At 72.4% G+C, this 449,713-nt stretch carries 400 protein-coding genes, 2 tRNA genes, 4 pseudogenes and 4 riboswitches; of the genes and pseudogenes, 194 read left to right on the forward strand and 212 right to left on the reverse strand.

Annotated elements, in window-relative coordinates; all coding sequences use genetic code 11:
• Nucleotides 1-268: 268 nt before the first annotated feature.
• The 6 genes from IF655_RS05445 (at nt 269) to IF655_RS05470 (ending at nt 5,713) form a co-directional block, all read left to right on the forward strand.
• Nucleotides 269-1,204 (forward strand): CAP domain-containing protein, encoded by a 936-nt coding sequence (locus IF655_RS05445; protein WP_199582383.1) that lies wholly within the window; start codon nt 269-271, stop codon nt 1,202-1,204.
• 129 nt (nt 1,205-1,333) lie between these two features.
• Nucleotides 1,334-2,164 carry a serine hydrolase gene (locus IF655_RS05450; protein WP_199582384.1) on the forward strand — a complete coding sequence of 277 codons (831 nt, stop codon included), beginning with the start codon at nt 1,334-1,336 and terminating at the stop codon, nt 2,162-2,164.
• A gap of 115 nt (nt 2,165-2,279) precedes the next feature.
• Nucleotides 2,280-3,356 carry an NAD(+)/NADH kinase gene (locus IF655_RS05455; protein ID WP_199582385.1) on the forward strand — a complete coding sequence of 359 codons (1,077 nt, stop codon included), beginning with the start codon at nt 2,280-2,282 and terminating at the stop codon, nt 3,354-3,356.
• Between the two features lie 106 nt (nt 3,357-3,462).
• The gene (locus IF655_RS05460; protein WP_199582386.1) at nt 3,463-3,618 is read left to right on the forward strand and encodes a DUF6131 family protein; all 156 of its coding nucleotides are present in this window, start codon (nt 3,463-3,465) and stop codon (nt 3,616-3,618) included.
• A 107-nt stretch (nt 3,619-3,725) separates the two neighbouring features.
• Nucleotides 3,726-4,976: a cytochrome P450 gene (locus IF655_RS05465; protein WP_199582387.1), complete on the forward strand. Its 1,251-nt coding sequence runs from the start codon at nt 3,726-3,728 to the stop codon at nt 4,974-4,976.
• A gap of 245 nt (nt 4,977-5,221) precedes the next feature.
• Nucleotides 5,222-5,713 (forward strand): peptidylprolyl isomerase, encoded by a 492-nt coding sequence (locus tag IF655_RS05470; RefSeq protein WP_199582388.1) that lies wholly within the window; start codon nt 5,222-5,224, stop codon nt 5,711-5,713.
• Between the two features lie 59 nt (nt 5,714-5,772).
• Here the strand turns inward: IF655_RS05470 and IF655_RS05475 are convergent, their stop codons facing one another.
• The 4 genes from IF655_RS05475 to IF655_RS05490 all read right to left on the reverse strand — a co-directional run bounded on the left by IF655_RS05475 (nt 5,773) and on the right by IF655_RS05490 (nt 9,617).
• The gene (locus tag IF655_RS05475) at nt 5,773-6,606 is read right to left on the reverse strand and encodes a bifunctional 2-polyprenyl-6-hydroxyphenol methylase/3-demethylubiquinol 3-O-methyltransferase UbiG (protein WP_199582389.1); all 834 of its coding nucleotides are present in this window, start codon (nt 6,604-6,606) and stop codon (nt 5,773-5,775) included.
• A gap of 167 nt (nt 6,607-6,773) precedes the next feature.
• A complete protein-coding gene (locus tag IF655_RS05480) occupies nt 6,774-7,376 on the reverse strand; it encodes a ScbR family autoregulator-binding transcription factor (RefSeq protein WP_199582390.1) in 603 nt (200 codons plus the stop codon).
• Nucleotides 7,377-7,429: 53 nt separating this feature from the next.
• Nucleotides 7,430-8,665 (reverse strand): cytochrome P450, encoded by a 1,236-nt coding sequence (locus IF655_RS05485; protein ID WP_199582391.1) that lies wholly within the window; start codon nt 8,663-8,665, stop codon nt 7,430-7,432.
• 268 nt (nt 8,666-8,933) lie between these two features.
• Entirely contained in the window at nt 8,934-9,617 is a 684-nt protein-coding gene (locus tag IF655_RS05490) for a ScbR family autoregulator-binding transcription factor (RefSeq protein ID WP_199582392.1), read from the reverse strand.
• Between the two features lie 385 nt (nt 9,618-10,002).
• Here IF655_RS05490 and IF655_RS05495 point away from each other — a divergent pair, with 385 nt between their 5' ends.
• The gene (locus IF655_RS05495; protein ID WP_242488567.1) at nt 10,003-11,913 is read left to right on the forward strand and encodes an acyl-CoA dehydrogenase; all 1,911 of its coding nucleotides are present in this window, start codon (nt 10,003-10,005) and stop codon (nt 11,911-11,913) included.
• A gap of 55 nt (nt 11,914-11,968) precedes the next feature.
• Here the strand turns inward: IF655_RS05495 and IF655_RS05500 are convergent, their stop codons facing one another.
• Nucleotides 11,969-12,934, reverse strand: a complete 966-nt coding sequence (locus IF655_RS05500) for a threo-3-hydroxy-L-aspartate ammonia-lyase (RefSeq protein WP_199582393.1) — start codon at nt 12,932-12,934, stop codon at nt 11,969-11,971.
• Between the two features lie 50 nt (nt 12,935-12,984).
• Nucleotides 12,985-13,632 carry a transcriptional regulator gene (locus IF655_RS05505; RefSeq protein ID WP_199582394.1) on the reverse strand — a complete coding sequence of 216 codons (648 nt, stop codon included), beginning with the start codon at nt 13,630-13,632 and terminating at the stop codon, nt 12,985-12,987.
• A 243-nt stretch (nt 13,633-13,875) separates the two neighbouring features.
• Between IF655_RS05505 and IF655_RS05510 the strand changes: the two genes are divergently transcribed.
• Together IF655_RS05510 and IF655_RS05515 are read left to right on the forward strand one after the other, a co-directional pair.
• A complete protein-coding gene (locus tag IF655_RS05510; RefSeq protein ID WP_206775499.1) occupies nt 13,876-14,148 on the forward strand; it encodes a DUF3761 domain-containing protein in 273 nt (90 codons plus the stop codon).
• A 138-nt stretch (nt 14,149-14,286) separates the two neighbouring features.
• Nucleotides 14,287-15,627 (forward strand): MFS transporter, encoded by a 1,341-nt coding sequence (locus tag IF655_RS05515; protein ID WP_199582395.1) that lies wholly within the window; start codon nt 14,287-14,289, stop codon nt 15,625-15,627.
• Here the strand turns inward: IF655_RS05515 and IF655_RS05520 are convergent.
• Both IF655_RS05520 and IF655_RS05525 read right to left on the reverse strand, forming a co-directional pair.
• A complete protein-coding gene (locus IF655_RS05520; RefSeq protein ID WP_199582396.1) occupies nt 15,622-16,089 on the reverse strand; it encodes a hypothetical protein in 468 nt (155 codons plus the stop codon). The two genes, IF655_RS05515 and IF655_RS05520, sit on opposite strands and share 6 nt — an antisense overlap.
• A gap of 129 nt (nt 16,090-16,218) precedes the next feature.
• Entirely contained in the window at nt 16,219-17,523 is a 1,305-nt protein-coding gene (locus tag IF655_RS05525; protein WP_199582397.1) for a DUF1479 domain-containing protein, read from the reverse strand.
• 144 nt (nt 17,524-17,667) lie between these two features.
• On the opposite strand from IF655_RS05525, the gene IF655_RS05530 reads away from it, so the two are divergent.
• Together IF655_RS05530 and IF655_RS05535 are read left to right on the forward strand one after the other, a co-directional pair.
• Nucleotides 17,668-18,807: an ROK family transcriptional regulator gene (locus IF655_RS05530; RefSeq protein ID WP_199582398.1), complete on the forward strand. Its 1,140-nt coding sequence runs from the start codon at nt 17,668-17,670 to the stop codon at nt 18,805-18,807.
• A gap of 58 nt (nt 18,808-18,865) precedes the next feature.
• A complete protein-coding gene (locus IF655_RS05535) occupies nt 18,866-19,864 on the forward strand; it encodes a phosphotransferase (protein WP_199582399.1) in 999 nt (332 codons plus the stop codon).
• 16 nt (nt 19,865-19,880) lie between these two features.
• Here the strand turns inward: IF655_RS05535 and IF655_RS05540 are convergent, their stop codons facing one another.
• From IF655_RS05540 to bla, 3 genes are all read right to left on the reverse strand, one after another.
• Nucleotides 19,881-20,057: a hypothetical protein gene (locus tag IF655_RS05540; RefSeq protein WP_199582400.1), complete on the reverse strand. Its 177-nt coding sequence runs from the start codon at nt 20,055-20,057 to the stop codon at nt 19,881-19,883.
• Nucleotides 20,058-20,253: 196 nt separating this feature from the next.
• Complete coding sequence (locus IF655_RS05545; RefSeq protein WP_199582401.1) at nt 20,254-21,171, reverse strand: hypothetical protein; 918 nt, start codon at nt 21,169-21,171, stop codon at nt 20,254-20,256.
• Nucleotides 21,172-21,474: 303 nt separating this feature from the next.
• Nucleotides 21,475-22,404 carry a class A beta-lactamase gene (gene bla / locus IF655_RS05550; RefSeq protein ID WP_199582402.1) on the reverse strand — a complete coding sequence of 310 codons (930 nt, stop codon included), beginning with the start codon at nt 22,402-22,404 and terminating at the stop codon, nt 21,475-21,477.
• Nucleotides 22,405-22,546: 142 nt separating this feature from the next.
• Between bla and IF655_RS05555 the strand changes: the two genes are divergently transcribed.
• Both IF655_RS05555 and IF655_RS05560 read left to right on the forward strand, forming a co-directional pair.
• On the forward strand, nt 22,547-23,470 hold the full coding sequence (locus IF655_RS05555) for a LysR family transcriptional regulator (protein ID WP_199582403.1): 924 nt from the start codon (nt 22,547-22,549) through the stop codon (nt 23,468-23,470).
• On the forward strand, nt 23,467-24,402 hold the full coding sequence (locus IF655_RS05560; protein ID WP_199582404.1) for a serine hydrolase: 936 nt from the start codon (nt 23,467-23,469) through the stop codon (nt 24,400-24,402). Before IF655_RS05555 ends, IF655_RS05560 begins: the two co-directional genes overlap by 4 nt.
• 20 nt (nt 24,403-24,422) lie before the next feature.
• Here the strand turns inward: IF655_RS05560 and IF655_RS05565 are convergent, their stop codons facing one another.
• From IF655_RS05565 to IF655_RS05575, 3 genes are all read right to left on the reverse strand, one after another.
• Nucleotides 24,423-25,028: a hypothetical protein gene (locus IF655_RS05565; protein ID WP_199582406.1), complete on the reverse strand. Its 606-nt coding sequence runs from the start codon at nt 25,026-25,028 to the stop codon at nt 24,423-24,425.
• A 197-nt stretch (nt 25,029-25,225) separates the two neighbouring features.
• Nucleotides 25,226-27,460, reverse strand: a complete 2,235-nt coding sequence (gene katG, locus IF655_RS05570; protein WP_199582409.1) for a catalase/peroxidase HPI — start codon at nt 27,458-27,460, stop codon at nt 25,226-25,228.
• A 33-nt stretch (nt 27,461-27,493) separates the two neighbouring features.
• A complete protein-coding gene (locus tag IF655_RS05575) occupies nt 27,494-27,931 on the reverse strand; it encodes a Fur family transcriptional regulator (RefSeq protein WP_199582411.1) in 438 nt (145 codons plus the stop codon).
• 427 nt (nt 27,932-28,358) lie between these two features.
• Between IF655_RS05575 and IF655_RS05580 the strand changes: the two genes are divergently transcribed.
• Both IF655_RS05580 and IF655_RS05585 read left to right on the forward strand, forming a co-directional pair.
• Nucleotides 28,359-29,528 carry an acyltransferase gene (locus IF655_RS05580; protein WP_199582413.1) on the forward strand — a complete coding sequence of 390 codons (1,170 nt, stop codon included), beginning with the start codon at nt 28,359-28,361 and terminating at the stop codon, nt 29,526-29,528.
• A 126-nt stretch (nt 29,529-29,654) separates the two neighbouring features.
• Nucleotides 29,655-30,386: a class I SAM-dependent methyltransferase gene (locus tag IF655_RS05585; protein WP_199583308.1), complete on the forward strand. Its 732-nt coding sequence runs from the start codon at nt 29,655-29,657 to the stop codon at nt 30,384-30,386.
• A gap of 79 nt (nt 30,387-30,465) precedes the next feature.
• Here the strand turns inward: IF655_RS05585 and IF655_RS05590 are convergent, their stop codons facing one another.
• From IF655_RS05590 to IF655_RS05600, 3 genes are all read right to left on the reverse strand, one after another.
• Nucleotides 30,466-30,702 (reverse strand): chaplin, encoded by a 237-nt coding sequence (locus IF655_RS05590; protein ID WP_199582415.1) that lies wholly within the window; start codon nt 30,700-30,702, stop codon nt 30,466-30,468.
• 348 nt (nt 30,703-31,050) lie between these two features.
• Nucleotides 31,051-33,591, reverse strand: a complete 2,541-nt coding sequence (locus IF655_RS05595) for a discoidin domain-containing protein (protein ID WP_199582417.1) — start codon at nt 33,589-33,591, stop codon at nt 31,051-31,053.
• A gap of 219 nt (nt 33,592-33,810) precedes the next feature.
• The gene (locus tag IF655_RS05600) at nt 33,811-34,902 is read right to left on the reverse strand and encodes a GNAT family N-acetyltransferase (protein ID WP_199582419.1); all 1,092 of its coding nucleotides are present in this window, start codon (nt 34,900-34,902) and stop codon (nt 33,811-33,813) included.
• A gap of 344 nt (nt 34,903-35,246) precedes the next feature.
• Here IF655_RS05600 and IF655_RS05605 point away from each other — a divergent pair, with 344 nt between their 5' ends.
• The 3 genes from IF655_RS05605 (at nt 35,247) to IF655_RS05615 (ending at nt 37,982) form a co-directional block, all read left to right on the forward strand.
• Nucleotides 35,247-36,461 carry a chitinase gene (locus tag IF655_RS05605; RefSeq protein WP_199582421.1) on the forward strand — a complete coding sequence of 405 codons (1,215 nt, stop codon included), beginning with the start codon at nt 35,247-35,249 and terminating at the stop codon, nt 36,459-36,461.
• A 128-nt stretch (nt 36,462-36,589) separates the two neighbouring features.
• Nucleotides 36,590-37,363 (forward strand): polysaccharide lyase family 7 protein, encoded by a 774-nt coding sequence (locus tag IF655_RS05610; RefSeq protein WP_199582422.1) that lies wholly within the window; start codon nt 36,590-36,592, stop codon nt 37,361-37,363.
• 163 nt (nt 37,364-37,526) lie between these two features.
• Nucleotides 37,527-37,982 (forward strand): hypothetical protein, encoded by a 456-nt coding sequence (locus IF655_RS05615; RefSeq protein WP_199582425.1) that lies wholly within the window; start codon nt 37,527-37,529, stop codon nt 37,980-37,982.
• 69 nt (nt 37,983-38,051) lie between these two features.
• On the opposite strand, the gene IF655_RS05620 is transcribed toward IF655_RS05615, so the two are convergent.
• The gene (locus tag IF655_RS05620; protein WP_199582427.1) at nt 38,052-41,426 is read right to left on the reverse strand and encodes a pyruvate carboxylase; all 3,375 of its coding nucleotides are present in this window, start codon (nt 41,424-41,426) and stop codon (nt 38,052-38,054) included.
• Between the two features lie 76 nt (nt 41,427-41,502).
• Nucleotides 41,503-42,363, reverse strand: coding sequence for a hypothetical protein (locus IF655_RS05625; protein WP_199583309.1), 861 nt, complete (start codon nt 42,361-42,363; stop codon nt 41,503-41,505).
• A gap of 478 nt (nt 42,364-42,841) precedes the next feature.
• Here IF655_RS05625 and IF655_RS05630 point away from each other — a divergent pair, with 478 nt between their 5' ends.
• The 7 genes from IF655_RS05630 to IF655_RS05660 all read left to right on the forward strand — a co-directional run bounded on the left by IF655_RS05630 (nt 42,842) and on the right by IF655_RS05660 (nt 49,712).
• Nucleotides 42,842-44,629 (forward strand): sensor histidine kinase KdpD, encoded by a 1,788-nt coding sequence (locus IF655_RS05630; protein WP_199582430.1) that lies wholly within the window; start codon nt 42,842-42,844, stop codon nt 44,627-44,629.
• On the forward strand, nt 44,626-45,033 hold the full coding sequence (locus tag IF655_RS05635; protein WP_199582433.1) for a roadblock/LC7 domain-containing protein: 408 nt from the start codon (nt 44,626-44,628) through the stop codon (nt 45,031-45,033). Before IF655_RS05630 ends, IF655_RS05635 begins: the two co-directional genes overlap by 4 nt.
• A complete protein-coding gene (locus tag IF655_RS05640) occupies nt 45,030-45,377 on the forward strand; it encodes a DUF742 domain-containing protein (RefSeq protein WP_199582435.1) in 348 nt (115 codons plus the stop codon). Before IF655_RS05635 ends, IF655_RS05640 begins: the two co-directional genes overlap by 4 nt.
• Entirely contained in the window at nt 45,358-45,975 is a 618-nt protein-coding gene (locus IF655_RS05645; protein WP_242488568.1) for an ATP/GTP-binding protein, read from the forward strand. The genes IF655_RS05640 and IF655_RS05645 overlap by 20 nt, the downstream gene beginning before the upstream one ends.
• Entirely contained in the window at nt 45,975-47,180 is a 1,206-nt protein-coding gene (locus IF655_RS05650; RefSeq protein WP_199582438.1) for a cytochrome P450, read from the forward strand. Before IF655_RS05645 ends, IF655_RS05650 begins: the two co-directional genes overlap by 1 nt.
• Before the next feature lie 102 nt (nt 47,181-47,282).
• Nucleotides 47,283-48,509, forward strand: a complete 1,227-nt coding sequence (locus tag IF655_RS05655; RefSeq protein WP_199582441.1) for a cytochrome P450 — start codon at nt 47,283-47,285, stop codon at nt 48,507-48,509.
• Nucleotides 48,510-48,722: 213 nt separating this feature from the next.
• The gene (locus IF655_RS05660; RefSeq protein WP_199582444.1) at nt 48,723-49,712 is read left to right on the forward strand and encodes an aldo/keto reductase; all 990 of its coding nucleotides are present in this window, start codon (nt 48,723-48,725) and stop codon (nt 49,710-49,712) included.
• 249 nt (nt 49,713-49,961) lie between these two features.
• Here the strand turns inward: IF655_RS05660 and IF655_RS05665 are convergent, their stop codons facing one another.
• From IF655_RS05665 to IF655_RS05690, 6 genes are all read right to left on the reverse strand, one after another.
• Nucleotides 49,962-50,327, reverse strand: a complete 366-nt coding sequence (locus tag IF655_RS05665; RefSeq protein ID WP_199582447.1) for a DUF6415 family natural product biosynthesis protein — start codon at nt 50,325-50,327, stop codon at nt 49,962-49,964.
• 577 nt (nt 50,328-50,904) lie between these two features.
• The gene (locus tag IF655_RS05670) at nt 50,905-52,086 is read right to left on the reverse strand and encodes a helix-turn-helix domain-containing protein (RefSeq protein WP_199582450.1); all 1,182 of its coding nucleotides are present in this window, start codon (nt 52,084-52,086) and stop codon (nt 50,905-50,907) included.
• Nucleotides 52,087-52,185: 99 nt separating this feature from the next.
• Nucleotides 52,186-52,824, reverse strand: a complete 639-nt coding sequence (locus tag IF655_RS05675) for an HAD family hydrolase (protein ID WP_199582453.1) — start codon at nt 52,822-52,824, stop codon at nt 52,186-52,188.
• 29 nt (nt 52,825-52,853) lie between these two features.
• The gene (locus IF655_RS05680; RefSeq protein WP_307814865.1) at nt 52,854-54,773 is read right to left on the reverse strand and encodes an ABC transporter ATP-binding protein; all 1,920 of its coding nucleotides are present in this window, start codon (nt 54,771-54,773) and stop codon (nt 52,854-52,856) included.
• A gap of 107 nt (nt 54,774-54,880) precedes the next feature.
• The gene (locus IF655_RS05685; RefSeq protein ID WP_199582458.1) at nt 54,881-55,606 is read right to left on the reverse strand and encodes a lasso peptide biosynthesis B2 protein; all 726 of its coding nucleotides are present in this window, start codon (nt 55,604-55,606) and stop codon (nt 54,881-54,883) included.
• On the reverse strand, nt 55,603-57,030 hold the full coding sequence (locus IF655_RS05690) for an asparagine synthase (protein ID WP_199582461.1): 1,428 nt from the start codon (nt 57,028-57,030) through the stop codon (nt 55,603-55,605). Before IF655_RS05690 ends, IF655_RS05685 begins: the two co-directional genes overlap by 4 nt.
• Before the next feature lie 962 nt (nt 57,031-57,992).
• On the opposite strand from IF655_RS05690, the gene IF655_RS05695 reads away from it, so the two are divergent.
• From IF655_RS05695 to IF655_RS05725, 7 genes are all read left to right on the forward strand, one after another.
• The gene (locus IF655_RS05695) at nt 57,993-59,420 is read left to right on the forward strand and encodes a transcriptional regulator (protein WP_242488570.1); all 1,428 of its coding nucleotides are present in this window, start codon (nt 57,993-57,995) and stop codon (nt 59,418-59,420) included.
• Nucleotides 59,421-59,508: 88 nt separating this feature from the next.
• A complete protein-coding gene (locus tag IF655_RS31610) occupies nt 59,509-60,519 on the forward strand; it encodes a flavoprotein (protein WP_199582464.1) in 1,011 nt (336 codons plus the stop codon).
• Nucleotides 60,520-61,684: 1,165 nt separating this feature from the next.
• The gene (locus tag IF655_RS05705) at nt 61,685-62,122 is read left to right on the forward strand and encodes a hypothetical protein (protein WP_199582466.1); all 438 of its coding nucleotides are present in this window, start codon (nt 61,685-61,687) and stop codon (nt 62,120-62,122) included.
• A 48-nt stretch (nt 62,123-62,170) separates the two neighbouring features.
• Nucleotides 62,171-62,362, forward strand: a complete 192-nt coding sequence (locus IF655_RS05710) for a hypothetical protein (RefSeq protein WP_199582469.1) — start codon at nt 62,171-62,173, stop codon at nt 62,360-62,362.
• Nucleotides 62,363-62,481: 119 nt separating this feature from the next.
• Nucleotides 62,482-63,567, forward strand: coding sequence for a hypothetical protein (locus tag IF655_RS05715; RefSeq protein ID WP_199582472.1), 1,086 nt, complete (start codon nt 62,482-62,484; stop codon nt 63,565-63,567).
• 103 nt (nt 63,568-63,670) lie between these two features.
• A complete protein-coding gene (locus IF655_RS05720) occupies nt 63,671-63,826 on the forward strand; it encodes a hypothetical protein (RefSeq protein ID WP_199583359.1) in 156 nt (51 codons plus the stop codon).
• A gap of 41 nt (nt 63,827-63,867) precedes the next feature.
• Nucleotides 63,868-64,188 (forward strand): hypothetical protein, encoded by a 321-nt coding sequence (locus tag IF655_RS05725; protein ID WP_199582475.1) that lies wholly within the window; start codon nt 63,868-63,870, stop codon nt 64,186-64,188.
• Nucleotides 64,189-64,228: 40 nt separating this feature from the next.
• Here IF655_RS05725 and IF655_RS05730 read toward each other — a convergent pair whose 3' ends face one another.
• Entirely contained in the window at nt 64,229-64,750 is a 522-nt protein-coding gene (locus IF655_RS05730) for a hypothetical protein (protein WP_199582478.1), read from the reverse strand.
• Nucleotides 64,751-64,909: 159 nt separating this feature from the next.
• Here IF655_RS05730 and IF655_RS05735 point away from each other — a divergent pair, with 159 nt between their 5' ends.
• Nucleotides 64,910-65,341, forward strand: coding sequence for a hypothetical protein (locus IF655_RS05735; protein WP_199582481.1), 432 nt, complete (start codon nt 64,910-64,912; stop codon nt 65,339-65,341).
• Nucleotides 65,342-65,412: 71 nt separating this feature from the next.
• On the opposite strand, the gene IF655_RS05740 is transcribed toward IF655_RS05735, so the two are convergent.
• The 3 genes from IF655_RS05740 to IF655_RS05750 all read right to left on the reverse strand — a co-directional run bounded on the left by IF655_RS05740 (nt 65,413) and on the right by IF655_RS05750 (nt 66,640).
• A complete protein-coding gene (locus tag IF655_RS05740; RefSeq protein ID WP_199582483.1) occupies nt 65,413-65,676 on the reverse strand; it encodes a hypothetical protein in 264 nt (87 codons plus the stop codon).
• Nucleotides 65,677-65,683: 7 nt separating this feature from the next.
• Complete coding sequence (locus IF655_RS05745) at nt 65,684-65,920, reverse strand: hypothetical protein (RefSeq protein ID WP_199582486.1); 237 nt, start codon at nt 65,918-65,920, stop codon at nt 65,684-65,686.
• A 129-nt stretch (nt 65,921-66,049) separates the two neighbouring features.
• Nucleotides 66,050-66,640: a hypothetical protein gene (locus IF655_RS05750; protein ID WP_199582489.1), complete on the reverse strand. Its 591-nt coding sequence runs from the start codon at nt 66,638-66,640 to the stop codon at nt 66,050-66,052.
• Between the two features lie 179 nt (nt 66,641-66,819).
• Between IF655_RS05750 and IF655_RS05755 the strand changes: the two genes are divergently transcribed.
• Together IF655_RS05755 and nhaA are read left to right on the forward strand one after the other, a co-directional pair.
• Nucleotides 66,820-67,959, forward strand: a complete 1,140-nt coding sequence (locus IF655_RS05755; protein WP_199582492.1) for a PP2C family protein-serine/threonine phosphatase — start codon at nt 66,820-66,822, stop codon at nt 67,957-67,959.
• The gene (gene nhaA, locus IF655_RS05760; protein ID WP_199583312.1) at nt 67,956-69,839 is read left to right on the forward strand and encodes a Na+/H+ antiporter NhaA; all 1,884 of its coding nucleotides are present in this window, start codon (nt 67,956-67,958) and stop codon (nt 69,837-69,839) included. Before IF655_RS05755 ends, nhaA begins: the two co-directional genes overlap by 4 nt.
• Before the next feature lie 12 nt (nt 69,840-69,851).
• Here nhaA and IF655_RS05765 read toward each other — a convergent pair whose 3' ends face one another.
• The 5 genes from IF655_RS05765 to IF655_RS05785 form a co-directional block, all read right to left on the reverse strand.
• On the reverse strand, nt 69,852-70,361 hold the full coding sequence (locus IF655_RS05765) for a hypothetical protein (RefSeq protein ID WP_199582495.1): 510 nt from the start codon (nt 70,359-70,361) through the stop codon (nt 69,852-69,854).
• A gap of 138 nt (nt 70,362-70,499) precedes the next feature.
• Nucleotides 70,500-71,753: a beta-ketoacyl synthase gene (locus tag IF655_RS05770; protein WP_199582498.1), complete on the reverse strand. Its 1,254-nt coding sequence runs from the start codon at nt 71,751-71,753 to the stop codon at nt 70,500-70,502.
• Nucleotides 71,754-71,879: 126 nt separating this feature from the next.
• On the reverse strand, nt 71,880-72,248 hold the full coding sequence (locus IF655_RS31425; protein ID WP_199582501.1) for a hypothetical protein: 369 nt from the start codon (nt 72,246-72,248) through the stop codon (nt 71,880-71,882).
• 53 nt (nt 72,249-72,301) lie between these two features.
• Nucleotides 72,302-74,425 (reverse strand): acetoacetate decarboxylase family protein, encoded by a 2,124-nt coding sequence (locus IF655_RS05780; protein ID WP_199582504.1) that lies wholly within the window; start codon nt 74,423-74,425, stop codon nt 72,302-72,304.
• A gap of 286 nt (nt 74,426-74,711) precedes the next feature.
• A complete protein-coding gene (locus IF655_RS05785) occupies nt 74,712-75,170 on the reverse strand; it encodes an NAD(P)H-dependent oxidoreductase (RefSeq protein WP_199582507.1) in 459 nt (152 codons plus the stop codon).
• A 110-nt stretch (nt 75,171-75,280) separates the two neighbouring features.
• On the opposite strand from IF655_RS05785, the gene IF655_RS05790 reads away from it, so the two are divergent.
• Complete coding sequence (locus tag IF655_RS05790; protein WP_199582510.1) at nt 75,281-75,922, forward strand: bifunctional 2-polyprenyl-6-hydroxyphenol methylase/3-demethylubiquinol 3-O-methyltransferase UbiG; 642 nt, start codon at nt 75,281-75,283, stop codon at nt 75,920-75,922.
• 76 nt (nt 75,923-75,998) lie between these two features.
• Here the strand turns inward: IF655_RS05790 and IF655_RS05795 are convergent, their stop codons facing one another.
• Complete coding sequence (locus IF655_RS05795; RefSeq protein WP_199583313.1) at nt 75,999-78,023, reverse strand: DUF1996 domain-containing protein; 2,025 nt, start codon at nt 78,021-78,023, stop codon at nt 75,999-76,001.
• A gap of 494 nt (nt 78,024-78,517) precedes the next feature.
• On the opposite strand from IF655_RS05795, the gene IF655_RS31045 reads away from it, so the two are divergent.
• From IF655_RS31045 to IF655_RS05820, 5 genes are all read left to right on the forward strand, one after another.
• Nucleotides 78,518-81,085, forward strand: coding sequence for an NlpC/P60 family protein (locus IF655_RS31045; RefSeq protein ID WP_242488573.1), 2,568 nt, complete (start codon nt 78,518-78,520; stop codon nt 81,083-81,085).
• Between the two features lie 214 nt (nt 81,086-81,299).
• Nucleotides 81,300-82,664, forward strand: coding sequence for an FAD-dependent oxidoreductase (locus tag IF655_RS05805; protein WP_199582512.1), 1,365 nt, complete (start codon nt 81,300-81,302; stop codon nt 82,662-82,664).
• 233 nt (nt 82,665-82,897) lie between these two features.
• Nucleotides 82,898-84,073, forward strand: coding sequence for a hypothetical protein (locus IF655_RS05810; RefSeq protein ID WP_199582515.1), 1,176 nt, complete (start codon nt 82,898-82,900; stop codon nt 84,071-84,073).
• 101 nt (nt 84,074-84,174) lie between these two features.
• Nucleotides 84,175-84,516: a DUF1232 domain-containing protein gene (locus tag IF655_RS05815; protein ID WP_199582518.1), complete on the forward strand. Its 342-nt coding sequence runs from the start codon at nt 84,175-84,177 to the stop codon at nt 84,514-84,516.
• A gap of 65 nt (nt 84,517-84,581) precedes the next feature.
• Nucleotides 84,582-87,323, forward strand: coding sequence for a SpoIIE family protein phosphatase/ATP-binding protein (locus IF655_RS05820; RefSeq protein ID WP_206775501.1), 2,742 nt, complete (start codon nt 84,582-84,584; stop codon nt 87,321-87,323).
• Between the two features lie 22 nt (nt 87,324-87,345).
• On the opposite strand, the gene IF655_RS05825 is transcribed toward IF655_RS05820, so the two are convergent.
• The gene (locus IF655_RS05825; RefSeq protein ID WP_199582521.1) at nt 87,346-87,837 is read right to left on the reverse strand and encodes a GNAT family N-acetyltransferase; all 492 of its coding nucleotides are present in this window, start codon (nt 87,835-87,837) and stop codon (nt 87,346-87,348) included.
• 59 nt (nt 87,838-87,896) lie between these two features.
• On the opposite strand from IF655_RS05825, the gene IF655_RS05830 reads away from it, so the two are divergent.
• Nucleotides 87,897-88,481: a TetR family transcriptional regulator gene (locus IF655_RS05830; protein ID WP_199582524.1), complete on the forward strand. Its 585-nt coding sequence runs from the start codon at nt 87,897-87,899 to the stop codon at nt 88,479-88,481.
• Between the two features lie 7 nt (nt 88,482-88,488).
• Here IF655_RS05830 and IF655_RS05835 read toward each other — a convergent pair whose 3' ends face one another.
• Nucleotides 88,489-90,330 carry a glycoside hydrolase family 15 protein gene (locus IF655_RS05835; protein ID WP_199582527.1) on the reverse strand — a complete coding sequence of 614 codons (1,842 nt, stop codon included), beginning with the start codon at nt 90,328-90,330 and terminating at the stop codon, nt 88,489-88,491.
• A gap of 236 nt (nt 90,331-90,566) precedes the next feature.
• Here IF655_RS05835 and IF655_RS05840 point away from each other — a divergent pair, with 236 nt between their 5' ends.
• Together IF655_RS05840 and IF655_RS05845 are read left to right on the forward strand one after the other, a co-directional pair.
• The gene (locus tag IF655_RS05840; RefSeq protein ID WP_199582530.1) at nt 90,567-90,773 is read left to right on the forward strand and encodes a hypothetical protein; all 207 of its coding nucleotides are present in this window, start codon (nt 90,567-90,569) and stop codon (nt 90,771-90,773) included.
• A 52-nt stretch (nt 90,774-90,825) separates the two neighbouring features.
• Nucleotides 90,826-91,314 (forward strand): BlaI/MecI/CopY family transcriptional regulator, encoded by a 489-nt coding sequence (locus tag IF655_RS05845; protein ID WP_199582533.1) that lies wholly within the window; start codon nt 90,826-90,828, stop codon nt 91,312-91,314.
• A 12-nt stretch (nt 91,315-91,326) separates the two neighbouring features.
• Here IF655_RS05845 and IF655_RS05850 read toward each other — a convergent pair whose 3' ends face one another.
• Both IF655_RS05850 and IF655_RS05855 read right to left on the reverse strand, forming a co-directional pair.
• Nucleotides 91,327-93,675, reverse strand: a complete 2,349-nt coding sequence (locus tag IF655_RS05850) for a glycoside hydrolase family 65 protein (RefSeq protein ID WP_199582535.1) — start codon at nt 93,673-93,675, stop codon at nt 91,327-91,329.
• Nucleotides 93,672-94,412 carry an HAD family phosphatase gene (locus tag IF655_RS05855; RefSeq protein ID WP_199582537.1) on the reverse strand — a complete coding sequence of 247 codons (741 nt, stop codon included), beginning with the start codon at nt 94,410-94,412 and terminating at the stop codon, nt 93,672-93,674. The genes IF655_RS05850 and IF655_RS05855 overlap by 4 nt, the downstream gene beginning before the upstream one ends.
• A gap of 444 nt (nt 94,413-94,856) precedes the next feature.
• On the opposite strand from IF655_RS05855, the gene IF655_RS05860 reads away from it, so the two are divergent.
• The 5 genes from IF655_RS05860 (at nt 94,857) to IF655_RS05880 (ending at nt 101,376) form a co-directional block, all read left to right on the forward strand.
• A complete protein-coding gene (locus IF655_RS05860) occupies nt 94,857-95,540 on the forward strand; it encodes a nucleoside/nucleotide kinase family protein (RefSeq protein ID WP_199582540.1) in 684 nt (227 codons plus the stop codon).
• A gap of 281 nt (nt 95,541-95,821) precedes the next feature.
• A complete protein-coding gene (locus IF655_RS05865) occupies nt 95,822-97,384 on the forward strand; it encodes a phospholipid carrier-dependent glycosyltransferase (RefSeq protein WP_242488592.1) in 1,563 nt (520 codons plus the stop codon).
• Nucleotides 97,385-97,492: 108 nt separating this feature from the next.
• Nucleotides 97,493-98,407, forward strand: coding sequence for a MurR/RpiR family transcriptional regulator (locus tag IF655_RS05870; protein ID WP_199582543.1), 915 nt, complete (start codon nt 97,493-97,495; stop codon nt 98,405-98,407).
• Nucleotides 98,408-98,555: 148 nt separating this feature from the next.
• Nucleotides 98,556-98,930, forward strand: a complete 375-nt coding sequence (locus IF655_RS05875; protein ID WP_199583317.1) for a hypothetical protein — start codon at nt 98,556-98,558, stop codon at nt 98,928-98,930.
• A gap of 103 nt (nt 98,931-99,033) precedes the next feature.
• The gene (locus IF655_RS05880) at nt 99,034-101,376 is read left to right on the forward strand and encodes a SpoIIE family protein phosphatase (protein ID WP_199583318.1); all 2,343 of its coding nucleotides are present in this window, start codon (nt 99,034-99,036) and stop codon (nt 101,374-101,376) included.
• Nucleotides 101,377-101,385: 9 nt separating this feature from the next.
• Here the strand turns inward: IF655_RS05880 and IF655_RS05885 are convergent, their stop codons facing one another.
• Both IF655_RS05885 and IF655_RS05890 read right to left on the reverse strand, forming a co-directional pair.
• Entirely contained in the window at nt 101,386-102,126 is a 741-nt protein-coding gene (locus tag IF655_RS05885; RefSeq protein WP_199582559.1) for a peptidoglycan-binding protein, read from the reverse strand.
• A gap of 100 nt (nt 102,127-102,226) precedes the next feature.
• Entirely contained in the window at nt 102,227-103,069 is an 843-nt protein-coding gene (locus tag IF655_RS05890) for a hypothetical protein (protein WP_199582562.1), read from the reverse strand.
• Nucleotides 103,070-103,269: 200 nt separating this feature from the next.
• On the opposite strand from IF655_RS05890, the gene IF655_RS05895 reads away from it, so the two are divergent.
• Nucleotides 103,270-103,989 carry a TetR family transcriptional regulator gene (locus IF655_RS05895; protein ID WP_199582565.1) on the forward strand — a complete coding sequence of 240 codons (720 nt, stop codon included), beginning with the start codon at nt 103,270-103,272 and terminating at the stop codon, nt 103,987-103,989.
• A 122-nt stretch (nt 103,990-104,111) separates the two neighbouring features.
• On the opposite strand, the gene IF655_RS05900 is transcribed toward IF655_RS05895, so the two are convergent.
• Nucleotides 104,112-104,309: a hypothetical protein gene (locus tag IF655_RS05900; protein ID WP_199582568.1), complete on the reverse strand. Its 198-nt coding sequence runs from the start codon at nt 104,307-104,309 to the stop codon at nt 104,112-104,114.
• Between IF655_RS05900 and IF655_RS05905 the strand changes: the two genes are divergently transcribed.
• Nucleotides 104,290-104,667, forward strand: coding sequence for a Zn-ribbon domain-containing OB-fold protein (locus IF655_RS05905; RefSeq protein ID WP_199582571.1), 378 nt, complete (start codon nt 104,290-104,292; stop codon nt 104,665-104,667). The genes IF655_RS05900 and IF655_RS05905 overlap by 20 nt on opposite strands.
• Before the next feature lie 54 nt (nt 104,668-104,721).
• Here the strand turns inward: IF655_RS05905 and IF655_RS05910 are convergent, their stop codons facing one another.
• The gene (locus IF655_RS05910; protein ID WP_199582574.1) at nt 104,722-105,108 is read right to left on the reverse strand and encodes a PPOX class F420-dependent oxidoreductase; all 387 of its coding nucleotides are present in this window, start codon (nt 105,106-105,108) and stop codon (nt 104,722-104,724) included.
• Nucleotides 105,109-105,281: 173 nt separating this feature from the next.
• Here IF655_RS05910 and IF655_RS05915 point away from each other — a divergent pair, with 173 nt between their 5' ends.
• Together IF655_RS05915 and IF655_RS05920 are read left to right on the forward strand one after the other, a co-directional pair.
• Nucleotides 105,282-106,112 carry an SAM-dependent methyltransferase gene (locus IF655_RS05915; RefSeq protein ID WP_199582577.1) on the forward strand — a complete coding sequence of 277 codons (831 nt, stop codon included), beginning with the start codon at nt 105,282-105,284 and terminating at the stop codon, nt 106,110-106,112.
• Between the two features lie 196 nt (nt 106,113-106,308).
• The gene (locus IF655_RS05920) at nt 106,309-107,685 is read left to right on the forward strand and encodes a S1 family peptidase (protein WP_199582579.1); all 1,377 of its coding nucleotides are present in this window, start codon (nt 106,309-106,311) and stop codon (nt 107,683-107,685) included.
• Between the two features lie 115 nt (nt 107,686-107,800).
• On the opposite strand, the gene IF655_RS05925 is transcribed toward IF655_RS05920, so the two are convergent.
• The 6 genes from IF655_RS05925 to IF655_RS05950 form a co-directional block, all read right to left on the reverse strand.
• Nucleotides 107,801-107,986 carry a hypothetical protein gene (locus IF655_RS05925; RefSeq protein ID WP_018548667.1) on the reverse strand — a complete coding sequence of 62 codons (186 nt, stop codon included), beginning with the start codon at nt 107,984-107,986 and terminating at the stop codon, nt 107,801-107,803.
• A gap of 131 nt (nt 107,987-108,117) precedes the next feature.
• Entirely contained in the window at nt 108,118-108,813 is a 696-nt protein-coding gene (locus IF655_RS05930; RefSeq protein ID WP_199582581.1) for a L,D-transpeptidase family protein, read from the reverse strand.
• Nucleotides 108,814-108,943: 130 nt separating this feature from the next.
• Nucleotides 108,944-109,732, reverse strand: coding sequence for an SDR family NAD(P)-dependent oxidoreductase (locus IF655_RS05935; protein ID WP_199582583.1), 789 nt, complete (start codon nt 109,730-109,732; stop codon nt 108,944-108,946).
• Nucleotides 109,733-109,847: 115 nt separating this feature from the next.
• Nucleotides 109,848-110,477, reverse strand: a complete 630-nt coding sequence (locus IF655_RS05940) for an MBL fold metallo-hydrolase (protein ID WP_199582585.1) — start codon at nt 110,475-110,477, stop codon at nt 109,848-109,850.
• Complete coding sequence (locus IF655_RS05945; protein ID WP_199582587.1) at nt 110,477-111,565, reverse strand: S-(hydroxymethyl)mycothiol dehydrogenase; 1,089 nt, start codon at nt 111,563-111,565, stop codon at nt 110,477-110,479. The genes IF655_RS05940 and IF655_RS05945 overlap by 1 nt, the downstream gene beginning before the upstream one ends.
• 108 nt (nt 111,566-111,673) lie before the next feature.
• Complete coding sequence (locus tag IF655_RS05950; protein WP_199582589.1) at nt 111,674-111,979, reverse strand: hypothetical protein; 306 nt, start codon at nt 111,977-111,979, stop codon at nt 111,674-111,676.
• 172 nt (nt 111,980-112,151) lie between these two features.
• Between IF655_RS05950 and IF655_RS05955 the strand changes: the two genes are divergently transcribed.
• Nucleotides 112,152-112,517, forward strand: coding sequence for a nuclear transport factor 2 family protein (locus IF655_RS05955; RefSeq protein WP_199582591.1), 366 nt, complete (start codon nt 112,152-112,154; stop codon nt 112,515-112,517).
• A 325-nt stretch (nt 112,518-112,842) separates the two neighbouring features.
• Here the strand turns inward: IF655_RS05955 and IF655_RS05960 are convergent, their stop codons facing one another.
• The gene (locus IF655_RS05960) at nt 112,843-113,874 is read right to left on the reverse strand and encodes an alcohol dehydrogenase (protein WP_199582594.1); all 1,032 of its coding nucleotides are present in this window, start codon (nt 113,872-113,874) and stop codon (nt 112,843-112,845) included.
• A gap of 182 nt (nt 113,875-114,056) precedes the next feature.
• On the opposite strand from IF655_RS05960, the gene IF655_RS05965 reads away from it, so the two are divergent.
• Together IF655_RS05965 and IF655_RS05970 are read left to right on the forward strand one after the other, a co-directional pair.
• Entirely contained in the window at nt 114,057-114,494 is a 438-nt protein-coding gene (locus tag IF655_RS05965; protein WP_018548657.1) for a MarR family winged helix-turn-helix transcriptional regulator, read from the forward strand.
• 120 nt (nt 114,495-114,614) lie between these two features.
• On the forward strand, nt 114,615-115,199 hold the full coding sequence (locus IF655_RS05970; protein ID WP_199582597.1) for a hydrolase: 585 nt from the start codon (nt 114,615-114,617) through the stop codon (nt 115,197-115,199).
• A gap of 75 nt (nt 115,200-115,274) precedes the next feature.
• Here the strand turns inward: IF655_RS05970 and IF655_RS05975 are convergent, their stop codons facing one another.
• Nucleotides 115,275-115,541 (reverse strand): hypothetical protein, encoded by a 267-nt coding sequence (locus IF655_RS05975; RefSeq protein ID WP_199582600.1) that lies wholly within the window; start codon nt 115,539-115,541, stop codon nt 115,275-115,277.
• Nucleotides 115,542-115,596: 55 nt separating this feature from the next.
• Nucleotides 115,597-118,023, reverse strand: coding sequence for a SpoIIE family protein phosphatase (locus tag IF655_RS05980; RefSeq protein WP_199582603.1), 2,427 nt, complete (start codon nt 118,021-118,023; stop codon nt 115,597-115,599).
• A gap of 218 nt (nt 118,024-118,241) precedes the next feature.
• On the opposite strand from IF655_RS05980, the gene lanKC reads away from it, so the two are divergent.
• The 4 genes from lanKC to IF655_RS06000 all read left to right on the forward strand — a co-directional run bounded on the left by lanKC (nt 118,242) and on the right by IF655_RS06000 (nt 124,818).
• Nucleotides 118,242-120,980, forward strand: a complete 2,739-nt coding sequence (gene lanKC / locus IF655_RS05985; protein WP_199582606.1) for a class III lanthionine synthetase LanKC — start codon at nt 118,242-118,244, stop codon at nt 120,978-120,980.
• Nucleotides 120,981-121,018: 38 nt separating this feature from the next.
• Entirely contained in the window at nt 121,019-121,132 is a 114-nt protein-coding gene (locus tag IF655_RS05990; protein WP_018548652.1) for a SapB/AmfS family lanthipeptide, read from the forward strand.
• A 190-nt stretch (nt 121,133-121,322) separates the two neighbouring features.
• Entirely contained in the window at nt 121,323-123,032 is a 1,710-nt protein-coding gene (locus IF655_RS05995; protein ID WP_199582609.1) for an ABC transporter ATP-binding protein, read from the forward strand.
• 28 nt (nt 123,033-123,060) lie between these two features.
• A complete protein-coding gene (locus tag IF655_RS06000) occupies nt 123,061-124,818 on the forward strand; it encodes an ABC transporter ATP-binding protein (RefSeq protein WP_199582612.1) in 1,758 nt (585 codons plus the stop codon).
• A gap of 19 nt (nt 124,819-124,837) precedes the next feature.
• Here the strand turns inward: IF655_RS06000 and IF655_RS06005 are convergent, their stop codons facing one another.
• Nucleotides 124,838-125,446 carry a response regulator transcription factor gene (locus IF655_RS06005; RefSeq protein ID WP_018548649.1) on the reverse strand — a complete coding sequence of 203 codons (609 nt, stop codon included), beginning with the start codon at nt 125,444-125,446 and terminating at the stop codon, nt 124,838-124,840.
• A gap of 337 nt (nt 125,447-125,783) precedes the next feature.
• On the opposite strand from IF655_RS06005, the gene IF655_RS06010 reads away from it, so the two are divergent.
• Nucleotides 125,784-127,922: a SpoIIE family protein phosphatase gene (locus tag IF655_RS06010; protein WP_374100180.1), complete on the forward strand. Its 2,139-nt coding sequence runs from the start codon at nt 125,784-125,786 to the stop codon at nt 127,920-127,922.
• A gap of 203 nt (nt 127,923-128,125) precedes the next feature.
• Here IF655_RS06010 and IF655_RS06015 read toward each other — a convergent pair whose 3' ends face one another.
• The gene (locus tag IF655_RS06015; RefSeq protein ID WP_199582618.1) at nt 128,126-129,520 is read right to left on the reverse strand and encodes a S1 family peptidase; all 1,395 of its coding nucleotides are present in this window, start codon (nt 129,518-129,520) and stop codon (nt 128,126-128,128) included.
• Between the two features lie 680 nt (nt 129,521-130,200).
• Here IF655_RS06015 and IF655_RS06020 point away from each other — a divergent pair.
• From IF655_RS06020 to IF655_RS06035, 4 genes are all read left to right on the forward strand, one after another.
• On the forward strand, nt 130,201-130,416 hold the full coding sequence (locus IF655_RS06020; protein WP_018548646.1) for a hypothetical protein: 216 nt from the start codon (nt 130,201-130,203) through the stop codon (nt 130,414-130,416).
• A gap of 132 nt (nt 130,417-130,548) precedes the next feature.
• On the forward strand, nt 130,549-131,355 hold the full coding sequence (locus tag IF655_RS06025; protein WP_199582621.1) for an HlyD family efflux transporter periplasmic adaptor subunit: 807 nt from the start codon (nt 130,549-130,551) through the stop codon (nt 131,353-131,355).
• Between the two features lie 113 nt (nt 131,356-131,468).
• Nucleotides 131,469-133,589 (forward strand): NHLP family bacteriocin export ABC transporter peptidase/permease/ATPase subunit, encoded by a 2,121-nt coding sequence (locus IF655_RS06030; protein ID WP_242488595.1) that lies wholly within the window; start codon nt 131,469-131,471, stop codon nt 133,587-133,589.
• Between the two features lies 1 nt (nt 133,590).
• Nucleotides 133,591-136,407, forward strand: a complete 2,817-nt coding sequence (locus tag IF655_RS06035) for an NHLP bacteriocin export ABC transporter permease/ATPase subunit (RefSeq protein ID WP_199582627.1) — start codon at nt 133,591-133,593, stop codon at nt 136,405-136,407.
• A 219-nt stretch (nt 136,408-136,626) separates the two neighbouring features.
• On the opposite strand, the gene IF655_RS06040 is transcribed toward IF655_RS06035, so the two are convergent.
• On the reverse strand, nt 136,627-137,049 hold the full coding sequence (locus IF655_RS06040; protein WP_199582630.1) for a subtilase-type protease inhibitor: 423 nt from the start codon (nt 137,047-137,049) through the stop codon (nt 136,627-136,629).
• Between the two features lie 474 nt (nt 137,050-137,523).
• Here IF655_RS06040 and IF655_RS06045 point away from each other — a divergent pair, with 474 nt between their 5' ends.
• From IF655_RS06045 to IF655_RS06060, 4 genes are all read left to right on the forward strand, one after another.
• On the forward strand, nt 137,524-139,107 hold the full coding sequence (locus IF655_RS06045; RefSeq protein ID WP_199582634.1) for a cytosine permease: 1,584 nt from the start codon (nt 137,524-137,526) through the stop codon (nt 139,105-139,107).
• Entirely contained in the window at nt 139,104-139,763 is a 660-nt protein-coding gene (locus IF655_RS06050) for a cyclase family protein (RefSeq protein WP_199582637.1), read from the forward strand. The genes IF655_RS06045 and IF655_RS06050 overlap by 4 nt, the downstream gene beginning before the upstream one ends.
• A gap of 117 nt (nt 139,764-139,880) precedes the next feature.
• On the forward strand, nt 139,881-140,819 hold the full coding sequence (locus tag IF655_RS06055; protein WP_199582641.1) for an ATP-binding cassette domain-containing protein: 939 nt from the start codon (nt 139,881-139,883) through the stop codon (nt 140,817-140,819).
• Nucleotides 140,816-141,577 carry an ABC transporter permease gene (locus IF655_RS06060; RefSeq protein WP_199582644.1) on the forward strand — a complete coding sequence of 254 codons (762 nt, stop codon included), beginning with the start codon at nt 140,816-140,818 and terminating at the stop codon, nt 141,575-141,577. The genes IF655_RS06055 and IF655_RS06060 overlap by 4 nt, the downstream gene beginning before the upstream one ends.
• Here the strand turns inward: IF655_RS06060 and IF655_RS06065 are convergent.
• Nucleotides 141,561-144,737, reverse strand: coding sequence for a BTAD domain-containing putative transcriptional regulator (locus IF655_RS06065; protein WP_199582647.1), 3,177 nt, complete (start codon nt 144,735-144,737; stop codon nt 141,561-141,563). The two genes, IF655_RS06060 and IF655_RS06065, sit on opposite strands and share 17 nt — an antisense overlap.
• A 172-nt stretch (nt 144,738-144,909) precedes the next feature.
• On the opposite strand from IF655_RS06065, the gene IF655_RS06070 reads away from it, so the two are divergent.
• Nucleotides 144,910-146,067 (forward strand): lactate 2-monooxygenase, encoded by a 1,158-nt coding sequence (locus IF655_RS06070; protein WP_199582650.1) that lies wholly within the window; start codon nt 144,910-144,912, stop codon nt 146,065-146,067.
• Nucleotides 146,068-146,236: 169 nt separating this feature from the next.
• Here the strand turns inward: IF655_RS06070 and IF655_RS06075 are convergent, their stop codons facing one another.
• From IF655_RS06075 to IF655_RS06085, 3 genes and pseudogenes are all read right to left on the reverse strand, one after another.
• Complete coding sequence (locus IF655_RS06075; RefSeq protein ID WP_199582653.1) at nt 146,237-147,892, reverse strand: RICIN domain-containing protein; 1,656 nt, start codon at nt 147,890-147,892, stop codon at nt 146,237-146,239.
• Nucleotides 147,893-148,339: 447 nt separating this feature from the next.
• The gene (locus tag IF655_RS06080; RefSeq protein ID WP_199582656.1) at nt 148,340-148,720 is read right to left on the reverse strand and encodes a toxin Doc; all 381 of its coding nucleotides are present in this window, start codon (nt 148,718-148,720) and stop codon (nt 148,340-148,342) included.
• Nucleotides 148,721-148,831: 111 nt separating this feature from the next.
• A pseudogene (locus IF655_RS06085) lies at nt 148,832-149,050 on the reverse strand (hypothetical protein); the annotation flags it as partial.
• Nucleotides 149,051-149,201: 151 nt separating this feature from the next.
• Here IF655_RS06085 and IF655_RS06090 point away from each other — a divergent pair.
• Both IF655_RS06090 and IF655_RS06095 read left to right on the forward strand, forming a co-directional pair.
• Nucleotides 149,202-150,893, forward strand: coding sequence for a multicopper oxidase family protein (locus tag IF655_RS06090; RefSeq protein WP_199582659.1), 1,692 nt, complete (start codon nt 149,202-149,204; stop codon nt 150,891-150,893).
• Between the two features lie 198 nt (nt 150,894-151,091).
• Entirely contained in the window at nt 151,092-153,518 is a 2,427-nt protein-coding gene (locus tag IF655_RS06095) for a SpoIIE family protein phosphatase (RefSeq protein ID WP_199582662.1), read from the forward strand.
• Nucleotides 153,519-153,522: 4 nt separating this feature from the next.
• On the opposite strand, the gene IF655_RS06100 is transcribed toward IF655_RS06095, so the two are convergent.
• A complete protein-coding gene (locus IF655_RS06100; protein ID WP_199582665.1) occupies nt 153,523-154,104 on the reverse strand; it encodes an RNA polymerase sigma factor in 582 nt (193 codons plus the stop codon).
• Between the two features lie 9 nt (nt 154,105-154,113).
• Here IF655_RS06100 and IF655_RS06105 point away from each other — a divergent pair, with 9 nt between their 5' ends.
• From IF655_RS06105 to IF655_RS06120, 4 genes are all read left to right on the forward strand, one after another.
• Nucleotides 154,114-155,496 carry a serine/threonine-protein kinase gene (locus IF655_RS06105; protein ID WP_199582668.1) on the forward strand — a complete coding sequence of 461 codons (1,383 nt, stop codon included), beginning with the start codon at nt 154,114-154,116 and terminating at the stop codon, nt 155,494-155,496.
• Between the two features lie 167 nt (nt 155,497-155,663).
• On the forward strand, nt 155,664-156,398 hold the full coding sequence (locus IF655_RS06110) for a DUF4232 domain-containing protein (RefSeq protein ID WP_199582671.1): 735 nt from the start codon (nt 155,664-155,666) through the stop codon (nt 156,396-156,398).
• Nucleotides 156,399-156,450: 52 nt separating this feature from the next.
• Entirely contained in the window at nt 156,451-157,743 is a 1,293-nt protein-coding gene (locus IF655_RS06115) for an arsenic transporter (protein ID WP_199582674.1), read from the forward strand.
• Between the two features lie 53 nt (nt 157,744-157,796).
• Nucleotides 157,797-158,279, forward strand: a complete 483-nt coding sequence (locus IF655_RS06120; RefSeq protein ID WP_199582676.1) for a universal stress protein — start codon at nt 157,797-157,799, stop codon at nt 158,277-158,279.
• 7 nt (nt 158,280-158,286) lie between these two features.
• Here the strand turns inward: IF655_RS06120 and IF655_RS06125 are convergent, their stop codons facing one another.
• Together IF655_RS06125 and IF655_RS06130 are read right to left on the reverse strand one after the other, a co-directional pair.
• Nucleotides 158,287-160,215 carry an RICIN domain-containing protein gene (locus IF655_RS06125; protein ID WP_199582678.1) on the reverse strand — a complete coding sequence of 643 codons (1,929 nt, stop codon included), beginning with the start codon at nt 160,213-160,215 and terminating at the stop codon, nt 158,287-158,289.
• 314 nt (nt 160,216-160,529) lie between these two features.
• Nucleotides 160,530-161,498 (reverse strand): aldo/keto reductase, encoded by a 969-nt coding sequence (locus IF655_RS06130; protein ID WP_199582681.1) that lies wholly within the window; start codon nt 161,496-161,498, stop codon nt 160,530-160,532.
• 152 nt (nt 161,499-161,650) lie between these two features.
• On the opposite strand from IF655_RS06130, the gene IF655_RS06135 reads away from it, so the two are divergent.
• Complete coding sequence (locus IF655_RS06135; protein ID WP_199582684.1) at nt 161,651-162,451, forward strand: endo alpha-1,4 polygalactosaminidase; 801 nt, start codon at nt 161,651-161,653, stop codon at nt 162,449-162,451.
• Nucleotides 162,452-162,476: 25 nt separating this feature from the next.
• Here the strand turns inward: IF655_RS06135 and IF655_RS06140 are convergent, their stop codons facing one another.
• From IF655_RS06140 to IF655_RS06150, 3 genes are read right to left on the reverse strand one after another with little or no spacing between them, the layout of a single operon-like run.
• Nucleotides 162,477-162,989, reverse strand: coding sequence for a flavoprotein (locus IF655_RS06140; RefSeq protein WP_199582687.1), 513 nt, complete (start codon nt 162,987-162,989; stop codon nt 162,477-162,479).
• Nucleotides 162,990-163,042: 53 nt separating this feature from the next.
• Entirely contained in the window at nt 163,043-163,267 is a 225-nt protein-coding gene (locus IF655_RS06145; RefSeq protein ID WP_199582689.1) for a ferredoxin, read from the reverse strand.
• A 12-nt stretch (nt 163,268-163,279) separates the two neighbouring features.
• On the reverse strand, nt 163,280-164,509 hold the full coding sequence (locus IF655_RS06150; RefSeq protein ID WP_199582692.1) for a cytochrome P450: 1,230 nt from the start codon (nt 164,507-164,509) through the stop codon (nt 163,280-163,282).
• Between the two features lie 349 nt (nt 164,510-164,858).
• Between IF655_RS06150 and IF655_RS06155 the strand changes: the two genes are divergently transcribed.
• Nucleotides 164,859-165,308, forward strand: a complete 450-nt coding sequence (locus IF655_RS06155; protein ID WP_199582695.1) for a nitroreductase family deazaflavin-dependent oxidoreductase — start codon at nt 164,859-164,861, stop codon at nt 165,306-165,308.
• A gap of 458 nt (nt 165,309-165,766) precedes the next feature.
• Here the strand turns inward: IF655_RS06155 and IF655_RS06160 are convergent, their stop codons facing one another.
• Nucleotides 165,767-166,753 (reverse strand): cation diffusion facilitator family transporter, encoded by a 987-nt coding sequence (locus IF655_RS06160; protein WP_199582698.1) that lies wholly within the window; start codon nt 166,751-166,753, stop codon nt 165,767-165,769.
• 146 nt (nt 166,754-166,899) lie between these two features.
• On the opposite strand from IF655_RS06160, the gene IF655_RS06165 reads away from it, so the two are divergent.
• Both IF655_RS06165 and IF655_RS06170 read left to right on the forward strand, forming a co-directional pair.
• Nucleotides 166,900-167,199, forward strand: coding sequence for a DUF4235 domain-containing protein (locus IF655_RS06165; protein ID WP_199582701.1), 300 nt, complete (start codon nt 166,900-166,902; stop codon nt 167,197-167,199).
• 172 nt (nt 167,200-167,371) lie between these two features.
• On the forward strand, nt 167,372-167,752 hold the full coding sequence (locus IF655_RS06170) for an anti-sigma factor antagonist (protein WP_199582703.1): 381 nt from the start codon (nt 167,372-167,374) through the stop codon (nt 167,750-167,752).
• 8 nt (nt 167,753-167,760) lie between these two features.
• On the opposite strand, the gene IF655_RS06175 is transcribed toward IF655_RS06170, so the two are convergent.
• Both IF655_RS06175 and IF655_RS06180 read right to left on the reverse strand, forming a co-directional pair.
• On the reverse strand, nt 167,761-168,246 hold the full coding sequence (locus IF655_RS06175) for a hypothetical protein (protein ID WP_199582705.1): 486 nt from the start codon (nt 168,244-168,246) through the stop codon (nt 167,761-167,763).
• A complete protein-coding gene (locus IF655_RS06180) occupies nt 168,239-169,192 on the reverse strand; it encodes a ribose-phosphate pyrophosphokinase (RefSeq protein WP_199582707.1) in 954 nt (317 codons plus the stop codon). Before IF655_RS06180 ends, IF655_RS06175 begins: the two co-directional genes overlap by 8 nt.
• Nucleotides 169,193-169,405: 213 nt before the next feature.
• On the opposite strand from IF655_RS06180, the gene IF655_RS06185 reads away from it, so the two are divergent.
• The 3 genes from IF655_RS06185 (at nt 169,406) to IF655_RS06195 (ending at nt 172,177) form a co-directional block, all read left to right on the forward strand.
• Nucleotides 169,406-170,035, forward strand: a complete 630-nt coding sequence (locus IF655_RS06185; RefSeq protein WP_199583320.1) for a DUF4230 domain-containing protein — start codon at nt 169,406-169,408, stop codon at nt 170,033-170,035.
• 85 nt (nt 170,036-170,120) lie between these two features.
• The gene (locus IF655_RS06190) at nt 170,121-170,819 is read left to right on the forward strand and encodes a VanZ family protein (protein WP_199582709.1); all 699 of its coding nucleotides are present in this window, start codon (nt 170,121-170,123) and stop codon (nt 170,817-170,819) included.
• 125 nt (nt 170,820-170,944) lie between these two features.
• The gene (locus tag IF655_RS06195; RefSeq protein WP_199582711.1) at nt 170,945-172,177 is read left to right on the forward strand and encodes a ricin-type beta-trefoil lectin domain protein; all 1,233 of its coding nucleotides are present in this window, start codon (nt 170,945-170,947) and stop codon (nt 172,175-172,177) included.
• Nucleotides 172,178-172,189: 12 nt separating this feature from the next.
• Here IF655_RS06195 and IF655_RS06200 read toward each other — a convergent pair whose 3' ends face one another.
• Complete coding sequence (locus tag IF655_RS06200) at nt 172,190-172,435, reverse strand: hypothetical protein (RefSeq protein ID WP_199582713.1); 246 nt, start codon at nt 172,433-172,435, stop codon at nt 172,190-172,192.
• A 154-nt stretch (nt 172,436-172,589) separates the two neighbouring features.
• Between IF655_RS06200 and IF655_RS06205 the strand changes: the two genes are divergently transcribed.
• Nucleotides 172,590-173,630, forward strand: coding sequence for a PHP domain-containing protein (locus IF655_RS06205; RefSeq protein ID WP_199582715.1), 1,041 nt, complete (start codon nt 172,590-172,592; stop codon nt 173,628-173,630).
• A 225-nt stretch (nt 173,631-173,855) separates the two neighbouring features.
• Here IF655_RS06205 and IF655_RS06210 read toward each other — a convergent pair whose 3' ends face one another.
• Complete coding sequence (locus IF655_RS06210) at nt 173,856-175,145, reverse strand: ROK family transcriptional regulator (RefSeq protein ID WP_199582717.1); 1,290 nt, start codon at nt 175,143-175,145, stop codon at nt 173,856-173,858.
• A 134-nt stretch (nt 175,146-175,279) separates the two neighbouring features.
• Nucleotides 175,280-178,456 (reverse strand): cytochrome P450, encoded by a 3,177-nt coding sequence (locus tag IF655_RS06215; RefSeq protein ID WP_199582726.1) that lies wholly within the window; start codon nt 178,454-178,456, stop codon nt 175,280-175,282.
• Nucleotides 178,457-178,664: 208 nt separating this feature from the next.
• Between IF655_RS06215 and IF655_RS06220 the strand changes: the two genes are divergently transcribed.
• The 4 genes from IF655_RS06220 (at nt 178,665) to IF655_RS06235 (ending at nt 182,617) form a co-directional block, all read left to right on the forward strand.
• Nucleotides 178,665-179,318: a helix-turn-helix transcriptional regulator gene (locus IF655_RS06220; RefSeq protein WP_199582734.1), complete on the forward strand. Its 654-nt coding sequence runs from the start codon at nt 178,665-178,667 to the stop codon at nt 179,316-179,318.
• Between the two features lie 135 nt (nt 179,319-179,453).
• Nucleotides 179,454-179,948: an FBP domain-containing protein gene (locus IF655_RS06225; protein ID WP_199582736.1), complete on the forward strand. Its 495-nt coding sequence runs from the start codon at nt 179,454-179,456 to the stop codon at nt 179,946-179,948.
• Nucleotides 179,949-180,021: 73 nt separating this feature from the next.
• Nucleotides 180,022-181,266: an aromatic acid exporter family protein gene (locus IF655_RS06230; RefSeq protein ID WP_199582737.1), complete on the forward strand. Its 1,245-nt coding sequence runs from the start codon at nt 180,022-180,024 to the stop codon at nt 181,264-181,266.
• Between the two features lie 91 nt (nt 181,267-181,357).
• Complete coding sequence (locus IF655_RS06235; RefSeq protein ID WP_199582739.1) at nt 181,358-182,617, forward strand: lactonase family protein; 1,260 nt, start codon at nt 181,358-181,360, stop codon at nt 182,615-182,617.
• Here the strand turns inward: IF655_RS06235 and IF655_RS06240 are convergent.
• Entirely contained in the window at nt 182,585-183,307 is a 723-nt protein-coding gene (locus tag IF655_RS06240; protein WP_199582741.1) for a DUF2470 domain-containing protein, read from the reverse strand. The two genes, IF655_RS06235 and IF655_RS06240, sit on opposite strands and share 33 nt — an antisense overlap.
• A gap of 208 nt (nt 183,308-183,515) precedes the next feature.
• The gene (locus IF655_RS06245) at nt 183,516-184,121 is read right to left on the reverse strand and encodes a TetR/AcrR family transcriptional regulator (protein WP_199582743.1); all 606 of its coding nucleotides are present in this window, start codon (nt 184,119-184,121) and stop codon (nt 183,516-183,518) included.
• A gap of 121 nt (nt 184,122-184,242) precedes the next feature.
• On the opposite strand from IF655_RS06245, the gene IF655_RS06250 reads away from it, so the two are divergent.
• Nucleotides 184,243-185,886, forward strand: a complete 1,644-nt coding sequence (locus IF655_RS06250; protein ID WP_199582750.1) for a cytochrome P450 — start codon at nt 184,243-184,245, stop codon at nt 185,884-185,886.
• Here the strand turns inward: IF655_RS06250 and IF655_RS06255 are convergent.
• Nucleotides 185,851-186,687 (reverse strand): pentapeptide repeat-containing protein, encoded by an 837-nt coding sequence (locus IF655_RS06255; RefSeq protein ID WP_199582752.1) that lies wholly within the window; start codon nt 186,685-186,687, stop codon nt 185,851-185,853. The genes IF655_RS06250 and IF655_RS06255 overlap by 36 nt on opposite strands.
• Before the next feature lie 114 nt (nt 186,688-186,801).
• On the opposite strand from IF655_RS06255, the gene IF655_RS06260 reads away from it, so the two are divergent.
• From IF655_RS06260 to IF655_RS06275, 4 genes are read left to right on the forward strand one after another with little or no spacing between them, the layout of a single operon-like run.
• Complete coding sequence (locus IF655_RS06260) at nt 186,802-187,557, forward strand: (Fe-S)-binding protein (protein ID WP_199582754.1); 756 nt, start codon at nt 186,802-186,804, stop codon at nt 187,555-187,557.
• Nucleotides 187,554-189,032, forward strand: a complete 1,479-nt coding sequence (locus tag IF655_RS06265; RefSeq protein ID WP_199582755.1) for a LutB/LldF family L-lactate oxidation iron-sulfur protein — start codon at nt 187,554-187,556, stop codon at nt 189,030-189,032. The genes IF655_RS06260 and IF655_RS06265 overlap by 4 nt, the downstream gene beginning before the upstream one ends.
• Nucleotides 189,029-189,730, forward strand: coding sequence for an LUD domain-containing protein (locus IF655_RS06270; protein WP_199582757.1), 702 nt, complete (start codon nt 189,029-189,031; stop codon nt 189,728-189,730). The genes IF655_RS06265 and IF655_RS06270 overlap by 4 nt, the downstream gene beginning before the upstream one ends.
• Nucleotides 189,727-190,881: a betaine/proline/choline family ABC transporter ATP-binding protein gene (locus IF655_RS06275; RefSeq protein ID WP_199582759.1), complete on the forward strand. Its 1,155-nt coding sequence runs from the start codon at nt 189,727-189,729 to the stop codon at nt 190,879-190,881. The genes IF655_RS06270 and IF655_RS06275 overlap by 4 nt, the downstream gene beginning before the upstream one ends.
• A gap of 25 nt (nt 190,882-190,906) precedes the next feature.
• Here the strand turns inward: IF655_RS06275 and IF655_RS06280 are convergent, their stop codons facing one another.
• From IF655_RS06280 to IF655_RS06295, 4 genes are all read right to left on the reverse strand, one after another.
• Nucleotides 190,907-191,857: an ABC transporter substrate-binding protein gene (locus IF655_RS06280; protein WP_199582761.1), complete on the reverse strand. Its 951-nt coding sequence runs from the start codon at nt 191,855-191,857 to the stop codon at nt 190,907-190,909.
• Nucleotides 191,854-192,525, reverse strand: a complete 672-nt coding sequence (locus tag IF655_RS06285) for an ABC transporter permease (protein ID WP_199582763.1) — start codon at nt 192,523-192,525, stop codon at nt 191,854-191,856. The genes IF655_RS06280 and IF655_RS06285 overlap by 4 nt, the downstream gene beginning before the upstream one ends.
• A gap of 28 nt (nt 192,526-192,553) precedes the next feature.
• Nucleotides 192,554-193,234 carry an ABC transporter permease gene (locus IF655_RS06290; protein WP_199582765.1) on the reverse strand — a complete coding sequence of 227 codons (681 nt, stop codon included), beginning with the start codon at nt 193,232-193,234 and terminating at the stop codon, nt 192,554-192,556.
• Between the two features lie 87 nt (nt 193,235-193,321).
• Nucleotides 193,322-193,750: a DoxX family protein gene (locus tag IF655_RS06295; protein ID WP_199582767.1), complete on the reverse strand. Its 429-nt coding sequence runs from the start codon at nt 193,748-193,750 to the stop codon at nt 193,322-193,324.
• 129 nt (nt 193,751-193,879) lie between these two features.
• On the opposite strand from IF655_RS06295, the gene IF655_RS06300 reads away from it, so the two are divergent.
• Nucleotides 193,880-196,240, forward strand: a complete 2,361-nt coding sequence (locus IF655_RS06300; protein WP_242488574.1) for an FdhF/YdeP family oxidoreductase — start codon at nt 193,880-193,882, stop codon at nt 196,238-196,240.
• Between the two features lie 131 nt (nt 196,241-196,371).
• Here IF655_RS06300 and IF655_RS06305 read toward each other — a convergent pair whose 3' ends face one another.
• Entirely contained in the window at nt 196,372-198,771 is a 2,400-nt protein-coding gene (locus tag IF655_RS06305) for a SpoIIE family protein phosphatase (protein ID WP_199582769.1), read from the reverse strand.
• 137 nt (nt 198,772-198,908) lie between these two features.
• Nucleotides 198,909-200,432, reverse strand: a complete 1,524-nt coding sequence (locus tag IF655_RS06310; RefSeq protein ID WP_199582771.1) for an alpha/beta fold hydrolase — start codon at nt 200,430-200,432, stop codon at nt 198,909-198,911.
• Between the two features lie 111 nt (nt 200,433-200,543).
• Here IF655_RS06310 and IF655_RS06315 point away from each other — a divergent pair, with 111 nt between their 5' ends.
• Nucleotides 200,544-201,479 carry a MerR family transcriptional regulator gene (locus tag IF655_RS06315; protein ID WP_199582773.1) on the forward strand — a complete coding sequence of 312 codons (936 nt, stop codon included), beginning with the start codon at nt 200,544-200,546 and terminating at the stop codon, nt 201,477-201,479.
• Between the two features lie 64 nt (nt 201,480-201,543).
• On the opposite strand, the gene IF655_RS06320 is transcribed toward IF655_RS06315, so the two are convergent.
• Nucleotides 201,544-202,458, reverse strand: a complete 915-nt coding sequence (locus IF655_RS06320; RefSeq protein WP_199582775.1) for a universal stress protein — start codon at nt 202,456-202,458, stop codon at nt 201,544-201,546.
• Between the two features lie 391 nt (nt 202,459-202,849).
• Between IF655_RS06320 and IF655_RS06325 the strand changes: the two genes are divergently transcribed.
• On the forward strand, nt 202,850-203,731 hold the full coding sequence (locus IF655_RS06325; protein ID WP_199582778.1) for a universal stress protein: 882 nt from the start codon (nt 202,850-202,852) through the stop codon (nt 203,729-203,731).
• Between the two features lie 64 nt (nt 203,732-203,795).
• Nucleotides 203,796-204,776, forward strand: a complete 981-nt coding sequence (locus IF655_RS06330; protein ID WP_199582780.1) for a nitroreductase — start codon at nt 203,796-203,798, stop codon at nt 204,774-204,776.
• 52 nt (nt 204,777-204,828) lie between these two features.
• On the opposite strand, the gene IF655_RS06335 is transcribed toward IF655_RS06330, so the two are convergent.
• A complete protein-coding gene (locus tag IF655_RS06335; RefSeq protein ID WP_199582782.1) occupies nt 204,829-205,677 on the reverse strand; it encodes a universal stress protein in 849 nt (282 codons plus the stop codon).
• A gap of 175 nt (nt 205,678-205,852) precedes the next feature.
• A complete protein-coding gene (locus tag IF655_RS06340; RefSeq protein ID WP_199582784.1) occupies nt 205,853-206,527 on the reverse strand; it encodes a CBS domain-containing protein in 675 nt (224 codons plus the stop codon).
• 165 nt (nt 206,528-206,692) lie between these two features.
• Between IF655_RS06340 and IF655_RS06345 the strand changes: the two genes are divergently transcribed.
• A complete protein-coding gene (locus IF655_RS06345) occupies nt 206,693-209,098 on the forward strand; it encodes a glycoside hydrolase family 65 protein (protein ID WP_199582786.1) in 2,406 nt (801 codons plus the stop codon).
• Nucleotides 209,099-209,110: 12 nt separating this feature from the next.
• On the opposite strand, the gene IF655_RS06350 is transcribed toward IF655_RS06345, so the two are convergent.
• From IF655_RS06350 to IF655_RS06365, 4 genes are all read right to left on the reverse strand, one after another.
• Entirely contained in the window at nt 209,111-209,620 is a 510-nt protein-coding gene (locus IF655_RS06350) for a universal stress protein (protein ID WP_307814866.1), read from the reverse strand.
• A 207-nt stretch (nt 209,621-209,827) separates the two neighbouring features.
• A complete protein-coding gene (locus IF655_RS06355) occupies nt 209,828-210,508 on the reverse strand; it encodes a sigma-70 family RNA polymerase sigma factor (protein WP_307814867.1) in 681 nt (226 codons plus the stop codon).
• Nucleotides 210,509-210,697: 189 nt separating this feature from the next.
• Nucleotides 210,698-211,501: a hypothetical protein gene (locus tag IF655_RS06360; protein WP_199582790.1), complete on the reverse strand. Its 804-nt coding sequence runs from the start codon at nt 211,499-211,501 to the stop codon at nt 210,698-210,700.
• Nucleotides 211,502-211,616: 115 nt separating this feature from the next.
• Nucleotides 211,617-212,363: a YcnI family protein gene (locus IF655_RS06365; RefSeq protein ID WP_199582792.1), complete on the reverse strand. Its 747-nt coding sequence runs from the start codon at nt 212,361-212,363 to the stop codon at nt 211,617-211,619.
• Nucleotides 212,364-212,608: 245 nt separating this feature from the next.
• Here IF655_RS06365 and IF655_RS06370 point away from each other — a divergent pair, with 245 nt between their 5' ends.
• The 3 genes from IF655_RS06370 (at nt 212,609) to metE (ending at nt 216,929) form a co-directional block, all read left to right on the forward strand.
• Nucleotides 212,609-213,700, forward strand: coding sequence for a hypothetical protein (locus tag IF655_RS06370; protein WP_242488575.1), 1,092 nt, complete (start codon nt 212,609-212,611; stop codon nt 213,698-213,700).
• A 109-nt stretch (nt 213,701-213,809) separates the two neighbouring features.
• Nucleotides 213,810-214,139, forward strand: coding sequence for a hypothetical protein (locus IF655_RS06375; protein WP_307814885.1), 330 nt, complete (start codon nt 213,810-213,812; stop codon nt 214,137-214,139).
• Between the two features lie 165 nt (nt 214,140-214,304).
• A riboswitch (cobalamin riboswitch) is annotated at nt 214,305-214,456 on the forward strand.
• A 160-nt stretch (nt 214,457-214,616) separates the two neighbouring features.
• On the forward strand, nt 214,617-216,929 hold the full coding sequence (metE, locus tag IF655_RS06380; RefSeq protein ID WP_199582794.1) for a 5-methyltetrahydropteroyltriglutamate--homocysteine S-methyltransferase: 2,313 nt from the start codon (nt 214,617-214,619) through the stop codon (nt 216,927-216,929).
• Between the two features lie 29 nt (nt 216,930-216,958).
• On the opposite strand, the gene IF655_RS06385 is transcribed toward metE, so the two are convergent.
• From IF655_RS06385 to IF655_RS06395, 3 genes are all read right to left on the reverse strand, one after another.
• Nucleotides 216,959-218,026, reverse strand: a complete 1,068-nt coding sequence (locus IF655_RS06385; RefSeq protein WP_199582796.1) for an enoyl-CoA hydratase/isomerase family protein — start codon at nt 218,024-218,026, stop codon at nt 216,959-216,961.
• Nucleotides 218,027-218,200: 174 nt separating this feature from the next.
• Nucleotides 218,201-218,833, reverse strand: a complete 633-nt coding sequence (locus tag IF655_RS06390) for a sulfite oxidase-like oxidoreductase (RefSeq protein ID WP_199582799.1) — start codon at nt 218,831-218,833, stop codon at nt 218,201-218,203.
• A gap of 190 nt (nt 218,834-219,023) precedes the next feature.
• A complete protein-coding gene (locus tag IF655_RS06395; RefSeq protein WP_199582801.1) occupies nt 219,024-219,443 on the reverse strand; it encodes a molybdopterin-binding protein in 420 nt (139 codons plus the stop codon).
• Nucleotides 219,444-219,647: 204 nt separating this feature from the next.
• On the opposite strand from IF655_RS06395, the gene IF655_RS31615 reads away from it, so the two are divergent.
• Nucleotides 219,648-220,745, forward strand: a complete 1,098-nt coding sequence (locus IF655_RS31615; protein WP_199582803.1) for a methyltransferase domain-containing protein — start codon at nt 219,648-219,650, stop codon at nt 220,743-220,745.
• A gap of 26 nt (nt 220,746-220,771) precedes the next feature.
• Here the strand turns inward: IF655_RS31615 and IF655_RS06405 are convergent, their stop codons facing one another.
• From IF655_RS06405 to IF655_RS06415, 3 genes are all read right to left on the reverse strand, one after another.
• The gene (locus IF655_RS06405) at nt 220,772-222,136 is read right to left on the reverse strand and encodes an NAD(P)/FAD-dependent oxidoreductase (protein ID WP_199582805.1); all 1,365 of its coding nucleotides are present in this window, start codon (nt 222,134-222,136) and stop codon (nt 220,772-220,774) included.
• A gap of 62 nt (nt 222,137-222,198) precedes the next feature.
• Nucleotides 222,199-223,101, reverse strand: a complete 903-nt coding sequence (locus tag IF655_RS06410; RefSeq protein WP_307814868.1) for a formate/nitrite transporter family protein — start codon at nt 223,099-223,101, stop codon at nt 222,199-222,201.
• A 320-nt stretch (nt 223,102-223,421) separates the two neighbouring features.
• Nucleotides 223,422-224,591 carry an NAD-dependent formate dehydrogenase gene (locus tag IF655_RS06415; RefSeq protein WP_199582809.1) on the reverse strand — a complete coding sequence of 390 codons (1,170 nt, stop codon included), beginning with the start codon at nt 224,589-224,591 and terminating at the stop codon, nt 223,422-223,424.
• A 597-nt stretch (nt 224,592-225,188) separates the two neighbouring features.
• Between IF655_RS06415 and IF655_RS06420 the strand changes: the two genes are divergently transcribed.
• Nucleotides 225,189-225,608, forward strand: coding sequence for a molybdopterin-binding protein (locus IF655_RS06420; RefSeq protein WP_199582810.1), 420 nt, complete (start codon nt 225,189-225,191; stop codon nt 225,606-225,608).
• Between the two features lie 139 nt (nt 225,609-225,747).
• Here the strand turns inward: IF655_RS06420 and selD are convergent, their stop codons facing one another.
• Nucleotides 225,748-226,764: a selenide, water dikinase SelD gene (selD, locus tag IF655_RS06425; RefSeq protein ID WP_199582812.1), complete on the reverse strand. Its 1,017-nt coding sequence runs from the start codon at nt 226,762-226,764 to the stop codon at nt 225,748-225,750.
• 155 nt (nt 226,765-226,919) lie between these two features.
• Between selD and IF655_RS06430 the strand changes: the two genes are divergently transcribed.
• A tRNA-Sec gene (locus tag IF655_RS06430) sits at nt 226,920-227,015 on the forward strand.
• 84 nt (nt 227,016-227,099) lie between these two features.
• On the opposite strand, the gene selB is transcribed toward IF655_RS06430, so the two are convergent.
• The 12 genes from selB to IF655_RS06495 all read right to left on the reverse strand — a co-directional run bounded on the left by selB (nt 227,100) and on the right by IF655_RS06495 (nt 242,687).
• Nucleotides 227,100-228,869: a selenocysteine-specific translation elongation factor gene (selB, locus tag IF655_RS06435; RefSeq protein ID WP_199582814.1), complete on the reverse strand. Its 1,770-nt coding sequence runs from the start codon at nt 228,867-228,869 to the stop codon at nt 227,100-227,102.
• 2 nt (nt 228,870-228,871) lie between these two features.
• Nucleotides 228,872-230,236 carry an L-seryl-tRNA(Sec) selenium transferase gene (gene selA / locus IF655_RS06440; RefSeq protein ID WP_199582816.1) on the reverse strand — a complete coding sequence of 455 codons (1,365 nt, stop codon included), beginning with the start codon at nt 230,234-230,236 and terminating at the stop codon, nt 228,872-228,874.
• Between the two features lie 120 nt (nt 230,237-230,356).
• A complete protein-coding gene (gene nrfD, locus IF655_RS06445) occupies nt 230,357-231,448 on the reverse strand; it encodes an NrfD/PsrC family molybdoenzyme membrane anchor subunit (RefSeq protein ID WP_199582818.1) in 1,092 nt (363 codons plus the stop codon).
• Nucleotides 231,445-232,530 carry a 4Fe-4S dicluster domain-containing protein gene (locus IF655_RS06450; RefSeq protein ID WP_242488576.1) on the reverse strand — a complete coding sequence of 362 codons (1,086 nt, stop codon included), beginning with the start codon at nt 232,528-232,530 and terminating at the stop codon, nt 231,445-231,447. Before IF655_RS06450 ends, nrfD (IF655_RS06445) begins: the two co-directional genes overlap by 4 nt.
• Nucleotides 232,530-235,868: a formate dehydrogenase gene (gene fdh / locus IF655_RS06455; protein ID WP_277952656.1), complete on the reverse strand. Its 3,339-nt coding sequence runs from the start codon at nt 235,866-235,868 to the stop codon at nt 232,530-232,532. The genes IF655_RS06450 and fdh (IF655_RS06455) overlap by 1 nt, the downstream gene beginning before the upstream one ends.
• A gap of 91 nt (nt 235,869-235,959) precedes the next feature.
• Nucleotides 235,960-237,162 carry a cysteine desulfurase family protein gene (locus tag IF655_RS06465; protein ID WP_199582824.1) on the reverse strand — a complete coding sequence of 401 codons (1,203 nt, stop codon included), beginning with the start codon at nt 237,160-237,162 and terminating at the stop codon, nt 235,960-235,962.
• A gap of 10 nt (nt 237,163-237,172) precedes the next feature.
• Nucleotides 237,173-238,378 (reverse strand): ferritin-like domain-containing protein, encoded by a 1,206-nt coding sequence (locus tag IF655_RS06470; RefSeq protein WP_199582826.1) that lies wholly within the window; start codon nt 238,376-238,378, stop codon nt 237,173-237,175.
• Nucleotides 238,375-239,229 carry a phosphate/phosphite/phosphonate ABC transporter substrate-binding protein gene (locus tag IF655_RS06475; protein WP_199582828.1) on the reverse strand — a complete coding sequence of 285 codons (855 nt, stop codon included), beginning with the start codon at nt 239,227-239,229 and terminating at the stop codon, nt 238,375-238,377. Before IF655_RS06475 ends, IF655_RS06470 begins: the two co-directional genes overlap by 4 nt.
• Nucleotides 239,229-240,377 (reverse strand): acyl-CoA dehydrogenase family protein, encoded by a 1,149-nt coding sequence (locus IF655_RS06480; RefSeq protein WP_199582830.1) that lies wholly within the window; start codon nt 240,375-240,377, stop codon nt 239,229-239,231. Before IF655_RS06480 ends, IF655_RS06475 begins: the two co-directional genes overlap by 1 nt.
• Nucleotides 240,378-240,522: 145 nt before the next feature.
• Complete coding sequence (locus tag IF655_RS06485) at nt 240,523-240,927, reverse strand: DUF6193 family natural product biosynthesis protein (protein ID WP_199582832.1); 405 nt, start codon at nt 240,925-240,927, stop codon at nt 240,523-240,525.
• A 33-nt stretch (nt 240,928-240,960) separates the two neighbouring features.
• Entirely contained in the window at nt 240,961-241,674 is a 714-nt protein-coding gene (locus tag IF655_RS06490; RefSeq protein ID WP_199582834.1) for a TIGR03943 family protein, read from the reverse strand.
• The gene (locus tag IF655_RS06495; RefSeq protein WP_199582836.1) at nt 241,671-242,687 is read right to left on the reverse strand and encodes a permease; all 1,017 of its coding nucleotides are present in this window, start codon (nt 242,685-242,687) and stop codon (nt 241,671-241,673) included. Before IF655_RS06495 ends, IF655_RS06490 begins: the two co-directional genes overlap by 4 nt.
• 68 nt (nt 242,688-242,755) lie before the next feature.
• Here IF655_RS06495 and IF655_RS06500 point away from each other — a divergent pair, with 68 nt between their 5' ends.
• From IF655_RS06500 to IF655_RS06530, 7 genes are all read left to right on the forward strand, one after another.
• Nucleotides 242,756-243,589, forward strand: coding sequence for a DUF2071 domain-containing protein (locus IF655_RS06500; protein WP_307814869.1), 834 nt, complete (start codon nt 242,756-242,758; stop codon nt 243,587-243,589).
• A 134-nt stretch (nt 243,590-243,723) separates the two neighbouring features.
• Entirely contained in the window at nt 243,724-244,314 is a 591-nt protein-coding gene (locus tag IF655_RS06505) for a toxin (protein WP_199582838.1), read from the forward strand.
• A complete protein-coding gene (locus IF655_RS06510; protein WP_199582840.1) occupies nt 244,311-245,549 on the forward strand; it encodes an MAB_1171c family putative transporter in 1,239 nt (412 codons plus the stop codon). The genes IF655_RS06505 and IF655_RS06510 overlap by 4 nt, the downstream gene beginning before the upstream one ends.
• Nucleotides 245,542-246,939 carry an NAD(P)/FAD-dependent oxidoreductase gene (locus IF655_RS06515; RefSeq protein ID WP_199582842.1) on the forward strand — a complete coding sequence of 466 codons (1,398 nt, stop codon included), beginning with the start codon at nt 245,542-245,544 and terminating at the stop codon, nt 246,937-246,939. Before IF655_RS06510 ends, IF655_RS06515 begins: the two co-directional genes overlap by 8 nt.
• A 422-nt stretch (nt 246,940-247,361) precedes the next feature.
• Nucleotides 247,362-248,381, forward strand: a complete 1,020-nt coding sequence (locus tag IF655_RS06520; protein WP_199582844.1) for a CDP-alcohol phosphatidyltransferase family protein — start codon at nt 247,362-247,364, stop codon at nt 248,379-248,381.
• A gap of 83 nt (nt 248,382-248,464) precedes the next feature.
• On the forward strand, nt 248,465-248,812 hold the full coding sequence (locus IF655_RS06525; protein ID WP_199582846.1) for a tetratricopeptide repeat protein: 348 nt from the start codon (nt 248,465-248,467) through the stop codon (nt 248,810-248,812).
• Between the two features lie 105 nt (nt 248,813-248,917).
• Nucleotides 248,918-249,562 (forward strand): peptide deformylase, encoded by a 645-nt coding sequence (locus IF655_RS06530; RefSeq protein ID WP_199582848.1) that lies wholly within the window; start codon nt 248,918-248,920, stop codon nt 249,560-249,562.
• 9 nt (nt 249,563-249,571) lie between these two features.
• On the opposite strand, the gene IF655_RS06535 is transcribed toward IF655_RS06530, so the two are convergent.
• Nucleotides 249,572-251,002 carry an NAD(P)/FAD-dependent oxidoreductase gene (locus tag IF655_RS06535; protein WP_199582850.1) on the reverse strand — a complete coding sequence of 477 codons (1,431 nt, stop codon included), beginning with the start codon at nt 251,000-251,002 and terminating at the stop codon, nt 249,572-249,574.
• Between the two features lie 191 nt (nt 251,003-251,193).
• Between IF655_RS06535 and trxA the strand changes: the two genes are divergently transcribed.
• Nucleotides 251,194-251,574, forward strand: coding sequence for a thioredoxin (trxA, locus tag IF655_RS06540; protein WP_199582852.1), 381 nt, complete (start codon nt 251,194-251,196; stop codon nt 251,572-251,574).
• Between the two features lie 48 nt (nt 251,575-251,622).
• Here the strand turns inward: trxA and IF655_RS06545 are convergent, their stop codons facing one another.
• The gene (locus IF655_RS06545) at nt 251,623-252,618 is read right to left on the reverse strand and encodes a LacI family DNA-binding transcriptional regulator (RefSeq protein ID WP_242488577.1); all 996 of its coding nucleotides are present in this window, start codon (nt 252,616-252,618) and stop codon (nt 251,623-251,625) included.
• A gap of 175 nt (nt 252,619-252,793) precedes the next feature.
• Between IF655_RS06545 and IF655_RS06550 the strand changes: the two genes are divergently transcribed.
• Nucleotides 252,794-253,471, forward strand: coding sequence for a TetR/AcrR family transcriptional regulator C-terminal domain-containing protein (locus IF655_RS06550; protein WP_199582856.1), 678 nt, complete (start codon nt 252,794-252,796; stop codon nt 253,469-253,471).
• 17 nt (nt 253,472-253,488) lie between these two features.
• Complete coding sequence (locus IF655_RS06555; RefSeq protein WP_199582858.1) at nt 253,489-254,640, forward strand: NAD(P)/FAD-dependent oxidoreductase; 1,152 nt, start codon at nt 253,489-253,491, stop codon at nt 254,638-254,640.
• Between the two features lie 40 nt (nt 254,641-254,680).
• Here the strand turns inward: IF655_RS06555 and IF655_RS06560 are convergent, their stop codons facing one another.
• The gene (locus IF655_RS06560) at nt 254,681-255,361 is read right to left on the reverse strand and encodes a TetR/AcrR family transcriptional regulator (RefSeq protein WP_199582859.1); all 681 of its coding nucleotides are present in this window, start codon (nt 255,359-255,361) and stop codon (nt 254,681-254,683) included.
• A gap of 105 nt (nt 255,362-255,466) precedes the next feature.
• On the opposite strand from IF655_RS06560, the gene IF655_RS06565 reads away from it, so the two are divergent.
• The 5 genes from IF655_RS06565 (at nt 255,467) to IF655_RS06585 (ending at nt 259,587) form a co-directional block, all read left to right on the forward strand.
• Nucleotides 255,467-256,030, forward strand: a complete 564-nt coding sequence (locus IF655_RS06565) for an NAD(P)H-dependent oxidoreductase (protein ID WP_199582862.1) — start codon at nt 255,467-255,469, stop codon at nt 256,028-256,030.
• Between the two features lie 169 nt (nt 256,031-256,199).
• Nucleotides 256,200-257,171: an alpha/beta hydrolase gene (locus tag IF655_RS06570; RefSeq protein WP_199582864.1), complete on the forward strand. Its 972-nt coding sequence runs from the start codon at nt 256,200-256,202 to the stop codon at nt 257,169-257,171.
• A gap of 41 nt (nt 257,172-257,212) precedes the next feature.
• Nucleotides 257,213-257,431 carry a hypothetical protein gene (locus tag IF655_RS06575; RefSeq protein ID WP_199582865.1) on the forward strand — a complete coding sequence of 73 codons (219 nt, stop codon included), beginning with the start codon at nt 257,213-257,215 and terminating at the stop codon, nt 257,429-257,431.
• Nucleotides 257,432-257,571: 140 nt separating this feature from the next.
• Nucleotides 257,572-259,056 carry a flotillin family protein gene (locus IF655_RS06580; protein WP_199582866.1) on the forward strand — a complete coding sequence of 495 codons (1,485 nt, stop codon included), beginning with the start codon at nt 257,572-257,574 and terminating at the stop codon, nt 259,054-259,056.
• 84 nt (nt 259,057-259,140) lie between these two features.
• A complete protein-coding gene (locus IF655_RS06585) occupies nt 259,141-259,587 on the forward strand; it encodes a type II toxin-antitoxin system PemK/MazF family toxin (protein WP_199582867.1) in 447 nt (148 codons plus the stop codon).
• Here the strand turns inward: IF655_RS06585 and IF655_RS06590 are convergent.
• Complete coding sequence (locus IF655_RS06590) at nt 259,572-260,438, reverse strand: TIGR02452 family protein (RefSeq protein WP_199582868.1); 867 nt, start codon at nt 260,436-260,438, stop codon at nt 259,572-259,574. The two genes, IF655_RS06585 and IF655_RS06590, sit on opposite strands and share 16 nt — an antisense overlap.
• A gap of 289 nt (nt 260,439-260,727) precedes the next feature.
• Between IF655_RS06590 and egtA the strand changes: the two genes are divergently transcribed.
• The 5 genes from egtA (at nt 260,728) to IF655_RS06615 (ending at nt 265,478) form a co-directional block, all read left to right on the forward strand.
• Entirely contained in the window at nt 260,728-262,041 is a 1,314-nt protein-coding gene (gene egtA, locus IF655_RS06595; protein ID WP_199582869.1) for an ergothioneine biosynthesis glutamate--cysteine ligase EgtA, read from the forward strand.
• Nucleotides 262,038-263,372, forward strand: coding sequence for an ergothioneine biosynthesis protein EgtB (gene egtB, locus IF655_RS06600; RefSeq protein ID WP_199582870.1), 1,335 nt, complete (start codon nt 262,038-262,040; stop codon nt 263,370-263,372). Before egtA ends, egtB begins: the two co-directional genes overlap by 4 nt.
• On the forward strand, nt 263,372-264,160 hold the full coding sequence (egtC, locus tag IF655_RS06605) for an ergothioneine biosynthesis protein EgtC (protein WP_199582871.1): 789 nt from the start codon (nt 263,372-263,374) through the stop codon (nt 264,158-264,160). The genes egtB and egtC overlap by 1 nt, the downstream gene beginning before the upstream one ends.
• Nucleotides 264,157-265,116, forward strand: a complete 960-nt coding sequence (gene egtD, locus IF655_RS06610) for an L-histidine N(alpha)-methyltransferase (protein ID WP_199582873.1) — start codon at nt 264,157-264,159, stop codon at nt 265,114-265,116. Before egtC ends, egtD begins: the two co-directional genes overlap by 4 nt.
• 146 nt (nt 265,117-265,262) lie before the next feature.
• Nucleotides 265,263-265,478 carry a dodecin gene (locus IF655_RS06615; protein WP_199582875.1) on the forward strand — a complete coding sequence of 72 codons (216 nt, stop codon included), beginning with the start codon at nt 265,263-265,265 and terminating at the stop codon, nt 265,476-265,478.
• A 44-nt stretch (nt 265,479-265,522) separates the two neighbouring features.
• Here IF655_RS06615 and IF655_RS06620 read toward each other — a convergent pair whose 3' ends face one another.
• A complete protein-coding gene (locus IF655_RS06620; protein ID WP_199582877.1) occupies nt 265,523-266,017 on the reverse strand; it encodes a hypothetical protein in 495 nt (164 codons plus the stop codon).
• A gap of 117 nt (nt 266,018-266,134) precedes the next feature.
• On the opposite strand from IF655_RS06620, the gene IF655_RS06625 reads away from it, so the two are divergent.
• The 3 genes from IF655_RS06625 to IF655_RS06635 all read left to right on the forward strand — a co-directional run bounded on the left by IF655_RS06625 (nt 266,135) and on the right by IF655_RS06635 (nt 269,498).
• A complete protein-coding gene (locus IF655_RS06625) occupies nt 266,135-266,326 on the forward strand; it encodes an antitoxin (protein ID WP_199582879.1) in 192 nt (63 codons plus the stop codon).
• A gap of 154 nt (nt 266,327-266,480) precedes the next feature.
• Nucleotides 266,481-269,126: an excinuclease ABC subunit UvrA gene (locus IF655_RS06630; RefSeq protein ID WP_199582881.1), complete on the forward strand. Its 2,646-nt coding sequence runs from the start codon at nt 266,481-266,483 to the stop codon at nt 269,124-269,126.
• A 126-nt stretch (nt 269,127-269,252) separates the two neighbouring features.
• Nucleotides 269,253-269,498, forward strand: a complete 246-nt coding sequence (locus tag IF655_RS06635; protein ID WP_199582883.1) for a hypothetical protein — start codon at nt 269,253-269,255, stop codon at nt 269,496-269,498.
• 175 nt (nt 269,499-269,673) lie between these two features.
• Here IF655_RS06635 and IF655_RS06640 read toward each other — a convergent pair whose 3' ends face one another.
• Genes IF655_RS06640 through IF655_RS06650 form a run of 3 tightly spaced genes read right to left on the reverse strand, consistent with a single transcriptional unit; the run spans nt 269,674 to nt 273,037 of the window.
• Entirely contained in the window at nt 269,674-270,420 is a 747-nt protein-coding gene (locus IF655_RS06640) for a succinate dehydrogenase/fumarate reductase iron-sulfur subunit (protein ID WP_199582885.1), read from the reverse strand.
• Nucleotides 270,417-272,363 (reverse strand): fumarate reductase/succinate dehydrogenase flavoprotein subunit, encoded by a 1,947-nt coding sequence (locus tag IF655_RS06645; RefSeq protein WP_199582887.1) that lies wholly within the window; start codon nt 272,361-272,363, stop codon nt 270,417-270,419. Before IF655_RS06645 ends, IF655_RS06640 begins: the two co-directional genes overlap by 4 nt.
• 2 nt (nt 272,364-272,365) lie before the next feature.
• Nucleotides 272,366-273,037, reverse strand: a complete 672-nt coding sequence (locus IF655_RS06650; RefSeq protein WP_199583327.1) for a succinate dehydrogenase — start codon at nt 273,035-273,037, stop codon at nt 272,366-272,368.
• 119 nt (nt 273,038-273,156) lie between these two features.
• On the opposite strand from IF655_RS06650, the gene IF655_RS06655 reads away from it, so the two are divergent.
• Nucleotides 273,157-274,041, forward strand: coding sequence for a LysR family transcriptional regulator (locus IF655_RS06655; protein ID WP_026249049.1), 885 nt, complete (start codon nt 273,157-273,159; stop codon nt 274,039-274,041).
• A 149-nt stretch (nt 274,042-274,190) separates the two neighbouring features.
• Here IF655_RS06655 and IF655_RS06660 read toward each other — a convergent pair whose 3' ends face one another.
• The 3 genes from IF655_RS06660 to IF655_RS06670 all read right to left on the reverse strand — a co-directional run bounded on the left by IF655_RS06660 (nt 274,191) and on the right by IF655_RS06670 (nt 278,367).
• Nucleotides 274,191-276,329, reverse strand: coding sequence for a bifunctional diguanylate cyclase/phosphodiesterase (locus IF655_RS06660; protein ID WP_199582889.1), 2,139 nt, complete (start codon nt 276,327-276,329; stop codon nt 274,191-274,193).
• Entirely contained in the window at nt 276,326-277,138 is an 813-nt protein-coding gene (locus tag IF655_RS06665) for an SAM-dependent methyltransferase (RefSeq protein ID WP_199582891.1), read from the reverse strand. The genes IF655_RS06660 and IF655_RS06665 overlap by 4 nt, the downstream gene beginning before the upstream one ends.
• A gap of 272 nt (nt 277,139-277,410) precedes the next feature.
• The gene (locus tag IF655_RS06670; RefSeq protein WP_199582893.1) at nt 277,411-278,367 is read right to left on the reverse strand and encodes an SCO0930 family lipoprotein; all 957 of its coding nucleotides are present in this window, start codon (nt 278,365-278,367) and stop codon (nt 277,411-277,413) included.
• Nucleotides 278,368-279,167: 800 nt separating this feature from the next.
• Between IF655_RS06670 and IF655_RS31430 the strand changes: the two genes are divergently transcribed.
• Nucleotides 279,168-279,296: a hypothetical protein gene (locus IF655_RS31430; protein ID WP_277952657.1), complete on the forward strand. Its 129-nt coding sequence runs from the start codon at nt 279,168-279,170 to the stop codon at nt 279,294-279,296.
• Nucleotides 279,297-279,327: 31 nt separating this feature from the next.
• Nucleotides 279,328-280,092, forward strand: coding sequence for a DUF4239 domain-containing protein (locus tag IF655_RS06675; RefSeq protein WP_199582895.1), 765 nt, complete (start codon nt 279,328-279,330; stop codon nt 280,090-280,092).
• A 90-nt stretch (nt 280,093-280,182) separates the two neighbouring features.
• On the opposite strand, the gene IF655_RS06680 is transcribed toward IF655_RS06675, so the two are convergent.
• Nucleotides 280,183-281,019, reverse strand: coding sequence for a hypothetical protein (locus IF655_RS06680; RefSeq protein WP_199582897.1), 837 nt, complete (start codon nt 281,017-281,019; stop codon nt 280,183-280,185).
• Nucleotides 281,020-281,353: 334 nt separating this feature from the next.
• On the opposite strand from IF655_RS06680, the gene IF655_RS06685 reads away from it, so the two are divergent.
• The gene (locus tag IF655_RS06685) at nt 281,354-282,046 is read left to right on the forward strand and encodes a class F sortase (RefSeq protein WP_199582899.1); all 693 of its coding nucleotides are present in this window, start codon (nt 281,354-281,356) and stop codon (nt 282,044-282,046) included.
• Nucleotides 282,047-282,077: 31 nt separating this feature from the next.
• Here IF655_RS06685 and IF655_RS06690 read toward each other — a convergent pair whose 3' ends face one another.
• A complete protein-coding gene (locus tag IF655_RS06690) occupies nt 282,078-282,911 on the reverse strand; it encodes a polysaccharide deacetylase family protein (RefSeq protein ID WP_199582901.1) in 834 nt (277 codons plus the stop codon).
• Between the two features lie 173 nt (nt 282,912-283,084).
• Between IF655_RS06690 and IF655_RS06695 the strand changes: the two genes are divergently transcribed.
• Complete coding sequence (locus IF655_RS06695; protein ID WP_199582903.1) at nt 283,085-283,555, forward strand: universal stress protein; 471 nt, start codon at nt 283,085-283,087, stop codon at nt 283,553-283,555.
• Between the two features lie 186 nt (nt 283,556-283,741).
• Nucleotides 283,742-285,175, forward strand: coding sequence for an amino acid permease (locus tag IF655_RS06700; RefSeq protein ID WP_199582905.1), 1,434 nt, complete (start codon nt 283,742-283,744; stop codon nt 285,173-285,175).
• A 7-nt stretch (nt 285,176-285,182) separates the two neighbouring features.
• Here IF655_RS06700 and IF655_RS06705 read toward each other — a convergent pair whose 3' ends face one another.
• Nucleotides 285,183-286,355, reverse strand: a complete 1,173-nt coding sequence (locus IF655_RS06705; RefSeq protein WP_199582907.1) for a CapA family protein — start codon at nt 286,353-286,355, stop codon at nt 285,183-285,185.
• Between the two features lie 254 nt (nt 286,356-286,609).
• Between IF655_RS06705 and IF655_RS06710 the strand changes: the two genes are divergently transcribed.
• The 3 genes from IF655_RS06710 (at nt 286,610) to IF655_RS06720 (ending at nt 288,400) form a co-directional block, all read left to right on the forward strand.
• Complete coding sequence (locus IF655_RS06710; protein ID WP_199582909.1) at nt 286,610-287,158, forward strand: sigma-70 family RNA polymerase sigma factor; 549 nt, start codon at nt 286,610-286,612, stop codon at nt 287,156-287,158.
• Nucleotides 287,159-287,296: 138 nt separating this feature from the next.
• Nucleotides 287,297-287,803, forward strand: a complete 507-nt coding sequence (locus IF655_RS06715; protein ID WP_199582911.1) for a hypothetical protein — start codon at nt 287,297-287,299, stop codon at nt 287,801-287,803.
• An 81-nt stretch (nt 287,804-287,884) separates the two neighbouring features.
• Complete coding sequence (locus IF655_RS06720; protein WP_199582913.1) at nt 287,885-288,400, forward strand: GNAT family N-acetyltransferase; 516 nt, start codon at nt 287,885-287,887, stop codon at nt 288,398-288,400.
• Between the two features lie 170 nt (nt 288,401-288,570).
• Here the strand turns inward: IF655_RS06720 and IF655_RS06725 are convergent, their stop codons facing one another.
• Entirely contained in the window at nt 288,571-288,999 is a 429-nt protein-coding gene (locus tag IF655_RS06725; RefSeq protein WP_199582915.1) for a hypothetical protein, read from the reverse strand.
• A 186-nt stretch (nt 289,000-289,185) separates the two neighbouring features.
• Between IF655_RS06725 and IF655_RS06730 the strand changes: the two genes are divergently transcribed.
• Together IF655_RS06730 and IF655_RS06735 are read left to right on the forward strand one after the other, a co-directional pair.
• A complete protein-coding gene (locus IF655_RS06730; RefSeq protein WP_199582917.1) occupies nt 289,186-289,545 on the forward strand; it encodes an antibiotic biosynthesis monooxygenase in 360 nt (119 codons plus the stop codon).
• Nucleotides 289,546-289,850: 305 nt separating this feature from the next.
• Nucleotides 289,851-290,507 (forward strand): zf-HC2 domain-containing protein, encoded by a 657-nt coding sequence (locus tag IF655_RS06735; RefSeq protein WP_199582919.1) that lies wholly within the window; start codon nt 289,851-289,853, stop codon nt 290,505-290,507.
• Between the two features lie 42 nt (nt 290,508-290,549).
• On the opposite strand, the gene IF655_RS06740 is transcribed toward IF655_RS06735, so the two are convergent.
• The gene (locus tag IF655_RS06740) at nt 290,550-291,413 is read right to left on the reverse strand and encodes an Fpg/Nei family DNA glycosylase (RefSeq protein ID WP_199582921.1); all 864 of its coding nucleotides are present in this window, start codon (nt 291,411-291,413) and stop codon (nt 290,550-290,552) included.
• A 70-nt stretch (nt 291,414-291,483) separates the two neighbouring features.
• Nucleotides 291,484-293,574 carry a SpoIIE family protein phosphatase gene (locus tag IF655_RS06745; protein ID WP_199582923.1) on the reverse strand — a complete coding sequence of 697 codons (2,091 nt, stop codon included), beginning with the start codon at nt 293,572-293,574 and terminating at the stop codon, nt 291,484-291,486.
• 140 nt (nt 293,575-293,714) lie between these two features.
• On the opposite strand from IF655_RS06745, the gene IF655_RS06750 reads away from it, so the two are divergent.
• Together IF655_RS06750 and IF655_RS06755 are read left to right on the forward strand one after the other, a co-directional pair.
• A complete protein-coding gene (locus IF655_RS06750) occupies nt 293,715-295,127 on the forward strand; it encodes a lipase maturation factor family protein (protein ID WP_199582925.1) in 1,413 nt (470 codons plus the stop codon).
• A gap of 107 nt (nt 295,128-295,234) precedes the next feature.
• Nucleotides 295,235-296,584: an amidase gene (locus IF655_RS06755; RefSeq protein WP_199582927.1), complete on the forward strand. Its 1,350-nt coding sequence runs from the start codon at nt 295,235-295,237 to the stop codon at nt 296,582-296,584.
• A 2-nt stretch (nt 296,585-296,586) separates the two neighbouring features.
• Here the strand turns inward: IF655_RS06755 and IF655_RS06760 are convergent, their stop codons facing one another.
• The 8 genes from IF655_RS06760 to IF655_RS06795 form a co-directional block, all read right to left on the reverse strand.
• Nucleotides 296,587-297,069 (reverse strand): GNAT family N-acetyltransferase, encoded by a 483-nt coding sequence (locus tag IF655_RS06760; protein ID WP_199582929.1) that lies wholly within the window; start codon nt 297,067-297,069, stop codon nt 296,587-296,589.
• Between the two features lie 52 nt (nt 297,070-297,121).
• Nucleotides 297,122-297,295, reverse strand: a complete 174-nt coding sequence (locus tag IF655_RS06765) for a hypothetical protein (protein WP_199582931.1) — start codon at nt 297,293-297,295, stop codon at nt 297,122-297,124.
• A 217-nt stretch (nt 297,296-297,512) separates the two neighbouring features.
• The gene (locus tag IF655_RS06770) at nt 297,513-299,030 is read right to left on the reverse strand and encodes an SDR family NAD(P)-dependent oxidoreductase (RefSeq protein ID WP_199582933.1); all 1,518 of its coding nucleotides are present in this window, start codon (nt 299,028-299,030) and stop codon (nt 297,513-297,515) included.
• 135 nt (nt 299,031-299,165) lie between these two features.
• Complete coding sequence (locus IF655_RS06775; RefSeq protein WP_199582934.1) at nt 299,166-300,500, reverse strand: wax ester/triacylglycerol synthase family O-acyltransferase; 1,335 nt, start codon at nt 300,498-300,500, stop codon at nt 299,166-299,168.
• A gap of 145 nt (nt 300,501-300,645) precedes the next feature.
• Nucleotides 300,646-303,003, reverse strand: a complete 2,358-nt coding sequence (locus IF655_RS06780) for a GH92 family glycosyl hydrolase (RefSeq protein WP_199582936.1) — start codon at nt 303,001-303,003, stop codon at nt 300,646-300,648.
• Between the two features lie 120 nt (nt 303,004-303,123).
• On the reverse strand, nt 303,124-304,344 hold the full coding sequence (glgC, locus tag IF655_RS06785; RefSeq protein WP_199582938.1) for a glucose-1-phosphate adenylyltransferase: 1,221 nt from the start codon (nt 304,342-304,344) through the stop codon (nt 303,124-303,126).
• 52 nt (nt 304,345-304,396) lie between these two features.
• A complete protein-coding gene (glgA, locus tag IF655_RS06790; RefSeq protein ID WP_199582939.1) occupies nt 304,397-305,548 on the reverse strand; it encodes a glycogen synthase in 1,152 nt (383 codons plus the stop codon).
• 39 nt (nt 305,549-305,587) lie between these two features.
• Complete coding sequence (locus IF655_RS06795) at nt 305,588-306,322, reverse strand: (2Fe-2S)-binding protein (protein WP_199582940.1); 735 nt, start codon at nt 306,320-306,322, stop codon at nt 305,588-305,590.
• Nucleotides 306,323-306,589: 267 nt separating this feature from the next.
• Between IF655_RS06795 and IF655_RS06800 the strand changes: the two genes are divergently transcribed.
• A complete protein-coding gene (locus IF655_RS06800; protein ID WP_199582941.1) occupies nt 306,590-307,603 on the forward strand; it encodes a DMT family transporter in 1,014 nt (337 codons plus the stop codon).
• A 56-nt stretch (nt 307,604-307,659) separates the two neighbouring features.
• Here the strand turns inward: IF655_RS06800 and IF655_RS06805 are convergent, their stop codons facing one another.
• Nucleotides 307,660-308,895, reverse strand: coding sequence for a transglycosylase family protein (locus IF655_RS06805; RefSeq protein ID WP_199582942.1), 1,236 nt, complete (start codon nt 308,893-308,895; stop codon nt 307,660-307,662).
• 332 nt (nt 308,896-309,227) lie between these two features.
• Between IF655_RS06805 and gndA the strand changes: the two genes are divergently transcribed.
• Entirely contained in the window at nt 309,228-310,667 is a 1,440-nt protein-coding gene (gndA, locus tag IF655_RS06810) for an NADP-dependent phosphogluconate dehydrogenase (protein ID WP_199582943.1), read from the forward strand.
• 620 nt (nt 310,668-311,287) lie between these two features.
• Here gndA and panD read toward each other — a convergent pair.
• The 7 genes from panD to IF655_RS06845 all read right to left on the reverse strand — a co-directional run bounded on the left by panD (nt 311,288) and on the right by IF655_RS06845 (nt 317,853).
• Nucleotides 311,288-311,707, reverse strand: a complete 420-nt coding sequence (gene panD, locus IF655_RS06815) for an aspartate 1-decarboxylase (RefSeq protein ID WP_199582950.1) — start codon at nt 311,705-311,707, stop codon at nt 311,288-311,290.
• Between the two features lie 119 nt (nt 311,708-311,826).
• Complete coding sequence (locus IF655_RS06820) at nt 311,827-313,035, reverse strand: phospholipase D-like domain-containing protein (protein ID WP_307814870.1); 1,209 nt, start codon at nt 313,033-313,035, stop codon at nt 311,827-311,829.
• Between the two features lie 197 nt (nt 313,036-313,232).
• Nucleotides 313,233-313,661: a hypothetical protein gene (locus tag IF655_RS06825; RefSeq protein WP_206775510.1), complete on the reverse strand. Its 429-nt coding sequence runs from the start codon at nt 313,659-313,661 to the stop codon at nt 313,233-313,235.
• Nucleotides 313,658-314,209, reverse strand: a complete 552-nt coding sequence (locus IF655_RS06830; RefSeq protein ID WP_307814871.1) for a hypothetical protein — start codon at nt 314,207-314,209, stop codon at nt 313,658-313,660. Before IF655_RS06830 ends, IF655_RS06825 begins: the two co-directional genes overlap by 4 nt.
• Entirely contained in the window at nt 314,169-315,752 is a 1,584-nt protein-coding gene (locus tag IF655_RS06835; protein ID WP_199582952.1) for a peptidoglycan-binding protein, read from the reverse strand. Before IF655_RS06835 ends, IF655_RS06830 begins: the two co-directional genes overlap by 41 nt.
• A gap of 11 nt (nt 315,753-315,763) precedes the next feature.
• Entirely contained in the window at nt 315,764-316,126 is a 363-nt protein-coding gene (locus tag IF655_RS06840; RefSeq protein ID WP_199583331.1) for a hypothetical protein, read from the reverse strand.
• Between the two features lie 110 nt (nt 316,127-316,236).
• Entirely contained in the window at nt 316,237-317,853 is a 1,617-nt protein-coding gene (locus tag IF655_RS06845) for a tannase/feruloyl esterase family alpha/beta hydrolase (RefSeq protein WP_307814872.1), read from the reverse strand.
• 287 nt (nt 317,854-318,140) lie between these two features.
• Here IF655_RS06845 and IF655_RS06850 point away from each other — a divergent pair, with 287 nt between their 5' ends.
• From IF655_RS06850 to fdh (IF655_RS06875), 5 genes are all read left to right on the forward strand, one after another.
• The gene (locus IF655_RS06850) at nt 318,141-319,697 is read left to right on the forward strand and encodes an FAD-dependent monooxygenase (protein WP_199583332.1); all 1,557 of its coding nucleotides are present in this window, start codon (nt 318,141-318,143) and stop codon (nt 319,695-319,697) included.
• Between the two features lie 49 nt (nt 319,698-319,746).
• Nucleotides 319,747-320,133: a DUF4440 domain-containing protein gene (locus IF655_RS06855; protein ID WP_199582964.1), complete on the forward strand. Its 387-nt coding sequence runs from the start codon at nt 319,747-319,749 to the stop codon at nt 320,131-320,133.
• 345 nt (nt 320,134-320,478) lie between these two features.
• Nucleotides 320,479-321,459, forward strand: coding sequence for a 4Fe-4S dicluster domain-containing protein (locus IF655_RS06860; RefSeq protein WP_199582966.1), 981 nt, complete (start codon nt 320,479-320,481; stop codon nt 321,457-321,459).
• A complete protein-coding gene (nrfD, locus tag IF655_RS06865; protein WP_242488578.1) occupies nt 321,456-322,424 on the forward strand; it encodes an NrfD/PsrC family molybdoenzyme membrane anchor subunit in 969 nt (322 codons plus the stop codon). The genes IF655_RS06860 and nrfD (IF655_RS06865) overlap by 4 nt, the downstream gene beginning before the upstream one ends.
• Before the next feature lie 67 nt (nt 322,425-322,491).
• On the forward strand, nt 322,492-325,761 hold the full coding sequence (fdh, locus tag IF655_RS06875) for a formate dehydrogenase (RefSeq protein ID WP_307814873.1): 3,270 nt from the start codon (nt 322,492-322,494) through the stop codon (nt 325,759-325,761).
• Nucleotides 325,762-325,765: 4 nt separating this feature from the next.
• Here fdh (IF655_RS06875) and IF655_RS06880 read toward each other — a convergent pair whose 3' ends face one another.
• Nucleotides 325,766-326,359 (reverse strand): rhodanese-like domain-containing protein, encoded by a 594-nt coding sequence (locus IF655_RS06880; protein WP_199582971.1) that lies wholly within the window; start codon nt 326,357-326,359, stop codon nt 325,766-325,768.
• A gap of 90 nt (nt 326,360-326,449) precedes the next feature.
• Between IF655_RS06880 and IF655_RS06885 the strand changes: the two genes are divergently transcribed.
• A complete protein-coding gene (locus IF655_RS06885; RefSeq protein ID WP_018549369.1) occupies nt 326,450-326,737 on the forward strand; it encodes a metal-sensitive transcriptional regulator in 288 nt (95 codons plus the stop codon).
• Nucleotides 326,738-326,794: 57 nt separating this feature from the next.
• Here the strand turns inward: IF655_RS06885 and IF655_RS06890 are convergent, their stop codons facing one another.
• Nucleotides 326,795-327,547, reverse strand: coding sequence for a sulfite exporter TauE/SafE family protein (locus IF655_RS06890; protein ID WP_199582973.1), 753 nt, complete (start codon nt 327,545-327,547; stop codon nt 326,795-326,797).
• Complete coding sequence (locus IF655_RS06895) at nt 327,544-329,007, reverse strand: rhodanese-like domain-containing protein (RefSeq protein WP_199582975.1); 1,464 nt, start codon at nt 329,005-329,007, stop codon at nt 327,544-327,546. Before IF655_RS06895 ends, IF655_RS06890 begins: the two co-directional genes overlap by 4 nt.
• Before the next feature lie 191 nt (nt 329,008-329,198).
• Here IF655_RS06895 and IF655_RS31435 point away from each other — a divergent pair, with 191 nt between their 5' ends.
• Nucleotides 329,199-329,327, forward strand: a complete 129-nt coding sequence (locus IF655_RS31435) for a hypothetical protein (protein WP_277952658.1) — start codon at nt 329,199-329,201, stop codon at nt 329,325-329,327.
• Between the two features lie 36 nt (nt 329,328-329,363).
• Here IF655_RS31435 and IF655_RS06900 read toward each other — a convergent pair whose 3' ends face one another.
• Nucleotides 329,364-330,176: a TetR/AcrR family transcriptional regulator gene (locus tag IF655_RS06900; RefSeq protein ID WP_199582977.1), complete on the reverse strand. Its 813-nt coding sequence runs from the start codon at nt 330,174-330,176 to the stop codon at nt 329,364-329,366.
• A 282-nt stretch (nt 330,177-330,458) separates the two neighbouring features.
• Here IF655_RS06900 and IF655_RS06905 point away from each other — a divergent pair, with 282 nt between their 5' ends.
• Both IF655_RS06905 and IF655_RS06910 read left to right on the forward strand, forming a co-directional pair.
• Nucleotides 330,459-332,171 carry an MFS transporter gene (locus IF655_RS06905; RefSeq protein ID WP_199582979.1) on the forward strand — a complete coding sequence of 571 codons (1,713 nt, stop codon included), beginning with the start codon at nt 330,459-330,461 and terminating at the stop codon, nt 332,169-332,171.
• A 208-nt stretch (nt 332,172-332,379) separates the two neighbouring features.
• Nucleotides 332,380-333,495 (forward strand): aminotransferase class V-fold PLP-dependent enzyme, encoded by a 1,116-nt coding sequence (locus IF655_RS06910; protein WP_199582981.1) that lies wholly within the window; start codon nt 332,380-332,382, stop codon nt 333,493-333,495.
• Nucleotides 333,496-334,045: 550 nt separating this feature from the next.
• On the opposite strand, the gene asnB is transcribed toward IF655_RS06910, so the two are convergent.
• Nucleotides 334,046-335,887, reverse strand: a complete 1,842-nt coding sequence (gene asnB, locus IF655_RS06915) for an asparagine synthase (glutamine-hydrolyzing) (RefSeq protein WP_199582983.1) — start codon at nt 335,885-335,887, stop codon at nt 334,046-334,048.
• Nucleotides 335,888-336,268: 381 nt separating this feature from the next.
• On the reverse strand, nt 336,269-337,759 hold the full coding sequence (locus tag IF655_RS06920) for a PLP-dependent aminotransferase family protein (protein WP_199582985.1): 1,491 nt from the start codon (nt 337,757-337,759) through the stop codon (nt 336,269-336,271).
• Between the two features lie 96 nt (nt 337,760-337,855).
• Between IF655_RS06920 and IF655_RS06925 the strand changes: the two genes are divergently transcribed.
• The 3 genes from IF655_RS06925 to IF655_RS06935 all read left to right on the forward strand — a co-directional run bounded on the left by IF655_RS06925 (nt 337,856) and on the right by IF655_RS06935 (nt 340,131).
• A complete protein-coding gene (locus tag IF655_RS06925; RefSeq protein ID WP_242488579.1) occupies nt 337,856-338,668 on the forward strand; it encodes a YitT family protein in 813 nt (270 codons plus the stop codon).
• Nucleotides 338,669-338,745: 77 nt separating this feature from the next.
• On the forward strand, nt 338,746-338,955 hold the full coding sequence (locus IF655_RS06930) for a DUF2945 domain-containing protein (protein WP_199582987.1): 210 nt from the start codon (nt 338,746-338,748) through the stop codon (nt 338,953-338,955).
• Nucleotides 338,956-339,048: 93 nt separating this feature from the next.
• Nucleotides 339,049-340,131, forward strand: a complete 1,083-nt coding sequence (locus tag IF655_RS06935) for a PucR family transcriptional regulator (RefSeq protein ID WP_374100170.1) — start codon at nt 339,049-339,051, stop codon at nt 340,129-340,131.
• Between the two features lie 69 nt (nt 340,132-340,200).
• Here IF655_RS06935 and IF655_RS06940 read toward each other — a convergent pair whose 3' ends face one another.
• From IF655_RS06940 to IF655_RS06965, 6 genes are all read right to left on the reverse strand, one after another.
• Nucleotides 340,201-341,724 carry a flotillin family protein gene (locus IF655_RS06940; protein WP_199582989.1) on the reverse strand — a complete coding sequence of 508 codons (1,524 nt, stop codon included), beginning with the start codon at nt 341,722-341,724 and terminating at the stop codon, nt 340,201-340,203.
• 133 nt (nt 341,725-341,857) lie between these two features.
• A complete protein-coding gene (locus tag IF655_RS06945) occupies nt 341,858-342,367 on the reverse strand; it encodes a hypothetical protein (RefSeq protein ID WP_199582991.1) in 510 nt (169 codons plus the stop codon).
• 163 nt (nt 342,368-342,530) lie between these two features.
• Complete coding sequence (locus tag IF655_RS06950; RefSeq protein ID WP_199582993.1) at nt 342,531-343,091, reverse strand: type 1 glutamine amidotransferase domain-containing protein; 561 nt, start codon at nt 343,089-343,091, stop codon at nt 342,531-342,533.
• 138 nt (nt 343,092-343,229) lie between these two features.
• The gene (locus tag IF655_RS06955; protein WP_199582995.1) at nt 343,230-343,739 is read right to left on the reverse strand and encodes a hypothetical protein; all 510 of its coding nucleotides are present in this window, start codon (nt 343,737-343,739) and stop codon (nt 343,230-343,232) included.
• Nucleotides 343,740-344,129: 390 nt separating this feature from the next.
• The gene (locus IF655_RS06960; RefSeq protein ID WP_199582997.1) at nt 344,130-344,552 is read right to left on the reverse strand and encodes an SRPBCC family protein; all 423 of its coding nucleotides are present in this window, start codon (nt 344,550-344,552) and stop codon (nt 344,130-344,132) included.
• Nucleotides 344,553-344,581: 29 nt separating this feature from the next.
• Nucleotides 344,582-345,592, reverse strand: a complete 1,011-nt coding sequence (locus IF655_RS06965) for an aldo/keto reductase (RefSeq protein WP_199582999.1) — start codon at nt 345,590-345,592, stop codon at nt 344,582-344,584.
• 164 nt (nt 345,593-345,756) lie between these two features.
• Between IF655_RS06965 and IF655_RS06970 the strand changes: the two genes are divergently transcribed.
• Nucleotides 345,757-346,695 carry a LysR family transcriptional regulator gene (locus IF655_RS06970; protein ID WP_199583001.1) on the forward strand — a complete coding sequence of 313 codons (939 nt, stop codon included), beginning with the start codon at nt 345,757-345,759 and terminating at the stop codon, nt 346,693-346,695.
• A 15-nt stretch (nt 346,696-346,710) separates the two neighbouring features.
• On the opposite strand, the gene IF655_RS06975 is transcribed toward IF655_RS06970, so the two are convergent.
• Nucleotides 346,711-347,892 (reverse strand): hypothetical protein, encoded by a 1,182-nt coding sequence (locus IF655_RS06975; RefSeq protein WP_199583003.1) that lies wholly within the window; start codon nt 347,890-347,892, stop codon nt 346,711-346,713.
• 154 nt (nt 347,893-348,046) lie between these two features.
• Between IF655_RS06975 and IF655_RS06980 the strand changes: the two genes are divergently transcribed.
• Nucleotides 348,047-348,223, forward strand: coding sequence for a hypothetical protein (locus IF655_RS06980; protein WP_199583005.1), 177 nt, complete (start codon nt 348,047-348,049; stop codon nt 348,221-348,223).
• A gap of 52 nt (nt 348,224-348,275) precedes the next feature.
• Here IF655_RS06980 and IF655_RS06985 read toward each other — a convergent pair whose 3' ends face one another.
• From IF655_RS06985 to IF655_RS07005, 5 genes are all read right to left on the reverse strand, one after another.
• Nucleotides 348,276-349,472 (reverse strand): sensor histidine kinase, encoded by a 1,197-nt coding sequence (locus IF655_RS06985; RefSeq protein WP_199583013.1) that lies wholly within the window; start codon nt 349,470-349,472, stop codon nt 348,276-348,278.
• A 25-nt stretch (nt 349,473-349,497) separates the two neighbouring features.
• Nucleotides 349,498-351,228, reverse strand: a complete 1,731-nt coding sequence (locus IF655_RS06990; RefSeq protein WP_199583015.1) for a cation acetate symporter — start codon at nt 351,226-351,228, stop codon at nt 349,498-349,500.
• A complete protein-coding gene (locus IF655_RS06995) occupies nt 351,225-351,563 on the reverse strand; it encodes an LPXTG cell wall anchor domain-containing protein (protein WP_199583017.1) in 339 nt (112 codons plus the stop codon). The genes IF655_RS06990 and IF655_RS06995 overlap by 4 nt, the downstream gene beginning before the upstream one ends.
• A 115-nt stretch (nt 351,564-351,678) precedes the next feature.
• Nucleotides 351,679-352,536, reverse strand: a complete 858-nt coding sequence (locus IF655_RS07000; RefSeq protein WP_242488580.1) for a LytTR family DNA-binding domain-containing protein — start codon at nt 352,534-352,536, stop codon at nt 351,679-351,681.
• Between the two features lie 137 nt (nt 352,537-352,673).
• The gene (locus tag IF655_RS07005) at nt 352,674-354,554 is read right to left on the reverse strand and encodes an ABC transporter ATP-binding protein (protein ID WP_199583336.1); all 1,881 of its coding nucleotides are present in this window, start codon (nt 354,552-354,554) and stop codon (nt 352,674-352,676) included.
• A gap of 116 nt (nt 354,555-354,670) precedes the next feature.
• Between IF655_RS07005 and IF655_RS07010 the strand changes: the two genes are divergently transcribed.
• The 8 genes from IF655_RS07010 (at nt 354,671) to IF655_RS07045 (ending at nt 364,416) form a co-directional block, all read left to right on the forward strand.
• Entirely contained in the window at nt 354,671-355,747 is a 1,077-nt protein-coding gene (locus IF655_RS07010) for a lysylphosphatidylglycerol synthase domain-containing protein (RefSeq protein ID WP_242488581.1), read from the forward strand.
• A 176-nt stretch (nt 355,748-355,923) separates the two neighbouring features.
• Nucleotides 355,924-356,688 (forward strand): crotonase/enoyl-CoA hydratase family protein, encoded by a 765-nt coding sequence (locus IF655_RS07015; RefSeq protein WP_199583021.1) that lies wholly within the window; start codon nt 355,924-355,926, stop codon nt 356,686-356,688.
• Between the two features lie 220 nt (nt 356,689-356,908).
• Entirely contained in the window at nt 356,909-357,994 is a 1,086-nt protein-coding gene (locus tag IF655_RS07020; RefSeq protein WP_199583338.1) for a mechanosensitive ion channel family protein, read from the forward strand.
• Between the two features lie 84 nt (nt 357,995-358,078).
• The gene (locus tag IF655_RS07025) at nt 358,079-358,525 is read left to right on the forward strand and encodes a DUF4186 domain-containing protein (protein ID WP_199583023.1); all 447 of its coding nucleotides are present in this window, start codon (nt 358,079-358,081) and stop codon (nt 358,523-358,525) included.
• Between the two features lie 89 nt (nt 358,526-358,614).
• Nucleotides 358,615-360,834 (forward strand): NADP-dependent isocitrate dehydrogenase, encoded by a 2,220-nt coding sequence (locus IF655_RS07030; RefSeq protein ID WP_199583025.1) that lies wholly within the window; start codon nt 358,615-358,617, stop codon nt 360,832-360,834.
• Between the two features lie 221 nt (nt 360,835-361,055).
• On the forward strand, nt 361,056-362,423 hold the full coding sequence (locus IF655_RS07035) for a bifunctional o-acetylhomoserine/o-acetylserine sulfhydrylase (RefSeq protein ID WP_199583027.1): 1,368 nt from the start codon (nt 361,056-361,058) through the stop codon (nt 362,421-362,423).
• Nucleotides 362,420-363,622 carry a homoserine O-acetyltransferase gene (locus IF655_RS07040; protein ID WP_199583339.1) on the forward strand — a complete coding sequence of 401 codons (1,203 nt, stop codon included), beginning with the start codon at nt 362,420-362,422 and terminating at the stop codon, nt 363,620-363,622. The genes IF655_RS07035 and IF655_RS07040 overlap by 4 nt, the downstream gene beginning before the upstream one ends.
• Nucleotides 363,619-364,416, forward strand: a complete 798-nt coding sequence (locus IF655_RS07045; RefSeq protein WP_199583029.1) for an N-formylglutamate amidohydrolase — start codon at nt 363,619-363,621, stop codon at nt 364,414-364,416. The genes IF655_RS07040 and IF655_RS07045 overlap by 4 nt, the downstream gene beginning before the upstream one ends.
• Nucleotides 364,417-364,459: 43 nt before the next feature.
• On the opposite strand, the gene IF655_RS07050 is transcribed toward IF655_RS07045, so the two are convergent.
• The 9 genes from IF655_RS07050 to IF655_RS31740 form a co-directional block, all read right to left on the reverse strand.
• Complete coding sequence (locus IF655_RS07050) at nt 364,460-365,836, reverse strand: NtaA/DmoA family FMN-dependent monooxygenase (RefSeq protein WP_199583039.1); 1,377 nt, start codon at nt 365,834-365,836, stop codon at nt 364,460-364,462.
• A 25-nt stretch (nt 365,837-365,861) separates the two neighbouring features.
• Nucleotides 365,862-367,070, reverse strand: a complete 1,209-nt coding sequence (locus IF655_RS07055; protein ID WP_199583041.1) for an LLM class flavin-dependent oxidoreductase — start codon at nt 367,068-367,070, stop codon at nt 365,862-365,864.
• 138 nt (nt 367,071-367,208) lie between these two features.
• Nucleotides 367,209-367,421, reverse strand: a complete 213-nt coding sequence (locus IF655_RS31735) for a putative leader peptide (protein WP_374100171.1) — start codon at nt 367,419-367,421, stop codon at nt 367,209-367,211.
• A 35-nt stretch (nt 367,422-367,456) separates the two neighbouring features.
• Entirely contained in the window at nt 367,457-368,479 is a 1,023-nt protein-coding gene (locus IF655_RS07060; RefSeq protein ID WP_199583042.1) for an ABC transporter substrate-binding protein, read from the reverse strand.
• 128 nt (nt 368,480-368,607) lie between these two features.
• Nucleotides 368,608-369,396, reverse strand: a complete 789-nt coding sequence (locus IF655_RS07065) for an amino acid ABC transporter ATP-binding protein (protein ID WP_199583044.1) — start codon at nt 369,394-369,396, stop codon at nt 368,608-368,610.
• Nucleotides 369,393-370,367 carry an amino acid ABC transporter permease gene (locus tag IF655_RS07070; RefSeq protein WP_199583046.1) on the reverse strand — a complete coding sequence of 325 codons (975 nt, stop codon included), beginning with the start codon at nt 370,365-370,367 and terminating at the stop codon, nt 369,393-369,395. The genes IF655_RS07065 and IF655_RS07070 overlap by 4 nt, the downstream gene beginning before the upstream one ends.
• A gap of 146 nt (nt 370,368-370,513) precedes the next feature.
• Nucleotides 370,514-370,660 (reverse strand): hypothetical protein, encoded by a 147-nt coding sequence (locus IF655_RS07075; protein WP_199583048.1) that lies wholly within the window; start codon nt 370,658-370,660, stop codon nt 370,514-370,516.
• Nucleotides 370,661-370,695: 35 nt separating this feature from the next.
• A riboswitch (SAM riboswitch) is annotated at nt 370,696-370,805 on the reverse strand.
• 77 nt (nt 370,806-370,882) lie between these two features.
• Complete coding sequence (locus tag IF655_RS07080) at nt 370,883-371,785, reverse strand: glutathione S-transferase C-terminal domain-containing protein (RefSeq protein ID WP_242488582.1); 903 nt, start codon at nt 371,783-371,785, stop codon at nt 370,883-370,885.
• A 122-nt stretch (nt 371,786-371,907) separates the two neighbouring features.
• A complete protein-coding gene (locus IF655_RS31740; RefSeq protein ID WP_374100172.1) occupies nt 371,908-371,997 on the reverse strand; it encodes a putative leader peptide in 90 nt (29 codons plus the stop codon).
• 303 nt (nt 371,998-372,300) lie between these two features.
• On the opposite strand from IF655_RS31740, the gene IF655_RS07085 reads away from it, so the two are divergent.
• On the forward strand, nt 372,301-372,846 hold the full coding sequence (locus IF655_RS07085; protein WP_199583049.1) for a nucleotidyltransferase family protein: 546 nt from the start codon (nt 372,301-372,303) through the stop codon (nt 372,844-372,846).
• Nucleotides 372,847-372,855: 9 nt separating this feature from the next.
• On the forward strand, nt 372,856-373,710 hold the full coding sequence (locus tag IF655_RS07090) for an alpha/beta fold hydrolase (RefSeq protein ID WP_199583051.1): 855 nt from the start codon (nt 372,856-372,858) through the stop codon (nt 373,708-373,710).
• An 18-nt stretch (nt 373,711-373,728) separates the two neighbouring features.
• Here IF655_RS07090 and IF655_RS07095 read toward each other — a convergent pair whose 3' ends face one another.
• From IF655_RS07095 to IF655_RS07135, 9 genes and pseudogenes are all read right to left on the reverse strand, one after another.
• Nucleotides 373,729-374,742, reverse strand: a complete 1,014-nt coding sequence (locus tag IF655_RS07095; protein ID WP_199583058.1) for an SDR family oxidoreductase — start codon at nt 374,740-374,742, stop codon at nt 373,729-373,731.
• Between the two features lie 90 nt (nt 374,743-374,832).
• A complete protein-coding gene (locus IF655_RS07100) occupies nt 374,833-375,276 on the reverse strand; it encodes a gas vesicle protein K (protein ID WP_199583060.1) in 444 nt (147 codons plus the stop codon).
• A complete protein-coding gene (locus IF655_RS07105; RefSeq protein ID WP_199583062.1) occupies nt 375,266-375,505 on the reverse strand; it encodes a gas vesicle protein in 240 nt (79 codons plus the stop codon). The genes IF655_RS07100 and IF655_RS07105 overlap by 11 nt, the downstream gene beginning before the upstream one ends.
• On the reverse strand, nt 375,502-376,317 hold the full coding sequence (locus tag IF655_RS07110; RefSeq protein WP_199583064.1) for a GvpL/GvpF family gas vesicle protein: 816 nt from the start codon (nt 376,315-376,317) through the stop codon (nt 375,502-375,504). The genes IF655_RS07105 and IF655_RS07110 overlap by 4 nt, the downstream gene beginning before the upstream one ends.
• A gap of 303 nt (nt 376,318-376,620) precedes the next feature.
• Nucleotides 376,621-376,942, reverse strand: a pseudogene (locus IF655_RS31055) (gas vesicle protein); the annotation flags it as partial.
• 60 nt (nt 376,943-377,002) lie between these two features.
• Nucleotides 377,003-377,254, reverse strand: a complete 252-nt coding sequence (locus IF655_RS07120) for a gas vesicle protein GvpG (protein ID WP_199583068.1) — start codon at nt 377,252-377,254, stop codon at nt 377,003-377,005.
• 17 nt (nt 377,255-377,271) lie between these two features.
• Nucleotides 377,272-377,985 (reverse strand): GvpL/GvpF family gas vesicle protein, encoded by a 714-nt coding sequence (locus IF655_RS07125; RefSeq protein ID WP_199583070.1) that lies wholly within the window; start codon nt 377,983-377,985, stop codon nt 377,272-377,274.
• A 3-nt stretch (nt 377,986-377,988) separates the two neighbouring features.
• Complete coding sequence (locus IF655_RS07130) at nt 377,989-378,459, reverse strand: gas vesicle structural protein GvpA (protein WP_199583072.1); 471 nt, start codon at nt 378,457-378,459, stop codon at nt 377,989-377,991.
• A 38-nt stretch (nt 378,460-378,497) separates the two neighbouring features.
• Complete coding sequence (locus tag IF655_RS07135) at nt 378,498-378,815, reverse strand: gas vesicle protein (protein WP_199583074.1); 318 nt, start codon at nt 378,813-378,815, stop codon at nt 378,498-378,500.
• A gap of 314 nt (nt 378,816-379,129) precedes the next feature.
• Here IF655_RS07135 and IF655_RS07140 point away from each other — a divergent pair, with 314 nt between their 5' ends.
• The gene (locus IF655_RS07140) at nt 379,130-379,999 is read left to right on the forward strand and encodes a histone protein (RefSeq protein WP_199583076.1); all 870 of its coding nucleotides are present in this window, start codon (nt 379,130-379,132) and stop codon (nt 379,997-379,999) included.
• A 3-nt stretch (nt 380,000-380,002) separates the two neighbouring features.
• The gene (locus IF655_RS07145) at nt 380,003-380,980 is read left to right on the forward strand and encodes an SRPBCC family protein (protein WP_199583078.1); all 978 of its coding nucleotides are present in this window, start codon (nt 380,003-380,005) and stop codon (nt 380,978-380,980) included.
• 3 nt (nt 380,981-380,983) lie between these two features.
• Here the strand turns inward: IF655_RS07145 and IF655_RS07150 are convergent, their stop codons facing one another.
• From IF655_RS07150 to IF655_RS07160, 3 genes are read right to left on the reverse strand one after another with little or no spacing between them, the layout of a single operon-like run.
• Entirely contained in the window at nt 380,984-381,631 is a 648-nt protein-coding gene (locus IF655_RS07150) for a DUF6221 family protein (protein WP_199583360.1), read from the reverse strand.
• A gap of 25 nt (nt 381,632-381,656) precedes the next feature.
• Nucleotides 381,657-382,571, reverse strand: coding sequence for an aminoglycoside phosphotransferase family protein (locus IF655_RS07155; protein ID WP_199583080.1), 915 nt, complete (start codon nt 382,569-382,571; stop codon nt 381,657-381,659).
• A gap of 50 nt (nt 382,572-382,621) precedes the next feature.
• Nucleotides 382,622-383,215 (reverse strand): TetR/AcrR family transcriptional regulator, encoded by a 594-nt coding sequence (locus IF655_RS07160; protein ID WP_199583082.1) that lies wholly within the window; start codon nt 383,213-383,215, stop codon nt 382,622-382,624.
• Nucleotides 383,216-383,256: 41 nt separating this feature from the next.
• Here IF655_RS07160 and IF655_RS07165 point away from each other — a divergent pair, with 41 nt between their 5' ends.
• On the forward strand, nt 383,257-383,850 hold the full coding sequence (locus tag IF655_RS07165; RefSeq protein ID WP_307814874.1) for a GNAT family protein: 594 nt from the start codon (nt 383,257-383,259) through the stop codon (nt 383,848-383,850).
• Nucleotides 383,843-384,334 carry a YbaK/EbsC family protein gene (locus IF655_RS07170; protein WP_307814875.1) on the forward strand — a complete coding sequence of 164 codons (492 nt, stop codon included), beginning with the start codon at nt 383,843-383,845 and terminating at the stop codon, nt 384,332-384,334. The genes IF655_RS07165 and IF655_RS07170 overlap by 8 nt, the downstream gene beginning before the upstream one ends.
• 4 nt (nt 384,335-384,338) lie before the next feature.
• Here the strand turns inward: IF655_RS07170 and IF655_RS07175 are convergent, their stop codons facing one another.
• Nucleotides 384,339-385,571, reverse strand: a complete 1,233-nt coding sequence (locus tag IF655_RS07175) for an MFS transporter (RefSeq protein ID WP_199583084.1) — start codon at nt 385,569-385,571, stop codon at nt 384,339-384,341.
• A gap of 108 nt (nt 385,572-385,679) precedes the next feature.
• On the opposite strand from IF655_RS07175, the gene IF655_RS07180 reads away from it, so the two are divergent.
• On the forward strand, nt 385,680-386,093 hold the full coding sequence (locus IF655_RS07180) for a cytidine deaminase (protein WP_242488583.1): 414 nt from the start codon (nt 385,680-385,682) through the stop codon (nt 386,091-386,093).
• Nucleotides 386,094-386,195: 102 nt separating this feature from the next.
• The gene (locus tag IF655_RS07185) at nt 386,196-387,050 is read left to right on the forward strand and encodes a hypothetical protein (RefSeq protein WP_199583087.1); all 855 of its coding nucleotides are present in this window, start codon (nt 386,196-386,198) and stop codon (nt 387,048-387,050) included.
• 7 nt (nt 387,051-387,057) lie between these two features.
• On the opposite strand, the gene eno is transcribed toward IF655_RS07185, so the two are convergent.
• Together eno and IF655_RS07195 are read right to left on the reverse strand one after the other, a co-directional pair.
• Nucleotides 387,058-388,332 (reverse strand): phosphopyruvate hydratase, encoded by a 1,275-nt coding sequence (eno, locus tag IF655_RS07190; protein WP_199583089.1) that lies wholly within the window; start codon nt 388,330-388,332, stop codon nt 387,058-387,060.
• 74 nt (nt 388,333-388,406) lie between these two features.
• Nucleotides 388,407-388,904, reverse strand: coding sequence for an inorganic diphosphatase (locus IF655_RS07195; protein ID WP_199583090.1), 498 nt, complete (start codon nt 388,902-388,904; stop codon nt 388,407-388,409).
• Between the two features lie 521 nt (nt 388,905-389,425).
• Between IF655_RS07195 and IF655_RS07200 the strand changes: the two genes are divergently transcribed.
• Nucleotides 389,426-389,770 carry a hypothetical protein gene (locus tag IF655_RS07200; protein ID WP_199583091.1) on the forward strand — a complete coding sequence of 115 codons (345 nt, stop codon included), beginning with the start codon at nt 389,426-389,428 and terminating at the stop codon, nt 389,768-389,770.
• Between the two features lie 170 nt (nt 389,771-389,940).
• A complete protein-coding gene (locus IF655_RS07205; protein WP_199583092.1) occupies nt 389,941-390,432 on the forward strand; it encodes an inorganic diphosphatase in 492 nt (163 codons plus the stop codon).
• 57 nt (nt 390,433-390,489) lie between these two features.
• Here IF655_RS07205 and IF655_RS07210 read toward each other — a convergent pair whose 3' ends face one another.
• Together IF655_RS07210 and IF655_RS07215 are read right to left on the reverse strand one after the other, a co-directional pair.
• A complete protein-coding gene (locus IF655_RS07210; protein WP_206775515.1) occupies nt 390,490-391,056 on the reverse strand; it encodes a hypothetical protein in 567 nt (188 codons plus the stop codon).
• The gene (locus IF655_RS07215) at nt 391,053-391,337 is read right to left on the reverse strand and encodes a DUF211 domain-containing protein (protein WP_199583093.1); all 285 of its coding nucleotides are present in this window, start codon (nt 391,335-391,337) and stop codon (nt 391,053-391,055) included. Before IF655_RS07215 ends, IF655_RS07210 begins: the two co-directional genes overlap by 4 nt.
• A 101-nt stretch (nt 391,338-391,438) precedes the next feature.
• Nucleotides 391,439-391,501: riboswitch (Fluoride riboswitch) on the reverse strand.
• 212 nt (nt 391,502-391,713) lie between these two features.
• Between IF655_RS07215 and IF655_RS07220 the strand changes: the two genes are divergently transcribed.
• Both IF655_RS07220 and IF655_RS07225 read left to right on the forward strand, forming a co-directional pair.
• Entirely contained in the window at nt 391,714-393,030 is a 1,317-nt protein-coding gene (locus tag IF655_RS07220) for a PP2C family protein-serine/threonine phosphatase (RefSeq protein ID WP_199583094.1), read from the forward strand.
• A 28-nt stretch (nt 393,031-393,058) separates the two neighbouring features.
• Nucleotides 393,059-393,136, forward strand: a riboswitch (Fluoride riboswitch).
• Nucleotides 393,137-393,269: 133 nt separating this feature from the next.
• Complete coding sequence (locus IF655_RS07225) at nt 393,270-393,476, forward strand: DUF2180 family protein (RefSeq protein WP_199583096.1); 207 nt, start codon at nt 393,270-393,272, stop codon at nt 393,474-393,476.
• Between the two features lie 171 nt (nt 393,477-393,647).
• Here the strand turns inward: IF655_RS07225 and IF655_RS07230 are convergent, their stop codons facing one another.
• Nucleotides 393,648-395,405 (reverse strand): ABC transporter ATP-binding protein, encoded by a 1,758-nt coding sequence (locus IF655_RS07230; RefSeq protein WP_199583098.1) that lies wholly within the window; start codon nt 395,403-395,405, stop codon nt 393,648-393,650.
• Nucleotides 395,402-397,066: an ABC transporter ATP-binding protein gene (locus IF655_RS07235; protein WP_199583099.1), complete on the reverse strand. Its 1,665-nt coding sequence runs from the start codon at nt 397,064-397,066 to the stop codon at nt 395,402-395,404. The genes IF655_RS07230 and IF655_RS07235 overlap by 4 nt, the downstream gene beginning before the upstream one ends.
• A gap of 113 nt (nt 397,067-397,179) precedes the next feature.
• Between IF655_RS07235 and IF655_RS07240 the strand changes: the two genes are divergently transcribed.
• From IF655_RS07240 to IF655_RS07275, 8 genes are all read left to right on the forward strand, one after another.
• Nucleotides 397,180-397,920: an AraC family transcriptional regulator gene (locus tag IF655_RS07240; RefSeq protein WP_199583101.1), complete on the forward strand. Its 741-nt coding sequence runs from the start codon at nt 397,180-397,182 to the stop codon at nt 397,918-397,920.
• A gap of 233 nt (nt 397,921-398,153) precedes the next feature.
• Nucleotides 398,154-399,257, forward strand: a complete 1,104-nt coding sequence (locus IF655_RS07245) for an iron ABC transporter permease (protein ID WP_199583103.1) — start codon at nt 398,154-398,156, stop codon at nt 399,255-399,257.
• 23 nt (nt 399,258-399,280) lie between these two features.
• Nucleotides 399,281-400,339, forward strand: coding sequence for an iron chelate uptake ABC transporter family permease subunit (locus IF655_RS07250; protein ID WP_199583344.1), 1,059 nt, complete (start codon nt 399,281-399,283; stop codon nt 400,337-400,339).
• Nucleotides 400,340-400,434: 95 nt separating this feature from the next.
• Complete coding sequence (locus tag IF655_RS07255; RefSeq protein ID WP_199583105.1) at nt 400,435-401,475, forward strand: ABC transporter substrate-binding protein; 1,041 nt, start codon at nt 400,435-400,437, stop codon at nt 401,473-401,475.
• Nucleotides 401,476-401,604: 129 nt separating this feature from the next.
• Complete coding sequence (locus IF655_RS07260) at nt 401,605-402,594, forward strand: ABC transporter substrate-binding protein (protein WP_199583107.1); 990 nt, start codon at nt 401,605-401,607, stop codon at nt 402,592-402,594.
• Between the two features lie 181 nt (nt 402,595-402,775).
• A complete protein-coding gene (locus IF655_RS07265) occupies nt 402,776-403,699 on the forward strand; it encodes an LLM class F420-dependent oxidoreductase (protein WP_199583109.1) in 924 nt (307 codons plus the stop codon).
• 301 nt (nt 403,700-404,000) lie between these two features.
• Nucleotides 404,001-404,825: a DUF1684 domain-containing protein gene (locus IF655_RS07270; protein WP_199583111.1), complete on the forward strand. Its 825-nt coding sequence runs from the start codon at nt 404,001-404,003 to the stop codon at nt 404,823-404,825.
• A gap of 44 nt (nt 404,826-404,869) precedes the next feature.
• On the forward strand, nt 404,870-405,964 hold the full coding sequence (locus IF655_RS07275; protein ID WP_199583113.1) for an alanine racemase: 1,095 nt from the start codon (nt 404,870-404,872) through the stop codon (nt 405,962-405,964).
• A gap of 92 nt (nt 405,965-406,056) precedes the next feature.
• Here the strand turns inward: IF655_RS07275 and IF655_RS07280 are convergent, their stop codons facing one another.
• The 5 genes from IF655_RS07280 to IF655_RS07300 form a co-directional block, all read right to left on the reverse strand.
• Nucleotides 406,057-407,076: a LacI family DNA-binding transcriptional regulator gene (locus tag IF655_RS07280; RefSeq protein ID WP_199583115.1), complete on the reverse strand. Its 1,020-nt coding sequence runs from the start codon at nt 407,074-407,076 to the stop codon at nt 406,057-406,059.
• Nucleotides 407,077-407,156: 80 nt separating this feature from the next.
• Nucleotides 407,157-408,242 carry a rhamnose ABC transporter substrate-binding protein gene (gene rhaS / locus IF655_RS07285; RefSeq protein WP_199583117.1) on the reverse strand — a complete coding sequence of 362 codons (1,086 nt, stop codon included), beginning with the start codon at nt 408,240-408,242 and terminating at the stop codon, nt 407,157-407,159.
• A 15-nt stretch (nt 408,243-408,257) separates the two neighbouring features.
• On the reverse strand, nt 408,258-409,265 hold the full coding sequence (locus IF655_RS07290) for an ABC transporter permease (protein ID WP_199583119.1): 1,008 nt from the start codon (nt 409,263-409,265) through the stop codon (nt 408,258-408,260).
• Nucleotides 409,258-410,316, reverse strand: coding sequence for an ABC transporter permease (locus IF655_RS07295; protein ID WP_199583121.1), 1,059 nt, complete (start codon nt 410,314-410,316; stop codon nt 409,258-409,260). Before IF655_RS07295 ends, IF655_RS07290 begins: the two co-directional genes overlap by 8 nt.
• Nucleotides 410,313-411,809 carry a sugar ABC transporter ATP-binding protein gene (locus IF655_RS07300; protein ID WP_199583123.1) on the reverse strand — a complete coding sequence of 499 codons (1,497 nt, stop codon included), beginning with the start codon at nt 411,807-411,809 and terminating at the stop codon, nt 410,313-410,315. Before IF655_RS07300 ends, IF655_RS07295 begins: the two co-directional genes overlap by 4 nt.
• Before the next feature lie 201 nt (nt 411,810-412,010).
• Here IF655_RS07300 and IF655_RS07305 point away from each other — a divergent pair, with 201 nt between their 5' ends.
• From IF655_RS07305 to IF655_RS07320, 4 genes are all read left to right on the forward strand, one after another.
• Nucleotides 412,011-415,226 (forward strand): alpha-L-rhamnosidase, encoded by a 3,216-nt coding sequence (locus IF655_RS07305; protein WP_199583125.1) that lies wholly within the window; start codon nt 412,011-412,013, stop codon nt 415,224-415,226.
• 34 nt (nt 415,227-415,260) lie between these two features.
• Nucleotides 415,261-416,460 carry an L-rhamnose isomerase gene (rhaI, locus tag IF655_RS07310; RefSeq protein ID WP_199583127.1) on the forward strand — a complete coding sequence of 400 codons (1,200 nt, stop codon included), beginning with the start codon at nt 415,261-415,263 and terminating at the stop codon, nt 416,458-416,460.
• Nucleotides 416,461-416,618: 158 nt separating this feature from the next.
• Complete coding sequence (locus IF655_RS07315) at nt 416,619-418,637, forward strand: bifunctional aldolase/short-chain dehydrogenase (RefSeq protein WP_199583129.1); 2,019 nt, start codon at nt 416,619-416,621, stop codon at nt 418,635-418,637.
• Between the two features lie 62 nt (nt 418,638-418,699).
• The gene (locus IF655_RS07320; RefSeq protein WP_206775572.1) at nt 418,700-420,103 is read left to right on the forward strand and encodes a rhamnulokinase family protein; all 1,404 of its coding nucleotides are present in this window, start codon (nt 418,700-418,702) and stop codon (nt 420,101-420,103) included.
• An 89-nt stretch (nt 420,104-420,192) separates the two neighbouring features.
• On the opposite strand, the gene IF655_RS07325 is transcribed toward IF655_RS07320, so the two are convergent.
• From IF655_RS07325 to IF655_RS07340, 4 genes are all read right to left on the reverse strand, one after another.
• Entirely contained in the window at nt 420,193-421,809 is a 1,617-nt protein-coding gene (locus IF655_RS07325) for a cation acetate symporter (RefSeq protein ID WP_199583133.1), read from the reverse strand.
• Nucleotides 421,806-422,240, reverse strand: a complete 435-nt coding sequence (locus tag IF655_RS07330) for a DUF485 domain-containing protein (RefSeq protein ID WP_199583135.1) — start codon at nt 422,238-422,240, stop codon at nt 421,806-421,808. The genes IF655_RS07325 and IF655_RS07330 overlap by 4 nt, the downstream gene beginning before the upstream one ends.
• Before the next feature lie 229 nt (nt 422,241-422,469).
• Entirely contained in the window at nt 422,470-424,197 is a 1,728-nt protein-coding gene (locus IF655_RS07335; protein WP_199583137.1) for a thiamine pyrophosphate-dependent enzyme, read from the reverse strand.
• Between the two features lie 94 nt (nt 424,198-424,291).
• Nucleotides 424,292-425,878: an FMN-binding glutamate synthase family protein gene (locus tag IF655_RS07340; RefSeq protein ID WP_199583139.1), complete on the reverse strand. Its 1,587-nt coding sequence runs from the start codon at nt 425,876-425,878 to the stop codon at nt 424,292-424,294.
• A 152-nt stretch (nt 425,879-426,030) separates the two neighbouring features.
• Here IF655_RS07340 and IF655_RS07345 point away from each other — a divergent pair, with 152 nt between their 5' ends.
• On the forward strand, nt 426,031-426,798 hold the full coding sequence (locus IF655_RS07345) for a metalloregulator ArsR/SmtB family transcription factor (RefSeq protein WP_199583345.1): 768 nt from the start codon (nt 426,031-426,033) through the stop codon (nt 426,796-426,798).
• 34 nt (nt 426,799-426,832) lie between these two features.
• On the opposite strand, the gene IF655_RS07350 is transcribed toward IF655_RS07345, so the two are convergent.
• On the reverse strand, nt 426,833-427,369 hold the full coding sequence (locus IF655_RS07350; RefSeq protein WP_199583141.1) for a hypothetical protein: 537 nt from the start codon (nt 427,367-427,369) through the stop codon (nt 426,833-426,835).
• 117 nt (nt 427,370-427,486) lie between these two features.
• The gene (locus IF655_RS07355) at nt 427,487-428,371 is read right to left on the reverse strand and encodes an SDR family NAD(P)-dependent oxidoreductase (protein ID WP_199583143.1); all 885 of its coding nucleotides are present in this window, start codon (nt 428,369-428,371) and stop codon (nt 427,487-427,489) included.
• 69 nt (nt 428,372-428,440) lie between these two features.
• Between IF655_RS07355 and IF655_RS07360 the strand changes: the two genes are divergently transcribed.
• Nucleotides 428,441-429,124 (forward strand): TetR/AcrR family transcriptional regulator, encoded by a 684-nt coding sequence (locus IF655_RS07360; RefSeq protein WP_199583145.1) that lies wholly within the window; start codon nt 428,441-428,443, stop codon nt 429,122-429,124.
• 52 nt (nt 429,125-429,176) lie between these two features.
• Here IF655_RS07360 and IF655_RS07365 read toward each other — a convergent pair whose 3' ends face one another.
• The 4 genes and pseudogenes from IF655_RS07365 to IF655_RS07380 form a co-directional block, all read right to left on the reverse strand.
• On the reverse strand, nt 429,177-429,578 hold the full coding sequence (locus IF655_RS07365; protein WP_018549471.1) for a hypothetical protein: 402 nt from the start codon (nt 429,576-429,578) through the stop codon (nt 429,177-429,179).
• Nucleotides 429,579-430,145: 567 nt separating this feature from the next.
• A complete protein-coding gene (locus IF655_RS07370; RefSeq protein ID WP_242488584.1) occupies nt 430,146-430,472 on the reverse strand; it encodes a hypothetical protein in 327 nt (108 codons plus the stop codon).
• 249 nt (nt 430,473-430,721) lie between these two features.
• Nucleotides 430,722-431,903 carry a phospholipase D-like domain-containing protein gene (locus tag IF655_RS07375; RefSeq protein WP_242488585.1) on the reverse strand — a complete coding sequence of 394 codons (1,182 nt, stop codon included), beginning with the start codon at nt 431,901-431,903 and terminating at the stop codon, nt 430,722-430,724.
• A 597-nt stretch (nt 431,904-432,500) separates the two neighbouring features.
• Nucleotides 432,501-432,916 (reverse strand): annotated as a pseudogene (locus IF655_RS07380) (ATP-binding protein).
• A 202-nt stretch (nt 432,917-433,118) separates the two neighbouring features.
• Between IF655_RS07380 and IF655_RS07385 the strand changes: the two are divergent.
• A pseudogene (locus IF655_RS07385) lies at nt 433,119-434,330 on the forward strand (helix-turn-helix domain-containing protein); the annotation flags it as partial.
• A gap of 746 nt (nt 434,331-435,076) precedes the next feature.
• Here the strand turns inward: IF655_RS07385 and IF655_RS07390 are convergent.
• The 4 genes from IF655_RS07390 to IF655_RS07405 all read right to left on the reverse strand — a co-directional run bounded on the left by IF655_RS07390 (nt 435,077) and on the right by IF655_RS07405 (nt 437,102).
• Nucleotides 435,077-435,610, reverse strand: coding sequence for a hypothetical protein (locus tag IF655_RS07390; protein WP_199583147.1), 534 nt, complete (start codon nt 435,608-435,610; stop codon nt 435,077-435,079).
• Nucleotides 435,611-435,680: 70 nt separating this feature from the next.
• Nucleotides 435,681-435,980, reverse strand: coding sequence for a hypothetical protein (locus IF655_RS07395; protein WP_199583149.1), 300 nt, complete (start codon nt 435,978-435,980; stop codon nt 435,681-435,683).
• A gap of 366 nt (nt 435,981-436,346) precedes the next feature.
• Nucleotides 436,347-436,420, reverse strand: a tRNA-Pro gene (locus IF655_RS07400).
• A gap of 160 nt (nt 436,421-436,580) precedes the next feature.
• The gene (locus IF655_RS07405; protein ID WP_199583151.1) at nt 436,581-437,102 is read right to left on the reverse strand and encodes a hypothetical protein; all 522 of its coding nucleotides are present in this window, start codon (nt 437,100-437,102) and stop codon (nt 436,581-436,583) included.
• Nucleotides 437,103-437,296: 194 nt separating this feature from the next.
• Between IF655_RS07405 and IF655_RS07410 the strand changes: the two genes are divergently transcribed.
• A complete protein-coding gene (locus tag IF655_RS07410) occupies nt 437,297-438,457 on the forward strand; it encodes a Gfo/Idh/MocA family protein (RefSeq protein ID WP_199583153.1) in 1,161 nt (386 codons plus the stop codon).
• Between the two features lie 125 nt (nt 438,458-438,582).
• Nucleotides 438,583-439,587 carry a Gfo/Idh/MocA family oxidoreductase gene (locus IF655_RS07415; protein WP_199583155.1) on the forward strand — a complete coding sequence of 335 codons (1,005 nt, stop codon included), beginning with the start codon at nt 438,583-438,585 and terminating at the stop codon, nt 439,585-439,587.
• Between the two features lie 58 nt (nt 439,588-439,645).
• On the opposite strand, the gene IF655_RS07420 is transcribed toward IF655_RS07415, so the two are convergent.
• Complete coding sequence (locus tag IF655_RS07420) at nt 439,646-440,203, reverse strand: TetR/AcrR family transcriptional regulator (RefSeq protein ID WP_199583157.1); 558 nt, start codon at nt 440,201-440,203, stop codon at nt 439,646-439,648.
• A gap of 139 nt (nt 440,204-440,342) precedes the next feature.
• Between IF655_RS07420 and IF655_RS07425 the strand changes: the two genes are divergently transcribed.
• Complete coding sequence (locus IF655_RS07425; RefSeq protein WP_199583159.1) at nt 440,343-441,389, forward strand: NAD-dependent epimerase/dehydratase family protein; 1,047 nt, start codon at nt 440,343-440,345, stop codon at nt 441,387-441,389.
• Here IF655_RS07425 and IF655_RS07430 read toward each other — a convergent pair.
• From IF655_RS07430 to IF655_RS07460, 7 genes are all read right to left on the reverse strand, one after another.
• Complete coding sequence (locus tag IF655_RS07430) at nt 441,377-441,616, reverse strand: hypothetical protein (protein ID WP_374100173.1); 240 nt, start codon at nt 441,614-441,616, stop codon at nt 441,377-441,379. The genes IF655_RS07425 and IF655_RS07430 overlap by 13 nt on opposite strands.
• Before the next feature lie 202 nt (nt 441,617-441,818).
• Nucleotides 441,819-442,700, reverse strand: a complete 882-nt coding sequence (locus IF655_RS07435; RefSeq protein WP_199583161.1) for an ATP-binding cassette domain-containing protein — start codon at nt 442,698-442,700, stop codon at nt 441,819-441,821.
• Nucleotides 442,701-442,705: 5 nt separating this feature from the next.
• The gene (locus IF655_RS07440; RefSeq protein ID WP_199583162.1) at nt 442,706-443,779 is read right to left on the reverse strand and encodes an ABC transporter permease; all 1,074 of its coding nucleotides are present in this window, start codon (nt 443,777-443,779) and stop codon (nt 442,706-442,708) included.
• Complete coding sequence (locus IF655_RS07445; RefSeq protein WP_199583164.1) at nt 443,779-444,798, reverse strand: sugar ABC transporter substrate-binding protein; 1,020 nt, start codon at nt 444,796-444,798, stop codon at nt 443,779-443,781. The genes IF655_RS07440 and IF655_RS07445 overlap by 1 nt, the downstream gene beginning before the upstream one ends.
• A gap of 98 nt (nt 444,799-444,896) precedes the next feature.
• Entirely contained in the window at nt 444,897-445,760 is an 864-nt protein-coding gene (locus tag IF655_RS07450) for an alpha/beta fold hydrolase (protein ID WP_199583166.1), read from the reverse strand.
• Nucleotides 445,761-445,919: 159 nt separating this feature from the next.
• Nucleotides 445,920-447,329, reverse strand: a complete 1,410-nt coding sequence (locus IF655_RS07455; RefSeq protein WP_199583168.1) for an amino acid permease — start codon at nt 447,327-447,329, stop codon at nt 445,920-445,922.
• A 340-nt stretch (nt 447,330-447,669) separates the two neighbouring features.
• Entirely contained in the window at nt 447,670-449,466 is a 1,797-nt protein-coding gene (locus tag IF655_RS07460; RefSeq protein ID WP_199583170.1) for an FAD-binding dehydrogenase, read from the reverse strand.
• Nucleotides 449,467-449,713 lie beyond the last annotated feature (247 nt).

Genomic DNA, 449,713 nt, shown 5'->3' on the forward strand with positions numbered 1-449,713 from the left:
CCCGGCCGGGTGGGGTTTTGCCCCCGGGGCCCCCCCCCGGGGGGCCCCCCGGGGGGGGGGCCCGGCCCGCGGGGGGGGGGGGGGCCCCCCCCCGGGGCGGGGGGGGGGCCCCACCCCTGCCTGTACGTACGGACCGCTTCTGTCCTACGAGGCGGGGTAGTACGAGCCGCTCTTTGCGCACGCTGTGAACGCCTCCTAAGAATGGCGTCTCGCAGAGCGTCTTCGCAGTTGAGAAGGCGAAGTCCGCGCAATGGCAGTGAGGTCGTACATGGCAAGGCACCGCAAGCAGCAGCAGTACCGGCGGATGGTGATAGCCGCCGTCGCCGTCGGCGCGGTGGGTGTGCCCTCCGCCGCCATGGCGTGCGTCAAGTGGGGCGACGACAGCGGGTCGCAGGCGGGCTCGGCGCCGTACCGCACGGCGTGGGACCGGCAGCAGGACACCGCGGACCACATCCCCCGGGGCTGGGACGCCGCCCGCCCCCAGGGCCACGAGAGCAGCCCGGCCCCCTCCTCGACGGAGTCGACGGACTCGACGGCGCCCGGGACCCCGGCGGCGACGCCCTCCGCCCGCGAGCACCGCGCGCACGCCGAGCACCGTCGCCCCGCTCCCGCCCGCACCCACAGCGCGGCGCCCCGCCCGAAGGCCACCACCTCCGCGCCCTCCTCGGCGCCGGTGAAGTCCGCCTCCCCGAAGGTCACTCCGAGCGCCGTGAAGACCGCGGTGGAGTCCGCCGCCGGTACCGCGTCCCCGAGCGCGCCCGAGCCCGCCGCCCCGAAGCCGGTGAGGACGACCGCCGCCGCCACCCCGGCCCCGTCCGCCACCGCCTCCGGTGCCGTCGCCCAGATCGTGCAGTTGGTCAACGCCGAGCGCGCGAAGGTGGGTTGCAGCGCCCTGACCGTCAACGCCGAGCTGAACAAGGCCGCGCAGGCGCACAGCGACGACATGGCGGCCCACCAGAACATGTCGCACACCGGCTCCGACGGCTCCGACCCGGGCTCCCGGATCACCGCCGCCGGATACCAGTGGAGCGCGTACGGCGAGAACGTCGCGTACGGCTACTCCACCCCGGCCGAGGTCATGGCGGGCTGGATGGCGAGCCCCGGCCACCGCGAGAACATCCTCAACTGCTCCTACAAGGAGATCGGCGTCGGTCTCGCGCAGCCCGGCAGCTACTGGACCCAGGACTTCGGCACCGCCCGGTAGGACCGTGTCGCCCTGGTCACATTTCACGCGAACCGGGTCCCGGGGTGGCAGCCGTCACGTCGGGGCCCGGGCGTTTCTGATTGGGTTCCCAGCACCGTGCCCCACCCCCCACCGCGAAGGGCGCTCCCCATGCTCCACCCGCTCACGCACCCGTTCCGCGCCAAAAGGGCGCGGCGCACCACGGCCACGGGCGCGCTCGCCGCGCTGACGGCCGCGCTGGTGACGGCCGGCGCGCTCCCGGCCGCCGCCGCGCCGGAACACGGCTCGGACTTCGCCAAGGCGGTACACGCCCGGGGCACGTCCCGTGTCGCCGCCGCCGTCCTCGACCTGGACGACGCGGATCACACGCCCGAGGTCCACGGCGACGCCGGTCCGTTCGACACGGCCAGCATCGTCAAGGTGGACATCCTCGCGTCCGCCCTCCTGCGCGCCCGGGACGCCGGTCACGGACTGAGCGCGGCGGAGCGCGTCCAGGCGAAGGCGATGATCGAGCACAGCGACAACGCGGCGGCGAACGCCCTGTGGCGGAGCATCGGGCTCGCCCCGGGTCTGGAGGCGGCCAACAAGCGCCTCGGGCTGACCGAGACGCAGGGCGGCTCCGGACCCCGCTGGGGACTGACCCGCACGACGCCGAGGGACCAGATCAGGCTGCTGCGCGCGGTGTTCGACCCCGATCGCACCACCCCGCTCGACGCCTCGTCCCGCGCCTACATCCGCTCGCTGATGGGGAACGTCGCCGACGAGCAGTCCTGGGGTGTGTCGGCGGCGGGTTCGCACGAGGCGCTGAAGAACGGCTGGCTCCAGCGGAACACCACCGGTCTGTGGGACGTCAACAGCGTCGGCCGGATCGAGAGGGGCGGACACCGCTACCTCGTCGCGGTCCTCTCGGACGGCAACACCTCCATGAAGGACGGCGTCGCCCTGGTGGAGCGCGCGGCCCGCGCCGCCGTCGCGGGCTGAACCTCCCACGACCGACCGACCGACCGCCGGGCACGGCGCGGCGTGGCGCGCCGCGCAGCCGTACCGATTCCCGGCGAGGATGGCCCCCTGGGCGAGCGGCCGGGAGGCGACGGACATGACGGTGAACCGGATCGGTCTGGTCGTCCATGCCGGACGCCCGGCGGCGCTGGCCGCGGCGGACGCCGTGCGCGAGTGGTGCGCCGGGCACGGGGTGGGGTGCGCCGACATCGACGTGTGGAGCGAGGGCGCGCGGCACAGCGCCCGTGAGGAGGTCGCCGCCGCGCACGACCCGGACCTGATCGTCACCCTGGGCGGCGACGGCACCTTCCTGCGCGGTGCCCGCCTGGCGACGGAGGACGACGCCCTGATCCTCGGGGTCGACCTCGGACGCGTGGGGTTCCTGACCGAGGTGCCCGCACCGGCGGTGCGCGCCGCCCTGGACGCCGTGCAGGAGAACCGGTTCGACGTCGAGAGCCGGATGCTGCTCACCCTGCGCGCCTCCTGCCGCCTGGAGGTGCCCAAGGACATGGAGCCGCTGGTGGGCCACGGACGCGGTCCGCTGCTGCCGCCGCCGAGGGTGCGCGGGGAGTGCGAGCAGAGCGACGACTGGGGTGTCGCGCTGAACGTCACCGCGCTGAACGACGTGGTCGTGGAGCGGCTGACCCGGGACCGCCAGGTGTCGGTGGGCGTGTACATCGCCGGGCAGCTCCTCGCGTCGTACTCCGCCGACGCGCTGATGGTGGCGACGCCGACCGGCTCGACGGCGTACAGCTTCGCGGCCGGGGGACCGGTCGTCTCGCCGCGCGCGGAGGGGCTGCTGTTCACGCCGGTCGCGCCGCACATGGCGTTCAACCGCTCGGTGCTGGCCGCCCCCGACGAGCCGATCGCGCTGCGGATCCTGGACCGCTCGGGTCCGGCGGCGGTGAGCATCGACGGGCAGGTGCGCGGGGTGCTCGACCCCGGCGACTGGATCGGGGTGTACGCCGCTTCCCGCAGGCTGCGGGTGGTGCGGCTCGGGCCGATGGACTTCTACGGGCGGCTGCGCGAGCGCATGAACCTGACCGACGCGCCCGCCGCGGTGGCCGACGGCGGCGCCGCTCCGCTGTGGCCGGTGCGCTCCCCGCCGCCGGGCGACCTCGCCCACCTCGCGATGCCCTCCCGTCCCGAGGACCGCACGCGACGGGAGTCCTGACGGCCGCTCGTGCGGACCGCCGGAGAATTCCCGGCCGGGCAGGAGAATGTGTGCGGTTCGGGGGCACCAGGAGAGACAGGAACTCCCTCACCGCAGGAGGCGGACCATGATCCTCGTCGGCGTCATCTTGCTCATCATCGGCTTTCTCACCGGGATCTCGATCCTGTGGACCATCGGCATCATCCTGGCGGTAGTGGGTGCGGTGCTGTGGATTCTGGGGGCCACCGGTCACGCGATCGCCGGTCGTCGTCACTACTGGTGACTCCCGGGCCGGACGTACCCGGCGTGCGGGCTCCGAGGGGCTGAGGCAGGCTACGGGGCAGAGTTCGCACCGCCCGGGCCGACCGGAAACTTCGGGAGTGATGCGTCATGCCCTTCGACTCCACGTCCGCGCCGGATGCCGCCCCCGCCTCTCCCCCGCCTCCGCCGCCGGTGCGACCGTGGACCGTCGAGGACCTGCCCGCGCTCGACCCCGACCCGTTCTTCGACCAACTGCTGCGCGACGAACCGATCACCCGCATCAGCCTGCCGTACGGCGACGGGTACGCCTGGCTGGTGACCCGGTACGAGGACGTCCGTACGGTCACCTCCGACCCCCGCTTCTCCCGCGCCGAGCTGGTCGGGCGCGCGGTGACCAGCATGGCGCCCCAGGCGGTCGCCTCCCAGACGGCGGGGCTCCAGTACATCGACCCGCCGCGGCACACGGTGCTGCGGCGGGTCGTCGCGCGTGCGTTCACCGCGCGGAGCATGGCGCGACTGCGGCCCGTGGCGGAGCGCATCGCCCACCGGGCGCTGGACGGCATGGAGCAGGCGGGACCGCCCGGCGACCTCATGGAGCATCTGTACACGCCGTTCCCGATCGCCGTGGTCTGCGCGTTCCTGGGCGCCGACGAGGACGACTGGCGCGCCTGGGCGGGTCACTCGGAGGCGCTGCTGTCCAAGGCGCCCGCCGGGCAGGACCGCAACAAACAGGCCCGCGCGACGACACGCGGGCGGGTGGTGGACCTGCTGCGCCGCCGCCGCGAGGAGCCGCGCGACGACCTCGCCGGGGTGCTGGCGGCTGCCGCCGCGAGTGGTGAGATCACCGACGACGAGGCGGTCTCGCTGGCCATGGCGGTCTACGTCAGCGGCGGTCACGCGGTGCGCAACAACAGCGGGTCGATGATGTACGCGCTGCTCACCCATGCGGAGCAGTTCGCGCGGCTGCGGCGCGAGCCGGAGCTGCTGCCGAGGGCGGTGGAGGAACTCTTCCGCTACGTCCCGCACCGCAACGGCGTGGGCATCCCCCGCGTCGCGACCGAGGACGTGGAGATCGGCGGCCATGTGATCCGCAAGGGCGAGGCGGTCTACAACGCCTATGTCGCCGCCAACCGCGACCCTGAGGTGTTCCCCGACCCGGACGCGCTCGACTTCGACCGCACCGGTCCAGGACACGTGGCCTTCGGTCACGGACCGCACTTCTGTCTGGCCGCGCTGATGGCCCGGATGGAGGCGGAGGTGCTGATCGCCTCCGTGATGGAACGCTTCCCCGCGCTGCGGCTGGCGGTCCCGCCCGGGGAGGTCGAGTTCCAGCGCGACGGGCTGATCCGGGGACCGAGGACGCTGCCGGTCGCTTGGTAGGTCAGTTGTTCGCCGGACCGCGAACGGGGGGCAACGGGTGACGGAGTTCACAGATGCGCACATACCAGGCACCAGGGTTGGTCAACGCCCCTCCCCCAGACGGTGATTGAGACTCAAACTCACCCGCACAAGTGATTGCAGTCGAGAATATTCCGGGATTTGTGCGCCAAGGATCACACTCCCGCAGGCACCCCGAACCAGGCGTCGGTGAACGCCGGACGCCGCACGACGGTAGGTTGATCTCCATGAGCGACAACGTTTACTTCGACATCAACATCGACGACCAGCCGGCCGGCCGGATCGTCTTCCGCCTCTACGACGACGTGGTCCCGAAGACCGCCAAGAACTTCCGCGAGCTGGCCACCGGCGAGCACGGCTTCGGCTACGCCGGTTCGCCGTTCCACCGCGTCATCCCGCAGTTCATGCTGCAGGGCGGCGACTTCACCCGGGGCAACGGCACCGGCGGCAAGAGCATCTACGGCGAGAAGTTCGCGGACGAGAACTTCTCCCGCAAGCACGACCGCCCGTACCTGCTGAGCATGGCGAACGCCGGTCCGAACACCAACGGCTCGCAGTTCTTCATCACCACGGTCGTCACCCCGTGGCTCGACGGCAAGCACGTCGTCTTCGGCGAGGTCGTCGAGGGCCAGGACATCGTGGACAAGGTCGAGTCCCTCGGCAGCGACAGCGGTGCCACCCGGGGCAAGATCACCGTCGCCGCCAGCGGCACGGTCTGACGGCACCCGCCGACCCACCCGCGCCGTGCCCCCCCTTTCGGGGGCACGGCGACGCCGGTTCACGGGGCGTGCCACACGAACACCTCGGTGTCCGGCCCCCGTTCCGAGAACCACCCCTGCGGCGACCACCCCCGCAAGAGCCCCCGCAACTCCCCCTCGAACGCGCCCAATCGACGCCCGAACAGATGCGGCGCCGACGAGGACAGCGAGAACACTCCGGCGACGACGTCGTCCTCGCCCCGCGTCAACTCCCCGGCACCCGGGACGACATGACGCTCGGGCCCCAGAAACCCGGCCCGCCGGAAGACCTCGCGCTCTCCGCCGGGCGTCCCACGCGGCAACACCCCACGCCCCGCGCGCCGTACGGGACCGAGGTACTCCTTCACCAGCCGCGAGATGCCCTCGTACGGAACACGCGGCCACCGTGTCTCCCCGCCGCCCTCCCCGTCCTTGACGTCCGCGACGTGCACCAGCGCGCCACCGGGCCGGAGCAGGTCCCGGACCGCCGCCGCGACCAGGGGCTGGTCCATCCAGTGGAACGACTGCCCGAAGACCGCCACGTCGAAGGTGCCGAGTCCGCCGGGCAGTTCCTCGGCCCGCGCCCGCACCCACACCGTCCTGTCGGCCGCGCCCGCCGCGCGGGACAGACGGCGCGCCTCCGCGATCACCCCCGGGTCGGGGTCCACGCCGACCGCCTCCGCGAACAGGTGCGCGAGGCGCAGGGTCAGCGTGCCGGGGCCGCACCCCACGTCCAGCAGGCGCCCGGTGCCGTCCAGGCGCAGCGCGCGGGCCAGCACGGGTGCCAGGTCCGGGGCGTAGGGCAGGCGCCCACGCGTGTAGTGCGCGGCCGCACCCGCGAACAGCGTCTCGTCCCACGTCCAGTCGTCGGCCACGGCTCACCTCACCGTGATCGTAGGCTAAGCTTGCTCATGAGCGAGGCGCCCAAGTGCGGGTGACGCGCTGTGCGTTGGTGGTCCAAGGAAAGACGTCCCGCTTCCTGCGGGGAGATGCAGGTGCAAGGCCTGCCCGGCGCTCCATCGAGAACCCCGTCCCTGGGAAGTCAGGGGCGGGGTTCTTTCGTGGGCGGGCGGGAGGACAGGCAGGGCAGGAGCAGGGTCCAGAAGCGGTCCATCCGTTCGCGGGAGAGCCAGTCGCGGTCCCGGCTGCCCAGCGCCTCGAACCCGGCGGTCGCGGCGACGACCGCGACCACGGCGCCCTCGGAGGAGACCCCGTCCGCCAGTTCGCCCGCCTCCTCGGCCCGGCCGACCGTCTCGCGCACCCATGCCTGCCACCAGTCGAGGAGCCCGGACCGGTGCCGCCGCGCGGGGTCGCCGCTGAGCCGGAAGCCCGCCGAGGTCACGGGGTCGGCGGCGAGGGTGACCGCGAGCTGCCGGGTTGCGGTGACGAGCGCCCCGAGCGCGCTGCCCTCGGAGCGCCCGCAGCGCCCGGCCAGTTCCCGCACCGTGCGCGCCGCGACCCGCTCGACCTCTCCGGCCAGCGCGTCCTTGTCCGGGAAGTGGAAGTGCAGGGCGCCCGTGCTCACCCCGGCCCGCGCGCTGATCGCGGGTAAGGAGGCACGGGCGTAACCGTCGGCGGCGAAGAGTTCCGCCGCCGCGCGGACGAGAGCCTGCCGGGTACGGACGGCGCGCTCCTGCTTGACCATGGCGCTCCCCCTTCAGAGCCCCGTTCCGGGAACGAGCCCGCGCCCCACGCCGGTCAGGCGTCCGCCGGCCGCAGCAGCACGGGCAGCGAACGGTATCCGTTGAGCATGAAGGTCGGCAGCGGCTGCAACTCCTCGGGCGCGCACGCCAGTCGTACGTCCGGGAAGAGCCCGAACAGCTTGGAGAGGGCGGAGGCAGCCTCTATCTCGCCGAGCGGGGCGCCGAGGCAGCGGTGCGGTCCGTGCCCGAAGCCGAGGACGTCGCGCTTGGTGCGCAGCACGTCGAAGCGGCTCGCGTCCGGTCCGTGCCGGTCGGTCTCGTGACCGCCCGCCGCGAAGTCGACGAGGATGCAGTCGCCCTTGCGGATGGTCACGCCGTCCAGGTCGATGTCCTCGACGGCGAACCGCAGCGGCGAGTACGCGCCGGGCGTGTGCACCCGCATCGCCTCGGAGACCACGTCCGCCCAGGTCGCCCGCCCCTCCCGGACGTGCTCCAGTTGCTCGGGGTGGGTGAGCAGGGCGCCGGCCGCGTTGGTGATGAGGGTGGCGGTGGTGTCCTGCCCCGCGGCGATGAACATGAAGAGGGAGCCGAGCAGTTCCTCCTCGGTGAGCCGGTCGCCGTCGTCCCGGGCGGCGATCAGCGAGCTGGTGAGGTCGTCCCCGGGCTGCTCCCGCTTGACCGCCACGAGCCCGGCGAGGAGCCCGAACGCCTGGAGCCGGGCGGCCTCCATCTCGGCGGCCGGGGTCGTGGAGCTGAACACGGTGCTGAGCGCGTCCGAGAGCGCGTCCGTCTCGGCGCCGCGCGGCACGCCGAACAGCTCGCAGATCACGCGCAGGGGCAGCACCTCGGCGTAGTCGGTGCGCAGGTCGACCGGGGTGCCGGGGGCCACGGCGGCGAGGGAGTCGAGGAGTTCGGCGGAGAGTTCCTCGACGCGGGGGCGCAGCGCCTCGGAGCGGCGCAGCGTGAAGGCGCCCGCGACGAGCCTGCGCAGCCGGGAGTGGTGCTCCCCGTAGGCGAAGAGCATGTTCTCGTTGGCCACCCAGGGGTACAGCGGCCAGTCCTCGGTGATCTTCCCCTCGATGAAGGCGGGCCAGTGCAGCCGGGCGCTGCGCGAGACGCGCGGGTCGGCCAGCAGCCGTTCCACGTACGTCTGCCGCACGACCGCCCAGGCGATCACGCCGCCGGGCAGTTCGACGGGGACGGCGGGACCCTGTCCGCGCAGATGGGCGGCTTCGCCCTGGTGGTCGCGCCCTGTGATGTCCAAGACGTAGGGGCAGGCGGTCGTCTCCATCGGTGTCCTCCCTGGTTCGGTCCTGCGCTCACGTGGTCGTGCTGCGGTGCCGGTCGGCGGGAGGCTCCCGGCGTCCGGGCGGGTCCGTGGGTCGAGGGGTGTACCGGCGTCCGGGGCGCCGGGGCACGGCCGTGCCGTCGTCCCGGCACCGGATACCGGATACCGGATACCGACCACCGGCTGCCGGTCGGGGCGGCTACCGGTCGGGGCGGTCCGGGCATCGGCCGGGCGGCGGTCCGGTCCCCGCCCTCCCCGGCGCCCCCGGCGCTCAGCCGGTGACGCCGGGCTCCTCGGCGTCCCGGCGCAGGGCGAGCGCCTCGGCGTGGACGCGCTCGCCCCGGTCCAGACCCATGTCGAGGCGGACCAGGACGGCGGGGACGGCGATGCTGGTCATCAGATGCCGGTAGAGGTCGACCACGCGTTCCATGAGGTCCGAGTGGTTGTTCATGATCTTGGAGAGCACCTGGGCGCCGGTGAAGGCGGCGACGAACGCCTTGGCGGCGGCCTCGACGTCGACGTGCGGCAGGAGTTCGCCGCTCGCCTTCGCGCGGGCCAGGAGCTTGGCGTTGTGGTCGATCCAGGACGCCATGGGCACCCGCCGGTCCAGACCGTCCTGGGGCGAGCCCTGGTCCACGGTGAGCCGGACGCTGCCGCGCACCAGCGGATCGCCCTGGCCGAGCAGATGGGCGAGGAGGAAGCCCGCGTCCAGACCTTCCTGGAGGACCAGTTCGCGCGGCGGGGTGTCCGGTACGGAGGTGAGCTGGTCGGTGAGGACGGCCTGGGCGAGCTGTTCCTTGGAGGCGAAGTGGAAGTAGAGGGCGCCCTTGGTGACGTTGGCGCGCTGGAGGATCTCGGAGATCGTCGCGGCTTCGTACCCCACGTCGGCGAACACGTCGGCGGCTGCCACCAGGATGTTGCGCCTTGTCCTGATCGCACGTTCCTGCAGCGCCACGGCACACCCTCCGCACTGGCTTCACGGCCCGGTCGGTGACGGAAAGAGACCGGCGGGTACGCATCCTGCCACCCGGCAACTCGCCCTTTCAAGCGTGCGCTCGCCCTCACGTACGAGCGCCGGGGCTCCTCACCGCCGGCCACGATAAGACGTGCCGCCCGGTATCACAACGCCTTCGGACCGACCCGGCGTGCCATGCGAGGGGTGCCGCATCCCCGTAAAACCCGTTCAGTTTCGGTCAGTTGTCGAACCCGAAGCGCCCACATTACGCAACCGTGCGGTGACCGATTGACAGAGTCTTTGCTTGATAAGCAAACCGGAAGGTCCGTATCTTCTGACACTGCGCATCCCTTCCTGCCGGATCTGCGACCACGGGAGCGGGCTCATGACTCTTCTGACACCTCAGGCAGAACTCCCCTCGGCACCCGGGAACGACGACGAGCACCACAAAGTCCCCCTCCCTTCGCCCCGTTCCGCGCCGTCCTCGGCGGCGGCGGTGGCGGAGCTGACCCGGCTCCTCTTCGACGGCGGTGCCCGCGAGCGCGGGCACGGACGCTGGCGCGAGCTGATCGCCCGCGACACCTTCCGGCACCGCCCGGGACTCGAAGCCGCCGAGCGCGCCGAACTCTCCTACGCCTGGCTGCGCCTGGTGAACGACACCGCCGGAGCCCCGGAGCGGCTCGCCGACGACCCGGCGGAACTCGCGGCCCTGCACGAGTGGGCGGCCATCGTGGACGGCGGCGGCGGACTGTGCACCGTGGCGAGCATCCACTACAACCTCTTCCTCGGCAGCCTGCTCGACCACGACGGCGGGCGCGACCTGTCCGACTTCACCTCGCTCCGCCGCGTCGGCACGTTCCTGTGCACCGAGCTGGAGCACGGCAACGACGCCTCGGCGCTGGAGACCACCGCCGAACTCGATCCCAAGACCGGCGGGTTCGTTCTGCACACCCCGCGTCCGGGTGCCCAGAAGTTCATGCCCAACACGAGTCTGACCGGCGGTCCCAAGAGCGCGGTGGTCGCCGCCCGGCTGCTGGTGGACGGGCGGGACGAGGGGGTCTTCCTCTTCCTGACCCCGCTCAGCGACGAGAACGGGCTGCGCCCCGGCGTCCAGGTGCGCAGGCTGCCGATGCGCACCGGCGCGCCCGTCGACCACTGCATGACCTCCTTCGACCACGTACCGCTGCCCCGCTCCGCCCTGCTGGAGTCCGCGCACGGCCGTCTGGACGCCGAGGGGACGCTGCACAGCGAACTCGGCAACCGGCGCAAGCGGTTCCTGCGCTCCATCGGCCGGGTCACCATGGGCAAGCTCTGCATGAGCGGCGCGGCGATCGGCGCCACCCGGGCGGCGCTCGCCATAGCCGTGCGTTACGGCGGACACCGGCAGGTCAGCGGTCCGCGCGCGGGCGAGCGCATTCCCGTGAACGCCCACCGCTCCCACCACGGTCCGCTGTTGAAGGGTCTGGCGACCTCCTACGCCATGACCTTCCTGCACCGCCGGGCGCTGGAGGGCTGGACCGCGCACCGCACGGACCCGGACACCGAACGGCAGGCGGAGGCCGAGCGGCTGGTGGCCGTGGCCAAGGGCTGGATCACCTGGAAGGCGCGGGAGGTCACCGTCGAGTGCCGTGAACGCTGCGGCGCCCAGGCGCTGTTCGCGGCGAACGGGCTCTCCGAGTTCCCGCAGTACATCGAGGGCACCGTCACCGCCGAGGGCGACAACACGGTGATCTGGGTGAAGGCTGCCGCCGAGCTGCTGTTCGCCGAGCAGCCGCCCGCGGGTCCGCTCCACTCCCCCGTCGACACGGCCCAGTTGACCGATCCGAGGCATCTGCGGGAGCTGCTGGCGCGGGCGGAGTCGATCTGGCGGGACCGGGCGCGGACCCGGCTGCGGCGGGGACCGTCCGGCGACCCCGTGGCCCGCTGGAACGGCGCCTCCTCAGCGGCTCTGGAGATGGTCTCGGCGCACGCCCGGCTGCGGGCGGCCGACGCCTTCCTGGACGCGGTGGACCGGGCGGCGGAGCCGGGGGCGCGGGCGCTGCTCGGGCGGCTGTGCCTGCTGTTCCTGCTCCAGGAGGCGAGCGCCCACAGCGGTGACCTGCTGGCGCACGGGCATCTCTCCGCGGAACAGGTCTGCGCTCTGCCCGAGCTGGTGGACGACGTGCTGCGCGAGCTGGCCCCGCACATGAGCGCCCTGGTGGAGGCGTTCGATCTGCCGGACGCCTTCCTGGACGGTGTGCCGCTCGCCAACTCGGGCGCGGTGTCGCTCGCGGACTACGCGCTGCCGCCCGAGTAGGCGGTACGGCGTCCTCGGGCGCGGTCCCTGGTGACCGCGCCCGCAACCGCCTTTGTCAGCCGACGAGTTCGGTGAACCGGCGGGTGTCGATGTTGCCGCCCGAGGCGATGACGCCGACGCGGCGCGGGAGGTCGTCGACGCGTCCGGAGAGCAGGGCGGCCAGACCGGTGGCACCGCTCGGCTCCAGCACGATCTTCAGCCGCTCGAAGGCGAACCGCATCGCCTCCACGATCTCCTCGTCGCTGACCAGCGCGATGGCGTCCACCAGCCGCTGGTTGAGGGCGAAGGTGATCTCGCCGGGCGAGGGTACGACCTGGCCGTCGGCGATGGAGCGGGGCACCGGGATGGTGACGCGTTCGCCGCTGTCGAGGGAGCGCTTGGTGTCGTCGCCCTCCTCCGGCTCGACCCCGATGATCCGGATCGCCGGGTGGAGGGACTTGGCGGCGGTGGCGCTGCCCGCGATGAGTCCGCCGCCGCCGACGGGAACCACGAGCGCGTCGAGTTCGCCGGTCTCCTCCAGGAGTTCGAGCGCGGCGGTGCCCTGTCCGGCGATGACGTCGGGGTGGTCGTAGGGCGGGATCAGGGCGAGTCCGCGCTCCTCGGCGAGGTCGGTGCCGAGCGCGTTGCGTTCCTGGGTGTAGCGGTCGTAGGTGACGACCTCGGCGCCGTAGCCCAGGGTCGCCTCCATCTTGGAGCGGGGGGCGTCCTCGGGCATCAGGATGACGGCGGTGGTGCCCAGTTCCCGGGCGGCAAGGGCGACGGCCTGCGCGTGGTTGCCGGAGGAGAACGCGGCGATGCCCTTGGCCAGTTGGTCCGGCGTGAGCCGGGCGGCGGCGTTGTAGGCGCCCCGGAACTTGAAGGCGCCGACCCGCTGGAAGTTCTCGCACTTGACGAACACCTCTGCGCCGACACGGTCGTTGAGGGTGCGCGAGGTGATGACGGGGGTGCGGTGGGCGATGCCTTCCAGCCGCGCGGCGGCGGCCCGGACGTCGTCGAGGGTGAGGGAGGGTACGGCGGCCATGGTGGGTCCCCTGGGGTGATCGGCGGTACGGGTGGACGTGAACGGGCCGGTCATCCGGCGTAGTTGTAGACGGTCGCCCGGGAGATCCCGAGCAGGTCCGCGATGCTCCGGGCGGCGTCCCGGGAGGCGAACCAGCCCTCGCGGTGGAGCCTGCGCACCAGGTCCCGCTTGGCTTCGCGGCTCAGGGATCTCGGAGTGCCCCCGTCGCGGGCGGCGTACGACTCGACGGCGGTGCGCAGTTCGCGGGCGGTGCGGTCGCCGAGCGACTCCGGTGGCTCGTCGGGGTGTTCGGTGCCGGTGGCGACGAGACGGCCGAGGGTGAGGGCGACCGGGGAGAGCACGGAGACGTCGAGGTTGAGGCAGAGCGCGGCGACGTAGTCACCGGCGGAGTTCCTGATGCCGATGGAGGTGCTCTTGGCGGGGCGGCCGTCGGGGAAGCGGTTGGGGTAGTTCTGGACGACGCCCGGGTAACGCGGGTCCGCGATGCGGGCGAGCCCCAACTCGGTCGCCGCGTCGCCCACTTGGCGCCCGGAGAGGTTGTTCTCTATCGCGCGGATCGCGTGGTCGGGGTCGCGCAGGTCGTGCAGCACCACTTCGCACAGCCCGGGAAACATCCGCCCGAGCGCGACGGCGATCTTCTCGGCTTCCCCGATCAGATGCTCGTCCGCGTCGCGCCCGTCGGCGTCGGGGTGCTCCATGAACGTCCTCCGCTCGCAGGGGAGTTGCCGGACCGCGTGAACAGCACGTCTGGACCGGATTTCCAGTTCTGGACAATACATCCGAGCCCCGCGCCGCACCACGGCTTTACGCGCACCCCCTCTCGCACCCGCCTCGCATCGCGCCCCCACCCCCTCATTCCTCGCCCAACTCGCAAAACATGTGAAGAAAGTGGTATACGATCTTCACGCGAGCAACACATCTGATCTCTAGGGGGGATTCCTTTGCGCGCACGCCTGGCCGCCACGGCCGTCGCCGTCGCTCTCGCCGGTGCCGTCTTCGGCGCACCGTCCGCGTCCGCCGCGACGGCGCTGCCGTCCAAGAACACGGCCCACCACTGTGTGCACCACACCACCGGGGTCTGCGGCTGGACGCACCACCAGAAGCCGAAGGACAAGTACGAGACGGCGAAGTGCAAGGACGCCTCGGTGTCGTACTCGGCGCACTCGCAGGGCACCTGCTCGCACCACCGCGGTGTGAAGTACTGGTTCAAGTAGGCCGGCCCCGGGGGTCGTCACGGGGGTGACGGCCCCTTGTGCGGGTGGGTCCGGTGACTCATGATCGGGCGGACCCGTGTCCCGGCGGGACGGCGGATGTGCCGTGCCTCCGGGACTTCGCCGTCTCCTGGAGCCGCCATGACACCCCCCACGGCCGTACCGTCCACGGACTCCCCCGGCAGCCGCCGTCTCGCCCTCGTCGGCGGATCGCTCGGCAATCTCGTCGAGTGGTACGACTGGTTCGTCTACGCCAGTTTCGCGATCTACTTCGCCGACTCCTTCTTCCCGGGCGACAACCCGACGACCCAACTCCTCAACACGGCGGGCATCTTCGCCGTCGGCTTCCTGATGCGCCCGGTCGGCGGATGGATCCTCGGACGGGCCGCCGACCGGCACGGCCGCAAGAGCGCGCTCACCCTGACCGTCACGATGATGTCGGTGGCCGCGCTGCTCATCGCCGTGGCCCCCACCTACGGCCAGGTCGGCTACTTCGGCGCCCTCGTCCTCCTGCTCGCCCGGCTGCTCCAGGGGCTCAGCATCGGCGGCGAGTACGCGGCCAGCGCCACCTATCTCACCGAGGCGTCCGCCCGGAACCGGCGCGGGCTCGGCTCCTCCTTCCAGTACGTGTCGATGACCTGCGGCCAACTGCTGGGTCTCGCCATCCTGATCGCGCTCCAACACACCCTGACCGACGAGCAGTTGAAGAGCTGGGGCTGGCGGCTTCCGTTCGTGATCGGCGCGGTGTTCGCCCTGGTGGTGTTCTGGCTGCGGCGGCGGCTGACGGAGACGGCGGCGTTCACCGAGGAGGCGGCCGGGCAGAGCGCGCAGACCGCGCGCGGCACGCTCACCGCGCTGTGGGAGCACCGGCGCGAGGCGGGCCTGGTCATGGCGCTCACCCTGGGCGGCACGGTGGCGTACTACACGTACACCACGTACCTCACCAAGTATCTGATCGGCAGCGCGGGTATGGCCAAGTCGACCGCCACGCTGGTGAGTTTCACCGCGCTCACCGTCTTCGCGCTGCTCCAGCCGCTGGCCGGGGCGCTCTCCGACCGGATCGGGCGCAGGCCGCTGCTGATCACCTTCGCGGTGGGCTGCACGGTGGGCACATACCCCATCATGACGGCGCTCGGCTCGGCGTCCTCCTTCTGGCCCGCGCTGGGGCTGTCCCTGCTGGCGCTGGTGATCGTCACCGGCTACACCTCGATCAACGCGGCGGTGAAGGCGGAGCTGTTCCCCACCCGCGTCCGCGCCCTCGGCGTCGCCCTCCCCTACGCCGTCGCCAACGCCCTCTTCGGCGGCACGGCGGAATACGTCGCCCTGTGGTTCAAGGACGCCGGGCACGAGCGCCTCTTCTTCTGGTACGTCTCCGGCTGCGCGCTGATCTCCCTGGTGACCTACGTCCTGATGCCGGACACCCGGGACGCGGCGCTGAGCAGGGCGGAGGCGCAGCCGGGAGAGAAGGTCCCCGCGCTATAGCTGATGGGTCCAGGCGATCACGAACACGACCGCCCCGGCGGACAGCAGCAGGGTGACGGGCAGCGCCCAGGCGCCGGTGCGCTCGCCCCGGACGAAGCGGGCACCGAGGCGGTCGTGCAGATACGCGATGAACCACAGCAGCCCCAGACCCCCGGCCACCACGGGCAGGCTGAGCAGGAAGTGCGCCAGCCACGCCCCGGCGCGCGTCGGACCGCCCCACGAGTGGTCGTACGGACCCCGGTCGACCAGCCCGTACAGCGCCCCGCGCGCGATGACCAGCAGTTCCATGCCGACCAGGACGAGGGAGACGGCGCCGAGCGGGATGCCCGTCCCGGCGTGCAGCAGTCGGCGTAAGCGGCGGGGGTCACGGTCCGTCAGCGCGGTGACGGAGCGGCGCACGCTGACCGGAAGGAGGGCGGCGGCGCGGAGGATGTCGGTGGCGACCGGCTTGATCGATGTCATGCCAGGACGCTAGGCCGCCGTGCCCCCGCGCCACCTCGTGCGGGGGCACGATCACGACCCCCGACGCACGCTCCGGGTCTCCCCCATGCCGCACTCCGGGTCTCCCCGATGCCGCCCTCGGGGTCTCCCCTACGGCGCCTCCTCGAAGCCCAGTCCCCGGCGCCCCGTCTCGTTCAGGGAGTCGGGGCCGAACCGGTCCGGCCAGGTGCGCTCGTAGTGCTCCTCGGGGAAGTCGGAGGGGCTGGAGCCGGTGAGGAAGGCGGCGCGGACCGAGTCGGCGTACTCCTCGTTGCGGGGGCACCAGGGCGCGGCGGGGATGTACATGACGTTGCCCCAGCCCTGCTGGTCCCGGACGGGCGCCACACTGTGGATCATGTCGCAGTGCCACCAGACGGAGTCCCCGGCGCGCACGTCCGGGATGCCGGAGAGGGCTTCGAGCAGCAGGGGGTGCCACTGCTCGCTCGCGGGGAAGACCTGGTTGACGGTGACCCCGCACATGTCGTCCTCGGGGACGTCCGCGAGCAGCGGGCGGAGCATCAGCAGGGCCATCGCCTCGGGGACCGGCACGGTGTGCAGGACGCCCTGGTCGTGGTCCATGTCGGACAGCGCGGTCCAGCCCTGGAAGGTGCGGAACGCCGAGCACATGGTGGAGCCGGGGTACTGCGGTCCCGCCGTGCGGTGGGCGGGGTCCCAGGGGTCGTACTCCTCGACCGTGCCGTCGAAGAGGTGGCGGAAGGCGCGCTGGTAGGCGCCGGTCATCCACAGGTCGAGGGTGCCGGGGTCGCAGTGGGCGCCGAGACCCGCGGAGTCGGCGCCCGGCGGACGGCGGCGGATGCGGTCGGGGTAGAGCGCGTCGCGGTCGGGGTCGAACCACTGGACCCCGTCGGAGGTGTGCTTCCAGAAGGAGTTGAGGAAGGACTGGACGCGGGCCATGCGTCCGCTCTGCCGCGCCTCCATCTGGGGCGGGGACCAGTAGACCGGGTAGATCTCGGGCCGGGAGCCGACGCTGCCGAAGAAGTCGTCGCCGGGACCGCGGTAGTTCTCGAAGAACCGGTTGCCCTCGACGTAGTCCACGATCCCGGCGTCCCAGGCGAGCGCCCGCTCGCGCGGGAAGTGACCGCGCACGACGAGACAGCCGCGCCGCTCGACCGCCGCGCGCTGCTCGGAGGTCACGGTGCCGTTCTCGATGTCGGCGTAGTCGATCACGGGCCAGACCGGCTCGCCCGCCGCGCGCGCCGCGCGGATCTCCGCGACCCGCTCGGCGACCCGCCGCTCGGCGACGGCGTAGACCTCCTCGACGGTCCGCCCCGACGCCTCGATCCGGGCGCGCAGCGCGGTCTTGATCGTGCGGATCGCGGCGGGCAGGTCCTCGGGCACGGTGTCCCAGTGCGGCAACTCCCCCGTGTGGGGCTGCTGTTCAGCGGCGAGCGTCATCGCCCGGCTCCTTCGGTACGGCTCTTCTCGGGTCACGTACGACGGCATGGAATCCGGTCGGATTATTTAGTCAGGACTCCTTACCAATCCCCACGGTAGACAGCGCACCGGCTTTAGGCAACAGCCCTTACTAGGATGCGGTCCATGACTCCCGCCAAGCCGTCCCTGGAGATGCTCCGCGCGCTCACCGACGAGAACGTGCTGCGCGCGCTGATGGCGCACCCACGCCTGACCAGGGCGGAGATCGCCGCCCTGACCGGCATCTCGAAGCCGACCATCTCCGACGGCGTGCAGCGCCTGGCGGGTGCCGGACTGCTCGTCGACACCGGCGAGCGGACCACGGGACGCGGGCGCGCGGGCTCCTACTACGCCCTCGCCCCCGGACTCGGCACCGCGCTGGTCGCGAGCATCACCCCGCACGGCGTGACCGCCGAGACCGTCGACGCCCTCGGCAACACCGTGGACCGCGCCCGCGCGGACCTCGGGCGCAACGCGGGCGAACGCCGGGCCGCCCGCGCCCTGGCCGAGGTCGCCGCGAAGCTCGCCGCCTCCGAGCGGGGCGCCCCGCGCACGGCGGTGGTCAGCGCCGCCGACCCGGTGGACCGGGCGAGCGGACGACTGGTCCGGCTGCCCGACGCCCCGTTCCTGGTGGGCGATCTGGACCCCGCCGCCGTCCTCGCCCCGCACGTCACCGGGTCCGTCCTGGTGGACAACGACATCAACTGGGCGGCTCGCGCCGAGCGCAGGGCGGGCGGCGCGGCGGGGGTGGACGACTTCGTGTACGTCCATCTCGGGGAGGGGCTCGGCTGCGCCGTCGTCACGGACGGCGCCGTACGGCGCGGTCACCGGGGGCTCGCGGGCGAGATCGCCCATGTGTGCGTGCCGGGTCCGGACGGTACGGCGATGCCGCTGACCGAGGTGTTCGCCGCGCTCGGACTGCGCCGGGACGACTCGACGGCCATCGACGCGGACGCGGTACGGGCGGCGGTCACCGGGGACGGCACGGCGGACGCGGCACGGGCGCGCGAGGCGCTCGCGCGGGCGGTCGGCGGCGTGCTGAGCGCGGCTGTCGCCCTGACCGATCCGGACCTGGTGGTCGTGGGCGGCGAGTGGGGGCGGCTGCCGGAGATGATCGACGCGATCCGCCGCCAGGTGACGGGCGGCCCGCGCCCCGTCCCCGTCACGGCGGCCACCGTGCCGGCACCTGAACTGACCGGCGCCCGCGAGCGGGCGGTGGAGGAGCTGCGGGACCTGATCGTACGGTCGGCGCATCCCGGTCAGTGATCGACTCCTTTCGCGAAAACCACTGGTCACCGCGGGACTTCGCTGCTGGGATGGCCGGATGCGACTGGACACTCCCACCGACGTGGACCGAGGCGCCTACCCGGACGCGGTGACCCCCTGGGACCGGGAGGACTGGCGGCGGGCGGCGCTCGACTGGATCGGTGAGCGGCTGGCCGGGCACGGACTGCGGGCGAGCGGGACGCCGAGCGCGCGCGTACGCCCGTGGTCGATATTGATGCGGGTGCCCGTGGACGGGGACGGCACCGTGTGGTTCAAGGCGAACCCGCCCGCGAGCTGCTTCGAAGCCCCGCTGACCGCTGCCCTCGCCGACCGGGTGCCGGACCGGGTGCTGCGACCGCTCGCCGTCGACGCCGGGCGCGGCTGGTCGCTGCTGCCGCACGAGGGCCCGCTGTTCCGCACCGTACTGGAGACCGAGCGCGTCGAACCCCGCGCGTGGGAGGACCTGCTCCAGCAGTACGCCACGACGCAGCGCGCCCTGGTCCCGCACACGGACGCGATCGAACGGCTCGGGGTGCAGCGCATCCGGACGACCGAACTGCCCGCCCTTTTCGACGCGTTGCTGGCCGCGAGCGCCTCGCTGGAGCCCGCGGACCGGGCCCGGCTCACCGCGCTGCGTCCCCGGCTGGTGGACTGGTGCGCCGAGTTGGCGGCCCTGGGCATCCCCGACTCGCTGGACCACGCGGATCTGCACGAGGGGCAGGTGTTCCGCCCGGAGCCGGGCCGCTACCTCTTCTTCGACTGGGGGGACGCGGTCGTCTCCCACCCCTTCAACAGCCTGCGCGTCCCGGGCCGTCAGGTCGAACAGCGGTACGGCGCCGGGGCACTGCCCCGGCTGCGCGACGCCTATCTGGAGCCGTGGACCGGCGACGGCCACACGGCGGCGGAGCTACGGCGCGCGGCGCGCGTCGCCTGGCGGCTGGGCGTGCTGGGGCGGGTCCGCTCCTGGGGCGGTGTCTTCCCCTCGGCCGCTCCGCTGACGGCGGTGCGGGGCGGTCGCGCGCTGCTGGAACTGCTGGAGGAGCCGCCGTTTCGCTGAGCGGGCGACGGTGCGGTCACGCCGTCGCGGAGCCGCCCGCGCGCATACGGTCCCGGCGGGCGTTGTTGTAGATGCGCAGCAGATGCTTGGCCACCGCGCAGGGGGCGGCGTCGGCATGGCACTGGCGGCACGTGCGCATGTGCTGGTCGTAGGAGAAACGCGCGTTCTCGAATGCTTCGTCGGCAGCAGACATGGCCATCTCCGGGCAGGGCGCGTCCTCGCGGACCGCGCCGGCTTGACTGACGGGTAACACCCGAAGTCAAGGTGATCATGTTACTGCCGGTATTGGGAAACTGATCAGTAACCCCGCGCTGACCTGCACACATGCCGTACACACGGAGGAGGGGGAGCCGTCCGCCGACGGCTCCCCCTCCCGCTGTGGCGCGCTGTCAGGAACGGCGCGTGCGGCTGACGTAGACCGTTCCGGCGCCGAGGGCCAGCACCAGGGCGGCGCCGCCCGCGACCATGCCGACCGACCCCGCGCCGGTCTCCGCCAGCGGCGGCTTGGCACCGCCGTTGGGCGACGCCTTCGGCGCGGCCGACGGGGAGCTGTTCAGCGGCGGGACGTGCGAGCTGGTCGACGGCGTGCCGGAGGGCTTCGGCGCCGGGGTGGTCGCCTTGTCCGACGGCGCGCTCGGCTTCGGGCTCGCGGAGGACTCCGGAGCCGAGGCGGACGGGCTGGGCGCGGAGGGCGAGGACGGCGACTGCGGGGTGGTGGACTCGCAGCGCTTGTCACCGCCGTTCCACGCGGCGATCAGGTGGTACGGGGTGAGCACGCCGGTCCGCACGTCGGGCAACTGGCCGTGGCCCGCGCCCTCCTTGCCGTCGTAGGCGGTGTCGTCGCCGTACAGGTCTATCTGGCCGAAGCAGGTGGGCGCCTTGACGCTGAGCTTCTGCCAGGTGCGGTCCGCGTCGTCCTGGCCCGCGACGTCCTTGCCGGTCAGGTAGACGGTGTCCTTGTCGACCATCTGCTGCTGACCGGAGGAGGCCCAGTTCGGACCCTCCGTGGTGTACTCCGCCAGCGAGACGGGGTACTTGCAGCCCTCGCCGACGCTCTGGCCGGGGGCCAGGCGGACCTCGACGGTGCCGGGGACGCTGTCCCACTGGTGGAAACCGCCCTGCGAGGTCCAGTCCGCGCCGACGGTCTTGCCGTCCGCGTCGACCAGGCGGTACTGGACGGTGGCGGACTGGCATCCGGCACCGTCGGAGGCGTGGGCCGAGCCCGCCCCGATCAGGGGGGCGGCTGCCGCCGCGAGGAAGGTGGCCGCGACCGCGGCGAGGGACCTGGCTGGTTGAGAGCGTGACAAGGTGAGCCTCTGTCCATTCGGCAGGTGTGGGAGGTGGCGGACGCGACACACCGGCGTCGGCGCACGGCGGCTCGCGTCGCTTCGCTCGCCCGAGGCCAAGCGAAGATAGCCAGAGTCTTGTCGGCTTTACAACTCCCGTCAATTTCCCACGAGTTCATCACCGCCGAAGCTCAACCGGACCGACTTCGCAGCTCAGCACGGATGGAAAATGTCGGCATCGGGACCGGTATCCGGGAGTTGGGACGGTCGACATGTCCCGTCATCCCCGGACACGGACACCGCCTGATCTCCCCTCTCGGAGGGTTACTCGCCGGGTGCGACCGTCTGCGCGAGGAGGCGGGCGGTGCGCTCGATCAGCGTCTCGTCCACGGGCGCGTCCCGCTCCGCCTTCGTGGTGAGCACGGCGAGCACGACGGGGGTGCCGCGCGTGGTCCAGGCGACACCGAGATCGTGGGCGCTGGCGTAGGAGCCGGTGCCGGTCTTGTCCGCCAGCGTCCAGCCCTCGGGCAGCCCCGCGCGGAACCGCTTGGCGCTGGTGGTGTTGCCCTTCAGCCAGGCGACGAGCTGCCGCCGGTCGGCGCCGGAGAGCGCGCGTCCCAGGGTCAGCCGCTCCAGGCTCCGTGCGAGGGCGGACGGGGTCGTGGTGTCGCGCGGGTCACCGGGGATCGCACTGTTCAGGTCGGTCTCCCAGCGGTCCAGCCTGCTCACCTCGTCGCCGAGGGAGCGGAAGAACCGGGTGAGTCCGGCCGGACCGCCGATGCGGCGCAGCATGAGGTTGCCCGCCGTGTTGTCGCTGTACCGGATGGCGAGCGCGCACGCCTCGCGCACCGGGATGCCCGTCTCCAGAAAGTCCCCGCTGTGCTCGGAGTTGGACAGGATGTCGGCGGGCGGGAAGTGGATCACCTCGTCGAGCCCGGAGCGGCCACCGCGGCCCGCGGGTCCGGAGTGGTCGCGCAGTACGGCCGCCGCCGCGAACGCCTTGAACAGCGAGCACATCGCGAACGGCTCCCCCGCGCGGTACGTCACGGTCCTGCCGGTGCGCGTGTTGCGGGCGTGGACACCGAGGCGTGCGTCGTACTCCCGCTCCAGCGCGCGCAGTCGGGCGCTCACGTCGTCGGGCGCGGAGTCGGCGGCGGCGCGTGCGGTCACCGTGGGGGTGAGCGCGGCGGCAGCGGCGAGGGCACCGCCCGCCCGGAGCAGACGGCGGCGGGGCAGGGGGGTGGTGCGGGGCATGGCGAGGTCCTCCCGGATCGTCCGTAGGAGTCGGCCGTCGGGCTTCGTGGATCACCGACGGGAGGACAGCGAAACAGCCGGACACCACCCATGTCCAAGAGGGAACTTTGAAGCCCGCATGTCTTTTTGATATGACGCCTGGATGGATCTCCTCGCGCACCTCGCGGCGTACGCGGCGACCGCCGACGAGTCGAGCTTCTCCCGGGCGGCCGACCGGCTCGGGATCGCCCAGCCGCTGCTGAGCCGCCGCATCAAGTCCCTGGAGGCGCACTTCGGGGGGCAGCTCTTCGACCGCTCGCGACGGCAGGTCACGGTCACGGACTTCGGCATGTCGCTGCTGCCGTACGCGCGGGACGTGCTGGAGCGTGCCGAGCGTCTGGAGGGCGCCGCTCGCTCGGCGCGGGCGGGGCGGGTGCGTGCGGTCGGGGTGCCGCCGGACTGCGCCCCGGTGGCGCTGGCCCGGGTGATCCGGGCGGGTGCCGAGCGCGGGTTGCCGCTCTCGGTGCGCGAACTCACACCGCAGGCAAGGGAGTTCGGGATAGCCGACGGCTCGCTCACCTATGCAGTCGCCCGGGTCGCCCCCGAACGGGCGGCGCTCCGGGTGCCGTTGGGGCTGGCATCGGCTCCGGGAGCGGAGCGGCGCGTGGTCCATCTGGAGGATCTGCGACCGCGCCGGAAGCCCGGTGCCGCGCGGACGGGCGCCCTCCCCCTCCTCACCCTGGCCGAGGACGAAGTGCCCGATTTCCGGGACCGGTTGACGCGTGCCGTGGCCCGTGCCGGGCTGCCGGAGCGGCTGGTCGCGAGCGCCGGTCCCGCCGCCACCGCGCTGGCCGAGACGCTGGCCGGGCGGGCGACGCTGCTGTGCGCGGAGCCGTTCGCGGCGCGGCACGGGGCGAGTTGGGCGCCGCTCGCGGACGCCTCGCTGCACCGGGGGTACGACCTGCGTGCGAGCGAGCGGGGCGGAGTGCCCGACTGGCTGGCGAGGGCACTGGCGTCCGTCGTGGGCGCGGTGCGGCGCGGCACGACCGACCAGCGGGCTGCCGCACAACTCGTGGGGGGCGGATGAACGCCGAGGAGCCGTACCGGCCCGTGTTCACCGCCTCGGACGGGCGCCTGCTGGACGTCGCGGAGTCCGTCGCCCGTGACTGGGACGCGCTCGGGGTGCGCGGCTCGTTCCTGGCCCGCGACCTCGACTCGGGCGAGCGGCTCGGCTTCGACGCCGACATCTCGCTGCCGCTCGCCTCGGTGGTGAAGGTGCCCCTCGCCCTGGTGGTCCTGGACCGGATCGCGGCCGGGGAACTCGACCCGGCGCACCCGGTGACGTACACCCCGGCCGCCGGTGCCGTCGGTCCCACCGGGCTCGCGGCTTTCCGGCATCCGGCGACGGTGGCCGTCGGTGATCTGCTGCTGCTGATGCTGTCGGTGAGCGACAACGCCGCCGCCGACCTGCTGTTCGACCTGGTGCCGGTCGCGGAGGTGGCCGCGCGGCTGCGGGAGTGGGGGTGCCCGGATCTGCGGGTGCGGCACCGGATGAGCCACATGTACGCGTGCGCGGCGGGCGCGTCCGGGAACGACTTCTCGCTCGCCCTGGAACTGGCGGTGCGCGACGAGCGGACCGGGCGGCACACCATCGAGACGCTCGATCCGGCGCGGGCGAACGCGGGAACGGCCTCCGCCCTCGTGGATCTGCTGGAGCGGGTGTGGCTCGACCGGATCTCCGTACCCGGCGCCACCGCCGAGCTGCGCCGTCTGATGGGGCATCAGGTCTTCACCCAGCGGATGGGCGGTGAACTGCGCGCGGATTCCCTGCGGTTCAGAGGGAAGACCGGCACGTTCCTGCATCTGCGGCACGAGATCGGGGTGGTGGAGGCGGACTCCGGTGCCCGGGTGGCGGTGGCGGCGCTGACCCGCGCGGACCGTCGGGCGGCCCTGGCGCCGGACGTCGACTGCGCGATCGGGGCGGCGGCACGGGAGGCGTTCGAGGCGCTGCGCGGCTGAACGGGACCCGGAAAGGGCGGTCAGCCCCTGCCCCCGCTGAGCTTGCGCCACTCCGGTCCGACGCGCTTCCACTCCTTGTCCCACTCGGAGAGCTGCCGCCGCACCAGCGAGCCGCGCAGCAGCCTGCCCCCGGCCCACACGGCCGTACCGCTGACCTGGGCGACGAGGAGACCGGTGAGGACGGTCTGGAGGGCCGCCTCGGCGACGGAGGCGGGCGGGGGCACGGTCCTGCCGGTGCCGTCGGTCCACACGGTGGTGGCGGTGCCCGCCGAGGTCCCGGGGCGTACCTTCGTGCGTCCCGTGTGCACCGAGCCGTCGGGGTCGGTCCAGCGGACGGTCGCCCACACGTGGTCGCCCTCGTAGCCGCTGCCCTCGGAGACGGTCCGCGCCGCGTCCGCGGTGAGGACGGCGGAGACGGTGTGCACCTGGGCGCGGCGGGCGGCGAGCGAGGCGTCCACGGTCTGTCCGGCCGCCCAGCCCGCGAGCGCACCGCCGAGGACGGCGAAGATCCAGGTGAGAAGGATGATCCAGCCCTCGGCCAGATCGCTGCGCCGCCGCAGCGGGTTGCGCCGCCAGCGCCACAGGCGGACCCGGGTGACCGGGGGCGTCCATGGAATGCGAGTCATCGGCCGCCGCCTCCTCTCGCCTGCTCACGGCCGCGTGGCGGAGTCCCGGCCCGAAGGCGTCTTCACCACCATCGTGCACCCGGGTCCGCGTGGGCGCAGTCGGGGACGGGAAAAGCCGCGTCGTCCCAGGTGGGAGCAGGCGAAGGCGCCCGGGTCCGACCCGTGGGGGCCGGTCCCGGGCGCCTGCGGGGTGCCGATCAGGCGAGGTCGAACCGGCCGAGGTTCATGACCTTGTGCCACGTGGCGACGAAGTCCTTGACGAACTTCTCCTTGGCGTCGTCGCTGGCGTACACCTCGGCGACGGCGCGCAGTTCGGCGTTGGAGCCGAAGACCAGGTCGGCACGGGTGCCGGTCCACTTGACCTGGCCGGTGGCCGCGTCGCGGCCCTCGAAGGTGGCCTGGTCGTCGCTCGTGGAGCTCCAGGTGGTGCCCAGGTCGAGCAGGTTGACGAAGAAGTCGTTCGTCAGCGTGCCCGGACGGTCGGTGAAGACACCGAGCTTGGAGCCCTGGTAGGTGGCGCCGAGGGCGCGCAGACCGCCGATGAGGACGGTCATCTCCGGGGCGCTCAGGGTGAGCAGGTTGGCCCGGTCGACCAGCATGTACTCGGCGCGGCCGGGGTTGCTGCCCTTGCCGACGTAGTTGCGGAAGCCGTCGGCGTAGGGCTTGAGCGCCTCGAAGGACTCGACGTCGGTCTGCTCCTGGGAGGCGTCGACGCGGCCCGGGGTGAAGGGCACCTCGACGGGGAACCCGCCGTCCTTGGCGGCCTGCTCCACCGCGGCGTCGCCGCCGAGGACGATCAGGTCGGCCAGGGAGACGTGCTTGTCACCGGCGGAGGCGTTGAACTCCTGCTGGACACCCTCCAGGGTGCGCAGCACCAGGGCGAGCTGGTCGGGGTCGTTGACCTCCCAGCCGCGCTGCGGCTCCAGGCGGACGCGGGCGCCGTCGGCGCCGCCGCGCTTGTCACTGCCGCGGAAGGTGGACGCGGAGGCCCAGGCGGCACCGACGAGCTGCTGCACGGTGAGACCGGTGTCGAGGATCTTGCCCTTGAGCGCGGTGGCGTCGGAGGCGTCGATCGGCTGTCCGACCGGCTCCGGCAGCGGGTCCTGCCACAGCAGCGTCTCCTCGGGGACCTCGGGGCCGAGGAGCAGGGACTTCGGGCCCATGTCGCGGTGGGTCAGCTTGTACCAGGCGCGGGCGAAGGCGTCCGCGAACTGCTCGGGGTTCTCGTAGAACCGGCGGGAGATCGGCTCGTAGATCGGGTCGAAGCGCAGCGACAGGTCCGTCGTGAGCATGTTCGGCGCGATCTTCTTGTCCGGGTCGAAGGCGCTGGGCACGGTGCCCTCACCGGCGCCGTCCTTCGGCTTCCACTGGTGGGCGCCGGCCGGGCTCTCGGTCAGCTCCCACTCGTAGCCGAACAGGGTGGCGAAGAAGTTCTCGTCCCAGGTGATCGGCGTGGAGTTCCAGGTGACCTCGAGGCCGGAGGTGATGGCGTCGGGACCCTTGCCGGTGCCGTAGCTGCTCTTCCAGCCGAGGCCCTGCTGCTCCATCGGGGCGTCCATCGGGTCGGGGCCGACGTCGCTCGCCGGGCCCGCGCCGTGGGTCTTGCCGAAGGTGTGGCCGCCCGCGATCAGGGCGACGGTCTCCTCGTCGTTCATCGCCATGCGGCTGAACGTCTCGCGGATGTCGCGCGCCGCGGCGATCGGGTCCGGATTGCCGTTGGGGCCCTCCGGGTTGACGTAGATCAGACCCATCTGGACGGCCGCCAGCGGCTTGTCCAGCTCACGGTCGCCGGTGTAGCGCTCGTCGCCGAGCCAGGTGGTCTCCGGACCCCAGTACACGTCGGCGTCCGGCTCCCAGGCGTCGACGCGACCGCCGCCGAAGCCGAAGGTCTTGAAGCCCATGGTCTCCAGCGCGACGTTGCCGGAGAGGATGATCAGGTCGGCCCAGGAGAGGTTCTTGCCATACTTCTTCTTCACCGGCCACAGCAGACGGCGGGCCTTGTCGAGGTTGGCGTTGTCCGGCCAACTGTTCAGCGGGGCGAAGCGCTGCTGGCCGCTGCCGCCGCCACCGCGTCCGTCGAGGGTGCGGTAGGTACCGGCGCTGTGCCAGGCCATGCGGATGATGAACGGGCCGTAGTGGCCGAAGTCGGCGGGCCACCAGTCCTGCGAGGTGGTCAGCACCTCGGCGATGTCCCGTTTCACCGCGGGCAGGTCCAGGTCCAGGAATGCCTCGGCGTAGTCGAATTCCTCGCCCAGCGGATTGGCGACGGGCGGGTTCTTGGCAAGGACCTTCAGGTTGAGCTGCTTGGGCCACCAGCGGTCATTGCCGCTGCCGAGGGCGGGGTGCAGGGAGGTCGCGCCGTGGGCCACCGGGCAGCCGCCGCTTCCCTCGTCCTTCGGGTCAGTGACGATCGCTTCATTGTTGTCGGGCATGTCAATCCTTCCGAAACGGACGGGACGCGGCACTCAGGCCGTACGACCGGTGGAACAGTCGGGACAGGTGCCCCAGTAGACGACCTCGGCCTCGTCGATGACGAAGCCCCGGTCGTCGGACGCGGTGAGACACGGTGCGTGACCCACCGCGCAGTCGACGTCGACGACGACGCCGCACGACCGGCAGACGGCGTGGTGGTGGTTGTCGCCGACGCGGCCCTCGAACCGGGCGGGACTCCCGGCCGGTTCGATGCGGCGTATGAGCCCTGCCGCGGTGAGCGCGTGCAGGGCGTCGTAGACGGCTTGCAGGGAGATGTGGCCCACGCGGTCGCGGACCTTGTCGGCGATGGCCTCGACACCGAGGTGGTCGCCGGCACGGACGGCGTCCAGCAGCGCGACGCGGGCCGCGGTCACACGCAGGCCAGCACCGCGCAGCTCCGCGGCGGGGGTCGGAGGCTGGGATGCGGTCATGGCACCGAACCTACCTCCACAAACACGAAAGATTCAAGAAAACGAGTCATCCAAGTCTGATTCGTGGTTTCCGACGAGCGCCACCGCCCTGTCCACGGCGAACGGCGTCCGGCCCCCGCATCATGGGTCCGCGCGGGTCCACGCGCCCGGACCCCCGGGAGCGGCGGGCCGGGAGGTCCCCCGCACGGAGTGACGCGCCTCACGTATCGAGTGTCGCCTCACGCGCCTCACCCTGCCCATCGGGACCGCTTTCCGAAACCGCCGCGCCCTCACTCGTTCGGGTGCGGCGGGCGGGCCATCCGTGGCATGGCGGCGGCTGTCTCGTTCGGCAGCAGTGTGATGTTCCCCGCGTGATGTGAATGAGGGGCACGGACGGGGCAACGCTCCCCTTCATGCCCCACGCGAACCTCCAGCGGCAGGTGATCGGATGAGCACGGCGACGACCCGGACGACCCGGACGCCGCCCGACCGGACCGGCTCGGCCACGGCCGCCGCCTCCCCCTCGGCCGCCCCCAGACCCTCCCTGCCCTCGCTCACCGGACTGCGGTGGATGGCGGCCCTGCTGGTCTTCGGGCTGCACGTGAACAACTTCGGCTACTTCGGCGGACAGCCGGGCCGCCTGGTGGCCTGGGCGTTCGGGCCGGGGGCGACGGGGGTGTCGTTCTTCTTCGTGCTCTCCGGTTTCGTCCTCATGTGGTCGGCGCGCCCCGGCGACCGGGCGCTCGGTTTCTGGCGGCGGCGCATCGCCCGCGTCTACCCGGTGCACCTGGTCACCCTCGTCGTCGCGTTCGTGATGGCGTACACGCTGAGCGGGCTGCCCCGCCCGCGTGTGAGGCAGGCGGCGGCCAACGTGCTGCTGGTGCACTCGTGGTGGCAGCCCTGGTGGCAGACGCTGAACCCGGTGAGCTGGTCGCTGGCCTGCGAGGCGTTCTTCTACGCCGCCTTCCCCGCGCTGTTCCTGGTGCTGCGGCGGCTGAGCGCGCGGGGCGCGGTGGTCCTCGGCGCGCTCGCGGTGCTGGCGGTGCTGGTGCTGGCGCGGGCCGACTCCCACCACTGGCTGCACCAGCCGCTGTACTCGCTGCCACTGGCCCGGCTGCCCGAGTTCGTGCTCGGCGCGGTCACCGCGCGGCTGGTGATGCTCGGGCGCTGGCGCGGACCCGGTCTCGAGGCGTCGCTGGCGCTGGCGCTGCTCGGCTACTTCCTCGTCCCGCAGATCCGGGGCGGCTACACCGGGACCGCCTGCACCCTGGCCGGTTTCGTCACCCTGATCCCTGCGGCGGCCCTCGCGGACCTGCGCGGTCTTCCCTCGCTGTGGCGGCGCCGCCGACTCGTCCGGCTCGGGGAGCTGTCCTTCGCGTTCTACATGATCCATCTGCTGGTGCTGCGCGCGGGCATCACCGTGCTCGGCGACAAACCGCGCTTCGGCCCGCTCGCCGGGCTCGGTGTCACCGCGGCCGCCTTCGCCCTGTCGCTGGGGCTGTCCTGGCTGCTCTACGAAGCGGTGGAACGCCCCGCGCGGCGCCTCCTCCTGCGCGGTCACCGCCCAGAGTCCCGGGCTCCCAGGGCCGACCCCGAGCCGGTCCCGTCCGACGCCTGACCAGCGGCGGAATACCCGCTGGCGGGCGGTCACCGGTCGCACTACCGTTCCGCCGGGCGGCGCGCCTCGGACGCCGCCCGGCCGAGGAAGGGCGGGGATCTGATGGACCGGAACGCCGGGCACGGGCTGGAGCGGAACATACGCACGACGGAGGACGTACTCAGGCTGCTCGACGGTCTGTTCGCGCCGGACGCCGACCGCTGGACGGACGGTGCTGCCTCCTGGTGGGACGCGTTCTACGGCGACCGGTCCCGGCCGGTGCCGTTCTTCCCCGCCAAGCCCGACGAGAACCTGGTCGTCCACCTGGACGAGGGTCTGATCGAGCCGTGCCGCGCGCTGGACCTGGGCTGCGGACCGGGACGCAACGCGCTGCACCTGGCGGCGCGCGGTTTCGAGGTGGACGCCGTCGACCTGTCCCCGACGGCCGTCGCCTGGGGCGAGGAGCGGGCCCGCGAGACCGGCGCGAAGGTGCGCTTCCACCGGGGCGACGCCTTCGAACTGACCCGGGAGAGGCTCGGCGGCCCGTACGGGCTGGTCTACGACTCCGGCTGCTTCCACCATCTGCCGCCGCACCGGCGCGTGAGTTATCTCCGGCTCCTGGACCGCGTCCTCGCGCCCGGCGGACACTTCGCGCTCACCTGTTTCGCCGCCGGGCACATGGGCTCGGAGGTGTCCGACGCGGAGCTGTACCGGGACGGCAGGCTGCACGGCGGGCTGGCGTACACGGCGGAGTCGCTGCGCTGGATCTTCCAGGACCTCACGGAGGTGGAGTTGCGGCCCATGCGGGAGCGGGGCGAGGACGCGGACGTGCTGGGTCTGCCGTTCCTGTGGACCGCGCTGTTCCGCCGCCCTGCCTGAGCGCTGTTGCGCCGCCCGGTCCGAGCGCGGACAAGCCGTGAGCCGGCTCCCCGGGCGGGGAGCCGGCTCGCGGTGGGCGTCAGGAGTTGACGCAGGCGTTGCCGAACGCGGGGTTCAGCAGACCGACGATGTCGATCGTGTTGCCGCACAGGTTGACCGGGATCTCGACCGGCACCTGGATGACGTTGCCGGAGGCGACGCCGGGGCTGCCGACCGCGGTACCGGTCACCGGGTCGGGGTCCGCGGCGTGGGCCGCCGTGGTGCCGACGAGGGCAAGGGAGCCCGCGAGAAGGGCCGTTGTGGCAATGCTACGCATACGCATGAGGTGCCTCACTGGTCGAGATCAGGACCCTTCCATCACAGCGGCAACTCCCCCGGCGCGCCCGCGCAGCTACTCCGTTAGGGACGGGGCGGTTAGGCGGCCGGACCAGGCGGTCCGGGGCGCCGGGAACGCCCGGACCCCCGGGCCGGGGACCGCCGGGACCGGGACGGCGACGGACGCCGTCCCGTGGGTGAAGTCGACCGGTCGGTACGGCTGTTGCCGCGAACGTCCGGCCTTCCCGGGGCCGCCCGGACCGGGGGCCGTCGGCGGGTCCGGCACGGGGCCGTCCGCGTACGCCACCCTAGGCGGCGTACGCGGACGGCGCAGTGCGGCGCGTGGCTGTTACGGGAACTTGGTCACCTTGGAGGGGACGGTGTCCGAGCCCGAGGTGGGCGCGCCGGTGTTGTTGACGACGTGGGCGTACTGCCCCTTGCCGCCGAGCGAGATCACCAGCAGGTCGTGCAGCTTGATCCCGGAGCCGGTCGGCACCTGGAAGCCGTGGGCCTGGACGATCGAGGGGTCGGAGGTGAAGTTGCAGTAACTCCCGAGCCCCCATGCCTCGTGCGTGGTGACCGAGTCGGCGACCTTGTAGGCGGCGTAGCCCACGATGCCGTCGTGGGTGACGGCGGCGGCGTTGGGCACGTCGTACGCCTTCTCGTTCTGGAAGAAGATCGTGCGCCCGCGCTCACCGGCCCAGTACACGTCGTACTTGTTGAAGTGCTCGACGAACAGCCCGGTGGCGAGTACGTCGTTGCCGTTGACGCGCAGCCCGTAGTCGGCGCGGTTGGTGTCCCAGCCGACGCCGCTGCCGTGGTCGGCGCGCCACAGCCAGGTGTGGTCGATGATGACGTTGTTGCTGTTGACCACGACCGAGTTGGTGGCGAGACCGGGGCCCGCGCCGCCGATGCGCACGAACACGTCCTGCATGGTGGTGGGGTTGGCGGAGTGGTCGGCGGTGGAGCCGGGGGTGCCGATCCGCAGCAGCGTGTCGGAGTTGACGGGACCCGCGTCGATGAGGAACCCGGCGAGCTTCACGCCGTCCACGTCGGCGACGTGCATCGCGTCGATGCCGTTGTCGGGGACGATGGTGGCGAGACCGAGCCCGAGGACCACGGTGTTGGCACGGTTGACCTCGATGGTCTGGTCGAGGTGGTAGACACCCGGCGTGAACAGGAGGTTGAGCCCCTGGGCGAGGGCCGCGTTGATGGTGGCGGCGGTCGCTCCGGGCTTGACGACGTAGAACTGGTCGAGCGGGATCGAGCTGCCCGCGTTGGCCGGCCAGGACACGCCCCGCGCGTTGGTGCGCTTGGCGGGGACGAACACCTTGTAGGTGCTGCCGTCGAGGTAGAGGAACGGCTTCTCGCGGGAGACGGGGGTGTTGTCCAGCGTGGTGTACGGACCGCTGTCGAAGTTGGTCGCGGGCGCGCCCTGGACGCCGGTGAAGGTCATGTTCCAGACGCCGTTGGTCCAGCCGCCCACCGAGCTGTCGCGGGTGTACCACTGCTGCTGGGAGTACGGGCCGACCGTGCCGTCGATCTTCGAGTCGGCGATGTAGCCGCCGGACGCCCAGCCGTAGCCGTTCGGGGCGAGGTTGAGCCCGCCCTGGACATGGATGCGGCGGAACGGCGCTGCCTGTGCGACGGCCCACCGGTCGTCACCGCTGACCGGGCGGATCGCGAGGTTCTCCGCCGAACGCCAGAAGTTCTGCGTGGCGTTGCCGTTGAACCAGCCCGCGTCCACGGTGATGTCGCCGTTGATCTGGGTGTCGTCGGGGTTCATCCCGAGACCGGAGATCGAGGTGTAGAAGCCGAGTTGGGCGTTGATGTTGTTGTAGGTGCCGGGCTTCAGCAGGAACTGGTAGCGGCCGGAGCCGAACTGGTTCGACTCCTGACGGGAGAAGACGTCGTCGAACTTCTGCTGGAGGTTCGGCGTCGAGGGGTCGACGACGATGACGTTGGGCCCGAGGTCGCCGCCGCCCTGGACCGGCGGGGTGCCGGTGGTGCCCGTGTGCACGGCGAACTCCCACAGCGAGTAGCCGTAGACCGTGCCGCGCGCGGTGCCGTAGACGCGGACGTAGCGCCCTGAACCGCTCACGGTGTAGGAGGCGTTGCCGCCGCTCGCGCCGGTGACGGACTTCAGCGTGCTCCAGTTCTGTCCGTCGGTGGAGGACTCGATGCGGAAGTCCTTGCCGTAGGCGGCCTCCCAGCGCAGGTCGACTCCGCACAGGTCCTTGACCGAGCCCAGGTCGACCTGGAGCCACTGCGGGTCGGACGCCTGGCTGGACCAGCGGGTGGCGTTGTTGCCGTCGACGGCGGCGGAGGCGGGGAAGTCCGCGCTCTCGGTGGAGGAGGAGGTGGCGGGCCTGCCCTGCGCGGCGTTGGCGGTGCCGCAGCCGGACTGGCTGCCGCCGGAGGTGCCGAACACCTGGAACTCCCAGAGGGAGTAGCCCCATTGGGTGGCCCGGTGGACGCCGAGCATCCGGACGTAGCGGCCCTGTCCGGAGACGTCGACGGTGTCGGTGCCCCCGTCGGAGCCGGTGACGGACTTCAGGTCGGTCCAGGTGGTGCCGTTGTCGGAGATCTGGAGCTTGTAGTCCTTGCCGTAGGCGGCTTCCCAGTTCAGGACCACGCTGGTGACGCTCGCGCTCGCGCCGAGGTCGACGCGCAGCCACTGGTCGTCGGTGGCGGCGGAGGACCAGCGGGTGGAGGTGTCGCCGTCCACGGCGGCGGCTGCCGGGGTTCCGGCGTTCTCCTCGGAGGAGGCGGTGGTCGTGCGTCCCTGTGAGAGGGGGGTCTCGGCCGCGCGGGCCGAGGGATGGGCGGCGGGCAGGGCGAGCAGTGCCGCCGTGACGGCGAACACTGCACCCAGGGATCTCAGTCTCATGCGGCGGCTCCTGCGGCTCGGGGGCCGGAACACCGGCCTCCCCACTTAGTTCATGTTTTGATTTAAGGGATGAACCAAACGGGCGGCAAGCCTTCGGAACTCAAATCCTTTACGCAACAGGGGCGTTCACACCCACGGGCCGTTCACACCACGAAACGACCGGCCGGACCACGCGGTGTGGTCCGGCCGGTCGTCAACTGCCTTGCCAAGTAAGTCGGTTCAGCGACGCGGGCGTCCCTGGGTGCGCAGTTCGCCCACCGTCCTGAGCAGCTTGTCCGCGGGTTCGCGCAGCCGGGGATGGGCCAGCACCGTGTTGCGCAGACCCCGCACCGGGCGGCGCCACATGCGCTGGGCGAGCGCGACCGGATGCGGCCGGGCGGCGAAGCCCTCGCCCACCCGCAGTTCGCGGGTCTTGAGCCAGTCCTTGTACTCCTTGTCGCCACGCCCGAGATCCACCAGGGTCACCCCGCCGCGCGCGGCGCCCTCGGCGGTGCGCAGGTGCATCATCAACCCGGGTGAGTAGTAGTGCAGTTCGGGGTCGTAGGCGGTGAACCAGGCGGCCAGGACGGTGCTGGAGCGGGGTCCGAAGTGGGCGGCCACCGGGCGGTCCCCGGCGTACAGCACGGACAGGACGCCGGTGAAATGCTCGGCGCGGACGTGGAAGAGATGGTCCGTCAGGTCCACGATCCACGGCCGGGAGAACCGGTCCATCCGGCCCGTGCGGCGGTACTGCGCGGACTTCCAGCGCATGAGGGTGCGCAGCGCCTTCGGGTCGCGCTCGTCGAAGACGAAGCGGACCTCGCCGATGTCCCGTCCGAGTCTGCGCTCCTTCTTGAGCGTGGTCTTGGCGAGCCCCGGGTAGGTGGCGCGCAGCCATTCGGCATAGGTGCCGTCGCCGGGCTTCACGTCGATCACCGGCGAGGCGAACGTGCCGGTGACGTACGGCGCGAACGGCCGCTGCTCCTGCACGAGATGGTCGAACTCGAAGAGGCTGAGCCCGCAGGCGCGCAGCAACTCGCCGGTGTCCCACGTGACTCCGGGCCGGTGCACGAGAGCCTGGCAGTCGGAGAGCCCGAGACCGATGGCGCGTCCGGTCCCGAGCGGACCGCGCTCGTACGGCAGGAAGCCGACCGGTTCGCCGCCCTCCCGCAGGACGGCGACGCGGACACCGCCGCGATGGCGGCCGACCCCGATGGCGAACTCGGGTGCCAGGAACGGGTTGGCGTACTCGGGCGACTCGTCCATCGCCCGGTGCCACGCCCCGCGCAGCGCCGAGGTCAGGTCGCCGGGTCTGTGGATGGTGATCTCCACCTCAGATCGACCGCCCTTCCGGCGCCGCCGCCCCGGGCGCCGCGTGGCGCACCCCACCCCAGTTGCCGCTCATCTTCTCGCCGTCCCCCCGCCCTGCGCCGACGCTCAAACGTCGCGAAACAGTACGCACCTGTCAAGGGTGCCTCAGTCGGCCGACACTCCGCCACGGTTCCGCGCAGATCGGCCGGTTCGCCAACTGCCTTACACAGAACGGACGTCAATCCTCCGCACGGGTAAAGACTTCGTTTGGTCCAGTCCAAGTGTGCGCATTGGACTAGACCAAGTCGGCGCCACGCCAAGAGGCTGGGGGCTTCCCCATCCCCCACCCCCCATGGAGGCACGTAGTGGGACGTCTTCGCGCTTGTCTGGGCGCGGCCGCCGCGGTCGGACTGGCCGCGGCCGGTACCACCGCTCTCGCCGCGGGCAGCGCCTCGGGTGCACCCAGCGCCCTCGACAACCGCTGGTACGCGGCGGCCCCGTACCTGATGCCGGAGGACAACGATCCGCCGGACGCGGCCGCGATCATGGACGCCACCGGGCTCAAGGCTTTCCAGTTGGCCTTCATCCTGGCGCCCAACGGCGGTGGCTGCACCCCGACCTGGGGCGGCACCTCGTCGCTCTCCTCCGACACCGCCGTCCAGTCGGTGATCAACACCATCCGGTCCAAGGGAGGTGACGTCTCCGTCTCGATCGGCGGCTACGGCGGCACCAAGCTGGGCCAGACCTGTTCCGACGCGGCGAGCACGGCGGCCGCGTACCAGCAGGTCATCACCAAGTACGGGCTGCACGCGATCGACTTCGACCTGGAGGAGCCGGAGTACGAGAACACCGCGGCCATCAAGAACGAGATCGGCGCCGCCAAGATCCTCCAGCAGAACAACCCCGGTCTATACGTCTCCGTGACCACTCCGGGCACGGCGGACGGCACCGGCTGGTTCGGCAAGCAGATGCTGCTGGAGGCGAAGTCGCAGGGGTTCACTCCTAACAACTTCTCCATCATGCCCTTCGACGGCGGCTTCAACGGCGCGACGAGCCAGACCGACGCGCTGACCAAGTTCAACGGCATCCTGCAGTCCACCTTCGGGTGGAACGAGGCCACGGCGTACGCGCACGAGGGCTTCTCCGGGATGAACGGGCGCAGTGACGCCGGGGAGTACTTCTCCCAGGCGGACTTCCAGACGGTGCTGGACTTCGCGACCAGCCACCACATGGACCGCTTCACCTTCTGGTCGCTGAACCGGGACCGCCAGTGCTCCCCCGCCGACAACGGCGGTCGCACCTCCGGGTCCTGCTCCAGCGTGGCCCAGAGCGCCTGGGAATTCGCCAAGTTCTCGGTGAAGTTCGCGGGCGCCACCCCGCCCGGCTCCACGCCGACCCCGACGCCCACTCCGCCGAACCCGGGCAACTCCTGCAAGGGCGCCTGGAGTTCGTCGGCCGTGTACGTCAGCGGGGACGAGGTCTCGTACAACGGGCACAACTGGAAGGCCAAGTGGTGGGCCCAGAACGAGACGCCCAACGGCTCGGACTGGGGACCGTGGCAGGACGAGGGTTCCTGCTGACCGTCGGCTGACCTCTTGACGGTGATGGTCCGAACCTTTACGTTCCGGGTCGTCAACGTCCATGGATGCGCCCGGAGTTCATATCCGTGAACTCCGGGCGCGTCCGGTCCGACGGGAGGACCCCCCACATGACCCGTCCCCGGCTTCTCGCGGCGGCGACCGCCACCGCACTCGCCCTCACGCTCGGCGCGTTCGGCGGCAGCGCCCAGGCGGCCGACCCCCACGTCGCGCCCGGCGGCAACTTCGACCTGTCCGTCTGGCAGCTCCAGGAGCCGGTCGGCTCCCCCGGCTCCCCCACCACGATCTCCTCGTCCCGGCTGCGCGGCGCGAACGGCTACCAGGACGCGTACTTCTACACCGACACCCGCGACGGCGCGATGACCTTCTGGGCGCCCGAGAAGGGCGTCACCACACCCAACTCCCACTACGCGCGCTCGGAGCTGCGCGAGATGAACCGCGACGGCAGCGCCGCCGACTGGGCGCTCGGCGGTACGCACCGGCTCAGCGCGACCCTGCGCGTGGTCTCGGTGACCAAGAACGTGTGCGTCGGCCAGATCCACCTGGGCTCGGGCGGCTCCTCCACCAAGCCGCTGGTCGAGCTGTACTACCGCGCGAACGGCGACATCGCGCTCGGCACCGAGGACTCCCCCTCCGGCGGCCAGACCACGCACCCGGTCGGCCATGTCTCCCTCGGCAAGACCTGGACCTACACCATCGCCGTGACCGGCGGGAACACCATCGAGCTGACCGTCAACGGCACCACCACCCGCTACGGCATCCCGTCCTCGTTCTCGCCGTACCGGCAGTACTTCAAGGCCGGGTCCTACAACCAGTCCTCCTCCGACAGCACGACCAACGGCGCGAAGGTCGGTTTCTACGGGCTGACCGTGTCCCACGGCTGATCCAGGGCCCTCCGGAGGTGATCCACCAGCCTCCGGAGGGCCGCTCCGTGACCCGGTTCACACCCGGACATACGGTGTGACCTGCGCAACTGGTGCATTTGAGCGAAGGGTCGTAGCGTCGGTGCGCACACGGTCGGACACGGCACTACAGGTGGGAGCGACCATGCGCGGATCACTGATGGGAACGGCGGTCACCCTGGCGGCGGGGGCACTGCTCACGGCGGCCATGACCACGGCCTCGGCCAGCCCCCCGGACGATTCCGCCGCGCACACGGCCGCTGCCCGGCCCGTCCTGGTCGACTGCATGTGGCAGCGCGATGTGCGTCCGACGGACTTCATCCTGGCCTGCGGCGACGGAAACAGCCGTCTGATGGACCTGCACTGGACGAAGTGGAACGACGGCAAGGCAAGCGCCGAGGGTGTGAACTGGGTCAACAACTGCGACCCGTACTGCGCCCGGGGCACCTTCCGGTCCTACCCGGTGACCGTGAAGCTCGACCGCCCGGCCGAGTGGAAGAAGGAGCCCGGGGTGCAGCACTTCACCAGGATGACCCTGACCTACAAGGACGCGCGCCCCGACGGGTTCAAGCAGGTCATGACGTACCCGCTCTGGGACTGAGGGCGGCGGGCTCCGGGAGCGGCGGCAGGGCTCCCGGAGCCTTCGGCAGGAGGGCGGCGACCGGCCGGGTCAGACGATCTCGGCCAGCAGGTCGCCGCCCTCCACCTGCTGGATGCGGTTGATGGCGAGCCGGGCGATCCGGCCGGCCTTCGGCGCGGTGATGGTGGCCTCCATCTTCATCGCCTCGATGGTGGCGAGGGTCGCCCCCGCCGCCACCTCGTCGCCCTCGGCCGCGGCGAGCGTCACCACTCCCGCGAAGGGCGCCGCCACATGGCCCGGGTTCGCCCGGTCCGCCTTCTCGGTCACCGGGACGTCGGAGGAGGCGGCGCGGTCGCGGACCCGGATGGGGCGCAACTGGCCGTTGAGCGAGGACATCACCGTGCGCATCCCGCGCTCGTCGGCCTCGCCGACCGCCTGCAGTTCGATCAGCAGCCGCACCCCGGGCTCCAGGTCGACGGCGTACTCCTTGGCGGGGCGCAGCCCGTAGAAGAAGGACTTGCTGTCCAGGACGCCGGTGTCGCCGTAGGTCTGGCGGTGGGTTTCGAACTCGCGGGTGGGCCCGGGGAACAGCAGCCGGTTGAGGGTGGGCCTGCGGTCCTTGGCCAGCCCCTCGCGGTCCTCGGCGGACAGCTCGGGCACCGGCTTGGGCTCGGCGCGCCCGCGCAGCGCCTTGGTCCGGAACGGCTCCGGCCAGCCGCCGGGCGGGGTGCCCAGCTCGCCGCGCAGGAAGCCGATCACCGAGTCGGGGATGTCGAAGCGGTCCGGGGTCTCCTCGAAGTCCTCCGGTGACACTCCGGCGCCGACCAGGTGCAGCGCGAGGTCGCCGACGACCTTGGAGGACGGGGTGACCTTGACCAGGCGGCCGAGGATGCGGTCGGCAGCGGCGTACATCGCCTCGATCTCCTCGAAGCGGTCCCCGAGACCGAGGGCGACCGCCTGGGTGCGCAGGTTGGAGAGCTGGCCGCCGGGGATCTCGTGGTGGTAGACGCGCCCGGTCGGGGAGGCGAGACCCGCCTCGAAGGGGGCGTAGATCTTGCGCACGCTCTCCCAGTACGGCTCCAGCTCCTCGACGGCGGCGAGGTCGAGCCCGGTGGGGCGCTCGGAGTGGTCCGTCGCGGCGACCAGCGCCGAGAGGGAGGGCTGCGAGGTGGTCCCGGCCATGGAGGCGACCGCGCCGTCCACCGCGTCGACGCCCGCCTGGATCGCGGCGAGATAGGTGGCGAGCTGACCGCCCGCGGTGTCGTGCGTGTGCAGATGCACGGGGAGACCGAACTCGCCGCGCAGCGCGGTGACCAGCTTCGTCGCGGCGGGCGCGCGCAGCAGACCCGCCATGTCCTTGATCGCCAGGACATGGGCGCCCGCCTCGACGATGCGCTCGGCGAGACGGAGGTAGTAGTCGAGGGTGTAGAGCCGCTCGGCGGGGTCGCTGAGGTCGGCGGTGTAGCAGAGGGCGACCTCGGCGACGGCGGTGCCGGTCTCGCGGACGGCCTCGATGGCGGGGCGCATCTGGTCCACGTCGTTGAGCGCGTCGAAGATGCGGAAGATGTCGATGCCGGTGGCGGCTGCCTCCTGCACGAAGGCGTCGGTGACCTCGGTGGGGTACGGCGTGTAGCCGACGGTGTTGCGACCGCGCAGCAGCATCTGGAGGCAGAGGTTGGGCATCGCCTCGCGCAGCGTGGCGAGCCGCTCCCAGGGGTCCTCGGCGAGGAAGCGCAGCGCCACGTCGTAGGTCGCGCCGCCCCAGCACTCCACGGAGAGCAGTTGCGGCAGGGTGTGCGCGACGACCGGGGCGGCGGCGAGGAGGTCCTTGGTGCGCACCCGGGTGGCGAGCAGCGACTGGTGGGCGTCGCGGAAGGTGGTGTCGGTGACGCCGAGGGTGCGCGACTCGCGCAGATGCCGGGCGAAGCCCTCGGGACCGAGGTCGACCAGCAACTGCCGCGAACCGGCGGGGGGTTCGCCCGCCGGGACCTCCGGCAGCTTGGTGACCGGGTCGGGCAGCTCCGGGCGCTCGCCGTGCGGCTTGTTGACGGTGACGTCGGCGAGGTAGGTGAGCAGCTTGCTGCCCCGGTCGGCGGAGTGACGTGCCGTCAGGAGCTGCGGGCGTTCCTCGATGAACGAGGTGGTGACCCGTCCGGCGCGGAAGTCGGGGTCGTCCAGGACCGCCTGCAGGAACGGGATGTTGGTGGCCACGCCCCGGATGCGGAACTCGGCCACCGCGCGCCGGGCGCGGCCGACGGCGGTCGGGAAGTCCCGCCCCCGGCAGGTGAGTTTGACCAGCATGGAGTCGAAGTGGGCGCTGATCTCCGTGCCCGCGTGGGTGGTTCCGCCGTCCAGCCGGATGCCGGAGCCGCCCGGCGAACGGTACGCGCTGATCCGTCCGGTGTCGGGGCGGAACCCGTTGGCGGGGTCCTCGGTGGTGATACGGCACTGGAGAGCGGCGCCGCGCAGGGTGATGCGGTCCTGGGAGAGTCCGAGGTCGGCGAGGGTCTCCCCGGCGGCGATGCGCAACTGGGCCTGGACAAGGTCGACATCGGTGACCTCCTCGGTCACCGTGTGCTCGACCTGGATGCGCGGGTTCATCTCGATGAAGACGTGGTTGCCGTCGCGGTCGAGCAGGAACTCCACGGTGCCCGCGTTGCGGTAGCCGATCTCGCGGGCGAAGCGGACGGCGTCGGCGCAGATGCGGTCGCGCAGTGCGGGGTCGAGGTTGGGCGCGGGGGCGAGTTCGATGACCTTCTGGTGGCGGCGCTGGACCGAACAGTCGCGCTCGTAGAGGTGGATGACGTTGCCCTCGCCGTCGGCGAGGATCTGCACCTCGATGTGGCGGGGGTCCACGACTGCCTTCTCCAGGAAGACGGTCGGGTCGCCGAAGGCGGAGGCGGCTTCCCGGGAGGCGGCCTCGATGGACTCGCGCAACTGGGCGGGGTCCTCGACCCGGCGCATGCCCCGCCCGCCGCCGCCCGCGACCGCCTTCACGAAGACCGGGAAGCCGATCTCGTCCGCGGCGCGCACCAGTTCGTCCACGTCGTTGGAGGGCGCGGAGGAGGCGAGGACGGGTACCCCGGCGGCGCGGGCGGCGGCGACCGCGCGCGCCTTGTTGCCGGTGAGTTCGAGGGTGGCGGCGTTCGGTCCGACGAAGGTGATGCCCGCCTCCTCGCAGGCGCGGGCCAGCTCGGGGTTCTCCGAGAGGAAGCCGTAGCCGGGGTAGACGGCGTCGGCTCCGGCCCGGCGGGCGGCGGCCACGATCTCGTCGACGGAGAGATAGGCGCGCACGGGGTGCCCCTGCTCCCCGATCTCGTACGCCTCGTCGGCCTTGAGCCGGTGCAGCGAGTTGCGGTCCTCGTGCGGGAACACGGCGACCGTGCGCGCGCCCTGCTCGAACGCCGCGCGGAACGCCCGGATCGCGATCTCTCCCCGGTTGGCGACCAGCACCTTGCGGAACATCTCGGATTCCCTTCAGCCTGCCGGCGACGTACACCATCGTGTCAGCCAAGCCCTGCCCCGGTATCTCGCGGAAACACTAGGGGGTGCCCGCCCGGGTCGAGGTGCGAAAACCGTCACATTGACGTGGCCCTGCCGACGTGACCGCGCGTGCGGGCGCGGGAGGGGGCGGCGCAGGGACCGCAGCGGGGGCGAGGGAGGTGTCGCGCCGTGCCGCCGGGGGCTCTGTGCGCCGTACGGTCAGGGATCGCAGGAGGTGACGCAGCCGGGCACCGTGGGTGTGCAGGACGCCCAGGACGACGGCGGCGCCCACGGCGATCAGGTGTTCGCGGCCCGCGAGGTTGGGGATGGCGATGGACTCCCACACCATCGATCCGCCTGTCAGAGTGAAAACCACGGGCGCCCGGCGGACCACCGCCAGATAGGTGAACAGGCCGACGACCGCCGCCGAGGGACCGGTGTCGAGGACCTGCCCCGCCTCGGGCGGCAGCCCGAGTCCCCACCAGCCGTCCGGGCCGAGCGCGATCATCGCGCGGGCGGTGAGGGTGCCGGCCAGGGTGGTGGCGTAGCTGATGAAGAGGGTGCGGGCGCGGCCGAGGACGAGTTCGGCGAGCGCGAAGGCGAGGAAGAGCTGGGTGATGCCCGCCCAGACCGGGAGGTCGAGCGCGGGGACGTAGAGCGAGACGGGGGTGCGCAGCAGGGACAGCCACAGGGGCAGGTCGGCGGTGACGCCGCCGAGGCGGCGCACCCAGGTGGCACCGGCGGGGTGCTGGGCGAGGTCGTGGAAGAAGATGACCCCGAAGGCGGCGACGAACGCCAGCAGGAGTCCCGGGAGCCCCCGGTGGGCGAGTCTGCGCACCGGGTCGACGACGATGGCGTGCCACTCGCCCCGCAGCACGCGTCCGGTGCCCCGGGCGCCCCGCGCTAGCGCGGGGCGGATCGCCGGGACGTGCCCGCCGGTGTTCGTGGGACGCGACGTCCTGTCGCTCCCGGCTGCCCCGACCCGCACGTCGCCCCCTCCCCCGGCCGTGCCCGGGTGCGGGACGGCGGTCACAGTTCAGCGAGCCGGAGCCCGGTCGTCAAGATCTTCGGCGGGGGCGGCTGCGTGACAAGAATCGGACGCCGGGGGCTCAACCTCGCGCGGTCCGGGGGCGTCCGGCGTTCCGTGCCGTATGCGGATACGGTCCCGGGCGCCCGGTTCACGGCCAACGCGCGGGTTTGCACGTCCACTTCATGGACTGCCGCTGCTTTCTTTCCACTTTGATCATCAACTCTCGTATAGTGACCGCCGGTTCACCGAGACAGTCGTTTTTCCGTCAGCCGACCCCGAGCACGCCCGCCGTTCGTTCCCCGTTCCCTCTTTGTTCCGTTTTCGCCATCTGCCATCTGCCATCTGCCGCGAGGACCACACCGGACCGATGACCGCGCCCACGCCATCAGGCGACCGTTCCCCCCTCCGCGCGCTCGCCGCCACGCTCGCCGCGACCGCCGCGCTCTCGGCGCTCGCGCTCGCCGCGGCGGTGGCGATCGCGCCGGACCCGGCGCGCAACGCGCTGTTGTGGTGCGGGATTCCAGCCGCGGTCCTGCTCTCGGCCGCCGTGACCGGGGCCGTGTACGGCGTCCACACCGGGCGCCTGCTGCGCCGCCGTCTGGAGGGCGCGGCCGGGGACATCGCCCGGCTCACCCAGCAGCGCGACCGGCAGACGGAGGACGCGCGCCGGGAACAGCAGCGGCTCATCAACGAACTCGCCGCTCAGCGGGTGGAGTTCAAGGAGGAGCGGCAGCGCCTTGAGCGGGAGGGCGCCGGTTCGCTCGACGAGCTGCGCTCCGAACTGGAGGGCGTCCGGGCGGAGTTGGATCAGGCGCGGCGCGAGCGGGCGGCGGCGGTCTCCGCGACCTCCAACGCGGCGGCGCGCATGCAGGCACTCGCCACCGCGACGCTGGCCGACCTGCGCGCGATGGAGGAACGGCACACCGGCGAGGACGTGCTCACCGATCTGCTCCACCTCGACCACCGCACGGCCCAGGCGGGGCGTCTCGCCGACTCCGTCGCCGTGCTCACCGGGGCGCGTTCGGGGCGTCGTTGGGCGCGGCCGATCGCGATGGAGTCCATCCTGCGCGGTGCGATGGGACGCATCGGCGGCTACCGGCGGGTGCGGGTGCACTCCACCAGCGACGCCGCCGTCGCCGGGCACGCGGCGGAGGGCGTGATGCACGCGCTGGCCGAACTCCTCGACAACGCGACCAACTTCTCGCCGCCGACCGCCGAGGTCCACGTGTACGTGGAGGAGGTCCCGGCCGGGGTCATCGTGTCCGTGGAGGACAGCGGTCTGGTGATGGGCGACGTGCAGTTGCGCCGCGCGGAGAAGGCGGTCACCGGTGACGTGTCCGGGCTCGGCGGTCTCACCGGCACCCGGCTCGGGCTCGCGGTGGTGGGGCGGCTGTCCCGCAAGCACGGCCTCAAGGTCTCCTTCCGGCCCTCGGCGCGCGGCGGCACGGGTGTGCTGATGCTGGTCCCGCAGGACATCCTGACGAGCCCGGTCCCGCCGGAGCGGGTGCCGCCTACGGCTCTTCCGGCGCCGGTCGACGCCGAGCCGGAGGAGTCGGACTCGCTCCCGCGCCGCCGCCGAGGACGCACCCTGGCGGAGGCCGAACGCTCCCGCGCGACCCGCTCCGCGAACCCGGACCCCGCCCCCGCCCCCGACCCGGACCAGGCCAGGACCCGCGCGGCCCGCTTCACGAGCTTCCGGAAGGCGGTGCGACCGGCTGGCGGCGCGGGGAAGGACGCCTCGGCCGAGCCGTCGGGCACGAGCGGGGCGACCACCGGCCCTGACACCGGCACCGGCACCGGCACCGGCACCGAGTCCAGCCCGCGCCCCGCCGACGCCCCCGCGACACCGGACGCTACCGCCCCCACCCCCGCCCGCGCGGAGCGCACCCCCGCTCACGACCACACCGACCACACCGGTGGACTCCCCCGCCGTACCCGCACCCGCGCCACCGCGGACGACACCCCCGGCGGCAGCGGCGACACCGGCAACACACCGGCCCACGGTCACCCGGCGGACACCCCGGGCGACACCCCCGCCGCCGGGCACGCCGACGCGGGCACCCCCCGTACCGAGACCCCCGGCGGCACCACATCCGCCGCCTCTTCCTCCTCGTCCGAGCACCACCCCACGCACCCGGAAGGCTCCACTTCATGACCGGCCCGACCACCGCCGACGACAAGCTGACCTGGCTCCTGGAGGGGCTCCTGGAGAGGACGCCGGGTGCGCGGCACGCGCTCGTGCTGTCCCGGGACGGGCTGAAGCTGTGCCGCTCGCCCGAGCTGTCCGTCGACCAGGCCGACCAGCTCGCCGCGATCGCCGCGGGCATCCAGTCCCTGTCGCAGGGCGCGTCCGTGGAGTTCGGGGACGGCAGCGGCGGGGTGCGCTCGGCGATGACCGAGTTCTACGGCGGTGTGCTGTTCATCGTCGAGGCGGGCTCGGGCGCCCACCTGGCGGTGATCACCAGCGACGACGCCGACCCGGGCGTCGTGGGGCACACCATGAGCGAGCTGGTGGAGCAGATCGGTGAGCACCTGACCGCTCCGCCCCGTTCCTCATGAGCCGTCCCGGCAGGGACGACGCCCCGGACCGTCTCTACACGATCACGCACGGCCGCGTCGGGCCCGCTCCCGACAACCCGTTCGACCTGGTCACGCTGGTCGTCGCCGAGTCGGCGGCCACGCCCGGTATGCAGTCGGAGCTGGTGGCGATCCTGCGGATGACCGAGTTCCCCACCTCGGTCGTCGAGATCGCCGCCGAGCTGCGGCTGCCCGTCGGCATCACCAAGGTGCTGCTCGGCGATCTGCTGGACCAGGGGCGCGTCAGCGCACGCCATCCGCACCGGCCGGCCATCACCGACCCCGACATCCTGGAGCAGGTGCTCGTTGGACTCCGCAACCTCTGACGCGCGCACCCCGTTGGGTGCCTCCGCCGACAACGGTCTGAAGATCGTCGTCGTGGGCGGCTTCGGCGTCGGCAAGACCACCCTGGTCCGCTCGGTCAGCGAGATCCGTCCCCTCAACACCGAGGAGACGATGACGCAGGCCGGTGCGTCGGTGGACGACATCGAGCAGGTGCGCGGCAAGTCCGCGACGACCGTCGCCTTCGACTTCGGCCGCATCACCCTGGACGCGCACAACGTGCTGTATCTGTTCGGGGCGCCGGGCCAGGAGCGGTTCTGGTTCCTGTGGGACCGGCTGTTCTCCGGCACCCTCGGCGCGGTGGTGCTGGTGGACACCCGGCGCATCGACGACTCCTGGTACGCCATCGACCGCCTCGAACACCACGGCACGCCGTTCATCGTGGCCTGCAACGACTTCGGTGGCCCGGTGCGCGCCTCCGAGCAGGTGCGCGCCGCCCTGGACCTCGACCCGGACGTCCCGCTGATCGACTGCGACGCCCGCGACCGCGAGTCGGCCAAGCGGGTCCTGATCACCCTGGTCGAGCATGTGCGCAGCCGATACGCCGTGGCTGCAGGGCCGTTGACCCCGGAGGCGGTGTGATGGCCGACGCCGTACCCCTCGGCGGACCCCGGTTCCAGACCGAACCCGCCCGTCTGTACCGGGAGATGCGCCGCGACCACGGCTCCGTGGTGCCGGTGCTGCTCGACGGCGACATTCCCGCCTGGCTGGTCGTCGGCTACCGCGAGCTGCATCAAGTCACCGGCGATCCGGTGCTGTTCAGCCGCGACTCCGAGCTGTGGAACCAGTGGGAGAACGTGCCGGAGGACTGGCCACTGCTGCCCATGATCGGGCACCGCCAGCCGTCGATCCTCTACACCGTCGGTGAACGGCACCGCCAGCGCGCGGCGATGGTGAGCAACGCGCTGGAGTCGGTGGACCCCTTCGAACTGCGCGGCCAGGCAGAGCGGTTCGCGGACGAGCTGATCGACGCGCTGTGCTCCTCGGGCGAGGCGGACCTGGTGGGCCAGTACGCCGGGCTGCTGCCCGTACGGGTGCTGGCGCATCTGTACGGCTTCCCGGACGACGAGGGTCCGGGGCTCGTCACCGCGCTCAACGACATGATCGACGGCCGGGAGCGGGCGCTGGCGGGTCAGGCCCATCTGGCGTCGTCCATGGCCCGGTTGGTGGCGGAGCGGGCCAAGGAGCCCGCCGACGACGTCGTCTCCGACATGCTCGCCGACGGCAGCGGGTTCACCGAGGAGGAGCTGGTCCAGGACCTGATGGTCATGATGGCGGCGGGTCACCAGCCGACCGCCGACTGGATCGGCAACTCGCTGCGGCTGATGCTGACCGACGACCGGTTCGCCGCCTCGCTGTTCGGCGGGCGCAACAGTGTCGCCGAGGCGATGAACGAGGTGCTCTGGGAGGACACCCCGACCCAGAACGTGGCCGGGCGCTGGGCCGCCCGCGACACCCATCTGGGCGGGCGCCGCATCCGGGCGGGCGATCTGCTGCTGCTCGGTCTCCAGGGCGCCAACTCCGATCCCCAGGTGCGCACCGACGCCTCGGCGCTGACCGGCGGCAACAACGCGCACTTCTCCTTCGGGCACGGCGAGCACCGCTGCCCGTTCCCGGCGCAGGAGATCGCCGAGGTGATCGCGCGCACAGGCATCGAGGTGGTCCTCGACCGGCTGCCGGACATCGACCTGGCGGTGCCCGCCGAGTCGCTGACCCGCCGTCCGTCGCCCTGGCTGCGGGGGCTGACCGAGCTGCCCGTCCGGTTCACGCCCGTACCCGCCCTCTGATTTCGCGTCACCCCGGCCGGAGTTCTCCGCTCCGGCCGGGTCCGGGGCCGTCCCCGGCGCGACGCGCAGTACTCCGACCACTGCCCTGGGAGGCATGTCCCGATGACGACCGGTACCGCGACGTCCCCGATCCCCCTCGATCCCTTCGTCACCGACCTGGACGGCGAGAGCGCGGCGCTGCGCGCGGCGGGTCCGCTCGCCGCCGTGGAGCTGCCCGGCGGGGTGCCGGTGTGGGCGGTCACGCACCACGCCGAGGCGAAGGCGCTGCTCACCGATCCGCGTCTGGTGAAGGACATCAACGTGTGGAGCGCCTGGCGGCGCGGCGAGATCCCGGCCGACTGGCCGCTGATCGGTCTGGCCAACCCGGGCCGTTCGATGCTCACCGTGGACGGCGCCGACCACCGCAGGATGCGCACCCTGGTCGCGCAGGCGCTCACCCCGCGCCGGGTGGAGCTGATGCGTGAGCGGATCGAGAAGCTGACCCAGGACCTGCTGGACGCGCTGCCCGCCGGTGACGGGACGGTGGACCTGAAATCGGCGTTCGCCTACCCGCTGCCGATGTTCGTGGTGGCCGACCTCATGGGCATCGACTCCGCCGAACTCCCGCGCCTGAAGGTGCTGTTCGAGAAGTTCTTCTCCACCCAGACCCCGCCCGCCGAGGTCCTCGCGACCCTCACCGAGCTGGCCGGGATCATGGCGGCGACCGTGGCGGCGAAGCGGGCGGAGCCGGGCGACGATCTCACCAGCGCGCTGATCCGCGCCTCGGCGGACGGCGACCACCTCACCGACGAGGAGATCGTCTCCACCCTCCAGCTCATGGTCGCCGCCGGTCACGAGACCACGATCTCCCTGATCGTCAACGCGGTGGTCAACCTCTCCACCCACCCCGACCAGCGCGCCCTGGTCCTGTCCGGCGAGGCCGACTGGTCGGCGGTCGTCGAGGAGACCCTGCGCTGGTCCACCCCGACCTCGCACGTGCTGATCCGCTTCGCCACCGAGGACGTACCGGTCGGCGACAAGGTCATCCCGGCCGGGGACGCGCTCATCGTGTCGTACGGCGCGATCGGCCGCGACGAGCAGGCGCACGGGCCGAGCGCCGCGGAGTTCGACATCACGCGCGAGACGCGGAACCGGCACATCTCCTTCGGCCACGGTCCGCACGTGTGCCCGGGCGCGGCGCTCTCCCGCCTGGAGGCGGGCGTGGCGCTGCCCGCGCTGTACGCCCGTTTCCCGCACCTGGACCTCGCGGTCCCGGCCGCCGAGCTGCGCAACAAGCCGGTGGTCACCCAGAACGACCTCTTCGAGCTGCCGGTGCGCCTGAACGGCTGACTCGCGCTTCTGCCCGGTCGGCTCGCCCTTCCGACCGGCTGACTTGCGCTGGAGCGCACTCCAGCACCTAGCGTCGTGACCACCCGGCGCGGTACGACCCGCCGCCCGCCCGGTGTCCCCTTCACGGGATGCCGGGCGGGCGGATCCGTCGCTAGATGGAGGAGGGGGTTCGTGCCGTACGGGTGGCCATGACGACTGCGGAAGGGCTGGACGATGCGCAAGCGCAACCTGCGGGACCTGTCGGTTTCGAGTATCGGTCTCGGATGTATGGGAATGTCCGCGTTCTACGGTACGGCCGACGAGAAGGAGGGCATCGCCACCATCCACCGCGCCCGGGAACTGGGCATCGACTTCCTCGACACCGCCCAGATGTACGGTCCGCTGACCAACGAGTCCCTGGTCGGCGAGGCGATCCGGGGACACCGCGACGCCTATGTGCTCGCGACGAAGTTCAACTACCGGATGGACGACGCCGTACCCGGCGACATGTCCTCCGTCGGTCCCCAGGACGGCTCGGCCGAGCACGTGCACAGCTCCGTGCGCGGCTCCCTGGAGCGCCTGGGCACCGACCACATCGACCTGTACTACCAGCACCGGGTCGACCCGAACGTCCCCATCGAGGAGACGGTCGGCGCGCTGGCGGAGCTGGTCGCGGACGGCACGATCGGGCACATCGGGCTGAGCGAGGCGAGCGCGGAGACGCTGCGCCGGGCCAACGCCGTCCACCCGATCACGGCCGTGCAGAGCGAGTACTCCCTGTGGTCCCGGGACGTGGAGGCGGAGGTGCTGCCGACCTGCCGCGAGCTGGGCATCGGCTTCGTCGCCTACTCCCCCCTCGGCCGCGGCTTCCTCGCCGGGCGCTTCTCCTCCCCCGACGAGCTGGACCCCAACGACTGGCGCCGCCAGAACCCCCGCTTCACCGACGCCCACCTCGCCGCGAACCTCCGCCTGGCCGCCAAGGTCAAGGAGATCGCCGAGGAGAAGAACGTCACCCCCGCCCAGCTCGCCCTCGCCTGGGTCCTCGCCCAAGGCGACTTCATCGTCCCCATCCCCGGCACCAAGCGCCGCTCCTACCTCGAACAGAACGCCGCCGCCGTCGACATCGACCTCACCCCCGAGGACCTCGCCCGCATCGACGCGGAACTCCCCAAGGTCTCGGGCGAACGCTACGACGAGGAGGGCATGCGCTCGGTGAACCGCTGACCGACCGCGGTCGGGGGTCCTGGCTTTCCGCTACCGGGAAGCGGGCGGCCAGGGCCTTCAGACCATCCAGGTATTCGTAAGGTGATCCAGCCAGACACGCTGGTCGTAAAGAAGCGGCCGTCATGGCGCCCCGTGCCGGCCGGGCAGCACGGTCGCCGTCAGGATCGACGGACGGGGGCCGCACAGAGGCAGTGCACGCGGCCGATCCATGCATCCAGTTCACATGGATCGCCGTGCTTGATCGGCTGATCACACAGCGGGCACATGCCCAGGCTGCTGAGCGCCGTCGAGGTGTTCGCACATGTGGACCACCGATGTGGCGAGACGCTTTACCCGCACGAACTCGCCTTGCAGCCCCGGTGCTTCCTGCTCGGAGAGCCGGTCTCGGGCTTCAGCGAGCGCTACCCGGACTGCCTCCGCAGCGGTGTCGTCGTCCGGCCGCTCGGCGGCCAGTTCCTCCAGACGCGGCATCAACTCTGCAAGCGCTGCCCGGAAGTCGGCCTCGAAGGATTGCACGACGCCGTAACGCGGCAGCGTCCTCTGGTCCAGGAACAGTGAGGCCCCGGCGCGCGTGATGCCCGTGATGAAGGGCCTTCTCGTCGTCGTGCCGTTCACCGGACGCGCTCCGCACGGTGGATCGGGCAGGCGCAGGGCGGAAGTGCGGAACTCCCGGGCACGGTCTTGCGACCGTAGGGGACGGCCACGGTGGCGCACGGCGCGGTAACGACCCCGTCACGCGTGACCGTGTAGACCTTGATGGTCATCGCCGGGCGGCGTGTACGTGCTCTACCCAAGGCGGTACGGTGCTTCATGTCGACGCTCCCTCGCTGTTTCGAGCGCTGGCCACCCCCGGGGCCGGTGACGCGGCCCGCCGGGTCTGGCTCGGCACTTGCGGAGCGCGGGCGGAAGGCCAGCGTGAGAGGTCGGCAGCAGCTACGTACCGGCCAGACACGGTCTGTGCCCTGGACGACAACCTCGTCCGCGTCGCGCAGGGGCCGACTCACGGCACCGCAGTCGAAGCACGCCTCACCGTGAAGGCGGACCACGCTCACGCGACGGTCGACGACCGTCGGGGGCGTGCGTGCTTCCTGCATTTCCCGTGTCCCCTCCGCCAAGTCCTGCGCTTGCAACAGATGGTGAGGGCCGAGGAAGGCTGGAAGTACCCCAGCGAGGGGTACCTAGGGGTACTTGGTCAGGACGCGGCGCACCACTCGGCGAAGTTCGAGAGGGACTCGGCGTCGGCGCGCTTCAACCGGCGGATCACGGCGACGTCCTGACGGACCCATGGATGCTCGCGGGTGTGCTGGGGGGCGATGCGGCGGGCGACCTTCAGGGACTCGAACGCGTGGTCCGGCTGCCCGGACCAGAGCTGTACGCGGGCCAGCTCGATGTAGAACCCGGACTGCCGTTCGGCCGGAAGGTCACCAGGCGGCTTCCACTCGTGGGCGACGTCCAGGGCGCGGGCCAGGTGGTCCCGGCCGAGGCTCACCGCCACTGACACCTCGTGGGCGCGCACCGAGTCCGGGCCGAACGCGGTCCCGCAGTAGACGCTCTCCGGCAGCCGGTCGGCCAGGACCCGCGCCTCCGCCATGTGGAGTTGCGCGGCTGCGGCGTCGGCCGCGCGCCCTGCGATGACGGCGGCCCGCATGTGCAGGGCCCCACGCGCCGCGACCTGCCGGGTGCCGTCCGGCGCTGGTGCCTTGTCGAGGGCCTGCTCCAGAGCGCGCAGCCCGGCCGCGTGTGCGCGGGCGGCGAAGTAGGTCTCGGTGCGTACGTACGCGACCGTCGCGGCGGTGAGCGGGTCGTCCGTTTCGGCAGCGGCCCAGCGCATGAGGTCGATGAGGCGGGCGCTCAGGTCGCGGGCGCCGAACTTGTAGGCGACGGCGTCGGCCGACCGGTAGGCGCGCACGAGGAGCTGCGCCAGCTCGGTGCGGTCGGCTCCGGACGCCGCGTGGTAGGCGCGGGCCAGCTCTGCCAGGAGGTCGGGCAGGCGACGGGCGATCCGCGTGTACTGCGCGGCCACACGCCAGCGGGCCGCCTCGCTCACCGCCGCGCCCAGCGCGCTCAGCGGGCGCACCGGTCCGTCCTCGGGCAGGTCGTACGTGGCGATGGCGGCCGACAGGTCGGGCAGCGCCGCGTGCACGGACGTGCGGGTCGGCTCGGCGTCATACCTGAGTACGGCCGCGTCCACGCCCATGGCGTCGGAAAACGCTTCCAGCATCTCCTCGCTGGGATTCCGTTCGCCTCGCTCGATCTTGCGCACCGCACCGAGGGAAGCTCCCGCCACGTCCGCGAGCTGCTGCTGGGTCATCCGCGCCAGCCGCCGCTGATAAGCGATCCGACGGCCTACCCCGGGATAGGGAAGTGTGGCCATACTTGCTCCAGTTCGGCTCATCCATGCCGAACGGTACTCGCAGACAGGCGCTGCGGGTACGCGAACGACTCCGCCATCTCTGGCGGGCCGTTTCGTTGTTCAGCGGGCGGCGATGTCGAGCAGGTCCATCAGGCTGTCGATACGCCAGTCCGCTGCCTTCGCCACGTCCCCGGAGGCCCACAGGTTGCCCCACGGGCCCCGGCGCAGATGCGCGGTCCGCAGCCCGGCCGCGGCCGCCGGAATCACGTCGTTGGCGGGGTGGTCGCCGACGTAGAGGGTGCGGACGGCGGGTGCCTCGGCGATGTCGAGGACGCGGTGGAAGAATTCCGGCTGGGGCTTGGCCACCCCCCACTCCCCCGACGTGGCAATGACGTCGGCAGGCAGATCGAGCCCGCGCAGGAGCTGCCCGACGCGCTCGGTCTGGTTCCCGGCGATGACGACACGCACCCCGGCCCGCCGGAGTCCGGAGAGAGCAGGCCGGACGTCGTCGTAGAGGTCACCCTCCTCCAGGCACTCACCTCGGCCAGCGGCCTCCCGAGCCACGTACTCGGCGGCTAGGTCGATACCCGGCCGGAGGAGCCGCAGCGCGTCGGCGTTGTCGCGTCCCTGGGCGACGACAGCTCCGACGAGGGCGGACAGGGTGTGGCGGGGTACGCCGAGCCAGTCGGCCCAGGATGCCCAGTAGCGGTCGTCCCGGGTGAGCGTCTCGCCGACGTCGAACACAACTGTGTCAATCACCCGGCCGAGCCTAGGGGACATCGGACTCCTCAACGGCGGGTGGGGCCGGGAGCCTCCGCGTCCGCATCGCCCTCCTGGAGATGGTGCAGTTCAGCGAACAGGCCGCCGCTGTTGAGGAGTTCCTGGTAGGTGCCCTCTTCGCTGATGCGGCCGTCCTTCATGACCACGATGCGGTCGGCGAGCCGGGCATTGGCCAGGCGGTGCGTGATGAACAGGGCCGCGCGGTCCGAGGCGAGTGCACGGAAGGTGTCGAACACCTGCCGCTCGCCTCGTGCGTCCAGGGCGGACGTGGGCTCGTCGAGGATGTGCACGACGGCATCGGCGTAGAAGGAACGGGCTAGGGCCACCCGCTGCCATTGGCCGCCGGACAAGTCGTGTCCGCCCCACCAGGAGCGAGCGAGTGAGGTGTCCAGGCCGTCTGGGAGCGTGTCCAGGACGTGGTCGGCTCCGCTGGCGTGGGCCGCGTCGAGCACGGCCTCGTCGTCGCCGGTGCGCGGAGCCCCGAGAGTGATGTTCTCGCGGGCGGTGAGGGGCCAGCGGGTGTACTCCTGTGGGGTCATGGCCACACGTCGCCACACATCGGAGGCCGGAACGTCTGCGAGGTTGACGCCGTCCCAGGCGACGTGTCCGGCGTCCGGCAGGTACAGGCCGGTGAGCAGGTGCACCAGAGTCGTCTTGCCCGAGCCGTTCTCACCTACTACGGCGACGATCTCACCGCGCTTGAGGTCGAAGTTGACCTGGTCGACGGCGACACGCTCGCTTCCCGGGTAGCGGAAGGTCAGGCCGCGCGCGCTGATGATGTGCGGGCCGTCATCCGGCAGCGGCCGACTGCCTCGGTGGGTGCGGTGCTGGTCGGCCTCGTCGAGGAAGGCGGCCCAGTCCTCCAGGTGCAGGCCGGTGCGGAAGATGCGGCGGGCGGCGCGGGTGAGCGTCGTCAGGGCGGCGGTCGCGGCGCGCAGCGCGAACAGTGCGGTTCCGGCGGCCGCGGCTTCGAGACGGCCGGTGGCGACGAGGGCGCCCAAGGCGGCGAAGGTGCCGCACAAGGTGAGCGCGGACACGGTTTCACCGAGGAGCTGAACTCGCAACCCCCGTACGGCTGCGGACAGGGCCTCGGTTTCGAGCCGGTCGGAGACCTGCCGGTAGCGGGTCGAGAGGAAACCTCCCATTCCGGCGGCGCGGATCTCGGCGGCGGTGTTCCGGTCGGTGCTGTAGCCGCGCAGGGTCGTGCGCAGGCGGCTGTCCGAGCGGGCGGCGGTTACCGCGGCGTGCTCCAGGCGGGCGGCGCGCAGTGATGCGTAGGCGCGTGGGATCGCGGTGGCCAGCAGGAGGAGCACGAGGACCGGGTTCAGGGTGGCGGTGACGGCAGCGATGGCGACGAGCTGGGCGACGACGGCGATGCTGCTCTGGAGGTCGAGCACGAGGTCCCGGGAGGACTCGGCGCCTCGGCCCGCAGCGTCGAGGCGGTCTTCGAAGCCCGGGTGCTCGTAGGCGATCAGCTCGACGGAGGCGGCGGCGTCCAGGACGCGGAGGTCGGCTTCGCGAAAGACGCGCGGGCTGAGGCGGGCGGCGGCCGCGCGGGCGGCGGTGTCGCACAGTGCGGCTCCGGCGAGTGCGGCCGTGACCCACACGGCCGGGGCGGCTGCCGCGTGGAAGGCGGGGCCGACCCGGGCGCTGCGGCCGTAGGCGGCGGCAGCGTCGAGGAGGGCCGCGATCAGGGTTGTGGTGGTCGTCAGGGCGACGGCGGAGAGTACGGCGGCGGCGGTCTGGGCTGCGAGCATGGCAAGCAGGGCTCGGCGGTCGGCGTGCCAGGCCAGGCGGAGTACGCGGGCGAGGACGGCCGGGAGTCGACGGGCCGTGGCGATCAGGTTCTGGTCGCGCGGTTGGTCTTCCACGAGGCGCATGAGCGGCGCGGGGCCAACGGCGGCGACGGGCAGTGGTTCTGCGGTCACCCGACTGGTGTAGGGGGACGGGCCGCTGCCCGGCATCGTGGTTTGCGCGGTCTTCGGGGGGTCGGTGCTGGTGAGGGCACGGAGGCGTCAACTCCGCGCCTACCGATTCACCCTTGAGAGCGAATGGGGGGTGCGGCCGCGACTGCGGTCCAGGGGCGGCGCGGGTCGTCCAAGTCCCGACCGGTCAGGCCGTGTGCCCCGGCCGGTGTCCATACCCAGGCGTGTGCCTCGTTCGGAGTGCGTCGGGCCCCGAGGACCCAGTGGGCGCGGCGGCCGCGCAGGGCGATGGTGAGGACAGTGGCCAGGCTGACCTCCATGCAGGCGATGCGGCCAGGCCACCAGACGGGACGGATCAGCGGGACGGCGGCCGCCGCCGACGCGGTCATGGCGGCCGGTGCGGGCGGCAGGAACCGGAGGCAGTCGAGCAGCCGCATCCGGGTGCGCAGTGGCAGCCGCATCATGGCGAGCGCCAAGGCCAGTCCGACCCGGGCCAGCGTCCGTACCGGCCAGCGGGGCTCGGCGCCGGGTGCGGCCGGTGTGGTGGCGGCGGGCATCGGCGGCGGCAGCTCGACCGTGCCGCGCCCGCTGCTGGCCAGCAGGCCAACGCACGTGAGTTGCTCGACGGTCGCCGTGACGATGGCATCGGCGTCGCCGGGTACCCCCTCGGCTCGCAGACGCTCGGTCAGCTCGGGCAGCGTTCCAGTCAGGGCAGCCGTCCAGACCCGCTGGGTGGCCGTGTTCATCCACTGCCACGTGCCGTCGCGGACGGCCAGGACGGCGAGGGAGCCGCCGCCGAGGTCGGCCCGGTGAACGCCGGGCGGTACGCGCATCATCGGATGCCTCCGGTGGTGTGCTGCGGGGCGAGGATGCGGGCGAGCCACCAGGAGGTGATGAGGAACGCCTCCAGCGCGGGCAGCGGCGGCCGTCCGATGCCCGCGATGGCCGAGTCCAGAGCAAGGTGTACGGCCGTCGGGTCGATCAGTCCGGCGTCCACCAGGAGGCTGGCGTCGACGAGCTGGTGCAGCTCCTCGCGGCGCTGCCGCAGCCCTGCGTAGAGCATGGGGGTGAAGTGGCCTTTGCTCTGGCGGCCGGTCAGCCAGCCCGGAAGGTCGGGCCGTGCCAGGCCGAGCAGCGGCTTGTACTGGTCGGGGCGGCGCCGCTCGCCCGCACCGATGCTCAGGCAGGCCCGTACGACTTCGTTGTCCATGAACGGCGCCACCTCGACCACACCGTGCTCGTCGAACAGGGCCTCCGTGTCGCGCATGGCCGCGCCGTTGTAGCGCAGTGCGCACCAGTCCTCCCACTCGCCCGCGTGGACATCGCCTTCGCGGCGGCCGGAGTCGGCGAGCATGTGCGCGACGGACTGCCGGGCGCCCGGGGTCAGCCATCGTGCCGCGGGGCCGACGGGGCACCACGTCCAGGCGCTCACCCGCTCGCCGAGCGGCTGGCCCAGCGCGACCGCTTCTGCCGCCCGCTGCATGGCGCGGGGACGGCCCTGTGCGTTCTGGCGGACGGCGCGCCACAGCGGGCCCGGAGCGCAGTTGACGCGGCGCGCCAGCGCGGTCACCGCCGCTTTCGCCCTACGCCTCTGCCCGTCCTGGATGAGCGCGGTCCACGCGGCCGTCGAGGACTCCATCACCACGTCCGCGCCGTGCCCGGTCAGGTGAAGCGCGGACACCCCGCGTGCCGGGGCAAGGTAGTCGCCGTCCAGTGCGTAGGACGCCACTGACAGGACCGGTGACGCCGGAGTGGCCTCGGGCCAGCGGGCGAAGTGCAGGCTCGACGGCCCGCCCGCGCTGACGTGGTGGTCGGCGCCCGTGTAGGCCGCGACCTTGCGGGCCATGCGGTCGTCCTCGGCATCGGCGTACGGTCCGCCGTAGGTGACGGCCACGACGCGGCTCACCTCGGCGGCCGCCATTACCACGGTGGACGAGTCAAGGCCACCGGACAGGTCCGCGCTCACGCGTTCGCCCGCCACCCTCGCGTACCCGTGCACCGCCGCCCACAGAGCAGCACCGACTTCCTCGGCGCCGCTATCCAGCGTCCGTCCGTCCGGCCGGGGGCGGACATCGACCGTGCGCGCTCCTCGTTCGTCCAGGATGAGGGCGTGGCCGCCGGGCACCCGCTCGATCCCCGACCACACGGACCGGTGCGGCCAGTGCTCCCCCGAGCCGACCGCAATCCGAGCTGCCAGCAACTCCAGGTCTGGGCCCCGGCCGAGTTGCTCCGCGAGCAGCGCTGCGTCTGTGGCCCACACCGACCCCAGCCCATCGGGCGCAAAGGCCAGGCCACGGCTCTCCGCAAGGTCGCCAGCGACCACAGTCCGGTCGCGTGCACCGTCGTGAACGACCATCCAGTACGAGCCGTCCATGCCGGTGATGGCCTCGGTTCGCCCGTAGGCCACCTCGGCAGCCACGCGACCGATCTCCGTGTCGTCGGCCCGACACACTCCGGCGACCACCGCCCGAACGCGTCCGGCCGTGACCTTCCGCACGCGCATCCCGGCAGGGTGCCACACCTGCGCCGTCCGCACAGCGTCTGCCGGGGGCTCCAGCGCCCCTCCGGCCAGCCACTGGGTATCCATCCCGTTCGCTCCCCTTCACAGCTCTCCGAAACAGGCGCCGGGGGCGGCGCGGCTCACGCCGCACCACCCCCGGGTTCAAGGTGCCGGTCGATCAGCCCTCGAAGTAGTTGTCCTTGTCGGAGTCGTTGAACGTCTGACGGCCGAGGGTGATCTCGTCGGCGTCGGCCGACGCCAGGACGGGCAGCTCGACGGTGGTCTGGTTCTCGTTCATGGGGATGCCTTCCTTCGTGTGGCAGCCGGTGCCGGTTGGCACGGCCGGTTCAGCGGTGGAGCAGCGGAGGCGACGGGCCGTCAGCCCTGCCACCACGACTGGGAGCCCTCGCGGTGCCCCGAGTAGTCGCGGCCGAGGGTCACCTCGTCGGCGTCCTCCGTGAGCAGCACGGGCGTGCCGCTGGACTGGTCCTGACCCATGGGTCCTCCTCGTGACTCGCCGGGCTGTCCCGGCTCCACAAGGACACCCGTTCGAGAGGCCACGCGGTAGTCGGTGCAGCCCGGCGAACAACGGCGCTCAACCGCCAGCCGGACACCGGGGCGTCCCTCGGTGCTTTACGGTGAAATACGCTCCGCCCTAGGCGAGTTGATGAGCCGTGCCTAACCTGAAGTGCTAGCCATGACCATGGCCAGGAGGCAACCGCATGGGCCGGCCCCCGCTCGACAAGCAGCCGAACACCTTGCTCGCGTACTGGATGGAGCAGTGCGGCATGTCCCGTAGCCGCCTGGCCCGCATGGTCACGCAACGCGGCGCCCAGCAGGGCATCACAGGACTCGCCACCGACGAGAGCCGAGTGCGGGCGTGGCTGAAGGGCTCGACCCCCAGAGACCCCGTACCGCGCTTGATCCGGGAGGTCCTGAGCGCCGCGTCCAACAGAGACCTCACCTACGCCGACCTCGGTCTGCCGGGTGAGTCAGGGCAGACCGGCATCCGCAGCCCGTGGACGCGCCCGGCTGCCATCGCCGCACTCAGCCAGATCATCCGGAGCGAACTCATGGTGCCCGAGCTGCCCGACACCCGCACAGAAGCCGACGCCGCCACCGTCCTCGCCGGACCTGACCTCCTCGACCCTCTCCAGGAGTGGGCCCTGTCGCATCCGGACGACACCACATCGCAGAGTCCACCCGGCAGGCATATCGGCATATCCGAGGTGGAGGGCATCCGGGCGATCACCGACAGCTTCCGCAGCCTCGACAACGCCCACGGCGGCGTACTGTCCCGCGCCGCTGTCCTTGCTCAGGCCAACTCCGTCGTCGGAATGCTCAAGAACAGCACCTACACAGAGACCGTGGGGCAAGCCCTGTGGTCGGCGGCCGCCGACCTTGCCGGTGTCGCCGGTTGGATGAGCTTCGACGCGGGTCGCCACAAGACCGCCCAGAAGACGTTCGTGTCCGCGCTGCACGCCGCCGTCGAAGCCGACGACAAGCGGATCGGCGCGCACATCCTTCAGTGCATGGCCCGGCAGATGTCCCACCTCGGCCACCCCGACGACGCCCTCGACCTGGTCGCCCTCGCGCAGTACGGGGCCCGGCGTCATCTCACACCCGCAACGACATCCATGCTCGCCGCCCTGGAGAGCCGCTTCCAGGCGATCCTCGGCCACACCGCCGAGAGCGAAGGAGCCGCCGGGCGCGCCATGGACGCCTTCGAGCACATGAACCCCGACGCGGAAGAGCCGCACATGGCCTTCTTCGACCTGCCCGAGCTGCACGCGACCCTCGGCATGGCCCACCAGATCGCAGCCAAGCACGTGGACGGCCGCGCACGCGTCAGCCACGTCCGCCGGTCAACGGACCTGGTGGTCGCTGCACTTGCCGATCGGCCCGACCGCCGCCAGCGCAGCAGGGCCTTTGACCACCTGGGGCTTGCTCGAACGTACCTCGCCGGAGGAGAGGTCGACGGGGCAGCCGAGGAAACGGAGCGGTGCCTGGTGATGCTCGGCACTGTGCAGTCCCGCCGCGTCACTGACCGACTCGGGGAGCTGTACTGCGAAGCAGAACCGTTCGCCGACACGCCTGCCGGACGCGGCTTGCGCGAGCGTATCCGCGAGGAGGTGCTCGCCTCCCGCTAGCAACGTAGGCGTTCGCTGGCAGACTTGGAGGCGGGCATGACCTCGGCGTGCGGCACAACGACGTGGCGCGGTGTGATCGCATAGAGGCATGACGATCGGTGTGCTGTACCTTTTGGCCCCGTGCGCCGGCCCCGCTCTCGACATCGCCTCCGTAATCCAGGACGCGCAGGGCCGCGGCTTCAATGTCTGTCTCGGCCTCTCCCCGACCGCCGCCCAGTGGCTCGCCCCTCATCTGGCCCACCTGGAGCAACTCGCAGGACATCCGGCGCGCAGCGACTACAAGATGCCCGCCGATCCGGACGTGTGGCCGCCCGCAGACGTGATCGCGGTCGCACCGGCCACCTTCAACACGATCAATGCCTGGGCGCTCGGCGTCACCCGCGACTTCGTCGTGGGCGTGGCCGCCGAGGCGACCGGCAGGGGCGTTCCCGTCGTGAGGATGCCCTGCGTGAGCACCGCCCGCGTACAGCGCCGTCAGTTCGAGCGGAGCATAAAGGAGTTGCGCGCGATGGGTGTGTGCGTGCTTTACGGCGATGGAGAGTTCGTGCCGAACGAACCGGGTCAGCAGGGCTCGTATCCGTGGTACCTGGTCCTCGACGGGACCCAGGACCTGGTGGGAGACCTGCGGGACAGCGATGCCAACGTCTCACAGAATGAGCGCGCACTGATCGTTCTGTCAAGCCGCTGGTCAGACCCGTTGACACGTGCCATGGCGCGGGATGCGTACGGCCTCCCCGATATCGGCCAGGTCCCACAGGGCGAGGGCCTGGCCGCGCGCGGGGTTGGGCCGCGTGCCGACAGGGGCGAGGGCGCGGCGGCGCGCCCAACCACGGAACTGCTTGGAGGTGAGGCCGAGGGAGTACGCGGCCTCGATGGTGGTGACGGGGAACCGGCCCTCACGTCCAGTGGGTATGGCGGTCACGAGGCCAGGTGCAGGGCGAACGACCGGAGGTGGACCGACCGCGCCTGTCAGAAGTCGCCTTCCAGCGCCGATACTTCCTCAGGATCTTCGACCCTTACGGGCCCGGTCCACTCGCGCTCGCTGAACAACACGGCGGGGTTCCAGTTCGCGTCGTACTGCGCCTTGAGCAAGCCCTGAATCTCATCGGCACGAGCCGCTCGGAGCGCCGACTCGATCACGAAGTGACGGGCCCAGTCGTAGTCTTCGCTCGTTCTGGCCTTGATCCAGGCGCTCTCGACGTAGCGCCTGCTCCCGTTGAAGTAGCCGGTCACTACGGGCGTCACGATCTTGAATCGGGCTAGATCTGCGTAGTCGATTCCCAGAGCCATCGCGCGCAGAGCACGCTGCGTAGCGTCAGCGATGACCGTAAGCTTCTTCAACCGCTTCAGGCCTCTACCGTGCGAACCATCCACCCGCGGCTCGTCGAAGATTTCAATTTCTGGTCCGAAGGTGAACACAGCGGTTCGAGGGCGCGTGAAGTGGCCAGCGTAGTGGAGCAGGAGTTCGTCGAAGGCGAGCGCGACGCCGGCCAAAGCGTGCGGGTAGTCTCCGGCGTCAGCGTGCGTCTGCGCCTCGCGCAGCAGGCGTGCGACATCAGGCTGCGTCAGTAGGTCGACCATGTCGATGGCGTCGAAGTCGACGCCGAAGACCTTCGGCGTGACCGTGATGAAGAAGTCCTCTACGGTCCGGTGGGCTTGCTCGATCTGGTGCGCGGAGGGGAACGTACCGTTGTGCTTAAGCGCCACGCGAGCGTCGTTGAGACGCTTCATGGCGTCCTTCTTCGGCAGGTCGAACTCGTCCTTGATCAGCGCCCAGTATGCGATGAAGTCCGGGGCCTTGGCCATGTCGATGCCCAGATGCTGAGTGATGACGCCGAGGTAGTTCTCGACGGCGTCGTGGAACGAGGTGATGGCGCGTGAGCGCAGCGGGGCGGGTTGCCGGCTCTGCTCGATGCCTTCGCGGTACAGGTACCGCACGTACGCGAGTCGCTGGACGGTGAAAGGGTCGAGGGGGCGCGCCATCAGAACTCCCACTTGCCGAACATGTACTTGAGGGGAAGCTTGCCATGCAGGAAGGACAACGGCCGCTGTTGCAGTGGAGTGCGAGAAGATCCGTAACTGCGCTGACACTAGTCCGTGTTGCCGGGCAGACTGGCGGCGTGGTAGATCCGATCAGTGCTGGAGCGTCTGCTCTCGCCAAGGCTGCGGGCAGCGCCGTCACGAAGCAGCTCACCTCAAAGACTGGGCTCCAACTCGGGAGCCGGGACGAGCGACGACTCGTATATGCCCGCTTCCAATCAGCGGTGACCGACGCCTACACGTACAGCGCTGGCGTGCACTACGAGATGCAGCTCTACATGCTCTACGTGGGCAAGCGGCGCACACCGCTGTTGTTCAGGCCCGGCGGGACCACCGCCGTACGTGATGCCCTGCGCGGCTTGCGCGCTCAGCAGGGCGAGCTTCTCCAGGCGTACCTAGAGCTTCGCCTCGTGTCCAACCCAGCGCCGCTCATCGCCGCTGACGAAGTGCTTGACCAAATGAATGCTCTGTACGAGTTGGGCCTCGGCGCCACCAACGATGAGGTGAACTCTGCCGTCAACCGCGTGGCATTGGCCCAACGCGAGTTCATCGACGTGTGCCGAGACGACCTCTGGTATCTGCCGCAGCGGTGGCAGGTGTACCGGCCGATGTGGTGGAAGGCTCGGAGGTGGCGGCGCCGATCTCTCCCGGCACCGGAGTAGGGGATAGCGCCTCGGACAAGATGTGAAAGTTATGCCACTGTCAGCTGCATGTCCGAGAAGAAGCACCTGTCCGAAGTTCAGAGGTTGCGGTCGCGTCCGTGCCACCTGTGCCGCGCTGAAGGGCGCCGCGGGACCGAGCACCCGAAGTGGACCGGGGAGGAAGACAGCACCGAGCCCGACCCCGTCGTCCTCGTCTGGTACGAGTGCGCCCACGTGCTGTGCAACAACAATTACTTCTGAGGGCGCATCGCGGGTACACGCCCGAAAGGAGGACGCATCAGGGGGTGTTAGACAAGACCGAGAGGAACTACGCGGGCCGCTAGGGATGCTTGTCCGTGCCGCGCCATAGGGTCTCGGACATGAGTGAAGAGCATGTCGAGCACCCGCAGAAGCCGGAGATGGACACAACCTCGTCCGGCATAGCTCCCTATGCCGACGGCCTGAAGCCGCAGAACGCCTTCGCACGTGTGCCCCAGACGGACGTCCGGGAGTTTACCCGGAAGGTGGCCAGCAATCAGCAGACGCTCCAGAAGCTGCGCGAGGGCGTGGTGAAGCAGATCCCTGACCTCAGCCAATTCGGGAAGAAGACGGCGGCCTTGGCGGCCACGTCCGCGCTGGCCCGGCGGGACATGGGTGAGCAGATTCGGCGGCTCGCTCGCGCCACGGTGCCGTTCACCGCCGCCGAGCAGGACTTCGCCCGCAACTTGGGGCGGGTTCTCGACGCGCACCGGCAGACCTGGTCCAGGAACCTCGGCAACCTGGTCAAGCAGGCGCTGGAGCTGATCCCGGCGAACCTGCGGAGTCTGGCGCTGGAGGATCTGCGTGAGGTCATGCGGATCAACGAGGAGGACGGTACCTCCCTCGCCTGGGCCCCCCGAGTCAGCATCGTCGAGGAGCTGATCGCGGCACCCGACATCGACGCCCGCAGCGCTGTTCTCGTGGCTCGCATTGCCGAGATCGCGAATGATGTCGACGCCTCGCTAGCGGTGGTCACGCTCCCGGAGCACCAGATACTCCGGTCCCTGGTGGCCGACTCGGTGTCTGCGCTGCGCGTCGGCCTGTACGGGCCGGCGCAGGCGGCGGCTACGACGGCGCTGGACACGCTGCTGTACGTACACGTGCTCGACTACTTGCAGCACGACCCGGAGAGGGGCAAGGCAGATACGCGCAAGCACTTCCAAGCTCTGGATGTAGAAGAGTGGAATGACGCTTCCGTGGCGGAAGTCGAGTTGGTGCTCGTTGGCGCCGGACTCCTCACCGCCTTCCGGTCCTGGAGGCGTGGCCGGGGGCGGCCTTCGTTCAACCGCAACGGCTCCATCCACCAGGCCGACGATGGCGCCTACTCCCCGGCCCATGCGGTGCGGGCCGTCCTAATGGCGCAGGCCCTGATGCGGTGGCTGGACGACTCGCTCAGCAAGCTGCACGGGATCACCACAGCCGCCTGATCAGGCACGAACGGAGTAGCCCGGCGCGCAGCGGGGACGGCGGCAGGCGAGCCTGGCGGCATGTCCTCCCGCAGCGTCGCCGTGTCCCCGCCCAACGATGCACGTGGACGGCCGGTCCCTCGGCACGGCGTTCAGCCTGCACGACCTGGCCGTCTTCCTTGAGCGGGCAGGTCTGGAGGGTTGGGACGAGCTGGACGTGGCGCAGCACGCCGAGCTGATCGAGTGGCAGGGCGGCGGCCCGGACGTATGGCAGCGGTGACCCAGCCGTGTTCTACGGCCTTGGGGCGCTGTTACTCCCCCATGGCGAACTTCGAAGAAGCCTTGGACCGGTTGGCCGAGGCAGAGACCGTGTACACGCTGTACCTGACGGGCATACAGGCTCACGCTGTCGTGCGAGCCCTGGAGCAGGCGCCACCGACAGATGAGGTGCGCGTCGTGCGGAACCGTCTGCGGAAGCAGCTCGATACGCAGGCGGGCGCGGGCACCTCCAGGGTGGTGGGCGATCCTCAGCGCACCCACATAAACGACGTCCTTCCGGACGCGGAAGCGTTGCTGGCCTTTCAGCCGCGTGCCGGGCGCGGCCCCCGCCGCAATGGCGGGAACGCCGGGGAACCCGGGTAGGACGCGCTCTCCTGGGCCTCCGCTCTCACCCCGGTAGAGGTCAGCGCACCACCTTGCCCCCGAGGACGTGCGCGATCTTCGGGGCGAGACGCTTGCTGTCGGCGCGGGCGGTGTCGGTGGTGGTGGGTAGGCTGACGGCCCATGTGTCGCCCGTGACGGCGATGCCGCCCATGGTCTGGGAGACGCCGCTCCACTCAGTGAGCGCGGGAGCGTTGGGGAACCAGTTGATCCCGGCGTCGCCGGGCGCGGGCTTCCCGGCCTTGTCGGTGACGGTGAAGTCGTAGGCGCTCCCGCCGACGTCGCTGACATACGCGGCCTCGGTGTCCTTGTGGAGCATCGACACAGTGAACCCGGCGTGGTCGAGGGCATCGGCCAGGTCCTGGGCCGTCTTGAAGTGGTGGCCAGCGCCCTCGGGCGCGGTGGGCGCGGTGGGCGCCGGACTGGTCGCCGCGGGCTTGGCGTCGGCGGTGACGGTCTTCTCCGGGCCGAGGAGTGCCCAGCCGGTGGCGCCGACGATGACTCCGAGGGTCCCGGCGATGGCGGCGGTGATGGTGGTCCGCATGTTCCCCCCAGTGATGGCGCGGTAGTTGCGGATCGTCCCATTGGCCTCACATACGATCAACTCGCGCGCAGATGTGCGACATTGTGGTGTGGCCGGGGGCACACCGGTTCTGGTCCGGAGGGCCAGGCAGCGCACCTGTCGCCCGGCAGCATCCGTGCCATGACTCCTGCGAGCGAAGTCCTCATGGCGATCTGCCGCGCCAGAACTCCAGGCGTGCGCTTTCCTTCCTGGACGGTGACCACGCACAGCGGCTATCTCGTGGGCCTCACCAGCGAGATCCCGTCCGTCCACGACCCGTGGAGCCTCGAACAGGCGGTGCGCGGTCAGGCGCTAGCCGCCTTGCTGGAGGCGGGCCTGGTCGAACTTGGTGCGGAGGAGGCCGTCCCCGAGTACGTCGGTCTCGGCCTGGTCTTCGGTGGGAGCCGGGCCGCGTGGCGCCGCTTGTCCGTCACCGAGGCGGGCCGGACTGCGGCAGGACCCGCACTCGGACCCACCTCCCTGATGCCGAGCTACGGCACCGCAAGGCGGTGGCTCGATGAAGAAGTAGCCGGAGCGGGGCTCGACTTCAGGCACTGCTGCGTCTTCAGGTGACGGAGCGGCAAGGTGTCGGCCGCCCAGGCACTGCTCGTGGACGGCCGGCGGTCGGGCTCTAGTCGTCGATGTCAGGCCAGTCGCTCTCGGCCCTCCTGCTCAGGCGAGATGCCTCCCTCCCAGGTAAGCATGAGCTGCCTGTACGGCCTCGGGTTGTCGGGGTCGAGGACGCGCTCCAGTTCGGCTCGATTGGCACGGCGGGCCTCCTTAGCCGCTTCGGCGGCCCGCCACTCGACGATCTCCTCGGCGGTGGCGTCGGTGATGATCAGCGAGTCCGTGTTGCTGGAGAACACCACGAGCCGCCCGTCCGGCTGCCGAATGATCCGCTGCCCCACTGGGTCCTCATCTCCTCGTCGGCTGACACGGCGCCGTCCACCATTCGACACCGATCTGGCTCCAGCCCTCGTCCGTCCGGGTGTTTTTCCGGGCGGCGCCCTCGATGACGTAGCCGTTCTCGGCGGGCTGGCGGCCCGCCTGCTCCTTGGGCAGGACGGGCACCATGCCGTTGATGTCGATCAGGTAGCGGCCGGGGTCGCCGGTCCGGGCGGTTGTACTCTGGATCGGCCGGGCCGAGATCAACCGGACCGACCTCGGCGGCGCCGTCGGGGCCGTGGACGTACATCGTCCAGCGTCCGTGGAGCACGGCAGCCTCGGCGCGGTGGAGCGCGGGCAGGTCGCGGTGAACCGGGTGCGGCTCGGGCATGGTGGTCACTCCTCGATGAGTCGGCCGCCGATGGGCTGGCCATCGCGGACCAGCAGGATGAGCGGGCGGCGCAGGTCTTCGTCCCGGAGACCACCGTCGTGGCGGCTGAGGTCGCCGAACTTGTCACGCAGGCCGCCCTCGTCGGGGTACCCCCAGGGATAGGCCACGTTGTCCGTAGCGCGGACACGCAGGGCGCCTTCCGCGTCGAGCACGACGTCGCCGGGCTTCCAGATCGGGTGGAGGGTGGTGATCGTATGGACTCGTCCCTCGGGGCCGGGCTGGGCGCTGCCGGTGGTGGCCGGGAACGCGGTAGCGGGTTCGGCGGGCGGCTCCTGGCAGTCGTCGTCGGTGGTGGCGACGTGGTAGCCGCGCCGCCCGCTGAGCGCGGTGGCGATGGTGGCGATGGTGGAGCCGAGCCACTTGTCCGCCCGGCCGCTGGTGTCGTCCGGCTGCGGCCAACGGCCCTTGGACTTGTCGGCGCGGATGCTGCCCGCCTTGATGCCGGTCAGCTCCTCGATGTCGCGGGCAGTGTAGAGCCGGGTGGGCTCCAGCTCGACGGCGTGCCTGTTGATGTGGTCGCGGACGAAGTCGGCCACGGCCTAGGCGTCGTACGCCTTGTGCCGTCCGTCGCGGCCGGTCGAGTCCGGGAACTCGGGGCGCTGGACCCAGTCGTTGGCGACGCCAACTTGCCCGTCGGCGGTCTGGCCAGGTGAGGGCCCCCTCGGGCGGCGGGTGACGACGTGCCGGGGGGCGGGTTGTGGCGCACCCTGGGGGAATGAGGTCGGGAGGGTGGGCCGTGGGGCCGCGGTGGTCGGTGCGTTCGGCGCATGCGCTGCCGCTGTTGCCGATCGCGCTGATCGTGGTGATCACGGTGGTGGATCTGCGGGTGCCGACGGACATACATCTGGGACCGGCACTCGTGATCGCTCCGGCGCTGACGCCGTCGCTGGCCGGACCCCGGACGACCGCGTTCGTGGGGGCGCTCGCGCTCGCCGCGCAGGTGCTCATCGGGTATCAGCACGGTGGGATCGGTACGACGAACCACATCGTGCAGCTCGTCACCCTGGCCGTGCTGTGCGTGATCCTCGTGGTCTACAGCGTCGTGCGCGAGCGGCGGAAGGCGCAGTTGGCGCAGGTCCGCAGTGTGGCCGAGGCGGCGCAGCACGTGCTGATGTGGCCGTTGCCCGAGCAGATCGGTCCGTTGCGGATCGCGTCGCTGTATCTCGCGGCCGAGGACGAGGCGCAGATAGGCGGGGACCTGTACGCGGTGACGCCGGGCGAGGGCGCGGTGCGGGTGCTGATCGGGGACGTACGGGGCAAGGGGCTTCCGGCGATCGGGGAGGCGGCGCTGCTGCTCGGCGCGTTCCGGGAGAGCGCGCACCGGCACATGCCGCTCGGGGAGCTGGCGACCGCGCTGGACCGCAGCATCACGCGGTACGCCGCCGAGCTGGACACCCCGGAGGAGGCGGGCGAGCGGTTCGCGACGGCGCTGCTGGTGGAGATCCCGGAGGGGGACTCGATCACGCTGATGACCAGTTGCGGCCACCCTCCCCCGCTGCTGCTGAGCCCCGGCCACCACGTCTCCGTCCCGAGCCTGCACCCCTCCCCGCCGCTCGGCGTCCACGGCGACACCGAGCACACGGTGGACGCGTTCGCCCTCGCCCCCGGCGACACCCTTCTCCTCTATACGGACGGTGTCATCGAGGCCCGCGACAGCCAGGGCCGCTTCTATCCCCTGGCCGACCGCGTCGCCCGCTGGACCGACGACACCCCGGAGGCCCTGATGCACCACCTGCGCCGCGACCTCCTCGCCCACGTCGGCGGGCGCCTCGGCGACGACGCGGCCCTGGTCGCCGTACACCGGGCGCCCGCCGATCACCACCGGCATCATCACGGGTGGGCACCGCACCGATGACCGCCGCCGCCCCCTCGGGGACCGGGCAGACCGCCTGTTCGAGGTCCCTGCACACCCCGCTGCGGGACTTCCTGCGCACCGAGACCGGCAGCGCGCTGGTGCTGGTGGTCGCCGTGCTCGCCGCGCTGGTGTGGTCCGGTTTCGCGCCGGGGGTCTACGAGAACGCCTGGACGACGCGGGTGGCGGTCAGCGCGGGCTCCGCCGGGCTCGGTCTGGACCTGCGCGGCTGGATCAACAGCGGTCTGATGGCGCTGTTCTTCTTCGTGGTCGGGCTGGAGGCGCGCCGCGAGTTCGACATGGGTGAGCTGCGCGAGCGCCGCCGGGTCGCGCTGCCCCTGGCCGCCGGGCTCACCGGGATGCTCGTCCCGGTGCTGATCTTCCTGGCGTTCGCCGCCGGGGACGGCGCCGGTCACGGGTGGGGCGCGGCAATGTCCACGGACACCGCGTTCGCCCTCGGGACACTCGCTCTGCTGGGCAGGCGTCTGCCGTCGGCGCTGCGCACCTTCCTGCTGACCGTGTCCGTGGTCGACGACTTCGTCGCCCTCGCGGTCATCGCCTTCGCCTACAGCGGCAGTATCTCCTGGCCCGCGCTCCTCGCCGCCGCGGCCGTCTTCGCGGTGGTGCTGCTCCTGCGCAGGGCGGGCGTCCGCAACGGCGTGGTGTACGCGGTGGCGGCGGCCTGTGTCTGGGTGGCGCTGCTGGAATCCGGCATCGATCCCGTCGTCACCGGGCTGGCGTTCGGGCTGCTCACCTACGCCTATCCCGCCTCGCGCAGCGAACTGGAGCGGGCCACCGGGCTGTTCCGGCTCTTCCGGGAGCAGCCCACCCCGGAGCTGGAGCGGAACCTGCGCCAGGGGCTGGCCGCCGCGATCTCGCCTAACGAGCGGCTCCAGCAGCTCTTCCACCCGTGGACGAGCTACGTCATCGTGCCCCTGTTCGCCCTGGCCAACGCCGGTATCCACGTGAGCTGGTCGGGGCTCGTGGACAGCCTCGGCTCACCGGTCACCCTCGGCATCCTGGTCGCCTACGTCGTGGGCAAGCCGCTGGGTGTCTTCGCGGCGGAGTTCGTCACCACGCGGGTGAGCCGCGGCAGGCTGCGTCCGCCGGTCGGCTGGGGTTCGGTGCTCGCGGGCGGTACGGCGGCCGGGGTCGGCTTCACCGTCTCCCTGCTGATCGCCACGCTCGCCTTCAGGGGCGAGGAGCTGACCCGTGCCAAGGTGGGCGTGCTCGCCACCGTGCCGGTCTCCCTCGTCCTGACCTGGGTGGTCACCGGTCTCGTCCACGCGCTGCCGCACCTCGGCCGCTCCCGGGCGCTGCTGGGGACGGCGGAGACCATCACCGACCTCGCCGTCCCCGTGGACCGGGACCGCGATCATGTGCGCGGTCCGCTGGACGCCCCGGTGACGGTGGTGGAGTACGGCGACTTCGAGTGCCCGTACTGCGGTCAGGCCGAGCCCGCCCTGCGCGACCTGGTCGCGGGCGACGGCGACGTCAGCTACGTATGGCGCCATCTGCCGCTCGACGACGTGCACCCGCACGCCCAGTTGGCCGCCGAGGCGACCGAGGCGGCTGCCCGGCAGGACGCCTTCTGGCCCATGCACGACGTCCTGCTCACGCACCAGGGCGCCCTGCGCGTCTCCGACCTGCTGCGCTACGCCGAGGAACTGAGCCTGGACACCGCCCGCTTCGAGCGGGACCTGCGCACCCACGCGGGAGCCGCCCGGGTGGCCGAGGACGTCGAGTCGGCCGACCTCAGCGGGGTCGCGGGGACACCGACCTTCTTCGTCAACGGGCGGCTGTACCGCGGTTCCTACGACCTGAGCGGTCTCGCCGAGGCCGTCCGCAGCGCGCGGGAACGCGCCGCGCTGACCACGGGCTGACCCCGGCGCCCCTCAGCGCACCTGCTTCAGGTCCGTGATCTTGCGTGTCGTCAGGTCCGACTGGACGTCGATCCGGGTGACCTCGGGGTGCTTGCCGTCGCTCCACGTCAGGGTGACGCGGGTGGTGGCGTGGCCCATGCCCGAACCGGCGTACGCGGCCTTCCACTTCACCGGGGTGTTCTGGGCGAAGAGGATGCCGTCGGCGTGGTTCCTCTGCTCCCAGGCGGTGACCTTCTTGCGGGTGGAGGCGGTGAGGTAGAAGCCGCGGAGCGCCTTGGCGTCGGCGGCGCTCGCCGGGTCCTCGCCGTCCCAGACGGCGTCGATGTAGGCGCCGTAGAAGTCGGCGACGCGCTGGGTGACGTTGCGGGGGTCGCCCTGGGCGGTCGTGACGGCGGCGGGGCGGGCGGATGCCGGGGCGGGCGTGTGGGAGGTACCCGCGAGGGCGGGGGTCACGGCGGCGAGGACCAGACCCGCGCCGAGGGCGACGGTGGTCAGCGGTGTCATGCGGTTGCGGATGGACATGTGACTGATTCACCCGTTTTCTACGAGACCGGGCCGTTCCCGGCCGTTGACGGACCGTAAGACCGCGATTGTCACGTCCTGGTTCCCGTATCCCGGCACTGTTCGCCCGATGTCCCCTGCCCGGCGCAGCCGCCGCGCTCAGTCGGCGGCCGTGAACGCCAGCACCGCGTTCTGGCCACCGAAGCCGAACGAGCTGCTGAGGGCCGCCCGCATGTCGTGCGCGCGGGGCGCCTTGGCGACGACGTCCAGGTCGATCGCCGGGTCCAGGGTGTGCAGGTTGGCGGTCGGCGGGATGAGCTGGTGGCGCAGGGTGAGGACCGTGCAGGCGGCTTCGATGGCGCCCGCGCCGCCGATGGCGTGGCCGATGGTGCCCTTGACGGCGGTGACGGGCGGCGGCTTGCGGAAGATCTGGTGCAGGGCGTTGTGTTCGGCGAGGTCGCCCTGGGGGGTGGAGGTGCCGTGGGCGTTGACGTGGTCGACGTCCTCGGGGGCGAGTCCCGCGTCCGCGAGGGCGCCCTGGATGGCGCGGGCGGCGCCGTCGCCGCCGGGGTGCGGGGCGGTGAAGTGGTGGGCGTCGCAGGAGGCGCCGAACCCCGAGACGTAGGCGGCGGGACGGCTCCCCCGGGCGCGGGCGTCCTCGGCGCGCTCCAGGACGAGGACGGCGGCGCCCTCGCCGAGGACGAATCCGTCGCGGTCGCGGTCGAAGGGGCGGGACGCCTCGTGCGGGGCGTCGCTACGGCGGGACAGCGCGCGCATCTGGGCGAAGCAGGCGGCGGTCATGGGCAGCCGGGCCGACTCGCTGCCCCCGGCGAGGACCAGGTCGCAGGCGCCGGACAGCAGCCAGTCGCGGGCGAGTCCGATCGCGCTCGTGCCGGAGGCGCAGGCGGTGCTGACGACCATGTTGGGTCCGGTGACCCCGAGGTCGAGGGCGATCTCGGCGGCGGCCATGTTGGGCACGCTGCGCGGCAGCGCGAGCGGGGAGACCCGGTCGGGCACCTGGTCCGCGAGCCGGTCGAACTCCGCCTGCCAGCCCTGCATGGAGCCGGTGCCCACCCCCATGACGACGCCGACCCGGGCGGCTTCCCAGCCGTCGGCGCCGAGCCCGGTGCCGACGCCGGTACCGAGCCCGGCGTCGGCCACGGCCTCGCGCGCGGCGAGCAGCGCGAAGGTGGTGAAGCGGTCGAGGCGGCGGCTGAGCCGGTGCCCGAGGAGCCCGGCCGCGTCCAGCTCGGGCACCCGGCAGGAGAACGCCACCGGCAGCCCGTCGAGCCCCGGGTCGGGGGCCGCCGTGGAGAGCCCGGCGCACAGCCCCTCCCACGCCGCGTCCCTGCCGATCCCGGCCGGCGTGACCAGTCCGAGTCCGGTGACGGCCACGGGGGGACGCCGGTTCATGTCACCTGATTTCACGAGCTGCATGTGCCGTGATTATGCGGACCTGTGGCGCCCTGCCCGCCGCGCCACACTCGTTCGGCCGAGGACCGCGCCCGCTACCACCCGTATGCGCGAACGCGGCGCCGCTCAGGCGATGCCGTCGTACGACCCTGGTACGGCGGCGGACGACCGTCCCGCCATACCGCTCGACCGTCCGGCGCGCCCGCTCGAACGTCCCGTGCGGTCGATCGGTACGGCGTCCAGACCGGGGTGTGCGGTGAGCAACGTGGCTGCCGCGGCGCGCAGTTGGCGGGCGGTGCGGCGGCAGGCGGCTGCCTGGCGGGTCAGGGCGGGGCGGGTGTGGGCCGGGGTGGCGGGGCAGGTGGCAAGCGACTTGGCGGTGGCGACGAGGCGGCGGGCGTAGCCGTCCATCAGCTCGGCGTCGGCGCGCAACCCGGCTGCCCGGTCGAGGAGTTCGGCCGCGCGCGGCGTCGTACGGGGGGACTCGGTCACCATGGCTGCTCCCGGTCGCGTGGGGTCGGTCGCGGTCTCGGTCTCTCGGGGCGGTCTCAGCGCGGCAGCACCGCCCCGGCACTGCGGTGGACCATGGACTGCGGGCAGGACAGCACGAACAGCGGCGGCGCTCCGTCGGCGCCGAGCTTGCGCAGTTGCCCGGACATGGGTTCGGCGGCGGAGGTGTCCAGGCGCAGCCGCACGCCCGCGCCGAGGTGCAGCCGGGGGCGCCCGCTGGTGCGGACCAGGGTGCGGACGGTGCTCTCGCCGCGCCTGCCGTAGAGCACCCAGTCGGCCTCGGGGCAGCGGACGCCCGGACCGAGCCGCCCCTCGACGGTGACGCCGATGTCCGGTGCGGTGAACCGGATATGACGACCCATCAGGTCGGCTTCGGCGGGGGCGAGCAGCGCGGGCAGCCCCCAGATCTCCCGCGCGACGACCTGCGCCTCCTCGCTGGTGACGGCGAGCGAGAGGACGTACCGGCCGGTGCGGCGCAGGTCGGCACGGCGCAGCAGGTCGGTGGCGAGGTCGAGGGGGCGGGGCCGCCACAGGTCGTCGACCAGCACCGACAGGACGATCTCGGTGTACGGGCCGATGGTGGAGCTGCGGTGTTCGTACAGGGACAGCACCGCGAGCGCCCGGCGCGCCGGGGTGCTCGGCCGCATCCAGGCGACGTGGGGCAGCAGCGCGCGTACGGCATCGGCGTCGGCCGGGAAGCACAGGTGGGCCGAGGAGGAGTCGTGGTAGCGCACCGGCATCGAGACCGGACCCCGGGTGGTGGCGAGGGACGTGGTGGGCAGGGTGAGGAAGGGGTGGCCGTCCGGCGGGTGGGCGCGGTTCTTGAGGCGGTACGCCTGGGTGCGCACGACGGGTCCCCGGTACGGCGCGAGCGCGCGGTCGATGTCGTCGCGTACGGCGGGGGCGGTGGTGCGCAGGTGCTCCAGGTAGCCGCGCAGTGTGTGGGAGCGGGGGAACTCCCTTGCCGTGCCGGTGAATTCGGCCTCGTAGCGGTTCGGGTGCGCCTCGGCGGCGCCGCCCCGGCCCTCGGGGGCGGGCACGATGTCGTGTTCGTCGGTGACGCGGGCGACCCAGGTGCGCGGGTCGGCGGGTTTGCCGCGGTGGGGCGGGGAGCCGACGGCGACGACGTGGGTGACCCGGTAGGTGGCGCAGAACTCGGGGTCCTGGGCGAGGTTGAGCAGCGCGGTGCCGCCCTCGCCGTGGCCGATCAGTGCGAGGTCGGCGCCGCGCGGGATGCCGTGGTCCTCGATGGCGGGCAGCAGGGCGCGGGTGTAGGGCGAGCCGGGCGTGAACTGCTCCTGCCAGGCGCCGAGCACGTCGGGCGGCGCGTCGTCGCGGGGGCGGCCGGGTGCGGTGCCGGGTGCCTGGACGACGTAGCGGACGACGCCGTCGGGGCCGCGCACGTTCTGGACGAGGACGCGTCCGGCGCAGGACAGGGTCTCGATGTTGCGCAGGAAGCCGAGGAAGGAGCCCTCGGTGGCGATGGTCTGCCGTTCCTGGCCGGTGAGCGCGGTGCCCTCGGCTGCCGCGTCGCCGGTTCCGCCCGCCGGTCCGCCCTCGGGGTCGCCCGCGCGGTCCGCCGGTTCGGCGTCCAGCAGGGCGCGCACGGGCGGCAGTTCGGTCATCAGGGCGGTGAGTCCGGCCAGGGAGCGCTGGGCGTCCGGGGTGCGGAACAGTCCGCGCAGGGCGCGTACGGCGTCGCGGTCGCGGTGTGCGGTGAGGGCGCGGCGGAGTCTGCGGACGCCGGGTTCGCGGGCGAGTTCGGGGTGGCCGGTGAGGAGGGCGGCGGTGCGCAGCCGCAGTGCGGTGACGGCCACCCTGGCGGCCAGGTTCTCCCCGCCGAGAGCGGAGGCGCCCGCGCCGAGCATCCGGGCCAGACCCCGGGCGTCGCGGGCGGGCGGGGCGCCCAGACCCCAGCGGTCCGTGAGGGCCCGCAGCAGCGCGGCGCGGGCGGCCGGGGAGAGTCGGGTGCGGCGGCGGCGCGGTCCTGCGGGGGCGGGCGCGCAGAGCGCGGCCGTGGTGCGCGCCGCCACCGCGCGTATGCCCTCGGCGGCGTCGAGCACCTCGCGCGCGGACCGCCGCAGCAGTTCCGCCGTCTCGCGTCCGTCGTCGTGCTGTCCGCCCTTGATGGGCCGTCCGGGTGCGTGGCCGTCCGCTGGCATCCGACGCTCCCTCGGTTCGACTGTGTACGACAGGCCCTGGAGACGGCCTCGGTTTCATCGTCGGCCAGCGTCTGCGTGCCCGCACTTCCGTCCGGGTCGCAGGTGAGACGGTGACGGGGGCGCCGAGGGCTCCGCCGGAAGACCCGCCGGGTCCGCGCGGAACCGGGCCCGCAGGGCGCTCGGGCGGGTCGGCCGAGGGGGCGCTCGGCCGGTGCGGGAGGCCCGCCGTATCCGCTCCGGTCGACCACTCGAACGGGTTAACCGGGGCGGTGGCGGGACCGTCCGGTCAGACCTCGGCGGACAGGGAGGCGGCCACGGTGGCGCCCAGTTCCCAGCAGGACTCCGTGTCGGTCTTCGCGGGGGTGCCGGTGACGGTCACGGTCTCGGCGACGCGGCGCCAGCCCAGTCCGGTGGTGATCGCGTCGAGACCGCGCAGGGCGCCGGTCACGTCGCTGCCGCCGTGCACCCAGGCGCCGAAGGGGCGTCCCCGGGTGGCGTCCAGGCAGGGGTAGTAGACCTGGTCGAAGAAATGCTTCAGGGCGCCGGACATGTAGCCGAGGTTGGCAGGCGTGCCGAGGAGGTAGCCGTCGGCCTCCAGCACGTCGGAGGCGGTCGCGGCGAGGGCGGCGCGCCGTACGACGCGGACGCCCTCGATCTCGGGCGTCTGCGCCCCGGAGAGCACCGCCTCGAACAGTTCCTGGCAGTTCGGCGAGGGGGTGTGGTGGACGATCAGCAAGGTGGGCACGCCTGGAAGCGTGCCCTGCGGGCACCGGGAGCCGCAAACGGGGTCGTTGTGGCGCACCGGCGGGGGTGCGACGATGCCGGGCAGTCGAACGGGATTCGGGAGGAGCCGTCTTGGCCGAGGAAGAACAGCGGGCACCCGCAGCCGTCGTGTTCGACGCGCTGGGTCTCGCCTATGAGGAGGCGTTCGCCACCTCCGCGTCCCATCTCGCCTCGCTGGGCTGGCTGGTGGAGCGGCTGAAACCCGGCAGCCGGGTGCTGGACGTGGGCAGCGGGACGGGAAAGCCGACGGCGCGAGTGCTGGCGGACGCGGGGCACCGGGTGCTCGGCATCGATGTCTCGCCGGTGATGGTGGAGTTGGCCCGGCGGCAGGTCCCGGAAGCCGAGTTCCGGCTCGCGGACATCCGTGAACTGCCGCTCCCCGTCGGGTCGTTCGACGCGGTGTGCGCGTACTTCTCACTGCTCCAGATGACGCGCGGCGAACAGCGGTCCGTGGTAGGCAAGTTGGCCGCCGCGCTCCGTCCGGGCGGGCTCGCCGTGCTGGCGACGGTGCCGGTCGACGTGGAGGGCGTGGACGTGACGTTCATGGGCCAGCCGGTGCGGGTGACGAGCTTCGCCGCCGAGGACTTCGCCCAACTGGCGGCGGATTCCGGGCTGTCGGTGCTGGCGGAGGAGAACGTGATGTTCACGCCCGCGCACCCGGACGGCGGACCCGAGCCGCAGGTGTTCCTGTACTGCCGCCGGGACGAGGGCTGAGACGACGGCAGCGGCGGTGCGGGGCTCCTCGCCCGCGCACCGCCGCTGCCCTGTCGCTACGGCTGTTCGCTCAGGGTCAGTAGCGCAGGCGCCGCGCCCGGAGGAACATCACCAGGCCGGAGCCCGCCAGCAGGACGCCGATCGCGGCGGGCCAGAGCTGCGCGCCGGTCTCCGCGAGGCTGCCGCCGGACGTCTGGGGCTCGGTGCCGGTGGCGGGCGGCGGCGTGGTCTGCGGGACGGCTGCAGCGCCCGTGCTCTCGGGAGCGGAGGCGGAGACGGTGGCCTCGGCGGTCCCGGTGTCCTTGCCGGTGGGGGCGGTGGTGCGCTCGGCGGGGGCCGTGGTGCGGTCCGCCTTCGGCGCCTGGGCCGGCTTGGTGGTCTCGGTCGGACCGGCGGTGCTGCCGGGCTCGTCCTGCTTGCCGCCCTTGCCGTGGCCGTCGTGCTTGGTGCCGCCGGTCGGGGTGACGGTCGCGTCGGTCCTGGGCGGCTCGGCCGGGCTGCTCGCGGTGGCGGAGTCGCCGGGCTTGCCGCCGTCGGACGGCGCGGCGGTGCCCTTGTCGTCGCCGTTCTTGCCGCCGTCGCCCTGGTCGCCGCCGTTGCCGCCGTCGCCCGGGTTCGCCGTCGCGCCGCCGTTGTCGCCGCCGTTGTCGCCGCCCTTGTCACCGCCGTCGTCACCGCGCGGACCGCATGTACGCCCGGAGTTGATGCAGTCGACCATCTGGTCCATCAGGCCCTCGTCGAAGACGTTGATGAAGTCGCCGTGGTCGGTGACGGGCTTGTGCTGCTGCTCGGGGAAGGAGTCCACCGCGTACAACGGCACGGTCTTCCCGCCGTCGTTCAGGCTCGGCGCGTCCACGTCGTAGACGATGCGCTGGACCAACTGCGGGATGGGCTCGAAGCCCTGGGGGCAGGCGCCGTCCTGGCCCTCGAAGGCCACGTGCGTACGGTGGTTGGCGCTGTCGGTGTTGCGGCCGTCCCAGCAGCTCTGGAAGCGGAAGGTGCGCACCACGTCCGAACCGGACGGGCACAGCGGGTACTTGTCCTTGAGCTGCCGGTCCTCGAACCCGGTGCAGCTCCAGGACGCGTTGGCGTTGGCGGGACCGTTGACGAAGGACTTGGCGTCACCGGTGATGATGCGCAGCAGCCTCGGCATCGCGGTGACCTTGCCGCGCGGGTTGCCCTCGAAGGTGATGGTCACCTGCTTGGGCGTGACGATCTCGCCCGCGTTGCCCTCGGTGCCGCCGCCCGGGGCGCCCGCGTCCTTCTCCTGCTTGCCGTTCTGCAGCCGCACCACCGGCCAGTAGTACGTGGACTTGTCGCCCTTGTCGACACAGGAGGTGTCGGCCTTGGCGAGGTCGTCGTCGCTGGCGAAGGCGGTGTTGGACTGGTTGCCGACGTAGTCGTGGAAGTGGTGGGCGCCGTTGGAGACACCGGGGGCCACGATGACGTTGTCGGAGTTGCGCAGACCGTTCGCGTTGACACCGCACTCGGAGGTGAAGGAGCCGGTGGAGGCGTCCGAACCCTTCGCCGGTTGCGGCACGTTGGGCTGTACGGACTTGATGTCGGCGTAGTCCGCCGCGACGGGTCCGTTGCCGCCCTGGCCGGGTGCCGCGCTCTGGCCGTTGTCGGCGGGGGGCTGGGTGTCGGCGGGAGGTGTGCTCTCGGCCGAGGCGCTGTCGCCGGGGGCGCTCTGGGCGGGGCGCAGGGTGCAGGCGGCGAGCGCGTCGAGACCCTCGGGACGGTCCCCGGTGCGACCGATGGCGTCGGCCACGCGATCCAGGGTCGCCTTCCGCTTGTCCTTCAGCGGGTTCATGATCGGGCCGTCGGCGGCGGCCGGGTCCTGGCGTATCTCCGGTGCCGACTGCTGGAGTTGCTGGTAGGCGGCGGCGATCTGCTGGTCCAGCGTGGCGAGTTCGCGGTCCACGTCGGCGCGGGCAGCCTCCGGCACCTTCGTCAACTGGGTACCCACGTCGGGGCAGTCGATCGTGGCCATCCCGGCGGACTTGACCTGTCCGGTCGCCTCCGTGCCCTGCCCGCCCCAGCCGCCTTCGGAGGCCGAGGCGTAGACGTTCGCCGCGACGAGCCCACCGCCGCCGAGCATCAGTGCCATGGCGGCGAAGGTCACGCGTCGTGCGCCGGTCGGGCGTCTGCGCCTGTTGGGTTCCAAGGTCGATCCCCTGCGTGTCGTGGTCGGTCGGGGCGTGCTCGGTCGGGGCATGAGGTGTCCCGGACCCCATACGCGGGGCGGTGCGGATGTGTTCAACGGGTCCGGGGATTCAGGACGAACTCATAAGAAAAAAGGGTCACATGAGGCGCGCCGCCCTCTCGGTGCGACGGCTCCCGGGGTGTGGGGCACCAGCTCGCCGGGGGTGCGCTCCACTTCCCCCTCGAACACTGCCGTGAACATCACAAATACGTATCGGACATTCCACCCGACGACCTTCACACGAGTGACACAAGTTGGTTAGGTTGACGCCAAGGCCGCCCGGCTCCCCACCCCGTGAGCCCTCCGCGGCGCCCGGAGCGGGGGTTTCGACCGACTCGCGGGCGCGCCGGCCCGATTGCCCCGCGGGGCGAGGAAGGAGCGCGTCTCGCATGGCATCGGAGAACCCCGAAGAGGTGCGGAAGCGGATCGACTCCCTCTACGCCCGTGCCGAGAACGACACCGGCAACTTCAACGCGACCCGCGCGATGGCGGCGGCCACCCGTAAGCGGGGGGTGCCGCTGGCCAAGCAGCGGGGCGGCGGGTCCGATCCCGCGCTGGACGCCCTCGCCCAGCAGTGGTTCGACGTGGCCCGCGCCAAGCTGGGCCCGACGGTCCCGGCCGCGCTGCCGCCGGACCGGATGCCGGAGATCACCTCGGGCGGCCGCACCGACTACGCCCCCGAACTCACCGCCCCCTCCCCGCCCGCGCTCGGCGCCGGACCCTCCGGGGGGCGCGCGACGCCGGAGCTGCCGGTCGGCGGTCCCACGCCCGCCCTCCCGGGCGCGCGGCCTCCGGCAGCCCTGGAGGCGGGGTCGCCCGCCGCTCAGCTCCCGCCCGCGCAGGCCGCTTTCCCCACCCCGACGCCGCCGGGCTTCGCCGGACCGGGCATGACCGAGACCAGCGGTCTGATCCCGCTGCCCGCCATGACCGCGGGACCGCCGGAGCCGATGGCGTACGGCGCGCCCGCCGGTGCCGCGCTCGCCGCGCCGCCCGCCGGTCCCGCCCCGGCCGTCGCCCAGGAAGCCGCCGTCCGCGCGTCCAGCGGACTGCCCGCCACGCCGCCCGGCACCGAGGCCAAGTCCGAGTACCAGGACAAGCTCGCCTCCGCCAACCAGCTCCTCACCCGGCACCCGGTGCCGCCGACGACGCCTTCCGCACGGCCCGAGCGACCGCCGGTCCAGGCTGCTCAGCCCGCTCAGCCCGCGTCCCAGGCTCAGCCGGGGGGCCAGGCGCAGGCCACGGGACAGTGGCAGCAGCCCCAGCAGTGGGCGTCCGCACCTCCCGCCGCCGCGCCCGTCACCGACACCGGTGCGTGGGCGGCGTACGCGGCCATCCCGGACGCGGTCACGGACACGGGGTCGCTCGCGTACTTCCCGCCGACGCCGTCGCCGACGCCTGCAACAACTCCGGGTGCGGGCGCGGTGCCCGCCGGAGCCACGGGGGCGTACCCGGTGGGGGACACGGGCGCGTTCCAGACTGGGAGTACGGGCAACTTCCCGGGGAGGCTCCAGGGGGGCAGCACGGGTGCGTACCCGGTCGTGGACCCGGCGACGGCTCAAGCGGGGAACACGGGCGGGTTCCCGACGGCACCCACCAGTGCGCCCCAGGCGGCAAACACGGGGTCGTTCCCCGGGGTTGGGGCGGCGATGCCCCAGCAGGGCGGTACGGGTGCCTACCCGGTCGTGGACCCGGCGACGGCTCAGGCGGGAAACACGGGCGGGTTCCCGACGGCTCCCACCAGCACGCCTCAGGCAGCAAACGCGGAAACCTTCCCGGGAGTTGGCGTCGCGATGCCCCAGCAGGGCGGCACGGGTGCCTACCCGGCAGCCGACACCGGCGCGATGCAAGCCGCCAACGCGGGAGCCTTCGCCGGAGTCGGCGCCGCCGGGGCGTATCCGGCGCAGGACGCAAGCACCGGGACTTTCCCGGGAGTTGCTCAAGGGATGCCTCAGCAGGGTGGCACGGGTACGTTCCCGTCGGCCGCGAGCGGCGCCGCTCAGGCCGGAAACACGGGCACGTTCCCGGGAGTTGCCGCCGCGATGCCGCAGCAGCCCCCCGCCGACTCCCCGCAGACCGCGAGCGCTCAAGCCTTCCCTGCCGCCGCCCCGGCGTCGCCCCAGCAGGTCGGCACCGGCACGGTTCCGGTGAACCCGGCGGTCGATGCGGGGATGCTCCAGGCGGGCGCCACGGGCCAGTTCGACACCGCCGCCCCCGCGACGCAGCAGGCGGGCGGCACGGGCGCGTTCCCCGCCGTTGACCCGGCGACCCTCCAGACTGGCGCGTACCAGGCGGCAACCGCAGGCGCGACGCCCATGCCCGACCCGGCGATGGCGCAGATGGGCGCCCCCGCGGCACCCCCGGCCGCACCCTCCGCCGCGTACCAGACCGGCTCGTTCACCTTCCCGCCCCCGCAGGCCCAGGCCACCGCCGCGGCCCCACCCGCGCCGCCCGCCGCCCCGCAGGCAGCCCCCCAGCCCGCTCCCACCATGCCCCCGGCAGCCGCCGCCCCCGCCTACCCCCAGCAGCCCCCCGCCCAGGCCACCACCGGCTTCCCCACCGCCGCACCCGCCACCCCCGCCGCCAGCGAGTCCGCGCACGCGGTCCGTGCCGCCAAGGCCATCGCGTTCGCGCGGGCGCAGCTCGGGAAGCCGTGTGTCTGGGGAGCGACCGGACCGGACTCGTACGACTGCTCCAGCCTGACGCAGGGCGCGTGGCGGGCGGCCGGGGTCGCGCTGCCGCGTGCCGCGGCGGAGCAGGCGCTCGGGGGCAGCCCGGTGACCCTGGCCGCGATCCAGCCCGGTGACCTCGTACTGTTCTTCGAGGACGACCGGCACGTGGGGCTCTGCGTCGGCAACGGCACGATGATCCACGCCCCCGGCCCCGGCGCCCTCATCCGCGAGGAGTCGATCTACGGCGCGGGCGAGGCGGCGATCCACCGCGTGATCCGCCCCGCCTGACCCACCCGGCCAGGACCACCAGTCATACCGACCTGGTCACACAGACCACCAGTCACACATGGGGTCAGAACCCACACCTGACCCCATAACCCGACCTATCGCCCCATAAGAAAGCCTTATGAGTCCATAGACCGGACCCGTGTACTAACTTAGGGCTGCCTTAGCTTAGGCTTCCTGATCGAGTCGCCTGTCCACGCTCGAAGGGAACCTGATCATGCCGCGCCCCCTGCGGGTAGCCATCGTCGGAGCCGGCCCCGCCGGGATCTACGCCGCCGACGCCCTGCTGAAGTCCGAGACGGCCGCCGACCCCGGCGTGTCCATCGACATCTTCGAGCGGATGCCCGCCCCGTTCGGCCTGATCCGGTACGGCGTCGCGCCGGACCACCCGCGCATCAAGGGCATCATCACGGCCCTGCACCAGGTGCTCGACAAGCCGCAGATCCGCCTCTTCGGCAACGTCGACTACCCGACCGACCTCAGCCTGGACGACCTGCGCGCCTTCTACGACGCGGTGATCTTCTCCACCGGCGCGATGGCCGACCGCGAGATGTCGATCCCCGGCATCGAGCTGGACGGCTCCTACGGCGCCGCCGACTTCGTGTCCTGGTACGACGGTCACCCGGACGTGCCCCGCACCTGGCCGCTGGAGGCCGAGAAGGTCGCCGTGCTCGGCGTCGGCAACGTCGCCCTGGACGTCGCCCGCGTCCTCGCCAAGACGGCGGACGAGCTGCTGCCGACGGAGATCCCGCAGAACGTCTACGACGGTCTGAAGGCCAACAAGGCCCTGGAGGTCCACGTCTTCGGCCGCCGTGGCCCGGCGCAGGCGAAGTTCAGCCCGATGGAGCTGCGCGAGCTGGACCACTCCCCGAACATCGAGGTCATCGTCAACCCCGAGGACATCGACTACGACGCGGGCTCCATCGAGACCCGGCGCGGCAACAAGCAGTCCGACATGGTCGCCAAGACCCTGGAGAACTGGGCGATCCGCGATGTCGGCGACCGCCCGCACAAGCTCTTCCTGCACTTCTTCGAGTCCCCGGCGGAGATCCTCGGCGAGGACGGCAAGGTCGTGGGCCTGCGCACCGAGCGCACCGCCCTCGACGGCACCGGCAACGTCAAGGGCACCGGCGAGTTCAAGGACTGGGACGTCACCGCGGTCTACCGCGCGGTCGGCTACCTCTCCGAGAAGCTGCCCAAGCTGCCCTGGGACCTGGAGACGGGCACCGTCCCGGACGAGGGCGGCCGCGTCATCGAGGAGAGCGGCAACCACCTGCAGTCCACGTACGTCACGGGCTGGATCCGGCGCGGTCCGGTCGGTCTCATCGGCCACACCAAGGGCGACGCCAACGAGACGGTCGCCAACCTGCTGGAGGACTACGCGGGCGGCCGTCTGCAGACCCCGGCGACGCCCGAGCCGGAGGCGGTGGAGGCGTTCCTGGCCGAGCGGGGCGTCCGCTTCACCACCTGGGAGGGCTGGTACAAGCTGGACGCCGCCGAGCGCGCCCTCGGTGAGCCGCAGGGCCGCGCCCGCGTGAAGCTCGTCGAGCGCGAGGACATGCTCCGCGAGAGCGGCGCCTGAGCCACGCGGGCGGCGACCCCGCCGCGCAGGACAGGTACGAACTGAAGACCGAGACCCCCGGGGACCGCGAGCCGGTTCCCGGGGGTCTCGGCGCGCCCTGCGGCGTTCTCCCACGTGGACGGCGCGGGCGGCGTCCGAACGGGCGACGCGCCGTCGAGGGGACCGGCCGCAGCCCGGCGCACCCGAACGGTGATACTGGAGGACGCACCCGCCTCCATCAGCAGAATTGGCCCATGTCGAACTCCGCCACCGACCGCGACACCGTTCCCGAGACCCTCTGGGCGGCGCGGGGCCGTCACACCGGCCCCGCCCCCGAGGAGGTCGTGCGCCGCACCCTGCGGCGGCGCAAGGAGAGCGGGGACATAGACGACTTCGCCGAACCGGCCGTCCCCGGGGACGGGGACACCGACGCCCCCGGACCGCACGTCTTCGAGGCCCGCTGGCGCGCCGGGGGCGCGGTCACCGTGCGGGCCCGGATGACCCTCCTGCCCCGTACGGGACGCCCGGAGGGGTGCGAGTGGCGGCTGGTCGCGGAGGCGGAGCGGCCGTGGGACGAGTCGTGGCCGTCGCCCGCCACGCTGTTCTGGCCCGAGGGCGGCGCCCCGCAGGACAGCGGCTGGGACCACCACCCCACCGTCGCGGGTGTGCGGTTCCGGCAGGTCAACCCGCTTCCGGCGGACGACAAGGAGATGCGGCGCAGGCTGCGGGAGGCGGCGAAGGACGCCTGGTGCGTCAACCTGGTCGTGCACGAGGCGATGACCCCGGACGAGCGTGGCCGCCTGCCGCTGGCCGGGCTCCTTCCGGCGGGTCTGCGGCACCGCGTCGTGGAGCACCGGGCGAGCCCGCAGCAGTTCCGCGGGGTGAACTGGGCGCTGAAGGACCTCGGGGTCCAGGTGCCGCGCGGCGGTGCCGTACTGCTGCCCCCGGACCCGGCGCCGAAGGACTACGGCAGCGGCGACTTCAGCGTGCGCAGCGTGTTCCTGGACGGCTCCGAGCCCACCGAACTGGTCGGGGCGCTGCGGCGTTTCGTGGGGCTCTCCCGGCCGCTGCCCCGGGGTCTCGGGGAGGCTCTGACGGAGCTGCGGGACCACTGGACGCTGATGACGCTCCAGGAGGAGCTGGAGCGCGAGCGGCAGCGGGTGACGCGGTACGCGGAGGCGCTGGAGGCGATGACCACGTCGCGGGACCTGTACCGGCAGGCCGCCGAGGAGGCTCACGAGGCGCTGGCCGCCTACCGTGAGCCGGCGCCCGCCGGGCTGCCCCAGCAGCGGGCGGACGCCCGGACGGGTTCGCCGTTGCAGCAGCTCACGCGGACGTTCGAGCGGCTGAGGTTCAGCCCGAAGGGCGCGAAGTCCGGGTCCGTCCCCGGGGCGTCGTCGGGCGGCGGCGAGGCGGACCGGCCGGAGTGAGCGGGCCGCGGGTGCCGTAGGGCGGCGCGCGGCGGGCAGAGGGAAGACGTACGGTCCCGGGCGGTTCGCGCCGCCCGGGGCGACAAGGGGAGGGAGACCGTATGGATTCCACCACGATCCTGCTGCTGGTGGCCGCCGTCGTGGCGGCCGGGGTGCTCGCCGTCGCGGTCGTGCTGCTGGTGCGGCTGGTGCGGACCCGGCGCGGGCTGCGGCGGGCGGGGCTGCCGACGGGACCGCGCTGGGTGTTCTGGGGCGCGGTCGTCTATCTGCTGCTGCCGACCGACCTGCTGCCCGATCCGGTCTATCTGGACGACATCGGCGTGCTGCTGCTCGCCCTGCGCTCCATGCGGCCCCCGCGCCCCCTTACGGAGGAACCCGTACAGGCTCCCGCCGCCGAGGTGAAGCGGGGGCGTCCGGACGGGTCGTCGGGGCGGTCCTGGTAGTGCGCCGACGATCACCGGCTGTGACGGTCTCGCCTGATGGGGCCGGGCAGTGTAGACATGGGCACATGGTGCGACTGCCCGGCCGGCCCGACACGCGGACGCCCCGTTCGTTCGGGCATCCGCGCGCGCCCTTCGGCGCGCACCGACCGGACGGTACGCCAGGGCCCGGCTCCCAGCCCGGCGTGCTGCGGGCGGCGGTGTCCGCGCGCAGTGTCGCGGGGCAGGTGTTCATCCTCCAGGTCGTGATCGTGCTGCTGCTTGTCGTCGCTGCCGTGGTGGCACAGGTGCTCCAGGTGCGGCACGACAGCGATCTGGAGGCGCGCAACCGTTCGCTCGCCGCCGCCGGGTCGTTCGCCAACGCTCCGGGCACGGCGGCGGCGCTGCGCGCCCCGGACCCGACGGCGGCGCTCCAGCCGAGCGCGGAAGCCGCGCGCAAGGTGTCCAACGTGGACTTCATCGTCGTGATGAACACCGACGGCATCCGCTACACGCATCCCAACCCGGACCGCATCGGCAAGAAGTTCGTCGGCACCATCGGACCCGCGCTCAACGGGGGCACGGTCGTCGAGCACCTGAACGGGACCATAGGCCCGCTGGTCCAGGTCGTGGTGCCGGTGCGGGACTCCGGCGGCAAGGTGATCGGGCTGGTGTCCGCGGGCATCACCACCGCGCACGTCGGCGGCGCGGCAGACCAGCAGGTGCCGCTGCTCCTCGCGGCGGCAGCGGCGGCGCTCGCGCTGGCAACGGCGGGCACCGCGCTGGTCAGCAGGCGGCTGCTGCGGCAGACGCACGGCCTCGGCCCCTACGAGATGACCCGGATGTACGAGCACCACGACGCGGTGCTGCACGCCGTCCGGGAGGGTGTGCTGATCGTCGGCGGCGACGGGCGGCTGCTGCTCGCCAACGACGAGGCGCACCGCCTCCTCGACCTGCCCGACGACGCCGAGATGCGCAGCGTCCTCGATCTGGGCCTGGACGACGAGACGGCCGGTCTCCTCGCCTCCGGGCGGGTCGCGACGGACGAGGTGCACCTGGTCAAGGACAAGCTGGTCGCGATCAACCAGCGCCCCACCGATCTGGAGGGCGGTCCGCCCGGCAGCGTCACCACGCTGCGCGACTCCACCGAGCTGCGCGCCCTGTCCGGCCGGGCGGAGGTCGCGCGCGAGCGGCTGAACATGCTGTACGACGCCGGGGTGGGCATCGGCACCAGCCTGGACGTGAGCCGTACGGCGCAGGAGCTGGCCGAGCTGGCGGTGCCCCGGTTCGCGGACTTCGTGACGGTGGACCTGTTCGAGGCGGTGCTGAACGGCGAGGAGCCCAAGCCGGGCACCGACATGCGCCGGGCGGCGTACAGCGGCATCCGCAAGGACGCCCCGCTGTATCCGCTGGGCGAGCACATCCGGTTCGTGCCGACCTCCCCGCAGGCGCGCAGTCTCGCCACGGGGCAGTCGGTGGTGGAGCCGGACCTGCGGGACGCGCCGGGCTGGCGCGCGCAGGACGTGGAGCGCACCGGGGAGATCGTGGAGTACGGCATCCACTCGCTGATCACGGTGCCGCTGAGGACGGGCAACCTGATCCTCGGGGTGGCCAACTTCTGGCGCTCGGAGAAGCCGCAGCCCTTCGACGCCGAGGACGTCACCCTCGCCGAGGAACTGGTGGCGCGGGCGGCGGTGTCCATCGACAACGCCCGCCGCTACACGCGCGAGCACAGCATGGCGGTCACGCTCCAGCGCAGCCTGCTGCCCCGCTCGCTGCCCGCGCAGGACGCCCTGGACATCGCCTACCGCTATCTGCCCGCGCAGTCCGGAGTGGGCGGCGACTGGTTCGACGTGCTGCCCCTGCCGGGCGCCCGGGTCGCGCTCGTGGTCGGTGACGTGGTCGGGCACGGACTGCACGCGGCGGCGACGATGGGACGGCTGCGCACGGCGGTGCACAACTTCTCCTCGCTCGACCTGCCGCCCGACGAACTCCTCGGTCTGCTGGACGAGCTGGTGGGCCGGATCGACCAGGACGAGACCCCGGCGGACGGCGCGGCAGCGGTGACCGGGGCGACCTGTCTGTACGCGGTGTACGACCCGGTGTCCCGGCGCTGCACCATCGCGCGCGCCGGTCATCTGCCGCCCGCGGTGGTCTACCCGGACGGCCGGGTGGAGTTCCCGGACGTGCCCGCCGGTCCCCCGCTGGGTCTGGGCGGGCTGCCGTTCGAGACGGCGGAGCTGGAGCTGCCCGAGGGCAGCCGTCTGGTGCTCTACACCGACGGTCTGGTGGAGGACCGGGACCGGGACATCGACGTGGGTCTCGACCTGCTGCGCGACGCGCTCGGTCACGCGCCGGACGCCTCGCCGGAGGAGACCTGCCAGGTCGTCCTCGACCGGCTGCCGCTGCGGCCCGCCGACGACGTGGCGCTCATCGTGGCCGAGACGCGGATCCTGGGCGAGGACCGCGTGGCCGAGTGGGAGGTGCCCGCCGATCCGGCGGCGGTCTCGGAGATCCGGGCGAAGGTGACCCGGCAGCTCGCGGACTGGAACCTGGAGGAGCTGACCTTCACCACGGAGCTGATCCTGAGCGAGCTGGTCACCAACGCCATCCGCTACGGACGCGGTCCCATCGGCGTACGGCTGCTGCTCGCCCGCTCGCTGATCTGCGAGGTCTCCGACGGTACGACGACCTCACCGCACCTGCGCTACGCGGCGAGCACCGACGAGGGCGGCCGGGGGCTGTTCCTGGTGGCGCAGATCGCGGACCGCTGGGGCACCCGGTACACCCCCACCGGCAAGATCATTTGGGCGGAGCAGCCGCTGCCGTGACCTCGGCTGGAGGCGCTTGCGTTCAGAGGCGGCGCTGCCAGGTCTGGCCGTTGAGGTCGTGGCCGAAGCTGTGGTGGGGGTCCTCGGCGGTCAGCTCGAAGCCGTGGCGCTGGTAGAGGCGGCGGGCGGAGCCGAGGACGTCGTTGGTCCACAGGGTGATCGCCTCGTACCCGGATGCGCGGGCGAAGTCCAGGCACTCGTCGATCAGCCGGGCGCCGACGCCGAGTCCGCGGGTCGCCGGGTCGACGAGGAGCAGGCGCAGCTTGGCGGTGCGGTCGTCCGCGCGCACGCAGAAGACACAGCCCGCCCGCTGTCCGTCCACCTCCGCGATCCACGCCGCCCGCGGTCCGGGTTCCTTGCCGTCGGCGTAGTCGGCGACGATCCGGCAGACCAGTGCCTCGAAGTCGGTGTCCCAGCCGAACTCCCGGTCGTAGAACTCCCCGTGGGCCATCACGACCCAGCCCAGGTCGCCGGGCCGGCCCAGGGGTCGTACGACCGCCGTACGCTCCGTCATCGCGTCCTCCCGGTACCCTTCCGCGTCACTGAAACGACTGTTTCAGTAGACTAGCTCCTGTGAGCCCCGCCGAGCCAGACCCCTCCCCCCGCCGCCGGGAACTCCTGGAGGCCGCCTACGCCTACGCGCTGCGCGGCGGTCTCGCGGAGCTGTCCCTGCGCCCGCTCGCGGAGGCGATCGGGTCCAGTCCGCGGGTGCTGCTCTACCTCTTCGGCAGCAAGGACGGGCTGATCCGCGCCCTGCTCGCGCGGGCGCGCGCCGACGAGCTGGCCGCGCTGCGGCGGATCATGGACATGCGGGAGTCGCCGGAGGCGCCCGGCGGGCTGCGGGTGGTCGCGCGGGAGCTGTGGCGGTGGCTGTCCGACGACGCCCACCGGGGGCTGCTGACCTTGTGGGTGGAGAGCTACGCCCGCTCCCTCACCGACCCGGACGGTCCGTGGGGCGGCTTCGCGCGGGCCACGGTCGAGGACTGGCTGACGCTGCTCGCGGACGCGCAGCCCGCCGCGCCGCGGGAGACCGGGGCGGCGCGCGCGGAGCGGACCCTGGTGCTCGCGGTGCTGCGGGGCGGGCTGCTGGACCTGCTGGCGACGGGCGACACCGAGCGGGTCACTGCGGCGGTCCACCACCAACTGGGCTCAATGTAGGGCTGGTTCACCCCAGCGCCCGGTCCAGGTTGAATGCCGCGCTGATCAGGGAGAGATGGGTGAACGCCTGCGGGAAATTGCCCTGTTGCTCTCCGGTGCGGCCGATCTCCTCGGCGTAGAGCCCGAGATGGTTGGCGTAGGTGAGCATCTTCTCGAAGGCGAGACGGGCTTCGTCCAGACGACCCGCGCGGACGAGTGCCTCGACGTACCAGAACGAGCAGATGGAGAAGGTGCCTTCGTCGCCGCGCAGACCGTCGGGGCTGGCGCCGGGGTCGTAGCGGTAGACGAGGGAGTCGGAGACCAGTTCCTCGGTGAGGACGTCCAGGGTGGAGAGCCACTTGGGGTCGGTGGGGGCGATGAACTTGGCGAGCGGCATCATCAGTACGGAGGCGTCCAGGACGTCGCTCGCCTCGTGCTGCACGAAGGCGTGGCGCCGCTCCGACCAGCCGCGGTCCATGATCCGACGGTAGACGGCGTCGCGGGCCTGGCGCCAGCGGCGGTGGTCGGCGGGCAGCCCGCGGCGGTTGGCGAGGCGGATGGCGCGCTCGATGGCGACCCAGCACATCAGCCGGGAGTACAGGAAGTTCTTGCGGCCGCCCCGGGTCTCCCACACGCCCTCGTCGGGCTGGTCCCAGTGGTCGCAGACCCAGTCGACCAGGTGGCACACGTCGTCCCACTGGGCGCTGGAGATGGGCTGGGCCCACTTGTCGTAGAGGTAGATGGAGTCCACCAGGGCGCCGTAGATGTCGAGTTGGAGCTGTCCGGCGGCGGCGTTGCCGACGCGGACCGGTGCGGAGCCGCGGTAGCCCTCCAGGTGGGGCAGTTCGCGCTCGGGCAACTGGGTGCGGCCGTCGATGCCGTACATGATCTGGAGCGGACCGCGTGCCGCGCCGTCGCCGGGGCTGATGTGGGTGGTCAGGAAGCGCATGAACGCCTCCGCCTCGCCGCTGAAGCCGAGCCGGAGCAGGGCGTACACGGCGAAGGCGGCGTCGCGCACCCAGACGTAGCGGTAGTCCCAGTTGCGCTCGCCGCCGAGTTGTTCGGGCAGGCTGGTGGTGGGGGCGGCGACGATGGCGCCGGTGGGGGCGTAGGTGAGCAGCTTGAGGGTCAGGGCGGAGCGGTGGACCATCTCGCGCCAGCGTCCCCGGTAGCGGGACTGGGCGAGCCAGCGGCGCCAGTAGGCGACGGTCGCGTTGAACTCCTGCTCCGCCTCGGCGTGGGCGCAGCCGCGCGGGGCGATCTCGTCGCCCGCCTGGTCGAGGGCGAACACGGCGGTCTCGCCCTCGCCGAGCTTGAAATCGCCCCGGGCGTCACGACCGTCGCACTCCAGCGGGACGGTGGTGGTGAGCGCGAGGGACAGCGCGGGCGACTCGAAGAGCATCCGCCCTTCGTCGTCGCGCACGGTGTGCGGGTCGGCGCCGTAGCCGAAGCGCGGGGCGACCAGGACGCGGAACGGGACGGTGCCGCGGACGCAGACCACGCGCCGTATCAGCCGGTGGCGGCTCTCCTCCGCCTGGTCGTCGCCGGTGACCGGCATGAAGTCCTGCACCTCCCCCACACCCTCCTCGGTGAAGAACCGGGTGATGAGCACATTGGTGTCGGGGAAGTAGAACTGCTTGGTCCGGGCGGGTACGGCCGCCGCCAGCGCGAACCGTCCGCCGCGCTCGGGGTCGAGCAGCGCCGCGAACACACTCGGCGCGTCGAAGGACGGGCAGCAGTACCAGTCGATGGTCCCGTCGCTGCCGACCAGCGCCACGCTCCGCAGATCCCCCACGAGCCCGTGCTCGGCGATGGGCAGGTGGCGGGCGCCGCCCCTGGAGATGTCCTGCTGAAAGGAGGTCCCGTCCATCGCCGCTGCCTCCCGGTGGGATACGGGGTGCTTCCAGCTTAGGGCGGGGTGGGAGGTGTTCGTGCGCTCCGGGGCGTGGGGATGTGTGGGGGGCGTCGGGGGCGGGCAGGCGGTCCGGCACCGGTCGCCGGGCGGTCTCCGGATGCGGGGTGTGGCCCGGCGGGCAATGGTGAAAGGGTGCCCCGTTCTGCGGGCACCGGAACGGATGCGCCCATCCGGACCGACGAGGAGGCATCATGTCCCGCTCAACATCCGAAGAGTCCCGGTCGTCCGACGAGTACTGCACCCCGGACGCCCTGCTCCACACCGCTCCCTCCCGGGACGTCTCGCCGGAGGACCTGGTGATGGCGGCGGGCAGGGACGTCACGCCGAAGAACCTGGACTGGGCCCGCCGCAAGCTGGAGAGCGAGGGCTCGGCGGCGGTCGAGAAGCTGCTGCCCTAGATCGGCTGCGGCGCGCGGGGCGGTGCCGCTCCGCGCGCCGCGGGTTTCGGCCATGACCGGCGACGGCAAGGTGATGCGGCGCTGCGCCGGGGCGCTGGAGAACGAGGTGCTGACCGCGCTCTGGGCCACCGACCGGCCGCTGACCCCTGCCGAGATCCAGGCGGGCATCGGCGGTCTCGCCTACAACACCGTGCACACCATCCTCAAGCGCCTCTACGACAAGGGTCTGGTCCTGCGCGACGCGGACGGCCGCCGAGGGGCGTACCGCCCCGCCAAACACCCCGCCCAACTGACCGCCGAGCTGCTGCGCCGCACCCTGGACCAGTGCCCCGACCCCATCGGCGCCCTCGCCCGCCTGATCCCCCTGCTGCGCCCGGAGGAGACCCGGGCGCTACGCGGCTTCCTGACGACCGACCCGGACGGCGGCACCGGACACGGGAGGACCGCCGTCCCCGACGGTGCCCCCGAGCCGGACGCGACCCGGACGCGACCCCCTGGCGAGAGCGGGTCCAGCCGGACCCGAGGCGCCCCCACCGCGTGAGCGCACCCCCCCTCACACGTCCCGCGGCTCCCGGTGCGGCGGCTGTTCCGGTGCCTGCCGCAGCGGTGCCGGAGGCAAGGGGCGCACCGCCGGTTCGCCGGTGTTCAGGGTGAACGGTTCGCCGTGGTGGCTGAGGACCAGTGGGGGTCCGTCGAGGAGGGAGTACGTCGCCTTGTCGGCGCTGATCTCGACCCGGAGGCGGCGTCCCCGGTACTGGAGGTGGAAGGCGAGGCGGCGCAGGTGTTCGGGGAGGCGGGGGGCGAAGCGCAGACCGGAGCGGCCGACGGGGCGCCGCATGCCGCCGAAGCCCGCGACCAGGGCCATCCAGGTACCGGCGAGCGAGGCGATGTGCAGTCCGTCGCGGGTGTTGTGCTCCAGGTCGTGCAGGTCCATCAGGGCCGCCTCGGTGGTGTAGGCGTAGGCGAGCCTGAGGTGTCCGGTCTGGGCGGCGATGACGGCCTGGCAGCAGGCGGACAGGGAGGAGTCGCGGACGGTCAGCGGCTCGTAGTAGGCGAAGTTCCGGGCGATCTGCTCGTCGTCGAAGCAGGTGTCGCAGGTGTACATCGCGAGGATCAGGTCGGCCTGTTTGACGACCTGCTTGCGGTAGAGGTCGAAGTACGGGAAGTGCAGCATCAGCGGGTACTGGTCGGGTCCGGTGCCCGCGAAGTCCCAGCGCTGGTAGCGGGTGAAGCCCGCGCTCTGCTCGTGGACGCCGAGTTCGTCGTTGTAGGGGATGTTCATCGCCTCGGCGGCGTCGCGCCAGGCCGCGCTCTCCTCCTCGTCGGCGCCGAGCCGCTGCGCCTCCTTGGGGTGCCGTTCGACCATGTCGGCCGCAGCGAGCAGGTTCTGACGGGCCATCAGGTTGGTGTACGCGTTGTCGTCCGAGATGGCGCTGTACTCGTCGGGTCCGGTCACGCCGTCGATGTGGAAGGCGCCGTGGTGGTCGTGATGCCCCAGGGAGCGCCACAACCGGGCGGTCTCCACGAGCAGTTCGACGCCGACCTCCCGCTCGAAGCGGACGTCGCCCGTCGCCTCGACGTACCGGACGACCGCGTCCGCGATGTCCGCGTTCACATGGAACGCGGCGGTGCCGGCCGGCCAGTACGCGGAGCCCTCCGAGCCCTCGATGGTGCGCCAGGGGAACGCGGCTCCGCCGAGCCCGAGTTGGGCGGCGCGTTCGCGCGCGGCGTCGAGGGTGTTGTGCCGCCAGCGCAGCGCTTCGGCGACGGCGCGCGGGGAGGTGTGGGTGAGCACGGGGAGCACGAACATCTCGGTGTCCCAGAAGGCGTGCCCGTCGTAGCCGGAGCCGGTGAGCCCCTTGGCGGGGATCGCGCGCTGCTCGGCGCGGGCGCCCGCCTGGAAGACGTGGAAGAGACCGAAGCGCACGGCCTGCTGGATCTCCTCGTCGCCGTCCACCTCGACGTCGGCGCGGGCCCAGAAGTCGTCCAGGCAGGCGCGCTGGTCGGCGAGGAGACCCTGCCAGCCGTCGTGCGAGGCGGCGGCGAGGGCGGCGTCCACCTGGTCGGCCATCGCGGGCAGCGAACGGGTGCCGGACCAGCCGTGCGCGACCAGTTTCTCCACCCGCAGGGTCTGCCCCGGCTCCAGGACGGAGGTGACGGTGAGCCGGGCGACGTCGGTGCCGCTCTCGCTGCGGCTGGTGGTGCGCCCGGGCCCGGAGACGACGTGGTCGGCGGCGACGGCGACCCGCAGTCCGCTGCGCTTGGTGCGGTGGACCAGGCGCAGCCGCTCGCCGGAGGCGAAGCCGTCCTCCTGCTCCAGCGGGGAGTGCGGGGTCATCGCGGCGCGCGGGTCGCCGTTGGGTCCCGGCAGGCTCTCGTTGGCGACCAGCTCGGACTGGATGACGACCCGGCTGCGGCGCCCGACGGCCTCCACCTCGTAGGCGATGGCGGCCACCGCGCGCTGGGTGAGCGAGACCAGACGGGTGGCGCGGACCCGGACCGTGGACCCGGCGGGCGAGGTCCACTCGCAGGTGCGCTCCAGGACCCCGCGCCGCATGTCGAGGACGCGCTCGTGGGAGACGAGACGCCCGTAGCGCAGGTCGAACGGCTCGTCGTCGACGAGCAGCCGCAGGATCTTGCCGTTGGTGATGTCGATGACGCTCTGCCCGGACTCCGGATAGCCGTATCCTGCCTCGGCGTACGGCAGCGGGTGCAGCTCGTGCACGCCGTTGAGATAGCTGCCCGGCAGACCGTGCGGCTCGCCCTCGTCGAGGTTGCCGCGCCAGCCGACATGGCCGTTGGACAGGGCGAAGACCGACTCGCTCTGGGCGAGGATGTCCAGGTCGAGCGCCGTCTCGCGGACGGTCCACGGTTCGACGGTGTAGGCGCGCTCCGTGATCACTGCTTTCCTCCCAGCTCGGCGAGGTCCTTCACGACGATATGCGCGCCGTGCGCGTAGAGCGCGTCGGCCTGTCCGGTCCGGTCGAGTCCGACGACGTATCCGAAGCCGCCCGCGCGCCCCGCGTCCATCCCGGCGAGCGCGTCCTCGAAGACGGCGGCGCGCCCTGGCTCGATGCCGAGGTCGTGGGCGGCGGCGAGGAAGGTGTCGGGGCGCGGCTTGCCCGGCAGATGCCGTTCGGCGGCGACGACCCCGTCGATCCGTACGTCGAAGAGGTCCTCGGCGCCGACCGCGCGCAGCACGTCCCGGCAGTTGGCGCTGGACGACACGATGGCGGTCGGCAGCCCCTGCGCCCTGACCGCCTCGATGTAGCGCAGCGTCCCGTCGTACGCCTCCACGCCCCCGCTGCGGATCTTCTCCAGCAGCAGTTCGTTCTTGCGGTTGCCGAGTCCGTTGACGGTGTCGGCGTCCGGCGGGTCGTCCGGGCTTCCCTCGGGCAGATGGATGTCCCGCGATTCCAGGAAGGCCCGCACGCCGTCCGCGCGGGGGCGTCCGTCCACGTACTCGTCGTAGTCGGCGACCGCGTCGAACGGCCGCCCCTGCTCCCCCTCGTAGCCGCGCAGATACGCGTCGAAGGTCTCCTTCCACGCGGCCGCGTGCACCACGGCCGTCTTCGTCACGACGCCATCGAGGTCGAACAGGCAGGCCAGGATGGTGTCGGGCAGTCCGAGCTGAGTCATAACAGCCAGCCTTCCCCGGAAGCGGGGGCGGATTCCCGGGGCCGCCCGGCGGTACGGCTGGGTGGGTACGCGGCGTACGGCCGGGTGGGGGTCGGCGGTACCGCCGGGTGGGGGGGTGCGGCACGGCGATGGGGCGGAGACCGGTACGCCGGGTGCCTACGACGGCGCGGTGCTGCCGAACAGGCGCTCCAGGACCGCACGCCCTCCCCGCGGCGCGCCTCGCCGCCGGACGCCGGCCCGCCCCGGGTCCGGACGGGCGCGCCCGCGCGCTTCCGCGCCACGGCAGCACAGCCCCACCACGCCCGCTCCGGCCACACCCGCTCCAGCCACCCCGGCACGCGGCACCGCCACCACACACCCCGCCCACGCCCCGTCCCACCCGGTCGCACTCTCAACCCGCGCCACCCGTTCCACCAGCGGAGCGCCGGTGGCACACTTCGCCCCATGCCGTCGATCTTCGAAGACCTTCTTGTCCGCGCGCGGAACCTCGTCAGGGACGGGGAGCGCGCGATCCTGGGTGTCGCGGGCGGGCCCGGCGCGGGCAAGACGACGCTCGCGGAGTCGCTGACGCGGGCGCTCAACGCCGACGGTCCGCCGTGGGTGGCGCATGTGCCGATGGACGGGTTCCATCTGGCCGACGCCGAGCTGGAGCGGCTGGGGCGGCGGGACCGCAAGGGCGCGCCGGACACCTTCGACGCGGGCGGGTACGCGGCGCTGCTGCGGCGGCTGCGGACCGAGACGGACGAGGTCGTGTACGCGCCCGGCTTCGAGCGCGTGCTGGAGCAGCCGCTCGCCGGTGCCATCCCCGTGCCGCCCAGCGCGCGGCTGGTGGTGACGGAGGGCAACTACCTTCTGCTGCGCGAGGGTTCATGGGCGCGGGTACGACCGCTGCTGGACGAGGTCTGGTACTGCGAGGTGGACGAGGCGGAGCGGGTACGGCGTCTGGTGGCCCGGCACGAGGAGTTCGGCAAGCCGCACACGGACGCGATGGCCTGGGTGCTGGGTCCTGACCAGCGCAACGCCGACCTGATCGCGACGACGCGCGACGCCGCCGACCTGATCGTGCCCTGCGCCGCGCTCCCCTCGCCGCAGGGGACGCCGTCCGTCCCCTCCCCGGCGTCGGGGTGAACCCCGGCCGCCCCGGGACCGTACCCCAGGGCACGGCGGAGGGTCCGCCGGTACGACTCACGGGGCGGTGGCGCCGCCGGACGCGGGTGACGCGGACCGTCGCCCCGGCGACCGGGGGCGCCGTCGCGGGGCGGGCGATGGCGAGCGAACAGCGGACGGCTCCTCGGGCGGAACGGGCTTCCGGGGAACCGGGAGCCGTCCTCTCCCCGGCGCGGTTCCGGCTGCCCCCGGGCACCCGCCGCCCGCTGCTCGTCGTGCTCGTCGCCCTGCTCCTTGGCCAGATGGCCGTCGCCATGGTGACCACCGCCGTCCAGCAGTCGCCCACCATCGACGAGCCGGTGTACGTCGCGACCGCCACCGACTACCTCCGCGAGCACCGCCTGCGCTACAACCCCGAACACCCCCCACTCGGCAAGCTGTTGATCGCCGCCGGGGTGGCGGTGGCCGACCCGCGCTACGACCCGTCCACGCCCGGCACCCAGGGCGACGTGGGCCGGCATCTGCTGTACGAGTCGGGCAACGACCCCGGGCGGCTGATGCTCTGGGCGCGGCTCCCGGTGATCGTGCTGACGCTGCTGACCGGTCTGGTGGTGTTCGCGTTCGCCCGTGACGTGGCGGGGACGCCGGGCGGGCTGGTGGCGCTCGCGCTGTACGCCTTCTCGCCCGACGTGATCGCGCACGGCGCGCTGGCCACGCTGGACCTGCCCGTGACGGGCTTCCTGGTGACCGCCGCGTGGCTGGCCTGGCGGGCGCGACGGCGCCCCCGGCGGTACGTCCCGCTCACGGGTCTGGCCCTCGGCGCGGCGCTCGCGACGAAGATGAGCGCGCTGCCCGCGATCCCGGTGCTGATGCTGCTCGCCGCTCTGTCCGTGTGGCACGCGCTGCCCGGCGCGGACCGGCGCCGCCGGGCGCTGCTCACTGCCGCAGGCGGGGTGACGGTGGCGGTGCTGGCGGTCGCCGTGGTGTGGGCGGTGTACGCGGCGGTCGATCCCCGCCTGCGCTTCTCCCCCGCCGAACCGGTGCCCGCGCTCGCCGGACTGCACGGCAGGCTGACCTCGCTGCTGCCGCTCCCGCCCGCCTACCGGGCCGGGATGCGCGTGCAGTTCGCCTTCGAGCACCACGCCTGGCAGGGCTTCCTGTTCGGGCGGCTGTACACCGGACCGCTCTGGTACTACCTCCCCGCCGCCCTCCTGGTGAAGACCCCGATCGCCCTGCTCGCGCTGGGCGCCGCCGGCGCCACAGCCGCCCTGACGCTTCGCCCGCTGCGCCCCGCCGCGCCGTATCTGCTGCTGCCCCCGGCGCTGCTGCTGGCCGTGGCGATGACGGGCGCGCGGGACTTCGGCACCCGGTACGCGCTGTTCGTGCCGGTGTTCCTGGCGGTGACGGCGGGCTGCGTGGCAGCGGGCTGCGTGACGGCGGTCCGGTACCGGTGGGCGGTGCCGCTGACCGGGCTGCTCGTCGCCTGGGCGGCGGTGACCTCGCTGCGGGTGTACCCGTACTACCTGCCGTACGCCAACGAGGCGTTCGGCGGTCCCGCGGCCACGCACCAAGTGCTGCACGACTCCAACGTGGACTGGGGTCAGGACCTCGGCAGGCTCGGGGACCGGTTGCGGGAGCGGTATCCGGGCGAGCGGGTGTGGCTGGTGTACAAGGGCGCCGGTGTGCCGTCGGCGTACGGCATCCACGCCGCCGATCCGCGCGCGGTGCCCCTGTCGCGGGTGCACGGGCTGCTCGCGGTGTCGGACTCGGCTGCCGCGAAGGCGCGCGGGGATCTCGCCCGGCTGATCCGGACCAGCCGTCCGGTGGATCAGGTGGGGTACTCGATCACGCTGTACCGGCGCTGAGATCCTCTACGGGCGCTGAGCCGGGCGCCCGTGGCCGCGACAACCCGGCGGGCGGCAGAGGGGGGTGGGCTATGTTGAGTGATCGTGGGAGAAAAAGTCGACGGGCCGGTGCCCTCTCCGCAGGCGGCACGCGCCCAGGCGTCAGCGATCACCTCGGGCGGCGACGTCTCCCGGGCCGACGCCTCCCCGACCTCCCGGCTGCGCGCGCTCTTCGACGGACCCCGGCTGTCCCCGGGGCAGCGGCGGATCGCGCAGTATCTGATCGAACACATCACCGAGGCGGCGTTCCTGTCGATCACCGAGCTGGCCGACCGGGTGGGGGTCAGCCAGCCGTCGGTGACCCGGTTCGCGGCGGCGGTCGGCTTCAGCGGCTATCCGGCGCTGCGCGAGCGGCTCCAGTCGATCGCGCTGAGCACGCTGCCGGGCCCGCACGAGGCGGACCGCGCGAACGAGCTGCAGTCCGCCGTGGACGCCGAGATCCAGAACCTGGAGAACCTGCGCCGCGACCTCGCCGACCCCGGCAAGGTGGTCCGGGTGGGTCGCGCGCTCTCCCGCTCCACCCCGCTGACCGTCCTCGGGCTGCGCATCTCCGCCTCGCTCGCGGAGTACTTCGGGTACGCGGCCCGGCGCATCCATCCCGACGTACGGCTGGTGACCCACGGCGGGAGCGTGGCGTACGACGCGCTGCTCCAGGCGCGGGAGGCGGGCGGGAGCTGGGTGCTGGCGTTCGGGATGCCCCGGCACGCACGGGAGACGCTCACCGCGCTCAGGGTGGCGCGCGAGGCGGGTCTGAAGGTCGCCCTGGTCACCGACCTGGCGCTCGGTCCGCTGCCCGACGAGGCGGACGTCACCTTCGCCACGGGCACCGGCTCCCGGCTGGTCTTCGACTCCTACGCGGCGCCCGGCGTGATGGCCGCCGCGCTGCTCCAGGCGATGACGGACGCGGACCCCGAGCGCACCCAGGCCCGGCTGGAGAAGTACGAGCGGGGCGCCGAGGAACGGCAGTTCTTCCTGCCGGAGTGAGCCGTGAGCCCGCATGTTCCCGTACCGGCGAAGACGCCCACACGACCAGGCGCGCATGAATGTTTTCATGCGTCTTGAAAACCCGACGGCATATATAAATACTGCTCCCGGCGCCCCCCACGCGGCACACCCGGAAGCGACGACGATCATGCCCATGACCACCACGCGCATCAGCCCCGACTGGCCATGCCAGGTCAAGACCCCGGGCAGCTACGACTGGGAGCGCTCGGCGGCCCGCTGGCTGCGCGAGCTGATCCCCGCCCGTTACGCCGGTTACCCGGCGCTCATCAGGCACCCCGTCCTGCTCGCCCGGCACGCCCGGCTCCAGGTCGAACAGGAGATCCGGGTCGCGCGCACCGCGCTGCAGACCGCCCGTACGGAGCTGCCCGTCCTCGGCCTGCCCGAATCGGTCATCGAGCACACCATCAAGCTCTACGCGGCCGAGCTGCTCCAGCTCCAGCACATCGCGCGCAGTGTGCGCGTGGTCTCCGAGGCGCTCGGCGGACGCGGCACCACCCGCTGAGCGCCGCGCAACCGTGTGAGCAGCACACGTACCGGCCGGACACGTGATCGAGCGGCCGCACCTGTGCCATGCTCAACGCGTGACGAGCGATCCAGCGCTTCCCGTGGAACCGGGTACCGGCGCCGACCCCACGGCGTTGGCCCAGGCCGTGGCACGGCAGCGCGCCGAACTGGAGCGGTTGCGGGACGAAGCCGCCACCACCGCGGTGATGGAGCGCGCCAAGGGTGCCCTGATGGCGGCGGACGGCCGGTCCGCCGACGCGGCCCACGACGAACTGCTGCGGCGTGCCCGAACGGGCAATCGCACCCTGCTGGAGGAGTGCTGGCTGACCCTGGGCGCCCTGGAGCGACCCCGGCGGGAAGCCGAGGGACAGCCCGACCGGGACGCGCGGCGCTCCGCGCCCGCCTCCGGCTCCGGCGACGTCGCGGACGTGCTCGGCGCGGTGGGCCGGGACCTGGTGCGGGTCGGCTCCCCGCAGGAGCTGGCCGGGTGCCTGCTGCGGCATCTGGCGCCCGAGGCGGGCGCCGACGCCGTGATGCTGTACGAGCGGCTGCCCGAGGGCGGCATCGAGCTGATGGGGCACGCCGGCATCGCCCCCACCTTCGCCGCGCAGTGGCACCGGATACCGCCCCTGACCAATGTGGCGCCGCTGGACGCGCTGGCGGCCGGTGAGCCGTGCTGGCTGGAGGACCTGGCCAGGGACCGGGAGCACTATCTGCTCGTCGACGACCCGCCGGACTGCTGGCGGTCCCGGGCGTGGCTGCCGGTGCCCGGCGGTCCGGCGTCGGGGGTCGTCCTCGGTGTCCTGCGCGGCGAGGAGCGGCCGTTCACCCCGCGCGAACGGCAGTTGCTGCGCGCCGTGGCCCGGCTGTGCGCGGGACGGCTGCGCGCCTTCGACTCCCGTCCGGACGGCCATGACGACAGTGCGCAGCCCGTGCAGAGCGTGCTCGACGCGCTGCCCGGTGCCGCGATCCTGCTGTGCCCGCTGCGCTCCCCCTCCGGAGAGGTGGAGGACTACCGCATCGAGGCGGCGGCGCCCGAGGCGGTGGACGTGTTCGGCCGCACCGGGCAGGACATGGTCGGCAGCCGCATCCTGGAGAGCTATCCGTCCGTCGCGGGCGAGGCGCTGTGGGACGGCTACCTCCAGGCGCTCACCACCAAGGTCCCCTTCGAGAGCGAGCCGTTCGCCTACCACGACACCGTGGACGGCGTGCCCGTGACCGCGACCTACTCGGTCAGGGCCGCCCCGCTGGACGGCGGTCTGCTGGTGACCTGGCTGCGGCACGACCCGGCGGAGCTGCAGGAGCAGCGGCTGGCCGACGTGCAGCGGCTGGGCAATCTGGGCTGGGCCGTCTGGAACCTGGCGACCGGCGAGACGGCCTGGTCCGCGCAGGCGTACGCCGTGCTGGGTCAGGACCCCGCCGCCGGTCCGGTGCCGCTGGAGCGGCTGCCCCGGCTGGTCGCGGCGGACGACGCGGACACCCTCACCCGGGCGATCACCGAACTCACCACCCGGGCCACGCCGTTCGACCTCCCCTTCCGCATCCACACCGAGCGCGGCGTACGGCACTTGCGGATCGTCGCGGAGGCGGTGGCGGATCCGGACGGCACCCCGGTGGAGGTGCACGGCTTCGTGCAGGACCTCACCGCGCAGCGCAGCGCCGAACTCGCCTTGGTGGAGAGCGAACGCGCGATGCTCCTCCAGCGCGGTGTCCTCCAGGCGGAGCGGGCGCTCGCGGGACGGCTCCAGCACGCCCTGCTGCCGCTGCCCCGCAAGCCGGTGAGCCTGGCCGGGCTGCGCGTCGAGATCGCCTATCTGCCCGCGCAGTCGGGCATCCAGGTCGGCGGCGACTGGTTCAGTGCGATCGAACTCCCCGACGACCAGGCGCTGTTCGTGGTGGGCGACGTGGCAGGGCACGGCATCGACGCGGTGGCGACGATGGCGCAGCTCAGGTTCACCGCCAAGGGCATGGTCAGCACGGGCTCCTCGCTGACCGGGGCGCTGTCCCGGCTCAACCAGTTGCTGCTGCACTCCCGGGAGGCGCTGACCACGGCGACCATGATCCTCGCCCGCTACGACCCCCGTACCCGCGTGCTCACCTGGACGCAGGCCGGGCATCCGCCGCCGCTGCTGGTGCGCGGCGCCGAGGTGCGCTACGTGCCGCGCCCCCGGGGCATCCTGCTGGGCGCGAGCGCGGCGCCGGTCTTCGAGTCGGCGGAGCTGCGCCTGGAACCGGGCGACCGGCTGCTGCTGTACACCGACGGTCTGGTGGAGCGGCCCGGCGAGAGCCTGGACACGGCTCTGTCGCGCCTGGCCGGCACGGTCCGCGCGCAGGGCAGGGAGGGCGCCGGTTCGCTGGACGCGCTGCTCGCCTCGCTGCTGGCGGACGAGCGGCGCGACGACGTGTGCGTGGTGGACATCAGGATGCCCCCGGCCGGGGAGTAGCCGGACCGCTCAGGTACGCGACTCCAGTGCGCGGCGGGTGTCGTCGCCGTAGACGCCGCGCTCGTCGCCGCTGATGCCGTACCAGAGCTGGAAGCGGGCGACGGCGGCGGCGAGCACGGCGTCGTAGCCGCCGGTCGCGGAGCCGTCCCGGAACACGTCGGGGATGCGCAGCAGGCGCTCGCGCAGCTCGGTGACCTCGGGTCCGGCATCGCCCTCGCGCAGGGTGCCGGGACCGTCGGGGTCGGCGGTGGCGGACGCGGCGGGGGCGACGGGCGCGGTCGGGGTGGCGGGCTCGGTGGTGGCCGGGGTGATGGTCACCGGGCGCGGGGCGGCGGAGTGCGGGGGCCGGGCGGCGGCGGTGGCGCTCTGCCGGGCGGGCAGCAGCAGGGCGCAGCCGAAGCCGATCAGCGCGGCGACGCCGAGGGCGAGCACCGCGACGGCACGGCGCACCGGCCGCTCCGGGCGTGCCGGGGACGCCGGGGACTCCTCGGGGACCGGGGGCAGCTCCTGGGTGTCGTCCTCGGCTCCGGCGGGCGCGAGCAGGGGCGACGGCGGTGACGGTGGCGGCGGTGTTGTGCCGGGTGGCTCGGGCGGGGGCGTACCGGCGGTCTCGCGCGGCGCCTCGCCGTCCCGCGGCAGCAGCTCGCGCATCAGCTCCGCGAGCGCGTCCTGACGGCGGGCCCGTACGACACGGACGGGCTCCACGATCCGCCCGGGGCGCGGCGGTTCGGGATCGGGGGGTGTCGGCACGCTGCTCTCCTTTCCGTCCCTCGGGTCCGGGAGTGCGCGGTCCCGACGGGGGATACGGAGCGCGGGGCACGGCCGTTCAGGGCGGGCGCCGCCCCGGAGGTCAGACCGGGCTCGACACGCCCTGGGCGAAGCGGTTCAGGGAGGACGTCAGCGTGGCCACGAAGGCTTCGCGGTCGTCCTCGGTGAGCGCGTCCAGCGAGAGGTAGGGGTTGAGGTCCTCCAGTTCGACCAGGAGCAGGTCACCGGCGAGGGTGCGGCAGGCGTCGACGCGCTGGATGCCGTGGCCGAGGGCGTTCCAGTCGATGAAGCGGCGCGCGAACTCGAGGTCGGCGGCGGTGGCCGCGTAGGGCTTCAGGTCCCAGCGGCGGCGGGGGTCGGGGGCGTAGAGGGCGTACTCGAAGTCGTCGTCCACGAAGTAGAAGGAGATCTCGTGGGTGAAGTCGACGTGCGGCTGCACCAGGACGCTGCCGTCGGCGACGGGCGCCTCGGCGACCCGGCTCGCGGGCACCACGCGCAGCCCGAGGGAGTCGGCACCGAGGCGCGGCTTGACCACGTAGCGGTCGGACCGCGGCAGCCGGTCCAGGTCCTCGGCGCGGTCGACGGTGGGGATGACCGGGTACCCCGCCGCCGTCAGCTCGATCAGATAGCCCTTGCCCGCCATGTCCGCCCTGCCGGTGAGCGGGTTGTACACCCGCGCTCCGGTCTCCAGCGCGTGCGCCCGGAACTTCTCGTACGCGGCCAGATAGCCGAGCACCGGTCCGGAGTTGCGGACCACCACCGCGTCGAAGTCGTCCATCAGGGCGGCCGCGTCCAGCGGGTGACACAGGGCCAGGTCGAAGTGGGCGCGCAGCCGGGAGGTGAGGAACACGTCCTCGTCGCCGTAGCGGCGCCCGCGGGCCGGGAACGCCAGATCGGTGACGTAGAGCAGGCGGGGGCGGCGCATGGGGGTTCTCCTCGGGCGGGCCGGTGGCGACAGGGCGGAGAAAGGTTACGCCGCAGACGGGGGGTGATGATCGGCGGGCCCTGGGGTGATCACGTGGAGATGCGCGCCCTCGCGCTGCCGTACAGCACTCGGTCCCCTCATGGGCGAGGTTGCGCTGCACCGAGTGCCACACATTGCCCAGGGGTGCTACTTTCCCGCTCATGAGCACCAGCAGCGCGGTCCCGGCCGCGAAGCCGCCGATGCGTGACGCCCTGGTCGACGCCGCCTTCCGGCTCTTCCTGGAGCGGGGGTACGACCGCACCACCGTGGACGACATCGTGGCGCTCGCCGGGGTCGGACGGCGCTCGTTCTTCCGCTACTTCCCCTCCAAGGAGGACGTGGTCTTCCCCGACCACGAGCGCTGCCTCGCCGACATGACCGCCTTCCTCGCGGCGGGCGAGGGCACCGGGGACCCGGTGGAGCGGGTGTGCGACGCGGCTCGGCTGGTGCTGCGGATGTACGCGGAGGACCCCGACTTCTCGGTGCGCCGTTACCGGCTGACCAAGCAGGTGCCGGGGCTGCGCGCGTACGAGCTGTCGGTGATGCGGCGCTACGAGCGGGCGCTCGCCGGACATCTGCGGGAGCGGTACGCGGGGCGCCCCGACGGCACGCTGCGCGCGGACGTGATCGCGGCGGCGGTGGTCGCGGCGCACAACAACGCCCTGCGCTCCTGGCTGCGTTCGGACGGCGCGGGCGACGCGGACGCTGCCGTGGACCACGCGCTGGGCTGTGTCCGGGCGGCGTTCACGGAACCGGCAGACGGCGCGGTGGTACGCGGTGCCCCCGCCGGGGGCGAGGACGTGGTGGTGGTCGTCGCCCGGCGCGACGCCCCGCTGTGGCGCGTGGTGCGGGAGTTCGAGGCGGCGCTGGGGCGCCCCTGACGGGGCAACCGCGCGGTCGCGGGCACAGATTGAGGGTACGGAGTGCCTTTACGACTGACACTGAGTGCCATACGCTGGCGGTGTGCACGGTGGCACGACGACCGGGCACACGTGTGCGCGGTTCACACCGCGCGTTCGGGATTTCCGGCCCAGCGCAGGGAGTTGACCAGCGTGTACCACCACTCAGCAAGCGCCGCGCACCCGGCGGGCGGCTCGACGGCGGGCGTACTCGAACCCCGGTCCGCCGCGACGGCGTCCGGCGCCGGGATCGTGCCCGCCCCGTCCGCCACCGCGACGCCCATGTCCACCGGGTCCGTCATACCCACGCGGTCCACCGAGGACAGGGACGCCCTCACCTTCCAGCGCTGCGCCTGGTGCGGCACGGCGATGTACCACCGGCTGCTGTGCCCGGTGTGTCAGGGCAGCGATCTGCGCACCGAGCGCAGCCAGGGCGCGGGCACGGTCCGCCACTCCACCGTGGTGCACCGCAACACCCCGATGGCGCGCAATGTGTCGCTGGTCGAGATGGCGGAGGGCTTCGTGGTGCGGGGCCGGGTCATGGGTCCGGCCGTCGGCATCCACAGCGGGGACCGGGTGCGGCTGTCCACGGCCAAGGACCCGGTGCGGGGCGAGCCGGTGTTCCAGCTCGTCGACGAGGCGTACCGGGCGTGGAGCTGAGCCGGGCGCGTACCGTGCGCGGCTGACCTCCTGAGCGGTCCGCTCCTCGCTCGCTCAGTCCTTGAGCGTGATCCGGATGCCGACCGTGCCCTCCACACCCCGGCGCAGCTTGCTGCCCAGCAGGGTGAGGCGGCCGACGATGCCGTACTTGCGGGCGATCAGCGAGCGGTAGCGGGCCGTGGTGTCCGCGTCGGTGATCTCGGCGGTGGCCGGAACCGGCTCTCCGGTCGCGTTGCCGCGCATGTCACAGGGACCCACCAGCACATCGGCGCGGCGGCGGATGCGCTTGACCTTCCAACTGTCGGCGGTCGTCCACACTCCGAGGGCGTCGCCGTCGCGCACCACCCAGACCGGAGTGGGCACGGGCGTGCCGTCCTTGCGGTAGCTGGTCACCAGCAGGTACTTGCCCGCGCCGAGCCGGGCCGGAAGCGTGTCGTCCATGTCCGCAGTCTAGGAGGCGCCCCCGCACCCGGCAGCACGACGGGGGCGGCGAAGGGCTGCGCGGCGGAATACGCCGGACCAGCGGCGGGGATCAACTCCTGCGTCTAGATTGCGTCTTGACCCGTGCACCGCTCAAGGCACCACTCCCCCGACGCCCCCAGGAGCTGACCCACGTGACCGACAACCCGGCCGCCGCCAACGACGTCGCCGAGTCGCTGCGCGCCCGTATCAACACCGGCCAGCCGCACACCGCCCGGATCTGGAACTACTGGCTGGGCGGCAAGGACAACTACGAGGTGGACCGCGCGGCGGGCGACCAGATCCGCCAACTCCACCCGGGCATCGGGGAGTACGCCCGCGCCGACCGGCTCTTCCTCGGCCGCGCGGTACGTCACCTCGTGCAGGAGGCGGGCATCCGGCAGTTCCTGGACATCGGCACCGGGCTGCCCACCGCCGACAACACGCACGAGGTCGCCCAGCGGCTCGCGCCGGACGCCCGCATCGTCTACGTCGACAACGACCCGCTGGTCCTCGCCCACGCCCGCGCCCTGCTCACCAGCACCCCCGAGGGCCGTACCGACTACCTCGACGAGGATCTGCGCAACATCGACGCGATCTTCGAACACGCCGCCAAGACACTGGACTTCAACGAGCCCGTGGCGCTGATCCTGCTCGGCGTGGTCATCTTCATCGGCGACGACGAGGACCCGTACGGACTGGTACGGCGGTTGACCGACCGGCTGCCCGCCGGGAGCCATCTCGTGCTCTCGCACACCGTCACCAGCCCCTCGATGCCGGACGTGGACGAGGCGGTCGCGTTCTGGAACGAGCACGGCACTCCCAAGCTCACCCAGCGCACGCCCGAGAACGTGACCCGTTTCTTCGACGGTCTCGAACTGCTGGAGCCGGGTGTCGTCTCCTGCTCGCGCTGGCGTCCTGAGCCGGGTGACGGGGCGGAACCGGAGGAGGTCGCGATGTTCGGCGGAGTGGCCCGCAAGAACTGACCGCGCCCACCCCAACTCGCCCTGCGCGTACGGGAGACGCACGGGAAAACGGAATCCGCGAAACCCGTCGGAAGATCGCCGCGGTCGCTGAACGCGCCCGCCCCGCCCCACGTACTCAGGGGCGGGCGCTCATCGACCGGAGAGCCCCGTGGTGCCCGGCAGGGGTATCGCGCGCTCGGGGTTTCGGGAGTCTGGCATGAGGCACGCACGACGGCGGGTCGTCCGGCGAGTGACACGGCTGGCGGCCGTCGGCGGACTCCTTCTGGGGGGCGCGATGGTGACACAGGCGGCCATGGCGAGCGAGACCCCGCGCTCCCCCGCGACCCCGCTGAGCACGGCGGGCACCGCCGGAGTGACGGGCACCGCGCTGACGGCGAAGCTGGGGACGGCACGCTCCGCGGGAAGCTGGATCGGCGCCGACGGACGGCCGGTCGTCGCGGTGACGGACGCCGGTGCCGCCGAGGAGGTACGCCAGGCGGGCGCCGAGCCCAAGATGGTGGGCCACAGCATGAACGAGCTGAAGTCGGCCGCGGCGACGCTGCGTTCGGCTCCGCGGGTGGCGGGCACCGCGTGGTCGGTGGACTACCGCACCAACCGGGTCGTGGTGCAGGCGGACAGCACGGTGTCGTCCGGCGACTGGACCCGGATGACCAAAGTCGCCTCGCGCATCGGGGACTTCGTCACCATGGAGCGATCGAAGGGCACGTTCACCACGCGGCTGAACGGCGCGCAGCCGATCCTCTCCACGAGCGGCCGCTGTTCGGCGGGGTTCAACGTGACCAACGGGCAACGGGACTTCATCCTCACGGCGGGCCACTGCGGACCCACCGGCTCCATCTGGTTCGCCGACAACCAGGCCGACCAGCAGCTCGGCGCGACGGTGAACAGCAACTTCCCCGGCGCCGACTTCTCCCTCGTGCAGTACGACTCCGGCAAAGCCGGTCCGGGTGCCGACGTGGTCGCGGTGGGCGGCGGCAAGGGCGTGCGGATCACCGGGGCGGGCGACGCCACGGTGGGGCAGCGGGTGTTCCGCAGCGGCAGCACCAGCGGGCTGCACGACGGCCAGGTGACCGCGCTCAACGCGACCGTGAACTACCCCGAGGGCACCGTCACCGGTCTGATCGAGACGAACGTGTGCGCCGAACCGGGCGACAGCGGCGGTCCGCTGTTCTCCGAGGGGGTGGCGCTGGGCGTCACCTCGGGCGGCAGCGGCGACTGCACGTCCGGCGGTACGACGTTCTTCCAGCCGCTGACCAAGGCGATGCAGGCGCTGAACGTGCGCCTGATCACCTCCGGCGGGAAGGCGGGGGCCGCGCAGAACCCGTCCTCCGCGCCGACTCCCACCCCGCAGAGCACCGTCGCCCCGAGTGCCGCCGCGCCCGGTTCCTCGGCTCCCGTGAGCGGTATCGCGCAGGGTCGTACGCTGCTGGCACGCCTCACGGACACCCGGAACGTGGCTCCCGGTCTGCTGATCATGGCCGGCAGTCTGATCGCCCTGATCGCGGCCCGCTACATCCGCTCGGAGCAGGAGCGGCGGGCTTACCAGCGGTACTACTCGGCGACCTGGGGGTGACGCGGGGCGGGCGCGGGGAAACAAGGGGTCGATCGACGAAATCGGTCACTGGACGCGCCCGTACGGTCACGAAGGGACGGCGAACGGGTACGGCGATGGTCGCGCGGCGGCCGGTTCAGGACGGGCGGCGCGGCTGCGGTGTCGCGGAGGCCCACTCCAGGACGAGGCGCTGGTACTCCGCGCGCTGCTCGGTGGTGAGTATCCCGCCCGAGCGGCGCCACAGGGCCCGGATCTCCTCGTTGACCTCCGCGGCCGACCGCTGGCAGGCGGTGTCAGCAGTGGTGGACATGGTGTGAAGCATATGCCGGTCTCCGTGAAGACGGCGTGAGCAAGTGTGCTCGATGCGGACATTTCGGACCGTGTTACTCATCACGTCAATGGGCCATGACGCGGCCGGAGTTCGGGGGCGCGGGGCGCCCCCGGTCCCGCGTCTCAGGTGCCCGGCTTGCGGCCGTACACGAACACGTCGTCGCCGTTCTTGAGCAGCGACCAGTACTTCTTGGCGTCCTTCGTGGTCATGTTCACACAGCCGTGGGAGCCCGGCGGGTTCCACATGCTCAGTCCGACGGAGTGGAACGCCTGACCGCCGTCGAAGAACTGGCTGTAGGGCATCGGCACGTCGTAGATGTTCGAGACGTGGTCGATGTCCCGCCAGTAGATCTTCTTCAGACCGGTGCGGGTCTCGTAGTGGTCGCGCCCGGTGCGCACGGGCACGGGACCGTAGACCAGCTTCTTGCCGTCCTGGATCCAGCTCAGTTGGAGCGTGAGGTTCACACAGGCGACGCGACCCTTGTTCACCGGGCACTTGCCCGCCTTGTTGGGGTTCTTCCCCACGGCCTTCTGCTTGTTCATGAGGTCCATCACTCCCCAGGTCACCGGGCCCGCGTAGCCGATGGTGGGGGTGATGCCGTGCTTGCTCTGGAAGGCGCGGATGGCCGAGCAGTCGGCGCTGGACTGCTTGCCGTCGACCGGCCGTCCGAGGAACTTCTCCACCTGCTTCTGGTACGGACCCGCCTTCGTGCTGCAGCTCGCGGCCTGCGCCGGTGCGGCGGTGACGACGAGCGCCAGCGGCGCCGCCAGCGCGGTGACGCCGAGCAGGGCGGCACCTCGTCTGCGTGTGTCCCCCATGTCCTGACCCCTTCCCCTCTTCCACTTCGGCTGCCCCGCGGCATCCGTCGCCTACTAGACCCGCGCCCGGGGCGGACGGTTGTGGTTCCGGTCATGCTGTGACGAAACGGTGAACTTCACCGTCTGTCGGTCATCGCCCGTGCAGCGCCGCGTGGAATCCGGTGTGCACGGCGGTGAGTCCGCCGTCCACCACGAGGGCGGTACCGGTGATCCAGGCGGCGTCGCGCGAGGCGAGGAACGCCACGGCAGCGGCGATGTCCTCCGGCTCCCCGATCCGCCCGAGCGGATAGAGCCCCCGCACCGCCGCCAGGTCCTCGTCGCGCCCCTCCCAGGCGGAGGTGCGCACCGTTCCCGGCACGACGAGGTTCACCCGCACCCCGCGCGCGGCCGCGTGCCCGGCGAGTGTCCGGGTGAGCGACGCCAGCCCCGCCTTGGCGGCGCTGTAGGCGTGACCCCCGAAGTCCTGCAGCCCGTTGACCGACCCGATGCTCACGACCGCTCCCCGCCCGGAGGCGGCCAGATGCGGCAACGCGGCCCGGCAGCACCGGTACACCCCGCTCAGCGTGACGTCGAGGTCCCCTTCCCACACCTCGTCGTCACCGTCCTCGAACAACTCCGGGTCCGGCGACGACCGAGCGGCACAGTTCACCAGGACGTCCAGCGCCCCGAACGCGTCCACGGCGTACGCGACAGCCGCCTCGACCGACCCCCGCTCCCCCACGTCGCACGCCAACGCCCGTACGTCCAGCCCCTTTTCCCGCAGTCCCGCCGCCGTCCGCTCCGCCTCCCCGGCGTCCCGGTCGGTGACGAGAACCCGCCCGCCCTCCTCGGCGATCCGCCGCGCGACCGCGGCCCCGATGCCCCGGGCGGCACCGGTGACGAGAACTCCGTGGTCCGCGAAGCGAGTGGGATGGGTCATGGGGCGACGGTAGGGCAGCGGGGCGCGACGCGACAGAGGTCGTACGCACGAAGAAGGGGCGGCCGGTTGCTCAACCGGTCGCCCCTGTCCGCGTGTTGGCGAAGATCAGCGGGGATCAGTGCCCGCGTTCGATCCACTCCTCCAGGTGGGGAGTCTCCGCGCCGATGGTCGTCGGCTCGCCGTGGCCGGTGAGGACCTTGGTCTCCGGGGGGAGGGTGAGGAGCTTGTCCCGGATGGAGTCGATGATCGTCGGGAAGTGGGAGTAGGAGCGACCGGTGGCGCCGGGACCGCCCTGGAAGAGGGTGTCGCCACTGAAGACGGTGCCGAGACCGGGGTCGTAGAGGCAGACGGCGCCGGGGGCGTGGCCCGGGGTGTGCAGGACGGTGAGGTCGGCTCCGGCGGCTTCCATGACCAGACCGTCGGCGAGGTGGGCGTCGGGGTCGCGGTCGGGGTGGGTGAGCTTCCACAGCGGCAGGTCGTCCGGGTGCAGCCAGATGACGGCGCCGGTGAGGTCCGCGAGGGCGGGAGCCGCGTTGACGTGGTCGTTGTGCGCGTGGGTGCAGATGATGGCGGTCAGCCGCCGGTCCCCGACCGCGCGGGCGATGGCCTCGGCGTCGTGGGCCGGGTCGATCACGATGGCTTCGTGGTCGTCACCGACGATCCAGACGTTGTTCTCGACGTCCCAGGTGCCGCCGTCGAGGGTGAACTGGCCCGAGGTGACGAGGCGTTCGATGCGGGCGGTCATCAGAGCACCACCACCGAACGCAGCACGTCGCCCTCGTGCATCCGCTCGAACGCCTTCTCCACCTCGTCGATCTGGATCGTCTCGGTGACGAACGCGTCCAGCGGCAGCCGCCCCTGGAGGTGCAGGTCGATGAGCATCGGGAAGTCGCGCGAGGGCAGACAGTCGCCGTACCAGGACGACTTGAGGGCACCGCCGCGGCCGAACACGTCCAGCAGCGGCAGTTCGAGCTTCATCTCGGGGGTGGGGACACCGACGAGGACGACGGTGCCCGCCAAGTCGCGGGCGTAGAACGCCTGCTGGTAGGTCTCGGGGCGGCCGACCGCCTCGATCACCACGTCGGCGCCGAAGCCGCCGGTCAGCGAGCGGATCGCCTCGACCGCGTCGGTCTCACGGGAGTTGACGGTGTCGGTGGCGCCGAGTTCGCGTGCCTTGGCCAGCTTGCGGTCGTCGATGTCGACGGCGATGATCTTCCCCGCCCCGGCAAGGCGCGCGCCCGCGACAGCCGCGTCACCCACGCCACCGCAGCCGATGACGGCGACGGAGTCGCCCCGGCCCACGTTGCCCGTGTTGATCGCGGCGCCGATGCCCGCCATCACACCGCAGCCGAGCAGTCCGGCGACCGCCGGGGAGACGGCCGGGTCCACCTTGGTGCACTGTCCGGCGGCGACGAGCGTCTTCTCCGCGAAGGCGCCGATGCCGAGCGCCGGGGTCAGCTCCTGACCGGTGGAGGCGAGCGTCATCTTCTGCTTGGCGTTGTGGGTGTTGAAGCAGTACCACGGGCGCCCGCGCAGACAGGCACGGCAATTGCCGCACACCGCGCGCCAATTGAGGACGACGAAGTCACCCGGCGCCACCTCGGTGACGCCCTCGCCGACCGACTCGACCACGCCCGCGGCCTCGTGGCCCAGCAGGAAGGGGAAGTCGTCGTTGATACCGCCCTGCTTGTAGTGCAGATCGGTGTGACAGACCCCGCAGGCCTGGATGCGTACGACAGCTTCGCCGGGCCCGGGATCGGGGATGACGATCGTCTCGACGCGCACCGGCTGGTCCTTCCCCGGTGCGACTACGCCGCGTACTTCCTGCGCCATGACCTGGCCCCTCTTCCCTTGTACGTGCCTTCGCCGCCGACCCTACGCCACGGACATACGTCGGACCGGGCCTTGAAGGGCCCGGTCCGGAGAGCGTCGGTCCTGCGGTCAGCCGCCGAGCGCGGGGAGGACGCCCAGCGCCGGTGCGGCCAGGTCGGTCACCTGGTGGAGTTCGTTCAGGCGGTTCATGTCGCTGAGCTGGTTCAGACCGCGGAGCTGCTCGCCGACGCCGGGGACCTCGGCGCGGTGCTCGGCGGGGATGTCGCTGACGGCGAGGTTGTCCAGCGTGGTCATCGGGTTGATCTGCCCGGTGCCCGCGGCGCTCGCGTCGGCCGCGCTCGCGAGCGGCGCGGCAAGTCCCGTGACGCCGACGGCGAGACCGACCGCGGCGACGATACGTCGTGTTGAGATCATGCCCTCTGCAACGCGCGCGCCCCGCCCCGGACACGGGCACCTGCCGCTCCTCACCCGACAGGTGGAGCGCGGCGTCTGCGCTTGCCGTGGCCGCCGGGGCGGGGGAGCCTCGAAAGGTGGACCCGTGCGGTCCCGCTCCCCGCCGGGCCGCCGTCGTCCGAAGGAGGCCACCATGGGCAGCACGAAAAACCCCGCGTTCACCACCGACACCCTGCGCGAGAGCATCGAGTCCGACACGGGGGACTCGCTTCTGAACCTGTACGAGGACGACGCGGAGATACGCGTCATCGACCGCGACGCCCAGCCGAGCCACCCCAAGGTGCTGCGCGGCCGGAACGAGATCCGGGAGATGCTCGCCGACATCTACAGCCGCGACATGATCCACCGGCTCGGCCAGTGCGTCATCGACGGCGACCACGCGGCGTTCACGGAGTCCTGCGAGTACGCCAACGGCGACCGGGTCTACGCCGAGTCGATGATCACCCTGCGGGACGGCAGGATCTCCGAGCAGATCCTGATCCAGGCATGGGACGAGTAGGCACGCGGGGCGCGCACGCCCAGGTCGGCTCCCGCCTGTCGTGGTCGTTCTCGGCCCGCGCGTCCTACGGCCCCCGCCCGCCCCGCGCAGTGACCGGGCCGGTCCCCGTCTCCGCGGCGCGGGCGTCTGCCGGTGTCCTGCGTTCCGCGCTGCGCACGGCGGGCCGGGCGGCCCGGTACGCCGCCCGGCACCGGCCGGGGCGGCGACGGCGGCACGGTTGAGACGATCCCCCGCATCGCCCCGAACCTCCGGACGGCACCCATGACCAGGCGCCGCCGCTCGGCCGGTCCGAGCCAAGTCCTCACCCCCCGCCGGAGGCACCCGCTCAGGCGCCCGCCGTCTCCAGCACCATCCGGAACCGCGCCTTCCCCGCCAGCATCTTCTGGTACGCCGACTCCACGTCGGCCAGCGGGACGACCTCGGTCATGGGGCGGATGCCGTGCAGGACGGCGAAGTTCATGGTGTCCTGCACTTCCTGGGAGGTGCCCGAGGGGTGGCCCCTGACCTCGCGGACGCCGCTGATGAGCTGGAGCGGGGAGATGTCCAGCGGCTCGGGGGACACCCCGATGATGACGAGTTCGCCGCGCGGGGTGAGACCGTCCACCGTGGCGGACATCGCGGCGGAGTTCCCGGCGGTGGCGAGGACGACCTTGGCGCCGCCGAGGTTCTGGAGTGCCTCGGCGACCGGCGTGCCCGACGTGCTGTCGATGTAGTGGTGCGCGCCCAACTCCTTGGCGAACCCCGCCTTTTCGGGTCCCCGGGCGATGGCCACGGTCTCGAAGCCCATCGCGGCGGCGAACTGCACGCCGAGGTGACCGAGCCCGCCGAGGCCGAGGACGGCGACCCGGTCGCCCGCGCGGGCGACGCTGCGCCGCAGCCCGTTGAAGGTGGTCACGCCCGCGCAGGCCATGGGTCCCGCGGCGGTGGCGTCGAGTCCGTCGGGGATGCGGGCCAGCGCGTCGACGGGCACGACCACCTTCTCCGCGAAGCCGCCGTCGTAGGCCCAGCCGGGCACCTTCAGGCGGACGCACGCGATGAAGTCGCCCCGGCGGCAGGGCGTGCAGTAGCCGCAACTGCCGCCGAACCAGCCGACCGCCACCCGGTCGCCGACGTTCCAGCCCCGGCCGAGGGTGCCCTCGCCCAGCTCCTCGATCCGCCCGGCGATCTCGTGTCCGGGGACCTCGGGGAAGGTGATGCCGGGCGCGGCGCCGTCCACGAACAGGGCGTCGCTGTGGCAGATCCCGCACGCCTCCACGGCGATCCGCACCTGGCCGGGTCCGGGATGCGGCACCTCCCGCTCCACCAGCTCGAACGTCCCGCCGGGGGCGGTGACCTGCGCGACTCGATACGTGCTCATGCGTGTCTCCGGGGTACGGCTCGGGAGTGGGGAGCCCTGCCGTTCCAGCAGACCAGTTCGCCCGGGATCACGCGCGCCGAGCGGAGTGCGGTCCGGCGTGGCGCACCCACCCGCGTTTTACACAGGTAAAACTGAACAGTCCGAGCTGGACAGTTCACCCTGCCGGTGTCTACGGTGACGGCATGGCCCACATCTCGGACTCCGCCGCCCTGGCCGCGCGCGAACTGCGCGTGATGTTCAGCAGGCTCCGGCGCCGTATCCGCGAGGTGGCGCGGGACTCCGATCTCACTCCGCCGCAGGAGTCGGCGCTCTCCCTGGTCGGCAAGCACGGCGCGGCGACCGCGAGCGCGCTGGCCGCCGCCGAGGGCGTACGGCCGCAGTCGATGGCGGCCACGCTGGCCGCGCTCGACCAGCACGGGCTGATCCGCCGGACACCGGACCCGGCAGACGGCCGCCGTCAGCTCGTCACGCTGACCGAGGCGGGGCAGGCGCGGGTGGAGGGCAACCGGCAGGTGCGCGAGGAGTGGCTGGCGCGCGCCCTGGAGGACCGGTTCTCCGAGGAGGAGCGGCAGACCGTGCTCACGGCGCTGACCCTGCTGGAACGGCTCTCGCGCCCGTGACGCCAAGCACCCCCACCGGGCCGTACCACCCGGCCCCGTTCCCGCTCGCCGGTCCGCCGGCGACGACCCCGCCGGACCGTTCGCGCGGTCGGCTCACCCCCCGAAAGGTCTGATCACCTCATGTCCGTCAGCACGCTCGACCCCCGTACCGCCCTCGTCGTGATCGACCTCCAGCGCGGCATCGTGGGCATGCAGACCCAGCCGTACGCCGCCGCCGACGTGGTGGCCCGTTCCGTGGAGCTGGCGGACGCCTTCCGCGCCCGCGAGCTGCCGGTGGTGCTGGTGCGGGTCTCCTTCGCCGCCGACGGCGCGGACGCGGTGCCCGGCCGCACCGAGCGGCAGCCGCGCGGCCTCGCCTTCCCCGAGGGCTGGGACGTCGTCGTGGACGAACTCTCCGGTCACGACGGCGACATCACGGTCACCAAGCACAACTGGAGCGCGCTGTTCGGCACCGACCTCGACGTGCAGCTCCGCCGCCGGGGCATCACGCAGATCGTGCTGACCGGCATCGCCACCAGCATCGGCGTGGAGTCCACCGCCCGGGACGCCTACGCGGCGGGTTACCACGTCACCCTGGCCACGGACGCGATGGCCGACTCGGACGCGGAGGCGCACACCAACAGCGTCGAGCGCGTCTTCCCGCGCCTGGGCGAGAGCGGCACCACGGCGGAGATCCTGGAGCTGCTGGCCAAGACCCACGCCTGACCGCACGGCGGTGTGCCCGGCCCCCGGTGATCCGCGCCGGGTGCCGGGCACGCGCGTACGACGGGCCGCGCCGGGTCAGTCCCCGGCCGCCGCCCGTTCGACCTCGGTCTCGACCTCGGCGCGCGGGCGGCCGGTCTCACGGGCGTACTCGCTGACCGCGGTCTGGGCGTCGCGGGCCAGGTCGCGCCAGGCGCGCAGGGCGGTCTCGTAGGTGCCGGACTGGGCGCCGGTCATCCCGCGCTCGGCGGGCGGGCCGTAGGTGTCGCGCAGGTCCGTCACGGTGGCGTGGGCGGCGTCGGCCGCACGCTGTTTCTGCACGAGTTCTTCGAAGGTGTGAGCCACACCAACCGACCCTAGGCTCACGCGGCGAACGCGCCACTCGAACGGGCCGGACCGCTCAGGTGTTCTCGTCCGTCACCAGGTCGGCCCACACCTGCTTGCCGCCGCTGACCGGCACGGTGCCCCACGCCGTCGAGACCGCCTCGACCAGCAGCACGCCCCGTCCGCCGGTGGCTTCCCAGCCGACGCTGGTGGGCTTGAGGGGGCCGCGCGGGGAGGCGTCGGCGACCGCGACGCGCAGGCGCCTGCCGACCAGACCGAGGTCGAGGCGGACCTGTCCCTCGGTGTGCACGAGGGCGTTGGTGACCAGCTCGGAGACGATGAGCAGCGCCGCGTCCAGGGTGTCCTCGGGCACGTCCCAGCCGCGCAGCACCCGCCGGGTGAAGCGGCGCGCGTGCCGGACCGCCTCGGGGACGCGCCACACGCTCCAGCTCTCGCGCAGCGGGCGTACGGCCATGCCGTCGTAGCGGGTGAGCAGCAGGGCCACGTCGTCGCCCCGGTGGGCGCCGCCGAGCAGGGCGTCGGCGGCGGCGCCGAGGTCGGCGGGGTCGACGGCGGCGAGGTCGTGGGCGAGCCGGGTCATGCCCCGGTCGAGGTCGGAGTCGGCGGACTCCACCAGTCCGTCGGTGGTGAGCGCGAGGACGGTGCCGGGTCTCAGCCGCAGCGGGGTCATCGGGAACTCGGCCTGCACCAGCACCCCGAGGGGCGGTCCGCCCTCGGCGTGCACGATCTCGGTGCTGCCGTCCGGGTGGCGCAGCACCGGTTGCGGATGTCCGGCGCGTACGCACAGCGCGGTGCCGCTCTCCATGTCGACGTCGACGTAGGCGCAGGTGGCGAAGAGGTCGCTCTCCATGTCGAGGAGCAGCCGGTTGGCGAGGGCGACGACCACGTCCGGGGGGTGGCCCTCGGCGGCGTAGGCGCGCAGGGCGGTGCGGAGCTGGCCCATGAGGGTGGCGGCGCCCGCGTTGTGCCCCTGGACGTCGCCGATGACGAGGGCGACGTGGTGGTCGGCGAGCGGGATCACGTCGTACCAGTCGCCGCCGACCTCCAGACCCGCGGTGGCGGGCAGGTAGCGGGCGACGGCTTCCGCGCCGGGGAGGCGGGGCAGGCGGCGGGGCAGCAGGGTGCGCTGGAGCATGCCGACGAGTTCGTGCTCGGCGTCGAAGGCGTGGGCGCGCAGCAGCGCCTGTCCGGTCAGACCCGCGCAGGCGGTGAGCAGGGCGCGTTCGTCGGGACCGAACTCGTGCGGCCGGTCCCAGCCGATCAGACAGACCCCGGCGGTGCGTCCCCCGGCGGGCAGCGGGAGTACGGCGAGACCGCCGGGTCCGACTCCGGCGAGGCCGGGCTCCAGGCGGGAGCCGGCGGGCCAGATGCGGGCGCGGCCCTTGCGCAGGGCGGCGGCGAGGGCGGGCATGGCGCGCACGGGGGCGTCGGGCCACTCGCCGCGCCATTCGGCGCGCCAGAGTTCGGGCCAGGCGGCGGGTTCGGGCGGGTCGAGGACGGTGACGACGAGGCGGTCGTTCTCCAGCTCGGCAAGGGCGATACGGTCGGCGCGCAGCGGTGCGCGCAGGGCGGCGACGACGGCCTGTCCGACGTCCTTGACGGTGCCCGCGGTGGCGAGGGCGGCGGCCAGGCGCTGGACGCGGGCCACGTCGGTGACGTCGGAGCGGAAGGCGGAGGCGTCGGCGACGGTGCCGACGAGCCGGGCGGGGTGTCCCCCGGCGCCGGGCAGCAGCCGCCCGCGCAGCCGCAGCCAGCGGGGCGCGCCGGAGGGCTGCAGGGCGCGGAACTCCAGTTCGCGGTCGCCGACGGGCATGTGGTCCGCCTCGACGACGGACATCAGCGCGGGCAGGTCCTCGGGCACCGTGCGACCGAGCAGCGTCTCGACCTTGCCGTCGAACGCCTCGCGGGAGAGCCCGAAGAGCCGCAGGATGTCGTCGCCGACCTCGACCCGGCCGGTGTCCATGGCGAGGCGGAACGCGTCACCGGCCAGTTCGCGCGGCGGGGCGGGCGGTACGGGCACCGGCGCGGTGACCGCCCCGGCGAGCAGCTCCAGGCAGGCCCGGTCGTCGGCGCCGAAGCCGCCGGGCTGTTCGGTGACGGCGACCAGGCAGCCGCTGCCGGGCGCGCCGAGCGGCAGCGCGGCGAGCGAGAAGTCGGCGTCCGGGGCGGGTGGTTCGCCCGGTCCCGACCAGATGGGCCGTCCGGTGCGGTGCGCCTGGGCGACGGGTGAGCCCGCCGTGGCCGGGCAGCCGTCGCGCAGTCCGTACCGCGTGCGCGGCAGCCCCGCGGACTCCACGAGCCGGAGTGTCGCGGGGTCGTCGCCGGGGGCGTAGATCACCGCGTACACGGCTCCCGCCAGGACCAGCGCCTGTTCCAGGACTCGGCGGGGCCGGTCGGCGGACGGCATGGCCATCAGCGTGGCGAGGACATGCTCGGCACGCTCGGTTCTCGATCTGCGTACCGCAGCACCCTCGCTCGCCACGTCGCCATTACAGCGCCTGTGGAGCGTCTGCGCAGCCCCCGTGCACGTCCCAAGTGGTACGAGCATTCCGCGCACAGCCGTCCGAACACATCTTTACCTGTGCGTTTCGCACGACGATCTCATGACTTGTACGACTGTCCGCGACCGTTCGACTCCTGAGAGTGTCTTCTCGTGCCGAACGGGACCACCGTATCGGCGAACGCAGGGGCGGGAGGGGCATGGACAAGCGGTACGAGGTGTACGCGCTCGCCGATGGACACTTCTACGACACGCCCGACCGGCTCTCGGCGGAGGCGGGCGAGCCGGCACCGCAGTACGCGGCGGCGCGGCGCCCGGTGCCGGACAACTGGCACGCGGCCCGCTCCGGGGACTGGCTGACGCTGACCCCGCTCGGCGAGGACGGCGCGCCGGAGCCGGGACCGGCCCAGGGCTGGAAGATCCACTCCTCGGCGACGGCCGCGAACGCCGGTCGGGTCGCGGAGATCGTGTGGGACTACTGCGTGCCGCGCCGCATCCCGTTCAAGTTCGTGCCCGGTCCGCATCTGCTGCACCTGCGCAACGCCAAGTACGCGGGCCGCGACACCAGCGGCAAGTTCGTCACCGTCTACCCGGCCGACGAGGAGCAACTGCACCGCATACTCACCGAGTTGGGTGAGCTGCTCGACGGTGTGGAGGGTCCGTACATCCTGACCGACCTGCGCTGGGGCGCGGGCCCGCTCTACGTCCGCTACGGCGCGTTCGCCCGCCGGTACGTCGTCGACGAGCGCGGCACGCTGGTGCTCGCGGTGGCCGACGGCGAGGGGGATCTCGTACCGGACCGGCGCGACCCCTCCTTCCAGGTGCCGGAGTGGGTCGCGCTGCCGGAGTTCCTGCGCCCGCATCTTCAGGCCCGCAACACCACGACGGTGGGCGAGCTGCCGTACCGGATCGAGAAGGCGCTGCACTTCTCCAACGGCGGTGGGGTGTACGCCGGTTCGGACGTACGGGACGGCAGCCGGGTGGTGCTGAAGGAAGCCCGGCCGCACGCGGGGCTCGCGGCCGACGGCGCGGACGCGGTGACCCGGCTCGAACGGGAGCGGGACGCGCTGGAGCTGGTCGCCGGGACCGGGGTGGTGCCCGAGGTGCGCGACTGGCTGACCCTCGGCGAACACCGGTTCCTGGTCATGGAGTTCCTGGAGGGCCGCCCGCTCAACTCCTTTTTCGCGGAGCGCCATCCCCTGCTGATACCCGATCCCGACCCGGCGAAGACCGCCGCGTACACGACCTGGGCGCTCAGGGTGCACGCGGCGGTGGAGCGCGCGGTCGCGGCGGTGCACGAGCGCGGGCTCGTCTTCAACGACCTGCACGTCTTCAACATCATGGTCGCGCCGGACGAGGAGACGGTCCACCTCATCGACTTCGAGGCGGCGGCACCGGCGGCGGAGAACGGCCGCCAGACGGTCGCCCACCCCGGCTTCTTCGCCCCGCCGGACCGCCGGGGCAAGGACGTGGACCGCTATGCGCTCGCCTGTCTGCGGATCGCCCTGTTCCTGCCGGTGACCTCGCTGTTCGTGGTGGACCGGGGCAAGGCGGCGCATCTGGCGGAGGTGATCGCGGAGCAGTTCCCCGACGTGCCGCGCGCCTTCCTGGACGAGGCGGTCGCCGAGATCACCCGCGACACCCGGGGCGGCGAGGCCCGTCCGGCCACCCCGCTGGTGCGGCCGGGCGACTGGCCGCACAGCCGGGACTCGATGGTCAAGGCGCTCCTCGCCTCCGCGACCCCGGAGCGCGCCGACCGGCTCTTCCCGGGCGACATCGCCCAGTTCGCCGACGGCGGCGGTCTCGGTCTGGCGCACGGCGCCGCCGGGGTGCTGTACGCCCTTGCCGCCTGCGGTGCCGACCGGTACGAGGAGGGCGAGCGCTGGCTGCTGAGGCACACCGCGCCTCCACCGCCCGGCACCCCGCTCGGTCTCTACGACGGACTCGCGGGCGTCGCCCTGGTCCTCGACCAACTGGGGTATCAGCAACCGGCGTTGGACCTGATCGACGGCATCCTGCGCGAGAACTGGCGCAACCTGTCCTCCGATCTGCACGGCGGTCTGGCCGGGCTCGGTCTGGTCCTCGGCCACCTCTCGGCCACCACCGGCGAGAAGGCGCTCGCGGAACACGCCGCCGAGGCAGCCGACATCCTGGTGCGACGGCTGGCCGAGCCGGTTACCGAGACACCCCGGCGGCGGGCGGGACTGATGCGCGGCGCGAGCGGTCCGGCGCTGTTCCTGCTGCGCCGGTACGAGGAGACCGGCGACCCCCGTGCGGCAGCGGCGGCGGCCGAGGCGCTCCGCCGCGACCTCGCCTGCTGCGTCGTCCAGAAGGCGAGCGGCGGCCTGGAGGTCGACGAGGGCTGGCGCACGCTGCCCTACCTCGGGGACGGCAGCGTCGGGATCGGACTGGTCCTGGACGACTATCTCGCCCACACGGGCGCCGACGGCTTCGCCGCCCAGGCCCGTGCGGCGGCACCGGGCACCCGGGAACAGACCCTTCTCGCCCACGCGGCGGGCGCGACCGAGGAGTTCGAGCGCGCCCGGGACGGCATCCTCGCCGCCGCGACCTCCCGCTTCTACGCCCAGCCAGGTCTCTTCCAGGGCCGCGCCGGCATGGTGCTGCATCTGGCGCGCAGTACGGCGCCGGGTGCCGACCGGGAGCGACTGGAGCGGCAGATCGACGGGCTCGGCTGGTTCGCGATGGCCTACCAGGGTCAACTCGCCTTCCCCGGGCACCAGATGATGCGGCTCTCGATGGACCTCGCCACCGGAACGGCAGGCTGTCTGCTCGCCCTCGCCTCGGCGCTCGACGCCGGTACGGACGCGGGCGACGGCTCGGACGAACGCTCGGGCGAGCGCTCGGGCGACCGCGCCCACCTGCCCTTCCTCCCGCCGCCGCAGGCGGCCCTCACACGCGGCTCCGACCCGGAGTCGTGACACAACCCCGTCCCCATGAATAGGGAGAGGACACCACCATGGCACTGCTCGACCTCCAGGTTCTCGAGTCCGACGACCACACCCTCACCGTCGCCAGCACGGTCAGCCTGCTGTCCTGCGTCTCGGCGGCCAGCGTTCTGCTCTGCCTGTGAGCTGACCGGACTGTGATCTGACCGGCACCACTCGGCTCCGGGCGACCTCTCCCCTCGCGGGGAGGGGGCGTCCGGGGCCTTCCCGTTCCCGGCGGCGGTCCGGTCGCCAACCCCTTTGTCGCCGGGGCACCTTGACCGCAGCACCCCGATCCGTCCCACCCGCACTCCGACCGAGGCGAGGCCGCAGCCGATGACGCCCAGTCCCGACGCCGACGCCACCCGCGCCCTGTCCCGCGCCGTACTCCGGCACGGCGCCCCGCGCGCCACCGCCCTGTTCGCCCTGAGCACCGCCGCGACCGCCGCCGGGCTGCTGCTGCCCGCCGCGCTGGGGCGCGCCCTGGACCTGCTGCTGGCCCGCGAGGACGCGACCCGCTGGGTGGTCTGGTGCGCGGGGCTCGTGCTGCTGTCGGCCGTGCTCGAGGGCTGCGCGGGCGTGGTGAGCGGCACCCTGGACGCGGGCTCGGCGGCGTGGCTGCGGCGCCGGGTCACCGGGCAGGTGCTGGCGCTGGGACCGCGCGCGGCGGCGCGGTTCGGCGGCGGGGACCTGGTGGCACGGCTCGTCGGCGGCGCCGCGCAGGCGGGTACCGGTCCGGCGGCGCTCGCCGCACTGCTGGCCGAACTCGCGCTGCCGCTCGGCGCGTTGGTCGCGCTCGGTCTCGTCGACTGGTTGCTCGCGGCGGTGTTCCTCACCGGCGCGCCGGTGCTCGCGCTGCTGCTGCGGGCGCTGGCCCGGGACACCTCGGCGTGTGCGGCCGAGTACCAGCGGGAGCAGGGTGTGATCGCGGCGGCGCTGACGGAGGCGGTCGGCGGTCACCGGACGATCCGCGCGGCGGGCGCCGAGGAGCGGGAGGCGGCGCGGGTGCTCGCCCCGCTCCCCCGGCTCTCCCGCGCGGGCCACGCCATGTGGCGGGTGCAGGGGCGCGCGGCGGCTCAAGCCCTCACCGTGGCGCCCCTGTTGAACCTGGGCGTGGTCGCGGTGGCCGGGCTGCTGCTCGCCCGGCACCGGCTCACGGTGGGCGAGGTGCTGGCGGCGTCGCGGTACGCGGCGCTGGCGACCGGCGTCGGCGTACTGGTCGGACGGCTCGCCGCGCTCAGCCGCGCCCGCGCGGGCACCGCACGGCTGGCCGAGGTGCCGCCCGCACCGGCGTCCCCGCACGGCACCCGGCAACTCCCGCGAGGTCCCGGCAGGTTGGAGCTGAGGGGGGTGACGGCCCGGCGCGGTGGACGTACCGTCCTCGACGGGGTCGACCTCACGGTGCCGGGCGGCACCACGCTCGCCGTCGTGGGGCGCTCCGGCACCGGCAAGTCGCTGCTCGCCGAGGTCGCCGGGCGGCTCGCGGACCCGGACGCGGGTGAGGTGCTGCTGGACGGCGTACCGCTGCGCGACCTCACCCACGACGCGCTGCGCCGCGCCGTCGCCTACGCCTTCGAACGCCCGGCGCTGTTCGGGACCACCGTCGAGGACGCCCTCGCCTTCGGCCTCGACCGGCCGCCCGCCCACCGGGTCCGCGAGGCCGCGCGCACGGCACGCGCCGACGCGTTCGTGCGCAGGCTGCCGAAGGGGTACGACACGCCGCTCGCGGACGCGCCCCGCTCCGGCGGCGAGTCCCAACGTCTGGGGCTGGCCCGCGCGTTCGCGCACGGCGGCCGGTTGCTGATCCTGGACGACGCCCTCTCCAGCCTGGACACCGTCACCGAACGCCAGATCTCCCGCTCCCTGCTGACCCCGGGCGGACCGACCCGCCTGCTGGTCGCCCACCGGGCGGCGACCGCGGCGGCGGCGGACGCGGTGGCGTGGCTGGACGGCGGGCGGCTGCGGGCGGTGGGACCGCACGCGGAGCTGTGGCGGGAAGCGGAGTACCGGGCGGTGTTCGGGGACGCCGAGACGGTGGCCAAGTAGCTCTTCGATACAAGGGAGTTGGGCTCCGATGACGCTGCGGCAGCGGGCGGTCCGGTACGCGCGGACGAAGGCGCGGGTGCTGGTGCGCCTCGGCGTCTGGTCCCTCCTGGAGGCGGGGCAGACGTTCCTGGCCGGGTACGCCCTCGCGCGCGCCCTGGACGCGGGGTTCCTCGCCGGGGACGTCCGCACCGGGCTGCTCTGGCTCGGCGCGGCGGGCGCGGCGGTGGTCGTGGGCGCGGTCGGCACCGGGCGGGTGTACGGCGTGGTGGCCGCGCTGGTCGAGCCGGTCCGGGACCGGCTGGTGACGAAGGTGGTCCGGCGCGGGGTCCGCGCGGCAGATCCGGGCGCGCTCTCGGGTCTGACCCAGCAGGTGGAGATCGCCCGGGACACCCTCGCCGGACTGGTCCTGGTCTCCCGCTCCTTCCTCTTCACGGCGGCGGGCGCCCTGATCGGTCTGTTCTCCCTGGACCCGCTGCTCCTGGCGGTGGTGGTGCCTCCGCTGCTGGCCGGGGTGGCTCTCTTCGCGGCGACGCTGCGTCCGCTGGCCCGCCGCCAGGAGGCGTTCCTGGTGGCCGACGAGGCGCTGGCCGAGGATCTGGGCGCGGTGGGACCGGGTCTGCGGGACATCACCGCGACCGGCGCCGAGTCCCGGGTCGCGCGGAGCCTCGACCGCCGTATCGGCGCCGAGTTGAGGACGGCGCGCTCCCTGGCCCGCTGGAGTCCGGCTCGCGTGGCCGCGCTCGCGCTGGGCGGCGAGGTGCCGCTGATCCTGCTCCTCGTGGCGGCGCCCTGGCTCCTGCGCCGGGGCGTGACGCCGGGCGCGCTCCTCGGGGCGCTCGCCTACGTCGGCCAGTCCCTGTATCCGGCCCTGCAGAACCTGGTCCACGGTCTGGGCACGAGCGGCGCCCGGCTGACGGTCGTACTGCGCCGCCTGCTCCCTTTGGAGCGGGAGCCGCACGCGCCGGTCAAGGAAGCATCCCCGGCCACCCAAGCGTCCCCGGCCACCGAAGCGCCATCGGACACGGAAGCACCGCCCGCCGCCGAACCGTCCCCGGAGCCGGCGGCGCCCGCCCTCGCCCTCTCCGGTCTCCGCTTCGCCTACGGTCCCGCGAGCGAACCGGTGCTCCACGGGCTGGACCTGGCGCTGCCACCCGGCACCCACCTCGCCGTCGTCGGTCCGAGCGGCACCGGCAAGTCCACGCTGACCGCCCTGATCGCCGGGCTGCTCGCGCCCGACGCGGGCACGACCCACGTCCACGGCCGCCCGGCGCCGGACGCGACCGCGCTGCGCACCCTCATCCCGCAGGAGGCGTACGTCCACGGCGGCACCCTCGCCGAGAACCTCACGCTGCACCGCCCGGACCCCGTGCCCGAGGACGAACTGCTGGCCGCCGCCGACGCGGTGGGGCTGACCCCCCTGCTGACCGCGCTCGGCGGTCCGGACGCCCGGGTCGACCCCACCGCCCTGTCCGCGGGTGAGCGCCAGCTCGTCGCGCTCACCCGCGCCTACCTCTCCCCCGCCCCGCTCGCGCTGCTGGACGAGGCGACCTGTCATCTGGACGCGGAGGCGGAGGAACGCGCGGAGCGGGCGTTCGCGGCGCGTCCGGGCGGCACCCTGGTGGTCGTCGCGCACCGGATGAACTCGGCGCGGCGGGCGGATCTCGTGCTGGTGCTGGACGGCGCGCGCACGGTGTGCGGGACGCACGCCGAGCTGCTCGCCTCCTCGCCGCTGTACCGGGACCTCATGGGCGACTGGGCCGGGGCGTCCGACGCGCGGGTGGGCTGAGCGGCGCCGGAAGCCGCCGTCACAGCCATCCCTCCCCCCGGGATATCCGGATCGCGTCGATCCGGTTCCGCGCCCCCGTCTTCCGGGTGATCGCGGCCATGTAGTTGCGGACCGTCCCGTGGGACAGGTGCAGGCTGCGGGCGATCTCGGCGATCGACGCGCCGCCCGCCGCGAGGTCCAGCACGCTCAGCTCCCGGCGTGTCAGCGGGATCTGCGTCGCCCGGAGGAAGCCGAAGCCCAGGGAGGCGTCGATGAAACGTTCCCGCGCGGCGACGTGCCGTATCGCGCGGACCAGGCGATCCGGGGAGCCCGCCTTGTCGACGAAGCCGAGCGCGCCCGCCTCGGCGGCGCGCTTGAGCAGACCGGGGCGATGGGCACTGGCGAGGACCACCAGGGCGGGTGGGCGTCCTCCCGTGCCCGGGGGACACAACTCGGCCAGTGGGGGCGCCGCGTTGCCGTCGCCGTACTCGAGGTCGGCCGCGCACACGTCCGGGGACAGTGTGCGCACCTGGTCGGAGGCGCCGCGCCACGGCGTGTCGTCCACATGGAGGCCGGGTTCCCGCCGCAGCCACTCCGCCAGGACCGCCCGTACCAGACACGCGTCGTGCACCAGAAGCACCCGGATCACTCCCGCCCCCTCGGTTTCGCTCTGTGTCGCTCTGTGCGGCCGTACTGTCACCCTCGGAAGTCGACCGCGTGCCCATTGTTGGGTGTGGCGGCCCAACTCGTGCACGGAGATCCAGCCATCAGGAGGCGCGGGGGCGCACACGCGGCGCCCGTGTGCCATCGCGTGCTCCACAACCACGGGCATGGGCCCCGCCCTCGCGGGGTACTCGGGCGGCCCACTGCCGACCGGGCCGGTCCGCAGGTCAGGAGGCGGCCCGGTGGCGGCATCCGCCGCGCGCGGGGCGTCCCCGGGCGGCCGCCCCGCTCCGCCCGGGCCGGGCGCGCGACCGTACGAGGAGGTGGTCGGGGTGTCCGACACACCGGGGCCCGCGTCCGTGTCCCCGGCCGCCGGACGACCGCTGCTGTCGGTCGCGCTCGCCTCGATGATGGAGGACGTCGGGGCGCACTCCGGTGCGGTCTATCTGCTGCGTCCCGACGCGCCAGTGCTGGAGATGGCGGTGATGGCGGGGCTGCCGCGCGCCTTCGCCGCGCCCTGGGAGCGGGTCGGGCTGAGCGCGCAGATCCCGGTGGCCCTGGCGGCCCGGGAGCGGCGCCTGGTGTGGGTGGGCGGCGCGGAGGAGATGGCGCGCCGGTTCCCGAGGATCGCGGTGGTGCTGCCGTACCCCTTCGCGCTCGCGGCGGTGCCGCTGGCGACGGCGGAGCGGGTGCTCGGCGTGGTGTTCGTGACCTGGCCCGGCACCCGCGCGGCGGAGCTGTCCGGCGAGGACCAGCACCGGCTGACGGAAGCCTGCGCGCGGCTCTCCGGGCAACTGGAGCGGGCCGCCGCCGAGTCCCGGCCGCCCGGACCCGAGCCCGATCTGCTCGCGGCGCCCGCGCCGGAGGCCGCCGCCGACCCGGACCCGGCGGAGGCGGCGCGGCTGCTGTCCCGGCTGCCGTACGGCCTGGTCTCGATGGATCTGCGGGGTCGCATCGGCTTCCTCAACGACGCCGCCGCCGAACTCCTCGGCCGCTCCGCCGGGGAGCTGCTGGGCACCCTGCCGTGGGTGTCGGTCCCGTGGCTGAACGATCCGGGGTACGAGGACCGCTACCGGGCGGCGCTGCTCAGTCAGCGGCCGACCTCGTTCGTGGCGCTGCGCCCGCCGGACCAGTGGCTGTCCTTCCGGCTGTATCCGAGCACGACCGGGCTGAGCGTGCGCATCACCCGTGTCAAGGTGCTCACGGAGCGGGCACGCGAGGCGGCGCGCTCGGGCACGCCCCCGCCCCGCCTGGTGACCATCTCCCAACTGCTCAGCCTGACCGGCGCGCTGACCGAGGCGGTGGCGGTACGGGACCTGGTGCGGCTGGTCGCGGACGAGCTGGGACCCGCCGTCGGCAGCCGGGCACTGGTGCTGCTCGGCTCGCAGGAGGGACGGCTGCGCGTGCTGGGCCACCAGGGCTACCGCGACGCGCGGGCGGTGGAGCACTACGACGGACTCCCGCTGAGCGCGCGCTCCCCGGGCACCCAGGCGCTGGACAGCGGCGTGCCCGCGTTCTTCGAGTCGGTGGAGCATCTGGAGCGGCTCTACCCCTCGGGGCGCGAGCTACGGGACGGCTTCGCGGCCTGGGCGTATCTGCCGCTGGTCGCCTCCGGGCGCCCGGTGGGCACGTGCGTGCTGGCGTACGCGGAACCGCATGTCTTCCGGGCCGAGGAGCGCGCGGTGCTGACCAGCCTCGGCGGACTGATCGCACAGGCCCTGGAGCGGGCCCTGCTGTACGACGCCAAGCACCGGCTCGCACACGGCCTCCAGTCGGCGCTGCTGCCGCACAGCCTGGCTCCGCCGCCGGGCATCGAGGCGGCGGCGCGCTATCTGCCCGCGACCCGGGGCATGGAGATCGGCGGCGACTTCTACGACCTGGTGCCGACCCGTCCGCTCGCGGCGGCGGTGATCGGCGACGTGCAGGGGCACAACGTGACGGCGGCGGCGCTGATGGGTCAGATCCGCACCGGGGTCCGGGCGTACACGGCGGTGGGGCAGGCGCCGGAGGAGGTCATGGACAGCATCAACCGGCTGCTGCTCGACCTCGGCGCCGACCTGTTCGCGAGCTGTCTGTATCTGCGGCTGGACCCGGCGCGCGGGCGGGCCGTGATGGCGCGGGCCGGGCATCCGCCGCCGCTGCTGCGCCGCCCGGACGGGCGGGTACGGGTGCTGGACCTGGCCGGGGGTCCGCTGCTCGGGATCGACGCGGGGGCGGTGTATCCGACGACCGAGGTGGCCCTGACGCCCGGTTCGGTGCTCGCGCTCTACACCGACGGTCTCGTGGAGTCACCGGGCGTGGACATCGAGGACGCGCTGGTGGAGCTGGGCGCGGTGTTCGCGGAGGCGGGCGCAGGACCGCTGGAGAGCGTCGCGGACGAGCTGGTGCGGCACGGGGCGTCGGGGCGCGAGCGGGTGGACGACGTGGCGGTGCTGCTGCTGCGGGCGAGCGGGGGCGGGTGACGGCACCCGGACCCGGACCTCGTGGCAGGACCGTAGCGGTCGCGGTGAAGGCGGCTGCCGAAGAGCCGGTCGCCGGAAAAGAGGTGGTCCGGCCCTCCCGCCGGAGGGCCGGACCGTCCCCGGCCGACCGGAACCGCGTGTGAACGGCCGGCCGGGGCGTCAGGTTCCGGCACCCGCGCGGGGTGCCGGAGGGGTGGAGCGGGTCAGTTGCCGCTGCTGTGGTGGTGGCGCGACTTGTGGTGCTGGGCGGTGCCGCTCTGGGCGGCGCCCTGGTCGCCCGCCGCCTGGTCACCGGCCGCGCCGTCACCGGCGCCCTGGTCGCCCGCCGCGGCGGACGGGTCCGCGGAACCGCCGACCTCGTCGCCACCCGCCTGGTCACCGGCGCCCGCTTCGTCGCCCGCGCCGGCCTGGTCGCCCGCGCCCTGGTCGTCGCCGGCCTGGTCGCCCGCGCCCGCCTGGCCGCCGTCGCCGAGGGTGGCGCCGGTGGCCGCGAGCGCGGTGGTGACCGGCTGGAAGAAGGTCTCGCCGCCGCTGGTGCAGTCGCCGCTGCCGCCGGAGGTCAGACCGACCGCGCCGCCGTCCTGGGTGAACAGCGAGCCGCCGGAGTCACCGGCCTCGGCGCACACGTTGGTCTGGATGAGACCGGTGACGGTGTCCACGCCGTTGGGGTCGGTCTCGCTCTGGAAGTTGACCGTGGCGTCCAGACCGGTCACCTGGCCGTTGTGCAGCCCGGTGGTGGAGCCCATGCGGAAGACGGTGGAGCCGACGGTGGCGTCCACGGCCTGGGTGATCGGGACGGTCTGACCGTTGCCCGCGTTGACCTCGCTGGGCGCCTGGGTCGCCGGGTCGTCGTACTTCACGAGGGAGAAGTCGCCGTCGCCGGGGAAGTTCGCCTGGTCCACCGTGGCGATGGGCTGCCCGGTCTGCGAGTCGGACCACTCCTTGGCGGCGACCCCGCAGTGACCGGCCGTCAGGAAGGCGGGGCTGCCGTCGGAGGCGGTGACGTTGAAGCCGAGCGAGCAGCGGACGTTGCCGCCCTCGGCCTGGGAGAAGATGGCGTCGCCGCCGGAGACGAAGGTCTTGAAGGTGCCGGAGGACTTTCTGAGGGTGGCCATGTTCGCGCCGAGGCCGTCCACGGTGGACTCCAGGCGGTCCCACTTGGCGCCGGTGACCGTGCTGTCGGCGCTGACGACGACCTTGTTGGTGCGCGGGTCCACGGCCCAGGCGGTGCCGGGGATGGTCGCCTTGGTCTTCAACGTCGCTGCGGCGGCCTTGAGTTCGGTGGTGCTGTTGTCGACCTCGCGGACGGCGGCACCGGCCTGCTGGGCGCGCGCCATGGCGCTCTGGTCGCCCCGGGCCACGTTGACGACGAGCTGCTGCTTGCCGTTCTCGTAGTACGCACCGGCGAACGCGGTGCCGAGCTGCTTCTGGAGCCGGGCGCTGAGCGTGGAGGCGTCGGTGGCCTTCAGCGTCTTGGCGGTGCCTGCGGCTGCGGTCGCGTCCTTGTCCTGGGACGCCATGGCGTTGGGCAGCAGGAGGGCCGCGGCTCCGAGCGCCGCCACACCGCCCACCGCTATCGCGGCCTTGCGCTTGGGCATTCGCTTGTGACTCAACCTTCTCGACCTCCAGTGGGGGACGGGGGTCTGCCGCTAGGGGCAGTGGAACGGGGGCGCCCGGACGGCTACAGGTACGGGCGGGGTGCGCGGAGCGTTCAACTCCGTTCGCCAACTTCCTTCCGGGCAAAGCGAATCGGCCACCGCGGTAGGGGTGTCCACGTCTCCTCCGAGGCCGTGGCGCAAGGGCGGCGGGTCCGGATCGTCACGCTGGGGACCCGTCAGGTGACGGTCCGTCCAGGAGGTGTACCGGAATCGTTGCTTCAGGGAATCTGCACACCGACTGCCCAAGCGGGTCACCGGCACGGCCGGATCTGCACATCCGCACGCTCCCGCAACGCGCCTTTGGAGAGGAGTGCCGGATTCGCCGCCGGAGGAACGCACGAGTCGGTACGCGGCGCGCGCCCGGCATGTGAAGGAGTGGCCACGACCCGGTGCGCACGCCGTCACCATCGCCCCCCATTACCGACAGAAACGCCTGGTGAGGGGCTTGTTCAGGTGGAACCGGGCGCTGCGTGCGTGCTTTGATCCATCGCACCGCGGGGACCGCTCAGGGGCTGCCGGAGACGGCCGCCCCCGGGTGCTCGCGGTACGGCGGTCCATCTGTCCCCCAGAGGGGGCCGCTCTCCCCCTTGTGAGATATCCATATGAAGGGAAGTTCCACCATGAACTCCACCCCCCAGGTTGAGACCGTCGAGATCTCGGACGCCGAGCTGGACAACGTCTCCGGCGGTCTGTCCGTGAACGCCCTCAACACCGTGACCGGTGCCGTCAACGGCATCGCCCCGGTTTCCGGCCTGGTGGACACCGCCATCGGCACCGTCGAGGGCGTCACCGGCCTGAACACCCAGCCGGTCACCAACCTGGTCGCCGGTCTCTGATCGCACCTGGTTTCACCGAAGTCCCGGAGCCGTCCGCCGGCTCCGGGACTCTCGGGCGTTCCCCGGCGGTTTCCGCGCAGGTCTCCGCCGCAGTCTCCGTGCCGTCGTCTCTCCTCGGGTGAGGGAAGTTCCGTGCAGTTCCGCCAACAGGCCCTCGCCAAGCTCCAGTCACCGGAGGAACTCGACCTCCCGGTGCGCCTCGCGCGCCCGCAGGGCTGGCTCGCGCTGGGTGTCACCGTCGTCGTGATGGCGGCGGCATCCGTGTGGACGGTGACCGGCTCGGTCACCTCCACGGTCGACGCCCCGGCCATCCTCACGCACGCGCAGGGCAGTTACCTGCTCCAGAGCCCCGTCGCCGGTCAGGTGACGGCCGTGCTCGCCAAGCAGGGCGAGCGGCTCCCCGCGAACGCGCCCGTCCTCAAGGTCCGTACGGCGCAGGGCGATTCCCTCATCCGCACGGTCGCCGCCGGACGGATCACCGCGCTCGCCGCGACGATCGGGCAGATCATCCAGACCGGCGCCAACGTCGCCGCCGTGGAGAAGGTCGCGCACACCGGCGACCCGCTGTACGCGACGGTCTACGTGCCCGCCGAGAACGCCGCCTCGATCCCGGCGCACGCGGAGGTCGACCTGACCGTCTCCTCCGTGCCCGCCGACCGCTACGGCGTCCTGCGCGGCCGGGTGAAGTCGGTGGACCGCACCGCCCAGTCGGCGCAGTCCATCGCCGCGTTCCTCGGCGACACGCAGCTCGGGCAGCAGTTCACCCGCAAGAGCCGCCCGGTCGCCGTGACCGTGAAGCTGGAGAAGTCGTCCTCGGCGAAGAGCGGTTACCGCTGGTCCTCCGCCGACGGACCGCCCTTCCGGCTCGACTCCATGACCCTGGCCACCGGTTCGGTCCATCTGGCCGACCAGCGCCCTCTCGATTGGCTGCTCCCGTGACCGTCCGGACGGGGCAGGACCCCGACACCCGTAGCCGCAGACGCGCCGCACCCCCGCGCCGCCCGGTCCCCAAGGGCCGCGGCGGCACGGTCCGTACGCCCACCGTGCTCCAGATGGAAGCCGTCGAGTGCGGCGCCGCCTCCCTGGCGATGGTGCTCGGCCACTACGGCCGCCATGTCCCCCTGGAGGAGCTGCGCATCGCGTGCGGTGTCTCCCGCGACGGCTCGCGCGCGAGCAACCTCCTGAAGGCGGCGCGCGGTTACGGGCTGACCGCCAAGGGCATGCAGATGGACCTGGCCGCCCTCGCCGAGGTGCGCGCACCGGCCGTGCTGTTCTGGGAGTTCAACCACTACGTCGTCTACGACGGCATGGGGCGCCGCTTCGGACGGCGCGGGGTGTACATCAACGACCCCGCCAAGGGGCGCCGTTTCGTGCCCATGGAGGAGTTCGACGGCAGCTTCACCGGTGTGGTGCTGGTCCTGGAGCCCGGCGAGGACTTCGCCAAGGGCGGGCGCAAGCCGGGCATCCTCGGCGCGATGCCCGCCCGGCTGCGCGGCACCGCGGGCACCCTGCCCGCCGCCGTCCTCGCGAGCCTGCTGCTGGTCGCGGTCGGCGCCGCGGTGCCCGCGCTGAGCCGCACCTACATCGACATGTTCCTCATCGGCGGACAGACCTCGCTGCTCGGCGTGCTGTTCGCCTCGATGGGCACCTGTGTCGCGCTGACCCTGGTGCTGACCTGGCTCCAGCAGACCAACCTGCTGCACGGCCGGATCATCTCCTCCACCCTCTCCAGCGCCCGCTTCCTGCGCCATCTGCTGCGGCTGCCGGTCACCTTCTTCTCCCAGCGCTCCCCCGCCGACCTGGTGCAGCGCCTGCAGTCCAACGACCAGGTCGCCGAGACCCTGGCCCGCGACCTCGCGGCGGCGGGCGTCGACGCGATCGTGGTCGTGCTCTACGCGGTGCTCCTCTACACCTACGACCCGCAGCTCACCTTCGTCGGCATCGGCGTGGCCCTGCTGAACATCGTGGCGATGCGGATGGTCGTACGCATGCGAGCGACCCGTACGGCGAAGCTGCGCGCGGACTCCGCACGGCTCACCAACACCTCGTACACCGGTCTTCAGTTGATCGAGACGATGAAGGCGACCGGCGGCGAGGACGGCTACTTCCGCAAGTGGGCCGGGCAGCACGCCGCCACGCTGGAGGAGCAGCAGAAGCTGGGGGTGCCGAGCGCGTGGCTCGGGGTGGTCGCGCCGACGCTGGCCACGCTCAACAGCGCGCTGATCCTGTGGATCGGCGGCGTCCGGGCGATCGAGGGGCACATCTCGGTGGGTCTGCTGGTCGCCTTCCAGGCACTGGTGGCCCGCTTCACCGCCCCGCTCACCCGGCTCAACGGCGTGGCGGGCCGCATTCAGGACTTCGCGGCGGACGTCGCCCGGCTGAAGGACGTGGAGAACTTCCAGGCCGACCCGCTCTACGACCGCCCCGGCGGCGCGGGCGAGTCCACACGCAGGCTGCGCGGGCACGTCCAACTGGAGAACGTCACCTTCGGCTACAGCCCGCTGGACAAGCCGCTGCTGACCGGCTTCGACCTGACGGTGGGCCCGGGTCAGCAGGTGGCGCTGGTCGGCGGCTCGGGCAGCGGCAAGTCCACGGTGTCCCGGCTGATCTCGGGGCTGTACTCCCCGTGGGACGGCGTGATCCGGATCGACGACACGCGCCTGGAGGACATCCCGCGCGGCGCGCTCGCCTCCTCGGTCTCCTTCGTGGACCAGGACGTGTTCCTCTTCGAGGGCTCGGTGCGCGACAACGTGGCGCTGTGGGACCGCTCGATCCCGGACGAGGCCGTGGTGGAGGCGCTGCGGGACGCGGCGCTGTACGACGTGGTGACGCGCAGGCCCGGCGGCATCCACAGCCGGGTCGAGCAGGACGGCCGCAACTTCTCCGGCGGGCAGCGCCAGCGCCTGGAGATCGCACGGGCGCTGGTCCGCCGCCCGAGCATCCTCGTCCTGGACGAGGTGACCAGCGCGCTCGACGCGGAGACGGAGCTGGTCGTGATGGACAACCTGCGCAGGCGCGGCTGTGCCTGTGTGGTGATCGCGCACCGGCTGAGCACGGTCCGCGACAGCGACGAGATCGTGGTGCTCCAGCACGGCACGGTGGTCGAACGCGGTCGCCACGAGGAGCTGGTGGCACGCGGCGGCGCCTACGCGGCGCTGGTCAGGGAGCGGTGAGATGACGCAGACGCACGAAGGGGACCTGGTCCTCGGCGCCCTCGGCGCGCTCGGCACCCGGGTGGACTGCGCGGGCTTCAACCGCCTGGACCTCGAAGGTCCGCAGGTGCTGTGGCTGGTGGCGTCCGGCGCGCTCGACCTGTTCGCGGTGGACGCCGCCCAGCAGGGCCACTGGCACCACCTGGGCCGCCTGGAGGCGGGCGCGCTGCTGCTCGGTCCGGTCGCCGGACCCCAGCACACCCTGGTCGCCCGCCCGGTGCGGGACTGCGTGGTGCACCGGGTGAACCTGCGCGAGCTGTACCAGAGCGCGCAGACCGAGACCTGGTCGTACGACGCGTACGGCAACCCGCAGTACGTGCCGCCCGCCACCAGCCCGCTGGAGTACGCGCTCGCGCTCGGCGTCGGACGCGGGCTCGCGGTGCTGTTCCAGGCGCCGCTCGCCGAGGACCGCTCGACCGCGCCCTCGGACGACGACGTGTTCTGGACGCAGGTCCCGCCGGGCAGCGTGCAGTACGGCTCCCTGTACGGCGCGGAGGCCGCCGCCGATCTGCTGATGGACCCGGCGCTGTGGCAGACCCTGGTGGACCAGCAGTACCGCCTGCTGACCGCGCTTGACCGGTGGATCGAGCAACTGGAGCGCACGCACGAGACGCGCGCGGCGGCCGGTATCAAGGCCGGTGAGGCGGTGCGCGCCGAGGCGGACCGGACGCTGCTCGCGTCCATCGGCAAGCGCTCGGCGCGCCGGACCACGGCGGCGGACGCGGACGCCGGGTACGCCGCCTGCAAGCTGGTCGCGGAGGCGGCCGGGATCGCGCTCGCCGAACCCGCGCACAGCGGCACCGAGAGCGAGCGCCTGGACCCGGTGGAGCGCGTCGCGCTCGCCTCCCGGGTGCGCACCCGCGCGGTCCGCCTGCACGGCCACTGGTGGCGGGAGAACGTGGGCCCGCTGGTGGGGCACCGGGCGCTGTCCGGGGCGCCGGTGGCGCTGCTGTGGCGGCGCGGCGGCTATGTCGCCGTCCAGCCCGCGACCGGGCGCGAGACGCCGGTGGAGAAGGCGAACGCGGAGGAGTTCGAGCCGCGCGCCGTGATGTTCTACCGCCCGCTGCCCGAGCGGCGCCTCGGTCCGCTCGGTCTGCTCCGCTTCAGCCTGCGCGGCACACGCGGCGATCTGACCAACCTGCTGCTCGCGGGTCTGGTGACGGTGGCGATCGGCGCGCTGGTGCCGGTGGCCACCGGCAAGGTGCTCGGCGAGTACGTCCCGCAGGCGCGGGAGAACCTGATCGCCCAGGTGTGTCTCGCGGTGATGCTGAGCGGGATCGTCTCGGCGGCGTTCACGCTGCTGGAGAACCTGACGATCCTGCGCCTGGAAGGACGTATCGAGGCGGCACTGCAACCGGCGGTGTGGGACCGGCTGCTGAGGCTCCCCACCCGGTTCTTCGCGAGCCGCTCCACCGGTGAACTGGCCAGCGCCGCCATGGGCATCAGCTCGATCCGGCGCCTGCTCGCGGGCGTGGGTCCGGTGGTGGCGCAGTCGGTGACGATCGGCGCGATGAACGTCGGGCTGCTGCTCTGGTACAGCGTGCCGATGGCGCTCGCGGCGATCGGGCTGCTGATCGTGATCGGCGCGGTGTTCCTCGGGCTCGGGCTGTGGCAGGTGCGCTGGCAGCGGCGCCTGGTGACGCTCGGCAACAAGCTGAACAACCAGGCGTTCCAGACCCTGCGCGGGCTGCCCAAGCTGCGGGTCGCGGCGGCGGAGAACTACGCGTACGCCGCATGGGCGCGGGAGTTCGCGCGCAGCCGGGAGCTCCAGCAGAAGGTCGGGCGGATCAAGAACCTCAGCTCGGTGCTCGGCGCGGTCTATCTGCCGGTCTGCACGCTGGTGATGTTCATGCTCCTCGCGGGTCCCGCCAGGGGCGCGATGTCGGCGGCGGCGTTCCTCACCTTCAGCACCTCGGTGACGATGGTGCTGACCTCGGTGACCCAGCTCACCGGCGCGTTCGTCTCGGCGGTCGCGGCGCTGCCGCTCTTCGAGGAGATCCGCCCGGTCCTGGACGCCACCCCCGAGGTGCGCTCGGCGAGCACCCGCCCGGGCGCGCTCACGGGCGCGCTGGAGGCGCGGCGGCTGTCCTTCCGGTACGCGGACGACGGTCCGCTGGTCCTGGACGACGTGTCCTTCGCGGTGCGCCCCGGCGAGTTCGTCGCGGTGGTGGGTCCCAGCGGCTGCGGCAAGTCGACCCTGCTGCGCCTGCTCATCGGCTTCGACAAGCCGGTCTCCGGCAGCGTGCTCTACGACGGTCAGGACCTCGCGGCGCTCGACCAGTCGGCGGTGCGCCGCCAGTGCGGGGTGGTCCTCCAGCACGCGCAGCCGTTCACCGGCTCGATCCTGGACGTCATCTGCGGCGCCGAGCCGTACACCCCGGAGGAGGCGATGGCGGCGGCCGAACTGGCGGGTCTCGCCGAGGACATCCAGCGGATGCCGATGGGGCTGCACACGATCGTCTCCGGCAGCGGAGCGGTCTCCGGCGGCCAGCGCCAGCGGCTGATGATCGCCCAGGCGCTGATCCGGCGCCCGCGCGTGCTGTTCTTCGACGAGGCGACCAGCGCGCTGGACAACGAGACCCAGCGCACGGTCATGGAGAGCACCCGCAAGCTCAACGCCACCCGGATCGTCATCGCCCACCGCCTCTCGACCGTCATGGACGCGGACCGGGTGGTGGTGATGGAGGACGGCAAGGTCGTCCAGCAGGGTCCGCCCGCCGACCTCCTCGCGGACACCGGGGGACGGCTGCACGAACTGGTGCGCAGGCAGATGGCGTAGGAGCCGGGGCGCCCCGGAAGACATCGGGAGGGAAAACGCCGTGTCCCGGCCGAGGCCCCCCACGGGCCCGGCCGGGACACGGTTGTGCTTCCGGAGACCGGCGGACGGCCCCACACCGTCCGCCTGCTCCGGCCACGGGATCACGGTCGCTCCGGCCAGGGGCCGCACTCCCCAGTCACGAGCCCGATCCGGCGTCCTGGAGTCCGCGCGATCCCGGTCCTAGAACGCGAAGACGCTGCTGTCCAGCGCGTCCTTCGCGCACGAATTGCCGAACGTGCGCTCGTAGGAGACCCGTTGGCCCTGCCACACGCCCTGCACGGTGACGGTGACCGGGTCGTAGAGCCGGGTGCACCACACGTCGTCGCGGGTCTTCAGGGCGGTGAAGTCGCCCTGGAGTCCGCGCAGTTCGGCACAGGCGCGGACGGGGTCCGGGTGCGTGCCGGACGGGGTCGGGGCGCAGCTCAGGGTGACGGCGCGCTCGGGGGCGAGCGTGGCGGCGCTGTCGCCGTGGCCGGTGGTGAGCACCAGCGCCGAGGGCGCGTAGAGCGAGGCCGGGGCGGCTGCGGCTGCCCCGGTCAGGGGGCCGCAGACGGCGGCGGCGGTGAGTCCCAGCGCCGCGGTCCAGCGCGCGGTGTTCCGCATTGTGTGCATCCTTCCGCTCGAACAGACGGGGGTGCCGGCCCGGTTCCGTTCGGGTGCCGGGGCGGCGGCCGCCACTCTGCCGAGTCCGCCGCCGGAACACACATCCCACCCATGACTTTCAGTAACCTTGCGTGTTGAATCAGTGGCGAGAAGTCACGGAATTCGAACACGTCGGCCGTGCAACGCCGCGGTTCTTGATCGCCGGACATGGCCGACTGGCCGAAAGACACCGCCTGCGCAATCGGCCTGAAACATTCCGGCCGTGGCCGCCCGGCCCCCCTTCACGTCCCGTTCGTGACACCTTCACGCTTCCTCGCGTTCGCCCGGGTTTCGGGCGGGCATCAGTGGCCGAACCCTCCATCGGCGGCACCGGAAGATGGACGAAACATCACCTGGTCCGTTTCCGCCGCCCGGCCGTACCGTCGGCAGATCCCGATCCGGACATCCGCCCATCACGCGGCGCAGGAGCCCTCGTTGACCTCACAGCCCTCCGCATCCCCGGCCACGCCGCCGCCCGCCCTCACCGAGGTCGAGCCCTACGGCGTCGAACGCATCCCCGACTCCGAGCGCACCGCGACTCCGCTCGACCTCTTCCGGGTCGCCTTCGGCGGCGCCAACACCTTCTCCACCTGTGTCCTCGGCGCGTTCCCGATCCTGTTCGGGCTCTCCTTCTGGCAGGGGCTCGCCGCGACGGTCCTCGGGGTGGTCGTGGGCGCCCTGATCCTGTGTCCGATGGCCGTGTTCGGTCCGGTGAACGGCACCAACAACGCGGTGGCGTCCTCCGCGCACCTCGGTGTGCACGGCCGGATCGTCGGCTCCTTCCTCTCCCTGCTCACCGCGATCGCGTTCTTCTCCATCTCGGTGTGGAGCTCGGGCGACGCCCTGGTGGGCGGCGCGCACCGGCTGTTCGGCCTGGAGCGCGGCACGCTGTCCTACGTCGTGGCGTACGCGCTGTTCGCCGGGCTCGTCCTCGCGGTGTGCGTCTACGGCTTCCGGTTCATGCTGTTCGTCAACAAGATCGCGGTGATGTCCGCGACCGTGCTGTTCCTGCTCGGCGCGATCGCCTTCGCCGGTGACTTCGACCCGTCGTACGCCGGTGTCTTCACGGCTCACGCGGACGCGGCGACGCAGTCGATGTTCTGGCCGTCGTTCATCGGCGCCGCCCTGATCGTGCTGTCCAACCCGGTGTCGTTCGGGGCGTTCCTCGGGGACTGGTCGCGTTACATCCCCGCGTCCACCCCGCACCGCAAGGTGATCGGCGCCGCTTTCCTCTCCCAACTGGCCACGCTGCTGCCCTTCGTGTTCGGTCTGGCGACCGCGAGCATCATCGCGACCAAGGCTCCGGCGTACGTGGACCCGAAGGCGCCGGACTTCGTGGGCGGTCTGCTGGCGATCTCCCCGAGCTGGTTCTTCCTGCCGGTGTGCCTGCTCGCCCTGATCGGCGGCATGTCGACCGGCACGACCTCCCTCTACGGCACGGGGCTTGACTTCTCCTCGGTCTTCCCGAAGCTGTCCCGGGTCCGGGCGACCCTGCTGGTCGGCGTCCTGTCCATCGCGTTCATCTTCGTCGGCCGCTTCGGTCTGGACCTCGTGCAGTCCATCTCCACCTTCGCCACGATGATCATCACCTGCACCACGCCGTGGATGGTCGTGATGATGCTCGGCTTCTGGACCCGGCGCGGCTGGTACGACCCGGACGCCCTCCAGGTCTTCAACCGCCGTCAGCGCGGCGGCCGTTACTGGTTCGCGCACGGCTGGAACTGGCGCGGGATGACCGCCTGGTGGGTCGCGGCGGTGCTCGGCGTGCTCTTCACCGACATCCCGGGCCAGTTCGTGGGACCGCTAGGCGATGTCGCGGGCGGTGTGGACATCAGCCTGCCGCTCTCGCTGGCGGTGGCCGCGCTGCTCTTCCTGGCCCTGCTGTGGCTGTTCCCCGAGCCCCGCGCGGTCTACGGTCCCGACGGCGCCCGGCTGGCCCGCACGGCGGACACCCCGGTGCCGCCGATCACGGGCGACGGGTCGGAGCCGGTGGGCGAGACGGTCGTGGCGACCCGATGACCGAGTGGCTGGACCTTTCGGTCCCCGTGGTCACCGGGATGCCCGTGTATCCCGGTGACCCGGAGGTCACGGTCTCCCCCGCGCTGCGCGCCCCCGCCGACGGTGTCAACGTCCTCTCCCTGCACCTGGGTTCGCAGTCCGGCACGCACGTGGACGCGCCGTACCACGTCGACGACGCGTGGCCACGGCTGGACGAGCTTCCCCTGTCCCGCTTCACGGGGCGCGCGGTGGTGGCCGACGTGCGCGGACTCGCGCCCCGCTCCCCCATCGCGCCGGAACTGCTGGCCCCGGCGCTGGAGTCCTTCGCTCCGGGCGCGGTCCTGCTGCTGGTCACGGGCTGGTCGGCGCACTGGGGCACGGACGCCTACCCGGACCATCCGTGGCTGACCCCGGCCGCCGCCGAGGCCGTGGTGGCGGCGGGGGTCCGCACGGTGGCGGTGGACGCCCTCAGCGTGGACCCGAGCGGCACGGACGCCGACCCGTCCCTCCCGGCCCACCGGGTGCTGTGCGGGGCGGGCGGGGTGATCGCGGAGAACCTCAGGCACCTCGACCGGCTGGTGGGCGCGGACGACGCCGAGGTGTTCCTCTTCCCGCTGCGCCTGCCGGGCTCGGACGGGGCACCGGTGCGCGCGGTGGCGCGGCTCGGCGGGGAGTGACGGCGCGGGCGACGAGGGTGCGAGCGACGACGGTGCGGGGCCCGTGGTGACACGGGCCCCGCACCCGTGTCAGGGGCGTGGCGGCGCCGTGTCAGGGGCGACCGCCACCTTGGCGTCATGCGAAATTCAGCGATCGCGGTCTCCGGACTGCGCAAGGCGTACGGCGGCAAATCCGTCCTCGACGGCGTCGGCTTCGACGTCCCGGCGGGCTCCGTCTTCTCCCTGCTCGGCCCGAACGGCGCGGGCAAGACGACGACCGTCAACATCCTCACCACCCTCCTGAAGCCCGACGCCGGGACGGTGCACGTCGCCGGGCACGACGTGACGACCGCGACCCGTCAGGTGCGCTCGGCCATCGGCGTGACCGGACAGTTCGCGGCGGTGGACGAGCTGCTGACCGGGCGGGAGAACCTGCGGCTGATGGCCGACCTCAAGCGGGTGCGCCCCGCCGACGAGGTGGTCGCGCGGCTGCTTGAGCGGTTCGATCTCACCGAATCCGCCGACGAGTTGGCGTCCGCCTACTCCGGCGGCATGCGCCGCAAGCTGGACCTGGCGATGACGCTGGTCGGCAACCCGCGGATCATCTTCCTGGACGAGCCGACCACGGGACTCGACCCGCGCAGCCGCCGCACGATGTGGGACATCGTGCGCGAGCTGGTGGCCGACGGCACCACCATCCTCCTCACCACCCAGTACCTGGAGGAGGCGGACCAGTTGGCCGACCGGATCGCGGTGCTCGACCACGGGCGCCTGGTCGCCCAGGGCTCCCCCGAGGAGCTGAAGCGCCAGATCCCCGGCACCCATGTCCGACTGCGCTTCGCCGGTCCCGCCGACCTCGACACGGCGTCCGGCGTGCTGCCCGGCGCCGTGCGCGACGACCAGGAACTCACCCTGCGGGTACCGAGCGACGGCGACTCCCGGTCGCTGCGCGCCCTGCTGGACCGCCTCGACGAACACCTGCTGGACGCCAAGGAGTTCTCCGTGCACACACCCGACCTCGACGACGTCTTCCTCGCCCTCACCGGCCGCGCGCACACGGAGGTGACCGCCAAGTGAGCACCTCCACCATGCCGCTCGCCGACGCGGCGGTCATGCTGCGCCGCAACTTCCGGCACACGCTGCGCAATCCGGTCACCGTGTTCCAGGCGGTCCTGTTCCCGCTCGTGATGATGGCGATGTTCGTCTACGTCTTCGGCGGCGCCTTCAAGGTCCGGGGCGAGTACATCGACTACGCGGTGCCGGGACTGATCGTCATGGCCCTCACCTACGGACTCGGTCCGACGGCCGCCGCCGTCAACGGCGACATGACCAAGGGCATCATCAACCGGTTCAAGGTCATGGACGTCTCGCACGGCGCCGTCCTCATCGGGCATGTCGTCTCCACGACCGTGCGCGGTCTGATCGCGGACGCGGTCATCATCGGCGTCGGCTTCGCCATGGGCTTCCGTCCGCACGCGAGCCTCCTCCAGTGGCTCGGCGCGATCGGCGTGATGCTGCTGCTCGGGTTCGCCGTGAGCTGGCTGACGGTCGCCCTGGGGCTTGCCGCGAAGACGGTGGAGTCGGCGGGGCTCGCCACCGTGCCACTGATCATGCTGCCGTTCCTCAGCAGCGCGTTCGTGCCCGCCGACACGATGGGCACGGGCGTACGGCAGTTCGCGGAGTACCAGCCCTTCACCCCGATCGTCGAGACGCTGCGCGGGCTGCTGACGGGCCACCCGTCCAGCGGCGACACCTGGGCGGCTCTCGCCTGGTGCGCCGGGTTCGCGGTGGTCGGCTACGTGTGGGCGGTCGCCACGTTCAAGAAGCGGGCGTGACCCGGGGCGCGGCGAGCACCGCCTCGGTCAGGCGCGGCCAGTCGGTCCGGGTCCCCTCCCGGACCGCCTCGGCGTACCGCGCGTCCCCGAGACGGTCGCGGGCCTCCCGCTCGATCCGGTCCGTGTCCGGGTTCGAGCGGTCCCGCAGACCGCCCACCTCCGCGCTCGCCGCGAGCAGCCGGGCCGCCTGCTCCGGCTCCCCCTGGCGCAGCGCGAGGTCCGCGACACCGACGAGCACCTGGGCGATCGCCAGCGCGTATCCCGACTCGGCCGCCGCCGCGCAGGCCGCCGTGCGGTGGGCGCGGGCGGCGTCCAGGTCGACGGCGAGGTGGCCGAGCAGGTCGTACCTGATCGCGCGGACGTGCGGCAGCTCGGCCTCGTCGCGCAACAGGGCGGTGGCGATGTCGAGTTGGGCGCGAGCCTCCTCGGCGTCGCCGTTCCAGCGGGCAAGTCCCGCCTTGGCGAAGGCCAGTTCGGCCAGCGCGTCCGGCCAGGTGACCCGCTCCGCCCACCGCTGCGCCTCCGCCACGGCGGCGGCGCTCGCCTCCCGGTCCCCGAGCAGCCAGCACAACTGGGCCTGCCGCGAGCGCATCCGGATGACGTCCTCGGCGGCGCCGACCTCGGTGACGACCGCGACCGCCTGCTCGTAGTGCGCGCAGGCGGCGGCGAACTCGCCGCGCATGGCGATGCGGTCGGCCAGCTCGGTCTGCGCGAACGAGATCCCGAACCGTTCCCCGAGCGCCCTGAACTCCGCGAGCGCCGCCTCCAGATGGGCGTCCGCGTCCCGCCCGCTCCACCCCAGCACGATCCGCATCTTGCCCATGTGCAGCCGGGCCAGGGCACGCACCCAGGGGTCCTCGTCCGCGAGCAGCGGCTCGAAGGCGGTCAGCGCCTGCCCGGGCTCCCGCAGCAGCCGCTCCAGCGCGCCGACCAGACCGAGTGCCGGGTGTCCGCCGCCGCCGAGCGTCCGGCTGATCCGGTACGCCTCGTGGATCCACTGGGCAGCCTGCTGCGCGTCGCTCCGTCCGGAGGTCGCGAACATCGAGTACAGGGCGTACACCGTGGCCCGGACCTCGTCCGCGACCTCGCCGGGCACCTCGGTGGCGGCGGTGATCAGCTCCATGCCCTCGGCGCGGTGTCCGCCGAGCCACCAGTACCAGCCCGCGCCCGCCGCCAGCCGCATCGCCGCCTGCGCGTCCCCCGCCGCGAGCGCGCCGCGCATCGCCGCCGCGATGTCGTCGTGCTCCGCCTCCAGCCTGGCCAGCCAGTGGAGTTGGCTCGCGCGGCGCAGGTGCGGCTCGGCGGTCCCGGTGAGTTCGGTGAGGTGGGCGAGGTGCGCCCGGCGGGCGAGGTCCGCCTCCCCCGCCTCCGCGAGGCGGTGACCGGCGTACTCCTTGATGGTGCCGGTCATGCGGTAGCGCGGGGCGCCGTCGCCCTCGGCGCGCAGCAGCGACTTCTCGGTGAGCGCGGTGAGCAGCTCGAAGACCTCCTCGCGGGCGACCTCCTCCCGTGCGAACTCCCCGCCCGCGCAGACCCGTTCGGCCGCCTCCAGGCTCGCCCCGGCGGAGAACACCGCGAGCCTGCGCAGTACGGCGCGTTCGGCGTCGGAGAGCAGCTCCCAGCTCCAGTCGACGGCCGCGCGCAGGGTCTTGTGCCGGGGCAGGGCGGTGCGGCTGCCGCCGGTCAGCAGGCGGAAGCGGTCGTCGAGACCGCCCGCGAGCTGCTCGACGGACATGGTGCGCAGCCGCGCGGCGGCCAGTTCGATGGCCAGCGGCAGTCCGTCCAGCGCCCGGCAGACCCGCACCATGGTCGCCAGCGTGCCGGTGTCGCCCGCGAGGTCCCGGCGCACCGCGAGGGCCCGGTCCCGCAGCAGCCGTACGGCGGGCGCGGACGCGATCTCGGCCGGGGCGGCGTCCGCCGACGGCAGCGCCAGCGGCTCGACGGGCCACAGCGCCTCGCCGGTGATGCCGAGCGGCTCCCGGCTGGTCGCCAGGACGCGCAGGCGCCGGCACTCCCCGAGGACCCGGTGGGCGAACACCGCCGCGGACTCGACGACGTGTTCGCAGTTGTCCAGGATCAGCAGCGCCTCGCGGTCGCGGATCGCGGCGACGAGACGGTCCACCGGCTCCGCGTGCGGGGCGCCGCCGAGCAGGGTGTCGCGCAGACCGAGCCCGGACAGGGTCGCCTGTGCCACGTCGCCGTCGGCGCCGATCCCGGCCAGCTCCACCAGCCAGGCACCGTCCGGGAGTTCACCGAGCAGCGTGCGCGCGGTCTCGGTGGCGAGCCGGGTCTTGCCCGCGCCGCCGGGCCCGATCACGGTGGTGAGCCGGTGTTCCGTGACGAGCCCGCGCACCGCCTCGACGTCGTCGCCCCGGCCCACGAACGTGGTCAGCTCGGCCCGCAGGTTGGTCTTCCGGCTCTCCTCCGGACGCGCCAGCTCGCCGCGCAGCAAGGAGACATGGAGCGCGGACAGGTCCGGCGAGGGATCGGTGCCCAGCTCCTCGGACAGGGCTTCCCGCGCACGCTGGTACACCAGCAGCGCCTCGCTGTCCCGCCCGGCCGCGACGAGGGCGCGCATCAGCGCGGCGACGAGCCGTTCGCGCAGCGGATGCGCGGCCACCAGACCCGTCAGCTCCGTGACCGTCTCCGCCCCGCGCCCGAGCGCGAGATCCGCCTCGGCCCGTTCCTCGGTGGCGCTCAGCCGCAGCCCCTCCAACCGGACCACGACGACGTCGAACGCCTCACTCCCGCCGAGCCCCACGTCCTGCAGGGCGGCGCCCCGCCACAGCCCGAGCGCCTCCCGCAGCAGCCGCACCCGCCCGAACGCGTCCCGCCCCCGCGCCTCCTCGACCAGCCGCTCGAACCGCAGGGCGTCCACGGCGTCCGGCTCGATCCGCAGCCGGTATCCCTCCGTACGCCCCTCGATCGCGCCGTCCGGCAGCAGTTTCCGCAGCCGGGACACCAGGCGCTGCAACGCGTTCGCGGCGTCGGCGGGCGGGTGTTCGCCCCAGATCCAGTCCACGAGCGACGCCTTCGGGACCGTCTGCCCCGCCCTGAGCGCCAGCGCGGCCAGCAGCCCCCGCAGCCGCGCCCCCGGCACCTCGACCGCACCGGCGTCGTCCGCGCGCACCGTCAACGGCCCCAGCATCCCGATCTGCACCCGCCGATTTTGCCACGGGGATGAGCGGGCGTCGCCGGGCCGGTGCCGCCCACAACTCCCCCGTGCTTTCCGGGTCTCGTCCCGGCTCCTGACCGGCGGCTCGCCTCCGCCTAGGATCAACGCCGGTCCTGCCGGGGCCGGATGGACGTATCGGAGCGGAGGGAGCCGGATCATGGTCGGACAGTGGGCGGATTTCCAGTACGAGATCTACTTGAACGGGATGACCGGTGCCGTGCCCCGGCTCCCCACCGATCTGACCCGACTGGAGGAGCTGGCCGAGCACCGGCTCGGACCGGGTCCCGTGGGGTACGTCGCGGGGAACGCCGGGGACGGCGGCACGGCACGGGCCAACCGGGACGCGCTGGAGCGGCGCAGGATCGTGCCCCGGATGCTGCGGGACGTACGCGAACGAGACCTGTCCGTCGAGGTGTTGGGGCGCACGCTGCCCGCGCCGCTGGCCCTCGCTCCCGTCGGGGTGCTGTCGATCATGCACCCGGAGGCGGAGTCCGGGGCTGCCCGTGCCGCCGCCGCGCGGGGCGTGCCGTACATCCTGTCGTCGGCGTCGAGCACACCGATGGAGGAGGTCGCGGAGGCGATGGGGGACGCCGAGCGCTGGTTCCAGTTGTACTGGGGCAGCGACCGTGAGGTGACGGCCAGTTTCCTCGCCCGCGCGAAGGCGTCCGGGTACTCGGTGCTTGTGGTCACGCTGGACACCCCGCTGCTGTCCTGGCGCCCGCGCGATCTGGACCGGGCGTATCTGCCGTTCCTGCACGGCGTCGGCACCGCCAACTACTTCACCGACCCGGCGTTCCGGGCGGGGCTCGCCAAGCCGGTCCACGAGGACCCGAACGCGGCGGTGCTGCACTTCCTCGGGCTGTTCGGGGACGCCGGGCACACCTGGCCGGACCTTGGGTTCCTGCGCGAGCACTGGGACGGACCGATCGTGCTGAAGGGCGTCCTGCACCCGGACGACGCCCGCCTCGCCGCCGACGCCGGGATGGACGGGGTGGTGGTCTCCAACCACGGCGGCCGCCAGGTCGCCGGTTCCGTCGCCGCGGCCGACGCGCTGCCCCGGATCGCCGAAGCCGTCGGCGACCGGCTCACCGTGCTGTTCGACAGCGGCATACGCACCGGCGACGACGTGTTCAAGGCGCTCGCCCTGGGCGCGCGTGCGGTGCTCCTCGGCCGCCCCTACGTCTACGGGCTCGGCCTCGACGGACAGGCGGGCGTGGACCACGTGATCCGCTGCCTGCTCGCGGAACTGGACCTCACGCTGGCCCTCTCCGGCCACGCCTCCGTGTCCACCCTCGGCCCGGACGCGCTGGGCTGAGCCGAGGGCGGAGTACGGCTCCTCGGCCGACCGAGGGCACGGCAACCCCCTAGGGGCGCGAGGCTGCGTCGATATGCGGCTACCGCCGCGTGAGCGCGACCAGCCACACCATTCCGGCACCCACCAACGGCAAGAACCCCCATGTCCCCCGGCCAAAGCGCCGCAGGCCCTACGCTCCTTGGCGCGGTGGTTCCGAAGCCCCCGATATGGACAGCGAGTCGGGGCTCGCCGACGGGGTGTCCGTCAGCCAGCGCTGGCCGGAGGAGCGGTCGCGGAAGGCGGCCACGATGTCGGAGCCGGGCCGGGTGTCCGCCGCCGCGAGGGCGAGGGTACGGTCCCAGCGGGGCAGCAGCTCGCCGCGCACCGTGAGGTCGTAGCGCACGTCGTCCGCGCGGTCCGTACCGGCGTCGGTGCAGGTGCCGAGGATGACCACGCCGGGGTCGGCGTGCGAGTCCAGGCAGAGCTGGGGGTCGGCGGCGCTGTGCAGCAGCCCGTCGGCGTCGTAGGTCCAGCGCTGGACGGTGTCGCCGGAGCAGAGCGCCAGCGTGGTGGCGGCACCGGCGCGGGGCTCGCCCTTGACGCTGAGGCAGAGGTCGGCGCCGACGTTGCGCAGCCGGAAGGGGTGCCCGGCCGTGGGGACAGCCACGGCGGTGGGCGTGCCGACGGGCGCGGAGGGTGACGTGCCGTCGGACGGCTGCGCGGTGCGGGGGTCGGCGGCGGGCTTGGCGCCGGTGGAGGCGACCTGCGAGGTGCCGTCCCTGCCGCCGGGCCAGGCGCCGACGGCGAGCACGGTCACGAGGATTCCGGCGGAGGCGACGCCGACGCCGGTGAGCACCAGCTTGGGCGAGAGGGCTCCGGCGACGCGGGCGAGCGGACCCTCCCCGCCCCGGCGGCGCCCCGTTCCCTCGCCGCCGCCCCCGACGGCTGCCCCGCGCTTGCCGCCGCGCCTGCGACCGCCGGGGCGGCGGGCGGTGCCGGACGTCGCGGCGGACCCGGAGCGGCCGGGGCGGGAGTCGAGGTAGCGGCGGGCGCCCCAGCCGAGGACCGCCTCGGCGAGCAGGGCGCCGGGCGCGGTGTCGACCTGGCCGAGCTGTTCGGCGGCGTGCCGGCAGTAGGCGCAGGAGGCGAGGTGCCTGCGCACGTCGGGCAGCAGGTCGCCGCCCCGGCGGATCGGCACGTCGAAGAGGCGGTTGTAGTGGCGGCACTCGGCGCTGGGGGCGAGTTCGCGGTGGGCGCGCACGCAGCCCTCGCGGAAGCGCTCCCTGGCCTGTTCCAGCGCGGCGCGGGCGCTCGCCTCGTCGAGTCCGAGGAGTACCGCCGGGACGGCGACCGGCTCCGCCTCGACGGCGGTGTGCCACAGCAGTGCCTGTTCCAGCGGGGCCAGCGCGTGGAAGGAGCGCTCGGCCAGGGCGCGGTTCTCCGGCGTCAGGGACTTGGCCGCGCGCATCCCGCGTCCGCCCGCGGGCTTGCCGAGTCCGGGCAGGGCGTCGGTGATCCGGTCGGCGGCGGCCCAGTCCACGATGGTGTCGCGGACGGTGAGGAGCAGCCGGGGGCGCAGCGCCACGGCGGGTTCGCCGAAGCGGAGCCGGTCGAGGACCTGGTGGAAGGCTGCCGCGGTGACCATGTGGGCGAGGGGTCCGGACGTCGCCAGGCAGATGACGGCGTAGTCGGTGGCGGGCTGCCAGTGACGGGCCATCAGCAGGGCGGCGGAGCGGGACGCCTCCGCGTCGGAACCGGCGCGCAGGGGCGCGGCGAGCGACTCGTCGGACTCGCCCGGGTCGCCGCCGTGCGGGTACGGGGGCCGGGGAGGTCGGGGCGTGGTCACTTGAGCGGTTTCCTTTGGCGCGTGCGGTGCGTGGGAGCCGGGAGCGAGCCTCCGGGGTGCGCACGGGGAGCGGGAAGTCACCGGCGTCGCCCCGCTCCGGTTCCTCAACTGCCGAAGCGGTCCCGGACCTTACCCCCCGCGCGGGTGTGTCAACCCTCGCACAACTTCTGCACAAGCAACAAGGCGCCCGTCCCACATCACCGGTTTTGAAAGGAAGTCTTCGAAACCCTGAGCGGGTGTGTTGTCTCGCGCCCCGTGTGAAACACGCGCACCCACCGCCCCGCCGCGCACGGTGCCGCGGGGCGGCAGGGCGGTGTGGACTGGGTCCCGGTCCTTCTCGGAAGGCCCCCGGCGGAACGGCGGTTCCGCGCACGGGGCAGGCCGGCCGGTCCGTTCCCACCGCCCCGGTCGGCGGTCACGACGGCTTCCCCCGTCCGCCGGGCGGTGTCAGATCCGCCAGGAACGGAACCGGTCGGCCGCACCGTGCACATCGGCCGCGCCGGAGCGCAGGTCGCGTACGAGTCCGGTGAGGGCGCCGGGCGGCGGGTCGATCCGCGCGCCGCTGACGGCCAGATAGGCGACGGCGGTGGCGCACGCGAAGCGGGCGTTGGCAAAGGGCAGGGGACGGAGCACGGCGAGGGTGTGCAGCAGGGCGGCGGCGCGCCAGGCGGCGTCGGATTCCACCCCGGGTCCCGGGGGCTCCACCCGATGCCGGGCCACGGCGGCGACCAGGACGGACAGGTCCCCCACCGCCGCCGCCCCGGGCAGCACCTCCTCGTACCGCCGCAGCAGCCAGGGGACGTCGATGTGGATGACGGGCGACGGCATCGTTCAGGCGGCCTCGCCGTCGGCGGAGGAGGCGGGAGCGGCTGCGGACGCGGCGGCGGGAGCGGACGTGGGCGCGGGTGCCGGTGCCGGTGCCGGGGCGCTGCGCACGGGCGGCGGTTCGTCGTCCGGGAAGGCTGCCGCGAACTCCCCCGCGTGGGCGGCGAAGAAGCTGCGGAACGTCTCCGCGCCCTCCTGGAGCGCCCGGTGCCGGGCGATACCCGCGGCGGCCGCCTCGCGGACGAGGGCCTTCATCGACGTACCGCGCTCCTTGGCGATCTGGCGCAGGTCGGCCAGTTCGTGCTCGCTGAACTCCACATTCAGAGCTGGCATGACCTCACGGTACAGCGCGGGTACTTACCCGTAAATTCCGCCAGTTGAAGCACCTTTTCCGCCGGTACCGAGGACTTCGCGGGCCCGACACCAGCGGACGCGCCGCCGCAGATCCATCACATATCAGCACAAAAAGTGTCTTATTTCCTTCATGCATACACCTTCGCGGCGTACCCTGCTCCGAGCCCCGTTCGCTGCCGCCGGCGCGGGTCTCCTGGCTGCCTGCACGGACTCCGGCTCCGGCCCACGGCCGGGACCGGGACCGGGCGGCGCGTCGGCGGCCGAGAAGGACTTCGTCCCCCCGGGACCCGAGGGATATGTCGACCCGTCGGGTCCGGAGGTCCGTGCCGCCGAGCGCAGACGCGGCTCGGGCCGGGTGCGCATGGTCGCGCTGACCGCCAAGGAGACCACGCTGGACCTCGGCGGTCGCAGCGTGCGGTCGTGGGCGTACGACGACCAGCTCCCGGGGCCGCTGGTGCGCGCCACCGCGGGGGACGTGCTGAGCTTCACCTTCGCCAACCGCCTGCCGGAGTTCTCCACCCTGCACTTCCACGGCATCCGGCTGCGCTGCGACATGGACGGCGTGCCGGGTCTGACCCAGCGCGCCGTCGCCTCCGGCACCGATTTCACCTACCGGTTCACCGCCCCCGAACCGGGGACGTACTTCATCCATTCGCACGTCGGGATGCAGCCGGACCGCGCGCTGTACGCGCCGCTCATCATCGACGATCCGCGCGAGCCGCTCTCCTACGACCAGGAGTGGATCGTCGTCCTGGACGACTGGCTCGACGGGGTGAACGGCTCCACCCCCGACAAGGTGCTCCGCCAGTTGATCCCGGACTCGGCGACGCTCGACAGCATGAGCATGGACATGGGGATGGGCCCGCAGCACCCGTCCGCGCACCCCTCCACGCACCCCTCCACGCACCCCTCCGCGCATCCCTCGGCCCACGCCTCCGCCCGCTCCTCCGCGCACCCCGGCGCCACCCATGTGGACAACGGTCCCGACCGCAGGCTGCACCATTCCTACAGCCGCCTGCTGCACAGCATGGGCGGCAGCGTGGACTTCCCCGTCTACCTCGTCAACGGCCGCCGCCCGGGCGAGCCCACCAGCTTCCGGTGCCGCCCCGGCGAGCGCATCCGGCTGCGCATCATCAACGCGGGCTCCGAGACCGCCTTCCGGGTCGCGCTCGGCGGTCACACCATGACGATCACGCACACCGACGGCTACCCGGTCCAGCACTGCGACACCGACGCGCTGCTGGTGGGCATGGCCGAGCGGTACGACGTGCTGGTCACCGCGAAGGACGGCGTCTTCCCGCTGGTGGCGAAGGCGGAGGGCAAGAACGGACAGGCGATCGCCGTCCTGCGCACCGACAAGAGCAGAACCGTTCCTCTCCCCGATGTGCACCCCGACGAGCTGGACGGCAACATCATCCTCGCGAACCGGCTGCGCCCCGCCGACTCGGCGGCACTGCCCGAGCGCGAACCCGACCGCCAGTTCCGGATCAGGGCGACGGGCAACATGGGCAAGTACGACTGGAGCTTCGACCACAAGCCGTACGACGTGCGCCAGCGCCACCCCGTGAAGTCCGGGGAGCGGGTGCGGGTCACCCTCATCAACGCCACGGACATGTGGCACCCCATGCATCTGCACGGCCACACCTTCGCGATGACCGGGCTCGACGCGGTGGGCGCCCGCAAGGACACGGCGATCGTCCTGCCGCACCGCAAGCTGGTCTTCGACTTCGACGCCGACAACCCCGGGCTGTGGATGCTGCACTGCCACAACCAGTACCACTCGGAGAGCGGCATGATGACGATCCTCGGCTACCGCACCTGAGCGGGGCGCGAAGGTGCCGGTGGAGCCGACGTGCGACGAGGCGGCGCCGCGGCGGGGCCGCTCGCCCCGGCGGCGCCGCCGGGCGACCCGCGCCCCGCTCGGTCCCGCACAGCAGGCGGGGGTTCGCCGACAGGGCCTAGGCTGGGTCACGGAGGTGCGCCTGTCGACTCTGCGCGCACGCGCTTGGGAGTGGCGACGATGAGCCGGGGCTATCCGTTCGACGAGGCGGCGACGGCCCGGGCCGTGATCGCCGACGACGGAACACTGCTGGAGTGGAACGAGGGCGCCCGGCGTCTGCTCGGCCACTCCGCCGACGCTGTCCTGGGCCGCCCCGCCGCCCGCCTGCTCGCGAACGACGACGGCACCGGACCGCTCCCCTCGGGCGGTCACTGGGACGGCACGCTCGACCTGCGCCACAGCGACGGCCGTACGGTCCCCGTCCGGCTGCTCGCCCGGCACCGCCCGGCCGACGGCACCCACGACGGCGACTGGCTCGTGCTCGCCCCGCCGCCCGGCACCGCCCCGCCCCTGGCCGACGACCCGCTGGCCGAGGCGGGGCTGCTCCAGTCCCCCTGCGCCGTCGCCGTCTACGACGGCCAACTGCGGCTGTGCCGGATGAACGACGCGATGGCGCGGATCACCGGGCTGCCCGAGGAGCGGGTGCGCGGGCTGCGGATCACCGAGACGGGCGGGCTGCCCCAGCCCGAGGAGCTGGAGCACAGCCTGCGCCAGGTGCTCTCCACCGGGCAGCGACTGGACGTCCGCGTCCACACCTGCGCCACCGACGGCGGACCGGCGCGGACCTGGCTGGCCCGGATGGCGCCGGTCACCGATGCGGACGGCCGGGTGCGGGGCGTCGTCGTCGCCACGCACGACGTCACCGAGAGCGACCGGGCCCGGCAGCGGCTGCGCCTGGTGAACGAGGCGAGCGTCAGTGTCGGCACCTCCCTGGACGTGATCCGTACGGCGCGGGAGCTGGCGGACGTGTGCGTGCCGGTGCTCGCGGACTTCGTCACCATCGACCTGCTGGACCCCGCCGAGCACGGCGGCGAGCCCCCGCGCCGGGTGGTGCCGCCCGTACCGCTGCGCCGGGCCGCCCACCGGTCGGTCCTGGAGGGCGAGCCGGAGGCGGTGGCGGAGCCGGGCGGCTCCGAGGTGTACCCGGAGTTCTCGCCGCAGGCGACCGCGCTGCTGACCGGCCGTACCGTCTCCGCCGCGGTGGCAGCGGGCGATCTGGACAAGTGGCTGGCCTGGAGCGCGGAGCGGGGCGAGCGGGTACGGCAGTTCGGCATCCACGCCACGCTGGCGGTGCCCATCCACGCCCGGGGCACGACGCTCGGGGTGGTGGTGCTCGCCCGGCACCGGCGCCGCGATCCGTTCACGGCGGACGACGTGCTGCTGGCCGAGGAGATCACCGCGCGCGCCGCCGTCTGCCTCGACAACGCCCGCCGCTACTCCCGCGAGCGCGACACCGCCCTGGCCCTCCAGCGCAGCCTGCTGCCCCGGCGGCTGCCGCCCACCGCCGCTCTGGAGGCGACCTCCCGCTATCTCCCGGCCGCCCGGGCCGGGGTCGGCGGCGACTGGTTCGACGTGATCCCGCTGTCCGGGACGCGGGTCGCGATGGTCGTCGGGGACGTGGTGGGCCACGGGGTGCAGGCGTCGGCGGCGATGGGGCGGCTGCGCACCGCCGTGCGCACCCTCGCCGACCTCGACCTGGCGCCGGACGAGCTGCTCACCCACCTGGACGACCTGGTGGTCCGGCTCTACGAGGAGTCGGGCGGCGACGGCGGCGGCGAGGTGGGCGCGACCTGTCTCTACGCGGTCTACGACCCGGTGTCCCGGCGCTGTTCGCTGGCCCGCGCGGGCCATCCCCCGCCCGTGGTCCTGGAGCCGGGCAAGCCGCCCCGCGAACTCGACCTGCCCTCCGGCACCCCGCTGGGCCTCGGCGGACTCCCCTTCGAGTCGGCCGAGGTGGAGCTGCCCGAGGGCACGGTGATCGCCCTGTACACCGACGGTCTGGTCGCCTCGCGCGACAGCGCCGGGGACCGGGGCAGGCAACTGCTGTTCGAGGTGCTCGGCGACGAGACCCGGCGCCCGGGCGAGCGCTGCGGCCACGCGCTGGACGCCACCTGCGACCGGGTCCTGGACGCCCTGCTGCCGCGCGGCGACGCGGCGGACGACGTGGCGCTGCTGCTGGCCCGTACCCACGCCCTGCCCGCCGACCAGGTGGCCGCCTGGGACGTGCCGGACGACCCGGCGCTGGTGGCGCCGGTGCGCAGGGAGGTCGGGGAGCAACTGGAGCGCTGGTCGCTGACCGAGGCGGCGTTCACGGCGGAGCTGGTGGTGAGCGAGCTGGTCACCAACGCGATCCGCTACGGCTCACAGCCGGTGCGGCTGCGGCTCATCCACGACGCGGGGCGGCTGATCTGCGAGGTGTCCGACGCCAGCCACACCGCCCCGCACCTCAGGCGCGCCAAGACCTTCGACGAGGGCGGCCGGGGTCTGCTCCTGGTCGCGCAGCTCACCCAGCGGTGGGGCAGCAGGCACACCGCCGAGGGCAAGACCATCTGGGCGGAGCTGAACCTCCCGGCGGACGAGCGGCGCCCGGAGCGGGACGGTCAGTAGCCGCTCAGTAGCCGCTGAGCCAGGGCCGTACCCGCTTGCGCGCCTCGTGCAGGCGGGACTTGAGGGTGCCGAGCGGGATACCGGCCCGTTCGGCGGCTTCGGCGTAGTCCAGATGGCAGATGTCCCGGTAGACGAGCGGCGCGACCAGATGCGGATACTCGCGCTCCAGCCGGTCGAGCGCCTCCAGGAGGTCGACCCGGGAACCCGCGATGACGCTGGTGGTGCGGGGGTCGACGGGTTCGGGGCGCGCGGGCGGGGCGGGCCGTTCGGCGGCGCGGCGGCGCAGCTCGCGGTACTTCTGGCGGCAGCAGTTGGCGACGACCGTGTAGAGCCAGGTGCTGAAGCGGCTGCGCCCCTCGAAGCCCGTGATGTGCCGGGCCACCTGGAGCAGCACGTCCTGCGCCGCCTCCTCGGCGTCCTCCCGGCACGGCAGGAAGCGCCCGCAGCGGCGCACCACCTCGGGTCGCAGCTCGGCCAGGAGCCGGTCGAGCGCGACCGTGTCCCCGGCGGCGGCCAGCCGGGCGAGGTCCTCGGCCGTCGGCTCGTCCCCCACCGCTGCCCCCTCGAAGTCGATCAGTCCAGGCATGATAGTCGTATGCATCCCCCGGAGCGGATCGGCCGTCACCGCATGGAACGGGTCCTGGGCACCGGTGCCTTCGCCACGGTGTGGCTCGCCCACGACGACGAGCTGGACGCCCCGGTGGCGGTCAAGGTGCTCGCCGACAACTGGGCGCACCGGCTCGACGTGCGCGAGCGGTTCCTGTCCGAGGCGAAACTGCTGCGCCGAGCCTCCTCCAGCCGTCTGGTGCAGGTCTACGACATCGGTGAACTCCCGGACGGCAGACCGTACTTCGTCATGGAGTACGCCGACGGCGGCACGCTCGCCGACCTGCTGACGGAGGGTCCGCGCCCGGTCGCGGAGGCGCTCGGGCTGACCGCGCAGGCGGCGCGCGGGGCGGCCGCGCTGCACGAGGCGGGGATCGTGCACCGCGACATCAAGCCGACCAACGTGCTGCTGCACACCGCCCCCGACGGCGAGCGGCGGCTGCTGCTGGCGGACCTGGGGCTGGCCAAGAGCCTCGCGCAGGCGTCGGTGCTCACGCTGGCGGCGGGTTCGGCGGGCTATCAGCCGCCGGAGCAGGCCGAGCCGGGGGCGGGCATCGACGCGCGCGCCGATGTCTACAGCCTGGGCGCGGTGGGCTACGAGCTGGTCACCGGCACCGTGCCGGGACCGCCGGGCCGTGTGGTGCCGCCGGGGCGGCTGCGTCCGGGGCTCGGCGCGGACGTGGAGCGGGCGCTGCTGCGGGCTCTGGAGCCGGACCGGGAGCGGCGCTGGCCGGACGCGGCGGCGTTCGCGGACGAGCTGGAGCGGCTGGCGGACGGCGGCGGGCGCGGACGGCGGCGGTGGCCGCGCCGGGTGCGGGCGGGGTACGCCGTGGTGGCCGGGGCGGTGGCGCTGGGGGTGGCCGCCGGGGCGGTGGCGCTGGTGCTGCACCGGCCCGCCGCCGGGGACGCCGGTCCGGTGCGGGTGCGGGACGCCTCGGGGCGGATCAGCGTCCAGGTGCCCGCCGGGTGGGCGCGCGAGGTCCGTGACTCGGGCTGGAACCCGGCGGCGATCGGGCTGCCGTCCGGGCAGGAGCCGGGGCTGGTGGTGGCGGGCGATCTGGAGCGCTGGCCGGATCTGGGCGCGGCGGTGGACGGCGTGTTCGTCGGCGTGGCCGGGGGCGGGGACGTGGCGGCGCGGGTGGGCGCGCTCACCCACGCGGGCTGCCGGGACGCGGGCGACCGGTCCTTCACCGGGGGCGCGTGGCGCGGCACGGTGCACACCTGGGGGCACTGCCCGGACGGCGGCTCGGTCACCGAGTCGGCGCTGCGCCCGGCGGACGGCGCGGACGAGCCGCAGGTGTACGTCCAGGTGCGCCGCGAGGGCGGCGGGGACGCCACCGACGCCGTCCTGCGCTCGCTGCGGGTGGGCTGACCTGGTACGACGGCCCGACGGGGCACGAAAGGAGCGAGGGCGGGAAAATATTCTTCGCGCGCTCCGAACTTTTCCCTCGGACCGCGCATCGGAGTGTGGTGACGGCGCACCCGGCGCCGGAGGCACGCGTACGGCGCGTGCCGCGACTACCAGGAGTGTCGAGCGACATGGCGAACTCATCTCCCTCCGCGCGGCGCGGGGCCCTCATCGCGGGGTCGGTCGCCGTACTGGGTCTGCTGACCGCCTGCGGCGGTGGTCAGGGCGTGCGTGCCGAGCCGGTCAAGACGGAGTCGGGCACGGCGGCGCCCGCGACCGAGCGGTCCCCGGGCGCCTCCCCGCCCGCGTCGGCCGCGACGGCGAGCCCGTCGGGCAAGCACGCGTCCTCGACCGCCGAGCCGAAGGAGTCGCGGCGCGGCGACGGCACGAAGGACGACGACGGCACCAAGGGCGACGCGACGAAGCCGGGCGCCAAGCCCGCCGCGAGTTCCCGCTGCCACACCTCCGAGCTGCGCGCCTCGGTCGGCCGCAACGACCCCGGGGCGGGGCAGGAGAACTTCCCCGTCGTGCTCACCAACAAGTCGTCCCGCACCTGCACGGTGCACGGCTATCCGGGCGCGGCGTTCGTCGACGCCTCGGGCAAGCAGCTCGGTCCCGACCCGAAGCGCTCCTCGGGTTCCGCGGTGACGGTCACGCTGCGGCCGGGGGCGAGCGCCTGGGCGGGGCTGACCTTCTCCAACCCGGAGATCAGCGGCGCCGACTCCGCGCGGCCCGCCGCGCTGGTGGTCACCCCGCCGGACGAGCGGGACCCGCTGAAGGTGGCGTGGTCGGCCGGGACGGTGCCGGTCGGCGGCAACTCCTCCTCCGTCTTCCTGAGCGTGTTCCGGCCGGGCACCCAGCCCTGACCGGCACGGCGTGCGGGTGCGGCGCCCGGTGTCCCGCCCGTGATCTGTTTTCATGGGCGGGCACCGACCCCGTCCGCCCCGGAGGAACACCCTGAACACCCCGCTCGCCGAGGCCCTGTCCGCCGTCCTGCTCGTGGCGGTGCTCGCCTGGGCGGTCGTCCGGCCCTTCGGCCGCTCGGAGGCCGTCCTCGCGGTGCCCGCCGCCGGGCTCGCCATCGCCCTCGGGGTCATCCCGCCGGAGCACGCCCGCGAGGAGGTGGCCCGGCTCGGCCCGGTCGTCGGGTTCCTCGCGGCGGTGCTGGTGCTGGCCCACTTCTGCGACGTGGAGGGGCTGTTCCGGGCGTGCGGGGCGTGGATGGCGCGCTGGTCGCGGGGGCGCCCGGTGCGGCTGCTCACGGCGGTGTTCGCGCTCGCCTCGGTGATCACGGCGGTGCTCAGCCTGGACGCGACGATCGTGCTGCTGACCCCGGTGGTGTTCGCGACGGCGGCGCGCACCGGCGTACGGCCGAAACCGCAGGTGTACGCCTGTACCCATCTGTCCAACACCGCCTCGCTGCTGCTGCCGGTGTCCAATCTGACGAACCTGCTGGCCTTCGCGGCGAGCGGGCTGAGCTTCACCCGGTTCGCGGCGCTGATGGCGCTGCCGTGGCTGGCGGCGATCGGGGTGGAGTACGTGGTGTTCCGGCGGTTCTTCGCCGGGGATCTGGCGGTCTCGGCGCCGGGTGCGAAGGAGACCGGCGAGGAGCCGCCGCTGCCGTTGTTCGCGCTGGTGACGGTGGGCTGCACGCTGGCCGGGTTCGTGGTGGCGTCGGGGTTCGGCGTGGACCCGGCGTGGGTCGCGGCGGCGGGCGCGCTGGTGCTGGCGGGGCGGGCGCTGATCCGGCGGCAGGCGACTCCGCTGACGGTCGTGCGGGCGGCGGCGCCCTCCTTCCTGTTGTTCGTGCTCGCGCTCGGCGTGGTGGTGCGCGCGGTGGTGGACAACGGGCTCGCGGACGCCCTGAAGCACGTACTGCCGGGCGGCACCGGGCTGCTCGCGCTGCTGGGGACCGCCGCGCTGGCCGCCGTCCTGGCGAACCTGATCAACAACCTGCCCGCCGTCCTGGTCCTGCTGCCGCTGGCGGCTCCGGCGGGCGCGGGCGCCGTCCTCGCGGTGCTGCTCGGGGTGAACATCGGTCCGAACCTCACCTACGCCGGTTCGCTCGCGACCCTGCTGTGGCGGCGGATCGTGCACCAGCACGACCACGGCGTGGACCTCGGGGAGTTCACCCGGCTGGGTCTGATCGCCGTGCCCTCGGCGCTGGCCGTGTCGGTGGTGGCACTGTGGGGTGCGCTGAGCGTGTTCTGAAGCCGCGGCGGTCCGTGAGCGCGACCGCCGTACGTCGAGAGGGGCCCGACCGGATGCGTGTGATCGCCTGGCTCGTCGAGGGCACCTGGCCCGCCTGTGTGGACGCCGTACGGGAGCACACCCCGGCCGGTGCCGAGGTGGTGCTGCTGCATGTGAGCGGGCCCGAGGTGCCCGGGGTGGCGCACGGGGCGTTCGCGGGGCTGCTCGGGCGGGGGCGCCGGGGCGATCCGGGCGATCTGATGGAGGCACTGAACGACGGTTCGGCGGCGGAGCTGCTCGCGGCGGCGGCCGAACGCCTCGGTCGCCCCTGTGTCCGCGAGGAGCGCTCGGGGCGGGTCGAGCGGGAGGTCGTCGCAGCCGCCGAGGGCGCCGACCTGCTGGTCCTCGCCCGCGACGGCGACCGCACCCGGCTCGGCCCGCACAGCCTCGGCCCGGCCGCCCGCTTCACCGTGGACCACGCGCCCTGCCCGGTCCTGCTGGTCTGGCCGGACCGGGCGCCGTCCCTTGGGACCCTGCCGCCCCCGCCCCCGCACTGACGGCTCGTCAGCGGCGGCGACCCCCGTAGGTGCCGCCGTACGAGCCGCCGTACGAGTCCCCGTAGGACCCGCCGTAGGAGCCGTAGGACCCGCCGTGGTCGCGGTCGCCGTAGTGGCCGTCCCGGAAGCAGGCGTCCTGGTGGTCGGCGCAGCGGTAGGAGACGGGGAAGCCCTCGCGGGTGGGACCGGGCTGCTCGGTGGGGGTCGCGGCGGGCGTGGGCGTCGCGCTCCGCGTCGGAGCCGGTACGGCGGTCCGCCCGGGTGTGGCGGGGGCGCTGCTCGTGCCCTTGGCGGGCGGGGTGGTGCCGTCCCAGCCGACGCTCTGCATCTGGGGGTCGGGGTGGCTCGTGTCCATGACCCAGTGCTGCGCCCCGGTGTCCTCTCGGTTCTTGACGACCAGTGCGCCCGAGCCGTCGGTCGCGGCCGGGGTGAGGGCGAGGTCCTGGTCCCAGCGCGGAACGAGAACGCCCTGGAGGGTGAAGTCGTAGCGGAGGTTCTTCGCGGTGCGTCCGGTGGCCGAGCAGGGGGCGAGGCGGACCGAGTAGCCGAGGTGGGAGTCGAGGCAGAGGTCGGGGGCGGCGTCGCTGCGCAGCAGACCGCTGGTCTCGTACGTCCAGCGCTGGGACGGCGTGGAGGAGCAGGAGGCGAGTTCGGTCTCGGCGCCCTTGACCGCCTTGCCGACGACGCCGACGCAGTCGCCGGACGCCACGTTGTGCAGCCTGCCGTGCAGGGCGCCCTCGCGGGTGCTCGCCCCGGCCCACGAAGGACCCGGCGTGGGCGGGGTGTCCGGTGCCTCGGAGGGGGTGGCGCCGTGGGCGCGGGCGGAGTCGTCGCCGGAGCCGAACGCGGACCACAGCACCAGCGGGAGGACGACCAGACCGCCGACGGTGGCGACGGCCATGCCGAGGTTGCGGCGCCGGGCGCGGCGGGCTGCCCGGTGCGCGGAGCGGAGGGTCGGTCCCGAGGCGGTGGTGGTCCGGTGCGCGGGCGGGAGACCCGGGAAGGGGGCGAGCGACGGTTCGAAGTCCTCGCCGCCCGTGAGCGCGGGGACGGCGGGGGTCTCCTCGGCGCGGTGCGCGCGGGCTTCGCGGTACTCGGCGGCGCCCCAGCCGAGGACGGACTCCGCGAGCGCGAGCCCGAGCCCCTGCTTGAAGCGGGCGAGCTGCTCGGCGGTCTCCATGCAGTGGCGGCAGCCCTCCAGATGGGCCCGCAGATCGGGGTCCATGTCCAGGGCGCCGCGCCGGAAGGTCACGTCCAGCATCCGCAGATAGCGCCCGCACTCGGGATCGGCGGCCAGCTCGCGGTGGGTCTGGAGGCACTCCTCGCGCAGCCGCTCACGGGCGCGGCGCAGTTCGATGAGGGTGTTCTCCTCGTCCAGACCGAGGAGTTCGGCGGGGACGGAGAGGGGTTCGCCCTCGACCTCGGCGTGCCAGAGCACGGCGCGGTAGGACTGGGGCAGCCGCTGGAACGCCCGGGACAGCAGGCGCCTGCCGGAGGAGGGGAGCAGTCGGGCGGCGGCGCGCTCGGTACTGCCGGGACCCGGGAGCAGCGCGGGATGCAGCAGGTCCTGGCGGCCGTCGCCGTCCCACTCGGCGGCGACGCGGCGCACGGTGACCAGCAGATGGGGACGCCAGGCGGCGGAAGGACCGGCCTGGCGCAGGGTCTCGCCGAAGAGCCGGGTGAAGGCGGCGGTCGTGAGCATCCCGGCAGCGCGCGGTCCGGCGGTGCACAGCCGGGCGTAGGCGTAGCCCGCTGCCCAGTGCCGGTCGAGGAGTTCGCCGACGGGGTGCAGCGCGGGCGCCGCTCCGGTCCAGTTCTTCAGTTCGGCGCTCAGCTCCCGGTCCGATACCGGAGCCCGCCCGCCGTGTTCGCCGTAATCGACAAAATCCCGGGACTGGGGGAAATCAGGGAAATTCTCCGGTCCTTCGCCTTTCACTACCGCATTCCTCCAGACCCGACACGGAATCGGCCCATACCGACGGCAGGACCCCGGACGCGACAGCCCCAACGCCCGCCTGGGGAAGCTCGTTTGAGACAGGGGGGACGCACCGGAGCGGACCGGCGCTCGCGGCGGAAAAACAATTGTCCGCGCGCCGGCAGCGCACACTTTCGCACAGGCCGGCGGCGCGGAACAAGAGATCTCCCGTTCACGGGCACGGAAAACAGAACGGGCGGCAAGGAAGTTGATCATTGACCAGGATTCAATCCCCGGAATCCTGTTGATCACTCAAGGAAAATAGACGGCGGAAATCAGTGCCCGCTGACGGCGCGCGGGGTGTACGGGCGCTCCAGTTCCTCGATCTCCTCCTCGGTCAGCTCCAGCCGTACGGCGGCCACCGCGTCCTCCAGATGCCCCGGCCGGGACACCCCGACGATGGGCGCCGCCACCGTGTCCTGGTGCAGCAGCCACGCCAGCGCCACCTGGGCGCGCGGCACGCCCCGCGCCTCGGCGACCCCGGTCACCGCCTCGACGATCTCGCGGTCGCTCTCCAGATACAGCCGTCCGCCGAAGTCGTCGTTCGCGCTGCGCCCGGTGACCGTGCCCCAGTCGCGGGTGAGCCGCCCGCGTGCCAGCGGGCTCCACGGCAGCACGCCGACCCCCTGGTCCGCGCAGAGCGGCAGCATCTCCCGCTCCTCCTCGCGGTAGAGCAGGTTGTAGTGGTTCTGCATGGACACGAACCGGGTCCAGCCGTTCAGCTCGGCGGTGTACTGCGCCTTGGCGAACTCCCACGCGTACATCGAACTCGCCCCGAGATAGCGGACCTTGCCCGCCTTCACCAGGTCGTGCAGAGCCTCCATCGTCTCCTCGATCGGAGTCTCGTGGTCGTAGCGGTGGATCTGGTAGAGGTCGACGTAGTCGGTGCCGAGCCTGCGCAGGCTGTGGTCGATCTCCGACAGGATCGCCTTGCGGGACAGACCGCCGCCGTTGGGTCCGGGGCGCATCCGTCCATGCACCTTGGTGGCGAGCACGATCTCGTCGCGGTGCCCGTAGTCCCGCAGTGCCTGGCCGACGATCTCCTCGCTGGTGCCGTCGGAGTACACGTTGGCGGTGTCGAAGAAGTTGATCCCCGCCTCCAGCGCCTGCCGGATCAGCGGCCGGGCCGCCTCCTCGTCGAGCGTCCACTCGTGGACGCCCCGGTCGGGCTCGCCGTAGGTCATGCAGCCCAGACAGATCCGCGAGACGTCCAGGCCCGTGGAACCCAGCTTCACATACCGCATCGTTGCCGCTCCTGCCGTCGGGGAGGTGCTGTCATTCGCGAGGGTACGTCGGCCCGCCGAGGGCGAGTTGACGCACGCGGCGGGCGACCGGTTGGATCACGACAGTGCCGTACGGCGGCCCCGCCGCCCCAGCCGAGAACCGAGGAGCGCACGTGGCCCGCCAGGCTGTCCCGCGTGCCGCCGCCGCGCTGCTCGCCCTCGCCGTCGCCCTGACCGGCTGCGCATCGGGGCACGACGGGGACGGGGTGGAACCGCCGCCGCGCCACGCCGGGTTCGACTACCAGATCGGTGGCGCCTACCCGCCGCCCGCCGGGGTCCGGATCGTCACCCGCGACCGCGCCGACTCCCCCGCCCCCGGCCGCTACAACGTCTGTTACGTCAACGCCTTCCAGGCCCAGCCAGGCGAGCGCGCCGACTGGCCCGCCGACCTGCTGCTGCGCGACGCTGACGGCCACGCGGTGATCGACGAGGACTGGGACGAGCCCCTCCTCGACCTGCGCACCCCCGCCAAGCGCGAACGGGTCGCCCGCCGGGTGAACGCCTGGATCGACGGCTGCGCCCGCAAGGGCTACGACGCCGTCGAGCCCGACAACTACGACAGCTACACCCGCTCCCGCCATCTGCTCTCCGCCGCCGACGCGGTGGCGTACATGCGCCTGCTGACCCGGCACGCGCACACCCGCCGCCTGGCTGTCGGCCAGAAGAACACGGCGGAACTGACCGGGCGCCGTGAAGCCGCCGGGCTGGACTTCGCGGTGGCGGAGGAGTGCGGGCAGTACGACGAGTGCGGGGTGTACGCGAAGGCGTACGACGACCGGGTGCTGGACGTCGAGTACACCGACGCGGGGCTGCGCAAGGCGCTGGCGCGCTGGGGCTCCCGGCTGAGCATCGTCCGCCGCGACCTGGAGGTCTCCACGCCCGGCGATCCGGGGTACGTCCGCCGGACCCGCTGATTCGGCGTGCGCCGGACCCGTCGATTCAGCGGGGCGGCTCCAGCAGGTCGAGGGCGGACTCCCAGGGGAAGCCGCCGTCCCCGCCGCCCTCCCCGAACCGCACGCCGAGCCCGGTCAGCCGCGCCACGCTCTCCCCGTAGGCGGGATGGGCGGCCAGCGCCTCACCGACCCGGGGAAGCACCGCGATCGGCACGCCGAGACCGAGCGCCTCGCACAGCGTGCCGACCGCGAGGGTGTCGGCGATCCCGGCGGACCACTTGTTGACGGTGTTGAAGGTCGCGGGCGCCACCACCACCGCGTCCGGCGGCGGGAAGGGGCGCGGGTCGCGCGGGGTGCGCCAGGCGGACCGCACGGTACGGCCGGTCAGCTTCTCGGCGGCGGCCAGGTCGAAGAAGCCGTTGGTCGCCGCCGGGGTGGCGATGACGCCGACCTCCCAGCCCCGGTCCCGCGCGGCCGTGATCAGGGTGTTGACCCCGTCGGCGATCCCGGCCGCGCAGACGACGACGTAGAGGAACGGCTTGCCGGTGCGGTCGGTCATCCGGGCACCCTACCGGGAGCGCCGGAGAGCCGGACCCGCACCGGCGGGCGTGCTCAGTCGTCCGTGACGGCCGCCGCCCGGGGCGCGTCCTCCGTGACGGTGATGGCGCCGACGGGGCAGGCGCGCGCCGCCTCCCGCACCATCGGGTTGTCGGTGGCGTCCTCGCGGCCCGGGATCAGCGCGCTGTAGCCGTCGTCGTCCTGGGTGAAGACCGCCGGGGCGGCCAGCGCGCACTGTCCCGCGCCGATACAGAGATCCGTGTCGATGTCGATGTGCATGGGCTGAGCCTCTTACCAGTTCACGGGGAGTTCCAGCATCCCCTGGATCGTGTCGCCGGGTTTGAAGGGGATCTCCTCGGCCGGGACGGCAAGGCGCAGCCCGGGCAGTCGGGTGAGCAGGGAGCCGAGGGCGATCTCCAGTTCGGCGCGGGCGAGGTTCTGTCCGAGGCACTGGTGGATGCCGAAGCCGAAGGCCACATGGTGGCGGGCGGAGCGGTTCCAGTCCAGGCTGTCGGGGTCCTCGTACACGGCGGCGTCGCGGTTGATCACCGAGGTGGAGAAGAGCACGCCCTCGCCTGCCCGGATCGTCTCCCCCTCGACCTCGATGTCCTCCAGGGCGACCCGCACCAGACCGTCCGCGATGGACAGCATCCGCATCAGCTCCTCGACCGCGCCGGGCAGCAGCGAGGGGTCGGCGCGCAGCTCGGCCAGCTTCTCGGGGTGCCGCAGCAGGGTGAAGGTGCCCAGCGAGATCATGTTGGCGGTCGTCTCGTGCCCGGCGACGAGCAGGATGAGCCCGAGCGAGACGGTTTCCGCGCGGTCCAGGGCACCCTCGCTCAGCTGCTGGTGCACGAGGTCGTCGAGCACGCCGTCGCCGGGCTCGGACTGGGCTGCCTTGCGGTCGACCAGAGCGCCGAGATACTTCTCCAGCTCCACGCGGGCGGCCTGGGTGTCCTCGGCCGTCGGACCGCGCAGCAGCCTGCGGGACTGCGCCTCGAAGAACTCGTGGTCGTCGTACGGCACCCCGAGCAGGCCGCAGATCACCATGGACGGCACGGGGAGCGCGAAGGCGGAGACCAGCTCGGCGGGCGGTCCCTGCTCGATCATCGCGTCGAGGAGGTCGTCCACGATGCGCTGGATGCTCGGTCGCAGCGCGGCGGCGCGCTTGACGGTGAACGACGGGATCATCATCCGCCGCTGGACCTTGTGCTCGGGGTCGTCCAGACCGAGCAGCGCGACCCGCCGGTCCCGCACCCCGGCGAAGCGCGCCGAGGGAATGGGGAAGCCGGGCCTGGTGCGGTCGCTGGACAGCCGGGGGTCGGCAAGGAGGGCGCGGGCCGCGGTGTGCCCGGTGACGGCCCAGACCTCGCGGCCGTCGAACAGCGTGACCCGGGACAGCGGTCGCGCCTCGCGCAACGGGCCGTACCCGGTGGGCGGGTGGTAGGGACAGGAGCGGTCCTGCGGGAAGGCGACGGGGGCGGCCGGGGTGGCCGGCTCGGTGATGTCCGTCAGTTCCGTCATGGAAAGACCTCGCAGACGAAGAGGTGCGTCGTGCCGATCTTCATTAGATGCCTGGGGCACCCATGGGGCGACGACAAGTTCGGCCAGATCGGTGACCCCGCGGATCTGGCCGAAGAGCGTGGCCGTCATGGGTGCGGAAGCACCGGTTCCGGCCGTTCCGGATCGCACTTCGCTTCTTCTCGGCCAGGTTACTCGGTTGCTTTCGGCCACTTTCAGTCTCGCGGATTCGGGGGTGTTCCGGCCACCGCTGCGCGGTACGGATGATTGTGGCGCCCGCCGGTGTTACGGCAGGTCGCAGGAGCAAGCCGTCCGAGCAATACGCCGTCTGACCGAGAAAGAGGACGAGGCAATGCCGCTTGAGGGCGAGTACGAGCCCAGCCCGACCCAGTGGGTGCGCGACCAGGTCGAGCTGTACGAGGGGTCCGGCGGGACCAAGGGGACGACGCTGCGGGACACCGGGCTTCCGGTGATCGTCCTGACCACGCGGGGCGCGCGCAGCGGCAAGATCCGCAAGACGCCGCTGATGCGGGTGGAGCACGACGGCAAGTACGCCGCGGTCGCCTCCGTCGGCGGCGCGCCCAAACACCCCGTCTGGTACTTCAACGTCAAGTCCGACCCGGCGGTCGAACTCCAGGACGGCCCGGTCAAGCAGGACATGCGCGCCCGCGAGGTGACCGGCGCGGAAAAGGCCGAATGGTGGGACCGCGCGGTCGCCGCCTTCCCGCCGTACGCCGAGTACCAGGAGAAGACGGACCGGGAGATCCCGGTGTTCGTACTGGAGCCGGTGGACGCCCGCTGAGCGGGCGCGCTCTCTTTTTTTCGAGGGGTACGGGGCGCGGGCCGAGTCGCGAGGCTGAGGGGGCTCGGTCCGCGCGGCGGTATGGGACGGCCCCGGAGGTTGGTGCGGGCCAGGCCCGTTGGTCGGTGTGCGCCAGACCATGAAGCCGGCGCGGGTCAGACTCCGAGGTCGGTGCCCGATCCGCCCGGCCGGGTACGGTCCGGGAGGCGGGTGCAGGCCGAGCCCCCGAGGCCGGTGCGGGATAGCCCGCGAAGCCGGTGCGGGCCACGCCGCGAGTCGGTGCGGGCTCGGTCCGCACGGCGGCCCCTGGCCGGGAAGCTGGTGCGGGCCCGGCCCGGAGCGGTCCTGTGGGCCGGGGCCGTGAGGGCCGGGGGCGAACTCGCGAGCCCCGCGCGGGAGCGGGACCGGTTTTTTTGGGGCGGGGCGCATGAACCGGTTCCGGGACGGGCACTCGCCGGTCAGGCCCCGCCGCGTTCCCCCGTCGCGGCGGGGCTCTCCCGTGTTCCGGTGGCTCCGTCGCGGTCGGTGACGTCGAGGAAGATCCGGTCGGTGTCGGGGAAGATCTGCGCGACGGACCGCTTGATCCGTACGGCGACCTCCTCGACCCGCTCGCTGTCCAGCCCCGGCACGAGGTCCACCCGCGCGGCCACCATCGTGGAGTCGATGCCGGTCTTCATCGTGAACAGCGCCTCGACGCTGTCGATCTCCGGCTGCGCGCACAGCAGCGCGCGGATGCGGGCGGTCAGTTCGGGGTCGGCTGCCTCGCCGATGAGCTGGTCGCGCGCCTCGCGACCGAGGCGGTAGGCGATGTAGACGAGCAGCGCGCCGATCACCATGGAAGCGGCGGCTTCCCAGACGACCTGCCCGGTCACCATGTGCAGCGCCATGCCGACGGCGGCGAGGGTGACACCGAGCACCGCCGTGCCGTCCTCGGCGATCACCGTGCGCAGGGCGGGGTCGCTCAGATCGGCGGAGCCGCCGCCCTTGCGGCGGGCCTGGTACACCGCGCGGAGCAGGGAGAGTCCCTCCGCGACGAAGGCGACGCCGAGCACGATCAGTCCCGCGACGTATCCGCTGAACTTCTCCTCCGCGCCCGAGCGCAGCGCCTCGACGCCCTGGAAGAAGGAGAAGCAGCCGCCCATCACGAAGATCCCGACGGCCGCGAGCAGGGACCAGAAGTACCGTTCCTTGCCGTACCCGAAGGGGTGACGCGGATCGGCCGGACGGCGGCTGCGGCGCAGCGCGGCCAGCAGGAAGACTTCGTTCAGGCTGTCGGCGACCGAGTGGGCCGCCTCCGAGAGGAGCGCGGGCGAGCCGGCGAGTACTCCGCCGACCGCCTTGGCCACCGCGATCACCAGGTTGGCGGCGAGTGCCACCAGCACGGTGAGCCGGGTGTGCCGGTCGGCCTTTGCCTGCTTGTTCCGCTTCGAGGATGTCCCGCTCATCCGTCACCGAATGCCCCGCGCCGGGCGGTTCATACGGCGCCGAACGGGCGGAGTGCCGGAAGTGGGAGAAGTCGGCGGGAGGGGCGAACGGGTGGCGCGTCCCGCTTGGCCGACAAGAGCGCCGTGCCGCGAGGAAGGAGTACGGCATGGCGAAGAACAGGACCAGGCTTCCCCTCCACTACCAGCCCGTCGGCTTCCTGCTGAGCTGGGCGGGCGGCGCGCTGGCGGGGCTGGCGTTCCGCAAGGTGTGGACGGTCGTCCGGCACGAGGAGCACGCGCCCGACCCGCTCGACCCGGAGCGCGGCTGGGGCGAGATCCTGCTCGCGGCGGCGGTGCAGGGCGCGATCTTCGCGGTGGCGCGCAGCGTGGTGGACCGTACCCGGGCGAAGGCGGTCGCCCGCTCGACGGGAAGCTGGCCGCAGCCGCGCCCGGCGAAACAGCACTGAGCGACACGATCAAGCCACGCAATCGCTTACGTATGCACAGCTCGATCATGTTCGAACGACATGCGTCAAAGCTGAAGACATATGTCAATCGAACATGCTCAAATTCCTACTGTCGAAGGCGAGTAGGCGGGCGCGGAGTGCGTCACGGGCGCGGGTGGGAGGTGATGTCGTCGTGCGACAGGACCCCACCCCGCCCACGCGGCATCTGCGTGTGCACGAGGACCGGGGTCACACGGTTCTGGAGTTACGCGGCGAGATCGACATCGCCACGGCTGCCGAGATCGCCCCGCTGCTCGACCGTCTCACCGGCCGCCCCGGCGTCCGGCTCGTCCTCGACCTGCGCCCCGTGGAGTTCTTCGACTGCTCCGGGCTCCGCCTGGTCCACCGTGCCCGCGGCCGCCTGCTGGAACGCGGCGGCCGTCTCCACGTAATCTGCACCCACCCCCTGACCCTCCGCGTCTTCCGCGTCACCGGTCTGACCCGCCTCCTGCCCCCGCACCCCACCCTGGAGTCGGTGATCAACGAGTCGAACGGCGACCCGGAGCCCCGCTGAGCGGGGAGTCACCGCGAGGGCGCGGTCGCCCGCCCGCGGACCTGGGCGGCCCAGTCCTCCGCCAGGGACCTCGGGATCTTCGTGGTCAGAACCCCGTCGCCGGTGAGCGCGAGCCCCCGGTGGTACGACCCGCCGCCGCAGCCGTCGCTCCGCAGGGTGAGCGGCACCGTGGCGGAGGCGTCGATGACGGGCCGGGCGGCGCCCGCCGCAGTGACCCGCAGCCGGACGGGACCGGCGTCCGGGTCCACGTCCTCCGGCAGCCGGAGGTTCACCCGGGTGATCTCCTCCTCCCGCAGCCGCGACCGCACGCACTCGCCCCGCGCGCACAGCTCCGCCACGGCCCCGGTGAGATCCCCGTGCCCCGCCTGGCGGAACATGACGCCGACGCCCGCCACCGTGCCCCAGCCCGCGCACGCCTCCCCCCGCGCACATCCCGTCGCCGCCACGAGCAGCACCAGCACACCGAGGACGCGCAGCATGCCCCGCTCACCCACTCTTCGGTTCCTCGAACAGCGCGCTCACCGATTCGCCGTTGTGGATGCGGCGGACGGCTTCGGCCAGGGCCGGGGCGATGGAGAGGACGTGGAGTTTGGCGGGGTGGTCGTCGAGGGGGACCGGGACGGTGTTGGTGCAGACGATCTCCAGGACGTCCGGCTGCTCGCTGAGCCGCTTCAGCGCACCGGCGGCGAACAGCCCGTGCGTGCAGGCGACCCGGATCGAACGCGCCCCCGACTCCCGCAGTTTTCCGAGGAGTTCGAGCACCGTGCTGCCCTTGGCGATCTCGTCGTCCAGGACGATGACGTCGCGCCCGGCGACCTCGCCGATGACGGAGCTGATGCTCACCCGGTCGTCCGCGAACCGCTGTTTGGCGCCCGCCGCCACCTGCGCCCCGATCATCCGCGCGAACGCCGCCGCCTCCTTGGCGTTGCCGAGGTCCGGGGAGACGACGGTGGTCCGCGAGAGGTCGTACCGCGAGAAGTGGGCGGCCAGTTCGCGCAGCGCGTGCAGATGGTCCACCGGGACGGAGAAGAAGCCGTGCACCTGCGGGGCGTGCAGGGTCATCGCCAGTACCCGGCTCGCCCCCGCCGCCACCAGCAGGTCCGCGACGAGACGGCCACCGAGCGAGATGCGGGGCGCGTCCTTCTTGTCGGAGCGGGCGTAGGAGTAGTGCGGCATCACGACGGTGATCCGCGCCGCCGAGGCACCCCGCGCCGCGTCGCACATCAGCAGCAGCTCGACCAGATGCTCCTGCACCGGCTTGACCAGCGGCTGGATCAGGAACACGTCCCGTTCCCGGCAGTTGGCCTGGAGCTGCACCTCCAGACAGTCGTTGGCGAAGCGGCTCACCCGGGTCGGGCTGAGCGGCACCCCGAGATGCGCGCAGACCTCCTCGGCCAGCCGGGGGTGGGCACTGCCACTGAAGACGGCGATGTCTCGCACGATCCGCTCCTCGCATGATCCGTACGGGCTGCGCCGCACATGCTAGCGGCGCCCCGGCCCCCTCCCGCGCCGACGCGGAGTACGCCCTCCTGGCCGTCTGGTCAACTCACCGGTCTGTGAAGGGATTTGACGGGCATCCGTTCGGGGGAAGGAGGACCCGTGGACAAGACCAGTTCCGTCAGGACCAGTTCCGTCAGAGACCTGCCCCGGCGCATGCCGCTGTGGGCCAAAGTGGTGACCGCGATCGTCGTCGTACTGGTGCTGCTGGTGGCGGGGATACGGCTGGCCGTACTCCCGGGCATCAAGGACCTGTTCGGCACCGACACGCACGACCGTTCGGGCCCGGCGCTCCTGAAGTCCATCCAGGACATGAGCCGTTACGACGCCGCCTCCGGCAACTTCCAGGTGGTGGTGGACCTGGAGAAGGACGCCAAGTTCCTCCCCGACGCGCTCCGGGGCACCCGCACGCTGTACGTCGGCGCGGGCACCGTGGACTCCTATGTGGACCTCGGGCGGCTCGGCAAGGACGACGTGAGCGTGAACAAGGACCGCACCTCGGCCACCCTCCACCTGCCGCACGCCCAGCTCGGCAAGCCCGCCCTGGACCCGGACCGCTCCTACGCCGTCTCCAAGCAGCGCGGACTGCTCGACCGGCTCGGCGACTTCTTCTCGGACAACCCCAACGGCGAGCAGGCGGTGCAGAAACTCGCTGTGAAGCACATCGGTGAGGCGGCGAAGGACAGCGAACTGACCGCGCGCGCCGAGACCAACACCACCGACATGCTCCAGGGTCTGCTGCGCTCCCTCGGCTTCGAGAAGGTACGCGTCACCTACGGCTCCTGAACACAACCCCCGCACGCGAGCACCCACGCACCCGCACCCGTACAGCCCCTGAACGCAACCCCCGCATCCCCGCCTGGAGGACCGCATGGCCCGTACCGCCCCCCGCCTGCCCGCCGCGCTGCGCCTGCAGAAGCGAGGTGAGCGGCCGGAACGGAAGGCGAAGGCCGGCCGGGCGAGCGCTCCCGCGAAGTCCGGCAGGGCAAGCGCTCCCGCGAAGTCCGGCACTCCTGCCGCCGGGACCCGCCGGACGGGACTGCTCGCCAAGGTCCGCCGGACCGGCGCCCCCGAGAAGGCGGCGCCGCCCCCGGGTCCCAGGCCGCTGCCGCTCCCCCTGCGGCTACCGATCATGCTGCTGGCCTTCGTCTTCATGGTGGCGTTCGCCATCCTCCTCGCCCGGGTCACCCTGGAGCCGTCCCCCGCCTCGGTAGCGCTGACCCACAGCAATCTGCACCCCGGGCGCTCCCTGCGGGCGTACCTCGACTACGCCTCCGTACGCGACGTGATCCGGCAGCTCGGCGGGAACATCCTGCTCGGCGTGCCGTTCGGCGTGCTGGTGCCGGTGCTCGCCCCGCGTGCCCGGGGTGTCGTCCAGGTCCTCGCGCTCACGGCGCTGGTGATGCTGATGGTCGAGCTGACGCAGGGCGCGCTGATCACCGGGCGTGCCTTCGACATCGACGACGTCATCCTCAACACGACCGGATCGCTGCTGGGTTGGGCGCTGCTCGGTCGCAGGCTCGGTCGTGCGGTGCACGCGCGGCGGGTGCGCGAGCCCGCCGACGCCTGACGCCGGACTCCCCCGCACACGCTTCCCGGCTCCTCCGATTTCTGGTCCGTACCAAAGTATTGACGTGTCATCAGTTCACTCCTTGAATCGAGGTGCAGGAGACCCCCCACGTGAAACGGAGAGTCATGGCCACCCCACGCCTGCTCCGCAGATGCCTGTTCGCGGCCCTCTCGGCCGCGCTGATCGGCACGGCGGCCGTCGCCCCCGCGCACGCCAGTACGGCGGCGCCCACCGCGGCGGCCGTCACCACGTTCTCCGACACCTTCGACGGACCCGCGGGCTCCGCGGTCAACTCCTCGAAGTGGACGCAGGAGACCGGTGACAACGTCAACAACCACGAACGGCAGTACTACACCTCGGGCACCAACAACGCGGCCCTGGACGGCCAGGGCCATCTGGTGATCACCGCCAAGAAGGAGAACCCGGCGGGCTACCAGTGCTGGTACGGCACCTGCCAGTACACCTCGGCCCGGCTGAACACCTCGGGCAAGTTCAACGCGCAGTACGGCCATGTCGAGGCGCGGATGAAGATCCCGCGCGGGCAGGGCATGTGGCCCGCGTTCTGGATGCTCGGCACCCCGGTGAACTGGCCGGACTCCGGTGAGATCGACGTGATGGAGAACGTCGGCTTCGAGCCCTCCACGGTGCACGGCACGATCCACGGCCCCGGCTACTCCGGCTCGGGCGGCATCGGCGCGGGCTACTCGCTGCCGAACGGCCAGGCATTCGCGGACGCCTTCCACACCTTCGCGGTCGACTGGGCGCCCGACTCGATCACCTGGTCCGTGGACGGCAACGTCTACCAGCGGCGCACCCCGGCCGACCTGGGCGGCAAGACCTGGGTGTTCAACAAGCCGTTCTTCCTGATCCTGAACCTCGCGGTCGGCGGCTACTGGCCGGGCGACCCCGACGGCTCGACGCAGTTCCCGGCGCAGCTCGTGGTGGACTCGGTGTCGGTGACGACCGCCGACGGCGCCGCGGGCAAGGCCATCCGGGGTCTTGCGGGCAAGTGCGTGGACGTGGCCGCCGCGAACTCCGCGAACGGCACCCCGGTCCAGCTCTACGACTGCAACGGCACCGCCGCGCAGCAGTGGACGGTCGGCTCGGACGGCACGATCCGGGCGCTCGGCAAGTGCCTGGACGTCGTGAGCAACGGCACCGCGGACGGCTCGAAGGTCCAGCTCTGGGACTGCACGGGCGGCGCCAACCAGAAGTGGGTGGTGTCGTCGGCCAACGACATCGTCAATCCGCAGGCCAACAAGTGTCTGGACGTGACCGACAACAACTCTGCCAACGGCACCCGGCTGCAGATCTGGACCTGCGGCGGAGGCGCCAACCAGAAGTGGACGGTCGGCTGAGCCGGCCGGGGCTCAGCGCAGCCTCCAGGTGAACTTGTCGCCGCCGACCCAGCGGATCACATCCGGATCGTCCAGGTCGTGGATGACGATCCCCCGGGCGGCGGCGACCTCCAGCACCTCGGTGATGGACGTGACCTCGCCGATCACCTCACCGTCGATCTCCATGATCCGGAAGGGCGGCTGCCCCGGCTTGCCGGGGCACACCCCGAGCACCAGGACCCGCGGCTTCGACATGTACGGAGCTGATTGTTCGGTCATGTTCTAGAGCCTAGAACGCCACGGACCGGGACGACTCGTCCAGGTGAGCCGTACCGGCGGCGCCCGCCGTGCGCCGGGGGCGGGGCTGGGGAACGCTGGAGGTCCCCGTACGGGCGGGGTGCCCGCAAGCCAGAGGTCACGCCGGAGGTGACGCATGGATCCCGTCGCGGCCCTGGACCGGATCGCCTTCCTGCTGGAGCGCTCGCTGGCGCCCACCTACCGGGTGAAGGCGTTCCGCACCGCCTCCCGGGTCCTCTCTGCGCTGCCCGAGGAGGAGGTCGCCGGGCGGGTGTCGGCCGGGTCGCTGGAGTCGCTCAAGGGGATCGGCCCGAAGACCGCCCAGGTGGTGCGCGAGGCGCTGGCCGGTGAGGTGCCCGGTTATCTGAGCGCGCTGGAGGAGGAGGCGGGGGCACCGCTCACCGACGGCGCGGGCGAGGGACTGCGGGAGTTGCTGCGCGGCGACTGCCACACCCACTCCGACTGGTCGGACGGCGGCAGCACGATCGAGGAGATGGGTCTGGCGGCGGCCGCGCTCGGCCACGAGTGGACCGCGCTGACCGACCACTCCCCCCGGCTCACCGTGGCCCGCGGGCTGTCCCCCGAGCGGCTGCGCGAACAGTTGGACGTGATCGAGGGGCTGAACGCCCGCTGGGCGCCGTTCCGGCTGCTCACCGGCATCGAGTGCGACATCCTGGACGACGGCTCGCTGGACCAGGAGCCCGAGCTGCTCGACCGCCTGGACGTGGTGGTCGTCTCGGTCCACTCCAAGCTGCGGATGGACGCCCGCGCGATGACCCGGCGCATGGTGAAGGCGGTGCGGAACCCGCACGCCGACGTCCTCGGCCACTGCACAGGGCGGCTGCTCGCCGGGAAGAAGCGCCCCGAGTCCACGTTCGACGCCGCCGAGGTGTTCGCCGCCTGCGCCGAGTCGGGCACCGCCGTGGAGATCAACAGCCGCCCCGAACGCCTCGACCCGCCCAGGCGGCTGCTGCGGGAGGCGGTGGCGGCGGGCACCCTGTTCTCCGTCGACACCGACGCCCACGCGCCCGGCCAGCTCGACTGGCAGATCCTGGGCTGCGCCCGCGCCGAGGAGTGCGAAGTGCCGCCGGAGCGGGTGGTGACCACCTGGACGGCCGACGAACTGCTCGGCTGGACCCGCGAGCGCCGGGTCCCCGAGCGGGCGGCACCGCGCTGACCAGGGGATTCAGACGTGACGGGGGTCACCGTCCCGGCAGGAACGACCGGGCGGCGCGGACCGTTGTAGAGGGTGTGGGACGCGGTCGACCGACCGGCCGCAGCGCCCACCCGCCCCGGCCGTGCGTCCCCCCGTCACGGCCGGGGCCCTTCTTTTTCAGGCTTTTACGGCATCTTTTGCAGGATTTCCCGGCGCTTTGCCCCGGTTCACAGTCTTTCGCCGCGCTCAGCGCGGCGCCCGCTCCTCCAGTGCCGTCTGCCAGGCGGGCAGCCGGTCGCCGGGGGCGGGTTCCGCGCGGCGACCGCCGCGGGCGAAGAAGTCGGCCAGCGGCAGGATCGCCGCGCCCACGGTCACCGCGTCCGGACCGAGGCGGCCCAGCTCGATGGTCACCCGGTCGGCGGGGTGGCGCAGCGCGTAGGTGGCGGCGTGGCGGCGTACGGCGGGCAGGAAGCGGGTGCCGAGCTGGAGCCCTGCCCAGCCGCCGATCAGGATGCGCTCGGGCTGGAAGAGGTTGATCAGATCGGAGAGCCCGGCGCCCAGGTACTCGGCGGTCTCCTCAAGGACCGCGAGGGCCACCGGGTCGGGCTCGGCGCCGTCGGCCGGGTAGGCGGCGGCGAGCATCGCGGTGAGCGCGGTCTCCTCGTCGGTGCCCTCCGGCGGGCGCCCGCCCTCCTCGCGCCAGCGGGCCAGCAGCGACTCCGCGCCCGCGTACGCCTCCAGACACCCCGGCGCCCCGCACCGGCACCGGCGCCCGCGCACCCGTACGGTCAGATGCCCCCACTCCACCGCCCGCCCCTGCTCCACGTCGGGGGCGACCAGACAGGCGCCGACACCGGAGCCGAAGAGGACGACCAGGGCGTTGCGGGCGCCGCGTCCCGCACCGAACCACATCTCGGCCTGGCCGAGCGTCTTGGCGCCGTTGTCGATGAAGTACGGCACGTCGTCCGGGAGTTGAGAGGTCGCCCGGAGCAGCCGCTCCAGCGGGACACCGTCCCAGCCGATGGTCTGCCCGTGCACCACGGCGCCCTGGTCGGCGGTGTGCTCGATGATGCCGGGGACGCCGACCCCGACGCCGAGCAGCCGTGCGGGTACGGCCGCCTCGGAGGCGAGGACCTCGGCGATGCCGTCGCGGATGTGGCCGACGATCACGTCGACGTCGTAGCTCTGCGGTGCCAACGGGTGTTCCACGCGGGCGAGTTCGGTGAGGGCGAGGTCGAACAGCTCGACACGGACGCGGGTCTCGCCCACGTCGACGCCGATCATCTGTCCGCTGTGCGGGGCGACGCGGAGCAGGGTGCGCGGTCGGCCGCCGTCGGAGTCGACGCTGCCCGCCTCCTCGACCAGACCGTCCGTGACGAGGTCCGCGACCACGTTGCTCACCGAGCCGGAGCTGAGTCCGGTGGCCGGACCGAGTTCGAAGCGGCTCAACGGGCCGTCGAAGTACAGCCGTTGGAGCACGGCCGTGCGGTTGCCCCGCCTCAGATCGCGTACCGTGCGCCCGTTCCGCCCCGCCATGTGGCCCCTTCCGAACCGTGCCCGACCTGCAACATACCTCTCCTGGCAGGCCGGGCACGATGTCGGGGCGCCCTTATCTCATGCTGTGAGCTAAGGCGTGGAGTGGTGAGCCACGGCGCGCGGGGGGCTCGGGATCACCCGGCGGCGTACACGTCCTCGACGTAACGCCCGTCCGCCACCAGCGAGTCGAGCCAGCGGACGGCGTCGTCCTCGTCGGTGCCGGGGACGTGCTCCCGGTACAGGGTGCGGAACGCCTCCCGTACGCCGGGAGCCATCCGGGAGCCGTCGCCGCAGACGTACACCCGGGCTCCTGCGGTGAGGAGGTCCCAGACCTCGTCCGCCTCGGCGGCGATGCGGTGCTGGACGAAGAGGGCGCCGTTCTCGGGGGCGGCGCTGAAGGCGGGGCGCAGCGAGACGGCTCCGGCTGCCTCGGCGGCGCGCAGTTCCTCGGCGTGGAGGTAGTCCGCGTCGGGGGCGTCGCAGCCGAAGTACAGCAGCGCGGTGGGCAGTTCGGCGCCCCGGGCGCGGGCGGCGGCGCGGTCCGCGACGGTGCCCCGGAAGGGGGCGAGACCGGTTCCGGCGCCGATCATCACGACCGGGGTCGAGTCGTCGACGCGGAACACCTCGCGGCAGGGCTGGACGCGGGCGTACACCGTGTCGCCGGGCTTGAGGGCGGCCAGGTGGTTCGAACCGGTGCCCCGGTAGCGGCCGTTGCCGGAGCGGGCGGGGGCGTCGAGCACGGAGACCATGAGGTCGGCGTGGCGCGGGTCGGCCGCAGGGGATGAGGAGACCGAGTAGTGGCGCGGGCGCAGCGGGGTGAGCAGGTCGAGCAGCAGGGGCCAGCCGAGGGCGCCGCGCAGGGCGGGGTGGTCCTCGGTGATCTCCAGCAGGGTGCGCGGGTCGTCGCCGGGCAGGGCGGCGAGTGCGGCGCGCTCGGGCGGGCAGGGGTTCGCCTCGGCGAGCAGGTCGAGCTGGCGGCGGTTGGGACGCTCCTGCAACTCGACGTGGTGGGTGAGGAGTTCGCGTACCGTCAGCGGGCGGTCGACGGCGAGGCCGTCGCGGCGCGGGCGGGTGGCGCGGATGTCGAGGACCGTCTCCGGGTCGACGCCGAGGGCACGGGCGGCGCGGTCCACGAGGTCCGGGTCGTTCGCGGGGAGCACGGTCAGATGGTCGGCGGTGCGGTAGGTGACGCCCTCGGGGAGGGCGACGCGCAGGAACCGCTTGACGCGCGGGTGACCGGGCGCGGTGAGGTCGTGCGCCTCGGTGACGGTCATCGGGACCAGTCCGTGGCGCTCGGCGGCGGCGTCGAGGGGACCGCCGGTCAGGGCGCGGACCTCGTAGGCGGTCTCCGGTTCGCCGTCGCTGGAGCCGAGGGCGTCGGGGTCGCCGTACTCCCGGAGCAGCGCGGTGCGCAGTCCGGCGGTGAAGTCGCGGACGGTGCCGGTGAGGTCGCCGGAGGCGTCGGCGGCGGCGCGCTCGGTGAGCCGGGTGGCGCCGAGTTCGGCGAGGCGGGTGTCGATCCTGGTGGGGACGTGCTGGTAGGTGGCGGCCCAGTTGCGGTCGCCGACGCCGAGGACGGCGTAGGTCACGCCGGTGAGGTCGTGGTCGCCGTCGAGCCAGGCGTGGAAGGCGGTGGCGTCGTCGGTGGGGCGGCCGTTGTAGGAGGCGGCGGTGATCACCACCGGGCGGTCGGTGGGCAGCCCGTCGGCGAAGGCGTCGAGCGGGGCGACCTCGGTGGCGCAGCCGACGGCGGCTGCCTCGTCCGCGAGCTGGGCGGCGAACTCGCGGCAGGTGCCGTAGTTGCTGCCGTGCAGGAAGAGCGCGGCGGTACCGGGGCGGACCCGGACCGGGAGGGTGTCGGTGGCGCTGTCCTGGGCGGCGGTGGCCGGGGCGGCGCCGGGGAGCGGGGCGTGGGCGCGGTCGGCGGGGGTGCGCGGGGTCAGGGCGAGCGTGAAGCCCTCGGGCTTGAGGGTCAGCGTCTCCTTGATGTCGAGCGCGTAGTCGGCGTGGTCGTGCAGCCGGTAGCGGTGGACCAGCATGGCGAGCAGCATGGTGGCCTCGTGCAGCGCGAACTGCCGTCCGATGCAGGCGCGTTCACCGGTGCCGAAGGGCTTGAAGGCGTGCACCGGGCGAGCCGCCTCGGCCTCGGCGGTGAACCGCTCGGGGTCGAACAGCTCGGGGTTGTCGCCCCACACGTCCTGGCGGTGCAGCATCGGGACGAGCACGCTGACGGCCTGCCCGGCGCGCAGCGGGATGCGCCCGCCGAGCAGGGTGTCCTCGCGCGCCTCGCGGCTGAAGGCGGCGGCGGTGGGCCACAGGCGCAGCGCCTCGTTGAGCACCTGGCGGGTGTAGGTGAGCCGGCCGACCTCGTCGTACGTCGGCTCGGGGTCGGCGGCGTCGCCCCACAGCGCGTCCGCCTCGCGCTGGACGAGCCGCAGCGCGGTGGGGTGCTTGGCCAGGTAGTAGAGGGCGAAGGACATGGCGCCGGAGGTGGTCTCGTGCCCGGCGATCAGGAAGGTGATGACCTGGTTGCGGATGTTGGCGGTGTCCAGGGTGGTGCCGTCGGCGGGGTGCTCCGCGGTGAGCATGAGACCGAGGAGGTCCTGGGCGTCGCTCTGGTCGGTGCCGGTGCGGGCGGCGATCACCTCGTCGACGACGCCCGCGAGATAGTCGGCGTCCGCCTTGAAGGCGGCGTCGGCCGCCGTGTAGTCGCCGCCCGGGACGCGGGCGAGGCGGGTCATGCTCCACTCCAGGCAGCGCACCATCGCCTCGACGAAGGGGTGCGGCTCGTCCCGGTCGAAGGAGCCGAAGTCGTAGTCGAACCCGGCCAGGCCGATGGTGTCCAGCGTCATCCGGGTCATGTCGTCGGGGACGTTCACCGGGCGTCCGGCACCGGCGGCGCGGTCCCAGGACTCGATCAGGCGGCGGGCGACCTTGAGCATGACCGGGTGGTAGGCGCGCATGGAGCCGAGCGCGAAGGCGGGCATGAGGATGTCGTGCGCCTTGGCCCAGTTCGGCTCGTCGTTGTAGGCGGTGAACAGTCCGTCGGCGGCGAAGGCGCGCACGTTCTCCAGGGCGGGTCCGATGTGCTTGGCGAACCGGTCCTCGTCGGCCAGCTCGGCGACGAGGTCGGCGTCGGCGACGAACAGCGCGTCCCGCCCGTGCAGGCGGCGCACCAGCGCCGGACCGTGGGTGCGCATCAGGCCCATGACCTGCTGGATCGGGGTGCGACCAGGACCGGTGGCGCTGATGTCCACGACGGGGACGCCGGGCTGGTCTGCGGGCTCGGGAAGCGGTGCGGTGGGGGGCATGGCGCGGCAACTGCCTTTCGCGGGGCGGGAGTCCTGTGGTCCAGACTGGCCCTCCGGCAGGGACGGGCCATGCCATGGCACTACACGTTCGTGTAGCCGAAAGTCGTCGCAGGCACTTGCGCAAGGGGTTCTCGTGAGACCCGTAAGTTGCCGCTGACCTGTGCTTTCGTCTTGGATGGGACTGGCTTTGCACAGCGGGAGGCACCGGATGGACCTGGGGCGGACGGACGGCGTGGTGTGGCGCAACCGTGCCCTCACCCTCTTCGACCGGGTGCCGATGCCGGTCGCCGTCTGTGATGTGTACGGCGTGGTGATGCTGGCGAACCCGGCGATGGCCGCCGAGTGCGGTACGACCCCGGGGCAGCTTCGCGGCCGGGACGTGCTGAGCGTGTTCCGTCCCCGGGAGACCGGGCAGGTGGAGCGGATCGCCCAGGCGCTGCGGCTGCGGCACCGCTCGCGCTACGAGGTCTCGGTGAGCTGGAGCGCGCCGGGCGGCGCGGAGCGGTTCGGGGAACTGACGGCGGACCCGGTGAGCGACAGCGTGGACGCGACCCCGGCACTGCTGGTGATGCTGCGGGTGCGCGGGGAGCGGGGCGTACGGCGGGGTCCGGAGCCCGCGCGGGTCACGGAGACCGAGGGACGGGTCCTGGCGCTGCTCGCCGGGGGCGCCACGACGGACCGCGCCGCCCGTGAGCTGGGTCTGAGCCGGGACGGGGTCGCCTACCATCTGCGCCGCCTGTCGGCCCGCTGGGGCGCGACCAACCGCACGGAGCTGATCGCCCGCGCCTACGCCCTGGGGGTGCTGGTGCCGGGGGTGTGGCCGCCGGAGGCGCGCGGGAGCGCGCCGGACCAGGACCGGTGAGCGGCGTCCACGGGGTCGCCATGGGGTCGGTCGCCAAAACCATTCGCCACTCCCCCGCCACCTACATATGCTCACCCTGCACCTAGACCCCCTAGGTTCCGTGCCGCAGCCGTATCGCCGTATCCGGAGGACCCCATGCGACCGCTCACCGAGCAGGACATCCGCGCCTCGTTCGTCAACTGCTCCAAGGGCGAGGCCAAACGGCTGACGGTCCCGCGCGACCTGGCCGAACGCCCCTGGGACGACCTCGACTTCCTCGGCTGGCGCGATCCGGGGGCGCCCGACCGCAGCTATCTGGTCGTGGAGCGGGGGGACGGCGTCGCCGGGGTGGCCCTGCGCTTCCCGCCCGCGCGCCAGGGGTTCCTGCACCGCAGCATGTGCTCGGTGTGCCTGACGACCCATCGCGGCGGCGGGGTGTCCCTGATGACGGCCCGCAAGGCGGGTCCTGCCGGGCGCGAGGGCAACTCGGCGGGCGTGTACATGTGCGCCGACCTGGCGTGCTCGCTGTACGTGCGCGGTCTGAAGGTGCCGGACTCCGGCAGCCGGTTCGAGGAGAGCCTGACCGTGCGGGAACAGATCGACCGGGCGAACGCCAACCTGGCGGCGTTCGTGGACAAGTTGTACACGTGAGTCACACACGTCACACGAACGGTCCTCTTTCGGCCCCGTTCACCGCCCGCCCGGAACGGGAACAGGGCAGGGGATGCCAGACGTACGGAAATGGACAGCCGGGCTGCGGCGCCTGATCGCGCGCCGCCGCGAACCGGTGGTCGTGCAGACCTTGCGGTCGGCCTTCGCGGCGACGATCGCCTATGTCGTCGCGCTCCGGCTCAGCCCGGAACCCGCCCCGCTGACCTCGCCCCTGACCGCGCTCCTTGTCGTCCAGGTCACCTTCTACGCCACGCTCACCAACGGCATCCGCCGGGTGAACGCGGTGGTCGCGGGGGTCGTGGTCGCCATCATCTTCAGCCTGCTGGTCGGGCTGACCTGGTGGAGCCTCGCCCTGCTGATCGTGTCCGCGCTGACGGTGGGCCATCTGGTGCGCGTGCACGAGTACGTGGTCGAGGTGGCGATCAGCGCCATGCTGGTGCTCGGGGTCACCACCGTCGGCTTCACGGCGTGGGCGCGGATCGTGGAGACGCTGATCGGCGCGATCACGGGCATGGCCTGCAATCTGCTGCTGCCGCCGCCGGTGTGGGTGGACGAGGCGGGCCGCTCGATCGACGGGCTGGCCCGCAGGCTGCGGCAGTTGATGCTCCGGATGGGTGAGGAGGCCGCGGGCGCCGTCCCCTGGGAGCAGGCGGCCGAGCGGCTGCACGAGGCGCGCCGGATGGACCACGACATCGTCGAGGTGGACGCCTCGCTGCGGCAGGCGGAGGACAGTCTGCGGCTCAACCCGCGTGTCAAGGAGGGGCTGCTGCACCGGGTGGTGCTGCGCACCGGACTGGACACGCTGGAGATCTGCACGGTCGTGCTGCGCGTGCTGGCCCGTTCCTTCACCGACCTGGCGAAGGCGCGGGGCGGCCGTGAGCTGTTCCCGCCGCCGGTCGGGGCGGCCGTGCAGCAGGTGCTGTCCGAGGTCGCGGACGCGGTGGTCAGCTTCGCGGTGCTGGTCACCACGGACCTCAGCGCGAACGCCGAGTCTGCGGAGGCCCGGCTCACCGCCGAGCTGCACACGGCGGCGGCCACCCGCGACCGGCTCGCGGAGCTGATCAAGGAGGAGGTCCGCTCGGACTGGGCCAACTGGCAGCTCATGGGCGCGGTGCTGGCCGAGGTGAGCCGGATCATCGACGAGATGGACACCGAGCACCGCAGCCGCCGTCTCCTTGAGGAGCTGGACCGGGTGGCCCGGCAGCAGCGGGCGCGGCTGCCCCGGATGAACCGGCTGCGCGAACGGCTCGGCGTCCAGGAGGATCTGTGGCGCAACCGCACGGGAGCCGGGCGCTGACCCGGTCCGCCTTGCTTTCCCGGGGCGCGCCGCGCCAAGGTGGCCATGACGTACGGGACGTGAGAGCACCGAGGGGCGGCTGAGGCGCGGGATGTACGGCACGGACGACGCCGGGGACGGGAACACGGACGCACGGGCGCGCGGAAGCTGGAACAGGCGCCGGTTCGTCGGCGCCCTGGCGGGCGCGGCGGCGGTGGTGACGGTGCCCTCCCCCGCGCCCCCGGAGGAGCCCGGCGCGGACGGCACCGCGGCGGGCGGAACCTCGTCGGAGGCGGGCGGCGGGAAGCAGGCTCCCGAGAGCCGCCCGGCGCACCGCGCCGACTCCGGACCCCACCCCCTCTACCTCGGCACCTACACCTCCGGCGAGAACGGCGGCAAGGGCATCGGCAAGGCGTCGTACGACCCGGAGACCGGCGCGATCACCGGGGCGGGCGTCCTCGCGGCGGTCCCCGACCCGTCGTTCCTGGCCGTGCACCCGGACGGCCGCACGCTGTACGCGGTGGACGAGCGCGACGACGGCGCGGTGACCGCCGTACGGCTCGCGGACGGGACGGTCCTCGGCAGCCGGAGCACGGGCGGTTCGGCGCCCTGCCATGTGTCGGTGCATCCGGGCGGGCGCTGGCTGCTGAGCGCGAACTACGGCTCGGGCAGCGTCGCCGTGCACCCCCTGGACGCCTCGGGCGCGCCCGGTGAGCGCACCGCACTGGTCACCCATACGGCGCCGCCGCCGGGACCGGGTCAACAGGGCCCGCACGCGCACCAGTTCCTCACCGCGCCGGACGGGGAGCACGTCCTCGCGGTCGACCTCGGCACCGACACGGTCTACACGTACCGCCTCGACACGGCGCACGGCACGCTCACCGAGGTGTCCCGCGCGACCGCCCGGCCGGGCGCGGGTCCGCGTCATCTGACCTTCCACCCGGGCGGGCGGTACGCCTATCTGGCCAACGAGGTGGACGACACGGTCGCCGTCTGCGCGTACGACGCCGCGAGCGGCCGTCTGACGATCGGTGAACCGCAGTCCAGCGGCTCACGCGACGGAGTGACCAACTATCCGGCGGAGTTCGTGGTGAGCGCCGACGGCGCGTACGCGTTCCTCGCCAACCGGGGTGACAACACCGTCGCCCGGTACGCCGTCGAGGACGACGGCGCCCGGCTGCGGCTGCTGGGCACGGTGCCCGTCGAGGGCGACTTCCCCCGGCAGATCGCGCTGTCCCCCGACGGCGGGCTGCTGTTCGCGGCGAACCAGCGCTCCGGCACGGTCAGCGTGTTCCGTGTGGACGGCGGGGAACTGCGGCTCGCGGGCGAGCCGTTCGCGTCACCGGTCGCCGTCTGCGCGGTGCCGCTGTAGGGCACGCGGGCAGGCGGCGGCGGCTTGGGTGAGCAGGGCGTGCATCCGCTCGGTGAGCTGCGAGACGTCGTCGGCGGGGGTGTGGAACGCCAGGCGTACGTCGCCGTGGGCGCGGGTGCGCTCGATGCGCAGGGTGAGCCCGTGCCGGTCCACGGCGACGGGGACGACCCGGGTCGCGGCGTGCAGGCTCTCGGGACGCACCAGGCGGGTCAGCCGCTCCACCGCGTCCGGGTGGGCGTCCGCCAGATGGGTGAGCAACTGCGCCTCGGCGAGGGCCAGCGGGTCCGGCCGGGCGGCGGCGAACTCCTCCAGCCCGACGACCTGGGCGCCCGACGGCAGCCGGAGCACCACCCGGGTGGGCCGGAACTGCAGCGAACCGGCGTCCTGCGAGAGCCAGCCGGCGATCCAGAGCCGGGCCCGGATGCGCTGGCGCACCGGCACCGGGGCGACGTCCGCGAACTCCAGCACGGCGCTGGGCTCACCGCGCGGCGCGCACAGCGCCGCCGTGTGCAGCGCGCTGTCCTCGGGCACGTCGAGCAGCACCCCGCCGTCCTCGGTCACGGAGTGCGCGCCGACGTACTCCTCCCGGGCGCCCTCGGCGGTCACCGCGCACGACCACGCGGCCGCGAGGACCGACCTCGCCCGCTCCGCCGCTCCGGGTCCGGCCGCCCAGTCCTGCGTGTCACCCATCCCGAGTCCTCCTTAGGTAAGCCTTGCCTAACTTATCGAAGATCCGGGCGCACGCCAACCACGCCGCGCCGAACGGGTGACCAAAGAATTCCCCGGAGAGCGCCAACCGGTCGCCGTCGCGCCGGACTTCGGCGGTCGTACAGGAGTCGCGAAATACCGTGCGGGAGCTGCGAGACGACCGGCGGAAGCTATGCGATGACGGCGGGGGCTACGCGATGACGCCGAGCAGCGCCCGGGCGCACAGCTCGCGGACCTCGTCGCGGTCCGGAGTGCCCTCGCGCAGCCACTCCAGACAGACTGCGGTGGTGAAGGCGAGCCAGCCGCGCACCGCGAGCCGGGCGGACACGGACTCCTCGAAGCCCGGCCCGAACTCCGGGTCGGCGGCGAGCGCGGCGAGGATCTGCCGTTCCTGGGCGGCGAGCGCCCGCTGGTAGACCCGGCGTACTGCCTGGTCACCGGCCGCGTCGGCGCGGTGGAAGGCGCGGAAGCCGTGGGCGTGGGTCTCGACGTAGGTCAGATAGGTGTCGAGCCCTGCGGCGAGCTGCTCGCGCACCGGCACGCCAGGCACCGGCGCGGTCATGCGCAGCATCCGCTCGCTCTCGCGCTCGACGACCGCCGCGAAGAAGTCCCGCTTGTTCGGGAAGTAGTGGTAGAGCAGCCCGCGCGAGACCCCGGCGATCCCGGCGACCCGCTCGATCCACACGTCGTCGTACGGACTCTCGGAGAACAACCGGGCGCCGACCGAGAGCAGTTGCTCGCGGCGCTCCTGGGTGCTGAGTCTGCGCCGGGCGCGTTCCCCCTCGTTCGCGGCCATGCGGCCACCTTACTTGACGCGGATTCAACAAGCGGACCAGACTGAACCGGGTTATTGAACTCGCGTACAACACGCAGGGATCGCAGGCACAACCGTCCGCTGGATCAAGGGAGATCGCGCCATGGCGGAGACGACGGAGAGCGGGCTGCCGGAGGAGAACGGGCTGCCGAAGGGGTTCCGCAGCGCCGAGTACGGCTGGCCGGAGCTGGACCGCATCCCGCATCCGGCGCGCCGGCTGCCGCTGGTCGGTGACGTGGTGGGGGTGGACCGGCGCCGCCCGCTCCAGGACTCGATGCGCTTCGGGCGCGAACTGGGACCGATCTTCCGGCGGCGGGCGTTCGGCAGGGAGTTCGTGTTCGTGGGGGGCGCGCGGCTCGCCGCCGATCTCGCCGACGAGTCGCGTTTCGCCAAGCACGTCGGTCTCGGGGTCGCCAATCTGCGTCCGGTCGTCGGGGACGGGCTGTTCACGGCGTACAACCACGAGCCCAACTGGCAGCTCGCGCACGACGTCCTGGCCCCCGGCTTCAGCCGCGAGGCGATGGAGACCTACCACGGCATGATGCTGTCGGTCGCCGGGCGGCTCACCGCCCACTGGGACGGCGAGCTGGCGGCCGGACGCACCGTGGACGTGCCCGGGGACATGACCAAGCTGACCCTGGAGACCATCGCGCGCACCGGCTTCGGGCACGACTTCGGCTCCTTCGAGCGGGACCGCCCGCACCCCTTCGTCCGGGCGATGGTCGGCACCCTCACCTACGCCCAGCGCCTGAACAGCGTGCCCGGACCGCTGGCACCGCTGCTGCTGCGCAGCGCCGCCCGGCGCAACGCCTCCGACATCGCCCATCTCAACCGCACGGTGGACGCGCTGGTGGCGGCGCGGCGCGGCTCCGGCTCCAGCTCCGGCAGTGGCGGCTCCGGCAGTGGCGGCTCCGGCGGGGGCAGCGGGGACCTCCTCGACCGGATGCTGGAGACCTCCCACCCCGTCACCGGGGAGCGGCTCTCGGCGGAGAACGTCCGCAAGCAGGTCATCACCTTCCTGGTCGCGGGGCACGAGACGACCTCGGGCGCGCTCTCCTTCGCCCTCTACTACCTCGCCCGGCACCCGGAGATCGCCGCCCGCGCCCGCGCCGAGGTGGACCGCGTCTGGGGCGACACCCCCGAGCCGGGCTACGACCAGGTCGCCAAGCTGCGCTACGTGCGCCGGGTCCTGGACGAGTCGCTGCGGCTGTGGCCGACCGCGCCCGCCTACGCCCGTGAGGCCACCCGGGACACCGTGCTGGCCGGGGAGCACCCGATGCGCCGGGGCGCGTGGGCGCTGGTCCTGCTGCCGCTGCTGCACCGCGACCCCGAGGTGTGGGGCGAGGACGCCGAGCGCTTCGACCCGGACCGTTTCGACGCCAAGGCGGTTCGCGGTCGGGCGCCGCACACCTTCAAGCCGTTCGGCACCGGCGCGCGGGCCTGCATCGGCCGCCAGTTCGCGCTGCACGAGGCGACGCTCGTGCTCGGTCTGCTGCTGCGCCGCTACGAGCTGCGGGCCGATCCCGGCTACCGGCTGGAGGTCACCGAACGGCTGACGCTGATGCCGGAGGGGCTGCGGCTGGGGCTGGAGCGGCGGGGACCGGTGGCGGCGGGCGTCTCGGTGGGACGTGCGGAGGGGGCGGGTTGCGGGTCCGAGTCCGTCGCGTCGGGGGCTGGTTCCGGGGCGAGGTCCGCCGCGGCGGGCTCCGGTTCAGCCGGTTGTCCAGTGCACCGGGCGGACCAGTGACCCCGGCAGCCGCGTCCCCGGGCCGCCCTTGGCCGCGTTGAGCTGCGGCTGGGTGACGAAGAGGGCGCCGGTGAGGTCGGCGTCGGTCAGATCGGCGTCGCGCAGGTCGGCGCCGATCAGATCCGCGCCCCGCAGATCGGCGCCGGTGAGGTCGGCCGCTATCAGACAGGCACCGCGCAGAGTGACCCCGCGCAGATCGGCGTCCTTGAGTCGGGCGCCGATCAGATTGGCACCCCGGCCGTCCTTGCCCTTCTTCCGGCCGACTCCGTGCCTGGCCGACTCGCTGACGCGCAGCAGGAGTTGAGCCACCGCGTGCCAGTGGGCGTCGAGATCGAGCGCGGCCAGCGCCTCGGCGTCCTCCCCCGCCAACTCCTCGGTCCGCTCCCGTGCTTGCCGCAGCTCGGCGTGCAACGGCCGGGCGGCGTCGAGGTCCAGTGCCTCGGCGAGGTACCAGAGCAGCTCGTGCAGTCGGCGGACCACGGGGAACACGTCGAACATCAGCCGCGCCTCCGCCCGTTCGGCGCCGCGCCAGTCCCGCCCGCCGAAGGTGACCTGGGAGACGCGCTGTCCCGCGCCGAAGCAGTCGTAGACCGTGCAGCCGGTGAAGCCCCGCTCGCGCAGCCCGGCGTGGATCCCGCAGCCGTGGTCCGTGCGCAGGTGGGGGCACGGTTTCCCGGCGGGCTTGTCCAGGGCGAAGCCGGAGGAGGCGGCGAACGGCAGCGCGACACAGCACAGCGCGAAGCAGCGCGCGCAGTCGGCGCGCAGGGCGGAGCGGTCGGTCGTACGTTCGTGATCCGGCATGGCGGCAGTGTACTGACCTGCTGACCTGCGGGGCTTTTCGTTTTTCGCGGGGCCCGACTGGCTAGGCTGCCAGGGTCCGCCCGCCGAGAGGGAGCCGAGCCCCGAGGAGCCGCGATGCGTGTCGCCCTGTTCCTGACCTGTGTCAACGACACGCTCTATCCGGACACCGGGCGCGCCGTGGTGAGACTGCTGACCAGACTCGGTGTCGACGTGGACTTCCCCGTGGCGCAGACCTGTTGCGGCCAGGCGCACTACAACACCGGCTACCGGCACGAGACCGAACCGCTGGCCCGGCACTACGCCGAGGTCTTCGGGGAGTACGACGCGATCGTGACCCCCTCCGGCTCCTGTGCGGCGATGGTGCGCGAGCTGTATCCGCGCCTGGGCGAGCGGGCGAGCGCCGAGGGGCGCGGCGGCGGACTCACGGCCACGCTCGCCCCGGTGATCCCGAAGACGTACGAGCTGACGGAGTTCCTGGTGGACGTGCTGGGGGTGACCGACGTGGGCGCCTGGTATCCGCACACGGTGACCTATCACCCCACCTGTCACGGTCTGCGCTCGCTCGGTCTCGGTGACCGTCCGCGCAGGCTTCTCCAGGCTGTCGAGGGGCTGGAGTTGATCGAGCTGCCGGGCGCCGACGAGTGCTGCGGGTTCGGCGGCACCTTCTCGGTCAAGAACGCGGACGTGTCGGCGGCGATGGGCGCGGACAAGGTGCGCAACGCCGAGTCGACCGGCGCCGAGGTGCTGTGCGCGGCCGACAACTCCTGCCTGATGCACCTCGGCGGCACGCTGAGCCGGTCGGGTTCGGAGCTGCGCCCGGTGCACCTCGCGGAGATCCTGGCGAGCACGGAGGAGGACCCGTCCGTATGAACACGACGTCCCTCGGCATGCCCGCCTTCCCCAAGGCGGCACGCGAAGCGCTCAACAACCGCACCCTGCGCGGGAATCTGCGGCACGCCACCCACACCATCCGCGCCAAGCGGGCCAGGGCCGTCGCGGAGGTGTCCGACTGGGCGGAGCTGCGCGAGGCGGGCGAGCGGATCAAGGACCATACGCTGCGCCATCTCGACGGCTATCTGGAGCAGTTGGAGGAGTCGGTCACGGCGGCGGGCGGCACCGTGCACTGGGCGGCGGACGCGACAGAGGCGAACCGGATCGTCACCGAACTCGTGCGCGCCACGGGCGAGTCGGAGGTCGTGAAGGTCAAGTCCATGGCCACGCAGGAGATCGAGCTGAACGAGGCTCTGGAGGCGGCGGGCATCCATGCCTACGAGACCGATCTCGCCGAGCTGATCGTGCAGTTGGGCGAGGACCGCCCCTCGCACATCCTGGTCCCGGCGATCCACCGCAACCGGAGCGAGATCCGCGACATCTTCCGCACGAGGATGGCGAGTTGGGGGCGCCCCGCGCCCGAGGGTCTGTCCGACGATCCGGCGGAACTGGCGGAGGCGGCCCGGCTGCATCTGCGGGAGAAGTTCCTGCGGGCCAAGGTGGGCGTCTCCGGCGCCAACTTCATGGTCGCGGAGACCGGCACGCTGGTGGTCGTGGAGTCCGAGGGCAACGGCCGGATGTGCCTGACCCTGCCGGAGACGCTGATCTCGGTCGTGGGCATCGAGAAGGTCGTCCCCACCTGGCGCGACCTGGAGGTGTTCCTCCAGCTCCTCCCCCGCTCCTCCACCGCCGAGCGCATGAACCCGTACACCAGCATGTGGACCGGCACCACCGACGGCGACGGACCCCGCGCCTTCCATCTGGTCCTGCTGGACAACGGCCGCACCGACACCCTCGCCGACGAGGTGGGACGCCAGGCGCTGCGCTGCATCCGCTGCTCGGCCTGCCTCAATGTGTGCCCGGTGTACGAGCGCGCGGGCGGCCACGCCTACGGCTCGGTCTACCCCGGTCCCATCGGCGCCGTCCTCAGCCCTCAACTCCGGGGCACGGCAAGCGAGATCGACGCCTCCCTGCCGTACGCGTCCTCGCTGTGCGGAGCCTGCTACGAGGTGTGCCCCGTCGCCATCGACATCCCCGAGGTGCTGGTCCATCTGCGCGAGCGGGTCGTCGAGGGCGGTCCGGCGGTGCGGGACGGCAACCGGGTGGTGCTCAAACCCGCCAAGGGGCACGCCGCCGAACGCGCCGCCATGCGCGCGGCGGGCTGGGCGCTGGCCCGTCCCGGTGTGCTGCGGACCGGGCAGCGGCTGGCTTCCCGCACCCGCGGTTTCCGCCCGCGCACGCTGCCCGGACCCGGCCGCGCCTGGACGGCGACCCGCGATCTGCCGGCCGTACCGGCCGAACCCTTCCGGGACTGGTGGCTGCGCACGCGCGGCGGAAAGGACGGCGCCCGATGAGCGCCAGGGAACGGGTCCTCGGCCGGGTGCGCCGCGCGCTCGCGGACGTGCCGCCGGACGACACCCCCTACGACCGGGCGATCCCCCGCCCCTACCTCCGCGAGCACGGCGAGCGCACCGCCGAGGAGACGGTGGAGTTGCTGGCGGAGAACCTGGCGGACTACCGGGCGGTCGTCCACCGCTGCACGGAGGACGAACTGCCGTCGCTCATCGACCGGTTGCTCACCGAGCGTGGCTCGCGGTCCGTGCTCGTCCCGGACGGGCTGCCGACGGAGTGGCTGTCCGCCACCGACACGACTCGCGTCGCGGACCGGGCGGCGAGCACGCCGTACGAGCTGGACGCGGTGGACAGCGTGGTGACCGGCTGCGCGGTCGCCCTCGCGGAGACCGGCACGATCGTGCTGGACGCCGGGCCGGGGCAGGGGCGCCGCCGGATCACCCTGGTCCCCGATCACCACATCTGTGTCGTCCGCGTCCCCGCGCAGGTCGTGGCGTCCGTGCCGCAGGCGCTCGAACGGCTCTCCCCCACCCGCCCGTCCACCTGGATCTCCGGTCCCTCGGCGACCAGCGACATCGAGCTGGACCGGGTGGAGGGCGTGCACGGACCGCGCACGCTTGAGGTTGTCCTCGCCGGGGTCATCCCTTCGGTCGGCGGGACCGGGCGGGCGGAGGGGAGCGCGGCTAGCGTGGGGGAATGATCCGGTTCGAGCAGGTCACCAAGCGCTACCCGGACGGCACGACCGCCGTGGACGGGCTGTCGTTCGAGGTGGCCGAGGGCGAACTGGTCACGCTCGTCGGTCCCTCCGGCTGCGGCAAGACGACCACCATGATGATGGTGAACCGGCTCATCGAGCCCACCTCGGGGCGGATCACGGTGGGCGGCGAGGACATCGCCCGCGTGGACCCGGTGCGGCTGCGCCGCCGTATCGGCTACGTCATCCAGCAGGTGGGGCTCTTCCCGCACCGCACGGTCCTCGACAACACCGCGACCGTGCCCACCCTGCTCGGCTGGAAGCGGACCAGGGCACGGGCGCGCGCCGCCGAACTCCTCGACCTGGTCGGGCTCGACCCGAAGACGTACGGCTCCCGCTACCCGGAACAACTCTCCGGCGGGCAGCGGCAGCGGGTTGGGGTGGCGCGGGCGCTCGCGGCGGATCCGCCGGTGCTGCTGATGGACGAGCCGTTCGGCGCGGTGGACCCGGTGGTGCGCGAGCAGTTGCAGGACGAGTTCCTGCGGATGCAGGAGGCAGTGCGCAAGACGGTGCTGCTGGTCACGCACGACATCGAGGAGGCGGTACGGCTCGGGGACCGGATCGCGGTGTACGGGGAGGGGCGGATCGAGCAGTTCGACACGCCCGGCGCGGTGCTGGGGGCGCCCGCGACCTCGTACGTCGCCGGTTTCGTCGGCGCCGACCGGGGGCTGAAGCGGCTGTCGGTCACCGAGATCGAGCCGGACGACCTCGAACAACCCCTGGTGGCCCGCCCCGACGAGCCCGCCGCACGCGCCCTGGACCGGCTGCGTGCCGAGGGGGCGCGCTGGGCGGTGGTCCTGGACGCGGACGGGAATCTGCACGGCTGGGTGGGCATCGACGAGCTGGCCGCCGGGGGCACGGTCGGGGACCTGGCCCACCGGATGACGGCGTGGGTGCCGGTGGGCGCGCCGCTGAAGCAGGCGTTCGGGGTGATGCTCCAGTACGACGCCGGGTGGGTCGCGGTCCTCGACGGGGCGCGCTTCCTGGGCGTGCTGACCCCGGCGAAGCTGCACGAGGCGCTGCGGCGGTCGGTGGACGCGGACGCGCTGGGGGTGGCGCGGGGTCAGGTGCGGTTCGACTCGGTGGCGGACGCGTGAGGGGTGCTTCGGCGGGGGCGTGCGGTCACTTGATCAGGCCCTTGTCCTTCAGATAGGTGCGGGCCACGTCGGCGGGGAGCCGCCGCCAACTGTCGACCTGGCGGTTCATGTCGGCGAGGTCCTGGGTGGTGAGGACGTCGTTGAGTTTGTCGAGGGCATCGGCGACGCGGGGGCTGCCCGCGCGGGCGCGGTTGACGACCGGGACGATGTAGTCGGCGTTCTGGAGGTGCTTGTCGTCGGCGAGCAGGACCAGTCCGAAGGAGTCGAGAGTGGCGTCCGTGGTGGTGGTCAGCACCATCTGGTCGCGTCCCGACTGCACGGCGCGCTTCGCCTGTGTGGTGCCGACACCCTTGGGATCGACGCCGGTGATGTGGATGCCATACACCTTCTTCAGCCCGGGTGCGCAATATGGGCGCCGCACACACTCGTCCCCGGCGGCCAGGCGCACCTTCAGTCCGGAGGCGCCGAGGTCGCTGAGGGTCTTGAGGTGGTGCTCGCGGGCGTAGGAGGCGCGCACGGCGAAGGCGTTCTGGTCCACGGCGCGGCCGGGCGGGAGGACGGTGAGCCCGCGCGGGGCGGCGAGGGCGCGCAGGGACTTCATCGTGGTGTCGAGGTCGGGCGATCCGGCCGGGGGCGCGTCGGCGCCGTGCTTCTTGGCGTTGAGCCAGTCCGCGAGGGTGGCGGCGTACTCGGGTACGACGTCGATCTGCCCCGATTCCAGGGCGGGTTCGTACAGTTCGCGGTTGGCGACGGTGATCATCGAGGTCTGGTACCCGGCGTGGTCGAGCAGTTGGGCGTACATCTGGGCGAGCAGATCGCTCTCGGTGAACCCGGCCGAGCCGATGGTGAGGTGGTGGCTGTCGCCGGGCGAGGCGGTGACCTGGCCGCGGTTCTCGAGGGAGGGTCCGGAGGCACAGCCCGCGAGGGCACAGAGCAGGGCGGTGGCGGTGGCGGTCGCTGCCGTACGGCGTCTCATCGCCCGGCCCGGGCCCAGGTGGGCGCCAGCCGCTCCACGACCTCGAAGACGGCCTCCACGAGCAGCGCGAACACCGCCACGAGGAGCGCGCCCGCGACCACCTGCGGGGTGCTGGCCAGGTTGAAGCCCGCGGTGATGATCCGGCCGAGTCCGCCGCCGCCCGCGAGCGCGGCGATGGTGGCGGTGGCGACGAGCTGCACCGCGGCGATCCGCACCCCGTTGAGGATCATCGGCAGCGCGAGGGGCACCTCCGCCCGCACGAGGACCTGCCGTCCGGTCATCCCCATGCCCTTCGCCGCCTGGACCACGCCCCGGTCGACCTCGCGCATCCCGACGTAGGCGTTGGTGAGCAGCGGCGGTACGGCGAACAGCACCAGCGCGACCACGGTGGGACCCTCGCCCCACTTCCCGACCGGGGTCAGCAGAAGCAGCACCAGGACGGCGAAAGTGGGGACGGCCCGGCCGACGTTGGAGATGTTGACCGCGAGCGCACCGCCCTTGCCGATGTGACCGAGGACGAGCGCGACGGGCAACGCGATCAGACAGCTCACGACGAGGCAGACGACGGTGAGCACGAGGTGCTGGAGCAGCCGGTGCCACACCCCGTCCTCCCCGCTCCAGTGCGCCGGGTCGGCGAGCCAGTCCCAGGTGGCGGCGAGGGTGCTCACGCGGGGCGCTCCCCGCCGCTCGGCGGTCTCATGCCCGCCCCTTGCGCACCCACGGAGTGATCAGCCACTGCACGCCGAGCAGCAGCAGGTCGGCGGCGACGGCGATGAGCACGCACAGCACGGACGCGGTGAGCACCTGCGCCTTGAAGAAGGTGTTCATCCCGGAGTAGATGAGATTCCCGAGCCCCCCGAACCCGACGATCGCCCCGACCGTGACCAGCGAGACCGCCGACACGGTCGCGATCCGCAGCCCGGCCATCGCCGCGGGCAGCGCGAGCGGCAGCTCCACGGTCAGCAACAGCCGCACCGGCCCGTACCCCAGCCCCCGCGCCGCCTGCCGCGTCTCCTCCGGCACCGCCCGCAGCCCGGCCAGGATGTTCCGCACGAGCAGCGTCAGCGAGTACAGCACCAGCCCGGCGACGACGAGTGTCGCGGAGAGCCCGTACACCGGCAGCAGCAAGGAGAACATCGCCAGCGAGGGAATCGTGTACAGCACGGTGGTGATGGCGAGCACCGGCCCGGCAGCCCACCCCCACCGCCGCGCCACCACCGCCAACGGCACGGCGATGACCAGCCCGATGACCACGGACAACGCCGTCAACTCAAGATGCTGCACCACCGCGTCGACCAGAATCTGCCGCCGACTGCTCAGATAGGCACCACAGATCCACTCGTTACGCGCGAGACAGTCGTCGGGGGGCGCGGTCACCCGTCCATTGCAGCGGGCGGGGTCGCGGGCGGCGCGTTGAGGTGGGCCGGATGGGGGGCGGGCTGCTCGACCCGCCCCCGAGCGTGCTTATCCGGCGGAGATCCCCGTGCCCGACGCCGCTCCCTTGCGCCCCGCCCCCGCGACCACCAGCAGCCCGCCGAGCATCGCCGCGTTCTTCAGGAACTGGGTGCGCTGGGCCTTGCGCTGGGCGGGGTCCTCGATGGTCCAGAAGGGGTGTCCGGCGTAGGTGGTCGGGATCAGGGAGCCGGCCAGGGCGAGGGCGGAGGTGCGGGGGAACAGGCCGATGGCCAGGGCGGCTCCGGCGCCGGTCTGGACGGCGCCGTTGACGCGTACGAGCAGTTCGTCGTCCTTCGGCAGCGGGACGACCTTGCGGATCTCTTCCAGCGCCGGACCGGCGAGCCTCGCCAGTGCGGCGGGGTCGCGCACGGCGCCGGAGCCGAACACCGCGAAGGATCCGCCGAGCAGCGCGCCACCGAGCCTACCGAGGATGTTCATGCCACTCACTTTCCCTAGGGGTACGGACGTTCATGCTACGCAGTCCCGTTCGCGTCGGCCCCGCGGTTGCCCGCGCCCCTCGCGCGGCGGAGATATAGCCTCGAAAAGGCGGTAATCGGCCCGAAGGGGATGGTCATGAGCGATCAGGGACTGTTCGAAGACGACGCCGAGACCCGACGGCAGGAGCGGGCAGCCGTCGATCAGCCGCTGGAGCCACGGGTGGGTCCCGCGCCGAAGGGGGCGCCGGTCTCGAAGCCGTACACGCACCCGGCGGCGGGCTGGGGCGCGGCCAAGGCCGTCACCGAGGTGCTGGTCGAGGAGCGCGAGGTCGTGCTGGGCTCGCTCGAGATGCTGAAGATGAACCAGGAGGACAGCGGCGGTTTCGACTGTCCGGGCTGCGCGTGGCCCGACACCAAGGGGCTGGCGCTTGACCTGTGCGAGAACGGCATCAAGCACACCACGTGGGAGATGACACGCAAGCGGGTCACCCGCGAGTTCTTCGCGAGCCACTCCGTCACCTCGCTGTTCGACTGGAACGACCACGACCTGGAGGCGGAGGGACGGCTGACCGAGCCGATGGTCTACGACCCGGAGACCGACCACTACGTGCCGATCTCCTGGGCGGACGCCTTCAAGCTGTTCGGCGACAGCGTCCGCGCCCTGGAGAGCCCGGACCAGGCGGCGTACTACACCTCGGGACGGCTGGGCAACGAGGCGTCCTTCCTCTATCAGCTCATGGCACGCGAGCTGGGCACCAACAACCAGCCGGACTGCGCCAACATGTGCACGGAGGCGGGCAGTCGGGCGATGCTCGCCTCGCTCGGCACCGGCAAGGGCACCGTCGACCTCACGGACTGGGAGGCAGCGGACGCCGTCTTCGTGGTCGGCATCAACGCCGCCTCCAACGCGCCTCGGATGCTCACCCCGCTGGCGCAGCTCTACCGCAGGGGCAAGAAGGTCGTCCACATCAACCCGCAGGTGGAGGCGGGCGCGACCCGCACGATCATCCCGCACGAGATCCTGGCGATGGCGACCTTCCACGCCACCCCGACCAGCAACCTCAACATCCAGCCGCGCTCGGCGGGCGACATGGCGCTGATGCGCGGCATCGCCAAGGCAACCCTGGAGATGGCCGAGAGCGACGAGCACGCGATCGACCGGCTGTTCCTGGAGCGGCACACCGAGGGGTTCGAGGCGTACCGGCGGGTGGTCGAGGCGACCTCCTGGGAGGAGATCGTCCACCAGTCGGGCGTGGCCAAGCAGGACATCCTCAAGGCGGCCGTGATCTACCGCGAGGCGGACCGGTCGATCATCACCTGGGGTCTCGGCGTCAACCAGCACGAGCACGCCGTCGACACCATCCGCGAGATCGTCAACGTCCTGCTGCTGCGCGGCAACATCGGTCGCGAGGGCGCCGGTGCCGCGCCCAACCGGGGTCACAGCAACGTGCAGGGCAACCGCACCTGCGGCATCACCAACATCCCCGACCCGGAGTTCCTCGACAAGCTCGCCGAGGTCTGCGGGATCGACCCGCCGCGCAAGGAGGGGCTTGACGTCGTCGGCACCATCGAGGCGATGGACCGGGGCGACATCAAGGTCTTCGTCGGCATGGCGGGCAACTTCGCGCTCGCCTCGCCCGACACCCGGTTCACCTACGCGAGCCTGCGGAAGGTGGACCTGACGGTCTACGTCAGCACGAAACTCAACCGCAGCCATCTCGTCCACGGCAGGCGCGCGCTGATCCTGCCGTGCCTGGGGCGCACCGAGAAGGACGTCCAGCGGGGCACACCGCAGCGGATCTCCGTCGAGGACGGCGATTCGATGGTCCACCTCTCGCAGGGCAACCAGCACCCCGCCTCGCCGCAGTTGCTCTCCGAGCCCGCGATCATCGCCGGTCTCGCACGGGCGGCGCTGCCCGACTCGCGGACCCCGTGGGAGTGGTACGTCGAGGACTACGACCGCATCCGGGACACCATGGCGGACGTGCTGTACGGCTTCGAGGACTTCAACCGGCGGGTCCGGCTGCCGATGGGGTTCCGGATCAAGCAGCCCGCCCGGGAGCTGGTCTTCCTCACCCCGTCCGGGCGCGCCGAGTTCTCGCACGCCCCGCTGCCCGACGTGGTGCCGCGCGCGGGACGACTCGTCCTGGGCGCGATGCGCTCCCACGACCAGTGGAACACCACGATCTACACCGACAACGACCGCTACCGGGGCATCCGCAACCTCCGCACGCTCGTCTTCATGAACGGCGACGACATGCGCGAACGCGGTCTGGAGGAGTTCCAGCCCACCGTGATCACGGCCCATGCGAAGGACGGCACGGTGCGCACGCTGCGGGGCTTCCTCGCGGTCGAGCACGACATCCCGCGCGGCGTCACCGCGGGCTACATGCCGGAACTGAACCAGCTCCTCTCGATCAGCGACTACAGCGCGCAGAGCGACCAGCCGCTGATGAAGCAACTGGACGTCACGATCGAAGCGGCGGGCTGACGGCGCGGAGGGCGCGGGACCCCTGGAGACCGGGAGCGCCCCACGTGTGGATCCTTCACATGTGGGGCGCTCCCATGTGGGGCGCTCCCATATAGAGGCGCTCCTATGTGCGGCGCCTCTATATGGCCCCCTCACATGAGTGCCTCGAAGTCCACCTCCTGCGGCACCATCCGCTGCTCCGACCAGATCGTCTTGCCGTTGCGGCCGTAGCGGCTGCCCCAGCGGGTGGAGAGCTGGGCGACGAGGAAGAGACCGCGACCGCCCTCGTCGCTGAGCCCCGCGCGGCGCAGGCGGGGCTGGGTGTTGCTGGGGTCGGTGACCTCGCAGACCAGGACGTCGTCGCGGATGAGGCGGAGTCCGACCGGGGCTCCGGCGTAGCGGACGGCGTTGGTGACCAGCTCGCTGACGATCAGCTCGGTGGTGAAGACGAGGTCGTCCAGCCCCCACTCGGTGAGCTGCCGCTTGGCGGCCTGGCGGGCGTCGGACACCACGGACTCGTCCGCGCCGAACTCCCAGCTCGCGACGGAGTCCTCGGGGATGGCGCGGGCGCGGGCGAGGAGCAGGGCGATGTCGTCGCGCGGCGGGGTCTGGCCGAGGTCCGCCTGGAGCAGTCTGCTCGCCTCCACCAGGCTCTGTCCGGGGCGGCACGAGGTGGCGAGCCGGTGGGTGAGCCAGCGCAGCCCCGCGTCGAGGTCGCCGCCGTACCGGTCGAGGAGTCCGTCGGTGTAGAGGGCGAGGACGCTGCCGGGCTCCACGTCGGCGGTGATGGTCTCGAAGGGCATCCCGCCCACGCCGAGCGGCGGTCCCGGCGCGAAGCGGAGCATCCGGGTGGTGCCGTCGGGCCGTACCTCGACGGGTGGCGGGTGCCCTGCTCCGGCCATGACGCAGCGGCGGGCGACGGGGTCGTAGACGGCGTACAGACAGGTCGCTCCGGCGGGCTTGCCCCATTCGGTGTCCTGACCGAGCCGCCGTACGAGGTCGTCGAGGTGGGTGAGGAGTTCGGAGGGGTCGAGTTCGAGGTCGGCGAGGGTGCGGACGGCGGTGCGCAGACCGCTCATCGCGGCGCTGGCGTCCAGCCCGTGTCCGACCACGTCCCCGGCGACCAGGGCGACCCGGAAGGAGGGCAGCGGGATGACGTCGTACCAGTCGCCGCTGATGTCGGCGCCGCCGCCCGCGGGCAGATAGATGCCCGCCGTCTCGGCGGCAGGTCCCTCGGTGGTGGCCGGGGGCAGCAGGCGGCGCTGGAGGGTGAGGGCGGTGCGGCGCTCGCGGGTGTAGCGGCGGGCGTTGTCGACGCTGAGGGCGGCCCGGGAGGCGATCTCGCCGAGCAGTTCGGCGTCCTCCGACTCGAAGGGGTCGCGGTCCCCGGTGCGCCAGACCGTGACGGACCCGAGCACCAGACCGCGCGCGAACAGCGGCGCCCACAGACCCGAGCGCCCGTCCTCGGGGACGAAGCGGTGCACCAGGTCGGGGTCGCCCAGGACGTCGGTGACCGTCTCGGGGTCCAGGACGACGGGTCGGCCGCGCTGGATGTCGCCCAGTTCGGGGGTGTACGGCAGCGGGGGGATCGCCTCGCCGGGCTGGAAGACGTCGGCGGTGCCCTCGTCGGGGGTCACGACGACCCGGCACAGATGCAGGTCTCCCCCACCGGCGGCGGGCTTGGCCGGTTCCTCCGTGTTGAGCACGGCTTCGGCGAGGTCGGCCCAGCCCACGTCCCCGAGGGCCGGGACCAGTACGTCCAGCAGGTCCCGTACGGTGCGGGTGACGTCGAGGGAGCCGCCGATGCGGTCGGCGGCGGCGTGCAGCACGTCCAGCCGTCTGCGCACCCGCTGCTGTTCCGGGGTGTCGGCGAACATCGTGACGACGCCGATGGGCGCGCCGTCGGCGTCCTCCACCCGGAAGGCGCACATCGACAAAACGACGTAGCGGTCCGGGTCGTCCGGCGCGCGCATGTGCAGGGTCTTGCCGACCACCGGTTCCCCGGTCTCCAGCACCTGCCGCAGCTCCGTCTCGGCCGACTTGGCGTCCTTGAGGGCGGCCACGTCCGTCAGGCGGCTGCCGCGCGGGAGGGCGGAGCCGCCGAACATGCCGGAGGTGATGTTGGTCCACACCACGGTGAGGTCGGTGTCGTGCATGCCGATGCCGAGACGGTCCTGGGAGAGCAGGGCGCGCAGCACATTGGCGTCCGCCTCCCAGTGGCTGACCTGCCGGGTGGGGGCGAGCAGCACCAGTGCCTCGGAGTCGGGTTCGGTCCGCAGGACCCGGAAGCTGACGGCCACCGCGTCACCGCTGCGATGCCGCAGCAGGGCGCGACCGTCCGCCGGGAAGGTCCCGTCGTCGTCGACGCCCGGACACGCGCGGGCCAGCAGATCGCGCAACGACCGTCCGCAGACCTCGTCGGCGGTCCGGCCCAGCAGTTCGGCGGCCGCCGGCGACCAGCGCACCACGGTGCCCCGGTCGTCGAGCACGGCCGTCGCCACTCCGGCGAACGAGAACACATGCCTCTCGGCACCGGCGCTGAACCCGCCCATCCTGCTCCTCCGGCTCGGCGCCCCCGCCTCTCCCACGGTACGACCAACGAGGTGGGAGCGCTTTTCGCGACGAGCCGCACGGGGTGCTCGGTGTTCCCGGACCGTCGCGGGGGCGGCGCAGGGGAACGGGGCTGGGCTCAGGCCGTCAGAAGGCTCAGCACCTGGCGGTGGGCGGAGACCACCGCGCGCCGGGACTCGTCCGTGGGGTCGGCCACGTCGAAGCCGTGCTGCCCCGAGGGGACGTCGACCGTGACGACAAGGGTGTCCGCGTCGCGCGCGGCGGAGAGGAACGCCGCCACCGTGTCCGCGATCGGTTCGTACTCCTGGCCCACCCGGGTGAGGACGACCGGAAGCTCCCCGGCCGAGCGGACGGCCGTGACGGGACGGAAGCGCGCGTCGACCGCGTTCCAGCCGGGCAGCGGCGCGAGCACCGGGTAGCTCGCGGCGACGCAGCGCAGCCAGGGCGGCGGCGCGGCGAGCCAGTCGCTCATGAGAAGTCCGCCGCCCGAGAAGAACCACAGGGCGATCCGGTCGGCGTCCACCCGGGGATGCGCCCGGACCAGGTCGACGGCGGCGGCGAGGTCGGCGGCGGCCCGCGCGTAGTCGGTCAGCGCGTGCAGACCGTGGTCCACGGTCACGCCGACCACGCCCTGGCTCGCCGCGTACCGGGCGTGGCCGGTGTAGAGCGGCCAGTCGCGCGGGGTGGGCCGCTGGGCGGCGGGGACCGGGCCGCCGTGGACGAAGACGACGGCGGGCCGGGGCGTGTCCGCGTCCACGTCCACGTCCGCGTCGGGCGGGGCGTCGGGCAGGCAGAGGTCGACCCGACCCGTGCGCTCACGCGGTCGCTCGGGCACGTCGAGCACGAACGGCCGTAGATGCGGCGGCTGTTCGTCGGTGTCGACGGTGATCCGGTGCCCCTCACCGGCGGACGCGCGCAGCAGTACGTCGGCCAGTTGGCCGGGGGTGGAGAGCATCGGCCAGTGTCCGGTGGGGAGTTCGAAGAAGGTGACCCGGGGGTCGGCGAGGGCGCGGAACTGCGGTGGTCCGGTGCGGACGAGGGTCTCGGCCATGGCGATGGTCATCCCGGAGGCGGTGCAGAAGATCCCGGTGCTGGGCAGCTCGGCCGACGCCCCGGTGAGCCGCAGCGGCTGGAGAAGGGTGCCGGACGGCTGCGGCGCGGCGTACCGGTCCAGTCGGTCCAGCGCGCTCGCGGACAGCCCGGCCGTGCTGCCCCAGCGGTCCCAGTCGCCCGGCTTCGGCACCGGGACGCTCCCGCCGGGCTCGGCGAGCAGCCGTTCGCGCGTCTCCTGGTCGGGTACGAGGGCGAGCGCCGTGTCACCGTCCTGCGGCATCCCGGCGTCGAGGTGCACGACGCGGGAGATCCGTCCGGGGCGCCGGTCGGCGGCGCCGAGCACCGGATGGATGGCGTAGTCGTGGCCGACGAGGACCAGCTCGGACGCGTCGAGGCCGTCGATCAGCCGTACGACGTCCTCGATGTGCGTCTCCAAGTCGACTCCTGGTCCGGCCAGTTCACGGTTCTCGCCCAGACCGGTGAGGGACAGCGGATGCGTGTGCGCCCCTGCCTCGCGCAGCCGTGCGGCGGTCTCCCGCCAGATCCAGGCACCGGTGAAGGGGCCGGAGACCAGTACGAACGCCGTCATGATCGTCTCCCTGTGGGGTGGTGGTCCGCGCGGACTGCCGTACCGGAGGGGCACATCGGCTGACCGCGCTCGCGGGTACCGTAGGAACTCCCCCTGAGGGAGATTCAAGGCATGTCCCCTGAAGGCTTGTTGAGCATCGGCGAGCTGGCGGAGCGCGCGGGTGTCACCGTGAAGACGGTCCGCTTCTACTCCGATCTCGGCCTGCTGCCCGAGGCGTCCCGCAGCGGCGGCGGTCATCGGCGTTACGGTCCCGAGGCGCTGGACCGGCTGCGGCTGATCCGCTCACTGCGCGCGCTCGGTCTGCCGGTTCCGGAGGTGGGCCGGGTGCTCGACGAGGGCGACGGGCTGACCGGGTCCCTGGAGAACGCCCTTGACGCCCGTCTGCGCGAACTCGGCTCGGAGATGGCGGCGTTGAGGTGGCGGGAAGCTGCCCTCCAGCTCGTCCGGGACTGTCCGGCCGAGGAGCGCGCCGAGCGGCTCCGGTTGGTCGGGGCGGTGTCCGCGCCGCCCAGTACCGCTGCGCTCGCGCGCTTCTGGCGCGGGGCGCTGCCCGCCCGGCTGTCGTCCCGGCTGCGCTCGGTGATCCTCGACCACGCGGTCCCCCGGCCACCGGTCGATCCGACGCCCGCGCAGGTGCTTGCCTTCGCCCGGCTGCACGCCATCGCCACCGCCCCCTGTCCGGCGGGCGACCCGCGCCGCCCCGCCCGCCACCGCACCGACGCGGACTGCCGTCCCGATGTGCTCTACGACGGACTCTTCGACGCCTACAACCTGGCCGCCGCCGACCTGCGCACCGGCCGTACCCCCGACCGGGGGCAGGCTCTGGACTGCTTCGTCACCGCCCACGCCACCGCGCGCGATCTGCCGGACACCCCCGCCTTCCGCCGCCGCCTCGACACCCTGCTGACCCGCGCCGCCGACCCGATGATCGACCGGTACTGGGAACTGACCGGCGTCCTCACCCCGTCCCCGGACCCGACCCTCGGCGCCGTGCACGAGTGGCTGCGGTCCGCGCTGAGCGCCGACGTCGCCCGGTCGGCGGGCTGAGCGGCCGGGGCAGCGCTCACCCGCGCCGTCGTGCATGCGGTCGTGCATGCCGTCGTGCATGCGGTCAGCCCGGCTCCGGTACGACGGCGACCGGGCACCGCGCATGGTGCAGCACCCCATGGGTGACCCGCCCGAGGTGGTCGTCGCCCCCATGTGCGCCCGCGCTACCTGTGCCGACCACCAGCAACGCGGCGTCACGGGCGGCGGCGAGCAGGGTGTCCCGGGCCGGCCCCTCGACCGCACGGCGGCGTATCCACAGGTTCTCCGGTGCGTCGCGCAGCGCTGCCTCCAGCGTCTCCGCCGCCTGCTGTTCCTGGGCGTGGGCGGGCGTTCCGGCGAGCAGGGGGTGTGCGGCGGGCGCGTGCCGGGGGCGGTGCCAGGACCGTACGGCTTCCAGGGGGACACCCCGCAGCAGGGCCGCCTCGACGGCGAACCGGACGGCGGCGGTCGAGCCCTCCGGCGGCTCGGCGACCCCCACGACGACGCGGCCGGGTGCGGGCGGCTCCCCCTGTGGCCCACGCACATGTGGTCCACGCACATGTGCTCCGCGCACGACGATCACCGGGCAGTGGGTGCGGCACGCCACCATGGCGCTGACGGAGCCGAGCAGCGTCTCGGCCACGGCGCCCCGGCCCCGGCAGCCCAGGACCAGCGCGAGGGCGCTCCGGCTCTCGCGTACGAGCGCGTACTCCGGTGTCTCCAGGGCGAGACCGACGCCGACCCGCACGCCCGGCTGCCGACGGCGGGCGCGGCGCTCGGCCGCGGCGACGACGGCAGTGCCCTCCTCGGCGGTGTCCGCGTGCGGCTCCCACCAGCAGGCGTGCACGATCCGGAGGGCGGTCCCGCGCAGGGCGGCCTCGTCGGCGGCCCAGTCCAGTGCGGTCAGGCTCGGCTCGGAGCCGTCGACGCCGACGGTGACCGGGAGGTCCACGGCACCGGACGGCCGGTGACCGGCTCCCGTGTCGGCGCTTGTGTCCATCGCCGGGTCTCCTCGCCTCGTAGCTCGGCCGCCGGTCTCTCCAGTCGTCCCTCAAGTCCAGCGTGCGCCTCCCGCCGTCACTGGGGCCGAACAGCCCATACCCGGGGTACCTCAGGTCCCTTTTCCTCCCCGTGTGGCCCGGCACACTGAAGGAAGGGACGATGGCGTCGGCGGCTGTCGACACGCGCGGTGGCCCTGCGCGCCACCCCGGAGGAGGAGGCGAGGGCGATGTCCGTACACGCGAACCCCGTGCACGCGAGCCCGGTTCACGCCATGCCCGTACACACGAGCCCCGTACACGCGAACCCCGTTCTAGCCCGGTCCGACGACATGGAACGGAAGCCACCGGGGCGGACCGCTCCCGGACCCGCTCCCGGACCCGGAGCCGGTCGTGTCGCGGCCCGGTGACCCGCGGCCGGTCGTGGTCGGGGTCGATCCCTCCCCCGATCACCGCATGGCGCTGGCCTGGGCGGCGGACGAGGCGGCCCGGCGCCATGTGCCGTTGCGTCCCGTACTCGCCGAGGGCACCCCGACCCGGGGCGACCGGGAGCGGAAGGTCCCGCCGTCCTGGGAGGGGTGGAACGACCCGCTGCACGAGGAGGGCGAACGGGTCCTGCAGGACGCCGCCGGGTTCGCGACGGCCCACCACCCCCGCCTGGAGGTGGACGCGCTGCTCGCGGAGGGCGAGCCCGTGTGGGTGCTCGGCGAGCAGAGCCGCGACGCCACGGCTGTCGTCCTGGGCTCGCGCCATCTGAGCCGGGCCCAGGAGGTGTTCGGCAACGAGTCGGTCGCCGTGCCGCTCATGGCCCAGGCGCACTGCCCCGTGGTGGTCGTGCCCGAGCCGGAGCACGTCACGCAGGTCCCGGCGTACCTCGTCGTGGGGATCGACGGCAGCGAGCAGTCCGCCGTCGCGGTCGACGTGGCGTTCGAGGAGGCGGCCCTGCGCGGCGCCGAGCTGCACGTCCTGTTCGTCTGGCAGCCCACCACGCTCCGCGTCTTCGACGAGCACGGCTCGCGGCAGGAGTGCCGCCGGATGCTCTCCGAGATCGTGGCCGGGCGCGGTGCCCGGTACCCCGACGTGGTGCTGCGCCACGAACTCGTCGTCGGGGAGCCCGTCAAGGTGCTCACCGAGGCCGCCGCGCACGCGCTGGCGCTGGTCGTGGGCACCCGGGGGCACGGCAGTGTCGCGGGCGCGCTGCTGGGCTCGGTCAGCCAGGGCGTACTGCGCCGCGCGCAGTGCCCGGTCATCGCCGTACCGGCCGCGGCGGCCTGACACACGCACCGGGCGTCGGCGCGAGCGGCGGACCGGGCGCCGACAACCGGGAAGGAAGGTCACCGTGTCCGAGGAAACCGTCGACGAGCGGACCGTCACCGCCCTCGTGGCGGACGCCACGGCGGCCCCGTCACTGCACAACGCGCAGCCCTGGCGGTTCCGTCATCTGCGCGGATCCGGCGTTCTGCGGCTCTACGCCGACCCCGAGCGCGTCCTGCCGCACGGCGATCCGCAGAACCGGGGGCTGCATCTGGGCTGCGGCGCCGCCCTGTTCAACCTGCGCGTGTCCGCCGCCGCTGCCGGGCTCGCACCGGACGTGCGGCTGCTCCCGGACCCGTCCGACGCCGACCTCCTCGCCGAGGTGCGCCTGCGCGGCACCGGGACCCCCGACCCGGCGCTCGCAGAGCTGCACCCCGCCGTGCGCCGTCGGCACTCCAGCCGCCTGCCCTACCACGACCAGGAGATCCCCGCCGACGTACGGGAGGGTCTGTACGCGGCGGCTCGCGCCGAGGGGGCGCAGTTGCTGTTCCCGGGCACCTGGCACGTGCGCTCGGTCCTGGACCTCGTACGGGACGCCGAGGAACGGGAGTTGATGGACGCGGGGGCGCGGGAGGAGATGGCCCGGTGGGCGCACACGGACCCGGGGGACGCGCCGGACGGCATCCCCGCCGAGGCGTTCGGACCGCGCCCGCGCCGCGCCACCTCCTCCATCCGTGACTTCGCCGTGGGGCGCCCGATGCCGGACCGCCCGTGGGCGTCGTTCGAGGAGCGCCCGAACATCGCGTTGCTGGGCACCGCCCACGACGACCCCGCCGACTGGCTCCGCGCCGGACAGGCGCTGGAACGGGTCCTGCTGCGCGCCACCGCCGACGGCCTGGTCGCCTCGGTCACCTCCCAGCCCCTGGAGTGGCCGGAACTCCGCTGGGCGACCCGCGACCCGCTCTCCGCCATGTCCCAGGTCCAGATGGTGCTGCGCATCGGCTACGGCCCGGAGGGGGCGGCGAGTCCCCGGCGTCCGGTGGCGGATGTGCTCGACATCGTGTGAGGCGGGGTGGGAGAGCGGGGTGGCCGCCGAAGAGGTCCTGTGGGCCCGGTGCCTACGACCGCTCCGGTACGACCGCCACCGGGCACTCGGCGTGGTGCAGCAGGGCGTGGGCGACCCGGCCGAGCTGGAGTCCGAAGCGGTCCGTGCGGTGCCGGGCGCCGACGATCACGAGGTCGGCGGCGGCCGAGCGGTCCACGAGCACCTTCGCAGCGGGCCCCTCGACCACAGCCGGGTAGGTGCGGACGCGCGGGAACTCGGCGGACGGCGCCTCGACGGAGGCGGCGAGCAGCGCGGCGGCGCGTTCCTCGTATCCGGCGCCCGACCTGTCGTGGACGGGTCGCCGCCAGGCTCGTACGACGTCCAGGCCGCAGCCGCGCGTCTCGGCCTCCCGGTAGGCGAACTCCAAGGCGCGGGTGCCGGTGTCGGCTTCGCCGAGGCCGAGCAGGATGCGCTCGTGCTCGCCCGCGAGACCCGCGCGGTCGCCCCGGACCACGATCACCGGGCAGGACGCCCGGGCCGCGACGGCGAGTCCGACGGAACCGAGGAGCATGGTCGTGAACGGGCCCCGGCCGCGCGCACCCGTCACCAACGCGAAGGCGTCGTCGCCCGCCCGCACCAGGGCGTCCGCGCCCTCCTGCGGCAGGATCTCGGTGGTCACCTTCACGTCGGGGTCGCGGCGTTCGGCGCGCTCGGCGGCCGAGCCCACGATGTGCTCGGCCAGCACCTGTTCGGAGGGACGGTCCCCGCTCAGCGAGGGCATGCCTCCCTCGTAGCGCTCCCAGAGGGAGCCGTAGAGCAGCTTCAGCGGGAGACCGTGGCGCGCGGCCTCGTCCACGGCCCAGTCGACGGCGCGCAGGGACGAGTCCGAGCCGTCGACTCCCACGACGAGGGGGAGGGTCATGGCGGCCACCGCCTTTCGTGCGGGTGCTGTGTCGGAACCGTCTCCACGGTGGCACGGGCGTCCGCCGGGCCGCGAGGGCGGTTCGGCTCGGGCGGGTGGGACGTTCGGCCCCGGTCGTGCCGGTGCGGGTACGACTCAGCACGCCTCAGCACGTCTCACTACGGCTCAGTACGGCTCAGTACGCCTCGGGAGAGCGCCGGGCGCCGTCCGTACCGCCGGTGAGCCGGGAGTCGACCGCGACGACGCCGTCGACGCCGCGGCAGAGCTGTTCCACGACGGGGATCAGGCTCGCGTCCGCCACGGTGCCGAGGAGGACGACGCGCCCCTCGTGGACCTCGGCCGTGACATCCCTCGGGTCGAAGCCCAGGGTGCGGTCGAGGACGTCGCGGGTGATCTCCTCGCGGATGGCCTCGTCGCGGCGCAGGAAGACCCGCAGCAGATCGGCGCGGCTGACGATGCCGACGAGGCGGTCGGCCTCGTCCACCACGGGCAGCCGTTTGACGTCGCGCGCCTCCATGAGCCGGGCGGCCTCGACCACGTTCCACTCGGGGCGGGCGCACACGGCGGGCGCCGACATCAGCTCCTCGGCGAGGGCGCCCTCGGCCTTGGCCCGCTCCCACGCCTCCAGGTGCGGCGGAGGCGTCCGGCCGGAGGGATCGGCCTGTTCCGCGCTCTTGCGCAGCAGGTCGGCCTCGGACACCACGCCCAGGGGCCGGTCCAGCTCGTCGACCACGGGCACGGCGGTGACGTCGTTCTCCGTCAGGAGCCGCACGAGTTCCTTGAACGGCGTGTCGCGGCCGGCCCGGACGACGTCCCGGCTCATGAGCTCCTCGACCGTTCGGTGGTGCATGGTGCCTCCCGGATGCGGTGCGCCCACCTCGCGGAGGCGGGTCCTCCGCCCGTGCGACGGTGTGCCCCGCGTGGCAGGTTGGATACAGGCACCATTCTGCGGAGAGGGCGGCGATCAGGCGAACCCACACCTCGGGGACCGGACGTCAGGGAAGGTGCCCGCCGGATGTCGGACTGGACATGGGAGTGGACGGGGTACGACCCCGCCGCCGAGCAACTGCGCGAGTCGCTGTGCACGCTGGGCAACGGGTACTTCGCCACACGTGGGGCGCTGGCCGAGTGCCGGGCCGACGGGGTGCACTACCCGGGGACCTATGTGGCCGGCTGCTACAACCGTCTCGAATCGACTGTGGCGGGCCGCCATGTGGTCAACGAGGACATGGTCAATCTGCCGAACTGGCTGCTCCTGAGATTCCGGCTGCGCCCGGCGGAGGGGGCGTGGGGACCGTGGTTCACCCCCGGTCCGCACACGGTGGCGGACCACACCCATGTCCTGGACCTGCGCCGCGGCACGCTCACCCGGACGTTCTCCCACCACATGGGTGCGGGCCATACGCTGAACGTCGAACAGACCCGCCTGGTCCACATGGAGGACCCCCATACCGCCGCGCTGCACACGGTGTTCACGCCCGAGGGCTGGTCCGGCGAGATCGAGATCGAGAGCTGCCTCGACGGCGAGGTGGTCAACGGCAATGTGCACCGCTACGGCACCCTCGACCGCCATCATGTGGCCCACCTCCGCACGGGAGCGCGGGAGCCGGACACGGTCTGGCTCCACTGCCGGACGAGCGCGTCCGACATCGCGGTCGCCCTGGCCGCCCGCACCACCGTCGACGCGGCTCGCGCCCCGGTGTCGTCGGAGCTGCGTCCGGGCCGCCATCGCGCCGTCCACCGTCTGGTCGTGCCGGTCATCTCCGGTCGGCCCGTCACCGTGGACAAGACGGTCGCCCTGCACACCTCCCGGGACTCCGCGATCAGCGATCCCCTCGGCGCGGCGCTGGACCGGGCGACCACAGCCGCGCCGTACCCCGACCTCCTGGAGTCCCACACAGCGGCATGGGAACGGCTGTGGCGGCGCGCCGACATCCAGGTGCCGGGCGAGGCGGGCCGCATCCTGCGCCTGCACCTCTTCCACGTGCTCCAGACCCTGTCCCCGCACACCGCCGACCTGGACGTGGGCGTGCCCGCCCGCGGTCTGCACGGCGAGGCGTACCGCGGCCACGTCTTCTGGGACGAACTCTTCGTCCTGCCCTATCTGACCCTGCACTTCCCCGACGTCTCCCGCGCTCTCCTCGACTACCGCCACCGGCGCCTCCCCCGCGCCTGCCGCGAGGCCGCCGCCGCGGGCCACACCGGGGCGATGTACCCCTGGCAGAGCGGCAGCGACGGCCGCGAGGAGACCCAGCGCCGGCATCTCAACCCCCGCTCGGGACGCTGGCTCCCGGACCACTCCCGTCTCCAGCACCATGTGGGCTCGGCCATCGCGTACAACATCGTCAACTACTGCGAGGCGACCGGCGACACGGAGTACCTGCACACCAAGGGCGCCGAGATGCTGCTCCACATCGCCCGCTTCTGGGCGGACCGCGCGGTGTACGACGCGGAGTTGGGGGCGTACCGCCTGCGCGGGGTGGTGGGCCCGGACGAGTACCACGACGCCTACCCGGACGCGGACCGGCCGGGGCTGGACGACAACACGTACACCAACGTGACCGCCGCCTGGGTCCTCGCCCGCACCCTCGGTCTCCTGCGTCACCTGCCGTCATGGCGCCGCGCGGACCTCTTCGAACGCGCCCGACTGGACCCCGCCGAACTGCCCGCGTGGGACGAGATCTCCCGCCGCCTCCACATCCCGTTCCACGCGGGCGTGATCAGCCAGTTCGCGGGCTACGACGCCCTCGCCGAACTGGACTGGGACGGCTACCGCGAGCGCTACGGCGGCATCCGCCGACTCGACCGCATCCTGGAGGCGGAGGGCGACACCGTCAACCGCTACAAGGCGTCCAAACAGGCCGACGTCCTCATGCTCGGCCACCTCTTCTCCCCCGCCGAACTACGCTCCCTCTTCCGGCGCCTGGGCCACGACCTGGACGACGACCTCTGGCACCGCACCGTCGACTACTACCTCGCCCGCACCAGCCACGGCTCCACCCTCAGTGAACTCGTCCACGGTCTCGTCCTGGCCCGCGCCCGCCGCGCCGACGCCTGGCGGTACGTCCGCGACGCCCTGGAGGCCGACATCGCCGACATCCAGGGCGGCACGACCGGCGAGGGCATCCACCTGGGCGCCATGGCCGGCACCCTCGCGCTGGTCCAACGCGGTCTGACGGGACTGGAAACCCGCGAGGACGCCCTCTGGCTGGACCCCGTCCCGCTGCCCGCCCTCTCCTCCTACAGCTTCTCCCTCCACTACCGCGGCCACTGGGGCATCACCCTCCGCCGCCGCCCCGGTCAACTGGAGCTGGCCGTACCGGAGTCGGAGCAGTCCCCGATCCGGGTGATGCTGGCGGGCCGGTCGGTGACGATCGCTCCGGGGGAGACGTGTGTGCTGGCGGTGGAGGAGGAGGGGTGAGGGGACGTTCGCTCAACTCCCCGCGCCGGGTGCGTCGGAGGCGGAGGGTGCCGGGGACGCGTCGGGCACCTTCGTGGTGGGACGGACGATGACGACCGGGCAGGTGGCGTGCTGGGTGCAGTGCTGGCTGACCGAGCCGAGGAGAGCGCCGGTGAAGCCGCCGTGACCGCGGTTGCCCACGACCAGGAGGGAGGCGCCGTCGGCCGCGTCCAGCAGGACACCGGCCGGGGTGCCGTAGGCGACTTTCGTCACGATCTCCACCTCGGGCTCCGGTCCCGCCACCTCCTCCAGCGCCTCGGCGACGATCTCCCCCGCCACCCGCTGGAAGTCGGACTCCGCGCCCGTGGGCGGCATCCAGCCGAGCGAGCCGTACATCTGCGGGAACTCCCAGGCCGTCACCGCCTCCAGCGTGCTGCCCGTCGTCTCCGCCTGCCTCAGGGCCCAGCGCAGCGCCCGCTTGGACGACTCCGAACCGTCCACGCCCACGACGATCCGAGGCTTCTGGTCGGGATGAGCGGCCACGGTGTCCTCCGAGTCCTCGGGTACTCCACTGCCCGGCGCGGCGTCCGGCCGCGCCGCCGTCCAGACCATGGTGACGCGCGGCCGTGGTTCGCGCCCGGCGACTCGGGGGTGTGCGGGGACCACAGGTGTGTGTGGCGAGCACATGTGGGGCGAGGATGCCGGAGCCGCCGTTCGGTGGTGGGTCCGGCACCCTCGTACAACACGCGGTCAGGCCGCCGACAGCGTGCCCGGCTGCTCCGCATCCTCCAGCAGGTCCATCAGGGCCGCCCGGGCGCGGGCCACCCGGGAGCGGACCGTGCCGACCGGGCAGTCACCGAGCCGGGCCGCCTCGGCGTAGGGCAGCCCGACGACCTGGGTGAGCACGAACGCCTCGCGCCGCTCGTCCGGCAGGGTGGCCAGCAGGTCGAGCAGCGCGACGCCGTCGTCGAAACCGGGCAGGTCGCGCGGCTGTGCCCGTTCGACGGCGCCCTGCCAGTCGGGGGCGTCGGACAGACGTGGCCGCGCGGCGGCGTACCGGTAACTGTCGATGACCGCGCGGCGCGCGATGGCCAGCAGCCACGTACGCGCCGACGAACGACCCTCGAACCGGTGCAGACTGCCGAACGCCCGCACGAAGGTGTCCTGCGCCAGATCGTCCACCGCCTGCGGGTCGCCGCACAGATGGGCGACGTACCGCCGCACATCACGCTGGAGACGACGCGCGAACTGCTCCACGGCGTGGGCGTCACCGCCCCGGGCGGCCAGGGCCCAGGCGGTGGTCGCGTCGTCGTCCGAGGCCGGTGGATCGGTCGCGGGGTGCGGGGCGTGCGGAGGGTGCGGGGTTTGCGAGGGCTGCGGGGCTTGCGGGTGTCGTGGGGAGGGGGAGACAGGCAGGGTGGGAGTGATCACCTGATGTCCTTGTCGGAGATCCGTGTCCGGGGGCGCCGCGGCTGCGCGTACGCGCGTAGGGGCGGCGGTCCGGTGAAGGGGAACGGCCGTACGGCGCCCAGGAACGGTCGCGTGGTCACGCGTGGGGACGGGCGGGGGTACGGCCGGGGACCCGGGCCGCTTACGGCGGTTCCGGGATGCCGGCTGTCCTCAGATGACAGCGGTCCCCGGTGGAGGTCCCCGAGTGGTGATCGCGTGGACGAGGAGGAGGCGCGGCGCCCGGTCGGAGCGGGAGCGGGGCGGTCGGCGAGTCTCGGGGTCGTGGTCCGGGGTGACCGTGAGGCGGAGCAGGAGCCGCAGCGGATTCGCCAGCCATCCGGCGACGGCCCGCAGGAGACGGAAAGCGGCCTTCTCGCCGTACGCCAGCCAGAGGCCAGTGAGGAACGCGGCGAGGAGGTGGGCGGCGGACATGGCGAGGGCGAACAGGGTGCCGATGGAGATGGTGTGCCCCAGACCCATGTGGTCCATGGCCATGTGGGCGGCGGCCATGTGGGGCACGTCCAGGTGGTTCATGTGCGGGGAGCCCATGGACCGTGACCCCCTGGACGCCGACCCCATGTCCATGGCTCCGCCCATATGCATGGACCCCATGTGCGTGGACCCCATGTGCGTGGACGCCCTGTGCACGGAACCCATATGGCCGGACCCCATGTGGCCCGACCCCATGTGGTCCCCGCCCATGGAAGCCGCTCCTCCAGCCCCCGACGGCGCATAGGAGAACGCCGTATGCAGTCCCGTCTGCGCGGCCATCACCAGCGTCACGATCAGCGGCAGACCCCGCTCACGCCCGGCCAGACACCACCCGACACCCCCGGTCACCACCGCGCCGAGCACGAGCGCCCAAGTCTCCACACCGGTGCCGGAGACGAGGACGTGCCCCAGGGCGGCGAACAGCACGCACACGGCCGCGAACACCGCGGCCCGTACGGTGCGGAAGCACCACCCTGCGGTCATGGGGCTCATCCTCGCATCGGGGTCCGGGAGGCTGTACGGGGATACGGAAACACCCCCCGCCCCACGCTCAGCCCGCCCGACGTGATCCGGACCACCCCCAGGACACCGGACGCGCCTACACGGCCGACGAGTTGGCGGAGCGACCCCGCAGCAGGGCGAACGCGGCGGCACCCAGCCCGAGTACGCCGACAATGAGCCCCGCGACGCCCAGCCCACGGGCGGTCGAGTCGCTGCCCGACGCCTTGACCGTCGCACCGGTACCGGCGGTGCCCTTCGAGCCGGACTTCCCCTCGGCGTCACCGGCACCGGCGCCCGCCGCCTTCGCGGTCAGCTTGAGCGTGGGCGCCGGGTTCTCCGGCTCGTCCTCGCCGGGGGTGGGCTCCTCGATCCAGCGGACCGTCTTGCCGTCGGAGTACGTCTGGAGCGTCTTGAAGGTCAGCCCGTCGGTGTCGTCGGGGAGTTGACCGAAGGCGACGTCGAAGTCCTCGAAGTGTCCGGCTGTTGTCTTCCCGCCGGTCCAAGTGATCTGGGAGACCGCGTCGGTGATGGCGCCGTCGTCCGTCTTGACCGGCTTCTTCAGCTTGGTCGTGGTGACCTTCGCGGTCCAGCCGTCCCTCGGGGACACGAGGACGCCGAGCACGGGGTGGTCGGTGGGCAGGAACACCTGGACCTTCGTGGTCGCGGCGCCGTCCTCCTCGTTCGGGACGCGGAAGGTGAGCAGACCGTCGGTGGCTCCCTTGGCGTAGCTCTCGGGATGGACGGTGACGTGCGCCGAGGCGACGCCCGCCGCCGCGAACAGCCCGGCGGCGGTCAGAGCGGTGACGGCGGCGGCGCGGCGCAGGGCCGTGTGTGTGGTGGACATGGGGGTGCGGATCTCCGTACTGGTGGGGACGCCTTCCTTCCCCACAGGAGTCGGACGCGGAGGGCGTCCGGTTCCCGGCGCGTTCGGAGTTATTCGGCTGACCGGCACCCTCACGCGGACCCGCGATCACGCACCCGGGTTGTACGCAATTCGGCTGGTTGACCCGCGAGTTGGCCGTACGGTTCCATCCCCGCGGGGAGTCCTCGGTGAGGGGCCGAGGGCACAGGGGATCTCGGGGGGAACGCATGTCCGGTGCTGTGCGGGTGTCCTTGGTGGCCGTGCTGGTGCTCACGGGGGCAGCGGGCACCGCGGTGGCGGCTCCCGCCCACTCGACCGGTCACTCGACCGGCGCGAAAGTCGAGCGGATCAGCACGGGGTCGGACGGAAGCCAGTTGCCCAAGGCGTCGGCGGGCGGCGTGATCAGCGCCGACGGACGCTACGCCGCGTTCCTGAGCGGCGACCCCTCCGGCGGTATCGACAAGGTGCTGTACCTCAAGAACCTGCGCACCGGCAGGCTCACCAAGGTGCCGGAGAACCTGGTGTACACGACGCTGACCGGACTCAGCGCCGACGGGCGCCGGATCGCGTACTCCGACAGCAACCGCTATCCCAAGCCGTACGTCTACGACCGCGTGACCGGCGAGACGCGGCAACTGTGGCCCGCCGACGGCGACGCGTACGAGCTGGGCGAGACGGCGGCCATCAGCGGTGACGGCCGGAGCGTCGCGTACACACTGGGCAACCGGCACGGTCTGGAGTACGCGGGCGTGCTCTACGTGCGTGACCTGGTCACCGGCGCGGACGATCGGATCGTCAAGCTGGACTCCGACTCCATGGTCAGCGGCGCCTCGCTCGACGCGAGGGGTCGCACCCTGGCCTACGGTGTGGTCACGAGCGCCGGAGACGGCGAGATCCATGTGCGCAACCGCCACACCGGCACGACCCGACGTGTCGACACCGGCGCCCCGGCGCACCTGGTCCAGCTCTCCGCCGACGGCCACCGTGTGCTGTTCAACGTCCAGACCGGGGACGGGATATGGGTCGCCTACGTGCGCGATCTCCGCACCGGTCAGGTCCGCCGCGTCGCCGACGGCCCGGCCGTGTCGGGCGACGGCTCGCTGCGGCACGTCCTGCTCACCGACGGCGACTCCCTGGTTCTGCGGGACCTCCGCACCGGCCGACAGCGCACCGTCGCCCCGGCGGCTTCCGCCACCGCGGTCCCCGGCTCGGTCACCCGCGACGGCGGCGCGGCGGTCTTCACCTCCACCGACGACACCATGGTCCCGGACGACACCAATGAGGTCTCGGACGTGTTCGTCACCCACCCCCGCCCGTAGCGCATACGGGTGACTCCGGTTCTGCGATCATGGTCGGAGCAATCGGGGAGAGGGGTGGTCCAGCGTGTCCGAGGCGCCGTCCGAAGCCGTGAGCGCACCGGGGCGGCCCGTGCCGTGCCGGGTCGTCGTGTGCCGGGACTGCTGCTGCGGTACCGCCAAGGTGCCCGGGGTGGATCACGCGGCGCAGACCGCGCGGCTGCGTGCCGAGGTGCCGGTGCGTGTCTCGGAGTGTCTCGACGCGTGCGAGCGGGCCAATGTCGTCGTCGTGCAGCCGTCCGCCGCCGGGCGGGCGGCCGGGGGCCGGCCGGTCTGGCTGGGGCTGGTGAACGACCCCGCCGCGACCGAGGACATCATCGAGTGGGTGCGCGCCGGGGGTCCGGGGCTCGCGCCCCTGCCGGAGATCCTCGGGCTGTACGCCGTCCCGCCGCCGAGGCGTTGACCGAAGCCTCCCGCGCAAGCCTCCCTCGCGCCGCAGCCTCCCTCACGCTGTCGGAGGCGCCCACCGATCCATCCGAATGGTGGACGTCACTCCCCGCGTCCGGTCCGCGCCCCCTAGGCTGGCCCGTGCAGATGGTTCGACCCGTCCGCCAGGCGGGGGCGTCGCAAGAGGGAACCCGGTGGGAATCCGGGACTGCCCCGCAGCGGTGAGCGGGAACGACCGCCGTCATACGCACTGGGTCCGCAGCGGACCTGGGAAGCGACGGCCAGTAGGTGTCCTCCGGCAGACGGAGGACGTGCTCGCGAGTCCGAAGACCTGCCACTGCCCGCGCGCGAACGCTCGTGCGCGGCATTCCGGTGACCTCGAGGGCGGGTCGGCGCAGACGATCGAACGGCGGTTGCCGTGCGGTCCGTCGCCCCTTCGCGCGCTCGTGGTGTCCCCGGGATCTCAGGGATTCATCTCGCGAAGGAGATCTCCGTGACCACCAAGTCCGCAGCCGCGGCAGCACGGGCGACCGTGTACGGCTACCCCCGCCAGGGCGGCAACCGGGAACTGAAGAAGGCCGTCGAGGGCTACTGGAAGGGACGCGTCAGCGCCGACGCCCTCCAGGACACGGCAGCCGAACTGCGCCGCGCCAACTGGCGCCAGCTCGCCGACGCCGGTATCCACGAGGTGCCGACCGGTGACTTCTCGTACTACGACCACGTCCTGGACACCACCGTCATGCTGGGCGCGATCCCGGAACGCCACCGCGACGCCGTCGAAGCCGACGCCCTGGACGGCTACTTCGCGATGGCACGCGGCACCCAGGATGTCGCGCCGCTGGAGATGACCAAGTGGTTCGACACCAACTATCACTATCTGGTGCCCGAGTTGGGTCCGGACACCGTCTTCACCGCGAACTCCGCCAAGCAGGTGGGCGAGTTCAAGGAAGCCCTCGCCCTGGGGCTGACCGCGCGCTCGGTCCTCGTCGGTCCCGTCACCTATCTGCTGCTGGCCAAGCCCGCGCCCGGCGCCCCCGCCGACTTCGAACCGCTCACCCTGCTGGACCGCCTCCTGCCGGTCTACGCCGAGGTCCTTGCCGACCTGCGCGCGGCCGGTGCCGAGTGGGTGCAACTGGACGAGCCCGCCCTGGTACAGGACCGCACCCCGGCCGAACTGAACGCCGTCGAGCGGACGTACCGTGAACTCGGCGCCCTCACCGACCGGCCCAAGCTGCTGGTCGGCTCGTACTTCGACCGGCTCGGCGCGGCACTGCCGGTGCTGGCCAAGGCGCCCGTCGACGGTCTCGCGCTCGACTTCACCAGGGCGGGCAACCTGGAGGACCTCGCCGCCGTGGGCGGGCTGCCGGGCAAGCGGCTGGTCGCGGGAGTCGTGGACGGACGCAACATCTGGGTGAACGATCTCGCGAAGTCCCTCTCCACTCTGGGTACGTTGCTCGGTCTGGCCGACCGGGTCGACGTGTCCGCCTCCTGCTCCCTGCTGCACGTGCCGCTCGACGCCGCAGCCGAGCGGGAGATCGATCCGCAGATCCTGCGCTGGCTGGCGTTCGCCCGGCAGAAGACCGCAGAGATCGTCACCCTCGCCAAGGGGCTGACCCACGGCACCGGCGCCATCTCCGCCGAACTCGCCGCCAACCGGGCGGACTTGGCATCACGGGCGTCCTCCCCCATCACCCACGACCCCGCCGTGCGCGCCCGCGCCGCCGCCGTCACCGAGGCGGACGCCCGCCGCTCCCAGCCGTACGCCGAGCGGACGGCAGCCCAACGCGCGCATCTCGGGCTGCCATTGCTCCCGACGACCACGATCGGTTCGTTCCCGCAGACCGCCGAAGTGCGCTCCGCCCGCGCCGACTTGAACGCGGGCCGGATCGACACGGCCGGGTACGAGGAGCGGATCAGGGCGGAGATCCAGGAGGTGATCTCCTTCCAGGAGAAGGCGGGACTGGACGTCCTGGTGCACGGCGAGGCCGAACGCAACGACATGGTGCAGTACTTCGCCGAACAGCTCACCGGCTACCTCGCCACCCGGCACGGCTGGGTCCAGTCCTACGGCACCCGCTACGTCCGCCCGCCGATCCTCGCGGGCGACATCTCCCGCCCCGAACCCATGACCGTCCGCTGGACGACCTACGCCCAGTCGCTCACCGAGCGCGCCGTCAAGGGGATGCTCACCGGCCCGGTCACCATGCTCGCCTGGTCCTTCGTCCGCGACGACCAGCCCCTCGGCGACACCGCACGCCAGGTGGCACTCGCCCTGCGCGACGAGGTCAACGACCTTGAGGCGGCGGGCACTTCCGTCATCCAGGTCGACGAACCCGCCCTGCGCGAGACCCTGCCCCTGCGCGCCGCCGACCGCCCCGCCTACCTCGACTGGGCCACCGAGGCGTTCCGCCTCACCACCAGCGGGGTGCGCCCGGACACCCAGATCCACACCCACATGTGCTACGCCGAGTTCGGAGACATCGTCCAGGCAATCGACGACCTCGACGCCGACGTCATCAGCCTGGAAGCCGCCCGCTCGCACATGCAGGTCGCCCGCGAACTCGCCGCCCACGGCTACCCGCGCGAGGCAGGACCCGGCGTGTACGACATCCACTCCCCGCGCGTACCGAGCGCCGAGGAGGCAGCCGACCTGCTGCGCGCGGGTCTCAAGGCCATCCCCGCCGAGCGGCTCTGGGTCAACCCCGACTGCGGCCTGAAGACCCGCGGCTGGCCCGAGACCCGCGCCTCCCTGGAGAACCTGGTCCGCGCCGCCCGGACGGTACGGGAGGAGTCCGCCCTGTCGTAGCCGCGAACGACCTCCGTGCGTACGACGGTTCAACTCCCGTCGGACGCACGGAGGTTCAGCCCCAGCTCCCGCTCGCCCAGAGGCGCGAAGAAGCGCTCCACGTCCGCGTCCGTGACCTCGTCCAGGGTCGCCGGGGACCAGTGCGGGTCCCGGTCCTTGTCGATGATCTGGGCGCGGACCCCCTCCACCAGATCGGGGTGGGCGAGGAAGGCGCAGGAGACGCGGAACTCCTGGTCGAGGACCGCCTCCAGGGTGTCGAGCCGCCGGGCGCGGCGCACCGCGGCCAGCGTCGTCTTGAGCGCGGACGGGGACCGGGTGAGCAGAGTCTGCGCCGCCTCCTTCGCCGCCGGGTCGTCGTGGGCGAGCAGGCGGCGCAGGATCTCCTCGACCGTGTCGGCGGCGAAGCACGCGTCGATCCACTCGCGGTGTGCCGCCAACTCCCCTTCCGGCGACGGCTGGACGTGCCGTTCCACCGCCTCCCGCGCCGGGAGGACGGCGAGATCCGCCAGCAGCTCCGGGAGCGCGCCGGAGGGCACGTAGTGATCGGCGAGCCCGCACAGGAGCGCGTCCCCCGCGCCGACGGCGACGCCCGTGAGCGCGAGGTACGTCCCCAGCTCGCCGGGCGCCCGCCCGAGCAGCCAAGTGCCGCCGACGTCCGGGACGAATCCGATGCCGGTCTCGGGCATCGCGACCCGGGACCGCTCGGTGACGATCCGGACGCTCCCGTGCGCGGAGATCCCGACGCCCCCGCCCATCACGATGCCGTCCATGACGGCGACGTACGGCTTCGGGTAGCGGGCGATGCGGGCGTTGAGCCGGTACTCGTCGCGCCAGAACGCGGCCGAGACGGTGCCGTCACCGTCGCGCGCGTCGTCGTGCACGGCCCGGATGTCGCCGCCCGCGCACAGCCCGCGCTCCCCCGCGCCGGTGACGACGACGGTCTCAACAGCCGGATCGTCCTCCCACACGGTGAGCGCTTCGTCGACGCGCCGGACCATGGCGTGGTTGAGCGCGTTGAGCGCCCGGGGCCGGTTGAGCACGATGTGTGCGGCGCGTCCGTCGGTGCGCAGGAGTACGGACTCGTCCTCGGCGCTCATCCGCATGTCTCCGTCAGGCCACGGGCCGGGATGCCTCGCATGTTCTCGTCGGTTCCTTCCGGGTCAACTGGACGCGCGGTCACGGACGATCTTGTCAGTGCCGCCCGCGCACGGGAAGGGGGGCGCCCGGGCGCCACGCTCAGCCCCGCTCCGCTCCGGTTCGCCCCGCTCCGCTCAGCCGGAGTCCGGACCGTCGCCCGGCTTCTCCTGGTACGAGTACCGCTGCTCCCGCCAGGGGTCGCCGATGTTGTGGTAGCCGCGCTCCTCCCAGAAGCCCCGGCGGTCCTCGGTGAGGTACTCGATGGCGCGGAGCCACTTGGGGCTCTTGTAGCCGTAGAGGTGGGGGACGACCAGGCGGAGGGGGAAACCGTGTTCGGCGGTGAGGGGTTCGCCGTTGTGGTGGGTGGCGAGGACGGTCTCGGAGGTGTCGAAGTCGGAGAGGCGGAGGTTGGCCGAGTAGCCGTACTCCGCCCAGGCCATGACATGGCTGACCTCGGGTGCGGGCGGGACCAGGTCGAGGACGGCGCGCGCGGGGATGCCGTACCACTCGTGGTCGGTGGAGGTGGGACCCGTGGCGCAGTGCAGGTCGGCCACGACGGTGGTGTGCGGCAGCGCGGCCAGGTCGTCGAACAGCCACTGCCGCTCGTCGCCGGAGGCGGTGGCGCCGAAGACGCGCAGGTTCCAGCGCTGGGGGCGGAAGCGGGGTACGGAGCCGTAGTGCGAGACGGGCCAGCCGTGGACGAGGCGCTGGCCGGGCGGTATCCGTTCGGGCACGTCGGTGGGGGCGCCCTGTCCGTTGCCGGCCACGTGGTTGTCCCCTCTCCGCCCGTGCCCCGGGGCACTGCTGCCTACCAGTGCAGCGTAGGTGCTCCCGTGGAGCGGGGCACGGGGTGGGGGTCGGAAGGGGACCCGTCGCACGCGGCGGGGCGTCACGCGCAGCCACGCGGCACACGCAGCCACGCGTCACAGATGGCCCGGCATCACGCGCTGCCAGGCATCACTCGCTGGCCAGCGAGACCTCCGTCGACTTGATCAGCACCACGACCGGCGAGCCCTCCGTCAGCCCGAGGTCGGTCACCGCCTCCTTGGTGATCGCCGCCGTGAGTTCGCCCCCGTCGACGGCGACCCGGACGGTGGCCATCGCGCCGCCGACGGCCAGACCGGTGACCGTGCCGGGGAGCTGGTTGCGGATGGAGAGCCCTTCCACGCGGCCCGTGGCGAGCGCGACCTCGGTGGACTTCATCATGGCCCGCACGGCGGACCCCTCGGCCAGCCCGAGGTCCTTGACGGACTCCAGGGTGATCGCCGCGGTGAGGCGTTGACCGCCGTCGAGTCGCACCCGCACGGTCGCCATCACCTCGCCGTGCGCGATGTCGGTGACGGTGCCGGGGATCTGGTTGCGCATGCTCAAGTTCATGGCGCTCCTCACGGAGAGAGGTCGGCTATGTCCTGTGCGTGTACGCGCACAAGCTAGCCGTGACAGCCCGTCGCGGCGCATCACCCCTCGCATTCGCGACCTGCTCGGCCGTAATAGGCTGGCAAACGAGAGGTACGAAGACCCGTTCCCGTCCTTTGTCCGCGCCGTCCGGTCCGGTGCGGGTCGCGCGTGAGGTGGTGAGCCGTGATCCAGATCGTCGAACACACTGCGGTGGAGAACCCCTCCGCCGTCGCCGCCACGCTCGCCGCCACCGGGCTGCCGGTACGGGTCCGCCGCGTCTGGGCGGGCGAGCGGGTGCCGGACACGGTGGACGGCATGGTCGCCCTGGTGGTGCTGGACGGCCCGGCGGGCGCCCCCGCCGCTCAACTGGCGTTGCTGCGCGCCGCGCTGGACGCCGAGGTGCCGGTGCTGGGCGTCGGGACGGGGGCGCGGCTGCTGGCCCTGGCGGCAGACGGCGGTGCCGGATCGTACGCGCCCTCCGACGGCGATCCCCCGCAGGGCGCACTCCACGACCACGCGGACCACGCGGACCACACGGACCACGCGCCCGCCCCGCACGACGAGGGCGACGTACGCGTGCTCCGCATCGGCCCCTCCGCCTGGGGCGTGCGACTCCACCCGGTCCACCCGGTCCCGTACGCCGACGGCGTGTACGGCCGCTTCGCCGCTCTCGTCGCGGACCGGGCGGAACGGACCACGACGAGAGCGTTCTTCACCCGCCGGGCGGCGACGTGGGACGAGCGGTTCACCGACGACGGTCCCCGGTACGCGGCCGCCGCCCACCGGATGGAACTGCGGTCCGGGCAGCGGGCGTTGGACGTGGGCTGCGGCACCGGCCGGGTGCTGCCCGCGCTGCGCGACCAGGTCGGCCCGGCGGGCGTCGTGGCCGGGGTGGACCTCACGCCCGCCATGCTGACCGCCGCCGCCCGTCAAGGCCGGGGCGCACAGGGCCACTTGCTGCTGGCCGACGCCTGCCGTCTCCCGCTGCGGACCGGGGCGGTGGACGGCGTCTTCAGCGCGGGGCTGCTCAACCACCTCCCCGACCCGCGCCGTGCGCTGCGCGAATGGGCCCGCGTGACCGCGCCGTTGGGCGTCCTGTTGCTCTTCCACCCCTCCGGCCACGCCGAACGAGCCGCCCGCCACGGCCGCCCCCTCGCCCCGGACGACCCGCTGACCGAGGGGAACCTGCTCCCCGCCCTGCGCGCGACGGGCTGGCGGACGGCGTGTTACGAGGACGCGCCGCACCACTTCCTGCTGCGCGCGGTCCGCACGGCGGACTGACGGCGGACTGAGACCGAACCGCCCGCTCAGGAAAGGCTGTTGGCGCGGTCGGCGCGGCGCAGCAGCGGTTCCGGGAGGGAGGCGTCCACGAACGCGTCGCGCGGGTGGGCCATTGCGGGCAGACCGACGGTCTCCCGGCGCAGGAAGACGGCGAGGGTCCAGTCGAGGAAGACCCGCAGCTTGCGGTTCATGGTCGGCACCCGGCTGCCGTGGTAGAGCCGGTGGAACCACCAGGCGGGGCGGCCCTTGAGCTTGTACTTGCCGAACAGGATGGCCACGCCCTTGTGCAGACCGATGCTGGCCACCGCGCCGAGGTTCTTGTGCCGGTACACCTTCGGCTCGTCGTCGCGCAGCCGGGCGACGACGTTGTCGCCGAGGACGAGCGCCTGGCGTACGGCGTGCTGCGCGTTGGGCGGGCACCAGGCGCCCTCGCCCGACGCGAGGTCCGGCACCTGGGCGTTGTCACCCGCCGCCCACACGTAGTCCATGCCCTGCACCTGGAGGGTGGGGGCGGTGTCGATGTGGCCCCTCGGACCGAGCGGCAGACCGAAGTCGGAGAGCAGCGGGCTGGGCTTGACCCCGGCGGTCCAGACGATGGTGGAGGCGGGGGTCTCGACGCCGTTCTTCAGCACCACGTGCTGGTGGAGGCAGGACTCCATGGAGGTGTTGAGGTAGATCTCGATGCCGCGCTCCTCCAGCTTCTGCATCGTCCATACGCCGAGGTCGGGACCCATCTCGGGCAGGATGCGGTTCGCCGCCTCGACCATGATGAAGCGCATGTCCTCGCGGCTGACGCCCGAGTAGTTCTCCGCCGCGTCCCGGGCCATGTCCTCGATCTCGCCGACGGCCTCCACACCCGCGAAGCCGCCGCCGACGAAGACGAAGGTGAGCGCCTTGCGGCGGACCTCCGGGTCGGTGGTGGAGTCGGCCTTGTCGAGCTGCCACAGCACGTGGTCGCGCAGGCTGATCGCCTCCTCGACGGTCTTCAGACCGATGCCGTGCTCCGCGAGACCGGGGACGGGGAAGGTGCGCGAGACGGAACCGGTGGCGACCACGAGGTAGTCGAAGGGCAGCTCGTACTCGTCGCCCGCCGCGGGCACGATGGTGGCGGTCTTCGCCTGGTGGTCGACGCCGACGACATGACCGGTGACGACCTCCGCGCCCTTGAGCGCCGGGCGCAGCGGGGCGACGAGGTTGCGGGCGGCGATGTTGCCTCCGGCGGCCTCGGGGAGGAAGGGCAGGTACGTCATGTACGGGCGCGGGTCGACCACGGTGACGGCTGCCTCGTGCTTGCGCAGCTTCTTGAGCAGGCGCAGGGCGGTGTACAGCCCGACGTAGCCACCGCCGACGATGAGGATCCGGGGCGGCCGGGTGGTGCCGGTGCTGGGCATGGGGGATGGGCCTTTCTGGGGTGGGGCGAGCGGCGGGGAACGGGGCGAGGGCGGGCGGGGCGCTAGCTCTTGGCGGTCTCGACAGGGACGCCGGTCTGCGCGCCGACCGGCGGAGCGACGGGCGCTCCCGTCTGCGTGTCGGTCTGTGTGTCGGTGTGTGTACCGGCGCCCTTGGCCGGGCGGGCGATCACGCTGTACGCGATGCCGACCAGGACCGCGCCGCCGACCAGGTTGCCGAGACCGACGAAGAGCAGGTCGCGGGCGAAGGCGCCGACGGTGACGCCGGGGACGTGCTGGAAGAGGCCGAGCGAGAAGTACGTCATGTTGGCGACGACGTGCTCGAAGCCGGAGCCGATGAAGGCGAGCAGACACCAGAAGATCAGGGCGATCTTGGCGCCGTCGGAGCGGGTCCGCCCGGCCGTCCAGAGGGCCAGGCAGACCAGGAAGTTGCACAGGACCCCGCGGAAGAAGAGCGCCTCGGTGCTCTCGTGGATCTTGGTCGTCAGCATGCCGGTGAGCAGGGTGGCGCCGGGGGCGGGCTTGCCGGGGACGCCGACCATGTCGAGGACACCGGCGCTGTGCACGATCCAGGCGAAGACGATCGAGCCGATCAGGTTGCCGATGAAGGAGAAGACGATGACGCCGACGGCGCCTAGCGGCGAGACGCGGCGCCTGGTCACTCCCTGGGTCATCGTCAGCACGTTGCCGGTGCACAGTTCCGACCCGGCGAAGACGACGAGGATGAGCGCGATGCCGAAGACGCCGCCCTGGATCAGCTTGGTCCAGGCGGAGTGCTGGGCGCCGAGCGGCCCGGTCACCATGATGAGGAGCACACCCGCTACGCCGATGAAGGCTCCGGCGAGTGCGGAGAGCAGCAGATAACGGCCGGGACTGCGCAGGAGGGACACCTTGGTCCGCGCGGCGGTGGCCTGCTCTTCCAAGGCGTGCTGAAGGGGAATGGGCACGGTGACTCTCTCGGTGCTGATGCCCGTCGAGGACGGCACTCGCCTCGATAGGCAACGGTTATGAGGCGTCGGGTGGCGCCTTTTGAATTGATGCGGTGATGACACGGCAAGAGGTCGCCCCCTCCGGTTTTTCACCCCCGGAGAAAACGACCTCTTATGCCGACGGAAATCCCGTCCTGGGAAATCCCGTCCTGGGAAATTCCGTCCTGTCCGCGTCGGAGTCACACCCGCCCACACCGGCGAGAGAAACTCCGGACGGGGGGACCGTGGCCGGGGCGGGCGAGACCGGTATCGTCCGCCCCTGTCACAGCCGGTGGGGCTTACTTCTTCTTGTCGCCCGCCGTGTAGGAGGCGGCGCCGGTGCCGGCCAGCTTGCCGCCGTCGACGATGAGGTACTCGTCGCGGATCGGGGTGCCGTCGAGGAAGTTCTCCAGGATCTCGCGGGTACCGGCCGCGTAACGCGCCTGGGCGGTCAGCGAGGTGCCGGAGATGTGGGGGGTCATGCCGTTGAACGGCATGGTGCGCCACGGGTGGTCCGCCGGGGCGGGCTGCGGGTACCACACGTCACCGGCGTAGCCGCCGAGCTGACCCGACTCCAGGGCGCGGACCACGGCGTCGCGGTCGACGATCTGGGCGCGGGCGGTGTTCACGATGTAGGAGCCCTTGCGCATGCTGTTCAGGAGCTTCTCGTCGAACAGGTTCAGCGTCTCGGGGTGCAGCGGGGCGTGGATGGAGACCACGTCCACGTTCTTCGCGAGGTCTTGCGCGGTGGGGTGGAAGGTGAGGTTCAGCTCCTCCTCGATCTCCTTGGGCAGCCGGCGCTTGTCGGTGTAGTGGAGCTTGACGTCGAACGGCTTCAGGCGACGCAGGACCGCGACACCGATGCGCCCTGCGGCGATGACACCGACGTCCATGCCCTCGAGGTCGTAGGAGTGCGAGACGCAGTCGGCGATGTTCCAGCCGCCCTCGGCCGCCCACTTGTGGGAGGGGAGGTAGTTGCGGACCAGGGAGAGGACCATCATGACCGCGTGCTCGGCGACGCTGATGGAGTTGGAGTAGGTGACCTCGGCGACCGTGATGCCACGGGCGATCGCGGAGTCCAGGTCCACGTGGTCCGAGCCGATGCCGGCGGTGAGGGCGAGCTTCAGCTTGGGGGCCTTGGCGATGCGCTCGGGGGTGAGGTAGGCGGGCCAGAACGGCTGCGAGATGACGACGTCGGCGTCGGGCAGGTGACGGTCCAGCTCCGAGTCCGGGCCCTCCTTGTCCGAGGTCACCACGAGGGTGTGGCCGCGCTCTTCGAGGAAGCGGCGCAGACCCAGCTCACCGGAGACGCTGCCGAGCAGCTCGCCGGGGGTGAAGTCGATGGCCTTCGGGGACGGCAGGGTCTGACCACCCGGGTAGCCCTCGATCTTCGGCAGGTCGTTGCGGGCGTACTTCGGCGGGAAACCCGTCACCGGGTCCGGGTACAGAACACAGACAATCTTCGCCACGATTTCCTCCTGTGTGAGACCACGGAATTTCGCTCCGGAATTCCTTTCCGGTTTCCGTGTCGATAACAACCTTCCACCCGGGCACCCGAGGCCGTCAAAGAAGGGAACTCGACCGCTTGATAGGAGGTACCTATCTGTACGGATTTCAACCAAATCCACAGAGCGCGACCGCATGACGAACGGACGCGACGGTCAGGTCAACTTGCCTGTTCAGCAAGGGCTTTGAGGGCTTCGCGCGACACCCGCCCCACCCCGCAGAGCCCACCCGCGCTCACCCGATCAGCCCCGCACCCCACCCCCAGGACCCTCGAAAACGTGACCCACGGCACAGCGAACGAGCCTTTTATGCACACGCACATGCCAGGATGAAGGCGCTTGAGAGCCGCACATGCGAGCCACAAAGCCATCGAGACCACGCAGATGCGTCCACGACCGCTCAGCGGTGCGTCCGGGCGTCCCTGAGCCGACCGGGCGAGCCCTCCTCTGATTTGCCCGGCTCCTACGCCCGCGCGGGCAGCGAATGCGACCGCCGGAAAACCGCCCCGCTCTGTCCCGTTTAGGTTGAACAGACGTCACCGCATTCACAGGAGAAACGTCATGAGCCTGAGCATTCGCAATCAAATTCCCGGCACCGTCACCGAGATCGCGCACGGGGAGGCGATGGCCACGGTGAAGGTACGGGTCGAGAGGGGACCCGACCTCACGGCGGCGATCACCGAGGACGCCGTCCGGGATCTCGGGCTCACCGAGGGCTCCGCCGTGCGGGCCATGATGAAGTCCACCGAGGTCGCGCTCGCCACCGGACAGGTGGAGGGGCTGTCCATCCGGAACCAGTTGCCCGGCACGGTCAGCGAGGTGACCGCCGGACCTTCGATGGCTGCCGTGAAGGTCGCCGTGGAGGCGGGCGAGCTGACCGCCGCCATCACCAGGGACGCGGTGGACGACCTCGGTCTGGCGGCGGGTACGCGCGTCGTCGCGCTCATCAAGTCGACCGAGGTGTCCCTGGCGAACGCCTGACGGGCGGCGCCACCGACAAGTCCGCCGACGCCCCCGGCACCCCTCCCGACGCCTGCGCCGACGCGCGTCCCGACGCCTGGCGCGACGGCCGGCGCGCCGCCCGACTCGACTCCCGTCCCGCCGAGAACCACCGCCCCCGTCAGCGCACCACCAGCCGGTACGCCCCCTCCGGCACCAGCTCCCCGATCACCGGCGCGCCCGGCACCTCCCCCGCGACGAGCAGCCCGCCGGAGGTCTGGGCGTCGGCCAGCAGGAGCCGGCTCAGCTCGTCGGCGTCGCCGAAGTCGGTGTAGGGCGCGACCCAGTCGAGGTTGCGGCGTGTGCCGCCGCTGACGTATCCCTCGCGGGCAGCCTCCACGGCGCCGTCGAGGTAGGGGACGGCGGCGGAGTCGATGACGGCGCTCACCCCGGAGGCGCGCGCCATCTTGAAGAGGTGGCCGAGGAGGCCGAAGCCGGTCACGTCGGTGGCGCAGACGGCGCCCGCGTCCAGCGCGGCCCGTGCCGCGTCGCGGTTGAGCGCGACCATCGTCTCCACCGCCTGCGGGAAGACCTCGCCGGTCGACTTGTGCCGGTTGTTGAGGACGCCGAGACCGAGCGGCTTGGTCAGCGACAGCGGCACCCCGGCCCGTCCGGCGTCGTTGCGCAGCAGGCGGTCCGGGTCGACCACGCCGGTCACCGCCATGCCGTACTTGGGCTCGGGGTCGTCCACGCTGTGGCCGCCGCCGACCGCGCAGCCCGCCTCCGTGGCGACGTCCATGCCGCCGCGCAGCACCTCGCGCGCCAGGTCGAAGGGGAGCACGTCACGCGGCCAGCCGAGCAGGTTGACGGCGACGAGCGGGGTGCCGCCCATGGCATAGACGTCGGAGAGGGCGTTGGCGGCGGCGATGCGGCCCCAGTCATAGGGGTCGTCCACGACGGGGGTGAAGAAGTCGGCGGTGGCGACGGCGGCGAGATTGCCGGGGAGCCGGACGACCGCCGCGTCGTCGCCGTGGTCGAGACCCACGAGCAGGTCGTCGGTGGCCGAGCCGGAGGGTGTGAGCCCGCCGACGATGTCCTCCAGCTCACCCGGCGGGATCTTGCAGGCGCAGCCGCCGCCGTGCGCGTACTGGGTGAGCCGCACGGTGTCGCGCTCGTAAGTGGTGCGGATGTCTGTCATGGCTGTCTCAGTCCTCGCTCACATCTGCGGGTGGGGGCGCCCGGGGTGCGTTCGAGCCGCGCCCTGGGGGGATGCCGTGTGGCGTGTTGACTCGGGGCGGGGGCGGGGGTTCGATGTGCGGGTGGCCGGGGCATTCGCCCTGTGACGGCCCGCGGGGAGACGCAAGGGTGCCTGGTGGCCCTCCCGGTCTTCAAAACCGAGGTGTCCGAGCAACTCGGGCAGGCGGGTTCGATTCCCGTTCGTCTCCGCCAATCCCCGCGCTCCCTCGCCCGGCGAGGTCGAAGGGGTCGAAGCGGCCGGAGCGATCGAAGCGGTCGGCGTGATCCCGCTCCCCCTCATTCCGCGCTCCGGCAGCGGCGCAGGGCGCCCTCCACGCGCACGGTGTGGCCGTGCCGGTCCAGGTATTCGAGCAGCGGGATGCCGACCCGGCGGGTGGTGTTCAGCGCCCGGCACGCCTGGCTCGCGGTGAACGGCTGGTCCAGGCTGGCGAGCACCGCGGCGGCCCGCGCGTCGGCGCCCGGCAGCAGCACGAGGTGCTTGTCGATCCGCAGCAGCGCGCCCGCCGCCTCGGCCGCCGCCAACAGCTTGGGCGTGAGACCGAGTTCGCGCAGCTTGTCGGCGTCCGGGGCGTGGAACGGCTCGCGGGTGAGGTCCTCGCGTACCCGCGCGACGGCTGCCTCGACCTCGGGCGGGAGGCTGGGGCGCTCCTCGGCGCCGTAGATCCGGCCCTCGCTGTGGCGCAGGGCGGGCGACTGGGCCAGGAGGGCGTCGATCAGGGCGCGGTCCGGCAGTCCGAGGGCGTGGCGCGCCTCCTCGGGGGGCAGTCCGGGTTCCAGGGGGTGGCGGGCGGCGTGCTGCTCGACCGCTTCGGCGAGGCGGGTCTTCAGGGCAGCCCAGTGGTCCGGGTCCGCGAGCCATTCGCCGGTGACGGGTTCGGCGGGGGGCGGTACGCCCATGGCGAGCAGGTCGGAGCGGCGGATGAGCCCGCGGCGGCGCAGTTCGGCGGCGCCGTCGGCGCGCCCTGGTGTGGTGCTCAGTTCGAGGTCGCGGGCGGCGGCCGCGCCGCGCCGGGTGAGGCGGGGCGGGCGGACGTCGAGGACGGTGACTCCGGCGGGGATCCGGTGGCGTCCGGGGTCGCGCAGCAGCGCGCCGTCACCCACGCGCAGCGGGAGGGGTGCGGCCAGGCGCAGCCGGGCGGTGTCCTCGCCGAGGGGGCGGACCGTGACGGGGACGGCCGCCGAGCCCGCGTGGAAGGTGAGTTCGCGCGGCAGGTCGCGGGCGGCGTCGCCGCGCAGCCGTACGTCGACGGTGTCGCTGGTGAGCCAGCGGTCCGGGGTGAGGAGCGCGTCGCCCCGGCGCAGGGTTGCGGCGCCCGGTCCGGTGACGTTGACGGCGACCCGGGCGACCGCGCCGGTCTCCTGGTGGGTCTCCTTCAGGCTCTCCAGACCGCGCACTCGCAACAGCGCGCCGTCGCGCGCCAGTTGGAGCCGGTCACCGACGCGCAGGGTGCCCGCGCCGAGGGTGCCGGTGACGACGGTGCCGTGGCCGCGCACGGTGAAGGCGCGGTCCACCCACAGCCGTACGTCGCCGTCGAGGTCGGGGGCGGGCAGTTCGCCGGTCAGCCGGACCAGGGCGGCGCGCAGGTCGTCGATGCCCTGTCCGGTGACCGGGCTGACGGCGACGCTCGGGATCTTGCCGAGGGAGGATTCCGCGATCCGGGCGAGTGCCTGTTCGCGGGTCGCCTCGGGGTCCGCGAGGTCGCTGCGGGAGACGGCGAGCAGTCCGTGCCGTACGCCGAGCGCGTCGAGGACGGCGAGGTGTTCCTCGGACTGGGGCTGCCAGCCCTGGTCGGCGGCGACGACGAAGAGGACGGCGGGGACGGGCCCGACTCCGGCGAGCATGTTGCCCACGAGGCGTTCGTGTCCGGGTACGTCCACGAAGGCGAGGTCGCCCGCGCCGGGCAGCCGGGTCCAGACGAAGCCGAGGTCGAGGGTCATGCCCCGGCGGCGTTCCTCGGCCCAGCGGTCGGGTTCCATGCCGGTGAGGGCGCGCAGCAGGGCGGACTTGCCGTGGTCGACGTGTCCGGCGGTGGCGACGACGTGCACGGTCAACTCCCCGTTCCGGTGGTGGCGGTGTCCTCGGCGGGCGCGGACTGCCGTACCGCTTCGGCCAGTTGGGCGTCGGCGTCCTCGGGTACGGCGCGCAGGTCGAGCAGGCAGCGGCCGTTCTCGACGCGGGTCATCACGGCGGGGTCCGCCTGGCGCAACCGGGCGGCGTACTCGGCGGGCAGGGAGACGGCGGCGCTGGGCAGGGTGACGCCGGGGGCGCCGCCGCCGCCGACCACTGCCTCGCTGTCGACGCCCCGGCTGTCGATGCCGTCGGCGCGGAGCATGGCGGCGAGCCGCTGGGCGCGCTCGCGCAGTTCCGCCACGTCGGCGCGGAGTGCGGCGACGGTCGGGGTGCGGGGTCCGCGGACGGTCGCCTCCAGGGCGGCGAGGGTGAGTTTGTCGACGCGCAGGGCGCGGGCAAGGGGGTGCCGGGCGAGGCGTCGTACCAACTCGGCGTCGCCGAGGAGGAGTCCGCACTGGGGTCCGCCGAGGAGTTTGTCGCCGCTGGCGGTGACCAGGGAGGCACCGGCGCGCAGCCAGGTGGTGGCGTCGGGTTCGTCGGGCAGGGCGGGTTCGGGGGTGAGCAGCCCGGAGCCGATGTCCGCGATCACGGGGACGCCGAGACCGGCGAGTTCGGTCACGGTGGCTTCGCTGGTGAAGCCGGTGACGCGGAAGTTGGAGGGGTGGATCTTGAGGATGAAGCCGGTGTCGGGACCGATCGCGGTGGCGTAGTCGGCGCGGGTGGTGCGGTTGGTGGTGCCGACCTCGCGGAGCCGGGCGCCGGTGGAGACGAGCAGGTCGGGCAGGCGGAAGCCGTCCCCGATCTCGACCATCTCGCCCCGGCTGACGACGATCTCGCGGCCCTGGGCGAGCGCGGTCGCGGCCAGGACGAGCGCGGCGGCGCCGTTGTTGACGACGTGGGCGTCCCCGGCGTCCGGTACGGCGCGCCGCAGGGCGTCCAGCGCGGTGCGCCCGCGGCGGGAGCGGGCGCCGGTGGCGAGGTCGAGTTCGACGTCGGTGGTGCCGGAGGCGGCGAGGACGGCGTCGCGGGCGGCGTCGGAGAGCGGGGCGCGACCGAGGTTGGTGTGGAGCAGGACGCCGGTGGCGTTGAGGACGGGGCGCAGCGCGGAGGCGGTGGCGGGCAGGGCGGCGACCGCGCGGTCGGCGATCTCGGCGACGGGCACCTCTCCGGAGCGGGCCCGGTCCTGGACGCGGGCGACGACCTCCTTGACGAAGTCGCGTCCCAGGCGCGACGCGGCCGCGTCCAGCCGGGGGTCGGCGAGCAGCACGTCGGTACGGGGCAGCCGCCGCCGTTCGTCGACGGGCGGGGCGGCGTCCGTGGCGGAGGCGTGACGGCGGTCCATCGGGCACCCTCGTTCCGGCCTGGGCGGCTGAGGCACCTGCCAGGCTACGACGACCGGCGTCCGGGGGCACCCGCGCCACACCGGCCGGTACGGGGCACCGGCCGGTGTGGCGCGCGATGATCACTGCCCGCTCTGCTGCTCCCCCGCTTGCCCCTGCGCGCGCGCTTCCTCCTCCTGCCGCTGCCGCTCCTGTTCCGCGCGGCGGGCGTCGAGGCGTTCGCGCTGCGGCTTCACCACGTAGATCGGGTCCTTGGTGGACTCCACACCCGCCTCGAAGGTGCCGAAGCGCTGGAAGCCGCTGCCCGCGACGAGGGCGAGTCCGCCGAGCACGGCGGCGATACGGCTGCGCCGGGCGAGGGTGACGGCGACGAGGGTACCGGCGAGGGTGAGGCGCTCCGAGGTCTGGCGCAGATGGTGCGGCTCGCCGTGGGTGAACGTGGAGGTCTCGAAGTCCGGCTTGCGGTCGATGAGGCGGGCGGCGGTGATCTCGATCGCCGCGCCGAGGACGGCCAGCTTGCGGGCGGGACCCGCCTCCTTGATCGGCGTCGTGGCGAGCGCGAGACCCGCGGCGCTGGCGGCGGCGGAGCCGGTGAACACGAACGGCATCTCCCGGTAGGCGCCGTGCCAGGCGGGCACGGCGGTGTCGGCGAGGAGGACGGCCGTGTACGAGGCGAGGGCGGGCGCGATCACGGCGGCGGACATCCCGCTGAGCCGGGCGACCCACTTCAGGAGGGGGCCGTAGCGGCTGTGGGTGCGCCAGGACTTCGGCAGGCACTCGACCATCCCGGCCAGGGAGCTGCCCGGACCGTAGGACATGAGGATCCAGGTGCCCATGGACATCGGGGAGGTCGGCTTGGCCACGCGCATCATGTGGTGGAAGCGCAGGGGGCGGCCGAGGTCTCCGATGAGGAGATAGCTGGAGGCGAGCAGGGCGCCGAAGCCGCCGATGCGGCAGGAGCGGCACAGCGCGGGCTTGTTCGTGAGATCGGCGCCCACGGAGAGCAGGGTGGCGCCCGCCGAGAGTCCGCCGGTGAGGAGGTAGGCGGGGACCATCCACTCCCAGACCGGGGGCTTGAGCACGGGGCGGCCGTAGTACGACTTGAAGTCGGCGTCGGGGACCATCGACTCCTCGCCGCCGTGCTTCTTCTTCCGTTTCCGGCCGCCGTTGCCAGCCGCGTGCGTGCCGCCGTCGCCGGACGCGTGCTCGGTCATCGACGTCCTCCCTTGAAGAACACGGCGGCGGTCGCGGCCACCATGAGCGCACCGGCCACTCCGGCGTGCTTCCACATGGAGCCGACGTCCCGGGTCGTGACGATCGGGTCCGGCGGCAGTCCGTAGACCTCGGGCTCGTCGAGGAGCAGGAAGAAGGCGCCGTCGCCGCCGACTCCGTCCTCGGGGTCGCGGCCGTAGAGCTGGGCGGACTTCACGCCCGCGTCCTGGAGCTGGGCCAGGCGGTGGTCGGCGCGCTCGCGCAGCTCGTCCAGCTCGCCGAACTGGATGGAGTCGGTGGGGCACGCCTTGGCGCAGGCGGGTTCGAGACCGCCCTTGAGCCGGTCGTAGCACAGCGTGCACTTCCAGGCGCGGCCGTCGTCGGGGCGCCGGTCGATGACGCCGTAGGGGCAGCCGGAGACGCAGTAGCCGCAGCCGTTGCAGATGTCGGGCTGGACGACGACGGTGCCGAACTCGGTGCGGAAGAGCGCGCCGGTCGGGCAGACGTCGAGGCAGCCGGCGTGGGTGCAGTGTTTGCACACGTCGGAGGACATCAGCCAGCGGAAGTCCTGCCGGGTCTCCTCGCCGCTCCCGGCGCCGGGCAGGTCGAAGCTGGGGAAGCCCAGGTCGACCGGTTCGGTGCCGAGTTCGCCGCCCGCGCGGTGGCCCTTGCGCAGCGCGCCCGCGACGGTCTCGGCGGCCGTCTCGGTGCCGGAGGGTCCGGTGGGCAGCCCGACCAGACCGGAGTCCTGGTCGCCGAGTCGGAGGTCCTGCTCGATGAAGGCGACGTGCCGCCAACTGCTGGCGCCGAGCGAGCCGGTGTTGTCGTAGGACATGCCGGTCAGCTCGAAGCCGTCGGCGGGGACGGCGTTCCACTCCTTGCACGCCACCTCGCACGCCTTGCAGCCGATGCAGATGGAGGTATCGGTGAAGAACCCCATCCGCGGCGGGTGGTCGTCGGGGTATCCGGCGTCTCCGGCGGGGTCGGCCAGCGGGCCGAAGAAGCTGTTGTCCCAGCCCTCCTCCGGCTGCCCGGCGGTGCCTTTGGCCTCGTCCTTGGCCGTGTGGTCCATGTCCGTGCTCATCAGGTGGCCTCCGGTCCGTAGCCCGGGGTGGCGGTGCGGCCTCCGCCCGGCTGCCGGCCGTCCGGTGGGTGCGAGGACGTCTCGGCTTCGGGGTAGTCGACCGTCAGTTCGTGGGTGCCGGTGTCCAGGGTGACCCCGGCGCGGCGCCGGTAGTCCTCGACGTACGCCAGGAGTTCGCGTCCGCGGGGGCGCCTGCCGGGCTGGATGTCGCAGGTCATGACCTTGCTCTCCTGGATCAGCACGTTGGAGTCGAGCACGACGCCGATCAGGTCGTTGGTCACGTCACCGGTGGTGATGCCGAGGTTGCCCCAGTGGATGGGCATCCACATCTGGTGCACCGTGCGGCCGTCGAGTTTCAGCGGTGCCAGCCGGTCGGTGACGACCACCTTGGCCTCCACCGCGGTACGGCTGGTGATCACGTGCGCCCAGCCCATGTGGTGCAGTCCCCGCTCGGCGGCCAGTTCCGGCGACACCTCGACGGTGAGACCGGGCTGCAGCTCCGAGAGGTAGGGCAGGGTGCGGCTCATCGCGCCTGCCGTGTGGTGCTCGGTGTACCGCGACGCGGTGAACACGTAGGGGAACACTTCCTCGTGCGGCTGGGGCGGCGAGGGGTTGTAGGGGTTGAAGGTCTTCTTGTAGATCGTCCGCGTCGGGTTGGACTGCTGCCCGTACAGGGGGTTGCGGACGGGGGACTCCTCCGGCTCGTAGTGGGTGGGCAGCGGTCCGTCCACCAGACCGGTCGGCGTGTACAGCGCCGCCTTGCCGTCGCCCATCATGATGAAGGCGTCGTCGCCGGAGAGTGCGTCCGGACCGTGCGCGTCCGGCGCGGGACGGAAGTCCGGTGGCTTGTGCCGCTGGAAGTCGGGCTTGTCGCCGCCGATCCACTCCTGCTTCCCCTCATCCCACCAGACGAGAGCCTTGCGGGCGCTCCACGGGCGTCCCTCGGGGTCGGACGACGCCCGGTTGTAGAGGATCCGCCGGTTCAGCGGCCAGACGAAGGCCCACTCGCCCTCCGAGATCGGGTGCTCGAAGCGGGAGTTGCGCCTGCGCGCCAGGTTGGTGTCGTCCGCGTAGACGCCGGTGTAGATCCAGCAGCCGCAGGCGGTGGAGCCGTCGTTCTTGAGGTACTCGTAACTGTCCAGCGTACGACCGGTCTTCAGGTCGATGCCGTTGATGTGGCGCAGGACATCCGCAGCCGAGGGCTCGTCGCCCTCCTCCATCTCGTAGTCCCAGGCCATGTCCAGGATCGGACGGTCGCGTTCGTCCTCGGAGTGCTGGAGCTTCTCCCGGACGATCCGGCCGAGGTGGTAGAAGAACCACAGGTCGGAGCGGCGGTCGTCGACGGGTTCGACGGCCACGTCGCGCCACTGGATCATGCGCTGGGTCTGGGTGAAGGTGCCGCACTTCTCCACGTGGGAGGCGGCGGGGAAGAAGAACACCTCGGTGGGGCACTTCTCGGTGGAGATCTCGCCGCGCTCGATCTCCGGGGCGTCCCGCCAGACGGTCGCGCTCTCGATCATCGCGAGGTCGCGGACGACCAGCCACTCCAAATTGGCCAGGCCGAGGCGCTGGAGCTGCCCGTTCGCCGAGCCGACGGCGGGGTTCTGCCCCATCAGGAAGTAGCCGTAGACCTTGCCGGCGATCATGTCCATGGTCGTCTGGTACGTGCCGTGGTCGCCGTCGATGCGTGGCAGGTAGTCGTAGCAGAAGTTGTTCTCCGCGGTGGCGGCGTCGCCCCAGTACTCCTTGAGCAGGGAGACCATGTAGGCGTCGGCGTTCCACCAGTAGCCCTTGCGGTAGACGTGCCGCACGTCCTCCACGAACTTGTCCAGCGTGTGGTGGGTGACGTTGGGCATCGGCATGTAGCCGGGCAGCAGGTTGTACAGGGTCGGGATGTCCGTGGAGCCCTGGATGCTGGCGTGACCGCGCAGGGCGAGGATGCCGCTGCCGGGGCGCCCGAGGTTGCCGAGCAGCATCTGGACGATGGAACCGGCGCGGATGTACTGGGCGCCGACGGTGTGCTGGGTCCAGCCCACGCTGTAGATGAGCGCGGTGGTCTTCTCGCGGCCCGAGTTCTCGGTCCAGGCGCGGCACACGTCGAGGAACTGCCGCTGGGTGATGCCGCAGACCCGCTCGACCATCTCCGGTGTGTACCGGGCGTAGTGCCGCTTGAGGATCTGGAGCACACAGCGCGGGTGCGTCATGGTGGGGTCGGTCGCGATCGTGCCGGGCTGACCGGGGGGCGCCTCGTGACCGCCCTTCGCCTGGGCGGGGGTGGCGGAGATGAGCGTGCTGCCCTGCCGTCCGTCGGTCCCCTCCTCGACGGTCTCGTACGCCCAACTGGAGCTGTCGTAGCTACCGGTCTCGGGGTCGTAGCCGCTGAAGAGACCGTCCAGGTCCTCGGTGTCCCGGAAGTTCTCGTTCACCATGAACGTCGCGTTGGTGTACGCCTGCACGTACTCCTTGAAGTGCAGGTCGTTGGAGAGGATGTAGTTGACCACGCCGCCGAGGAAGGCGATGTCGCTGCCCACCCTGATCCGCACGTGCTGGTTGGCGTGGGCGCTGGTGCGGGTGAAGCGCGGGTCGATGTGGATGACCCGCGTGCCGCCCACCTTGGCCTCGGTCACCCACTGGAAGGCGACCGGATGGGCCTCGGCCATGTTGGAGCCCATCAGGATGATGCAGTCCGCGTTGGTCAGGTCCTCCGGGTAGTTGGTGGCACCGCCGCGTCCGATCGAGGTTCCCAGACCGGGAACCGTGGCGGAGTGTCAAATACGCGCCTGGTTCTCGATCTGGATCGCGCCGAGCGCCGTGAACAACTTCTTGATCAGGTAGTTCTCTTCGTTGTCCAGCGCCGCGCCGCCCAGACCCGCGAAGCCCAGGGTGCGGCGGAGCACCCTGCCCTGCTCGTCGGTGTCCTGCCAGCCCCTGCGCCGCGCGTCCAGGACCCGGTCGGCCACCATGCCCATGGCGGTGTCCAGGTCCATGCGCTCCCAGTCGGTGGCGTACGGCGGCCGGTAGAGCACGTAGTTCTCACGCTGCGGTCCGGTGACGAGCTGCTTGCTGCACGAGCCCTTGGGGCACAGGCGTCCCCGGTTGACCGGGCTGTTCGGGTTGCCCTCGATCTGGATGACCTTCTCGTCCTTCACGAAGACGTTCTGCGCGCAGCCCACCGCGCAGTAGGGGCAGACCGAGTGCACGACCCGGTCCGCCTCCTCGACGCGTGGCTTGAGCGTGCGGGACCGCTTCGACTGGACGGCCTTGCCCCGGCCCAGCCAGTCGGCTCCGGTGATCTGCCGGTACACCGGCCACATGTCCAGCAACCGTTTGACGACCATCCGCCCACTCCTTCGCGCAAAGGGGCACAGCCTGTTGTCGACGCTACCGGCTGGGCGGCGGCCCGCAAGTCCGGGCGGGCGCGGGGGCAGGTCAGAGGGCGCCGGAGCGGGCCGGGGTGAGCGCGCGGGCGGCGTCGGCGAGTGCGGCGGCGGCCCGGTCGACGTCCTCGGCGCGCGTCCAGCGCCCGAGCGAGAGGCGTACGGCGCCGAGGGCGCGGGTGTCGTCGTGGCCCATGGCGCTCAGCACGGGCGAGGGAGTGTGGGCGCCGCTGTGGCAGGCGGACCCGGTGGAGGCGGCGAGTCCGGGGGCGGCGGCGAGCAGCTCGTGTCCTGTGGTGCCCTCGACGCTGATGTTGAGGGTGCCGGGCAGGCGTCGCTCGCAGCCGTTGAGGTGGACCCGCCCCGGCAGGGCACGCTCCAGCGCCCGGTGCAGGCGGTCGCGCAGGTCCGTGAGGCGTCGTCCCTCGCCCGCCGCCAGCTCCGAGGCGGCGAGGTCGGCGGCGGTGCCGAGGGCGACGGCGAGGGCGACGTTCTCGGTGCCCGCGCGCAGACCGCGCTCCTGGCCGCCGCCGTACACCACGGGCTCCAGACGGACGCCGGTGCGGACACACAGCGCCGCGACGCCCTTCGGGGCGTACATCTTGTGGCCGACGACGGTGAGGAGGTCGGCGCCGAGGGCTCCGATGTCGAGCGGGACCTTGCCCGCCGCCTGGGCGGCGTCGCAGTGGAAGAGGGCGCCGTGGTCGTGGGCGAGGCGGGCGAGGTCGGCGACGGGCTGGAGGGTGCCGGTCTCGTTGTTGGCGGCCATGACCGAGACGACGGCGGTGCGGTCGTCCAGCGCGGCGGCGAGGTCGGCGGGGTCGACCAGACCGCGCGCGTCCACCGGCAGACACGTCACCTCGACGCCGTCGAGGCGGTGCAGGGCCTGGCAGGTCTGAAGGACGGAGGGGTGCTCGGTGACCTGGGTGATCACCCGCCGCCGTCCCTCGGGGGCGGCGAGCACGGCGCCGCGCAGGGCGAGGTTGTTCGCCTCGGACCCGGAGCCGGTGAAGACGATCTCCGCCGGTTCGGCGCCGACGAGCGCGGCGACCTGGCGGCGGGCGCGGGCCAGCGCGTGGCGGGGCGCTGCGGCGTAGGCGTGCCCGCTGGAGGGGTTGCCGAAGCCGCCTGCGAGGAGCGGCAGCATCGCGTCGACCACGCGGGGGTCGACGGGGGTGGTGGCGTTGTGGTCGAGGTAGACGACTCGTGCGCCGTCGCGGGTCGGATCGGGCGGGGCGACGTACGGTCCGTTCACGGCGGGTGCCTCACATGAAGTTGCGGGTGTGCAGTGCGGACAGGGCGGCTGCCTCGTCGTCGGGGAAGCCGAGCCGGGCGAGCCGGTGGCGGCGGCCCTCGTCCATGTCCTTCTGGAGTTCCTGGACCGCCTGCCAGCCCCGGGCGATGTCCTCGGGCTCCCAGGATCCGGCGGCGAGCAGCACCAGGGAGTCGAAGACGTCCTGGTTGAGTCCGGCGGTGCCGATCAGCGCGTCGTGCCGTCGCTCGACGGCGGCGCGCAGCCGCCCGTGCAGCAGCGGGTCGACACCGGCGCGGTGTTCGAGGTGGCCGACGCCGAAGGCGACGTGCCGGGCCTCGTCGGTGCGCACCAGGTGGCTGATGCGGCGGGTGACGGGGTCGGGGGCGTGGCGTTCCAGGAAGGACAGGAGGTTGAGGAAGCTGCCCTCGCCGAGGACGGAGAGCAGGAAGGAGGCGATGGAGAAGTCGGGCTCGGTGAGCAGGGTGGCCAGCGAGGCGCGACCGCCGACCGATGAGGTGCCCATCTCGCCGCCCTTGAGCAGCGCCCGCTGGGTGAAGACCTCCACGTGCCGCGCCTCATCGGCGGCTTGGACGGCGAGCAGTTGCAGCACCTCGCGGAAGTGCGGGTGGACCTGGACGAGGAGGCGCCCGGGGATGACCAGGGCGGCCTGTTCGTTCTCCACGAGGTACGTCATGACCTGGACGACGGCGTCCTCGATCTCGTCGGGCAGCTCGAACTCGGCGTCCCAGTCGACGGCCGTCCCGGGGTTCCACTGGGAGGCGGTGGCCTGGCGGTAGAGCCGGGGGGCCAGCTCGGTCCAGGCCACGTCGCGGTCGGCCACCGCGAAGGGGATCTCGGGACCGCCCGCCTCCACCAGGGCGCCGCGCGCGGCGAGACCCCAGTGCGGCGGCGCCCGGTCCACGATCTCCGTGCTGGGCGCGCCGCCCGCGCGTTCCGCGCCGTGCAGGCGGGCGGTCGCGGCGGGACCCGGGCGGATCCGCGCGACGACCGGGGACTCGCGTGGGTCGGCGCGCTCCAGCTCGTGCCCCTCGTGACGGCACCAGGCGGCCAGGTGCGGCGCGAGTGCCGGGTCGGTGCCGGTGATCTCGACGACTGCGCCGGGCGGCACCCGGCGCAGGACGCGGGTCAGCAGCAGCCGCGCGCCCTGCTCGAAGCCGAGGGTGCCGAGGTCGACCGGGGCGGTGCCGGTGGTCATGGCCGGTAGTCGGCGGCGGTGATCCGGCCGCCCGGGTCGTAGAAGCCGGTGGCGTCGACGGCGGCGGTGAGCTGCCCGAACCCGGTCTCCCGGGCGGGCACCCACTGGGTGAGCCCTTCGAGGTCGAGCAGGCGGCGCACCTCGGGGTCGCTGTACGACATGGAGAGCAGCAACCGCGTGAAACGGTCGGCGAGTTCCGGGTCGAGGGAGGGTCCGGCGGCCAGGACGCAGTGGTCGTAGGGCCCGGTCTGGGTGAGGATCCGGGTGCCGCCGGGCGGGAGGGTGCCCTCCTGGCCGAACAGCAGATGGTTGGCGTCGATCATGCAGGCGGCGTCCGCCTCCCCGGCCATCAGGGCGCGGGCCGCGTCGCGCTCGCCGCCGATGTGGTCGCCGTGCAGTCCGACCCCGATGTCGTGGCGGCGCACCTCGAAGTCGGTGCCCGGTTCCAGACCGAGTCCGGCGAGGTGGTTCAGCGGGATCAGGGTGGACTGGGGGGAGTCGACGGCGCCGACGGCGACGGTCTTGTCCTTGAGGTCGGCGGGCTCGCGGATGGCGCTGTCGGCGCGGACCACGACGACGGAGGTCAGATCGCGGTCGGTGTCGCGCATGACGAGGGAGCGCACGTCGGTGTCCTGCGCGTCGGCCAGGCGGCGGGTGCGCAGCCAGGCGAGCGGGGAGTGCCAGGCGGCGTCGACGCGCCCGTCGACCAGGTCCTGCGCCTGGCGTTCGTAGTGGGCGTAGAGCACGAAGTCGAAGGGCAGTCCCTGCTCGCGCAGCCAGTCCCGGAAGCCGGACCAGATGGTGACGACCTTGGGGTCGTAGGCGACGGCGCCGAGGAGCAGCTCGGTCATCACGCCTCCTCGAAGAGCGGCAGACCCAGCTCGGCGCGACCGCAGAAGTCGTGCAGCGCCTCGGTGGTGGGCGCCATCACGCGGGCGGCGAGGGCGTCGCGGAAGCGGCGTTCGACCCCGGTCTCGCGGCGGAAGGCGGCGCCGCCGCACAGGCGCATCGTGCCGTCGGCCACCTCGGCGGCGGTCTCGGCGGCAAGTGCCTTGATCTGGAGGACTCGCAGGGTGGCCTCCGGGCTTCCGTTCTCCACGGCGGTCAGTGTCGCTTCCAGCATCGCGCGCAGCGCGTCGGCGCGCAGCCGCAGCGCGGCGTACTGGTTGCGGGCGATCGGCTGCTCGGCCAGCGTCTGGTCGAGGTGGACGAGGCGGGTCTCGCGCAGGTGGGTGGCGGTGAGGTTCAGCAGTGCCTCGGTCACCCCGAGCGAGAAGGCGGCGCTGAGCACCAGGAAGTACGGCAGCACCACTTCGAGGGCGGTGCCAAGGCCCTCACCGTCGGTGCCGAGCAGGGCGGTGCGGGGGACGGCGACGGACTTCGCGGAGACGGGGCTGGAGGCGTTGCCGCGCAGCCCGAACCCGTCGTAGGTGCCGCGTACGTCGAGTCCTGTGCTGTCGCTGGGGACGAGCCACAGCGACATGACGCCGTCCGCCTCCAGCGGCTTGCTGGACCAGACGTAGCTGTCGGCTTCTCCGGCGGAGGTGATCCAGGACTTCTGCGCGTCCAGGAGCACGGTGTCGCCGCCGTCGGGGGTGGCGGTGCCGACAGGCGCCCAGAAGTGGCTGCGCGAGCCGCGCTCGGAGAAGGCGAGGCTGCTCAGGTGGTTGCCGGCGGCGATCTCGCGGCGCACGTCGTCGGGGGCGTACCGGTCGAGGACGGTGACGGCCGCGTAGTGCATGAGCAGCACCATGGCGGTCGAACCGCAGGCGCCCGCGAGCCGCTCGATCACCTGCGCGGCTTCGCGCAGTCCCGCGCCCGCCCCGCCGCTCTCCCGCGAGCTGAGCAGCCCGAGCAGCCCTGCCTCGCCGAGCGCCCGGATGCCCTCGCCCGGGAAGCGCCCCGCGCGGTCCACCTCGTCGGCCAGGGGCGCGACGACGTCGCGGAGCACGGCCTCGAAGTCCTCGGTTCGGATGTACGGGGATTCCGTCGTCTGCATGATTGCTGCACCTTGGGGGTTAGCGCCCGAATACTCCCTGTCACCGGGCAGTCAAGCAGCAGCCCCCGCGCAACGGGAAACGCCTTCACCGGCAGGGGTGAAGGGGTGAACTCGGGTTCGATGGCGCCTGGTTGAGCCCGCTGCCTCAGTCCCGGCGGGCGGCGCCCGGGACGGCAGGTCCGAGGTCGGCGCGAAGGTGGGACACCGCGAGGGCGACCGCCTCCCCGGCCGTGGCGGCTTCGCCGAGGGCGGCGGTGTGCGGACGCTTCCGCACGCGGTACGACTCGCCGTTGACCGGCGGGTCGATGGCGATCTCGACCCGGAAGGGGTAGCCGGTGCAGGAGCTGAAGCCGAGCGTCCAGTGGCTGGAGTAGACGTAGAGCTGCCGCAGCCGGGGTTCGGCGTGGGCCGCCTCCACGAGGGCGGCGAAGGCGGTGAAGTCCGGTGCCTTGGCGGCTAGTTGCCGCATCTCGCGCCACTGGTGTGCGACCACGGCGGCGGCCCCGCGCTCATGGGTCTCGGCAAGTTCGGGGTACGGGTCGGGGTTCATCCCCGCAGTATGACCAGTGCCGTGCGACCGCGTTCAGCCCGGCAGCAGGGCGTCCATGTAGCTGTTGGTCGGGCGGGGGACCTTCTTCAACGTGCGGATGTCCAGGGCGGGTTCGGCGGAGGAGGTGCCGAGGTGGCCGTGGGGGTGCCAGGTGCCGGTGACGGTGACCCAGGTGTTGGGCTTGGGCGAGGGGTGGTTGTACATGCGGACCTTGACCGACTGGGCGTCCGCGGCGCAGCAGTTGATGATGAGGCGGGTCAGGTCCCAGCCGTCGCCCTTGGCGGCGGGGGTGGCGAAGCCGGTCATCAGGACCGTGCGCTTTCCGATCGCCTTGGTGTGGTCCTGCCGCACCCGGTGGGTGAAGTCGCCGAGGGTGATGGGCAGCGGGGAGGTGGCGGGGAGCGGGTCGAAGGCGGTGTCGGAGGTGTCGGCGGCGCTCGCGCGGGGTGTCTCGCGGGCGGCGGTGTAGGCGCCGAGGGAGGGCGGGGCGTAGAAGAGGAGGCTCAGGGCGGGCAGGAAGAGGAGCCAGGCGACGCGCGGCGGCGGGTGTTCGCCCGCGTGCGGGGCGCTGCGCAGCGCCGTCCACGCCTGGGTCGCCCCGAGGATCAGCAGGATGACGCCGGAGGCGATCAGGAGGGGCTTCATCCCCGCCTTGACGTACCGCAGATACAGGTCGGAGAAGAGCGCGGTCTGGAGCAGACCGAGCCCGCTGAGGAGGAGCAGGGCAGCCTGGACGGGACGTTTCACAGCAGTACTCCCCCGATCAGCGCGCTGCACAGGACGGCGACGACCACCGTGGCGGTGGAGAAGCGGAGCGCGAACGCCCGCCCGAACGTGCCCGCCTGGAGGGCGATCAGCTTCAGGTCGACCATCGGTCCGACGACCATGAAGGTCAGCCGGGCGACCGGGGAGAAGCCGGTCAGCGAGGCGGCCACGAAGGCGTCGGCCTCGGAGCAGACCGCGAGCAGCACGGCCAGTCCGGCGAGGAACGGCACCGCCAGCCACGCCGAGCCGGTGAACGCGTCGAGCAGGGAGGGCGGTACGGCGACGTTGAAGGTGGCCGCCGCGAGCGCGCCGACGACCAGGAAGCCGCCCGCGTGCAGGAAGTCGTGCTGGACGCCCGCGCGGAACTCCGCCCAGCGGCTGTGCCCGTGCTGGTGTCCGGTGTGCCGGGAGGCGGGCCGCAGCCACTCCGACCTGCCCCGCCACAGCCACAGCCAGCCCATCAGCGTCGAGACGAGGAGCGAGGTCACCAGGCGCGCCACGACCATGACCGGCTGCCCGGGGAAGGCAACGGCGGTGGCGGTCAGCACGACCGGGTTGACGGCGGGCGCGGAGAGCAGGAAGGCGAACGCGGCGGCGGGCTCGACCCCGCGCCCGATCAGGCTGTTGGCGACCGGCACCGACGCGCACTCACAGCCCGGAAGTGCCACGCCCGCGACCCCGGCGACCGGCACCGCGAGGGCGGCCCGCTTCGGCAGCAGCCGGGTGAAGACGGAGGCGGGGACGAACGCGTTGATGGCCCCGGACAGCGCGGTGCCGAGCAGCATGAACGGCGTCGCCTGGAGGACCACGGCGAGCGCGACGGTCCGCCACGCCTGCACGGCCGGTGCGTCGCCCCACCGCCCGACGAGGAAGACCAGCGTGCCGGGCAGCACGGCGGCGCCCAGGAAGAGCAGGGGTTTGTTGCGCAGCAGTCCCGGTGCGGCGGGTCCCGGTGGCGCGGCTGTCTCCTGGACCCGTTCCTGCGTCTGCTGCATCCCGCCCCGACCCGTCAGCCGTTCCTCATACGATCGGCTCAACATAGCGGCCCAAGGTAAGACGCCTCATGAGCGGGTTTCCCCGGCTCCCGCAAGGGGACTCGCCGGGCATGGTGGCGCGCGAGGCGGAGGAACGGGTGCGGGTGCCCGTGCTGCGGGCGAGGTGGCGGACACTGACGTTCGTCCACTGGCCCGTGCGACCGGAGGCGGTACAGGCACTGCTGCCCGAGGAGTTGACCGTCGACCGCTACGACGGGACCGCCTGGGTGTCGCTCGTCCCGCTCCTCATGACGGACGTGCGCCTCCCGGGGATGCCCTCGGCACTGCCCGCGCTCCCGGACTTCGCGCAGACCAATCTGCGCACCTACGTCCGGCATCGCGGCGGCGGGGACGGGCTGTGGCTGTTCTCCGTCGAGGTCGGCTGCCCGGCGCTGTGCGCCGCGCGCGCCGTCGGGGCGCCGTACCACCCGGGGAGCGTGGAGCTGCGCACGAGCGGGGACACCGTCGTCTACTCCGGCTCGCGGTGGACCGGCGGCGCCTTCTACCGGCTGGTCGTCCGGCCCGGCGATCCCGTCGAGCCGACGGAGCGCGACCACTGGCTGGTCTCGCGCTGGCGGGCGTACACGCGCCGCGCGGGACTGTTGTGGGCCAGCCCGGTGGAGCACGAACCGTGGCCGCTGAACTCCGCGAGCGTCGAGGCGCTGGAGGAGAACCTGACAGCCGCGGCGGGGCTGCCCGCACCGCTCGGCGAGCCCGTCGTGCACTACTCGCGTCCGGTACGGGACGTACGACTGGGCGCGGCGCGTCCGGTGCGGGGAGGCGGTCGCCGACCGGTCCGGGAGACGACGGCCGACGGTCGGTCCTGGCCATGGGACGCCGGAAGGGGAACGGGCCGTCGTTGATCGGTGCACCGCCCCCGCATAGGCTGTCATGCGCACCACACGCGCACCGCACCTCACACGCCGTCGCGAGGCGGCGCGCCCCCGCCGACACCTGTGGTCCGGATGGTCGGGTCCGACGAGGGAGACAACCGACGATGAGCAGGGCGATGAAGTCACTGCTGGCCGGGCTGGTGGCCGAGGCGTCCAGGACGCTCACCCCGCCGGCCGAGCCACGCGTGGTCATGGGCGCGTTCTGCGCCGCCATGAGCAAGCGTCGCGGGCGTCCGATCGACCTCGTCTTCCGCGCCTTCCCCGAGGACGTCCCGGCGTCCGGACTGCGGCTCGACTGCGGCGACCGGTCCATCGTCGTGGTGGAGGAACGCACCCCGCCCGAGTCCCAACTCGTCATTCTCGGGCATGAGTTGTGGCACGAGGAACAGGGCGAGCACGGGCACCGCGCCGTCGGCGCCCTCGATCCGGCGCGAGCCACCGAGGCGGTACGGCGGACAGCCGCGCGCATCCTCGCCGCGCGCGAGGTGCCCCGCGAGACCCTGCCCGCCGTGGCCGCCCGCGCCGGATCGACCGACCGGCACGAGCAGGACGCGGAGACGTTCGGGCTGCTCTTCGGACGGGAGTTACGGACCTGGATACCGGGACGCTACGCCCGGGGTCCGGTCAACTCCGCGACGCTGGAAGGACGGATCAGGCTGTCCCTCCTCAACCGGGGCGGGCAGTTGCCGAGATGAGCCCGCTGGTCCCCCATCTCCCGTACGCCGTGCCCGCCGTGCTCCTGGCACTGGCGCTCGCGCTGAAGACCCCGACGTTCGTCCGCGCCTGGAAGGACCCGGACGTCCGCGCGACGACGCTGCTCCTGCTGCTGGGCGCCGCCGTGTTCGTCTCGGTCTCCCCGGCCGGCATCCACGGGATCAACACCGCGACCGGAGTGCCCAACATCGCGGCGCCCTGGGTGTATTCACTGCTGACCGCGTTCTGCGGCTCCTGCCTGGCGATGGTCGTCACCTGGCGCGACGAGCCGTCCCCGCGCCGCAGCCGTGCGATCCGGCGCATCTGGCTGATCTACACCGGGACCGTCGTCGCGCTGTGGATCACCTTCCTGCTCGCCGACGTGCCCTCCGAACGCGTCCACGACCTGGACACCTACTACGCCTGCGAACCCTGGATGCGCTGGCACATCCTGCTCTATCTCCTCGCGCACATGGTGTCCGCGCTCGTCGCCGCGTACCTCATCTGGACCTGGATCTCCCGGGTGCGCGACACCTGGCTCAAGGCGGGACTGGTGTTCCTCCAGGCGGGCTACGCCTTCGGGCTGGTCTTCGACATCGCCAAGTTCGCCGCCGTGGGGGCGCGTTGGACCGGCACCGACTGGGACTGGCTGTCGACCCGGCTGGCACCGCCCTTCGCGATCCTGGACGCCACGCTGGTCGGGATCGGCTTCATCGTGCCGCAGGCCGGACCCTTCCTGGAGAAGTGGACCCGCGACCGGATCAGCTTCCACCGGCTGCGCGCGCTGGAGTCGGTCCTGCGCGCGGTCGGACCGTCCGCAGCCCCGGCCCGCGTCGGCCGTTTCGCTCCCCTCGACCTCAGACTGCTCCAGCGCCGCCAGCGCATCCACGACGGTCTGCTCCGCCTCGCGCCCCTCCTCGACGAGGACGTACGGCAGCGGTCGTACGACACCGCGCGCGCCGTCGGTCACGACGAGCGGACGGCGCGGGGCGTCGCCGGGGCGATCACGGTGCGGGCGGCGCTCGCGGCGGGGCGCACCCCGTCCCCACGCGCCCCGGAGGACCGGGGAACCGAGCCCGCACGCCCCACCGACCCCGCGCGCCCTACGGACCCCGTGCGGATCGGTGGCGACGAGGACGAGATCGAGGCCATCTCCCGTGTGTTCCACCGCGCACGGATCATCGACCCCGTCCGCCGACGGGTGATTCCCGAAGAAAGCATGAGCACCCATGTCTGACCTTCCCCGCCCCGCCGCTGTCGTCATCGGCGCCGGTATCAGCGGCCTTCTCACGGCGGCGGCACTCGTCGAGCACGCCGATGTGACCGTCGTCGAGCGGGACGTCCTGCCCGCGGGACCCGCGCCGCGCCGGGGCGTTCCCCAGGCGCGCCACGCGCATCTGATCTGGTCGGGCGGAGTGCTGGCGTTGCGGGAGCTGCTGCCGGGGTTCGTGGAGGATCTGGTCGAGCGGGGAGCCCGACTGGTGCCCATCATGGGCGAGATGGTCTCCCGCGCCCCCAACGAGGTCTGGTTCCGCCGCTTCACGGCAACCCACCACCGCAACCTGGTGTGTTCGCGGGACCTGTTGGACGCCGCGCTGCGTGATCGCGTCCTCTCCGACCCACGTCTGACGCTGCGTCAAGGTGCCTCGGTGCTCGGTCTCGTGGGAGAGGCGGCACGTGTCAACGGCGTCCGCGTGCGCACGGAGGGGCAGGACGGCGAGGAGACGCTGGCCGCCGATCTGGTGGTCGACGCCTCGGGCCGGGGTTCCCGGGCGCCGCACTGGCTCGGGGAGTTGGGGCTCCCCGAGGTCGCGGAGCGCGAGGTGAACGCCGGGGTCGCCTACGCCACGCGGCTGTACCGCGCCCCCGCCGCGACGCTGGACATCCCCTTCCCGCTCGTCAACGTGCAGGCGAATCCCGCCAAGTCCCCCGGGCGCGGCGGCATCATCCTGCCCGTCGAGGACGGCCGCTGGATCGTCACGCTCTCGGGCACCCGGGGCGGTGAACCCACCGCCGATCCAGGGGAGTTCACGGAGTTCGCGCTGAAGCTGGGCGACCCGGTGATCGGGGAGCTGATCCGCGACGCCGAGCCGCTCGGGGAGATCGTCACCACGCGCAGTACGGCCAACCGGCGCCGCTACTTCGAGAAGCTGCGCGCGTGGCCCGACGGTTTCACGGTGACCGGGGACGCCGTCGCGGGCTACAACCCCGTCTACGGGCACGGCATCACGGTCGCCGCCCAGAGCGCCCTCGCGCTCGGCGCGCTGATCGGCGCCCACGGTCTCGGCCGTCCCGGCACCGGTCGGCGGCTCCAGCGGACGGTGACCCGCCCGGTCGCCGCCGCGTGGGAGCTGGCCATCGGGCAGGACGTGTTCTACCCGGGCGCGAGCGACCGCCCGCCGAACCGTGCCGAGCGCGCCCTGGCGGCGTTCGTGGACCGCGCCGTCGCCACCGGCGCCCGCAATCCGCGCGCCCTCGGAGCGCTGCTCGACGTGATGAGCCTGGAGAAGCCCGCGACCCGCCTCTTCTCCCCCGACATGCTGGTACCGATGCTGTTCGGACCCCGGCGACCGTTCCTGACGGAGGCTCCGCTGACCGAGGAGGAGCGCAAGTCCGTCACCGGCTGAGAGCTGGTGTGAGGATCGTCACGTAGCTGTTTTCCGGTGCCGCGGGTACCGCGCGGGCGCCCGCACGCGGGCGCCGCCCCGCCGGAACACGCCACCCCGACCTGGCCCGATTTCGCGCCGGCGGCCGAAATCCACGCCCGGCGGACCGGTCGGGCGGGGTGAATCACTACGGTCCGCACATTGCCGCGCATCTCAGCGTCAGGGTTGTACGGAACCCGGAAAATGTTCTGTGCGCCCCGCGACGGTTGCATTCCATTCAATAACGCTTGGATAACGGCAGTGTCGTAGAAGAAATCCACAGACAAGCGCGATGAGTACGACTCTTACCGCCCTCACAAGGTTGCACGCATAGGAACTTGTTCCTTGGATGAACGGACTCTTAGCTTGAGGTGATCTTCATACGAACCTAAGGAAGCTTCACCATGCGATCCCCGCACCGTGACATTCCGCCCCTCGCCGAGGTGCGACGCATCACCCAGAAGAAGCGCGACGCCTGGTGGACGGTGCTGCTCGTCGATCCGGTCGCGACGCCTCTGGTGCGGTTCACCGCGATGCGGACCAGGATCACGCCGAACCAGATCACCTGGGGCGCGCTCCTGCTCGGTCTCGGCGCGGCGGCCTGTTTCGCCCAGGGCTCGTGGCACTGGCTGATCGCGGGAGCGCTCGTCTATCACCTGAGTTTCATCCTCGACTGCATGGACGGAAAGGTGGCCCGTCTGACGGGTCAGGGTTCCGTCTTCGGCGCGTGGCTGGACTACATATTCGACCGCATCCGGGTAATGGCCTGCGCGGTCGCGCTGATGGCCGGGCAGTACCAGCGCACGGGCGAGATCCTCTACATCTGGCTCGCCGTGGTCGTGGTCTTTCTCGACGGTCTCCGGTACATCAACTCGCTGGAGATCTTCAAGACCCGCTACACCATGCGCAAGCAGATCAAGACGCGTCTGAGGGCGGCGCGGCGCGCCGAGAACTCCGCGCGCGTGGCGTTCATGGAGGACCTGCTCCGCGAGAACCCCGAGGCGGACATCGAGCAGGACCTCGGCAAGGCCGCGGCAGCCGGTGAGGTCTCCGGCGCGGACGAGGTCCTGGCGAACGCGGAGGGCATCGAGGGCGCCGAGGGCGAGACCGCCGCGCCGAAGGCTCCCCGTCCGGTCATCGACCTGCACCAGGAGTTCCGTCACCGCTTCCCGGTCTACCTGCGGGTCCGCTCCTTCCTGCTGCGTCACCGCATCCGCACCCACGTGATCAGCGGTATCGAGTTCCAGATGGGCGTCTTCATCGTCGGCCCGCTCTTCGACGCGACCGCCGAGGTGACCATCGCCGCGGGCGCACTGCTGATGATCTTCGAGCTGGCCATCGTCTACAAGCTGCTGCTGTCGACGCGCGACTTCACCCGCACCATCGACTCCTTCCAGCGCGAGGAACTGACCACCGCCTCCTGACCGTGGGGGCTCCAGCCCCCACGCGAGATGTAGTGGAATATTCAACAACCCCGATGGGTTCTACCCGGCGAAGGAGGTCACCAGTGGACACCACGTACTACGACCACGGCACCCTCGCCGAGCGCTGGGAGCGGGCGGGCATGTTCTTCGACGCCAAGGACTACGCGCGCGCCGCGCAGGTCCTCACCGGGCTGGTCGAGGAGGTGCCGGAGCAGACCGCGCCCCGGCTGCTGCTGGCCCGCGCCTACTACCACTCCGCGCAGCTCGGCCGTGCGGAGGCGGAGCTGCGGACCATCGTGGAGCGCGACCCGGTGGAGCACTACGCCCGGCTGATGCTGGGCCGCACGCTGGAGCGTCAGTCCCGCAACGCGGAGGCGGAGCCGCACCTGCGGATCGCGTCCGCGCTGGCGGGCGAGTTCCCGCGGGAGTGAGCCGCGGCTCCGCGCGACAGCGGAACAGTACGTTTTTCCAGGCCCGGCGGGGGCGTTGTCGCCCACGCCGGGCCGGCGTGTGTGCCGCCGTGGCATCCTGACCCGATGTCACTCCCCAGCCATCACCCGCCGTTGGCCGAGCGGGTCGAGGAACTCCTCGCCGCCGACGGTCCGTTGCCCATCGTCACGGCCGGTCACCCGGTCCTGCGCCGCCCCGCCGAGCCGTACGAGGGACAGCTCGGACCCGCCCTCCTGGAGCGCTTCGTCGCGGCGCTGCGCGTCACCATGCACGCCGCTCCCGGCGTCGGCCTCGCCGCGCCGCAGGTGGGGGTGCCGCTGCGGATCGCGGTGGCCGAGGACCCGGCGACGGTGCCCGAGGAGGTCGCGGCGGCGCGGAGCCGGGCGCCGCTGCCGTTCCGGGTGCTGGTCAATCCGTCGTACGAGGCAGGGGGTCCCGGTCTCGCCGCGTTCTACGAGGGCTGCCTCAGTGTGCCCGGCTATCAGGCGGTCGTGGCCCGGCACGCGCGGGTGCGGCTGCGCGGGCAGGACGAGCGGGGCCGGGCGCTGGACGAGGAGGTGTCCGGGTGGCCCGCCCGGATCGTGCAGCACGAGACGGACCACCTGAACGGCACCCTCTATCTGGACCGCGCCGAGCCGCGCTCGCTGTCCACCAACGAGGCGGCGGCGGTCCTGTGGGCCGAGCCGTCGCCGGCGACCGCGGCGAAGGTGCTCGGCTTCGAACTCCCCTGACCGGCGGGGTCAGTTGTCGCGGTACGCCTCAAGCAGCCGCAGCCACACCTCGCCGAGCGTCGGGAACGGCGGGACGACGTGCCAGAGCCGGTCGAGCGGGATCCGCCCGGCGACGGCCATCGTCCCGGAGTGCACCAGCTCGCCCGTGCCGGGACCGACGAAGGTGACGCCCCGCAGGATGTCCTCCTCCAGGTCGACCACCATGCGGGCGCGACCGGTGTAGTCGTCGCCGTAGAGCGAGGCGCCCGCGACCGAGCCGAAGTCCACGTCGACCGCGCGGACCCGGTGCCCCGCCTCCTCCGCCTCGGCGAGGGAGAGACCGACGGAGGCGATCTCGGGGTCGGTGAAGACGACCTGGGGCACGGCGTAGTGGTCGGCGGTGGCCGCGTGCGCGCCCCAGGGCTCGTCCTGGAGCGGGACGCCCGCCGCGCGGGCGGCGATGGCGGCGCCCGCGATCCGGGCCTGGTACTTGCCCTGGTGGGTGAGGAGGGCGCGCCCGTTGACGTCACCGACCGCGTACAGCCACTCGGAGTCCGGCAGGCGCAGGGTGTCGTCCACCTCCAGCCAGGTGCCGGGTTCCAGGTCCACGGTGTCGAGCCCGATGTCGTCGGTCTGCGGGGCGCGTCCGGTGGCGAAGAGGATCTCGTCCGCCTCGATGCGCTCGCCGTCGTCGGTGACGGCCACGACCTTGCCGTTCTCGCGCGTGACGGACGCGACGGACGTGCCGGTGCGCAGGTCGACGCCCGCCTCGGTGAGGGACTTGGCGACCAGTTCCCCGGCGAAGGGTTCCATGCGCCCGAGCAGCCCCTCGCCCCGGACCAGCAGCGTGACCTGGGAGCCGAGACCCTGCCAGGCGGTGGCCATCTCGGTGGCGACGACTCCCCCGCCGACGACGATCAGACTGCCGGGCACCTGCTGGGCGCTGGTGGCCTCGCGGCTGGTCCACGGCTCGACCTCGTCGAGTCCGGGCAGTCCGGGGAGCTTGGCGCGGGTGCCGGTGGCGACGACGACCGCGTGCCGGGCGGTGAGGGTGGTGACCGTGCCGTCCGCGGCGGTCACGGTGACCGTGCGCGGCCCGGCGAGGCGTCCCTGCCCCCGGTAGAGGTCGACCCCGGCGCCCTCCAGCCAGCTCACCTGGCCGTCGTCCTTCCAGTGCGAGGCGAATCCGTCCCGGCGGGCGAGCACGGCGGGCGCGTCCAGCGCCCCTCTCACCGACTCGGCCAGACCGGGCAGACTCCGGGCGTCGGACTGGGCGATGACCGGCCTGAGCAGCGCCTTGCTCGGCATGCAGGCCCAGTACGAGCACTCGCCGCCGACGAGTTCGCTCTCCACCACGGCGGTCGACAGACCGGCCGCGCGGGTGCGGTCGGCGACGTTCTCCCCCACGGGTCCGGCCCCGAGCACCACGACGTCGTACGCGATGGCTTCCGTTTCCGTCATGGGCCCCAGTGTGGTGGGTGGCGGGCGCGGGGGCCACACGGTACGCGCGCGGGTCCGGCGCGTGCGGGTGGGGACCGGCGGGTACGGGTGCGGTTTCTGGGGGTACGGGTGAGATGTGCGCCGGAATAGCCGGACCGAAGGGCGTGTTTGTGCCGAGGGCAGCACCCCCACACCAGGAAGAGGGAGATGCCATGAGCGGCAAGACCGTGGAGCTGACCAAGGAGAACTTCGACGAGACGGTGCAGGACAACGAGTTCGTCCTCATCGACTTCTGGGCGGACTGGTGCGGACCCTGCAAGCAGTTCGCGCCGGTCTACGACAAGGCCGCGCAGGAGAACCCCGACCTGGTGTTCGCCAAGGTGGACACCGAGGCGCAGCCGGAGCTGGCGCAGGCGTTCGGCATCCAGTCGATCCCGACGCTGATGATCGTCCGGGACCAGGTGGCGGTGTACGCCCAGCCGGGCGCGCTGCCCGAGCCCGCCCTCACCGACATCATCGACCAGGCTCGCAAGCTGGACATGAACGAGGTGCGCAAGAACATCGCGGAGCAGGAGGGGCAGGGCCAGCAGTAGCCCGCCAACCCCGGCCGCCGCGAAGGGAGTCGGCCCGCCTGGTGCGGGTCAGCTCGAGTCGCGGTGGATCAGTGAGGCGTCCAGGACCGCGCGGACCCCGGGTTCCCGCCCGGGGTCGCGTACGACGCCGTCCACGAACGCGGCCAGCTCGCGCCCCGAGGGCACGTCCAGGCGGACGGTGCTGAGCCGGGGGCGCAGCAGCCTGCCGAGCATGAGGTCCCCGGCGCCGACGACGGCCACGTCGCCGGGGACGCGCAGTCCCGCGTCCTCCAGCGCCCGCATCAGGAGCATCGCGTACTCGTCGTCGTAGGCGAACACCGCGTCCAGAGCGGGCCACTCCGCCGCGAGCCGGGCGGCGGACGCCTCCGTGTAGGCCAGCGGGAGTTCGGTGACGGTGGCGTCCGTGCCGCGCAGCGCCTCGCGCACGCCCGCCAGGCGCGGACGGGAGAAGACGTCCAGGCCGCGTTCCTCCGGGACGACCACCCCGATACGGCGCCTTCCTCTTGCGTGCAGATGCGCGCCCGCCCGCCGTCCGACCACCGCGTGGTCCATGAGCAGGGCGTGCGCTCCCTGGACGCGTCCGGGACCGAGGGTCACCACGGCGCGGGCACCGGCGCGCTTGAGGAGCGCGACGCCCTGCGGACCGGGTCCGGTGCCGGGGATCAGGACGGCGACGGGTCGTAACTCCGCCCAGGCGCGGGCGGCTTCGTCGCCCTGGAGGCCGAGGGTGCCGTACTGGACGACGGTGTAGTCGAGGCGGCCGAGGGCGGACTGCAACTCCCCGAGGTGGCGGCTGTGGAGCGGGCCGACCGGGACGGCGGGGGCGGGCATCACGACCATGCGGCTGTGCCCGGCGCGCAGGGTGCGGGCGGCGGCGTGCGGGACGTAGCCGAGTTCGCGGGCCGCCTCGTGCACCCGGCGGCGCGTGGGCTCGCTGATGCGGACGGCGCCGGTGTCGTTGAGGACGTAGGACACGGTCGCGCGGGAGACTCCGGCCAGGCGGGCGACGTCGGCGCTCGTGGGCGTGTTCGGTATCTGCACCATGACGCAACGCATCCTGGCAGAGCCGCCGGTGACCGCTCCGGGCGGGGCGAGGTCGTACAGAACCGGACGAGAAGCGGGGCGGAAGCATCAGATGCGTGCCGGATTCTTTCGGCGTGGGACGAACACGTTCGCTACGAACTTGTTCGTGACGAACATGTTCGTTACGCTGCGGTCCATGCCCGCTTCTCCCCAGGACTCCCCCCGTTCCCGCCGTGAGCGCCCCGCGAAGCCCGCGCTCAGCCGTGCGGTCATCGTCGCGACCGCCGTGGCCGTGATGCGCGCCGAAGGGCTGCGCAAGGTGACCATGCGGCGGCTGGCGCAGGAGCTGGACACGGGTCCCGCCTCGCTGTACGTCTACGTGCGCAACACGGACGAGCTGCACGCCGCCGTCCTGGACGAACTGCTCGGCACCGTCCCCCCGGCACCGGCCGGGGGCACCTGGCGGGAGCGCCTTGAGCATGTGCTCGTCGCCTGTACCGGGATGCTCCTCGCCCACCCGGAGCTGGCTCGCGCGGCGATCACCGCCCGGCCGCGCGGACCGCACTACCTGAACCTGATCGAGACCCTGCTCGCCCTGCTCGACGAGGGCGGGGTGCCGCGCGCCCAGGCCGCCTGGGGTGTCGATCTGCTGCTCCAGCACGCCGTCGCGACCGCCGCCGAACACGCCGGGGGCGACGACCCCGCGGAGTGGGAGGAACTGATCGGCGTCCTGCGCCGGGCAGCCGACGACCCCACCCGGCCGCACATCGCGGCCGCCGCCCACGCCCTGCTCTCGGGCACGCCCGAGCACCGCCTGTCGTGGGCCTTCCAGACCCTGATCAACGGCATCGAGCGCACCGCCGTACCCGAGTGAGCCCCCAGGAGAGCACCATGACCGCATCCGCTTCCGTACCCCACCACCCGATCGCCGTCGTCGGCGCCGGGCTCGGCGGGCTCACGCTCGCCCGGGTGCTGCACACCCGCGGCATCGAAGCCGCGCTGTTCGACCTCGACGCCTCGCCCGAGGCGCGCACGCAGGGCGGGATGCTCGACATCCACGACGACTCCGGGCAGCAGGCGCTGCGCGCGGCCGGTCTGCACGACGCGTTCCTCGCCCGCGTCCATCGGGGCGGCGAGGCGACCCGCGTCCTGGACCGGCATGCCCGTGTGCACCACGACGCGCCGGACGACGGCGAGGGCGGTCGCCCCGAGATCGACCGGGGCGACCTGCGCGATCTGCTGCTCGGCTCGCTGCCCGAGGGCACGGTCCGCTGGGGCGCGAAGGTGACCGGCGCGCGCCCGCTCGGCGACGGGCGGCACGAGGTCACCCTCGCGGACGGCGGCGTCTTCACCACCGGGCTGCTGGTCGGCGCGGACGGCGCCTGGTCCCGGATACGCCCGCTGGTCTCGGACGCGGTGCCCGTCTACACCGGGATGTCCTTCGTCGAGACGGACCTGCCCTCGGCGGACGAGCGGCACCCGGTGAGCGCCGGGGTGATCGGCGGCGGGATGCTGTTCGCGCTGGGCGCGGGGCGCGCGTTCCTCGCGCACCGCGAGACGGACGGCGGTCTGCACGTCTACGCGGCCGTCGAGGCGCCCGAGGACTGGCTCGACGGCATCGACTTCACGGACACCGAGGCGGCCAAGGCGGCGGTGCTGAAGGAGTTCGACGGCTGGGACGACACCCTGAAGGCGCTGGTCGCGGACGCGGAGGGCGCGCTGGTGCCGCGTCGCATCCACGCCCTGCCCGTCGGTCTGCGCTGGGAGCGCGTCCCCGGCGTCACCCTGCTCGGCGACGCCGCCCATCTGATGTCGCCGTTCGCCGGTGAGGGCGCCAACCTCGCCCTCCTGGACGGCGCCGAACTGGGCCTGGCGATCGCCGCGCACCCCGGCGACACGGAGGGCGCGCTCGCCGCCTACGAGACGGAGATGTTCCGGCGGGCGGAAGCCTCCGCGACCGACTCCGCGCGGCAGGGACGGCTGCTGTTCCGCGAGGACTCCGCTCAGGTGCTGACGGCGATGTTCACGGGGGCGGAGGGGTAAGGAGCCGCGGAGTACGGGGGTGCGGGGCTGGAACTCGTGTTCAGCCCCGCTGTCCCGTCAGCCGGTCGACCAGGTCCAGCCAGCCCTTCTCCAGCCGTTCCATCGGCATTCCGCACTGGCGGGTCAGATGGTGGATGAGGGCGGGGTCGAGGTAGGCGAGGAGCGGCTGGGCGAGCAGTTCGCAGTCGGCGTCGGGGACGAGCCTGCGCAGCAGCATCGTGACGTGGGCGCGCAGCGCCTGCGCCGAGGGGTGCTTGTAGCGGCGGCCGGGGTCCGGCTGCGCCGCCAGTTGCAGGTCGAGCTGCTCCGCCGAGCGGTAGAGGACGGCCACGCCGAAGGCGCGCAGCCGCTCCAGGGGCGGGGCGCCGGGACCGAGCGGGGGCGGTCCGGCGAGGAAGTCCTCCTGGAGCGTGCGCGCGGAGTGGTCGAGCAGCGCGGTCAGCAGTCCGGTGCGGTCGCCGAAGCGGCGGAACACGGTGCCCTTGCCGACCTGGGCCGCCGCCGCCACGGCCTCCATGGTCACCCCGGCCGCCCCGTGCTCGGCGATCAGCCGGGAGGCAGCCTCCAGCAGGCGCGCCCGGTTGCGGGCCGCGTCGGCGCGCAGGCAGGGCTCGTCGCCGACCGGGGCGGGGCCCACCTCCAGCAACTGGGGTGCGTCGACGGGCTCCTCGGGCTGCGGACAGGGCGGCAGAGCGCTGGACATGAAGACAGCGTAAAGCATGGGGAACAAAACTGGACCCTGGTCCGGTTAGGGTGGTAGAAACTTAAACGGACCTCGGTCCGGATCGTTTCAAGCGTGTTTCAGCCACCCCCTTGGAGTACTCCCATGTCCGTACGCATCCTCGCGCTCGTCGGCAGCCTCCGCGCCGGTTCGCACAACCGCCAGCTCGCCGAGGCGGCCGCCAAGCTCGCCCCCGAGGGCGCCGAGGTCGAGATCTTCGAGGGCCTCGCCGACGTCCCGTTCTACAACGAGGACCTGGACGTCGAGGGCCAGGTCCCGGCCGCCGCCGCCAAGCTGCGCGCGGCCGCCCAGAGCGCCGACGCGTTCCTGCTCTTCGCCCCCGAGTACAACGGCACCATCCCGGCCGTCCTGAAGAACGCCATCGACTGGCTGTCCCGCCCGTACGGCGCCGGCGCCTTCACCGGCAAGCCCGTCGCCGTCATCGGCACCGCCTTCGGCCAGTACGGCGGCGTGTGGGCCCAGGACGACGCCCGCAAGGCCGTGGGCATCGCCGGTGGCAAGGTCATCGAGGACATCAAGCTCTCGATCCCCGGCTCCGTGACCCGCTTCGCCGAGACCCACCCGGTCGACGACGCCGAGGTCGCCGCGCAGCTCACCGAGGTCGTCACGCGCCTGCACGGCAGCGCGGGCGAGATCCTGGCCGCCTGAGCCACAGCAGTCCCGTAGGGGGCCGGAGCCGTAAGGGCTCCGGCCCCTTTCGCGCTGTTCCGGCGCCGCCTCCGAGGCTCCCGCCGCCCCCGACTCGTCCGGCAGGCGCGAAACGGCGGACCATGGGCAGACGGAGACACAGCCCGTCGCGCGAGCCCGAGGAGATCCCATGCGTCCGGAGCCGCCCCCGTTCGACCCGGAACTCGCCCCCGCGCTCGAACCGTTCAAGGACGCCCCGCCCCTCACCCCGGACGGGATCGCCGCCGCGCGGGAGACCGTCGGCGCGCTGCCCCCCGAGCTGATGGACGTCACGCTGGGCGGTGTTTTCACGGCGGAGGACCGTACGGTGCCCGGTCCCGAGGGGGCGCCGGACGTCTCCCTGCTGATCTGCCGCCCCGCCGACGCCGCTCCCGGCGCCCGGCTGCCGGTGATCTACCACGTCCACGGCGGCGGCATGATCCTGGGCAACAACCGGGCCGGGGTGGACGCCCCGCTGCACTGGGCCCGCGATCTCGGCGGCGCGGTGGTGGTCTCCGTGGAGTACCGGCTCGCACCCGAACACCCCTACCCCGCACCGGTGGAGGACGTGTACGCCGGGTTCGTGTGGACCGCGGGGCACGCCGGGGAGCTGGGCGGCGACCCGGACCGGATCGTCCTCGCGGGCGCCAGCGCGGGCGGCGGGCTCACGGCGGCGCTCGCGCTGCTGCTGCGCGACCTCCAAGGTCCGTCCGTCCTCGGTCAGTTGCTGATGTACCCGATGCTGGACGACCGCAACGACACCGGCTCCAGCCACCAGATGGCCGGGGTCGACGTGTGGGACCGCTCCGCCAACGAGACCGGCTGGTCGGCGCTCCTCGGCGAGCGCCGGGGCGGCCCGGACGTCCCGCCGTACGCCGCCCCCGCCCGCGCGAGCGACCTCGCCGGACTGCCCCCCGCCTTCCTCGACGTGGGCTCGGCGGAGACCTTCCGCGACGAGGTGGTGGCGTACGCCTCGCGCATCTGGGGCTGCGGCGGCGTGGCCGAACTCCACGTGTGGCCGGGGGGTTTCCACGGCTTCGACGGTCTCGCGCCGCGCAGCGCGCTGTCCTGCGCGGCCCGCGCGGCCCGGTTCGACTGGCTGCGGCGCCTGTTGGACCGGTAGACCCCGGCCGGAGCGCGGCTCTCCGCGCTTACCCTGTGCGCATGGGCGATGCGTCGTTGGTCGGGCTGATGGGGCGGGTGACCGGGACGGTCGGTCCGGGGCTGGTCGGCGAGGTGATCGTCCGGGTGCGCGGCGGCGCCGAGCACTTCCTCGCGTACGCCGCCGAGAGCGGCGTCCGGATCGAGCCCGGCACGGTCGTCATGGTGGTGGAACACCTGCCGCCGCGCACGGTCTACGTCACGCCCGCGTACGACGGTTGAGCGCGCCCCGTCCCAGGTGAGAGCCTTGTTCGTCAAGATTGCGACAAGGCTTGGCCGGGGTCTTCTCCCCGCACCCGCGCAGGTGCACACTCCCTTCGTCCGGTGCCGTCAAGGGCACCAAGTCAAGGGGGCGTTTGCCGATGATCGTCGGCGTCGTTGCGGGGGTGGCGGTTGCCGCCGTCCTCGTACTGATCGGTCTGTTCAAGATGATGTGGCGGGTCGCGGAACCCAACGAGGCCCTCATCATCTCGGGGTCCAGACACCGCACCGAGGGTGTCGAGGAGGGCATGGGCTTCCGCATCGTCACGGGGCGCGGCACGCTCGTCCTGCCCGGCGTGCAGGCGGTGCGCAAGCTCTCGCTGGACCTGAACGAGACCGAGTTGCACGTGGACTGCGTGACCCAGCAGGGCATCCCGCTGAAGGTGCGGGGCGTGGTCATCTTCAAGGTGGGCGACGACTATGTGTCGGTCGCCAACGCCGCCCGGCGTTTCCTGGATCAGCAGAAGCTGATGTCGGAGCGGGTGCACAACGTCTTCGCCGGTCATCTCCGTTCCATCGTGGGCGGGTTGACGGTCGAGGACATGATCCGCGACCGGGAGAAGCTGACCGGTCAGACGCGGGCCGCCTGCGGGACGGAGATGGAGAAGCTGGGTCTGATCGTGGACTCGCTCCAGATCCACGAGATCGAGGACCCGACCGGGTACATCCAGAACCTGGCGATGCCGCACGCCGCCGCCGTGCAGCGCGACGCGCGCATCGCGCAGGCGGAGGCCAACCGGCTGGCCACCGAGGCGGAGCAGCAGTCGTACGCCCGGATGGCCGAGGCGACCCGGGACAGCGAGATCCTGCAGGCCGGTTACCAGGCCGAGCGGGACAAGGCGGCGGCGAAGGCGCGGCAGGCCGGGCCGCTCGCGGACGCGGCCGCGCGGCAGGAGGTCGTGGTCCAGGAGACCCGGGTCGCGGAGCTGGAGGCGGACCGCCGCGAGCAGCAACTCCAGGCGGACGTCCGCAAGCCCGCGGACGCCAAGGCGTACGAGAAGCGGACGCTGGCCGAGGCGGAGCGCGACGCGCGGATCTCGGCCGCCCAGGCCAAGGCGAAGGAGACGGAGCTGGCGGCAGCCGCCGAGGCGACCCGGGTCAAGACCGCCGCCGGAGCCGAGGCAGAGGCCACCAAGAGCCGGGGCGCCGCCACCGCGTCGGCCACCCGCGCGACCGGTGAGGCCGAGGCAGCCGCCGCGCAGGCGAAGGGTCTCGCGGAGGCCGAGGCCGCCCGCGCCAGGGGTCTCGCCGAGGCGGAGGCCATCAAGGCGCGCGCCGCCGCCCTGGCCGAGAACCAGGAGGCGGTCGTCGCCCAGCAACTGGCCGAGAAGTGGCCGGAGATCGTGCGGGCGGGGGCGGACGCGTTCGGCAACGTGGACAACATGGTGCTGCTCAACGGTGCCGACGGCATGGGCGAGTTGTTCGCCAAGGCGCTCACCATGGGCGGCACGGGTCTGGGGCTCGCCCGTCAGCTCCTCTCCGCGATGGACCACAAGAGCCAGGAGCCGGGCGCCGGTTCACCCTCGGTCAACGGGGTGACGGCGACACGGGTTCCGGTGGAGGTGGACAAGGGGGAGGACAACTGACCGACGGGCGGCGGCCGTAGCCCTCAAGGGGGTGTGAACGGCCGCCGCCTTTCGCGTTGTTGCAGTTCGGCTAGGGTGCGGGGCGTGAGCACGTTCATCGATGACAACGTTCCCGGCCGTCACGGCCCCCACGCCACCACCGAGGCCGACCCGCGCGAGATCGGCCGGGTGCGCACCGAGTACTCCCCCGCCCACGACGGCGACCCCGATCCCGGCGAGATCGTCTGGACCTGGGTGCCGTTCGAGGAGAACGACGGCCGGGGCAAGGACCGCCCCGTGCTGGTCGTCGCGCGGGAGGCGGCCGGCACCTTCCTCGCCGTGCAGCTCTCCAGCAAGCGGCACGACAACCACCGCGACTGGGTGGCGATAGGCCAGGGTCCCTGGGACCGCACCGACCGCGACTCCTGGGTGGCCGTCGACCGGGTGCTGCGGCTGCACGAGGACGGGATGCGCCGCGAGGCGTGCGCGCTGGACCGGATGCGGTTCAACCTGGTCCGCCAGCGGCTGTACGAGCGCTACGGCTGGACCTGAGCCACCGCGGGTGACGGTCCGGGGCGCGTCTCGGCGGCGAAGACCCGCGCGAAGGCGCTCCGCACCGTCGCCCCGGTGGTGCGGTCCAGGACGCCGAACACCACGTGGTCGAAGGTCCCGGCGAACCGCCCGCCGGTCACGAGCAGGGTGCGGAAGGCGGTCGCCACCTGCTCCGGGTCGTTCTGGAAGACGCCGCAGCCCCACGCGCCGAGCACCAGGTGCCGGTAGCCGTGGGCGGCGGCGGTCTCCAGGACCCGCTCGGCCCGCACCGCGAGGGCGCCCGGGATCTCGCCGGTCCGCTCGGGCACCCGGCGCCGGATCACGCCCGCGTTCGGGGCGGGCGAGGTGAGGAAACCGGCCGTGTACGGCTCGGTCAGCAGGCGCCCCCGGTCGTCGCGGAAGACCGGCACCGCCGGACTGTGGATCACCCGGTCGGAGTAGAAGGGGTCACGGTCCGCCCGGTGGTGCTCGTAGTACCCCCGCGCCCGGAGCAGACAGGTGTACAGCGCGGAGGCGCGGCACAGGGCTTCCTCCTGCGCCTGGGCGCCGCCCAGATAACCGCCGCCGGGATTGCGGGCGGAGGCGAAGTTGAGGACGGCCACCGAGGCTCCCGCACCGGTCAGGCGCCGGGCCGCTTCCAGGCTGCTCTCGCCCGTGACCTCGAAGAACGTGTCGCTCCCCGCCTCCCGTGACGGCACCTCGACCGGCTCAGGACCGTACAACCGCGTTCCGGCGCGGGCGGTCTCGATCAGGTCCGCGAGCGGCACCTTCCGGCCGTCCGGCAGCGGGTACTCCCCCTCGGCGACGATCCGCTCGGTCTCCGTCGCCACCCCGCGCAGGCGGGCGCTCACGGCGCCACCCCCGTACGCGCCGTGACCGCCGCCCGCGCGGCCTTCCCCGTCGTGCTCATACGGTCATCCTGAGCGATGCTGTTCCCGCGGTGCAACGGAGTTTCCGGGGCGCCGCGCCCCCGAACCGGACGGGAGGAAACGCGCGAGGAAGCGGAGATGACCGATCCCGAACGTCCCGTAGGGCACCCTTGTGCGATTCGGTTCGAGGGTCTTGGGTGGGACGAGGCCCGCCCGGCACACCGGAGGCCGGGCAGGCGGCATGGTGGAATCCCCACAGGAGTATCCCGACATGTCTGACTCGCTGAGCGACTGCGGTGACTGTACGGATCACCGCACCGCGATCACCGAAGCCGAGGTCGACGCCCTGATCCGGGGCATCTGCTTCAAGACCGGTCCGCCCCGCACGCTCGGGGTGGAGGTGGAGTGGCTGGTCATGGACCCGAGCCGCCCCCACCACCCGGTCCCGTCCGAACGCCTCGCGTCCCTCTACGCCACCCTGCGTCCCGTCCCCCTGCGCTCGGCGCTCACCGTCGAGCCCGGCGGCCAACTGGAGCTGAGTTCGCCGCCCGCCGGTTCACTCATGGAGTGCGTCGGCACCGTGTCCGCCGATCTCGACACCGTCCGCGCGGTCCTCGCCGACGACGGTCTCGCCCTGGTCGGCCTGGGCCATCACCCCTGGCACACCCCGTCCCGCTTCCTGCGCGAGGCACGCTACGACGCCATGGAGGCGTGTCTGGACCGCACCGGCCCCGCCGGGCGGCACATGATGCGTGCCTCGGCGTCCGTGCAGGTCTGCGTGGACGCCGGGTACGAGGAGCCGGGACCGCTGGGTCACGAACAGCGCTGGTGGCTGGCGCACCGGCTCGGTCCCGTCCTGGTCGCCGCGTTCGCCAACTCGCCCCTGGTCGACGGGCGTCCGAGCGGACACCGGTCCGTCCGGCAGTCGTACTGGGCGGGGATCGGACCCGGCCGTGCCGGTGCCCCCTCGACCGACGGGGAACCGCGCGCCGACTGGGCCCGGCACGTGCTGGACTCCCCCGTCATGTGCGTCCGCGGCGACGACGGGCCCTGGGAGGTGCCCGAGAACCTGACCTTCCGCGAGTGGACCCGCTCGCGGTCCCCGCGTCCGCCCACCCGGGCGGACCTCGACTACCACCTGACCACCCTGTTCCCGCCGGTCAGACCACGCGGTCATCTGGAGCTGCGCATGATCGACGCGCAGCCCGGGGACGACGGCTGGATCGTGCCGCTCGCGGTGACGGCGGCGCTCTTCGACGACCCGGAGGCCGCCGAGGCGGCGCACCGGGCGGTGAAGCCGCTGGCCGAACGCGCCCTCGACCTGCCCGCGCCGCACAACCCGCTGTGGGCGGACGCCGCCCGGCTCGGACTCACCGATCCGGGGCTGCGCGAGGCGGCCGTCGCCTGCTTCACGGCGGCGCTGCGGGCGCTGCCCCGGCTCGGCGCCGAGCCGGAGGTCGTGGCCGCCGTCGCCGGGTATCTGGACCGCTATGTCGCCCGGGGCCGCTGCCCGGCCGACGACCTGCTGGACGGCTCGGACGGCATCGACCGTCCGGCCCACGGGAGGAAGGACACGCCCTCATGACCGCCCAGGAGACCGGGACGCCCGAGGTCGCCCCCGAGACGCTGCGCGCCCGAGCGCTCGCCTCGCTGGTCACCGCCCGCGCCCGCACCACGCTGCTGACCACCTGTGTCGAGGACCCCGACCTGACCGCCCAGGTCTCGCCGCTGATGTCCCCGCTGGTGTGGGACCTCGCCCACATCGGCAACCAGGAGGAGCAGTGGCTGCTGCGGGCGGTCGGCGGCCGGGAGGCGATGCGCCCGGAGATCGACGGCCTGTACGACGCCTTCGAGCATCCGCGCTCCGAGCGTCCCTCGCTGCCGCTGCTGGCACCCGAGGAGGCGCGCGCGTACGCGGCCGAGGTGCGTGGCCGGGTCCTCGATCTGCTGGAGGGCGCGGACTTCGAGGGCGACCGGCTGACCGAGTCGGGCTTCGCCTTCGGGATGATCGCGCAGCACGAACAGCAGCACGACGAGACCATGCTGATCACCCATCAGCTCCGCACGGGTCCCCCGTCGCTGACCGCCCCCGACCCGGACCCGGTGCCGCCCTTCACCGGTCCGCCCGAAGTCCTGGTCCCCGGCGGTCCGTTCACCATGGGCACCTCCACCGAGCCCTGGGCGCTGGACAACGAACGCCCGGCGCACACCCGCAAGGTGGACCCCTTCTGGATCGACACCACGCCGGTGACTAACGCGGCGTACCGGGCGTTCATCGAGGACGGCGGGTACGGCACCGAGCGCTGGTGGAGCCCGGAGGGCTGGGCGCACATCCGGCAGCACTCGGTCACGGCGCCGCTGTACTGGCACCGGGACGCCGGGCAGTGGCTCCGGCGCCGCTTCGGCGTCACCGAGCCGGTGCCGCCGGACGAGCCGGTGCTGCACGTGTCCTGGTACGAGGCGGACGCGTACGCCCGCTGGGCGGGGCGGCGGCTGCCCACCGAGCCCGAGTGGGAGAAGGCGGCACGGCACGACCCGGCGACCGGGCGCTCCCGGCGTTTCCCCTGGGGCGACGCCGACCCGACCGCCGGGCACGCCAACCTGGGCCAGCGGCATCTGCGCCCCGCGCCCGCCGGAAGCTATCCGGCGGGTGAATCACCGCACGGCGTACGGCAGTTGATCGGTGACGTGTGGGAGTGGACGTCGAGCGACTTCCTGCCGTACCCGGGGTTCACGGTGTTCCCGTACAAGGAGTACTCGGAGGTGTTCTTCGGACCGGAGTACAAGGTGCTGCGCGGCGGTTCGTTCGCGGTGGGGCAGGTGGCCTGCCGGGGCACGTTCCGCAACTGGGACTATCCGGTCCGGCGGCAGATCTTCTCCGGGTTCCGCACCGCCCGCGACGCGGAGTCCGCCTGATGTGTCGTCACCTCGCCTATATCGGACCCCAGTTGCCGCTCGGCGCGCTGCTGGTGGAGCCCGCGCACAGCCTGTACCGGCAGGCGTGGGCTCCCCGGCGGCAGCGCAACGGGACGGTGAACGCCGACGGGTTCGGGGTGGGCTGGTACCCGGCGGACGATCCGGTCCCGGCCCGCTACCGGCGCCCCGGACCCATCTGGGCGGACCCGTCCTTCGCCGACCTCGCGCGGGTGATCCGCGCGGGGGCGGTGCTGGCGGCCGTGCGGGACGCGACGCTGGCGGGCGCGGACGGCGAGGCCGCGGCGGCGCCGTTCGCGAACGGGCGGTGGCTGTTCAGCCACAACGGCGCGGTGGCGGGCTGGCCGGACTCGGCAGCCCCGCTGGTGCCGACGCTGCCCCCGGTGGACCTGCTGTCGATGGAGGCACGCACCGACTCGGCGTTCGTCTGGGCGCTGGTGCTGCACCGGTTGCGCGGGGGCGCCGAGCCGGGAACCGCCCTCGGCGAAACGGTTCGCCAGGTCGCGGAGGCCGCCCCCGCCTCCCGGCTGAACCTGCTGCTGACCGACGGCACCACGATCGCGGCGACCGCCTGGGGCGACAGCCTCTGGTACCGCACCGGTCCCGGTGACGCGGTGACCGTCGCCTCCGAACCGTACGACGACGACCCCCACTGGCGGGAGGTCCCCGACCGCACCGTGCTCACCGCGAGCCGGGGCACCGGAGTGCAGCTCGCTCCGGCCGGGAACCCCATGTCCTCCCCCACCGCACCGAAGGAGCCCTGTACGTGAGCCTGCACGTCACCCGCACCCTCCCCGAGGACGCCACCGGCGCCGCGCTGCGCGCCGACGTCGTGGACGGCCTGACCCGGACCCCCAAGTCGCTGCCGCCGAAGTGGTTCTACGACACGCGCGGCAGCGAACTGTTCGAGCTGATCACCGACTTGCCGGAGTACTACCCGACGCGCGCCGAGCGGGAGATCCTGCGCGACCGCTCCGGGGAGATCGCGGCCGCGAGTTCCGCGCGGACCCTGGTCGAACTCGGTTCCGGCTCCTCGGAGAAGACCCGGCATCTGATCGACGCGCTCACCTCCCTGGAGGCGTACGTGCCGGTCGACGTGAGCGAGTCCGCGCTCCTCGGTGCCGGGCAGGCACTCGCCGTGGAGCGCCCGGACCTCGCGGTGCACGCGCTGATCGCGGACTTCACCGCCCCGCTGGAGCTGCCGGACACCCCGGGACCGCGCCTGGTCGCCTTCCTCGGCGGCACCATCGGCAACCTGCTGCCCGAGGAGCGCGCGGAGTTCCTGTCCGCCGTACGCGGGCTGCTCGCGCCCGGCGACGCCCTGCTGCTCGGCACCGACCTGGTCAAGGACGAGCGCGTGCTGCGGCTCGCCTACGACGACGTCGCCGGGATCACGGCGGCGTTCAACAAGAACGTGCTGTCCGTGCTCGACCGCGAACTGGGCGCCGACTTCGACCTCGACGCCTTCGACCACGTCGCGGTGTGGGACGCGCGGCACGAGTGGATCGAGATGCGGCTGCGCTCGCGCACGGCGCAGACGGTCAAGCTGCCCGGGGTCAACATGGTCGTGGACTTCGCCGCCGGTGAGGACCTGCGCACCGAGGTCTCGGCCAAGTTCCGCCCCGAGGGCGTCACCGCGGAGCTGGCCGCCGCGGGTCTTGAGCTGACCCACTGGTGGACGGACGCCAAGGAGCGCTTCGCGCTGTCGCTCAGCGTGGCCCGCTGACGGACCCGCTCTCGCCTTCCGTGCCCGGCGGGCGACGCCTCGCGCGCCGGGCACGGATACGGCACGGTGGAAACGGCGTGACGGACCGGTCGCGCCGGACGTGAGGCACGCCCCCGCGACCTCACGGCGGAGAGGAGCACCCCCGCATGTCGAACCACACCTACCGGGTCACCGAGATCGTCGGCACCTCCCACGAGAGCGTCGACCAGGCCATCCGCAACGGCGTCGCCCGCGCCGACCAGACGCTGCGCAACCTGGACTGGTTCGAGGTCACCCAGGTGCGCGGACGCCTGGAGAACGGGCGCATCGAGGACTACCAGGTGTGCATGAAGGTCGGCTTCCGCCTGGAGGAGCCGAGCTGAGCCGCCGCCCGCCCGCCACCTCCCGCCGACGTCCGGTACTGCCCTCAGGTACGTCCCTCGCGCTCCTGTGCCGCCTCCAGGGCGGCAGAGTGCTCGGCCCAGCGGGCTCGCAGGACGGTGAATCCGGCGCGCTCGGCGTCGTCGCAGACGAGTTCGTCGTCGTCCACGAGGACGCGTACGGTCCCGCTGCGGGCGAGACGGCGCAGGATGTCCAGCTTGGTGACCCGGGCGGGTCTGCGGTCGCCGTCGCGCCGCATGTGCACGGTGCCCTCGGGCAGTCCGTGCGCGGCGAGCCAGTCCGCCGTGTCCGCCCGGCAGCGCTCGGGCCGTCCGGTCAGATAGACGATCTCGCAGTCGCGGGCGGACCGGTGCACCAGCTCGATGCCCTCGGCGAGCGGCGGGTCGGCGGGGGCGGCGGCGAAGAAGCCGTCCCAGTCGCGCGGGCGCCGCTCCAGGAAGTGCTGGCGGTGCGCCGTCGCGGCGAGGGTGTTGTCGAGGTCGAAGACGGCCACGGGCCGCCTGCCGCTGGTCTCTGCCACGCGTCAACCCTAGCCGCGACACGCGCCGGGGAGCGTCCGACCTGGGTCTCAAGATGCGAGGGCGGCCCGGGCCGGTGACCCTGGGAGTGGAAGCCTCAAACGACGAGGAGGGCTGCCATGTCCTTCATGGACAAGATCAAGGGAATGCTCAAGGGCCATGAGGACATGGCCGACAAGGGCATCGACAAGGGCGGGGACTACATCGACCAGCGGACCGGCAACAAGCACCAGTCCCAGGTCGACACCGGGCAGGACAAGCTGAGGGACCAGTTCGGCACCCAGCACCGCGACAACCCGCCGCACACCTGACCGCGCGGCCCGCCAGGCACAGCGTTCCGGAGGCCCCGCCGCCCGCTGACGGGCGGCGGGGCCTCCTTGCGACCCGCGTCGCCCGAGGGGGACGGCTCACCCGGTCGTCCCCCGCCCACGACCCCGTCCACCAGGGCGGGCTAGGTTGGTGACCATGGCACCACGGACCCGACCGACGTCCGCACCGTCGCACGAGGGGGCGTCGCTGGGCGGCCCGCCGGACGCCGGTCACGACGGACTCATCCGGGTCCGGGGCGCCACCGAGCACAATCTGCGCCACGTCGACGTCGACGTCCCCCGCGATCAGGTGGTGGCGTTCACCGGCGTTTCGGGGTCGGGCAAGTCCTCGCTGGCGTTCGCGACCATCTACGCCGAGGCGCAGCAGCGCTACCTCGAGTCCGTCGCGCCGTACGCCCGCAGGCTGATCGACCAGGGCTCGGCACCGAGGGTCGGGGAGATCACCGGGCTGCCGCCCGCCGTCGCGCTCCGCCAGCAGCACAGCGGCGGCAGCACCCGCTCGACGGTGGGCACGGTGAGCCGGGTCTCGAACGTCCTGCGGATGCTGTACTCCCGCGCCGGTACCTACCCGGCAGGGCAGACCCCGGAGGACCTGGCCGGGACCTTTCCCCGGGACGCCGCGCCGCTGGACTCGGACAGCTTCTCGCCGAACACGGCGGTGGGCGCGTGCCGGACCTGTTCCGGGCTGGGGCGGCTGCACACCGTGGACGAGGGCAAGCTGGTCGGCGACGACTCCCTGAGCATCCGGGAGGGCGCCGTCGCCGCGTGGCCCGGCGCCTGGCAGGGCAAGAACTACCGCGACATCCTCGCGGAGCTGGGCATCGACATCGACGTACCGTTCCGTACGCTGCCCGCCGCGCGCCGCGAGTGGCTGCTGACCACCGACGAGCAGCCGACGGTCACGGTGCACCCGGTCCGTGACGCCCACCGCGTCGCCCGCTCCTACCAGGGCACCTACATGAGCCCGCGCCGGTGGGTGCTGCACACCTTCGCCACCTCCAAGGCGGCGCATCTACGGGCGAAGGCAGCCTCGTTCATGACCGAGGAGGTCTGCCCGACCTGCCACGGGAAGCGGCTCAACCCGGAGGCGCTGGCGGTGACCGTCGCCGGACAGGACATCTCGGTGGCCACTTCGATGCCCCTGACCCAGCTCGCGGCGTTCCTGGAGACCGCCCGCGAGCACCCCGACACCCTGGCCCTGCCCGCCGAGCGCCGACAAGCGGCGCAGGCCCTGATCTCCGGACTCCAGGACCAGCTCGGCACCCTGATCGACCTCGGTCTGGGCTACCTCGCCACGGCACGCGCGACCTCCACCCTCTCCAGCGGCGAACTCCAGCGCCTGCACATGGCCACCCAGCTCCGCAGCGGTCTGTTCGGGGTGCTCTACGTCCTGGACGAGCCCTCGGCGGGCCTGCACGCCGCCGACACGGAACTGCTGCTCACCGCCCTGCGACGGCTCAAGGGCGCCGGGAACAGCGTCTTCGTGGTGGAGCACAACGCGCAGGTGCTCGCCTCCGCCGACTGGATCGTGGACATGGGTCCCGGCGCGGGCCGCCACGGCGGACAGGTCCTCTACGACGGTCCCGCCGGGCAACTCGGCCGGGCGGAGCAGTCGGTGACCGCCCGCTACCTCACCGCGAGCGCGCCCGCCGTGCCCGGACCGGAGAAACCCCGCCAACCGGACGGCTGGCTGCGCCTGTTCGGGGTCACCGGTCACAACCTCCGTGATCTGGACGCGAGTTTCCCGCTCGGCACGCTGACGGCGGTGACGGGCGTCTCCGGCTCGGGGAAATCCACTCTCGTACGGCGTGCCCTCGCGGACACCGTGCGCGACCATCTGCACGCCGACGACACCGCGGCGGACCTCGCCCGCAACCCCGCCTCGGTGGAGACCGCCGACGAGGAGGAGGACGGGGTGCCGCCGTGGGCGCTCGCGGAGGACCGTGTGACGGTGCGCTCCGCCGAGGGGCTCGGGAACGTCGACCGGCTGGTGGTCGTGGACCAGAAGCCCATCGGGCGCACCCCGCGCTCCAACCTCGCCACCTACACCGGGCTGTTCGACAGCGTCCGCAAGCTGTTCGCGTCCCAGCCCGCCGCCCGCGAACTCGGGTACACCGCGAGCCGGTTCTCCTTCAACGTGACCCAGGGGCGCTGTCCGCACTGCCTGGGCGACGGGGTGGTCAGCATCGAGCTGCTCTTCCTGCCCACGGAGACCTCGCCGTGCCCGGTCTGCGCGGGTGCTCGCTACAACCCCGGGACGCTCATGGTGCGTTACCGCGACAGGACCATCGCGGACGTGCTGGCGATGAGCGTGGAGGAGGCGCTGGAGTTCCTCCACGACGTGCAACCCGCCGCCCGTATCCTGCGGTTGCTCTCCGACATCGGGCTCGGCTATCTCTCGCTCGGCCAGAGCGCCACGACGCTCTCCGGCGGGGAGGCGCAGCGCATCAAGCTGGTGAGCGAACTGCACCGCGCCCCGCGCGGCCACAGCCTCTACCTCCTGGACGAGCCCACCAGCGGGCTGCACCCCGCCGACATCGATCTGCTCGTCGGGCAGTTGCAGCGCCTGGTGGACGCCGGGAACACGGTCGTCGTGGTGGAGCACGACCTGCGCACGATCGCCGCCGCGGACTGGGTTGTCGACCTCGGTCCCGGCGCGGGCGACGACGGCGGCCGGATCGTCGCCGAGGGGCGCCCCGAGGAGGTCGCACGTCAGGGCGGCACCCCGACCGCCGAGCACCTGAGCCGCCATCTGTCGCTGCGCGAGGCTCAAGATGCCTGATTTGTCGGCATATCTGATGAATGTCGGTAGCATGGAACTGGCCGTGCACTGACCCCCGCGGAGTGTGCACGGTCGCTGACCGAGGGGTGCGGGCAGGACGCTCCCCGACACGGAAGGTGAGCGATCATGACGGGCAAGATGGACGCCTCAGAGGCCGCACGCATCATGGCCGACCCGAACGCCACGCCGGAAGAGCGCTCCGTAGCCGCCAGTGCCCTGTCGGACGCCGAACGTGGCCACCACACGAGCAAGCGGGTCGCCTCCGAGGCCGGCCAGTTGCTGGACGACAAGAACATCACCGAGGACGACCGCTCCGTCGCCGGAAGCGACCTGTCACAGGACCGCAGGCGCGGCCGCAAGGGCGACTCCTGAGCAACGGGCACCCACCGGGTGGACACCGCGTCGCACGCGGCGTCCACCCGGTCCGTCGTTCCCGGCCGACGGGGGAAAGCCAGACGGGGCCGGGATGAGCACCATTCCCGGCCCCGCCCGTCCGCGCTGTCGGCGAACGTGTGTGACGGCTAGCGTCGTCGAACGTGTGTGACGGCTAGCGTCGTGTCTTGCGGGTGGCGCGCAGCCATTCCTTGTTCATGCGGGTGATGGAGACCAGCGGGATGCCCTTGGGGCAGGCGGTGGCGCACTCGCCCGCGAGGGTGCAGCCGCCGAAGCCCTCCTCGTCCATCTGCGTCACCATGTCCAGCACCCGGGTCTCGCGCTCGGGCGCGCCCTGCGGGAGCACGTTGAGGTGGTTGACCTTGGCGGAGGTGAACAGCATCGCCGCGCCGTTGGGGCACGCGGCCACGCAGGCGCCGCAGCCGATGCACTCGGCGTGCTCGAAGGCGAGGTCGGCGTCCGGCTTGGGCACCGGCGTGGAGTGGGCTTCGGGGGCGGCGCCGGTGGGGGCGGTGATGTAGCCGCCGGCCTGGATGATCCGGTCGAAGGCGGAGCGGTCCACCACCAGGTCCTTGATCACCGGGAAGGCGGCGGCCCGCCACGGTTCGACGTCGATGGTGTCGCCGTCGCGGAAGGACCGCATGTGCAACTGGCAGGTGGTGGTGCGCTCCGGACCGTGCGCGTCGCCGTTGATGACGAGGCTGCACGCGCCGCAGATGCCCTCGCGGCAGTCGTGGTCGAAGGCGACGGGGTCCTCGCCCTCCAGGATGAGCCGCTCGTTGAGCTGGTCCAGCATCTCCAGGAAGGACATGTCGGGCGAGATGCCGTCCACCTCGTAGGTGGACATGGCGCCTTCGGCGGCGGCGTCGCGCTGCCGCCAGACGCGCAGGGTGAGCCTCATGCGTAGCTCCGCTGGGTGGGATGGACGTACTCGAAGACCAGGTCTTCCTTGTGCAGGACGGGGGCTTCGCCGGTGGCGGTGAACTCCCAGGCGGCCGCGTAGCCGAACTGCTCGTCCCGGCGGGCGGCTTCGCCGTCGGGGGTCTGGGACTCCTCGCGGAAGTGGCCGCCGCAGGACTCGGCGCGGTGCAGCGCGTCGAGGCACATCAGCTCGGCCAGTTCGAGGTAGTCGACGATGCGATTGGCCTTCTCCAGCGACTGGTTGAACTCCTCGCCGGTGCCGGGGACCTTGATCCGGCGCCAGAACTCCTCGCGGATGCGCGGGATTTCCTCCAGCGCCTTGCGCAGTCCGGCGTCCGTGCGGGCCATGCCGCAGAACTCCCACATCAGTTCACCGAGTTCGCGGTGGAAGGAGTCGGGGGTGCGGTCGCCGTCCACGGCGAGGAGCAGGTTGACGCGGTCCTCGGTCTCGGCCAGCACCTCCTGGACGGCGGGGTGTTCGTCGGTGACCGCGCTCTGGTGCGGGTTGCGGGCCAGGTAGTCGTTGATGGTGGCGGGCAGGACGAAGTAGCCGTCGGCCAGCCCCTGCATCAGCGCGGAGGCGCCGAGCCGGTTGGCGCCGTGGTCGGAGAAGTTCGCCTCACCGATCGCGAACAGTCCGGGGATCGTGGTCTGGAGGTCGTAGTCGACCCACAGTCCGCCCATCGTGTAGTGCACGGCGGGGTAGATCCGCATCGGCACCGCGTACGGGTCCTCGTCGGTGATCCGCTGGTACATGTCGAAGAGGTTGCCGTACTTCGCCTCGACCGCCTTGCGGCCCATGCGCCGGATGGCGTCGGCGAAGTCCAGGTAGACGCCCTGGCCGCCGGGTCCGACGCCCCTGCCCTCGTCGCAGACGTTCTTCGCGGCGCGGGAGGCGATGTCGCGCGGGACCAGGTTGCCGAAGGAGGGGTAGATCCGCTCCAGGTAGTAGTCGCGCTCGTCCTCGGGGATCTCGTTGGGCGGCCGGGTGTCGCCCTCCGCCCTGGGCACCCAGATCCGGCCGTCGTTGCGCAGCGACTCGCTCATCAGGGTCAGCTTGGACTGGTGGTCGCCGGTGCGCGGGATGCAGGTGGGGTGGATCTGGGTGAAGCAGGGGTTGGCGAAGTACGCGCCACGCCGGTGCGCCCGCCAGATCGCGGTCGCGTTGGAGTTCATGGCGTTGGTCGACAGATAGAAGACGTTGCCGTAGCCGCCGCTCGCCAGCACCACCGCGTCCGCGAAGTACGTGTCGATCTTCCCGGTGATCAGATCCCGGGCGACGATCCCGCGCGCCCGGCCGTCGACCACGATCAGGTCGAGCATCTCGGTGCGCGGGTGCAGCTCCACGTTCCCGGCGGCGATCTGCCGGGACAACGCCTGGTAGGCGCCGAGGAGCAACTGCTGACCCGTCTGTCCTCGGGCGTAGAAGGTGCGGGAGACCTGGACGCCGCCGAAGGAGCGGGTGTCGAGCAGTCCGCCGTACTCGCGGGCGAAGGGCACGCCCTGGGCGACGCACTGGTCGATGATCTCGACCGAGATCTGCGCGAGGCGGTGGACGTTGGACTCGCGGGCGCGGAAGTCGCCGCCCTTGACGGTGTCGTAGAAGAGCCGGTGCACGGAGTCGCCGTCGTTGCGGTAGTTCTTCGCCGCGTTGATACCGCCCTGCGCCGCGATGGAGTGGGCGCGGCGCGGGGAGTCCTGGTAGCAGAACTGGACGACGTGGTAGCCCTGTTCGGCGAGCGTGGCGCCCGCCGAGCCGCCCGCGAGACCGGTGCCGACGACGATGACGGTGTGCTTGCGCCGGTTGGCCGGGTTGACGAGCTTGGCTTCGAAGCGGCGGGTGTCCCAGCGCTCCTGGATCGGCCCGGTCGGCGCCTTGGCGTCGGCGACCGGGGTGCCGGTCGCATAGTCGGTGTACGTCATGGTCAGCTCACCACTCCGGTCATGACACCCACGGGTACGGCGATGAACCCGGCCGTGAGCAGCAGTGCGAGGACGTTCGCGACGGTCTTCAGGACCCGGTCGCGGGTGCGGCTCCCGGCGCCCAGGGTCTGGGCGGCGCTCCAGAAGCCGTGCCGGATGTGCAGACCGAGCGCGAGCATCGCGACGATGTAGATCACGTTGCCGTACCAGGTGGAGAAGGTGTCCACCACGTTCTGGTACGGGTGCCCCTCCTGGAAGCCGCCGGAGTGCACGGTGCCGGTGGTCAGGTCCAGGATGTGCCAGACGATGAAGAGACCGAGGATGATCCCGCCCCAGCGCATCGTGCGGGTCGCGTAGCTCGAACGCGCCTTCTTGTGCGCGTACTTGACGGGACGCGCCTTGATGTCGCGGCGGCTGAGCCGGTAGGCGGCGGTCGCGTGGGCGACCACGGCGACGACCAGGACGATCCGGACGAGCCAGAGCGTCCACTCGTAGTGCATGAAGGGTTCGCCGACGGTGCGCAGCCAGTGGGCGTAGTGGTTGAACTCGGCGGCCCCGAAATAGATCTTCAGGTTGCCGATCATGTGCACGATCAGATAGAGCAGCATGATCAGCCCGCTGACGGCCATCACCGTCTTCTTGCCGACGGAGCTGTCCCACATCGCGCGCGCCATGGACGGACGACGGTCCGTCCGCGTTGCCAGAGCCATGGACAGGACGCTAGAGCCGGGGACACCGATCGGTCCAAGACATGGTTCGGCTGATCTCCATAGGCTGCGGCTATGCTGGAGGGGTGCAGTTCCAGCAGCTCCAGTACTTCGTGGCCGTCGCCGAGACCCGGCACTTCACCCGGGCCGCCGAGCGGGTCCATGTCGCGCAGCCCTCGCTGTCCCAGCAGATCCGCGCGCTGGAGCGGGAGCTGGGCGCCGACCTGTTCGTGCGGGCGCGCGGCAACATCGCGCTGACCGACGCGGGCGAGGCGCTGCTGCCGCTGGCCCGCCGCATCCTCGCGGACGCGGACACCGCCCGGCAGGAGGTCCAGGAGCTGGTGCAGTTGCGGCGCGGCCGGGTCCGGCTCGGCGCGACCCCCAGCCTCTGCACCGGACTGCTCCCGGACGTGCTGCGCGCCTTCCACGACCGCTACCCCGGCATCCAGCTCCTCATTGAGGAGGGCGGCTCCCGCGACCTGGTCCGCGAGCTGGCCCGCGGCGCCCTGGACCTCGCCCTGATCGTGCTGCCCCTCCCGGCGCCCGCCCCCGCCCTCACCACGGTCGAGCTGCTGCGGGAGGACCTGGTGGTGGTGTCCTCACCGGAGGAACCGGCGCCCGGGCGGGGGCGGCGGACGGTGGAGATCGCCGACCTCGCGGACGAGCGGCTGGTGATGTTCCGGCACGGGTACGACCTGCGGGAGCTGACCGTCGCGGCGTGTCGCTCCGCTGGGTTCGAGCCGGAGTTCGCTGTTGAGGGGGGTGAGATGGACGCGGTGCTGGGGTTTGTGCGGGCCGGCTTGGGCGTTGCCGTGGTGCCGCGGATGGTTGCCACCCGGGCGGGGCGGGGGCTTCGGGTTACTCCGCTGGCGCGGCCCGGGTTGCAGCGGACGATCGCCTTGGCGCATCGGAGTGATGTGGCTCCGCCCCGGGGGGCTCGGGAGTTGCAGCGGATGCTCTTGGAAAGGTGAGGGGTGGTTGCGGCGCCTTCTCGTCTGCCTTGTGCCTCCGTCGCGCGAGTGCGGGTTCGTTGTGGCTTGTCGCGCAGTTCCCCGCGCCCCTCTGGAGGGGGCTGAGCAGGCGGCGAAGCCGCCTGCTCAGCCCCCTCCAGATTCCTCACTCAGCTCGTCGCGTTTGCCAGGTGCAGGGTGTGCAGGTTTTCCGGCGGACCCGGTCTCGCGTAGTACCAGCCCTGTGCCGTGTCGCAGCCGAGGAGGCGGAGCTGTTCGGCCTGGGCGCTGGTCTCGACGCCCTCGACCGTGACCGCGAGGTCGAGGCTGTGGGCGAGGGAGACGATGCCCTCGACGATCTTGAGGTCGACCGGGTCGGCGGGGAACTGCTGCATTCCCCGGGTGAAGGAACGATCCAGCTTGAGGATGCTCACCGGGAGGCGGCGGAGGTTGGCGAGGTTGGAGTAGCCGGTGCCGAAGTCGTCCAGGGCTATGTCGACGCCCATCTCCGCCAGGCGGCGCAGGGGTTTCAGGAGTCCGTCGTCGGCGCCGATCAGGGCGGACTCGGTGACCTCCAGGCAGAGCGCGTCCGGGGTGACCCCGGTGCGCTCCAGGATGTCGACGGTGTCCTGGACCAGCCCGGGGTGGGTGAGCTGGCAGGGCGAGAGGTTGACGTTGATGCGCAGGGGCTGTCCCTTGTCGCCGTCGGCGTCCTGCCAGGCGCGCGCCTGCCGTACGGACTCCTCCAGGACCCAGCGCCCGAGCGGCACGATCAGCCCGGTGTGCTCGGCGAGCGGGATGAAGCGGTCCGGACCGAGCACCCCGTGCTGGGGATGCAGCCAGCGCACGAGCGCCTCGGCGCCCCGGACGGTGCCGTCGCCGAGGTGCACCAGGGGCTGGTACTCGATGAAGAACTCGCCGCGCTCCAGGGCGGTGGGCAGCGCGGTGGTCAGACCGTGCCGGGTGATGGCGCGGGCGTCCGCCTCCGCGTCCGCGAGTTCGGCGCGGTTGCCGCCCGCCGACTTGGCCCGGTACATCGTGATGTCCGCGCTGCGCAGCACCTCGGCCGCCGTCCGCTCCCCCGCCGGTCCCTCCACGATGCCGAGGCTGCCGCGCACCAGCAGATCGCGGCCGTCGATGCTCACCGGGGTGACCAGCGCGTTCATGATGCGGTCGGCCAGTTCGTCCACGCCCTGCTCGGTGTGGGGACCGGTGGTGAGGGCCACGAACTCGTCGCCGCCGAGCCGGGCGACCATCTCGCCGGGCGCGGCCGTGCAGGACTGGAGCCGGTCCGCGACCTCCACCAGGAGCCGGTCGCCCGCCGCGTGACCGAGGCTGTCGTTGATGGCCTTGAAGCCGTCGAGGTCGAGATAGCACAGCCCGAAGCGCTGGCCCTTGCCCGCCGCGAGAGCCTTCTCCAGGCGCTCGAAGAACAGGGTGCGGTTGGGCAGTCCGGTGAGGGCGTCGTGGGTGGCCTCGTAGCGCAGCCGGAGATGGAGCAGGCGGCGCTCGGTGGTGTCCTCCATGAGCGCGAGCTGGTACTGCGGGCTGCCGTCGGCGTCGCGCAGCAGGGAGACCGTGAGGTTCGTCCACAGCACGGTGCCGTCGGGGCGGTTGAACGCCTTCTCGACATGGAAGTGCTCGCGCTCGCCGCGCACGAGTTCGTCGTAGAGCCGCCAGGTCTGGGGCGCGTCCTCGGGGTGCTTCCAGTCCCGCACCCGCAGTCCGCCCATCGCCGACGAGGACAGCCCGAACATGCGCAGCAGGGCGCCGTTGACCTGGAGCACGTTGCCCTCCAGGTCCGCGATGCCGATGCCGATGGCGGCGCCCTCGAAGACGGCGCGGAAGCGTGCCTCGCTGGCGTGCAGCGCCTCGGCGACCACGCCCTGGGCGCGCAGCGCTGCCTGGGCGACGGCTTCCTGTTCGGCGAGCGTGCGGTCGCGCAGCGCCTGCGCGTATCCGGCGGCCATCGCGTGCTGCAACCGGGAGGAGCGCAGGCGCAGTTCGTCCTGCGGACCGTCCTCTCCGCAGTACAGGACGAGGTAGGCGTCCACGCAGTCCAGGGTGCGGGTGAGGACCTCGGGGTCGGTGCCGTGCGCCTCGACGAGCGCGGCGCCGACAGCCCTGGCCTCCCCGGGGTCGAAGCTGCGGGCGCGCAGGGCGCGGCTCAACCGGGCCGCGAGGGGCAGCAGTTGAGCCTCGAACTCGGCGCGGGTCAGCGAGGTGGCGGTGACCGGGTACACCGCGCGGCTCCAGATCGTCGTCAGGCGGCGCAGTCTGCCCTCCGGCCCGTCCGGCGCCGCGCTCAACGCTTGCGCCCCACGCCCGCGAACCCGGAGAACGCGTACGCGTCCTCGTCCTCCGGTGCCGATTCCGGCCGCCACTCGGGCATCGGGACCAGTCCGGGCTCCACCATGTCGTATCCCTCGAAGAACCGCGCGATCTCGTCGCGCGAGCGCATGATCAGCGGGCTGCGGATGTCCTTGTACACGTCGACCGCGCCCTCGGCCCGCTCGGGGGTCACGGGTATGCCCTCGTAGGCGGCGTGGGTGAGGATCAGCAGGCTGCCGGGGGCGAGCGCCGCGTGCAGCTCGGCGAGCGCGGTGTGCGGGTCGTCGGAGTCCTCCACGAAGTGCAGGACGGCCACGAGCAGCAGGGCGACGGGGCGTTCGAGGTCGAGCAGCCGCTCCACCTGGGGGCTGGCCAGGATCTCCTGCGGCTTGCGCAGATCGGCGGCGACCACCTCGGTGTCCGGGTTGCCCGCGAGGACGGCTTCGCTGTGCGCGACGGCCACCGGGTCGTGGTCCACGTAGACGACACGGGCGCCGGGGGCGGCGGACTGGGCGATCTCGTGGACGTTGCCGTAGGTGGGGATGCCGGAGCCGATGTCCAGGAACTGGGTCAGACCCTGGTCGGTGGCGAAGCGCACCGCCCTGCGCAGGAAGGCCCGGTTCGCCTGCATGATCTTCGGCAGGCCCGGGATGAACTCCATGGCGCTGCGGGCCGCTTCCCGGTCGACCTCGAAGTTGTGCGAACCGCCCAGGTAGTAGTCGTACATGCGCGAGACGCTCGGCACCGAGATGTCGATGCTCCGGGGGGCCCAGGCGGGGCGCTCCATGTATCACTCCAAGGCGTAGGGGACGGGGGCAGACGATCCGGTGTTCGAGCTGAGGCTACTGATCGCTTGCCAATGGAGCGACCCGAAACGGAAATTGACCATCCGTTCCCGGTCACTGCCTGCGGGAAGTACGCGTCCGACCCCGCTGAGTGACGTACCTCGGGCATGACGGCGGCCCGCCTCGCTCCGTGCGGTACGGAGGAAGACGGGCGCCGGTGGGGGGAGTTCGGGTGCCCGGCGGCTGCCTTGCGGCTGCCCCCCGGGGTTGCCGGTCAGGCGGCGGGGGCGCCGATCGGCTTGCCGTCGGGCGAGACGGCGTACCAGGTGCCGCCCACTCCCTGGCCGTTGGTGTCACCGGGAGCCTTGTCACCGGAGAAGGTGTAGATCGGCCAGCAGTTGACCGTCATCTGCTTCACACCGTCGGGGCGGGTGAACGGCATCAGACCCTTCTTGAGCACACCCTTGGTGTCGTTCTCCGCGACCGGTCCGACCGCAGGCCACTTCTCCAGGCACGCGCCGGTGCAGTTGGAGACGGACTTCGGCCACGCCTTGTCCTTGAGGAAGCGGTAGACCGTGTGGCCGTTCTTGTCGACGATGATGTCGCCGAGCTTGGCGTCCTTGTGCACGGAGAGACCGGGCAGGGAGGCGAGGGACGCCTTCTTGCCGTTGGGGGCGAGCGCGAACCAGGTCTTGCCGACGCCCTGGCCCTTGGTGTCACCGGCCTGCTTGTCCTTGGCGAACCGGTAGGCGGGCCAGCCGTCGATGGTGAGCTGCTTGCTGCCGTCGGGGCGGGTCACCTCGCCCAGGGCGGACTTCTCGACACCGGCACCGGCCGAGGCGTCGTCGGCAGGGACCGGCGGCCAGGCGGTGGCGCAGTCGCCCTCGCACGTGGACGCCGGCGGCTTGGCGGTGTCCTTGTCGAACCGGTACAGCGTCATGCCGGCCTCGTCGGTGAGCACGTTGCCGAGCTTGGCGTCCTTGGCCACCGCCAGCTTGCCCGCCGGGGCGGCGGCGGTCGGGGAGGCGGAGGCGTTGCTGCCGTCGGCGCCGTAGCCGTTGCCCGCGCCGGGGTCGCCGTATCCACCGGTCGAGGGCGAGGCCGCCGCGCCCGCCGCACCGACGTTCTGCGCCGCCGGTGCCGTGGCGTTTTCCTGACCGCACGCCGTGGTCAGCGCCAGCACCGAGGCTGCCGTGGCCATCAGTGAGGCGGTCCGCCAGGAGGTCTTCATCCTCAACTCCCCATTTTCTGCCTGGATATCGCTATCGGAGCGCCTGCCGCGCCGCCGCACGGCCATGGGTACGGGGGGCGCCGCGCGGGCGTTCAACGAGGCGGCGAAAAACTTTCGGTGGGGGCGCTCCGCGGGCGCCGGGGTCGGCTGCCGGGGGGCGCGTGCCGTACGGGTGTGCCCATGCGGGTCGTCGGGGGCGGTGGCGGGTCAAACCGCTGGTGGGGGGATCTCCCTCCTTCGGATCAATCCGCTCAAGGCGGGGCGTGGGAGCGGCTTGCGCGCCTCATGATCTCGTCGTGCAAGGACCCGAAGGAACCCGAGTCACGGTCGCCGTAAGAGCGTTGGCCGTGCTGGCGGTGGCCTGGGCCGTGGTGGGGTGTCCGGCCGGTACCGCGTCGGCGGACGTCTGCGCTTACGCCTCGACAGGGCCGGACGGCACGGTGGCGATCGCGGTGGTCGGGGACGGTCCCTGGCCCCCGCCGTGCCAGGAGCCACCCCCACCGCCCTGCCCGCCGACGCCCACCCCGACACCGACACCGACGCCCACGCCGGAGCCGCCACCGCCCCCTCCCCCGCCGCCGAAACCGAAGCCGACCCCCACACCGACCCCACGCCCGGCCCCGCCGCCGAAACCGGCACCCGCGCCGAAACCACCCGCCCGACCCGCGCCGCCCCCACCCCCCGCACCGGTCCGGCCCCCCGCACCCCCGCCGCCCCCACCGGCACCCGCGCCCGAACCGCCACCCAAGCCGAAGCCGAAGCCCACGCCCAAGCCCACCCCGCGCCCCACCGCGACCCCGGTGAGCTACCCGGCGTACCACCCCAAGCCCACCCGGCGGACCGCGCCCTCCCACACGTCGCCGGTCACCTACGTGCTGCTCATCACCGTCCCCCCGATCGTCGCCGTCGCCGCCCTGCGCCCGCGCTGACGCGGGCGTACCTCACCCCTGGAGGAACCACTTGTCCGATTGGCTTGTCCTGCTCCTGGCGATGCTGGGCGCGTGCGCGGTGGTGGTCGTCATCACCCTCGTACGGCACAAGCGCGCCCCGGAGGACGAGGACCCCAGCGAGACCCCGGACGTCATCGAGTACATGACGATGTGGATCGGTGTCGTCTACGCCATCGTCCTCGGTCTCGCGATCGCGGGCGTGTGGGAGGCCCGCAGCGCCGCGCAGGACCAGGTGCAGAGCGAGGCACAGGCGCTGCACGAGATCTCCGAGCGCGTCCGCGTCTACCCGCCGGACGTGCGCGACCGCATCCGGAACGACATCGACATCTACGTCTCCCACGTCGTGACCACCGAGTGGAAGTCGATGACCGACAAGGGCGAAGTGACCGACAAGGGCGGGCAGTTGCTGGCCCAGGTCCGGCACGACGTCACGGACTACCGGCCGAAGAACGACTTCGAGGCACAGGCGTACCAGCCGGTCCTGGACCAGTTGGCCGCCGCCGACCAGGCGCGCAACGCGCGGGCCGACTCCACCGGGGACACCATGCCGCCGGTGGTGTGGTGGGGGCTGCTCGCCGGTGCGGTGATCACCGTCGGCATGGTCTTCGCACTCCAGATCCGGCGCACGGCAAGGGAGTTGGTGCTCGCCGGGCTCTTCTCCGCGACCATCGCCTTCATGCTCTTCCTGATCTGGGACTTCGACGCCCCCTTCAGCCGGGGCATCGCGGCGACGGCGGAGCCGTTCCTCAGCCTGTTCCCCGGCGCCAAGGGGTAGCGCCCACCGCGCGCCGGGTACACGAAGATGCCGCCGCGTCCCGCGACGGTCGGCGGCGGCATCCGGGGTGGGGACGGTGGCGTACGGCCCTCAGACCCGCCTCTCGCCCCGGCGGCGCATCCAGAACACCCCGCCGCCGAGGAAGGCGGAGGCGACGAGTCCGCTGCCGATGGCCATGTCGGCCGGGGCGGGACCGCTCGAACTGCTGCCGCCGAAACCGCCGTTGACCCCGCCGAGCACGGTGAAGGCGTTCGGGCTGGTCCGGGTGCGACCGCCGCAGTCGACGGTGATGGAGTAACGGCCGGGCCGGGCGTCGCGGTCGATGGTGGCGACACCGCGCGCGCTGTTGTCGCGGAACGGGCGGAGCTGGGTGGTGCGGAAGACCTCGGAGTACATGCTGCCGCCCCGGCAGCCCTCCACGGTCACCGTGATGCGGCCACCGGCGGGGAGCACGTTGGGGCTCACGACGATGTCGCGGTTGCCGCCCTCGCCGTGGCCGCCGCCACCGCCGAAGTCGTTGTCACGGCCGCCGCCGAAGTCGTCGTTGCCCCGGTTGTTCCCGTTGCCGGTGCCGTTCCCGTTGAAGTTTCCGTTGTCGTGCCCGTTGTTGTTGCCGAAGTTCCCGTTGTTGTTCCCGTTGAAATTGTTGTTGCCGTTGTTGTTCCCGTGGCCGTTGTTGTTGCCGTTGAAGTTGTTGTTGCCGTTCCCGTTGCCGTGCCCGTTGTTGTTGAAGTTGTTGTTGCCGTTGAAATTCCCGTTCCCGTTGAAGTTCCCGTTGCCGGGCACCGGGACCGGGACCGGCACGACCCCCGACGTTCCCGCCACACCGTTCCCGTTGCCCATGCCGTCCGCGACGGCCACGGGCGCCGTCACCGAGAGCACGGCGATGGCGGCGCACACCGCCGCCAAGGCACCTTGGTTGCGCATCTGATCCTCCGCGGGAGGCACCCCGGGTCCGGTTCCCGGGCGATCGGCGAGAAAGCACCTCCCGACAGCACCATCGGGCGCGCGGAACACGCCCGCATGTCGAGAATGCTCCGTCCTGGTGAGCACAGCCTCCGTACGACAAGCACACAATCGGATGTTGTCGCAGGTCACATGCCGTCAGAAATTTCCTGTGAACCGCAACTCGGATGGCGCACCGTCGGGCTGACGGGCCACCCGTTCGCCCCTCGCCCCGTCGCCGCCTTCCGCGCGGGGGACTTAATTTCTTCCCATGCGCTGTGGACGTGGCCGCGACCACGTGACGAAGGGATGGCGAATGTCTGCCTCCGAGCTTGCGGAGTGGGAGGAGCGCCCCAGGAGGCGCGCCCCCTGGGGCGTCATAGCGCTCGTCCTGCTGACCGGTCTGGCGCTCATCCGCAACGGTTCCGGCGAGTTCGACGTGGGACCGCCCCAGCCGGCCGCCGCGGCGGCCCTGGACACCGGCACCTCGGCATCCGCCCCCGACGCCGCCCCTGCCGTCCCGGACGCCGCCGCCCCCGCCGCCGCCTCGCTCGCGTTCTCCGCGCCCGGCCGGGTGCGCATCCCCGCGATCCGGGTCGACGCCCCCGTCACCCCGGTCGGCATGAACACCGACGGCTCGGTGGGCGCCCCGCCACCGGAGGACACCAATCTGGCGGGCTGGTTCACGGGCGCGGTCTCCCCGGGCGAGAAGGGCACCGCCGTGATCGTCGGTCATGTCGACAACCAGCGCGGTCCGGCCGTGTTCTACGGGCTCGGCGCGCTGAAGAAGGGCGACCGGGTCGAGGTGGACCGCGAGGACGGGCGGACGGCGGTCTTCGAGATCTACGGCGTCGAGGTCTTCGAGAAGAGCAAGTTCCCCGGCGACCGGGTCTACGGCTCGAAGGGCACCCCTGAGCTGCGGGTGATCACCTGCGGCGGCGGCTTCACGAAGCAGAACGGCTACGACGGCAACGTGGTCGTCTTCGCCCGCCTGGCCACGACCGGCTGAACCGGCGGCGGCCGGGCGGGCGCGGGTCCGCTCAGGCTCTGCGGCGGGGCGGGACGGTGAGGTGGTAGCCGTGGTCCAGCAGATAGGGCAGGTACTCGCGGATCGCCTGGACGCTCTGTGTCCGGTCGCCCCCGGCGTCGTGGGAGAGGATCACGACGCCGGGTCCCGCGTTCTTCTCCACCCGGTTGATCACGGTGCGGGTGCCGGGGGTCATCCAGTCGGTGGTGTCGTGGGTCCAGGCCATGGGCTCCATGCCCAGCTCGGCCTCCAACTGGAAGGTGGCGCGGTTCCAGGCGCCGTAGGGGGCGCGGAACCACTGCGGGCGGTCTCCGTAGGCGTCCTGGATCACGTCGCAGGTGCGCTCCATCTCGTCGCGGATGTCCGCGCGGCGCAACTGGGTGAGGAGCGGATGGGTCCAGGTGTGGTTGCCGACCACGTGTCCCGCCTCGGCCATCCGGGCGAGGAGTTCCTTGTTCTGGACGGCCATCTCGCCGCACACGAAGAACATGGCGCGCACGTCGTACTTGGCGAGGGTGTCCAGGATGTGCGGGGTGTAGTCGGGGTGGGGTCCGTCGTCGAAGGTCAGCATCATCTCCCGCCCCCGGGCGGTGATGCGGACGAACGGCTGGTGGCGGACCTGTGTCCGGCCGGGCGCGGTGCGCGGGGCGCCGTAGCCCGCGAGGGGCTGGAGCCGGAAGGCGGAGGGCTTGAGGACCTGGCGCGCCTGGGGTCCGGCGAGAGCGGCGGGGGCGGCGGGCTTGTCGCCGCCGCCCGCCAGGAGGAGACCCCCGGTCCCGGCGGCCCCGAGCGCGGCGGCCGAGCCGAGCAGCAGCCGACGCCGTGTGAACAACCGATGCTTCTGCATGACCCATCAGTCGCCCCGCCCGACGCGTGGCCCCCACATCGACACCGCGAGGCCCGGCGATTCCACCCGCTCGGCGGACGGAATCGCGTCCGGCGGTATGACGAATACGACGAGTCGACCGTGGCGCGGACGTGCCGCTTGTGCTCGGCAGTGGTTTCGATAGCCTCGCCCGCGTGAGGGAACAGCACGCGGAGAACGCGCATCAGTTCGAGCGGGGTACCGACGGACCCAAGGTCATCCTGGCCGGGGTGGACGGCTCGGAGTCCTCGCTGCGCGCCGCGGCGTACGCGGGCGGTCTCGCGCGGCGCCAGGGCGCGCTCCTGGCGGTGGTGTACGTGCAGCCGGTGCTCGCGGCCGGAGCCGCGCTCGGGGCGCCGGTGGCGGAGACGACCGACGAGATCGCCGAGGACCTGATCGGTCAGATCCGGGCGGCGGCGGAGCGCGTGAAGGGGATATTCGACGTGCGCTGGGAGTTCCACACCTTCCGCGGCGACCCGTACAACGGTCTGGTGCGCGCCGCGGACGAGCTGAAGGCGGACGCGGTGGTGGTGGGCGCCTCCGAGCAGGCGGGTCATCGCATCATCGGCTCGGTGGCGGTACGGCTGGTCAAGGCGGGGCGCTGGCCGGTGACGGTCGTGCCGTAGCGGGGCGTCGGGCGGAGCCGTGGCAGGCGTTCAGGCGGGACCGTGACGGGCGCCCGGGCGGCGCCGTGCCTGGCGCTCGGGCGGGCGCGGACCGGGCAGTCCTTGCGTGGCGTCTTCCTTCCCCGGCGGGGCTGAGTCATCATGATCCGCCGTCAGCCGTTTGCCGTCGGGGAAGAGGTGAGGCGTGTGGCCAAGATCCGTGCGGGTGAGGGGATTCTCCGTCGCAAACCCATTGAGCACATCGACGAGTCCGAGGCGAGCGAGAGCGGCGGGCTCGAACGCTCGCTCGGGCTGTGGCAGCTCACCGCCATCGGCGTGGGCGGCATCATCGGCGCCGGCATCTTCACGCTGGCGGGGACGGTGGCCAACGGCAAAGCCGGTCCCGCCGTCGTGGTCTCCTTCCTGATCGCCGGTGTCGCGAGCGCCTGCGCGGCGCTGTCGTACGCCGAGTTCGCCGGGCTGATCCCGAAGGCGGGCTCGGCGTACACCTACGGCTACGCGGTGCTCGGGGAGTTCGCGGGCTGGTTCATCGGCTGGGACCTGCTGCTCGAGTACACCGCGATCGTGGCGGTGGTCGCCATCGGCATCTCCGGCTACTTCAGCTTCCTCGTGGAGCAACTGGGCGCCGACCTGCCCGCCTGGATGCTGGGCGCGCCCGGCACGGGAGCCGGACACCGGGTGGACCTGTTCGCCGCCGTGCTGTGTCTGCTGATCGCCTGGCTGCTCACGCTCGGCATCCGCAGCGCCGCCCGGTTCGAGACCGTCGTGGTCGTGCTCAAGGTGCTGGTGGTGCTGCTGGTGATCGGCGTGGGCGTGTTCCACATCAGCACCGCGAACTACCACCCGTTCTTCCCGTTCGGCATCAGCGGCGCGTTCACGGGCGCCGCGACCGTCTTCTTCGCGGTGTTCGGCTACGACGCGATGTCCACGGCCGCCGAGGAGTCCAAGGACGCGCAGCGGCACATGCCGAAGGCGATCATCTACTCGCTGATCATCTCGATGGTGCTGTACGTGGCCGCGTGCCTGGTGCTGACGGGCATGCAGAACTACAAGGACATCGACCCGGAGAGCGGGTTCTCCACGGCGTTCAAGTCCGTCGGGCTGAGCGGGCTCGCGGACGTGATCGCGGTGGGCGCGATCATCGGCATCCTCACCGTGATGTTCACGTTCATGCTGGGCGTGACCCGGGTGTGGTTCTCGATGTCCCGCGACGGGCTGCTCCCCCGCTGGTTCGCCAAGACCCACCCGACCCGGCACGTGCCGACCCGGGTGACCTGGATCGTCGGGGCGGGCTCCGCGGCCATCGCCGGGTTCGTGCCGATCGGCGAGGCAGCCGAGCTGACCAACATCGGCATCCTGCTGGCGTTCGTGGTGGTGTGCGTGGCGGTGATCGTGCTGCGCTACAAGCGCCCGGAGCTGCCGCGCGCCTTCCGCACACCGTGGATGCCGTTCGTGCCCGCGCTGGGCGTGATCTTCTCCATCTGGCTGATCACGTTCCTCGCGTGGCAGACCTGGGTGCGGTTCGCCGTCTGGTTCCTGATCGGCTGCGTGGTCTACTTCGGCTACTCCTACCGCCGCTCGACGCTGGCCGGGCAGCCTGCGCCGGAGCGGCGGGTCTGAGTCCGTCTCAGGGCGCCATGGTGAGTCCCGCCTTGGCGCCCCCGCCGCCGAGTGCCGCGTCCTTGATCCGGTCGCGCACTCCGGCGAGGTCGGCGCCCTGGGCGATCGCGCTGTTGACCTCCAGCAGGCGCCCGGAGTCCTGGTCGTAGAACTGCGGCAGGAACTCGGCCCGGCTCACCTCCCAGCGGCCGCCCTTCTTGGCGGGCGGTACGAAGGTGAAGCGGGCGGTGGTGGACTCGCCGCCGCGCCAGTCGCGCACGCCCTGGGCGCCGGTGGTGCCGGGACCGATCTGGTCGCCGGTGCCGTAGACCACCCAGGTGCCGTTGACCTTGCCGTACGCCTGCGGGAGATGGCCGTCGGCGCCGAGGATCAGGTCGACGTCCGGGCGACCGCCGGTCCTGGACGCGGTCAGCCGCTTGGTGAGGGCGGTCACCGCGTCGTTGGGCGCGTCCTGCCAGCCGTCGCCCCAGTCCAGGGACAGCACGACCACATCGGCACCCGCCTTCCGCGCGGCGCGGGCACCGGCGATCACCCGCTGCTCGTTGAGCGCGGCGACGGTCCACGCGGGGCTGTCGCCGGTCCGCTGCCCGGGGTCGTAGGTGTACGACAGATGCGCCACCTTGGCCGGACCCGCCTGGAGCAGCGGGGTCTGGCCCGCCTCAGCCTGCGTCCGCGCGGTTCCGGCGTGCCGGAGCCCGGCGGCGTCCAGGGCGTTGAGGGTGCGCGGGACGCCCGAGGGGTCGACGAGGGCGTCGGCGGCGGCGGTCGCGCAACTGTCGTAGCCGGTGGCGGCGAGCGCGCGGGCCAACTGCGGCAGGGACGCGGCGGCGAGGTCGGTGTCGTCGCCGGGTACCGGGTCGAGGGCGCAGAGCGCGAGGTCGGCGTCGGAGACGGCGGGTTCCACGGCGGCGAGCATGGGACCGAAGTCGTAGCCGCCGCCGTTGCCGCTGTCGCCGTTGTCGCCGTTGCCGTTGTTGTTGCCGCTCGCCTCGAAGCCCGCCCGGTCCGCGACGGTGGCGTGCGGCACGACGGTGCCCGAGGCGACGAGGGTGAAGCCCTTGCCCGCGGACGGCGCCTGCTGTCCGGCGGCGGGCGCGCCGCGCTCCTGGTTCTGACAGGCGGCCGCCGCCGCGAGGACGGCGGTGAGCGCCAGGGCCACCTGATGCTTGCGTCTGATCATCGACTCACCCCTGCGTGGTCTCGTAGCCGGAATTGTCGTATTGACAGATGAAGCCATGGGGGTGGGTGAGGAGGAAGCGGACTCCCCGGGCGGGTGGGCCGGGAGGCCCGATCGGCCCATCGGGGGCGGGAGGGCGAACCCTCGCGCGCCGGGAGCTACCGCTCGTCCGACCGTTCACCGACGGAATCGACCGCCCGTCGCACAACCCTGCGCGCGCCCTGTCCCCCACCGGCGCCCTGCGCTGCCATACGGCCATGACGGCCGTGACCTTCACCGCACCCGGGACGACGACCGCCGAGCACGAACTGGCCGTGCTCCAGCGCGAGCACGGCCGCCCCCTGTTCGCTCTGCTCCTCCGGCTCAGCGACGGGGACCGCCAGCGCGCCGAGGATCTCGTGCAGGAGACGCTGGTACGGGCGTGGCAGCACCCCGAGGCGCTGCACGCCGCCGGGTTCGAGTCGGTGCGGCCCTGGCTGCTGACGGTCGCGCGGCGGCTGGCCATCGACGCCCGGCGGGCGCGCCGGGCGCGGCCCGCGGAGATCGTGGACGAGGTCCCGGAGACCGCGCGCGTCACGGCCGACCACGCGGAGCGGGCCGCCGCCGCGCTGGACGTACGGCAGGCCGTGAAGACTCTCACACCCGAGCACCGTGACGTCCTGATACTCGTGTACTTCCGCGGTGCGAGCGTGGCGGAGGCCGCCGAGATCCTGGGCATACCGGCCGGTACCGTGAAGTCCCGCGCCTATTACGCGCTCCGCGCCCTGCGCCGTGTGCTGCCGGGATACGCCACCGAGGCGCGCTGAAACCGGATGCCGGGTCAAGTCTCGGCAAAGCGCCTTGCCGTGACCGGTGCCGGGGCCATGAGCTGTCCTCATCCGTGTTCCGGGCGGGGGCCGGGTTCGGGCGACACGTACGCACGCACCGGAGGAAGGCAGGCAGGGATGCTCCACAGAGGTCACGAGAGCACGGGCGGCACCGGCGGCGGCGAACTCACCGTCCCCATGGCCTGGTTGTACGCCGAGTACATCGCCGACGAGCTGCTGCGCACGGGCGATCTGATGCCCCCCACGTCCTTCGAGTTCCGCGCGGGCCGCGACGCCCTCGCCCTCACCGTCTTCCTGTCCGACACCGACGGCGAGCTGTCCTGCGTCCGCGTGGTCTCCCATCTGGAGCACTGGCTCTCCCTGACGGCCTACGACCACCTCTGGCAGGACTGGGTCCGCGACCGCCTGACGACCCTGACGGCGGAGTCCGCCGGCCCCTCCCCCGACCTCGCCCTGGCCACCGACGCCTGGCGCTGGCTGGAAGAAACGGAACTCCTCGCCCCGGACCTGGACGCGGTCCCCGGCGGAGCCGGTCCCTTCGGGGAGGACGACGGGCCGAAGGTGTGGACCCCCGCGTGGCGGCTGGGGCTGCCGCTGGGGCACCTGGCGATCCACCTGTTCTGACCGGCTCTGCCCGCCGCCGAGTTGGCCATTTCAGACACCCCCGACTGGCCAGGAAACGGCGGGCGGGACGACCATGCCCGGATGGATCACGCACCGGCGGTACGCCTCCCGCACTACACACCGACCGACCAGGCGGAAATCCTCGGCGACGGACCCGACCCCTTCGGCGTTGCCGACACCGGCCTGACCTTCCTCCCCAAGGAAATCCACTTCGGCATCAAGCGGCACGACCGCCTGATCGCCCACACGGGTCTGCTCGAACTCCCGCTGTCGATCGGCCCCTTGACGACCAAGGTGATCGGCGTCGGCGGCGTGGCCGTAGCCCCCGACGTACGCGGCCAGGGCCTAGCCCGCCGCGTCCTCACCACCGCCCTCACCCACGCCCGCACCCTCGGCCCCCACCACGCCCTCCTCTTCTGCCGCCCTCCCCTCACCCCCTTCTACGAACACCTCGGCTGGCACACCCTGACGGTGAACGTCCACGTCGAACAACCGCAGGGAACGGTCCTCATGCCGCTCCGCACGATGCGGACGCCGCTGCGCGAGGGGGCGGAGTGGCCGGACGGGGAGGTGCGGCTGTTGTCGTATCCGATGTGAGCGGGCTAGGGCCTGTCCGGCGGATCTTCGTGGAGCAGCCCGCGGCGTCTGGTGCGTGCTCTCGGCGTGCGCCCGGATCTCCCTCGTACTGGACGTACTCGGGTGATTCGGGCGTGCGGCGAGAGTGCGTGCCAGACGCCGCGGGCCCACGAAGATCCGCCGGACAGGCCCTAGGCAGTGCCGGGTATCCCCAGGGCGGTCAGGAACGCCGAGGCGAGTTCTTCCGCGAAGATCGCCGAGCCTGTGAGCGTCTGCCGGAGGGACTTCTCGTCGGGGGTCAGGGCGGCGGTGGTCGACCAGGTGAGGGCGTTGGTGACGGCGGGGTCGAGGGGGAAGTGGTCCAGGGGTATGTCGTAGCTGCCCGCCATGGCGCGGTTGAGGAGGGCTTCCCAGGGGGTGCCGTCCGGGGTGGCGCCCTCGATGAAGCCCACGTCGCTGTCGAGAAAGGTCACCGTGAGCGCCGGTGTGCCCGTTCGCTGGACGAACGTCGTCAGGCTGCGCCGTCCGGACTCGCCGAACTCGGTCGTCCGCCAGCCGTCCGCCAGCTCCTCCGGGTCGCCGAGGTCCGAGAACCCGGCCGCGCGCATGAGCTGTCGCACGTCTCCCGTGAACCGGGTCGTCAATGATCCGCCTGAATTTCCCATGCCCCGCAAGCTAGCGGGCGCCTCTGACAAGAGGTCTCCCGCCGGGCAGGCAGGCGTCCTTGGTCAAGAACTCGATCCCGTAGGGCTCCCGTTCGGGAAAAAGTCTGGTTCGCCCGGCGCGCGCCGCCCTACGGTGACGCCATGAGCGATCACCCGGAAGCGCCTGTCGTGCCCGTCGCCGCCTGCGAACCCCCGTACTACGCCGCCGTCTTCACCGCCGTCCGCACCGCGAACCAGCGCGGCTACGGCGAGACCAACGCCCGCATGGAAGACCTGGTCCGGTCCCTCCCCGGCTTCCTCGGCATGGACCACGCCCAGAACCCCGGCGGACTCTCCATCACCGTCGCCTACTTCCGCGACGCCGACGCCCTCACGGAGTGGCGCACCAACACCGAACACCGCGCGGCACAGCAGCGCGGACGGGACGACTGGTACCAGAGCTACACGCTGCACGTGGCGAAGGTGGAACGAAGCCACGGCTTCACACGGCCACAGGGCTGAACACCTGCCCAGCCCTCTCCCCCGCTTCAGCCGCCGTCGAGACCAGAATGTAACCAGCCATTTCCAGCAGACCAATCGCCCGCGACGGGCCGGCGCGGCACCCCCTCCACGCCCCCTGACCAGCCCCTTCCCCCGCCCCGCGAAACGGGCTGGAAATCACACCAATCCGAGTCGCCGCCCGCTCCGAATCTCTTCGCCGTGATTCGTGGATGGGGCTTGAGTGATTCGGCCGTGCTCTGCGTACGGATGGGTGCAACGAGTAACGAGCAACCCCCCACCCGCACCCACCGGCACGAGGTTTCGGCATGAGGTCCCTGGAAAGGCATCGCGACGTCGGCGCTTATGCGCTCGGCGTGCTGGACGAGGCGGATGCCTTCCGCTTCGAGGACCATCTCGTGGAGTGTCCCCAGTGCACGGCACGGGCGACCGAATTCGGTCCCACCGCACGGCAGTTGATGCTGTTCCGGCAGGCTACACCGCAGTTCGTGCCGCCGCTCGCACAGCCCGGACCCGGGATGCTGGAGCGGCTGCTCGGGGAGATCGGCGTACGGCGCAGAGCGCGTCACCGGCGCCTTCTGTACGGTCTCGCCGCCTCCGTCGTGCTGGCGGTCGCCGGTTCGGCGCTGGCGCTGCAGGTGGGGCCAAGTGCCGCGCCCGAGGCGAGGGTTACGGCGGCCACCGACCCCAGCACCGGCGTGTGGGCGCAGGTCACCGCCGAGGGGGCGGACTGGGGCAGCGGGCTGAGCGTGAAGGTGCGCGACTCCTCGGGACCGCACTCGTGCCGTCTGTTCGTCGTGGGGCGGGACGGTACGGAACAGGCGGTCGGCGGCTGGAACGTCGCGGCGCACGAGAGCGGGACGACCTCCACGACCGTCGGTTCCTCGATGAGCCCGGACGACATCGACCACTACGACGTACGCACCTCGGACGGACGCCGCCTGGTGACCCTCCCGGCCCGCTGAAACCCCGCTGAACCCGCGAACCCCCGTACAAGAACTGCCCGTTCACTTCAGCAGCCGCGACAGCCTCCGGTCCGCCAGCGGCTTCCCGCCCGTCTGGCACGTCGGGCAGTACTGGAGCGAGGAGTCGCTGAAGGAGACCTCGCGGATCGTGTCCCCGCACACCGGGCACGGTTCGCCGGTCCGGCCGTGGACGCGCAGCCCGCTCTTCTTCTCCGCCTTCAGCCGTCCCGCGGCCACGCCCCGCGACCGCTCCACCGCCTCGGTGAGGGTCGTGCGCAGCGCCTCGTACAGCCGGGAGGTCTCCTCGGGCGTCAGCGACGCCGCCAGCTTGAACGGGGACATCTTCGCGGCGTGCAGGATCTCGTCGCTGTAGGCGTTGCCGACCCCGGCGATCAGGGACTGGTCCCGCAGCGCGCCCTTGAGCTGCCGCCGCTCGCCCTTGAGCAGCCCGGACAGGCGCTCCTCGTCGAAGTCACCGGCCAGCGGGTCGGGGCCGAGGCGGGCGATGCCGGGCACCTCGGCCGCATCGCGCACGACGTACACCGCGAGCCGCTTCTGCGTCCCCGCCTCGGTCAGGTCGAAGCCCTCGCCGGTGTCCAGGGCGACGCGCAGCGCGAGCGGTCCCTTGCCGGGGCGCGGCGGCCCGTCCGGGAGCCGGTCGCGCCAGTGGAGCCAGCCCGCGCGGGCCAGATGGGTGATCAGGTGGAGACCACTGCCGGTCTCCAGGTCGAGGAACTTGCCGTACCGGCGCACGGCGGTGATCTCCGCGCCCTCCAGGGCGGTGACCGGCGGGTCGTAGGTCTTCAGGACGCTGATGGCCACCGGCAGGACGCGCACCACCCGGCGTCCCGCCAGGCTCTCGGTGAGGAAGTCCCTGAGCGCTTCCACCTCGGGCAGTTCCGGCATAGGTCCAGGGTGCCATCCGCCACCGGCGGCGTCAGGCGGACACGTACGGAAAACGGCAAGCGGGCGTACGTCAGCCCGCGCCGCCGTCCCGCTCCGCCCGTACCTCGAACTCGCACCACACGGCCTTGCCGCCGCCCCGCGCCTCCACTCCCCACCGGTCCGCCAGCAGCTCGACCAGGAGCAGCCCGCGCCCGGACACCCCCTCCGCGCCCGCCTCCCGCCGCCGGGGCAGGGCGCTGGAGGAGTCCTCGACCTCGACGCGGAGTCTGCGCTCGGGTCCGTCGAGCACCCGGAGGGTCACCGCCGCCGAGCCCTCCGTGTGCATGAGGACGTTGGTGACCAGCTCGTCGGTGACCAGCTCGATGTCGTCGGCGCGCTCGCGGGCGCCCCAGGCGCGTACGGCGGTGCGGATCATGTGGCGAGCGCGGGAGAGTGCCTCGGGGTCGCCGGGGGCGACATGGCGGCGCAGTCTGCCGCCCGCGAGCGGGGCGTCGGGGACGCGGCGCCGGAGCAGGAGCAGCGCCACGTCGTCCTCGCCGCCGCGTTCCTCGGCCATGCCGATCAGCCGCCCGGCGAGTTCGCGGACGTCGTGGGGTCCGGCGGCGACGGCGGAGGCGAGGGCGCGCATCCCGTCATCCAGGTCGACGCCGGGCTCTTCGACCAGGCCGTCGGTGCACAGGACCAGGGTGCGTCCGGGGTCGAGTTCGAGTGTGGTGATCGGGTACTCCAGACGGCCGAACTCGGCGGAGAGCCCGAGCGGCAGCCCGCCCTCGACGCAGATGCGGCGGCAGGTGCCGTCGGAGTAGCGCAGGAGCGGGTCGAGGTGGCCCGCGCGGACCATCTGGACGACACCGGTGGACAGGTCTGCCTGGGCGTAGAGGCAGGTCGCGAACCGGTCGGTGTCGAGTTCGTGCAGGAAGACGGAGGCGCGGGCCATCACCGCGGCCGGGGTGTGTCCCTCGGCGGCGTAGGCGCGCAGCACGATCCTGAGCTGGCCCATGACGGCGGCGGCGTGGGTGTCGTGACCCTGGACGTCGCCGATGACCGCGCCGACGCGTCCCCCGGGCAGCGGGATCAGGTCGTACCAGTCGCCGCCGATGTCGCGCCCGAGCGCCGCCGAGCGGTAGCGCACGGCGACCTCGGCGCCGCGCACGCTGGGGATGGTGCGGGGCAGCATCGCCTGCTGGAGGTTCTGGGCGAGGTCCTTGTCCTGCTCGTAGAGCATGGCGCGCTGCAGGCTCTGCGCGATGCTGCTGCCGAGCGCGACGAGGACGGCGCGTTCCTCGGCGGAGAAGCCGCGCCGGTCGCTGTAGAGCAGACCGAGGGCGCCGATGGGGCGGCCCTGCGCGATGAGCGGGAGGTAGGCGGCGGAGGTGATGTGCAGTCCGGTGAGGTGCGGCCAGAGGATGGGGTAGCCGTCGGCGAACTCCTCCGGGGACTCGATGAAGCGGGGGGCGAGGGTGCGCACGACCTCGCTCATCGGGTACTGCTCGTCGACCCGGGTGATCCGGGTGCCGGGCACGAAGCTCCCGGCCAGTCCCTCGGCGACCAGCCGGATCCGCCCCGCCTCCACCAGCCCCATGACCACGCTGGCCACACCGAGATGGCGGATGCCGTGGGTCTCCTTGAGCACGTCGATCACGTCGTGGACGCTGCGGGCGTGGGCGAGGGCGGCGGTGATGACCTGGACGACGTTGGTCTGGCGGCGGAACGCCTCGTCGCGCAGGGTGCGCGGTCCGTGCACGGGGCTCTCGGCGAGTTCCCTGGTGGCGTCCCGGACGATGCCGACGACCCGGTGCGGACGCCCGGTGCCGTCGCGGCGGATGGCGCCCTGGCTGTGGGTCCAGCGGTAGCTGCCGTCGCGGCGGCGGATGCGGAAGTAGGTGCCGTAGTGCTCGCTGCCGTCCTTGATGGCGCGGGCGACGACCGCGTCGAGGTGGGCTGCCTCGGGCGGCGGCATCCGGGCGGCGAGGGACTCCAGGCGGCCGTCGTACTCCTCGGGGAGCAGGTCGAAGACCTCGTGGGCGTGGGCGTCCAGGTGGAAGAGACCCGCGTCCAGGTCCCAGTCGAAGGTGCCCATGCCGTTGAGCGCCAGGATCGTGTCCGGGTGGGCGGGCGAGTCCTCCGGGAGTGACAGGGCACTCGCTCCCCGTTCAGCCATGGAGCCACCTTGCCAGCAATCGGCGGATTCTTCGAGTGCTGCACAGGCGTCCGGTTAGCCGGTCCGTGCCGCGCGGTACATGGAGTGGCGGGCGTCGAGCGACCGTGTCCGGAAGCGGTCGCGCGGGAGGCGGGAGCGTCGTGGACTGGTTCACCGCACCGGGGTACTGGCTGAGCCGGCTGGTGTTCCAGCGCGCCCTGGCCGGGCTGTATCTCGTGGCGTTCCTGACCGCCGCCCTCCAGTTCCGGGCGCTGCTGGGCGAGCGCGGGATGACGCCGATCCCCCGGTATCTGGCGCGCACGCGCTTTTGCCGCTCCCCGAGCCTGTTCCATCTGCACTACTCGGACCGCTTCTTCGCCGGGTGCGCGTGGGCGGGCTGCGCGGTGTCGGCGGCGCTGATCGCGGGGGTGGACTCGCTGCTGCCGCTGTGGGCGGGGGTGCTGCTCTGGCTGGTGCCGTGGGCGCTGTATCTGTCGATCGTGAACGTCGGCCAGACCTGGTACGCCTTCGGCTGGGAGTCGCTGCTCCTGGAGGTCGGGTTCCTCGCGGCGTTCCTCGGCAACGACGAGGTGGCGCCGCCCATCGTGGTGCTGTTCCTGCTGCGCTGGGTGCTGTTCCGGGTGGAGTTCGGCGCCGGGCTGATCAAGATCCGCGGCGACCGGTGCTGGCGCGACCTGACCTGCCTCTACTACCACCACGAGACCCAGCCGATGCCGGGCCCGCTGAGCTGGTTCTTCCACCATCTGCCGAAACCGCTGCACCGGGTGGAGGTCGCCGCCAACCACTTCACCCAACTCGTCGTGCCCTTCCTGTTGTTCACCCCGCAGCCGATCGCCTCGGCCGCCGCCGCGCTGATGATCGTGACCCAGCTCTGGCTGGTGCTGTCCGGGAACTTCGCCTGGCTGAACTGGATCACCATCGTGCTCGCGTTCTCCGCGCTGCTCCTGCCCACCCACGCGCCCTCGGTGCCCGCGGCGCCGCTCTGGTACGAGGTCCTGGTGCTCGCGGTCGGCGCGGGACTGCTCTTCCTGAGCCGTCGCCCGGTGCTGAACATGGTCTCCCGCCGCCAGGTGATGAACCGTTCCTACGACCCGCTGCACCTGGTCAACACCTACGGCGCGTTCGGCAGTGTGGGCCGGGTGCGGTACGAGGTGGTCGTCGAGGGCACCTACGACGATCCGCCCCGGGAGGACTCCGACTGGCGGGCGTACGAGTTCCGGGGCAAGCCGGGCGACCTGCGCCACTGGCCGCGCCAGTTCGCGCCGTACCATCTGCGTCTGGACTGGCTGATGTGGTTCGCCGCGCTGTCGCCGGGCTACGCCGGGGAATGGTTCGGCGGTCTGGTGGAACGGCTCCTGGAGGGCGACCGGGCGACCCTGCGTCTGCTGCGCCGCTCCCCCTTCCCGCCCGAGGCGCCGCCCCGGCACGTCCGCGCCCGGCTCTTCCGCTACCGGTTCACGGACTGGCGGGAGCTGCGGGAGACGGGTGCGTGCTGGGAGCGGGCGTACGTGCGGGACTATCTGCCGCCGACGCGGCTCACGGGGAGCGGGTGATTCCGCGCCGGTGAAGGACCGCCGGGCTCTCGACGCGGGGCACCCGAGCGGGCAAAGTGACCCTGCGTGCCCGGCGTCGGGTGCGCGGGAGATGACGAGGAGCGTCCGTGAACGACTGGGCCGGCCGGAGCGCCGCCGAGATCGCCGCCGCCGTGCGCGAGAAGCGCGCCACCCCGCGCGAGGTGGTCGCCGACCATCTGGTGCGGATCGAACGGCTCGACGGGCGGGTGGGCGCCTTCCGCGCGGTGCGCGCCGAGGCCGCGCTCGCGGAGGCGGACGAGGTCGCGGCCCGGGGCGATCTGGACCGGCTGCCGCTCGCGGGCGTACCGGTGGCGGTCAAGGACAACCTGCCGGTGCGCGGCGAGTCGGTGCGCAACGGCTCCGCCGCGACGCCGGACACCCCGGCAGCCGAGGACCATGTGACGGTGGCCCGGCTGCGGGCGGCGGGCGCGGTGGTCGTGGGTCTGACGAACGTGCCGGAGCTGTGCGTCTTCGGCACCTCCGAGAGCGTGTACGGCACCGCCCGCAACCCGTGGGACCTCACCCGCACGGCGGGCGGTTCCTCCGGGGGTAGCGCGGCGGCGGTGGCGGCGGGCATGGTGCCGCTCGCGGTGGGCAACGACGGCATGGGCTCGCTGCGCATCCCGGCCGCGCACTGCGGTCTGGTCACGCTGAAGTCCGGGCACGGGGTCGTCCCGGCCGGGATCGGCAACGGCGACTGGTTCGGGATGTCCGAGAACGGTCCCCTGGCCACCACGACCGAGGATCTGCGGCTGATGCTGTCGGTGCTCGCGGACACGGAGTTCACCGGACCCGCCGAGCCCGCGCCGCGCCGGATCGCGGTGGCACTGCGCAGCCCGCTGGCCGGGATCCCGGTGAACGGCGCGTACACCGCCGCGGTGCGCCGCGCGGCAGAGCTGCTCGCCGGGGCGGGCCACACGGTCCGCGAGGACGAGCCGCCCTATCCGCTCGACCTCGGGGTGACCGCGATGCGCACCTGGACGGCGGGTACGGCGGTGGACGCGGCGGAGCTGGACCCGGCGCTGCTCGCCGCGCGCACCCGGACGCACGCCGCCGTCGGCCGCCGCTTCGTCGGCTCGGCGCGGCGCGGGGAGGCGCGGGAGCGGCTGCGGGAGCGTCTCGCGCCGTTCTTCGCCGAGCACGAGGTGCTGCTGACCCCGGCGCTGGCGCGGCGCGGTCCGAAGGCGGACGCCTGGCACGAGCGCGGTTGGGTGTCCAACCTCCTGGTGAACAGCGCCTGTTCACCCTTCACCCCGGTCTGGAACCTGACCGGCTGGCCCGCGATGTCGGTGCCCTTCGGCAGGCTGTCCGACTCGGGCGCCCCGTGCGCGGTGCAGTTGGTGGGCCGTCCGGGCAGTGAGCCCGTACTGCTGGCGGTGGCCGAGGAGTTGGAGCGGCTGCTGCCGTGGCCGCGCACGGCGCCGCTGGAGCCGTAGTCTCAGAGCGCCCGGTACATGATGTGCAGCCCGACCCGGCCGTGCCGGGGGTGTTCGAAGGCGTCCGGGACCGTGCCGAGGACGGTGAAGCCGAGGGCGGTCCACAGGCGGACGGCGGGGTTGGTCTCCACGACGGCGTTGAAGACCATCGCGCGGAAGCCCTGGTCCCGCGCCTCGGCGAGGACGTGTTCGGCGAGGGCGCGGCCGACTCCGCGTCCGGCGCGGTCGGGGTCGACCATGAAGGCGGCGTTGGCGATGCCCGCGGCGGGTCCGCCGTAGTTCGGGGTGAGGAAGGCGGAGCCGGTGAGGGTTTTGTCCGCGTCCTCGGCGACGTAGACCCGGTGGGGCGGGGCGGTCCACAGTCGCCGGGCCGCTTCCTCGGTGGTGCCGGGGTCCCAGGTGTAGGTCTCCCCGGCGGCGACGATCCGGTGCCAGAACGGCCAGATCCGCGGCCAGTCGGCGGCCACGGCTTCTCTGATCTGCATGGGCGCGAGTGTGTCACGCCCACGCGGGGCTGATACGGCGCTCTGCCCGGGGTCAGTCCACGCTGGGCAGGATGTGCGGCTCGGCGAGGTCTTCCTCGTAGCCGGCCAGGCGGATCGGGGCGGAGCGGGCCCACACGTCGAGGCTGCCGAGTTCTCCGGGCCTGCGGCGGGTCCGCTCCGGGCGTTCGTCGGGGCCCTGTTCGCGATTCGCCTTCTCCGGTGTCACCGCGCACTCCCTCTGTGTCGGGTCGCCCCTCTCCGTTCAGGTTAACCAAATGAGCGGGGCTCCGCTCGACAGTGAGTGCAAACAAGACGTAAGCATTGCGGGTCGCCCCGACCTCAATACCCCACGATGTGTTGCGATTTCATGACACGCGCACCGCGTGACCGTCCGCCGGGTTCACCCACTCGGCCTACGGACCGTCACGCGGTGCCCCGTGGTTTCACCACTTGCCGGGCGCGTAGTCCTTCATGAAGACGCCGTAGAGGTCGTCGCCCAGCTCGCCGCGCACGATCGGGTCGTATACACGCGCGGCGCCGTCGACCAGGTCGAGCGGAGCGTGGAAACCCTCCTCGGCCAGGCGCAGCTTGTCGAAGTGGGGGCGCTCGTCGGTGATCCAGCCGGTGTCGACCGAGGTCATCAGGATGCGGTCGGTGTCGAACATCTCCTGGCCGCTGGTGCGCGTCACCATGTTCATCGCGGCCTTGGCGGCGTTGGTGTTCGGGTGGCCCGCGCCCTTGTAGCCACGGGCGAAGACGCCCTCCATGGCGGAGACGTTCACGACGTACGCCCGTCCGCTCGCCGCCTTCCTCGCCGCCTCGGCCATGCTCGGGCGGAGCTTGCTGATCAGGATGAACGGCGCCGTGTAGTTGCACAACTGGGTCTCGAGCAGCTCCACCGGGGAGATCTGCTCGATGGTCTGCACCCAGGTGTTGGTGTCGACCACGTCGGGGAGCAGACCGCCCGCGTCGATGGCGGTGCCGTCCAGGTGCCGGGCGACGCTCGCGTTGCCCGCGACCAGGGCGAGGTCGGCGACCTTCTGGGCCTCGATGCCGCTGGTGCCGAGGGGCAGCGCGGCCAGACCGCCCACCGCGCCGGAGTTGAAGGCGCCGATCACGTGGTGGGCGGGCAGCTCACCGGCGGGCAGCGGGGCGCTCTCGCCGTCGACCAGGGCGGCGTAGGCGGACGCCAGCCGCCGCACGGTCTGGGTGGCGTTGTTGACCAGGATGTCCAGCGGGCCCGCGTCGGCGACCTGGTCCGCGAGGGCCACCGCCTGGGCGGGGTCGCGCAGGTCGATGCCGACGACCTCCAGGCGGTGCATCCAGTCCGCGGAGTCCTCCATCGCCTTGAAGCGGCGGATGGCGTCCTTGGGGAACCGTGTGGTGATCGTGGTGTGCGCGCCGTCGCGCAGCAGGCGCAGCGCGATGTACATGCCGATCTTGGCGCGACCGCCGGTGAGCAGGGCGCGCTTGCCGGTGAGGTCGGCGCGGGCGTCGCGCTTGTCGCGGTTGAGCCGGGCGCAGTCGGGACAGAGCTGGTGGTAGAAGTAGTCGACCTCGACGTAGCGGGTCTTGCAGGTGTAGCAGGAGCGCGGGCGCTGGAGTATGCCCGCGATCCTGCCCGCCTCGACCTTGGAAGTGGGCAGGATGCCCTCGGTCTCGTCGTCGATGCGCTCGGCGGAGCCGGTGGCGGTGGCCTCGGTGACGGCGCGGTCGTGCGCGGTCTTGGCAGCGCGGCGCTCCTGGCGGCGGCGCTGCTTGACCGTGCGGTAGATGTGCGAGGTGGCCCGGCGCACCGCGATCGCGTCGGGGTGGTCCACGTCGATCCGGTCCAGCTCCTCCAGCACGCTCAGGCAGACGGCCAGGCGCTCCGGGTCGATGCCGGGTCCGTGGACCACCTCGTCGACGTCCTCCGTGGACACCGAGCCCATGGACGCCGCGCCCTCCTCTGTCACCGTCATCGCGCTGCCGCTTTCCCTGATCACCCGAGCGGCGCCGGACTGGCGCACGCTGTCGAACGGGGAATTTTACGGAGCGTCCGGCCCCGGGACCAAACCCGTGGCCGGACCGGTGACCCATGTCTCCCGGAGCCGTGCTCAGCAGACCTCGCAGGCGGCGATCAGCGCCGCCGTCTCGTCCGTGAGCGCGCGGGCGAGAAGGTCCAGGTCGGGCACCGCGCGGGCGTCCGCGACGAGGCCGTAGTGGACGCGTCCCCGGTAGGTGGAGACGGCGACCGCGAGGGACTGGCCCGGAGCGAGCGGGGCGAGCGGATAGACCTCCGTGAGCTGGTGGCCGCCGAGCTTCAGGCCGATGCCGGGCAGGGGCACGCTGGTGACGAGGATGTCGAACCAGAGCCGGGCTGCCTGGCCGACCAGCGGACCGCCGAGCCGGTGTCCGAGCGCGGGCACGTGGTCCGCGAGCAGGGCGACGGCTCCGGCGCCCCGGTGCGGTCCCGCGTCCTTGTTGCGCAGCATCGCGGTGCGCACGGAGTCCAGGCGGCCCAGCGGATCGGGGTCGCCGACCGGAAGCCGTATCAGGTACCCGGAGAGCCGGTTGCCCTGCGGGTGGGCGGTGCGCGGGCGGCGCCGGGAGACCGGGATGAGCGCGCGCGGCGCGACTCCCTCACTGCCGTCGCCGCGCTCGTCCAGCCAGCGGCGCAGCGCCCCGGCGACGACGGCGATCAGCACGTCGTTGACGGTGCCGCCGACGCTCTTGCGGATGCGGTGCACGTCGTCGATGTCGAGGACGGCTCCGGCGATCCGGCGGGTGCCGCTGGGCGCGGAGGTCAGCGCGGGGGTGGGGCGCATCCCGAGGGTGGAGCGGGCCAGCGAGGCGCCGATGTCCAGAGCCCGGCCCACGTCGGACAGGGTGTCCTTGACCAGTCCGGGGACGCGTCCGGGCAGCGCGCGCACCTCGGAGAGCAGTCCGCGCGGCGGCTGGGCGGGGCGCGGGGCGCGCTCGGGCAGCTCGACGGGGTCGAGGAGACCGGCCGCGAGCTTCAGGGCGCGCAGCCCGTCGGCGAGGGCGTGGTGGAACTTGAACAGCACGGCGAAGGACACGCCGTCCTCGCCGGGCAGCACATGCGCCTCCCAGGGCGGACGCCCGCGCCCGAGGGGGCGCTGCATGAGGCGTCCCGCCATGGCGTGGAAGTCGGCGGTCGGCGCGTGCAGCCGTACGTGGTCGAGGGGGTCGAAGTCCGGGACCTCCTCGCGGGTGGCGCCGCCGAAGGCGAGGGGCTGCCACACGTCGCGGATCCGCATCCGCAGCCCGGGCACCGCGGCGGCGCGCGCGGCGAGCAGGTCGGCGGCGTGCGCGCCCGCGGTCGGCGAGTGCGTGGCGAAGATCCCGAGGGCGCCCAGGTGCATCGGGTGCCGGTCGGACTCCATGTTCCAGAAGGCGAGGTCGAGTGGAGCGAGCAGGTCGGAAGTCAAGGGCGTGCCTCGCGTCGTCGACGGGTGGTTGTGTGCAGTCAATCCCCGAACCCCGATTACGGTCAAGTGCGATCACGTTACGCTCAGTTAACAGCAGATAAAGTCTCGCCCCCGGTGAGGGGGCGGGACTCGTCAGACCGTGAGGTCACCTCAGTACCGGGGGCGCCGCGCCGGGCTCCGTGCCCCACTCGGACGGGCGCGGGCCGACCGTGAACGCCAGCGCGCGCAGGGAACGCAGGGAGCGCGTCGACAGCCAGGTCCGCTCGTGCGCGGCGCCGTCCGCGCGGACGCCCTGGATGTACCGGGCGGCGTTCGTGGTGCCCGGCGCGGTGACGGTCAGGGCGCCCGTCGGCCAGTAGCGGCGGTCCAGGGTGAGATCGACCCGGTCGAAGACGGGAGTGGACAGACCCCAGGTGTCGTAGCCGGGCTGGACCGGGAAGATCCCGATCGAGGAGAGCACCATCCAGGCGGACATCGTGCCGAGGTCGTCGTTGCCGGTCATGCCGGTCGGGGTGTCGGTGAAGAGGGTCAGCGCGGCGTGCACCACGTCGGTGGTCTTCCAGGGCTGCCCGGTGGAGAGATAGGTGTAGGGGGCGATCAGGTCGGTCTCGTTCTGCGGGTTGTAGGTGGCGGCGTTGTAGTAGTCGTACGGATCGCCGTGCACCCACACCGTGCGGGCGGTGCCCTCGGGGTCGGTGAGCAGCCGGTCGTAGGCGAAGAAGGAGTCGAGCCGCCGCCCGGCCGCCCGGGCTCCGCCGATCAGGTCGATCACGCCGGGCAGGTCCTGCGGCACGAGCCACTGGTACTGCCAGGCGGTGCCCTCGTGGAAGCCGGTGCCCCGCGCCGGGTCGGCAGGACCGGTGAAGGCGCCGGAGGCGTCGCGGGCGCGGAAGAAGCCGGTCGACGGGTCGAAGACGTTGCGGTAGTTGCGGGCGCGGGCGGCGTAGCGCGCCGCGTCCTCCGGGTGACCGAGACCGCGTGCCATCTGGGCCAGCATGGCGTCGGCGAGGGCGTACTCCAGGGTCACGGAGGCGCCGAAGTGGTAGTCGGAGTCGCCCGTCTTGGCGTAGGGGCGCCCCTGGACGTACGGCGCGAACCCCTGGGCGAGGTACTCCTTGTTGGCCTCGCGTCCGACGCCCGGGTAGGCGGCCGGGGGCACGCCGTCGGCGTTCTTCCTGAGCGCCTTGTACGCCCGCTCCTCGAAGCCCTTGAGCAGCCCCATCTGATAGGCGGTGGTGAGGAACGGGGTGACCGGGTCGCCGGTCATGATGTTCGTCTCGACCGTGCCGTAGCCCCACTTGGGCAGCCAGCCGCCGTCCTCGTCGATCCGCACCACCGAGCGCGCCATGTCGCGGGCCTCGCGCGGGGCGAGCAGGGCGAGGAGCTGCGCCTGGGTGCGGTACGTGTCCCACAGGGACCAGTTCTGGTAGTAGGTGAAGCCGTCGGCGTGGTGGGGCTTCTGGTCCCAGCCGGTGTAGCGGCCGTCGGCGTCGCTGCCGATGTTCGGCGCCAGGAACGAGCGGTACAGCGAGGAGTAGAAGGTACGGCGCAGGGTGTCCGCGCCGCCGCCGACGTGGACGGTGCCGAGCCGCCGCCCCCACTCCGCGCGGGCGCGCCGCCGTACGTCGTCGAAGGAACGGCCGCCCTCCGCGCGGAGGTTGAGGGCAGCGCCGCGCGCGTCCACGTACGACAGGGCGGTGGTCGCCTCGACGGTGCGGTCCTCGGTGGTGTCGAAGCGGACGTACGCCCCGCCCGTCCCGGTCTTCGCGCCGTCGGTGACCGTGGAGCCGGTCCAGGTGCCGTGGGCGGTGAAGGGGCGGCTGAAGCGGGTGATCGTGTAGACGGCGTACGGTCCGGTGTCCCGGCAGAAGCCGTGACCGCCGATCCGGGTGCGGACGGTGCGGTCGTCCAGGATCTCGACCTCGCTGCCGCCGGGCTTGTGCAGCGACTGGGCGGCGTTGAGCAGGACGTTGGCCCTGGTGGTGGCGGGGAAGGTGTAGCGCTGGACGCCGGTGCGGGCGGTCGCGGTCAGCTCGGCGCGGATGCCGGAGTCGAGACCGACACGGTAGTAGCCGGGGCTCGCCTCCTCGTCGGCGTGGCGGAACCCGGCGGCGTAGCGGGCGTAGTCGGTGGTGGTCACGTCGCCGGTGGTGGGCAGCACGGGCAGGTCGCCGCCGATCCTGCAGCCGACGCCGGAGAGATGGACCAGCGAGAAGCCCCGGATACGGGTCTGCCCGTAGTCGTAGCCGGTGCTGTGGCCGGTGTCCGGGGAGAGCTGGACCATGCCGAAGGGCACGGTGGCGCCGGGGAAGGTGTTGCCCTCGTTCTGGCTCCCGATGAAGGGGTTGACGAGGTCGGTGAGGGGGCCGTCGGCCCGCGCCGCGCTGTCCGTGGGGGCGCCCTCGGTGGCACCCGCGGCGGGGCTCGCGGTGGGGTTGGCGACCAGCGCGGACGCTGCCAGCACTCCGGCCAGGCACAGCCGGGTGCGCCGGGTCCGTCTCATGGATGGCCTTTCGGGGTTCGACGTCGTTGCCTGCATCGTGCGGGTCGGACGACGTGAACCCGGGCATCCCGGGCGGAATGTGTCGGCGCGTCGCGCGTACGGCTCGCCGGTGGCGGCGGGTCAGGTCACGAGCTGTCCCTTGCCCAGCGCGATGACCCCGCCCTGGGAGACGGTGTACAGCTCGGCGTCCCGGTCCGGGTTGACCCCGATGGTCGCGCCGGGCGGAACCTCCACGTTCTTGTCGAGCACGGCACCCCGCACCACCGCGCCCCGCCCGACGCGCACGTTGTCGTGCAGCACCGAGCCCTGGACGACCGCGCCCGGGTCGATCCGCACCCCCGGCGACAGCACCGAGCGGGTGACCTGGCCCTTGATGAGGCAGCCCGCGCTGATGATGGACTCGCTCGCGATGCCGCCCGCGTTGAAGCGCGCCGGGGAGAGCTGGCCCGAGTGGGTGTAGATGGGCCACTGGCGGTTGTAGAGGTTGAACGCCGGGCGCTCGGCGATCAGGTCCATGTGGGCGTCGTAGTAGGCGTCGAGCGTGCCCACGTCGCGCCAGTAGCCCTGGTCGCGGCTGGTCTCGCCGGGCACGTGGTTGTCGCCGAAGTCGTAGAGCTGCGCCTCACCGCGACCGGTGAGCTGGGGCAGGATCGAGCCGCCCATGTCGTGCACGGACTCCTCGTCCTCCGCGTCCCGCTGGAGCGCCTCGATGAGGACCTTGGTGGTGAAGACGTAGTTGCCCATGGAGGCGAACACCGAGGCGGGGTCGTCGGCCAGACCCGGCGGGTCGGCGGGCTTCTCCAGGAAGCGCTGGACCGTACGGCCGTCCGAGCCCGGGGTGATCACGCCGAAGGACGAGGACTCCGCCCGGGGCACCCGGATGCCGGCCACCGTGACGCCCGCGCCGCCCTCGATGTGCTGGCGGAGCATCTGGCGCGGGTCCATGCGGTAGACGTGGTCGGCGCCGAACACCGCGACGTACTCGGGCTGTTCGTCGTGGACCAGGTTCAGCGACTGCAGGAGCGCGTCGGCGCTGCCCAGGTACCAGCGCGGGCCGAGCCGCTGCTGCGCCGGGACCGGGGTGACGTAGTTGCCGAGCAGGCTGGACATCCGCCAGGTGGTGGTGACGTGCCGGTCCAGCGAGTGCGACTTGTACTGGGTGAGCACGCAGATGCGCAGCACGTCGGCGTTGACCAGGTTGGACAGCACGAAGTCGACCAGCCGGTAGGTGCCGCCGAAGGTGACCGCCGGTTTGGCGCGGTCCGTGGTGAGCGGCATCAGCCGCTTGCCCTCCCCGCCCGCCAGGACGATCCCGAGCACCGAAGGTCCCCCTCGCCGCATGGCCACTCCCCTCACCGTGGATGAACCCATGGATGCCCCCGACCCGGGGGGACTAAGCCTGCGCGAGGATCTCCTCGTACAGCGCCGCCGTGCGCCGGGCCACCGCGTCCCAGCCGAACTCCGTTGTCGCGCGCACCCGTCCCGCCTCTCCCATGCGGGCGCCCGCCGCCGGGTCGGCGAGCACGGTGTCCAGGGCGCGGGCGAGGTTCGTCTCGAACTCCCCGTCCACGTCGACCAGGAGACCCGTGCGTCCGTCGTCGACGACCTCGGGGATCCCGCCGGTCCGGGAGGCGACCACGGGGGTTCCGCACGCCATGGCCTCCAGGTTGACGATGCCCAGCGGTTCGTAGACGGACGGGCACACGAACACGGCGGCATGGGTGAGGAGTTGGATGACGTCGGCGCGTGGCAGCATCTGCGGGATCCACAGCACGCCCGCGCGCTCCGCGCTCACCTCCTGGTACAGCTCGCGGAACTCCCGGTCGATCTCCGGGGTGTCGGGCGCGCCCGCGCAGAGCACCACCTGCACTCCGGGGTCGATCCGCCGTACCGCGCGCAGCAGTTGGGGCACGCCCTTCTGGCGGGTGATCCGGCCGACGAAGAGGACGTAGGGTCGGTCCGGGTCAACTCCGTTGCGTACCAGGGCTTCTGTGCCCAGGTCGGGGCGGTACAGGGCGGTGTCGATGCCGTTGTGGATCACGTGGACGCGGGCGGGATCGAGCGCCGGGTAGCAGGCGAGGATGTCGTCGCGCATGGCGCCGGAGACGGCGATCACCGCGTCCGCCGCCTCGATCGCGGTGCGCTCGGCCCAGCCCGACAGGGCGTATCCGCCGCCCAGTTGCTCCGCTTTCCAGGGGCGCAGCGGCTCCAGCGAGTGCGCGGTCACCACGTGCGGGACGCCGTAGAGAAGCTTGGCGAGGTGACCGCCGAGGTTGGCGTACCAGGTGTGCGAGTGGACCAGGTCGCGGTCCTCCAGGGCGGCGGTCATGGAGAGGTCCACGGAGAAGGTGCGCAGCGCGTCGTTGGCGCCGTCCAGGGCGGTCCAGGGGCGGTGGCGTACGACCCCGGTGCTGCGGCCCTCGCCCCAGCAGTGCGTCTCCAGGTCCACCAGGCGGGACAACTCCCGCGCCAGGAACTCGACATGGACGCCCGCGCCGCCGTACACGTCCGGGGGGAACTCCCGGGTCAGCAGTCCCACTCGCACCGGACAACCCCCTGGACTCGGCGGCAGGTTCCCTCATGGTCACCCAGAAGCGGCGCGCGGGGAAGAGCCCGGAGCCCGTGTGAAGCAGCAGTCTCCGCAGACCCCGCCGCCGGGGACGCGGTAGTAGAGGCAGCAGCTACGGCGCCGGAACGCCGTCCCGGCACGCACTCCGGTGCCGTGCAGCGGGGACCGGGCGAAGAGGGCGTCCATGAGGGCGGCGGTGCGTTCCGCCACGTCGGTACGGCCGTTCGCCCGTGCCCACTGGACCAGTTGGCGCGCGGCTCCCACGAGCGCCGACGCCGCGTTGCCCCACAGCAGCCCGGCGGCGATCCCGTACCGGTCCCTCAGGGTGTCCGCCAGGGGCGCGAGGTGGGCGCGCAGGACGGTGTCCGCGAGGGTGTCCGCGTCCCCGGGCAGCGGGCGTACGGCGGTGAGCCACAGGTCGTCGGGGGCGCTCGCCGCGGGGTCCCAGTGGAGCGGTCCCAGGTCGGGGGCCTCGCCGTACAGGACGGCGCAGGCCAGCGCGGGCGACCACAGCCGGGCGGCGAGACCCTGCTGGGCGATGGAGGCGCGCACCCGGGGCTCGGTGACACGGAGGCGGTCGCCGACGAGGGTCACGCGGGCGTCCAGGGCGTCGTGTTGAACGCCGGGGGTGGTCGTCCCGTACACCTCCGTGAGGAGTTGCCCCGGCGCGGGGGCACCGTCCGGGAGCGTGCGCAGGGCGAAGAAGCCGCCGAGCGGGCGCAGTGCGGTGAGGTCGGGATCGAGGGCCACGTCCGCACTTGTATCAGGCGCATCAGGGGTGGATCGGGGTCGGATCAGGGTTGGATCGGGGTCGGACGTCAGGGCGGAGTCAGGGCAGGGCGGACGAAGTCACCCGCCTCGGGGATGATCGGGAGGCTTTCGTACTCCATCGGCAGTAGGACGCATCGCGTGCTCGGGGAGGACGACTTGGGGCGCGCGGGCGGGCAGAGTTGCGCCCATGGAAGCCGACCGCGCACCGCGCCGGGCCCAGCGGGCCCTTTTTCGAGGGAGCCTCAGATGAGCGCCCTCGCGCTGTCCGTCCTGCTGTCGTTCGTGTCCGCCGTGGCGTACGCGGGCGGCGCCCTCGCGCAGGAGCGGGTCGCGGTGTCCTGCCCGGACGCCCGGTTCCTGCCGCTGCGCCGGGCCGGCTGGTGGGCGGCGCTCGGGCTGAACGGGCTCGGCGCCGTGCTGCACGTCGTCGCGCTCGCCTACGGCCCGCTCAGCCTGGTCCAGCCGCTGGGCGCGCTGACCATCGTCTTCGCGCTGCCGATGGCGGTGCTGCTCGTGGGCCGTCCGACAGGGGCGGCCGCCTGGCGCGGCGCGGTGATGGCGACGGCGGGGCTCGCGGGGCTGCTCGCGCTGGTCGGCTCGGCCGAGGCGCACAACCTGGACCCTGCCCGGCGCACGGCCGTCGCGCTGGTCGCGGGCGGCGTGGTCGTGGCGCTGATGGTGGCGGGCCGCGCCGCGCACCGCAGTCCGGCGGTGCGCGGGGTGTTCCTCGCGGCGGGCGCCGGTACGGCCTTCGGCATGGGCTCGGTGTTCACGAAGACGGTCGCCGCCGACTGGAGCGACGGACCCGGACTCGGGGACCTGTCCTCGCTGGTGCTGATCGGCGTCTTCTCGGCGGCGGGCGTACTGCTCTCCCAGGCGGCGTACCGGGGCGGCGGTCTGGCCGCGCCGCTGGCCACGCTGACCGTGATCAACCCGGTGCTGGCGGCGGTCGTCGGCATCCTGATGTTCGGCGAGACGTTCCGCCACGGCACGACGGGCACGGTGCTCGCGCTGGCGTGCGGGGTGGTGACGGCGGGCGGGCTGATCCTGCTGACGACGGAGCGGCCGGAGGCGGAAGCGGACACGGAGGTGCCCGCGGCACGCTCCGCGCTGTCCGAGGCGCGCGCCGAGGGGCTGCCTCCGGTGGATTTTCCGCCGACCGCGCTGGACGCCGTCAAGGTGCTGCCCGGACCCCGGCGCGCCGAGGCGCTCGTACCGGACGTGGAGGCGGTACGCGGACCTGAGGGGCGCGCCGCCTGAACTCCGTACGACACGAAGGGTGACCGTCGGGCCCGGCCGCAACGGCCGGGCCGCGCTCAGAGTTTGACGCCGTGTGCCCGCAGGAAGGCGAGCGGGTCGACGTCCGAGCCGAAGCCGGGCCCGGTGCGCACCTCGAAGTGCAGATGCGGGCCCGTCACGTTGCCGGTCGCGCCGGACCGGCCGACGCGCTGTCCCATGGCCACGTGCTGCCCGGCGCGCACGGAGATCGCGGAGAGGTGGGCGTACTGCGTGTACCGGCCGTCCGCGTGCCGGATGACCACCTGGTAGCCGTACGACCCGCCCCAGCCCGCCGACACCACCTGCCCGGCGCCCGCCGCCTTGACCGAGGTGCCGGTGGGCACCAGGAAGTCGACGCCCGTGTGGTAGCCCTTCGACCAGTAGGAGCCGCCCGCGCGGTACCCGGTGCCGATGGGGGCGCTGACCGGCGCCATGAACCCGCTCGTGGAGGCGGGGTGGGCGGCGGTCTTGTGGGTGGGCGCCTTGTGCGTGGGCGCCTTGGGCGCGGGGGTCTTGTGTTCCGGTGCGGTCTTCTCGCGCGCGGGCTTGGCCTTGGGGGTCGTCGCGTGGGCGGTCGCCCCCGTGCCGGGCCGCAGGCTGAGCCGCTGTCCCGGCAGGATCAGGTCGGGATCGGAGCCGATGACCGACCGGTTGCCCGTGTACAGCCCGTGCCAGCCGCCGCGTACCTCGTGCTCGTCGGCGATGCCGGAGAGGGTGTCGCCGTGCACGACCGTGTACATCTCGGCGCGGCCCGCGCGGGACTGGGGGATGGTCTGGGGGCTGACGTCGTGCGCCTTCTCGCTCCGCGTGGGGCGGGTGGTGGCGCTGTCGGTGTGGGGCGTGGCGGTGCGTGCCGGGGCGGACTCGGTGTGGGCCGGTGCTGAGGCTGGGGTTCCGCCCCTGGTGAGCCCCGCGCGTACCGAGCAGACGGGCCACGCGCCCGGACCCTGCGCGTCGAGGACCTTCTCGGCGACGGCGATCTGCTGCTCGCGGGTGGCCAGGTCGGCGCGGGGGGCGTAGTGGGTGCCGCCGTACGCCTCCCAGGTGGAGCGGGTGAACTGGAGCCCGCCGTAGAAGCCGTTGCCCGTGTTGATGCTCCAGTTGCCGCTGGACTCGCAGGCGGCGACCTTGTTCCAGGTGGAGGGCGCGGCCGCGTCGGCGGTGCCGGCGGCGACCAGCGGGATCGCGAGTCCGGCGCCTCCCGCCGTGACGGTGAGCGAGGCCCGGTTGATCCTGCTGGGCTGATACCGGCGATGCCGGCCGCGTACGGCCATCTCCGCAATCCCCTCGACATGTGTCAGGAGGGGCAAAAGTAAGGGCAGGGCACAGGCCGTCACAAGAGGGGAATCCGGCCGAAGTCGAAGGCCGATTCGCCCCATAGGTTTGGATTCCTGATGGGGTGAAAGAAGCCGCCTGTCAGGGCACGGCGAGGCTGTCGGCAGCGGATTTCGCCCTACGCTCCCGTGAACTGAGCCGAGGAGCGCCTCCCGTCCGTAAACATGCGTGGCGGGCCGGATGTGCGCTCGCCGGGGCGGCGCGACAGGATGGGCCGCGAGGCCCGCACCGACGGAGCCGCACACCACGATGCAGCTAGGGAGCAGGCGGTATGAGCAGTTCAGCGCAGATCGGCGTCACCGGCCTCGCGGTCATGGGCCGCAACCTCGCCCGGAACTTCGCGCGCAACGGCTACACGGTCGCCGTGCACAACCGCACGGCGTCGAAGACGCGTGAGCTGGTCGAGGAGTTCGGCGGCGAGGGCGAGTTCGTCCCGGCCGAGACCGCGAAGGAGTTCGTGGAGTCCCTGGAGCGCCCGCGCCGCCTGGTCGTCATGGTGAAGGCGGGTGAGCCGACGGACGCGGTGATCGAGGAGTTCGCGCCGCTCCTGGAGCCCGGCGACATGATCATCGACGGGGGCAACGCGCACTTCGCGGACACCCGGCGCCGGGAGCGGGAACTGCGTGAGCAGGGCATCCACTTCGTCGGCACGGGCATCTCCGGCGGCGAGGAGGGCGCGCTCCACGGCCCGAGCATCATGCCGGGCGGCTCGGTGGAGTCGTACGACTCGCTGGGCCCGATGCTGGAGAAGATCTCCGCCAAGGCGGACGACGGCGCGCCCTGTGTGACGCACGTGGGACCCGACGGCGCCGGGCACTTCGTGAAGATGGTGCACAACGGCATCGAGTACGCCGACATGCAGCTCATCGGTGAGGCGTACCAGTTGCTGCGCGACGTCGCCGGGTACTCCCCCGCCGAGATCGCGGACATCTTCCGCACCTGGAACCGGGGCCGTCTCGACTCGTACCTGATCGAGATCACCGCCGAGGTGCTGTCCCACGTGGACGCGGAGACCGGCAAGCCCTTCGTGGACGTGGTGGTCGACCAGGCCGAGCAGAAGGGCACCGGGCGCTGGACGGTCCAGATCGCCCTCGACCTCGGCGTGCCGGTCTCGGGCATCGCGGAGGCGGTCTTCGCCCGCTCCCTCTCGGGCCACGCGGCGCTGCGGGACGCTTCCCGCGACCTGGCGGGTCCGACGGCGACCCCGCTGAGCAAGGAGGAGGCCGCCGCCTTCGCCGACAAGGTCGAGCAGGCGCTGTACGCCTCCAAGATCGTCTCGTACACCCAGGGCTTCCACGAGATCGCGGCGGGCAGCGCGGAGTACGACTGGGACATCGACCTCGGCGAGGTCGCCTCCATCTGGCGCGGGGGCTGCATCATCCGCGCCGCCTTCCTCGACCGCATCCGCGCCGCGTACGACGCCCGCCCCGACCTGCCGTCGCTCCTGTCGGACGAGACCTTCGCCCGCGAGATCGCCGAGGCGCAGGACGACTGGCGCGAGGTCCTCATCGCCGCCACCCGCCAGGGCGTCCCCGCCCCCGGCTTCGCGGCGGCCCTCGCCTACTACGACGCCCTCCGCGCGGAGCGCCTGCCGGCGGCTCTGACCCAGGGACAGCGGGACTACTTCGGCGCGCACACGTATCGCCGGGTGGACAAGGACGGCTCGTTCCACACGCTGTGGGGCGGGGACCGGGCGGAGGTTCGAGCGTAGGGACGGGGTGTGCGGGGCGGGGCGGCGGGAGTTGCTGAGGTCGCGTCGCCCCGGCGGGGCGGGACGGCTGAGGTTGGCTTGCCCCTTCGGGGGTGACCGGCTCTCTCCTCGGTGCTCGGGAGACTGAGGTTGCCCCGGCGCCGCCCTCGACGCGAAGGGAGCCCGGCTCGGACCGGGCTCCTCGCTCCTCCCGTCAACCCTCCGGCGTGAGCGGTGGCCCCGGCTCGGGGCTGGGTACGGGCTCGGGCCCGGGCGGAATCGGAGACGGGGACGGTCCCGGCGGGACCGGCTCGGGACCCGGGGGTACGGGCGGCACCGGAGACGGCGGAGTCGGCGACGGGCCGGGCGGCACCGGGGACGGCGGGGTCGGCTCAGGACCTGGCGGTACCGGAGGCGGTGTCGGACCCGGTCCCGGCGGCGTCGGTCCGGGACCCGGCTCCGGCGGCGGCACCGGGCTCGGATACGGATCCGGCGGCGTGGGCCCCGCACCGGGCGCCGGCGCGGGGGGTACGGGATCGGGATTCGGCTGGGTCATGACTGTCCTCCGGACGGTCCCCGGACCTGGTGACCCGGGACCACCACCCGACTACCCGACCACCCCGCGCTCACTCACCGCGCCCTCACGCCGAAACGGCCTGCGGGCTCCGCTCCTGATCCGACCCCGGCACCGGCTCGGACGGATCGGCCCCGAGCGCGACGATCCGGTTCTCCCCGTCGACATGCACGACCTTCGGCGTCAGCGCCCGCGCCTCGGCGTCGTCGACCTGCGCGTAACTGATCAGAATCACCAGATCCCCAGGGTGCACGAGGTGCGCGGCGGCCCCATTGATCCCGATGACCCCGGACCCCCGCTCCCCCTCGATGACGTACGTCTCCAGCCGCGCCCCATTGGTGATGTCCACAATGTGCACCAGCTCACCGGGCAGCAGATCGGCAGCGTCCAGCAGATCCGCGTCGATCGTCACGGATCCCACGTAGTGCAGGTCGGCCTGGGTGACGGTGGCGCGATGGATCTTGGACTTGAACATGGTGCGCAGCATGAGGAAACTCCCGATTCGTCTGCTCCCTGCCTGCTGTTGCAGGTCAAGGGCGTCGTTCGGAGGTTACCTCGTTTCGAGGTCAGGATCACGGGCGACAGAACATCGCCGCCCGCCTCGCGTCACAAGAAACGTCGCACCGGCATGACCGCAGCCTCCTTCAGTCGCTGGAGGGCGGCTCTTCGGCGCCATCTGGCGAGGTCGATGGCCACGCTGTTCTTCAGGTCGGCGTCGTAGTCGCGGTCGAGGGCGGCGGTGAAGTCCTCGTCCAGGACGGCGAGCATGACCTCCTCGTCGTGGTCCATGGAGCGGCGGTTGAAGTTGGTGGAGCCGATCAGGGACGCCACCGAGTCCACGGTGATGATCTTGGCGTGCATCATGGTCGGTTGGTACTGGCGGATGTCGACGCCCGCGCGCAGCAGCCGGGTGTAGTGGTGCTGTCCGGCGAGCTGGCAGGCGCGCTGGTCGGTGTGCGGGCCGGGTAGCAGGATCTCGACCTCGACGCCCCGGCGGGCGGTGCGGCACAGGAGGTCGATGAAGTAGTCGTCGGGGGCGAAGTAGGCCGTGGCCAGGCGGAAGCGTTCCTCGGCGGAGGTGAGCATGACCCGGATCAGGGTCTGCATGTCCTGCCAGCCGATGCTGGCCGAGCCGCGCACGACCTGGACGATCGAACTGCCGATCTGCTCGTGCTCGGTGAAGCGGTCGCGGTCGTCGAAGAGTTCGTCGTGGCACTCGGCCCAGTTCTGGGCGAAAGCGGCGGCGATCCCGTCGACCGCCGGTCCCCGCACCTGGACGTGGGTGTCACGCCACTCGCCGGGGTTGCGGGCGTCGCCGCACCACTCCTCCGCGATCCCGACGCCGCCGGTGAACGCGGTGTGCTCGTCCACGATCAGAGCCTTGCGGTGACAGCGGTGGTTCTGCTTGAAGGGCGAGAGCCAGACGGGCTTGCGGAACCAGGCGACCTGGACTCCGGCTTCGTCCATGAGGTCCAGCAGTCCCCGCTCGATCCGCTGGGCGCCGAACCCGTCGAGCAGCAGCCGTACCCGGACACCCGCCCGTGCCCGTTCGGCGAGGGCGGCGGCGAAGTCGCGGGCGATCTGGCCGCGCCAGTACACGAAGGTCATCATGTCGATCGTGTGCCTCGCCGAGCCGATGGCCGTCAGCATGGCGGGGAAGATGGCGCTGCCGTTGCGCAGCGGGATCAGCTCGTTCCCCTCGGTCGCGGCCACCCCGATCAGCCGCTCCAGGCGGCGGCGCAGGCGCTGCTTGCGGGCTTCGGCGCTCAGGGAGCCACCGGGGGCGAGACCTGCCGGTATGCCGTCGAGGGTCACAGCGAATTCTCCAGTTGTGGTGTTGCGCGAATCGGATCGGAACGGAACGGCCGGTGGCCCCGAGGACCCTCATGCCCGGCACTCGGCCCGTCATCCCGCGTCAGTGAACCACCCCACAGGGGAAACGCCCGGGTCGGTACCCCGCCGACCAGCCGGACCGGCGGCCGCGCACCTGATTCCCGCTCACACCAGGACTGTCACCGGCTGTACGCCTCGCGGGCCCGCTGCTTCAGTTCGATGATCGTCGCCACGGCGTGCAGCCAGGTGGCCGCCGTGTCGTCGGCGGTGAGGCCGCCGTCGAGTTCGGTGGCGGCTCGCAGCCACTGACGGACGAGAACCGCGGCGTCCCGGTGAGGAAGGGGCTCGGGCAGGTCCGCGGCGCGGGCCACTCCGCCCGCGTGGACCGTGTCCGCGAGGAAGGCGACCGAGCGGGGTTCGGTGGCGAGGCGGTCGAGGAGGACGGCGGCGGCTGCGGCGCCGTCGCCGAAGAGGGCGGTGCGGTGGGGGCCGGGGGCGGCGGTGAGGCCGTGGCGCAGGAGGTCGGGGATGTCGAGTCGGGCCAGCTCGTCGTCCGTGCGGTGGGGCGGGTGCGGGGCGTTGGCGTTCACGGCGGGGCCTCGGGTCATCGGACGGTGACGGTGTAGGTGATGCGCTCGGGGGTCGCGGTCGGGGTGGCGGAGGCTCCGGTCGTCGCGGTCGGGGGGGCGGAAACTCCCGTCGTCTCCGGGGGCTTGGTGGAGGTGTTGCCCTGGCAGGTGGTGAACGTGCAGTGCAGCAGCGTGAAGTGGGTCGTCCCCCTGCCCATCGCCTCGAAGGTGAAGGTGAGGCGGTGGGCGGCACCGGTCCCCGTTCCCTCACCGCCGTCCCGGCCCCGGCTGACCAGTACCGAGCTGTCCGGCTCGGGGGCGACCAGGTACCAATACTCGCGGGTGGAGGCGTTCTGGTCGACGGTGAGGGTGAAGCGCTCGCCCGGCGTGGCGCTGATGCTGGTGTCCTTCACCGGGAGGCTCGTCGGCCGGGTCGCGGGGCGCGCCGTACTCGTGGAGCCACCGGAGGGGTCGTCGCCGCCCGAGCCGCAGCCCGTGGCGAGAGCCAGCAGCGCGGCCGTCGCGAAGAGCGCGGCACCGCCCCGGCTACTGCGGAAGATAGACGCTGTACGCGTTGGGGAGATCACTGTTGGAAGCCTTGCCCATGTGGCCGTTGATGAAGTCGTCCTCGCTGACCCAGGTGGTCTCGCCCCAGGGGTTGTACACCTGAAGCATGTCACCCTCCTGGGCGATGATGGTCATCGCGTGGGCGCCCTCCTTGCCCGAGACGTCGACCGGCACCGGCCGCCCCTCGGCCACCGACTTCTCGACGTCGGTGAGGACGGCCCTGCGGTCGGCGTCGCTGTTCAGGTCCTGGCGCGAGTAGTCGGTGCCGGTGGCGCTGCCGACGTGGGTGTCGTTGATGCGTTCCTGGCCCTCGGGTCCCATGCCGCCCCAGTTCTTGCCGCCGTCGCCCTCGGTGTGCAGCCGGTGCTGTTCGGCCACCAGGCGCTGCCGGAAGGCGTCGGGGTCGTCCTGCTGTCCGTCGGGACCGCCGGTGAGACCGAGCGCGTACACGGGGTCGACCATCGCGCGGGAGGTGACGGTGGAGGAAGCCACGCAGGTGCCCTCGGAGCCGTCGCCGCCCTGGATCCAGCGCTGGCCGTCGAACGTGACGTAGTCCTTGTTGTTGTTCGAGCCGTCCGGCGCCAGACCCTCGTCCTTCATGCTGTCCTTGGCGGTGACCACCGGGGTGAGATGGCGGCGCAGCCAGGCGGGGTCCTTGCCGTGGATCTTCGCCTGGAACTGCTCGATCTCGGTGACGCTGTGCCCCGCGGCCAGTGCCTTCATCAGATAGGCCCGTTCCTGCGGGCTGTCCGACTTCGCGAGCATCCGCTCCATGGCCGTCTCGTCGTCCAGGCTCAGCAGGTCCATGCGCGCCGACGCGCGCGAGAGGTCGCCCGCCGTGAGGATCTCGTTCAGGTCGGTGTCGGCGCCCGCGACGCCGGTGTCGGCGAGCATCAGCTTGTCGACGGCGGTGAGTTCGCTGGTCTCCATCTTCCCGGCGCGTGCCTCGGACGCCCACTTGTTCAGGTCCCGGGCGGCGATACGGGTGGCTTCCTGCGCGTCGGCCACGGCGGCGTGCATCAGGTCGACCGCGGAGGAGCCGAAGTGGGCGGCGTTCTTGCGGTCCCACTCCTCCTCGTCGTTCTCGTGGAGGTTGTCGAAGAAGCCGTCCTTGCCGCCCAGCATCTTCTTCTGCTCCCGCAACTGCCCGCGCCCCTGCTCGTCCTTGAGCTGTGCGGCGCCGATCGCGTCGGACAGCGTCAGCAGCACGGTCGCGCAGCCCTGGAACGCCTCGCTCATCCGGGTCACGGACCGCCCGGCGGCGTTCACCACGTCGGAGGCGAGGACGCTCGTGTCGCCGACCCACACCTCCGGAAGACCCTTGCGGCCCACCCGGTCGACCTGGTCGAAGACGCCGCCGACCGGGTCGAGCTGACCGCGATAGAGCGCGGCGAGACCTTCCAACACGCCCTGGTCACCGCCCGGTTGGGGTACCGAGAGCGCTTCGTCGATGAGGTCGAGGACCTCGTTCTTGGTCCCGGCGCCGAGCAGCTTCTTGGACAGCCCCGCGAGCCATTCGAGGCGGAAGGAGGGCGAGTCGAAAGGAGAGGTGAAGAAGGACATCGACCCGTCGCTCAGTAGCTCGCGAGGACCGACGCGCGGCCGCTCGTGTCGGTGGGACCGCTCGCGCCGCCCGCGGGAACGCTGTTGACGTTCGCCCGCACCAGGCCGTCGGTGCCGTGGTACGTCTTCTTGCTCAACTGCACCTTGTCACCCAGCTCGTGCAACGCCGACGCCAGCGCCTTGGCCTCCGCCTCCCACGCCGTGACGAACGCGTTGAGCGCGGAGGCGGCGTCCTGGCCACCGGTGTCCTCGTACGAGTAGCTCGTGCGGGAGCGGACGGCCGAGCCGACGCCGTCCATGTCCGTGCCCGCGTCGTCGAGTTGCCTGGCCTGGCCGGTCATGCCCGCCTTGACCTGATAGCCGTCCGAACCCATCGTCACTCCCCCGAATGTATGACCATGGACACGCTAACACTCACGGTCCGTACGGCTGTACGGGCTCGACGGCACGGACTTGGCGAGGGCCGGCCCACGGGACGACAGCCTCAGCGCGCGCACACGAAACTCGACGCGCTGTCCGGATCACCGGCGCGGTACCTGGGCCAGCCCGGGTACTCGCACAGGGGACGCGTGCGGTCGTGGAGGGCGTCGGAGACCACCTCGCGGGCGGGCGGCTCGTCCCTTTCGACCCAGTGCTCGAGCGCGGAGAGCGAGTCGGTGGCGGCGGCGAACGCGGGGGTGCCGAAGTTGGCGTGGTTCGCGCCGGGCACGACGTAGTACCGCAGGAACGATTGGGTCGCTCCGGCGCCCAGGGTGGCGCGGACCCGCTGGTAGTAGTCGGTCGTCGAGTACGGGGAGACGAGTTCGTCCGCGGCGCCGTGGAGGAGGATCAACTTGCCTCCGGCGCGGGCGAATGCGCCGAGGTCGGGGTCGTTGCGGTCCTGGATCGTGGAGAGTCGGCTGATGCGGGCGAGCCACTTGCCAGGGTGTCGGGGGTCCACGGCAAGGGAGTTGTGTTGCGGGTCGCGAGTGAGGAAGTACTTGACCCACTGATCCCAGAACTGCATGCCGTAACCGCTCGTCACCGGCATGGGGTTGGCGGGCGCGGTGGTGCCGAAGCCGAGGAACGGGGTCCGCATGTCCGCCCCCGAGAGGAACGGGAAGCCGGGATATCCGGTCTCGCCGCTGGCGATCCGGTACGGCCATCCGAACGGCGCCGACATGGCGGTCACGGCGTCGATCTGCGCGTCCGAGAGGCAGTTCGGTCCTGTGTCGGTGCCCTTCGGACAGCGCAGGGTGCGGGGGTCGAAGTGACAACTGCCCGGATGCGAGACGACGTTGTCCCTGACGCCGTCGAGCCCGTCACACGCCTGGACCACCCTGTCGTGGACGAGGGTCTGCTGGTCGACTCCGGGGAAGGCGCCCGGGCGGGACAGGAGTTGAGCCAGGTACCCCACGTACAGCATTTCGCTGAGGTTGTTCCAGGCGGGGAAGGCGGAGATCACGCCGTCGAACGCGGTCGGCCATCGCTGCGCCGCAACGAGCGCTTCGCGCCCGCCTGTTGAGCCTCCAGCGAAGTAGACCTCGGTCGGGTTCGCCCCATAGGCGTGCCGGACGAGGAACAGGCTCGCGTCGCGTGTCTTCTTGAGCGCGTCACCGGCGGCGAAGTTGTTCAGGGCTTCGTCGTTCACGCCGAACGACCCGTCCAGCGACGGAGGTGCCGTGGGGCTCTGCTGGTGCCCCGAGTCGCTGGCGAACGTCACGTACCGCCGTGCCAGCGGCGCCGGTTGAGCGGTGGGGCCGAACGGCACGTTGGCGGTGAGGTCGGGGATGGTGCCGTTGTAGCCGCCGCCGCCGAACATCAGCGCCTTGCCGTTCCAGCCGTAGGGCAGCGCCACGCGCATTTTGATGGCGGGCGCGGTCGGGTCGACGGGAAGGATGTCGGCGTCGGCCTGGCAGTACGTGATCGTCTCGCCGCTGACGAGGCTGGTTGTGACCGTGGCTGAGGTGACGCGGGCGCCGGTGGTCGGCAGGCTCATGGCCGACGCCGGGATCGCCATGCCGTTCAGCCCGGCACACGCGGGTGCCGTCACCGGGCGGCCGGTCCCGGGTGGGCTCGTCGCGGTGGCCGCCCCGGCGCCGAGGACTTGACTCGTGCCCACCAGCAGAACCATGGACGCCAGCACGCCGAACCGGCGAACTGCCCTTCCCCTTGCGGATGTTCTCCTCACGATGACCTCTTCCTCGAAGCCGGGCGCGCGCAGAGGTGACGACGGTGAGGTTAGGGCGCGGTCACGTCGCGGTTGAGGGGTACGTCACCCACATCTCGTGCCGTCGCGGTGGGACTTTTCCCCACCGGATGCGCGGGCGTCGCCCTACTTGACACGAACACTGTTCGCCCGTAGAACACTGTTCGTATCGTGACGGCGTGAGGGACGTGAACCAGAGCATGGAGACAAGCGTGGACGTGACCGTGGTCGGAGCCGGGCCGGTCGGCCTCGTGCTGGCCGCCGAGCTGGCGCTCGCCGGGGTCACCGTACAGGTGATCGAACGGCGGGAGCAGCCCGACCAGGCGCTGAAGGCGCAGTCGATCAACGTGCCGACGGCCGAGGCGCTCGACCGGCGGGGTCTGCTGCCTGCCGCCCGGCGAATACAGCGGGAAGTCCTCGATCGGATGGGTTCCTACGCCGGTGTGGCCGGGGAACAGCGCCCCGAAGCCCGCTTCACCGGCCACTTCGCGGGCATCGTCCTCGACCCCGACCTCGTGGACTGGTCCGACCCCGATCTCGCCGCGCACACCGCCGCCGACGCGCGGATGGTGCCGCAGCGTGAGCTGGAGGCGCTGCTGACCGAGCACGTCACGCGGCTCGGCGTACCGGTGCGGCGCGGGGTGGAGGTCACCGGACTCGACGACACCGGGGACGGGGTGCTCGTCGGCACCAACGCCGGTGTGCTGCACACCGGTTGGCTGGTCGGGTGCGACGGCGGACACAGCACCGTACGCCGCCTCGCGGGCATCGAGTTCCCCGGCACCGACCCCGAACTCACCGGATACCAGGCGGTCGTCGACATCGCGGACCCGGAAAAGCTCGCGAGCGGATGGACGTGGTCCGCGCGCGGGGCGTACCGCTACGGTCCGCAGCCCGGACGCGTGGCCACCGTGGAGTTCGACGCGCCTCCCGCCGACCGCTCGACGCCGGTCACCCTGGAGGACGTACAGAGCAGCCTGCGCCGGATCTCGGGAACCGACGTCACGCTGACCGCACTTCGGGCCACGCCGACTCGCTGGACCGACAACACCCGTCAGGCAGCCGCCTATTGCTCGGGGCGCGTCCTGCTCGCCGGTGACGCCGCCCATGTGCACCCGCCGTTCGGCGGCCAGGGCCTCAACCTCGGGGTCGGCGACGCGATGAACCTCGGCTGGAAACTCGGTGCGGTGATCGCCGGTCGGGCTCCTGCCGGGCTCCTCGACACCTACGACACCGAGCGCCGTCCCCTCGGCGCCTGGGTACTGGACTGGACGCGGGCGCAGATCGGCATCCTCCGCGGCGACCCCAAGTCCGCCGCACTCCGCTCGGTCGTCACCGACCTCCTCGGCACCCGCGACGGCACGACCTACGCCGTCAAGCAGATCTCCGGCGTCACCCAACGCACCGCCCTCCCCGGCGCCCACCCCCTGACCGGCCGCTACTCCCCCGACCTCCACCTCTCCGACGGCTCCCGCCTGACCGACCACGCCCACAACGGCGGTTTCCTGCTCCTGGACCGCTCCCCGGACGGTGCCTTCGCCGGTGTCGCGGCGGGGTGGGCGGACCGGGTGCGTCGCGTCACCGACGCCGACACGACACCGGCACCGACGCCGACGCCGACGCCGATCGGGGTGCTGGTGCGTCCCGACGGCGTGATCGCCTGGGCGTCCGACACGGCGAACACCGCTGAACTCACATCACTGGAGGCGGCGTTGCTCCAGTGGGCGGGCAAGCCCGGCACCCCGTGTGCACCGTGAGCGGTAAATCGACTGGGAAAGACCAGGTCACCTGGGTCAAGATGCCCGCATGAGCGAAGAGACTGACGGCGTACGGGAAGCGATCGAGGGCGAGCTGCGGCTCATGGACCCCGGCGTGCGCGCATCCCCCTCGCTCTCCCGGCAGTTGCTGGATCCGGAGTTCGTGGAGGTCGGCTCCTCGGGGCGGCGGTGGACGTACGAGGAGATGGTCGCCGAGATGCCCGGCATGGACGGCGCCACGGAAAGCGGCCCGCGCTACGAACCCTCGGACTTCACCGGCGCCCTCCTCGCCGCCGGCCTGGTCCACCTCACCTACGAGACCACCCTGAACGGCAAGCGCTCCCGCCGCAGTTCACTCTGGCGCCGACAGTCCCCGACCGCCCCGTGGCAGATGTACTACCACCAGGCGACACCGGTCCCGCCCGACCTCACGTGACCACGCGTCCCGGTCGGTGACCGTTCGGGGGCGCCGCTTCCGACCGGGACGGCAGGTGGCTACACCGAAGACCCGCCCTTGTGGACCCTGAACCACCCCGACCCCACCTCACTCACAAGCGGCTCCAGCGACCGCACCGCGGACAGCGCGTTCTCGTCCACGACCTCCACCCGCTCCGGCAGGCGCAGCCCGTACCCGGTTGATGGGCGCGTGCGGACCAAGCCGACGATGTCCGCCAGTCGGGTGGGTGAGGGGAGCGGTAATTCGGGCGCAGGCGCACAAGAAACCGCCCGCTCCGGGTACTGCGGAAGGAAGCGAACGCTACGACAGCGAGGTGAGCCGGAGATGGCGGACGACGGCGGTGGGGTGCGTGAGAACCTGCTCTACGGGCCGGAGCCCGATGTGGCCAGGGCTTCCGGGTACCCCGACGCCCCACCGCGCGTCGGTTTCTTCACCGACACCTCGATCTGTATCGGCTGCAAGGCGTGCGAGGTGGCGTGCAAGGAGTGGAACGCCATTCCGGAGGACGGGCTGGAGCTGACCGGGATGTCGTACGACAACACGGTCGGGCTCGGCGCGGACACCTGGCGGCACGTGGCGTTCATCGAGCAGCGCAGGGCGCAGCCCGAGACGCGGGAGGACGTCCCCGAGACGCGGGAGGACGTCGACGTGTTCGCCGCCGCCTCCGGTCTCGCCCCGGACACTCCCGCCGAAGCCCCCGCGGGGACCATCGCGCCGGTCTCTCCCGACGGTCGCACCGAACTCCGCTGGCTCATGTCCTCCGACGTCTGCAAGCACTGCACGCACGCCGCCTGCCTGGACGTCTGCCCGACCGGCGCGCTCTTCCGGACCGAGTTCGGGACGGTCGTCGTCCAGGAGGACGTCTGCAACGGCTGCGGTTACTGCATCCCCGCCTGCCCGTACGGCGTCATCGACCAGCGGAAGACCGACGGCCGGGCCTGGAAGTGCACCCTCTGCTACGACCGCCTCGGCGTCGGTATGGAACCGGCGTGTGCCAAGGCGTGTCCGACCGACTCGATCCAGTTCGGCCCGCTGGAGGAGCTGCGGGAGCGGGCAGCCGCGCGGGTGGCCGGGCTGCAGGCTGCCGGGGTCACGGACGCGCGGCTGTACGGCGAGGACCCGGAGGACGGGGTCGGCGGGGACGGGGCGTTCTTCCTGCTGCTGGACGAGCCGGAGGTGTACGGCCTGCCGCCGGACCCCGTGGTCACCACGCGGGACCTGCCCACCATGTGGCGGCGCGCGGCGGCGGCAGCGGTGTCGCTCGCCGCGCTGGCCGCCGTCAGCGTGGTGAGGAGGCCGCGATGAGCGAGTCCGGCGCCACCCGGGGCAGGGGCAGCCGCGCGCGGCGGCGCCGGGGCGAGCGCGCCATGGTGCCCAGGGCCGAGTTCACCTCGTACTACGGACTTCCCATCCTCAACAAGCCCACCTGGAAGCCCCTGGACATCGCGGGCTACCTCTACCTCGGCGGTCTCGCGGGCGCGTCCTCGCTGCTGGCCGCCGGGGCGCAGGTCACCGGTCGGCCGGTGCTGGCGCGGGCGGCGAAGCTCGGGGCGGCGGGCGGGGTCTCGCTGGCGCTGGCGGCGCTGGTGCACGACCTGGGCCGTCCCGCCCGGTTCCTCAACATGCTCCGGATGCTCAAGCCGACCTCGCCGATGAGCGTGGGTTCCTGGCTGCTGGCGGGATACGCGCCGCTCACCTTCGCCGCCGCTGCCACCGACGTGGCGGGGCGGTACCGCCTGCTGGGCGCCGCTGCCACGGCGTCCGCCGCCGCGCTCGGACCCGCCGTCGCCACGTACACCGCCGTGCTCATCGCGGACACCGCCGTGCCCACCTGGCACGAGGGGCACCGCGACCTGCCGTTCGTCTTCGCGGGGTCCGCCGCCACGGCGGCCGCCGGGCTGGGGCTGGTCTGCGCGCCGGTCGGGCAGAACGGTCCCGCGCGCCGTATGGCGGCGCTCGGTGCCGCGCTCGAAGTGGGTTCCTTCCGGTTGATGAAGCGGCGCATGGGTTTGGCGGCCGAGCCGCTGGAGCAGGGCGGGCCGGGCGCGCTGCTGCGGAGTGCGGAGGCGCTGACGCTCGCGGGCGGTGTGCTGGCGGTCTGCGCGGGCGGGCGTCGGCGGCTGGCCGTGGGGGCGGGCGCGGCGCTGCTGGCCGGTTCGGCGGCGCTGCGGTTCGGTGTCTTCCATGCCGGGGTCGCCTCGGCGGAGGACCCTAAGTACACGGTCGTCCCCCAGCGGGAGCGGCTGGAGGCGCGGCGGTCCGGGGCATGAAGGGCGGCGGCACGGGCACTCGTACGGCATCTGACCGGCACTCCGCGCGAAGGGACGGGTGAGGCGCGTGCGCACCTGGATCGGCCACTGGCCGGCCTATCGCCAGCTCAAGGGCGACGACCCGCTGGGCCGGGGTGCCGCCGCCAAGAGCGGCAGGAGCGGGCGGCTCGGTCCCCGGGTGGCGTCCGCCGAGCGCGTGGTGAAGTCGATCTGCCCGTACTGCGCGGTGGGCTGCGGGCAGAACGTGTACGTGGAGGACGACCGCGTCACCCAGATCGAGGGCGACCCCGACTCACCCGTCTCGCGCGGGCGCCTGTGTCCCAAGGGTTCCGCCAGTCTCCAGCTCACCACCGGGAGCGCGCGCGAGCACGAGGTGCTGTACCGGCGCCCGTACGGCACGCAGTGGGAGCGGCTCGACCTGGACACGGCGATGGACATGATCACCGACCGGGTGATCGCGTCACGCCGCGCGGGCTGGCAGTGGGAGGCGGACGGGGCGCGCACCCGCCGTACGCTCGGGATCGCGAGCCTGGGCGGGGCGACCCTGGACAACGAAGAGAACTACCTGATCAAGAAGTTGTTCACGGCGCTCGGCGCGATCCAGATCGAGAACCAGGCCCGTATTTGACACTCCTCCACGGTTCCCGGTCTGGGAACCTCGTTCGGGCGCGGCGGCGCGACCACCTTCCAGCAGGATCTCCAGCACTCCGACTGCGTCCTCATCCAGGGCTCGAACATGGCCGAGTGCCATCCGGTCGGGTTCCAGTGGGTGATGGAGGCGAAGGCACGCGGTGCGAAGGTGATCCATGTCGACCCGCGCTTCACCCGAACCAGTGCGCTGGCGGATCTGCATGTGCCGTTGCGCGCGGGGACGGACATCGCCTTCCTCGGCGCGATCGTCAACTATGTGCTCCAGCAGGACAAGTACTTCCGTGACTATGTGGTCGCGTACACCAACGCGCCCGTGATCCTGCGCGAGGACTTCCGCGACACCGAGGATCTGGACGGCGTCTTCTCCGGTCTCGACGTGGCGGGGCGCCGGTACGACAACGCGAGCTGGCAGTACGAGGGCGTGGAGGTCCCGGCGCCTGCGGGCGAGCAGGACCAGCCGGAGGACGGGGAGGACCAGGGCGGTACGGGGGACGGCGGTACTGTCGCGGGCGCCGCGCGCGGCGAGTCGCACGGCTCCGGCGGTGCCTCGATCCCCGAGGGCGAGCCCGAGCAGGACGAGACGCTGACCCACCCCCGCTGTGTGTTCCAGGTGCTCAAGCGGCACTACGCCCGGTACACCCCGGAGCTGGTCGAGCAGGTCTGCGGAGTGCCGAGGGACATCTTCCGCCAGGTGTGCGAGCTGCTCACGGAGAACTCGGGGCGCAGCCGGACCACGGCGTTCGCCTACGCGGTCGGCTGGACCCAGCACACGGTCGGGGTGCAGTACATCCGCACGGCGGCCGTGCTGCAGAGCCTGCTCGGCAACATCGGCCGCCCGGGCGGCGGCATCCTCGCCCTGCGCGGACACGCCTCCATCCAGGGCTCGACGGACATCCCCACCCTGTTCAACCTCCTCCCGGGCTACATCCCCATGCGCCACGCCCACCGGCAGGAGGAGGACCTGGACGCTTTCGTCGAGGCGGAGTCCGCGCACAAGGGCTACTGGGGCAACATGCGCGCGTACGTGGTGAGCCTGCTCAAGGCGTACTGGGGCGACGCCGCCACCGAGGACAACGACTTCTGCTTCGACTACCTGCCGAGGCTCACCGGCTCGCACTCCACCTACGAGACGGTGATGGCCCAACTGGCGGGCACCTGCAAGGGCTACTTCCTCATGGGCGAGAACCCGGCCGTCGGTTCGGCCGACGCCAGGATGCAGCGCCTGGGGATGGCGAACCTGGACTGGCTGGTCGTACGGGACTTCTCGCTGATCGAGTCGGCCACCTGGTGGAAGGACGGCCCGGAGATCGAGACGGGGGAGCTGCGCACGGAGGACATCGGCACCGAGGTGTTCTTCCTGCCCGCCGCCGCGCACACGGAGAAGGACGGCAGCTTCACCAACACCCAGCGGCTGCTGCAGTGGCACCACCAGGCGGTCGAGCCGCCGGGCGACGCCCGCAGCGACCTGTGGTTCACGTACCACCTCGGGCGGCGCGTGCGGGAGAAGCTGGCCGGTTCCACCGACGAGATGGACCGTCCGGTCCTCGATCTGGCCTGGGACTACCCGACCAGGGGCGCACTCGCCGAGCCGGACGCGGAAGCCGTCCTCGCGGAGATCAACGGCCATGACGCGCAGGGGAATCCGCTCACGTCCTACGAGCAGCTCAAGGACGACGGTTCGACCGCGTGCGGCTGCTGGATCTACTGCGGGGTCCGCGCCGACGGTGTCAACCAGGCCGCCCGCCGCAAGCCCGGCAAGGAGCAGGACTGGGTGGCCGCCGAATGGGGCTGGGCGTGGCCCGCCAACCGCCGCATCCTCTACAACCGCGCCTCCGCCGACCCGGACGGCAAGCCCTGGAGCGAGCGCAAGGCGCTGGTGTGGTGGGACGCCGAGAGCGGCTCGTGGACCGGCCACGACACCCCGGACTTCAAGGCCGACAAGCCCCCGGACTTCCGTCCGTCCCCCGACGCGACGGGCCCGGACGCGCTGTCGGGCACCGACGCGTTCGTCATGCAGGCGGACGGCAAGGCGTGGCTGTACGCCCCGGCCGGCCTGACCGACGGTCCCCTGCCGACCCACTACGAGCCCCAGGACTCGCCGTACCCGAACCTGCTCTACCCGCAACAGCGCAATCCGGTACGGCAGTTGATGCCGTCGGTGCCGGACAACCGCTACCAGCCGAGCGGTCGCGAGCCCGGCTCCGGGGTCTTCCCGTACGTCGCCACCACGTACCGTCTCACCGAGCACCACACGGCGGGCGGCATGTCGCGCTGGCAGCCGTATCTGGCGGAGCTGCAACCGGCGTTCTTCTGCGAGGTCTCGCCCGAACTCGCCGCCGAGCGCGACCTGGAGCACCTGGGCTGGGCGACGGTCGTCAGCGCGCGGGGCGTGGTCGAGGCGCGGGTCCTGGTCACCGACCGCATGACCCCGCTCACCGTGCACGGGCGCCGGTCGCACCAGATCGGGCTGCCGTACCACTGGGGACCGAACGGCTACACCACCGGCGACGCCGCCAACGAGCTGCTCCATCTCTCCCTCGACCCCAACACCCACATCCAGGAGGCGAAGGCGTTCGCGGTCGACATCCGTCCGGGGCGCAGGCCACGCGGCAGGGACCGGCTGGCCCTCGTCCGGGACTACCGGGCGCGGGCGGGGATCGACGGCCGCACCGGAATGGAGATGTGAGCGGTCAGCGGCGGCGCAGGGCGGCGAGGGTCGTGGCGAGGTCCGCCGGGCGGGGGCGGTTGTGCGGCAGCCTGGCCAGCAGGAGGGCCATGCCGCAGGTGTCGGTGAGCGCGGAGAGGACGAGCCCGCCCGCGACTCCGGCGGCGAGGATCTCGAAGGCGGGGTGCACGAGGACGCCGAGGAGGAGACCCAGGAGGACGAGCGCTCCCGCGGTGCAGCGGACCTGTCGCTCCATGCTCCAGCGGGCGCGGGTGCGGGTGCCGGTAGCGGTGGCGGCGGCGGGCTGGTGCAGGTCGTGTCCGGCGGCTGCCCACGCGGTGGTGCCGCCGGTGAGCGTGGCCGCCGCGATGCCCTGCTCCGCGAGGGTCCGGCAGGCGTTCGCGGAGCGGTTGCCGGAGGCGCACACCAGGAGCAGGTCGCCCCGGTCGGCGGCGTGCCGCAGCTCGGCGAGGGCGTGCCGGAGGCGGTCGAGGGGGACGTTGAGGGCGCCGGGGAGGTGACCGGTGGCGTACTCCGCGGGGGTGCGGACGTCGATGACGATGAGGTCCTGGAGGCGGGCGCGAGCCTGGTCGGTGCCGAGGGTGCGGGGTGTGGTCATGGCTGATGTGATCCTTGGGTGCCTGCGGGGTCGTCGCCGTCCCGAAGCGGGACGTACAGTACCCCTAGGGGTATTTCTCGAGGAGTGAGCGTGGAACTGGAGCTTGAAGGCGCGAACTTGAAGTCCGTGCTGAACCGGCTGCGGCGGGCGCAGGGGCAGATCTCCGGCGTGATCCGGATGATCGAGGAGGGTCGCGACTGCGAGGAGGTCGTCACCCAACTGGCCGCCGCTTCCCGGGCGTTGGACCGCGCCGGTTTCGCGATCATCGCGACGGGACTGCAGCAGTGCCTGACCGACGTCGAGGAGGGGCGGAAGAGCGGGGAGGACACGGCGGCGATGCGGGCGCGGCTGGAGAAGCTGTTCTTGTCGCTGGCGTAGGCGCGGGGCGCCGTGGTGCGTGGCCGGTCGTGACCGCCGGGTCATATGAACCGCTCATCACGCCACCGCGTCGACCAGCATGAAGCACGCCACGCCGAGCAGCGCGACGGCGAAGAGCCGCTGCAGAGCGCGCCCCGACAGCTTGGCAGCCAGCCGCTTGCCGTCCCAGGCGCCGAGCACCGCCGCCGCGGTGAACGGTCCTACGACCGCCCAGTCCAGCCCGTCTGCCGTCCCGGCGCGCAGGGCGAGGGCGGCCAGCGAGTTGATGGTGATGACCAGCAGACTGGTGCCCACGGCCGCGCGCATCCGCATCCCGAGGACGCCGACCAGCGCGGGTACGGCGAGGAAGCCGCCGCCCACCCCGAGCACGCCGGTGACCAGCCCGAGACCAGCCCCGGCGGCGGCTGCTCGACCCAGCCGTACGGTGTGGACAGCGCCGTCGGACACGGCGGTCCGTGGCTTGAGCATCCGGAGTGCGGCGGTGCCCGCGACGAGCGCGAAAGCCATGGTCAGCACCGCGCCCGGCAACCGTCCGGCGAGCGCCCCGCCCAGCATGGCGGGTCCGATCCCGGCCGCCGCGAAGAGCAGCCCGGTGCGCCAGCGGACGTGACCGTCCCTGGCGTGGGCGGACAGCCCGGCGGCGGAGGTGAACGCGACGATGACGAGGCTCGCGGTGGTCGCCGCGACGGGGGTGAAGCCGAGCAGGTAGATCAGCGCGGGTACGGCCAGCACGCTGCCTCCGCCCCCGAGACCGCCGAGCGCCAGTCCGACGACGGCTCCGGCGACCAGGGCGAGTATGAGCGCGCTCATCCGTGGGTGCGGGTGGCCGGTGCGACCTGTTCGGCGTCTTCGTCGCGCGGGTGGGTGCGTACGACCAGTCCGGCGCGCCCGGCGGCGTCGAAACCGTCGTCGATCGCGACGACCTCGCGGCCGACGGCGTGCAGCAGGGAGGCGGCGATGGCGGCGCGCATGCCTCCGGCGCAGTGGACCCAGACCTGACCCTCGGGAACCTCGTGGAGGCGGCGGGGCAGGGTGTGGAGGGGGATGTGGAGGGAGCCGTCGATGAAGGCGGCGGCGCGTTCGAAGTCGCGGCGGACGTCGAGGACGACGAGGTGGGGTGTCGGACGAGGGGCGACGTCGACGTCCAGGTCGACAGGGTCGCCGGAGTGGACTTCCGACCGCGCCGCGAGGTCGGCGAAGGTGGCGCGCGGGAACGACACGAGCCCGTCCGTCACCCACCCCTCCGGCTCCCCCGTGGCCGCGGCGGCGGGGCGGTCGATCCCGACCCGGACCAACTCGCGCTGGGCGGAGGCGAGTTGTGCCGGGGACGCGGCGAGCAGGGTCACCGGCTTGCCCCACGGGATCAGCCAGGCGAGGTAGGTCGCGAGCTGTCCCTCGGCCTCGAAGTTGAGCGAACCGGCGACGTGCCCTTCGGCGAACGCGACCCTGTTCCGCAGGTCGATCACCCACTCCCCCGCGGCGAGCCGGGCGGCTATCTCCTCGGCGTCGGCCACGGCGGGCGGGGTCAGATCGACCGGCGCCGGTCCCGAGGCGTTGGCCGGACCCATGTGCGTGTAGTACGCGGGGACGTCGTCCAGCCCGGCGAGCAGCTCCGCCACGAAGGTGTCGACGTCGCGGAGCAGCACCTCGTTGGAGACCTTCTCCTCCCCGATCGTGCTGACCTCGCCGTCGGCCCGCCCCGAAGAACAGAAGCTGCCGAACCCGTGCGTGGGCAACACCGCGGTCTCGTCCGGCAGTTCCCCGGCCAGCCGGTGCGCGGACGCGTACTGCTCCCGGGCGAGCCGCTCGGTGAGCCTCGGCTCGACCAGGTCGGGCCGGCCGACGGTGCCGGTCAGCAGCGAGCCCCCGGTGAACACGGCGACGGCCGTGCCGTTCTCCTCCAGGACGTACGCGGTGTGGTGCGGGGTGTGCCCGGGGGTGGCCAACGCCCGCACCACCAGCCCGGCGTCGCCGTCGACCTCCACCCGGTCCCCGTCCCGCACGGCCACCCGCTCGTACGAGACCCGGGCCCCGGCGGGGACGAGATAGGCGGCGCCGGTGACGCGCGCCAGTTCAAGCCCGCCGGTGACGTAGTCGTTGTGCACGTGCGTCTCCGCGACGTACGCGATCCGCACGCCGCGCCGCGCGGCCACCGCGATCACCTGGTCGATGTCACGCGGCGGGTCGACAACGAGGGCGGCGCGCTCGCCACCCGCCAGGTAACTGCGGTTGCCCAGACCGGCGATGTCGAGGGTGTCGATGAAGAACACGGGGGACTCCCTTCCTGCGAAATTACCCCCGGGGGTATGCATGGACGGTACCACGGGTACCCTCGGGGGTATTTTGGAGGACGGGGAGCTGCCGCGAGGCGGTGGCGCTGACCAGGGATTTGGCGCCCTCGCGCCAGGGAGGTCGACTCGGGGGCCCCTTCAGGACACGTCAGGGCACGCACGCTCGACCGATGGCTCATCACGGCACCACGTTGAACGTTTCGACTGGTGCCGACACCCGAGGCACCACCTACCTGAAGTCACCGGACCGGCTCAGCTATCCGCAGTCCAACGACCAGGCGGCGCTGAACCGAGCCTGATGACGCTGACCGCCGCCAGCCGTCGGTCGACCGCTCTCAGCCTTCGGCCGGAGCCGCCGCACCCTCAGCCGGAGCCGCCGCGTCCTCGTCCGGCAGGTAACTCGCCAGCCCCCGCAGGATGATCTCCAGGCCGATGTCGAAGCGGTCGTCGGAGGAGTCGACGACCATCAGGCTGGACAGGGCGCGGAGGTGGGGGAACTCGCCCTCAGGGAGGGACGCGAAGTAGTTCTGCATCTCGTCGGCCATCTCGCGCCAGTCCGGGCGGGCCAGGGAGTCGCCGCTCTTCTCGCTACGGGCGGCGCGGTCCTGCCACATGTCCTCTTCGAGGACGAAGCCGTCGATGTAGGTGGAGATGAGGTCGCCCGCTTCCGCCGCGATGCGGTCCGGCAGTCCGGCGGTGCGGAATATGGCGAGCAACCCCTCGACGTGCGGCAGAAGTTCGGCCGTGAAGGGCACGTGGGCCATGGAGATGCGGGCCACGTCGCGGTGGGACAGCAGACGGCGCCGTCCCGCGCGGGCGTAGTCGCGGACCTGATCCTGCCAGTGCTCGGGGTCGGGTCGCGGCATCCGGAAGCCGTCGAAGAGCCGGGTGTACATCAGCTCCAGAAGGTCGTCCTTGGAGCTGACGTAGGCGTAGAGGGCGGAGACGGTGACGCCCAGTTCGGCCGCCACCTGCCGCATCGACAGCCCGTCGAGCCCCTGGCGGTCCAGCACGACGAAGGCGGCATCCACGATCCGGTCCCGTGAGAGCGGCGCCCGCGCGGGGGCGGCCTGCGCCCGGCCGGAGCGTCGACGCTCCCAGGGGGACGGCGGAGGGGTGGCGGGGGTACCGGCGGCCGCATCGGTCATGGGGACAGTCTAGGCACGCGGGAGAACAGTGTTCTCGTCGGTGAACAGGCAACTTCCACAGGCAGACACGATATATCTTGTCCTGGCTCCGCGATTGCGCTATATCTTAATGAACAGCGTTCTCCGGGTGAGCAGTGTTCTGTTACTGTGAACAGTGTTCACCCCGCGTCCGGCCGCATCGGCTCACCAAGCCGTACCGGTGAGCCGGGCAGTCGTATCCATCCACCACCCGCCGTACCCGTGGACGCCATCGCGGGCGCGGCCCTTCCGCCAGGAGTCCCGATGTCCACCACCGGTGTCGCGTCCACCGAGGCGCCCGCCGACTCCCCAGCGCCCTACCGGTGGCGCTGGGCCGCACTCTTCGTGATCCTCGCGGCCGAGGTGATGGACCTCCTCGACGCCGTCGTCACGAACATCGCCGGTCCCTCCATGCGGGCCGACCTCGGAGGCGGCGCGTCCACGCTCCAGTGGCTCGCCGCCGCCTACACCCTCTCCATGGCCGTGGGCCTCGTGACCGGCGGACGGCTCGGCGACATCCACGGACGCCGCCGGATGTTCATGGTCGGCGCCGCGGGCTTCACGGTGGGCTCGCTGCTGTGCGCCATAGCGGGCTCGCCCGAGATACTCATCGCCGCGCGGGTCGTCCAGGGACTGTTCGGCGCGGTGATGCTGCCGCAGGGCCTCGGCATGATCAAGGAGATGTTCCCGCCGAAGGAGTCACAGAAGGCGTTCGGCATGTTCGGCCCGGTCATGGGTCTGTCCGCGGTGTGCGGACCGATCCTGGCGGGCTGGCTCGTGGACGCCGACTACTTCGGCACCGGCTGGCGCATGATCTTCCTGATCAACCTGCCGCTCGGTCTCGCCGCCCTGCTCGGTGCGGCGCGCTATCTGCCCAAGGGCCGCTCCGAGACCAAGCCGCGCCTCGACATACCCGGCATGCTGCTGGTCTCGCTGGGCGCGATCCTCATCATCTTCCCGCTGGTCCAGGGCCGTGAGTACGACTGGCCGGTGTGGACCTTCGCGATGATGGCCGCCTCGGTCGTCGTGTTCGCCGTCTTCGCCCGCTACGAGTCGAGCCGCAGCCGGGCCGGTCAGGACCCGCTGGTCGTCCCGAGCCTCTTCCGCAAGCGCGGCTTCAGCGGCGGCATGGTCCTCGGGCTGGTCTTCTTCTCGACCATGCAGGGCTTCATGCTGGTCTTCAACCTCTACACCCAGATCGGTCTCGGCTACTCCCCGCTCAAGGCGGGTCTGGTCATGGTGCCCTGGTCCGGCGGCATGATCGTCGGCTTCGGCATCGCACAGGGGGTCGCCCGGTTCGGCCGCGCCGTGCTCCAGGCGGGCACCGTGATCATGGCCCTCGGCGTGTTCGGCGTGTGGCTGACCCTGGACATGGTGGGCGCGGGCGTCGGCCCCTGGCAGCTCCTGCCCGCGCTGCTCGTCACCGGTATCGGCATGGGTCTGCTGATGGCGCCGTTCTTCGACATCGTCCTCGCCAGCGTCGAGCAGCACGAGACGGGTTCGGCGTCGGGCACCATGACCGCGATGCAGCAGCTCGGCGGCGCCTTCGGCGTGGCTCTGCTCGGCACCGTCTTCTTCGGCCTCCTCGGCGGCGGCATCGCCACCGCCGTCGACCACCGCGCGGACGATCTGCGCGGGAAGCTGACCGCCGCGCACGTCGCCCCGGCCGCCCAGGACCGTGTGGTCGCGGACCTGCGCCACTGCGCCTCCGACCGCGCCGTCGCCAAGGACCCGGAGGCCACCCCGGCGTCCTGCGCCCGCCTGGAGAAGGACACCCGCGCGGCCGTCACCTCCCCGCAGGCCGCGAAGCAGATACCCGGCGCGCTGAAGGCCACCGCGTCGTCCGCCTTCGAGAGCGGCTTCGGCTCCGTCATGAAGACGGTGCTGTGGATCGTCGACGGGATGCTCGTCCTGACGTTCCTGCTCTCCTTCCTCCTGCCGCGCCAGGCGCGTCCCGAGGAGTCCGCCGGGCACTGATTGCCCTCGGCGGCGGGACGGGACGGCCGGGCGGCTCCTTGGACGGGGCTGCCCGGCCGTCGCGTGCCGTACAAGGCGTAGGCGTCGGCGTCGGTGTTCGACAGGAGTCGCGTACCGTAACGCCACGCGGGTGGGACGGCGGTGGCCACCGCACTCCGTGGCCCGCCGCGCACCACTCTCGACACCGTTCCGGAAGGACGGCCGCCCCGTGCTCACGTCGTACGCAGCCCACTTCGACACACCCGCCGGGTATCTGGACTTCGCCCGGTTCGGTCCGCCGTCGCGGGACGCCGTGGCCGCCACCGCGCGCGCCATGGAGGACACCGCGCGCGCCGACCACACCACGGTGGACCGCCTGATGCGCGCGGAGGACACCGCCCGGGACACGGCCGCCCGCCTCGCGGGCACCGACGCCGCGCACACGGTGCTGCTGCCGAACGCGTCGACCGGCGTGTTCCACGCCGCGCTCGGCGTCCGGGACGGCGTGGTCCTGGTCCCCCGCAGCGACTTCCCCGCGAATCACTACCCGTGGCGCCGCAGCGCGCATCTGGGCCGCGCCACGCCGCGCTGGCTCGACCCGGCGCCCGGTGCCGGTGTCACCCCGGAGCTGGTCCGCGCCGCCCTGACCGACGACGTGGTGGCCCTGTCCGTCAGCGCGGTGGACTTCCGTACGGGCTTCCGCGCGGACCTGGCGGGGCTGCGCGAGGCGATCGGACCGGACCGGCTGCTGATCGTGGACGCCATCCAGGCGTTCGGCGTGGCCGACCTGCCCTGGGGTGCGGCCGACGTGGTGATCGCGGGCGGCCAGAAGTGGTTGCGCGCGGGCTGGGCCACGGGCTTCGCCACGCTCTCCGACCGAGCACTCGAACACCTGGAACCGGTACTCACCGGCTGGACGGGCGTCGAGGACGTCGGCCTCTTCGACGGCACCGAACACCTTCCCGCCCCCGACGCCCGCCGCTGGTCGATGACCAACCTCAGCCCGGTGACAGCCGCCGCGTTCGCCGCCGCGCTGGAGTTGGTCGAACGACACACCGTCGCGGCGATCGAGGCGGCGATCGAGGTACGCGTCGGCGAACTCACCGAGGCCATCACGGCCCAGGGCGCCCGCATCCTCTCCCCCACCATCCCGTCCCACCGCGCGGGCATCCTCTCCTTCACGCTCCCGGACCACGCCCCCGAACTCGTAGCAAAGGCCCTCCACGCGGAGGGCGTCACCCCGACGGTCCGCACGGACTCGCTCCGCCTGTCCCCGCACGCGTCGACTCCGCCGGAGGCGACGGAGCGGGTGACGGCGGCGCTTGCGTCGCTGCGTGGTCGCTGAGGACCGGCGGAAAGCTCGCCCCGTTGTCGCGGCTGCTCATCCTCGTCCGGAGACTCCCCGGGCAGCTCCGCCGACCACGACCAGAGACCGCTTCCCCTGACCGGAGCAGCAGGGGCGGCTTGCTACCCCGGACCCCGAGCGCCCCGACCCCGAGCGCCCGGCACCCGACGAAAGTCAGGCTGGGGCCGGTGGCCGCCCGCGCCTCGGACCACAGCCAGAAGCTGCCCGGGCGGCAACCGTCGGCCAGGAAACGGAACCGCCTGCCCGGCAGCCCCTGACCGCGCCCGCGGGCCCGCCCCGCGACCACCAGCCACCACCCGCAGGCTGCCCGCGCCACAGCCACGCACCACGGCTGCAAGCTGCCCACTCGGCGACCGCCGCCCCCGGCCGGGGGCCGGCCGTCCCGCACCTCATGACGACCGGGAGCTGACCGCCCCCGGCCTCTGAGCACAGGCGGGGAGCCTCCGCTCGCAGCTCCGGCCATGGTCGAAGCCCCGCCGACAGCCCAACCGACCCACCACCACCCCGCCCAGCCCCCGGACGGACCCCCTCAGCCCAGGTCCAGCTCCGGCCCGTACATCTCCAGCCACAGCGCCAGGTCCAGTGTGCGTTCCATGCCGCGGCGGGCGGACTGGGTGGCGATGGGGCCGGAGGTCTCGGTGGTGCGGCGGACCTTGTCTCGGTCGAGGAGGTCGAAGACGGGGTGGGAGGGGCGGGAGAGGAGGTCGTGGACCTGGGACTGGAGGGCGACGGCGTAGCCGGGGTCCTGGGTGGAGGGGTAGGGGCTCTTGACGCGGTCGTAGACGGAGCGCGGGAGGAGATCGGCGGTGGCTTCGCGCAGCAGGCTCTTCTCGCGGCCGTCGAAGGACTTGAGGGACCAGGGGGTGTTGTAGACGTACTCGACGAGCCGGTGGTCGCAGAACGGCACCCGGACCTCCAGGCCGACGGCCATGCTCATGCGGTCCTTGCGGTCGAGCAGGGCTCGGACGAATCGGGTGAGGTGGAGGTTGCACATGCGGCGCATGCGGTACTCGAAGTCGCTCTCGCCGTCGAGGCGTTCGATGCCGGAGACGGCGGTGCGGTAGCCGTCCGCGATGTAGCCCTCCAGGTCGAGGGACTTGGCGAGGTCCGGACGGAGGACACCCGTGTCGTCGCCGAAGTGGCGGCCGAGGCTGACGAGCCAGGGGAAGGTCTCGGCGTGGCGGGCTTCCTCGTCGAAGAACTGGAGGTAGCCGCCGAAGACCTCGTCGGCGGACTCGCCCGAGAGCGCCACCGTGGACTGGTCGCGGATGGCGCGGAACAGCAGCAGGAGCGAGGCGTCCATGTCACCGAACCCGGCCGGCAGGTCGCGGGCGCGGATGACCTTCTCGCGGGCGGCGGGGTCGGCCAGGGACTGCGCGTCGAGGACGATGTCCTGGTGGTCGGTCCGCGCGAGCCGGGCCACGTCGTGGACGAAGGGGGTGTCGGGCGTGCCGCGCAGCTCGTCCGCGACGAAGTTGTCCGCCTGTCCGGCGAAGTCGACGGCGAAGCTGCGTACCTTCTCCCCCTGCTCCCCGAGCTGCCGTGCGGCCAGCGCGGTCATGGCGGAGGAGTCGAGACCGCCGGAGAGCAGGGTGCAGCGGGGCACGTCGGCGACGAGCTGGCGGCGCACGATGTCGTCGAGGAGGGAGCGGACGGTGGCGATGGTGGTGTCGCGGTCGTCGGTGTGCGGGCGGGTCTCCAGCCGCCAGTAGACGCGGGTGCGCGGTCCGGAGCGGTCGACGGTGACGACGGTGCCGGGCTCGACCTCGCGGATGCCGTCCCAGACGGCGTGCCCGGGCGTCTTGACCAGGGTGAGCAGCTCGCGCAGGCCGTCCAGGGTCACACGGGGGCGGACCAGCGGGTTGGCGAGGATGGCCTTGGGTTCGGAGCCGAAGAGAACGCCGTCGGGGGTGGGGTGGAAGTAGAACGGCTTGATGCCCATGCGGTCGCGGATCATCACGAGCTTGTCGTGGCGGCCGTCCCACACCGCGAAGGCGTACATGCCGTTCAGCCGCTCGGCGACCGTGTCGCCCCATTCGAGGTAGCCGCGCAGGACGACCTCGGTGTCGGAGTCGGTGGTGAACCGGTGCCCGCGGTCGATGAGTTCGCGGCGCAGCTCGGTGAAGTTGTACGCCTCGCCGGAGTAGACGAGGGCGACGGCGCCTTCTGGGGTGCGGACGGTCATGGGCTGGCGGCCGCCGGGGAGGTCGATGATGGCGAGCCGCCGGTGTCCCAGCGCGGCGGGTCCCTCGGCCCAGGTGCCGCGGTCGTCGGGTCCCCGGCAGGACATCGTCTCGGTCATCGCATCCAATGCGGGGTCGTCGGCCGCGAGGTCACGGTCGAAGGAGACCCATCCGGTGATGCCGCACATGCGCTGCCTCCAGCCTCCGGTCGGCAGCCGCCCTCGCGCTCACCTGCACTTTCCGGGTGGCGTGAGAAAGACCGCCGAACCAGTTGTATCGAGCACCTATATGACGAGCCTCCGCCTCCGGGTCGCCCGGGTCAACGCGTCCGTAACACCCGCGACCCATCCCCCTCACACCCCGGACACGATTTCGGCCGCCCTTTGCCAAGGCGAAAGCCCGCGAGCGGGGCGAATTCAGCCCGAGCACCCCTCCGGGACCCCGGATCAGGCCACGGGCAAAAACTTCCCCAAGCGCCCAGGGAACCCCCGTCTTCGCGAAGAGAAACGGAACGGCCGCCTCGGGCGAGGACTTCGAGCCGTCGGGAGAGGGCGCGAACGGACCCGCGCTCAGACGATCCAGCGGGGTCCACCACGCGCCGTCGCCGAGCCCGGCAGCCCGTCGGCGAGCGCGGCGGCCATACGGCGTACCGCCTCGCGCAGGGTCTCGGGCGGCAGGGTGTAGGGGATGCGGAGGCGCTGCTCGAACACGCCCGGGTCGGCGGCGAAGCAGGAACCGCTCTCGATCCGTACCCCGTGGTCCAGGGCACGCTCGGCCAGCATCGGGGCGATGGGCTCGCCCAGGTCGACCCACAGGGACAGCCCGCCGGGCGGCAGCCGCCAGGTCCACTCCGGAAGGTGCTCGGACAGCGCGGCGGCCAGCGTGGAGCGCTGCTCCCGCAACTCCTCCAGCCGGTGCGCCACCGGACCCGCGCCCCGCGCCAGGAGGGCGACGGCCAGGAGCTGATCCATGACCGAGCCGCCCACGTCGGTGGCGATCCGCCGGGCCACGAGTTCCGTGACCAGCCGCGCACCGGCCCGTACCCACCCGACGCGCAGACCGCCCCAGTGGCTCTTGCTCATCGAGCCGATGGTGATGACTCGCCCGCCGCCGCCCCGCGCGGCGCGGGCGGCGAAGGGCGGCGGGGCGGGCACGTCGAGGGCGAGGTCGCTCAGCGTCTCGTCGACGACCACCCAGGTCCCGGACCGGTGAGCGGCACGCAGCAGGCGAGCGCGCTCCGCGTCCGGCATGAGGAGGCCGGTGGGATTGTGGAAGTCGGGGATCAGACAGGCCAGTCGGGGCACCGCCTGGTGGAGGGTCGACTCGGCGATCCCGATGTCCCAGCCGTCGTCGGTCACCGGCACCGACACGGGACGCAGCCGGGCGTGGCGCATCGCCTCCAGCGCGTTCGGATAGGAGGGACTCTCGACCATGACCCGGTCACCCGGACCGCACAGGAGTCCCAGCACCAGCGTGAGCGCGTGCTGGGCGCCGGAGGTCACCAGGATCTGCTCGGGCACCGTGGCCAGACCCCGCTCGGTGAAGCGCCCGGCGATGGCGGCGCGCAGCTCGGGCAGCCCGTACGGGTGGTAGCCGGGTGTGTGCGCGTGCGCGGTCAGTTGGGGGGTGATCTCGGCGAGCGCGTCGGCGAGCGTGTGTTCCGGCAGCCCGGGTGACGCCCTGGCCAGGTCGATCACGGTGTCCGCGGGCGCGAGGAGCCTGGTGACACCGCTGGGGGTACGTCCCTGCGGCAACGCGGTCCAGGTGCCCGAGCCCTGACGGCTGTGCGCGAAGCCGCTCTCGCGGAGCAGGTCGTAGACCGCCGTGACGGTCGGGCGGCTGGTGTGCAGCGCGGCGGCCAGCTCCCGTTCGGCAGGGAGTCTGACATGCGGCGCGATCCGGCCGTCCAGGATCAGCGTGCCGATCGCCCGCGCCAGGTGCCGGTACGCCGGTCTCGCCCCGGCGGGGTCCGGCAGCATCGCGGCAAGCTCCCGCCCACCGAGCGCCCGCCCGACGCCACGCGCCCGGTCCCCGGGCCGGTACGGAGTCGAGGAGGCCATACCACTCTCCCGCAATTGGCCATGCCGCCGAAGCCGACCACAGTACAGACTCCCTCGTCATCGACCTGAACAGCCCGCACAGACGGAGGAATTGGCATGGACGGTCCCGAGCAGGACGACCGACGCGGTCGCGGTCGCCAGGAGGGCACCGCGGTACGACGGCCGCGCCCCGACGCCGACCCCGCCCTCTCCTCGGACCCCTCGGCACCCTCGGACGAGCGCCCGTCGACAGCCCCAACACCCCCTGCGCGCCCGCTGACCTACGTACCCTTCACCCACCACCCCCTCCGCCGCGTTCCCCAGCTCTTCGTCGGTCTGGCCCTGTACGGCTTCAGTCTTTCGCTGATGGTTCGCGCCTCGCTCGGGGTCAATCCCTGGAGCGTGTTGTACGAGGGTCTGGAGCGGCACACGTCCCTCAGCTTCGGGACGATCAGTGCGGTGGTCGGGGTTGCCGTGCTCCTGTTGTGGATTCCTCTCCGGCAGCGGCCGAGGTTCGGGACGTTCGCCAACATCGTGGTGCTGGCGTGCTCCTCGGATCTCGGTCTGTCGCTCATTCCTCAGCAGCTCGGTCTTCCGGTCCGATGGGCGTTGCTGGCCGGAGGCGTCCTGCTCAACGGGTTCTCGGTCGCGGTCTACGTGGGCGCCCGTTTCGGGCCCGGACCCCGGGACGGTCTGATGACGGGAGGCTCCGCCGCGACCGGGCGTTCCATCCGGTTCATCCGCACGCTGATGGAGATCGCCGTACTCGCCCTGGGCTGGCTGCTCGGCGGAACCGTGGGCGCGGGCACGGTGCTCTACGCCCTCGCCGTCGGCCCGATCACCCAGTTCTTCGTGCCGTGGTTCGCCTACCGGGACAGGCGGGCACAGGTCGCGGACGACACGCCGTCGGCGGTCCACTCCGACTGCTGAACACCGCCGCCCCCTCCCTCCCCGCTACGCTCGCGCCCATATACCCCATCCCCGGACCATATGGAGCGAACGCACACATGTCGGAGCAATTCTCGGTCGGCGACCACGTCCGGTGGAACTCGGAGGCCGGACACGTCGAGGGCGTCATCATCAAGAAGCACACCCATGACGTGGAGTTCAAGGGCTACACCCACCACTGCTCGGAGAAGGACCCGCAGTACGAGATCAAGAGCGACAAGACCGACCACATCGCCCTGCACAAGGGTTCGGCGCTCACGAAGATCTGACGGGTCGGAGGACGGGGTTCCCGCGCGTTGCCGGTTCCCGGCAATCCTGACTACGCTCCGGTTGATCAACACCGGCAGGAGCACGTCAACGGCGTGCGCAACGAGGGGGGCACGGTGTCGGAGCCGGACACGGCCGGATTCCTGGGCGGGTACGCCCGTACGCTGACCGAGGTGTCCGCCACCGGGCGCAGGCTCACCCGGGAGGAGCTGGAGGAGCGGCGCGCGCTCGGGGAGCGCGCCGCCGAAGCCGGGCACAGCCTGCGCGCTCTGGTACGCGGGCATCTCGCGGCGACCCGCGCGTCCTGGCCGTCGGGTACGCCGGGGAGCGCGGTCGGCGGGGTGCTGGCCGCCGTCGAGCAGGCGGTGGACGCCTTCGCGGAGGGGTACGAGCGGGCGCAGCGCCTGGCGGTACGTCAAGAGGAGGCGGCACGGCGGGAGTTCATCGACGACCTGCTGTACGGCCGCAGTGATCTCGGGCGGCTGGCGGAGCGCGCCGAGCGGTTCGGGCTCGTCCTCTCCCACGCTCACGCGGTCGCGGTGGCCGAGGGGACGGACGCGTACGACGACGCCTCCCCCGCCACGCGCCGGGTGGAGACCGCGCTGATGGCGCGGTTCGACCAGCGGCACATCCTGCTCGCGACGAAGAACGGCAAGCTGATCTGCATCGCCCCCGGCGACGAGGACGAGATCCTGGACCGTTTCGCGGAGCGGGCGCGGTCCACCACCGACTGCGTACGGGTGGCCATCGGGCGCCCCCGGCCGGGACCCGGCGGTGTCGTGCAGTCGTACGAGGAGGCGCTGAACATGCTCGATCTCGCCGAGCGGCTGGGGCTGGACGCCCCGGTGGTGCGCGCCGCCGATCTGCTGGTGTACCCCGTCCTGGCGCGGGACCGGCAGGCGATGGCGGACCTCGTCCTCAGCGCGCTGGGACCGCTGCGGGATGCCCGGGGCGGGGCGGAGCCGTTACTGCGCACGCTGGAGGCGTACTTCGAGTCGGGGTGCACCTCCGCGGCGGCGGCCCGCCGGCTCGCCCTGAGCGTGCGCGCGCTGACCTACCGGCTGGACCGCATACACCAGTTGACCGGCGCCAACCCGGCCGATCCCGTGCACCGGTACACCCTGCAGACCGCCGTCATCGGGGCACGGCTGCTGGGCTGGCCGAAGGAGGAGCTGTGAGCGAGGGGCCCGCCGCTCTCGGCAGACCCCTCGCCTTCAACTCCTCCGGTCCCGCTGCTCCTTGAGCCGTCAGCCGGTGATCTCCACCTTGCCGTTGGCCCGTTCCGTGCGCTCCGCCGGTGCCGCCGCGCGCTCGGTGACGCCCTTGAGCAACTGGGCCAGGTCGACTCCCGTGGTGGAGCCGAGCAGTTCGAGACCCTGGGCGACGTTGTCCGCGACCGCGCGCGGGATGCGGCCCGCGCCGTCGGTGGAGATGACCGTCATCTTGTCCACGTTGCCCAGCGGCTCGGACGCCTTGGCGACGACCTCCGGGAGCACCTCGATCAGCATCTGGAGGACGGCGGCGTCGCCGTACTCCCGGTACGCGTCCGCCTTCTTGCGCATCGCCTCCGCCTCGGCGCTGCCCTTGGCGGTGATCGCCGCGGCCTCGGCGTCGCCCTCCAGGCGGACCGCCTCCGCGACGGCGGCGCGGCGGGACCGCTCGGCCTCGCCCTGCTTCAGACCCTCGATGGCCTCCGCCTCGGCGAGCGCGCCACGGCGCTGCTTCTCGCCCTCACCGGTGAGCCGGGCCCGCTCGGCCTCGGCCTGGGCTGCCGCGATCGCGGCAAGGCGCTCCGCCTCGGCCTGCTTGACGCGGGCGACCCGGCGCGCCTCCGCCTCCTGCTCGGCGGCGTAGCGCTGGGCGTCGGCGGGCTTGCGGACCTGGGTGTCGAGCTGGCGGTCGGTCAGGGCTGCCTGGCGCTCGGCGACCTTCTCCTGCTGGCTGAGGATCTCCTGCTGCCGGGCGGCCTCGGCGAGCGGTCCGGCGGCGTTCGCACGGGCGGCGGCCTCGTCGGTCTCCGCCTTGATCTCTGCCTGCTTCAGCGCGAACGTCCGCTGGGCGACGGCGATTTCCTCGGCTGCCTTGAGGCGGGCCTGCTCGGCGGCGCGCTGGGCGACGGCCTCCGCGATGTCGGCCTCCTGCTTGGCGCGGGCTGCCTCGGGACGGCCGAGGTCCTCCAGGTAGGAGCCCTCGGTGGTGATGTCCTGGATCTGGAAGGCGTCGAGCACGAGTCCCTGTCCGGACAGGCTCGCCTCCGCCTCCTCCGCGACCTGCCCGGCGAACGCGGCGCGGTCCCGGATGACGTCCTCGACCGACATCCGGCCGACGATCGCGCGCAGCGCGCCGGAGAGGACTTCCTGGGTGAAGCCGACGATGCCGTCCTGCTGCATCAGGAACCGCTGGGCGGCGGCGCGGATCGAGTCCTCGGTGCCGCCGACCTTGACGATGGCGACACCGTCCAGGTTGGCCTTCACGCCGCGCAGGGTCACCGCGCCGCGCACCGCGACCGGGATGTGCCGCGAGGACAGGTCGAGGGTGAAGCGCTGCTGCACGAACGGCACGACGAACACGCCGCCGCCGACCACGACCTTCTGGCCGCTGTTGTCGGTGAAGACCCGCCCGGTCTCCGGATCGGTGGACTTCTTGCCCCGGCGCCCGGTGACGATGAACGCCTCGCTCGGACCCGCCACCTTGTAGCGGCTGACGACGACGAGCGCGGTGAGGACGACAAGGACGAGTATGCCGACCACGGCGACGAAGACTGGACTCATGACAGTGCCCCCAGACACATGACACCCCGCGAAAGGGGTTGGCAACACCGGCCCGCGCGGGGCCGGTCGAACGATGAAGAGCCGGAGCTGTGACCGGACCCCCGAGCCGGACGGGCTTGTGCGGCGCGGGAGTTCAGCGCTCGACGGGTCGCACGAGGACGGAGGTCGGCGACGGGGTCGCCTCCACCCAGACCTCGGCGCCGCGCGCCACCGGTACGGCGCTGCGCGCGGCGAACTTCACGCGGTGACCGCCCAACCGGACCAGCACCTCGCCGTAACCGCCCGCCGGGATGGCGGTGACCACGCTGCCGGAGGTGCCGATGACGTCGTCCCGGGTCGGTGCCGCCGCCGCGGAGTCGCGCATCAGGGCGCGGCTGAACCGGTACGTCGGCCAGGCGAGGGCCACCCCCGCCACCGCGCCGATCGCGGTGGCCCCGGCGGGACCGACGCCGGTGACCGACTGGGCGAGGACCGCGCCGAAGCCGGTCATCGCGAGGAAGCCCGCGACGACCGGCAGGGACAGCCATCCGTCGAGCAGACCGTCCAGCGCGCCGTCGAGCACGCCTTCCAGCAGCCCGTCGAAGACCAGCGACAGGACGAGCAGCACGACCCCCGTGATGCCGAGTCCGAGAAACCAGGCCATGCGTGCCGTCCCCCTCTCGTCCCGTCGCCGATCTCCGGCTTGACGAAATCTTGACACAAGGACGGAGGGCTTTTCATTGCCTGGTTCCGGCAGTTTTTACGCTTCTTTTATGCCGCCTTTCGACCGGAGGCGCCGGTCGCTCGTAGGGCCCGACAGGGGGTGTTCAGCCTTCGTCGCCTCCAAGGCTGCGGATGATCGCGGCCGAGAAGGCGTCCAGGTCGCCGGGGTTGCGGGAGGTGATCAGCGTGCTGCCGCCGTTGGTGTCGACGACGACCTCCTTGTCGTGCCAGGTCGCGCCCGCGTTGGTGAGGTCGGGGCGCAGCGAGGGGTACGAGGTCAGTTCGCGCCCCTCGGCCAGCTCGCTGTCCACCAGCAGCCAGGGTCCGTGGCAGATCGCGGCGATGGGCTTGCCGTCGCGCGCGAACTCGGCGACGAGCCGGCGCGCGGTCTCGTCGGTGCGCAGTTGGTCGGCGTTGAGGGTGCCGCCGGGGACGATCACCGCGTCGTAGTCCGCCGCCGACACCTCGTCCAGGGTGGTGTCGGGGCTGACCCGCTGGCCGGGGTCCTGGTCGGAGACCAGGGTCTGCACCGGTTCCGCGCTCGGCGCCGCGACGACGACGTGGGCGCCCGCGTCCAGCAGGGCGGACACCGGCTTGACCAGCTCGTCCTGCTCGGTGCCGTAGTTCGTGGTGAGCACGAGGACGTTCGTGTCTTCGATCGCCATGGTCCGGCCTCCTCAGGGGGGTGCGTCTTCTCGCCCCTCCGGCTGCCCCTCTGGGGACGGTTCATTCGGATACGGGAGGATTCCGGGACGGCACGCGGGTGGGACCGGGGAGCGCGTCCCGGTCCCACCCGCGCCCGGTCAGCGGCTCGCGCGGTAGTACGTCACGTCCCAGTGGGAGCCCTCGCGGGCGTAGACGTTGCCGTGGGGCGACCGGTACTGCTTGGCGCGGTCACCCTTGCGCTCGCCGATGTAGCGGAACTTGTGGGTGATGTACGTGTTCACGCAGGGCGTGAGCTTGATGTCGACCTTGTAGCCGTTCCAGTGGCTGTACGTGCCGGAGGCGTGCCCCTTCTCCGTGCCCGCCGTGAGCGTGACGGCACACTTGCCGGCCTTCTTGAAGTCGATCACGCCCGCGACGGTGCTCCTGTTGATCTTCTCGAACGAGGTGCACCTGCGGTTGGCGCGGTCGCTGCAGCGACCGGACGAGGTCCAGGCGACCCCGGCCCGCTTGAACTGCTGCGCGGCGGCGGCCTGGGAGTACTTGGCGGGTGCGGCGGCGGCGTCGGGCACGGTCGCCGCCAGCAGACCACCGGCAAGCAGCGCGGCCGATGCGGCGAATGCGACGGGACGGGCCGTACGTCGGCTCATGGGAAGGTGCTCCTGTCCTGGGCGTTTTCGTTACGCCCGAGTCACTTCCCACCGGCCACTGCCGCGACTCCGGCCCCAGGGGGCGCACGGGGGTGCGGTGAGGCGCGCCTTTTCCCCTCGACTCTTCTTTCACCGGATTTCACCGGGACGGGGGTGCCGACGCGGGGGCGGATGTGCCAGCGCGGATCCTCGGCCGCTCTTCCGGGGACCCGCGCTGGAGAATGTGTGGCCGGTTTTCGTTTCTGGTGGCCGAGATCCACCTTCCACCCGGGCGTCGGGGAAAGTCAAAGAGGGGTTTCCGAAGACGCGATAGGGGCTGTTTATCGGTCTCGGCACCGGGGTGCGGGCGGGGTGCCCGCCCGGTGCCGTACCGTCCCGCGCCGGGCGGGGTCAGTCGGTGGTGCGCAGCGTCTGCTCCAGCGCGGTCAGGCCCTCGCGGTAGATGTCCTGGAACAGGGCTTCCGCCTCGGCCGGGGTGACTCCGTCGGGGCTGAAGGTGCCCGACCATTCGACGCGCGCGGTGCGGGGATCGGCGGTGGGGTGGACGGTCAGGGTGGAGAGGTAGCCGGTGACCGGGAAGGGGGCGTCGAGGATCGCGTAGGTGTAGCTGCGGGCGTCGTCGTCGAAGGCGTGCAGGCGCTCCACGACGGTCTCGCCGTCGGCGGTGGTCAGCCTGCGGACGCGACCGCCCTCGGTCAGCTCGCTCTCGGGGATGAAGGGGAGCCAGTCGGGCAGGGAGCCGAAGCCGCCGATCAGCCGCCAGACGTGGTCGGGGGTGTGGGGGAGGTCGATGGACGCGGAGGTGCTTGCCATGGTGTGCTCCGTTGCTGTGCGGGTGGGGGTCAGACGGTGGGTACGGGCGCGTCGGCGGAGATCAGCTTCTCCGCGCGCAGGTCGGACCAGAAGGCGGCCGGGACCCTCTCGCCCAGGGCGGCGGTGTCCTCGGCGATGCGGCTGGGCCGGGTGGCGCCGGGGACGACGGCGGCGGTGGCCGGGTGGGCCAGGGCGAAGCCGAGCGCGGCGGCCTTGACGCCGATGCCGTGGCGCGCGGCGAGGGACTTGATCCGCTCGACCTTGTCGATGATCGCCTGCGGGGCCTGCTGGTACTCGAAGTGGGTGCCGCCCGCGAGGATGCCGGAGCTGTAGGGACCGCCGACGACCATGTCCGCGCCCTGCTCGACGGCGGTCGGGAGCAGCCGCTGGAGGGCGCGGTCGTGGTCGAGCAGGGTGTAGCGCCCTGCCAGCAGGAAGGCGTCGGGGCGGGGCTCGTCCAGGTCGAGGGTCAGCTCGATCGGCTCGACCTTGTTGACGCCGAGACCCCACGCCTTGATGACGCCCTCCTCGCGGAGCTTCTGCAGGACGCGGAAGGCGCCGGTGCGGGCGGTCTCGAAGCGGGCGAGCCACTGATCGCCGTGGAAGTCCTGGGCGATGTCGTGCACCCAGACGATGTCGAGGCGGTCGGTGCGCAGCCGCTTCAGGCTGTCCTCGATGGAGCGCAGGGTGGCGTCGGCGGTGTAGTCGTCGGTCATCCGGTTGGGGCGGCCGTGCTCGAAGAGACCGCCCTTCTCGCCCAGCTCGCGGGCGGCCGGGTCCTCCACGTCGTCGTGGATCACGCGTCCGACCTTGGTGCTCAGCACGTACGCGTCGCGCGGGCGGTCGGCCAGGGCTTCGCCCAGGCGCAGCTCGGAGAGCCCGGCGCCGTAGAAGGGGGCGGTGTCGAAGTAGCGGATGCCGTGGTCCCAGGCGGCGGCGACGGTGGCCGCGGCATCCTCGTCGGGGATGGCGCGGAACATGTTGCCCAGCGGGGCGGTGCCGAAGCCGAGCTTGCCGGGGAGGAGGGACTTGATACCCATGAGAAACGTCGATCCTTTTCGCGAGGGTCAGGCAGGTTTCGTCCCGTATCGCGGACTTTCGCCGTTCTTGCGGGTTCTGCCGTTCTTGCTCTGTCGAGGCTAGGATCGATGCTTGAGACTGTCCAAGACTTGCTTGGACATACTTGAGTCCCCCGAGGTCTTACATGCTCGATCTGCGCCAGCTCCGGTACTTCGTGACCGTCGCGGAGACGGAACACGTCGGCCGTGCCGCCGAACGCCTGCACATCTCCCAGTCTCCGCTCAGCCGGCAGATCGCCCAGTTGGAGAAGACCCTCGGTCTGACCCTGTTCGAGCGCAGCCAGCAGCGCATCCGGCTCACCGCCGACGGCCGGGTCTTCCTCTCCGAGGCGCGGGCGCTGCTGCTGCACGCCGACCGCCTGGAGAACCTCGGCCGCAGGCTCGGGCGCGGCGAGGAGGGCGGGCTGTGCATCGGGTACGCCTCCGACGCCATGCACACCGGGGTGCTGCCGCGCGCGCTGCGGGAACTGCACGACGAGCGCCCCGGCATCCACGTCGCGCTCTACAACCACCCGGCGGCCGAGCAGTTCGAGGGGCTGCGCCGCCGCAGCCTGGACATCGCCCTGGTGTCCGAGCCGCCCGCCGAGGACGACCCCGATCTGCGCGCCGCGCTGCTCCTCGACGATCCCCTGCTGCTCGCGGTGCCGAGCGGGCACCCGGTGGCGGACCTGGCGAAGATCACGCCCACCGATCTGGAGGGGCTGCCGTGGATCGCGGTGGAGAACAGCCGCCGACCCGCCTGGCGCGACGAGTTCATCGCCGCGTGCGCCGCGTCCGGGTTCGCCCCGGACATCCGTCTGGAAGCCGCCGAACCGCTCACCGCGCTCGGTCTGGTGGCCTCGGGACTGGGACTCGCGCTGGTCCAGCGGAGCATGGTGCGCGGTGAGGCGCCCGCCGGGGTGACGGTGCGCGAACTGCCCTGGCTGGACATGTCCGTTCGGCTGTGGGCGGCGTGGCACCGGGTCGATCTGCGGCCGGTGGTCACGTCGTTCCGGGAGACGGTGCTCGCCGCCCGCGAGGAGGCGGACGGCGAGCAGAGCGACCGGGGAGACACGTCCGGCTGAGGTGCGCCGCCCCGCTCAGTACCGCAGCAGCGCCGCCACCCCGCCCGCCCCGGCGAGCGTGCCGTCGGGTACGAACAGCACATGGGAGTCGGCGGCGATCGCCCGGTCCACGAGCTGTTCCACGATGTCGGTCGCGACACCCATGGTGTGCGGCGGGGGCGTCACGTCGGGCTTGGGCTCCGGCAGGGTGACCGGCTTCGGCACCTCGGCCAGTTCAAGGACCCGGCCGTCCTCGGTGACCCGCCCCGCGAGGTACAGCCCCTCCTCCACGATCAGCCGCTGCACCCGCTTGTCCGCGACGGCGGTCCACACCTCCAGCGGTCCGCCCGCGTACTTGCCCTGCCCGCGCGCCTCGTTCAGCGCGCCCATCGCCTCGGCGACCTGCCGCTCGCGGAACTCGTCGAGCAGCGGCTCCAGGCGTTTCATCAGGTCCTGCGGGCGGTCCTTGTCCATGCCGGTGAGCTGGAGCGTGCCCGAGATCGCGGTGCCGTGCGTGGTGACGTCGCGGAACGCGGAGAGGATCTTGTCGCCGCCGATGACGAACAGCGGCACGTCCCGGTGCTCCTCCAGCGCCTCGCCCAGTTTGCGGTCCACGTGGCGCAGATACTGCTCCACCCGCGCGTGGTGCTGCTCGTAGGGCGCGGAGTGCGGGATCGCGCCGGGCAGCGCGTCCTCGGGCGAGGGGATCTCCGGCGGACAGGGGAAGCCGTGGTGCTCGACCTGCGTCAGGCGCCGGACCGCGCCGTGGTAGAGGCGGCACATCTCCTGGTCGAGGACCAGGACGAGGAAGGGCCGGGAGCGCTGCTCGGCCGCGTCCAGATAGCGCGTCAGGAACGACTCCGCGAACTCCACGCGCGGCTGCACGGGTGCCAGCGAGGTCATCTGCCAGACCTGGACCGGCTCGTCGGCGGCCACGTACACGACCATGGCGTCGTCCGGGTGGAAGGGGTCGGCGACGCGCTCGATCACCGCGGGCTCCAGCAGGTGGTCCCGCAACTCCAGTCGCGTCTCCCGCGCCACCTCCGGGTCGTCCGCAAGACGGCGCCTGGCCTCGGTCACCAGGTCGCGCAGGAGGATGCGGTCCTTCTCGCTGAAGGGGAAGTCCGGATCGGTCGGCATCACCATCGTGATGGCGGGGTACGCACGGCGCTCGCTCAGAGCGGCACGGATCTCGGGAGTCAGCTCAGAGGTATGCACCAAGTCAGCGTCGCACCGCGCCCCGGGAGCCGCACCTCGAAACCCGTCCGCGCCCGTCACCACCCGAACGGGCGCCCGCTCGCCACCCGTACGGGTGCGGCGTACCGTGGTTCCAACGAAATCCGGGTGCCGTCACCCCGAGGAGTCGAGTCACATGCGTAAGAACTCTCCGGTCAAGGGACACCACGGCCTCGGCGCGCGCGGCCAGGGCAAGCTGCTGTACTACCACACGCAGATCCCCGAGGCGGCCGCCAAGCAGTCGAAGGGCCAGCCGCACGACAGCCACCGCCAGCAGCAGGAGCGCCGCCGCTCCGACGGCCGCTGGACCTGACCCGCCCATCGCGAACTGATCCATCCGCCGACCCGCCCACCGCGCCGGACGCTCAGCTCCGGCGCGGCGCGGGGCGGAACTTGGGAACCCGTACGGTGATCTTCGTACCGGCGCCGACGCCGGTCTCGACGACCAGTCCGTACGGGTCTCCGTACACCTGGCGCAGTCTGCGGTCCACGTTGCTCAGACCGATGCCGGTGCCGGGTCCCGCGGTTCCGCGCAGGACGGCGCGGGCGCGGTCGGGTTCCATGCCGACGCCGTCGTCCTCGATGACGACGCGTGCCTCGGTGCCCTCGTCCTCCGCGATGATCGTGATGCGGGCGCGTTCGGCGGACTCCGCGAGCCCGTGCTTGAGCGCGTTCTCCACCAGCGGCTGGAGGCACAGGAACGGCAGGGTGACCGGCAGCACCTCCGGGGCGATGCGCAGGGTCACCGCGAGACGGCGCCCGAAGCGGGCGCGGGCCAGCTCCAGATACTGCTCGATGGAGCGCAACTCCTCGGCGAGCGTGGTGAAGTCGCCGTCCCTGCGGAACGAGTAGCGGGTGAAGTCCGCGAACTCCAGCAGGAGTTCACGGGCACGCTCGGGGTCGGTGCGGACGAACGAGGCGATGGACGCGAGCGAGTTGTAGATGAAGTGCGGGGAGATCTGGGCGCGCAGGGCGCGGATCTCCGCCTCGATGGCGCTGGAGCGGGCCCGGTCCAGGTCGACCAGTTCGAGCTGCACCGACACCCAGCGCGCGACCTCCCGCGCCGCGCGCACCGGTACGGCGTCCTCGCGGTCCGCGAACGCGGCGAGTACGCCGGTGACCCGGCCATCGACGGTCAGGGGGACGAGGACGCCCCGGCGCACCGGGCAGCCGTCGTGCGCACAGGAGAGGTCGACGCTCTGTTCGCGCCCGGTGCGTACGACCTGCGCGAGCAGCATCGCCGTCGCCTCGCGGTGGTGGTCGCCCGCGCCGTCCCAGGCGAGCACGGTCCCCTCGTCGGCGAGGGCGAGGGCGACGGTGCCGAGCAGCGGGCGCAGCCGCCGGGCGGCCCTGCGGGCGGTGTCCGGGGTGAGCCCGGCGCGCAGGGGCGGCGCGGCGAGCGAGGCGGTGTGCAGGGTGTGGAAGGTGGCCTGCTCGACGGGGGTGCCGGGGCCCGCCGGATTCTCCTGCTGGCGGCGGACGGCGACATGACCGAGGGCGGCGCCGAGGACGAACAGCGCGAGTCCGGCGACGGCGAGCAGCAGGACGCCGAGCGCGCTCATCGGTGATTCCAGGGTGCCGGTGTGCTCATGCGCCTCCTCCGCCCACGCCGGACTTCTCCGGCAGATGGAGGCGGGCCATGGTGGCGGCGGTTCCGGCGGGCACCCGGTCGCGGGTGGCCAGGGAGATCAGCACCATCGCGGCGAACCCGACCGGCACCGACCAGACGGCGGGCCACGCCAGCAGGGTGTGCGGCCAGCCGGAGCGGGCGCCCCCGGCGATGGTCGCGGTGACGGCGGTGAGCGCGGAGCCGCCGCCGAGGAGCAGCCCGGCGATAGCGCCGGGCGGGGTGAGTCCGCGCCACCAGATGCCGAGCACGAGCAGCGGACAGAAGGAGGACGCGGACACGGCGAAGGCGAGCCCCACCGCGTCGGCCACCGGCAGCTCCCCGACGAAGGCACCCGCGGCGGCGGGCACCGCGATGGCGGGGACGACGGCGGCCCTGAAGTGCCGCAGCCCCAGCGCGGGCAGCACATCCTGCGCGAGCACCCCGGCGACCGACATGGTGAGTCCGGACGCCGTGGAGAGGAAGGCCGCGCAGGCGCCGCCCGCGAGCAGCGCGCCCAGCAGATCGCCGCCCACCCCGCCGATCAGCCGCTGGGGCAGGACGAGCACCGCGAGGTCGGTGTCGCCGGTGAGCAGCAGGTCGGGGGCGTAGAGCCGGGCGAGCGCGCCGTAGAGGGGCATCGGGAGATAGAAGGCGGCGAGCAGACCGAGCACGATCAGGGTGGTGCGGCGGGCGGCGCGGCCGTCGGGGTTGGTGTAGAAGCGCACGACGACATGGGGCAGACCCATCGTGCCGAGGAAGGTCGCGAGGATCAGTCCGTAGGTGGCGTAGAGGCCGTGCTGTTCGCGGTGCGGGGACTGCGGTTGCGCCCAGCTCGACGGTGCCGCGTCCGCCGTGTCCCGGTCGGGCAGCGGGACGCGGGCACCGGTCGGGAAGCGCAGGCTGGTGTGCGCGCCGATCCGGTGGCGGCCCTCGGTGAGCCGGAGCGTGCCGTCCTTCAGGGTGCGGCCGTCCACGGTCCCGGAGACGGTGGTCACGCGGACCGGTTCGCGGACGGTCACGGTCAGCGCGTGGTCCACGCGGACCTCGGTGGAGCGGTGGAAGACCGGCCGGTCGTCCCACACGGGCGCGGGGGCGTGGTCCGAGCGCCAGGCGAGCACCAGGAACGCCACCGGCACCAGCAGCGCGGTGAGCTTGAGCCAGTACTGGAACGCCTGCACGAAGGTGATGCTCCGCATGCCCCCTGCCGCCACCGCCGCCGTCACCACCGCGGCGACGACAAGCCCCCCGAGCCAGCCGGGCGCCCCGGTGAGCAGCCGCAACGTCAGCCCGGCGCCGCGCAGTTGGGGCAGCAGATACAGCCAGCCGATGCCGACGACGAGGACCCCGGCGATCCGGCGCACGGCCCGGGATTCGAGCCGCGCCTCGGCGAAGTCGGGCAGCGTGTACGCCCCGGAGCGGCGCAGCGGCGCGGCGACGAACGCCAGCAGGACGAGGAACCCTGCCGTGTAGCCGATCGGGAACCAGAGCATGTCCACGCCCTGCGCGAGGACCAGTCCGGCGATGCCGAGGAAGGAGGCGGCGGAGAGGTACTCGCCGCTCACCGCGAAGGCGTTGAGCCGGGGCGCGACGGTGCGCGAGGCGACGTAGAAGTCCGAGGTGGTCCGCGAGATGCGCAAGCCCAGCGCGCCGACGAGAGCCGTGGCGAGCACCACGGCCGACACTCCGGCTATTCCGTACGTCTGGTTCAACGCCCGGTCACGTCACCCTCGTTGCGCTCGGCGCGGCGGACGTACCAGGCGCCGATGGCCAGCAGGGCGGGATACGGCGCGACGCCGAGGGCGAGCCAGACGGCGAGGGGGACACCGGCGCCGCCGGTGGCGGGCAGGAGGTGGAAGAGGACGGGGAGCAGTCCGAGGAGGAGGGCGAGCAGGGCGGTGACGGTGAGCGCGGCATGTATCTGACGGCTCATCAACTCACGTACGGCAGGCTTGTTCTCGACGCTGCTCGCCGCTGCGGTGAGCGTGCGCGCGGTCGGCTTGCCCGTGATCACCTCGCGGCGCGGCGGGACGGGCTCCGCACCCATGACGCACCCCCGAGGCCCCGGTGATCGGCTAGTTGCGGCGAGTGTACGCAGCACGTCAGCGGTGAGGTAGCCACCTGACGCGGTTCGGCACACGGTCGCCACAGGGGGTGTCCGGTCAGCGGGGGCGGTCGGCGGCGCGAGTGGCGCGGCGGGCCAGCAGGTCGCGCAGTTCGCGGGCGTTGCGGCGGCTGACGGCGAGCACGCGGTCACCGACCCGGACGGTCACGTTGCCGCCGTCCAGGCGCAGTTCCTCGATGCGGGCGAGGGCCACGAGATGGCTGCGGTGGATGCGCACGAACCCGTGAGGGCGCCACTGTTCCTCAAGCGTGGACAGCGGGATGCGGACGAGGTGGCTGCCGTACGGGGTGTGCAGCCGGGCGTAGTCGCCCTGTGCCTCGGCGTGGACGATGTCGGCGACGGGCACGAAGCGGGTCACCCCGCCAAGTTCCACCGGGACTTGGTCGGTTCCGGCGCCCGGCGGCGCGGTCGGTGCGGCGGCTCTCGGGCCCTGTCCGGCGCGGGTCAGCTCGGCCACCCGGCGCACCGCCTCCGCGAACCGCTCGGCGCGCAGCGGCTTGAGGAGATAGTCGACGGCCTTGAGGTCGAAGGCGCGCAGCGCGAAGTCCTCGTGCGCGGTGACGAAGACGATGAGCGGCGGGGCGGCGAACCCGCCGAGCAGCCGGGCGAGTTCGAGTCCGCTGAGACCCGGCATGTGGATGTCGAGGAAGACGACGTCGATGGCGCCGGTGCCGTCGGACCCGGTCTCCACGGCCCGGCCGAGCAGGCGCAGCGCCTCGGTGGCGTCGAGGGCGGGGAGGACATCGCCGACGCGCGGGTCCTCGCCGAGGAGGTACAGCAGCTCTTCGAGGGCGGGTTCCTCGTCGTCCACGGCGAGCACGCGCAACGGTGCCGCGTTCGCTGTGAGTCGGGCAGTGGTGGTGTCGGTCCGTCTCGCCCGTTCCGTAGAACTCATCACCGTTGCCCTCTGCCCCGACGCGCCCGGTGCACCGGGCCTTGCCCGAGGAATGGTGGTCCAGCGCGACCGCCGCCGTCGAGACCTGCGACGACGGCGATCGTACGAGGCGGGCGGGGGCGCCCGGACCCCGTCGGTCAGGCCACCGGCTCCGCCACCCCGTCCCGCCGCCCCGCGAACTGCGTCCGGTACAGCTCGGCGTACCGGCCACCCGCCGCGAGCAGCTCGTCGTGCGTCCCCCGCTCCACGATCCGTCCCGCCTCCACGACCAGGATCTGGTCGGCGGCCCGTACGGTGGAGAGCCGGTGGGCGATCACCACGGCGGTGCGGTCCCGCAGCGCCTCGGTCAGCGCCTCCTGGACGGCTGCCTCGGCGGTGTTGTCCAGGTGGGCGGTGGCCTCGTCCAGGATGACGACGCGCTGGCGGGCGAGCAGCAGCCGGGCGATGGTCAGGCGCTGGCGTTCGCCGCCGGAGAGCCGGTAGCCGCGTTCGCCGACCACGGTGTCCAGCCCGTCGGGGAGGGTGCGTACGACCTCCGCGAGGCGGGACCGGCCGAGCGCGTCCCACAGGTCGGCGTCGGTGGCGTCCGGTGCCGCGAGGAGCAGGTTGGCTCGGACGGTGTCGTGGAAGAGGTGGCCGTCCTGGGTGACCATGCCGACGGTGGCCCGCAGCGAGGCGCCGGTCAGGTCGCGCACGTCGGTGCCGCCGACACGCACGGCTCCGGCGTCCACGTCGTACAGCCGCGGCAGCAGTTGGGCGATGGTGGACTTGCCCGCGCCGGAGGAGCCGACGAGGGCGACCGTCTCGCCGGGTGCGGCGCGGAAGGAGATGCCGTGCAGGACCTCGGCGCCGCCGCGCCGGTCGAGCGCGGCGACCTCCTCCAGGGAGGCGAGGGAAACCTGGTCGGCGGCGGGGTAGGCGAAGCTCACCTCGTCGAACTCGACCGCGACCGGACCCTCGGGCACCACCACCGCGTCCGGTTTCTCGGCGATGAGCGGCTTGAGGTCCAGCACCTCGAAGACGCGCTCGAAGCTGACCAGCGCGCTCATCACCTCGACGCGGGCCCCGGCGAGCGCGGTCAGCGGGGCGTAGAGGCGGGTGATCAGCAGGGCGAGGGAGACGACGGCGCCCGCCTCCAGGGTGCCGTGCAGCGCGAACCAGCCGCCGAGCCCGTAGACCAGCGCGAGGGCGAGGGCGGAGACCAGGGTGAGGGCGGTGATGAACACCGACTGCGCGGTGGCGGTGCGCACCCCGATGTCCCGGACCCGCCGGGCGCGCGCCGCGAACTGGTCGGACTCCTCCTCCGGGCGCCCGAACAGCTTGATCAGGGTGGCGCCGGGCGCCGAGAAGCGCTCGGTCATCCGGGTGCCCATGGCGGCGTTGAGCGTCGCGGCCTCACGCTGCATCAGGGCCATGCGGCTTCCCATGCGGCGGGCGGGGAGCACGAACACCGGGAGCAGGGCGAGCGCGAGCAGGGTGATCTGCCAGGACAGTCCGAGCATGACCGCGAGCGTGAGCAGCAGGGTGACCAGGTTGGTGACCACGCCGGACAGGGTTCCGGCGAAGGCGCGCTGGGCGCCGATCACGTCGTTGTTGAGACGGCTGACGAGCGCTCCCGTACGCGTACGTGTGAAGAAGGCGACGGGCATCCGCTGCACATGATCGAAGACAGCGGTGCGCAGATCGAGGATGAGACCCTCCCCCAGGGTCGCCGACAGCCGTCGGACCAGGATGCCGAGTCCGGCCTCCGCGACGGCGACCAGCGCGATCAGCAGGGCGAGCCGTACCACCGTGCCGGAGTCGTGGCCCGCCACGATGGCGTCGACCACGCGCCCGGCGAGCACCGGCGTGGCCACCGCGAGCAGCGCGGAGCCGATCCCGAGCAGCACGAAACGGGCGATGCCCGCGCGGTGCGGGCGGGCGAAGGCGGCGATGCGGCGCAGGGTGGCGCGGGCGAGGGGGCGGTGCTCCTGGGCGTTCAGCACGCTGTGGAGCTGTGTCCACGCGGTGGTCTCCATGCTCATGAACAGCACCGTAGAACCTCAAGCTTCGTTGAGGTCAAGGTACGCGCCGTCCCACCCGTTCCACCGTCCCCGCACGACTCCCCACCCCGCTCCCCGCGAAGGCTGCCGCCATGACCGCTCCCGCTCCCGCACGCCCGCTGCCCACCGGCAAGCACCTGTCCGCCCCGCCGCCATCCGCCGTTGGACTGCCGGGGGAAGCCTCCCCGGGTGTGACGGCGCCGACTTCTCCTTCTCCCCGGTCGCTGCGGCGGGTCCGTGTGCGGGTCCGGGTCCGCCGGGTGCTGTGCCTGGTACCGCTCGTGCTGGTCGCCGTGGTCGCGGTGCGGCACCGCTCGGTGCTGGCCGAGGGGTTCGGGCAGGTGCGGACCGCGTCCTGGCCGTGGCTGCTGGCGGCGGGGGCGGCGACCTGTCTGACCTGGGTCGCCGCCGCGTTCACCCGGCAGGGCGCGGTGCTGCGTCCGCTGCCGAAACGGCGGCTGCTCGCGACCCAGTTCGCGGCGGGCGCGGCCAACCATCTGCTGCCGACCGGGCTCGGCGCGAGCGCGGTGAACCTGCGCTTCCTGACCGTGTGCGGGGTGCCGCTCGCCCGTTCGTCGGCGGCGCTCGCGCTGTATCTGCTGGCGGAGTGCGTGGGGCGGCTCGGTCTGCTGGCGGCGCTGCTGATCGCGTTCCCGGACGCGCTGCGCCTGCGTCCCGTGCTGCCCGACGGCTCGGCGCTGCCGCTGCTGCTGGGCGGTGCGGTCCTGGTGACGGCGGCGGGCGCCGCCCTGTTCCTGGTACGGCGGCTGCGCGCGGGTGTCGCCCGGTTCCTGCGGGAGGCGCTGGGCGAGGCGCGCTCGGTGCACCGGCGTCCGGCGCGGGCGCTGGCGCTGTGGGGCGGCGCGCTGGCCTTCCCGGCGCTCCAGGCGGCGGGGCTGGTGGCGGTGGGGCGGGCGCTGGAGCTGCCGGTACCGGCGCCGCACGCGGCACTGGCGTACCTCGCGGCGACCACGGCGGTGGCTCTCGTGCCGACCCCGGGCGGTATCGGTTCGGTGGAGGCAGCGCTGGTGGTCGCCCTGGTCGCGGCGGGCGGTCCGGCGGCGGTCGCGACGGCGGTGGTGCTGGCGTACCGGATGATCACGGTGTGGCTGCCACTGGTGCCGGGGGCGCTGACGCTGGGGGCGCTGGTGCGGCTGCGGGTGATCTGAGCGCGGGGGTGCCGGGGGGGGACTGCGGGTGATCTGACCGGGAGGGTGCTGGTGGGACCGCGGGTGATCTGACCGGGAGGGTGCTGGTGGGGCTGCGGGTGATCCGGAACGTTCCGCACCGCCCGGGACCTGGGGCACAGTGGCCCTCTTCAGTCCCCGCGAGGAGGAGAGCCGTCGTGTCGGTCCGTGTGGAGCGCAAGGGTTTCGTCACCACCGTCGTCCTGTCCCGGCCGGAGGCGCGCAACGCCGTGGACGGTCCGACGGCGGCCGAACTGGCCGGTGCCTTCCGCGCGTTCGAGGCGGACGACGGTGCGCGGGTGGCGGTGCTGTGGGGCGAGGGCGGGACGTTCTGCGCGGGCGCGGATCTCAAGGCGATCGGCACCCCGCGCGGCAACCGGGTCGAGGAGGACGGCGACGGGCCGATGGGTCCGACCCGGCTGCGGCTGTCCAAGCCGGTCGTCGCGGCCGTCGCCGGGCACGCCGTGGCGGGCGGTCTGGAGCTGGCGCTGTGGTGCGATCTGCGGGTCGCCGAGGAGGACGCGGTGTTCGGGGTGTTCTGCCGCCGCTGGGGCGTCCCGCTGATCGACGGCGGCACGGTACGGCTGCCCCGGCTGATCGGCTCCGGGCGGGCGCTGGACATGATCCTGACCGGGCGTCCGGTGGCAGCCGCCGAGGCGCACGCCATCGGGCTCGCGGACCGTGTCGTACCGAAGGGCGAGGGCCGGGCGGCGGCCGAGGAGCTGGCCGCTGCGATCGCGGGCTTCCCGCAGGAGTGTCTGCGCGCCGACCGCGCCTCCGTGTTCGACCAGCAGGGGCGGACGGAGGAGGAGGCGATGCGCGCCGAACTGCTGGGCGGGCGGGACGTGTTGGACGGGGCGCTGCGCGGGGCGCGGCGGTTCGCGGACGGAGCCGGACGGCACGGGTCGTTCACCGGCCTCTGAACGGCGGGGAGTTACTCCGGGTAAGCGATCATGCTCCGCCGTCCCGGTGCGGAACGCCCTCCGGGATACGGCAGGATGACGAGCGAACGCGCCCGCCGGCGAACGGCGTGCGGCGCGCCACGGCACATCCCGGACTTCGAGCAGGTGACAACATGACGAGACTTCACTTCAGGCTCCACGCGGCCGTACCGGCCCTGGGAGGCGGCCGGTGAACCACGTGCTGACTCGGGAGGCGACGCTGGACGACCTCGTGCTCGCCGGGATCGCCCTGGCGGCCGGTGTGGTGCTGGCCTTCCTGTCCCGCACCGTGCTGCGCTGGCTGGCCAAGCACGCCAAGCGGACCAGGTGGAGCGGCGACGACATCATCGTGGACGCGCTGCGCACGGTGGTGCCGTGGGCGGCGATAGCGGGCGGGGCGGCGACGGCAGCGGCGGTGCTGCCGCTGACCCGGACCACACAGCACAACGTGAACCAGGTCCTCGAGGTCTGGATCATCTTCGTGGTGACCCTCTCCGCGGCCCGGGTGATCGCGAACCTCGTGCACACCGTCACCCAGTCCCGCTCGGGCGTGGCGGGCTCGGCGACCATCTTCGTCAACATCACCCGGGTGCTGGTCCTCGCCATCGGCTTCCTGGTGGTGCTCCAGACGCTCGGCATCTCCATCGCGCCCCTGCTCACCGCCCTGGGCGTCGGCGGTCTGGCCGTCGCGCTGGCGCTGCAGGACACGCTGGCCAACCTCTTCGCGGGCATCCACATCCTCGCCTCCAAGACCGTCCAGCCGGGCGACTACATCCGTCTGAGCAGCGGCGAGGAGGGCTACGTCGTCGACATCAACTGGCGCCAGACGACCGTCCGCCAGCTCTCCAACAACCTCGTGGTCATCCCCAACGGCCAGTTGGCCAAGACCAACATGACCAACTTCACCCGCCCCGAACAGCAGCTCACGATGCTGGTGCAGGCGGGCGTGGGCTACGACTCAGACCTCGAACACGTCGAGCGCGTGACCGCCGACGTCGTGAACGAGGTCATGACCGAGATCACCGGCGCCCTCCCCGAGCACGAGGCCGCCATCCGCTTCCACACCTTCGGCGAGTCCCGCATCGACTTCACCGTCATCCTCGGCGTCGGTGAGTTCAGCGACCAGTTCCGCATCAAGCACGAGTTCATCAAGCGCCTCCACCGCCGCTACCGCGAAGAGGGCATCACCATCCCTGCCCCGACCCGCACGGTGACCCTCCACCAGAGCACCCCGCTGATCCCGCACCAGCGGGGCAACGCGGGGGTGCCCGCGGGGCTCGGCGAGTAGGACCCGCGGTCCGGCGCCGGGTTCACCGACCCGGCGCCGGACCGCAAGCCGCGTCCCGGGCACGGAGCTACCCTCGAAAACGGTATGACTTCCGACCCCGAACCCCCCGCCCACCAGCCCGACACCCCTGGGCCGGACGCGCCCGCGCCCTTCACCCCGCCCACCCCCGCCGCCCTCGACGCGCGGCTGGACTCGATCACCCGGCAGCCGTTCCGCGCCAAGTTCCACCTGCGCGGGCGGGACCGGGTCACCGCCGATCTCAAGGGTCCGGCGACGATCCGCTGGCACGCGTACGACCTGATCGCCAAGCGGCTCGCGCCCGCGGAGCCGTACAAGGACGGGAAGCAGACGCCGTACAAGGGGCACCCCGTGTTCGTGGCGCAGCACGCGACCGGTACGTGCTGCCGCACCTGTCTGCTGCGCTGCCACGGGATCGAGAAGGGGCGGGACCTCACCCGCGCCGAGCACGTGTACGTCGTGGACGTGATCTGCCGCTGGATCGAGCGGGAGATGACCGGGAGCCGCCGCTGAGCGGTCGGCGGTGGACCCCTGTCGAAGCGAGGGCGGTCACGAGATATCTTGATGTCGAGCAATGTTGCAGACGTGGAGCGGAGCACCCGGTGACTGACTCGACCATCATCTACACCTACACGGACGAAGCGCCGGCCCTGGCGACCCATTCGTTCCTGCCGGTGATCCAGGCGTACGCCGCCCAGGCCGGTGTGCCCGTGGACACCCGCGACATCTCGCTGGCCGGGCGCATCATCGCCGTCTTCCCGGAGTACCTGACCGAGGACCAGCGCATCCCGGACGCGCTCGCCGAGCTGGGCGACCTGGCCAAGACGCCGGCCGCCAACATCGTCAAGCTGCCGAACATCTCGGCGTCCATCCCGCAGCTCAAGGCCGCCGTCGCCGAGCTGCAGGCCAAGGGCTACGCCCTCCCGGACTACCCCGAGGACCCGAAGACCGACGAGGAGCGCGAGATCCGCGCCCGCTACGACAAGATCAAGGGTTCCGCCGTGAACCCGGTCCTGCGTGAGGGCAACTCCGACCGCCGCGCCCCCGCCTCGGTGAAGAACTACGCCAAGACCCACCCGCACCGCATGGGCGCCTGGACCACCGAGTCCAGGACGAACGTCGCCACCATGGGTGAGAACGACTTCCGCTCCACCGAGAAGTCTGTGGTGGTCGCCGAGGACGGCACGCTCCGTATCGAGCTGGTCGCCGAGGACGGCACCACCACCGTGCTGCGCGAGTCGGTACCGGTCCGCAAGGACGAGGTCGTCGACGCCTCCGTCATGCACGTCGCCGAGCTGGAGCAGTTCCTCGCCGCGCAGGTCGCCCGCGCGAAGGAGGAGGGCGTCCTGTTCTCCGTGCACCTGAAGGCCACGATGATGAAGGTCTCCGACCCGATCGTCTTCGGCCACGTGGTGCGCGCCTTCTTCCCGAAGACGTTCGCCAAGTACGGCCAGACCCTGAAGTCGGCCGGTCTGTCCCCCAACGACGGTCTCGGCGGCATCTACAAGGGTCTGGAGAGCCTGCCCGAGGGTGCCGAGATCAAGGCGTCCTTCGACGCCGAGCTGGCCGAGGGTCCCGCCCTCGCCATGGTCGACTCGGACAAGGGCATCACCAACCTGCACGTCCCCTCGGACGTCATCGTGGACGCCTCCATGCCCGCGATGATCCGCACCTCCGGCCACATGTGGGGTCCGGACGGCGAGGAGCACGACACCCTCGCGGTGATCCCGGACTCCTCCTACGCCGGTGTCTACCAGGCTGTCATCGACGACTGCCGCGCCAACGGCGCCTACGACCCGTCCACCATGGGCACGGTCCCGAACGTCGGCCTGATGGCGCAGAAGGCCGAGGAGTACGGCTCGCACGACAAGACCTTCGAGGTCGCCACCGCGGGCACCGTCCGCGTGACCGACGCCGACGGCAACGTGCTCATCGAGCAGCCGGTCGCCGCGGGCGACATCTTCCGCGCCTGCCAGACCAAGGACGACCCGATCCGCGACTGGGTCAAGCTGGCCGTCACCCGCGCCCGCGCCACCGGCGACCCGGCCGTGTTCTGGCTGGACGAGACCCGCGTGCACGACGCCAACCTGATCGCCAAGGTCAACGAGTACCTCCCGGAGCACGACACCGAGGGTCTGGACATCCGGATCCTGCCGCCGGTCGAGGCCGCCAAGCTGTCGGTGGAGCGCATCCGCCGCGGCGAGAACACCATCTCGGTGACCGGCAACGTGCTGCGCGACTACCTGACCGACCTCTTCCCGATCCTGGAGCTGGGCACCAGCGCCAAGATGCTGTCGGTCGTCCCGCTGATGGCGGGCGGCGGTCTGTTCGAGACGGGCGCGGGCGGCTCCGCCCCCAAGCACGTCCAGCAGCTCGTCAAGGAGAACTACCTGCGCTGGGACTCCCTCGGCGAGTTCTTCGCCCTGGTCCCCGCCTTCGAGCAGTACGCCGAGACCACCGGCAACACCCGCGCCAAGGTCCTCGCCGACACCCTCGACCGCGCCACGGCGACCTTCCTCAACGAGGACAAGTCCCCGACCCGTCGCGTCGGCGGCATCGACAACCGCGGCAGCCACTTCTACCTGTCCCTGTACTGGGCGCAGGAGCTGGCCAAGCAGACCGATGACGCCGACCTGGCGAAGGCGTTCGCCCCGTTCGCCGAGGCGCTCGCGGCCGACGAGCAGAAGATCGTCGAGGAGCTGCTCGCCGTGCAGGGCTCCCCGGCCGACATCGGCGGCTACTACAAGCCGGACGCGGCCAAGGCGGACGCGGTCATGCGCCCGTCGGCCACCTGGAACGCGGCGCTCGCCTCCCTGGTCTGATCAACCTGAGCTGATCAAGGCGTAGCGCCATCGTGCCCCGGCCGGGCTCTCCGGCCGGGGCACGGTCGTACCCATCGGTAGTGCTTCCGCCGCATTGCCCCGTGTTGCGGCGCTGTGGCGAACATGAAGTCCTCGTGTCACGGTTCACGCCGGACTGTCCGTTGCCGGCCACCCGTGTTTTTCTCGTCGCGAGTCCGCGCCCGACCCGCACGAGGAGCACCATGAGCAGCCAGCCCATCGACTCGGTCACCGCAGGCCACACCCCCGACGAGACCCCCACGGGACCCGACACCTCGGCCTGGTCCTTCGAGACCCGGCAGATCCACGCCGGAGCGGTGCCCGACCCGGCGACCGGGGCGCGGGCCACGCCGATCTACCAGACGACGTCCTTCGTCTTCGAGGACACCCGGCACGCCGCCGACCTGTTCTCGCTCGCGGAGCCCGGCAACATCTACACCCGCATCCACAACCCCACCCAGGACGTCTTCGAGCAGCGCGTCGCCGCCCTGGAGGGCGGGGTCGCGGCCGTCGCGCTGGCGTCCGGGCAGGCAGCCGAGACGCTGGCGATCCTGACCCTGGCGGGCGCGGGCGACCACATCGTCTCCAGCACCTCGCTGTACGGCGGCACCTACAACCTCTTCCGGCACACCCTGCCGAGGCTCGGCATCGAGGTGTCGTTCGTGGACGACCCCGACGACCTGGACGCCTGGCGCGCCGCGGTCCGCCCGAACACCAAGGCGCTGTTCGCGGAGACCCTCGGCAATCCGCGCGGCAACGTCCTCGGCGTACGCGGCGTCGCGGACGTGGCGCACGACGCGGGCGTGCCGCTGATCGTGGACAACACGGTGCCCACTCCCTATCTGCTGCGGCCGATCGAGCACGGCGCGGACATCGTGGTGCACTCCGCGACCAAGTTCCTCGGCGGACACGGCACGACCATCGCGGGTGTGGTGGTGGACGGGGGGACCTTCGACTTCGGCGCGCATCCGGAGCGGTTCCCGGACTTCACCGAGCCGGACCCGAGCTACCACGGGCTGCGCTACTGGCCCGCGCTCGGACCCGGCGCCTTCGCGGTCAAGCTGCGGGTGCAGTTGCTGCGCGACCTCGGTCCCGCGCTCTCCCCGCACTCGGCGTTCCTGCTGCTCCAGGGCGTGGAGACGCTGAGCCTGCGCCTGGAGCGGCACTCGGCGAACGCGCTCGCGCTGGCGGAGTGGCTCGAGGGCCGCGACGAGGTGGCCGCCGTCCACTATCCGGGGCTTGAGTCCAGCCGGTGGTACGAGGCAGGGCAGAAGTACCTGCCGCGCGGCTCCGGTGCCGTCGTCTCCTTCGAGCTGCGGGATGGCGTGGAGGCGGGCAAGCGGTTCGTGGACGCGGTGGAGCTGTTCAGCCATCTCGCCAACATCGGTGACGTGCGCAGTCTGATCATCCACCCCGCCTCCACCACCCACAGCCAGCTCGACGAGGAGCAGTTGGCGGCGACGGGCACCTCGCCGGGTCTGGTGCGGCTGTCGGTGGGTCTGGAGAGCGTGGCCGACCTGAAGGCGGACCTGGAGGCCGGGTTCCGCGCGGCCAAGGGAGCCGCCTCCTGAGCACGGTCCCGGCCACGCCGGACCACGCCCTCCCGCCGCCCGCCGCGACCGGCGCGTGGCGGGAGGGCGATCCCGTGGGGCGGCGACGGTGGTACGCGGCGAGCGCGCCGCTGCCGCTGGAGTCGGGCGGTGAACTGCCCGGTGTGCGGCTGGCGTTCGAGACCTGGGGGCGGCTCGCCCCGGACCGTTCCAACGCGGTGCTGGTACTGCACGCGCTGACCGGGGACAGCCATGTGGCGGGACCGGTGGAGCCCGGGCATCCCTCCCCCGGCTGGTGGGACGCGCTGGTCGGTCCCGGTCGGGCGCTGGACACCGACCGCTGGTTCGTCGTGGCGCCGAACGTGCTCGGCGGCTGCCAGGGCAGCACAGGACCGGCGTCTCCACGGCCCGGCGGCGGACGGTCCGGCGGCGGACGACCGTGGGGCGGTGCCTTCCCGTTCCTGACCCAGCGGGACCAGGTGGCGGCGGAGGCGGGTCTCGCGGACGCGCTCGGGATCGACCGGTGGGCGCTGGTCGTCGGCGGCTCGATGGGCGGGATGCGCGCCGTGGAGTGGGCGGTGTCGCACCCGGAGCGCACGGGCGCTCTTCTGCTCCTCGCCACCTCGGCGGAGGCGAGCGCGGAGCACATAGCCTGGGCGGACATCCAGCTCCGGGCCATCCGCGACGACCCCCACTGGCAGGGCGGCGACTACCACGACACCGGACGCGGTCCGCTCGCCGGACTCGGCCTCGCCCGCCGCGTCGCCCATGTCACCTACCGCGCCGAACCCGAACTCCAGACCCGCTTCGGACGGCTCCCGCAGGGCGCGGAGGACCCCTGGCACGGCGGTCGCTACCGCGTGGCGTCCTATCTCGACCACCACGCCGACAAGCTGAACCGCCGCTTCGACGCCGCCAGTTACGTCGTGCTGACCGAGGCGATGAACGCCCACGACGTGGGCCGGGGTCGCGGCGGCACACGAGCCGCGCTCGCCCGGGTGACCGCGCCCACCCTGGTGGCCGGGGTGGACTCCGACCGGCTCTATCCCCTGGCCCAGCAGGAGCGGCTGGCCGCGCTGATCCCCTCGGCGGACCGGGTCCGGGTGGTCGAGTCGGCGCACGGGCACGACGGCTTCCTGATCGAGACGGAGCAAGTCGGCACAATGGTGCGTGAGTTGCTCGCACCGTCCGCGCCGACCCGCCCCTGGAGTGATCCGTGACCCCACGCCCGTCCGACCTGCTGCCCGGCGCCGCCGGCTCGCCCGTGCTGCTGCACGTCCCGCACGCGGCGCGGGCGATCCCGGACGACGTGCGCGCGGGTCTCGTCCTCGACGACCCGGCGCTCGCACGCGAGCTGGACCACATCACCGACGCCCACACCGACACGCTCGCCGAGCGGGCCGCCGCGCTGGCGTCCGCCAGACCCTGGCGGTTCGTCAACCGGCTCTCCCGGCTGGTCGTGGACCCCGAGCGGTTCCCCGACGAGCGGGAGGAGATGCTCGCCGTGGGCATGGGCGCGGTCTACACCCGGACCACGCACCGCGAGCCGCTGCGTCCCGAGCCCGCCGATCCCGGCCCGCTGGTCGAGCGGTACTTCCGGCCGTACGCGGAGGCGATGACCCGCGCGGTGGCCGGACGCCTCGCCGCGACCGGCCGGGCCGTCGTCATCGACGTGCACTCCTATCCGACGAAGCCGCTGCCCTACGAGCTGCACCAGGACGGCCCGCGCCCCGCCGTCTGCCTCGGCACGGACCCCTTCCACACCCCGCCGGGACTGACCGGGGCGGCCCGGACCGCGTTCGCGCGCTGCGGCGAGGTCGCACTGGACAGCCCGTTCGCCGGAACGTACGTGCCGCTCGCCCACTACGGCGTGGACCGGCGGGTGAGCGCCCTCATGGTCGAGATCCGCCGGGACACCTACATGACCGAACCGGGCGGCCCGGCGGGACCGGACCTGGAGCATCTGGCCACCGCGCTCGCGGACCTGGTGGACGCGGTGGGCGGCGCCGCCTGACACCCGGAGGCAGCCGGGCGGCACCGCCGTGGACGACCACCGCTCAGGACGCGGCGCGCTCCGCCCCGGCACCGGCGTCCGGGTGGGCCAGCCCCAGGTGCTCGCGCAGGGTCGTGCCCTCGTACTCGGTGCGGAACACTCCCCGCTCCTGGAGCAGCGGGACCACCCGGTCGGCGAACGGGTCGAGTCCGCCCGGGGTGATGTGCGGGACGAGGATGAACCCGTCGGAGGCGTCCGCCTGCACGAACTCGTCGATGGTGCGGGCGACGGTGTCCGGGGAGCCCACGAAGGTCTGCCGGTTGCCGGTGTTGATCACCAGATCGCGGATGGACCAGCCGTTGCTCTCGGCCAGCTCGCGCCACTCGCGGGCGATGGCCAGCGGGTCCCGGTACATCCGCACCTGGGCGCGCCCCCGGGATATGTGCTCCTCGCTCACCACCGGGTCCACGTCGGGCAGCGGGCCCTCCGGGTCGTAGCCGGACAGGTCACGGTTCCAGACGAACTCCAGGTGTTTGAGGGCGGTGGCGCCGCTGACCTGCTGCCTGCGCACCTCGCGGGCCAGCTCTGCGGCTTCCTCGTCGGTGTCGCCGAGGACGAAGGTCGCGGCGGGCAGGATGAGCAACTGGTCCGGCGTGCGGCCGTACTTGGCCAGGCGCCCCTTGACGTCGGCGTAGAAGCGGCGGCCCTCCTCCAGGGTGGCGTACCGGCTGAAGATGGCGTCGGCGTCCGAGGCGGCGAACTCGCGCCCCTCGTCGGAGTCGCCCGCCTGGAAGATCACCGGGCGCCCCTGCGGGGAGCGGGGGACGTTGAAGCGGCCGTGGATGTCGAAGTGCTGCCCCTGGTGGGTGAAGGCACCGGCCTTGGCGTCCCGGAGGAAGGCGCCGGTGGACTGGTCGGCGAGGATCTCGTCGCCGTGCCAGGAGTCGAAGAGTTCGTTCGCGGTGGTCAGGAACTCCTTGGCGCGCGAGTACCGCTCCTCCTGCGGCAGGAAGCCGCCCCGGCGGAAGTTCTCGCCGGTGAACGCGTCCCAGGAGGTCACCACGTTCCAGGCGGCGCGCCCGCCGGAGAGGTGGTCGAGGGAGGCGAACTGGCGGGCCACCTCGTACGGCTCGTTGAACGTGGAGTTGATGGTGCCGGTCAGACCGAGCCGGTCGGTGACGGCGGCGAGCGCGGCGAGGACGGTGAAGGTGTCGGGGCGGCCCACCACGTCCAGGTCGTATATCTCGCCGCCCTGTTCGCGCAGCCGCAGCCCCTCCGCGAGGAACAGGAAGTCGAACTTGGCGCGTTCGGCGGTGCGGGCGAAGTGCGCGAAGGAGCTGAACTCGATGTGGCTGCCGGCCTCCGGGTCGCTCCACACGGTGGTGTTGTTGACCCCCGGGAAGTGCGCGGCCAGGTGTACCTGCTTCTTGGGCTTGCTCATGGCGTCGGGTCTCCTCTCCGGTGGCTCAGGCGGCGTAACGGTTGGCGGGGCGGTCCAGACCGAGGAGTCCGCGCAGGGTGCGGGCCTCGTAGGCGGTGCGGAAGCGGTCCCGGCGTTGCAGTTCGGGCACGAGGTCGCGGCTGATCCGGGGCAGGTCGTGCCCGGTGACGGCGGGCCGCAGCCGGAACCCGGTGAGCCCGCTTCCGGCAAGCTCCTCCAGCAGGTCGGCCAGTTCGGCGGCCGTCCCGGTGAAGACGCGGGCGTCGCTGGTGTACGGCTCGCCCGCCAGCTCGTCCAGGCGCCCGCGCCGCTCCCTCGCCTCGGCCGCCGTGTCGTCCAGGAAGACCACGAGGTCGCCGAAGACGTGCAGCGGCTGCCCTGCGCGGCCCGCCGCGTCCTGCTCGGCGCGGACCTCGCCGACTATGGCGCGGGCGTCGGCCGCGTCGTACGGCGTGACGTAGCCGATGTCGGCCTGGCGGGCGACGAGCCGGTAGGGCACGGTCTGGTGGGCCAGCGCCGTGACCAGGGGCTGTCCCTGGGGCGGGCGCGGGGTGATGGAGGGACCCTTGACGTCGAAGTGGCGGCCCTCGAAGTCGATGTAGTGCAGCTTCTCGCGGTCGATGAAGCGGCCGGTCGCCGCGTCCCGGATCTCGGCGTCGTCCTCCCAACTGTCCCAGAGCCTGCGGATCACCTCCACGTAGTCGGCGGCCTCGTCGAACAGGGGAGTCACCGCCTTCTGGGCGGCGGGGGTGTCGTAGGCGTCGAGGGGGTCGAAGACCCGGCGGCCGAAGTGGGCGGCCTCGTCGGGGCGGGCGCTGATCCGCACCCGGACGCCCGCGCGACCGGTGCTGACGTAGTCGAGGGTGGCGATCGCCTTGGAGATGTGGAACGGCTCCGTGTGCGTGACCACCACTGTCGGGACCAGACCTATGTGCTGGGTGACCGGGGCGACGCGCGCGGCGATCAGGACGGCGTCGAGCCTGCCGCGCACCTGGTCGGTGCGGTCGTCGGGCCGGAGGGGGTGCGCGGACTGCGGGGCGAGGCCGTCCTCGAAGGTGACGAAGTCGAGGAGTCCGGCCTCGGCCTCGGCGACCTGACCGGCCCAGTACGCGGCGGTGAACAGCTCGCCCGGGCGGGCGGCCGGATCGCGCCAGGAGGCGGGATGCCAGCCGGTGCCGTCGAGGGCGACGGCGAGATGCAGCCGGGAAGCGGGGGATGCGGGAGCAGAGGGCACGAGGAACGCCTTCCTTGAGGGTCCTTGCGTGGGCGAGATGAACGATGCGGGCGCGGTGCGGGGGCGGCGCGGGCGAGCGCGGGACGCACCGGTCCCGCACACAGGGGTGCGCGGTGGAGCGGAGGTCGAAGACGCGGGTCAGGCGCGACAGAGCGCGCCGGCCACCCTCTGCAGGTCTATGTGCGGCCGGGAATGCAGCAGGACGGAGCGGGCGGTCCTCAGGAGGCGCGGGCACGGCACGCGGTCCAGTCCCTGCGGCATCTCCCCCACCCCCTCCGGCTGTGGCTCTTCACGTCTCGTCATGAGGGCCAACGCCCGGCCGCCGGAAGGTGTTCCCGACACGCCGGACATCACCCGTTCGCTTTTCCGCAGCAGGTCAGCGGCGGTCAGGAGTTGTCCAGCGGCAGCCCGGGCGGGTTGATCTCCGCCTTGGTGACAGCCTCGTTGGTCAGGTTGTAGGCGGCGAGCCACTTGGCGTACTGCCCCGAGTCGATCAGGTGGTTCAGGGCGTCCGCGATGGGCTTCACGAGCCCGCTGTCCTTCTTGGTGGTGGCCGCGATCAGCCCCTGGAGCCGGGCGCCCGCACCGGAGTAGGTGCCCGCGCTGCGGGTCGGGGACGGCGATCCGGCGGACCTCTTGACATGGTAGGCGAGACCGGGGTTGGTCCCGAAGTAGGCGTCGATCCGGCCGCCGGTCAGCGCGAGGTAGGTGGCGTTCTTGCTGGCGAAGTTCTTGACGGTGAGGGTCTTGCCCTCCTTCTTCAGCTTGTCGCGCCATTCGAGGAGGATCTTCTCCTGGTTGGTGCCGTTGTCCACGGCGACCGTCTTCCCGGCGAGGTTGTGGTACTCGCCGCCGAAATTCCAGGTGCTCTTCTTCAGCACCTCGAAGCCGAGGTTGTCCTTGCGGTAGGAGGCGAAGTCGTACTTCCGCTTGCGTTCCTCGGTGTCGGTGATGTTGGCGAAGCCGACGTCGGCCTTGCCGCTGTCGATGCCGACGAACATGTTCTCCCAGGTGTAGTTGCGGATCTCGGGGCGCAGTCCGAGCACGGCGGCGACCAGCCGGGCGAGGTCGGGCTCGGCGCCGGTGAGCGTCTTCTGGTCGGAGCCGACGAAGGCGAGCGGCGGGAAGCCGTCGGGCAGCGCGCCGACCGCCACCTTCAGGGTGCCGTTCTTCCGTACGGCGGCGGGGAGTTCGGCGCGGATCGACTTCACCTCGGCGACGTTCAGCCGGGTCTCGGTGGCGGCGCCGTTGGACACCTTCCCCACGGTGACCGTGCCCCGGGCGTCGGTCGTGGTCGCGGCGTCGCTCTCTCCGCCGCAGGCGGCGAGCAGGGTGGCGAGGAGGGCGGCGGTGGTCGCCGCGACGGTGCCGCGCACCGCACGGCGCCGGGTGATGAGGTCACGGGGCATGGCTGTCCTTGTCGTTCGTACGGGAGGGAGGACGTGGGGGGCGGGAAGGCGTGGGGACGGGAGGGCGTGGGGACGGGAGGGGGTGAGGACGCGGGTGCGGACGGAAGTGCCCGCGAAACCGGGAGAGTTCAGAGGACCTTGCTGAGGAAGTCGCGCGTGCGCTCGTGCCGCGGCTTGTCCAACACCTCGGAGGGCGGTCCCTGTTCGACGATCCGCCCGTCGTCGATGAAGACGATCCGGTCGGCGACCTCGCGGGCGAAGCCGATCTCGTGGGTGACGATGACGAGCGTGGTCCCGCCGGAGGCGAGGTCCTTGATGACGGCGAGGACCTCGCCGACGAGTTCGGGGTCGAGCGCGGAGGTCGGCTCGTCGAAGAGGATGATGCCGGGTCGCAGGGCGAGGGCGCGGGCGATGGCGACCCGTTGCTGCTGCCCGCCGGACAACTGGCGCGGGTAGGCGCCGGTGCGGTCCGCGAGCCCGACCCGGTCGAGGAGTTCGCGGGCGAGTTCCCTCGCCTCGGGCTTGCTGAGGCGTCCGGTGGCGACGGGCGCGGCGGCGACGTTGTCGAGGGCGGTCAGATGCGGGAAGAGGTTGAAGTTCTGGAAGACGAACCCGATCCGGCCGCGCTGCGCGAGGATCGCCCGCTCGCTCAACTCCTTGAGCCGACCGCGGCTTCCGCGCCGTACGCCGATCAGCTCGCCGCCGACGCTGACGTGTCCGATCTCGGGCTTCTCCAGGTGGTTGACGACCCGCAGCAGCGTGGACTTGCCCGAGCCGGAGGGGCCGAGGATGACGGTGACCTCGCCGGGCCGTACGGTCAAGTCGATGCCGTCGAGGACGCGTTGGGTCCCGTACCACTTGTGCACGCCGTGGATCTCCAGCGCGGCGGGGGCGGTCTCCTGGGCGGCGGCGGTCATACGGCGCTCTCCTCACGCAGCCTGGCGCGGAGTCCGGCGAGGGCGGTGCGGGCTCTGCGCAGCGGGGTCGGGGGCAGGGCGCGGGTGGCGCCGCGCGCGAAGTACCGCTCGACGTAGTACTGCACGACGGAGACCGCGCTGGTCAGGATCAGGTACCAGACGGTGGCGACGAGCAGCAGCGGCACGATGTCGCCGGGGTAGGTGCTGCCCATGCTCTGCACCGTGCCGAAGAGGTCGAGCAGGGAGACGTAGAAGACCAGGGACGTGCTCTTGACCAGGCCGATGAGCTGGTTGACGTAGTTCGGCACGATGGAGCGCAGCGCCTGCGGGAGGACGATCCGGGTGAACTGGTAGCGCCGGGGCAGACCGAGGGCGGCGGCTGCCTCGTGCTGGCCCTGGTCGACGGAGAGCAGTCCGCCGCGCACGACTTCGGCGGCGTAGGCGGCTTCGTTGAGGGCGAGACCGATCACGGCGACCGTCATGTCGGTGGCGAGCCGGGACTCGTCGAAGGTGACGAACGCGGGACCGAAGGGGACGCCGAGGCTCAACGTGCGGTACAGCGCGCTGAAGTTGTAGAGGAAGATCAGGACGACGATCAGCGGCACCGAGCGGAACAGCCAGACGTACGTCCAGCTCACCACCCGCAGCACCGGGCTCCCGGAGAGCCGTCCGAGGGCGAGGACGATGCCGCCCAACAGCCCGAGCATGGCGGCCAGTCCGGTCACTTCGAGGGTGACGAGGAGTCCGTCGAGGACGGCGGGGCGCAGGAACCAGTAGCGGAAACGGTCCCATTGGTAGAAGGGGTTGGTGGCGAGCCCGTGCCCTATCTGGGCGACCAGCACGAGCACGACGGCGGTGGTGATCCAGCGCCCGGGTCTGCGCAAGGGCTGAACCCGCTGCGCTTTCAGTTGTCTTGATGGGACGTCAGGTATGGGCGCGGCGGTGACGACGACGCCTGGTGGTTCGCTCATGGGAGGGCGGCTCCGGCGGATTCGGGTGTCCCGGGGATGCGCGGGGCCGTACGGCGGTCACGACGGCGTACGGCACACGGCGCGCGGCGGACGGCACACCGCTGGGCGGGGTGCGTCGCGAACAAGCGTGAGAGAGAAGGGGGCTGTCAGCCCTGACAGCGGTCCGGCGCCGTACACAGCGCGCTGCTGACCCGGAGCAGATCGACGGCGCGGTCGGCGACGAGGAGCCCGGCGTACGCCGGTACGCGACGGCCGTGGGAGCGGCCGTCGGCCGTCCTGGGGGTCGCGTTCATGGCGTCACCTGTTCACTGTCCAGGCCCCGCGGGGCCCCTCGCGCTTACCGAAGTCGTCGTCGGTCCGGTCGTCACCTGGGGCACCCCACCGCGATGCGAGGGTTGCCGGTCAGCGAGCCAGGGCTTGGCGCTGACGCTCATGACCGTTCTGTGCGGCAAGTAAGGCATTCGGCCGCTCGAATGTCAACGGTTGTCCGGCAGTTGGACGCTGCCGGACCGCTCTCACCTGCGCGGAGTGTGCGGGAGACCGGTGGCGTGCGCGGCCCAGTCCAGGATCTGGACGGCCGCGCCGGCCGCTTCGAGACCCTGGCAGTGGCCGTGGTGCCTGCGGGCGATGCCGTCGAGGTCGAGGTGGGCGCCGAAGGCGGGGTGGGCGGCGAGCCGGCGGGCGTACGACCACAGGGCCGGGTGGTCCGCGATGCGGTGGACGGCGGAGGCGTCGAGGTGGCAGCGGTGCACGGTGTCGAGCTGCACCAGGCAGACCCAGAGGTGGATGTCGGCGGCCGTGATCCGCCCGTCGACCAGGTATTCCTCGCCGGTCAGCCAGCGCTCCAGGCGGCCCAGGGCGTCCAGCAGTCCGTCGAGCGCGGCGGCGCGTGCGGCGGGGTCGGTGTCGGCGGCGCCCGCGTACTGCGCGCTCTGCTCGATCTCCTCGGCGCAGAGGCGTTCGACCGCCTCGACGGTGGACTCCCAGCCCGCGGGGTGGAGGGGGTCGCCGTGGTGCGGGAGGTGGTCGAGGTCGCGCAGGATGTCGGGGGCGTGGGCGCTGACGATGCGACCGGACCAGTCGTCGCTGAGCACGGGGGCGTGGGCGGGACCGGTGTAGCGGTGCGCACTCGCCTCGTACAGCGGGCGCAGCGCCGCGTGACCGCCTCCGGGACAGTCGGGGACGGCGGGCAGCAGGGTGACCGGACAGGCGTCGCCGAGACCGAGGAGGCTGTGCCCGATGGCGAGCCGGAGGCCGTCGGCGCAGGCGGTGGAGAGGTGGAGCCGGTAGCGGTGCGCGACGGCGTAGTGGCCACTGCGCGCGTCCCGGCCGATACGCCCCCGGAAGGGCGCGGCGGCGGTACGGCGCGCGGAGGCGACGGCGGCGAACGGGGTGGAGGACAGCGGAGTGATGGACATACGTCTCCCCTGGGCGGATGGGCACGCGGAGAACGCGCGCGACGGTGGAAACGGCGTCGGTGGGGCGTCGTCGCCCCGACTGGAACCGGCTGGACCCGGCTGGAACTGACGGCGAAGAAGCGTCAGACCAGGCTGATCGCGCTGGAGACGCGCAGCAGGTCGATGTGCCGACGGGAGGTGAGCAGAGGGGAGTTGACGATCCGAAGAGGCACGCACGACGCCCCACGCCCCCTCGGGCCGGAGACCGTCACCAGGCGCACCATGTTTCCCTACCTGTTCACTAGGCTTCCCTATGGGGAGTGTCGACGCGCTCCGGCGCGACGTCAAGAGGGCGTTCACCCCCGATGACCTCTTGGCGCTCTGTTCAGAGTGGTGCCGGGTGATGTTGGGTGACCCCGGGACTCTCGGGAAAGGGCGGCACCTCTGTGGATCACGGGCTTTCCGGCGGCACGAGCGCGACGCGGCCGACACCGAGCCGGCTTCCGCTGGACGAGCAACTGCACTTCCTGCGAACGATGTTGTCGCGCAACGAGGTCCTGACCGAGGTGCTGGATCGGGCCGCGCGGCTGGACCTGCCCGGCTGGTACGTCACGGCCGGGTGCCTCTTCCAGACCGTGTGGAACGTCGTCACGGACCGGCCGCCGACCGAGGGCATCAAGGACTACGACCTCTTCTACTTCGACGCCGGTGATCTGTCCTGGGAGGCCGAGGACACGGTGATCCGGGCCGGGCGCGAGGTCTTCGCGGGCGTGCCCGCAGAGGTGGAGATCCGCAACGAGGCGCGCGTCCACCTCTGGTACGAGGAGAAGTTCGGCGTGCCCTGTCCGCCGTACGACTCCGCCGAGGCCGCCATCGACAGCTTCGCCGCGACGACGTGCTGCCTCGGGGTGCGAGTGGAGGCCGACGGGCGGTGGCGCGTGTACGCCCCGCACGGTCTGTCGGACGTGTTCGGCATGGTCGTCCGGCCGAACCCGGTACTCGCCCCGCGATCGGTCTACGAGGCGAAGACCGCCCGGTGGCGGGAGCAGTGGCCCGGGCTGACGGTCCTGGACTGGCCGTAGCATCGCCCCATGAGCCAAGTCCTCACCATCGCTCGTCCGCCCGGTGTCCGGGGAGTCCGGCTGGAGACGGAGCGGGGCGTGTTCGCGGCGCTCGCCGCCATGCCGGGCGGGTCCGCGCCGGGCGGGACCGTGCTGCTCGTGCCGGGGTTCAACGGGAGCAAGGAGGACTTTCTGCCGTTGTTGCCGGGGTTGAGTGAGGCGGGGTACGCGGTGTACGCCGTGGATCAGCGCGGGCAGTACGAGACGGGGGCGGCGTCGGCAGCCCCGGCTTACGACAGCGACTCCGCCGCGGCGGACGCGAGGGCGCTCGCCGAAGCGCTCGGCGCCGGTCCGGTGCATCTGGTGGGGCATTCCTACGGTGGGCTGGTGTCGCGCCTCGCGGTGCTCAACAGCCCCGTTCCCGAGGCGACTTGGGCTTCCCTCACGCTGATGAACTTCGGCCCGGCGGAGGTCGGGACGCCCACGCGGGAGCGGCTGGAGCTGCTGCTCGACGCCCTCGGCAGCATGGCCGTACCCGATCTGTGGCCGTATCTCCGCCCGGCAGAGGACGGTATCCCGGCGGACGTCCTGGCGTTTCTCTCCGACCGCTGGGCGCGCAACGAGCCCGAGGCGCTGCGGCTCGCGGCACGGCAACTGCTGACCGAGCCCGACCGCACAACGGACCTCAAGGACAAGGGAGTTCCGCTCTCCGTCGTCTTCGGCACCCCGGACGACACCTGGTCGGAGCAGGAGGCGGAGGCGATGGCGGAGGCTCTCGGCGCGCCGTTCACGAAGATCCCGGAGGGCGGCCACTCCCCCAACGTGCAGCGCCCTGCCGCGGTGATCGAGGCGCTGACGGGATTCTGGGCGAGCCTCGCCCCGTAGCCACCCGAAGAGCACCCCTCACGAACTCGTCGGCGGTCCCGGGCGCCTCTGGTTGTACCGCCGCGCCGCCCGGTCGTTCAACGCGCTCCCCGCGGCCCGCGCCGCCCGCGCCCACACCGGACCGCGTCGGACGCGCAGCGCGTGCCCCTGCCGCATCGTCCCGCGCGCAGCGGCGCCCGCGTCCACCGGCGCCGCGGGCAGCACGCGGGCCGCGAGACCGCTCGCCCGGGTCGTGAGGTCCGGCGCCACGCCATGCGCGACGGAGGCGAGCCGGGCGGCGGGGGTGAGCACAAGGCGGGGACGGCGGCGCTCGACAGCACGGACGATCCGCCGCGCCGCCCGCTCCGCGTCCATGGACAGCAGGGGCGCGCCCGCGAGGGCGGAGAACCAGGCGTACTCCGCCTCCGCCTGCCCGCCGAACTCCGCCTGGAGATGCGAGCCGGTGCGCATCAGTCCGGGGTGCACGGTGGTCACGCTCACCGCGCTGCCCGCCGTCTCCGCGCGCAGCCCCTCCCCCAGCGCGCGTACCGCCGCCTTGGCACACGAGTACGGCACCATGTGCGGCACCGACAGCAGCCCGCCGACCGAGCCGACGAGCCCGAGCCGACCACCGACCGGGCTGCGGCGCAGATATGGAAGGGCGGCCAGGGCGGTGTTCAGGGTGCCCTCGAAGATGGTCGCCGAGGCGTCGCGGAAGGCGCGGTTCCCGGCGATCTCGGCGGGGGCGACCTGGATGACACCGGCGTTGGCGATCACCACGTCGAGCCCGCCGGACGCCTCGGCGGTGCGCCGCACCGCCTCCGCCACCGCGTCCGGGTCCCGTACGTCGCACGGCACGAGCCCCACCCGGCGCCCGGTCCGCTCCCGCATCCAGTGGGCGGCCCGCACCAGTTCGTCGGTGTCCCGGGCGAGCAGGGTCACCCGGCAGCCCCGCCGGACCAGGCACTCGGCCATGAGCAGCCCGAGCCCCCGGGACGAGCCGGTCACCAGGGCCGACAGACCGTGGGGCATGGTGTGCCGGGCAACCGCCATGTCCTCACCTCTTCCCCGCGCCGCACCCGCCGGGATGTCCCGTTGCGGCACGTCCGCCGAGTACCCCCGCGCCGGTACGTCAACAAAGACTCAGTCCGCCGGTGGCAGCAGCGTCCCCAGCGGGCCGAGGTCGAGGTTGAGGTCGTCCATGGTGAGCCCGTACCGCGCGCACAGCCCGTTCATCCGGTCGTGCAGGATCATCAGCGTCGCCCCGAGCCGCTCCTCCTGCTCCTCGGTGAGGTCCCCCTGGTCGACGCGGTGCAGCGCCTGCCGCTCCATGAGCTGGCGCAGGAGTTCCACCAGGGTGAGGACCAGCCGGACGAGGTCCCGCTCGACGGTGTCGGGGTCGGAGCTGATGCGGCGCGCCGGTGAGCGGTCGCGCCCCTCGGAGGGCGGCAGATCACCGGGCGCTGCGGGCAGCAGCCGGAAGGCGCGCTCGGCGGCTTCGGCCACTTCCGCGAAGCGGTCCTGCGCCGCCTCGGCGGAACGGCTCTCGGCCCGCTCCGCGGAACGGTCCCTCTCCTCAGCCGCCATGCTCGTCCCCCGGTCCCGCGGGCAGCGCGAACGGCGACGGGCTGTCCTCCCCGATCGACACGATCAGCGCCCGCAGCGACACCCGCACCAGGTCGATGTCGGCGATGGACAGCACGACGTCACCGGTCAGGACGACCCCGCCGCTCAGCAGCCGGTCCAGCAGGTCGATGAGCGCGACCTGCCGCTGCGGCAGCGGCTCGTCCGACGGCGAGGGGACGTGCGTGTTCACGGCGCCGCACCCGTCGGCGCGCCCTCGGGCCCGGTGGCCGGTGTGGCGAAGGAGTACGGCACCCAGGGTCCCGTGACCTCGACCCGGACCCCCGGCAGCCCCTCGGCGGCGCGTCCCGCCTCGGTCCGGAACGCCTCGGAGTCCTCGCCCGCCACGAGATAGGCGTCGTTGACGACGTTCTCGCCCGCCCCGCCCGCGAGCGCCCCCTGCTGCACCCGGTGCCGGGCGCGTTCGACGGCGTAGCGCCGCCCGGTCTCCTCGACCGCGGCGGCTGCCTGCTGGGCGGCCCGGTGGACGCTGTCGCGGTGGGTCTGCTGCCGCCTGCGTCCGCGCAGGTACGAGCGTCCGGGGGTCAGCTCCGCCGCGGACCCGGCGTCGGGTTCCGGGGCGGCGGAGGCGGGGTCGGCGTAGATCTTCACGCCCCACTCGACGTGCCCGGCCAGCCGGTCGAGCCGGGACGCGAACAGCTCCCGCCCCTCGTCCAGCACGTCCCGCGCCCTCGCGTCGTCCAGGTACACGGTCGCCAGGCGCAGCGGCAGTACGGTCGTCCGGGCGCCCAGGGTCTCGATCACCTGGTGGTGGGCGCGGGCGACGGTCTCCAGCCAGTCCAGGTCCTCCAGATGCCGGGCGAGGGCGTCCTCGCGGAAGTCCTCGGCGGGGACCTGCCCGGTCACGAGCAGCAGTGTGTCGTCGTGGGCGGAGGGCAGCAGCCGGACCGGGGCTCCGGCGACCCCGTCGAGCGCGGTAGCCGCCTCGTCCAGACCGTCGGCGGTGCGGGCGACGGCGTACGCGTAGGTGAGGAGGTCACTCATCGCGGGTCCGTCGGCGGGTGCGGGCGGTACGCGGCCGCTCGGTGCGGGCGCGTTCCGTACGCGAGCGTTCCGTACGCGGGCGCGTCCTCTTCGGGCGCGGTTTCTCCTCGGGCTCGGGCGGCTCCTCCTCGGCTTCCTCCGGCTCTTCTTCTTCCAGCTCCTCTTCCGGTTCTTCTTCCGGCTCCTCGATGTCGGCCAGTTCTTCCTCTTTTTCCTCCGCCTCTTCGTCGTCGGCCGGTTCGTCGCCCTCGACCAGTTCACCGACCTCGACTGCCTCACCGGTCTCGGCAAGCTCCCGTTCCTGCCGCAGCGCCTCGATCTCCTCGCGCAGCCGCTGGTTCTCCTCGGCGAGCGACCGCTGTCCCTCGCCCCGGCTGCGCGAGGACAGGGCGGGATCGTGCTCCCACCAGTCGATGCCCATCTCCTTCGCCTTGTCGACGGAGGCGACGAGCAGCCGGAGTTTGATCGTGAGCAGCTCGATGTCGAGCAGGTTGATCTGGATGTCGCCCGCGATGACGATGCCCTTGTCGAGCACCCGTTCCAGGATGTCGGCGAGGTTGGCGGAGGAGCCCTGTCCGTACGGCGGCGCCGCCCGCGAGGGGGTGGAGCCGAACCGGCTGGCCATGGGGTCGGTCACGGTGATGCCTCGTGTTCCGTCGGTGCCGGGTGCGTGCCGGGTACCGGGTCAGGTCTGTCCGCCCTGTCGGTGGGCCCGGATCTCCTCCAGCCGGTCGAGCAGCTCGTCCTCGCGCCGGTCGAAGGTCTCCTCGTCGATCTCCCCGGCGACCAGCCGCCGTTCCAGTTCGGCGAGTTCACGCTTGACGGGGGCCGGGTCGTAGTACTCGTTCTCGGCCGCCTCCAGGACGCGCTCCATGACCCAGCCGACGCCGCGCACCGGCGCGAGCGGCAGGGTCACGATCTGGGTGAAGAGACCCATGGGACTGTCCTCTGTCCTCAGACGAAGCTGTAGGGAGGAAGGGGGCCGTGCAGCCGCAGGTCGAGGTCGTCGCCCAGTTGGTGCGCGACGCTCAACTCGGTGGTCAGGAAAGCCTCTTCCTGATCCTCGGGCACCAGGAACGACACACTGAGGAAGTCCTCGCCGGTCGGCTGGGTGGAGTCCACGTCCCGTGCGAACGGGCGCAGCGCCTCGACCACTCCGGTGGCCAGCGCCTCCTGCCGTGCCTGCACCTCCCGCGCGACCATCTCGCCCAGCCGCACGGGCGCGCCCACATCGGCGGTACCGGCGCGGATCGCGTCGTTCAGCTCCCGTGCCGCGCTGGATTCCTCGAGGATCTGCCGCAGCAGGCTGTCCTCGTCCTGCGTGGCCTTCAGGTGGTACTCGGAGCACCCTTCGAGTGCCCGGAGCCGCTCGGTGTATTCGTCGGCGCGCTCCTCCAGCGCGGCTCGTACGGCGTCGTCGTCCGCCGCGACGAGCCCGAAGCGCAGCGGCAGGATCGTGCCGTCGGCCATGAGCCGTTCCTGCACCTCCTGGTGCGCGCCGATGTCGCGGCGCTTGGGGCGCAGGTTGTCGGGCGCGTCACTGACGACGGCGCTCAGCGCGCCCGCGGTCACGGCGCGCAGTCCGGAGGGCTCCTCGCCCACGCCGCGCAGACCGTCGAGGCGCAGCGGGTGCTGTTTTCCGGTGACGGAGTAGATGTATACGGCCATGGCTCATTCCTTCTCGCGGGCCGAACTCCGCTCCCGCCGGGAGGACCGCCGGGCCGGACGCCGCTTCCTCTCCACGGGCTCCTCCTCTTCTTCTTCTTCCTCCTGGTCACCACCGGTCGCGCCCTTGAGGGACTCGGTGACCGCCTCGACGGCGCCGGTGATCGCGCCCTTGGACTTGCCCTGGGCGCCGCTCTCCATCGAGTCGCCGACGATGTCGGTGAGCTGGGCGGGAGCCTTCCGGCCGGATTCGAGGTCGAGCCGGTTGCACGCCTCCGCGAACCGCAGATACGTGTCGACGCTGGCCACGACGACGCGGGCGTCGATCTTCAGGATCTCGATCCCGACCAGGGAGACACGGACGAACACGTCGATGACGAGTCCCCGGTCGAGGATGAGCTCCAGGACGTCGTAGAGGTTTCCGCTCCCGCCGCCGCCCTGGGCGACCGGTCCTCCGCCTTGTGGCACCAGGCTCATGGCGCCTCTCCCTTCACCGGCCGCCCGGGCGCCTCGCCTCAGCCTCGCCGGTCGATCTGTCCTCGGGTGTAGCGACGGGTCCTCTCGTACGCCACGAGATCGCCCTCCTGGTCGAGGGTGACCCGGTAGGTGGCCATGACGCTGGTGGTCTCGGGGACTCGCTCCAGTTCGAGTACCTCGACATCGGCTTCCCACCCGTCCTCGGTGGGTTTCAATGCGGAGACCGACTCGGGGGAGCGCCCGAGCAGCTCCCGCAACTGCTCGGCGGCGGTGCGCATGGCCCATGCGGCGTTGCCCTTGCGGGTGCCGCGGCTGCCGCCGGCGCGGCGCTTGGCGGGTTCCTCTGCTGCGGCCATGGTCTCTCCGGTGATCGGATCTCTCCGCTGGTTCGGAGCGGGCGCCAGAATCCACGCGCGAACATACAATTTCATCATAACGGCGTATATGCCGCATGAAGGTCGGCCGGTGCCGCAGCAGCGCATCGCGGCGGACGTGGGTGGGGTTGTGTGCGTATCCGTCTGCGCCGTTCGCTGTCCGTCTGTACGTCTACCTGAACGTCTACGTCTGTACGTCTCCGTCTGTACGTCCACGTCTCATGATCGCGGGCTGGGCCCGGGGCTGTCGCCGGGAGAGCGGGCACCCGTCCTGCCGCTCGTGGAGGGACCGTTTCATGAACGACACGACCAAAGTCGCTCTCGCCGCTGCCGTCGCGGGTGGCTATGTGCTGGGGCGCACCAAGAAGGCGCGGCTCGCCTTCGGCCTGGCGACCTACCTCGCCGGGCGGCGCTTCGGGCTCAACCCCCAGCAGTTGCTGAGCGAGGGGCTGGGGCGCCTGGGCGAGGTGCCGGGCGTCTCCGAGCTGAACGAGCAGGTGCGCGGGGATCTGCTGAGCGCGGGCCGCAAGGCCCTGGCCGCCACCGCCGACCGTCGGCTGGCCGACCTCGCCGACTCCCTGCACGAGCGCACGCGGCGCATCGGGGAGAAGGACGAGGAAGAGGAGGAAGAGGAGTACGACGAGGAGGAGCCCGGCGAGGAGGAACCGGAAGAGGAGGTCGAGGAGGCGGAGTTCGAGGAGGAGGAAGAGGAACCCGAGGAGCCGGAGGACGAGGAAGAGGAACCCGGCGAGGAGGAAGAAGAGGAGGAGGAGCCGGAGGAACTGGAGGACGAGGAGGAAGAGGAACCCGGCGAGGAGGAGGACGAAGAAGAGGAAGAGGAGCCGGAACCTCCGCGTCGGCGCCGTCCGCCCGAGAAGAAGCAGGCAGCGCCGTCCCGCAAGGCTGCCCCCGCGAAGAAGGCGCCCGCCAAGAAGGCGCCCGCCGCGAAGAAGGCTCCAGCGAAGAAGGCACCGGCCAAGAAGACGGCGCAGAAGCAGGCGGCGAAGAAGTCCGCGAAGTCCGCTCCCGCCGCGAAGAAGCAGCCCTCGAAGAAGGCGGCGGCCAAGAAGGCGCCCGCGAAGAAGGCACCGGCCAAGAAGGCTCCGGCGAAGAAGAGCGCGGCGAAGAAGACGGCCGCCAAGAAGACCGCCGGGCGGGGGAGGTAAGCCATGGCCGCCAAGGACAGCGTCAAGGACAAGGCGCCGAGCTCCGGTCTGGACATGCTGCGCGACGAACTCGTCGACTACCTCGGCGCCCAGGCGGAACACCTGGTCGGCAAGACCGGCGACCGGCTGTCCGACCTGACGGAGCAACTGCTCGACAGCGCCGACAACGGCGGCTTCCTCACCGGCGTGGGCGGCCGACTCCTCCAGGGCGAGTCACCGCTGAAGGCGATCGTCAGCGAGAAGGCCGGGAACATCAAGGACAACCTGCTGGGCAAGGCGAAGGACGTGTTCGGCAAGGGGAAGGGCAAGGGCAAGTCGGGGACCACCAAGGTCATGAACATGATCGAGGTCCTCGACGTGGGCGTGCCGCTCCGCAAGGCGTACGACCACTGGACGGAGTACGGCGAGTTCAGCGGCTTCACCAAGGGCGTCCGCAGCGTCAGCCAGCACGGCGAGGTCGACAGCGACTGGAAGGTGAAGGTCGGTCCTTCGACTCGCGGCTGGAAGGCCACCGTGGAGACACAGATCCCCGACGACCGCATCGTCTGGAACTCCGAGGGCGCCAAGGGCACCACCCACGGCTGCGTCAGCTTCCACGAACTCGCGCCCAGCCTCACCCGCATCGTCCTGGTCGTCGAGTACTACCCCTCCGGTTTCTTCGAGAAGACCGGCAACATCTGGCGCGCCCAGGGCCGCCGCCTCCGCCTGGACTTCAAGAACTTCCAGCGCTACGTGACCTTCACCGACAAGGACGTCGAAGGCTGGCGCGGCGAGATCCGCGACGGCGAGGTGGTCCGCACCCACGAGGAGGCGATGGAGGAGGAAGAACAGGAAGAGCCGGAAGAGGGCGAGGAAGAAGAGGAGTACGAGGACGAGGAGTCCCCGGAGGAGGAGGAAGACGAAGACGAAGACGAAGAAGACGAGGGCGACGGCGAATACGAGGACGAGGAGTTCGAGGACGAGGAGGAAGAGGAGAACTGAACCCTAGGGGCGCCACTCCCGGCGGTAATCAGGGTGCTCGGCGTACGACTGCGCGAGCACCTTGAGCGCGTACGCCAGCCCTTCACGGCGCGCGTCCGCCGGTTCCATCGCCTCGTACTCCCCGGCCAGCATGTCGATCAGGTCGAGCATCGGCAGGTGACTGTCGAGAAGGGCGTCCCCGCCGAAGCGGTGGGCCACGTCGGCGTAGGCGTGGTTGTCCGCCATGTTCCGCTCCCGAAGGAACCTCACGAAGTCGCTCAAGTCGCTTCCCTGGTCGGTTAGTTCCTTCGCGTTCCCGACGAAGACCGGGCCGCAGTGTGGTGGCAGGCGCTCGACGACCATCGCCACAGCGGTCCGGGCACTGTCCGTCTCGGCGATGCGCGGGCTGTTCCGGCTCGGCCCCTCGACGTAGTACCGCCCGTCTTCCAACGTGCCGATGTACGGGAGGTCCCAGGTGTACGGCTTCTCTGTGCACCTGCTGAAGTGCAGCTCCCACATACCGGCCCACGGATGGAGCCGGCGCAGCAGCGGCTCGGCATGAGCCAGCCGCACCAGCTCGGCGAAGGGCTCCCGCAGCGGTGACCTTTCCGACAGGGACGGTTCGCCGTAGGTGGTGAGCAGTGCGTGCCACGCCGCTTCGACCGAACGCATCCTTCAACTCCCCCCGAAACCGGGCTCAATGACGCCCCGCCGCCGTGAGCCGTGCTAGTGACGCCCGGCCCGGAGGGCCCCAGCTCGGTTTGCCGCCGGGGCGGCCCTCGTCGCCCGCGTGGCCGATGTGGAGGCAGGACAGGGCGCGCAGGACTGCCCAGCCCCGGGCGCGGCGGAGGGTCGCGGGGTCGGGGGTCGAGTACGCCGCGTGGAAGAGGTCGACGGCGCTGTCCGGGAGGAGGATCCACGCGGCGGCGAGGTCGAAGGCCGGGTCGCCCGCGAAGAGGTCGCCGAAGTCGATGACGCCGCAGAAGGTGCCGTCGGTGGTGAGGACGTTGGCGGGGTGGAGGTCGCCGTGGAGCCAGAGGCGGGGACCGGTCCAGGCGGGCGCGGCGGCGGCGTCCTCCCAGACGACGCGGACGGCGTCCGGGTCGGGGACCAGACCGAGGTCGGCGGCGGAGGCGAGCGCCCGGGTGAGATGGTCGGCGGTCTCGGCCAGTACGCCACCTCGGTCACGCCCGGAGGGCGCGTCGTCGGGGGCGGGGCGGTGGAGCGCGGTCAGGAAGGCGGCCAGGACGGCTGCCGCTTCCGTGGGGCGCGTCGCGGGGGCGCGGTCAGCGGGCTCGCCCGGCACCCAGGTGGTGACGAGCCAGGGACGCGGAAACCGTTCCGTGGGCTCACCGAGCCGCTGCGGGACGGGAATCGGCAGCGGAAGACGCGGCGCGAGCCCCGGCAGCCAGGCGTGTTCCTTCCGCAGCAGCGCGTCCGCCGAGTCCGTCGCCCACGGCATCCGCACCGCGAGGTCGTCACCGAGCCGCCACACCTGATTGTCCCAGCCGAGCGCCCCGAGCTTGAGGGGGCGGTCCGCGAGATCGGGGTACTGCTCGCGCAGCAGCTCCCGGATCATGTCCTCGGTGATGTCCGTCTGGGTGGCCGTCATGCGGAGCAACGCTAGCGGGATGGAACAGGACGGGACGGCGACCGGTCCGGTCAGTCCGTCGCGAGTGAGGCGAGGAAGCCGTCGAGCATCGCGGTCTGGACGTCCTCCGGGAACCGGTCGGGGTCGAAGAGCGCCTGGACGACGAGTCCGTGGGTGAACGCGACGGCTGTGGCGGCGAGTTGGTCCGGATCGGCGTCGGGTGGAAGTTCCCCCGCGTCACGGGCGACCGAGAGGTGCGGGCTCAGGGTCGCGCGCAACCGCGTGTAGCGCTCGGCCTGTTCGGCGGCGAGGGCGTCGTCGGCCAGGGACAGGTCCCAGGAGCTGACCCAGATGCGGTTGCGGGCGGTGTCGTCGGGGGTCAGCGGCAGGATGTCGAGGAGCATGACCCGGACGGTGGCGAGTCCTGGGGCGGGGTGCTCGCGGCGCGGCCGACCCGCCGTGTTGCTCTCCAGCAGGCTCAGGGCGTGCGCGATCAGGGCGCGCTTGGCCGTGAAGTAGTGCATGAGCATCCCGGTGGAGACGCCCATCGCGGCGGCGACGGCACGCAGGGTCAGCCCGCCGAACCCCTTCTCGGCGAGCACCTGCCACACGGCACGGCTCACGTCCTCACGGCGGGATTCATGGTCGACAGGCGCGGGCGGCATGCTGCTACCTTACGTACCGAACGCCTGTTACGTACCCGGAGGTGCCCGTGTTCGCCCTGCCGCTCACCGACGACGCCCAGCTCCGCCCGCTGGAGCCCTGGCAGGCCCAGGAGTTCCTGGAGCACATCGACCGCGCCCGCCCCACGGTGGACCCCTGGATACCGTGGGCGACCTTCAGCACGGACCTCGAAACCGCCACCGCCACGCTCCAGCGGTACGCCGACCGCCAGGCCGAGGACTCCGGCCGGATCTACGGCATCTGGCTGGACGGCACCCTGGTCGGCGGTGTCATGTTCACCCACTTCGACAGCGCCTCCGGGGTGTGCGAGATCGGCTGCTGGCTGGAGGCGGCGGGCGAGGGGCGCGGTCTGGTGAACCGGGCCTGCCGGATCCTGATCGACTGGGCCTTCCGCGAGCGCGGGATGCACCGCGTCGAATGGATGGCCGCCTCGGGCAACACCCGCAGCACCGACGCCGCCCGCCGCCTCGGCCTGACCCGCGAGGGCGTGCTCCGGCAGCGCTATCCGTACCGGGGGGTGCGGCTCGACAAGGAGGTGTGGTCGGTCCTCGCCGAGGAGTGGCCCGCCGCCGCGGCCGGAGCATCCGGAGAACGAGAGGAAGCCGCCCGTGCATGAGCGAGTGGAACGCGTCCGCGCGGCCCTGCGCGCCTACGGCAGCACCGCCGAGGTGGTCGAGCTTCCGGCCCCCGCGCCGACGGCGGCGACCGCGGCCGCCCAACTCGGCTGCCCGGTGGGCGCCATCGCCAACAGCCTGGTCTTCACCGCCGACGGCGCGCCCCTGCTCGTCCTGACCAGCGGCGCCCACCGCGTGGACACCCGACTCCTGGCCCGCCTCCTCGACGTGGGCCGGAAGAAGATCCGCCACGCGGATCCCGCGTACGTCCTGACCGTGACCGGCCAGGAGGTGGGCGGCGTGGCTCCCGTGGGTCACCCGGCCCCTGTACGGACGCTGGTCGACACCGCTCTGGCCGAGTACGACCACGTGTGGGCGAGTGCCGGGGTGGCGCACACAGTGTTCCGTACGTCGTTCAAGGAACTGGTGGGCCTGACCGGCGGGGAGCCCGCCGTGGTCGCGGACGAACGGGACGCCTCGGCCTGATCGCTCAGGCGGCGCGGGCCACCTCGACGTCCCGGTCGGCGCGCAGGTCGCGCACGCCCGGGACGAGGGCCGTACCGGCGCAGGCGACGGCGACCAGGACGGCGGAGAGCGCGAACGGTACGCGGGGACCCCAGAGGTGCAGGGCGAGGGGGGCGAGGATCACGCCGAGCGGCTGTGCGGCGAGCGAGACCAGCCAGTCGTAGGAGCTGACCCGGGCGAGCACGTGCGGCGGGATGGCGGTCTGCACGGTGGTCTGCCAGGTGGGGCTGAGGAAGCCGAGTCCCGCCATGGCGATGCCGTATCCGCCAACCAGCAGATACAGAGGGGCACTTGTGGCGAACAGGGTCAACGGCAAGGCGTAGGTGGCCAGGACGAGGTTTCCGGCGAGGACCGGGCGCCGGGGGCGGGCGCGCCCGGCCAGCAGTGAACCGGCGAGCATGCCGATGCCGCCCGCCTGGGTCACGGCGATCCAGGCGCCCTGACCGCCGAGTCGGGTGACCGCGACGAGCGGGCCGAGGGTGAGCAGGACGTTGGCGACGAAGTTCCAGGCGGCGTGGGCGATGAGGCTGGTCCAGTACCAGTCCCGCGCCTTCACCTCGGCCCAGCCCTCGACCAGCCCGGCACGCAGGGCACGGCGGACGGGCGCCGGACCCGTCTTACGGCGCAGCCGGATGAACGGCATGAGGGACGCGCTGACGGCGAACGCGGCGGAGTCGAGCACGAAGACCCAGCCGATGCCGACCAGCCAGATCAGCAGCCCCGCGAGGGCGGGACCGCCGAGCAGGGAGACGCTTTTGGCCATGCCCATCAGCGAGTTGGCCTTCTGCCGCGCCGGACCGGAGACCGGGGCCACCCGGGTGAGCAGCGGGGAGAGGTTGGCGAGGCTGACGGCGGAGGCGGCGCCCGCCACCGCCTGGGCCGTGGCGATCACCGCGATCGAGGCGTGTCCGGTGAGGAGTTGGAGGGCCACGACCGCCTGGGTGAGCACGCGGGTCGCGTCGGCGCCGAGGGCGATCCAGCGGGGGTCGCCGTGGTCCGCCAGTACCCCGGCCACGGGCAGCAGGAGGAGCCGGGTGCCGAGCGCGCACCCGAGCACGATCGCGAGAGCGGTCGCCGATCCGGTGAGCCGGACGACGGCGAGACTCAGGGCGGTCGGCACCAGGGCGTCGCTGAGCGTGGACAGCGTGCGGCCGGCGAAGAGCAGGCGGAAGTCCCGGAGACGTAAGGGATGCGTCACGCCCGCATAGTATGCGGCCGTGATCAAGCAGGAGTCGCCGCCGAGCCCCACCGGAGACCGGGCACCGACCCCTCACCGACCGATCAACCAGGCTCCCGAGGTGAAGAGTTGAGCACACAGACCCCCGGCGTCGACCACGAACTCGTCCAGGCCGCCACGCACATCGCCCGCACCCGCACCCACGGCGACAACCACACCGTCGCCGCCGCGGGCCGCGCCCCGGACGGCCGGATCGTCACCGCGGTCAACGCCTATCACTTCACCGGCGGCCCCTGCGCCGAACTCGTCCTGATCGGCACCGCCGCCACCCAGGGCATCCACACCCTGGACACCATCGTCGCGGTGGGCGACCGCGACCGCGGCGTCATTCCCCCCTGCGGCCGCTGCCGCCAGGTCCTCCTCGACTACTTCCCCACCGCCCACATCATCCTCGGCCCCACCGACCACCTCCACACCCTCCCGATCACCGCCCTCCTCCCCGAGAGCTACGTCTGGTCGGACCACCAGCTCGACTCCGACTGACACGCGGAGCTGTTGCCGCAAGCGGATCCGCCCCGGATACCGCTACCTTCCTGCTCGGCACGTTCGCCGCAAGAGCGTGCGTCAGGACGACAAGCGGGGTCGGTGCCCAAGAACGCGGCATCGGACAAACGGGAGTTGACGATGAACGCTGGGCCATCCGGCAACGACGGCGGAAACACGGCGGGGCAGCAGGGAGACGGCACGCCGGGCGGCGCGACACCGGGCGGCGGAGCACCGGCGCCACAGGGGGCGCGGCAGTGGTGGCGTGGCCTCAAGTTCGAGTCCAAGCACGCCCTCATCGCACTGGTGATCACCGCTTGCTCCGGCATTGTCGTGCCCCTTGTCGTCCCTCTGATCGGCAAGGAAGACGGGGACAAGAAGGATGACGGAGCCCCGGCGGCCTCCTCCCCGGTCAGCGTCTCTCCAGCCGGCGTCTCCCCGACCGCGACTTCGACCGGGCAGCGGGAACAGGCTCCGCTCGAATCGGTACCGCCCAGCATCACGCCCAGCTCAACTTCGACGGCTCTCCAACCGTTCCCCGGCGAACCGATGACCCTGACGCTGACCGAGCCCCCCTGCCGCATCCGCACCGAGATCGACTTCGACAAAGTGCCCTTCACTCACCGGGTCGAGACCGAACTCAACGACGAGAAGGCCCAGCCAGGCGTCGACATGGTCTGGGTGGACTGCACGATCACCGAGTTGCGCACCGCCACGGAGGCCCGCGCGGGCGTCGTGCCCCGAGGTACCGAGGTCACCAAGGACACGTGCCTGGACGCGGCGAACGGCGGTGGCCTGGAGACACTGCAGATGGGCGTGAACGCCGACACCTATCAGGTACGGGCTGGGGCCACAATCTGCGTCCTGACCGATCAGGGACGGCTCCTCGCCGCCTACGTCACGGACAAGGTCGACGCGCCCACCAAACTAGCCCTCAAGGTCCGCACGATGACCTGACGATCTATCAAACATCCGCCAGCCCGAACGGCAGCTCCGGATGCGTCTCCGCGATCTCCAGGAGGCGGTTGTACTTGGCGATGCGTTCGCCGCGGGCCGGGGCGCCGGATTTGAGCTGTCCGCAGCCGGCGCCGACGGCGAGGTCGGCGATGAAGGAGTCGTCGGTCTCGCCGGAGCGGTGGGAGACCATCTGGGTGTAACCGGCGTCGCGGCAGAAGCGCATGGCGTCGAGGGTTTCGGTGACCGTGCCGATCTGATTGACCTTGATGAGGGCGGAGTTGGCGATTTTCCGGCCGATCGCCGCCGCGATGATCGCGGGGTTGGTGACGAAGATGTCGTCGCCCATGATCTGCGCGCGGTGTCCGAGGCGGGCGGTCAGGCGGACCCAGCCGTCCCAGTCGTCCTCGGCGAGACCGTCCTCGATGGACCAGACGGGGTAGCGGTCGACGATCTCCTCGTAGCGGGCGATGAGTTGGTCGCCGGTCAGGGACTCCCCCGCCACCCGGTACCGGCCGTCCGGCGCCCGGAACTCGCTCGCCGCCGGGTCGAGGGCGATCGCGACGCCCTCCCGGCCGGGCACGCGCCCCGCGTCCGCGATGGATTCCACCAGCAGGTCGAGGACGTCCTCCGGGCGGGACACCGCGGGCGCGAAGCCGCCCTCGTCGCCGAGCCCCGTCGCGAACCCCTCCGCCGCGAGGCGGGACTTGAGGCGCGCGTACACCTCCGCGCCCGCCCGCACCGCCTCGGGCAGGCTCGGGGCGCCGAGCGGGGCGAGCATGAACTCCTGGAAGTCGAGGTCGTTGGCGGCGTGCGCACCGCCGTTGACAACGTTGAAGTGCGGTACCGGCAGCCGGGGTCGGGTGCCCGCCACGTCCGCGATGTACTGCCACAGCTCCCGCCCCGCGAGCACCGCCGCCGCGCGCCAGGCGGCGAGGGAGACACCGACCACCGCGTTGGCGCCCAGCCTCGACTTCGTGTCGGTGCCGTCCAGTTCGAGCAGCGCCCGGTCGACGTCGGCGGGCGAGCCGACGTCGCGACCGGTCAGCGCCCGCGCGATCTCACCGTTCACGTGCCCGACGGCACCCAGCACCCCCTGCCCGCCGTACCGCTCCGCGTCCCCGTCCCGGAGTTCGACGGCCTCCCGGGTGCCGGTGGAGGCACCGGCGGGCACACCGGCCCGTACCCGGGTGCCGTCCTCGGCGGTGAGCGTGACCGCGAGGGTCGGACGGGCCCGGGAGTCCAGGATCTCCACGGCGTGCAGGTCGGCGATGCGCAAAGTCATGAGCTTTCCCCACTCGGTTGTCGTACGGCAGGACCACGGGCGGTCATCGGACTCGACCGGCCACGCGCCCCGTTTCAGGCTCCCTGGTGCGCCGGTTCGGCGGCGCGGGCGCGGGAGGCGGCGATCTCGGCGTACGCCTGCTCGCGCCCCTCCCAGTGCGAGCCCTCGACGGACTTGCCGGGCTCCAGGTCCTTGTAGACCTCGAAGAAGTGGGTGATCTCCATCCGGTCGAAGCTGGGGATGTCGTCGATGTCCTGCACGTCCGCGTAGCGCGGGTCGTGCGCGGGGACGCAGAGGATCTTCTCGTCGGGACCGTGCTCGTCCCGCATGACGAACATGCCGACCGCCCGGCACTCCACGACACAGCCGGGGAACGTCGGCTCACCGGTCAGCACGAGCGCGTCCAGCGGGTCGCCGTCGCCGCCGAGGGTGCCGTCGATGTAGCCGTAGTCGGCGGGGTACTGCGTGGAGGTGAACAGCATCCGGTCGAGGCGGATGCGGTGCAGTTCGTGGTCCATCTCGTACTTGTTGCGCGATCCCTGGGGGATCTCCACGATCACATCGAGTTCCATCGGTTCCTCCTGGTGGCGGGACGGGTGGCAGGGCTGGTGCCAGGGCTGATGACGAGGGTGCCGCCCGGCGCGTGCGCGCGGTCGGGCGCGGGGGCGTGGGCGGGCGCGGGGGCGTAGCCGTATGGCACGGGCGGGTGGCGGCCACGCCGGGGAGTTCCACCGGAGGGAGAAGGCGGAGCGGCGGATGCGGGCATGGTTCCTCCTGGTCGCTGCGTTGGACCAGGGACCGTCAGCGGCGGATGCCGCGGTTCACGGTGAGCCCCATCACCGGCGCGCTCGGCGCACTCGTAGTATGCCCGGCGTTCGCCGTGGCAGGCATTCAGCGTACGCCGAACGGGGCACGTCGGCCGAACGGCGCCGGTCACGGTCCGCTTTCCCGGCGTACGCTCGACAGTGCGCGAGGCGCTCGGCGCTGGACCCCGCCGAGACCACCCGCCCACCGGGTGGCCGACCCGCCGTACCGGCCGATGGCTCCTGTACGTACCCGTGCTCACCGCACCCGTGAGGACCGGGAGGACACCATGACCGGCGCCGCCTACAGCTCGCACGACAGCACCCGACTCACCGTCTCCACGGGCTTGTTCGCTCCCGCCTGGCTGCCCCCGGGCGGTCGCGGCAACGGGCTGCGCGCCACGTCGTGGGCCCCGATCGCCGACCTCCCCGCCCACCATGTCGACACCGTGCTCGACGCGCTCCGCCAGGCGAACGTACCGGCGCACGCCGCCCCCGCGCCGCGCCCCGTACGGGTGGTCACCCCGGACCGGCGCCGCCCTGCCGAACCGAGGTGGCGGCTGCGGGTCGGCTCGACGTCGTACGCGCGGGCGGAGGACATCCTGATGCGGCTGCTGCGCACCCTGGGCGACTGAGCGAATCGTCCCGTAAGTCGCCCTCTCCATGGTTGCCGCCCACCCTCACGCGGGAAGAATGGTGGTGCCGGGGGCGATGGGGCTCGCCCTGTGACCGCACGGCCGACCGTGCCCCGGCCGTGCTGATGGCCTCTGCGTGGATGGTGTGCGCATCACGGGAGGTGGCTGCGATGGAGTTCCTGGTCACGGTGGACGCGACGATCGGCTCGCCGTTCGCCCCGCCCGACGGCTCGGACGGGTACGACCTGGTGAGCGCGGGCTCGACCCGGGTGACCGGGTACCCGGTCGGCTCGGGCCGGGTCGGCGACACCCTCACCGGGCAGGGCGGTACGGTCCCCGTCCTGCTGCTCATGGAGGAACCCGCGCTGCCGGACCGTACGGTACGGGCCCGGCCCGTGGCCCTGCTGCACGCGCTGGTCGACGGCCGCCCGGAGACCCGGGTGCTGTGCGTGCCCGCGCACGACGCGAACTTCGCCTCCCTCGCCGATGTGAGCACCCTGCGCGCCTGGCACGCCGACGAGGACACCCTCGCGACCGTGCTGCGCCGCTTCGACCGCTCCCACCGCTGGCGCGTCATGGACTTCGAGGGGGCCATGGCGGCGGAGGAGTTCCTGACGGAGGCGCGGCTGGCGTACGAGCGGTTGACGGGGTGCCTGGAGTGAGAAGCCCGCTGACCCGTCGCCCGTAGCTCTGGGGCGCCTCACCAGCTCTGCGGCACCTCATGTGATGTGCAGCCACACCCCGATCCACGTCACCGCGACCCCGCCCGCCCCCAGCACCCCCGCCCACCGCACCCAGCTCCCCGCGAACAGGCGCCCCAGCGCCGCCCCCAGCACCGCGAGCGCGACGACGGCCAGCACCGCCACCACCCAGGAGAAGCCGGGCAGCGCGGCACCGGCCAGCAGCGGAAGGGGCGCCCCCGCGAAGCTCGCCGTGCAGGCGATCGCGGTGGCGAGGAGGGACCGCAGGGTCGCGAGGCGGCCGAGCCGGGTGGTGGCCAGTTGACCGCGCCGCGTGAGGTTCAACTGCCGTGAGGCGCGCATGAGATAGGCGCGCCGGTCGGCGTAGTCGGCGACGAAGACCGCGAACGCGGCGGTCGTGAGCGCCGCCAGCCCCACCCGCACCGCGAGCCCGGTGGTGGCGGGCGCGCCCGAACCGACCAGCGAAGCGGCGGCGAGGGTGAGGGCGTTGAGGAGACCGTCCACCAGACCGAGCACGAGCGGCAGGGTGGACTGCGCCGCCAGTTCGCGGAACTGCCGTTCCACACTGCCCAGTTGGCCCGTCATCGCGAGCGGGGCTTGTTCTCCACCGTGTACACACCGGCCACGACCTCGTCGATGCTGTGCACCACGGCGCCGGTCCGCTCGATGGCCCGGGTGAGCGCCGCTACGTCGATGTCGTCGCCCTCCACGGTGACGTTGGTGCCGACGGTCTCGATGTCGATCTCCGTGACCGCGATGTTCACGGCCTGGACGCCGGGCGCGCCCTCGATCACGAGCGCGAGGTGGATCAGATCGGGTTCGGCGACCGTCTTGTCCACGTCGAGGACGAGTCTGCGGACGGGCATGGCGGGCTCCTTGACGGTCAGGGGGTCCCGGTCGGGGAGTCCCCGCGAGGGCGCCTCCCGGATCGTGACGGTCGGCGGGCGGGCGCGGTGGCGTCCGTCGCCGTTCGGTAGAGGCCATCAGCACGGGAGTGCGGTCAAGGGCGAGCCTCATCGCCTCTTCCATCATGCGCCCGGCGCGGAAGACCGGCGAGGGCAGGAGGCGTGGCCGCCGAGCCGCCTGGCCACCGAACCGGACCACCGAGCCACCGCGCGCCGCCAACCCACCGCGCCGCCGGACCGGGCTGCCCAGCCGTCAACCCGCCGGAGGCCAACACGCTGAGGTTTCCGAACCCCGCGCCGCAAAGGTTACAAAGGAGACACGAGGAGAGGGAGTGCGATGAAGCGGGACGACGACCCACCACAGCCGGAAGCCGTGTCCGACGCGTCCGCTCCGGCGGCGTCGGCGGCGCGGCTGCGCCTGCTGGCCGAGGCGAGCCGCGCGCTGGCGTCCAGCCTGGACGCCGGGGAGGCGCTGCGCCGACTCGCCCGGGTGGTGGTGCCCAACCTGGCCGACGCCTGTGTGATCGACGTGATCGAGGGCGACGGTCTGCGTCGGCTGACGGTCACGGACCGTGACCCGGAGCGGGCGGTACGGGTCCTGCCGGGCGCGTCCCTGCCCGCGCCGGGCGAGTCGGCGGCCGAGCTGGCCAAGGTGCTGCGCGGCGCGGGACCGCTGGTGATCGACGACTTCTCCGCGGCGGAGCCGGAGGACCCGCTGAAGGCGGCGCAGTGGCGGCTGTACCGGAGCCTGGGCGCGGAGACCGCGCTGATCGTGCCGCTGCGCGCCCGACGGCAGGCGCTCGGCGCGCTGACCCTCGTCCGGCGCGCTCCGGCGACCCCCTTCGACGAGCAGGAACAGGCGCTCGCGGCCGACCTCGGACACCGGGCGGGTCTCGCGCTGGACAACGCCCGGCTCTACGCGCTCCAGCAGCACACCGCCGAGCAGTTGCAGCTCTCCCTGCTGCCGGACCTGTCCGGCGTCGGCGACGTCCGGTTGGCCGCGCGCTATGTGGCCGCGCGGGAGCGGGCGGAGGTGGGCGGCGACTGGTACGACGCGTTCCGGCTGCCCGACGGCTCACTGGTCCTGGCCATCGGTGACGTGGTCGGACACGATCTGACCGCCGCCGTCCGCATGGGGCAGTTGCGCAACATGCTGCGCGCGCTGGCCTACGACAGCGGGGACGACCCGGCGGGCACGATGAGCCGTCTGGACCGGGTGATGCAGGGGCTGACCGCCGTCGAACTCGTCACGGCGGTCATCGCCCGCGTGGAGACGCCCCCGGACGCGCCCTGGCGGCTGCACTGGACGAACGCCGGGCATCTGCCGCCCCTGCTGGTCTGCCCCGACGGCCGCAGCGACCTCCTGGAGGAGGGGCACGCCCCCATCCTCGGCGTGGACCCCGGACTCGACCGCGACACCGCGCACCTCACCCTGCCGCCCGGCTGCACCTTCCTCCTCTACACCGACGGGCTCGTGGAACGCCCCGGCGAGGACATCGGGCGCGGGCTGACCCGGCTGCGCCAGTGCGCGACGGCGTTCGCGGGCGAGCCACTGGAGGTCTTCCTCGACGAGCTGCTCGCCCGGATGGGCGACGACCGACAGGACGACATCGCCGTCCTGGCCATGCGAGTTCCCTCCGGTTCGCCCGGCTGACTTGACCGCCGCCGCGCGGGGCGGTTCACTCGACTTCGGCGATGGAGCCCGCCTGGACCCCTGTGGTCCGAACCGCCCACCCCGGGCTGATGGTTCCTGACTCCGTCAGGAAAGCCATGCCCTCGGGAGGTACGCCGGGTGAACACGTCGCCGGTCCTCGTCACGGAACGCGCTCTCGCGTCCCCGCTCAACTCCGTCCACCCGTCGGTGACTTGCACTTGCCGGAACGGAGCGCGGCGATGAACTGCTTCGACTGCCGGGACCTGGACGTCACCGCCGCCGCGGTCGCGGTCTGCCGCTCGTGCGGCGCGGGCATCTGCGACCGGCACGCACACCCGCACCCCCAGGTCCTCCACCGGGCAGCCGGCATGGGCACCGCGACCAGACGCCAGGCGGCGCGCCGCCTGCTGTGCGCGACCTGCACGGCGGCCGAACACAGCGGCTGACCACCGCCCCCGAGACGGCCGAGGCAGCCTCCCCGCACTCCCCCGGCCACCCCACCCTTCCGGCGCGCGTCCCTCCGAGCCGTACACCCGCACGGCTCGGGCGCCCGGAAGGCCACGACCGGGGGTGCGTCGCCCTGCCGGGCGGCGCACCCCCGGCTCGCGAACACGGCATCAACCCCGTCCGCGCACCCACGAGTTCCACAGACCCGCGTACACGCCACCGGTCGACCGGAGTTCGTCGGGGTGACCCCGTTCGGCCACTTGGCCGTTCTCCAGCACCAGCACCACGTCGGAAGCGGCGGCCTGGGAGAGGCGGTGGGCGACCACGATCGCGGTGCGGCTCTCGATGACGGCGGAGGCGGCACGGTCGAGGGTCCGGGCCGTGTCACTGCCCGCCTCGGCTGTCGCCTCGTCCAGGACGACGACGGCGGGATCGAGCAACAGGACGCGTGCCAGCGCGAGTTGCTGAACCTGATATGCCGTCAGGGTCGTGTAGCCCCCCGCGCCGACCGCCGTGTCCGCGCCCGCCGGAAGCGCGTGGACCCACTCCTCGGCGCCGACAGCGATGAGCGCGGTCTCGATGTCCTCGTCCGAGGCGTCGCGGCGGGCGAGTCGGAGGTTGTCGGCCACGGTGCCGAGGAAGAGGTGGTGTTCCTGGGTCACCAGCGCGATCCGGCGGCGAGCGGCACCGCCGGCGGGGGTGCCGTCGAGCGTGACGCTGCCCGTGGACGGCGGACGTACCCCCGCGATCAGCGTGGCCAGGGTCGACTTGCCGGAGCCGGTCGCGCCGACGACGGCCACGTGCTGTCCGGGGAGGACGTCGAGCGAGATCCCGTGCAGGACCTCGGGGCCGTCGCCGTAACGGTGCCGTACGTCGTGGACGGCGAGTCCCGCGCCCGGGCGCTCCTCGGGCGGAGTCTCCCGGCGGTCCGGTGCCGGGGCGCTCAGGGTGACGCCGACGATACGGGCGAGCCCGGCCGCCGCCTGCTGCACGCTGTCGAAGGTGCCGAGCAGGGTGTTCACGGGGTCGAACAGCCCCACGAAGAACAGGGCGGCCGTGGTGGCGCCGCCGATACCGGCGGCTCCCGAGCGCACCAGTACGTAAGCCACGACGAGGATCGCGCTCAGACCCGCCAACTCCGCGATGTTGAGGCGGCCGTAGAAGCGCGTCGCCGCTCGCGTCGCCCGGAACTCGTACGTCATCGCCTCCGCCGAAGCCGCCTCGACGCGGGCGAGCCTGCCCGGTCCGAGGCGCAGTGCCCGCAGGGTGGGCAGCGCGGTGAAGGCGCCGAGGAGGGCGGAGGCGCGCCTGCCGTCGGCGGCGCGCCCGGCGGCGTACAGCGGGCGGGACGTGCGCAGGTACCAGCGCAGCGTGTACGCCTGGACGGGTACCGCGACCAGCCCCGCGGCGGCGAACCGCCAGTCCAGCGCGGCGAGTCCGACGAGCGCCGAGGCGATGGTGAGCGCCGCCGCGCAGAAGTCGCCCAGGGCGCCGGAGGCGGCGTCCGAGACGCGTTCGGTGTCGCCGGAGACCCGGGAGACCAGGTCGCCGGTGCCGCCCGCTTCGACGAGGTCCACGGGCAGGGTCAGCGCCGAGGCGACCGCCTCCTCGCGCAACCGGGCGGTCACCGCCAGGACGACGCGCGCCAGGAGCACGGTCGCGGCCCACCCGGTCAGCGCCCCGGCGACGGGGACGGCGGCCAGGAGGAGAACGGGACCCGTCAGCGCGCCGGTGCCCCGGTGGTCGGCGACGGTCTGGGTGATCCGCCCGATCGCCGCCGGAGCCGCCAGCGTCAGGGCGCTGTCGAGCACGAGCGCGGCGAGAGCCGCCCAGAGCGCGGGCCACCGGCCACGCAGCGCGGCACGCAGCCGGACCCGGGTCTGCCGGGCGGTGGCGACGGGCAGGGTCGCGGGAGCGGGGGCGGTCATCGGGCCACCGCCGCGCGGTCGTTGGCGGGGACGTGGATCACCTGGTCGCAGCGGGCGAGCCAGGCGGGGCTGCTCGTGACGACCAGGGTGATGTGCCCGTCCCGCAGTCGCCGTACGCGCTCCGCGACGGCGTCCTCGGTCACCGCGTCCACGGCGGTGGTCGGGTCGTGCAGGACGAGGACCGGCGGTCGGGCGGCGAGGGCGCGGGCGAGCGCGACGCGTTGCCGCTGGCCGCCGGAGAGGGTCTCGCCGCGGTCCCCGACCGGTGTGTCCGCGCCGTGCGGTACGGCGTCCACGACCTGGTCGGCGTACGCGGCCCGGGCGGCTTCGGCGACGGCGGTCGCGTCCCCGGTGAGCGCGCCGAGGTTGTCCGCGACGGTGCCGGGGAGCAGGACCGGTTCGTGGTGGCAGACGAGGACGGTGGCGCGGAGCCGGTCCAGGGGCAGGGCGGTCAGGTCGGTGCCTCCGAGCAGGACGCGGCCGTGCGCGGGGTCGCGCTCGCGCGCGAGCAGGTACGCGACGGCGTCGGCGACAGCCGGGTCCTCGCACGCCAGCCCGGTCATGCAGCCCGGGGGTATCGACCAGTCCGCCGCGTATCCGCCCGGCAGGGCCACCGCGTCGAACTCGATGCCGTGCGCGGCGACTTCGGGGTGAGGGGCGTGGCTCTCCGGTACGGCAGGGGGCAGCGCCAGGACGTCGTGGACGCGGGCTGCGGACGCGAGGGCGCGGGCGCGGCGCGCCGGTGCGGCGGAGAGCGCCCTCATCGTGCCGATCACGAACCGCGCGAGACCGAGCACCGCGATCAACTGCCCCAGCCCGACGCGCCCTTCGAGGGCGAGCCGTCCTCCGACGGCGGCGACGGCGGTGAGGTAGAGCCCGGTGAGCAGGACGCCCACCGAGGCCAGCGCCGCCTCGACCGACACGGCGTGCCGCTCGGCGCGTACGGCGTCGCGGCTGACCCGGGCGTAGTCGTCGGCGGCGGCACGCTCGGCGCCGATGCCCCGAAGCACTCGGAGTCCCCGGACCAGGTCCTCGGCGAGCGCGGTCGCCCGCCCCTGCCGGGCCTGTCCGACGGCACCGGCGCGGCGCAGCAGCCGGGACAGCCGGTCCTGGACGACGAGGAGGCAGACGGTTCCGGCCACGATCAGCGCGCCGAGCAGGAGGGAGATCCGCAGCAACAGCGCGGTGGAGCCCACCAGTACGACGACCGCGGCGACCGTGGTGGCAAGGGTGCCCGCGAACGCGCCCATCCGGTCGGCGTCGCCGGACGCCCGGCCGAGCAGGTCGCCCGGGGGCAGCCGTACCCCGCCCGCGGGTCGCAGGACGCGTGCGGTCAGGGCGGTGCGCACCCGGTGCGCGGTGTGCTCGCGGACCCGTACGGCAGCCCGTGCTCCGAAGCGGTACGACAGGGAGAGCAGCAGGAAGTCCAGCGCGAGCAGGACGAGCCGGAGGGCGAGCGATCCCGGTGTGCCGTGCCGTACGGCTCCCCCGACGGTCGCCCCGACGAGCACCGGCACCAGCGCCTCGCCCAGTTGGTGCGTGCTGAACAGCAGCGAGGCAAGCGCCAGATCGCGCCGTCGGCCGCCCAGCGACCGCCAAAGCAGCGCGCGGGGCGAGGCGGCGGCGGTCAGGGAGCCTACGGGCGGGGCGGAGAGGGTCACCCGGCTACGTTAGGGTCGCCTTACTTTTGTCGTAAACGCAGCAGTCCGCCAGGCCGTGTCGCGCATCCGCCACATGACGGGCGAGCACGGCGCAGGGGCGAGGAACACCGGGCATGGCACAGGACAACACGATCGACCTCGAACGGTTCGAGATGACGCGGGGGCAGATCTTCCGGCACCACGCGCACGGCGAGCACCAGTTGGCGTGGGCCAGCACGGGGGTCGTCATGGTCGACATCCGGGACCGCTGCTGGGTGCTGCCCCCGCATCTGGCGCTGTGGATACCCGGCGGGGTCCGGCACGCCACCGCCGCGCTGCGGGAGTCGGTGCTCCAGGGGATCTATCTGGACCCGGTGACCTGCCCGTTGGCGTGGGAGCGGCCGACCGTGCTCGCCGTGCCGCCGCTGGCCCGGCATCTGATCGGCTACCTGACCGGTGAGCTGCCGCCCGAGGTGCGCGCGCACGCGGAGGCGGTCCTGCTCGCGGTGCTGCGCCCGGCCGACGGCGCCGTGTTCGAGCTGCCGCTGCCCGCCGACCCGCGCGCCCGGGAGGTCGCCGCGCTGCTGCTTGACCGTCCCGCCGACCAGCGCGGACTCGCGGAGCTGGCCCACGCGGTGGGGTCCAGCCCGCGCACCCTGCTGCGGCTGTTCCTGGCCGAGACGGGGATGACGTTCAGCCAGTGGCGGGTGCACGCCCGGCTCCAGGCCGCCCTCGCGCATCTCGCGGAGGGCGCGCCGGTGGCGCGGGTGGCGGACCGAGTCGGCTACGCGACGCCGAGCGCGTTCGTCGCCGCGTTCCGCCGGGTGACGGGCGCGACGCCGGCCGCGTACGTCGCGGGGGCGCGGGCGTCGTAGACGTGGGCCACATGGGTGCGCGCCACGTGGCGGCAGCCCACATGGAGGCGGGCCACATGGGCGCAAGCCCGTTGGTGGCGTGTCCGGTCGGGTCTGCGGTGGCGGATGCGCGACATGGGACGGCGTTCCCTCGGCTTGTCCCGCCTACAAGTGCGCCTATAACGTCACTTAGGCAAGGCTAAGCTAACTCCCGCCGGTTCCTTGTATCGGCAGGTTTGTCGCCAAGGAGCACGATGGGGACCATCAGTGTGCGCACCACCCATGTGCGCGGCACCCATGACGGGGACGCTTCCCCGGTGGGCAGGGACGGTTCCCCACCCGCCGGAAGACGGCGGGGTCGCGCGCTCGCGGCCCGGTTGCTCGGGCTGCTCGGCGCGTGCGCGCTGCTGGGGCTGGTCACCGTCGCGAGCGTCGCCGTCGGGGCGAAGGCGATCCCGCCGGGCGAGGTGCTGCGCGCGCTGGTGCACGGGAGCACCTCGGTCGACGCCTCCGTCGTCCTCGATCTGCGGCTGCCCCGGACGCTGCTCGGTCTCGCCGTCGGAGCCGCGCTCGGCCTGGCGGGCGTGCTGATGCAGGCGCTGACCCGCAATCCGCTCGCCGACCCCGGCATCCTCGGCGTCAACATGGGCGCCTCGGCCGCCGTGGTCGTCGCGATCGCGCTCGGGCACGGCGCGGACCCGTCGTTCTCCGTCTGGTTCGCCTTCGCCGGGGCGGGCATCGCCGCCGCGCTGGTGCATCTGCTGGCGGTGCGCGGCCGTACCGGCCCGGCGCCGGTACGGCTGGCCCTCGCGGGCACCGCGATCAGCGCCGTGCTCAGCGCGCTGATCTCCGTCGTGACGCTCCTGCGCCCCGACGTGTTCGACCAGTTCCGGTTCTGGGGCGTCGGCTCGCTGGCGGGGCTGCCGCTGTCGGTGCTCACCGACGTCCTGCCGTTCCTCGCGGCGGGCGCCCTGCTCGCCCTCGGTCTCTCCGGTCCCCTCAACGCGCTCGCCCTCGGCAACGACACGGCGCGCTCGCTCGGCGCCGGTGTCCGCCGCACCCGCGTCCTCGGACTGCTCGCCGTGACCCTGCTGTGCGGCGCCGCCACCGCCGCCGTCGGACCCATCGCGTTCGTCGGGCTGGCCGTCCCGCATCTGGCGCGGGCGTTCACCGGCCCGGACCACCGCTGGCTGCTGCCGTACTCCATGGTGCTCGGCGCGGTCCTGCTGCTCGCCTCGGACCTGCTCGGGCGGGTCGTCGCCCGGCCCGGCGAGATCCAGGCCGGAATCGTGACGGCGTTCGCCGGAGCGCCCGTGTTCATCGCCCTCGTCCGCCGCCGCAGGATCGCCGAACTGTGACCACTCCCCGACTCCCGCGATCCATGCCGCTGTTCGTCGTCCCGCGCGGCCGGGTGCTGCGCCTCGGCGGTGGCCGGATCTCGCTGCGCTGGCACTCCCGCACCACCCTGGTGTGCCTGCTGCTCGCCGCCGCGTGCGTCGTGGTGGGCGCTGCCGGTCTCACCACCGGCACCTACCAGGTGCCGCTGTCCGGTGTGCTCGCCTGTCTGCTGGGCCACGGCTCCGGCGCCGATTCCTTCATCGTCATGAACCTGCGGCTGCCGCGCCTGGTGGGCGCGCTGCTGGCGGGCGGCGCGCTCGGCATGAGCGGCGCGGTGTTCCAGAGCATGTCCCGCAATCCGCTGGGCAGTCCGGACATCGTCGGCTTCACCAGCGGCGCGGCGAGCGGTGCGGTCGTACAGATCGTGCTGTTCCACGGCGGACCGTACGCCACCGCCCTGGCGGCGATCGGGGGCGGACTCGTCACCGCGCTGGCCGTCGGGCTGCTCGCGGCGGGCCGGGGTGCGGCGGTCGGCCACCGCGTCGTGCTGGTCGGCATCGGCGTCAGCGCGATGCTGACCTCGCTCACGGCGTATCTGCTGACCCGGGCCAGTCTGTACGAGGCGCAGGACGCGCAGATCTGGCTGATCGGCAGCCTCAACTCGGTCACCTGGTCGGTGGTGACACCGCTGGCGGTCGCCCTCGCCGTGCTGACACCCGTGACCGTCCTCGGGGCCCGCGCCCTGAGCTGGCTGGAGCTGGGCGAGGACACCGCCCGGGGTCTGGGGGTGCCGGTGGGCCGGACCCGGCTGGTGCTCGGGATCGCCGCCACGGCCCTCGCCGCCGCCACGACCGCCGCGGTCGGCCCCATCACCTTCGTCGCCCTGGCCGCACCGCATCTGTGCCGCAGCCTCGTCCGCTCCTCGGGGCCACTGGTCGTGCCCGCCGGTCTCATGGGCGCGCTGCTGCTGGCGGCGAGCGACTTCGCCGCCCAACGGGTGCTGCCCGGCACCGAGTTGCCGGTGGGCGCCGTGACCGGCGTGCTGGGCGGCTTGTTCCTGTGCCGACTGCTCGTGGCCCGCCGGAAGGCGGGGAGAGCGTGAAGACGGCTCGCCTACACAGGAGTTACCCGTCCTTCGTCTTACCCCGGTCACCTCGCCGAGACCTCCCCGCCACTCCATGCCCTGAAGGACACTCCATGCCCAGCGCAACGCTCTCTCCTCTGCACCGCCCCGTTCCCGCCCACGCCACCGCACGCCCGACGCGGCGCGGGCTGCTCGTCGGCGGTCTGGGGACGGCCGCCCTCCTCGGGCTGACCGCGTGCGGCTCCAACGAGCCCTCCTCCTCCGCCCGTTCGGGTTCCGGTGACAGCGCGTGGTCGTTCACCGACGACCGGGGCCGCACCGTACGGCTGCCGCACCGGCCGAAGCGGATCGCGTTCCTGACCGACACCGCGGGCGCCCCGCTGTGGGCTGCCGGTCTGCGCCCGGTCGCCGCCACCGACTCCGGACAGGGCATCGTCGCGGCGGTCCACCCCGACTGGTCCGGGGTCACAAAGATCTACTCCGCCGACAAGGGCGTGCACCTGGAGGCGCTCGCACAGGCACGCCCCGACCTGCTGATCGACGCCGTACAGGCCGACGGCACGCTCCAAGTGACCTCGCAGCTCCCGGCGGTGAGCAAGATCGCCCCGGTGGTCGGGCTGAGCACGTACCGGCCCATCGAGAAGATCGCCGGGACCGCCGACCGCCTGACGCGCTCCCTCGGCGCCCACCTCACCGACTCCGCCGCCAAGGACCGTTACCAGGAGGCGAGCACCCGGCTACGGAAGGCGGTGGCAGCCAACCGGGAGTTGCGGGTCGGCTTCGTCTTCGGCATCGACAAGAGCAGCCTCGGTGTGATGAACCCCAGGACCTGGGCCGTGCTGAAGACGGTGAGCGCGCTCGGGATGCGTCTGGTCCCGGTGCCCGACGGTTCCGCCAACACCTACAGCCAGTCGGTGAGTTGGGAGAACGTCCCGTCCCTCCCTGCCGACCTGCTGGTGTGGGCGGTCTCCGACCCGCTGCCGGACAACCCGCTGTGGAAGCGCACGCCGGCCGTGCGGGCGGGGCAGTTCTGGAAGCCCGAACTCACCTCGTGGTACACCTATAGCTGGGACAATTTCGCGGAGTTGCTCGACGGTCTCGCGACCCGTGTCCACACGGCGCGGGCGGGGGTCGGGGCGCGGGGCAGCGCCTGAGCGGGCGCTCGGACGCCAACTCCTTTTCTTCCTCCTTCCTTTGCCGCCAGGCGCCTCTGCGCCGCGCCCCTCCCGCCTGCCTGCCTGCCCTCCTGCGGCTTTCCCCTCGTCCTCAGAACTGGATCAGCCATGCCCTCTTTCCGCCGCGCCGCCTCTGCCACGCCGTCCCGGCGCGTTCGTCCGCTGCGCCCGGCCGTCGCCGCCGTCGCGCTGGCGACGGTCCTCACCGCGTGCGGCTCGTCCGCGTCTCCGTCCTCCTCGCCCAAGGAGGCGACCCATGTGGTCGCCACGGCGCACGGCAAGGTGACGGTGCCCACGCGCCCGCTGCGGATCGTCTCCGTGCACTCGTGGACCACCGAGTCCCTGTTCGACCTGGGTCTGAAGCCCGTCGGTGTGGAGGACAGCGGGGCGAGCTATGTCCCGCCGCGCTACCTCAAGGGGTGGAAGGCCGCCCCCAAGGTGACGACGGGCGCCGACATCGACTACGAGAAGATCGCCGCCCTCAAGCCTGACCTGATCGTCGGCGTCGACGTGCCGTATCTGTCGAAGGCGTACCGGAGGCTGTCGGCCATCGCCCCGACGGCGTTCGCCGCCTTCGACGAGAAGGCCGACTGGGCCGCGTACCCCGCCGAGACGGCCCGTTTCACCGGACGCACCGCCCAACTGGGCGTCCTCAAGCAGAAGTTCGACAACCGGCTGACGGCGGTGCGCGAGAAGTACGGCTCGCGGCTGTCGCACAGCGACTGGGACGTGGTCCAGGGCGGGTTCGACACCGGCAACTACTGGATCTACGGCCCGGCTTCGCCCGTCGGGGACATCCTCGGCAGGCTGGGCGTCCGGTTCGGCTCCGCGAGCGCGTCGGTCCACGGCGGCGCGGTCAAGTCCGTGTCGTACGAGCGGGCCGATCTGCTGAAGGACGCCGACTACGTCGTCTACTACACGAACAACGACGGCTCCCCCGCCAACAAGATCGGCAAGCTGTTCGCGCTGGACACGTTCAAGCGGCTGCCCTCGGCGAAGAACCACCGGCTGATCGGCACCGCCGACTTCCTGCCCGGCTCGTACCAGGACGCCCTGGGTGTGATCGACAGCGTCGAGCAGGCGCTGAAGGCTTCCTGAGCCATACGGAGCCCTCGGCTCGTGGTGCGTGCCCACATGTGTGACTCGTACATGTGTGACTCGTACATGTCGGATTCACACATGCGGAATTCGCACATACATGCGACCCGTACATGTGAATGACAAGAAGCTGTCACAAAAGAACCGGAATGCGGTCCCGCCCACACCCGTTTTCCCTGACATGACTGTGGGAGTAGCACTCAACGCGGCCGACGCGCCGAACCAGGTGGACGCCACCGTGCGGCTGGCCCAGGAGGCGGCGGACGCCGGGCTGCGGTCGGCGTGGTTCGGGCAGACCTTCGGCGCGGACTCGCCGCAGCTCGCGGCGATCGTGGGGCGGGAGGTGCCCGGGTTGCAGGTGGGCACCTCCGCGATCCCCGTCTTCGGCCGCCATCCACTGCTCGTGTCCAGCCAGGCGCTGACCGCCCAGGCGGCGACGCACGGGCGGTACCACCTCGGTCTCGCGCTGGGCACCAAGCTGCTGACCGAGACCGGCTTCGGGCTGCCCTTCGAACGTCCCATCGCCCGGCTGCGTGAATTCCTCACCGCACTGCGGCAGTTGACGCAGACGGGCACCGCCGACTTCCACGGTGAGCTGCTGACCGCCACCACTCCGGTCCCGGCGCGTGTCACGGGTGCCGAGGACGGCGTACCGATCCTGGTCGCCGCGATGGGACCGCAGGCGCTGCGGGTCAGCGGCGAGCTGGCGGACGGCATCCTGCCGTACCTGGCCGGACCGCGTGCCCTCGCGGACCACATCGTCCCCGCCCTGACCGCCGCCGCCGAAGCCGCCGGGCGTCCCGCGCCCCGCGTCGTCGCCCTCGTGCCCGGCGTGGTCACGGACGACGTGGAGGCGGTGCGGCGGAAGGCGACCGAGTACCTCGCCTTCTACGAACAGATCCCGTCCTACGCCCGCGTCCTCGAGCTCTCCGGCGCCCGCCGTGCCTCCGACGTGGCCGTGATCGGCGACGAGAAGGCGGTCGCGGCGGAGGTACGGCGCTACCGCGACGCCGGTGCGACGGAGGTCGTCTTCTCCGGCACGGAGATCGCGGGCGACGAGGACCGGCGCCGCACCTGGACCCTGCTCGGCGAACTGGCCGCCTGATGCTTCTGCCGACTCGCCGGGTCGGGCGGCTCTCCACGGCGGTGACTCGGAGGTGGCCGGTGGCTCACGACACGCGGAATTCAGCAGTGGTCCTCGACATGGACCATGTGCCGTCCCGGCTCGGCGCGGAACTCGTGGGCCAGGTAGCGCCCGGTCGGGGACGTTCCCCCCTGGCCCTTGTACGCGTCCTTGATCCGCTCCGTGACGGTCCGTGGAGGGCGCGCACGCCGGCCACGTCGCGTCGTCGCGGCCGTCCCTTCCCGCATCACCACGTACTGCCCGACGCAATGAAGGAGTTCGCATGACCACCGAAGCGACCACGACGGACCTCCGCGCCTTCACCGAGGACTGGCTGGAGTGGTACCGCGCCCACGAGGCGCGGCTGTCCGCCCCGCACGGCTTCCTGGCGATCACCGGTCTGCACTGGCTGGACGACCGCCCCCAGCGCTTCCCCGACGCGCCCGGCGCCTGGCACACCGGCGCCGAGGGCGTCGTGGTGAACCTGGACGAAGGCGAAGAACTGCTGGTGGACGGCGTGCCGGTCCGGGGCGAACACCGCTTCGGCGTGCTCCCCGAACGCGGCGGGGTCGACGCCGTGTGGGGCGACGCCGTCATCGAGGTCGCCAAGCGCGGCGGGCACGACATCGTCCGCCCCCGCCACCCGGACGCACCCCTGCGCACAGCCTTCACCGGCACCCCCGCCTACGCCCCCGACCCTCGCTGGGCGGTCACCGGGCGCTACGTCCCCTTCGACACGCCCCGCCCCACGACCGTCGGCGCGGCGGTCGAGGGTCTTGAGCACGTGTACGACGCTCCGGGCCGGATCGAGTTCGAACTCGACGGCCACGCGCTCTCGTTGACCGCGTTCCCCGGCGCGGGCGAGGGGCGCCTCATGACCTTGTTCACCGACGCCACCTCCGGCGTCACCACCTACGCCGCCAACCGCGCCCTCACCATCGACCCGCCCGCCCCCGACGGCACGGTCCTGCTGGACTTCAACCGCGCCGCCAACCTCCCGTGCGCGTACACGGACCTCGCCACCTGCCCGCTGCCTCCGGCGGAGAACCGGCTGCCGGTGGCGATCGAGGCGGGGGAGAAGATTCCGCGGGAGCGCGGGGGGTCGTGAGCGGGGTGCTCGATCGCTGAGAGATCAGCCGTGGAGGCGAAGCAATGACGACACCGCTGCCCGACGGGCTGCCCAGCCCCGCGCTCGTGGTCGACCTGGACGTCCTGGACAGGAACATCGCCCGGATGGCCGAGGCGTCGCGCGCCCACGGCTTCGCCCTGCGCCCGCACGCCAAGAGCCACAAGTGCCCGCAGATCGCCGAGCGCCAGCTTCGCTCCGGCGCGCGCGGTCTGTCGGTGGCCACGATCGGCGAGGCGGAGGCGCTCGCCCGTTCCGGGGTGGACGACCTGTTCGTCGCCTATCCCGTGTGGCTCGACGCCGACAAGGCGCGACGGCTGCGCCGCCTGGCGGACGACGTCGCGCTGCGCGTCGGCGTCGAGTCGGTCGAGGGTGCCCGGCGGCTGGGGGACGCCCTGCGCGGCAGCGCCCGGACGGTCGAGGTGCTGGTGGAGGTCGACAGCGGCGTTCATCGGACGGGAGTGCTGCCCGACGCCGCCGGGGAGATCGGGAAGGCGGCCGACGACGCGGGGTTGCGTGTCGTCGGCGTGTTCACCTTCCCCGGCCACGGCTACGCCCATGACCCCACGGCACGCGAACGCGCCGCCCGCGACGAGGAACGCGCCCTGAGCGAAGCCGCCGGGTCGCTCCGCCACCTCGGCCTCGGCGCCCATGTGGTCAGCGGCGGCTCGACTCCCACGGCGGGACAGTGGCAGCCGGGCCCGGTCAACGAACTGCGCCCCGGCGTCTACGTCTTCAACGACGCCCTGCAACTGGCCATCGGCACCTGCGACGTGAGCGACCTCGCCCTGGCCGCCGCGGGGACAGTCGTCAGCGTCCCTGCCCCCGACCGCTTCGTCCTCGACCTCGGCAGCAAGGTCCTCGGCGCCGACACCTCCCCCTGGGTGACGGGCCACGGCTACCTCCCCGCCTTCCCTCAGGCCACCATCACCGGACTGTGGGAACACCACGCCATCGTTCACCTGCCGGAAGGCGTACGGGGACCACACCTCGGAGCGCTGATCGCTGTGGTGCCCAACCATGTGTGCACGCCGGTCAATCTCGCGGACGAGCTGGTGGTGGTGCGAGAGGGCGAGGTGGTCGACCGCTGGGCGGTGACGGCGCGCGGGGCGAACACCTGAGGGCAGGGGCACGGACATCACCAACGCCTCGGCCGAGCGGATCGTCGCCGAGGCTCTCGGATACCCGCCCATGGCGCTCTGACCGACCCCGCTCACCGCGCCACCAGGCTCGACCCCCGCACCACCAACTCCGGCTGCAGCACGACCCGCTGGTGCGTGTGACCGTCGGCCCCCGCCTCCGTCTCCTCCAGCAGCAGCTCCGTCGCCAGCGCCCCCATCGTCACTGCGGGCTGCCGTACCGAGGTCAGCGGCACCGCCGATGCCGCCGCGAACTCGATGTCGTCGTAGCCGACGAGGGCCATGTCCTGGGGGACCTTGACCCCGGCGGCGTAGAGAGCCTGGAGGACGCCGAGGGCGAGGAGGTCGTTGGCGCAGAAGACGGCGGTGGGGCGGTGGGCGAGACCGAGGAGACGGGCTCCGGCGTCGCGGCCGGCGGCGACGTCGAGGCGGTCGGTGGGCAGTTCGCGCAGGGCTTCGGGGGGCAGACCTGCCTGGGCGAGGGCGAGGAGGGCGCCTTCGCGGCGGTCCTTGACCTGGTTGAGCTGGGGCGGTCCGCTGACGTAGGCGAGGGAGCGGTGGCCGGTGTCGACGAGGTGGCGTACGGCGAGCAGTCCGCCCGCCACGTCGTCCACGGAGACCGAGCACTCGGTGGTGCCCTCGGCCACCCGGTCGACCAGGACGAACGGGATGCGGTGACGGCGGAAGGCGTCGATGTTGCGTCCCGTGGCGTCGGCGGGAGTCAACAGGACCCCCCGGACCCGGTGTTCGGCGAAGAGGGAGAGGTACTCGGCCTCCTCGGCGGGGTTCTGGCCACTGTTGCAGACCATGACCCCGATCCCCGCCTCGCGCGCGGCGCGTTCGGCACCGCGCGCCACGTCCACGAAAAAGGGGTTGCCCATGTCGAGGACGAGCAGCGAGATGATCCGGCTGCGCCCGGCGCGGAGTTGGCGTGCGCTCTCGCTGCGGACGTAGCCGAGCCGGTCGATGACGGACTGGACGCGCAGCCGGGTCTCCTCGGTGACCGTCTCGGGGCGATTGATGACGTTCGAGACGGTGCCCACCGAAACCCCCGCGTGCCGGGCCACGTCCTTGATGCCGACTCTGCCTGCCATGCGCGCCTGTGCTCCGTTCCCCTGTCCCCCACCCCGCGCCCAGCCTATGCCGGGCGCGCCGCACCGCCCCCGGCGCCGGGTCAGAACCTGTACTTGTCGATGTTGCCCTGGTCGAAGACGGTGGGCTTGCCGAGGTCGACGACGCCCTGGTCACCGATGGTGAAGCTGCCGAGGTCCCCGGCCTTGAACGTCTCGCCGCGCTGCCCGGTGATCTGCCCGGAGGAGAGCGCGACGGCGGCGTGCGCGGCGAGGGCGCCGAGCTTGGCCGGGTCCCACAGCTCGAAGGCGCCGACGGTGCCGTTCTTGACGTACCGGCGCATGTCGTTGGGGGTGCCGAGCCCGGTCAGCTCGACCTTGCCCTTGTACTTGGAGCCGGACAGGTACTGTGCCGCCGCCTTGATGCCGACGGTGGTCGGGGAGATGATCCCGGCGAGCTTGGGGTGCTCCTGGAGGAGACCCTGGGTCTGCTGGAAGGACTGCTGGGCGTCGTCGTTGCCGTAGGCGGTCGCGACCAGCTTCATGTTCTTGTACTTCGGCTTCTTGAGTTCGTCCTTCATGAACCCGATCCAGGTGTTCTGGTTCGTCGCCGTCTGCGCGGCGGAGAGGATCGCGATCTCCCCCTTGTAGCCGAGCTGTTGGCCGAGCAACTGGACCTGGCTGCGACCGAGCGCCTCGGCGCTCGCCTGCGAGACGAACACGTCACGGCACCCCGCGTTGGTGTCGGAGTCGTAGGTGACGACCTTGATGCCGTTCTTCATCGCCTGCTTGAGCGCGGTGCACAGGGCGCCGGGGTCCTGGGCGGACACGGCGATACCGTCGACCTGTTGCTGGGTGAGGGTGTTGACGTAGGAGACCTGACCGGAGGTGTCGGTGGCGCTGCTCGGGCCGACTTCCTTGAAGGAGGAGCCCAGTTGCTTCAGCGCCCGCTCGCCGCCCTTGTCGGCGACGGTGAAGTACGGGTTGTTGACCTGCTTGGGCAGGAAGGCGACCGTAAGTCCCTTCTTGGTGGCGGCGTTCGGGTCCGCGTGCGCGTGGGACGCCTTGGCACCGCCGTCCTCCCGGGCCACGGACTTCTTCGTGGTGCCCCCGCACGCGGTCACGGTGAGAGCGAGCGTGATGACGGCGGCGAGTGCCGTACTCACCTGGCGGCTCAAGGGAGTTGACATCACAGGTGGTTCCCTTCAGGAGGCGTGCGTCGGGACGGTGGCCGCGGCGCCGCGCCCGGCCCGCGCGGTGGTGATCCGGCGGGCGAGGCGCGGACCGAGCACGGAGACGACGAGGAGAACGCCGGTGACGACGATCTGGGACTGCGCGGAGACGTCGAGCAGGCTCATCACGTTCTGGAGGGTGCCGAGCAGGAAGACCCCGGCGAGGGCGCCGCCGAGCGTTCCCCGGCCGCCGTCGAAGGCGACGCCGCCGAGCAACACGGCGGCGATGACGGTGAGTTCGAGCCCGGTGGCGTTGTCGTAGCGGGCGCTGGCGTAGTGCAGCGCCCAGAAGATGCCGGTGGCGGACGCCATCAGACCGGTGGCGGTGAACAGGCAGAGCTTCTGCCGCTTGACCCGGATTCCCGCGAACCGCGCCGCCTCCTCGTTGGCGCCGATGGCGAAGAGCGAGCGCCCGAACGGGGTCGCGTGCAGCGTGACGACGGCGAGCGCGAGCAGGGCCAGAAAGGGCGGCAGGGCGTACGGGACGAAGGTGCCGTCGATGCGGCCCGCCGCGAAGTCGAGGTAGCCGGAGGGGAAGTCGGTGACCGCGTCGGAGCCGAAGACGATCTGCGCGACGCCCCGGTAGGCGGCCATGGTGCCGATGGTGACGGCGAGGGACGGCAGCCCGAGGCGCGTCACCAGCAGTCCGTTGACCAGCCCGCACACGACGCCGAGCAGCAGGCAGAGCGGGATGATCGTCTCGATGGCCGTCCCGGCGTTCCACAGCGCGCCCATCACCGCCCCGGACAGTCCGGCGGTGGAGGCGACCGACAGATCGATCTCGCCGGACACCACCAGCAGCGTCATGGGCAGCGCGATCAGCGCGACCGGCAGGGTGTTGCCGATCAGGAACGACAGGTTGAGGGCGTTGCCGAAGCCGTCCACGCACGAGAAGGACAGCAGCAGGAGGACCAGCAGCAGGGCGCCGACGACGGTGTCCCAGCGGACGGCGCGCGACAGCGGCGCGGGCGTGTCAGCCATGGTGACCTTCCCTCCGGTTCGACAGGGACCGCTTCTTCAGGGCGCGGGCGACGCGCAGCGCCACGATCCGGTCGACCGCGATGGCGAGCACCAGCAGCACGCCGTTGACGGCCAGCACCCACACGGAGCTGACGCCGAGGGCGGGGAGCACACTGCCCACGGTGGTGAGCAGCAGCGCGCCGAGCGCCGCGCCCCACACACTCCCGGAGCCTCCGGTGAAGGCGACGCCGCCGACCACCACGGCGCTGACGACGGTGAGTTCGTAGCCGCTGCCCGTCGAGCTGTCGACGTTGCCGAACCGGGCGAGATAGAGGGTTCCGGCCAGTCCGCTGAGGGCTCCGCAGGCGGTGTAGACGGCGAGGACGCGCCGCCGGACGGGGATGCCGGCCAGGCGTGCCGCCTCGGGGTTGGAGCCGAGGGCGTACAGTTCGCGCCCGCCGCCGTAGTGGCGCAAGTAGTAGGCGGTGCCGACCAGTACGGCGAGGGCGATCAGGACGAGCCAGGGGACGGCACCGATGCCGCCGGAACCGAAGTCGACGAAGCCGCCGGGCAGGTCGGAGGCGGTGATCTGGCGGGAGCCGACCCAGAGCGAGTCCAGACCCCGCACGATGTAGAGGCTGCCGAGGGTGACGACGAGGGCGGGGACCTGACCGAGGCTGACGAGGGCGCCGTTGAGCAGCCCGCAGCCGACGCCGAGGGCGACCGCGAGCAGGATCGCGACCGTGACCGAGCCGCCGTGCTGAAGATGGTCACCGGCGGCGAAGGCGCAGACGCCGAGCACGGAGCCGACGGACAGGTCGACGTTGCGGGTGACGACGACGAGCGCCTGCCCCGTGGCGACGAGGATCAGGATCGTCGCGTTGAGCAGGAGGTCCTTGACGCCCTGGGTGGAGAGGAACGCGCTGTTGTCCGCCTGGGTGACCGCGATCATCACCAACAGGACGAGCAGGATGGCGAGTTCGCGCAGTTTCAGCACACGGTCGACCAGCCGGGTGGCGCGGGAGCGCTCCGGTCCGACGGCCGGGACCGGCGGGTGCTCGGTGACGGTCATGCCGCCCTCCCGGTGGCTGCCGCGAGTACAGATTCCTCGGTGGCTGCCGCGCGCGGTATCTCGGCGGTGAGCCGTCCCTCGCGCATGACGAGGACGCGGTCGGCCATGCCGAGGATCTCCGGCAGATCGGAGGAGATCATCAGCACGGCGACCCCGTCGGCGGCGAGCCCGGACAGCAGCCGGTGCACCTCCGCCCGGGTGCCGATGTCGATGCCACGCGTGGGCTCGTCCACGATGAGCACCCGGGGTCCGGTGGCGAGCCACTTGGCGAGGACGACCTTTTGCTGGTTGCCACCGGACAGGGTGCCGACGGCGTCCGCGAGGCGCGCGTACTTGACCCGCAGCCGGGTTGCCCAGTCGACGGCCCGGCTGCGTTCGGCGCGGCGGCTGCTCAGTCCGGCGCGCGTGGTCGCGCTCAGTCCGGTCAGGCCGATGTTGCGCTCGATGGACAGCGCCATCACCAGACCCTGGGCGCGCCGGTCCTCCGGGACGAGACCGAGCCCGGCGGCCATGGCGGCGCTCGGGGCGCCCCCGGTCAGCGGCTTGCCGCACACCTCGACCGATCCGGCGTCCCACCGGTCGACGCCGAACACGGCGCGCGCGACCTCGCTGCGACCGGCGCCGACCAGACCCGCGAGCCCGACGATCTCCCCGCGCCGCACCTCGAAGGACACGTCGGTGAAGACACCTTCGCGAGTCAACCGGCTGACTTTGAGCGCCACTTCGCCGATCTCGGCGGGCTGCTTCGGATAGAGCTGGTCGAGGTCCCGGCCGACCATGCGGCGCACCAGATCGTCCTCGGTGAGTCCCTCGACGGGCTCGCTCGCGACGAGTCTGCCGTCGCGCAGGGTCGTGACGTCCTGGCAGAGGGCGAAGATCTCCTCCAGGCGGTGGGAGATGAACAGGATCGCGGAGCCCTGCGCGCGCAGCGTGCGCACGACGCCGAAGAGACGGGCGACCTCGCTGCCGGTGAGGGCGGCGGTCGGCTCGTCCATGATCAGCACGCGGGCGTCGAAGGAGAGCGCCTTGGCGATCTCGACGAGCTGCTGGTCGGCGATGGACAGACCGCGCGCGGGCCGCTCGGGGTCGAGATCGACGCCGAGCCGGGTGAAGAGTTCCCCGGCGGCCGCGTTCACGGCCCTGTGGTCGACGCGCCCGAGGGAACGGCGGGGCTGGCGGCCCATGAAGATGTTCTCCGCGACCGACAGGTCGGGGAAGAGCGTCGGCTCCTGGTAGATGACGGCCACCCCGGCGTCGCGGGCGTCGGCAGGACCGTGCAGGACGACCGGCTTCCCGTCGAGCAACAGGGTGCCCGCGTCGGGGCGGTGGACGCCCGCGAGCGTCTTGATGAGGGTGGACTTCCCGGCGCCGTTCTCGCCCGCCAGGGCATGGGCCCGGCCGGCGTGCAGCTCCAGGGTGACGTCGTGGAGCGCGCGGACGGCGCCGAAGGACTTGCTCAGGCCCTGCGCGGCCAGGACGGGGGGCTCCGGCATGGTCACACCGATCGGTCGGGTGAAAGGTTTCAGTCAGTGCCCACGGAAGCTAGACCCGCCCCAACTACCGAGTCAATGGGCCGGAGTTGGATTTGTTTCCGACGACCCGGAACCGGACCGCACCCCTTGACGAGCCGTATCCGCACCCCTAGCTTCGCCTCCCGTGAAACGATTCACAGCCGAGTCGTTACGGAGCCGACCGTGATCAGCAGAAGACACCTGTTGGGCACCACCGCCACCTCCGCGCTTGTGACCGCAGTGGGCTCCGGGCGCGCTTCGGCCGCCGAGCCTGTCGGGTCGACCGCGTCGGTGACCGCTTCCGCCGTCGAGCATCAACCGCCGCGCGTCTCCCGGCCGACCGTGGAGTACGTGAGCCACCCCCTCGGACTCGACACCGCGCGCCCCCGCTTGAGTTGGCCACTGGAACCGCAGGGGTCCGGCCAGTCGCAGAGCGCCTACCAGATCCGGGTGGCCACCTCCCCGGACCGCCTGACCGCGCCCGACGTGTGGGACAGCGGCAAGATCGTCTCCCGTGACTCGGTCCTGGTCCCGTACGCGGGACCGGAGTTGAGGTCGCGCACCCGCTACCACTGGCAGGTCCGCGTCTGGGACGCGGCGGACCGCCCCGGCGCATGGAGCGAGCCCTCCTGGTGGGAGACGGGCCTGACGGCGGCGTCCGACTGGTCCGCGCGGTGGATCGCCGCTCCCGCCCGGCTGGTCGGCGCGCCGTCCCTGGAGGGCGCGTCCTGGATCTGGTTCCCCGAGGGCGATCCCGCCAACAGCGCTCCTGCGGCGACCCGTTGGTTCCGTGGCCGCGTCGAGGTGCCCGAGGGGGTGACCCGGGTCCGGCTGGTCATGTCGGCGGACGACGGCTTCACCGCCCACGCCGACGGCGTCCAGCTTGCCCACGTCGAACCGGACGGTCCGGCGGACAACTGGCGGCGCCCGGTCGTGGTGGACGCACAACTGGAGCCGGGTTCAGCGGTGTTCGCCGTCGCCGCGACCAACGCGACGACGGGTACGGCGGGTCTCATCGGTCTGATCGAGCTGACCACCCCGGACGGGGTCCGCACCGTCGTGACCGACGGCTCCTGGAAGACCGTCGACAAGGAGCCTGCGGGCGACTGGCGTTCGCCCGACTACGACGACGGCTCCTGGTCGTCCGCCAAGGTGCTCGCCCCGTGGGGCGGCGGACCCTGGGGCAGGATATCGGCCGCCTACTCCCCCGCCGCCCAGTTGCGCCACGAGTTCCGTCTCCCGGCCGGGAAGAAGGTCGCGCGGGCCCGCCTGTACGCTTCCGCGCTCGGCCTCTACGAGGCTCACCTCAACGGCACCCGCGTGGGCGAGGACCGGCTCGCCCCGGGCTGGACCGACTACCGCCGACGGGTCCAGTACCAGACGTACGACGTGACGAAGCAGCTCGCCCGTGGCGCCAACGCGCTCGCGGTGACCCTCGCGGCGGGCTGGTACGCGGGCAGCGTCGCGTGGTTCGGTCCGCATCAGTACGGCGAACGTCCCGCCTTCATCGGTCAGTTGGAGGTGACGTACACCGACGGCTCGACGGACCGCGTGCTGTCCGGCACCGACTGGCGTGCGGCGACCGGACCGGTCACGAACGCCGACCTGATGGCGGGCGAGGACTACGACGCCCGGCGCGAGACCCCGGGCTGGACGCGTCCCGGCTACGACGACTCCCCCTGGACCGCCGTCGACGGGGTGGAGAAGGTGACAGCCGAGCTGGTCGCCCAGGTCGACGGTCCCGTACGCCTGGAACGCGACCTCCCCGCGAAGCGGATGACCGAACCCCGGCCCGGCGTCTTCGTCTTCGACCTCGGACAGAACATGGTGGGCGCCGTCCGCCTGCGCGTCCGGGGCGAGGCGGGCACCACCGTACGGCTGCGGCACGCGGAGGTGCTGAACCCCGACGGCACGCCGTACACCGCGAACCTGCGGACGGCGCGGGCCACCGACACCTACGTCCTCAAGGGCGAGGGCACCGAGACCTTCGAACCGCGCTTCACCTTCCACGGGTTCCGCTATGTCGAGGTCACCGGCTACCCGGGCAAGCCGCCGCTCGACGCGGTCACCGGTCGCGTGATCCACACGTCGGCGCCCTTCACCATGTCGTTCAAGACCGATGTCCCGATGCTCAACCAGCTCCACAGCAACATCACTTGGGGACAGCGCGGCAACTTCCTGTCCATCCCCACCGACACCCCGGCCCGCGACGAACGGCTCGGCTGGACCGGCGACATCAACGTCTTCGCGCCGACGGCCACTTACACCATGGAGTCGGCGCGCTTCCTCACCAAGTGGCTGGACGACCTGCGCGACGGCCAGACGGCGGACGGCGCCTTCCCCAACGTGGCGCCGTACATGGACGTCGGTACGGGCACGGCGGGTTGGGGCGACGCCGGAGTGACCGTCCCGTGGGCGCTCTACCAGACGTACGGGGACGTACGGGTCCTGGAGCGGGCGTGGGCGTCGATGGTGCGGTGGCTCGACCACCTGAAGGCGCACAGCTCCGGGTATCTGCGCCCGGCCGAGGGATACGGCGACTGGCTGAACGTCGACGACGAGACCCCGAAGGACGTCCTCGCCACCGCGTACTTCGCGCACAGCGCGGCGCTGGTGGCCGCCGCGGCCGAGGCGCTGGACAAGGACCCTGCCCCGTACCGGACGCTCTTCGGGAACGTCCGCGACGCCTTCCGGGCGGCTTACGTCACCGGGGCGGGGCGAGTGAAGGGCGACACCCAGACGGCGTACGTCCTGGCCCTCTCCATGGACCTGCTCGCCGACTCGGACCGCGCACCGGCCGCCGACCGTCTGGTGGAGCTGATCGAGGCGCGGGACGGGCACCTCTCGACCGGCTTCCTCGGCACCCCGCGCCTGCTGCCCGTGCTCACCGACACGGGGCACACCGACATCGCCTACCGGCTCCTGACCCAGCGTTCCTTCCCCAGTTGGGGCTACCAGATCGACCGGGGCGCCACCACCATGTGGGAGCGCTGGGACTCCATCAAGCCGGACGGCACCTTCCAGGACGCCGGGATGAACTCCTTCAACCACTACGCGTACGGCTCGGTCGGCGAGTGGATGTACGCCCACATCGCCGGGATCGCCCCCGCCGCGCCCGGCTTCCGGAAGATCCTCGTGCGCCCGCGCCCCGGCGGTGGCGTGACCGAGGCGCACGCCCGCTTCGACTCGGTGTACGGCCGTGTCTCGACGGACTGGAAGACGGACGCCGAGGGTTTCCGCCTCACCCTGACCGTGCCGCCCAACACCAGCGCGGAGGTGTGGATCCCCGACGGCAGGCGACCCGCCCACGTCACCGGCGACACCGCCCGACTGCTGCGCCGCGAGGACGGCAGCACCGTCTTCACCGCACCCCCGGGAACCCACCACTTCGCCAACTGACCCATCGGGAACCACCCTTGAGAAGGGCTGCGCGATGACCTCCGGAACCAGCAAGGACGCCGCCGGTACCAGGACCCTGACGCGGGACGAGGTGAAGGCGGCGCTGGCCGCCCAGGCCGTCGAGACACCGTCGTGGGCGTACGCCAACTCCGGTACGCGCTTCAAGGTGTTCGCGCAGCCCGGCGTCCCCCGCACCCCCTTCGAGAAGCTGGACGACGCCGCCCAGGTGCACGCGTACACAGGGGTGGCGCCCACCGTCGCCCTGCACATTCCGTGGGACCGCGTCGACGACTACGCGGCGCTGGCCGCCCACGCGGAGAAGCGGGGGCTGCGGATCGGGGCGATCAACTCCAATGTGTTCCAGGACGACGACTACAAACTGGGGTCGGTCACCAACCCCGACCCGGCGGTGCGCCGCAAAGCCGTCGCCCATCTCCTCGACTGCGTCGGCATCATGGAGGAGACGGGGTCCACGGACCTGAAGCTCTGGTTCTCCGACGGCACCAACTACCCCGGCCAGGACGACCTCCGCACCCGCCAGGACCGGCTCGCCGAGGCTCTGCGCACGGTCTACGACCGCCTGGGTGACGGTCACCGGATGCTCCTGGAGTACAAGCTCTTCGAACCGGCCTTCTACGCCACCGACGTGCCCGACTGGGGCACCGCCTACGCCCACTGCCTCCGCCTCGGACCGAAGGCACAGGTGGTGGTGGACACCGGCCATCACGCGCCCGGCACCAACATCGAGTTCATCGTCGCGACGCTGCTGCGCGAGGGAAAGCTAGGCGGCTTCGACTTCAACTCCCGTTTCTACGCGGACGACGACCTGATGGCCGGTGCCGCGGACCCCTTCCAGCTCTTCCGCATCATGTACGAGGTGGTGCGGGGCGGGGGGTTCACGCCGGACGTGGCGTTCATGCTCGACCAGTGCCACAACATCGAGGCGAAGATCCCGGCGATCATCCGCTCGGTGATGAACGTCCAGGAAGCCACGGCCAAGGCGCTCCTGGTCGACGGCGACGCTCTGCGCGACGCCCAGCGCGCGGGGGACGTGCTGGCGGCCAACGGCGTTCTGATGGACGCGTTCAGTACGGATGTACGCCCGCTGCTCGCGGAGGTGCGGCAGGACGCGGGGCTCGATCCCGACCCGCTGTCCGCCTACCGGCGCTCGGGCCGGCAGGAGCGGATCGTCGCGGAGCGGGTCGGGGGCGTACAGGCGGGGTGGGGGGCGTGAGCGGCATGGGGGCGGAACACATGGCGGGGCACCACATGGGGGAAGACCACATGGCGGGGCACCACACGGGAGAGGACCACACGGCCGGGCACCGCACAGGAGAAGACCACGCGGCGGGGCACCACATAGGGGACCCGCACACGCCCGAGCAGCATCCCATGGTGGCTGAACTCCTGCACCGCGCCCACCGCCTCGGCGCCGATCCCCGCAACACGAACTACGCGGGCGGCAACGCCTCCGCGAAGGGCACCGCCCCCGACCCCGTGACCGGTGACGCCATCGACCTGATGTGGGTCAAGGGCTCGGGCGGCGACCTCGGCACCCTGACGGCGGAGGGTCTCGCCGTACTGCGCCTGGACCGGCTGCGGGCGCTCGTGGACGTCTTCCCCGGGGCGGACCGCGAGGACGAGATGGTCGCGGCGTTCGACTACTGCCTGCACGGCAAGGGCGGCGCCGCGCCGTCCATCGACACCGCGATGCACGCCCTGGTGGACGCCGCCCATGTGGACCATCTGCACCCGGACTCCGGTATCGCGCTGGCCTGCGCGGCGGACGGCGAGAAGCTGACCGCCGAGTGCTTCGGCGACCAGGTGGTGTGGGTGCCCTGGCGACGCCCCGGTTTCCAGTTGGGTCTGGACATCGCCCGCGTCAAGGAAGCCAACCCGCAGGCTGTCGGGGTGATCCTCGGTGGCCACGGGATCACCGCCTGGGGCGCCACCTCGGCGGAGTGCAAGCGCAACGCCCTGCACATCATCCGCACCGCCGAGACCTTCCTCGCCGCACGCGGAAAAGCGGAACCCTTCGGTCCGCTGCTCGCCGGGTACGCCCCGCTGGAGCCCGCCGCACGCCGCGACCGGGCAGCCGAGCTGGCCCCCACGATCCGTGCCCTCGCCTCCCGGGACCACCCCCAGGTCGGCCACTTCGACGACTCCGCCGAAGTCCTCGACTTCCTCTCCCGCGCCGAGCACCAAAGGCTCGCCGCCCTCGGCACCTCCTGCCCCGACCACTTCCTGCGGACGAAGGTGCGCCCCCTCGTCCTCGACCTGCCCCCGACCGCACCGCTCGACGAGGTGAAGGCGCGCCTGCGCGCACTGCACACCGCCTACCGCGAGGAGTACGCCGCCTACTACGCCCGGCACGCGCGCCCCGACTCCCCCGCGATGCGCGGCTCCGACCCGGCGATCGTCCTCGTCCCGGGGGTCGGCATGTTCTCGTACGGGAAGGACAAGCAGACGGCCCGGGTGGCGGGCGAGTTCTACCGCAACGCGATCCGCGTGATGCGCGGGGCCGAGGCGGTGTCGTCGTACGCGCCGATCGAGGAGCGCGAGAAGTTCCGCATCGAGTACTGGGAGTTGGAGGAGGCGAAGCTGCGGCGGCTGCCCGCGCCGCGGGCGCTGGCCACCCGCATCGCGCTGGTGACGGGCGGGGGTTCGGGCATCGGCCGCGCGGTCGCGCACCGGCTGGCCGCCGAGGGTGCCTGTGTGGTGGTGGCCGACCTCAAGGGCGCGGCGGCGGTGGCCGATGAACTGGGCGGTCCGGACAGGGCGGTTGGGGTCACGGTGGACGTGACGAGCGAGGAGCGGATCGCGGACGCCTTCCGCCGGGCCGTCCTGGCGTTCGGTGGGGTGGACCTGGTCGTCAACAGCGCCGGGATCTCCGTCTCCAAGCCGCTGCTCGACACGACGGTCCGGGACTGGGACCTCCAGCACGACATCATGGCCCGCGGCTCCTTCCTTGTCTCCCGCGAGGCGGCGCGGGTGATGACCGAGCAGCAACTGGGCGGCGACATCGTCTACATCACCTCCAAGAACGCGGTCTTCGCGGGCCCGAACAACATCGCCTACTCCGCCGCCAAGGCCGACCAGGCTCACCAAGTGCGCCTCTTGGCAGCCGAGTTGGGAGAGCACGGCATCCGGGTGAACGGCGTCAACCCCGACGGTGTGGTACGCGGTTCCGGCATCTTCGCGGGCGGCTGGGGCGCGCAGCGGGCGGCGACGTACGGCATCGAGGAGGAGAAGCTCGGGGAGTTCTACGCCCAACGCACCCTGCTCAAGCGGGAGGTGCTGCCCGAGCACGTGGCCAACGCGGTGTTCGCGCTGACCGGCGGCGACCTCACCCATACGACGGGCGCGCACATCCCGGTCGACGCGGGTGTGGCGGCCGCGTTCCTGCGGTGAGCGCCGGAACCGGGACGCACGCGTACGCCGCCGTCGACCTCGGCGCGTCCAGCGGGCGTGTCATGGTGGGACGCGTCGGTCCCGGCACCCTCCGTCTGACCGAGGCACACCGCTTCCCGAACCGTCCGGTACGGCTCCCCGGCGCCCTGCACTGGGACGTCCTCGCCCTCTACGCCGGGGTCCTCGACGGTCTGCGGGCCGCCGGACGCCTGACCCCCCTGACCTCGGTCGGCATCGACTCCTGGGCCGTCGACCACGGTCTCCTCGACGCCGACGGAGCCCTGCTCGGCAACCCGGTGCACTACCGGGACACCCGCACGAAGGGCGTGGCCGAGCGGGTGTGGGCGACGGTCCCGGCGGCGGAGCTGTACGCACGCACGGGCATCCAGTACGCCCCGTTCAACACCCTCTACCAACTGCTCGCCGCGCGGGACAGACCCCAACTGACAGCAGCGCGGCAGGCGTTGCTGATCCCGGACCTCCTGACGTACTGGCTCACCGGCACCCGCGGCACCGAACTCACCAACGCCTCCACCACCCAGCTCATCGACCCCAACACCCGTACGTGGGACGGGGAGCTGGCCCGACGGCTCGGGATCGACCTGACCCTCTTCGCCCCGCTGCGTCACCCGGGCGAACCGGCGGGGCATCTGCTGCCCGGCGTCCTGGCGGAGACCGGTATGACCGGTCCGCTCCCCCTCACCACGGTCGCCTCGCACGACACGGCGTCCGCCGTCGCGACGGTACCGGCCCGCGCCGGGGAGCGGTTCGCGTACATCTGCACCGGCACCTGGTCCCTCGCGGGGCTCGAACTCGACGCCCCCGTCCTCACCGAGGCGAGCCGCCGGGCCAACTTCACCAACGAACTCGGTCTGGACGCAACCGTCCGCTATCTGCGCAACATCATGGGTCTCTGGCTCCTCCAGGAGTGCCTGCGCGCCTGGGACGAGCCGAACCTGCCCCAACTCCTGTCAGAAGCAGCGGACTCGGAGCCCCTCGGATCGGTCGTGGACGCGAGCGACCCCGTCTTCCTCGCCCCGGGCGACATGCCGGACCGCATCGCCACAGCCTGCCGCGCCACCGGACACCCCGTGCCGCGGAGCCGAGCCGCCACCGTCCGCTGTGTCCTGGACTCCCTGGCCCTGGCGCACCGCCGAGCCGTCCGGGACGCCCAGCGCCTCGCCGACCACCCGGTGGACGTGGTCCACCTGGTCGGCGGCGGCGCCCGCAACGCCCTGCTCTGCCAACTGACCGCCGACGCCTGCGGTCTCCCCGTCATCGCCGGTCCCATCGAGGCGGCCGCCCTCGGGAACGTCCTCGTCCAGGCACGCGCTCACGGCGACACCGGCCCCTCCCTCACCGACCTGCGCACCCTCGTGGCCGACACCCAGCCCTTGCGGCGCTACGAGCCACGGGGCACGGCGGAGGCGTGGCAGACGGCGGAACGACGACTCGGCGGGGTGTGACCCCCGGACGGCAAGAGCCGCCGCGCCGCCTCCAACGCCCTTGCGGTCAGCGCCCCTTCACGTACCGCCCCCTTCACGCACCGCCCCCTTCACGGCGTCCGGTCCCGTGACGGCGGTCCCGTCAGCAGCCGGTGCTCGGCGGATTCGTAGCGGCTGCGTTCCCGGTCGGCGGCGGACTTGCCGGAGAGCAGGCTGGTGAGCCAGCCGGCGAGGAAGCCCGCGGGGATGGAGGCGAGGGCGGCGGTGTTGTACGGGAACCAGTCGAAGTCCGCCTCGGGGAAAGCGGCCAGGGGTGATCCCGAGACGAGGGTCGTGCCCGGGGTCAACGCCAGGACCGTGACCGAGCCGACGACGAGCGTGGCGAGCAGACCCGCGCGGGTGTAGCGGCGCCAGAAGAGGGTGTAGAGGAGCGCGGGCGCGATGGCCGAGGCGCCGAGGGTGAAGGAGAGGGTCGCCAGGGGCTGGAGGCTGCGGTGCTGGGCGAGAGCCGCGACCAGGATGACGGGGATGCCGACGAGCAGGGCGCACGAGCGGGCGAGGGTGAGTTCGCGCGCCGGGGGCAGCGGGGTGGGTCGGGAGGCGGTCAGGTCGTGGGCGAGGGCGTTGGCGCAGGCGAGCGTCATGCTCGCCACGGAGGCGAGCAGGGTGAGGAAGACGGCGGTGGTGACGGTGGCGAAGAGCAGGCTCTCGGGGCGGGAGAGACCGCTGCCGAAGGCGGCGCGGGCGCCGAGCAGATAGGCGGTGGTGCCATGGGGGTCGGCGCCGGTGATGCGCACGTGTCCGAGGAGGGCGGTGGCGCCGGTGCAGATCAGGACGAGCATCAGGATGAACAGGGTGACCGAGGAGACCGCCCAGGACATGGCCCGGCGCACCTGGCGCGGTGTTCCGGCGGTGTACATGCGCATGGTGACGTGCGGCAGGCAGGCGGCGCCGAGCACGATGGCGCACTGGGTGCTGGCCATGTCGAGGGCGGGGTGCGGGCTGCTGGAGTACTGCAGCCCCCAGCGCAGATAGGCGGGACCGGCGCCGCTCTGGTGCGCGGCGGTACGGAACAGGGTCTCGGTGCTCCAGCCGAAGGTGTGCAGGATCAGTCCGCTGACGACGAGACCGGAGGCGAGGAGCATCACCGTCTTGAAGATCTGGACGAGCGCGGTGCCCCGCATCCCGCCGAGGGCGGCGTAGCTGATCATGAGTATCCCGGCGCCGACCACGCAGCCGTTCTTCATGGCCGGTTCGGTGAACCCCAGGACGTAGGCGAGGAGTTCACCCACACCGGCGAGCTGGACGATCATCATCGGGACGAGCGCGAGCAGGGTGACCGCGCAGGCGGCGATGCGCACGGACCGCGCCGGATGGCGGTGGCCGAGGACGTCGCCCATGGTGTAGCGGCCGGTGTTGTGGAGCGGCTCGGCGAGCAGGAACATCAGCAGGAGCAGGGAGAGTACGGCGCTGAGGGCGAGGACCACTCCGTCGTAGCCGCACAGCGCGATGATGCCGCCGATGGTGAGGACGGTGGCGGCGGAGATGTAGTCCCCGGCGATGGCGAGTCCGTTGCGCAGGGGCGAGAGGGATTTGTAGCCGGTGTAGAACTCGGCGAGGTCGTCCGCGTCCGGGCCGGTGAGGACGCAGAGCAGCAGGGTCAGGGCGACGACGGAGCAGAAGGCGGCCAGGGACCAGGACTGCGCGGGACCGCTGAACTCCGTCACCGGGTTCCTTCCCGGTGCGCCGGGTGCGACTGGCGGGCGCGGTGGATCAGCGGGTCGACGACGGAGCGCGCGGAGGCTTCGTAGAGCAGGACGGCCAGCCAGGTGACGGGGATCTGCGCGAGGGCCAGCACGAGACCGGTGGGCAGCCCGCCGGGTCCCGGACGGGTCATGAGCCCCGGCGCCTTGACCGTCAGTGCGAGGAACCCGGCGAAGTAGCCCAGCGCGGTCAGGGACGGCACGCGTCGCTGCCAGCGGTAGGCGCGGCGTAACAGGCGGAGGGTGCGGTGCGGTCCGGAGCGCCGGCCCGTGGGCTCCGGGCGGCTCGATCCGTCTTCCTGTGACCAACTGGGTGTGTGCGGGGGTGTGCCGGTGGGGTGGCGGTGGTCGGACGGCGGTGGGCCGGAGGGAAACTCGGAGCTGTCGTCGGACATGTCGAATCTCCTGGCGGGGACTGAGCCCTGGACGGCACGGATCGGAGTCGTAGGCCCATCGCACATAGTGCGGGTCGAGGTCATGGAGTGCGCGAATATGTCGGCCGACAGGGACAGTTACCCATGACCTTATGTCGACATGTTTCCAGTCGACGGCCGTTATCGGCCAAAGAGCACGGCGCGACCGTCCGCCCCGGACCGGCCGCGCCGTGCTCTTCGGCGGCGCCGCTCAGCCGCCCGAACTCGACAGGTTCTCCCGCACCTTGGCGATGGCGAACCCCCAGCCCTGCTGGACCGTCGCCTTGCCGGGTACGGCGATCTCGTCGGGGTTGGTGAGCACGTCCAGCAGGACGGGTCCCGGTTCCGCGAACGCGCGCTTCACCGCGTCGGACAGTTCCTCGGGCTGGGTGACGCGGATGCCGGGGATGCCGAGAGCCTGGGCGACGGCGGCGAAGTCCGGGTTGTCGAGGACGGTGCCGAACTCCGGCAGTCCGGCCTGTTCCTGCTCCAGCTTGACCATGCCGAGTCGCTGGTTGTCGAAGACGACGAGCTTGACCGGAAGCCGCTCGGTGCGGATCGTCATCAGGTCGCCGAGCAGCATGGACAGTCCGCCGTCGCCGCAGAAGGCGACCACCTGCCGGTCCCGGTCGAGCAGTTGGGCGCCGATCGCCTGGGGCATGGCGTTGGCCATCGAGCCGAGGTTGTACGAGCCGAGCAGGCGGCGGTCGCCGCGCATCTCCACGAACCGGGAGAGCCACACCGTGGCCATGCCGGTGTCGGAGGTGAACACCGCGTCGTCGCTCGCGGCGGCGTCCACGGCAAGCGCCAGCGCCTCGGGGCGTACGAGGTGCGAGCGGTTGTCGAACGCCGAGCGGACCTTGCCGAGCAGCCCCCGGTCGTGGCCGGGCGAGGCGAGGTCCCGCTGGCCCTCCTGCCACTTGGTGAACTTCGCCCGCGCCGCGTCGAGATGACCCCGGTCCGTACGCGGCCGGACGCGATCGAGCAGCCCGCGCAGGGTCGGACCCACGTCCGCCGCGAGCCCCACGTCCACGGGCACGCGGCGTCCGATATGCTCCGCGACCCGGTCGATCTGGATCACCTTCTTGCCCTCGGGATACCAGTCCCGGTACGGGAAGTCGGTGCCCAGCAGCACCAGGGTGTCGGCGTGGTCCATCGCGCGGGCGGCGGCCGGGTTGCCGATGAGCCCGGTCTGGCCGACCTGGTAGGGGTTGTCGCCCTCGAAGCCCTCCTTGGCCTTGAGGGTGAGCACCATCGGCGCGGCCAGCCGCTCGGCCAGGGCGAGGACCTCCTCGCGGCAGCCGCGCGCTCCCCTGCCGACGAGCAGTGTGACCTTGCCGCCGTCGTCGATCACGGAGGCGGCTTCGTCGAGCGCGGGGTCGTCGGGCCGGTTGGCGGAGCCGGTCAGCGACAGCCGGACCGGCCGGTCATCGGGCAGCTCCAGCTCACCGATGTCGCCGGGAACCGTGAGCACGGCAACCCCGCGCCGCCCGACGGCGGTGCGCACCGCGACCTCCAGGAGCGCCGGGAGCTGCGCGGGCGAGGTGACGGTGGCGCGGAAGACGGCGACGTCCTTGAAGAGCAGGTCGTTGTCGACCTCCTGGAAGTAGTCGGTGCCCAGCTCCGCCTGCGGGACCTGTCCGGCGATGGCGAGCACCGGCGTGCCGCTCTTCGCGGCGTCGTAGAGCCCGTTCAGCAGGTGGACCGAGCCGGGTCCGACCGTGCCCATGCAGACCCCGAGCGTGTCGGTGAGCTGGGACTGGGCACCGGCCGCGAACGCCGCCGCCTCCTCGTGACGGCAGCCGACCCAGGACACGGCATCGGAGGTGCGGATGGCGTCGGTGAACGGGTTGAGCGCGTCGCCGACGACGCCGAAGACGTGACGCACCCCCAGTTCCTCCAGCGTGTCCACGACGAGACGGGCGACGGTACGGGCCATGGGGATCGTCCTCTCCGCGGGCCCTCGTGGCCCACTGGTGTCACACGGCGGGCGTGGTGCCGCCGCACGGATTTCAGGTACGGGTACCGGCGCGTCAGCCGGTGAAACGGTCGGCGTCGGCGGTCTTCCAGTCGGCCGCCCACGCGGCTGGGGGCTGGGCGGTCAGCTCGCCGGGGGCGAGCCAGTCGTAGAGCCCGGCGTAGGAGCTGAAGTCGCCGTAGGGCGTGTCACGGCGGCGCAGCATCTCCGGGCGCAGGTCCCGGGGGTCGCTCACGCCCATCGCGGCCATGATCTGCTGGGCGCTGCGGACGGTCGCCTCCTGGTAGCGGCGGACCCGCTCGGACTTGTCGGTGACGTCCAGGGCGCGGGCGCGGCGCGGGTCCTGGGTGGTGACGCCGGTGGGGCAGCGGTTGGTGTGGCAGCGCTGGGCCTGGATGCAGCCGACGGCGAACATCATGCTGCGGGCCGCGTTGGTGTAGTCGGCACCCATGAGGAGCCGCTTGACGATGTCCGATCCGGTGGCGACCTTTCCGCTGGCGCCGACCCGGATACGGTCGCGCAGTCCGGCGCCGGTCAGGGCGTTGTGGACGGTGATCAGCCCCTCGGTGAGCGGCATCCCGAGGTGGTCGGCGAACTCCAGCGGCGCCGCGCCCGTACCGCCCTCGGCGCCGTCCACCACGATGAAGTCGGGGGTGACGCCCTCGGCCAGCATCGCCTTGCACACGGCGAGGAACTGGGCCCGCGAGCCCGGGCAGAGCTTGAACCCGACGGGCTTGCCGCCCGCGAGGTCGCGCATCCTGGCCAGGAAGCCGACCAGCTCGCGCGGGGTGTGGAACGCGCGGTGGTACGGCGGTGAGATCACCGTCTCCCCCCGCGGCACCCCGCGCACCTTCGCTATCTCGGCGTTGACCTTGCCGCCGGGCAGGACGCCGCCGATGCCCGGCTTGGCGCCCTGGGACAGCTTGAGCGAGACGCACTTGACGGAGGGGTGGGCGGCCTTCTCCCGGAACTGCTCGGCGTCGAAGCCGCCGTCCTCGGTACGGCAGCCGAAGTACCCCGTGCCGATCTCCCACACAAGGTCGCCGCCGGGGCGCAGGTGGTACTCGGAGAGTCCGCCCTCGCCGGTGTCGTGCGCGAAACCCCCGCGCGCGGCACCGGTGTTGAGGGCGAGGACCGCGTTGGCGGAGAGCGAGCCGAAGCTCATCGCGGAGACGTTGAGCAGCGCCATGTCGTACGGCTGGGCGCAGTCGGGTCCGCCGATCCTGACCCTGGGCGGTGTGTCCGGGGTGTCGACGGGCGCCATCGACGGCACCAGGAACTCGTATCCCCGCGCATACATGTCCCGTTCGCTGCCGAAGGGTTCCTCGGCGTCGATGCCCTTCGCCCGCTCGTACACGATGTTGCGGGTGTCACGGTCGTAGGGGCGTCCGTCGAAGTTCCGCTCGACGAAGTACTGCTGGAGTTCCGGGCGGATCGCTTCGAGGAGATAGCGGGCGTGCCCGACGACGGGGTAGTTGCGCAAGACCGTGTGACGGCGCTGGAGGAGGTCGTAACCACCCAGCACGCCGACGGCACCCAGAAAGCCCGCCGCGAGCCACCACCACGGGGAGGCGAGCACGGCGGCGGACGCCGCGGTCGCGGCACCGATCAGAAGGAGACCCACGGCTCCGAAACGCACCATGCTCTCCCCGATAACCCCTATCGGGGCTCTCATGCCGCCACCGGGCAGAACACCGCTCTTCGACGGGCTGCGACCGGTCCCGGCCGACCGCCCACCGACCTCCGATTGACATGCAGGCAAATGCCTGCATGATTGAGGGTGTGAGCAGCGAGATGGACCGGGTCTTCAAGGCCCTGGCCGATCCGACCAGGCGGTTCGTGCTGGACACGCTGCGCGAGAACAACGGCCGGACGCTGGGCGAGCTGTGCGAGAGCGTGCAGATGACCCGGCAGTCACTGACCCAGCACCTCGGGGTGCTGGAGGCAGCCCGTCTCGTCAGCACCGTCCGCAAGGGCCGCGAGAAGTTGCACTACCTCAACCCCGTGCCGCTCCACGAGATCCAGGAGCGGTGGATCAGCGCCTTCGACCGGCCACGGCTGGACGCGCTGAGCGCACTGAAACAGAAAGCGGAGTCCGCCATGAGCGCCGAGAACGAACCGCGCCCCGAGTTCGTCCACACCACCTACATCGCCGCCACCCCGGAAAAGGTCTGGGAGTGCCTCATGGACCCCGAGGCGACGGCGGCGTACTGGTTCCACCACAACGTCTCCGACTGGCAGCCCGGCTCCCCCTGGGCGCACCGCCGCCTCGACGAGTCCGGCATCGACGACGTCGTCGGCACCGTGGTGGAGATCGAGGCGCCGCGCCGCCTGGTGCTGACCTGGGCGGGCCCGGACGAGGAGCGTCCCGACGGCCCGTCCCGGGTGACCTTCGAGCTCAAGCCGTACGGCGACACCGTCCAGCTCACCGTGACCCACGTCAACCTGCGCGACGAGAAGGAGCTGCGCCAGATCTCGGGCGGCTGGAGCTTCGTCCTGTCCAGCCTCAAGTCGTACGCCGAGACGGGCAAGGCGCTGCCGCTCCCGGCCTGGGGCGCCTGAGCCCGTCAGGGTACGGCGAGGTGCGCGCCCTCTGTCAGCCCTGCTCCGCTCCGGTCAGCGCCTCGGCGATCAGGCGGGTGGCGAAGTCGCGGTCGTCGGTGATCCGGTTGATGTGCTCCGCGAGCAGAACGGTCGTCGCCTCCAGGGGGTTCATCTCGGCGTCGGTCCAGCGTCCGTACTGACCGCGCCACAGGTTGGGACTCAGTCCGGTACCGGCCGCGATGAGCAGTCCCGCCATGGTGGGGACGACCTCGGGGCGGAAGGTCTTGGGCATCATGCGCATCGTGGCGATCAGCGGGACCACCACGTACTCGTTGACGTCCTTGTCCTCCGCCTCGCACGCCATCCGCAGCCACTTCATGAACGTGTAGATGAGCGTGCACGTGCCTTCGAGCAGGGCCTCGAGTCCCGTGGGACCCATGGCCGCCGCGAACCGGTCGAGCAGTTCCTGCTGTTCGGGGTCGGTCCCGGTCCCGCCGTCGTAGATGGCCTGGAGCCGGGAGTCGACCATCATCAGCGCCGCGCCCACATCGCCGACGGGAGCGCGTGCCGGATCACAGGGTGAGGACACAGGGCTCCTCCTCGTGGGGCCATGGCGGACAGTGCGTCATGACGCCACGTTAGACCGCCGATCGACCGGGTGGTGGCAGTTGTTCTCGATACCGGCGCTTTTCTTCCTTCGCCCCCCTCAGGGCAGCTCCACCGGGTAGGGCTGCCCGAAGTCGGCGGAGCGGCTGACCTCCTCCCAGGCGGTGGCTTCCGCCGTCCGGTGGCGGGAGTGCTCCAGCGCCATGGTCGCGGCGTTCACCCCGAGGGGAAGGTGACCCGGGACCTCGCCGCGGTGGACGGTACGGACGATGATCTCCGCGGCGCGCGCCGGGTCTCCGGCCGCTCCGGCGGTGTTCTGCCGCACGCGGCGGTTCATCTCGCCGACCGTCGCGTCGTACGCCTCGGGGATGTCGTGCACCGTCATGGACGAGCCCGCCCAGTCGGTGGCGAAGCCGCTCGGCTCGACGACCATCACCCGCACGCCGAACGGCGCCGTCTCCGCGGCAAGGACCCGGCTGAAGCCGTCGACCGCGAACTTGGCCGCCTGGTAGGAGGCGATGCCCGGCGAACCGCCGACGCGGCCGCCGATCGAGGAGATCTGCACGACCGTGCCCGAGCCCTGACGGCGCAGAACGGGCAGAGCCGCCTTGGTGACGTTGTAGACGCCCCAGAAGTTCGTCTCGAACTGCGCGTGGAAGTCGGCGTCGGAGGAGGTCTCGATCGGGGACACGTTCGCGTATCCCGCGTTGTTCACGAGCACGTCGATACGCCCGAAGCGGTCCGGTGCCGCGTCGATCGCGTCGCGCGCCGCCGCCGGATCCGTGACGTCCAGGGCGACAGGGAGGACGCGGTCGCCGTGCTCGCCGAACGCCCCGGCGAGGACCTCGGGACGGCGTGCGGTGGCCACGACGAGGTCGCCCGCCTCCAGCGCGGCGACCGCCAGGGCGCGGCCGAGACCGCGGGACGAACCGGTGATGAACCAGACCTTCTGCTGATCGTTCTTACTGCTCACGTGGACGCTCATGCACTTAGTGAAACACCGTTGCCGTAATAACGCAACGTCGTTTCACTAAACCCTCCTATCATGGCGTCCATGACTGATCAGGCCGCCTTCCAGCGGGCTCGCAGCGCCCAGGCCAAGCAGGCGCGCGAAGCCGCGATCCTCGACGCGGCCCGTGCGCTCGGGCGCCGACGCGGCATCCGGGAGGTCACGCTCACCGACATCGCCGCCGAGGTCGGCATGCACAAGTCCGCGCTGCTGCGGTACTTCGAGACGCGGGAGCAGATCTTCCTCGACCTCACCGCGGAGGGCTGGCGGGAGTGGTCCGCCGCGTTGCGCGCGGAGTTCGGGAAGCACGAGCGGGCCACACCCCCGACGATCTCCGCCGCCTTCGCCACCACCCTGTCCGAGCGCCCCCTGTTCTGCGACCTGCTCGCACAGGCACCCCTGAACCTGGAGCGCAACGTTTCCATCGAGGCGGTACGCCGCTTCAAGCTGGTCACCCTGGAGGAGGTCGCGCTGATCACCGGCGAACTGGACCGCCTGCTCGGCCTGACCGAACAGCAGGCCGTCGACACGGTCGCCACCGCCACCGGCATGGCCGGAGCCCTGTGGCAGATGTCCACCCCGGGCCCCCGCCTGCGCGACCTCTACACAAGCGACCCCCGCCTCACCCACGCCCTCGTCGAGGTGGAACCCCGCCTGCACCGCGTCCTGACCGCGCTGCTCACGGGGTTGGAGGGAGCGGGGCGCGCACACCGTGTGGTCACCGACTGACCCCCAAGGGGCCGCGCCCGTCGGACGCGGCCCCTGCCGTGGTGCACCTCTGCTAGTCGAGCAGCGTGACCGAGTAGTCCAGCGTGGTCCCGGTGACGGAGTACGTCGCCGTCTGGCCGTTGTCGCAGTACGAGACGTACCGGTTGCCGTAGTTCTTGGTACCGGCGACGGCGTCGACGTACGGGCGCAGGTCGGTGCCCTCCGGGAACGACGTGGTCGTCAGGTCGATGGTCCTCGTCTGGTTCACGGGGTACGCGTCGGTCGACGGCGACTGCTCCCCGGTACGGGTGGTCGCGGCCCAGGAGAGCACGAACCCCGAGTTGTTCACCACCGCGACCTTCTGGACACAGGGCTCCGCCTGCGCGGGCGCGGCCTGCGCGGTCACCGCCGGGACGGCGGCGAGGGCGACGGCGCCCATCAGCGGCAGCGCGGTCCTGAAGAGCTTGCGGTTCATCGTTCGACTCCCTCTCGTAGGACATCAAGTCCCTTGCTGTGTACGGGACTTGGGATGCGGCGCGAGTACCCGGAGATGTTCCGCAACCACTCCCGCCCTTCGGCCGACGCAGGGAATCGGCCATTCGTTCGGATCGGAGGAACGCGGCTGGGTGCGCTGGCGCGTGAGACACGTGTCAAGACTGCTGACCTCCCGCGCGGTCACGCCCGCCGCCGGGGCTCATAAGGCGTCACCGGCTGGTCGTGTGATGCCGTCGTACGAGGCACGGATGGATACGGAATGGCCGAATCCGAAGGCGGTCAGGCCGACCGAACGTCTCCTGGAGACCCCAGTTCAGACAGCCGGTGGCGAGCCCGAAGACGCCGAGGGCCAGCGGCGGATACGCCGTCCGGGCTCGCCAGGTGGGCGATGGTCGCCGCGTTCTCGGACGCCTCCGCGTAACGGCCCACCGCCGTGAGGCCGGTGATCGCCTCGGCGTTCGGCCCGTCGGGCGCCTGCGGGCCTGCGGACCGTAGACACCGAGAGCGCCCGCAGGACGAGCGAGCGTCTACTCCGTCACCGTCACCGTCACCGCGGCCGGGCTGTATGCGTGGTGCAGCTTTCGATTACTGCGAGTAGGTGCCGAGTGTCGGTGAGATCCGGCAGGACGTGGTGGGCTCCGGCGGCTGCGAGCTCTTGAGGACTGGTAGTTCCGGAGGCCACCGCCACGCGCACGAGAGCGAGCCGGTGGGCATCGTCGGACGCGTATCCGCCGCTGGCGAGATCGAGATGCCTGTCCAGGCCCAGCGCCTTGAGCTTGATCTCGGCGCTGCCCTGCAGATTGCCGGTGACCACGGTCGGTACGGTCTCCGGGGTGCGGGCGACGGCAGCCAGTGCGGCGGGAGCGCCGGGCATGACCCGGCCCGTGCGGACGAGGTCGTTACGAGGATCATGCGGCGGCTCACTCCTTCAGGACGGGGCGGCCGCGGTCGAGGAGACGTCGCGCGGTGACCCAGGCGCGCGTCAGGTCCTGATTCTCTGGTTGACGGGCCAGGTCACCGCACAGCAATTGGCCTACATCTGAGCACGGGCACCACAAACACACCAGGCAGCCACGGCGGCCCCCCAAACCGCCGTTACGCCACGGACGTGACAAAAGAGGGGCTACTCGACGCCTGCGGGGTCACACGCTCGCGGGTTGACCCAGAGGTGCTGGAACTGGTTGATGTAGCGGTTGGTGACATCTCCGTCGATGACGCGCAGCATCGCGTCATTCGCACGGTAGGCCGAGTTCTCCGTGATGTTGTAGGAGCCGACGAACACGGGCTTGCGCCATTCGCCGGCGTACCGCGCGTCGATCAGCAGGAGTTTGTTGTGGCTCCAGCCATCACAGTGGACATCACTGGCCGAAATGCCGTAACTACCCGTCAGGACATTGAGGCCCGCTTCTTTCTGAACAATGATCTTGACGTCGCACCCAAGGCCGCGCAGGCGACGGAGCTCGGCGGCGATCGCACTTGAGTAAGCGCTGCTGTCGAACTCGCTGGCCTCCATCCAGACGCGGTCGTTCCCGGGCTCGCACGCGGAGACGTTGCCGAGAATGTCGGCGATCCGGTTGGCGCCCGGCTGCGGGTAGAAGTACGCCTTGGAGAGATCGTTGCTTCCGTCGATCATCCGGTCCGAGTTGGTGCTCCACGTGACGCCGTCATAGGTCCAGCCATGGGCGAAAAGCCGACGCCAGTAGTTGACGTAGGCGGAGAAGAGGGCGGTGTCGTCACGGCTGATCAACAGGTTCTGAGCATGAGTGGCCTGGGAGTCCTTCAGGTTGCTCGAACTCTGGATGACAAGCTTCGTGTCACCCTTCTGGATCAGGAAGAACTTGTTGTGCATCGAGCCGTGACCGGGATCGGCACAGGCGTCAGCGCAACTCTCGACATCTATGCCGTTGTCGCGGAGATAGGTGATGATCTCCGATTCCGTCGGACCGACCACGACGCGAACGCTCACGCCGCTGCGCTGGGCCCGCACAAGGGAGTCCGCAATCGTCTGACCGCCACCGGAGCGGTACCAGTTGTAGAGCGCGACGCGGATGTAGTTCCCCTTCTCACCGGCGGCGGACGCGTCCGCCGTGGCGTCGATCTTGCCCTTGATCTTGGAAACGAGCAGGAGATCCTGTACTCCGCCCCCGTAGATGAAACAGGTCTCGTAGCGACCGGACGTGGAGACCTCGCAGTCACTGGTCTCGGCCGAGGCGGGCGGCGCCGAGATCATGGCTGCCAGCAGGGCCAGGATGAACAGCATCGCACTTGTAAGTGAGCGCTGCTTGAAGACGGGTCTGTTGATCATCGGAGGATGATATGGCATGTACACAACCGTGGGTCAATGCCGTGACAAGCGGATTCGCGGCCTGCGGCCGTCCTCGCTGTCGCGTCGCCACCCGGTCCAGCCGTTCATCGTCTTCACCGCACCGGCCCTGAGGCGATGCAAAGCGATGTCCATGGATCCCTGCGCGTAAGAACCCATAAGAGCTAGTAACACGATCAAGGGTGTGCCTTATTGAGGCGTCTCCAGCAGATCCGGTCAAGGATGCTGGTCCCAACTGGTCCCCAAAACGGCCGAGGGCCGGTTTCAGATTTCTCTGAAACCGGCCCTGAGCTGCGACTCTCACAAGTCGGGACGACAGGATTTGAACCTGCGACCCCTTGACCCCCAGTGATCTGTGTGAGACGACGAAGCCCCGGCTCGGTGGAGTTCACCGGCCGGGGCTTCGCCGCCCCTGGGGCGGTCAGTTCTGCTCGTCGTCCTCGGACTCTCCACCAACAACGGGCGGGCAGGGTTCAGCGGGGGCCGTACTGATCCGTAGGCACCCGTCCGTGCCGAACAGCTCGATCAACTGCGATAGATGGGCGCGGGCCGCACTGCGGCCGGGGGCCTCTCCCGTCGTCACCCGCGCCCCTCCAGGTCCGCCCACACGATCTTGCCCCAGCGCCGCTCATCCGTGCCCCAGTCGGCGGCCAGCGCCGCCACGAGGCGCAGACCACGCCCGCCTTCTTCGCTGTCGTCGGCTTCGCGCTGCACCGGCCGCGCCCGGGAGAGATCCGCGACGCCGACACGTACCCGCGCAGCGCCGGGACGGTCGATGACGACCCGGATGGACTCCCGCCGAGCGTGCTGCACGGCGTTGGCCACCTGCTCGGAGACGATCAGCGCCCCGTCCTCGGCCAATGCGTCCACCCCCAGACGGCACAGGCGGTACGAAGCAGGCGCCGCGCGGTGGCTGCGCTCTCGGGTTGCCTCGGCAGGGTCTCGCTGTACCCGGGGTGCCCGGTCCGGCGGGCCCGGGTTGTAGGTTGCGGCATGTCGGTCTGCTTCCTTCAGATCGGCCAGCCCCGGGGCCGTTCGCGCGGTCGCCGGGGCGCTTCGCGTTCAGGTAACCGGGGTGCGTGATCATGCGGAGGAGCCAACCAGGGGGCCAGGGAGGGGCCACACTAGATACGGAAGGGGGCACCATGAGCGACACCACCGAGCGACACCACCGAGCGACGCCGCGAGTTCGGCGCCTACCTCGCCGGTCTGCGGCGGCACTCCGGCCGCTCGCAGCGGCAGTTCGCCGCCGTGCTGTGCGCCGTGTCCGGCGCCCAGTCGATCACGCGGAACGAGGTCTCCCGGTGGGAGCGCGGGGAGCGTATCCCGGACGTGTGGCTCCCCACCTTCGCCCAGGTGCTCGGTGTGCCGCTGCGTGAGCTGGAGCAGGCCGCCGCGTACGCCCGGGGCGACGCTCAGGCCACCCTCCCCGGGGTCGCGGCCACCCTCGCGGACTTGCTGCCCGACGGGGAAGCGCTGGAGCCCCTGGCGACCCCCCGTGGCCGTCGGATCGGCACCACCACTGTGGACGGCCTGGCAGCTCGCGTCCACGGCCTCCGGCTCGCGGACGATGTGCTGTCCGGCGGTGACCTGATCGCCCCCGCCTTCCGTGAGTTGCGCGCCGCCGTCCGCCTGTACCGCGAGTCCGAGCACTCCGAGGAGACGGGACGCGGCCTGCTCGTGCAGATTGGGGAGTTGGGCCAGATCGCCGGATGGATCGCCTCGGACGCCGGTCGGAGTGACGACGCGGAGCACGCCTACCGGCTCGGGCTCTCGGCCGCCCGCCAGGCCGGGGACGCGCCGCTGGTGGCACAGCTCGCGGGTAGCCTCGCCTACCACCTGACGAACAGCGGCCGGGAGCGGGAGGGCCTGGAGCTGGCGAAGGCGGCCGTTGCGGAGGCCGGGCCGGATGCCCCGGCCACAACCCGCGCCCTGTTCCTGGACCGCGTGGCGTGGGCGCACACGCGTGCCGGGGAGGCTCAACCGGCCCTGCGGGCGCTCGGGGAGGCCCACGCCGCCCTGGATGCCACGGACGGCCCTCCCGCACCGACATGGGCCTACTGGGTGAACCGCGAGGAACTGGAGGTCATGGACGCCCGGGTGTTCACCGAGCTGCGCCGCCCGCTGCGCGCGGTGCCGCTGCTCCAGGACGTCCTGGGACGCTACGACGCCACGCACGCCCGGGAGGTCGCGCTGTACCGCTCATGGCTGGCCGTGGCGCTGGCCGACGCGAACGAACCCGAACAGGCCGCCGAAGAGGCCCGCCGCGTCATCGACACGTCCGGCGATCTTTCCTCGGAGCGCACGGCGGAGCGGGCCCGGACAGTCCTCCACCGGCTGAAGGAGTACGAGGACGTACCGGAGGCGCGGGAAGTACTGGCCAACTACGGGCACTTGTTGCTCGCATGACCGCGGCGGTGATGCTGCCTACTGCTCCGCGTACAGCTCTCGAATGTGGCGGCTGCGCCTGTCCTGGAGCGCATCGAGCGTCGCTCGTGCTGCTGCAGCATTGTGGGGCGGCTCCAGCGACTCCAGCACGCCGTGAGGTGCACAAGTTGCACCATGGAAGTGCAGAATGTGCGGCTGTACGACGCGCGGCACGCCTGCCTTCCGTGGATGGCGAACACGGGGCGCCGGACTCGGCGGACTCCACACGTCGGCCTACCCCTCCCAGCGAGCAGGCTGCTACTTCTGTTCAACCATCGCCTGTTCTCGCCGCTCCACCTCCGACAGCACGGCCTACTCGGCCTCGCGCTGTGCGGTGACGAGTTCTGTCGGCGCTTTGGGGTTGTCAAAGCCGAGCTGGCTCAACAGACGCTTGATCGCCGCCCAGCCACCCTGCACTGCGCCGCCAGCGCACCTCCGCGGCATGGACGAACTGAGCCAAGGATCTGCGGACCGAGCTGTACCGCCCCCTGTACCACCAGCCCATCTACCCGGCGAACCTCTACGCCGACCGCCCGCCGAACCACCACGCCGAATACCGCGAGCGCGTCACCGATCCCCAGGTCGAGCTGATGCGCGCCCGCGGTATCTGGCGGTAGGACGCCACTTCGTGCTGCGTGGGCAGTTCCTCAAGGCGGACGGGGCTCCCGGATGTCACGCCCCGTCCGATTCTCTCCGGCCGCGTGGTCATGACGAGCCGGAGAGCGGGGTCACCCCGACACGGGCGTAAGGGTGAAGTCCTGTGTTCCGAGCTGCTGGCAGTTTCGACCGATGAGAGGCTGACCCTCGCCGTTGGCCTGGAGGCAACCTTGGTAGTCGCCCTTCGGGTTGGTCCACTTCAAGTGGGAGTCGGAGGTGGACACGAACTTGGCCGGGAACACGAGAGGCTTGGGCTGGGTGCACGACCCCATCCCCGTCCGCGAGGCCCAGGTACTCGCCCCCAGGCTCAAGCACTGGTCAGCAGGGACAGACACGTTGTGCAGATAGCCATTCTCAGCGTCGCGCAAGAAGTGCTGCGCGGCCTTTCCGGGCGCGCACGGCCTCAGGACAACCATGGTGTATTCCGTGCCGTCCATGCTCCGCACCTCAGCTTCCGCGCACAGCGTCGGCTCAGCCGAGGGGCTGATGGTGAAGGACTGCGACGCGTCGGGAAACGTTACTGCTCCTGCCGTGGGCATCGATGTGGCCATGCCTGCCAGCCCGATGGCGGAAACGGCGAACAGCCGGGACAGGGACTTCTTCAAGATGCGCTCCTCGTGTGGGCGATGTGCGTTGGATGGAACCTTGATCACTAACGCGGGCACGCACGGAGAGTTACGCACAGAGCGGGATACTGGTGGCGCTAGGGTTTGTCCGCTCCGCGGCCTCCTGCTCCGTCTTCGCCTTGATCCGCGCCACCTCCTGCGATGCGTCCTTGATCGGGTAACCGGCCTCCGGCAGCATCATCACCGCCGTCTCCGGCGGCAGCGCCCCGGCCCCATACGCCTGCACGACCTCCTCCAGCGCCGCGCCCCGGTCGGTCGGCGTGTGTGGCGCCCACGCCAGCCGCGTCGGCAGCGTCTCCCCCGCCGTCGACCCGTGCGCCCGACCCGCCTGGTACAGCCGCTGCACCATCTTGAATAGCAGCCGGTACTTGTGCTCGTCTCCACCAGAAAGCCGCGCCCCGCCACCGTGAACGCCGTCATGTCCGCGTTCTCGTGGCTCTTGGTCGCGGAGTCCGCACGCCAACTCCTGCCGTCCGAGCCGGGTGACAGGGTGCTCCTCCTCCAGTTCCTCCCGGCGGCCGCCGACAGGTTCGCGTCGTTCTCCCGCATCCGATGCGGCCCCTACGCACACCTCAGCGTGCTCCCATCCCGTCGTTCCCTGCCGAGCCCGATCGGCACGACCCGTTGACCCGGGTCAAGGGCGCTGGTCCCCAAAACGGCCGAGGGCCGGTTTCAGATTTCTCTGAAACCGGCCCTGAGCTGCGACTCTCACGAGTCGGGACGACAGGATTTGAACCTGCGACCCCTTGACCCCCAGTCAAGTGCGCTACCAAGCTGCGCCACGTCCCGATGCGGTCACAGGCGGGGTGGTTCCGCGTGATCGCGCAGGTCAAACCCTACCGTACCGGCGGGGATGCCATGGCCTGCGGTCGTGTGGGGCGGGATATGTGGGCCTGGGACATGTGGTCCAAGGACATGTGGCCCGCGCCTATGTGGGCACCCTCCACCCCTACTTGATGAGCGCGTTCGCCACCACCACGATCACGCCGAGGAGGGCGTCGACCAGGCCGATCAGGAGGGCGGCGAGCCAGCCGCGGCGGGAGCCTCGGGCGGTGACCACGCCCAGGGTGAAGAGGATGGCGATGTTGAGAAGGAAGGCGGGCTCCTCGACCTCGGTGGCGGGCCACCAGCCCCAGCCCGCGCCGGCCAGGAGGAAGACCGTCGGGAGGACGGCGGCGACCAGGGGCCATTCGTCGGCGAGGGCGCGGAGGGTGGACCAGCGGCGGCGGGGGCCGCGTTCGGCGATGTAGTGGGCGTAGCCGTGGGCGAGGGCGGAGGCGAAGGCGGTGACGAGGACCCAGAGGGCGTCGTAGCGGCGGCTGGCGGCGGAGGTGTGGCCGTGCTGGGTGAGGGCGGCGACCAGGGAGCTGGCGAGGACCGCGCCGTAGACCCCGCCGAACAGGATGGCCTCGCGGGTGTCGTGCCGCCGCCGCGGTACGCCGGATGCCGCCTCCACCGTGCTGTCAGCCATGTCTCTCACGATCACCCGGGTGTGCGGCGGCCGCCACCCTGGTGGGCAGTCGGGCGGCACCGCCTACTCCAGTAGCCACAGCGGCCACCTCGGCAACAAGATCGGGAAAGGCCCGCTCCGGACGGTTGACGCGTCAGCCATGTCCGTACAAAGGTGGCCGCGACAGGAGTGAGCCGGTCCGACGAGGGGCTGTCATGGTGGATGCGCTGGGGGTCGCCGTCATCGGGTTCGGCTGGATGGGACGCGTGCACACCCAGGCGTACAGCAGGGTCCGCCACCATTTTCCCCAACTCCCCCTGCGTCCCGAGCTGGTGACGGTCGCCGAGGACGTGCCGGGGCGGGCCGAGGAGGCCGCCGAGCGGTACGGGTTCGCGACCGCCACCCGCGACTGGCGGGACGTCGCCGCCGATCAGCGGGTACGGGCCGTCAGCATCACCGCGCCGAACTTCCTGCACCGCGAGATCGGTGTGGCGATGGCGGAGGCGGGCAAGCACGTCTGGGTCGAGAAGCCGGTCGGGCTGAGCGGCGAGGACGCCCGTGCGGTGGCCGACGCCGTGGCCAAGGCGGGCGTGCAGAGCGCGGTCGGCTTCAACTACCGCTGCGCTCCCGCCGTGGAGACCGCCCGCGATCTGATCGCCGCCGGGGAGCTGGGCGCGGTCACCCATGTGCGCGTCCGCCTGTTCAGCGACTACGCGGCGCACCCGGACGGCGCGCTGACCTGGCGCTACGAGCGCGCCCGGGGCGGCAGCGGGGTCCTCGGGGACCTCGCCTCGCACGGCGTCGACCTGGCGCGTTTCCTGGTCGGCGACATCGCGTCCCTCGCCGCCGACACGGCCGTCTTCGTGCCCGAGCGCGCCCGTCCGGCCGGGGCGACCGCCGGTCACGCGCTGGCTTCCGGCGGCGAGCCGGGCCCGGTGGAGAACGAGGACTACGTCAACTGTCTGCTGCGTTTCGCCTCCGGCGCGCGCGGCGTCCTGGAGGCGTGCCGGGTCTCGGTCGGCGAGCAGAACAACTACGGCTTCGAGGTGCACGGCACCCGGGGCGCGGTGTTCTGGGACTTCCGCCGGATGAACGAGCTGCGCGTCAGCCGGGGCACGACGTACCAGGACCAGCCGGTGAGCACGGTGTACGTCGGTCCGGGCGACGGTGAGTTCGCCGCGTTCCAGCCGGGCGCGGCCAACGCGATGGGGTACGACGATCTGAAGGTCGTCGAGGCGTACCGGTTCCTGCGCTCGGTCGCGGAGGGCGAGCCGTACGGCGCGACGCTCGCGGACGCGGTACGTGCCGCCGCCGCGCTGGACGCCATGGCGGAGTCGGCCGAGAGCCGGAGGTGGGTCGATCTGCCGGCCACATAGGCGCAGCGCACACCTCGCCGCCCACGCGCCCAGCGCCCTCGCACATGTTGCCCTCGCACATGTCGTACGCCCACATATGGCGCCACCACATAGAGACCGCCCACAAACAAGGAGCAGCCCCGCACATGCGCATCGGAATTCTCGGCCTCGGCCGCATCGGCGCCTTTCACGCCGAGACTCTGTCCGCACTGGACGGCGTCGAGTCGCTGGTCGTCGCGGACCCGGTCGCGGACGCGGCCAAGGCGGCCGCAGAGCGGTTCGGGGCGCAGGTGGCGGACTCGCCGGAGGCGCTGCTCGCCGCCGGGGTGGACGGGCTGGTGATCGCGGCGGCCACGGACGCGCACCCCGAGCTGATCCGGGCCGGTCTTGCGGCAGGTGTGCCCGTGTTCTGCGAGAAGCCGGTCGCCCGCACCATGGCGGAGGGCGTCGGGGTACTGCGGGAGGTGCGGGAGAGCGGGGTGCCCGTGCAGATCGGCTATCAGCGCCGGTTCGACGCCGGGTACGCCGCCGCGCGGGCCGCCGTCCGGGCGGGCGAGCTGGGCGCGCTGCACACGGTCCGGTGCGTGGGTCTGGACCCGGCGCCGCCGCCCGCCGCCTACATCGCCGGTTCCGGCGGCATCTTCCGGGACTGTTCCGTGCACGACTTCGACATCCTGCGCTGGGTGACCGGACGCGAGGTGAGCGAGGTCTACGCGGTCGGCGGCAACCGGGGCGCCGACTACATCCGTGCGGCGGGCGACGCCGACACCACGGGCGCGGTCCTCACCCTGGACGACGGCACGCTCGCGACGGTCTCCAACTCCCGCCACAACGCGCGCGGTTACGACGTGCGCATGGAGCTGCACGGCTTCGCGGACTCCCTCGCGGTCGGTCTGGACGACAAGCTGCCGATCCGCTCGGCCGAGCCGGGCGTCACCTTCCCCGGGGGCACCCCGCACGACTTCTTCATGGACCGCTTCGCCGCCGCCTACCGCGCCGAACTCACCGCGTTCACCGAGGTCGTGGCGGGCTCCCGCCCCTCCCCCTGCACGGTCGAGGACGCGCTGGAGGCGGGCTGGATCGCCGAGGCGTGCACGCTCTCACTGCGCGAGCACCGGCCGGTGACGCTGGGCGAGATCCGTACGGCTTGAGTTCTACGGCGCCGGGATCCGCCCGGCGCCGTAGAACTCGCCCTTCCGAAGCCCCTGTTCAGGCTCGCAGCCCGTCCACGATCAGCCCCAGGATCCGCTCCGCCCGCGCCTCCCCGTCCCGCGCCGGGTCGATGCGCCACAGCACGCTCAACTGGAGCAGCACGTCCTCCGGGTCGACCCCGGTCTTGAGGGTGCCGTCCGCCGCGCCCGCGTCGAGGAGTACGCCGATCGCCCCGAGGAAGGGGGCGTAGAACTCGTCCTCGCGGCCCGCGCCCGTCGCCGCGTGGATGACCTCGGCCACGCCGAACTTCAGGCGGCCGTAGCGCGCGACCTCGTCGAACCACAGGCGCAGCGCGGTCAACGGGGGGTGGGCGTCGCGGAGTTCGGGCGCCAGGTCGATGAGGTGCTGGAGGTCGTTGCGGTACAGCTCCATGATCAGCGCCTCCCGGGTCGGGAAGTGCCGGTAGAGCGTGCCGATGCCGACCCCCGCCTTCTTGGCGATGGCGGTGAGCGAGGCGCTGCTCGACGCGGCGATCTCCTCGCGGGCGACGGCGAGGATCCGCGCGCGGTTGTCGCGGGCGTCCTTCCGGGTGGGCTTGGCGGGCTGCGCGTTCACGGATGCGGTTTCCGTCCGGTCTCGGATTGCTAAGCGGAGGGCCCTCCGGTACGTTGGGGAACAGAGCCGGAGGGCCCTCCGTTTTCTGTCATTCTGGCACACCCCCTTCCCGCACACCCCTTCCTCCGTGAGGACAGTCATGCCCGAACTCGTCCTGGTCACCGGCGGCACCGGCTACATCGCAGGCTGGTGCGTCACCGAACTGCTCCGCCGCGGCTACTCCGTGCGCGCCACGATCCGTACCCCCGGCCGCGAACAGGCCGTCGTCGACGCGGTCGCACCGGAGGTCAGCCCCGGCGACACCGACCGGCTGAGCTTCGCCGTCGCCGATCTCACCGCCGACGCGGGCTGGGACGAGGCGATGGCCGGAGTCGACCGCGTCCTGCACGTGGCGTCGCCGCTCGGCACCACGGAGTCGGGCGACCTCGTCACCCCGGCCCGCGACGGCACCCTGCGAGTACTGCGCGCCGCGACCCGGGCCGGAGTCGCCCGGGTGGTGATGACCTCCGCCGCGAACACCGCGAGCCCCTCCTCGTACACCACCGACGGCGTCACCGACGAGACGCTGTGGACCGACCCCGACGATCCCTCGCTCATCCCCTACCGGCGTGCCAAGACGCTCGCCGAGCGGGCTGCCTGGGACTTCATGGCGACCCACGACGGTCCGACCGAGCTGACCACCGTGCTGCCCGGCGCCGTCTTCGGTCCCGTCCTCACCGCCGACGCGCAGGGCTCCGTCGGCATCGTCGCCCGGATGCTCTCCGGGAAGATGCCCGGCGTCCCCCGCATCGGGCTGGAGATCGTGGACGTGCGCGACCTGGTGGACATCCATCTGCGGGCGATGACCTCACCGGCCGCCGCGGGGCAGCGTTTCCTCGCCACCGGTGAGTTCCTGTGGATGGCGGACATGGCGCGCGTCCTGCGGGACGGGCTGGGCAGCCCCTGGGCGGGACGCGTGCCGACCCGCAGGCTGCCCGACTTCGCCGTACGCCTCGCGGCGCGGTTCGGTGACCCCACGCTGCGCGAGATCACGCCCGCGCTGGGTCGCCGCAACCGGCACTCCACCGAGAAGGCGCACCGGCTCCTCGGCTGGCAGCCCCGGCCGGCCGCGCAGGCGGTTCTGGACTGCGCGGAGAGCCTGATCACGCACGGTGCCGTACCCGTCGAGGCGGCTCAGCCGCAGTAGCGCACCAGCCACTCGTCCGCGTGGTAGCGGTCGCGCGCCGGGTCCGGCGTGGTCGCGGGACGGGTCTCGACCATGTCCTCGGGGCGTATCCGCTCGGGCAGCGCGCCGAAGCGGTCGTGGCGGTCGGTGTCCGTCCGGTCGGTGTCGTGGGACGTGTGCCGGAGCCGTGTGGTGCGGTGCGTCATGCCGTCCTCCCGTCTGCCGCCCTCGCGGGCGTCCCCTGTCATCGGTCACAACGCTGTCAACGGTCATAACGCCCACCCGCCCCCGGCAGTTCCCGCCCGCGCCCGGCAGTTCCCCCGCGCCCGGCAGCTCCCGGCGGCGTCCGGCGGTCCCCGGACACACGACGGGGCACGCGACGAGGCACGCGACGACGCCCGGGCGAGCCCCCACGCGGGGCCCCCGGGCGTCACCCGATCAGGCGCCCGCCTACGAGGCCGCCTCCGGCGCACCGCCCGACGCCGCCTCCACGGAGGACGCAGCCACGCCGTCCTCCGTGGGCAGCCCCGCCACATCCACCCCCCGCACCTGCGCCAACTCGTGTCGCAGCGCGGCGAGTTCCGCGCCGCCCGCCATGTGGTTCGTCAGCTCCTCCAGCGTGATGTCCCCCCGCTCCGCGCTCAGTTCGAGCGTGCCGAGGCGCAGCACGCTGAAGTGGTCGCCGACCATGTAGGCGTGGTGCGGATTGTGGGTGATGAAGATGACGCCGAGCCCGCGTTCCCGGGCGGCGGCGATGTACTTCAGCACCACACCGGACTGCTTGACGCCGAGCGCGGCGGTCGGCTCGTCCAGGATGAGCACGCGGGCGCCGAAGTGGACGGCGCGGGCGATGGCCACGCACTGGCGCTGGCCGCCGGAGAGCGTGCCGATGGGCTGTTCCAGGTCGTCCAGGGCGATGCCCATGGCGCGCAGTTCGCGGTCGGCGGTCTCCTTCATACGGGCGATGTCCAGGCGGCGGAACGGCCAGGGTCCCTTGGTGAGTTCGGAGCCTAGGAAGAAGTTCCGCCAGACCGGCATGAGGGGGACGGTGGCGAGGTCCTGGTAGACGGCGGCGATGCCCCGGGCGAGGGCGTCGCGGGGGCTGTCGAAGCTCACCGGCTCGCCGTCCACGAGGAATTGGCCCTCGCTGTGCCGGTGCAGCCCCGAAATGATTTTGATGAGGGTGGACTTGCCCGCGCCGTTGTCGCCGAGGACGCAGGCGACCCGGCCCGCCTCGACCGTCAGGTCCACCCCGTGCAGGGCGCGTACATTGCCGTACGACTTGCCCGCGTCGCGCAACTCCACCAGCGGGGAGGTGTGTTGGTCGGTCATGGTCTTCACCTCCGCGTCGCCGTGCGCTGGACCCACAGATTGATCAGGACGGCGCCGAGCAGCATCACGCCGAGGAACGCCTTGAACCAGTCGGGGTTCCAGCCCGCGAAGACGATGCCCTGGTTGACCATGCCGAACATGAACGCGCCGAAGACGGGACCGATCGCGGAGCCGGAGCCGCCGGTGAGCAGACAGCCGCCGATGACCGCCGCGGCGATGTAGATCAGCTCCTGGCCGACGCCCTCGCCCGACTGCACGGTGTTGAAGGAGAACAGGTTGTGCATCCCGGTGAACCAGGCGCCGAAGCTCACCAGCATGAACAGCGTGATCTTGGTGAAGTCGACCCGTACGCCCACCGCGCGGGCGCTCTCCTGGCTGCCGCCGACCGCGAAGATCCAGTTGCCGTACTTGGTGCGCAGCAGCACCCAGGTGGCAAGCGCGGCGAAGGCGAGCCAGTAGAAGACGGTGATCTTCACCTGGACCCCGCCGATGTCGACGGAGGACGCGAAGACCGCCTTGGCCTGGGAGAAGCCGTCCATGTCGCTGACGTCGTCGGTGGCGACGTTCCCGGTGACCATTTTCGTCACCGCCAGGTTGACGCCCTGGAGGATCAGGAAGGTGCCGAGGGTGACGAGGAAGCTGGGCAGCTTGGTCCTGACGACCATCCAGCCGTTGAAGGCGCCGATGGCGAGGGAGAGGACGAGGGAGACGAGCACCCCGGTCCACACGTTCACGGTCAACTGGTAGCTGATCATGCTCGCGGTGAGCGCGGAGCTGATCACCGCGACGCCCGAGGACAGGTCGAACTCCCCGCCGATCATGAGGAGGGCGACCGGGAGCGCCATGATGCCGATGGTCGAGCACTGGTAGAGCACCGTGGCCATCGAGTCGCCCTGGCGCAGCGAGGGCGCGGCGATCAGGAAGAAGACGAAGACGGCGGCGGCGCCGAGGAAGACGCCCGTCTCGGGGCGGGCGAGCAGCCGGAGCGCCAGGGGGCGCCGGGTGGTACGGCGCTCCGCCGGGGCGGGGCCGGGAGCCGGCGGCGCGGCCGCCGGTCCCGCCTGCGACGCGGTGCTCATCACCGCGTGCCCTTCGCCGCGAACGCCGCGACCCGGTCCACGTTGGACTTGTCCACGAAGGCGGGACCGGTCAGCACGGGCTGCTCGCCGCCGCCGCTGTAGTTGCCGTTGTTCTTGTACAGCCACAGGGAGTCGACGGCCAGGTAGCCCTGGAGGTAGGGCTGCTGGTCGACGGCGAACTGGATCGTGCCCTTCTTGATGGCGCCGGTCAGGTCCTTGTTGAGGTCGAAGGTGGCGACCTTGGCCTTGCTGCCCGCGTCGGCGACGGACTGCACGGCGGTCAGCGCGAAGGGGGCGCCGAGGGTGACGACGTAGTCGAGGGACTTGTTCTGCTTGAGCTTGGCGGTGATCGTCGACTTCACGGACGGCATGTCGGTGCCGGTCACGTACAGCGTCTGGAGCTTGCCGGAGAAGGTCTTCTTCACGCCGTCGCAGCGCTGGGTGAGGCCGACGTTGCCCTGCTCGTGGATCACGCAGACGGCGTTCTTGGCGCCGACCTCGTCGAGCTTCTTGCCGAGTGCCTCGCCCGCGACCGACTCGTCCTGGCCGAAGAACTGCAGGAGACCGAGCTTCTTCCAGTCGGCGAGTCCTGAGTTGAGGCCGACGACGGGGATCTTGGCCGCGTTCGCCTTGGCTATGACGTCCTTCATGGCGCCGGGCTTGGCCAGGGTGACCGCGATGCCGTCCACCTTGCGGTCGATGGCGTTCTGCACGAAGTTGGCCTGGGTGCCCGCGCTGGGGTCGGCGGAGTAGCTCAGTTCGATGTTGTCCTTGGCGGCGGCGGCCTCGGCGCCCTTGCGGACGATGTCCCAGAAGGTGTCGCCGGGACCCTGGTGGGTGATGAGCGCGACCTTCATCCGGGGGGTGTCGGCCTTGCCCGCCGAGGTGCCCGCCCCTCCCCCTTCGGCCTTCTTCCCGCCGGAGCCGCTGGAGCAGCCGGCGAGGGTGAGGGCGGCCGCGGCGGCCACCGCGACGACCTGGGCCAGTCCGCGCGAACGCGAGCGAGAAGAGCGGTCCATCTTTCCTGCACCTCACTGTGCTACGGAGGGGAACTGCTGTGGCGTCGGCCGCGATACAAGTCCCTGCGCGGGCCACTGTCAATACTTTGTAAGGACATTTACGGGTTCGACACCGTCTCCCCGGCGATCTCCGCGAGCAGCCGCGCCGCCGGTTCCGGGCGGACCATCCAGCGCAGATGACTGCCGTCGAGAGTGCGTACGTCGAAGGGGTTGTCCGGGGTGAGCGCGTCGCCCTCGCGGATCAGCCGGTCCTGGAGGGCGAGCGGCAGACTCGCGTCGCCGGTGAGCCGTACGTACGTCCTTGGGAGGCGGCCCCAGCTCCCGGCGCGTGCCCGGTCGTCCGGGCCGCCCGCGTCGAGGCTCTCGTCGGGCTGGAGCGTGGCGAGGAACGCCAGGAGTTCGTCGTCGGTGCCGTCCGCGAGGAAGGCGTCCTTGAGCCCGGCGAGGGCGCGGTCGTCGGCGGTGCGGAAGTTGGCGCGGATCAGGCCCAGTTCCGCCGGGTCGCAGGCGAGGACGTGGCCGAGCACGTCGGGGTCGACCTCGGCCATCTCGGGCTCGGCGTAGTAGGCGGCGACCTCCAGGTCGACCGGGCACCAGGCGGCGACGTAGACGAGCCGGTCGATCAGGTCGGGCCGGGTGTTGGCCACGGCGGTGGCGACGACGCCGCCCCGGCTGTGCGCCACGAGCACGACGGGACCGTTCGCGCCGGCCCGCTCCAGGACCGCGATCAGATGGGCGACGTTGTCCGCGTGACTCACGCCCTTGAGCACGCCGGGCGCGGCAGCCAGTTCCTTGGGGTCCTGCGGGGTCTGGTAGGCGCGCGGGTAGGTCGCCGCGAAGCCGTGTCCCGGCAGGTCGACGGCGACCGAGCGGTGTCCGAGCAGACCCAGCTCCGCCTGGAGCGGCGCGAAGGAGAAGGAGTTGGCGAAGGCTCCGTGGAGCAGTACGACCGTCGGCTGCATCTGTCTTCCGCCTTCCGCCCCGTGGGTCCCGTGGTCCGGGGTGCCACGCTACGCAGCGGAAGATCACCGGGACCAGTGGTAGGAGACGCTCCGGTTGTGCAGTTCGCCGGTACGGCAAAGCCCGGCGGCCCCTTCCGCGACCACCGGGCTCTCATACGATCAGACCTCGGCCCGGCGCCGCCGTCCCGCCATCACGGCGTAGACGAGGATGCCGACGAAGAGGAACAGCACGCCCTGGTAGACCGCCGCGTAGCCCGCGCCCGCGACCAGCCAGATCGAGAATCCGGCGGCGACCGAGGCGATCACGGCGTCGCGGATCAGGCGGCGCTTGTCGACGTTCTCGCGGCGCCCGGAGGCGAGGTGGTAGAGCTGCGCGGCCGTGGCCAGCAGGTACGGCACCGTCGCCGTGAAGGTGGTGACCAGGACCAGGACCTCGAAGACGTGCGCGGAGCCCGCCATGAAGTTGTAGACGGTGAGCAGCGAGGAGAGGACGACCGTCACGCCGACGCCGACGGTCGGCACGCCACGGCGGCGCCGGGTGAAGGCGGCCGGGAAGAGCCCGTCGCGGGCAGCGGCGTACGGGGTCTGCGCGCTGAGCAGGGTCCAGCCGTTGAGGCAGCCGGTCATCGAGACCAGCGCGGCAAGCGCCACCGCCCAGCCGCCCCAGGTGCCGCCGAACATGGCGTTGACGGCGTCGGAGAACGGCGCGGTCGACTTCACCAGGTGGCTGTGGGAGACGGTGCCGAAGACGGAGACCGTGCCGAGCAGGTAGACCAGCGCGGCGCCGACGGTGCCGATGACGGTGGCGCGACCCACGTTGCGGCGGGCGTCGCGGACCTCGCCCGCGCTGACGGCGGCGGACTCCACGCCCAGGTAGGAGTAGAGCAGCAGGGCGGCGGAGGCGGAGACGGCGCCGATCGCGCTGCCGCCGCCCGCGTGGAACGCGCCGAGCTTGTGGGAGTCGAAGAAGAACAGTCCGCCGACCGCGACGAGCAGCAGCGGGAGGAACTTCAGCACCGTGGAGACCAACTGCACGGCGCCCACCCAGCGGGTGCCCGCGAAGTTGGCGAGAGCCGGGAGCCACTGGATGACGAGGGCGGCCAGGCACGCGGTCCAGCGGTGATGGCTGACCGGGATCAGTACGTCGAGGTAGCCGACGGCGGCGACGGCGAGCGCGGCGTTGGACACCCAGGTGGTGATCCAGTACGCCCAGGCGGCGAGGAAGCCCGCGAAGTCGCCGAACGCCTCGCGGGCGTAGACGTAGGGACCGCCGGTGCGCGGGTCGCGCTCGGCGAGGCGCCCGAAGACCAGGGCGAGCGCGATGGCGCCGACGGTCAGGACGCCGAGGGCGACCAGGCTGACCGTGCCGTAGGGGGCGACGGAGGCGGGGAGCAGGAAGATGCCGCCGCCGATGATGTTGCCCATGACCAGGGCGGTGGCGACGGGCAGCCCGAAGCGGCGGGCGTGCTTGCTCGCACCGCCGCCCGGTTCCCCGGCCGGGGCGTCGGCAGAGGTTCCGGCAGGCTCGGCCGCCGTCGCCGGCGGCGGGACGGTCCCGGTGACGTGCATGGCTGGGTGTTACCTCTCGGGGAACCGGCCGTGACCGGAGCGGGGACGGGTGGCGACCGGGCTCACGGAGCGGACCAGCGGAACTGACGTCCTCGGAGCACGGGACCGAGCACAATGGTCGGTGATGCCCCGAGTCGTCGCCAAATCGCCGCTTCTTGTCCCGCCCCGTCAGCATGATCACGCAAAAACCACGCTTACGGGGCGTTGACACCGACAGATGTTTACGCACCCCGTCGACCGCTCGTCCGGCGCCGGGTCGGTCCCCGGGTCGCGTACGACCCCGCGACGACCCTCCTGCGACCCCTCCGACCTCGGTCGATCCGTTTCCTCCGCCCGTTTCTCAGGTCGCCGTCGCCGCAGCCGCCGCGCGCCCCGCCTGACGCCCGGAGAAGAGGCAGCCGCCGAGGAAGGTGCCCTCCAGGGAGCGGTAGCCGTGGACCCCGCCGCCGCCGAAGCCCGCGACCTCGCCCGCCGCGTACAGACCGGGGACCGGCTCGCCGGAGGCGTTCAGCACCCGCCCGGACAGGTCGGTCTGGAGTCCGCCGAGGGTCTTGCGGGTGAGGATGTTGAGCCGCACGGCGATCAGCGGACCGGCGGCGGGGTCGAGGATCTTGTGCGCGGAGGCGGTCCGGCTGAGCGAGTCGCCGATGTAGGTGAGGGCGTTGCGGATGCCCATGACCTGGGTGTCCTTGGTGTACGGGTTGTCGATCTCGCGGTCGCGCGCCTCGATCTGCCGCTTCAGGTCCGCGAGGTCGATCAGGTTGTCGCCGGTGAGCTTGTTCATGCCCGCGACCAGGTCGGACAGGTTCGTCGCGACCACGAAGTCCACGCCGTTCTTCTTGAACTTCTCGATCGGCTCGGGGGTCTGCCAGATCCGGGAGAGCAACTGCCAGACGTTCTTGTTGGTGAGGTCCGGGTTCTGCTCGGAGCCGGAGAGCGCGAACTCCTTGGCGATGATCTTCTGTGTGGTGACGAACCACGAGTAGTCGTACCCGCTCGCGGTGATCGATCCGAGGGTGTGCAGGGTGTCGTAGCCGGGGATGTCGGGCGCGCCGAAGCGGCGGCCTGTGGCGTCGAACCACATGGAGGACGGTCCGGGCAGGATGCGGATGCCATGGTCGGGCCAGATGGGGGCGTAGTTGCGCAGCCCCTCGGTGTAGTGCCACATGCGGTCGGGGTTGACGATACGGCCGCCCGCACGCTCGGTGATGGCGAGCATCCGCCCGTCCACATGTGCGGGGACACCAGTAATCATCGTTTTGGGTGGGGTCCCGAGCCGTGTGGGCCAGTTCTGGCGCACGAGGTCATGGTTGGCGCCGATGCCGCCGGAGGTGACGACCACGACCGGGGCGCGCAGCTCGAAGTCGCCGACGACGGTACGGGAGCTGGGCGTGCCCCGGGCAGCGCTGCTGGGCTCAAGGAGCGCGCCGCGCACGCCGGTCACCGTGCCGCCGGTCGTGACGATGCCGTCGACTCTGTGTCTGAACTTGAAGGTGATCTTCCCGGCGGCGACCGCCGCCCGCACCTTCTTCTCGAACGGCTCGACGACGGCAGGTCCGGTGCCCCAGGTGACGTGGAAGCGGGGCACCGAGTTGCCGTGTCCGTCCGCGAGTCCGCCGCCGCGCTCGGCCCAGCCGACGATGGGGAACCACTGCACGCCGAGCCCGGACAGCCACGATCTCTTCTCGCCGGACGCGAAGTCCACATACGCCTCGGCCCACTTGTAGGCCCAGTGGTCCTGCCCCCTGGGGTCGTCCACGCCCCGGTCGAATCCGGCGGTGCCGAGCCAGTCCTGCCAGGCCAGTTCATGGGTGTCCTTGACGCCCATGAGGCGCTGTTCGTCGGAGTTCACGAAGAAGAGCCCGCCGAACGACCAGAACGCCTGGCCGCCGATGCTCGCCTCGGGTTCCTGGTCGAGGAGCAGCACCTTGCGTCCGGCGGCGGCGAGTTCGGCCGTCGCGACGAGTCCGGCGAGCCCGTGTCCGACGACGATCGCGTCGGCGTCCTGCGACTCGGCGGCGAAGGCGGGGAACGCGTGCGCGGCCAGCGCGGCGCCCGCGAGGACGCCACCGGTGACGGTGAGGGCGCGGCGACGGGTGACGCCCGTGGGGGAAGCGGGAGCGGTGGGGTGGTCCATGGCTGCCTTTCGTCAGGGGGGTGCTGACGGTGCGGGAGGGCATGGGGTGCGGAAGAGCGGGGGTGCGACAGAGCATGGTGGGGCGCTGCGGGCGCGGCCTGGGGAGTCCGGCGAGCGCCGCCTACAGGTGTTACCGACGGTAGCTCACGGTGTTTCCGGCGAACAGGGTGCTGCACGGGGGTTCCGGTACGGCGTTGCGCGGAGCGCCTCCCGGGGGCGGAGTGTCTCCTGGGCGCCAGCCGGAAAT

Origin of the sequence: Streptomyces sp. DSM 110735 (assembly GCF_016482685.1) — a bacterium.
Lineage (GTDB): Bacteria > Actinomycetota > Actinomycetes > Streptomycetales > Streptomycetaceae > Streptomyces.

What these genes read in the sequence shown, in the direction of transcription:
- IF655_RS06640 (WP_199582885.1), bottom strand. Translation starts at nt 270,420, where the DNA reads ATGAGGCTCACCCTGCGCGTCTGGCGGCAGCGCGACGCCGCCGCCGAA.
- IF655_RS07415 (WP_199583155.1), top strand. Translation starts at nt 438,583, where the DNA reads ATGCGCATCGGAATTCTCGGCCTCGGCCGCATCGGCGCCTTTCACGCC.
- IF655_RS06210 (WP_199582717.1), bottom strand. Translation starts at nt 175,145, where the DNA reads ATGGCGGGGCGGAACGGGCGCACGGTACGCGATCTGAGGCGGGGCAAC.
- IF655_RS06530 (WP_199582848.1), top strand. Translation starts at nt 248,918, where the DNA reads ATGTCACTCCCCAGCCATCACCCGCCGTTGGCCGAGCGGGTCGAGGAA.
- IF655_RS07335 (WP_199583137.1), bottom strand. Translation starts at nt 424,197, where the DNA reads ATGGCCCGTACCGTCGCCCGTCTCGTCGTGGACACGCTGGAGGAACTG.
- IF655_RS05620 (WP_199582427.1), bottom strand. Translation starts at nt 41,426, where the DNA reads ATGTTCCGCAAGGTGCTGGTCGCCAACCGGGGAGAGATCGCGATCCGG.
- IF655_RS05805 (WP_199582512.1), top strand. Translation starts at nt 81,300, where the DNA reads ATGCCGCGCCCCCTGCGGGTAGCCATCGTCGGAGCCGGCCCCGCCGGG.
- IF655_RS06370 (WP_242488575.1), top strand. Translation starts at nt 212,609, where the DNA reads ATGTCCGGTGCTGTGCGGGTGTCCTTGGTGGCCGTGCTGGTGCTCACG.
- IF655_RS06970 (WP_199583001.1), top strand. Translation starts at nt 345,757, where the DNA reads ATGCTCGATCTGCGCCAGCTCCGGTACTTCGTGACCGTCGCGGAGACG.
- IF655_RS06185 (WP_199583320.1), top strand. Translation starts at nt 169,406, where the DNA reads ATGCCGCTGTGGGCCAAAGTGGTGACCGCGATCGTCGTCGTACTGGTG.
- IF655_RS05630 (WP_199582430.1), top strand. Translation starts at nt 42,842, where the DNA reads ATGACCGCGCCCACGCCATCAGGCGACCGTTCCCCCCTCCGCGCGCTC.
- IF655_RS07140 (WP_199583076.1), top strand. Translation starts at nt 379,130, where the DNA reads ATGAACGACACGACCAAAGTCGCTCTCGCCGCTGCCGTCGCGGGTGGC.
- IF655_RS07130 (WP_199583072.1), bottom strand. Translation starts at nt 378,459, where the DNA reads ATGAGCCTGGTGCCACAAGGCGGAGGACCGGTCGCCCAGGGCGGCGGC.
- IF655_RS07315 (WP_199583129.1), top strand. Translation starts at nt 416,619, where the DNA reads ATGGTGGCTGAACTCCTGCACCGCGCCCACCGCCTCGGCGCCGATCCC.
- IF655_RS06250 (WP_199582750.1), top strand. Translation starts at nt 184,243, where the DNA reads ATGGCGGAGACGACGGAGAGCGGGCTGCCGGAGGAGAACGGGCTGCCG.
- IF655_RS06245 (WP_199582743.1), bottom strand. Translation starts at nt 184,121, where the DNA reads ATGGCCGCGAACGAGGGGGAACGCGCCCGGCGCAGACTCAGCACCCAG.
- IF655_RS05905 (WP_199582571.1), top strand. Translation starts at nt 104,290, where the DNA reads ATGTCCACCGGGTCCGTCATACCCACGCGGTCCACCGAGGACAGGGAC.
- IF655_RS05865 (WP_242488592.1), top strand. Translation starts at nt 95,822, where the DNA reads ATGGCCGTCGCCATGGTGACCACCGCCGTCCAGCAGTCGCCCACCATC.
- panD (WP_199582950.1), bottom strand. Translation starts at nt 311,707, where the DNA reads ATGCTGCGCACCATGTTCAAGTCCAAGATCCATCGCGCCACCGTCACC.
- IF655_RS06145 (WP_199582689.1), bottom strand. Translation starts at nt 163,267, where the DNA reads ATGCACATCGACATCGACACGGATCTCTGTATCGGCGCGGGACAGTGC.
- IF655_RS06140 (WP_199582687.1), bottom strand. Translation starts at nt 162,989, where the DNA reads ATGACCGACCGCACCGGCAAGCCGTTCCTCTACGTCGTCGTCTGCGCG.
- IF655_RS07060 (WP_199583042.1), bottom strand. Translation starts at nt 368,479, where the DNA reads ATGCCCCGTGACCTCATCACCCGGCGCCGTGCGGTGCGCGGCACCGTC.
- IF655_RS06780 (WP_199582936.1), bottom strand. Translation starts at nt 303,003, where the DNA reads ATGAGACGGACCCGGCGCACCCGGCTGTGCCTGGCCGGAGTGCTGGCA.
- IF655_RS06300 (WP_242488574.1), top strand. Translation starts at nt 193,880, where the DNA reads ATGGTCATGAGCGATCAGGGACTGTTCGAAGACGACGCCGAGACCCGA.
- IF655_RS31610 (WP_199582464.1), top strand. Translation starts at nt 59,509, where the DNA reads ATGACGATCGGTGTGCTGTACCTTTTGGCCCCGTGCGCCGGCCCCGCT.
- IF655_RS07150 (WP_199583360.1), bottom strand. Translation starts at nt 381,631, where the DNA reads ATGCGTTCGGTCGAAGCGGCGTGGCACGCACTGCTCACCACCTACGGC.
- IF655_RS06020 (WP_018548646.1), top strand. Translation starts at nt 130,201, where the DNA reads ATGAACTCCACCCCCCAGGTTGAGACCGTCGAGATCTCGGACGCCGAG.
- IF655_RS05970 (WP_199582597.1), top strand. Translation starts at nt 114,615, where the DNA reads ATGTCCGTCAGCACGCTCGACCCCCGTACCGCCCTCGTCGTGATCGAC.
- IF655_RS05530 (WP_199582398.1), top strand. Translation starts at nt 17,668, where the DNA reads ATGACTCCCGCCAAGCCGTCCCTGGAGATGCTCCGCGCGCTCACCGAC.
- IF655_RS07220 (WP_199583094.1), top strand. Translation starts at nt 391,714, where the DNA reads ATGAAGCGGGACGACGACCCACCACAGCCGGAAGCCGTGTCCGACGCG.
- IF655_RS05845 (WP_199582533.1), top strand. Translation starts at nt 90,826, where the DNA reads ATGACCGGCGACGGCAAGGTGATGCGGCGCTGCGCCGGGGCGCTGGAG.
- IF655_RS31425 (WP_199582501.1), bottom strand. Translation starts at nt 72,248, where the DNA reads ATGGTGACCGAGTCCCCCCGTACGACGCCGCGCGCGGCCGAACTCCTC.
- IF655_RS07070 (WP_199583046.1), bottom strand. Translation starts at nt 370,367, where the DNA reads ATGAGCGAACCACCAGGCGTCGTCGTCACCGCCGCGCCCATACCTGAC.
- IF655_RS05495 (WP_242488567.1), top strand. Translation starts at nt 10,003, where the DNA reads ATGACTCTTCTGACACCTCAGGCAGAACTCCCCTCGGCACCCGGGAAC.
- IF655_RS07280 (WP_199583115.1), bottom strand. Translation starts at nt 407,076, where the DNA reads ATGGCAGGCAGAGTCGGCATCAAGGACGTGGCCCGGCACGCGGGGGTT.
- IF655_RS07440 (WP_199583162.1), bottom strand. Translation starts at nt 443,779, where the DNA reads ATGAGCACCGCGTCGCAGGCGGGACCGGCGGCCGCGCCGCCGGCTCCC.
- IF655_RS05640 (WP_199582435.1), top strand. Translation starts at nt 45,030, where the DNA reads ATGAGCCGTCCCGGCAGGGACGACGCCCCGGACCGTCTCTACACGATC.
- IF655_RS07360 (WP_199583145.1), top strand. Translation starts at nt 428,441, where the DNA reads ATGACTGATCAGGCCGCCTTCCAGCGGGCTCGCAGCGCCCAGGCCAAG.
- IF655_RS06515 (WP_199582842.1), top strand. Translation starts at nt 245,542, where the DNA reads ATGTCTGACCTTCCCCGCCCCGCCGCTGTCGTCATCGGCGCCGGTATC.
- IF655_RS06745 (WP_199582923.1), bottom strand. Translation starts at nt 293,574, where the DNA reads ATGGCTGAACGGGGAGCGAGTGCCCTGTCACTCCCGGAGGACTCGCCC.
- rhaS (WP_199583117.1), bottom strand. Translation starts at nt 408,242, where the DNA reads ATGTCAACTCCCTTGAGCCGCCAGGTGAGTACGGCACTCGCCGCCGTC.
- IF655_RS07000 (WP_242488580.1), bottom strand. Translation starts at nt 352,536, where the DNA reads ATGAGTTCTACGGAACGGGCGAGACGGACCGACACCACCACTGCCCGA.
- IF655_RS05725 (WP_199582475.1), top strand. Translation starts at nt 63,868, where the DNA reads ATGGCGAACTTCGAAGAAGCCTTGGACCGGTTGGCCGAGGCAGAGACC.
- IF655_RS05555 (WP_199582403.1), top strand. Translation starts at nt 22,547, where the DNA reads ATGGATCTCCTCGCGCACCTCGCGGCGTACGCGGCGACCGCCGACGAG.
- asnB (WP_199582983.1), bottom strand. Translation starts at nt 335,887, where the DNA reads ATGTGCGGCATCACCGGATGGGTCTCCTTCGACCGTGACCTCGCGGCC.
- egtB (WP_199582870.1), top strand. Translation starts at nt 262,038, where the DNA reads ATGACCGCCCAGGAGACCGGGACGCCCGAGGTCGCCCCCGAGACGCTG.
- IF655_RS06255 (WP_199582752.1), bottom strand. Translation starts at nt 186,687, where the DNA reads ATGCCGGATCACGAACGTACGACCGACCGCTCCGCCCTGCGCGCCGAC.
- IF655_RS07095 (WP_199583058.1), bottom strand. Translation starts at nt 374,742, where the DNA reads ATGGCGGTTGCCCGGCACACCATGCCCCACGGTCTGTCGGCCCTGGTG.
- IF655_RS06520 (WP_199582844.1), top strand. Translation starts at nt 247,362, where the DNA reads ATGCGATCCCCGCACCGTGACATTCCGCCCCTCGCCGAGGTGCGACGC.
- IF655_RS05960 (WP_199582594.1), bottom strand. Translation starts at nt 113,874, where the DNA reads ATGAGCACGTATCGAGTCGCGCAGGTCACCGCCCCCGGCGGGACGTTC.
- IF655_RS06645 (WP_199582887.1), bottom strand. Translation starts at nt 272,363, where the DNA reads ATGACGTACACCGACTATGCGACCGGCACCCCGGTCGCCGACGCCAAG.
- IF655_RS07455 (WP_199583168.1), bottom strand. Translation starts at nt 447,329, where the DNA reads ATGCACGTCACCGGGACCGTCCCGCCGCCGGCGACGGCGGCCGAGCCT.
- IF655_RS06110 (WP_199582671.1), top strand. Translation starts at nt 155,664, where the DNA reads ATGGCGAACTCATCTCCCTCCGCGCGGCGCGGGGCCCTCATCGCGGGG.
- nrfD (WP_242488578.1), top strand. Translation starts at nt 321,456, where the DNA reads ATGAGCGAGTCCGGCGCCACCCGGGGCAGGGGCAGCCGCGCGCGGCGG.
- IF655_RS07215 (WP_199583093.1), bottom strand. Translation starts at nt 391,337, where the DNA reads ATGCCCGTCCGCAGACTCGTCCTCGACGTGGACAAGACGGTCGCCGAA.
- IF655_RS06650 (WP_199583327.1), bottom strand. Translation starts at nt 273,037, where the DNA reads ATGGCGCGCGCGATGTGGGACAGCTCCGTCGGCAAGAAGACGGTGATG.
- IF655_RS06950 (WP_199582993.1), bottom strand. Translation starts at nt 343,091, where the DNA reads ATGGCGATCGAAGACACGAACGTCCTCGTGCTCACCACGAACTACGGC.
- IF655_RS07205 (WP_199583092.1), top strand. Translation starts at nt 389,941, where the DNA reads ATGGAGTTCCTGGTCACGGTGGACGCGACGATCGGCTCGCCGTTCGCC.
- IF655_RS07445 (WP_199583164.1), bottom strand. Translation starts at nt 444,798, where the DNA reads ATGGACCGCTCTTCTCGCTCGCGTTCGCGCGGACTGGCCCAGGTCGTC.
- IF655_RS06115 (WP_199582674.1), top strand. Translation starts at nt 156,451, where the DNA reads ATGGGCGGGCACCGACCCCGTCCGCCCCGGAGGAACACCCTGAACACC.
- IF655_RS07255 (WP_199583105.1), top strand. Translation starts at nt 400,435, where the DNA reads ATGCCCAGCGCAACGCTCTCTCCTCTGCACCGCCCCGTTCCCGCCCAC.
- IF655_RS07245 (WP_199583103.1), top strand. Translation starts at nt 398,154, where the DNA reads ATGGGGACCATCAGTGTGCGCACCACCCATGTGCGCGGCACCCATGAC.
- IF655_RS06960 (WP_199582997.1), bottom strand. Translation starts at nt 344,552, where the DNA reads ATGGCAAGCACCTCCGCGTCCATCGACCTCCCCCACACCCCCGACCAC.
- IF655_RS06310 (WP_199582771.1), bottom strand. Translation starts at nt 200,432, where the DNA reads ATGACGGCGTTCGTACTGGTCTCCGGCCCCTTCACCGGTGCCTGGATC.
- IF655_RS05995 (WP_199582609.1), top strand. Translation starts at nt 121,323, where the DNA reads ATGACGCCCAGTCCCGACGCCGACGCCACCCGCGCCCTGTCCCGCGCC.
- IF655_RS06955 (WP_199582995.1), bottom strand. Translation starts at nt 343,739, where the DNA reads ATGAGCCGACGTACGGCCCGTCCCGTCGCATTCGCCGCATCGGCCGCG.
- IF655_RS05935 (WP_199582583.1), bottom strand. Translation starts at nt 109,732, where the DNA reads ATGACCCATCCCACTCGCTTCGCGGACCACGGAGTTCTCGTCACCGGT.
- IF655_RS07230 (WP_199583098.1), bottom strand. Translation starts at nt 395,405, where the DNA reads ATGACCGCCCCCGCTCCCGCGACCCTGCCCGTCGCCACCGCCCGGCAG.
- IF655_RS05565 (WP_199582406.1), bottom strand. Translation starts at nt 25,028, where the DNA reads ATGACTCGCATTCCATGGACGCCCCCGGTCACCCGGGTCCGCCTGTGG.
- IF655_RS06545 (WP_242488577.1), bottom strand. Translation starts at nt 252,618, where the DNA reads ATGGTGCAGATACCGAACACGCCCACGAGCGCCGACGTCGCCCGCCTG.
- IF655_RS06900 (WP_199582977.1), bottom strand. Translation starts at nt 330,176, where the DNA reads ATGACCGATGCGGCCGCCGGTACCCCCGCCACCCCTCCGCCGTCCCCC.
- IF655_RS05520 (WP_199582396.1), bottom strand. Translation starts at nt 16,089, where the DNA reads ATGACATCGATCAAGCCGGTCGCCACCGACATCCTCCGCGCCGCCGCC.
- IF655_RS07345 (WP_199583345.1), top strand. Translation starts at nt 426,031, where the DNA reads ATGGACCGGGTCTTCAAGGCCCTGGCCGATCCGACCAGGCGGTTCGTG.
- IF655_RS06740 (WP_199582921.1), bottom strand. Translation starts at nt 291,413, where the DNA reads ATGCCGGAACTGCCCGAGGTGGAAGCGCTCAGGGACTTCCTCACCGAG.
- IF655_RS07010 (WP_242488581.1), top strand. Translation starts at nt 354,671, where the DNA reads ATGACCGCTCCCGCTCCCGCACGCCCGCTGCCCACCGGCAAGCACCTG.
- IF655_RS07365 (WP_018549471.1), bottom strand. Translation starts at nt 429,578, where the DNA reads ATGAACCGCAAGCTCTTCAGGACCGCGCTGCCGCTGATGGGCGCCGTC.
- IF655_RS05810 (WP_199582515.1), top strand. Translation starts at nt 82,898, where the DNA reads ATGTCGAACTCCGCCACCGACCGCGACACCGTTCCCGAGACCCTCTGG.
- IF655_RS06405 (WP_199582805.1), bottom strand. Translation starts at nt 222,136, where the DNA reads ATGCCCAGCACCGGCACCACCCGGCCGCCCCGGATCCTCATCGTCGGC.
- IF655_RS06495 (WP_199582836.1), bottom strand. Translation starts at nt 242,687, where the DNA reads ATGCAGCAGACGCAGGAACGGGTCCAGGAGACAGCCGCGCCACCGGGA.
- IF655_RS05895 (WP_199582565.1), top strand. Translation starts at nt 103,270, where the DNA reads ATGAGCACCAGCAGCGCGGTCCCGGCCGCGAAGCCGCCGATGCGTGAC.
- IF655_RS05470 (WP_199582388.1), top strand. Translation starts at nt 5,222, where the DNA reads ATGAGCGACAACGTTTACTTCGACATCAACATCGACGACCAGCCGGCC.
- IF655_RS06550 (WP_199582856.1), top strand. Translation starts at nt 252,794, where the DNA reads ATGCCCGCTTCTCCCCAGGACTCCCCCCGTTCCCGCCGTGAGCGCCCC.
- IF655_RS06000 (WP_199582612.1), top strand. Translation starts at nt 123,061, where the DNA reads ATGACGCTGCGGCAGCGGGCGGTCCGGTACGCGCGGACGAAGGCGCGG.
- IF655_RS07395 (WP_199583149.1), bottom strand. Translation starts at nt 435,980, where the DNA reads ATGGTGCAGCGGCTGTACCAGGCGGGTCGGGCGCACGGGTCGACGGCG.
- IF655_RS07260 (WP_199583107.1), top strand. Translation starts at nt 401,605, where the DNA reads ATGCCCTCTTTCCGCCGCGCCGCCTCTGCCACGCCGTCCCGGCGCGTT.
- IF655_RS06500 (WP_307814869.1), top strand. Translation starts at nt 242,756, where the DNA reads ATGAGCGGGTTTCCCCGGCTCCCGCAAGGGGACTCGCCGGGCATGGTG.
- IF655_RS06090 (WP_199582659.1), top strand. Translation starts at nt 149,202, where the DNA reads ATGCATACACCTTCGCGGCGTACCCTGCTCCGAGCCCCGTTCGCTGCC.
- IF655_RS07265 (WP_199583109.1), top strand. Translation starts at nt 402,776, where the DNA reads ATGACTGTGGGAGTAGCACTCAACGCGGCCGACGCGCCGAACCAGGTG.
- IF655_RS05580 (WP_199582413.1), top strand. Translation starts at nt 28,359, where the DNA reads ATGAGCACGGCGACGACCCGGACGACCCGGACGCCGCCCGACCGGACC.
- IF655_RS06360 (WP_199582790.1), bottom strand. Translation starts at nt 211,501, where the DNA reads ATGACCGCAGGGTGGTGCTTCCGCACCGTACGGGCCGCGGTGTTCGCG.
- IF655_RS06940 (WP_199582989.1), bottom strand. Translation starts at nt 341,724, where the DNA reads ATGAGTCCAGTCTTCGTCGCCGTGGTCGGCATACTCGTCCTTGTCGTC.
- IF655_RS05965 (WP_018548657.1), top strand. Translation starts at nt 114,057, where the DNA reads ATGGCCCACATCTCGGACTCCGCCGCCCTGGCCGCGCGCGAACTGCGC.
- IF655_RS06825 (WP_206775510.1), bottom strand. Translation starts at nt 313,661, where the DNA reads ATGACCCGAGGCCCCGCCGTGAACGCCAACGCCCCGCACCCGCCCCAC.
- IF655_RS06985 (WP_199583013.1), bottom strand. Translation starts at nt 349,472, where the DNA reads ATGAGCGCGCTCGGCGTCCTGCTGCTCGCCGTCGCCGGACTCGCGCTG.
- IF655_RS06615 (WP_199582875.1), top strand. Translation starts at nt 265,263, where the DNA reads ATGTCGAACCACACCTACCGGGTCACCGAGATCGTCGGCACCTCCCAC.
- bla (WP_199582402.1), bottom strand. Translation starts at nt 22,404, where the DNA reads ATGCCCCGCACCACCCCCCTGCCCCGCCGCCGTCTGCTCCGGGCGGGC.
- IF655_RS06385 (WP_199582796.1), bottom strand. Translation starts at nt 218,026, where the DNA reads ATGAGCGCCGAGGACGAGTCCGTACTCCTGCGCACCGACGGACGCGCC.
- gndA (WP_199582943.1), top strand. Translation starts at nt 309,228, where the DNA reads ATGAGCAGTTCAGCGCAGATCGGCGTCACCGGCCTCGCGGTCATGGGC.
- IF655_RS06705 (WP_199582907.1), bottom strand. Translation starts at nt 286,355, where the DNA reads ATGATCAGACGCAAGCATCAGGTGGCCCTGGCGCTCACCGCCGTCCTC.
- IF655_RS05505 (WP_199582394.1), bottom strand. Translation starts at nt 13,632, where the DNA reads ATGGAGCACCCCGACGCCGACGGGCGCGACGCGGACGAGCATCTGATC.
- IF655_RS06345 (WP_199582786.1), top strand. Translation starts at nt 206,693, where the DNA reads ATGTCGGACTGGACATGGGAGTGGACGGGGTACGACCCCGCCGCCGAG.
- IF655_RS05650 (WP_199582438.1), top strand. Translation starts at nt 45,975, where the DNA reads ATGGCCGACGCCGTACCCCTCGGCGGACCCCGGTTCCAGACCGAACCC.
- IF655_RS06155 (WP_199582695.1), top strand. Translation starts at nt 164,859, where the DNA reads ATGCCGCTTGAGGGCGAGTACGAGCCCAGCCCGACCCAGTGGGTGCGC.
- IF655_RS07240 (WP_199583101.1), top strand. Translation starts at nt 397,180, where the DNA reads ATGGCACAGGACAACACGATCGACCTCGAACGGTTCGAGATGACGCGG.
- IF655_RS05540 (WP_199582400.1), bottom strand. Translation starts at nt 20,057, where the DNA reads ATGTCTGCTGCCGACGAAGCATTCGAGAACGCGCGTTTCTCCTACGAC.
- IF655_RS05765 (WP_199582495.1), bottom strand. Translation starts at nt 70,361, where the DNA reads ATGTCCATCCGCAACCGCATGACACCGCTGACCACCGTCGCCCTCGGC.
- IF655_RS05455 (WP_199582385.1), top strand. Translation starts at nt 2,280, where the DNA reads ATGACGGTGAACCGGATCGGTCTGGTCGTCCATGCCGGACGCCCGGCG.
- IF655_RS06320 (WP_199582775.1), bottom strand. Translation starts at nt 202,458, where the DNA reads ATGGACACAAGCGCCGACACGGGAGCCGGTCACCGGCCGTCCGGTGCC.
- IF655_RS05755 (WP_199582492.1), top strand. Translation starts at nt 66,820, where the DNA reads ATGAGGTCGGGAGGGTGGGCCGTGGGGCCGCGGTGGTCGGTGCGTTCG.
- IF655_RS06275 (WP_199582759.1), top strand. Translation starts at nt 189,727, where the DNA reads ATGATCCGGTTCGAGCAGGTCACCAAGCGCTACCCGGACGGCACGACC.
- IF655_RS06015 (WP_199582618.1), bottom strand. Translation starts at nt 129,520, where the DNA reads ATGCCCAAGCGCAAGGCCGCGATAGCGGTGGGCGGTGTGGCGGCGCTC.
- IF655_RS06120 (WP_199582676.1), top strand. Translation starts at nt 157,797, where the DNA reads ATGCGTGTGATCGCCTGGCTCGTCGAGGGCACCTGGCCCGCCTGTGTG.
- rhaI (WP_199583127.1), top strand. Translation starts at nt 415,261, where the DNA reads ATGACCTCCGGAACCAGCAAGGACGCCGCCGGTACCAGGACCCTGACG.
- IF655_RS07375 (WP_242488585.1), bottom strand. Translation starts at nt 431,903, where the DNA reads ATGATCAACAGACCCGTCTTCAAGCAGCGCTCACTTACAAGTGCGATG.
- trxA (WP_199582852.1), top strand. Translation starts at nt 251,194, where the DNA reads ATGAGCGGCAAGACCGTGGAGCTGACCAAGGAGAACTTCGACGAGACG.
- IF655_RS06770 (WP_199582933.1), bottom strand. Translation starts at nt 299,030, where the DNA reads ATGACGGTGACAGAGGAGGGCGCGGCGTCCATGGGCTCGGTGTCCACG.
- IF655_RS05990 (WP_018548652.1), top strand. Translation starts at nt 121,019, where the DNA reads ATGGCACTGCTCGACCTCCAGGTTCTCGAGTCCGACGACCACACCCTC.
- IF655_RS06200 (WP_199582713.1), bottom strand. Translation starts at nt 172,435, where the DNA reads ATGACCGAACAATCAGCTCCGTACATGTCGAAGCCGCGGGTCCTGGTG.
- IF655_RS05900 (WP_199582568.1), bottom strand. Translation starts at nt 104,309, where the DNA reads ATGACGGACCCGGTGGACATGGGCGTCGCGGTGGCGGACGGGGCGGGC.
- IF655_RS07340 (WP_199583139.1), bottom strand. Translation starts at nt 425,878, where the DNA reads ATGGTGCGTTTCGGAGCCGTGGGTCTCCTTCTGATCGGTGCCGCGACC.
- IF655_RS05860 (WP_199582540.1), top strand. Translation starts at nt 94,857, where the DNA reads ATGCCGTCGATCTTCGAAGACCTTCTTGTCCGCGCGCGGAACCTCGTC.
- IF655_RS06965 (WP_199582999.1), bottom strand. Translation starts at nt 345,592, where the DNA reads ATGGGTATCAAGTCCCTCCTCCCCGGCAAGCTCGGCTTCGGCACCGCC.
- IF655_RS07435 (WP_199583161.1), bottom strand. Translation starts at nt 442,700, where the DNA reads ATGACCGACCAACACACCTCCCCGCTGGTGGAGTTGCGCGACGCGGGC.
- IF655_RS05500 (WP_199582393.1), bottom strand. Translation starts at nt 12,934, where the DNA reads ATGGCCGCCGTACCCTCCCTCACCCTCGACGACGTCCGGGCCGCCGCC.
- IF655_RS06565 (WP_199582862.1), top strand. Translation starts at nt 255,467, where the DNA reads ATGTCCGTACGCATCCTCGCGCTCGTCGGCAGCCTCCGCGCCGGTTCG.
- IF655_RS06335 (WP_199582782.1), bottom strand. Translation starts at nt 205,677, where the DNA reads ATGACCCTCCCCCTCGTCGTGGGAGTCGACGGCTCGGACTCGTCCCTG.
- IF655_RS06040 (WP_199582630.1), bottom strand. Translation starts at nt 137,049, where the DNA reads ATGCGGAACACCGCGCGCTGGACCGCGGCGCTGGGACTCACCGCCGCC.
- IF655_RS06800 (WP_199582941.1), top strand. Translation starts at nt 306,590, where the DNA reads ATGAGCGCCCTCGCGCTGTCCGTCCTGCTGTCGTTCGTGTCCGCCGTG.
- IF655_RS06510 (WP_199582840.1), top strand. Translation starts at nt 244,311, where the DNA reads ATGAGCCCGCTGGTCCCCCATCTCCCGTACGCCGTGCCCGCCGTGCTC.
- IF655_RS05855 (WP_199582537.1), bottom strand. Translation starts at nt 94,412, where the DNA reads ATGACTCAGCTCGGACTGCCCGACACCATCCTGGCCTGCCTGTTCGAC.
- IF655_RS06995 (WP_199583017.1), bottom strand. Translation starts at nt 351,563, where the DNA reads ATGGGTGCGGAGCCCGTCCCGCCGCGCCGCGAGGTGATCACGGGCAAG.
- IF655_RS07195 (WP_199583090.1), bottom strand. Translation starts at nt 388,904, where the DNA reads ATGGAACTCGATGTGATCGTGGAGATCCCCCAGGGATCGCGCAACAAG.
- IF655_RS06760 (WP_199582929.1), bottom strand. Translation starts at nt 297,069, where the DNA reads ATGCAGATCAGAGAAGCCGTGGCCGCCGACTGGCCGCGGATCTGGCCG.
- IF655_RS06840 (WP_199583331.1), bottom strand. Translation starts at nt 316,126, where the DNA reads ATGGGTTCGGACGGCTATCAGGTCAAGGCGGGCATGACCGGCCAGGCC.
- IF655_RS31435 (WP_277952658.1), top strand. Translation starts at nt 329,199, where the DNA reads ATGGCTCATCACGGCACCACGTTGAACGTTTCGACTGGTGCCGACACC.
- IF655_RS06225 (WP_199582736.1), top strand. Translation starts at nt 179,454, where the DNA reads ATGCGACCGCTCACCGAGCAGGACATCCGCGCCTCGTTCGTCAACTGC.
- IF655_RS07270 (WP_199583111.1), top strand. Translation starts at nt 404,001, where the DNA reads ATGACCACCGAAGCGACCACGACGGACCTCCGCGCCTTCACCGAGGAC.
- IF655_RS06095 (WP_199582662.1), top strand. Translation starts at nt 151,092, where the DNA reads ATGAGCCGGGGCTATCCGTTCGACGAGGCGGCGACGGCCCGGGCCGTG.
- IF655_RS06880 (WP_199582971.1), bottom strand. Translation starts at nt 326,359, where the DNA reads ATGACCACACCCCGCACCCTCGGCACCGACCAGGCTCGCGCCCGCCTC.
- IF655_RS06630 (WP_199582881.1), top strand. Translation starts at nt 266,481, where the DNA reads ATGGCACCACGGACCCGACCGACGTCCGCACCGTCGCACGAGGGGGCG.
- IF655_RS06805 (WP_199582942.1), bottom strand. Translation starts at nt 308,895, where the DNA reads ATGGCCGTACGCGGCCGGCATCGCCGGTATCAGCCCAGCAGGATCAAC.
- IF655_RS06925 (WP_242488579.1), top strand. Translation starts at nt 337,856, where the DNA reads ATGGACGGTCCCGAGCAGGACGACCGACGCGGTCGCGGTCGCCAGGAG.
- IF655_RS05445 (WP_199582383.1), top strand. Translation starts at nt 269, where the DNA reads ATGGCAAGGCACCGCAAGCAGCAGCAGTACCGGCGGATGGTGATAGCC.
- IF655_RS06295 (WP_199582767.1), bottom strand. Translation starts at nt 193,750, where the DNA reads ATGAACATCCTCGGTAGGCTCGGTGGCGCGCTGCTCGGCGGATCCTTC.
- IF655_RS05955 (WP_199582591.1), top strand. Translation starts at nt 112,152, where the DNA reads ATGGGCAGCACGAAAAACCCCGCGTTCACCACCGACACCCTGCGCGAG.
- IF655_RS06535 (WP_199582850.1), bottom strand. Translation starts at nt 251,002, where the DNA reads ATGACGGAAACGGAAGCCATCGCGTACGACGTCGTGGTGCTCGGGGCC.
- IF655_RS06570 (WP_199582864.1), top strand. Translation starts at nt 256,200, where the DNA reads ATGCGTCCGGAGCCGCCCCCGTTCGACCCGGAACTCGCCCCCGCGCTC.
- IF655_RS07250 (WP_199583344.1), top strand. Translation starts at nt 399,281, where the DNA reads ATGCCGCTGTTCGTCGTCCCGCGCGGCCGGGTGCTGCGCCTCGGCGGT.
- IF655_RS06680 (WP_199582897.1), bottom strand. Translation starts at nt 281,019, where the DNA reads ATGCGCAACCAAGGTGCCTTGGCGGCGGTGTGCGCCGCCATCGCCGTG.
- IF655_RS05945 (WP_199582587.1), bottom strand. Translation starts at nt 111,565, where the DNA reads ATGGCGCAGGAAGTACGCGGCGTAGTCGCACCGGGGAAGGACCAGCCG.
- IF655_RS05825 (WP_199582521.1), bottom strand. Translation starts at nt 87,837, where the DNA reads ATGACGGAGCGTACGGCGGTCGTACGACCCCTGGGCCGGCCCGGCGAC.
- IF655_RS07405 (WP_199583151.1), bottom strand. Translation starts at nt 437,102, where the DNA reads ATGGCTGACAGCACGGTGGAGGCGGCATCCGGCGTACCGCGGCGGCGG.
- IF655_RS06150 (WP_199582692.1), bottom strand. Translation starts at nt 164,509, where the DNA reads ATGACGGAACTGACGGACATCACCGAGCCGGCCACCCCGGCCGCCCCC.
- IF655_RS05485 (WP_199582391.1), bottom strand. Translation starts at nt 8,665, where the DNA reads ATGGAGACGACCGCCTGCCCCTACGTCTTGGACATCACAGGGCGCGAC.
- IF655_RS07295 (WP_199583121.1), bottom strand. Translation starts at nt 410,316, where the DNA reads ATGACCGTCACCGAGCACCCGCCGGTCCCGGCCGTCGGACCGGAGCGC.
- IF655_RS05670 (WP_199582450.1), bottom strand. Translation starts at nt 52,086, where the DNA reads ATGGCCACACTTCCCTATCCCGGGGTAGGCCGTCGGATCGCTTATCAG.
- IF655_RS07225 (WP_199583096.1), top strand. Translation starts at nt 393,270, where the DNA reads ATGAACTGCTTCGACTGCCGGGACCTGGACGTCACCGCCGCCGCGGTC.
- lanKC (WP_199582606.1), top strand. Translation starts at nt 118,242, where the DNA reads ATGGACAAGCGGTACGAGGTGTACGCGCTCGCCGATGGACACTTCTAC.
- IF655_RS06340 (WP_199582784.1), bottom strand. Translation starts at nt 206,527, where the DNA reads ATGCACCACCGAACGGTCGAGGAGCTCATGAGCCGGGACGTCGTCCGG.
- IF655_RS05770 (WP_199582498.1), bottom strand. Translation starts at nt 71,753, where the DNA reads ATGAACCGGCGTCCCCCCGTGGCCGTCACCGGACTCGGACTGGTCACG.
- IF655_RS05465 (WP_199582387.1), top strand. Translation starts at nt 3,726, where the DNA reads ATGCCCTTCGACTCCACGTCCGCGCCGGATGCCGCCCCCGCCTCTCCC.
- IF655_RS05835 (WP_199582527.1), bottom strand. Translation starts at nt 90,330, where the DNA reads ATGGACGGGACCTCCTTTCAGCAGGACATCTCCAGGGGCGGCGCCCGC.
- IF655_RS06030 (WP_242488595.1), top strand. Translation starts at nt 131,469, where the DNA reads ATGGAAGCCGTCGAGTGCGGCGCCGCCTCCCTGGCGATGGTGCTCGGC.
- IF655_RS05685 (WP_199582458.1), bottom strand. Translation starts at nt 55,606, where the DNA reads ATGATGCGCGTACCGCCCGGCGTTCACCGGGCCGACCTCGGCGGCGGC.
- IF655_RS06470 (WP_199582826.1), bottom strand. Translation starts at nt 238,378, where the DNA reads ATGACCACCGGCACCGCCCCGGTCGACCTCGGCACCCTCGGCTTCGAG.
- IF655_RS07200 (WP_199583091.1), top strand. Translation starts at nt 389,426, where the DNA reads ATGACCGGCGCCGCCTACAGCTCGCACGACAGCACCCGACTCACCGTC.
- IF655_RS06230 (WP_199582737.1), top strand. Translation starts at nt 180,022, where the DNA reads ATGCCAGACGTACGGAAATGGACAGCCGGGCTGCGGCGCCTGATCGCG.
- IF655_RS07430 (WP_374100173.1), bottom strand. Translation starts at nt 441,616, where the DNA reads ATGACAGGGGACGCCCGCGAGGGCGGCAGACGGGAGGACGGCATGACG.
- IF655_RS06920 (WP_199582985.1), bottom strand. Translation starts at nt 337,759, where the DNA reads ATGGCCTCCTCGACTCCGTACCGGCCCGGGGACCGGGCGCGTGGCGTC.
- IF655_RS05560 (WP_199582404.1), top strand. Translation starts at nt 23,467, where the DNA reads ATGAACGCCGAGGAGCCGTACCGGCCCGTGTTCACCGCCTCGGACGGG.
- IF655_RS05525 (WP_199582397.1), bottom strand. Translation starts at nt 17,523, where the DNA reads ATGACGCTCGCCGCTGAACAGCAGCCCCACACGGGGGAGTTGCCGCAC.
- IF655_RS06980 (WP_199583005.1), top strand. Translation starts at nt 348,047, where the DNA reads ATGCGTAAGAACTCTCCGGTCAAGGGACACCACGGCCTCGGCGCGCGC.
- IF655_RS05595 (WP_199582417.1), bottom strand. Translation starts at nt 33,591, where the DNA reads ATGAGACTGAGATCCCTGGGTGCAGTGTTCGCCGTCACGGCGGCACTG.
- IF655_RS06670 (WP_199582893.1), bottom strand. Translation starts at nt 278,367, where the DNA reads ATGAAGACCTCCTGGCGGACCGCCTCACTGATGGCCACGGCAGCCTCG.
- IF655_RS05615 (WP_199582425.1), top strand. Translation starts at nt 37,527, where the DNA reads ATGCGCGGATCACTGATGGGAACGGCGGTCACCCTGGCGGCGGGGGCA.
- IF655_RS05710 (WP_199582469.1), top strand. Translation starts at nt 62,171, where the DNA reads ATGTCCGAGAAGAAGCACCTGTCCGAAGTTCAGAGGTTGCGGTCGCGT.
- IF655_RS05890 (WP_199582562.1), bottom strand. Translation starts at nt 103,069, where the DNA reads ATGCGCCGCCCCCGCCTGCTCTACGTCACCGATCTGGCGTTCCCGGCC.
- IF655_RS05735 (WP_199582481.1), top strand. Translation starts at nt 64,910, where the DNA reads ATGACTCCTGCGAGCGAAGTCCTCATGGCGATCTGCCGCGCCAGAACT.
- IF655_RS06105 (WP_199582668.1), top strand. Translation starts at nt 154,114, where the DNA reads ATGCATCCCCCGGAGCGGATCGGCCGTCACCGCATGGAACGGGTCCTG.
- IF655_RS07425 (WP_199583159.1), top strand. Translation starts at nt 440,343, where the DNA reads ATGCCCGAACTCGTCCTGGTCACCGGCGGCACCGGCTACATCGCAGGC.
- IF655_RS05715 (WP_199582472.1), top strand. Translation starts at nt 62,482, where the DNA reads ATGAGTGAAGAGCATGTCGAGCACCCGCAGAAGCCGGAGATGGACACA.
- IF655_RS07125 (WP_199583070.1), bottom strand. Translation starts at nt 377,985, where the DNA reads ATGGCCGTATACATCTACTCCGTCACCGGAAAACAGCACCCGCTGCGC.
- IF655_RS06555 (WP_199582858.1), top strand. Translation starts at nt 253,489, where the DNA reads ATGACCGCATCCGCTTCCGTACCCCACCACCCGATCGCCGTCGTCGGC.
- IF655_RS06890 (WP_199582973.1), bottom strand. Translation starts at nt 327,547, where the DNA reads ATGAGCGCGCTCATACTCGCCCTGGTCGCCGGAGCCGTCGTCGGACTG.
- IF655_RS06235 (WP_199582739.1), top strand. Translation starts at nt 181,358, where the DNA reads ATGTACGGCACGGACGACGCCGGGGACGGGAACACGGACGCACGGGCG.
- IF655_RS07155 (WP_199583080.1), bottom strand. Translation starts at nt 382,571, where the DNA reads ATGACGGCCACCCAGACGGACATCACCGAGGACATGATCCGGGAGCTG.
- IF655_RS05450 (WP_199582384.1), top strand. Translation starts at nt 1,334, where the DNA reads ATGCTCCACCCGCTCACGCACCCGTTCCGCGCCAAAAGGGCGCGGCGC.
- IF655_RS06050 (WP_199582637.1), top strand. Translation starts at nt 139,104, where the DNA reads ATGACCGAGTGGCTGGACCTTTCGGTCCCCGTGGTCACCGGGATGCCC.
- IF655_RS06665 (WP_199582891.1), bottom strand. Translation starts at nt 277,138, where the DNA reads ATGGAGCGCCCCGCCTGGGCCCCCCGGAGCATCGACATCTCGGTGCCG.
- IF655_RS05815 (WP_199582518.1), top strand. Translation starts at nt 84,175, where the DNA reads ATGGATTCCACCACGATCCTGCTGCTGGTGGCCGCCGTCGTGGCGGCC.
- IF655_RS06240 (WP_199582741.1), bottom strand. Translation starts at nt 183,307, where the DNA reads ATGGGTGACACGCAGGACTGGGCGGCCGGACCCGGAGCGGCGGAGCGG.
- katG (WP_199582409.1), bottom strand. Translation starts at nt 27,460, where the DNA reads ATGCCCGACAACAATGAAGCGATCGTCACTGACCCGAAGGACGAGGGA.
- IF655_RS07025 (WP_199583023.1), top strand. Translation starts at nt 358,079, where the DNA reads ATGACTTCCGACCCCGAACCCCCCGCCCACCAGCCCGACACCCCTGGG.
- IF655_RS06485 (WP_199582832.1), bottom strand. Translation starts at nt 240,927, where the DNA reads ATGAACCCCGACCCGTACCCCGAACTTGCCGAGACCCATGAGCGCGGG.
- IF655_RS06130 (WP_199582681.1), bottom strand. Translation starts at nt 161,498, where the DNA reads ATGCGGTATGTGAAGCTGGGTTCCACGGGCCTGGACGTCTCGCGGATC.
- IF655_RS31735 (WP_374100171.1), bottom strand. Translation starts at nt 367,421, where the DNA reads ATGTCCGGCGTGTCGGGAACACCTTCCGGCGGCCGGGCGTTGGCCCTC.
- IF655_RS05460 (WP_199582386.1), top strand. Translation starts at nt 3,463, where the DNA reads ATGATCCTCGTCGGCGTCATCTTGCTCATCATCGGCTTTCTCACCGGG.
- IF655_RS07080 (WP_242488582.1), bottom strand. Translation starts at nt 371,785, where the DNA reads ATGTCCATCACTCCGCTGTCCTCCACCCCGTTCGCCGCCGTCGCCTCC.
- nhaA (WP_199583312.1), top strand. Translation starts at nt 67,956, where the DNA reads ATGACCGCCGCCGCCCCCTCGGGGACCGGGCAGACCGCCTGTTCGAGG.
- IF655_RS06715 (WP_199582911.1), top strand. Translation starts at nt 287,297, where the DNA reads ATGCTCCACAGAGGTCACGAGAGCACGGGCGGCACCGGCGGCGGCGAA.
- IF655_RS06265 (WP_199582755.1), top strand. Translation starts at nt 187,554, where the DNA reads ATGAACACGACGTCCCTCGGCATGCCCGCCTTCCCCAAGGCGGCACGC.
- IF655_RS07090 (WP_199583051.1), top strand. Translation starts at nt 372,856, where the DNA reads ATGAGCCAAGTCCTCACCATCGCTCGTCCGCCCGGTGTCCGGGGAGTC.
- IF655_RS07110 (WP_199583064.1), bottom strand. Translation starts at nt 376,317, where the DNA reads ATGAGTGACCTCCTCACCTACGCGTACGCCGTCGCCCGCACCGCCGAC.
- IF655_RS07075 (WP_199583048.1), bottom strand. Translation starts at nt 370,660, where the DNA reads ATGAACGCGACCCCCAGGACGGCCGACGGCCGCTCCCACGGCCGTCGC.
- IF655_RS05780 (WP_199582504.1), bottom strand. Translation starts at nt 74,425, where the DNA reads ATGCCAGCGGACGGCCACGCACCCGGACGGCCCATCAAGGGCGGACAG.
- IF655_RS06690 (WP_199582901.1), bottom strand. Translation starts at nt 282,911, where the DNA reads ATGCAGAAGCATCGGTTGTTCACACGGCGTCGGCTGCTGCTCGGCTCG.
- IF655_RS06215 (WP_199582726.1), bottom strand. Translation starts at nt 178,456, where the DNA reads ATGCCCCCCACCGCACCGCTTCCCGAGCCCGCAGACCAGCCCGGCGTC.
- IF655_RS07050 (WP_199583039.1), bottom strand. Translation starts at nt 365,836, where the DNA reads ATGAGCAAGCCCAAGAAGCAGGTACACCTGGCCGCGCACTTCCCGGGG.
- egtC (WP_199582871.1), top strand. Translation starts at nt 263,372, where the DNA reads ATGTGTCGTCACCTCGCCTATATCGGACCCCAGTTGCCGCTCGGCGCG.
- IF655_RS07410 (WP_199583153.1), top strand. Translation starts at nt 437,297, where the DNA reads ATGGTGGATGCGCTGGGGGTCGCCGTCATCGGGTTCGGCTGGATGGGA.
- IF655_RS07005 (WP_199583336.1), bottom strand. Translation starts at nt 354,554, where the DNA reads ATGGAGACCACCGCGTGGACACAGCTCCACAGCGTGCTGAACGCCCAG.
- IF655_RS05730 (WP_199582478.1), bottom strand. Translation starts at nt 64,750, where the DNA reads ATGCGGACCACCATCACCGCCGCCATCGCCGGGACCCTCGGAGTCATC.
- IF655_RS07145 (WP_199583078.1), top strand. Translation starts at nt 380,003, where the DNA reads ATGGCCGCCAAGGACAGCGTCAAGGACAAGGCGCCGAGCTCCGGTCTG.
- IF655_RS05480 (WP_199582390.1), bottom strand. Translation starts at nt 7,376, where the DNA reads ATGGTCAAGCAGGAGCGCGCCGTCCGTACCCGGCAGGCTCTCGTCCGC.
- IF655_RS06315 (WP_199582773.1), top strand. Translation starts at nt 200,544, where the DNA reads ATGTCCCCTGAAGGCTTGTTGAGCATCGGCGAGCTGGCGGAGCGCGCG.
- IF655_RS05875 (WP_199583317.1), top strand. Translation starts at nt 98,556, where the DNA reads ATGCCCATGACCACCACGCGCATCAGCCCCGACTGGCCATGCCAGGTC.
- selD (WP_199582812.1), bottom strand. Translation starts at nt 226,764, where the DNA reads ATGACAGACATCCGCACCACTTACGAGCGCGACACCGTGCGGCTCACC.
- IF655_RS06730 (WP_199582917.1), top strand. Translation starts at nt 289,186, where the DNA reads ATGAGCGATCACCCGGAAGCGCCTGTCGTGCCCGTCGCCGCCTGCGAA.
- IF655_RS06220 (WP_199582734.1), top strand. Translation starts at nt 178,665, where the DNA reads ATGGACCTGGGGCGGACGGACGGCGTGGTGTGGCGCAACCGTGCCCTC.
- IF655_RS05655 (WP_199582441.1), top strand. Translation starts at nt 47,283, where the DNA reads ATGACGACCGGTACCGCGACGTCCCCGATCCCCCTCGATCCCTTCGTC.
- IF655_RS06270 (WP_199582757.1), top strand. Translation starts at nt 189,029, where the DNA reads ATGAGCGCCAGGGAACGGGTCCTCGGCCGGGTGCGCCGCGCGCTCGCG.
- IF655_RS06070 (WP_199582650.1), top strand. Translation starts at nt 144,910, where the DNA reads ATGGTCGGACAGTGGGCGGATTTCCAGTACGAGATCTACTTGAACGGG.
- IF655_RS05610 (WP_199582422.1), top strand. Translation starts at nt 36,590, where the DNA reads ATGACCCGTCCCCGGCTTCTCGCGGCGGCGACCGCCACCGCACTCGCC.
- IF655_RS05920 (WP_199582579.1), top strand. Translation starts at nt 106,309, where the DNA reads ATGAGGCACGCACGACGGCGGGTCGTCCGGCGAGTGACACGGCTGGCG.
- IF655_RS07450 (WP_199583166.1), bottom strand. Translation starts at nt 445,760, where the DNA reads ATGCAGCCGACGGTCGTACTGCTCCACGGAGCCTTCGCCAACTCCTTC.
- IF655_RS07100 (WP_199583060.1), bottom strand. Translation starts at nt 375,276, where the DNA reads ATGGCGGCTGAGGAGAGGGACCGTTCCGCGGAGCGGGCCGAGAGCCGT.
- IF655_RS05535 (WP_199582399.1), top strand. Translation starts at nt 18,866, where the DNA reads ATGCGACTGGACACTCCCACCGACGTGGACCGAGGCGCCTACCCGGAC.
- IF655_RS06945 (WP_199582991.1), bottom strand. Translation starts at nt 342,367, where the DNA reads ATGGCCTGGTTTCTCGGACTCGGCATCACGGGGGTCGTGCTGCTCGTC.
- IF655_RS06160 (WP_199582698.1), bottom strand. Translation starts at nt 166,753, where the DNA reads ATGAGCGGGACATCCTCGAAGCGGAACAAGCAGGCAAAGGCCGACCGG.
- IF655_RS05950 (WP_199582589.1), bottom strand. Translation starts at nt 111,979, where the DNA reads ATGATCTCAACACGACGTATCGTCGCCGCGGTCGGTCTCGCCGTCGGC.
- IF655_RS05795 (WP_199583313.1), bottom strand. Translation starts at nt 78,023, where the DNA reads ATGCTCGGCGGCGGTGGGCTCGTCGCGGCGAACGTCTACGCCTCGGCC.
- IF655_RS05940 (WP_199582585.1), bottom strand. Translation starts at nt 110,477, where the DNA reads ATGACCGCCCGCATCGAACGCCTCGTCACCTCGGGCCAGTTCACCCTC.
- IF655_RS06685 (WP_199582899.1), top strand. Translation starts at nt 281,354, where the DNA reads ATGTCTGCCTCCGAGCTTGCGGAGTGGGAGGAGCGCCCCAGGAGGCGC.
- IF655_RS06165 (WP_199582701.1), top strand. Translation starts at nt 166,900, where the DNA reads ATGGCGAAGAACAGGACCAGGCTTCCCCTCCACTACCAGCCCGTCGGC.
- IF655_RS05575 (WP_199582411.1), bottom strand. Translation starts at nt 27,931, where the DNA reads ATGACCGCATCCCAGCCTCCGACCCCCGCCGCGGAGCTGCGCGGTGCT.
- IF655_RS06835 (WP_199582952.1), bottom strand. Translation starts at nt 315,752, where the DNA reads ATGTCCTTCTTCACCTCTCCTTTCGACTCGCCCTCCTTCCGCCTCGAA.
- IF655_RS06055 (WP_199582641.1), top strand. Translation starts at nt 139,881, where the DNA reads ATGCGAAATTCAGCGATCGCGGTCTCCGGACTGCGCAAGGCGTACGGC.
- IF655_RS06100 (WP_199582665.1), bottom strand. Translation starts at nt 154,104, where the DNA reads ATGCCTGGACTGATCGACTTCGAGGGGGCAGCGGTGGGGGACGAGCCG.
- IF655_RS06720 (WP_199582913.1), top strand. Translation starts at nt 287,885, where the DNA reads ATGGATCACGCACCGGCGGTACGCCTCCCGCACTACACACCGACCGAC.
- IF655_RS06575 (WP_199582865.1), top strand. Translation starts at nt 257,213, where the DNA reads ATGGGCGATGCGTCGTTGGTCGGGCTGATGGGGCGGGTGACCGGGACG.
- IF655_RS07085 (WP_199583049.1), top strand. Translation starts at nt 372,301, where the DNA reads ATGTTGTCGCGCAACGAGGTCCTGACCGAGGTGCTGGATCGGGCCGCG.
- IF655_RS06930 (WP_199582987.1), top strand. Translation starts at nt 338,746, where the DNA reads ATGTCGGAGCAATTCTCGGTCGGCGACCACGTCCGGTGGAACTCGGAG.
- IF655_RS06195 (WP_199582711.1), top strand. Translation starts at nt 170,945, where the DNA reads ATGGCCACCCCACGCCTGCTCCGCAGATGCCTGTTCGCGGCCCTCTCG.
- IF655_RS05840 (WP_199582530.1), top strand. Translation starts at nt 90,567, where the DNA reads ATGTCCCGCTCAACATCCGAAGAGTCCCGGTCGTCCGACGAGTACTGC.
- IF655_RS06860 (WP_199582966.1), top strand. Translation starts at nt 320,479, where the DNA reads ATGGCGGACGACGGCGGTGGGGTGCGTGAGAACCTGCTCTACGGGCCG.
- IF655_RS07460 (WP_199583170.1), bottom strand. Translation starts at nt 449,466, where the DNA reads ATGGACCACCCCACCGCTCCCGCTTCCCCCACGGGCGTCACCCGTCGC.
- IF655_RS06505 (WP_199582838.1), top strand. Translation starts at nt 243,724, where the DNA reads ATGAGCAGGGCGATGAAGTCACTGCTGGCCGGGCTGGTGGCCGAGGCG.
- IF655_RS07135 (WP_199583074.1), bottom strand. Translation starts at nt 378,815, where the DNA reads ATGGCCGCAGCAGAGGAACCCGCCAAGCGCCGCGCCGGCGGCAGCCGC.
- nrfD (WP_199582818.1), bottom strand. Translation starts at nt 231,448, where the DNA reads ATGACCGAGCACGCGTCCGGCGACGGCGGCACGCACGCGGCTGGCAAC.
- IF655_RS06205 (WP_199582715.1), top strand. Translation starts at nt 172,590, where the DNA reads ATGGATCCCGTCGCGGCCCTGGACCGGATCGCCTTCCTGCTGGAGCGC.
- IF655_RS07370 (WP_242488584.1), bottom strand. Translation starts at nt 430,472, where the DNA reads ATGCCCGGCGCTCCCGCCGCACTGGCTGCCGTCGCCCGCACCCCGGAG.
- IF655_RS07120 (WP_199583068.1), bottom strand. Translation starts at nt 377,254, where the DNA reads ATGGGTCTCTTCACCCAGATCGTGACCCTGCCGCTCGCGCCGGTGCGC.
- IF655_RS05660 (WP_199582444.1), top strand. Translation starts at nt 48,723, where the DNA reads ATGCGCAAGCGCAACCTGCGGGACCTGTCGGTTTCGAGTATCGGTCTC.
- IF655_RS07290 (WP_199583119.1), bottom strand. Translation starts at nt 409,265, where the DNA reads ATGGCTGACACGCCCGCGCCGCTGTCGCGCGCCGTCCGCTGGGACACC.
- IF655_RS07035 (WP_199583027.1), top strand. Translation starts at nt 361,056, where the DNA reads ATGAGCAGCCAGCCCATCGACTCGGTCACCGCAGGCCACACCCCCGAC.
- IF655_RS07300 (WP_199583123.1), bottom strand. Translation starts at nt 411,809, where the DNA reads ATGCCGGAGCCCCCCGTCCTGGCCGCGCAGGGCCTGAGCAAGTCCTTC.
- IF655_RS05695 (WP_242488570.1), top strand. Translation starts at nt 57,993, where the DNA reads ATGGGCCGGCCCCCGCTCGACAAGCAGCCGAACACCTTGCTCGCGTAC.
- IF655_RS06905 (WP_199582979.1), top strand. Translation starts at nt 330,459, where the DNA reads ATGTCCACCACCGGTGTCGCGTCCACCGAGGCGCCCGCCGACTCCCCA.
- IF655_RS07160 (WP_199583082.1), bottom strand. Translation starts at nt 383,215, where the DNA reads ATGCCGCCCGCGCCTGTCGACCATGAATCCCGCCGTGAGGACGTGAGC.
- IF655_RS06855 (WP_199582964.1), top strand. Translation starts at nt 319,747, where the DNA reads ATGAGCGAAGAGACTGACGGCGTACGGGAAGCGATCGAGGGCGAGCTG.
- IF655_RS06580 (WP_199582866.1), top strand. Translation starts at nt 257,572, where the DNA reads ATGATCGTCGGCGTCGTTGCGGGGGTGGCGGTTGCCGCCGTCCTCGTA.
- IF655_RS05590 (WP_199582415.1), bottom strand. Translation starts at nt 30,702, where the DNA reads ATGCGTAGCATTGCCACAACGGCCCTTCTCGCGGGCTCCCTTGCCCTC.
- IF655_RS06280 (WP_199582761.1), bottom strand. Translation starts at nt 191,857, where the DNA reads ATGAGACGCCGTACGGCAGCGACCGCCACCGCCACCGCCCTGCTCTGT.
- IF655_RS05635 (WP_199582433.1), top strand. Translation starts at nt 44,626, where the DNA reads ATGACCGGCCCGACCACCGCCGACGACAAGCTGACCTGGCTCCTGGAG.
- IF655_RS05910 (WP_199582574.1), bottom strand. Translation starts at nt 105,108, where the DNA reads ATGGACGACACGCTTCCGGCCCGGCTCGGCGCGGGCAAGTACCTGCTG.
- IF655_RS05820 (WP_206775501.1), top strand. Translation starts at nt 84,582, where the DNA reads ATGGTGCGACTGCCCGGCCGGCCCGACACGCGGACGCCCCGTTCGTTC.
- IF655_RS07355 (WP_199583143.1), bottom strand. Translation starts at nt 428,371, where the DNA reads ATGAGCGTCCACGTGAGCAGTAAGAACGATCAGCAGAAGGTCTGGTTC.
- IF655_RS06260 (WP_199582754.1), top strand. Translation starts at nt 186,802, where the DNA reads ATGCGTGTCGCCCTGTTCCTGACCTGTGTCAACGACACGCTCTATCCG.
- glgC (WP_199582938.1), bottom strand. Translation starts at nt 304,344, where the DNA reads ATGCGGCGAGGGGGACCTTCGGTGCTCGGGATCGTCCTGGCGGGCGGG.
- IF655_RS07320 (WP_206775572.1), top strand. Translation starts at nt 418,700, where the DNA reads ATGGTGGGACGCGTCGGTCCCGGCACCCTCCGTCTGACCGAGGCACAC.
- IF655_RS06475 (WP_199582828.1), bottom strand. Translation starts at nt 239,229, where the DNA reads ATGACCGAGCTGCTCCTCGGCGCCGTCGCCTACGACCCCAAGGTCGTC.
- IF655_RS05925 (WP_018548667.1), bottom strand. Translation starts at nt 107,986, where the DNA reads ATGCTTCACACCATGTCCACCACTGCTGACACCGCCTGCCAGCGGTCG.
- IF655_RS07210 (WP_206775515.1), bottom strand. Translation starts at nt 391,056, where the DNA reads ATGACGGGCCAACTGGGCAGTGTGGAACGGCAGTTCCGCGAACTGGCG.
- IF655_RS06625 (WP_199582879.1), top strand. Translation starts at nt 266,135, where the DNA reads ATGTCCTTCATGGACAAGATCAAGGGAATGCTCAAGGGCCATGAGGAC.
- IF655_RS31045 (WP_242488573.1), top strand. Translation starts at nt 78,518, where the DNA reads ATGGCATCGGAGAACCCCGAAGAGGTGCGGAAGCGGATCGACTCCCTC.
- IF655_RS07275 (WP_199583113.1), top strand. Translation starts at nt 404,870, where the DNA reads ATGACGACACCGCTGCCCGACGGGCTGCCCAGCCCCGCGCTCGTGGTC.
- IF655_RS07330 (WP_199583135.1), bottom strand. Translation starts at nt 422,240, where the DNA reads ATGTCCGACGACAGCTCCGAGTTTCCCTCCGGCCCACCGCCGTCCGAC.
- IF655_RS06420 (WP_199582810.1), top strand. Translation starts at nt 225,189, where the DNA reads ATGAGCCTGAGCATTCGCAATCAAATTCCCGGCACCGTCACCGAGATC.
- IF655_RS06305 (WP_199582769.1), bottom strand. Translation starts at nt 198,771, where the DNA reads ATGGGCGGGTTCAGCGCCGGTGCCGAGAGGCATGTGTTCTCGTTCGCC.
- IF655_RS06395 (WP_199582801.1), bottom strand. Translation starts at nt 219,443, where the DNA reads ATGAACTTGAGCATGCGCAACCAGATCCCCGGCACCGTCACCGACATC.
- IF655_RS06190 (WP_199582709.1), top strand. Translation starts at nt 170,121, where the DNA reads ATGGCCCGTACCGCCCCCCGCCTGCCCGCCGCGCTGCGCCTGCAGAAG.
- IF655_RS06080 (WP_199582656.1), bottom strand. Translation starts at nt 148,720, where the DNA reads ATGCCGTCGCCCGTCATCCACATCGACGTCCCCTGGCTGCTGCGGCGG.
- IF655_RS06560 (WP_199582859.1), bottom strand. Translation starts at nt 255,361, where the DNA reads ATGCTTTACGCTGTCTTCATGTCCAGCGCTCTGCCGCCCTGTCCGCAG.
- egtA (WP_199582869.1), top strand. Translation starts at nt 260,728, where the DNA reads ATGTCTGACTCGCTGAGCGACTGCGGTGACTGTACGGATCACCGCACC.
- IF655_RS06635 (WP_199582883.1), top strand. Translation starts at nt 269,253, where the DNA reads ATGACGGGCAAGATGGACGCCTCAGAGGCCGCACGCATCATGGCCGAC.
- IF655_RS06735 (WP_199582919.1), top strand. Translation starts at nt 289,851, where the DNA reads ATGAGGTCCCTGGAAAGGCATCGCGACGTCGGCGCTTATGCGCTCGGC.
- IF655_RS06035 (WP_199582627.1), top strand. Translation starts at nt 133,591, where the DNA reads ATGACGCAGACGCACGAAGGGGACCTGGTCCTCGGCGCCCTCGGCGCG.
- IF655_RS06450 (WP_242488576.1), bottom strand. Translation starts at nt 232,530, where the DNA reads ATGAGCACGGACATGGACCACACGGCCAAGGACGAGGCCAAAGGCACC.
- IF655_RS06710 (WP_199582909.1), top strand. Translation starts at nt 286,610, where the DNA reads ATGACGGCCGTGACCTTCACCGCACCCGGGACGACGACCGCCGAGCAC.
- selA (WP_199582816.1), bottom strand. Translation starts at nt 230,236, where the DNA reads ATGGACCGCCGTCACGCCTCCGCCACGGACGCCGCCCCGCCCGTCGAC.
- eno (WP_199583089.1), bottom strand. Translation starts at nt 388,332, where the DNA reads ATGACTTTGCGCATCGCCGACCTGCACGCCGTGGAGATCCTGGACTCC.
- IF655_RS05515 (WP_199582395.1), top strand. Translation starts at nt 14,287, where the DNA reads ATGACACCCCCCACGGCCGTACCGTCCACGGACTCCCCCGGCAGCCGC.
- IF655_RS06365 (WP_199582792.1), bottom strand. Translation starts at nt 212,363, where the DNA reads ATGTCCACCACACACACGGCCCTGCGCCGCGCCGCCGCCGTCACCGCT.
- IF655_RS07065 (WP_199583044.1), bottom strand. Translation starts at nt 369,396, where the DNA reads ATGACCGCCGCCGCCCAGGAGACCGCCCCCGCCGCGCTGGAGATCCAC.
- IF655_RS05930 (WP_199582581.1), bottom strand. Translation starts at nt 108,813, where the DNA reads ATGGGGGACACACGCAGACGAGGTGCCGCCCTGCTCGGCGTCACCGCG.
- IF655_RS06480 (WP_199582830.1), bottom strand. Translation starts at nt 240,377, where the DNA reads ATGCAGACGACGGAATCCCCGTACATCCGAACCGAGGACTTCGAGGCC.
- IF655_RS06850 (WP_199583332.1), top strand. Translation starts at nt 318,141, where the DNA reads ATGGAGACAAGCGTGGACGTGACCGTGGTCGGAGCCGGGCCGGTCGGC.